Here is a 372,222-nt window from a genome sequence, read left to right as displayed (position 1 = left end):
TTGGAACGACTAGAAGGGGATTTTTTGGCTGAATTGGACATAACCAAGGTGATTTGAGTGAAACAATTTAGGAAATTGTCTCTTCTCATTTTCACCCCTTTTGTCCACTTTCATTTGACGACGTACAGTTACGACGTCACCTTGCTATACTCTGGCTAATATCGACTGTGTTGACCAGTTAAATGACTGCTTTTATTGAAGCGCTTTAATGAGAGGTGGTTAGAAAGAGAAGAGAAAGTAGGAACCTCGCTAGCTGTCGATCTATACATAATTAGCAATTGGATACTCCCAACGCTCGAAAGGGCTGATAGCAAGCGAGTTACTTACCTAAACAAACATAGCTGACACCTTTACACCCTTTCTCGGTTGGGCAGCAAACCTTCCTACGAGACGAGAGTGCTGTCGATGGAGAGCTATCCTTGTAAAAAACTGTGCAGAGTAGCTGCGACGAGATAAAAGAAAATTGTTAATACCATGCTGAGTATAAGCATCAACCACTTCCTTTTATTCACGACGGCAAGATAAAAAGCTACGAAAGCAATGTTAACGGCTACCTGGATGAAAAATAAGAAATTGTCTTTCTGTTTGACACACTCACCTCCACTGAATCCTCCTTCACAAACAGATGAATTATATTTCATGAAGGCCAACATGACAAATATGTTGACCAAGAGCACAACGCCTGCGTTGAGATTCTGGAGCATTTTGGTCATCCGTATCGAAAGTGTATTATGTTAGCCGGAAGCTGCCTAACGAACCACAAACAGCCCAACTGGAGCGTTTCTTGTGTCTACAGGAGCCGCATAACGAGCTAAACCGCTTTGTTAGGGGACGTGCCCCCTGCCGCATACGACCTGACCACTACGTTATTGGCTGTTTGCTTCACCCAGCGACCACGAGGGTTGATGGAATGCGTCACAACATAACTGAAACAAATATAGCTCAGACCTTTACACCCTCGTTTGGTTAGGCTGCTGACTCTCCTTGGGGACGTGCTCCCTGTCACCCGGCAGCTACCCCACAGCGAAGCAGACATCATGAAAGCGGGAAAGTATCATTACGAATTAATCCCCAGTCGTTTAATTGATAGTTTTGGATCAAAGAAATTTGTTTTGCTGTGATAAAAGCCACTTAACGAAAAGTCAGGCGAAGCATGTTCCATCAAGTTATACTCGAGTTCGGATAACAATATTTTCTGCCCTTGCGGCCCCAAAGCATTCCACAACGCTGGCGCGAAGAAAGTATTTTCCACGCATGAAATCATTAATGATGATATAGCACGCTCCAACTTAATATGTGGTAAGGAATTTAGTTGGTCTAGAAATTTGATACCAGAAGTATCATCTGGGAAACATGCCATTATGATTAGTGTCTGATTTTTGTCAGGTAGCACTGTTAGCATAATGTCAGAATAAGGAATCGTCTCATCATCGTTGAAGTTGAACAACTCGTCATTGTAATAGTAAGTAGGAGTTATAATACTGGCACAAGCAACTGGATGCGCGCGGCCAATAATATGAACTAAGTATTCCAGTTCGCTATAAGACTGCGTTTCAATCATTCGGTCGAGTTTAATTTTTGACCGCTCTGCATCCAACAAACTCATTTCGTATCCTCTAATTCTCTGATCGTGATAAGGTGTCTTATACTTCTCCTGATTCATAAATCCTTTCAGACCTTCCTTTCGCGTATGATACGTGTGAGCGAAAGAACGATAAGAGTGTAGAAAATTATGCTTGTCGCTGTCGTCATAAGGAAAATTTTCAATATCAGAAAACAACACAGTATCATGATGATCGCAGAAACCAAAAAACGTTGATGCAACTGCCTTTCCGATAGGCTTTAAGTCACCGAACACGCCATGTTCGTTTGGGGTAGAACTAGTGAAAGTATATAATTTATTTTCTCCATTCACTTCACCCTCAATTACCGATAGCCGTCCATTCCTCTGCAAACTATGAGCCTGCTTAATAGGACCTGAACATTCTTCCTTCTTATGATAGAAACAATCGCTGATTCTACTAATTCCTTTTAGATAACTTACTCCTTTATTGTACTCTATGAGAGTTGGATCTGGAGCCTGTTTATTTGCCTTTGACATATGCTAGATTAATTATTTGTTAACAATCTTTGTAGCACAGATTGTTCTTTGATCAATCTGTAGTTTTCTAAAATCCTTCAATGCTGAGCCGCTGACACACATGCTCAAGCACTATAAACTGCCTTTCTAAGCGGCTATTTTGTCGCACACTACGAGGCAAACGAGCCTGAAAAAGCCCGTCCGGCTGGGCGATTCTCGTGTCAACCGGCAGCTGCCTGACGAGCAAAAAAGGCTACCCTGTCGAGCCGTGTGGCCTGTCGACCGAAGCCCGCGAACATGCTTTTCTTCTTGTTGCATCACCCAACACCCTAAAGGGCTGATGGAGTAGCTCGCAAATCCACTCAACAAACGAAACTCCCACCTTTTACACCCTCTGTCTGTTGGGCTGCTGGCCTCCTTACTGGTGAGCACACTGTCGATAGGAAGCGGCCCTACACGGAGCGAATTATGTAAATAAAATGTGCTGACACAAGTTTACTCAGCTGTTAAATAATCTATATATTCTTTTGCAATTTCGCTCGTTACCATATGCCATTGATTTACTCCGTCAATAACGACATTTGCGCTGCCATACCCTATCAAATGAAAGTCTTTTAGTCCTTTTATTAATAGATTCAAATAATTCTTATTGCCTTCCGCAAATTTGTCAACTAACTGCTTTTCAAGGGCTATTTTAAATAAATAATTTTCACTTTTCTCATTATCATATATGTCTTTTAAAATTAAAATTTGGTGTTCTGTTAGCTTATCAATAATATCAAGGTAAATTAATTTTTTGTCAAGCGGAAGGGGCTTTGTAATTGCCGCTTTTAGATATGACTGTAAGATGGACCGCTTATGTGCTTCAACATTATTTACATAAATACGTGAAGATTTTTGAAATACAGAAATAAATTCATCGTCATTAAAAATATCTTCTTTTGTAAGCTGCCCTTTTTCTGTAATTTCGGTTAAAGTATTCTCAACATATTCAAACCATTCTTCGAGCTTTTTTTGCTGTTTCGGTACTATAACCATTTCTAATAGTTCACCTAATAGCCCCCCTGCAAATGGAATTGCTCCTAAAGCACCTTTGGTTAGTTTGATAGCATAGTCTTGAGCAGACGCTTTTGGAACATCCATAACTGTAAGATTGTAGAGTGGAAATTATTAATTGTTTGTTTTACCCCTGTCGAACAAGGACATCCCAACCTGTCAAACCTCAACAAACAAGGCGTTCGTCTTGTCAATCGAGGCCCGAATATAGAGACCTAAATCCGCCCATTCGGGACGTTTCTCGTGTCGACCAAAGCCGCCTAACGAGCCTCTAAACGGCCGCTGAGACGGCTCCATTGTCGCACGCGAGCCCACCGCTACGTTACAGACTGTTTGGGAACACCCAACATATTTTTGGGCGCGATCTTGCGGAAATATTGTTGCCTAAATGATTAGTGGTTAACCGTTACTATTTCCGTATTTTTTACGTTTCATTCGGTTAATCTGATTCTCAACAGTAAAGAAAACTGTTTGGCAATAGAATGACAAGCTTCATACTATAATTACCATCATCTTATTATAAAGCCCCTTAAAACGCCCTTTTTTAATGACGGTCACCGAACGTCTAACAATTGCGTCAATTCAAGCTTCGATTAATCTCAAATTTTTATCTTGCGAATCAACGTCTACTCTTTAGCCACCCACCTGAGTTATGAGCCAACTTTTTTCAGACGACGAACTATCGATGGAGATTTAGTAAAGATGGAAACGTTATAGTTATAAAAATAGCTGATGATGCACCCAACGCAAGGGTTGGTGGAGCGTTTGGACCTTAGGTGTTGAACAGTATAAAGCGCTTTATAAGGAGAGATTTTCTGGCCATAGAATAAAAAACTAACACAGATTGCCCTTACCAATTTGTTGGCCCACCTCTAAAGAAAGAATATTTAGACGATAGGAGATCAACTACACAAAGCTCAACTAAGTTTGACGTAGTAGTTGGTTAAGATTGAGACTTTATCGAAATGGCTTGAGACCAAGGCGTCACCTTACTAGCCCCAGGCTAAAGCCGACTGAGTTGGCTAGTAAAATGACTAACGTTTTAATTGGGCATTTTATGAAACAATTATTTTTAACAATTGTCAACTCCAGTTATTATCATGCACTTACAGTAACTTCTTTACATCTTCATTCTCGCCATACTCTTCGGCAACAGTTTCAATCAAACTGTCAATAGTTATATTACCTCCTCCACCTAACTTTAAAATTCGAATAGCTTCGACCCACTGTCCCTTACCAGATTGGCCTAGATTAACTAAAGATAAACTCCCACCTGCCGCTATCCATATTTGATTATCTCGCAATCCTCCTGGATAAAGTTTACACATAATTTCAACTAGCTTTTGCTCTCGGGTACGAGCAGTAGCGGCATCTGAAAAATCCAGTTGCCCCAACAGTCCGAACAGGAAGGCGGCAACGTTGGCCGATGCGTATGGTTGGGAGCCTTTGTCGTCCATTGAACCTTTATTGTCCACAAGATCGGAGATTCCGCGAAGCAGCAGGGTTTTAACCATAGGTCGCATGCGGCAGACTTCTAGAAAACCGAGACCTTCCATTTCAATGGCGAGTGCATGGCTAGCGTTTTGTTTAAGAAATTTATGAAGGGCTGATTTAATGGAAGCATCTACCTTTTCACCAGAAGCAATGGTGCCGGTGTAAGTGCTAATGACGGGAGCAAATTCTGGGTTCAAGAGCACCTCCGCTGTTTGTTTCCAAGCCTCGCTTTTTGCATACTGACCGGACAACCTTTCCAACGAATAAGTGGAAGCCCCAAATTGTGGCCGAGGCTTAAAATTGTTCCCTTCCGCCTTTCCACGCTCGTAACCGTAAACATCCCGACCAATGACAATGTCTCCAACTTTTACATCCTTCAACCCACCAGCTACACCTGCAAAAAAGACGTACTCTGGATTAAAATGGGCGATGGCGCGTTCGGTTTCAATGGCGGCATTCACGTTGGTTTGATCTGTACGGGCAACGATCACATCAAGGGTTTCACCGTTGCAGCTATAAGTGCCTTTGATATAGTCGGTGCCGGTTTCAGGATGTGTTACCGGCTCAATATTTTCTAAATGCTGCTCGATTGCGAGACGCTCTACTTCCAGTGCTGTGAGAACGAGGATTGGTTTCTTCATAGAAATTCTTGTAAATTCTCTAATGTTTCATTGTTGGCATAAGCTTCCCGCATTCTTCTGACTAGCTTTTTTACGGTGGGTAATTCACTATTACGCAATATTCGAACAGCAATGTTCCACTTTTCACGACCAGAGCCGAATTTATGAAGTTGCGATAGGTCTCCCCCTGCACTTTCCCAAAGACCATCTTGTTCTGGCCCAGCGGGAAACAGTTTAGATGCAATTTCCAAAAACTCATGCCACCATTCTTCAGAACTGATAGCATCTCGTTTCAATCCGCTGACAGATAGTTTGAGCCGTTGGCGGAACCCGAGTAAGTGGATCGCTTGTAGCAAAGCCGGAACCAAGTCCTTTCTATAAGAGCGATTATTATATAATTGGTCAAGTACTTTATTCCATCTGTTTTTAGAAACCAGCCGACCAAGTTCCTCCGCTTCTAATATTGAAAAGTGATGGTTCTGTATCAACTGCTCTGCATATTTTTCTTCCAAACCGGGCAGTACATTGAATAGCCGTAGTTTCTTGGTGAGTGGAATGGTTTTGCTGCTAACAACATCTTGTTGCACTTGTGGCGATTCCACTTCCCTTTTTAACTCAACTTCAAGGTCATTGTAACTTGATCTGCTATTGGCGAGATCATCAATTAGCTCAACAAGCGTTGCGGTAACGAATCCATAACGGACTTTCTCGGGGAGATTAGGCCAGATGAACGCCCGCTGAGGGTAGTCTTTCAGGTTGCTATACTTGCCGGTGCTCATGGCGTTTAACAGAGTTTCATTAAATGCATTCCCAGCCAGCAGGTGATCGAGAATGTCAAACTGGGTATGCTGTGGGTTGGAAATACCCGACCACACATCACTACCTTGTTCAATGGCCGCTTTCCAGCATTGCTGCCAACCTTCGCTAGTAATGTCTAGGCCCTTTAATAACTTATTGTTATCGGCAATTAATTTTCCAGCGATCCGGTGTAAGCGGGCATCGGTATGACTAGCTGCTACAGGCACAAAAGAACTTCCTCCCATGCTGTCTGATAAGGCTTCTAAAGCTATAGTATACTCTTCGTCCGTGTCTATACGCAATTGTGCTTCAATGGCCTTTTCAGCAGAATAACACTGTACTGCCACTTTCGCATGTAGCAAAAGCCAACCCTTTTGTTCTGCCATATGCACCACTGCTTTGGCTACTGATGTTTCAAGCGTTGGGATTTTTAAGGCCAGCTCGTTTTCAGCATCATCCGGCAGCCAGGCAGTGTGTCGATAGCTCAACACAGGTTCATTTTTCATCCATTGCCACAAAATAGTGGCATCGCTCGATTGTCGTTTTTTCAGCCGGTTATTCGTATAGTCCAAGACTGTGTTAACCCACCAATTTTTCGTTTCAGCTTCGAGTGCTTTTACCAGCACAATACCGCTTTTTTTTGTTTGGCTATCTTGAAGCAGATGGTTGGTAAGCCAACCACGCACCGCATTCGAAGCGGCAGGTATTGCATCCGGGAATCCTTTCCAGGTCTGGTAAGTAAGAGCCGTAAACAAATTTACCGGAGCATTAGGAATGGCTTGAATAATTGCATTCAACAACCTGTTTTTGCCTTTGATGCCAACCTTTTCATTGGGACTAACCTGGGAAATAAAATGTGCCATTACCAATAAATGGTTTAGTGCTGGACTCTTGTCAATCTGGTGGTAAGTCCTGCCATAATCCTGAAGCTGGTTAAGCTTTTCAATCGATTCGATTTTCGGGGCAAAATCGTCAATCAAAAATTGAAAAGGTGCGGCTTCCTTGGTATTTCCCATCAGCCAGTGTGCGGCTGCAGATTGCGGGGTTTCAGTTTCTCTTGAATCAATAATTCGAATGGAATGCCGTCCCCACAGAGTTTTAGCAGCTTCGGGAATGTAGAGCAGGTTGAGGTATCCATTTTTGGCATAAGAGGGCCCAAATGCCACTCCGATTTTCAGCTTTTGCTTTACCTCCAACGGTAATTGGGGCCAGATCCGTGCTATCCATTGCCAGTAGCCTTCCTCCCCCAACCAAACGAATGGGTGGTTTTGCAGCAAGGCATTTGTAGCAGTTACTTCCCTTCCGTCAACATCTCCAGTTGTCGCCACAGCCTCCTGCAAGTGGTACTCCAAGAGGTGCATTTCTGCTTCTTTCTTAATGCTAGGCAGGTGATATTGAAACAAGTCACTGAGATTATGCACTCGGTGCAGGTCCGCTTTTGGAATGAACAGAGCGTGCGAAAATACTCGCCCGGAACGCAGCCCTGGACTTTTGTCAGGAAATGTTTTAATCAGCAGAAAATGATCTTCGGCGAAGAAACCTCGTACCACCGGGCCAGACAAAACCCCTCCTTCAGGTCGATCGGCCAGATCGGTGTAGCCGCTAACGCGTCTAAACAGCTCGTTTTTTCCATCGGAAGCAGCCAGTAGATCATGCCCAGAGGTTTTCCCCTGTACTTCTCCGTATATAGCTTGATGAATAACTATCATAGACTCAAGGCTTTCTCGATCAGACGGGTCAGGTCTTTCTCCCTCGGACTATCGTCCAATACCAGATAACCGAAATTTTGAGGCATCTCGTCTAGGTATTTGTCGCGGGCCTCATCAGTTTTCAGCGGAAATTCCTGAGCGGATACTCCAACTATATTGAAGGCTCCTGGCAACCAGTTGGCTAGGAGGAAATTGGCGAACAGCGGCATCTTCTGCTGCAAGATTTCTTCCGGTCTCAAATCGGTGTTCAATTCGTCCCAACAGGTTAACGCAATGAGTAACCGTGGGGTATCGATGGGGTCTTTCATGCCTGTGCCGCGTGCGTGCAGCAGCACTTGTAATAACTCGATAAACCGGGCCTGATCGGATGTGCCGGACAATGGAGCCTTTGTTTCGTTTTGGTCTTTTACAGCATACCCCTTTTTACTCAAGTCGAAGCGGTGTTCAATTTCAGACGGGCGAATGAAGAGAATCCACCGATCGTTGGTTCTCGCCCGTTCAATCCACGTTTTGTCGTATTCCATCATGGCCACAAGATCGCGTACCTGCTCCCCACCATAATCTTTGCAATGCAACACAAACTCCTGCCCTTCGTGAATGACCGGAATTTTGACCTCCAAATTATCGGTATGAGAAGTCGGTTCTGTTTCTATCCCGTCAGCTAAACGATTGTAGGCGCTTTTGATGCCATCGATATTTTCAGGTGCGAAAGCCAAATGCAACTTTCCTTTTTTACCAACTAAGCGACCGTATAATTGAGCCAGAAAGGTGGTCTTCCCCGATCCAGGTGGCCCAATGATCAATATCTCGTTATTTGTTACCATAGCTGCCTCGGTATAAAAAGAAAAAATCATCTGTTTGAATGGCTGCGGGTGCGATGTGCAGGGGGTGCAGGTTGGCCAGTTGATCGAGTACTATTTTAGTTATGCCTATATTATTAATGTGACAAAGCTGGTCGGAGTCGGACTTCGAATAATTACTGATCTCCAGTGAAAGGGCTGCGGGAAAGTTTTCGGACATGCTTCGTTTGATGGTTTCCACAATGTTTTCACGCATCTGTTCGGCTAGGTCGGCTTTCGACCATACGATCACCACCGGTCTGCCTCGCAGTCCGCTTTTCACCTGTTCGGCTAATTGAATTATGTCGCGCCCCGCCCTACCCCGTTGGTTGATAATAGCCTCGCAGTCTACAAACAACAGGAACGCATGGGCGTTGTCATAGATCCAACGGGCATTCTCAGCAGCCGGGTCATTCACGTTGTCCGCCCATTTTGAGAATACTTCGCCCGATGAGTCGGCAAATAAAACGTCATGTAAGAAGCCGTCGTGGCGCAGCGCAAAGTGATACAGGCTATAAAAATCCTTGTCAGAAGGCGTGGCATCGGGATTTCGTACCGTGCCATTTTCTTGTACCTGCAACGTTTTGGCCTGCAATTCCCATCCGTTCAGTGTATAACTTCCAGCAAAATCCCAGTTTTCGATGCGCTTGCCGTTGAACAACAGTGAGTACAGCATGGCTAGGTAGGTGGTTTTTCCCGCCCCAGACGATCCTACCAAACCGATAATTTTAGGTGTACCTCGATGCGTTAGAAGGTCGAGCTGTTCGGGTCGCAACCATTCTCCCGTCCACGGAATGGACGTAGCCGCTGCTGACTTTTTAGCCGTTTTGGCAGGTGCTTCTACGGCTCCTGAATTTTCAAAATACGGACATTGCTCGTGAAGTGGGCCAGCTAGTTCAAGACAAAAACCGTCAGGTGCATAGCAACCCTCTTTGCTACATTTTCGCTTTGCCATGTCCTGCCTTATTTAGCGATTGACAGTTTATGCGCTTGCAACCCATGAAATAACCACACCGCCAGATCGGACACTGTCAGCTTGGCGGTTTTGTCAATACCCGTTTCTGTAAAAAATCCGGTGGCTTCACCAGACTGCACAACATTAGCCCATGCACTGAGCAAGGGTTTGCGTGCGTTTCCTCCCGAGGCATATTGGTTCAAAGTTGGTTGAATGTCCTTGTGCAGGTTACTGCAATCTATTAGCCATTCGGTGAATAAGCGTTCTTCCTCTGCTTGCTCTCTATGCACGTCTTTCAATGTTTCACGAAGCAGGTAATCCACACTTTCCGGGTAGATAGCCACCACCTGTTCAGCAAGATCGAGCGCCATAGCAACAGCCGCGTTCAATGGGTCTAAGCTGCGGTAGCTGGTATTCAGTGAACGGGAATACAGCGATTGCTTCCACCAAAGGAGCTCAGTGCGCTTGTTGTTGGCGGTGATACTATTGACGAAAGCCTTATTCAACTCTTCAAAAAAAGGTTGAAGTCGGGCAATATAGGAATCGAGGCTTTTTTGAATCAAAGAAGTGATGGCAGAAAGAGATTTTGATTGTCGGGATAAGGCAGAGTTCACGGCTTCTGTAATTCCGATTGCTGACTGTTCGGCCATAAATTGGCTCCACTGCCAATCATAACCATTTGGAGAATAAGGGTTTTTCCCTCCCCCGGCATTTGCACTGTATCCAGAGTGAACCATCGCATCCAGTAAGCGCTGCTTTAGAACTTTTTCATCTAGTTTAACCTCATCTACTCCCTGGATCAAAATTTCTTCTGCTCTTATTTTATTTTCCTGAAGTTTTCGACTAATACCCCAAGTGGCCTGCCCATTTTCTTCCGTTCGGTCGGCTAGCACCTGAAGTAGACCGCTGATTACGCTTTTTTCCGAGCCCAGTTGGTAATATTCGATCACATCACGGGCTGTCAGCCAAACCAATGCTGTAGTGTCCGTATCATCATTCGACAATTGGCTTAGCGATTCCAGGATCACTGCCCGAACGTATGTAGTGGATTTATCTTGAGTGGCAGTCACACTGTTTTTAAAAGCAGGCCACTTTTTGATGATGATTTCCTCCACCTGTCGTACTACTGGGTCGTTGTCTTTCACCTTAGGGTCGAGGGCAACAAGCGTAAAGGGTATTAGTTCTGCCCTTCCCTTACTTTTCGTAAGGTGAATACTGATTTCCTTTACGGCCTTTTTCAGGTTTTCAACATTTTCTTGAACACCAGTTTTAATGTGCTGTTCGTTAAGGTAAGCTTGAAGTATTGATTCAGTCATTTCGGTATGGTTTCTTGTAGTAATTCAACATGCAGGCAACTATAGTTTATATGTCAAAAAATTATATACACTATAGTTGTCTATTTGATAGGGCCATTCATTTCGATCCAAAATCCGACCTATTTTTTGTTTATCACTCGTGCTCTAAATGAGCTACAAATCTTATCACTATACGCACCTGTGTGTCGACTTTTACTTAAAGACATACAGGTGCGTATGGTACGGATAGTAATTTGCAGGTATTAAAACAATCTGTCGCATAAAACGCCCGTCTCAAGCGATGATCGGCGAATCAATACTTATTACGTTGATTATGTATACCTCTTCAAAATCTTTCCCAGCTCTGACAGTTATTGAGTAGTGTCAAGACATACACTAAGAATATTCAACTTGTGTAAACCAGAGTGTAAACCACATAAAAAAAGCCAGATAGCGATTTAGCTAACTGGCTGATTTTCAATGTCGGGGTGGCAGGATTCGAACCTACGACCTCCTGCTCCCAAAGCAGGCGCGATACCGGGCTACGCTACACCCCGAAGAGATATTCTTTCACTCAGCGGAGAGAGAGGGATTCGAACCCTCGGTACCGTTACCAGTACGACAGTTTAGCAAACTGTTCCTTTCGGCCACTCAGGCATCTCTCCGAAGCCAATCAAATCTCTTCCTGATTGATTGGGACACAAAGGTAAGGCAAGAATTCGTTCTCAGCAAGAGGTTAACCAAAAAATCTTTTTTTAATCGCTAATTTCGCCCTTCCTGACGCTTATCCCGGTCGAGCGATTTAACTCATCGTCAGGCTGATACTCTTCCAAATGAACTGGCTTTATTCATTTTCCAGCACCGAATTTATTTTTATTAGCCTCTTTATTGGCCTCTATACACTGTATGTTTGGCGTACATTTCGGCTGGCCCGCCAATTAAATACAGCCGCCTGGGGCGTTGTCCCCAAGTTTTTTCTGCGTGGCATTTATTTGACGCTGTTACTTATTGTCCTGCTGGGGCCCTCTTTTGGTGAAGCTGAAGATAATCTGCTGACGAGTGGCCACGATACGTTTCTACTCGTCGATATTTCACGTTCCATGGATGCGGGCGATGTCGTTCCCACGAGGCTCGAACGGGTCAAATACGATATTCAACAGTTGTGTGATACGCTGCCCGCCGACCGATTTGGCCTGATTATGGCCACTCAGGAGTCGTTCGTGCTGTCGCCCCTAACGGCCGATCATGACGCGCTCAAACAATTGATGCGCGAGGTGCATACAAGCGCTTCGCTCACGGGTGGTACAGATTTATGCAATGCTATTGAACTAGCCCGCCAAAAACTCCTGACCGATTCGTCGACCCATCAAAGTGTGAGAGCCATCGTCCTTTTTAGTGATGGGGAAAACTTCGGCCCCTGCGAGCGCAGCGAGCTGGCTCGCCTGAGATCCTTTGGCCTGCCCCTGATAGCCGTTGGTGTGGGTACAGAAACGGGCGCATCGATTAAAATGGGGCGCGATTTTGTGCGGGACGAGAACCATCAAATTGTTCGCAGTCGACTCAACCGATCATTTTTACAGGAACTCGTCCGCGATGGGCGGGGCCAATACATTGAAGCCGATCCGAATGGACTCTATGTAAACGAGCTGGCCGGGGTTCTGCGTTCGTTAAAAGGGCGGGTCATCGACCAACATCGCGTGGCGGTGTCAACAAATAAGTATTATTATTTTCTGATAGCCGCGCTGATATTCATGGCACTTGATCTAATTGTAACGATTCGAACCTTTAGATTGTGAGTTGGTCTCCCTATTTCGCCTTATTTTTGCCAGCCATCTGTTAACACCTGATGATTTACCTGTTTATGACCGCCTGGCTGCTCTGGAGCGAATTACTGCCGGTGAGTCCGATTTCCCGAAATAATCAAATGCGCCAGGAAGCACAGGCCGCTTATCAGGCAGGCCAGTATGTCCATGCGCTATCGTTATACGCTACGCTAAGCCGTACCACAACCACCATCGATCCGGCCGTGCGATTGAATTTGGGCCATACCTTTTTTAAATTGAATCAATTTACAAAGGCGAAGCCCCAGTACGAGACGTTACTTCAGTCGGACCGACCCGATTTACGCACGGCAGCAGCTACCCAACTGGGCGTTATTGCCTGTTTGGAGCATGACAGCGCAACGGCTCTTTCGTTATTTCGGCAGGCCTTGCTCGAAAACGCCGACAATGAATCAGCCCGCTACAACTTTGAACTCGTCAAGAAATATTACTCCGGGAAAAAGCCATCCCCAACCTCGAAACCAAAAGCGGCCGATAAGAAACCGAAACAGGTAGATAAACCACGTCCGGCAGGTGGGCAGCAAGTAGAACGGTCGGCCCGGCAGGATGAACTATTGCGCCGATTTCAACGCCTGAATCTGAATGAAGAACAAGCCCTTCAACTCCTCGATGCGATGCAGGGCGACGATTTGCCGTATGCCTTGACGCGATCAGCCCGACGATCAACAAAACCAGCCACTTCCGGGAACCGGTGGTAGGCATTCGTGTTACTACTATACTATGAACGAAGTCGTAATTGTTTCTGCTGTTCGAACACCCATTGGTGGTTTCGGAGGGGTTTTGTCAACCTTATCGGCGACTGATCTGGGGGCTGCGGCCATTCGGGGTGCGCTCAGCCGTGCGGGCGTCCAGCCAGATCAGGTTCAGGAGGTTTATATGGGTAATGTTGTATCGGCTAATGTTGGACAAGCACCTGCCAAACAGGCTGCGTTGAAGGCCGGTTTGCCCGCAACGATTCCCTGTACAACCATCAATAAAGTTTGTGCCTCCGGCACGAAAGCCATAATGCTGGCGGCTCAGGCTATTCAGTTAGGACAAGCCGATGTAGTCGTGGCGGGCGGCATGGAAAGCATGTCAAATACCCCTTATTACGTCCCAAAAGCACGTTTTGGCTATAAATATGGCAATGCCGAACTGGTCGATGGCCTGGCCCGCGATGGACTGGTGGATGTGTACGATCAGTGTGCGATGGGTGTTTTTGCCGATAAAACGGCCGAGACTTATGGTATCAGTCGAGAAGAACAGGATGCGTTTACGGTGCAATCCTACCGCCGGTCGGAAGCCAGCACGGAAAGCGGTCGGTTTAGTGCCGAAATCGTTCCTGTCGACGTAGCCGGACGCAAGGGCAACGTGACCATCAGCGAAGATGAAGAATATAAAAATGTTATTTATGACAAAATTCCAACGCTGAAGCCCGCCTTCACGCCCAACGGCACGGTTACACCCGCCAGTTCGTCGCCGATCAGCGATGGCGCATCAGCGCTGGTTGTTATGAGTCGGCAAAAAGCGGAGGAGCTGGGTTTAACACCCCTGGCCCGGATTTTAGGGTATGCGGATGCCGAACAGGAACCTCAATGGTTTACTACGGCCCCTACTAAGGCCGTCCCCCTGGCGCTGCAACGGGCTGGCTTGGCGGCTAATGATATTGATTTTTTTGAGATAAACGAGGCTTTTTCGGTTGTCCCACTTACGTTCAGTAAAGTACTTGAAATTCCTCAAACAAAACTGAACGTATCGGGTGGTGCCGTATCCATGGGGCATCCGCTGGGTGCGTCGGGAGCCCGAATTGTAACGACCCTGACCAACGTGTTGCACCAAAACGGCGGTCGCTTCGGTGCCGTCGGTATTTGCAATGGCGGTGGTGGTGCGTCGGCTATGGTGATTGAAAAATTGTAATGAGGTTGATGGCGCAAGGCTCTGGCCTTGTGCCTACTGTTGTCCGGCCGCTGGCCGGTAGGAACATGTAATGTTTTATATCAAGTATTCCGGCCAGAGGCCGGATAATAGTAAGCATAAGGCCAGAGCCTTACGCCATCAATCCAAAATATAAATGAACGCTATTCAGGAGACCAATTTTCAATTTCCTGGCCAAACGGCCTTTTATCGCGGCAAAGTACGTGATGTTTATTCCTTTCCTGACAAACTGGTCATGATTGCCTCAGACCGGATTTCGGCTTTCGATGTGGTGTTGCCCCGTCCCATTCCGTTTAAAGGTCAGGTACTTAATCAAACAGCGTCCTACTTTCTGCGCGCGACGGCCGATATCGTTCCGAACTGGCTCCTGGAGGTTCCCGATCCCAATGTAAGTATTGGTCTTAAATGCGAGCCGTATGCCGTTGAAATGGTGGTACGCGGGTACTTGGCTGGCCATGCCTGGCGAGAATACCGCGATGGCAAACGAATGCTTTGTGGGGTGGCCTTACCCGAAGGATTACGCGAAAATGATCCGTTGCCTGCGCCCATTATTACGCCTTCAACAAAAGCGCACGAAGGGCATGATGAAGATATCAGCCGCGAAGAAATTTTAAGCCGGGGTATCGTGCCGGAGGGCGAGTACAGTCAACTGGAAAAATACGCCCTGGCTCTTTTTGCGCGCGGTACAGCCATGGCTGCCGAACGGGGACTGATCCTGGTCGATACTAAATATGAGTTTGGCAATCTGGATGACAAGGTTTACCTGATTGACGAAGTGCACACGCCCGACTCGTCGCGTTATTTTTATGCCGACACCTATGCGGAGCAGCAGCAGGCAGGCCAGGCTCAAAAACAATTATCAAAGGAATTCGTTAGAGAATGGCTAATTGCAAATGGTTTTCAGGGCAAAACCGGCCAGCAGATTCCAACAATGTCTGATGAATGGGTCAATCAAATTACAACCCGTTATATTGAGTTGTTCGAAACAGTTACTGGGCAACCGTTTCGGCCCGCCGACGTTTCTGATCCACTCGCACGTATTGAAGCGAACATCGTACAGGCAATTACTCTAAAATAAGCGATTGATCGCCCCGGACAGCATTAGCCTAATTTGGCCGGGTTATCAGTCAAAATTGACTATACATGAATTACACAATCGAAAAAAACGAACAGTTCGCCCTGATCCGGTTAGCCGAAAGTCAGTTTGGGGAAGAGGTATCGACTCCGTTCGAAACGTTAAGTCGAAGTCTATTTCGGGAAGGATACAGCAACATTATTGTTGATGTTGCTGCTGTACAAACGGTTGACCAAGCCGGTCTGACAACCATTCGTCGAATCAACAGGCAATGCATCAATGAAGTTGGCCTATTGATTCTGGTTACGAAAAACGAAGACCTGATTTCTGTTCTGGACAGTGCCAACATCAGCGATCTAACCATTCTGCCAACCGTTGAAGAAGCCGTTGATGCCGTGTTTATGAACGAATTGGAAAACGATTTTCGGAGCGAAGAGGATGACGAGTATGACATCGGGGGGAGCGTCGGTAACGCCGATGCCTAACTCACAAACCCATCAGGAAACGGAACACGCACGGCCCGCCAGTCTGCCTTTTTCCCTAACTATTTTAGGGGCCGGGTCTGCTACGCCCACCCTGCGACTTCACCAGACAGCCCAGTTGCTCACGATCGGGAGCGACTATATGCTCATTGATTGTGGGGAGGGCACGCAGCTACGCCTGCTTGAGCAGCGAATTCGGCCGAGCCGACTCCGTTATATCTTTATCAGCCATCTCCACGGTGACCATTATTTTGGGCTGCCCCCCCTGTTGTCGAGCCTGAACCTGGGAGGACGAACCGAAGATCTTTACCTCTTCGGACCGCGTGGCCTGGATGAAGTCCTGACAACGATCTTCCGGGTTTCAAATTCACATTTAGGATTCCGGCTTCACTTTCAGGCGGTTGAGCCCAATGAATCGGCTCTTTTGCTCGACCATCCACAACTGACGGTCGAGTCCATTCCCTTACAGCACCGAATCGATTGCTCAGGCTATCTTTTCCGGGAGAAACCACACAAACCCCACTTGCTGCGGGAGAAACTTCCGGCTGATGTGCCGGTTGCCTACCTGAAACAGCTAAAAGCGGGTCACGATATTCTGGGGAGCGACGGTGAAATTCTGTATGCTGCCGCCGACTATACCGAACCAGGACCTCCTCCCCGCTCCTACGCCTATTGTTCAGATACGTGCTATGTAGAAGAGCTAGTGCCGCAATTGCAGGGCGTTAGTTTGCTTTACCATGAAGCCACATTTCTGGAGGACAATGCCCAGCGGGCGGCCGAGGTGTATCATTCCACCGCCAAACAGGCCGCTACGATTGCCGCTAAAGCGGGAGCCGGACGGTTATTGATCGGACACTTTTCATCGCGGTATAAGCAGTTCGACTTATTTCTGGACGAGGCCCGTACCATTTTCCCGGAAACCTATCTGGCCACCGAAGGGCAAACGACTCCTGTAGAACCGTAAGCTCGTAAGGAACGACCGACCTGGTGGACTTATAGTGATAAAACATCGTCAGCCACTTATAACTTCTTTGCCTTACCTCGACGGGTTTCTGACTATATTTAGCCCCTAAACTTTATCCATTTATTCATGCTGGCATTTCGCCTGGGTTTTTTAGATATCGGCTGGCTCGATTTACTCGACATTGGACTGGTAGCCCTTCTTATTTACCAGATTTATAATCTCGTTCGTGGAAGCGTTGCCAGTCGGGTATTTGTCGGTTATTTACTGGTTTACCTGGCTTATCTGGTCGTCAAGGCATTGGGGCTCAACCTAATGACAACCATTCTGGAATATTTCATCAGCGTCGGTGCACTGGCCCTGATCATTATTTTCCAGCACGAGATCCGGCGATTTTTGTTACTCATCGGTAAATCGACCAATCTGTCCAGCAACCGATGGTTACGACGGTGGCTGCTTCGCGATTTCGATGCTACTGAAGAATCAACGACTTCGCTAAAGCCCATTCTGGAAACCTGCAAAACGCTAGGTGCCGAGTTTTCGGGAGGGTTGCTGGTGCTCCAGAAAAACGATGATTTAGAAAAATTTGCGGCATCGGGCGAAGTCATTGATGCCGATATATCGAAACCGCTCTTGCTGGCTATTTTTAGCCAGTACAGTCCATTACACGATGGAGCGGTCATCATTAGTGAGGGACGAATCCGGGCCGCCCGCTGTATCCTGCCCGTTTCGGAAGATGATGAATTACCGCCCTCCCTTGGGTTTCGTCATCGGGCTGCTCTGGGGATGAGCGAAGCGACGGATGCGGCTGTTATTGCCGTTTCGGAGGAAAGCGGGCGTTTGTCATTGGCCCTCAATGGCGAGTTATTTACTAACCTTAGCCAGCTCGAATTAGAAAACCAGCTTGAAAAATACCTGCGCGAACCCAAAAGTCGATAGCGCTTCCCTTATTGACAAATGCAAAGGCCCATCCGGATAAACGGCGGGCCTTCTTTGTTAATAGCGATTATACGGGAATGTGTTTGCTAATACTCAAGTATATACGTCAGGTTTTTGGCCTGATCCACAAAGTCCCCAATCTGCTCTACGGAGGGTGGGCGCTGTGTGAACTGCCGAACACTGTTTATCTTAATCAATTTCGCATGCAGATTTTTAGGGTCCCGTTCAGCTAATTCCTTCACGGTATCAACACCAGCCTCTTCCATCAGGTCGCTATAGACACGACCAATTCCCTTTACACGGGCCAAATCGGCACGATTAGCCAATTCCAAAATAATTTTTGCATCAACACCGCTTGCCGAAGCCAGCGCTTTACGATCTGATGGTGTTCTGGTAGCTTCGAGCAATGAATCACTATCACTGATGCCTTGTCCTTTTAAGGCATTTAATACGGCATCCGTAATGCCACGTAGTTCTCCTAACGTAAGGCTCATATTTGACTGGAGTTGAGTTTTAACGTGAACTTTGACCCGACCTTCAGGCCACACAATACATTTTTAACGAACAAGGTACTTTCTTCGGGTATCATTCAAAAGAAATTTCTTCTGAGCGGTAAAGCTTTCCGGGTGGAGCTGAACAAATTCATTCTGCCATTCAGCGTATCGGTCTGGCTCAGCGCTCTGAAACAGGCTGGCATTTATTTTCTTTTGAAGCAAATAGTCTTCAAATTTCATCTTTCTAACTTTATATATTTCTACCAAAAAAACGAAATATTATTTTCGATAGCCTTCTATTCCTGAAGCTAAAAACCCGTTTTGATTAAAAGTACATACAAATATACAAAGTAAACCAGGCTACTGATTTACTGCATGTAGATTATTTACTAGTATTAATCATTCATGCATAGATTAAGTAAGCCCTTCATCATCACCAATTAAGCATACTAATCAGGCACTTAGCTCCCTGATCTGAGCGTATAATAGAGTTCACAGGTCAGTCAATAGCCATCTGAAAACGGCTATTTCATTTAACTGGACAACAAGTGATATCTGTCATTTGTAGGCTAAGCATACATGTAAAAATTCGAATTTATAAATGCGTTTTTTATTACTCCTTAGGCAGCAAAAAAGGATGGAAACGAACGCCATTTATCCGATTAAATTCTACAGAAGGAGCCGCAATTTTAAAGAACTGAGCGGTTCCGATAAACCGCTGTAAGGAAGGCGAAAAGGTGCTGATCCGGGACAAATCGGCATCGGGCGAAATAAAAAACTGACGATAGCGCTCAAACTTAATGGGGCGACCTTCACGATCGACCAGCGGTGGATTTTCGTGTCCACCAATCATTCCACTACCACTATAGCCCACGTCTACATTCAACCAGCGCGGAAATGAGGGGCCAACGGGCAGTATAGACGCCAGATTAACCGAAAGCCAGTACTGCTGGCCGTTATAATCTTTCAGCATTTGTACCCCTGTCGTTTTGCCGAGTACGTTGGGCCGAAAAGGCGGAAAAATCGTTTTTCGAAATCCATACTTTAAACTCACAACCTGCTGCCCCGCCCCATATTGCTGTCCCATAAATAAAGCCGTTCCGGCAGCGTTGGCCAGCATATCGCCTTTCGAAAACCCCCATCCTTCCGAATGGCCATCATACACCTCCAGCGTTGTTTGAAATAACAGGGCCAGCAAGCCCCCGGTCAGAATACTGGCTTGTTCATTTACCCCGCTCCATCGCATCAGCTCATACCCACCCCTACTCATGCAATAAGCCGTGGCCGCATGGCCAACTTTATCCATCTGTAGCCACTCCCGATTGTCATTAAAGGAATGAAAGGGGACTTTTTTCTTGTACCACTGCTTGCGCAGCATAAGCAGTGTAATGGTATAAAAAGCGGCTGTGCCAACCAGTACACCAATGAAGCGCCCTTGCCGGATACCCGTTGGTTCTGGCAGCGCTGGCGTGACAGGCAACGGTTGTGCCCCAACTGACTGACCAAGAAGAAGTATACCTAAACAGAGTCCCAAAAAGGCACGAAACGGGTAGTTCATGGGCTAAAATTATTAAAAATAGGCGGGTTGACCACTTCCTCATTAGGTCATCGGGTCATATTGCCCGACGCACATCTGCCAGATATGCCGCTGATCAAGCCCTCGATCGACTTTTAACAAAAAAATCCGAGCTAGCCAGACGATAAAAAAACGGATAAAACAAAGGTAAATCTATGGTTTTGGAACATCCTGCCCGCCAACTTTGTAACTATATCAGGAATACATACCTGAAAAGAATACATAATTAGCGGTCTAATTAGATCATGGCGAAACGGAGTAAATCAATACAAAAAGGGCCTGATGTAGTCCTGATTGGGGCTGGCATCATGAGTGCCACCTTAGGTGTGTTGCTGAAAGAACTGCAACCCGACATCACAATCGACATCTACGAACGCCTGGACAGTGCGGCTGCCGAAAGTTCGGATGCTTGGAACAATGCCGGAACCGGACACTCGGCTTTCTGTGAACTCAACTATACTCCCGAACAGGAAGATGGCACCATTGACCCGTCAAAGGCCATCAAGATTGCCGAGTCATTTGAGCTATCAAAGCAGTTCTGGGCTTTTCTCATTCAGCGCGGTTTTCTGAACGACGCCCCCAATTTTATCCGGTCGATTCCGCATATGAGTTTTGTGTGGGGCCAGGACAACGTTTCGTATCTCCGCAAACGATATGATGCACTTCAGCAGAACTACCTCTTCCACGGCATGCGCTATTCAGAAGATCCGGCCCAATTAGCCGACTGGATGCCGCTGGTTATGCAGGATCGCGATCCATCGCAACCGGTAGCGGCTACCCGAATGGACATTGGTACGGATGTGAACTTTGGTGCTCTCACGCGGGCCATGTTCCGCCGGTTATATGACATGCCCGGCGTTCACATTCACTTTGCCCACGATGTACGCGACTTGTGGCGCTCAAAATCACTGGGCGGTTGGAAAATCCGGGTAGAAAACGTGACCACCAACCAGGTGCGCGATGTACAGACTCAGTTCATTTTTATCGGTGCGGGGGGTGGCTCGTTACGACTGCTCGAAAAGTCAGATATTCCCGAAAGTCGGGGCTTTGGCGGATTCCCGGTGAGCGGTCAGTGGCTGAAATGTGTTAACCCGGAGGTGATCGAACAACACCAGGCAAAGGTGTATGGAAAAGCCTCGGTGGGTGCTCCCCCTATGTCGGTTCCGCACCTGGACACCCGCATGATCGATGGCAAGCGGGAACTTCTCTTCGGGCCCTACGCTGGTTTTTCGACCAAATTTCTGAAAAGTGGTTCCTACATGGATCTGCCCAAATCCATTCAGCTAAGCAACATGGCGCCCATGCTCATGGCTGGTCTGCATAATGTGTCGCTTACCAAGTACCTTATTCAGCAAGTGTTGCAATCGCCAGAAGATCGGCTGAATGCCCTGCGGGAATACTACCCGGACGCTAAGATGGACGATTGGGAACTGGAAATTGCCGGTCAGCGGGTGCAGGTTATCAAGAAAGACGACGAAGAAGGCGGTGTGCTTGAGTTTGGTACGGAAGTAGTCAGTGCAGCCGATGGCAGCATTGCGGCTCTGCTAGGTGCCTCGCCGGGTGCGTCAACGGCCGTTTCGATCATGCTCGATTTATTGAAGCGTTGCTTTCCTGAACAGCTGGCCACCGATGGCTGGCAGCAAAAGCTAAAAGAGATGATACCAAGTTATGGACAGGTTCTGGCCAACAACCCTGCGCTTGGGCAGGAGCTTAGAAAACAAACAAGCGAGGTACTGGGCCTTGGTGTTTACGAGTACACCACCAGCGATAAGTAAGAAGTCTGTATACTGCTTGAACCAAGGCTAATAGTCACAAACAGAATAGCCCTTTAATAGTCTCAAAAACCTTCGTCGAACGGCAGAGTATGTCTGTTCGAACGAAGGTTTTTTTATGGCGCACCCGTTCCCTTGTTCAGGTATTGCTGCCTACCGACTCGTCTAGCCAGACCTACTAATTGCCTGACTTCTGGAATAACTTACCAGATAGCTACTAAGTACTTTTACAAATCTCCCTCAGGGACTACTTCTTGAGAAAATATTGATCTAAATGGATGTTACTACCGCTTATGGATGCGCTTGCCCTACAATAAGGTCTATTAACCCGCTATAGTCCGTTGGCATAGTTATAAACAAACGCATTAGTAATTATTTTTTTAAGTATAATTCCTATTTACAGTCAACGAATTTGCTGCTTTCTACAGCCAACTATAAAATTATGCATTTCTACAAGTTAACATAATTAGATTTATGTAAACTTTATAATTAAATAATGCAATAAAAAACACATTATATTACTATATGTAAATTTATTTCGTCTAAAAATTGCAAGTAGACAAGTGGTTTAGTAGTTTTCTACGCCCATAGAATAACTTAATATTAACTAATATTAATATTTGAATACTTTATTTACTGTGCGTAACTTGAAAAACCCTTTATCTCAAGGAGTGGCGATGCTGCTTCGCTGCGCTCCTGTATGCCTGCTACTAGGCAACAGTTTATCTCCTTCCTTCGGGCAAACCATTTATTATGTAGCCAGCTCGGGCAACGATTCAAATAACGGACGCTCAAGCGATACGCCCTTTCAAACCATTTCAAAGATTAACAGCCTATCGCTGCAACCCGGAGATCAGGTATTATTTCGACGGAATGATACGTTTCAGGGCAGCCTTCAACTCCGGCAGTCGGGCACTTCCACTAACCCAATAGTGGTTGATGCGTATGGGTCGGGCAATAAGCCTGTTCTATCCGGCGCTATACCGGTTAGCAACTGGACGAACATGGGCAATAATATCTGGCAGGCCAGTTGCCCGGGCTGCGGAGATCGGCTGACGGGCTTGTACCGCGACAATGCTGCCCTCCCGCTGGGCCGCTACCCTAACCTGAGTGCAGCCAACAAAGGCTATCTAACGGTCCAATCACACAACGGTAAAACGCAACTCACCAGCCAGCAGGGGTTGTCAACCAATTGGTCGGGGGCAGAAGTCGTTTACCGGCCCGTACAGTGGATATTGAATCGGGCAACCATCACCGGCCAATCGGGCAATACCTTCACGCTGATTAGTGCCGGCAACTATGATCTTGCCGATAACTGGGGTTATTTTATCCAAAACCACCCGGCCACCCTCGACCAGCGGGGCGAATGGTATTACAACCCAGCCAATAAAACGATTCGGCTATACGATGATCAGACAAATCCCAACAGCCAGTCAGTAACAGCCACGGTGTTCAATGAAGGCGTCAGTATTTCGTCGGCCTCGTTCGTAAGGGTCCGTAATCTGAAAATTACCCAGACAGGAGCAACGGGCCTACTGGCCACGAACAGTTCCAATCTGACCATCAGTAACGTCGACATCACCTTATCGGGAGAGGATGCCCTGCGCGTTCAGGGAAGTGGGCAGCAACTAGTACTGGAAAACAACCTGATCGAAGATGCCAATAACAATGGGGTTGACATTGCCACCTACCAGAATGTTACCTTCCGGGGTAATACCATTCGGCGTATTGGTCTGGTTCCGGGTCGCGGGAAAAGTGGCGATGGCATGTATGTTGGCTTTCAGTCGGCCAGTACAGCAAACACCTTGATCGAGAACAATGTGCTTGACAACATTGGCTATAATGCGCTTAACTTCTCGACCAGCACCACCGTTCAGCGCAATCAGATCAGTAACTTTTGCCTGACCAAAAGCGACGGTAGTGGCCTGTATATCTGGAATGGCAATCAGCAGGTCATGGACGATATTCACCTGATTTCAAATGTTATTTTCAACGGCATTGGCGCTCCCGAAGGATCGCCCGATGGCACGTCTGCGGGGGCTCATGGAATTTACCTCGACGACTGTACAAAAAATATCGAAGTAGCCAGCAATACGGTGTATAACTGCCGTGGGCTGGGCATTTACTTACACGGCTCGTCTAACGTTAATCTAAACGGTAACACGGCTTATAACAACAATGATGGGCAGTTATCCATTACGAGCGCTGGCGGATGCCAGCCGCGCAATAACCAGATTCGGAATAACATTTTTGTGAGTCGGCTGGCAAACCAGTTCAACGTAAAGTACGAGTCGAATCAAAACGATTTAAGTAGCTACGGCCAGTTCGATAACAACGCCTATGGACGTCCGTTCGAAGATACGTATAAGGTGCTGGCGGTGTATAACCGAACGACCGGAGCGTCTCTCTCGCTGGCTCAGTGGCAATCCCAATACAACAAAGACCTAACGACTACCAACAGCCCAATCACGTATTCGTCGGGTAATCCCGACGATTATATCAAGTGTCTGGCGAACTGTTCGGCAAATGCAAATCAGGTTTCTCTGGAGGGCACCTACCGCGACATGCGCAACCGCCTGTATACGGGCCAGGTAACCATACCCGCGTTTTCATCGATGGTTCTGCTAAAAGACATTGCACTATCGACGCCGTTACGCGAGGCCGACAATCCAGCCAATGCCGTAACCGGACTGGATTACAGTTACTACGAAGGCAACTGGAATAACCTGCCGGCTTTCAGCACCTTAACCCCTGTTAAGACTGGAGTGACCAACACACCGACGCTGGCTGTACGGAACCGCGATGACAACTTCGCGCTCCGCTATACCGGCTACGTGAGTATTCCGGCCGACGGTATTTATACATTCTATACCAATTCTGACGATGGCAGTAAGCTCCTGATCGGCACAACGGAAGTCGTTAATAACGATGGGGGGCACGCTACCCAGGAACGCTCCGGCACGATTGGCCTAAAGGCGGGTCTCCATGCCCTATCCATTCTTTATTTTGAAGGCAGTGGGGATCAGGCCCTGACCGTTAGTTATAGCGGCCCCAATTTGGGCAAGCAGGCGATTCCTGACGCATCCTTTAAGCGAGTGGCACCGGTTCTGTCCCTACGAAATGCCGATAACCTGGCAAACACAACCAGCGGTCTGGATTACAGCTACTACGAAGGAAGCTGGGACAATCTGCCTGCCTTTAGTACTCTCACTCCAGTTAAAACAGGAACGGTTACAAACCCCAGCCTCACGGTTCGTAACCGGGACAGCAATTATGGCATTCGATACACGGGCTACATCAGTATTCCGACGGATGGGATGTATACGTTTTACACAACGTCTGATGATGGTAGTAAACTTCTGATCGGAGCTACCGAGGTAGTCAACAATGACGGCCTGCATGCCGATCAGGAACGGTCAGGTACAATTGGCCTGAAAGCCGGCCTGCATGCCATAAGCATTCTTTTTCTTCAGGGCGGAGGTGGCCAAACGTTGATTGTCAGCTATAGCGGTCCCAATCTGAACAAGCAAGTAATACCGGATGCCGCTTTTCGACGCGTTGCACCTACTCAATCTTTAGTCAGTACCAGTACCAGCAATAACACCGGAACTGGCACGGGTCTACGGGCCGCTTATTTTAATAACGCTTCCTTAACGGCACCCAGTGTACTGACCCGTACCGACGCTACGGTAGATTTCGACTGGGGCACTGGTTCACCGGCTTCGGGCACGATCAATACCGACAATTTCTCGGTTCGGTGGACGGGGCAGGTCGAAGCACCCGTCAGTGGTGCCTACACCTTCAGCACCAATGCCGATGATGGCGTTCGGCTCTGGGTAAATGGTACACAAATCATCAATGACTGGAACGCTCACCCGCCCGTAATCAACAATAGTTCTTCCATAAACCTAACCGCCGGACAACGGTATGATATTCGCCTGGAGTATTTCGAAAATTCCGGCGGGGCTTTGGCAAAACTGTTGTGGACCTATCCAGGACAGACCCAGCAAACGGTTCCTCAGATCCGATTATACCCAGCTGCGACGGCCTATGCCGGTGGGCGACTGGGCATTTCCGGCGAAATTGACGCGGTAGGTCCTTTATTGAAGAATGTGTACCCAATTCCGGCCAGGCAAAATTTATGGATCCAGTATTATGCAGAAACAGCCGGGGAGGCCACTATCCAGTTGGTTAACTCAGCCGCCTTGCCTGTCCACCAGACAAGCCATCAGGTTGTGCCGGGAGAAAACCTGATCAATGTAGCCGTGGATCAGCTAAACCGGGGAAGCTATGTGTTGACCCTTACCCAAAATCAGCAGCGGCTAAGTCGCAAGGTGATCCTGATGGAGTAGTTTGTATAAACCTGCGGATGGCCTGTTGCGCCTAGCCCGTAAATGTTTAACTCATTTTGTACCTTGTGCCACGGTGTCCTCATCGTGGCACAAGTCATTTCTGGCCTGTTACACATAAACGGGCAGGCCGCCTGTTTTCCTATGCAACAGCCCCTCATCACCAATGACGCCATTATTCTGGGTATTTTCCTGGTCTTGTTGACGCTCATTTTTCAAACGTCCCAATCCGATCATCCCTTCTGGAAACGGGCGTACACGTACGTGCCATCGCTGCTGCTTTGCTATATTTTTCCAGCCACAATGAACAGTCTGGGGATTATTTCGGGAGAGCAATCAAGTCTGTATAAAGTATCGACCACTTATTTACTACCGGCGGCTTTGGTCCTGCTCACCTCAACGGCCGACTTACGGGCTATTCTCCGGCTTGGTCCAAAAGCCCTCATTACCTTTATGTCGGGCACGGTTGGGATTATTATTGGAGCGCCCATTGCGTTTTTTTTCGTTATGTGGCTCATTCCGGGTTTCCGTGAGCAGGCTATTGCCCAGGCGTACTGGAAAGGATTGGTAACTATTTCGGGCAGTTGGATTGGCGGCAGCAGCAGCCAGTTGGCGCTCAAGGAAATATACGGCTGCAACGAAGCGCTGTTTGCGATCATTCTGGTTGTCGATGCGGTTGTGTCAACGACCTGGACCGCCTGCCTGATTTACGGAGCCGCTTACCGGGAAAAAATTGACGGGTGGCTCAACGCTGACACAAGCGCGATCGAAGAAGTAAAGCAACGCATTCTGGCCTACAAAGTTGAGCCTGACCGGCCAGCCAACCTGCTGGACCTTAGTACTATTCTGGCGCTTGGTTTTGGGGGCGCAGCCCTGGCTCACGCGCTGGCTTACTGGATCTCAACGACCCTTCAGCCCTATAAAGCAGCCCTAGCCGCGTATGGTCTGGACCCGTTCACAGCCAACTTTCTATGGGTCGTTATCCTGTCTACCTCGCTCGGCATCGGGCTATCGTTTACGCGTCTACGCAAACTCGAAAAGCTGGGCACAACAGATCTGGCCACGCTGTTCGTCTACTTTCTGATCATGACCATCGGCATGCGCCTTGACTTATCCAATCTGGGTGGCAATATGGGGTTATTTCTGGTCGCTGTGATCTGGATGTTGATTCATATAACCGTTATGCTGGTTACAGCCCGGATTATCCGGGCTCCTTACTTCTTTGTGGCGGTTGGGAGCCAGGCAAATATTGGCGGAGTGTCAACAGCGCCGGCGGTTGCCTCGATCTTTCATCCGGCGCTGGCCCCCGTTGGCGTTTTGCTGGCCGTCTTGAGTCATGTGCTGGGCACATACGGCGGCCTGCTCACAGCCTGGCTTATGCAATTAGTCGATTAAAAATGAGCCATCACTAACAGGAAGTCCCTATTTTGGAATGCCGATCATGTACAGGTCAAACCCGCCTTTACCACCCGGGCGGTTCGAGGAAAAGATCATTAGTTGATTCATAAAATCCATCGGACTTGACAAAATAGGCCGGTACTCATCGTAGGCTGTATTAACGGCTGGGCCAAAGTTCACGGGAGCCGACCAACCCTCAACGCCCCATTTACTGTAATATAAATCGTAGCCTCCCAGCCCACCCGGCCTGTTTGAGGTAAAGACCAGCCTATCGTTCAGGATAAATGGGCATTTATCATCGGCCACCGATGATAAGCCATCCACGCGTTCAATTGGGCAATTCGCTAAATCGGGTAGTTGTGTATGTAACTGTGCTGGTTGTATACCAGGTAATAAAGCCCGGTAAATATCGAAGGAGCCCGCCCGATTAGATGTAAAATAGATTGACGTATTGTTCTTACTGAAAGCAGGATAAGCATCATCGGCCGGCGAATTCAGAAATGAGAGCGGCACTGGCGTTGTGAATAATTTAGTAGAAATTCCCGTGGCATTTCCGCTTGACGTATTCGTCGAATTGGCCTGGTAATTCGTGGTCAGGTAAATATCCAGATTACCCGTTCGATCAGAAACAAACAGCATCAAGTATTCGCCATAGTGCGAAGGAGCCTCATTTTTCGTGAGATCCCGATCGTAAGAAAGCACATAAGGTCCTAACTCATTTGCGTCCGAGTTGGCTTTATCGGCAGCCCAGCCGATTGGGGCCTGCTCCTGTAAAATGTCCCATCCGCCATAGGGCTTATTATCAAAGGAAAACTGACCTGTCTTTTTATTAAAACTATAATTGAGCGACTCTTTCACGAAGTTAAAATCGGTTCGTCCGCCCCGTTTTGATGAAAATAACAACGGCATTACCGTGCCAAATGCTGGTGCCGTTGAATTATAGTCATCATCGATCGAATTAATCGCGCCAAGATTGGTCACTGTTTCAGGAAATACGCCCTGGCTGTATTCACCTAAATGAATTGGTCCGCAGCTTCCCATCAATACAAGCAAGAAACCTACAGGCAGTATATAATTTGTTCGCATACGGTAAGTTTAGTTTGTACTAATGACCCAAATTTACTCGAACTGGTTGCAGTGAACAGGGAACGGCAACCCTAACGTCAAACAGGGTGACAACAAATAATACCGTATGTTTGAAATAGTTACCTATCAATTTAAAACCTGTTAACTTTAGGTTACTATTCTCAGAAGTTTCAGTAATTTATTAACCGTACCCACTCTTTAATTATAATTCTTCACGCTTATGGAATCACCCAGTCGCGTTCCAATATCAGGTAGAGCCAGTAATATGCCCCCCAGAACGGCTACTGTGAGAACTGCACCAGCCGTAGCCTCACGTCCGGCACCGAGTGCAGCCCAGCGAATGGCCGCTTCATCGTCGGATGGGTATTGGGCCGCGAAGAAACTATATCGCCGAAAGGAATCACACCACCATGTGAAAGAAATAAGGTATTGGAAGGGAGGAGGCAGTCGACGTCAGGGCTGGTATGGTGTGGGTATAACGGGTAGTTGGGACGATGACTCCGCTCCATTCGTAAGCAATGAGCCATTAAACGAAAGCGAAGCTGGAGTTGAGTTACTATCGAGGGTAGAAATGTCCTCTTCTGGCAGCCGACTTGTTACAGAAGTGGACACAGAGACACAATGGGATGAGATACACACGAGAGCGCGCTCGGCACACTCTCGTGGAAATATTAGCATGCCCTCAGAGATGCGAATGGATTTTTGCAACAAACTGGTCGCCTGGTGCGAAAAAGTTGACGAACTTATTGAGCTCTACGACACCAATGAGAAAGATGTAACCAAGTGGCGAAACAGACTGGCGGCTTTGAGTGCGGCTCAAATAGCGCTGGGGCTGGTAGGTGGTGGGTTAATTATCGCTGGCATCATAGCCACTGGTGGACTGGCGGCCATTCCAATGGCTGCGGGTGCCATCGCGATTGCCGCATCGTCGGCAGCAGCAGGTGTAGCGGTGGGTGCAGCCCGGTCAGTAGCGGAGGTAGGCTTAGAAAACGCACAACGAGGAGGGGAACAACATGGTAAAGCAGTTGTAGGCGGAACAGAGTTATTAAAGGGAGCTGGTGGCGTAGGTGCTAAAGAAGGCTTAACCAGAGGGCTCGTGGCTGCAACACAGGCAGGAGCAGCATCAGCCGTTGGCGCTGCGGCAGGTGGCGGAGGAGTCGCAATTTCCCTGGTAAAAGGGGGGATGGGTGCGCACAAAGCGTATAAAGTCGATGTAGGCGCTATGCGAAACGAAATTCACTGGAATAAGGCGCTGGCGAACTTAGCTTCTGCCGAAAAATTTCTGGCCAAGAATTCGACAGGGCTTGATCCCCTATTGTTAGTCATGATAGAGCAAAAAATAAAAGATACCCAGGCGAAGATTTCTAAAATAGCCCAGGAAAGATGGAGTGAAGAATCCAGACGTATGGTCAGAGAAAGAGGCTTAGCCCCTTCTGAAGCCGCATTAAAAGTCGCAGCAGCGGAAAAGGCACAAATAAGAAAAGATGTCGGAAAAAAAATAGATATATATAGTTCGCCCCTTCTTTAGGTTGGTGAACTAAATTCTACCAAGCGACTATATACAAAAAAGGCCGGGAAATAGTATCCCGGCCTTTTTGCATATGAAACAAAATAGATTCTCTACCCTCCTACTCCATTACCATTTCGGTATGGGCGGGTGCTTCGATTTTCTTACCAATAAACAGTAACAGCAACGGTACGCAAATCAGGAAGAAGCCGCCAATAACTAGGAACGCATCGGCATAGGTCATCACTAATGCCTGTTTCATAACCGCACCCTGCATAACACCATACGCTTTGCTTGTGGCCGCCATCAGGGCATCGCCCTTGGACAGGAACAAGCCGGTGTACTGCTTGATACGGTCGACCGATAGCGGATTGTATGTCGAGACATTATCGCCCAGACGCGAGGCATGAAACATGGTGCGCGTCGAGATATAGGTCGTCATGATGGCCGTTCCGAACGTACCGCCCAACTGCCGGATCATACCCGTCAGGGCCGACCCTTGCGGGATTTCGATGTTCTTCAGGTCGGCCAGGGTAACGGTCGTCAGCGGGATAAAAATCAAGCCCATACCGATCCCCCGAATAATCAGCGGCCAGAAGAAATAATCCGGGCCAGCCGCCAGACTAATGGCCGACAGATCGAAACAGAAGCCGAAGAACAGCAGGAAGCCAATGCCCGCGTACCAAACCGGCGAAATGTAGTTTTTGCTCATCAACCCGCCCACAACCGGCATCATCATCCCCGTGGCAATGGAGCCCGGCATGAGTAACAATCCCGTTTGGCTGGCGGTGAAGCCAAGGATAGTCTGACAGAACACCGGAATAATGAAGACCGACGCGAACAGACCAAAACCCAGAATAAAGTTGAACAGGGTTCCCACCGCAAACCGGCGCTGACGCAACAAACGAAGATCCAGAATGGGAAGCTTGACGGCCAGTTGCCGCCAGATAAAGCCGATCAACCCGACGCCCGCAGCAATAGACATACCAACAATGAAACGAGAATCGAACCAGTCTTTTTCTTCGCCTTTTTCCAGAATGATCTGCAAACCACCGATACCCATAACGAGTAGAATCAGCGCCAACCAGTCCATCTTACCCGCCAGCATTTTCTCCGCCGGTTCCTTAATATAAGTGTACGTCAGAAACGTAGCCAGAATACCGAATGGAATGTTGATATAAAAGACCCAGTTCCACGACAGGTTGTCGGTAATGAATCCACCCAGCGTAGGGCCGATGGATGGACCAATGATCACGCCTAGTCCAAAAATGGCGTTGGCGATACCCAGATCCTCCTTCGGAAAAGTCTGGATCAGAATGGACTGAGCGGTCGTTAACAAGCCTCCTCCGCCGATACCCTGCACGACTCTGAAGAACACGAGCTCCCATACGTTGGTGGATGTACCACAGAAGATCGACGCGATGGTAAACAGAATGATTGACGCAGCAAAGTAATTCCGGCGACCCAGTTTGGCCGTTAGCCATCCCGACATTGTAATCATGACCGCACTCGCGGCTGCGTACCCTGTGACCACCCAGCTGATATCGCCCAGCGATGCGCCGAGGTTACCCATCATCTGGTTCAACGTGACGTTGACAATGGATGAGTCGATGGTTTGCAGCAGAGCGGCCGTGGTGACCGTTATGACAACGATCCATTTATCAAAACCTAACTTCTTCATTAGTTGACGGTTTGTGGTTAACGGTTTGTGGTTTACAGCAGCCCACTGTGTGACGGACCCACCGTAGACCACAAACCATATACCGGTATTACTTCTGCAAATCCACCGCAACTGTCGCACTCATACCGGGGCGAAGTTTGGCGTATAGCGGGCTATTTTTATCGAGTTCAATTCGAACCGGAATCCGTTGCACTACTTTTACGTAGTTACCCGTTGCGTTGTCGGGAGGCAGGAGCGTGAATTTAGCCCCCGTTGCCCCGGCAAACGACCCAACATGGCCGACCAGTTTTTCGCCTTCAAACGCATCCACATCAATGTCGACCGTTTGGCCTTGCTGCATTTGCTTCAGCTGAGTTTCTTTAAAGTTGGCGGTTACCCACAGGCTCGAATTGCCCACGATGGAGCACAACGCCTGTCCGGCCTGCACCAGTTGACCGACCTGCACGGACCGCTTCGAAACAACACCTGCGATCGGAGCTTTTACAACCGTATAGGACAATTGAAGTTTGGCCAAATCCAGATCTGACTGACGTTGTTTGATGGCGGCCTGGGCTACCGAAATCTGACCTTCCGTTGCCCGACGCTGCGAATTGGTGACCCCCGTTTGCGTACCGGCAGCCGCTACCTGGGCCTGGGCCGTTTGCAACTGGGCCTGAGCAGCCTGCACTTGCGCCTGAGCGGCATCGCGTTCGGCCTGTACGGCATCGAACTGCTGCTGAGGAACCGTTTTTTCAGCTAGTAATCGGCTGTAGCGCTCAAAATCCTGATTGGCTTTACGGGCGCGAGCCTGTGCCGCCGTTACATTGGCCTGTGCGGTAGCCACTTGATTTCGGGCCGTCAGCACGCTTGCCTGCGAACTTTGGATAGTGGCCGAGGCTACGTTGACCTGCGAGCGCGAAACGCCAGCAGAAGCCATCGCACTTTGTAAAGCCGCTTCGGCCTGGGCTACCCGAATTTTGTAATCGGCATCGTCCAGCACGATCAGGGTGTCCCCTTCTTTAACAAACTGGTTGTCTTTGAACCGAATGGCTTTCACATACCCACCCGCTTTTGGAATAACCGGGTTTACATCGCCGTCAATCTGTGCATCGTCGGTTGTTTCGTGACGTTGCAGGTAGCGAAACTCGCTATACCCGAAAAAGAGAGCAATGACCAGGACAATGACGCCCCCTACGCGGAATAAAGTTTTCTTGTTCATGATTATTATTTCGTTCGTCAGAACGTGAGATTAATTAAAGATTGTGGCCCGTGGCTTTGAGCAGACGTTGATACGCCAGTTGGGCATCCACGGTCGCATTGATCACATTAAGTTGCGCCTGAAGCAGGAAGCTGTCTGCTTCCAGCAGATCTGTAGAGCCTACCAGTCCATTACGGAAGCGGGATTCGGTCAGGCGGTAATTTTCCTGAGCCTGCCCAACCGCCGTGCGAATCACATTTTGCTGTTCCAGTGCCAGTTGGTAATTGTTATACGCCGTGACAACCTCCGACCGGATCTGATCGGTTTGTTGCTGGCCTTGCAGGGCCGCCTGATCGATGGCCGTTTTGGCTGTATTCAGTTTGCCTTTCATATTGTAAAGCGAACCGATGTTATAGCTCAACCCGGCACCTACATTCCAGGCACTGATGAACGAACTTCCTTCGGGAATGAGCCGCGCCGTTGGGTTGATGTAGTTATACCCCGCCGACACGCCCAGGTGCGGATACAGGCTGCTCTTGGTGTTGCGCAGCATAGCCTCCGCCGATTGTACCCGTAAGGCATTCGCCTGCACTTCCGGGCGGCTCTGTAAGGCCTGCCCCAGGAAATTGCTCAGCGGTTCGGCCGTAACGATCGGATTGGCCAGCGTTGTATCGACAGTTATAACCTGATCGTCGGGTAAACCAATGAGCAGATTGAAATTATAAAGTGCCGTTTGCCGGGCTTTCTCGACTTGCAGACGGCTGAGTTGCAGGTTGTTCCGTTGCAACTGAATTTTCAAAACTTCATTGGCCGTAACGACCCCTTCTTTCTGCAAATTCTGCGCTTCCCGCTCCCGCTCGTCGAATTGCCGGATATTCTGGTCGATCACGCTGGTTGACCGGATCAGCTTAACGATGTTGTAGTAAGCGTCAGCAACGGTATAGACCAGTTCGGACCGGTTGCGCTGGGCATCCAGATGGCTGGCCTTCGCCAGCAGATTGGCCGACAGTTCGGCTGACTTCTCGGCAAAACCACCAAACACTTCCTTGGTGATCGTAGCCCCCCCGATGGTGGCATTGAACGCCCCCGCCGGAATAGACGCCAGCGCCTTGCCATCACTCCCCTGCCCGAATGCAAAAGGCCCGGTCAGGCTATAGCGTGAATAGGCCAGGGATGCATTTGCCTGTGGCAAACTACGATCTTTTGCTTCCTGAGCGCGGGCTTCAGCCGCCAGCGTCCGCGAATCGGCCAGTTTAATGCTCTTGTTGTTTTGTAAGGCCCGTTGAATAGCCTGATCCAGCGGCATAACAGATGGTGTTGGCTGGGCGGTTGTCCAGCCCAGGCTCAGCAGCCACAAGCCAGCCCCGATTACGTACTTTTTCATTTTACCGATTTCTAATTTTTTCAAGCAGTGTGTTCATTGTGCGTACTTCCTCGTCGGTCAGATGACTCACGATCGACTCAAAATTCTTAAAATCAGCAGCTACCGTTTCTACAAATTGGTAGGATTCTTCGGTCAGCCGCAGATTGACCCGTCGCCGATTTTGTGGATCGACCTCACGAACAATCAGATTTTTCGCTACCAGTCGATCGGTAAGCCGAGTCATATCTGAGTTGATATCCGTCATTTTTTCCTTCAACTCGCCCGCTGTCAAACTGTTAGGGTATACCTCGGAAAGACGGCGTAAGGTGATATACTGTTGAACCGACAAATCGAACGGGGCTAGCTTTTGTCCAAAGTGGTTGAATATATAGCCATCCGTTTGGTGGATATTTTTAATGAGCCGGTGGTATTCATTAATCAATTGCTTTTCCATGTCTAATAGGCCGTGTCAAAGGTATAACCAATATTTGTTTAAACAAATTTCGTTTAAACAATGAATTACATACACAACTATTAGGATCCTAAGCCAGTCAAGCCTTTAAGCTTTATTTAATACAATAAATTCTGCTTATTGAAATAGTACAATGTGCATTCATATCTTATTGGCGTATTTAAGTTGATTTTCAGGCTGACTCAGGCTATAATTTTTAATTAGATTTTAACCTATCAGAGCCGTATCAAGTGGCTATACGCAGGAAACGCTCTAACGAGTCCCGTTAGAGCGTTTCCTGCGTACCAAACAGCTAGAAGCTGTTTGTAGCAACTTAATTACAGAAGTCGTAATCCTAGTCTTATGTCTTACTGATTTTCCCCATAAACGGGTCACTAATCCCTGCTTTCCCCGTTTCCACCCGGCCAGTGTATCGCTGTTCAAAGGCGTCGAAGCCAGCAACTTTCACGCTGAAATCATACCAGTTCTGACTATTTTTCAGGTTAAGGACCACGGCCTGCTGTGCACCGACTGCGCCCGCTTTGTCAAGGGTTATGGGCTGCATTTTCGTCTGGTAGGCATTATCCAGTAGTTGAATCAAGTAAAGCCGCGCCGGATCGGTATTTTTTAACCTGACCACCACATTACCCGTATACTTCTTTCTGGCATCCCGTTCATAGTCGCATAGTACCTGAATCAACGGGTTAGACGGGCTGCTGCTAAACGCACGGTAAAAGCCATTGGGCCCTTGTACATTAAGTTGGAACGGCTGATCGATCGGCCAGGAATCCCGCAATTCGTCACCGGCCGAAACGGTGTAAGACCGAATCTTTACTTCATCCTGCTGGCGATGATGGACCTGAAAAGGAGCACCGAGCGATTGCTTGCCGAACGCATCCGTTTTAGCCGAAAAGTTTAACACAAACTGTTTATCGACTACTCGGCCGTCTACGTACAGTTCATACGGCAACGCACAGGATGGCCGAACGCCCTCCTCCTGACGCGGCAGATACGGTGAAGCCATCGGATTGGTGGTATACTGCTGAATATCCTGTTCAGAAAGGCGCTTGTAGTTGGATGGAATGGCCTTGAACTGGGCTTTGTGGATTCCTTCAATGAAGGCTTCTTTTTCCAGTGATTTCGGCAATTTGATCGTCTCACCGTTGTAGGGGCGGAATACCGACGTGAGATCACCACAGACCGTCCGTCGCCAAGCGCCAATATTGGACTCGCGAATCTGTTTACCGGTTTTATGGCTCAGGAATTTTTCCAGAAACTGGAGCGTCGACGTATGGTCGAATACTTCCGAGTTTACATAGCCGCCCCGGCTCCAGGGCGATACCACCACCAGCGGCACGCGAAACCCTAACCCGATTGGACCGGTCCGCCCCGGATTTTTTCGCTTGCTTTCCTGCTCCTTGGTAACAAATTCAGCGCGGGTATCCAGACTTTTGCTTACCAGGCCCGTTTCAGGCCGATCTGGGTGTGCGGGCAAAAAAGGAGGTACATGGTCGAAATAGCCGTCGTTTTCATCGTAGGCCAGAATGAAAATTGTCTTCTTCCAGACGTCGGGGTTCTGGGTCAGAATATCCAGCATCTCCGAAATATACCAGGCGCCATACCAGGGGGCCGAAGGGTGATCGGAGAAGTTTTCAGGCGCGACAACCCAGGACACGGTCGGTAGTTTTTTATTCGTTACGTCCTCCCGAAATTGATGCAGCACGTCACCCTTCGGAACCGTTAGCTGCCGCTTGGTCGCCCCATCGTCGTAGGTCAGCGTGGCTAACTCGTGGTAATGGGCATCGCGGGCGTTGGTTGTAAATGCTTTTTGATGGAGATTCTTTTCCCGCTGTGGTAATTGATTGAATTTTTCGGGCGTACGAGCCACCAGATCAGACTGAACTATTTTCTGCCACTGCTGCTGATGAGCCAGTTCGCGTTGAACGATCGGGTATTCTTTGTCGCTCTCGCTAAGGCTTTTCAATTTGGTTTCCAGACTCTGTATTCGTTCGGGAATAGCTTTCTCTTCCTGCTGAATGTGGCGGTAATAAGCCGGGTGATACCGAACCTGGTACTGCGAAAACCATTCGATGGGATTATCAGTGAAGTTGCTTAACCAGCCATCGGCCTCACCCACCAGACCCGTTGGCAAACTAATTTCATTCTGATAGATTTTCCAGGAAACGCCATTTTCTTCCAGCCGCTCCGGAAACGTTGTCCAGCCAACCTCCGAACCATAGTCCACGTTCTCGTTCCGAACATTGGCGATGGCCTTCGAGTCACGCGGATCGCGGAGGGTGCCCGTCCAGAAAAACAGGCGATTGGGCGTCGTTCCCGTTAGTGATGAGCAGAAGTTCTGGTCGCAAACCGTGAAGGCATCGGCCAGGGCATAATAAAACGGCAAGTCTTCGCGGTTATAATAACCCAGCGTAAGCGGCATGTTGGCATATTCTTTATTGCCCGATTTTTTGGCGTCCAGCCATTTGTCGTGTTTACCGCCATTGAGGGCATCGACCTGATTCTCCCAGGAGTGGGGCAACGAACTCATCCAGGTCGCTTTCGTATCGTGCATGTTCAGGCGAAAGGGAGCATAGGTTTCGCCTGCTGCGTTGGTCTGAAGCCAGACTTTGTGTTTGTTCGGCAGGTCGATCGCTCTGGGGTCATTGAACCCACGTACGCCCTGCAACGTCCCATATGTATGGTCGAAGGAGCGATTCTCCTGCATCAGAATGACGACGTGTTCGGCATCGAGGTAGCTCGTTCCTGGCTGAGGATCAATGGCAAAGGCCTTTTGAATCGACTCGGGTAAAATACCCGAGAGGCTTGTTGACAACAACGCAGCTTTTTTAATAAAGTCTCTTCTGGAATCCATAGGCGTACTGATTGACCCTACAAAGGCCGTTGGGATGGGTCACCAAAAATAGGGCAGATCGAATCAAAAAACCTTTCTCTCAAATTATTAAATCATTTTGTTTCACTTGACGCTTTACACACTGTCAGTTCATGGTTTACAGTTTGTGTTATTTGGTTTACGGTTTGTCGTTTGTGGTTTTTCTCAGGCACCCGTAAACCACAAACCGTAAACCCCAAACCACAAACCGTAAACCCCAAAACCCATGTGGATTCTTTTTGCCATACTGGCTGCTCTATCGGCGGCCGTTGTCGTTACGCTGTCAAAAGCGGGTATCAAGCATATCGATTCGAGTCTGGCCTTTGCCATTCAGTCCGTTCTAATCCTGATTGTATCCTGGAGCGTGGTGATTGTGCAGGGAAATTTACCGGATGTCTCGCGTATTGAGCGTCGGGTCTGGATTTATCTGATCATCGCCGGAGTCGTTACCTGCCTTTCGTCATTGTTTTCGTTCCGGGCACTAAAGCTGGGGAATGCCTCTCAGGTTTCGCCCATTACGAATGCCTCCCTCCTCTTCTCTGTTATTCTGGCGGCCGTTTTTCTGAAGGAAAAAGTAAGCTGGCAGGTGATTATGGGTGCTCTGCTAATGGTTGCCGGAGCCGTGATTATTGCCGTGACGAAAGAGTAAACGGCCTGGTTTGTATGACGTTTGGGAGACGAATTCGTCTATAAATAGAGTATCTTTGTTTATTATCTCCTGTGCGCTTTATGACCGTTTCCGTAAACGAAAAACTTGACCTTGCCAACAATTTTGTTCTGCACACCAACCAAAATATATTTCTGACCGGCAAAGCCGGAACCGGGAAAACGACCTTTCTCCAGCAGATCAAACAATTGAGTGCCAAGCGTCTTGCGGTTGTGGCGCCAACGGGTGTAGCCGCGATAAACGCCGGGGGCGTCACGATTCACTCACTCTTTCAACTCCCCTTCGGACCGTTGGTGCCGGGTGCCACGCAGCGGGAAGGCAAGAAATTCAACAAGGAGAAAATTAACTTATTACGTACGCTGGATCTGTTGGTGATCGACGAAATCAGTATGGTCAGGAGCGATGTGCTGGACGGCATCGATGAAGTGCTCCGGCGATACCGGACCAGTTCAGCCCCTTTCGGTGGCGTACAACTGCTACTGATCGGAGACATGCAGCAGTTGCCGCCCGTTATTAAAGACGAAGACTGGGCCCTGCTGCGACCGTATTACGATACGGGCTATTTTTTTGGCAGCAAAGCCTTACGGCAAACCTCCTACGTTCCCATCGAACTGACCCATATCTACCGACAGTCCGACGAACGCTTCATCAGCCTTCTCAACAGCATTCGTGAGAAAACCGTAACCCGGGCTCAACTCGACAATCTGAACCAGCGTTACATTCCCGACTTTTCCCCGAAAGATGACGAAGGATATATTACCCTATCGACCCATAACTCGGCCGCTCAACAGATTAATAGCCATAAGTTACAGGCGCTGAAAGGGAAACCCCGCACCTTTACCGCGACCGTGGAAGGTGATTTTCCAGCGCACACCTATCCAACCGATGCCAGCCTTGAGCTAAAAATAGGCGCTCAGGTAATGTTCATCAAAAATGACATTAGCCGGGATAAACTCTATTACAATGGCAAAATCGGCCGAATTACCGACATGGACGACTCGGCGATCTATGTAAAAAGCCATCAGGATGGGGCGGAAATCGTCGTGTATCCCGTCGACTGGACGAATATAAAATATACGCTGGACCCGGTTACCAAAGAAATCAAGAGTGAGCCTATTGGCACCTTCAGGCAGTTTCCACTCAAGCTTGCCTGGGCCATTACCGTTCACAAAAGCCAGGGACTTACGTTCGAAAAAGCCATTCTCGATGTCTCGTCGGCCTTTGCCCACGGGCAGGTGTATGTGGCCCTTAGCCGCTGCAAAACCCTGGATGGGCTGGTACTGCGCTCACCGATTCCGGCGCATAGCATCAAAACAGAGCTGGAGCTTGAAGACTTTCACGAGCATGTTCAACAGCAAACGCCCAATGAACAGCACCTGCATCAGGCAAAACTCACCAACCAGCAGCATCTGCTTCGGGAGCTGTTCTCGTTCGAACGTACCACGTCCCTGCTCTACAGGTGTCGACGCGTCGTGAATGAGCACGCCAGCAGTTTAGATACCGAGAGCTCCCCCATTCTGACGCAGTTGACGGATCTGGTGCGCGAAAGAGCCAGCGATGTGTCGGGCCGTTTTCAGCACCAATTGCCGAGTTACTTTGCCAGCGAAAACCTGCCCGAACAGAATCAGGCTCTTCAGGAGCGGGTCAGCAAGGCGGGCTCGTATTTCCAATCGCTGCTGGGTACCGAATTACTCCCACTCCTACAACGCTTCCCCACCGATTGCGACAACAAGAAAGTACGTGATCTGCTGCTGGAAGTGCTGGATGACTTAGAGAAGGAGTTGTTCAGCAAGCTACGGAGCTTTGAGAGTTGTCGGGAAGGCTTTAACGCCTTGAACTACCTGCAGGCGCGGAATCGGGCCGAACTGGATTTTCAACCGGAACGCAAGAAATATGAGCCCCAGGTTGCCGAAAAGACAGATTCGGATGGTCCATCACGGGGCGGTCTGTATGGCGCCCTGATGAAATGGCGGAATGACATGGCGGGTGAACACAATACATCCGGCTTTATGGTGTTGCCCCAAAAGACCATCGTTGAGCTGGCTCGTCAACGCCCAACGAACCAGGCTGAGCTACTGGCCATTAAAGGATTTGGCAAAACCAAAGTGAAACAGATTGGCGAAGATATCCTGCGTATTATTCGGGAAACGCCCGTTGGTCGTGCCTCTAGTACCAGTACAACTACGCCGAAGGGCAAAGCGCCGAAACCACCCAAAGAGCCGAAAGAAATGTCGCCCGCCATTACTTACGCGTTCTTCCAGTCCGGGAAAGGCGTCGAGGAGATTGCCGCCGAACGCGGGCTAGCCGTTTCGACCATCGAAAGCCATTTATTGCCGTATGTTAAAACCGGCGAACTGGCCATTGACGCGCTGCTGCCTCCCAAAAAAGTGGCCAGCATTCGGTCCTATCTGGAACAGTACCCTTCCGAACCACTGAGCACCATCCGGCAGGGCTTGGGCAACGACGTATCCTTCAGCGACATTCGGTTTGTACAATATGCCATGCGGGCCGAGCTGGGTGAATCCGGGTTATAAAAGACAAAGCAAAAAACCGGTGAACCCGTATAAAGATGTAAGGTCTATTCCTCTTTACTCATGTCCAGATGTATGTTCTGAATAAGGTCAACAAGCTCCTTAACATGTGAATTTCTGGCATCGAGAATAATTGACAAAAAGATCAATCCTCTTTCACCGTCGGCAAGCTTCGTGTCGAATTTGAGCATATACGGCGGAACATCTCCATAGAACCAACTGGTAAACTTCCGAGCGCGCGCCTTTTGACGGCCATCGGAACTGTCACAGATGAAAATAATTACCTGATCTTTAGTACGAAAGAAATCATAAAAGATCGTTCGAATAGTCGGTTCAGTTAGCGGATCTGCAGGAATGCGTCGCCCGAGTGGATTATCCGCTACCGCAATCACCATTTCATAGGCATCAACAGAATGTTCGATGTAACTATCAAACATATAGCTGGACGGTACGAATCTAATTTCATACCGTATTGTGTCATAAGTTGAAAAAGAATAAGTGTTATGCTCTCCTGCAACAAATTCAAATTCATAGCTATTTGCTACCCCTTCGCTTGGCATTTTTTTTCTCCAATCGTTCAAAGACAGCCCGGTATTCAGGGTCTGTTTGGTAACGCTCCCGCGCTTCTCGCTGTACCTGCTCCTTCACCTCCACAAGCTTGCGGACTATTTCGCGGGCGGTCATAGGTTTGGCTGGCGTTTCCATTGTAGTTAGTGATTTTGGACAACTGAAAGACAATAAAGTATCGGCTAAGAAACAAATTTTTCAGGCAAACTAGTTTTCACACGCATCAATACCCTCCATAAAACTTCCGAAGGCCCCACTCGATGGCGACCAGTGTTAGTATGACGAAGAATAACCAGCGCCAGTTGATGAGTTCGTTCATTTCTTCGGTGCTGGTCAGGCGGGCGGGGTGCGGGCGATTGGTTAGCGTACGAACGAGCTCATCCGTTTGACTGACGGTGTAGAACTGCCCGCCTGTCTGTTTGGCGAGCTGACGAAGCAGCCCATGATCGGCGGTTGTGTTGAGCGCTTCAAGTTGCAGGTCACGTACGACAAACTGCCCCGTCGACTGCTCCGCTTTGTTATCAACGGTTACGCTGGCCTTGAATCGATATGCGCCTTCGGGCAGACGGCTGATCTCGAAGCGGCTGTTTGCCTCTGTAGGCGTGTAATTATAGGAACGGGTCAGCCCTTTCTCATCGCTGATCTCAAGCCGAACCGGTTTATCATACAGCCGTTCGTAAATATCGTTGTACAGCTCCGTCTCGAAAATGACTTTTTCGCCCGCGACAAACTCATTTCGAATTGGGTAGACCCGAAGTTTACGGCGGTCTTCTTTTACCGAAATCAGTTGAATCACTTTCTGAATCAACTCATCAACTACCTCCTGTTTATCAGTTAGCGCGTATTCTTCCAGTCGCCACGACCACAGCCCCTCACCCGCCAGCACAGCCGTTTTGCGCGGGCTGGTCACATTTAAAGCCAATAGAGGTTTTGTGGTTCGGACGCTGCCTACCTGCTGCCAAAGCACGACTTCACTACCCGCCTGCAACCTGAACTCACCATATGGTACTGACATAGGCGGCAGTTTGGACAAAATAGCAAGCCTCTCCGGATCAAGATTGAGTTGCTTGAAGGCAGGATTGAATACGCCCGTCACTTTATCGCTCTGGTTCGGCTGGGCGTTTATCTGCATCACCGGGTTCGACGTATTGAACGGCCCCAACGATGATTGATTACCAAGTACAAACAGCACCGGTGTGTTTTTCGACAGGTATTTCTGAAGCAGTGAGCTTCCGACGCCCCCGTTGTCAGGAATCTGATGCAGGATTATCAGATCATAAGTCTTGTCGGCTGGTGGCGTCGCTTCGGCCGGGGTTCCGGTCAGGATACGCACATCGAGTTCGTAATTCTGGTTCTTTTCCAGAATATTCCGCAATGCTTTTACATCCGGGTGTGGCGTCAGCGCCAGCAAGAGCACTTTTTCTTTTCCATCAATAACGTCCAGATACACATCCTGACGGTTATTCCGCGTGCTGAATTCACCGGGTTGTGGGAGTACCTCCAGCACATAATGCTGAACCCCTTTTTGGGTAGCTGTAGTCTGGAAAGTCAGTTGGTTGAACGAATCACCCTGCCCGCCCACTTTACCGGAGAAGTTGATGGCCTGACGGCCCAGCTCTTTGCCATTCTGCCGCAAGACCACCGTAGCGCTGCGTCCCTGATAACCGTTACTAAGGACTTCGGCCTTCACGGGAAACTGGTTACCCAGATACGCGATCCGGTTGGCAATAATGCCCTTCAGTTGAATATCTTTCTTGGAAATCGTGTCACCCAGCCCAATCGTCTGCAACGCAAACGGGTACTGGCCAAACGTTGGCGAAAGGCCCTGATTGAAAATACCATCCGACACCAGTACAACATCGGTCAGGTTGCGCCCCTCATAATCGGATCGGATGCCCGAGAGCAGGCTCGACAAATCGGTTGTGCGATGCGTAAACGGAATCTGCGTTAGATCCGACTTACCCTCCTGATCTGTTGAGACAGAATCACCGAACGTATGAATGGACACATCCAATCCTTTCTCGGTCAATTGCTGCTGCAGCGTCTGTAAGCTTGCCAATGCCCTGGTGAGCGCTGGTCGGCCCGAAGCTGCTACCGATTCAGAGTTGTCGATGGCCAGCACAACTTTTGGTTTCTCGGTGAGTGTACGCAGGCTACGGATCAGCGGATTCAGCAATAAGAAGACCAGGAAACTGACAACGGCAAAGCGTAATGCTGCCAGCCCATAGGTGGTTCGTTTATCGAATCCGCCGGTAGCCGTGCCACTGCCCGCAAAACGGGGTAGCGGCTGATACATAGCAAACGCATACACTGCCCCTACGAGCAGGCAAACCAGAATCCACCAGGGAGAGGATTGAAAAATTACATCAGAACGCATTCGATAGTGAAGAATTATGAATGAAGAATAATGAATATAAAGTACACAATCGCATCGGCGAGTTTATTCTTCACCGCGCGGGCGGCCCCGTCATAATTCTCCATTAATCATTAAGTTAACATTCCTCCGTCCACTTGCAGCACCTGACCGGTGATGTAGCGGGAGAGGTCGGAGGCCAGGAAAACAGCACAATCGGCTACTTCTTCGGGTTGGCCTCCCCGTTTCATTGGAATTTGCTGTTTCCATTCATCAAGCGCCTTTTCGTTAATCTCGCCGGTCATTTCGGTCTCAATAAAGCCAGGTGCAATGGCATTGGAGCGGATGTTTCGCGAGCCCAGTTCAAGCGCAACGGACTTGGTAAAGCCAATGATTCCTGCTTTTGAGGCTGCGTAATTGGCCTGCCCCGCATTGCCCCGAATGCCCACGACCGATGTCAGGTTGATAATAGAACCCGACTTTGCTTTCATCATGGATTTAATGGCCGCTTTTGTGAGGTTAAAGACCGACTTTAGATTAACGTTAATTACGGTGTCCCATTGTTCTTCAGTCATGCGCATTAACAAGCCATCTTTTGTGATACCGGCATTGTTGATCAGCACGTCGAGTTTGCCGAAATCGGCCAGCACCTGGGCAATCAGATCGTCGGCGGCTTTATGGTCCGATGCATCGGAGCGGTAGCCTTTTACTTGTCCACCAAACGCCCGAAGTTCCTCTTCCAGTGCCTGGCCTTTCTCAACACTCGACAAGTAGGTAAAGGCCACACTGGCACCTTCCTGAGCAAATTTCTGTGCCATAGCCCGACCAATGCCGCGCGACGCTCCCGTAATCAGGGCAACTTTTCCTTTCAGTAAATCCATTATAAAGGGTAATAATTGATAGAAGACGAAGAATGAATAATGAACAAGCGACAAAACCCATTCTCCTCAATTTGTTAGGCTTACTCACATAATACTTTAGCCAAAATTAGTAGTTTGGTCTGAAAGGACAAGGTACGCATAGGTTTTGGTTTCGTGGATAAGCTGCGTTACTTTGTCAAAAATCAAGTACACCACCATGCGTCATTGTCTTCTTCTGGTACTCCTTCTCTCGTCGGTGTCTGCTACATGGGCACAGAAAATTTTCTCACACAACGATTATGCCAAAGCACGTCCGTTTGTGGAAGCCTATGAACAACGGGCCGACTTTATCGAAGCGGATGTCTGGCTACGGAATGGTAAACTGGTGGTTTCTCATGAGAAACCAGAAGAGTCTCCGCAAAAACCACCAACGCTCGACTCGCTGTATCTTCAACCCATTGTCCGTTTATTTCAGCAATATAAAGACAGACCTAGCGCAGATCGCGATTACACATTTTCGCTGGTCATCGACATAAAAGAAAACCCGGCCGAGGTGCTTCCGAAGCTCATGGCTATGCTACAGTCGAACCTGGTTTGCTTTAACCGAATGGCGAATGCCAAGGCCGTACAGGTGATCATCAGTGGAAGCCGTCCCAGAATTGACACCTACCTTGACTATTCCCTACTTCAGTTTGATGGTCGGCCCAGCGAAGTATATGATCAGGAAACACTCCAGCGCGTGGCCTTGATCAGTGACAATTTCCAATCCTATTCGCGTTGGGATGGCACCGGCGATATTTCCAATGAGGACCGGGACAAACTCAAACGAGTTATCAAACGAGCCCATAGCGACAATAAACCGTTTCGTTTCTGGGCGATCCCCGACACGCCCAACAGTTGGAAACAGTTACGAAAATTGGGCGTCGATATCATTAATACCGATAAAATAGCCGAAGCCGTCGGAGCAATCCGGTAAGAATACGTCTGCCGATAACACTGGTTATTAGGGTGCAACAGTAAACCTTTTGGCTTCTTTACTTTTAGGTTTACCAGCAGTTGTTCACTTCCTAAAACAGTCATCGGATGGATATTCCACAGATAAAAAAGGCGCCACTTACGTATGACGTAGCCATCGTAGGCTCGGGTGCAGGGGGCGGTATGGCCGCCTATATGCTTGCCAAAGCCGGAGCTAAAGTCATATTGCTCGAAGCAGGCGGCTATTATGATCCCGCTGACCCAAAATACATTACTCAGCTAAAATGGCCTTATGAGTCGCCCCGACGTGGCGCTAGTACGGCAGCCCGGTCTGGCGGAGACTTCGACGCGGCCTGGGGTGGCTGGGATATTGACGGAGAGCCCTACGCTACCAAATCAGGCACCGAATTTGGCTGGTTTCGGTCCAGAATGCTGGGGGGACGGACCAATCACTGGGGGCGTATCTCCATGCGCTTTGGCCCCGACGATTTCCGGCGTCGTTCCCTGTCGGGCGTTGGCGATGACTGGCCAATTGGTTATGATGATCTTAAACCCTATTACGATCAGGTAGACCGGCTTATTGGCGTGTTTGGCTCCGTGGAGAACTACCCTAATGAACCCGATGGTATTTTTCTGCCACCGCCCAAGCCACGCCTGCATGAGTTAATGATTCGGAAGGGTGCGCAGAGCATTGGTATTCCGGTGATTCCCTCCCGATTAAGCATTCTGACCAAGCCCATTAACAAAGACCGGGGCTCCTGTTTTTATTGCCACCAATGTAATCGGGGCTGTCAGGCTTATGCCGACTTTTCGGCTTCATCGGTTTTGTGCATCCCGGCCGTTAAAACGGGTAACGTAACTCTGATCAACGGTGCTATGGTGCGCGAGGTCCTGACCGATCCACAAACCGGACTGGCTACCGGCGTCAGTTACGTGAATAACCGAACCATGGAAGAAATAACGGTTCGGGCAAAAGCCGTTATGCTGGGCGCAAGCACCTGCGAATCAGCCCGGATTCTGCTTAACTCCAAATCTTCCCGTTTCCCAAATGGGCTGGCCAACAGCAGTGGCGTTGTCGGTAAATACCTAAACGATTCTACTGGCGCCAGCCGTTCCGGGTTCATTCCGGCGTTGATGGACCGTAAACGCTACAACGAAGATGGCGTTGGTGGCATGCACGTATTTACGCCCTGGTGGCTCGATAACAAGAAGTTAGATTTCCCCCGAGGGTATCATATCGAGTACGGTGGTGGCATGGGCATGCCTGGCTACGGCTTTGGAAGTGGTATCGAATCCATGAATAACCTGGTGCCAGGACGGGATGGCAAAATGAAAACGGGTGGCGGTTACGGAGCCAGCCTGAAAGATGACTACCGCCGGTTTTATGGTGCCTACATCAGCATGTCGGGCCGGGGTGAGCCGGTTCCTCTCGAAACCAATTATTGCGAGATTGATCCCAATACGGTTGATAAATACGGCATTCCAACCCTGCGTTTCCACTACAAATGGTCGGACTACGAGGTGAAGCAAGCCAAACACATGCAGGATACTTTCGAAGAAATTATTCATTCAATGGGTGGCATTGCGTTGGGTCCAAAACCAGGTCCCAATACGGCGCATGGCTATGGCCTAGCCGCACCCGGCCGAATTATTCACGAAGTAGGCACCGTTCGTATGGGGAACGACCCGCAAAAGTCAGCTCTTAACAAGTATCAGCAGGCGCACGATGTGAAAAATCTGTTCGTCGTTGATGCCGCTCCTTTTGTTACACAGGGAGATAAAAACGTAACCTGGACCATCCTGGCCAGTGCCATGCGTACGTCACAATACTACATTGATCAGGTGAAGCAGAAGAGCCTGTAGTACAGGCATTTTGTCCACATTACAAACAAAAGCGGCCTGACTTTAACAGTCAGGCCGCTTTTTATATCGACTACTTAAATCTATTCGACAGCTACTTCAGGCTTTTTCACCGTAATGGTCAGCACTTCGCCTTCGCCACTATAGTCGGCCAGAATCACATCGCCCTCTTTCAATTCGCCTTTCAGAATCTCTTCTGCGACGGGATCTTCGAGGTAGCGCTGGATGGCACGGCTTAGCGGACGAGCACCATATTGTGGATCATAACCTTTCTCTGCCAGGAAGTCTTTCGCCTTCTCCGTCAACTCAACAGTGTAGCCAAGGTTGGTAACCCGGCCCAGCAGCTTGCCTAACATCAGGTCGATGATTTTGTGAATATCTTCGCGAAGCAGCGAGTTAAACACAATCACATCGTCGAGACGGTTCAGGAACTCGGGCGAGAATGCTTTCCGAAGCGCACTTTGTATCGTGCTCTTCATCAGTTCATCCTGGCTTTCAGCACTTTTCTTGGTCGCGAAACCAATACCGGCACCGAAGTCTTTCAAGTCACGAACCCCAATGTTAGAGGTCATGATGATGATCGTGTTCCGGAAATCAACCCGACGGCCCAGGCCATCTGTCAGGATACCATCGTCAAGCACCTGCAACAGAATGTTGAACACATCCGGGTGCGCTTTTTCGATTTCGTCCAGCAAGACAACACTATATGGCTTCCGGCGAATTTTTTCGGTCAACTGACCACCTTCTTCGTAACCAACGTAGCCTGGAGGGGCTCCAACTAACCGGCTTACACTGAATTTCTCCATGTATTCCGACATGTCGATCCGTACCAGCGCATCGTCTTTATCGAAGAGATAAGTCGCTAACACTTTGGCCAGCTCCGTCTTACCAACACCCGTTGGGCCCAGGAAGATGAACGAACCGATTGGTTTTTTGGGATCTTTCAGACCGACGCGCGTCCGTTGGATGGCTTTCACCAGCTTGTCGATGGCCGACTGCTGACCAATAACCCGGCCTTTCAGTTCTTCGCCCATGTTGACAAGTTTCTTGCCTTCATCGTTCGATACGCTTGTGACCGGAATACCCGTCATCATCGCTACGACTTCGGCAACGTTTTCTTCGTTGACGGTGTAACGGCGTTTTTTGGTATCTTCTTCCCACAATTGTTTCGCGCGGTCGAGTTGGTCGATCAGGCGTTTTTCCTTATCGCGTAGCTGAGCCGCTTCTTCGTACTTCTGGCTCTTAACAACCTGGTTTTTCTCCTTCTTGATATTCTCGATTTGCTCTTCGAGCTTCAGAATATCTTCGGGAACCGTGATGTTCGAGATGTGTACACGAGCGCCTACTTCGTCCATCACGTCGATGGCTTTGTCGGGCAGGAAGCGATCCGAGATGTACCGTTCCGATAATTTCACCGCTGCCTCGATGGCTTCTTTGGTGTAGTTAACGTGGTGGTGATCTTCGTATTTATCCTTGATGTTATTCAGGATTTCGATAGTCTCATCGATTGACGTTGCATCGACCATCACCATCTGGAAACGACGGGCCAACGCGCCGTCTTTCTCGATGTACTGGCGATACTCATCGAGGGTCGTCGCACCGATACATTGAATGTCGCCCCGCGCTAATGCTGGTTTGAACATGTTCGATGCATCTAGCGAACCAGACGCACCACCGGCGCCAACGATTGTGTGTAACTCATCGATGAACAGGATAACCTCCGGCGATTTTTCCAGCTCGTTCATCACGGCTTTCATGCGCTCTTCAAACTGGCCCCGGTATTTAGTACCAGCCACCAGCGAAGCAAGGTCAAGGGTTACAACGCGCTTACCAAATAATACCCGCGATACTTTCTTCTGCACGATGCGCAGGGCAAGACCTTCGGCAATGGCGGTTTTACCAACGCCAGGCTCACCAATCAGAATCGGGTTATTTTTCTTCCGGCGGCTCAGAATCTGAGCGACCCGTTCAATTTCTTTTTCGCGACCAACAATTGGATCGAGTTTGCCAACTTCGGCAAGCTTGGTCAGATCACGGCCGAAGTTATCCAGCACGGGCGTTCTCGATTTCTCGGTGCCTTTAGGATCTTTTCCTGAGCTGGAACTACTGCTGCCACCAAACATCCCCCGGTCATTGTCGTCATCGTCGGTATCGCTTGCCATAGTGGGGCGGCTTCCCGTTGATTGATATTCCAGCATCTCTTTAATGACTTCGTAATTAACATTAAACTTGTTGAGAATCTGCGTGGCGACATTGTCTTCATCGCGCAGAATCGACAGTAACAGGTGCTCCGTTCCAATGAGCGGGCTCTTAAAGATCTTCGCTTCCAGGTAGGTGATTTTCAGCGTTTTTTCCGACTGACGGGTCAGCGGGATATTCGCCAGATTTTTCACGTTATTGGTGGCTGTTCCTTTCGTTGCCTGTTCGATCGTAACCCGGAGTTCGTCGAGCGAGATGCCAAGTTTTTTCAGCAGCCCGACCGCCACACCCTCACCCTCACGAATCATACCCAGCAACAGGTGCTCTGTGCCGATATAATCGTGGCCTAAGCGCAAGGCTTCTTCCCGACTCAGCGTGATAACTTCCTTAACGCGGTTTGAGAATTTTGCTTCCATTCGTTTTAGGGTCTCCTTAGGTAACCGTACTATAGGCCTAACGAAGAGTTTTAAGGATTTGTTCACTCCCGAAGGCCAGCCAATAACACGTCCGAAGTGGCCGGTCCCTGGCAGAACAACAGGTCTATTATACTCAGGTTTGGTACAAATTCTTGGCCAAAATTCTGCGGGTAGACAACTGGTTGATGGAATACATACGTTTCCGGCTCATTTCGCGGATTTAACTTCGAGCGGGCGTCAAATAGGCCGACCGGCGGAGTTTTCTCGTACCATTCTGTCAGGTTCAGGTTTACCTTCAGAGGGATCAATTTCAGACAAATTGTCAGCAACTCAAGATTCAAATCAAACAAAAATGCCCATTTTTTTTGGTAAACAGGCTCAAAATCAAGCTCAAAGTATTCAAAAAAAGGGGCTTTGCCGTAAGCACCCTGTATACATCGCCAGTGCTGCTGCTGCCAGGGCTGGTCATTTGCCACCCGCAGATCACGAATTGGCTGATGGTGCGTCCCCTGTTGCACCGGTACCGTAAGGACGTCAACTTTATTTGCTGTCTGAACGTAGCAGCGATTTCTGTAACTTTGCTTCTGGTAATGCTCCTGGGCTTCAAGCTGCACCCGGTCAACCTGCATTAGCCCCGAAAAGAAGTCGATACAAGGTAGATAATGCAGATCAATGAGTAAATCTTGTCCCTGAAGCGCTGGTTGATCTGTTTTCAATAACGCTAACGTTCTATCCGTTCACAAGTAACGCAAAAAAGCGATACTTTCAACTGAGTTTAGTATTTTTTTAATTTCCTGGCAAACGGGCCTTTTGTCTTACGTTCGCCCTATATTCGTCAAATGATCTTTTTTCGACTGCTATCGCGTTTGCCACTTCCTGTATTATATGGCATTTCCGATGTTTTGTCTTTTCTCCTGCTGCACGTAATTCGCTATCGCAGAGCCGTTATCCTGGAAAATCTCAGACTTTCTTTCCCCGAGAAATCGCCAGATGAGATTAAACACATTGCCCGGGGCTTCTACCGAAATTTAGCTGATCTGATCGTCGAAACCATTAAACAGCCCCGTTTAAACCCCGAGTTTTTTCAGAAGCACATTCACTTTCCAAACATCGATCTGATCCAGTCGAGAATCTTAGCCGGCCAAACCATTATCGGCATGAGTTCGCACCAGGCCAACTGGGAATGGATTCCGGCAGCACTGGTCCTCAGCAAGATGCCCGTCGATAGTATCTATAAACCCCTGACCAACCCATTTTTCGAGAAGCTAATGATTCACATCCGGTCGCACTTGGGGCCGGTTCCCACGCCCATGAATCTATTGCCTCGTCAAATGGTCATGCGCAAGCATATTCCCCGTATTATTGGCCTCATCTCCGACCAGGTGCCCGATGTGCCTGAACAAGCCTACTGGACTGATTTTTTACACCGGGACTCTCCTTTCTATCCTGGCTCCGAGCGACTGGCCCGGAGTCGAAAACTAGCCGTTTTCTTCTTCGACATCGTTCGTGTGCGCCGGAGCTACTACGAAGTAACCTTCCGGCTCATTGCCGAACCCCCTTACGAGAATTTGCCTTTGGGCGCCATTATGGAAGGCTATCGGGATGTGCTGGAAGCCTCCATTCGCCGAAATCCGTCCGACTGGTTATGGTCGCACAAGCGCTGGAAACATTGGCGGGGCAAATATGCCAGTGTGAGCGCTAAGCTGGAATAAAAAACAAGCTATTTATCAAAGCCAACCGATCTCCCACAAGTGACGGATTGGCTTTGATTCGTTTTAGCCAGTTCTATAACGTATCCCGGCGAGCTTTTTCGGCACGCGCTGAATCCCGTTTGGCTTTCAACTTATCCCCTTCCGTAACGATGGCACTTTCAGCCTTGTCCAATCCTTTATTGACCGTACTGCCTACTTTCTTGGCTCCCTTGCTCACAGCCTCATCAGCTACTTTGGCCTTTTCCTTGATTGATTGACCCGTTTCCGAAGCGGCATTGCCAACACTCTGGCCCGCATTTTTCAAATCTTCTTTTACACGCGCTTTCCGTTCGGCACGCTCCTGCTGCCGAATCTCCTTCTTGCTCAACGCTGTTGTGTCTTGGGCATAGGCACCAACACAAAGCAGCAACGCCAGTGCAAACGCACTCATTAGTTTATTTTTCATGTCTATTTTTTCGTAATGACCAGGTTGTATAGTTTCTTTCAGGCCCTGAGATGACGGGCTGAAGGTCTGCTTTTCTAACGAACCGATTCTTCGTTTTGTTTTCTAAAAACTACTCAATGGGCTCACGATCAGCGACTCTATCTTTTGTAGATAATACGCAACAGAACGAACATTTATCTTTACCCTTACGTTTTCAAAACAAACGGGTTAGGTACCGGAAATTGCTTTTTCTGTACCTTTGTCCGGTCAAACGGCCCAGCCGATACTTGTATGCTCGATTCGTTGCTTTCACCTTCTCTGCCAGCGGTAACCGGTACGCCGGAACGCTCTGATTCCGCAGTTCTTTACACGCCTTCCCTTACTCAGTACATTCGCCGACGGACCAGCACGGTTACGATTGGGGATGTGCCAATGGGCTCCGATTACCCCATTCGTGTTCAGTCGATGACGACCGTAGACACGATGGATACGCAAGGTTCTATCGAACAGACGATTCGGATGATCGAAGCAGGTTGTGAATACGTGCGCATTACGGCACCAAGCGTAAAGGAGGCCCAGAATCTGGAAAATATACGAAAAGGGTTGCGGGCCAGGGGCTACACGACACCGCTGGTAGCCGATATTCACTTTACGCCCAATGCCGCCGAACTGGCCGCCCGCATTGTCGAAAAGGTCCGGATCAATCCCGGAAACTATGCCGACCGGAAACGCTTTGAATTCATCGACTATACCGATGACGCGTATGCCGCTGAACTCGAGCGGATCCGGGCCAAGTTTCTGCCGCTTGTTCGTATTTGTAAAGACTACGGGACGGCCATGCGGATTGGCACCAACCACGGCTCCCTTTCCGACCGGATTCTGAGTCGCTATGGCGATACACCCGTTGGCATGGTTGAGTCGGCGCTGGAGTTTCTCCGTATCTGCGAGGCCGAGAATTATTACAACATTACGCTGTCCATGAAATCGAGCAACCCACAGGTCATGGTCCAGGCCTACCGGTTGCTGGTACAACGTCTGGACGAAGAGGGCCTCAAACCGTATCCGCTGCATCTGGGCGTGACCGAAGCGGGCGAAGCCGAAGACGGCCGGATTAAATCCGCACTGGGCATTGGCACACTCCTCGAAGATGGCATTGGCGATACGGTCCGTGTATCCCTGACCGAAGAACCCGAACGGGAAGCGCCCGTAGCCAGGGCGCTGATTGATCGGTATACCAACCGGGCGGCCAGCAGTACACTCATTCCGGCCATCACGAAGTATCCAATCAATCCGTTTCAATACAGCCGCCGGATCACCCATGAAGTGGTCAATTTCGGTGGTCAGAATGTGCCGCGTGTCATTGCCGATTTCAGTCAGGTACCGGTTACAGACGTCAATGTTCTCCACCCGATCGGTCATTTTTACTTGCCCGAACCCGACAAATGGCGGATGAACGACCTTGGGGCCGATTACATCTACACAGGATCGATGCCCGCTCAGTTCATGTTGCCTAACGGGCTGAAACAGATTCTGGATTACGCGGCCTGGCAAACCCTGTCGGACCAGGTCAATACGTTTCCGGTCTTAACCACTGAGGAGTATATGTCGGCGCGCATGAGTCAGGCGACCTTGCAGGCCCGTTTAAATTTTGTTCGGGTATCGTTGCCGGAGCTATCGGATAATTTAGTCAACACGCTGACGAATGATACAACGGTGGTGCTGCTCGTTTCGACCGGGAATGCCCACGCCATGCCGGAGCTGCGTCGGTTAATTGTCGAGTTGATGAACCGCGCCATCACAACGCCCGTTGTTGTTATAAGGAGCTATGCTGACATTCCGGAAGAGGACTTGCCCCTTTATGCGGCTACAGATGTGGGCGGTCTGCTCATTGACGGATTGGGCGATGGCATTATGTTGTCGAGCACCGATACATCCGTCGATGCCTTAAAACGGCTGAACAGTTTGTCCTTCGGTATCCTGCAGGCGGCCCGCACGCGCATCACCAAAACGGAGTACATATCCTGCCCATCCTGTGGCCGGACCTTATTTGATTTACAGGAAACAACGGCCAGAATACGCCAGCGTACCGATCACCTGAAAGGGGTTAAAATCGGCATTATGGGCTGTATCGTGAATGGGCCGGGTGAAATGGCGGATGCCGACTATGGTTATGTCGGTATTGGCCGTGATAAGATTGCGCTTTACCGAGGCCAGGATGTTATCAAAAAATCGGTTCCTGCCGACCGTGCCGTTGACGAACTAATTGAGCTGATTCGGGAAGATAGCCGGTGGCTGGAGCCTCCGCTAGAAACTGTATAATCTGTTTCCAGTTTTGGGCTTACGGTTGACTACCTGCCTGGAAAATAATACCAGCATCAACCAAATGCAGACCAAAACCAAAAACCAAACTACTGTGAACAAATTCATCGATTACCTAAAAATAGGTCCCGTTTTCGCTTACTTTCTTCGGGTATTCCGTAAACCAGATCCAAGCCATCCGACCAGTACGAACCTGCGGATGATGCACGGCATCAATCGAATTTCGATACTGATGTTTCTGATGGCGATTATTGTTTACACTGTTCGTCACTGTGTTCGATGAATACCGAAACCCTGCGCGACTATTGTATTGGTAAACCCGGGGCCACGGAGTCGTTTCCATTTGGTGGCGACGCCTTGGTCTTTAAGATAGGCGGTAAGATGTTTGCGTTGTTGGCGACCGAAAGTCAGCCAACAACGATTAACCTGAAATGTGATCCGGAGCGAGCTGTTCAACTACGGGAAGAACATAATGCCGTAACGCCCGGTTACCACATGAACAAGACGCATTGGAACACAATCACCCTAAATGGGCACGTTCGAACGGCCGATATTCAGGAGTGGATCGATCATTCGTACGAGCTCGTTAGAAAGAGTTTACCGAAGGCCATTAGAGACGAACTAATCTAAGCTACTTACTTGCTCAGATTCACCTGAACGATTAATTTAGCAAAGCAGGAAGAAAATCAGATTGGGTTATGGAAGTTGTACTGTTAAGTCTACTGTTTGTGATGTATCTGACTATCCGGTATTTCCTGATGGACCATGACACCTCTGCCGACAAAGACCGAAAACGATTTCAGAAGGGAATAGACCTGGTGGAGAAACGACAGTTCATCGAAGCACATCGGTACTTCGATGAGGTTATCCGGCAACACCCCAAGTCAGCGCTTGCCTATGCTTACCGAGGGAAATGTCAGCTGGTACAGGAGAATTATTATTCGGCCATTTATGATTTAACCCAGGCCATCAATCGGGATAATACCCTGGCTGATTGCTATCTGGACCGGGGCATCGCTTATTATTATACCGAAGAACACCAACAGGCATTTCGGGAATTTGACAAGGCAGTCTGGCATTTTCGGGATGAAAAACCCGACGCCTATCGCTGGAGGGCTCTAGCCCGCATTCAGGTTCGTCAGTTACCCCAGGCAGAAAATGACCTCCGCCGGGCGGTTTCTCTCGGCGACGAAAATTCATTTCATCTGCTCCTTCAACCGCCTTTCACCAGGCCGGTGTATCAAAAATAGTTTGTGGTTTGAAGTTCGTAGCCGACCATCGATCGATTAACTACGAACTTCAAACCACAAACTATTTCAGTTTCCCCATCTGCTCAACGTTCCGGCGGGTATCCAGCCGACTTGCCTGCGCCAGTTCCATCGATTTCTGGGCAGCTTTCTGAGCATCGGCCATTTTGCCACCCCGACGATAGGCTTCGGCTAGCTCAAAATACAGGTCAGCCTGCTCTTTAGGCCCTGGTTTCAACGCAAGCCCTTTGTTTACCCACTTCACCACCGTTGGCGCATCCACAGCGTCGGGGCTTGACCGGTTGAACAAGCGGGAAATGTACATGTATTCGGGTACCGTCAACTGGTTTGTATTGACCTGATTGTCCATCCGTTCAACGGCTCTAGCCGTTTGACGAGCCCGAAAATACGCATTGACTTCCGGCAATAAAGTCCGGTTGGCCGCTACTTTCGGATCAACACCCATTTTAATCAGATCCTGCTTTACCTCTACGATTTTAGCAATCGGGAATTGTGCTCCACGCCCACTAAACAAAGACGACATGAGTATATTTTCAGCGACCTGAAATGTTTGCTCGGCCCCATATGCTTTCCGGTACGTATCCAGGTGACCAAGCATGTACTGAAACATCGGATTTTCAAAGTCCAGCACCAGCTTTTGTAGCGCTAACCAGTTAGTTTGGTTAGCGTAAGTGGCTGGCGATTGCTGGCGGGCATACTCATTCATGGCCGCCATATTAGCTACCGTATCTTTCGTAACACGGGCATACATCGCATAGTCGATCAGAAAATTCGCCGACCGCTCGCCCTGCTGATACCGTGATTTCATAGTCTGACTCCGTGCCTGCGGGTCCAGCGCATTGGTCCCGTGCCGGATCACTTCATCAGTCGTGTTATTACTCATGGCAAAGTGGACCAGGTTCTGCTGGGGGTCAAAATAGAGAAACAAGGGTAATGAGGGCACAAACAACCGGTGGCTATTCAGGAAGGCCTGCGTAGCGGGTAAACCAATATCCAGCTTGGTACTCAGAAACTTCGCATTGTAGAATTTACCAACCCGACCATCAGCAAGAGTCGGAATGAAGCTCTGACAGGTGTGGCAGGTAGGCGAGAAAATTTCAACGAATACGGGCTTACCGGCACGACGAGCTTCCTGAAATACACTCGCAATGGGAGTCGTTTTAAATTGAATACCAGCCTTTTGGGCGAGCGCAACATTAGCTACCAGAAGTAGCAGAAATATTTTCTTCATAAATAAGGACAGTCGTTACGAATATGTCTTAGCAAATCAACGACCAATATTATCAGGCTGGTATCTGCTATTGCTGCTGCTGTTTTTGCTGTTTTATTTCCTCATCCAGTCGCTTGCTCAACACCTGGCAGGTTTTCTCAATGTCGTCAGCCATACGCTGATCGCCGGTTGCATTAAGGGCCGTATCCGCAATACCACTCATTATTTCGATCATGAACCGCTTCATATCGATAACCTCCATGTCCTTTGTCCAGAGGTCAATTTTAAGCGTACTGTTGTGATAATGATCCCAAAGAGAAATGGCAATAGCCCGTGTATCGCTGAGTCCTTCGTTTGGATTATCGGTGGCTTCCCAATATATTTTTTCGGGGATATTCTGGCTGTCTAATTCAACCGAAAAATGGATGTCTGATTTTTTCATAGGGACAAAAATACATAGTGCGGGCGGAAACCCGTAATCTGAAGCTGAACAAACATTCATCCTCGTCACTACGAAAAACGACATTTTAGGTATTTTCGTCCCAAACTAGTCGTCATTATGTACACCCTTTATGCCATTCCCAACTGCGATACAGTAAAGAAAGCCCGTGTCTGGCTGGCTGAACACAAGATAACGTATCAATTCCACGATTATAAAAAAGCGGGTATCGACCAGAAAACGATTGAACGCTGGTTGATGCAAAAGCCGTGGGAGGAGTTAGTGAACCGGGCAGGAACGACCTGGAAAAAGCTGCCGGATGAGGAGAAACCCACCAACGCGGCAGGCGCTATATCGTTGATGATCGAAAAGCCCTCCGTTATTCGTCGTCCGCTCATCGAATTGGATGAAAAAATAGTTACGCTTGGCTTCCATGCACCTGCCTATGAGGAAACGTTTTCTAGTTAAGCTAGGGTTATTTCCAAAATAGTTATTATCACAATGGCAACCCGAACGCTGGATTCACCGGAAGCTGTACGTTTTTTGGTCGATTCATTTTATGAAAAAGTACAGGTCGACTCGCTCATTGGCCCCATTTTTACCGATGTAGCACAGGTCGACTGGTCGAAACATTTACCCAAAATGTATGCGTTTTGGGAATCTCTGATCTTAGGCAACAACGCCTATGATGGTCATCCGTTTCGCCCGCATCTGATCGTCAATCAAAAACACACGCTGACCATCGAGCATTTCGAACGGTGGCTCCAGTTGTTTTCAGCTACACTGTCTGAAAATTTTACGGGCGAAGCGGCAGACCAGGTACGCCAGCGGGCCACGCAAATAGCGCTGGTCTGGAACAACAAGCTTGAGTATATCAATAACGACTCCTTTATGGAAGGGTAATAACTGCGAAGCACGGCTTGATGGCCGTGCTTCGTTCTATTGCTTCGAAAATACCTTCTTCAGAATATCAGTCACCCGGGCAGCGGGGTTTTCCCGAATTTTTTGTTCTTCCTGCGCGACCAGGATAAATAGGCCATCGACGGCTTTGTTGGTCGCGTATTGGGTCAGGTCGGGGTTTACTTTCTGCACAAATGGCACTTTATTGTACGTGTTGACCAGTTCGCTGTAATACTTGGTCGCGTTGTTTTTCTTGAGCGTACTGTCAATGATGGGCGTAAACTCGGTCACGAGTTGCTGGCCCGATGTCCGGCGCAGGTACTGGGTGGCCGCATCGTTCTGGCCCCGCAAAATACCGACCGCATCCTGAATCGTCATCGACGTGATGGCTTTGATAAATACCGGTTTCGCCTTTTTGGCCGCATCTTCGGCAGCCCGGTTCAGCGACAGTTCGAACTGATCGACTTGCTTGCTCAACCCTATTTGACGGAGTGTCGAAGCTACTTTTTGTGCTTCGGGCGGGAAGGCAATCTTGAGTAGCGGGTTTTTAAAATAACCGTTCAGCGCCGATGCCTGATCGGAGCCCTTACTGATCCCAATTTGAAGGGCTTCTTTCAAACCCGTGGCAATGTCACTGCTGCTCAGCCCGCCCGATGTACCAGCCGATGCATTTGTAACGGCTTTGAGCACTTTACCGAATATACCTCCCGATGATTGCTGCGGGCCAGCTTTCGTTCCGGTCGAGTCCTGAGCGAAACCACGTTGGCTAATAACAAGAGCCAGCAAGGCGGCTACGAAAACTTTTTTATTCATCATAGGATTGAATTAATCAGGTTGCCATTTCATAACCGTCAATGGCCCTAAATCGTTTTTTCGTACTTTTGACAGCACCGAATGGAGAAAGTAAAGTGGACACTAAAAATTTGTTGTGATACATTGACCACTCGATCCCACAAATGTCACGCTTTGCCTAATTCTTTCTTTACTACTCAGTCAACATGACTAACTCCGTCCGCGCCGAAGTAATTACCATTGGCGACGAAATATTGTTTGGGCAAATCACCGACACGAACACTGCCTGGATTGGAACCGAATTAACAAACATCGGTATTCGTGTGGTTCGTAAAACATCGGTTGGCGATCAGGCCGATGCCATTCTGGAAAGCCTCCACGAAGCGCATCAGCGCGCCGATATCATTATTATTACCGGTGGTCTGGGACCGACCAAAGACGATATCACAAAAAAAACGCTCTGTACGTATTTTGGTGTCGGCATGGTGCGCAACGAAACGGCCCTGGCGCTGGTAACGGGTTCCTTTGAGAAACGAGGCCGTGAAATGACTGACCTTAACCGCGCTCAGGCCGACTTACCCGCCAATGCGGTCTATATACAGAACGACTGGGGCACGGCCCCCGGCATGTGGTTCGAGCACGACCAGCGCGTTTATGTGTCGCTGCCGGGTGTACCGTTCGAGATGAAACACCTCATGGCGAACCGAATTTTACCGAAGCTGACGGAACACTTCAAAACGCCCATTATCAAGCACAAAATGATTCGAACCGTCGGTATTGGCGAATCTTTTCTGGCCGAGCGCATCGAAGCCTGGGAGGATGCCCTACCCGATCATATCAAGCTGGCGTATTTACCCAGTTTTGGCGGAGTGAAATTACGGCTAACAGCCACCGGCGACGACAATACCCGACTGGATCAGGAGTTAGCCGAGCAGGTAGCCCGCGTAATGCCTCTTATCCAGAAAAACGTTTATGGCTTTGACAACGACGAACTGGAAACGGTGGTGGGTTCGTTACTTATCGAAAAGAAACTAACACTTGCTGCTGCCGAAAGCTGTACGGGTGGCTACCTGTCGGCCCAAATCACAAAAGTAGCTGGCTCATCGGCTTATTTCTGGGGCAGCGTCGTTAGCTATAACAACAGCGTTAAAGTAGCTCAACTTGGGGTAAAACCCGAAACGTTGGAACAGCACGGGGCCGTCAGCGAAGAGACCATCCGGCAAATGGCGGAGGGTGTTCGTCAAGCGCTGGGTACCCACATCGGCATTGCCACAAGCGGCATTGCTGGCCCCGGTGGCGGCACACCCGAAAAACCCGTCGGCACGGTCTGGATTGCCTGCGCCACCGACCAGCGAACCGTTACCAGACTACTCAAACTGGGCCAGTACCGCGATCAAAACATTCAACTGACCACAACATATCTCTTAAATATGCTGCGGGAAGAACTACTTAATTATAAATGATGAATGATGACTGATTGAATGCGATACTGCGCATTTATCATTTATCATTCATAATCGCACCGGCGAACCGGTCATCATGCCAAAATGACACTTATCGACATGGTCATGCCCAAAATGGGCGAAAGTATAATGGAATGTACGGTAATTACCTGGCTCAAACAGCCGGGCGATCGTATTGAAACCGATGAATCGGTACTGGAAGTAGCCACGGATAAAGTGGATACCGAAGTGCCAGCTTCGCACAATGGCATTTTAAAGGAAATCCTGGTCAACGATGGCGACGTTGTTGCTGTCGGTGCACCCATTGCCCGAATCGAGGTTGACGAGGCCATCACCCAGGACGCGAATTCAGGCGGGACACCACCGGTAGAACAGCCAGCCAATGCCGATCAGACGCCTGTAGGCGTAGGCGATGTAGCCAACGTTCCGGCTCCTCAGGAACCCGACGAATTGGAAGCATCTGCGGCTGCCCACGATCTGGAGGCTAGCATTATGGCCATGAGTACCCGGCCAGCGTTCGCGGAAAAGGCTGTAGCCACCTCGGCTACTACACTGGCGGGTGATACACCCGTTTTCGACAATCGTTTTTATTCTCCCCTGGTTCTGAATATTGCCAAAGAAGAGAGCGTTTCGCGCGACGAGCTTGACCGTATTCCGGGTTCGGGTGCCGAGAACAGAGTTACGAAAAAAGACATTCTTGCGTACGTAATTGATCGGGCTGAAGGCCGACTTCAACCTGCGAAGTCCGTTGAACGACAACTAGAGTACCACTCCTCGTCGGCTGCTCAATCCGCGCCAGTGCCCCAGCCAACTGGCCCAACACAGCCAGCCAAGTCAACAAATGGCTCGATGAATGGCCAGGCCGATATTATTCAGATGGACCGGATGCGGAAAATGATTGCGCAACGGATGGTAGAGTCGAAGCAGATTTCTCCTCACGTGAGTTCGTTCGTTGAAGCTGATTTGACGCCCGTGGTGGAGTGGCGGACGAAGGTAAAAGACAAGTTTAAGCAGCAAACCGGCGAAAACCTGACCTACACACCCATTCTGGTCGAGTCCATTGTGAAGGCGATTAAAGATTTTCCACTAATCAATGTATCCGTCGAAGGAGATAAGATCATCGTCAAAAAAGCCATTAACATCGGGATGGCAGTCGCGTTGCCAAGTGGTAACCTGATCGTCCCCGTCATTCATGATGCCGACCAGTACAACCTCACGGGCCTGACCAAGAAAGTCAACGACTTGACCAAACGCGCCCGCGAGAATAAACTCACTGCCGACGATTTGGCCGGGGGGACCTACACGATCTCGAACATTGGCACCTTCGGCAACTTGATGGGAACACCCATTATTGTCCAGCCACAGGTTGCGATTATGGCGTTTGGCGCCATCGTCAAAAAACCCGCTGTCATTGAAACACCACAGGGCGACTTTATCGGCATTCGGCAGTTGATGTTCCTGTCTCACTCTTATGATCACCGCGTTGTCGATGGTTCATTAGGCGGACAGTTCGTGCGTCGTGTAGCCGATTATCTGGAGCAGTTTAAACCAGGATTTTTATGAGTTGACTGTTAAACGATGATTTTACCATTCCCCTTGCTCAAAAAGCAGTAGCGGACCAAACAACAGAAACAAAAAATCCTAGCGGGGCCGCTCAGGCGGTCAGACAATTATGAAACAACGCATTGCCATTGACATGGATGATGTCATGGCCGATACGCACGCCAAATTTATTCAATTGTATCTGGAAGGTGAAACGCCCCGGTACACACTTGATGAACTGAAAAAGAAATCGTTTCACGAGCTATTCGACGAAAACGAATATAAAGTAATCTCCGAACGGGTTTATGAACCAGGTTTCTTTCGGGATATTCCGGTCATGGATGGCGCCAAGGAGGTCATTGCCGAACTGATGCAGAAGTATGACGTTTTTGTGGCATCGGCGGCTCAGGAATTTCCCAACTCCCTGCGCGAAAAATGGGACTGGCTTCAGGAACACTTCCCTGAAATCACCTGGCATAACTACATTTTCCTGGGCGACAAAAGCGTGCTCAACACGGATTACCTGATCGATGACTTGCCGCGAAATCTGCACACGTTCCAGGGAGAAGGTCTACTTTTCGATGCGCTCCACAACCGTGACGACAAACAATTCCGGCGCATGAAGACCTGGCAGGATATCGCTGACCATTTATTGTAGTACTAAACAACCTGATTTTCACTCGTCAGACATAAAAAAAGCGCCGATTAATCGGCGCTTTTTTTATGTCTGACGGGCCATTAAGCTTCTACCTCTTTTTCGACTTCAACTTCAACAAGTCGATCATGTCCTACTTCATGTTGAGCCTTCTTCGCTTCGGCGGATGGTCTTAACCGCACGATGTGCAGTTTATGCAATAGGCCAATAACGGGAAAGGTAGGATCGAACTCGAACCATTTAGCGCCAAAATTAGCGGCATTTGGCCGTTTGTGGTGGTTGTTCTGGAACAGTTCGCCCATCATAACCACATCTAGGATCAGGGAATTCTTCGATTGATCCTGATTGTCGAAGTTCGAATAGCCATACTTGTGACCACTCCAGTTGATGATAGCGCCATGCACGGGTCCCATAACGAAGTGCACAGGCAACAAGAAGAAGAATGCCCAGTGCATGTCTAAATAAATAAACGCAAAGACGTAGAACAGGCTATACAGAACAGCCCAGCCAGCGCGTGACGCCCAGGAATCCCCTACTTTTTCGATGAAGCTCCATTCAGGATAGTTCCGGTCAAACTGCCGTTCGATGGGTTGCTTCCGGTGAAGAACGGCGTTATAAATGTCTTTTGTCTTCCACATCATGGTGAAAATATTTTTGGTATGATGCGGAGAGTGAGGGTCTCTTTCTGTGTCGCTGAAGGCGTGGTGCATCCGGTGTAGCACCGCATAAGCCCGTGGGCTCAAATACGACGAACCTTGCGATACGTAGGTTAAGGCATAGAAAAACCGCTCCCAGAATTTGCTCATCGAGAACATTTTATGAGCCGAATAGCGGTGCAGGAAGAACGTTTGGCAGAACAATGACAAATACCAGTGTCCAATGAACGCGGCCAGTACAATCACAATGATGACTATTAAAGGGTGAAGATTACTGTAACATAAGAATACTCCTACAAAACTAACGAAATTTAAGGCGCTTTGGCTTGCCTTCCTTAAATAATACTTTAATTAATTTGTAGTCGTTGCGTATTGTAACAGGTTGGCACCCATGCGCAATGCCTGCTGACGAACGGGTTCAGGGTCATTATATACACTCTGATCTTCCCAGCCGTTGCCCAGATCGCATTCGTAGCTGTAAAAACACACCAATCGCCCCTGATAGATGAGGCCAAAACCTTGCGGTGCTTTCGCATCGTGTTCGTGTACTTTGGGTAATCCGCTGGCAAACTTAAATTTTTGCTGGTAGACAGGATGGTTGAATGGCAACTCGATAAAATTAAGTTCGGGGAACACCTTCTTCATCTCCCGGCGAATAAACTTGTCGAGCCCATAGTTATCATCGATATGCAGAAAGCCTCCCGACATTAAATACTTGCGTAGGTTCTGGACATCGCCATCACTGAACGTCACATTCCCGTGGCCAGTCATGTGTACAAACGGGTAACCGAAAATATCAGGGCTGCCTGGTTCAACAATGTCCTCCTCCGGGAAGATGTTCATGCGTAGATTGGCGTTGGCAAACTTGATCAGGTTTGGCAACGAGGTCTTGTTCGCGTACCAGTCGCCCCCACCATTGTATTTCAGCTTGGCAATCTTGTACGCATACTGCGCATACGTACTGGACAAGGTAAGAACCAACACGAGTCCTATCAGTAGCATGCGGGTGAAAGCCGTTCTCATAAGTTAAATCAGGATACTAGTAAAACGAAGACAGAGCCGGTTTTGGTTTTCCAGAAACCAACAATCTGACTATTCTTCATGAATCATGCCGGACTGTTTTATTTCAGGTTAAAGCTGACTGTAACTCGGCCTAAAAAACCATTAATATACGAAGTAAGGCATATTTATCGGCTGGCCAGACACCAATTACACAATAGCGGACTCAGGAAATCACTCAAATTACTGCATAATCGTCGATTCGTACCGCTCCCATAGCCTAGTCACTCCTTACGTTTGCTATGGTCTTAGCGGCCTCGGCTCCTCTCCTGACCGTTTCTGGACATCTGAAGTGGATGCAACAAAGGAGTAGTCCATGGCCATAAGCTGGATGAAGCCGGCGTTACTGTAACCACTGTTTGCGACAAGGGCATAATCCACAATTTCAGGCCGCTGAATGGCCTGACCCCATTGCTCCAGGTACGTTCACTCTTTGTTCAGGCAGCAGCCGAGTTGAAAACCCTCAGCTAGCCAAAACCAATGCGTAATCATTAAATCGCGTCATTCTACCACCTTAATTCTCACTTATATGACACGCTCAACAACCGAAGGTATTGATGCCCAATCAACTGTTGCTGTAAAAAATATTGTCCTCGTCCACGGAACCTGGGCCGATGGGTCAAGTTGGTCAAAAGTTATTCCATTGCTGGCAGCCGAAGGCCTTCAGGTTATCGCCGTGCAAATTCCGCTTACTTCGCTGGCCGACGATGTGGCGGCTACGAAGCGGGCTATCGAGCTGCAGGACGGTCCTGTTTTGCTGGTTGGGCATTCGTGGGGCGGGGTGGTTATTACCGAAGCCGGAAATCATGAGAAGGTTGCCGGGCTCGTTTATGTAGCCGCAGCCGCGCCAAACGAAGGACAATCGTTTTTGGAACTGGTCCAAACGGCGCCCTCAACACCGGGTAACGATGAAATCAGGCCGGATGCATACGGTTTTGTCAGCATGTCGCCCAAAGGAATTTTTGAGGATTTTGCGCAGGACTTACCGGAGTCGGAACAAAAATTGATTCTGGCCACGCAGGGCCCTCAGGCCTTTCCGGCGCTTAAAGAAAAAGTTTCCAAGGCGGCCTGGAAAACAAAACCCTCCTGGTATATTGTGGCCAGCAATGATCGAATGATCAACCCCGATCTGGAACGATCGCTGGCTAAAAAACTCAAGGCAACCACCACAGAGCTTAAAACCAGTCATGTAGCCATGCTGGCGCAACCGGAGCAGGTGGCGGCTGTCATTATCGACGCAGTCCGTACATTAAGTTCGAAGTAGCCTTTCCTGAAAGATATCTTACCCCATTCAATCATCTCTGTTCGTTACGCTTTACCTATCTACACAAGTAGAAACCAGGCGAAACACACAGGGAGAAAAACAGTTTAACCCAAAAATCCAACAGGTATGGAAAACCGAATTTTAGGCCTTCATCACATCACAGCCATTGCCAATGACGCCCGTCGTAACTATGATTTTTATACCAGCGTACTGGGCTTACGAATGGTGAAAAAGACGGTTAATTTTGATGATCCCGGCACCTATCATTTCTACTATGGCAATGAAGAAGGGACTCCCGGAACGATTCTGACCTTTTTCCCCTGGGAAGGAATTGGACCCGGAAAAACCGGAGTTGGCATGGCTACGGAAATAGGCTATTCAGTCCCCAATGGTAGTCTTGATTTCTGGGCGGATCGATTGAAACATAGCTCCGTCCGGGTTGGCGAACAGACCGAGCGGTTTGGCGAACAATTTCTGCCGTTTACCGACCCCGACGGCCTGAACATTGCCCTCATTGTTCCGCAAAAAGAAGACAGCCGAATAGCCTGGGAAACAGAAAGCATAAAGCAGGATACAGCTACAAAAGGATTTCACAGTGTTACACTAACTCTCAGCGACATAGAAAAAACAGCGGGTATACTGACCGATATCTTCGGCTATTCGCTGGTAGCTCAGGAAGGAAATCGCTACCGGTTTGCCACGGATGCCGTCGAGAATGCGGCTATTGTGGATTTGCTGGCATCACCCAATGGTCCTACAGGCCGCAATGCCGCCGGAACGAATCACCATGTAGCGTTTCGGGTAGCCAATGATACGATTCAGATGGAATATCGTGAAAAAGTGCTGAGCAAAGGGTTACAGATAACGCCCAAAATAGACCGCGATTACTTCTTTTCTCTCTATTTTCGGGAACCAGGGGGCGTGCTTTTTGAAATCGCCAGGGACAACCCTGGCTTTACCGTAGATGAACCGCTGGCGGAATTGGGAACCCATTTGCAACTACCGGATCAATACGAATCGTCAAGAGCAAAAATCGAAAAATCGTTACCTTCATTAACGCTTTAGTCGCTTACTTACGTTAACGATGACAGACATACGGCTGGAACTTAATGAGAAGAAACACGGTGCCTTCAACTTATACGAAGATGGGGTTCGGATTGGCGAAATGGCCGTCAGTATTTCCGGCCCTGCCCTCACGGTCTATCATACCGAAGTTGATCCGGCGCAGGAAGGGAAGGGATTCGCCCGGCAGTTATTGGAGAGAATGGTCGCTTATGCTCGGGAAAATGGATTAAAGGTTATTCCCTTATGTCCTTATGTGCATGCGCAGTTTCGGCATCATCCCGAGGTTTATACAGACATCTGGCAACAGCCGGATTAGTACATCAGTTAAAGAATCACTTATTTCTATTTCGTATGGCAACGATTGCTTTGTATGGATTCGGCCGTATTGGACGGCAATTTCTACGTGTCGGTTTAGACCACAATTTGTTTGTGCCGGTTTCCATTTCTGATATCAGAGATGAGCCCACGTTGGCGGCCTTGTTCGCCGTCGATACCAATTACGGTCGCTGGCCCGAGCCCGTTTCAGGCAGTGAAGGCCAGTTGACCATTGGTGAGCGAACGATTCCGTATATTAATTCCGCGAAGGAAGTACCGGACTGGGCTGCTCTGGGAGTCGACCTGGTCGTTGATTGTACTGGTAGGGCTACTACCCGCGCTGGCGCCCAGGCGCACCTTGACCGGGGCGCCAAATACGTACTGGTCAGCGCCCCCAGCAAATCGCTGGCCGACTGCGATGCGGTGCTGTTGAAAGGCATCAACCTGGAAACGTTCGATCCGGCCAGCCACCACATCGTTAGTATGGGAAGCTGTACGACCAATGCGCTGGCTGCGGTGGTCAAAGTAATTCGGGAAAATTTCGGTATCCAATACGGGCTGTTCTCCACAGTCCACTCCTATACCAACACGCAATCGCTTACCGACCAGCCAATGAAAGACCGGCGCGATTCGTGGGCGGCCGCCGAAAACATCATTCCTTCTTCTTCCGGCGCGGCTCGTGCTTTGCAGTTTATCTGGAAAGATTTAAAAATTACCGGCAAAGCATACAGAGTACCAACTCGAACGGGTAGTATTGCCGAACTGAACCTCATCACCGAAAAAGAGTGTACTGTTCAGGAAGTCAATGACGCCTTCCGCAGAGCCGCTGCAGAGGGACCATTAAAAGGCGTTATGGATGTTCTGGAAGAGGAATGGGCTTCTTCGCGAATCGTTGCCGACCCACACTCGTCAATTATTGATTTACCCCTGACGGCCAAAGAAGGCAACCTATTATCTGTGGCAGCCTGGTACGATAATGAATGGGGGTTCTCAAACCGTCTGGCCGAAGTAGCAGCCTTTCTGGCTGAACGAATCGAATCGAGTAAATAAGGTTTATTTCTTTTACATTTTTTAACGGTAACCTGTATGCAAACAATGATTGGTATTTCCGCCGAAAACAGAGAAGTTGTCGCCCACCAACTGGCCAAATTGCTAGCTGATGAATTTGTGCTTTACACCAAAACGCTCAATGCCCACTGGAACCTGGAGGGGATAGATTTTCATTCGGTCCATCTTTATTTCGAAGACCTCTATAAACAGTCTGCCGACATTGTTGATGATGTGGCCGAACGTATCCGGCAGCTGGGCCATTATGCGCCTGCTACGCTGAAAAACTTTTTGCAACTCACCCACCTTACCGAGCAGGACGAATCGGGCAACGATAGCCGTAGCCAGATCAAGAAACTATTAGGCGACCACGAAAGCATCATCGAATTTCTTCGGGGGAATATCAATGAGTTTGCCGATGCCCATAAAGACGCAGGGACGAGCGATTACATTACCGGGCTGATGGAAAAACACGAGAAAATAGCCTGGATGCTGCGGGCGCACCTTAAATAAGCGCTCTGTTTCTATTCTATACGAAACCTGATCCCGTGCCATACAAACTGGCACGGGCTTTTGGTATTATTGGGCCAGTCAGCCTTTTTTCGTACTCTATATGACACAGAATTCAATGAAACGACCCAAAGCAACGAACAGCCTTCAGGGATTCCTATGTTCTGTAAAAGGCAAAACGTATATAGTTACGTTCGTCCTGCTGCTCTGCTCGTTGTATTCTGCTGGGCAAAACATTAATCGGCAACTGGTAAATCAATTGCTGGCACGCCTGAAAAACAGCAAGCCCGACCAAAAACGAGTAGCTATTTTACTGGAATTGGGCAAGTTCCAGATTTTTAAACCCGGAGAGGCAAAAATCGATTTAGACAGCGGGATGACGTATTTGCAGGAAGCCCGAAAATTGAGCGACTCCCTACATTTCTTAAGCGGCCAACATGAAGCCGAATGTATGTTTGTCATTGCGTTGATGGAAGGGGGAAATATGGCTGCCGGACAAGCCAGATTTGCAAAACTGATCGCCGACTGCAACCGAACGGGTGATAAAGAAGCAGAAGCCAATACCCGAATTAAACTAGGAATCTGGCTCAGAAATATTGACCATGATTATCACAATGTATTCGCAAATTTCAGGCAGGCCTTATTGATTTACCAATCTCTGAAGAATCAGGAAAAGGAAATCAATGCCTTGCAGGAAATTGCTATTACCGACTTATATGAGGGCAAAATAGCCCTTGCTGAAACTGAATTGCTAAACGTAGTAAGCCGCTATAAATCTATTCATTATTCGAAACTCCATTATACGTATAACTTACTCGCTAATGTTGGCCGGGTAAAAGGTGAATTCAACAAGGGGCTTCTTTATTCGATATTATGCGTGGAAAGCATGAACAAAACTAAAGACACCTTGTCTGCAGCGTCTTTTTACGGCGACCTTGCCCAGATGTATATAGAGGTTGGCAACTATAAAAAAGGGATCGAATGGTATAAAAAATCCCTGGAAAAATGGAAACAGGAGCGGCTTCCCAATTTCGCTTTATATCATGCCGGGGGTGTTATTAGCCAGGACCTTATAAAGCAGAAAAAACCAAGAGAAGCCCTGCAGTTAATTACAAATCTCGTGCGTGAAATACCGACTAATACATTCATTCAGAAGGCCTGCGTTGCCCAGAATTTAGCCTACTGCTATGATGCATTAAAAAATTATTCTTTAGCCGAAAAGTATTATTTAGAAACCCTGAGTTGGTATGCCCGAAACAACATGAATTCTGAAGCGTCACAACAGGCGCAAAAAGATATCGGCGCTTTTTACTTAAAACATAATGAGTTCGCTAAAGCCGGTTCTCATTTGCGGGAAGCCTTGCGTTTTTCTCCACAGGAAAACGCTTTATCAACCCTGAAAGATATTCATTTTATGCTTTTTAAAGTGGATTCAGCTATAGGAAATTATATACCGGCGATCACTCATTTCCGCCTGCATAAAGCGCTAAATGATTCAATTTTTAATGAAGCAAAAAGTAAGCAGATCGCCAGCCTGCAAATTCAGTATGACACCCATAAAAAAGAGCAGGATATTGCCTTACTGACCAAGCAAAGTAAACTACAGCAAAGTGAATTGAAACGGGGAGAAACAACGCGTAATGCGATCATAGCCGGTTCGCTCTTATTGGCTTGTTTGCTGGGTGTTAGTTATAACCGGTATCAATTAAAGCAACGTAGTCATCGGCTCTTGCAGGCTCAGCAGGAGGAGATCAATCAAAAAAACCAATCATTAAGCCACCTTCTGGACGAAAAAGAGTGGATGCTCCGCGAGATCCATCATCGGGTTAAAAATAACCTCCAGATAATTACCAGCATGCTGAACGCACAATCCGGTTTTTTGCACGATTCAACGGCCTCAACGGCTATTCGGGAAAGTCAGAATAGAGTTCATGCTATGGCGATTATCCATCAAAAACTCTATCAGTCAGACAATCTGAGCCAGGTAGATATGCAGGAATATATCCACGAAATTGTTGAGCACCTCATTGAGTCCTTCGATCAGCAGGTCCATGTACAGGAACGGTTAACCATTGCGAACATACAACTGGATGTCAACCTGGCTACTCCGTTGGGGCTGATTATCAATGAAGCCGTCACGAATTCACTGAAGTATGCCTTTCCCCACCAGCGGTCAGGGAGTATTGCTGTTGGCCTGAATAAAATTGACAGCCACGCTTATTTACTCACCATCGCGGATGATGGCGTTGGCTTACCGGCTGGCTTTGTGATCGAGCGCAGCAACACGTTGGGCCTGACGATGATTCAGGGGCTTAGCAAACAGATCAACGGCGTCCTGAGCATTCGACAGGAAAGTGGCGTTCAGATTAGCCTTCAGTTCAACCTGACCAAAAAACCGGCTCAGTCCCCCTTACTATCCGTCTAAGTCGGCTACCCATTCCGATCTAGCCGCTAATTTCGTGTTTTGATGTTTAGCTTTTTCATACGGGCTTCCAGGGTAGTGGGTTTGATTTTGAGTAATTCGGCCGCTCCTCCCTGTCCGCGAATCCGGTTCCCCGACCGGTGAAGGGCTGCCAGGATGGCCGACCTCATGGTGTTTTGCAAAGGCTCTACGGCAACCGTTGGTGGCGGGTTTACAACGTCCGAAGCCGGATCAGACAGCAGTGGTTCGGCCAGTTCCAGCGTTGCTTTTTTCGCTAAAATAGCGGCCCGCTCCAACACATGTTCCAGCTCGCGAACGTTGCCCGGCCAGGCATAGCTCAACAGTTGCTGCAGAGATTCATGACTAATACCGGTAATGGGTTTACCCAGCTTTTTACTGATTTTCTTCAGAAAATACATGGCCAGGGGAGAAATGTCATCCTGTCGTTCGCGCAGGGGTGGCACCACAATCGGAAAAACATTGAGCCGGTAATACAGATCGGATCGAAAACGACCCTCGGAAACCTCCTGCTGTAAGTGCCGATTGGTAGCCGCGATAATCCGAACATCGACCAGAATCGGACCTTTCCCACCAATACGCTCAATTTCTTTCTCCTGAATTGCCCGCAGGAGTTTAGCTTGTAGTTCGAGTGGCAACTCGCCAATTTCATCCAGAAATAACGTTCCACCATTGGCCAGCTCGAATTTGCCGATCCGTTTCTCTGTAGCGCCCGTGTAGCTCCCGCGTTCGTGCCCAAATAATTCAGATTCAATAAGTTGGGGTGGCAAGGCAGCACAGTTCACTTTAATCATTGCCCGATCCCGGCGTGTCGACGCATTATGTATAGCACGGGCAATCAGTTCCTTACCTGTTCCCGTTTCGCCCATGATCAACACAGTATAATCCGTTGGCGCTACCTGAGCAACATTATCAAAAACGGTTTGCAGCGCGCTACTGGCCCCCACAATCTCCTCAAAATTATGGCTGGTCTTAATCTCTTCAGTCAAATAGGTTTTCTCCTGTTCCAGTTGTTCACTCAGCACTTTGATTCGCTCAAAAGCCAGTACATTTTCCAAGGCCAAGGCAATCTGACTGCTTATATCTTCCAATATACACAGATCTTTTTTTGTGAACGCATAGGACGACTTGCTCGCCAGCACCAGTGATGCCATTGGCTGCCCTTTTATATATATTGGCACATACATGGACGATTTCAGCGCAAGCGCTTTTCTATACATCTGTGTTACTGCCATTCGCTGCTGACTTTCCTCAAAAGCCTGGCCAACGTTGAGGGTTGGTTCAATCAGCCAATCCTCCATTCCATCAAGGGATGGTTTCCACCCTGGCTGATCAGTAATCGCGCCGGGTAGCAGGTCCTTTTCCGTGAGCGGGATAAAAACGCCTTCTTTTTTGTGTACTGTACAATCAATGGCCGAGGATTCTACGATCCGGCCAATCCGATAAATCGCCAGCAAATCGAACGGCATCAGTTCATTGATGGCCTTAGCTACCTGCGGAACAATATCGGTGATCGCTTCGCCATTCCGAAAGGCGTTTACGATCGCCAACTCCGTTGCTTTTGTTTGCCGACTGGCTTCCAGCTCTTCATAGGCCAGTAAATTATCCAGGGCCAGCGCAATCTGAGGAATAATGAGGCTGACAGCCTCGTAGTCTTTCTGCGTAAAATTATCGGCAACCGTACTGGATATATTTATATTGGTCAGGGAGTTCCGGTTCAGTCTGACCGGAAACAGGGCCAGCGAGCGAACGCCGAAATTATCCCGGCAGGAACGGGCAGTCAGGTATCGTTCGCACAACCGATCAAAAGCCTGACCAGAAAAAATACCCGGCTCATCGAGCTTATCGGGGGCTTCCTGATCCAGTCTGACCATCAGTTCATCACTCGTCTCATCCGACAGCAAGGTTGCCAATGGAATGCGGGCAAACGTACCCAGGGCCGTTTTCCGAAGCATCACCCAGTAGAAAGAGGCTTCGTCGGGCAGGCCAATGCGGAGATTCAAGAAGGAAAACGGAACGAGTTTATCGATCTGACTGGCAATGGCCAGACACAATTGATCCCGATCCTGAATGGTAACAATCGCATTGTTGACCGCAATCTGAATGGCCTGTTGCTTTCTGAGTTTAGCCTCTTCGTTGTGCGCATGACGATAGCGGGCAATTTCCAGTGTTGTCAAGACATCTTTCTCCCGAAAGGGCTTATTGAGGAAGCCCGAAGGCTGCGTAATTTTTGCGGCCTCCAATACCGTATCGGTCAGGTTGGCGGACAGAAAAACAAACGGTATGTTTTGGACGCCGAGCCAGTACGCCAGGTCGATACCGGTTTGTTCACTATTAAGGAAAATATCCAGCAACACAATGTCGGGGGGCTGCTCCACAATGATTTCTCTGGCTTCTGCTACCGACCCAGCCATACCAATAACCCAGTAACCCGCTTTTTCCAGAATTCGCCGGAGGTCGTTGGCAATCAGGAACTCATCTTCAACAATGAGTAGTGTAGGTGATAAGGTAAGATCGTTGGGAAAAAGCATATGACTCGAGTTGATGGCTAATGGACTCCTTGAAAGTCGACAGCTCGTCATTATTGACAAACCTACGTCAACAAAATGGGTTTGTCATGTAAAACTAAGCCGATTGTGACAACTCCAAAAACCACCTCCAAAATAATGGAGGATACACTATTTTGGAGTTCCTCTATAGTATCTACTGCATTATAGAATTAATCATTTTGTTGATTACCAGCCATTTACATAAATAATTAATTAATTCTTACTTAAAGGTACAAATTGGTCTTTCGTTGGTATAGGTGTAGCAAGATCGTATTGTATTCTCCCCTGCTAACCCCATAGCCCATGAAGCGCTGCATCCAGCATGAGCCCATCCGTATTCAACAGGTGGAAATAAATCAATGGACATTACCGATTCATTCTCATAATCATTTCGAACTAATTTGTATCCGGAATGGTAGCGGGTATCACGTCATCAATGGGCATCGGTTGCCTTATCAAACTGGCGATGTTTTCTTCCTTGGCCCGTCAGACAATCATTTCTTCGACATACATACGCGAACGAATTTCGGTTTTCTGTCATTCACCGAACTTTATCTGGCTGATTTAACGGCCAGTGCCACTAGTGGTTTGACATCCAGACATGATCCGCCATTACCTGTATTTCATGGTCTGGTTGGCAACATATACATGGACGCCACCGACCGACAACATTTGAACGCTTTGTTTGATATCTTGCTGGTGGAGCAGACAAATTACCGCGAAGTGACTTCCTCTCATATATGTAGGGCACTGGTAATAGCCATCTTAAATTTAATCGAACGCCAGTTTACCCGTCATCAATTGGGCGTAGTCCAATCAGGTTCCTCCTCTTCTGATCTGGTTCAGCGAATGTTTTTGTATATCTGTCAACATATACAGGAACCCGAACAGCTGCGGCTGGATCGATTAGCGGATGTGTTTCATTACTCGCCACGCCACTTGAGCACCCTTTTTAAGCAGGAGGTTGGCGAATCCTTGCAGGAATATATAATTCGGTATAAGCTGAAGCTAGTGGAAAGGCAACTACACCTAAACACGCTGACGATCTCCCAAATTGCCGACGGGCTTGGTTTTACCGATGTGTGCCACTTGAATAAACTATTTAAACGCTACTATCAGCATACGCCAACAGATTACCGACGCAACTTACCAACAACAAACCTCCCGCAGGCAACCGCCTGAGGTTCAGAAATCCAATACCCGTAAGCGGACCTCACTGGTTCAGACCCTCGTTCAATACAGTAAGGGTGTGGCAGGCCATCAGCCCTGCCGTTTCGGTCCGTAGTCGGTTTGATCCGAGCGTTACCAATTGAAAACCGGCCGCGATTGCCTGTTGTATCTCTTTTTCAGAAAAATCGCCCTCCGGCCCTATTAAAACGGCGTATTGCCCGGCGATGGTGGCTCGCTTCACTAAATTCTGTGGCGGCTCATTGGTGGGCAAATGAGCAATAAATCGTTGTTCTTCGCTCACTGTTTTTATGAATTCACCGAAGGGCAGAGCCTCGTCTATTGTGGGCAGATAGGATTGCAGGGATTGCTTCATGGCCGCCACGGCGATTTTTTCCAGACGTTCCAGTTTCAGTACCCGTCGTTCGGAGTGCTGCCCAAAAAAGAAGCTGATTCGCTCGATGCCTATTTCGACCGCCTTCTCAATAAACCATTCGATCCGGTCAATATTCTTGGTGGGTGCGATACAAATTCGGATAGAAAACGGGCGCGGAGGAGTGGTCTGCGTGTCAATTGTGCGAAAGGCACAACGCCGGGCATCGGCAGATTGAATAGCGGCCAAATATCGGTTTCCACGCCCATCCGTCACGGCAATGGAATCGCCAACGCTGAGCCGAAGTGTTTTAACGGCATGCCGCGAATCTTCTTCCGTCAGGAGTTGACTAGCCTCGTTCGGAACGATGTCGGGTTGATAGAATAAATGCATACGTGCTACAAAAGTACACAGTCACCGCGGCATCTTATCCGAAAGGAACCCACCCCGTCATTTTTTTGTAATTTTACAGGATAGATTACTTACTGTGAAAAAAGTCGCCTTTTATACACTCGGTTGCAAACTGAACTTTTCGGAAACCTCTACGCTGGCCCGGTTAATGGAAGAGCATGGGTATGAACGTGTGGAGTTCAATCAGCAGCCCGATATCTTCATCATAAATACCTGCTCCGTGACGGACAACGCCGACAAAAAATGCCGGAAAATAGTCCGCGAAGCACAGAAAATAAACCCCGATGGCTACGTTGCGATACTGGGCTGTTATGCGCAGTTGAAACCGAAAGAAATCTCGGAGATTCCGGGCGTCGATGCGGTTTTGGGCGCGGCTGAGAAATTCCGGTTGCACGAAATCATGCCAACGTTCGTGAAGGTGCCCTCGGGTCAGCCAGCTCAGGTCTTTAACTCGCCCATTGAGGAAGCTATTGACTATCACGCAGCTTATTCCCTGAACGACCGCACGCGCACCTTTTTGAAAGTGCAGGACGGTTGTGATTATCCGTGTGCCTACTGTACCATTCCGCTGGCGCGTGGAAAAAGCCGCTCCGATACGGTAGCTAACGTGGTCCGGGCGGCCCATGAAATTGCCGAGCGGGGCGTGAAGGAGATTGTGCTGACAGGTGTTAACATCGGCGACTTTGGTATCGTTAATAACGAGCGTCAGGAAACTTTTCTGGAGTTAATACAAGCCCTGGATGAAGTCGAAGGCATCGAGCGGTTCCGGATTTCCAGTATTGAGCCTAACCTGCTGACCAACGAAATAATTGCGTTTGTGGCCCAGTCCAGGCGGTTTGTTCCGCATTTTCACGTTCCGCTTCAGTCGGGCAGCAACCGTGTGCTGGGCTTGATGCGTCGTCGCTATAAACGCGAACTGTATGCTGATCGTGTGCAGAAAATAAAAGAGCTGATGCCCCATGCCTGCATTGGTGTCGATGTAATTGTCGGTCACCCTGGCGAAACCGACACGGAGTTCAAGGAAACGTATCTTTTCTTAAACGAGCTGCCAATTTCTTATTTGCACGTATTTACCTATTCCGAACGACCAAATACGCTGGCGATCGACATTAAGCCAACGGTACCGGGCCACGTCCGGGCCGAGCGGTCGAAGATGCTGCATATTCTGTCGGACAAGAAACGACGGGCATTTTATGACTCCCAGGTTGGCCGAAAGGCTACCGTCCTATTTGAAGAAGATATTGCCGATGGGCTTATGCAGGGCTTCACGGAGAATTATGTTCGGGTGGTGGCGAAATATGACCCTCTACTCATCAACGAAACGCGGGCGGTACACCTGACAGCCGTGAATGCAGAGGGGTTGATGGACGTAGATGAACCTGAAGAAGTGCTCGAAACACACTGATATTTTTTTGCTCAGGCCGGTAGTGATACCGGCTTTTTTTTGACCTTTAGGTTTCGTGCTATCGCTGTCGTTCACCGGTGGTAGACAAACGTCCCTCACGGGCTTTAACAATCCCTTTTATGAAACTAATCGCCGAAATTTTGGTCAGTCTGGTTGCCCTTGAGCATATCTATATCCTATGGATGGAAATGTTTGCCTGGACTACGCAGGGCCGCAAAACGTTCAAGTCATTTCCGCCCGATTTATTCGAGAGAACGAAATCGCTGGCGGCAAATCAGGGGCTCTATAATGGTTTTCTGGCAGCTGGCCTTATCTGGTCATTATTCATTGACGACGCGGCCTGGAGTACAAATGTTGCTTATTTCTTTTTGGGATGCGTGATCGTCGCGGGGGTTTATGGAGCACTTACGGCCCAGCGATCTATCTTTTTTGTCCAGGCTCTCCCCGCCATTTTGGCGCTGGTAGCGGTGGCATTGGTTTAAAAATCAGCCACTTAAACAAGTACTACACCTATACTACATCGGAGACAGAAACAAAAGAAAACCCCTGGCAATTAAAAACGCTCTCTGGTACATCAGATTACACGATGTATAAAGCCGAAAAGGATGCGGTCGACAGAAAACCCTGTGGGCGGCTGGTATGGCTTAAAGAAAGGATTGCGTGGGCGCTTTGGCATGTACCTTCCACCCCTACTGGAAGCTTTGGGTTTGGCAGAAGTCGAACATAACCTCAAGAATAACCGCATGAGGACAATCTAGTATCCCCCTAAAAGCAGGAGACCGCCCCCAAGCGGGAACGGCTCCATGAGTACAACAAAACCACAGATAAAACTGCCAGACATTGTAGGCCAGACAGGGTGCCTGTGGCTCTGTTGATAGACGTATGATATAAGGTGTATGCTACAGGACGTCGACTATTGGTCATACATACTACAGCATACACCCTAAGCGATTTATGCTTCGATAAGGAATTCGTCGTGCTGGCTGACGTCCAGACCAGACTTCTCGTCTTCTTCCGTTACGCGCAGTGGCAGAATCAGGTCCGTTACTTTGAGCAATGCGTATGACATAACAAAAGCAAAGACCGATACGCCAACCAGAGCGATCATGTGAGTGATGAACAGTTTCGTTTGACCAAATGCCAGACCTTCGTCAACAACGGCTGAGTTGATGCCTTTGCTAGCGAAAATACCCGTCATCACCATACCCACCATACCACCAACACCGTGGCAAGGGAATACATCGAGTGTATCGTCGAGCGTCGATTTCGAGCGCAGGTGTGCTACGTAGTTCGATACCATAGCGCCAACCGTACCGATAAAGATAGCCGTCGGAATCGTTACAAAACCAGCCGCTGGTGTGATAGCAACCAGACCAACTACGGCACCGATACAGAAACCAAGCGCCGATACTTTTTTGCCTTTAGCGGCATCGAACAGAACCCAGGCCAGACCAGCAGCTGCAGCCGCCGTGTTGGTTGTCGCGAAAGCCGAAGCTGCTAACGGCGAAGCCGCTACCGCCGAACCAGCATTGAAACCGAACCAGCCAAACCACAGCAGACCTGTACCCAACAACACGAACGGAATGTTTGCTGGTGGGAAATAGCTTGCTTCGAGGTGCGACTTCCGGCGCTTCAGATACAAAGCACCCGCCAGGGCAGCCCAGCCAGCCGACATGTGTACAACCGTGCCGCCGGCAAAATCAAGAACACCTAATTTAAACAGGATACCTTCTGGGTGCCAGGTCATGTGGGCCAAAGGCGCATAAACGAACAGGCTGAACAGAATCATGAACAGCACATACGACCGGAAATTGATCCGCTCTGCCATCGAACCCGTTACCAGGGCAGGCGTGATAACGGCGAATTTCAGTTGGAAGAAAGCAAAGACAACCAACGGAATCGAAGCCGCCAGCGACCAGGGCTTGCCATCCAGCACGCCTTTGAACATGAAGTGATCCATTGGGTTACCAACAAAACCACCGATTGATGTACCAAAGGCAAGGCTGAATCCAACAACTACCCACAGAATACTGATAACACCCATGGCAACAAAGCTTTGCAGCATGGTTGAGATCACGTTTTTGTTGTTTACCATTCCGCCGTAGAAATAGGCCAGACCAGGTGTCATCAACAAAACCAGCGCGGTAGCAACGAGCATCCAGGCTGTGTCGCCAGAATTAATACCTTCCGTTACGATTTGCGTAGGAACAGCAGGCATCAGAACAGCCACCACGCTAATAACCAGCAGAATGGCGAGAGGAATGTAATTAGGTTTTTGCATGATACATGAGGGGTTTTTGTTGTACTAGTAAAACATTGAGGTTAAGAAGATGAGGCTATACTGATTAGAACTTGAAGATGGCGGCCATACCCAGGGTAGCCTGGGAAGTCGTTAGCGAACCGTCGTTCTTTTCAAATTTGTTGGCCGAGTAGCTATCGATCCGAAATTCAGGCTTCAACAATAAATGGCCATCAGCCGCGGTGATATTACCCGTTACCGTTATCGAATTAACACTGGCTCCATTACCGGCCGCATCTTTCAGCGCGCGCACATTGTTTTTATTGTCGAATGTTTCGTAGCGAACGCCAAGGCCAAACTTGTCGGTGAACGCGTAGTTAGAGTACACGGCCACACCGCCCCAGCTCTTGGAGGTTGATGGACCACCACCACCCTGATAATCACCCTTTTGCGATCCCGTAGCTGCATTCAATCCTAGGAAGAATTTAGACGTTACCTGATAGGTTGTGGTCAGGTCGAACAATTGGTACATTGCTTTGTCCGTCGGAACCGCATCAACAGCCTGAGAGGCCTCGTTCGACATAATCGCGTTCAGGTAGACATTCCAGCCCGTAACCGGTGCAAAAAAGAACTGTCCGATAAAGCCTTTCTTTTTATTGTTATCATTCAGGTTATCGACGTTGTTAACCAGACCAACCATCAACGAAGCGCGATCGCTGAAAGCATACTGGGCTTTGAGGCCAATGTGATAGAAGGGACCGTTGTTAAACAGGTTAGACAGGGAGTAATTGTAGTTAACCGGGGCATCGATAACCTCATACCCAATGTGCGTCCCGAACTGACCGGCGGTGAACGATAACTTGCTGGTCGCTTTATAGGTGATATAGGCCTGCTTAATGGCCAGCGATGTAGACCCTGGTCCAAGCGGTCCAATATAGTTACCATAGTTGCCCAAATCAGAGAAGGGGCCAAATGTCAGATCCATGACCGCATCAACCTTGCTGGCTGAGTAAATCGCTTTTGCCTGAATCAAACCGATACCGAATTGACCGGCCCGCTGATCGAATGCACGCGCATTACCAACGACACCAGGACCGTTTAACCCTAAGTTCGACTGGCTCTTGGGATTGTTGAAGTTACCGAAGTAGTAGGTGTCCATATAACCGGAGAAAGTGAATTTTCCGGGTGCTGGCGTGGCTGTGGTATCCTGCGCTTGTGCGGCAAAACCCAAAAACAAAGAACTAATAAGTAAAATTGTTTTTTTCATACTCTTTATTCGGTTGTAGATAACGGTTTCTGTGGTCTTATTTCGAAGCAAATTTTGTTTAATAATTTATCCTACGCAATAGTTAACCCGAAATAATGATGCATTTAGTTTAAAATAAGTCAATTTAATTGAAAATGTACTATTATTTCCATGATAATTAACTAAATTGCCCTATAATAATTTTTTTTATTATATTTTGCCACATGCCACATTAACCAAATTTTATTCTTCTGGAAAACACTATTTTCAAGGACAATAGCCGACTATTCAACGACTATATATGGCTAAAATGCAATAAGGCCCAACCAGCGGACTGGTTGGGCCTTATTGCATTTTCTGTATTTGCTGGGTTACGCTTCGGCGTGCAGCCAGGCTTTCTTTGCTAACAGCGTTTCCTCTTCTTCTACATGGTCGGGGTCGGGAACACAACAGTCGACCGGACAAACAGCCGCACACTGAGGTTCTTCATGGAAACCCATGCACTCAGTACATTTGTCGGCAACAATATAATAGAATTCGTTCGAGACAGGGGCTTGCGGAGCTTTACCGCTCACGATCGTGCCATCGCCGAAATCGACTTCATCCAGTTCAGTTCCACCTCCCCAGGTCCATTCCACTCCACCTTCGTAGATGGCTGTATTGGGGCATTCGGGTTCGCAGGCACCACAATTGATGCACTCGTCGGTGATCATGATTGCCATGAGCAGTATAATTTATATATAGTAAAAACTAGTTCTCTTAAATTGAACAACAAATATAATTATTTAAAGGTTGGCAACAAACTAATATTTCATTACATTAGTTGATGGAGTATTCCATTTGTTTATCCAATTCATGCTTTTATCAGAACGACTGCAAACGTTTGTAGCCTTAGGCGATTTCCTGCGCTCGGCCAACGCCCAATCCGAACTTGCTCAAATCGCCCAACAGGCCAATTACAAAAATAACTGGTTCACCTCCGAAAACTCATTGAACGCTATTCTGGCAATTGCCAACGAGTTCCTTGTGCAAGATAAACTCACCGCCTGGGTAAATTTGTACATCGATAAAGCCGGTGATGAACCCATTAAAACACCCCGCAAGGTGGGCGTCGTTATGGCAGGTAACATACCAGCCGTCGGTTTTCACGATATGCTCTGTGTGCTGGCAAGCGGTCACAAGTTAATGGCAAAGCTGAGTAGTCAAGATTTTGTACTAATCCATTATTTAATACAAAAATTAAAAGAGATTAATCCTGCCTTTACTGAATTGATCGAAGAAGCGGATCGGTTAAATGCCGCGGAAGCTTATATCGCTACGGGTAGCAACAACACAGCCCGTTATTTTGAGTATTACTTCGCCAAAAAGCCGCACATTATTCGTAAAAACCGCACGTCTGTCGGCTTGTTGATGGGAGAAGAAAATGAAGACGAATTTTTAAAGCTCAGTCACGATATTTCTGATTATTACGGGCTGGGCTGCCGCAACGTCTCTACCATTCTGGTGCCCGAAGGGTATGATTTCACCCCCTTACTTCGTACCCTGGAGCCACAAGTATCCATTTACCTGAACAACCATAAATACCAGAATAATTACGACTACAATAAGTCGATTTATTTGATCAATGCCATTCCGCATCTGGATAATGGCTATTTGTTGCTGACAGAAAATGACGCGTTAGTCTCCCCTATTTCAGTGTTATATTTTCAGACTTACCAGACTCAGGCTGATGCAACGGCCTGGCTAACCCGTCATGCTGATCAAATTCAGGTGGTTGCTTCTGCAAAAGGCTGGTATCCCGGCAGCGTTCCCTTTGGCAATACGCAGCATCCGGGCTTAACCGATTACGCCGATGGCATCGATACCATGGCATTCCTGAAAGAACTGTAAATGAATGATGAATGATAAACGGGTAGTTAGTGGTTTTATAGTTACTTATCATTCATCATTCAATGTCCCTACTGATATACCCGCACATAATCGACTTCCATGCGTTGCGGCCAGATGGTTTCGTCCACTCCTTTCTGGCCACCCCAGTTTCCGCCAACAGCTACGTTTAGAATCAGAAAAAACGGTTGTTCGAACGGCCATTGGGCTTCGCTCGTACCTAAAGCTGATTTCTGAACGGTGTAATATTTCTGATTATCGACGAAGAAATCAATTTGGTCGGTCGTCCACTCAATGGCGTATAAATGAAAGGTACCTGTTACGTCATTAATTGTCACCGCCTTTCCTTTCTCGGTCTTTTTAGCATGGTTATAGGCTTCAGTATGTACGGTTCCGTGAATAACGCCTTCATCGAAGCCAACGTGCTCCATAATGTCGATTTCACCACTCCTGGGCCATCCTGCCGTTGCTATATTCTTGCCCAGCATCCAGACAGCGGGCCAGGTGCCTAGTCCTTTTGGTAGTTTAGCCATGGCTTCTATTCGACCGTAGGTCCAGGCGGCCTTGTTCTGGGTTACCAGACGAGCCGACGTATATTTCTGTCCTTTATAGTCTTCTTTTCGGGCTTCAATAATCAGTTTCCCGTTTTCGATGCGCGCGTTTTCGGGGCGTCGGGCGGTGTAATATTGTAATTCATTATTACCCCAACCGTTTCCTCCGACTTCATAGCCCCATTTGGCTGAATCTGGCAAGCCTGCTTTATCGAACTCATCGCTCCAAACCAGTTTGCGGTCAGAGAGCGGGTTTATTCCACGCACCGGCACCTCTACATCAGGACTTTTGCAAGCCAATAAAAAAAGCACAACCAACGCTGCCAGAAGCTTTATTCCATCCATAATTGATGTATTAAGAAAAGTCTGAAAGGGAAAGTAATTACGTTTAGCGACTTACTTAATGGCGAATGCCCAGGTCAAAAAATCGGGCATAATGGCGCTCCAGGTTTCCTGATTGTGCTTGCCCCCTTCTAGTTCGACGTAGCGGATAGTCTGATCGCGCTGGTAACCTTTTTTGACCAACTCGTCCATCAAGTCAGTGGTATCATCAATCGCATCAATGATGCCGTTGTTATTCCGGTCGCTGGTTTCGTCCTCAGTACCGGTTTCAAACCAGAATTTCAGATTAGCATGGTAGGTTCCTTTCCGAACCAGATCGTGCATGATGCGGTCGGTTTCATCCCGATAGCCATCGGCCGTACTTTTACTTCGCCACCAGAATGACCCAGAAAAGACGCCTGCCCGACTAAACCGCTCGGGGTGATGAAAGACAATATCGAAGGCGGATAAGCCTCCCAGCGAAAACCCGGCAAACACCGACTGGCCGGGTTCTGTACGTATCCGATAATGCTTTTTGATATAGGGCAATAATTCCGTTAAGACAAAATCAGTGTAAAGGGCGGCCTTGCTGCCCCGGTTCATATAATCAGCTCTGGCAGCCGTGCCATACTCCTGAATCCGGTCGCCCGCATGAATAGCGACCAGCACAAATGGGCGAATTGCCATTTTCTGATACAGCGAATCCAGAATACCGGTCATGTGCAGACGGGGTAGATCCTGCCCATCGTTGAGGTAAAGCACCGGATAGGCGACCTTGGTCGTCTGGTAGCTGGGCGGCAGAATGATAGTTAAATGAACCGTTCGATTGAGCGGAACAGACTGCAACGAATCAGCCTGCTGAAGCGTTTCGGTTGTTCGTTCATTAGAAGTATGAGCCGGTAAAAAGTCAGCCATAAAGAAAAATAGTGTCAGGATAAGTACAATCACGAATTACAAAATTGAGATTTTTTCAACTCTTACCGACCTGTTTTTTGTCAGCATTAGCGATTTCGGCTATTTTCATACGAAATTTGCATTGATCTCATCAAACAAACATACTTGTGCAGGAAGATTATAGAAAATTCTATTCACATCACCTCGGGCGCGACATCGAGATGCTGGTTTATGGAAATTGGGGTTATCCAGTAGTGCTTTTCCCAACTTCCATGGGGCACTATTATGAATATAAAGACTTTGGGCTGACCGAAACAGCCCGCTGGTTTGTTGAGACGGGCAAGATCAAGTTGTATTGTATCAGTAGCATCGATCGCGATAGCTGGTATGCCAAACACCTGCATCCGGGCACCCGTATCTGGAATCACGTGCTCTACGACCGCTTTCTGCACGAAGAGTTCGTGCCGAGTGTTCAACGGGAGTGTAACGTTCAGAAAATTGGTGTTTCGGGCGCTTCCTTCGGGGGTTATCATGCCCTTAATTTTGCCTTCCGTCACCCCGAACAGGTTGGTCATTTACTCACAATGGGCGCGGCCTTCGATATCCGTTCGTTTCTGGGTGGATATTATGACGAAAACGTGTACCTCAATAACCCGCCTGACTTTCTGCCCAATGCCCAGAATAATGAGTTCTACCACATGAATATCGTGCTGGGAACCTCGGAGTATGACTTCTGCAAAGACTCAAACTACAGATTGTCAGGTATTCTCAGCCGAAAAGGTATTCGTCATCAATTAGACGTTACGCCCTGGGGTAACCACGACTGGCCCGTCTGGAAAGACCAGTTTCCCCGGTATCTGAGCATGATTTAACCTCCCTACAATGGATGCCCTCGACCGTCTTACCACGTATATTGACCAGATACCTACTGGTTTGCGTCACTTACCAGAAGCTCAGATAACGAGTCAACAACCCGGAAAGTGGTCAAGGAAAGAAATCCTGGGGCATCTGATTGACTCTGCCATCAATAACCTGAAACGGTTTACGGATGCCCAGTTTGCCAACGGTTCTTATCTGGTTCAGCCCTACAATCAGGATGAGTTGGTACGGGTGAACCAATACCAACACGTACCGCTGGAACATTTGCTGGTTCTTTGGCAAAGTCTCAACAGGCAAATTTTAGTCGTCATCCGCGTTATACCGGAAGATACCCTGAACCAACCGATTCAATTTAGCCAGATCAATACGGAGCCCAAAACGCTGGAGTGGCTCATCAATGATTATGTCGCTCACTTAGAGCATCATCTGAAAACACTACTGTAAAGTGATGTCGGTTTCTTGAAACGATACCATAGCGAATCTGCCCTAAATAACTCAGCCTGATCCAACTTATCAAACCTAGAAACAGTGGTGCCCGGCATTTTTTGGCGTCAGCTTCGCGCGTGATTAACCCATGACTAGGACAAACAAACTAGAAATCGGTATGTTTACCTCATCAATAGCCCGTTTGAACAGAACCTATTTTATTCACGTTAATCGACAACACTAAAAAGCTCCCTCTAACTATCTTATTATGAGCACGAAAACCAAGATAGGCATCTTATTCGGCCAGGAAAATACATTCCCACAGGCATTTGTGGACCGCGTCAATGAAAAGCAAAGCCAGTTTCCGGCTGAGTTTGTTAGTATTGATCAGGTTGAACAAAGTGTGCCAACTGATTATGCCGTAATTATCGACCGGATTTCGCAGGATGTGCCGTTCTATAAAGCGTTTCTTAAGAATGCAGCCCTAACGGGTACGGCCGTTATCAATAACCCCTTCTGGTGGAGCGCTGATGAGAAGTTCTTTAACAATGCATTGGCCGTTCAGTTGGGGGTTCCCGTTCCAAAAACGATTCTGCTGCCGTCAAAAGAGCGGCCCGACGATACCAACCATAATTCGTTCCGCAACCTGCAACACATGGATTGGGATCGTATTTTCAACCATATTGGTTTCCCGGCTTTCATGAAACCCCACGCAGGTGGCGGCTGGAAGAGTGTCTATAAAGTAGACAACCCCGACCAGATGTTCAAGGCGTATGACGAAACAGCTCAACTAGTGATGCTGTACCAGGAAGCCATTGATTTCACCGACTATTTCCGGTGCTACTGCATTGGCGGAAAAGATGTGCGGATTATGCCTTACGAACCCCGTAACCCGCACCACCTGCGCTACGCGGCTCAGATGCAGACCACCGGCGATGCCGGTAAAAAGCTGCTGGCAACCATGACCGACTATGTGCTGAAACTAAACCACGGCCTTGGTTACGACTTCAATACGGTTGAGTTTGCCGTACGCGATGGTATTCCCATTGCCATTGATTTCTGCAACCCTGCCCCCGATGCGGATATCCATTCGGTGGGTCAGGAGAATTTCGAATGGGTGGTTGAGGCTGCTGCTAAGATGGCTATCGACCGGGCGAAAAAAGCCAAGAAAGGCCAGGATAATCTAACCTGGGGTACATTTGTCCGCAACTCGGTGACGCATCAGGCACCTGCGCCGTCAGAAGATGTAAAAGCACCAAAAGCGGAGAAAGAGCCCAAAGCAGAAAAACCGAAAAAGGCTGAGAAGGAAGAAGTCAAACCAGAAAAGCCTAAAAAAGGCAAGAAATAGTAACATTAAATTTCTATAATGATCGTGCCGTGGCCAGTTTCATACCAGCCACGGCACGATCATTGATAAAAGGTGTATAGCACGCCAGAACGAAATTACCCGCCAGCCAACGTATGAGTAAACCTGTACTGTTCCTTTTTTTTTGTAGTTCTCTCTTTTTCTTTACAGCCTGCGGCCCAACCTCAATCGTTAAGAAACCCGTATTGATCAGTTCGAATCAAATCGTTTTTTATAACAACAGCATTCTCAGGCTTCTGACAACAAATAACGATTCGCTGGCCTACCAACCTGCTGATTACGAAGTAAGTATCAACCGAATTACGTATCAAACGACGCTCGATGATGGCACACCCATTACGGCCTCGGGCATCGTGTACGTACCCAGTCAGTTGTCGACGCCCAAAAAGGCATATCCCCTGTTGAGTTTCCAACACCCAACGGCATATACCGATGCCGAAGCGCCATCGGGGAATAACTTTGCTTCACCAGATTTTACGTACCCGCTCTATTTTGCCACCCACGGCTATATCGTTGCCTGCCCCGATTACATTGGCTATGGCCTGACCGACAAGATCCCTCATAATTATGAACATCGGCAAACGCTGGCGCAGGCAACCGTCGATATGTTACTGGCAGCTAAAGAGTTCGTCAACACAAGAAACATTGCCTGGACAAAAAAGGTATTTTTAACCGGCTATTCGGAAGGTGGTTTTGCTACCTTATCCGCCCAGAAAATGCTGGAAGACGCTCATATGGATGACATTAAGTTGGCAGGATCGAGTTGCGGAGCCGGCCCGTACGCCATGCCTGCTTTTTTCGACTATCTGACGCAGAAAACGACCGTCGGTGGTGGGGTAGCTAATTATATTTACATCTGGGAGACGCTGAGTTATGACCGCATTTATGGCTTAAAAAAACCGATTAGCTACTACTTCCGGTCGCCCTACGCCGAACAGATTGCGTTGTCGCTCGATAATGCCCGGTCAATCACCACTAGTTTTGACAAAATTTGTACCGATGAATTTCGAGCCGATGTCCTGAATCCATCCTCATCGTTCAGGCAGGCGCTCAGCGATAACGATCTGACCAACTGGTCTACCCAAACGCCCACTCAATTGATTCATAGTGAACAGGATGAGATCATTCCTTTCTTAAATTCGCAGCAGGCTTACACAGCTATGCGCCAGCGTGGATCATCGAGGCTCAGTTTGGTCGCCCTGAAAACGGGATACCATGTCCCTACGGAGATTGTATTCATGAGCCGGTCGTTAAGCTGGTTTGAGCAGTTAAAAAAATGACGGTTATGTTTCCAACTTTTTCATCCGGAACGTTATCCTAAAGAAAAACCTGCTTATGCGCTTCCTTATCTATTCACTAGCGTTTCTGTGTGGCTTTATTGCCTGTTCGAAATCAGAAACAGTTACACCCGATGCACTGACCGGTGTGTGGGTAGAAGAAACCGCCGGAAAAGACACGCTGATTTTTAACCTCGATCAGTCGGGCAACCCATTGCCCAATACATTATTGGTTAGGCGCGGCAAAGAGATCAACCCGGGTGGGTTTCTGGTTCCTAAACTTGGTAGTGGAATCTACCAATATAGCTTACTCAACAACCGTATCAGCGTACGGAATGGGCTCTCCAGTTCTTCACAACTCACGGACTACTGGATTGAACAAAGCGATAAAAAGTTATTGATCGACAATTTCTTTGAACTAAGCCCAAATCAACCCGCCACGGCCACCCGGACTCTCGTACGCTTATGATTTCCTGACATAGCTTATTTACAAATCCAGTTCTAGCCGGGTCGCCGACCGTCCGCGGCTGCGGTGCGATTCTCAAACTGACACCATAATCAAGTCAATGCGTTTATTCGTTCATTTCTCCCTTACATGGGTCGGCCATGAGTCGACCCATTTCTTCAATCTGTGATGAGGCATGGTATAAGTCTGTATTTTAATAAAATTATTGAACCATCCCCATTTTAAAGAATCAACTGTTTCTAAGCACTTTTCCCGAATAATATTGGGGAATTATGCAGAGTATCCGCTTACCGTTCGTCACAAAAAGCAACTCGTATATTAATTGATTCGGCTTTTTCAGCCATATTCGTGTTTTCAGAGAACAGTTTAGCCTCAATCATCAACACTCATCTTCTTTTTAGTACATGCAAAGACGAGACTTTATCCAGTTGTCTGGCTTAGGCATTGGCGGTTTATTAACAGCGTCGATTCCCGTTCTGGGAAACACTGTGTCGCCGGAGTACCTACTTGAAGCAAGCGGCCGGGGCGTTGGCATCGACAACGCTGCAAAAAAACGACTTGCCGACATTGCCCTTAATGCCGCAAAAAGCAAGGGCGCTACTTACACCGACGTTCGTATTGGTCGCTACCTTCAGCAATTTGTGTTCACCCGCGAGGCCAAAGTTCAAAACATTGCCAATGCAGAATCGTTTGGTGTGGGCATTCGGGTCATTGCCAACGGCACCTGGGGATTTGCAGCCACCAGTGACGTAACTCCCCAAGCCATTGCCAAATGTGCTGAAACCGCTGTAGCCATCGCCAAAGCCAATGCCCGCTTACAAACGGAACCCGTACAGCTGGCTCCGCAAAAGGGCGTTGGCGAAGTAACCTGGAAAACGCCGATCAAGAAAAATGCCTTCGAGATTCCGGTTCAGGAGAAGATCGATCTGCTCATGAAGGTGAACAGCGAGGCCATGAAAAATGGAGCAGCCTTCGTTACGTCGAACCTGTTCTTTGTCAACGAGCAAAAATACTTTGCCTCCACCGACGGCTCCTACATCGATCAGGATGTCCATCGCATCTGGCCAACGTTCACGGTATCGGCCGTTGACCGGGCCGTTGGCAAGTTTAAAACCCGCGACGCGCTCAGTTCGCCAATGGGTATGGGCTACGAATACCTGGATGGCCTGGCGTCAGAAAAAATTGCTGCCCCGAACGGTCTTGTTGGGTACCGGAATTCCTACGATATGGTGGAAGATGCCATTCTGGGCGCCAAGCAGGCAAAAGAGAAATTAACGGCCAAGACTGTGCAGCCCGGCAAGTACGACCTCGTGCTCGATCCGAATCACCTTGGCCTAACCATTCACGAATCAGTTGGTCACCCCACCGAGCTCGACCGGGTATTGGGCTACGAAGCCAACTACGCAGGCACCAGCTTTGCAACCCTCGACAAGTGGAAGACCAAGAATTTCAATTACGGCAGCAAACTGGTCAACATTGTCGCCGACAAAACCCAACCCCATACCCTCGGAACCGTTGGCTACGACGATGAAGGCGTTCCCTGTAAAGAATGGGATTTGATTAAAGATGGTATTCTGGTAAACTACCAGGCCATTCGGGATCAGGTGGCGATCCTGGGCGAAAAAGAATCGAACGGCTGTTGCTACGCCGACAACTGGGATTCCGTCCAATTTCAGCGAATGCCAAACGTTTCACTAAAAGCAGGCAGCGAAAAACGGTCGGTATTTGACATGATCAAGGGGGTCGACAAAGGCATCTACATTATCGGACGCGGCTCGTACTCCATCGACCAGCAACGCTATAATTTCCAGTTTGGCGGTCAGCTTTTCTACGAAATCAAGAATGGCGAAATCGTCGGGATGCTTGACGATGTGGCTTACCAATCGAATACGCAGGAATTCTGGAACTCCTGCGCTCAACTTTGCGACAAAGACGATTACCGCACCTTCGGTTCGTTCTTCGATGGCAAAGGTCAGCCCTCGCAGGTCAGTGCCGTTTCACACGGCAGCGCCACCACCCGCTTCAATGGAGTCAATGTGATCAACACAGGCCGGAAAATTTAACCGGTATGTGGTTTGTGGTTTACGGTTTGTGATTAGCTAACGCATGCGATTGCTGACGCCGGTTCCCGGTGCGGTCGGCTAACCACAAACCACAAACCGTAAACTCTAAACCGCAAACCACATACCGCAAACCGAACACAACCAATCATCAACCCTCAACAAGATGGCCATCTTAACCAAAGAAGAAGCAAAAAAGATAATTGATAAGGTGTTGGCTTACTCGAAAGCCGATGAAATGAGCGTGAGTTTAACCGGTGGCCGGACAGGCAACATTCGCTATGCCCGGAACTCTGTTTCGACTAGTGGTGAATCCGATAACCTGGCCCTGGCTGTAACGGCCGTATTTGGCAAGCGTTCCGGCACATCGACCATCAACGAGTTTGACGACGCATCGCTCGAAAAAACTGTTCGCCGGGCCGAGGAAATTGCCAAACTCGCTCCCGAAAACCCGGAATATATGCCCATGCTGGGGCCCCAAAAATACCTGGAAACCAGCACATACTCCGAAAACACCGCCAAAATCGACCCTGAGTTTCGGGCGAAGGCTGCTTTCGATAGTCTGGACCCCTGCCGCCAGAAAAACTTGACGGCCGCAGGCTATATGGAAGATTCAACTGGTTTTGCGGCCCTTGGAAACAGCAAAGGTCTTTTTGGCTATAACCGCGCAACTAACGTCGATTTCTCGATCACCGTCCGTACAGCTGATGGCCTTGGTTCGGGTTACGCAAACCCCGATGTTACGGACGTTAGCAAACTGAGTACCAAAGCATCTACTGAAGTAGCCATGCAGAAGGCGCTGGCATCAGCCAGTGTAAGAGCCCTGGAACCGGGCAAATACACCGTCATTCTGGAACCGACGGCTTCCGTTGAATTGCTGCAAAACATGATGCGTAGTATGGATGCCCGGTCGGCCGATGAAGGCCGGAGCTTCCTGAGCAAAAAAGGTGGCGGTACGCGTCTGAACGAAAAACTCTTCGACGAACGTGTCAACATCATCAGCGACCCCATGAACGCAGAACTTCCCTTATCGCCATTCGGCGGAGGTGGTGGTGGCGGAGGGGGCGGCCGTTTCGGTGGGGGCGGTGGCGACGGTCTTCCACAGGAAAAAAGAACCTGGATCGAGAATGGCGTTGTCAAGAACATGTTCTATTCACGCTACTGGGCTGACAAAAAAGGCGTTGCGCCCATTCCCGCTCCGGGTGGCTTCATCATGCTGGGCGGAACACAGTCGCTGGCCGATCTGATCAAGAGTACTGATAAAGGTATTCTGGTAACCCGTTTCTGGTACATCCGCGCGGTCGATCCACAAACGCAGCTCTACACCGGCCTGACGCGGGATGGTACGTTCTACATCGAGAATGGCAAGATCAAATTTCCGATCAAGAATTTCCGGTTCAATGAAAGCCCGGTCATTATGCTCAACAACGTCGAAGCATTGGGCAAACCGGTTCGGGCGGGTGGCAATCTGATACCACCGATGAAGATTCGGGACTTTACGTTCACGAGCTTGTCGGATGCCGTATAGGGCTACTAGTTATTTCGCAGAGATCCACAGAGTTGTCTCTGTGTTACAACATTTTAAAAGTACACTCCAACCATGAACCGTCGAGATTTTAATCAGCTTTTAGGAATGGGAACCGCTGGTATCCTGTTGCCTAGTTTGCCCGCCTTTTCGCGCACCGTCAGTCCTGAAGCCCTGCTGGAAGTCGGTATGGATGTTTCTCAGAAGAAGCGTTTAGCTGATGCTGCCCTCAACGCGGCCAAAAGCAAAGGGGCCACCTACTCCGATGTACGTATTGGCCGTTACCTGAACCAGTTCGTCATTACGCGGGAAGACAAAGTGCAGAACATCGTCAACACCGAATCCTATGGCGTTGGCGTCCGCGTTATTGCCGATGGCTGCTGGGGATTTGCCGCCGTTGTCGATGCAAAAAATGAGGCCGATATGGCAAGAGCCGCCGAAAAAGCCGTGGCCATCGCCAAAGCCAATGCCCGCCTGATGAAGGAACCCGTCCAACTGGCTCCCCAAAAAGGGTACGGGGAAGTTTCCTGGAAAGCACCCATCAAACGCAATGCGTTTGAAGTACCCATTCAGGAAAAGGTCGATCTGCTTCTTTCGGTGAACAGTGCGGCTCTCCAAAATGGGGCCAATTACGTGAACTCGGTGATGTTCATGGTCAACGAGCAAAAATACTTTGCCTCCACCGACGGCACTTACGCCGATCAGGATATTCACCGCATTTGGCCCAACTTTACCGTGACGGCCATCGACCCCAAAACGGGTAAGTTCGAGACCCGCAATACCCTGAGCGCACCGATGGGTATGGGGTACGACTACCTGCAAGTGAACCCGGCCGATAAAGTAACGGGCATTACGACCCGCTACAATATGGGCTACGACATGCTGGAAGATGTGACGGCGGCCGCCAAACAGGCGCGGGCCAAGCACTCGGCCAAGTCGGTAGAAGCCGGTAAATACGATCTTGTTCTCGACCCATCGCACCTCTGGCTCACCATTCACGAATCAGTTGGTCACCCGCTCGAACTCGACCGCGTATTGGGCTACGAGGCCAACTTTGCCGGCACTAGTTTTGCGACCCTCGACAAATGGCAGTCCAAGAACTTTAACTACGGCAGCAAGCAGGTCAATTTGATCGCTGACAAAACCCAGGTTGGGTCACTGGGCGCGGTTGGTTATGACGACGAGGGCGTAAAAACCAAAAAGTGGGACCTGGTGAAAGATGGTACTCTGGTGAACTACCAGGCCATCCGCGATCAGGTTCACATCATTGGCGAAAAAGAATCGCAGGGGTGTTGCTACGCCGATAGCTGGAGTTCGGTGCAGTTTCAACGCATGGCCAATGTATCGCTGGCGGCTGGCAAAACGCCACTGTCCGTCCAGGAAATGATCAAGGATGTCAAAAAAGGCATCTACATTATCGGCGATGGTTCCTTCTCCATTGATCAGCAGCGCTATAATTTCCAGTTTGGCGGTCAGTTGTTCTACGAAATCAAAGACGGCCAGATTGCGGGCATGTTGAAAGATGTGGCTTATCAATCGAATACGCAGGAATTTTGGAATTCGTGTGCGCAGGTTTGCGACGAACGTGATTATCGCCTTGGCGGGTCGTTCTTCGACGGCAAAGGGCAGCCTTCCCAGTCGAGTGCCGTTTCGCACGGCAGCAGCACGGCCCGTTTCAACGGCGTCAATGTGATCAATACAGCCCGGAAGATTTAATTCGGTGCTCGCAGTTTGTGGTTAACGGTTTGTGGTTTGTAGTTCGTGGTCTGTGTCCTCACAAACTACTTTCGAGTTAGCAATGTGTTTTCTTTCGGATGCATGGCCTGTGAGGACACAGGCTACGAACTACAAACTACAAACCACAAACCGTTTACCACGAACCGAGTCCCGGATACCGTAACCCGTAAACAGACTACCACAGACAAAACATGGCTATTACACTTACTGAAGCAGAAGCGAAAGCACTGCTCACTAAAGTTCTCAGTTACTCGAAAGCCGACGAATGCGAAGTGAACCTGCTCGTTGAAGAGCGAGGGAACCTGCGCTACGCCCGTAACGAAGTATCGACTAGTGGCTCTTTAGTCAATCAGAACCTACAGGTACAATCGGCTTTTGGTAAAAAAGTCGGTGTTGCTACGATTGATGAATTCGATGATGCATCGCTCGAAAAAGTGGTTCGTCGGGCCGAAGAACTGGCTAAACTTGCTCCTGAAAACCCTGAATACGTTGGTGTGCTGGGACCACAGCAATACCAAAAGTCGACTGGCTTTTTCGATTCGACAGCCAACGTTACGCCTGATACGCGCGCCGAAGTTGTGGCGAAGAGCCTCGAACTTTCCCGTGCGCAGAATCTGGCGGCCGCTGGTTTTTTGCAGGATAATTATGGTTACTCAGCCATGATGAACTCGAAAGGCCTGTTTGCTTATTATCCAAGCACCAACGTAAATTTCTCGTTGACGGTCCGCACGAACGACGGGAAGGGCTCAGGTTATGTAGCACGCGGCTACAGCGATTTCACCAAGTTAGATACGGCGGCCGCCACCCGAATCGCGATTCAGAAAGCAAAAGGGTCGGCTGAAGCGCGGGCCATTGAACCAGGGAAATACACGGTTATACTGGAACCGACAGCGGCTGTCGTTCTGCTCGAGAATATCTTTTACAATATGGATGCCCGCTCAGCCGACGAAGGCCGGTCTTACTTTAGCAAGTCGGGTGGCAAATCACGGTTGGGCGACAAAATTGTCGACGAGCGCGTCACGATCTACTCCGACCCAACCAACCCTGACTTACCCGCTTCGCCCTGGTCGGGCGACGGACGGCCGCAGGAAAAAACGATGTGGATTGAAAAGGGAGTTGTCAAAAACCTGGCTTACTCGCGCTATTGGGCCCAAAAGCAGGGTAAAAAAGCTACACCGTTTCCAAACAACTTCATTATGATGGGTGGATCAGCTTCGCTGGAAGACATGATTAAAACCACCCAACGCGGTATTCTGGTCACGAAACTCTGGTATATCCGGGAAGTTGACCCACAAACCATTTTGCTGACCGGCCTCACCCGCGACGGGACTTTTTACATCGAAAATGGGAAGATCAAGCACCCGGTCAAGAATTTCCGATTCAACGAAAGCCCGGTCATTATGCTGAACAACCTGGAGGCATTAGGGAAACCTGAGCGGGTTCTCAGCACGGAATCGGACCAGAATTACCTGATTCCGCCCATGAAGATTCGGGAGTTTACGTTTACGAGTTTGTCGGATGCGGTGTAAGAAAAGCAAACTGGGGGTTAACTATCCAGTATACTCGAATTCTCTATTGACGCATTAAATGATTACGATTACCGAAGCCACCGAGCAGGACTTACCCATTATTCGGGCTATTGCTTACAAGACCTGGCCTTCTACGTTTGGAGAAATCTTATCGCCCGCGCAGATTGACTACATGCTGAACATGATGTATAGCCTTGACTCGCTCACGGTGCAGATCAGGGACAAGAATCATGTTTTTCTACTGGCTCAGAAAGCAGATAGCAACGAGTATCTGGGTTTCATTTCCTACGAGTTTGATTACAGGAATCAGTCGAAAACTAAAATTCACAAGATATACCTGCTGCCCGCCAGCCAGGGCAAGGGTGTCGGCAGGCTACTCATCGATAAAGTAGAGATGCTGGCGATTGAACGGACAAATTCAAGCTTATCACTCAACGTAAATAAGTATAATAAAGCCATTCAGTTTTATGAACGGATGGGTTTCGCAACTGTAGATACTGAAACAATTGACATTGGCGAGGGATTTCTGATGGATGACTACGTGATGGAAAAACCACTAAACACCTGGTAAAATAGCGGCAGAATCGCTATTTTTAAACATAAAACGCGCCTTTTCAGTCCATTTCCGAAATTTATCAAAAAGGCTCTAAAATGAATGTAATCGTAACCCGTAAAAGTAATATCAACGGCGACCAGAGTAGCCTTTGAGCTTTGTGCAGGTTTAATTTCTTTCTCAACAAACGCACTTGAAACCTTTTTTTTTCACCCGTATTCAATACACCTCCGGCGATTGGGACACGGATCAACGGATGCCATCCAACCTGCTGCATTCACTGGTCGAGTACACAACGTTACCGGTAGATCAGAAGGAAAAAGTGGTGCAATTGAGTAGCCCCGATTTATTCAAAAGTCCATTCTGTTACCTGAGCGGCCATAAATTAGTCGAGTTTTCAACTCAGGAACGCGACCATTTCAAACGCTATGTCCAAAATGGCGGCTTCGTATTTGTCGATGATTGTAACCACGACCTCGACGGGCTATTTGCCAAATCCTTCGAGCAGGAAATGGGCCGCACATTCGGACCTAAAGCGTTACAGAAGATTCCGAATAACCACCCTATCTACACCTGTTTTTTCAAATTTGAAGAAGGACCGCCAACCACGTCGTTCGAACTGAACGGCTGGGGCGACGACCTTGTCCACGATTACCTGAAAGCCATCACCGTCAACGGCCGCATCGGGGTATTGTACAGCAACAAAGATTATGGCTGCGAATGGGACTATGATTTCCGAAATAAACGGTTTCTGGCCGAAGACAATACCAAGTTTGGCGTCAATATCGTAACCTACGCGCTAACGGCGTAATTTTTAAAAGATGTATGATGTATAGTCAAGTGTCCATTCAGAATACACATACATTCTATATCATACATCGCACATCCCTCTAACTACAACCTGACAGACAGACCATTGGATTCATCAACAGACTTAACTCATTATAAAGCGCTGGTGGCCAAATTGCCGCAGCTACGCCAGGAAATCGGAAAGGTTATCATCGGCCAGCAGGAAGCCATTAGCGAAGTGCTTATTTCGCTATTAGCCGGTGGCCACTGCCTGCTGGAAGGCGTGCCGGGGCTCGCCAAAACGCTGATGGTCAAGACGATGTCCGATGCGCTGGCGATGCGATTCAAACGCATTCAGTTTACGCCCGATCTAATGCCCGGCGACATTGTTGGCACGGAAATTCTGGACGATGACCATGAGACAGGCCACAAGGTGTTTGTTTTTAACCGGGGACCTATTTTTGCCAATGTCGTACTGGCCGACGAAATCAACCGGACTCCGCCCAAAACGCAGGCAGCGATGCTCGAAGCCATGCAGGAGTACAAGGTTACCTATGGCGGCAATGACTACGAACTGCCCAAGCCATTTCTGATCATTGCCACGCAAAACCCAATTGAACAGGCCGGAACATACCCGCTTCCCGAAGCGCAATTGGATCGATTCCTGCTCTACATCAAACTCAGCTATCCATCGGAGCGGGAAGAGCTCGATGTCCTGAAAAGCACAACGGGCACCTCGCGGCCAACCCTACAAACCATTCTTTCCGATCTGGATATTATCCAGTTACAGAAGCTCACGCGTGAAGTACACATTAGCGAGGAACTGATCGATTATATCAACCGACTGGTGCGGGCGTCACGGCCGCAGGACTCGCCCTCGGCTTTTGTGAAGCAATGGGGCGAATGGGGCGCAGGGCCACGCGCCGGGCAGGCACTCGTGTTGTGTGCCAAGGCCAGGGCCGTGCTAAATGAACGTTTCTCCGTTATTCCCGACGATATCCAGGCCCTGGCCTACCCGATCCTTCGCCACCGAATTGCCCTCAACTTCCGCGCCGAAGCCGAAGGCATCACCACGGATCAGGTGATCAAAGAATTACTGATGACGATTAAATGAGGTTTGTAGGATACGGTTTGAGGTTACTAGTTTGTGGTTTGTGCATCCATGGACTGTATCCTCACAGGTCACTCTTCTGAAAGGAGACAGGTTGCTGACGCGCAAGTGGCCTGTGAGGACAAACGCCATGGATGCAACCACAAACTAGTAACTACAAACCATAAACTCTATACCAATTACCAGACTGCATGCTCATCACCGAACTCATAAAACTCAACAACCTGCAGCTGGCCAGCAAACTGGTGAGTGATGAATTGTTGCTGGGTATTCAGACCAGTCGACGGTCGGGAATTGGGACTGAGTTTGAGCAGTTTCGGCATTACACGCCCGGCGACGATCCGAAGCGAATCGACTGGAAGCTATTCGCCAAGTCCGGGCATTACCTGGTCCGGGAATCTGCGACGGAGAGCAACCAGCAAGTTCGGTTATTGATCGATTTGTCGGGTTCAATGAACTACACCGAAGGAAAGGTCAGCCGGTTGCAGTATGCCCGGATTCTCCTGGCGTCGCTGGCTTATCTGACTAACCGACAGGGCGATCAGTTAAGCTTGTATGGGCTGCAAAATGGTACTGTTCAGACACTGGTTCCGGCCGGAAAACTGGCGTTTCAGAAAATTGTGGCCATGCTCGAAGCCACGCCCGCCATGGGTGCCTGGGAAAATCGCAGCCCATCTGTCCCCGAATTCGGCCGCAAGCAGGCAGAAGTATTGATTATCGCATCGGATTTTTTACAGGTAGACGATGAGTGGGTCAAGTTGATTCAGGGCGTGGCCGGACCACGTCGGGAAATCGTCATTTTCCAGGTATTGGGCGATGAGGAAATCAATTTCTCGATGAATGGCTTTTATCGATTCCAGGATCTGGAAACGGGAAAAGAAATCGAATTACAGGCCGATGCCATTCGGGACATCGTTCGGGAACGGGCGACCGCTTATCTGGCGAAACTGGAGGAGAGTTTGCGCATTCCTCATGTCCGTCTGATTCGCGTTCGCCTAAGCGATCCAATTGCTCTTGTGCTAAAACAGTTTTTAATGAGTTGAAATAGGGTTAATAGTTTGTGGTTTACGGTTTGTGCATCCGTGGCCTGTGTCCTCACAGCCCGCTCTGCCGAAAAGAAACCATTGCTGACGCGAATGTGGCCCGTGAAGACACAGGCCACGGATGCGCTAACCTCAAACCACTACCCGTAAACCACAAACCCAATACCATAAACCACAATGCAGTTTGTTGAGCCATTTTTATTGTGGGGTGCGCTAGCCGTCGCTATTCCGGTGGCTATTCACTTCTGGCACCAGAAGCAGGGGAAACCCTTACCCTGGGCGGCTACACAATGGCTTATCGAGAAGCAACAGCAACAAAGTCGCGGACTTCGACTCGATAATATTTTACTGCTCATTTGTCGGTGCTTGTTACTGATTGTATTAGCTCTTTTACTGGCTCAACCCATTCTAGCCTGGTTTACGAAGCCCCCAACCATTGAGCGACTTCACTTGGTACAACCCAGTCCGGCCGTTTCGGAAAACTTCAAGTTTGAACTGACGGATGCACAAAAAAAGGGGGAACGGGTCGTCTGGGCCGACGAACGATTGAGCACGATGGATGACAAGCCTTATAGTTTTCAAAAGGCCCCGCGTTTGAACCCGTTACAGATGCAAACGGCCATTCATAAACTCGACAGCAAGAATACTGAACTTCATCTATATATCACGAACAGTCAGGATCTGGCCAAGTTACCAGCCATTACGGTTCCGGCGCGCTTCCGCCTACACACGGTGATTGATTCAACGAGCCAGCCTCGCCCCTATCTGATGGGCAAAAATGGCCGAAAACTATTTATCAATCGGGCGGGCAAGTTCAACAGCGTTCCAGTGCTCGATCCAACGGTAAAGTTCCAATCCGCCCCTGTAAACGCAGGACCGATAGTTGTCCTGCTCAACTACCGGAATGAGCGGGAGCGACAAACCGTAAAAGCCGCTCTCAGTGCTCTGGCGGACGTTTACGCCGTTGACCTAACCCTCGACGAAGCCCCACAGCCGAACCGCTCGTATGCCTGGGTACTCACCGATCAGCTACCAGCAAAACCCGCAACACAAACCCTTTACATTGTGTCTGGCAGTGCCTCAGCGGCCCAGGCTGCCAACGTCGTCTTCACGAATGAATCACTGACTCCACAAACATCAGATCGGGTAGCGACAGGGCAGTTACCGGAATGGCTCGGCACCCAATTAATGCATCATTACGGCCTTGTCTCCTCTCATCAACCGTTGAGCCAGCAAGACCTCCAGTCACTCTTTATTTCGTCAACTAAACCCACAACAGCGCAGCAGGCGGGTGTTCAGGATGCGCTTTTGCTGCTTCTCGTCGTTTTGTTACTCATTGAACGCTGGCTTGCCTTGACCAAAAACGCATGAACGAACTGAAACGCCTTGTCTCGTCGGTCACGTACCAACTTTACGCCAACGCCCTCCTACGGTGTGTGCTGCTGGCTATCTCGGCCTATCTGATCACGGCTACGTTTACCGGATCGACCGTTTGGTCGCTGCTTGTTGGCGTAGCTGGCTTTGGCCTGGGAGCCGTTTTGAGTAAGCTTTATCAGGATAAAAAGCCACAGGCCATTCGGCTCATCCACCAGACGGTTGGCGATGTGGAATATAGTTTACCCCTCCTGACAAAACCCCAGCTTAATCTGGCCGAACAACTTCAGCTCGACCGCCTGAATACGCATATTCAAACGGTTCACGTACCCATCGTTTTCCTAACAAAAGCTGGGCAATACGGCCTGCTTTTAGGGGCCGCGCTGGCGGTCTATTTCGGTTATCCTTTGTTAAAAAATAATGCCGTAGACAGCCCTAAAAAGCAGGGCTTACCAGGCACGTTTACATCTGAAAGCAAGCCGGTTGCGCCAACCTTTGAATCCGCCAGATTACACATTCAGCCGCCCGCTTATACCCGACTTCCGGAAATAAACTCAGCGAATTTAAACGCATCGAGCGTTGTGGGTGCCGTTCTGACTTGGCAGCTCCAGTTTAGTTCGACCAATCAGGTGTCGGTAAAACTTGTAAGCAGTCAGGGGAAAGAGCTTCTGTTTCGAAAGACCGGAGATGCCTATACGTACCAGGATAAACTGATCAATTCGGGCTTGTATGCGATCAAAGCTTACTGGCGCACCGATCAGCAGAAGGATTCGGTTATCTATCAATCAGACTTTTATCGGCTCGAAGCCCAACCCGATCTGGCCCCCAAGATCGAGCCGAATTCGAAAGAACTATACAGCTTTCATACCATTAAAGACCCAAAAACGCTGACAATCGGTGCCCGGATATCGGATGATTTTTTGGTATCGAAAACCTTTCTTGTCGCTACTGTTGCTCGGGGTTCGGGGGAAAACGTTAAATTCAGAGAAGTCCGATTACCGCTGAGCCAGGCGAATTTCAAAGACGCCAAACTCACCAAAACCCTGGATCTTGATGAACTGAAATTCGCCCCGGGCGACGAACTGTATTACTATTGGGCAGCTTTCGATAATCGCCAGCCCGAACCAAATTACACAAAATCAGACACGTACTTTCTGGTTTATAAAGATACGACCGAGGTCGAGGAAAGTGAGTTGCCCACGATGGCCGTGAACATTATGCCCGAGTACTTTCGAAGCCAGCGACAGATCATTATCGACACCGAAAAGCTACTGGCGAGCCGAAAGAAAATGGGGTCTAAAGTAACCCATGCCTATAAAAGTCAATCCAACGAAATTGGCTTCGATCAGAAAGTGCTTCGGCTCCGATATGGCCAGTTTCTGGGCGAAGAATTCGAAACCTCGGCCGGGGGCGGACACATTGAACCCACCGACGAAGACGGCGACCCGCTTAAAGGATTTGTTCATGACCACGATAAGGGCGAAGAACATGCCGAGGCCCACCACGAAGAAGAACACCACCATGACCACGGAAGCCCCGCTGCCCAGGCCGCCGATAATCAGGACCCGGTGGCCGCGTTGATGGAGCAGTACGTTCACTCGCACGACAATGCTGAAACGAACACCTTCCACGAGCAATCGACCCGGTCGCTGCTAAAGATGGCCCTGGAAAACATGTGGCAGTCGGAACTGCATTTGCGATTATACGAGCCCGAAAAAGCCCTGCCGTTTGAGCAGGAAGCCCTCAAGTACCTGAAAATGTCGCAGCAGAAAGCCCGGTCTTACGTGAAGAAAACCGGCTTTGACCCGCCCCAAACCAAGGAGAAAGAAACCCGGTTGACGGGCGAAATGAAAAACGTAACGACGGCGTTTAATCAGGAGCGGACCTATAGCCAACAGCGCATCGAGTTGCTGGTTGCCGAAGCGCTTGGTTATCTGGACATACCCAAACTCAATGCTCAACAACGGCAAGCCGTGCAGCAACTTGGCAACGCGTTGGCGAATGGCGTGGTCAACAGTGGTCTTCAGAACTGGTCGATGCTGACATCGCTGCAAAAACTAGCCGGGGGCAAATCGCTGACCAGCGCCGAGAAAACGCAGTTGAAAACAAAATTATACAGCCTGACTGGAGCGTCGGAACGAACGGGGCCGTCATATGCCAGTGACCGTGCCTTACAACAAGCTTTCTGGCGGCACATTAATTAGTCCGGCAGACGATCTGCTCATCCGAATGCAAACAAGTATAAACTGGACCAGCCCTATTAATTGGTGTATCGCTCTGGCGTTACTGATCCTGTTGGTTGGTCAACTTTGGCTCATCAGCCGCAATCAATCCATACCGACCAGTCGAAAATGGATTAAAGTCGGGCTGAATAGCGCCCTGTGGCTACTTATAGCGGCCTATTTCGGGCAATTTCACTGGCTAAGTCAACGCCCTTCCAGCCATGCGTTGTTAATCGGCGACGAGGTGCCTTCTGCCGTTGCCCGTCAGGTCAAGGACAGCTTACACATTCAGGACAGCTTTACCAGCCGGAACCTGAAAAACGAGTATGATTCTGTCACATTGGTTGGCCAGCGCTTCCCCATCGAAACGCTGACAAGTCTCAGCCATTCGTCGGTTAACTGGGTTCCGTATTCCCAGCCAGATCAACTGGAGAGCCTTCATTGGAAGGGCATCGTTCGTCAGGGTGAAATGCAGCGGGTCACGGGTCGGGTTTATTCCTCGGGAAAGCAACTCCTGCGTCTTCGGTTTGGTAATCGGACGCTGGATAGCGTTTCGGTGCACGAAGGCGACAATTCTTTTTCGCTCCAGTTTCCGGCTTTTGTGCGTGGCCGCAGCCAGGCTGAACTAACGCTGGGCACGACTACGCTCGATACGGTTCGTTTTTTTGCCCGGCCAACGGAGCCACTGAACGTACAATTTTTACTCGATAACCCCGATTTTGAAAGCAACACGCTGGCGGGCTGGCTAGGAAAACAAGGACATACGGTACAGGTCGTAACAACGCTGTCGAAAGGTATTAACAGCAATGTGCGCATTAATAAAGTCGGAAAGACGATCGATAAAACAACGCCTGACCTGCTGATCACTGACCCTGCCAATGCGGCTACTGCTTCTATAAAAAAAGCGCTTGCCGACGGCAAAGCCGTTTTGTTCATCAACTTTACTAACCCAGAAAGCGATTTTCGGATCATCAATCAGGCGCTAAGCAGCAAATGGCAGGTCAGGAAGGTGTCGAGCGAGCCCGTCGTTCCGGTCGGTCATGGTCTCAATGCGCTCTCCTATCGGTTTGCGGACAATATCAATCAGTTTGCGGTGACAGGCTATCCGGTGGCGATTCAGCGCAAGCTTGCCGGACGCGTTGGCGCAAGCCTGTTAAGTGAAACTTTTCCGTTGTCGCTTAGTGGCGACAGCGTGGCCTATTCCCAACTCTGGACAGCGGTTCTGGTACGGCTGGCCCCCTCCGACAAAAATACGATTCAGGTAGATGCGCCCCTTTTTAGTGGGTTGCAGCAGGAAGTCCGGATCAGCAACTCAGGCAATCTGCCAGTTTTTTTAGCTATTGGTCAGGATACGGTATCGTTTGTTAAGTCACCCATGAACGAACACGCGGCCTCTGGCTCTTCGTTATTCAGGCAGGCTGGCTGGCAATCTATCCAGGACTCGCTGGCGCTGTATGTCGACGCGCGTACTGAATCCAGGCCCTTAGCCGAACAAGAAATCATTCGGCGATTTGTTTCCGCCCATGCGTTGGCCCAATCGACAAGCGAGCGAACGACGCGAACAACGACGACTCAAGTGCCAAACTGGGTATGGTTACTGTTAATTACCGGCTGTTTCACCGCACTGTGGATTGAACCGAAAGTGATTTAGGTTATTGCTTATAACCACTTACTTAGCTTATTGAAAGTCCGTCAATTGGACGTATCAGATTTATCTTCACAGCGTTTTCTCCACTCCCGCTTGAACTTGCTTCGATCTTCGTCGCTCATCTGACGCCATCGATTACGCCAGGGCGGTGAGCCTTCTCCGCTACCATAGCGACCGCCCGACGGGCCAAATTTGAATCCGCCAAACAAGATTCGGGATAAGAGTAATAAACCGGCAGCCTGCCAGATTGTGACCGGCTTGACGGGTACAACGGCGACGAGAACTGTGTTCCAGAGCCAGAATACAACGTACGAAATGACCAGCAACACTAGCAAGATGCCCAGCGGTATGAAGAATCGGAACCGTCTGTGAGAAGTTTTCATAGCCTTATAAGTTATCAAGTTCGTCGTATAGTCGTTGCAACCGCTTCCGAAGGTGCTGAATGGCGTATCGTTTTCGGGAAATAATGGTTTTCAGATTTTCGCCCGTTTGATCCGCAATTTCCTGTAAAGTCCGGTCTTCCAGCTCATTCTGAACAAATACCGTGCGCTGATTTTCGGGGAGTTCATGAAGAGCCTTCATCAGTTCTTCCCAGAATATATCCTTAAAAAACTGGTCTTCGGGCGTTTCGGCGTCAGCCAGCAGAATGTCCCGGAAACGAAAATCATCGTCGTCCTCCTCGCTCATCAGGTCCGACAACGAATCTTCTTTTTTCTTTCGATAGGCATCGGTAATCCGGTTCCTGGCCACCTGAAAAAGCCAGCCACTCATGCTTTCGATGCCGTCGAGATCGACCACTTTCGTTAGCTGATACCAGACATCCTGCAAGATATCCTCGGCGTCTTCGTCTGATTTTACCTGCCCACGAATGAACCGCGACAGTCGGCTTCCGTACTGTTTAACTGTCTCAAGGATGTTCCGTTTGGGCGTTTCAGCCATTCTGTAAGCCTGAATTCAAAAAATCTGTATGAGCTGGTCACCGGATCGCCCGTTTGTCAGACCTAACTCATACAGATTCGTTAGGCTAACGACTATCACGCTTATCCAACTCCTGCAATACGTCGGCCATGGTTCGGAAACGATTGGCATCGCCAATGAAACCCAATCCCGTCATAATAAGTGCAAAACCACCTGTGCTGACCCAAAACCAGGGGTCGGCATTTACTTCACGGAGTTTCGACCCGTGCAAAAGTACCGCCAATCCGCTACCCAGGAGCATGGCTCCACTGCCTCCAAACAGCCAATATTTTGTAATCAGCTTCTTTTCGCGTTGACTTCTCATGATATATCTGTTCTGCGTGTAATTATTTAGAGAAAACCATTGGCACTGCATGAGGTTTACAAAAAAAATGTATCTTATCCCATAGTTTTAGCCTTTACGCTAGCCAACCTGACACTAACCTATACTCCGTATGCCTGTTTTCACCCTTGGTATTGAAGAAGAGTTTCAAACGATTGACCCCAACACAGGCGAGTTACGTTCGCATATGTCGAAGATTGTCGACGGTGGGCAGATAGTTCTTCACGAACGCGTAAAAGCCGAAATGCACCAGGCGGTTGTGGAAGTTGGAACGAATATCTGTAGAAACATTCAGGAAGCCCGTCAGGAAGTGACGTATCTCCGGCAAATGATTATCGAGTTGGCTGAGAAACAGAACCTTAAGATTGCGGCTGCCGGTACACACCCCTTTTCGGATTGGCAGGAACAGTTAATCACACCCAATGAACGGTATGACCGGCTTATCGAAGAACTGCGTGATGTAGCCCGCTCGAACTTAATTTTTGGGTTGCACGTCCACGTGGGTATCGAAAGCCGCAACGAGGGCATCCAGATTATGAACGCTGTCCGGTATTTTCTGCCCCATATCTACGCCCTGTCGACGAACTCTCCATTCTGGCGAGGGCGCAACACGGGCTTCAAGTCGTACCGCTCGAAAGTATTCGATAAATTCCCCCGAACGGGCATCCCTGATTATTTCTCGTCGGCGGCTGAGTATGACGAATATATTGAGCTACTGGTCAAGACAGGGTGTATCGATAACGGCAAGAAAATCTGGTGGGACATCCGGCTGCATCCGTTCTTCGACACCATTGAGTTTCGGATCTGCGACGTACCCATGCGAGTCGATGAAACCATTTGTCTGGCGGCTATCATGCAGGCTTTAGTTGCCAAAATTGATAAGTTACACAAGCAGAATCTCAACTTCCGCCCCTACCGCCGAATCCTGATCAATGAAAATAAATGGCGAGCGGCCCGGTATGGTATTGAAGGCAAACTGATCGATTTCGGGAAGCAGGAAGAAGTACCAACCCACCAGTTAATTCACGAATTACTGACGTTTATCGACGATGTCGTGGATGAACTGGGCAGCCGGACCGAGTGCGAATACGTTCTGAAAATCCTGGAAATGGGTACGGGAGCCGACCGTCAATTGGCTGTCTTCCAGCAAACCAACGATCTGAAACAGGTGGTAAATTACATTGTCGAAGAAACTTCTTTTGGCATCAGGTAGTTCTTTTTCGAGGCACCATGAATAATAGTTAGCCGTAATACACAGTCTATGAGCTTAGTAAAAATTGCCGTTCTTGATATGAATAACAACCATGCCAATGAAGGCATGCGTTGTATTTTACATACAATTCGAAATGTCCAGGGGAGTAACCAGGTGGCAGACCTGAATACGGAACTGGAGTTTGACGTATATGATGTTCGGGCTAATAACGAAATCCCTGACTTAAGCTACGATGTCTATATTTCGTCGGGTGGGCCCGGTAGTCCAATGGCGTCATCGGACGCCTGGGAAGCGAGCTACTTTACGTTAATCGACCAGATATTTGCCTGGAACCAGACCAACGAACGCAAGAAATTCGTATTTCTGATTTGTCATTCGTTCCAGCTGGTGGTGCGCCACCTGAATCTGGGTCTACTGAGTCGGCGCAAATCCACGTCGTTCGGCATTTTCCCGGTGCATAAAACTGAAGAAGGTGACTCGGAAGAATTATTGGAAGGGTTACCCGACCCATTCTATGCGGTCGACTCCCGTGATTACCAGATTACTGAACCAGACGCCGACCGGATGAATGAACTGGGCGCGGAGATTTTGTGCCTGGAGAAAATCAGACCTCACGTGCTGCTCGACCGGGCGGTGATGTCGATGCGTTTCTCGCCCGAAATTATTGGTACGCAGTTTCATCCCGAAGCGGATAATGAGGGAATGCTTCGGTACTTCATGCAGCCCGAGAAACGCAATCACATTGTGTCAAATTTCGGACAGGAAAAGTACGACGACATGGTGGCCTATTTGCAGGACCCCGATAAGATCGCACTGACCGAATCTGTCATTTTGCCGGGCTTCTTACAGCAGGCCATTCGGGCTTTATCGCCAGAACTAATCATGGAATAGACATAAGGATGGCCGTGGTTTTACTATCGTAAACTCACGGCCATTCATTTTTCTGCGTTCTTCTTCAAAACCTACTTTCATGATTAAAGACGTCCGCCAAGCTTACAATCAAGCCTTTAGCCCGGAGAGTTACCGGGCTTTTTTGGATAAAATTGACGCCGATTTCCCCGGCCAGCTGGATTTTCGCGTAGCAGAAACCCCCGTTTTCGTGCCTAAAGTACTGACGGACAAATTAGTGGCCGCCTGCAATGATATTATTGCGGTCATCACCCGTGAGGATTTTAAAACTCGGACCGATAAGGCCATTCCAGCCGAGCAACGCGTGCCGAATGAAGATTCCCACACGCAGTTTATGGCCGTCGATTTTGCCGTTTGCCACGACGCCAACGGGGAGCTTACCCCGCAGCTAATTGAGTTACAGGGCTTTCCGTCGCTATATGGATTTCAGGTGTTCATTGCCAGTATCTTTCGTGAACTCTATCCCATTCCGGATACTCTCTCCCATTTATTCACGGTTGACAATAATGCTGATTACATCGAACGATTGCGTCAGATGATTGTGGGCGATTGCAAACCGGAAGAGGTGATTCTGCTGGAAATTTATCCCGAAAAACAAAAAACCCGCATCGACTTTCTTCTGACAGAGAAATACCTGGGCGTTGCCCCCGTTTGTCTGACCAAAATAAGGAAAGAAGGTAAGGCATTGTATTATAAGAAAGACGGGCGTCAGATTCGCATCAAACGGATTTATAACCGGCTGATTTTCGATGATTTACAAAACTTCCCGGAGCTACGCAGCGACTTCCACCTGACCGACGATGTCGATGTGGAGTGGGTTGGCCATCCGAACTGGTTTTTCCGAATTAGCAAATACACGCTACCTCTGCTCAAAAGCCCTTATGTGCCGGCCAGCTACTACCTGTCAGACCTGAGCAATTACCCAAACGATCTGGAGAATTACGTCCTGAAACCCTTGTTCTCTTTCGCCGGCAGCGGGGTAAACTTAAACATTACCGCTACGGACCTCGATGCCATTCCGGCCTACCAGCGAGACGGTTATTTGCTTCAGCGGAAGGTTAAATACGAACCTGTCATTCAATCGCCCGACGGGCTGGTAAAGTGTGAAATCCGGATGCTGTTTATCTGGCCAAAAGGTGATGATAAACCTACACTGATCACGAACCTTAGCCGTTTGAGCCGGGGCGAAATGATTGGTGTCAACTTCAATAAGAACAAAGACTGGGTTGGCGGTACCGTCTGTTTTTTTGAAAAATAATACGTTTTCACTATAAAGGTCGTAATGGATTTGACAGGAGCGCAGTGTTATCATCTGCGGTCTTTACAACCCCTTTACGACCTTTATCTTTACCCATTATTCCATGGAAACACAACAGGTTACTAGTGCTGAAAAAGCTATTTTCGATCTGACCGGCAAAGTTGCCCTCATCACGGGTGCCAGCAAAGGCATCGGTGAGGATATTGCCCGTGTATTCGCCCGCTTTGGTGCGAAAGTGATCATCAGCAGCCGCAAGCAGGATGCCTGCGATGCGCTTGCCAACGAGATCAAAGCACAAGGGGGCGAAGCAACCGGCATAGCGGCTCATGTGGGCGATATGGCCCAGCTTCAGCAGTTGGTGGGCAAAAGTATCGAAACCTACGATGGCCTTGATATTCTGGTCAACAATGCGGCTTCCAACCCGGTCTTTGGCCCTTCCCTCGATTGCGATGGCGCTGCTTTTGACAAGATCATGCAGGCCAATGTCAAAGCACCTTTCGAGTTGAGTAAACTTTGCTATCCAAGCATGAAAGCCCGTGGCGGAGGCAGTATCATCATGATCAGCAGCATTGCCGGCCATACGCCCGACCCCGGCCTGGGCATGTACAGCGTCAGCAAAGCGTCGCTCAATATGCTAACGAAGGTACTGGCTAAAGAATGGGGAGTCGATGGCATTCGGGTCAACGCGATTTGCCCTGGCCTGATCAAAACGAAATTCAGCCAGGCGCTCTGGCAGAACGAAAAAATCCTCGATCACTTCACCAGCCGCCTGCCCATCGCCCGCATGGGTACAACCGATGAAATTAGCCCGTTGGCCCTGTTTCTGGCGTCAAATGCGTCATCTTACAGCACGGGTAGTTTGTTTTACGCAGATGGTGGTACTGTAATTTAACGGACGACTATGTCTCTCGAAACACGTGAAGTTTGGCTGCGGGGTCCTCTCTCCGATGTGCCCCCACTGGTGCAGCCGATTGCCCATGCCTTAATGCAGGCTCGGGAAGAAGTAACCGCGCTCATGCACAACTTCCCAGAACAGCTACTATGGGCGCGCCCGGCCGGTGTGGCGTCGGTTGGCTTTCATTTACAGCATTTAACGGGCGTTCTTGACCGACTTTTTACTTACGCTCGGAGTGAAGCCTTGTCAACCGACCAGTTAACCGCCCTGGCATCCGAAGGGAAATCGGATCAAGCGACGGTATTTGCTCAAGAGCTGGTATATCAGTTTGTTAAACAGGTTGATCAGGCGCTGGGTGAACTGCAACGTATAGATGAGCAAAGGTTAACAGATTTTCGTGGTGTGGGCCGGGCACAACTTCCTTCTACACTGATTGGTTTGTTAACGCACGCAGCCGAGCACACCATGCGGCATGTTGGACAGCTATCGGTAACGGTTCGGGTGATAACAGTTTAACCTTTTTTTAAGTTATCATTCATCGGCGTTTAACAAAATCGACCGACCTTTCAACCCAAAGGCCCGTCATGGTGGTGGGCTATTACCTTAAACCATTCTCAATTATATGAAAAAGTCCATTCTGGCTGCCTGCGTTGCAGCCGCTCTCTGTGGAAATGCTGTGTTTGCCAGTACGCCCTCGCAAGATAAGCCAGTGAGCAAAACGATGACAACGACTGTGAAGAAATCGACCCCCACCAAAGCAACTACGACCACTAAAACGATGCATAAAAAGCACGTCAAGACATCGGAGTAAGACCCATAGCAGCTCAAAAAAAAGAAGACCCCGTCGGACAGGGTCTTCTTTTTTTTGAGCTGCTCGTTTTTTCTTATTGCACCGCTACAATTTTGAATTCGGTCCGGCGATTTTGCTGGTGTTCGTTTTCCGAGCAATTGACCCCGTCGATACAGCCGTTAATAATTTCCGATTCGCCATAGCCACGCGCCATTAAGCGATTAGCGGCAATACCGCGCGACACCAGATAATCCATTGCAGCTCTGGCCCGATTCTCCGACAGACGAATGTTGTACGTATCCGTAGCTCGTGAATCCGTGTGCGAACGCAACTCGATTTGCATTTTAGGGTATTCCTTCAGAATAGCCATGACGTGATCAAGTTCGTGAGCCGCATCAGCACGAATGAAGAATTTATTCAGGTCATAATAGATGTTTTTCAACTGAAACACATCACCAACCCCGTAGAGACCAAGCGAATCAGTCACCACCTGACCTTTGCGTTTTGTTTTGCTATACTGTGCTTTCTTCGTGGCGTAGCGGTCTTTCTGTGCCGTAATTGTATACGGGGCATTCGGTTTCATATCGAACTCATATCCCCCATCGGGACCTGTCGTAACGGTTTGTTCCGATTTATCCTTGTCATTTCGCAACGTCACTTTCACGCCCGTTGCTGGTTGTTGGTTCACTTCGGTTTTAACTACCCCCTTAACAACAGTATTTTCTGAGCGCTCCAGATAGATCGACACATTCAGCACCGGCTTGGGCGACTGGGTCAGGGTTGAGAACCGGACGCTGTTCATAGCATAGCCTTCTTTAATGGCCCTGAACTCATACTCCGTATTGGAATCGACGCATAAGTCGGTTCGACCATTCGCATTGGTAATCCGCAATTCCTGATTGACACCATTCCGCAAAATACGAACGTCCGCATTTTCGAGGGGCGTGCTCGTTTTGGCGTCATATACCAAAATGTTCAGTTGTTTGCAGGTACGCCGGAATGAATAAATATCATCATCACTGATTCCTTTTTTACGGTTGCTACTGAAGTAGCCGGTTGTGCGGCTTTTGTCTGTGATAAAGCCAAAGTCGTCTTTTTCGGAGTTGATCGGTGCCCCGGCATTTTGAACCCCTTTGTAAGCAATGCCATCTTTAAGCTCGGCCACAAAAACATCTAAGCCACCCAGCCCTTCGTGCCCATCCGAAGAGAAATAGAGGTTGTCTCCCTCGGCGGCAAACGGAAACATCTCGTTTCCTTCGGTATTGATTTCTTTACCCATATTAACGGGCGTACCCCATTGGCCGTTATTGAACTCAACGACGTAAATATCCGTACCGCCGTATCCACCCGGCATATCCGACACAAAATACATTTTTGTATTGTCGAACGAGAAAGCGGGGTGACCCACCGAGTATTCATTGCTATTGAACGGTAAATCCTGAATATCAACCCACTTCCCGTTTTTGTTAACGGAAGAATACAATTTCAATTTTTTTACGCCGTCCGAGCTTTTACCCGATTTCCCTTTGCTGGAATTGTTTCGGGTAAAAACAATGAAGTTCTGGTCTTTAGTGAACGTCATCGGCCCTTCGTGGTATTTTGTGTTGAGGGTACGGCTAAATATTTCAGCTTTCGTCAGGGGCGTATTTTCCGCTGTAATTTCGGGTCCCTGCGCTTTATTTTCGCTCCCACCGCCCAACACCGCCGAATTAGGCGAACGGTTCAAATCAGAGCCCGGAACGCGCAGTTGGTTCGTATCGGGGTGGAAATAGAGGTCCAGAAACGGCGTCTGGTTCCAGTTGAACACCCGTTTCACCGGGCCAGACTCATCGCGGGCCGACACGAAAACGAGACCATTCTTATAATACATGGGGCTGAAATCAGCCTGACGCGAGTTGATGGGCAAACTTGATATACGATAAGACGACGAATCCTGGTAGAATCGGCTCATATCCATGTAAGAGACCGTGAAACGGCGCCCCCGCAAGTCTTCTTTCTGCTTCTCGCCATACTGACTATACATCTTCTGAGACTCCCGATATTTGCCGTTCTGAGCCAACGATTGGGCATAATACAGGTATACTTCGCTATCAAGGTCCGTATTCGACTTTATTAGTTCGCTATAGACCCGTTCGGCGTTTCGTGTATCCTCCAGTTTACGGTAACAATAACCAAGTTTGATCATTGCATCCCGCGTTTCGGCAGGGTCCTTCTTTTTATCGGTCCGCAGAAACTCCTCGTAGGCCCGCACCGCGCTGACATAACTAAGATTATCAAATTGCTTATTTGCCGCTCGTAGTCGCGCACTTTGTGCCTGAGCAGTCAGACTCCAGAAGGCCAGCCCTGCCAGTAGCAGGACACATACAATTCGGTTCATGGATGTTATTGAGTTAATAAAACTTGGGGCTCGCTCAAATCTCATCAAATAAGATGCCAACTTTTTCGAATATGGGTTCGGCTTGCTTGAAACACAAAGCAATTTACTTGTTTTAGACCTATAGTAAGGGATTTGGCCACTCCTTATTATAGCTAAACTGGGCAATTTTCCGGGTCTGAGCCGTTATTCTGAACCGATGAGCAATTCGCCGACCCACTACCCAGGCAATCTCACCACCCGAAATCAGGACAACGGTTTGCTCCCGTTCTGTGCGGCTTAGCTTTAGGTCATTCAATAAGTCACTGACTAATTTATGGCCTTTGAGCCCCAGCGGACGCAGTCTATCGCCCTGTTCCCACAGGCGAATATGGAGCGGAAAGGTAAGTTGATCAGCATCCAGACTGGCGATAGCTGGGTCTAGGGAAGGGATGAATCCGGCAGGCCTATCCATTACGTCAACCGTCAGTGTGCGTCCTTTCGATAGTTCTAGTACTTTTTCAGACCAATCAGTCAACAGGAAGTCAATAGTGACCTGTTCCGGTAACGCTTCGATGAGCAGCCCCGTTCGTTCACGCACTATACGATGCGTAACTGACTGAATAATCTGGCCGGTGGGTTTGTTCAGCATATCGGCGACTTGCCGTGCCTGTTCGGTTGTAAAACCCATTGGCTTCAACCATTCCATCAACCGAAACGCTCCTTCGGGCAAGCCCAGCAATTTTTCGGTTGGCAACAATATGCCTTCATTCCGAACTTCAGCAACAGCCTGCCAGGACCGGTCGAGCTCGGCGCGCATGAGCACTTCGGCTGATCGAAGTCGCTCAACAGTTCGAGGTAAAGTTTGCCATAAACCCGGATTGAGGTCATTGAGGATGGGAACTACATGGTGACGAACTCGATTGCGGGCGTAGGTATCATTCGCATTGGAGCTGTCTTCCCGGTACAGTAAACCTGCTTCGTTTACAAAAGTCGCCAGTTGGCCACGTGTCGCAAATAACAGTGGGCGAACGATCTGGTTTTGCCGTGCCAGAATTCCATGCAAACCCGCCAGACCCGTTCCACGCGTCAGATTGAGCAGAAGCGTTTCAAGTACATCATTTTTGTGATGCGCCGTCGCGACGTAAGGGTACGAATAGGTAGCAAGCAGTTGAGCAAACCAGGTGTAACGTAATTCACGGGCCGCCATCTGAATAGACAGTCCTCGTTCCTGCGCAAACGTCGTTGTATCGAAACGAGCAAGATGAAACGGAACCCCATAACGTTTTGCCATGTTTTCAACAAAAACGGCATCCCCGTCGGAATCTGAGGCCCGTAGCGTAAAATTAACGTGGGCAATTGCAAAGGGTTGACTAACTCGATGAAAAAGCTCCGCCATCACGACGGAATCCAATCCACCACTCACGGCCAGCAGTACCTGATCCGTTGATTCGAACAGGTGATTGTCGTTAATAAATCCTAAAAATTCCGTTTCCACCATATGGAGTCGGCCCTAAGCCGTAGTTTTGTCAGTATGATTCGTTTCTTTGCCGCTTTTCTTCTTCTCTGTTCATGGCTTGTTTCGGCTAATTCGCTGGCACAGGTTGGGCCTCCTTCGCCCGGTCGCCCAGTGGCACCGGGGAATGCAGCCGACAAAGTTGAGCTACTGCCCGGTGCTGACAGCCTGGTGGGTATGACAGTTCCAGGGCAGGTTGTTCGTAAAATATACAACAACGTCAGGTTTCGGCAAAAAGGGGTCCTGATGTTCTGTGACCTCGCCATTCAAAACGCAACCACTAACGTAATCGAAGCCTATGGCCATGTAAAGATCATACAAGGCGATACAATTACGGTTCAGGGGGATACCATGTTTTATTATGGCAACGTCCGTCAGGCAAACATGCGCGGTCGCGTGAGCATGCGTGACCGAAAAATGACGCTTACCACCGCTCACCTTGATTACGACATGCTGTCGGGCATTGCCCATTACCCAACGCCCGGCCGTATTGTGGACAAAGAAAATGTACTGACCAGTCGGGAGGGATATTATGACACCCGCAGCAAGCTGTTCACGTTCCGCCAAAACGTTCGACTGGTAAACCCCAAAGGTACCCTCACGGCTGATTCACTGCTCTACAATTCTCTGACCAGAATGGCAATTTTTCAGGGTCCTACCCGCATTACCAATAAAGATGGGGTGCTGACGGCCATTGAGGGTCAATACAATACAACGACGGGTATTTCAAATTTCCAGCGTCGGGCTACGGTCGAAACGCCTAAATACCGGCTCACTGGCGATAGCCTTTATTACGACAATGTTACCGAGTTGGGGATCGCCAAAGGAAACGTGATCATGGTTGCCAAGGACCGCCAGGCGATCATTCTGGGTGACCATGTCCGTTATAACGGAAAAGCAGGCATTTCGCGGGTGACAGGCCACCCGGTAGCCAAAAGTCTGGCAAATGAGACGACAAAGGACACTCTTTACCTGCGGGCTGATACCTTGTTTTCTTTCGATAATAAAGTAACAAATACGCGTCGGTTGCTAGGTCAGAAAAACGTATTTCTGTACAAATCGGATCTTCAGAGCAAATGTGATTCGCTCATTTACGACACGGCCGACTCGACTATTTATTTCTATAAAAAACCAATCGTCTGGAGTCAGAATAAATACCAGATGGAAGCCGATTCAATGCGGGCCGTGATGAAAAATAACAAAATTCACACGCTGTTTTTAAAGACAAAATCATTCGTTATTTCCCTGGATACACTCAAGAATTATAACCAGATTAAGGGGAGAACGGTAACGGCTTATTTTGCTACAAAAATTGTATCGACAACCGTTACCAGCGCCGATTTGCCCGTCTCAACGACAACCGCTGCGGGTAGTGCACCGCATTCTGTTTCAGCCCTTGCAACAAAACTGCCCCTTAAGCGCTTATTGACTCCTAAAGGTGGGTCACCTGTTTCAACAACCGTTTTGCATCAGGAGCAGACTGTGCTTGATCGGGTTCTTGTTGAAGGAAATGGACAGAGCCTTTATTACGCGGTTGATGAAAAAAATAAATTGATTGGTTTGAATCACGTTGAATCAAGCCGAATGAATATTGAATTTAATGATAATAAAGTGGGGAAGATTCGATTTTACGGCCATCCGGATTCACAACTCATACCTCCGAAAGAATTAACACCAGAGGTTCAACAACTGGATGGATTCCGCTGGCGCGAGGCTGAAAAGCCAACAAAAAATCAGGTTTTATGGCTTGAAAAGCCGCCAGCCGAACAACCGGTAATTAGAAAACCATTAAAAAACAAAGGAACAATTAAACCTTTAGCTCAAAAATTGGTTCAAAAGACTATTAATTGACCAATTGAAACTATTAATTCACTCATTTAACAATTTTTTAGACAATAGCCCGTTGACTTTGTCTTTTAAGATGAATAGGTTTGTGGTGAATACATGCGTACATGAAGTAGACTTACATGAAACAAACTATACTTATTGGTGTATTGATGGGCTTGCTAACGGCAACGATCCCGCTTCAGGCGCAAGTCGCCCAGCGAGATTCGGACGCCCGTAAAGGAAGCCGACTCGAACTGGGTCGTACCTCATCCGTACGCAAAACAACGACGGGCTTACCGGCACAACGCTTTTCGATTGCCGCAAACCCAACGTTGTCCGGGCTTGACCGGTCAATGACACTGCACAAAAACAGCGCGATCAATGAGCATTACCGCTCTCTGTTGATGGCTCGTTCAGGTACTAAAGCCACAACGATCGACAATACGCCAGCAGTTGAAAGTGCAGCCCGACCAGCGGCTTCCGTGCAGGAAGGTAAGACAGAAAACAGGTTATATACAGCGGATAAACTGTGGGTATCCAATGCCTATCCAAATCCTGCCGACGACGTTGCTGAACTGGATTATCAGTTTACTGGCGCGGGTGAGGCAAAGTTGGTTCTGTTAAACGTATTAGGAGCACCCATTGCCGAATATGAACTCGAACGAAATGCCAATAGAGTTCGGATTGGAACCCGTCTGCTGGATACAGGTTATTATTTATACCAACTCTCGATAGATGGCAAGAAAGTGGCGACCAAACGATTGCTCGTTCGCCACCAATAAGGTCGGCCTATTATGTTAAAATAGCATAAACAGACCAGGTCAACACTCATTTTAAGAACTATAGCAGGCTACATCGTCGTTTTAACGGTGTAGCCTCTATTTTTTTTGTATCTTTGCAAACATATGCAACACCGTCATATTGGTAAGATTCTGTTGGGGATTTGGGTAGCGTTTCTACTTGGATCATGTAGCCCGTTTTCAAAACTACAGAAAAGTGGGAGCGATGACGAAAAGTACAAAGGTGCCATACAGTACTATAAAAAAGGAGACTGGTACCGGGCAGGATTACTATTCGAAGAGTTAATTCCCGTATTGAAAGGCAGCACCGAGTCGGAAATGGCTCAGTTCTATTACGCCTACACGCAATATCAGCAGCAGCAGTATTTGCTTAGTGCTACGCTGTTCAAGAAATTTTATGAAACGTTTGCCCGTTCTGACTACGCTCAGGAAGCTATGTATATGTATGCTTACTCGCTGTATAAAGATACGCCCTCGTTTAACCTTGACCAGTCAAATACCTTAACGGCGACATCGGCTCTTCAGGACTTTATTAACGCCTACCCCGACAGCAAGTACAAAGATGAATCGACCAAACTGATTCTTGAACTGCGCGGGAAGCTGGAACGAAAGGCCTACGAAAAAGCCAAACTGTATTACAAAACCAGCGGCTTTAACATTGCCTCCTATAAGTCATCCGTTATTGCCATTAATAACTTTCAAAAGGAGTTTCCGGATTCAGAATACAATGAAGAACTGGCATTTCTAAAGGTTGATGCCGAATTCAGTCTGGCTCAAAACAGCCTGGAAACTAAACAGAAGGAACGTTATCAGGAAGCCATCAGTTATCACCAGGCATTTATCGATAAATACCCTAATAGTCAATTCCTGAAGCAGTCGGAGAAAATGTTTGAAACCAGCCAGAAAGAGATTGAACGGCTGGATAAGCTGGAGCAGGAACGTGAAAAGGAAAAAGAACGCTTAAAAGATGCCAACCGCCCGGCAAAGGTGACGGCAGCCAATTAACACAGGATACGGTTTGAGGCTTTGCAGCGAAAAACCCTGGCAATACAAGTACCGTATACTATAAACCAAATACCGAGATTTAATCATTATGGCAACAAATCCATCGATTATTACCCGCAATAGCGACAAAATCGCGGGCCAAACCGGGAATCTGTACGAATCGGTATCGATCATTTCGAAACGTGCTCGTCAGATTGCAACGAAAAACAAAGAAGAGTTAAGTAACAAATTGTCGGAATTCGTTTCGGCAGTTGACAACCTCGAAGAAGTTTTTGAAAACCGCGAACAAATCGAAATTTCGAAGTTTTACGAGCGTATGCCGAAGCCAACCTCCATTGCAACGGATGAGTTTCTGGAAGGCAAAGTCTACTGGCGTTATAGCGAAGACGACGCTCAACAGTAATACACATGGTATACCCATTTCAATGACCGCACGGTATACGCTGTGCGGTCATTGGTGTTTTAGTAGGCTGGCGTTAACGCCATACCGCACAACTAGTTGCGATTCTTCAATCAACCCTTTCTATGTCAGTAGCGGGCAAGCGAATTCTTTTAGGTGTTACAGGTAGCATTTCAGCTTACAAATCGGCGTTGCTGGTGCGACTATTGATAAAAGCAGGGGCCGACGTGCAGGTCGTTATGACCGATTCGGCCCACCAGTTTATAACACCCCTCACGCTGAGCACCTTGTCAAAAAGGCCCGTGCTATCCGCCTTTGTGAATACCCCTAATGATCGCCCTGGCGATGGCATTTGGAACAATCATGTCGAACTTGGCTTATGGGCCGATGCGCTTGTGATAGCACCCGCATCGGCCCATACACTCGCCCGCTGCGCGACAGGCCTTTGCGATGATTTATTATCAGCCATTTACCTATCGGCCCGTTGCCCCGTCTTTTTTGCTCCGGCAATGGACGTTGATATGTATCACCACCCGACTACGACTGACAACCTGCGTCGGCTCGACTCATTCGGTAATCACATCATACGGGCTGAACACGGCGAACTGGCCAGTGGCCTGATTGGCGAAGGCCGGTTGGCTGAGCCGGAAAACATTCTGGAGAAACTCAATAACTTTTGGGCAGAGGTTCCTCAACAAGCAACGTTGTCTGGAAAGCGGGTATTGATAACGGCAGGCCCCACGCAGGAACCTATTGACCCCGTGCGATACATCAGCAACCACTCAACTGGCAAAATGGGCTATGCGATTGCCAACGCTTTTTCTAAAGCTGGTGCATCGGTTGTCCTGGTGAGTGGACCAACGACACTGCCCCTCCCAAATCCGTCTATTCAGCGGGTAAATGTTCGAACGGCCCAGGAAATGTTCGAGGCTACAGAAACCGCCTTTTCCGATGCAGACATTGTGGTGTTGAGCGCGGCCGTTGCCGATTATACTCCTGCTCACCCCGCTGATCGGAAAATAAAGAAGAAAGAAACGTTCTTTTCGCTTGAACTAACCAAGACCACGGACATTGCCGCTACGCTTGGCTCCCGTAAACGGCCTGGTCAATTGATGATGGGTTTTGCTCTGGAAACGGATAATGAGCGCGACAATGCGTTGAAAAAACTTTACGCTAAAAACTTAGACTGGATTGTGTTAAATTCACTTCGCGATTCCGGAGCGGGCTTTGGGCACGACACCAACAAAATCACCGTTATTGATAAAGACGAACAAATCCATGACTTTGCGTTAAAATCGAAAGATGAGGTGGCACAGGATTTGGTAGGTTTAGTGATAAAATCGCTCTGATAAACAGACGTATAGCGACTACAAGGCTAGAGATAATGAAAGCAATACGAATCGTCCTGCTGTTGAGTTGCCTGATTGGTTCAGTTCAGGCACAGGAGTTGAATTGCCAGGTAACCGTCAATTCAGATCAGTTATTTGCCCAACAAAAAACTGATTTTGCTTATTTAAACCAATTGAAGGGGATTATAACCGAATTCATGAATAACCGGCGCTGGAGCAATGATCAGTTTGGCGTTTCGGAACGCATAAACTGCTCGTTGAATATAAACCTGCTAAAGTCATTGACACAGGGGGTATTTGAAGCCACTGCCCAGATTACGGTTACGCGACCCGTGTATGGTACAAACTACGAAACAACCACCTTTACGTATGTTGACCGGGCTTTCAACTTCGTTTATTTGCCGACAACGCCTGTCTATTTCCGGGATAATCAGTTTTCGGATGATTTGACTTCCCTCCTGGCCTTTTATGCCAATGTGATTCTGGCTGTCGATTATGACACGTTCAGTAGGCAGGGTGGCAATCCGTATGTACAACGGGCTTATACGATTACAAACCTGGCCCAGCAAGGGTCAGCCAATGGCGCCTGGCAAAACGGGGGGGATCGCCGAAATCGGTATTGGCTAATCGAAAATATGCAGAATCAACAGCTGATTCCGTTTCGGGATGGACTCTACACCTATCATCGGCAAGGGCTGGATGTTTTTGCTGCGAACCCTGTACAGGCCCGTAAACAGGTACTTACCTTGCTGTCTACCATCCGAACGGTTGGTTTGCAGTTGCCAAACTCCGTCCTGATCAGTTCGTTCTTCGAGGCTAAATCGCAGGAGCTATACAACATACTGTATGAAGGAACGCCCACGGAGCGAAAGCAAGCGTTCGATTTACTTTCTTACCTGGATCCGGGTAAGACCGAAAACTATCGGAAATTAATCCAGTAACGGGTTATCAGGGAGTAAATTTACCTTTATCGCTGTTACCTATTTACTGCTAACCATCACTGATTTTGCTTTCGCATTTACTCATAAAAAACTATGCGTTAATTGACGAACTCGAACTTTCGCCCGACCGAGAACTTAACATCGTTACGGGCGAAACAGGAGCCGGAAAGTCAATTATATTAGGGGCTATCGGATTGCTACTTGGCAATCGGGCCGATACGCGCGTGCTGTATAACCCCGAACAGAAATGTATCATCGAGGGCACCATTGGAGTTTCCGGCTACCAGATCGAACGAATCTTTGAAGAAGAGGAACTGGATTATTCGGATTCCTGCATTGTTCGTCGCGAGATTGGCGTGAGTGGAAAGTCACGTGCGTTTGTCAATGATACGCCCGTCAATCTGGAAACGCTTCGGCGTGTCACAAGCCAGATGATGGACATTCACTCGCAGCACGATTCGGTTTTGCTCGGCTCTAATGAATATCAGTTAGAGATTGTGGACACTTACGCCCAAAACGAGGGGCAACTCCGCGCCTACCGGGCCGATTATCAAACCTATCGGGCAAAAAAATCACATTACGATCAGCTACAGACCGAAGCATCGGCTATGCGTAAGGAGTTCGACTACAATAACTTCCTGTACGAAGAGCTGGTAAAAGCACAGTTGCTGCCCGATGAGCAGGAATCACTCGAACAGGAATTGACAATACTTGAAAACGCCGAAGACATAAAGGAACGTCTTCAGGTAGCGTATGAATACCTGGATAATACGGAACAGTCAGTCATTGATTTTTTGAAAGGTACCGTCAGTAACCTGGCCTATATCAGTAAACTGTCGAATCAGTACGAGCAACTTCTGCAACGGGCACAGAGCAGCCTGATTGAATTGCGAGATTTGGCGGATGAAATCAGTGTTGAACAGGATCGTGTTGATATCGATGATACCCGCGCCGAAACCATTCGCGAACGGCTGAATCTGATGTATCAACTTCAGACCAAACACCAGGCAAAAGACGTGGCGGCTCTGATTGCGTTGCGGAATGAGCTTGGCCTGAAAGTGAGCAAAGTGTTAAATCTGGATGATGCCCTGGCGGATGCAAAAGCCCAGACCGACGAGGCCCGTGCCCAGCTTCAAAGCAGCGCTAGCGCCTTATCGACTTCCCGAAATGCTGTTTTGCAACCTATAGAAACCCAAATCGGCCAGTTGCTGAATGATCTCGGTATGCCCAATGCCTCCTTGAAAATTCATGCCGAAACCGGTAAGCCCACGACTACGGGTGTCGATACGATTTCGTTCCTATTCAGTGCAAATAAAGGCGTTAAGCCCCAACAGTTAAAAAACGTGGCATCGGGAGGTGAGTTTTCGCGGCTGATGATGGCCATCAAATACATACTGGCCAGCAAACGCTCTTTACCTACCATCGTCTTCGACGAAATCGACGCGGGTGTATCGGGCGAAATTGCGATTAAAATGGGCAACATGATGCGTGATATGGCTCATAACCACCAGATTATAGCTATCACGCACCTCCATCAGATAGCTGGTCAGGGTACAGCGCACTACTTTGTTTACAAAGATCACTCAGCGGCTAAAACGGTCAGTCGTATAAAAAAATTAACTCTGGAGGAGCGCGTCAATGAGATCGCCCAGATGATTGGCGGTAAGAATCCGTCGGCCAGTGCGCTTAAGAACGCTCGTGAAATTCTGAAACAACGAGCCGCTTCAACGGCCCGATGACGTACGTTGCGTCAACTGACCTGACGCAACGTACGTCATACTATCGAATAAACCACCTATTTGTAATGCATAAACGCCTATTTCTGCTTACCAGTCTCCTTACTTTTTCTGTTTTTTTGGGCGCTTGCCATTCCGACGATGATACGGTTAAAGAAACAGAAAACGAAGTGTTTGCCATTCACGACGAAGTGATGCCCAAGATCGATGACATCATGAAGTTGCGAAAACAGTTAAAAAATCGCATCGCTTCCCTCGACAGTCTTAAAGCCAGCGGCTCAGCAGCGGCCACCCTCCGCACCGATGAAGAAAAAGAACAAGCCAGTCGATTGCACCGCAATCTGGATGTTGCCGATAGCCTGATGATGGATTGGATGGGTCATTACAACGGTGATACGCTCGCTAAACTATCCTCCGACGATGCATTACGCTATTTAAACGGTCAGAAAGACCAAATTTCCGATGTCAAAACAAAAGTCAATACCAGTATTGAACAAGCTCGCCAGTTTCTGGGGAAGAAATAACAATTGGCTCGTCATCGCCGGCCTGCTTAGTATGCTTGCTTCCTGTAAGTCAACAGACGGTAAACTACCCATTTTGGGCCAGCGGGAAGCCGTTACTAAAACAGTTGATGGTAAATCCGTGACCGATTCCGTTTACCAGTCCATTCCAGATTTCAAGTTTGTCAGTCAATACGGCGATACCGTTACGGCTAAAACCGTCGATAACAAAATTTACGTAGCCGATTTCTTCTTCACCAGTTGTCCGACAATTTGCCCTAAAATGAAGGTGCAATTGAAACGGGTCTATGAGAAGTTCAAGGGTAACCCCGACGTAATGCTGCTGTCGCACACCATCGACCCGGCGCACGATTCGGTACCGGTGCTCAAGGAGTTTGCGCAAAATCTGGGCGTAACGGGTAAGCAGTGGTTGTTTGTTACCGGCGACCGCGAAAAAATCTATGACATCGGCCAGAACAGTTATATGGTAACGGCTCAGGCCGATTCAACAGCGCCGGGGGGCGTTGTTCATAGTGGTGCATTTATTCTGGTCGACAAAGCCAAACACATACGGGGAATTTATGATGGTACTACCGAAGCTGGCGTCGACAAATTAATGACCGACATGAATCGGTTGCTAGCCGAGTATAAACAATGAACAAACGCCAGAGCGGGTTTATCGGTATTCTTTTTGTCATTATTACCATTCTGTCGTGTCAAACCGACGAAGAAATTAAGCGGCAGCGGTACATTACAGAGGGCATTCTGGTTTTCAAGAACAACTGCGCCAACTGCCACCAGGACAAGGGACAGGGAGTTGCCTCCCTGTATCCGCCCATTGCCGGATCAGATTATTTAGTGAACAAAAACAAGGTGATCTGTCTGATCAGGTATGGCCAGCAGGACCGTATTGTGGTCAATGGCAAGGCCTATAATCGGCCAATGCCCGCACAGCCTCAGCTTAGTGATCTGGAAGTGGCTGAGTTAATTACCTATATGTATAATGAATGGGGAGGAGAAACGAAATTAACGAATGTAAAAGCTGTTACACCCATTCTGAATGAGTGCAAAAAGTAAGTACTAGCCGACACAGGTCAAATTCCGCCTTCCATGTTGAATATGCCCGTTGGCTTTCGGATCGAATATTGACTAAAGTCCTGATTGGCGTCCAGTCCAATCCCGTAGAGTTTTTCTCCGGTTAACTGGCTTAAAATGGTCACTCGTTTATCGGTAAACACTTTTTTGGTTTGTGGTTTCCAGTTTAGCTCCGGCGTGAGTAGCTTTTCCTGCTTTTGCTTGTTAACGACGACCACATTCCCCATGACAATATACAAGTCTTTGGCCTTGTCATAACGGCCGGAGTCGGATCGGATGGTCGTAATTTCCTCCCCTGCCGGGCTATAAAAAATGATATAGACCGGTTTAGGATAACGTCGATCTTCATTCGTATATCGAAACTGCTTAGCCGTAGTCAGCTTGACTTTTAACTTAGCCGCTTCGCTATAAAGCAGCTTGACATCATTGATTTCTTCAATGGGCCCCGAGTAAGGATTTACTTTTTTTGCCTGCTTTTTTTCTTCGCAGGCCGCCAGAGATAGCACCAGAAGAATAATGAACACTGAGTAAAAAACAGCGCTCAGCCCTTCGGTACATCTGCTTTTCTTTCTGGATTCTACTTTTTCCATTTAAGTCGTTGATGCTGTCAGATAAACTATCTTTTTCCCAAAAATGGTCCTTATTCGCCGATGTTTACTACCGGGCAGCAGACAAAAAGCAGATGTCCGCAGAAAATGGTCTACGTACATCTGCTTTTCATCAGCGAGAAAGGCTATTTAGTCGCAATGGGTAACCGGACAATTAGTCAATGACTGTTTTCCGGAACCAAACGTCATTCAATGAGAAGCCAATGCCTATTCGGACGTACTGCTCCTTGATTTGCGTACCGGTCAGCGCGCCCCGCTGCCCACCAACCAGCGAGAGCGTTACGTGATTGACATAATAAGCGCCCAGAGGAATGGATACACCCAGGCTACCATTTATGTCAGTAAGTTGTGAGCCATTCGTCTGGTACGGAAGTTTATTATACTGAAAGCCAGCCCGATAGGTAATTAAATCACGGTAGCGGTTCGATGTGGGCTTCGGCGTATACTCCACCCCGGCCCCAACATTCATGGCATCGGCAAGATTACCCGGTTTGTTGTCAGCGGTACGGTATTCACTCCATTTCTGAAAGCCAGCGTCCACGCCAATCAGTAACGTGTTTCCTTTTTCAATGCTTACGCCAAAATGCATCTGCTGGGGCAATGTTGATAGGGCATTGGAATTGAGACGCGCCGTATCAGGCGCTGCGATAGCCTGTCCAGATAGGGTTGTCTGCTGATAGATGTCCGTTTGCGTTGCCTTAACCCGTATTTTGGGGTCGTAGGTAGCTCCAACGTTAAGTGTCCATGTATCATTCAGTTTGGGCCGCCAGGCAGCGCCTAATTTATAAACAATATCACTATAATTGGCTCTATTTAAATGAGTTACGAGTATATCTCCGGAGTTACTAAGTGCCGCCCGTGCATCTGACGAGTTGGTGATGTTCCCAAATAGAAAAGAAGCCTCAACACCCGCGTAGATATTTTTTGTCAGTCGGAATCCATTGGCAAATGTCGCCTTGTTCAACCCTCCCTTACCCGTGTAATTGTATACAGCCGTATAAGCCGTGCCGGGCACAGCCTCCACGCGTTGAATATTATAATTGACGTACGTGTATGGTTTCAGGTTCAATGAGATGTTCCAGCGGCTGTTGGCTGGGAAAGACAACGCCAGATAGCCCAGGTTACCAGCGAAATTACTCTGGGTCTTCAGATCGTTACTAATATTTTGCTTGATGGTTTTCGATTGACTCATCAAGCCGACTTCAAATACGGTAAAACGCGACCGACGAGCCAGCAAAGCGGGATTTTGCAAATTCAGATAGAATGGATTGGCGTTACTGACGCCTACATCACCCATGCCCATGTTTGTTATATTACCGGGGCTGTATAGTTCACCAATGCCCTGGGCAGAATAAGGGGAGTTACCTAATCCCTGCGCCAATACCATCGGCGATGTCGCGGCAACAGCCAGCAAACTATGCGTTAACGTCTGGCGTATTCGCTTGTAAATTCTCAACATTATAGCTTAAAATTCGATTCAACCCAATCAGAACCAATTCAGGTACCACAAATATCGGCGGTTTAAGACGACTTTCAAAGGAAGACGCATCACCCCCGCACACCAGAACCACAATCCCCGGTCGTTCCCGACGATAGTTTTCAATTATACCATTCATTTCAAACGCCAATCCGTTCAGTACGCCACTCTGCATGGCCTGGATGGTATTCTTCGCCGTTAGCGTAGGCCAGAACTGATCGACCTCCGTAGGTAGCTCTACGAGTGGAAGGCGGGCGGTTTGCTCGTGCATGGCTCGAAAACGCATCCGCAGTCCGGGAGAAATCAGCCCCCCCTGAAAAACAGCGTCCTGATCGACAAGATCGGCCGTCAGGCAAGTACCCAGATCAAGTATCAGACAAGCCTGATCCGGAAACAGCGTAACGGCACCCACTGCAGCCGCCACCCGGTCGGCACCCAGGGTAGCTGGTGTGTCATAGCCTTTACGTATGGGTACAGCCGTTTGGCTGTCCAACACCCAGAAATCGGAACCCAGCTCCGTTAACTGACGGCGAATATCACTACCGGGACGACTCGTCGACGAGACCAGTACGTGTCTGGCGGGACGCCTGCTAAAGTCCGCCATTAGTGCATCGGGCGATTCATACCGGTTAACGTCAACCAGCTCCTGCCCCCGAAACCAGCCCGTTTTCAGGCTCGAATTACCCCAGTCGATAACCAGGTTCAATTCTGTCGAAAAAATGGTATGCGGCTGTTCTGTTTCCATTCGTATCTGGTAGAGTCAACGCTTGTTTAGACGACAAAATTTGTCGTGCGGCCTCGTTTTAAGCTTTTTTAACGACAGATTATATTTTAACGAATTTCGAATAATATCAAAAAAATGGAAACATTTATTAGCCTCTAACGTTATGTTGGTAAAACCGGAACAAAATACTACCTTTGCTACCATCAATCTGGTCGGCGGGTAGTGCTTCTACCAAAGCAGCAATCTGTAGCTACGGCAGGCCTCCGTTTTCCAAACGTTTTAACAACCTCCACGTCTGGCCCCACCAGGTGGTTGTGTTTGGATTAAGCAGATCACCCCAATTCATATTTTTGATTTATTTCATCACGTAATTACTTGAATTTGTTGAGGTTAACTTGGTTTATTAAATCAATTACCCTTCTCGCGGGCATCCATTAACATGCCAACTTGACCGCCAAAACGGCCATTTCAATCATATAACAACTCCCAACTTTCATTATTACCGCTACAGCGGTCCTTTCAAGGTTTATTGCTAACCTGACCTTTATGTTCAAGAAAGAAGAATTAGACATGAAGCTTCTCTCGGAGCTTCACCCCATTGCCGAGCAATTCGGGATTCGTAACATTGGCAAATTCACTAAGGAAAAACTAGTTTACGAAATTATAAAGCAGCAATCCGAGCGCCCAGGCCCGGCTGCCGAAGAAACAGCCCCCGCAGAGGAAGCCCCCAAGCGCGGACGTCGTACTAAAGCGGTTACTACGCCTGATGCACAACCCGTTAGTTCAGTAGCCATAGACAGCCCCGCTGATCAACCGGCAGAAAATCCGGTAGCTCTGCCTGCCGATAACGATACAATAATCACAACTCCAGATACGGCGAAACCTCGGTTACGTAGCCGCCGGGATCGGGACGTTGTTTCGCCACCAACGGCCACTGCCGAACCAGTAGCGCCAGTGGAAGCACCCGCTTCTCCAGTGAGCGAAAACCCTGTGTCGGCTGACAACAGCGCCACGCCAGAGAATAACACGCCAACCATTGAGTCAACACCAGCACCGACAGGTAATGGCAGTGCACCCGCCGAAACCGTCGCTGACGCGGTAAATGACCAACAAACGATACGTCAACCCCGCGAAAACCGCGAACGGACAGCACCAAACCAGCGAACAAATCCATTTAGTCAATCCACCCGAAATAGGACGGATAGCGATGGTACGTCGACACCAAACGACCGCAATTTCCGGACAAATACTATCCGTAATGATCGCAACGATCGTACCGGACGGCAGGATCTAAACCAGCAGCGTAATCAGCGTTCAGATGGTGCGTCATCCAATCCACGGGACGCCCGCCCGCGATTCGATGCCAACCGTGACCGTACGGAGGGCTCGCGTGATACTAACCAGCGTCGCGATCAGCGCCCACGTACACAACGCGTTGTGACGGACGAGACAGGTCTTAATTACGGTGGTCAGGCAGACGAAGAGTTCATGACGCCAACGGTGGTTACCGAAGATAACGCGGCCAATATGCAAACGGCCAGCGCTACCGCAGCCACTGATACGCTTGCGGAGGTCCAGCCAGCAGGCGCACCAACCGAAACCCAGGATGGGCAGCAACCTCAATCGGAAGCAGGTCAAACGGATCAACCGGCTCAGCCTCAGATTCCACAGGCCTCACGGGAGGCTCAGGAATACCAGAACCGCATCCGTCGTCAATACAATCAGCACATTCGTGAATTCGATGGTATTATCGATAACGAAGGTGTTCTGGAAATCATGCAGGATGGCGGCTACGGCTTTCTGCGCTCGGCCGACTATAATTACTTAGCCAGCCCTGATGATATATATGTATCGCCATCGCAGATCAAACTATTCGGTTTGAAAACCGGCGATACGGTACGCGGTGCCATCCGCCCACCCAAGGAAGGCGAAAAATATTTTGCCCTGCTGCGTGTTTCAACAGTTAACGGCAAGACAACAGAAGAGATTCGTGATCGGATTCCTTTTGAATACCTCACTCCTCTTTTCCCCGAAGAACAGCTTCATCTGAGCAATCGCCCCGATAATTATTCGTCGCGTGTGCTGGATCTGTTCGCACCTATTGGTAAGGGACAACGGGGCATGATTGTCGCTCAGCCTAAAACGGGTAAGACCGTCCTGTTAAAGGAGATCGCCAACGCCATCACTAAGAATCACCCCGAGGTGTATCTGATCGTGTTGCTGATTGACGAGCGCCCTGAAGAAGTAACGGATATGGCCCGTAGTGTGAATGCTGAGGTCATTTCCTCGACGTTTGATGAGCAGGCTGACCGTCACGTGAAAGTGTCGAGTATGGTACTTGAGAAAGCCAAACGGATGGTCGAATGTGGCCACGATGTAGTGATTCTGCTGGATTCGATTACGCGTCTGGCAAGAGCTTACAACACGGTCGTTCCCTCCTCGGGTAAGATCCTGTCGGGTGGTGTGGATGCCAACGCTCTCCATCGGCCGAAGCGCTTTTTTGGCGCGGCCCGGAATGTTGAAAATGGCGGCTCATTGACCATCATCGCCACCGCCCTAATCGATACGGGTTCGAAAATGGACGAGGTTATCTTTGAAGAATTTAAAGGTACCGGTAACATGGAACTCCAGCTCGACCGCAAACTGGCGAACAAGCGGGTTTACCCGGCTATCGATGTGATGGCATCGGGTACCCGTCGGGAAGATCTGCTGCTGGATAAAGAAACACTGCAACGAGTCTGGATTCTGCGCAAACACATGGCCGACATGAATGCGATGGAAGGCATGGATTTCCTGCTCGGCCACATGAAAGGCACCCGGAGCAATGAAGAGTTTCTCATTTCGATGAACCGATAATCTTTTTAGCACCAAAACAACAGGGAGTTCATAGACTGATCATCGTTCTATGAACTCCCTGTTGTTTTGTTTATTCACCTTTTCGGTAAGCACGCTAATTGTGTACTTACTGATAAATTTCTAACTTGAACAATAGTTAGAAAAATTATGAGAGATCTCATTCAATATGCAATTCCCGGCTTTGTTCTGCTGCTTGTTGCCGAAGTAGTTGTAACGGCCATTCAGCATAAAGACTATTACGATACGAAAGATACGGCCAGTAGCCTGAGTATGGGTATCGGAAATGTCATTGTCGGTTTTGTGGGGAAAGCACTTGTCTTTGGCACCTATTCGCTGGTTTATCAGCTCCGGTTATTTACGGTCGACATGACGCAGTGGTGGGCTTGGGCAGTCCTATTCTTTGCCGACGATTTTAGCTATTACTGGTTTCATCGGATCAGTCACAGCAGTCGGTATTTCTGGGCGTCGCACGTAGTGCATCATTCGTCTATGAAGTACAACCTGGGTACGGCCCTCCGACAAACCTGGACGGGCAATCTGTCGGGAGCCTTTGTGTTTTGGATCTGGTTGCCCCTTGTCGGCTTTTCGCCGGTAGCCGTCATGACGATGCAGTCCATTAGTTTATTGTATCAGTTCTGGATTCATACCGAGCACATCAATAAGTTTCCCGCCCCCATCGAATTCATTTTCAATACGCCTTCGCATCACCGGGTACATCATGGCTCGGACCTCGATTATTTAGATAAAAATCACGCAGGCGTCCTCATTATCTGGGATCGGCTGTTTGGCACGTTTGTGTTGGAGAAAAACCGCCCTACCTATGGGCTGACAACCAATATCAATTCACATAATCCCGTACGAATTGCCTTTCATGAGTGGGTGGCCATCGGTCAGGATATCCGAAAGTCACCATCGGTAAAGGTCGCTTTGGGTTATATTTTCGGCCCGCCGGGCTGGAGCCACGATGGTTCCCGGAAAACGACCCAACAACTTCGAGCCAAACAGCCGAACGTTCCCGAACCGGCATCAGAAGCCTAGTTTTTCACATTAACTCAGGAAAAGCAAGTAAGAAGAAGGCACGGTTTAACTTTTGTCGAAAAGGCGTTCATTGTCTTCACCGCCCTGATGGCGCCATGAAGGAGCGAATTGCCCATTTTAGACTTTAGACAGCCTCTACTTCACTAATGCTTCTGTTTACGAAGAAAGCCCTCCTGTTTACCCTATTCGTTCTCCTCGTCATTGGTTCTATCCAGACGGCCGAAAGTAAAAACCCAGCCTTTAAAGTCATCGCCTTTTACACCGCCAGGAACGATAAAGCTCACATCAGCTACGTACACGAGGCCAATAAATGGTTTGCCCGGATGGGGCCCAAATACAATTTCACGTACGATTCAACCACAAACTGGACCAATCTCAATACTGAATTCCTGTCGCACTACCAGGTTGTTCTTTTCCTGGATACCCGTCCAGAAGCACCCGAGCAGCGCAAGGCCTTCGAAAAATACATGGCGAATGGAGGAGCCTGGATGGGTTTTCACTTTGCGGCTTTTGCCCTCACTCCGTCGGCCTACCCCCAAAACTGGGATTGGTATCATAATGAGTTTTTGGGTTCAGGTTCGTATGCCAGCAACACCTGGCATCCTACGTCCGCTGTTTTACGCGTAGAAGATCGCAATCACCCGGCCACAAAGCACCTGCCAGCTACTTTCAAATCCTCTCCAAATGAATGGTATCGATGGACCAATGATCTGCGCACAAACCCGGCCATCAAGATCCTGTTGTCGATCGATCCAAGCAGTTTTCCGCTGGGTACGGGTCCCAAGCCCCACGAAATATGGCATAGCGGCTATTATCCGGTGGTTTGGACCAACAAAAACTACCGAATGCTGTACGTCAACATGGGGCACAACGACATTGATTACGACCATAAAACCGATAAAGAATTGTCGTTTACCTTCGGCAATAAAGTCCAGGACCAGCTTATTCTTGACGGGCTTCTGTGGCTGGGTAATGGCAAGAAGTAAATAAAAAAGAGGGGTCAGGTTCTCAAACCTGACCCCTCTTTTTTACTTACTTTCTTACGAATGGTGCGGCATATCAACGGTTTTAGCTTCTTTACGGGCTAGTTCTTTACGCGCCCTACGGCTATGAATGAGCTCATACGTGACCGGCAGAATCAGCAGCGATAACACCGTACAGGTCATCAGTCCACCAATCATAACCGTAGCCAGTGGTTTCTGGGTTTCGGAGCCGATTCCGGTCGAGAGGGCCGCGGGTAACAAGCCGAGAGAAGCCATGAGGGCCGTCATCACCACGGGACGCACTCTCGTGAGAGCACCCTCCCGAATGGCTTCGCTAATGGGCAGTTTATTGTGCAGGTTCTCTTTGAAGCGATTGATGAGAATAACGCCATCCTGCACCGACACGCCGAACAGGCAAATAAACCCTACCCCGGCGGAGATACTAAAGTTGATACCCGTAAACCAGAGCGCCAGCATGCCCCCGATCAGGGCAAACGGTACGTTCAGGATGATGAGTGCCGCATCGAGCGCACTACCGAACGTAAACAGCAGAATCAGGAAAATAATGGTAATGCTGATGGGCACAACGATGGCCAGTTGGCGCTCGGCACGAGTCTGGTTCTCAAATTCACCCGCCCAGCGCATCTGAAAACCATCGGGCAACTTCACCTGTTGTTTTACCCGTTGTTGTGCATCGGCAATGGTGCTGCCCAGGTCACGGTTACGCACCGAAAATTTGATGGCAATAAAGCGGGCATTGTTCTCCCGGTATACGAACGCCGGACCCGACCGGGTGCCAATATCGGCCAGCTCTTTCAGTGGAATTTTAGAGCCTGAACGGGTAGGAACCATTAAATTCTCAATCAAATCGGGTGAGTACCGAAACCGCTCATCATAGCGCACTTTAATGTCGAACCGGCGTTCGCCTTCATAAAATTGCGTAACGGTTTTACCGCCGATAGCTGTTTCAATGACCGACTGTGCCACATCGGTTGGCACGTTGTAACGGGCAAGCTTCTGAGGATCAAGCTGAATTCGAAATTCAGGCTGGCCCAGGTTTCGGAATACGCCGAGATCACTAACGCCCGGCACATTTTTCATGACGTTGAATACTTTCGTTGCCTCCTTATCCAGCACGTTTAGATCCTGCCCGATGATCTTGATGGCCATCGAGCCTTTTACACCCGAAACCGCTTCTTCCACATTGTCGGAAATAGGCTGTGAGAAGTTAAAGGAAACACCTCGAAAACGGGCCAGTTTCTGCTGCATCTGAGTCACCAATTCCTCTTTGGTAATGTCCCGCTTCCAATCTTCTTTCGGATAGAGATCCACGAAAAACTCATTATTGAAAAACCCGGTTGGATCCGTCCCATCATTGGGCCGACCCGTCTGGGATATTACACCCCGAACTTCCGGAAACTCGTCGAATATGGCCCTAAACTTGCGCGTATAGGCATAACTCTCATCCAGCGATACCGAATAAGGCAGGCTGGCCCGGACATAAATGGACCCTTCGTTCAACTGGGGTAGAAACTCCGACCCGATATGAAACAGGAATAGGTAAATCGAAAAACCCAGCGAACCCAGGGCAATTGCCATAATAGACGCTGGCTGGCGAATGGCCCAGTTCAGCGCAGGCACATACAACTTCTCGACACCCGACACAACCGGATTGTGCCGCTCGCGGACATTCTTGTTCAGCAACAGGCTGCACAACAGCGGAATCAATGTAAGGCTGACAATGAGCGAGCCCATCAGGGCAAAACCGATGGTCCAGGCTAGTGGGCTAAACAGTTTACCTTCTACTTTCTGGAACGTAAAAATCGGCAGTAAGGCCGTGATAATAATGATTTTCGAGGTGAAGATCGACTTACCCAACTCCGTGGCATTCTGGGCGATCCAGCTTAATTTAGCCCGGCGATTGAACTTCATCATGCCCATCTGTTCGGCCCGATGTGCCAGCATAACAAATAAACCTTCCACCATCACAACGGCCCCGTCAATGATGATACCAAAATCTAACGCACCGATACTCAACAGATTGGCTGTCATTCCTTTTAGCCGGAGACAGATAAAGGCAAACAGCAGCGCCAGTGGAATAACAATGGCAACGGTGAGGGTTGTACGCCAGTCGGCCAGGAAAATCAACAGAATGAGCGTGACCAGGAAAATGCCCGTCAACACGTTTTCACCCACCGTGTGCAGGGTATAATTATTCAGCGTCGTGCGGTCGTAGAATGTTTTGATTCGGACATCTTTAGGCAGAATCTGGCTATTCAGCTCGTCAATTTTCGCTTTCAGGGCCGGAATGACGTCGTTCGGGTTTTCGCCCTTGCGCATCACAACAATACACTCCACAACGTCGTCCTGCTTATCGCGCCCGACAATGCCCAATCGGGGTTGAAAAGCTTCTTTTACCGTAGCCACATCACGCACTTTGATCGGTACGCCGTTTACGTTGTCGATGATGATGCCCGCTACATCGTCGGGCTTCGTCAGCAACCCGATACCGCGCACCACCAGCGCCTGGTTTCCCTGCTTGATCACATCGCCCCCAACGTTGATGTTGCTTTGCTGAATGGCCTGATCTACATCCAGGGCGGTGAACCCGTAATTAGCCAACAACGTCGGGTTCAGGCTAACCTCGATCGTTTTGACTTTTCCCCCAAAGCTAACCACATCGGCAATGCCCGGCACGCTCTTGATCTGCCGTTCGATAACCCAATCCTGCAGGGTTTTTAACTCGGTAATGTCTTTCGTCTTGCTTTCGAGCGTGAAGCGGTAGATCTCACCCGTCGGGCCGTAGGGCGGCTCTACTTCGGCACTTACGCCGTCGGGCAGGTCAACGCTGGCAATGCGGTTGGCCACGTTGGTCTGTGCCGTAAAATTGTCGACGCCATCCTCAAAGATCATCGTTACAACCGATAGACCGAACAGCGAAACCGAGCGAAGCGTACTCTTGCGGGGCACCGAATTGAGTTCGGTTTCGAGGGGCAGCGTAACAAACCGCTCCACTTCTTCGGCCGAGCGGCCGGGCCATTGGGTAATCACAATGACATTGGTGTTCGTCACGTCGGGAAATGTTTCGACGGGCGTATTCATGAAGGCGGCCACGCCCCCGACAATGATCAGGCCAATGCCAAAGAATACGGCAAAGCGATTTGTCAGGGCAAAGGTGATGATACTACGGATGAACTTGTTCATGGGAAGACAGAAATTAATCCGTTAAATCATTGTATAACAGCAGACTTCCTTCTGTAACGACAGTATCACCCGGCTTCAGGTTTCCGCCCCTCACGAAGGCAAAACGCGTCGTATTTTTCATCACATTCACTTCCCGGACTTCATATTTGTCTTTCCCCGTCTGGACGATCACATAATAATGGTCACGGTCGAAGACAACAGCTTTTTGCGGAACGGCCAGTGATTCGCCCCCTTTACCGGCAGTGGTATTTGGCAGGTGCACGTGAATGGTGGCAAACATGTCCGGCTTTAGCAAACCCTCTTTATTGTCCAGCACGATGCGCACCTTTAGCACCCGTGCCTGCTCATCGAGTACACTGCTGACGTTACTGATTACGCCCCGGAAGGTTTTATCAGGATACGCCAACACCTGAAGATCAACCGGCTGACCCTGTTTTATTTCCGGGATATCCTGTTCATACACATTGGCCAGCACCCAGATCTGCTGAAGACTCGATATGGTATAGAGCGGATCCTGATTGTCGGCCCGTAAATCCTGACCGGTATTCACGTTTTTTTCAACGATGTAGCCCGAAATAGGCGCTTTCACCGAAAAATATGGTTGTCCGGTTCCGGCCGTACTACCGCCGTATATGCGCAGAATATTCGCGGATTTACTCAACTCGTCCTGCGCCTTTTTAACATTGTTTTTTGCGGTTAAAAAGTCAGTTTCCGAAGCAAAGCCCGATTTATACTGCGCTGATACGTTCTTCAACTGCTGCTGAGCTACTTCCAGATCTGACTTATCCGATTGGTAGTCGTTGGTATAGGTCGAAATATCGCCCGATCGGATCAGGGCCAGATCCTGTCCTTTCTGTACATAAGCGCCTAACGTCACCGTTGTTTTTTCAACGTTACCACTAACCAGCGGAAACACCCGGACCACATTATCCTGATCGAACGTAACGGTTCCGTTTAGGGTCAGTTCATCTTCAGGATTCATCAGCCGGACGGAATCAGTCAGGTAACTACTGCTCGAATCGGCACTAGACGTTGGTACTTTATCTGTTTCTTCATTTTTGTGGCCACAGGCAGCCAGCCCCAGGCCAATCAGCAGGGGTATTAACGTCTTTCTCATAACCTAGAAGAACCGGGTATTGGTCGTGAAATTTAATAATTGCTGCGTATTGTACAGATTATTAAGCAGGGTAATATTATTCAGTTGTGCCTGCTGATACGTCCGGATTTTATCCAGGTAATCAAGCAAACCAATCGTTCGGGCGTTATAGGCTTTGGTAGCCTCTACCGAGATATTCTGAATTCGATCCAGATATCCGTCGGGTCGGGTATTCAGCTGACCATAGAATGTATTTAGTTTATCAAATGCATTCAGCACGTCGCTTTGCACGATGGTCTGCTGATTTTCCAGTCCTCCCGTTACACTTTTTAGGGTTGTTTCTGCCGACCGGATGGCGCCCTGATTGCGGTTGCGAACTGGCAAATCCATGGCCAATTGAAAGCCCGTAAAGTTATTATAGGCATTTCCATATTTCTCAAATAAAATACCCGTCGTCAAATCAGGCGTCCGGCGGGCCTTTTCCAGCGCAAGGCTGCGTTCTGCATTATTGATCTGCTCCTGCGACAGACCAACATCCGGTCGATTGGTCAATGCGGAGTCAATGGCCGTTGCCACCGGCGGCAGGCTTGTTTTCAAGGCAGGTAATTCAGTCGGCAGAATAAACGTCGCTGCTGACTGACGCAGCAATATCCGAAGTGTAGCCTGTTCATCCGCAATCTGTGTACGGTAATTGGCGCTGTTGGCCTGTAAATCGCGAACAGCGACCTCCAGCCGAGTCACTTCATAAGGCGCCACCCCGCCGGTTCGAAGAGCAATTCGGTACGATTCGACCAGCCGTTGCTGGCGGGCCAGTTCATCCTCAAATAAGCGCAACCCCTGTAAGTCGAAATACAGGTTCGTGTAGGTTGTATAGAGCTGATAATGCAATATACGCATCAGGTCTTTGAATGCCAGGCGGGCCAGTGATTTATTACTTTCGGCCAGCGCGATTAACTTACTCCGCTTGCCAGCCAATAAAATCACTTGCTGTAATTGAACGGCGTAGTAGCCACTGTTATAGTTCCCCGCATCTTTATCTACCTGCGAGGGCGGCCCATACTGCAGAAATTTTCCGGTATTCGGATTATACAGGTTTCCCTGAAACCAGAGATTTGGATTGGGCCGTAACCCAGCCTGCGTGATAGCCGCATCGGCAATGTCTATCTGATAACGCTGGGCCAATAACTGAAAGTTACGATCCAGAAAAAGCTGTTCGAGTTGAGGCAGGCTTTGCCGGATCGTATCCGGCGCGGCAGTTGGCTGTTGGGCGAATAAAGGCGAAATAACCGCCAACCAGCCTACAAGTAATAAAAGAGCAAATTGATTTAATGAGCGAAACCGATTCATAATAAAAAGTGACGGAAATAGACCCGGCTGATTTGGGCGGCAAGTACAGACCAGATTGTTAAGGCGTGGTTAAACCGTTATTAATAAGTTCTTAAAAAAATAAGTATTTCCCTTAAGGAATATGCAGGTAATGATCATACCTCCATTTAGTTGCCTGTATGGCTTACAAACATCAAATTCAGCAATAAGAACCTGTATTTTCCCGAACTCCAACCCGTATCGTCTGACAAGAAGTATATATACGGCTGAAATTTTAAAGAAGTTTTAATTAAGCTTTAAACTGGCTTTAAAGTCAGGGTAACACCTTTACGGTTGATTTTCAATTAACTGTATACGAGAACATGAAAATTCTCCTTATTCAAAGTGACGCCAGTTACCTTGAGTTTCTATATCGAACCCTGGCCGAGCGCCAATATACACTCGAAATAGCATCAGATGGATATACCGGACTTGCCATGGGCCTTCATGCCCGTTTTGACCTGATTGTCCTTGACTCAGAGTTACCCCGCATGGATGGGCTGGATGTTATCCGGCGACTCAGGCAGGAGAATGACTCAACACCAGTCCTCCTGCTCTCTAATTCAGACCAATCGGCCGACAAAACCAAAGGACTCTACGCCGGCGCTGATGATTACATGGTGAGACCCTGTGACTCCGATGAGCTCCTGGCCCGTATTTATGCGCTACACCGCCGACGCACAGGTGGCTTTAATGCGCCGTCTATCCTAAGCATCGATAACCTGGAGCTTAATGTCGCCGAGAAGGTAGCTTACCGTGCCAATCAGCGAATAAAACTGACAGCCCGTGAGTTTCAACTACTTGAGTTTTTAATTAAAAACGCGGGTCGGGTTGTTACGAAAGCACAGATTCTGGAAAAAGTCTGGGACAACACGCCTATCAGCAGCACGAACAAAGTAGAAGTGTATATTAACTTTTTACGAAAGAAGATTGACCGTGATTTCGACCATAAATTAATCCATACGGCAATGGGCGTAGGCTACTTACTGCGGGCCGCAAACTAAAAAGACACTCGGTGTAGGCTATAGCTATTTTTACCTTACGCATACTATATCCTGCATCATACCTCCTTTCTAACCTCTTGGGCGGGTTTTGGGTTAGTAGTATATTATGATTGCTGTTTGCCTACTTGCCTACTCACTCCTGACAGTCCGGTCCGATTCCCTGACGCCGGAGGATACTGTTCGTTCGGCTCGTTCAACCATCCGGCCCGCCTTTAACCTCGACTTCAGGGACTCATTTCTGGAACGCCAGCATGTAAACGTTTGGGGAGTCAATGCGGGCATTACCTACGGCGCTAAACGCCACCAACTAACGCTGGGCTATTATTGGATCGGTTATGCAACGTATCTACGCCTGATCGACTGGCGACGGAATGCCGCCCAGCGAATCAATCTCAATTATTATACCCGTACTGATTTGTGGTTTATGAACATTCAGTACTGGTGGAACATGACCAACAACCGGCGCTGGATGATTAGCGTGCCAGTCGACGTTGGCGGTGGTATTGCTTATGCCCTGCCGCGAGATCTGGCGAAGGACAACCCAATCGACCGAACGCACCGGAGTTTTTTCGCTCCTCTTCAGATAGGTGCTTATGCCCAGTGGAAAGCCACGCGCTGGGTGGGCCTCTCGGCGCAGATCGGGTATCGTATTTCCGTTTTTCAGACCGATATTGACCAGAATTTCAACGGAAGTTACTACAGCCTTGGCGTATCGATCTACCCGGCACTCCCCGTCGACATCTGGCGATGGGTGAGAAAAGGAGATCGAATTTCGCCGGTTCACCCACCTAAACCTCGTCCGTTGGACAAACGATGAAGCCAAATGGTCCGCCAAAGCTAACCCTGCATCAACTCATCATGCTGGTCTTGTCGGTATACGTTGTCATCGCCCTGCTGATTCGGGAGCTGGTGCCCATGTACGAGCAGAACCGGCAATTGCTCGACCAGATCGATACCGGCATTTGCGTTTACTTTTTGTATGACTTTTTCTTAAGATTGTATCAGGCCGACGATAAATGGAAGTTTCTGCAATGGGGCTGGATTGATTTACTGGCCAGCATTCCCGCCCTCGACTGGTTCAGACTGGGTCAGTTAGTTCGGGTTATCCGAATCCTGCGCATGGTGCGTTCGTTCCGGTCTATCCGTGACTTTCTGCATTACCTCTTCCGCGACAGGGCCAATGGTACGCTGGCTGTCGTTTTACTCAGCTCCGTGCTGTTGATGATTTTCGGCGCCATCGCCATTCTTTACGTCGAACGTGTGCCGGATGCCAATATCAAAACTCCGTCGGATGCGCTTTGGTGGGCGTTTGTGACCATTACAACCGTTGGGTATGGCGACCGTTTTCCGGTTACGAGTTTTGGTCGCCTAATTGCGGCTGTCCTGATGATTGCCGGTGTGGGCCTGTTCGGTACGTTTACCGGCTACGTGGCCAACTTCTTTGTTGAAGATGATCAGGAACAGTCCGATAACGATATGCAGACGCTGATTGGCGAAGTTCGGCAGCTACGGCAAAAAATTGAGGAGATGGAGAAAAGGTTACCCTAGTTAAACCTATAAGCTTTTACAAAGCTTACATAGTCATAATCAATCATTTACCTATTCCTTACGTAAGAACAAAGACAACTAATATCAACAACAGAGCGATTGCAGTCAGAACAATCACTATGTGCAGTAAAACCTTACCAATCCGTTCCCAGACTGGCTTAGCCTGGTTAATGGCTCGCCTTTGATTACGTTGAAGCGGTTGAGGTTGTTTTTTCTTAAGTGAATCCTCATTAACTATGGCTCGTGACCAGACTAATGTCGTTTCTTTAGTAGCCACTCTGGCTCCTGTTCCAACGAGGAGTACTATCAGGAGAAGCAGGAAGCGAATAGTCATTTGATTTCTTTGTTAAGTACATTGTTGTGGGTAAACGGCGTTCTCAAGCTTGTTGTATGAATTTTCTCAGTTCAGTGGTATAACTCAGGCGGCTGTTGCAAAAGTCGGAAGGGCATTGATATGTTAAGTTCAACCCTTTGTTTTCGGTGAAAAAAGTAGCCCATAACGACCCCTTTTCTGGACTTCTCAATAGTGTGTAAGACTTCTGCACCCGCATGGTCCGCCGGGCGAGTGCAGAAGTCTATTTTGTTGATCAATTTTCAGCTTCAATTTCGCAAGCCTAAGGCCACCCATGGGCTTGCGAAACTTATAACTTTTAGGCTTAGTCGTTCGCCTATTTTAGCCGATAACTGATACCAACGCTGAACTGCCAACGATTAAAATTAGGGTCAGGGGTATACCCTTGAAGACCTAATAATGGGGTATTCAGCCAGCTTCGGCTACCCATGGCTTCGAGAGCCCATCGCTTACTGATTCGATAGTGTACGCCCAATCCGGCGTTGGTTTGCCAATTAGTCGAGTACACGGATTGGCTGTATGGGTTAGGTGGCATGGGATTAAAATCATTTCGGCCGTAGACAGTTCCTAACTGGGCAAAGATGGCTACCCGTTTACCACGAAGAAAGTAATAACGAGTGGATAGGCCTCCCCCCAAGAATTTATAGTCTGCTTTATTAGGCACATACCTTAATACATTACTCTGTAAATAACGACCTTCCACTGCTACTGACCACCCATCTAGGATAAAGTATTGAATACGAGGTGCTATATGAGTTATGATTGGATACCCCCCGCCCCGATATCCCTGTCCGACCTCGACTCCGACCGTTAAATGTCCCTTTCCGAGCAAATCCTGCTGATGCTGATCAAAAACTGTTTGAGCAGAGGCTAACAGAGGTAGAAACAAGCCAAATAGTAATACATAACGTTTCATCAGACGATGTTTATTTCTATTCTGAGATGCTGGCTTGATTAAAATGGATGGAAAGTGTACCAGTATTTTAGATTTTTTAACTAAAATGGCAGAAAGCAGATGTTGCTCTATGGCTATGGCTGCTGCTTAAGTCGACACCAGTTGAATGAAGCTTCCATCAGGGCACTTGGCAGCGTTCCTTTAAAGTTTTGCAACAGCCACTCAGATTACGTTAAGGGGATTTTCAAAGAATGCATCTCATTTGTGTGGTAAAGGCAAACTAGCCCGTTGACAGAATGAAAACAATCATTGTTTTTGATGACGTCTGTGGTTTCTGCAACTCGTTTGTACAGTTCGTTATTCAGCGAGATGCCAAAGCTTACTTCTCGTTTGCTTCCTCGCATTTAAAGTAGGTCAAGCCCTTTGGGAAACCATTAGTGATAAGCCTGTTGATAGCATTGTTCTAGCGGAAGAGGATAAAATATGGATCAAATCAGATGCTGTCGTACGACTATGCAATCGTCTAGGCGGCCTTTGGCCATACTGTTCTTGGCTGCAAATTGTGCCCAGACCTATACGGGATTGTCTGTATGATGTTTTCGCAAGGTATCGATATGTTTTTGGAGTACGTCAGGTTTGCCAGTTGCCCACTGCTGATGAACGGAAACGTAGAGTTCTGGAGTAAATCAACTTATTTATTCCTATTATATAAGTGCCGTGGCTGTTGCAAAACTTCATCAGCCATTTCATCTAGTGGTTTGGCCTGCCAATTCAGAAACGAAAACCGCACGTTGTCAGTCAAGATAGCAATTCAACTCATTATTTCTCACTGGCTACGCTTTCGGGAAGATCATAGAGCAGCCACGTTTTGTTGCGGATAAAGGAAGACTTTTTCCGGATGAGCGTGATGAAATCAGCGATACCCACCGGTTCATTTCCATTGGCATGGATCAGCACCAGACTCCCTTGTCGGGGTTGCTGATTTTTAGCTAGCCAGGCATCACTGCCGATGGGCAGCAGACCAAACGCCAAAATCCGATCAAAGACCCCTTTGTCGGAAACCAGCCCCGGAAATCGAAAGAAAATAGAGGGTTTCAACCCATTCTTCAGCATGGCCTGCTCATTCAGTAAAACCTCATCGTTGATGTTGGTCGCGGCTTCGAGCATAAAGTTGATCGGCAAGGGCAACTGTGGGTTGTAGCGGTGATGAAACGAGTGATTGACCCACGTAATGGCCAGATCGCCCCGATCAACCAGGTTTTTCAGATAAGCCAAATCCTGGGCATGGTTCTCCATCCAGAGGCCGGTGATCGTAATCGTTACCGGAATGGGTTTCTCTTCCGGCTCAAAGGCACCGATCAATTGCTCGAATACCGACCGCGTCAGGGGCTTGGTCGATGGACAAAGGTCAATTGTGAGACTGAAACCCCGTTCGGTCGTGTCCGTTCGTTCAATACCGGCATCCTGTAAATGAGTATCCCGCTGCTGCTCCATGCCCAAGGCCCGGCCATAGGGCGTCTGATTCACCATTTGCAGCGTAGCGGGCCAGGATAAAGCCTTCACCTGGCTCACTGGCAGATTGACAATGGCCGTTTCGAGGGTTTGCGGGTTCAGCGTCAGGTAGCGGGTTTGACCGCCCTGGCGCCACTGGCGCAGCACGACCTGATGGGGCTGCCGGGTTGTGATACCAAAAAATACCCGATAGGCGGTTAGCTGGGCAAACGCGGCTGCATTCGCCCAGCTAACCAGCATTACTAAAAGTAAAAGGCGGGGCACGTGCGTATCAAAAATCGTTGACCGAATAAGCTGTTGACACCAATCTATTCCAGTCGGGATGGCGCTTTAGAAAAACGCTGACGAATGGACAGAGCGGCACGATTTTCTGGTCGTGCTGCTCAATGTATTGCAGGACACCTTCCACTAATTTTGAGCCGATACCGTGCCCTTCCAGACTGGGATCGACTTCGGTATGGGTCAGCGCGAGGGTTTCATCATCGACCTGCTGGTATTCCACGATGGAGAGCTTCCCATCTGTTTCTAACTCGAAACGATGCCTGTGGGTATTATTTTTGATAGGGGTTTCGTTCATGTCTGTCAAACGGTTATCCTTTCTTTTACACAAAAAAATGCCGACTTGTTCACGCGAAGGGGTGTAAATTGCATCCGACTTCTTTCTTTTGCTGCTATGAACCGCCTTGACCGCCTGACCGCCATCCTGATTCATCTGCAAACCAAGCGCGTTGTTCGGGCACAGGAACTGGCCAACCGTTTCGGCATCAGCCTGCGAACCGTTTATCGCGACATTCGATCATTGGAAGAAGCCGGGGTCCCGATTGGTGCGGAAGCGGGTGTCGGGTATTTTCTGACGGATTATCACTTGCCACCCGTGATGTTTACGACCGCCGAAGCCAGTGCCCTGCTAATGGGAGGCAAGTTAGTAGAAAAATGGGCCGACCAATCCGTTAAAACAAAGTTTGAATCAGCGCTTTTCAAGATAAAGTCGGTTCTCAAACGCACCGATCAGGAACATCTGGACGACCTCGACGCCCACATTGATGTGGCAAAACCGCCCACTCAAAGCCCCTATTCCGACGAGTTGCTCAACGACATACAACAGGCCATTGCCCGCCATCAGGTGCTAACGCTCCAGTATCATTCACAGTATAACGATGCCGAAACCCGACGCGACGTTGAGCCGGTAGGCCTTTACCATTACAACATGGGCTGGCACCTCATTGCATTCTGCCGAACACGCCAGGACTACCGCGATTTCCGCGTCGATCGCATTCGGACGCTCACGAATTCAGGCGAGTTCTATTCGCGACGGAATCGGCTAACGCTTCAGGAATACCTGGATCGAATGGGCACAACCGACATGCCCACCGTGGCCGTAACCGTTTTATTTCGCAAAGCCACAACCCGATTTTTACATCGGGAGAAGCATACGTTTGGCTATCAGCGTGAGGACGATTTAGGCGACTATGTCCGGATCCATTTCCAGACACCCTATGTAGAAGGCTTGGCCCGATGGCTGCTTATGTACGGCAAATCAGCAACGATCGAACAACCCGATATGCTTCGAAACCGAATTCTCACCTTAGCGGAAGAAATACAGGCCCACTATAGCGAACAGACCGTTGCACCAATGCCTTAATCTTACGTTTGGCAGTACTTAAGTCAAGTTACCAGGTAGTCACGAATGACACGTTGTTCGTTCAGGGAGTTAAAAAATAATCGGGCGATGGAATGAGCCCCTTTTTTGGGTAAATCGAAGGGTAACAGAGGGGTAAATTCGCAACTCGACGATGATATTTACGTAACAGATGTTACCTTTGGCATGTAAATTCTATCCTGAAAAACGACTTTTAGCAGGAGTTAGACCGTGTTAGAACGTTATAATCAGCAGAACGTATTGTTTGCGCGTTTCTAATTAATCAGATAGAATAAGCTTAGCGTTGAATTCATACATTCTTTTGATTCTGTATCGCCTTTGCGTCCCCGTATCATGGGCATGGCTCCATAGTACGGACGATTGGCAATTTCATAGAACGTAAATGTATCTATTTTTCCAAAAACAATACCCGTTTAGTTAATCCTTTTACTTGGTTTTGCATCCAAGTACTTCACGCATCGCAAGTTTAGCAGTAGAAACTGCCTTAAAAAATTCATGTCGCAGCAATTTCCAATTTTATTAGTAGACGACGACCCATTGATTGCGGAGGTTTTACAGAGAGCTTCTGTAAGCAGCTTTCCGGAAGCTTCTTTCATTCATGTGAGCAGTTTTGAAGATGCTAAAACATATATTGAAGAGCTGGAGGGTAAAGGCCCCAAAATAGTCTTACTGGATATTGATTTGCAGGATAAAGTCGACGGACTGGATTTCCTGGCGTTGTTGAGAGCGCATCCTAAAGGACGCATACTGCCCGTGGTTATGCTATCGGCCAGCAAGACGCCTACGCTGGTTGAACGGGCCTATTCATTTGGAGCCTCCTCATTTACGCTCAAGCCGTTCAGCTATACCGACTGGAAAACGTATCTGAGTAATCTTAAAACGTATTGGTACGAAACGGTTACTCTGCTGGATGTCAGGCATTACAAAGAAGGCTAAGCAATCAGCACCTAATTAATATATTCGTAATCAACCTATTAGCAAATCACTAAACCAATACATGTCCACGCCGTGCCCCTCTCGAAGGGAACACGGCGCTTTTCTTTATATGGCTTCAGTTAGTAAAATTATTTACTAATCCGCTTCGTTTAATATAGTATCTTTGAGTAATGACTAATTAAACTATTCCGGGTAATTACTACCTTTTGTTTAGGAACCTTCGCTCGTAAAACGCCGACTCTTACGTACTCTAATTATGCAAAGACGTTCTGTATTAAAGAACTTAGCCATGACAATCGGTGGGCTGGTCAGCTTACCCGCCTGGGCCGCTGGCTGGACGCCCGATTCACTAGGGAACGTTTCTACCTTATCCGTCGATAACGAAACCCTTTTAGCCGACATTGTGGAAACCTTTATTCCCGAAACGACGACTCCCGGTGCCAAATCGCTTAACGTACACAAATTCGCCATGCGAATGATTAATGATTGTTATGGCGAACAAGCTCAAACAACGCTCCAGCAGGGACTTGCCCTAACAGACTCCACGGCCCAACAAGCGTATAATAAGCCCTTTTCGGCTGGCGATGCTACGCAACGCATGGATGTGCTGACCAAAGTAAGTGCATCAGCAGATCCAACGGGCAAAGCGTTCGTCGACATGATCAAAAAATTAACCATTCAGGGTTACATGAACTCCGAATACTACCTCGTTAATGTCGAGAAGTTCAACATGGCTCCTGGCTTTTATCATGGTTGTGTTCCCGTTTCCAAATTGGCCGTAAACGGCAGTAAATAGTGTAATTATTCGTTTCTTACATACCCTTATTCACGTTATTGCATGTCTTTTTTAACTATAGATTCGGTTAAAGACCGCACCTTCGACGCCATTGTGGTTGGTTCGGGAATTAGTGGCGGCTGGGCGGCCAAAGAACTGACTGGCAAAGGATTACGCACTCTCGTTCTGGAGCGCGGCCGGGATGTCAAGCACATTACCGATTATCCCACTACCATGATGCAGCCCTGGGAGTTCGCGCACCTCGGCCAATTATCGAAAGAATACATCGACGCAAATCCGGTTGCCAGCCGGTGCTACGCCAATAGAGAAGACGCCACGCATTTTTTCGTCAAAGATGCCGAACATCCATACGTACAGGAAAAACCTTTCGACTGGATTCGGGGCTACCATGTGGGCGGCAAATCACTTATGTGGGCGCGGGGAACCCAACGCTGGTCAGATTATGACTTTGACGGTCCCGCCCGCGACGGGTTTGCCGTAGACTGGCCCATTCGCTACGCCGATATCGCTCCCTGGTACAGTTATGTAGAAAAGTTTGCGGGTATCTCGGGTAACAAAGATGGCCTGGCGGCCTTGCCCGATGGTGAATTTCTGCCTCCCCACGAGCAATCCTGCGTAGAAAAACACTTTACGGACCAGATGGCGAAACGGTATAACGGCACCCGGCCCGTTATCATCGGCCGCTGTGCCCACCTGACCAAACCTCAGCCCATCCACTACCAGCAGGGCCGTGCCCAGTGCCAGAATCGGTCCTTATGCCAGCGGGGCTGTCCTTACGGTGGTTATTTCAGCAGCAACTCTTCTACACTACCCTGGGCTGCGAAAACCGGCAAAATGACCCTGCGCCCCGATTCGGTCGTGCATTCGATCATTTACGACGAAAAGCTCGGCAAGGCGTCGGGCGTTCGCGTGGTTGATGCCCATACGAAGGAAGTGACCGAGTATTATGCCAAGATCATTTTCCTGAATGCAGCCTGCCTGAATACCAACCTGATTCTATTGAATTCCAAATCCAGACGTTTCCCGAATGGATTGGGCAATGATAATGGACTGCTTGGCAAATATGTAGCGTTTCATAACTTCCGCACAACGATCTCGGCCGAACACGAAGGTTTTCAGGACACAACGACGGAAGGCATTCGCCCCAATGGCAGCTACATTCCCCGCTTCCGCAATGTGGCCAAACAGGAAACCGACTTCCTGCGCGGTTACGCAGCAGGCTTTGGCTCCAGCCGGGCCACCAGCGTCGATACCTCGGCTATGGGCGAAGACCTGAAGACAAGCCTGATGCAGCCTAAATATGGTAACTGGCGTGTAAGTTCGCACATGATGGGCGAAACGATTCCGAAAGAAAGCAATTACGTTGCGCTCGACTCCACCCTGACCGATGCCTGGGGAATTCCACAGCTAAAAATCTCGGTCGGATACGATGACAATGACGAGAAGATGATCGTCGACTTTCATGAGCAGATGACAGAAATGCTGACCGTGGCTGGTTTCACAAACATCAGAACGCACGACAAACCAGATAAAGCTCCGGGCCTCGACATTCACGAAATGGGCGGTGTTCGCATGGGGAAAGATCCTAAAACATCCATGCTCAACAAGTGGAACCAACTTCATACCTGCAAAAACGTATTCGTAACGGATGGAGCCTGCATGACCTCAACCTCCACCCAAAACCCCTCGCTCACCTTCATGGCCATCACGGCCCGCGCGGCCGACCATGCCGTGAAAGAAATGAAGAAGGGACTTTTGTAAGTCATTCAGTTTGTGGTTGGCTGGTTTGTGGTTTGTGGTTGGCTGGCGCACGAGTGTTGCTGACGCGCTACAAACCACAAATCAGCCAACCACAAACCAGCCAACCACAACCCGTTACCTAAAAATCGTAACCCTTCTTCCGTTGCTTTCACCTTCTGTTCCAGAAAAATGAGAACGTATTCCTTTTTGTTGCTCTTAGTTAGCTTACCCTTATTCATCAATTGCTCTCAAACTCAGACCCGTGAAACGCCGACGCAAACGAATGCCTCGAAGCCGTTAAGGATCACGCTGGAACTAGCCGACAACAATTATCAAAACAAAGGACGTTCCCTGTCTATGCTGACGCTTACCAATACGGGCAGCGAAGACCTGCCCGCAACTGGCTGGAAACTGTTTTTTAATGGCGGCAATCCCAGTAGTCTGGATGCTTCAGTGGCTCAGGTAAAACTCTTCAATGGCGATTTACACTACATCAGCCCAGGGCCGAAGTTCACGAAACTGGAACCCGGTAAGTCGACAACCATACAGGTTCTGGCCGGAAAAATCCGCAACAAAACCGACTTCCCGGTTGGCTTTTATCTGGTACTGGACAAGAACCCGGAGCAAGCCTATCCCGTTGACGTAGCGATAAAATCAGGGACGATCTACGAGAAATCCGATCGAATGCTGACCGAAAAGATTTTTGATCAGAATGCGAAAATCAAGGCCATTGCTGACGATAAACTTCAAAAAATATTCCCAACGCCTGTTTCGTATCAGGAGAAAGGAGCCCCCTTTTTGCTGGACAATCAGGTCGTGATTATCGCCGATAAGGCATTTGATCGAGAAGCTGATTATCTGGCCAACAGCCTGAAAGCTGTCATTGGCAAAAAACCAGCCGTCCAGGCGCAGGGAAGTGGGAAAACGATTACACTCCGCAAAAACCCATCACTCGCGGCCGAAGGGTATTCGTTGCACGTTGGCTCGGATGGCGTCGTGCTGACGGCCTCGTCGGGTGCGGGTGTTTTCTATGGAATTCAGTCGCTGCAGACGCTGCTTCCGGCGGATGCACTAGCTGGTAAGGCCGGGTCGGTCAGCGTGCCGGGGCTGGATGTAACCGATGCGCCCCGCTTTCCTTACCGGGCGTTCATGATGGACATGGCCCGAAATTTCCAGCCAAAATCAGAGGTCCTTAAAGTGCTGGATGCAATGGCGTTATACAAACTCAACACCTTCCATTTTCACTTTAGCGAAGACGAAGGCTGGCGGGTAGAAATGCCCTCCTTACCCGAACTGACCGATATTGGTGCCAAACGAGCCCACACCACCGACCCGACCAAGAGCCTAATCCCTTCCTATGGCTCCGGTGCTGACCTATCAAACCCTTCTGGTACGGGCTTCTACAGCAAAGCTGACTTTATCGAGATTCTGAAATACGCTCATGACCGTCATATCGTCGTAATTCCCGAAATCGAATCGCCGGGCCACGCACGGGCAGCCATCAAAGCGATGAATGCGCGCTACCAGCGATTCATGAAAGCGGGTAACAAGACCGAAGCAGAACGGTATTTATTGCAGGACATAGCCGACAAATCGGTTTATCGGTCGGTGCAGGGCTGGGATGATAACGTGATCGATGTATCACTTCCGTCGGCTTACACCTTTTTGGAGCGCGTGGTCGATGACTTGCGAGGTATGTACAAAGAGGCAGGGGCGCCCCTGCAAACGATTCATTTTGGCGGTGATGAAGTACCCGGTGGCGTTTGGGAAAAGTCGCCTTCCGTTCAGAAGTTGATGGCCAGCAATTCGTCGGTCAAAAACACCGATGACTTATGGTATTACTATTTCGGGAAAGTCAATCAATTGCTCAAAACCCGTAAGCTGTTTCTTTCCGGCTGGGAAGAAATCGGGCTCAAGAAAGTAAAGCAGAATGGCCGTGTAACGTGGGTGCCGAACGAAACCTTTGCAAACGAAAACTTCCGGGTAAATGTCTGGAAAAATAGTCCCGGATCAGGCGCCGAAGATCTCGCTTACCGCATGGCCAATGCGGGCTATAAAGTGATCCTTACCGGTGTCACCCATATGTATCTGGACCTGGCATACAACCAACTGTCGCAGGAGCCCGGCCAGTATTGGGGGGGCTATGTGGACATCGACAAACCCTTCTATTTCATTCCGTACGATTACCTCAGGAACCTGAAAGACGACAATACGGGCAACCGCATCAGCCCGTCTCTTATCAAAAGCCGGGAAATGCTGACGGCCAAAGGGAAAGCCAATATTGTGGGCATTGAAGCGCCCCTTTGGTCAGAAACGAACCGGACACCGCAGCAATTTGAATACAAGATGTTCCCTAAACTATTGGCGGTAGCCGAACGGTCCTGGGCCAAAGACCCCGCCTGGGCAATGGAGACAAATGAAGCAAAAAGCGATCAACTATATAATCAGGCCTGGTCTGAATTCATCAGTAAAGTAGGCAAGCGCGAGCTTCCCCGCCTGGATGTTTATGCAGGCGGCTATGACTATCGTATTCCCCCGGTTGGTGCAAAAGTGATCAATGGCAAGGTAGCTGCCAATGTTCAATTTCCCGGATTGACGATCCGGTACACGACGGATGGCTCGGAACCAACGGCCCAAAGCCCGGTCTATACGGAGCCCGTTGCCAGCAGTGGCCCCGTTAAATTTAAAGTATTCAATACCACAGGCCGGGCTGGGCAAACGGTAACGATCAACCAGTAAGCCAGCCAATTCATAATGACCGATACAAACACGCGCTTTCTATCTCTGGACGTATTCCGAGGGATGACGATTTGCTTCATGATTGTCGTAAATACGCCGGGAAGTGGCGCCACCCCCTTTTCCCCGCTGTTGCACGCACACTGGCATGGCTTTACTCCCACCGATCTGGTTTTCCCGTCTTTCTTGTTTGCGGTTGGCAACGCCATGAGCTTTGCTATGAAAAAGCACAGTTCGGTGGGTACAGCCGCCGTACTCACGAAGATTGGTAAACGGACAGCGCTGATTTTCCTGCTGGGCTATTTGATGTACTGGTTCCCTTTTTCCCGGCTCAGCGAATCAGGCGATGTAACGGGCTTCCCCATCAGCGAAACCCGCATTTGGGGCGTTTTACAACGAATCGCCGTCTGCTATGGCCTTGCGTCGTTACTGGTTTATTTCCTGTCGTTCCGAACGGTTATTTGGCTAAGCGTTGTCTTTTTAGTGGGCTACTGGCTCATGCTGCTCGGTTGGGGCGATCCCGCCGATCCATTAAGTCTGGCGGGGAATGCGGTATTAAAACTGGATCGATTTCTGATTGGCGATGCCCACCTGTACCATGGCGAAGGCATCGCTTTTGATCCGGAAGGGTTACTAAGCACGCTACCCGCCATTGTGAATGTGGTCATTGGCTACTACGCGGGTCAGTTTGTGCAACATAAAGGCAAAAACTACGAGAGTGTGGCGAAACTCCTACTCGTTGGCAGCGCCCTGATTTTTGCCGCGCTCTGCTGGAACCTGGTTTTTCCCATCAACAAAAAACTGTGGACCAGTTCGTTTGTACTACTAACCACCGGCCTCGATCTGGCGATTATGGCAACCTTAATCTACATGATCGAGATTCGACAGTGGAACAACGCCAACTGGACCCGGTTCTTTGTCATTCCCGGTAAGAATCCCCTGTTCATTTACCTCCTCTCCGAGTTATTGGTCATTGCCCTCTACATGATTCCGGTGGCATCAGGGGGAAGTCTGTTTTCGTGGATCAACAGTAGTCTGTATCAAAAGCTGGCGCCGGGGCCTGTGGGCTCGCTCCTGTTTGCCCTCTCATTCATGCTGGTTTGCTGGAGCGTCGGCTGGCTCCTCGACCGCCGTAAAATTTATGTGCGGGTGTAAATTGGTTTATTCGCCTTCGCCTTATTGACCGATTTGCCTACTTGGAGGAAAGCCATTCAGATCACGTGTTGAGCTAGGACTACTGGCAAAAATTTTCGTTTCATTGAGCAAAGTCCGGTCGCCTACTTCGTAGCCAAGCGGTAAAACATTGGTAGGCACAATGGGTGTGGCCCCTTCTGAATAATGGGTAAAACAGAAAGCAACGGGAAGCAGATAGTGCCCGGCTAAACCCGGATTAAGAGGAGGCATATGCTTTAAACCAGCCAAGATTTCGCCCTCAAAGCCATAGAGTTTGCTAGTCTGTCTGCTCATTTTCGGATACAATACAGAAATATCCCGCATGTGACCGGCCTGATCGATCGTAAAACCAGCGTAGTAGCGGCCGTAAATGGCTCTACGAGCGGGCTGGGCTGGGTAGTGAATCCTGCGGGTGACTACGTTCACAAAAACAGGATCTTTATTTAGATCAATCGCAGGACGAGTTAGCTGAGAAAAACTGACGTCAGCAGCCAGCAGGAGAGCGATCAAAATCAAACTAGTTTTCATGTCGTCGTTTTTTCTCGAGTAACAATAAAAATACTTACGGCTAACTAATTACTTATAACCTGCTAATTAACGGGGCATAAAACTAAAGTAAGCAAACTTATTAAACTTATTGAGTGTAGCTACAGGCGTTAAAATAAAGTAAAAATGACAACTAAATATTTTGCATTTTCGCTACGATAAACTAGTTTTTTGTAGCGAGTTGTATCTACTCGAAACGAAAAACCTGATTGATTCTCCAACGTTATGAAAAAGTATCTAGTTAGTCTTCTCCTGCTATCGCTCGTGGCCTGTCATAAAGAGTCAGAGGATACTGTTCTGCCAGACTATGCTGATTGGTACGCGATCAAAGCCCCGGAAGCCCGAGCAATTGAAGCCGTTTCCGGCGATCTTGACCAGACGTTAGTCATCGCCACCGCCTTCACCATTTACCAGACCAAAGACAGAGGCAAAACGTGGCAGACAACCTTCAAATCGGACAGGGGACTATTTGGCTTTACCGTAAAACAGGATACCTTATTAGTATTTGGTACTGAGTCGGGCGTCGCTCTTGATTCTATGGTGGCTTACGCAATCAATCCTTTTCAATATAGTCTCGATCAGGGAACTACCTGGAAGCAATATATCAATAGACGCCCAGAATTTGAGATAAAGGTGGCCCGTAATGTGGTTACGACGCCCTCAAAAACGGAGTACAGCATTGATTATTTGCTTACCCCCGTTTCGCCCGGTTCAACGACGTCAAACTACGTAGAATCAGTAGGCATCAAAACTTCCACGGGTCGTTTGTTAACTCTGCCGAATGACCACCAGATCACCAGTTTATACGTAGACAGTAAGTCCCGTCTTTATGTAACGGCATCCGCGCCACTCTGTGGCAGATTAAAAAACTTCGCCTTTTGCGGAGATCAGAACGGAATCCTGTACGTATCCAGGAATCCGCAACCTTGATGAATGGACTGGTTAATTCGTTCCGCATCAAAACAGCTTATGCATTGGTTTATTCCAAAAACTAAAAATACCGCAGATCAAACCAACGAAAGCCGGTGTAGTTAACGTTTATAGGAGTGAAAATCCTCCCTAAACAGTTCATACATGGCCAATCAGCCCGGTGGCTGGCTCGGTAAGCTAAGTAACCTTATCATTCCGCCCAGCCAGACCGATACAAAAACGGCTCCTGTCGTTACCAACAAACGTATTCTTGACGAACTCATCGCCAGTTTCGAAGACTCCATCCAGCGCGAATCAGTCGGGACGAGCCTGCTGTTCAATGCACACTTTCTGATTATTCTGCACCCCGATACGTATGAAGATCGCCAGAATGCGTTTCCGGTGGTGGTCAATGAAGCGGTTCAGTCATTCAAAGCCATCATTGAATCCTATAGGAGCGCATATGGGCGCGTGTCGCCGGTTGCATCGAGTTGGTTTTTTAAGTTTGGGGCAGGCCGGGAGTTTGGCGGAGAAGAAATCAATCCAGGTGATGTCAAAGTAATTGGAGCACTGACCGGCATTTTGCCCGGCAATGGGCAAGCCAATGCGCCAGCCGAGAAAATAAACGTTACCCGTCGGGTTAAACAAACGAACCGCTACGAGAAGGTAGATGTCGATCTGAACACGTTCCATCACATTGATTTTCGTGAGCCGGGAGCGTTTGTCGTAAAATTCAATTTCGATACACCCCTCAACACGCCCAGCCAGGCCAAAAGTGCAGCAGTCGCGAGGGCTACTAACCTAGCGGCTCCAGCCCTTCCCCGTAGTCTTGGTGCAGGATTAGCCCACATCAGCTACTACATTGCCGAGCAGAACAAAGAGGACACCTATCCGATGCGCGACCGGGAAATTGTGGTTGCCCGGAAAGACACCGACAACCAGCATTTCCCGAATTACTTACTGCTCGAATCCCCCTATGTGTCGAATCCGCACGCCCGGATTCGATATACTGAATCTACCCAATCGTTTCAGATAGCTTCATTCAGCCGTAACGAAACCCGCGTCAATGAGCAGCTCATTCCACGCAGTGAACCGGCGAACCCGACTTGGTTTGAATTACCTGCAAAAGCCCAGATCCTGCTCAACAGCATGGTAACACTTACTTTCCAAAGCAACACGTAAGCCATGATCGACGTTCTGCTTGTTTTAGTACTCTTCCTGTTCGTCTGTTTTTTAGTTATCAGACACGTTCAGGACTTACCTCGCTAATTCAGTTTGTGGAAGGCCTCTGCTAACCACAAACATTACTTCTGACTTACCTGATAATGAATAACTTACTCATCGCGGGAAAAACCGATGTGGGCCAACGGCGCAAGGATAATCAGGACACATTTATCTGCACGCCACTCTGGTCGGAAGCCAGCGCCTTACTGGTCGTGATCGATGGTGTGGGCGGCTATGCCGGTGGTGACCGGGCGGCTGCCATTGCCCGAGAGTCGATTGAACGCTATATGGCTACGCCGAATGGCGATCCGTTGTCCATGCTGCGCGAAGCCGTCGTTTTTGCCAATAACCAGATCAACGACGAACGGCTCAAAGATCCTCGGCTAAGCCAGATGTGCTGCGTATTGACGGCGGCTCTGGCCGATAGCCACACGGGCAAGCTCTATTTCGTTCACGTAGGCGACACGCGTCTGTACCGCTACCGGCAGGGCAATTTGGTCAAGCTCACCCGCGACCACTCGATGGTGGGCGTTCGGGAAGATGCCAACGAACTCACCGAAGCCGAAGCCATGAGCCACCCGCGCCGAAACGAGATCCTGCGCGAAGTCGGCTCCACCACGCACCGGGTCGATGATCCTGATTTCCTGGACGCCGACGAAACAGACTTTCTGCCCGGCGATCAACTGCTGCTGTGCAGCGATGGCCTGACCGATATGATCACGCAGGCCCAGATCAAGGCGATCCTGAACCGGGCTATCTCAGTGGAGGAACAGCTTTCAGAATTGATCCGGGTAGCAAATCATCAGGGTGGCAATGATAACATAACGGTTGTGCTGGCCCAGCATACGACAAAGGGCGAAGAATCACCTATCGCCGAACAGCGGGCAACCTCCACCCTGGCCGCTCCCCGCCACCCTTCGCCGGCGGCCGTCTCGCCATCGGCTCAACCCCAACCGACGGCCGAAACGACGCCAGCCAAACGATCATCAACGGGGCGCTGGGTCATGCTGTTCGCCTTGCTGGCACTCCTGGTGGCGGGTATCGTCTGGTATCAGTCCTGGCCATCGGGCAACACCTACCCAACGAGCGATAGCCTTAGTGCGATGGGTTCTTCATCAGGTGATACCACCTTTCTGCTGTCAACAAACCGTTCCCGATTGGATTCGCTGATCGAAGTGGCGAACCGAAATCCGGACCATCGGCTACTACTCACCGACGATACGATCCGTATCGACCAGCCGTTGGTACTAACAGACTCATTACTCGCGGTCATTGGCAGCAGCCCGCAAACGGTTATTATGCCGCTTGATTCAGCCCATGCACAGCTTGCCCTGCGCGTTGACCGACGGGGTGCCGTTACGCTGGAAAATGTGGTTTTCAGCGGGTTTAAAACGGGGATTGAAACAGCCGGAGACGCCAGACTTCAATTAAACAGGGTGTATTTCAGCCAGGTCGACCTTCCGGTTCGGGCCGCCGTTCGGCAGGATACCTGCCTGAACACCGTAATTTCAATTTCTGTACAAAAGCAGTCGGTTGCGCTTAAGCAACCTGTTGCGTCTAAACCAACTCGTCCCTGATGGCTACCGTTCGATTTAACACCCAGTTTCCCGGATACGAAATACTGAGTGAATTAGGCCGTAGCAACGCCCGCATTCTGAAAGCCCGCCATCTGGATACGGGCGATCTGGTTGCGATCAAACACTTCGCGCTGAACACGGATGCCGAAACACTCCGAAGGTTCCAGCGCGAATCGGCCATTATGACCAGTATTGCCCATCCAAACATCGTCAAGGTGCGGGAGGTGCAACTGGAGGCCGAGCTACCGTATATCGTGATGGAATTGATCGAGGGCGGTAGCGTATGCGACCTTCTCAAAGCGCAGGATCATCTGGATGTGCCAACGACCATTCGGTTGGGGCTGCAAATGGCGGGCGCTTTTCGGGCGATTCATACGCAGGGCATCGTTCACCGGGATGTCAAACCAGACAACATTCTCTATCGCCCGTTACCAAGTGGTGAGTTGCATTTTCTGCTCACCGACTTTGGCGTGGCCCGGCTCCATGAGCAGTCGACTACGTTGACGGGCCAGTCGCTGATGACGTATGAATATGCGTCACCCGAGCAGTTCAACGACCCAAAAAATGTGGGGGTGGCTACCGATTATTATTCACTGGGGGTTGTGCTCTACGAATGCCTGACGGGTAAAGTACCCTTTGCCCTGGGCGATCATTCCGGCATCGTCACTTTCATGAACAAGGTGCTTTCCGAGGCTCCTCCCGTTTTAACGGTTGCCGCCAATGGGCAGTCGCTGGGGCCGTTTACTCCTTTGCTGGAAGGGCTTTTAAAAAAGAAGGCGGCTGAGCGGTTGAGTGATCCCGATGAATTGACATGGCTACTGAAACAAGCAGAACTCGCCTATTTACAGGCTGGTCGGGCTAGCCGTTCGGAGCAGCCAGTCTCAGTTCCGGCGCCCGTTTTGGCGTCACGTACCTTAACGCATCAACAACCGCCGGAACCCGTGAAGCCCCGAGACGCTTTACCCGTGAAGGAATTGCACTCGTCTAAAGGCATAGGGACGTCAAAAATCATCGCGTTCCTTGCTTTCGTGCTGCTGATCCTGGCTGGCGTATATTACACCACAACGAAACCAACGGCAAAGTCGACCAATCGAACAGGCATAGGTAGTTCGGCAGTAGCTGACCAGCCTGCAGATAGTGCGACGCTGGTAGCCGCCAATGCAGATCCCGACACAGCCGCTATTCGGGCGCAGCAACGGGCCGAAGAAGCACAACGACTGGAACGACTCCGGCAGGAAGCCTTGATGGCCGTCAAGAGCGTTACGGTTAAGGCGACAAACTTCAAGGTCGGTCTGTTTGGCGGCATCAAACAGCTCCAGCTTCAGTTAAGCAATCCAACGCGTTTACGGTTTACCTATGTGGTCGTTCAGATAAAATACATCAAGGATGGTGGCGGCCTCTATAAAACAGAGACCGTCTATTTTAATAATGTGGAGCCGAATTCATCACCCATCCAGACGGCTCCGGATAGTGATCGGGGAACGAAGGTTACGTGTAAAATTTTACGGTATGAGTCGCCGGATATTCCCCAGAATTCAGACTCACTGGCTTCGTCAACCGAGTCGTTAAACTAAGGTATCAATGCCAACTGTCAGTGTAAATACCCATTTCCCGGGATATGAAATTATCGGTGAGCTGGGGCGCTCCAACGCCCGCGTTCTGAAGGCCCGCCATCTGGAATCAGGGGATCTGGTCGCCATTAAACACTTCACCCTGCATACAGACCCGGAAACTCTTCGGCGGTTTCGGGTCGAATCCGAAATTATGACTGGCATCCGCCACCCAAACGTGGTACGGGTACGGGAGGTACAACTGGATATGCCCCTGCCCTTCATCGTCATGGAATGGGTAGAAGGAGGTAGCCTGCGGACGCTCATCGACGAACAGGGGCAACTCACCGTGGCCACAACCATCCGACTCGGGTTGCAGATGTCCGAAGCCTTCCACGCTATTCACCCGCAGGGCATTATCCACCGGGACATTAAACCGGAGAACATTCTGTACCGACCCTTGCCCAGTGGCGAACTGCATTTTCTGCTCACCGATTTTGGGGTAGCCCGCATTCGGGAGCAATCGCAAACCATGACGGGCCAGTCGTTGATGACCTACGAATATGCCTCACCCGAGCAATTCGACAACCCCAAAGGCGTTGATGTAGCCACAGACTATTATTCGCTGGGGGTCGTACTTTACGAATGCCTGGCCGGGAAAGTGCCCTTTTCAATGGCTGATACGGCGGGAATTGCAACCTTCATGAGCCAGGTATTACACACACCACCACCTGCATTATCGTTGCCGGAAGGTCAATACCTACCTCCTAGCCTGACAACATTACTGGACTGGACGCTGCTCAAAAACCCGGCCGAACGCCTGAGCGATGTCACAGAATTGGCGCTGTTGCTGGGCCAGGCAAATGTAGAATTGCTGCAGGCTACCCGTTCCGGGAGTCGTCAGGCACCGGTCGTGCCCCGTTCACAAACACGGGTTGCTCCAGTATCCATGCCTGAGCCCGCTAACGCGTATCCGGCTGATTTAGAGGAAGAATCACCACGCAGTTCAACCAACTGGCCAATCATCCTGGCGGTAATTTTTGTGGTCGTATTGGCCGTCTTTGCCGTACTGTATAAAATGCGCCATAAAGAATCACCTGCTCGAACGCTCCCTGATTCGACGCTTACCAACAAGGATTCGCTGGGTTCTGATGAGATCGCAACCGATTCTACAGCAGCGCCGTTCAGTGAGCCTATCGAAGAAGAAACGGCACATGACACAGTCTTCATCACGTTACCACCGTCGGCGACGACAACGAACCCGACGCCGGTTTCTCCAGCCGATTCAACCGCAGTACCTGACTCGACCAGACAATGATGTATTATGCAATTTTACCAAATAGCATCCTGCTGTTTGGTAAAACGCACCTAATTAACCCGTAACGCACTATTGAATGAAATCACTTGACCGTTTGTATTTGCCGGGCGCATCGATCATGTTATTGCTGCTCTTTATCCGGCTATACACCAACCTCCTGCCGACCCTTGACCAGGCCAGACAGGCGTATGCCGCCGGGCAGTCGCTCAATCTTGACAAAGGAGTTAAATCATCCTCGATCCGACAATTGCTGAGCAGTGGCAACTATTATACCGATAGCCGGGATATTGATCTGGTTGCGGATTCGCTGCCCGCCAAACTTGCACAAAACAGCTCCCTCGATAACCTGGGAGCGGTCAATAAGCGTCAGTTTTCGGTGATGGCTCCGCTAACGTGGCGCAGTCGAATCGGCGGTGCTGACTTTCAGAGCCGACTCCGGTTGTCACGCCAGCAAATGGGTTTCGACTCGGTGCTGTACAATCGTGAACTGTCCAACCCCAAACCGTACCCGGCCATCGTTCAGGTCGGGAGCGGTTCGGTTTCATTTACGGGGCGGGTCAGTCGGGAAGACCGCCCCCTGTCGGGTGTGCTGATCCAACTCAAGCGACACCCGGCAACGGCTCTGCCCGATACGCTTCCGGACCGGTTCGTGTACGCCCGAACGGATACCGACGGCCGATTCACCTTTGCCGGACTGAAATCGGGGGTGGGCTATAGCGTTGTCCCGCTGAAGCCAGGATTTGAGTTTGGTAGCCGACGCGGCACCCCTCACCTAACCAGCGATCAGACCGTTAACTTTACCGCCCGACCGCACCAGCTTCGGCTCATTGGATCGACCGTTTACGGGCAGCTAAAAACCGACCACGCGCTTACCATCCGAACACCGACCACGTTCACCTGGCAATTCTGGGGAATTGTCGCAGGATTTCTGCTGGCTTTCTGGGTGGTTAATGCAGTCTGGTCCGTTCGGCGCTTTCATCCCGATCCTTTTCTGTTACCGATCCTGATGCTCCTCACGGGCTTGTCGGTACTTACTTTACTGGCCATACAGGACCCGTTGCAGGACACCCTTTTTGCCGGGCAAACGGTACAGGGCATCCTTGTCGGATTAGTTGGCATGACGATCGTATCCCAGCTGAACGTAGGTCGTTTCTACGCTACCTGGCGCTACGACTGGCTCTTTACGTTACGAAACCGGACTTCGGTCCGGCTGTCGGGCTGGACATGGTTGGTGTTAGCGGCAGGTCTGGCAGCGCTGACATTGCTCATCGGGTCGGGTCCCGAAGGCAGCGGAGTACGTGTGAACCTGTCGCTGCTGGGCTTAGCGTTTCAGCCAAGCGAGATCACGAAATACCTATTGCTTTTGTTTTTCGCCGGGTTCTTCGCGGCCAACGAACAGCAACTGCGGCAACTTCCCGATTTACGCTGGCGGTTTGCCGTCAGTTTTGGCGCACTGGCCGGAGCCGGTCTGCTCATGTTGCTCTATCTGCTGCTGGGCGATATGGGTCCGGCGCTGGTGGTGTGTTTCACGTTCCTGCTCTTCTATAGCATTGCCCGGGGAAACCTTCCACTTACCCTGGCTACGGCTGTTGGTTATGGCGTCGCGTTATGGCTTTTGCCAGGCGCTATAGCCACGCTGCTCTGTCTGATAGCCGTCATCGGGTACATGTTCTGGAAAGGCGATGCCCGCTCCAAAACCGGCACAGGCTGGATCGCTTTGCTGGCCGAAGCACCCGTATTGCTGTTGCTGGTTATGGCCATGTTTGCCTTTGGCGATCAATTGCCTTTTGTGGGCGATCGGCTGGCCGACCGGAAAGCCATGTGGCTCAACCCCTGGAACAACGATGTGTATGGGGGCGACCACCTGGCGCACGGCTACTGGGCGCTGGCGGCTGGGGGCTGGACCGGGCAGGGACTGGGAAAAGGATTCGCCAACGCCATTCCGGCCGCTCACACCGACATGATTCTGCCCAGCCTGGGCGAGGAATTGGGCGGTCTGGGCGTTGTTTGCGTATTCCTGTTATTTGGCGTACTGCTCCACCGGCTGTTTCTTCATGCGCGCCGGGCGGGGCAGCCATTCAGTTTTTTCCTGATCGCGGGTATAGCTATTGCCACGGGGACTCAGTTTCTGATTATCGCAGGCGGATCGATCGGGTTGCTGCCCCTTACAGGAATCAGTGTACCGTTTTTGAGTTACGGCAAGATTTCGCTTATCGTCAACTTAACGGCGATGGGTGCCGCTTTTAGCGTCGCGCACAGACCGGGCGAAGTCGCTCAGCGAGAATACCTGTCGACCCATTACGATGCCGTTCTCATGGCGGGTATCACCGGATTTCTGGCGGGTATCGTTGTGCTCATTGTCCACTTACTGCCCATCGTAGGCTGGCGGGGTAGTGCCTATATCGTGCGTCCGGCCCGGGTGGTAACGCGCAATGGCGATCCTGTGTACAGCTATAACCCACGCATCGAACGACTTACGCGAGCGCTTGCGGCAGGCACGATTTACGACCGAACGGGCCTGGTCCTGGCGTCGAGTTCACCCGAACTAATCCGGCAACAAGCGGCCAAACTCCAGCAAAGCGGCCTTGACGCTGACGCGGTCGACGGGCTGACAAAAAAACGACTTCAGCGGTATTATCCCTTTGGCAATCAGCTATTTTTCTGGCTTGGTGATCTGAACACGCAACTTTTCTGGGGGCAAAGCAACGGCTATTATGCGGAGGCTACGCACCTCAGCGAGTTGCGGGGTTTCAATAGCCGCCCCCGCAAGACGAACCTCGTTACGACCGATTACCGGGCCGACCGTTTTAGCCCGTCCGTTCAGCAAACGCGTACCTTGTCCGTGTATGATTACAGTGAGCTGGCTCCCGCCCTGCGGGCTGGGCTGGATAGTCGGGAAGTTGCCGAACGAAAAGCCAAAAACCGCGACCTGCACCTGAGTGTCAATGCAGAACTTCAGGTGGCCATTCAGCAGGCATTGGCTACGTCCGATTTCCGGAACCGGCGTGTTTCGGTTGTGGTGCTCGATGCAAGTTCGGGCGATGTGCTGGCGTCGGCGCTACACCCACTTCCCAACCTGCAAACGCCCGATGTGATGCAGATGGCCGACCGCGACCGGCAGAAATTGCCCTATCTGGTTACGGAGCGCGACCTGGGCATGACTTACCCAACGGCGCCCGGCTCAACCGCTAAAATACTGACCGCCATGGCAGCTTTTAACAAGCTTGGCGCATCGGCATCCGAGGTTAGCTATTCCATTTCATGCGACGAGATCATCCGCCGGGGCACCCGCGAATCAGAACCCTGCAATGAATCCGTCGATATGCGGAAGGCCATTGTCCGCTCAAGCAATGTCTATTTTATCCGAACGGCAAACGACCATAAACTCGACAATGAAATGGCGGATCTGTATCTGGCCACCGGCATGAACGTCGACTTCGTAGGTGGTTATTCTTTTTCAGATACGCGCACAGACCCCGAGCGCGATCAGATTCGAAAACACTGGCGCGACTCCTCTTTTGTGGTCCGCCGGAATTTATACAGCAGTACGCAATACCCCAAACGGTACCGCAGTGAGTTCTCGGGGCTGGCCTGGGGACAGGGACAACTCACCTCTACTCCGGTTGCGCTGGCCCGCATGGCGGGGGCCATTGCCAACAAAGGCGTGCTGCAACCATCGCGGTATGTACTGGAGCAGGCAGGAAAACCACAAGCGATTGGAACAGGCCAGCGGGTGGCTCGTCAGGCCAACTACGCCGACCAGCTTGAGTCATTCATGATCGATCAGTCGAACCCATCCGAGGGCCGAAGTAAAATTAGTGTAGCCCGAGTGGCAGGAAAAACCGGCACGCCCGAACGCATTGTGCAGGGGATTCGCCGGAACGACGGCTGGTTCGTATTTTTCGCCCCAACACCCAATGGACAGTCGCATACGGTCGTTAGTGTCCGTATCGAGTTGGGCGAATCATCGGCCGAAGCCGTCCAACTGGCAAACACCGTTGTGGCCCCCATCCTGAAACAACGCGGGTATCTGGGGAGCTTTTAATAACGCGGATCGCACGGGTGCCCCGCTCTGATTCGCCTTACAGTCAATAACTTTACAAACGATGAGCCTATTCGACACGATAAAAAACCTGTTCGGCTTCACGCCCACGTCATCCGAGCCGGCAACCAAGCCAGCGATTCAGTCTCTTGATTCGGCAGAGACTAACCAACCGATTCCAGAACCGGCTAAATCCGTTTTGCAAGGGCCACCACCCGCTGGCCAGCGCCGGGATCAGATGCTTCGCTTTATCGTCGATAAGTTGCGCCCGTACCAGAATGAGCCCGAAACGGCTCCCACAGGTATGACCCTATGTATTGCTTCGACCAGTCCCGAGGAGGAGGAGATCGATCGGGTTGCCTTATGGGCTAGCCAGCCCGGTAAATTTCAAAAAGAGTTGAGTCGTCAGCTCGCCGACAATTATATAAAACTACCCACCCACTGGCGTTTCGACTACGCGTTTTATTCGGATGCGCTGCCCGAAACAACCTATCGGGAGGGCAACCTGGGATTGATCGTACAAGACAACACAAAAGCGCAGGGGGCTCCTTTACTAGCACGAGTGGTGGCCCTAAGCGGCCAGACGGAACTGCTCGATTACGTGCTGGACCCTACGCAAAAAACCAGTTTCTGCATTGGGCGGGGCCGCTCCACACAAACGGCATCGGGTCGTATCCGGACAAATGACATCGTAATTCTTAACGACGATGACCCCGGTTTTGACCCCCGGAAAGGAGCCGATAACGGAGCCGTTAGCCGCTCTCATGCCACCATTCGGTACGAGGTTACCCGGCGGCAGTATTCGCTCCTTGTCGATGCGGGCGGGCTACCGGCCAGTGGCAACAAAACAAAGATCTTCCACCCGGACAACCGCATGGAACGCGCCGATATTGCCGGAATGGGCTACCCGCTTCAGCACGGCGACCAGATTGAGCTAGGGGGCGCGGTCACGCTGTTGTTTGAGTTGGTATGAGGTATGCCCGTTTCTTTTTTAGTGTGGTATAAGTTTCTTAAAGCCTCGCTTGTCGGTTACTTATAACCGACATCACAGCCCATTAACCGACACCACAGCAACAGCAATAGGTCCTTCCGTAAATTCCTTAACTTACTGCACCAAACCGACCATTCGTTTATGATGCAACGTATTTTATTACCCTTACTTATCGCCACCATGATTGGCTGTACTTCGAAGAAGACCGACCAGACAACCACCGCAAACAAGGACTTTGCGACCGTTCTGGACGACTATTATGAGCAGCGGTTGAAACTGTTTCCGGTAGAGGCTACCCAGCAGGGAGACAACCGGTACAATGACCAGTTGCCCAATGATATTTCGCAGGCGTTTCTGAACCAGACCAAGTCATTCTATAGCAGCACCTTAGAGAAACTAAACTCATTTGATCGGGAAAAGCTATCCGACGAAGACAAGATTTCCTACGACATTCTCAAGCGTGAATTAGCCCTGCAACTGGAGCAATACCCATTTCATCAGGAAGAAATACCGTTCAACCAGTTCACAGGTCTCACGCTGGCTTTTGGCCAATTGGGCAGTGGCGAAGGGTCGCAACCGTTTAAAACGGTTAAGGACTACGACGACTGGCTCAAGCGCGTTTCCGCCTTTACTGTCTGGGGCGATACGGCCATTGCTGCCTTTCGAAAAGGAATGGCGACTGGACGGGTATTACCCAAAAGCCTGGTTGTCAAGATGATCCCGCAGATGACCGACCTGGTTGTGAGTGATCCGACGAAGAGTCTATTTTATGGACCGATCAAAAAGCTGCCATCAACATTCAGCGCGGCCGACAAAGACCGGCTGACGGCTTCGTATAAGAAAGCCATCACCAAACAAATTGTGCCGACTTACCAGAAGTTGGGGACTTTTTTAAAAACCGAATACCTGCCCAAAGCCCGCACGACGTCGGGTATCGATGTCTTGCCACAGGGCCCGGAGCTTTACCACTATCTGGTCAGAACCTGGACCACCACCAACGACACACCCGATCAAATCTATGCCATTGGGTTAAAAGAGGTAGCCCGAATTCGGGGGGAGATGGAGAAGGTAAAAACACAGGTTGGCTTCAAAGGCACGCTGGACGAGTTTTTCACGTATCTCAAAACCGACAAAAAGTTCTACCCCTACAAACAACCAAAAGAGGTTCTGGCCGCTTTTCATACCATTCTGGCGCGAATTGAGCCGAATCTGAAAAAGCTCTTCATCAACACCCCTAAATCGGAATTCGAAATCCGGCAGACCGAGAAATTCCGGGAAGCCTCGGCCAGCGCGGAGTACAACCAGGCGTCAGCTGATGGCAGTCGGCCGGGGATTTTCTACGTACCCATTCCGGATGCCAGCAAGTTCAATGTCACGTCGGGTATGGAATCGCTGTTTTTACATGAAGCCATTCCGGGGCATCATTATCAGGTATCCCTGCAACAGGAAAATACCAGCCTGCCTAAGTTTCGGCGGTTTGCGTGGTATGGTGCCTACGGCGAAGGCTGGGCACTTTACTGTGAATCGCTGGGCAAAGAGCTGGGTATTTACACGGACCCCTATCAATACATGGGTGCGCTGGGCGATGAAATTCACCGGGCCATTCGGCTGGTCGTCGACGTGGGCTTACATACGAAGCACATGACGCGCGAAGAGGCCATCAAATACATGATGGACAACGAGCCCATTGCCGAACAGGGCGCTACTGCGGAGATAGAACGATACATGGCCATTCCGGCACAAGCCTTATCGTACAAAATCGGCGCCTTAAAAATCCGTGAACTCCGCACGAAATACGAAAAGCAGCTGGGCGACAAATTCAGTCTGGCCGCCTTTCACGACGAGTTTCTCAAAGACGGCTGTATGCCGCTGGATGTGCTGGAACGCAAAATGGATGCCTGGGCTGAGCGTCAGAAGTAAGGTTTCCCCCACCCCAACCCCTCCCCTTTTTTAGGGGAGGGGCTAAGAAGGGCTCTTGATTTAGGAAAGTTATTTAGACTATTGACAGCCTTTCGAAATTGATCTCATTTTGCAAAAGTTGTCGGTAGACTCTGATAATCCTTTGGACTCACTTGAGCGCATCCCCTTTTTTTAGGGGATGGGTTGGAGTAAAAAGCTGATAATCAATATCCCTGATTCTGCCCGAACGTAGTCTTGTTATTGTACGTATCGATTTCTGATTGCGGAATAGGATACAGCGTTCGGTAGGCAGGCATAGTGATACCCGTCACTTTGATGGCGTCAACCGCCGTTCCCGTACGAACGAGATCGAACCAACGGTCGTTTTCCAGGGCCAGTTCCAGCCGCCGTTCGTTGATGACGGCCGTCCGGAAAGCCTCTTTCGTCGCCAGTTGAGCACCCGTATAGCTGGGTACCCCCGCCCGCGTCCGAACCAGGTTCAGCGTTCTGAAGGCTTCACCGTCAGCCTGGTAAGCAACTTCGTTCAGGGCTTCGGCATACAACAGTAACACATCCGCAAAACGGAGTACCGGGAAGTCATTGCCAACATCGTTTGTTCCGGACAGTTCGTCGTAGAACTTTCTGGGGACGGCGTTGATGCTGGTTGGCACGGGCACCTGCACCGTCAGCGGAAGTCGCTTATCAGCAGGCAAATAAGCCGCCCGCAACGACGGTTCGATGTTATCGCCAATGCTGGTGCCATACCAGGAACCATGGCCTTCACCCTGTAAGCCCCCTTTTTTGAATTTGACGGCGAACAGAATTTCTGCGTTGTTCTTGTTGGCAACCGAAAATACATCGGCCACATTAGGCAGCAACTTAAAAGTCGTTCCGTTCACAACATCTTTCAGCGTCGATACGGCCAGATCGTATTTCTTCTCTGTTACATAGACCTTTCCCAGCAGCCCTTTAGCCGCACCCGATGTGGCCCGACCAATATCGGCACCGGTGTAGGTGGCAGGCAAACCCGCCGACGCATCGGTCAGGTCTTTTTCGATGGCGGTATAAATATCGGCCACTTCATTTCGGACATACGAACGGGCGTCGGTCGTCGAACCCGCCTTGAGTACGAGCGGCACTTTGCCCCACAACCGAACCAGGTTGAAGTAAGACAGAGCCCGAATAAACTGCGCTTCCCCTTTATATCGGGCCTTCAGGGTCGCATCCATCGTGACCGCGTCGATCTTGTCCAGAATCAGGTTGCAGCGATTGATTCCGGTATAGAGGCTTCCCCAGGTATCGCGCAGGACGGAGTTCGTCGTTGGCTCGATAAACCGGTCGATGTTATACCGAAGTCCGGCACCCGAAGATGGGTCGTTATCGAGCACATTATCACTCCGGGTTTCGATAATCGTATTGTAATCACCTCCGTATTGCGTTGAACTCTGCAAGGCATCATAGGCCCCGTTAACCGCATTTCCGAAGTCATTTGCGGTTTTATAAAAGTTATCTACATTGGGTTGTGACAACGGTTTTAGGTCCAGAAAATCTTTCTGACAAGCCGACAGGCTAACCAACAGGGCCACGGCTAACGTTATTTTTTTCATAGCTGTTTCTTAAAAAGATAGGTTGAGACCGACCGATGTTGTGCGGGGCAATGGATAAGTCCCATAGTCTTCACCCGATGAGAGGGCACTGTCGGGGCGGCTGTTTACCTCTGGGTTATACCCCAGGTACTTGGTAAACGTGAACGGGTTCTGGGTTGTCACGTACAGGCGCGCCCGAGTCAACCGTATTTTTTGGAGCAGAGACGTGGGCAAGGCATAGCCAAGGGTAATCGTACGAATCCGAACGTACGACCCACTTTCAATATGCCAGGTCGAGATTTCTCCGTTCGAACCCGACGCTAGCCGGTTGGCGCGGTTCACCAGACCGTTACCCGGATTATCGGGCGACTGCCAGCGATCCAGTGCGCCAACGAACAGGTTGCCATTACCCTCCATGTTATACACGTAGCGACGCAGCAGGTTAAGAATTTTATGACCCTGAACGCCCTGAATGGCAAAACTCAAATCGAAACCTTTGTAGGCGAAATTGTTCGTAAATCCAAACGTGTATTTCGGAAAATAGCTGCCCGTCACGGTCCGGTCGTTGCTTAGATCGAACTTACCATCCGGTACCCCATTAGGCCCGCTAACGTCGCGAAATTTAAAATCGCCGGGTCGGGCGGTAGATACGTGTAAAGCGGGGTTGGCATCCAGTTCGGCTTGATTTTTATAAACGCCATCGTTGACATATGTGTAGTATTCGCCGATCGGGTGACCGATCTGGGTGATAAACTGCGCACCCGCCACGCCACCAGCTACAATGATCGGATCACCCGAGGGTCCGAGTGCTTTCACCTTATTGCGGTTAGCAGCAATATTGGCACTGGCATCCCAGCGGAACTGGCCAAATGTTTGACGCGTACCGAGTGTAAATTCGATACCCTGGTTATTCACTTTACCGATGTTCTGTAATTCCGTACTGAAACCCGATGCACGCGGTACGGGTACATTCAACAGCAGGTCCGATGTATTGGCATTGTAGTAATCGACCGTCAGATTCAGGCGATTGCGAAGGAAACTAACGTCAAATCCAATGTCAAACATGGCCGTTTTTTCCCACTTCAATTTATCATTGGCCGAATTTCCAGGAGCCAGGCCACTCACGATGGTTTCGTTGCCAAGAATATAGTTCTGGTAACCAAGCAGACTGATGGATCCGTAGTTTGGAATCTGGAAATTACCCGTTAGCCCGTAGCTGGCGCGCAATTTCAGGTCGCTCAACCACGAAACAGGTTTCAGGAATGACTCCTGTGATAGATTCCAGCCCGCCGAGACAGATGGAAAGTAGCCCCAGCGGTTATCCTTACCAAACCGCGATGACCCATCTGCCCGGACAGCGGCCGACAACAGGTATTTGCCGTTATAATCATATTGAACGCGGCCTATATACGATAGCAGTGACCACTCCTGAACATCGGAACTACCCGATGAAACCTGACCGGCATTGAGCGTATAGACCAGATCATTCGGGAAGTTGGTGGCGGTAAGCTCGTTCGCTACCCGACGGTCTTTCTGCGAGGAGAAACCGGCCAGCGCCGAGACGTTATGCAAGCCGAAGGAATGATTATAGTTCAACGTATTTTCAACGAGCCAGTCTACAAAATTCTGCGCCCGCGAGAAACCCGTTGGCACCGAAGCTCCTTTCCGATCCCGGATTTCTAGGGTTGATGGCCGGTAGTAATCGCGCTGGAAACTGTTCACATCGGCACCCAGGCTAATCCGGTACGACAAATCTTTCGTAATGGCATACTGCGCATAGACGTTGCCGAGTACTCGAAGCTGGCTCAGTTTATCGCTCACCTGATTGGCAATCGCTACCGGATTCAGGATTGATGTAGCACCGTACCCCCAGCCATTATTACCGAAATTATACGTTCCGTCGGAGTTGGTGACCGGGAAAATAGGAGCCGCCTGTAAAGCCAGCCCCACAACGCCTTCGCCCAGATAAGGGCCTTCAGCCTTAACCAGATCGTGGTACGAATAGGTTGGATTGAGGTTGATCCCCGTCGTCAGCCGGCCGGTTTTCACTTCGACATTGGCCCGGGTACTGTAGCGTTTAAAGCCCGAACTGATCACGACACCCCGCTGATTCATGTAATTTCCCGATACATAGAATTTAACATTGTCTTTGCCGCCAGAAATAGACAACGTATGGTTCTGAATAGCAGCCGAGCGAAAAATGGCATCCTGCCAGTCGGTATTGGTCAAACCAGGCTGACCCGACAGATACGGCACAATTTCGGGTTGAATGAGCGTACTCGGCGCACCCACGCCCTTGTTCCGAATATCGTTTGAGTCGGTTGGTTTTCCAGTTGGATTTCGGTCGATGTAGGCATTGTTTTTCGCTTCGTAGCTTATCTGCGAATATTGATACGCATCGAGCAGATCGATCTTTTTCGATACTTGCTGAACCCCGGCATACGCGTCGTAACTGACCACCGTTTTTCCCTCTTTACCCCGTTTGGTCGTCAACAGCACAACACCATTGGATCCCCTCGACCCGTAAATGGCAGCCGCTGACGCATCTTTCAGCACTTCGATGCTTTCAATATCGTCCGTATTAAGTGTACTGAGCACGTTGATCGGGTTGTCGGGAAACTGTGTGTTGGTGCTACCCGTAGCGAATTTAGTATCGCGCGAAAGTGGAATGCCATCCACTACGTAGAGCGGGTCATTCCCGGCACTAATGGAACCCGTTCCCCGAACCCGAACCGAGAGTGCTGCACCCGGTGCACCGGACGTTTGGGTCACCTGCACCCCGGCAATTTTGGCAGCCAGGGCCTGATCGAAACTGGCTACGGGCTGATTAGCCAGATCCCGCGCTTTCACCGAGCCGATGGCCGTGGTCACGTCGCGCCGGTTCTGTACGCCATACCCAACCACAATCACTTCGCTGAGGGCATTGTCGGAGCTGGTCAGTTTGGCATCCACAATGCTCCGGCTCCCAACCGTAATTTCCAGAGGCTGATAACCGATGAACGAGAAAACAAGCACTTTGCCGGTAGCAGGCAACGAAATCTGGTACTTCCCACTGGCATCGCTCGTTGCCCCAACGTTGGTTCCTTTAACCTGGACGGTAGCACCTGCCAGCCCTTCACCCGTAGCCGCATCCGTTACGGCCCCCGTAATAATCGACTGTGCATAACTTAGTTGAACGGCCAGTAAAAAAAGGCCCGCCAGCAGCCATTTCAGGCGTCTGTTCCTGGCATAATCAGGTAATGAAATCATCATGTAGAATTAGTTTATCATAAATAAATAGGCTTCGACCGGCTGACAAGTTGTTGAACTTACCCCCTCCGATCAAGTCAGTGGAGCACAATAATATCTATAACCACCTTATTTCCAGATAATTTTCTGCTTAAATTATGGCAGAGCTTTTTTATCCAATTTATTAACAGAAAAATCACATGAAATAACATGAATAATGGCCGCGTAGCGACGGTCAGCCGCGTAGCGATCTGATGTTTGTAGTCAAAGGGGGCCCGCTGAGTCAGCGGGCCCCCTTTGACTACAAACATACCGTACCTACAGCACTTAACTACCTGAATTTCAACCAGAATAACCCATTATTCACGTTAAATCGCTATGGCGCGGCCACTACTGAACGCATGAGCCATAGCTGTCCTCAAGAACCATAAGGAAACGTCCTGATTCAAGGAATGAACCAAGTAAGGCTCTAGTCCATAAAGACCAGAAAAACAGTAGTGGATTAGTAGTTTATGAAAAGTCAGACAGTACGACACCACTCCTGGCGAGTTGGCATTAAGCAACCAACTTCGCAGGTCCAACGACTGGCTCAGTCATTTATCCTTATTGATCAATGGTCTGTTCAGGAGGAAAGGTAAGTTCGCCTGCTTCACCGGCTGGCTTAAACACGAGCACTTGTACAGCCTTATTCTCTGCTGACGGTGGCGCGTCAGCTGGTTGACCTGTATGCAGAAAATCAAGCACCGCGTGTTGACCGGCAAACGTGTACTGTTCGAACCCAGGATTTTCTCTGCCCAGCTTGATGGCCTCTTGTTCTGTTAATTGCCCGCCATGAATAAGCAGATTGACAATACTGAAATCCTTGAGCCGGGCCATCACCTGTATAGACTCTCCTCCCTGAGTCCGGTTGGTCCGCTGACAATTCAGAATAGTATAGGCATTTCCCTCATTGCCCATGCTTTGAAGAAGCCAGTTATAAATCGTTTCCATAAGATAGTTTCATTAGTTGTCAATACGGGTTAGTAGTAGGGGCGATACAGATCAGGCGCTGGCCATAACATACTGACTAACGGATAATATGGCCTCTTTCAGTTCCAGTTGGCTAGCAGGTTTTATAATAAAATCCCTGGCTCCCAATTCCTTAAACTTCCCTTTCTCGCCATCGGCAAAATGGTCTGCTAACATAATGATCGTCAACCCCTTACAACAATCGTGTTCGGCAATCAGACGCAGCCAGCGGGGCTCGTCATTGGACGGCACCAAGCCATCCAATACCACCACAGCAGGCGGGGAAGTGGTTAAGTCGGGATGGCGAAAAAAGGCGTCTCCAGTGGCAAACCACTCTATCTGTATGTGACTGGCCCAAGTGGCGAACCCAAATTGCCAATAAGCAAAATCATCTTCGTCTTCGGTTAGCAAAGCTACCCAGTGCCGATTTGTATTCATACGCTACACGGCTCTACTCTATTCGATAATGGAGCCTGTACGAGTTATACCGTTTTGTGGGCCAAATTGTTTTATTCGTTAACTTATTGCGCCTACAGCCACCGGCTAATGAACTGGCCAAAAACATCTTTATATTGATCACTAACGGGAATCACTACCGGCCCGATCTGCACGGAATTTCGGGTAAAGGCATAGATACTGTTCAGGGCGACGATGAACGACCGATGCACCCGCATGAACTGATTTGCAGGAAGTTTCTCTTCCAGACTCTTCAAACTCGTTAAGGATAGCACCGGTTTATCGGGGTCGCTGTGGCGATATACTTTCACGTAGTCTTTCAGGCCTTCGATGTACAAAATGTCATTATAGGTAATACGTACCAACTGATATTCGACTTTTAAGAACAGGTAGTCTTCAACCGGTTCAGCGGCCGATGCCAGTAGTGGAGCCGAAGGAACTATCTCGGTTCGTTGCACCAAATCGAAATACTGGCGTGCTTTGCTGGCAGCCCGCAGAAACTCCTCGTAATTGAACGGCTTGAGTAGATAGTCCAGTGCATCGACCCGAAACCCATCGAGGGCAAACTGGTCGAAAGCCGTTGTAAAGACAATGCGGGTAATATTGGTGCCCCGGTTGCTCCGCTCCAGAACCCTGGCCAACTCCAGACCCGTCAGGTCAGGCATCTGGATGTCCAGAAAAATAACCTGGACAGGTGGCCCCGTCAACAATCCCTGCAAGGCTTCGACGGCACTGCTGTATCGGCCTGTCAGCTGGAGAAAAGGGGTTTTTTCAATAAATGCGCAGACCAGACCCAGGGCCAGCGGTTCGTCGTCAACGGCGATACAGGAAAGAGTCATGATAGGTCGAGGGTTAGCTGAACCCGGTATTCACCGGCGGGGGTTAGCTCATCGATCTGCAACGCATACTGATCGGGGTAGAGCAGGTCAAGTCGTCGACGCGTATTGGTCAGCCCAATGCCGTTGCCTTTTTCGAGTGAGGGAGCTTTGTCGGCAAACAAGGTGTTTCGAACATCCATCAACAGCTGGTTCTGTCGCTGCTGGATGGTGATCTGAATCTGGCTCGGATGCAGGGCGCTAACCCCGTGTTTAAAGGCGTTCTCCACAAAAGGCAGCAAGAGCATCGGCGCAATGGGCCGGTCGTGCAGTGGGTCGGGGGAGTCGAGGGTAACGGTTACCTTTTCGGTAAGGCGGAGTTGCATGAGCTGGATATAATCGCCCACAAACGCCAGTTCTTTGCTAAGCAGGGTTGTATTGGCCTGCGTATCGTACAGCACGTAGCGCATCATGCGCGAGAGCCGGTGTAAGGCTTCACGGGCGGTTTCGACATCGAGCAGGGTTAGCGCGTAGATGTTGTTGAGTGTATTGAAAAAGAAGTGCGGGTTAATCTGTGCTTTCAGGAACGATAGTTCAGACGCTGTTTTGGCCTGTTCCAGCGACAGCCTGAGGTTGGCATCCGTTTGCCACTTCTGCAATAGTGTAAGGCTGGTGCTGATGCCCAGTACCAGCAGAATAGTGAACAGGTTTGGAATCACCCAGCCATATAGCCTGGGCTGTCCTTTTCCATCAGGATGAAAAGCCCGATGGACCAGTACGGGTAAGTTAAACCAGGTTTCAACACCCCATAAGATGAGGAGAATAAACAGGATTACACCAGCCAGCACCAGCAGGTAGCGACCTGTTTGCTCGCGTAGCAATAATTGAGGCACGAGCAGGTGCGAGTTTGTATAGAAGGTACCGACCATAAGGCAGAAGAAGATACCCTGTCGGACCCAGAATAAATCCGGAAATCGAATCTCTGAACTAAATGACTGAGCAAAGAAAAGCAGATAACCCAATAAACCCCAACCAAGCACGTGACTCAGCAGCGGGACGTATCGGCGAGAAAATGGTGTTGCGGCCATAATTGATTGAGAAGCTGCAAGTTTACGTCAATTTCTAAACCCCTCACCAGCCAATCGCTGGTTGACCCAAATTTACCGATAGTTAGCCCGTTCCAACCGATAGATGGCCCCTGCTGGTCAGCCAGTATTGCTAATCCCGTTCCATCGGTTAAAACTGGCTCTCTGTCGACGTTTATACCCTAACGGTCTATTGCATTTTTACGCGCGAAGGAATCGGTGTTGTTTTGGTCTGTCAATTAGACAAATCCCGACGACAATGAAACAATTCTTGCTTCTGCTACTCACCTTAGCACTATGGAGCGGTTTGACAGAGACCCCGACAGCACAAGCACAATTTGGTCCTCCGGGTGGTGGACCGGGCGGCCCTCCGGGTATGGGTGGCCAGGACAACCGACGTAGAAAAGAGTTTACCGGCGTGGCGGACGATACCCCCAAAGGGAACGGCAAAATAACGGGTCTCCTAGTGGATTCGACCTCGGGCAAGCCCGTTGAGTTTGCTACGATTGCGCTTATCAACGTCGCCACCAACAAGCCCATCGACGGAACCACGTCGGATGCCAAAGGTCAATTTGTGATAAGCAAGCTAGTGCCGGGCGATTACCGGCTACAATACTCGTTTATTGGTTATAAAACCCGCGAATCGCAGAAGATTACCGTGGCAAAAGGCACGGATCTGAACCTGGGTTCGATCAAACTACCGGCCGACGTTCGGACGTTGGGCGAAGTGGTGGTCACGGGGCAGGCTGCGCTCATTGAGGAGAAAGTTGACCGGCTCGTTTTCAACGCCGACAAAGATATAACCGCCAAAGGGGGCGATGCTTCCGATGTGCTGAAACGGGTGCCCATGCTTTCTGTTGACCTCGATGGCAACGTGAGCTTGCGCGGTAGCCAGAACATCCGCGTCCTGATTAACAACAAACCCTCCACCATTGTGGCGGCCAATGTAGCCGATGCCCTCAAGCAACTCCCCGCCGACATGATCAAATCCGTTGAGGTGATCACCAGTCCGTCGGCTAAATACGACGCCGAAGGCGCTGCGGGTATCATCAACATCGTGACTAAGAAGAATACGCTACATGGGTTGACGCTGAATGTCGACGCCGGTGCGGGCTTGCGGGCCTCTAATCTTGGGCTAAATGGCTCCTATCGTCAGGGCAAACTGGGCCTGACACTGGGTGGTTTTGGTAGGGCCATGTACAACCGGGCTTCCTCCACGCTGGACCAGACAACGATGGTCGGTGGACAAGCGCTGCGGACAAGCCAGACGGGTACGGCCTTCGACAAACCCGTATTTGGGCAGTACACGCTGGGCATCGACTATGATCTGGCGAAAGATCAGTCGCTGTCGGCCAACGTCCGATATGGTACCCGCAATTTTGTTCAGCAGCAGAATCAGCTAACTAATACCTATGCCAATGAATCGTTGCTGAGCATGACCAATCGGGATGTGGATCGAAAAGACCTGTCTAACTCGGTCGACATGAATCTGGATTACATCCGCACCTTTAAGCCGCAACAGGAGTGGTCGATTTCTACGCAATACAGCCGCACGGGCCTGACCAATAATTTTTATGCCGATCTGCTGGGCCAAACGGGCGAACTGACGGGTCGCCAGCGTAACCTGAACAACAACACCAACCAGGAAGTCACTTTTCAGACCGATTACCAAACGCCTATTCGCAAAAACCAGTTGCTGGAATTTGGCGGCAAGGCCATTATGCGTCAGGTAGATAGCCGATACCAGTATCAGGTTGGCGGTAGCACGGGCGAACTGGCCTTCGACCCAACCAATCCATCGGGCTCGCTCAAGTACAATCAGAATATCGGAGCCGGGTACATTTCATACACGTATGTAACGCCCAGCAAATACACCTTCAAGATTGGTACTCGCTACGAACACACAGGTATATCGGCAAAGGCGAACGAGAACACACCGCTCAACATTCCCAGCTACAGCAACTTGGTCCCCAGCGTCAATGTATCGAAAAGTTTGAAAGGCGGCACCACGCTCAAAGCAGCTTATAACCGCCGGATTCAGCGGCCGGGCTTACAACAGTTAAACCCGAATGTCAATGCCGCCAACCCACAGATGATTATGGTGGGAAATCCGAACCTGAGCCCCGAACTGACGGATAATGCCGAACTGAGTGTAAGCTCAACCATCAAGAAAACGTACCTGAACGCATCTGTATTCGGTCGGCTGACCAACAACGCCATCTCGCAAATCCGGATCCCCTCCGACACGCTGGCCGGGAGTATCATTACCACGTATCAGAACATCGGGGTGCAGCGTACCGTTGGGGCGAACGTCTTCTTCAATACAAGCATCACATCGAAATGGACGGTAAACGGCGGACTGGACGGCTACTACGTGTACATGCAGGGTCTGACGCCCGGTGCCGACGGGAAGTCGATCACCATCAGCAATTCCGGCATGAGCATTGGCGGTCGTCTGATGAGCCAGTTGCAACTCGACAACGGTTGGAGTGCGCAGGTATTCAGTTTCTTCCGGGGACCCATGCCCCAGTTGCAGGGCACCATGGGCAGCTTTTACATGTACTCGGTGGGGGTCAGAAAAGACGTTGCCAACAAGCGCGGCAGCATCGGTCTGGCGGCCGAGAACTTCATTGGTGGCGGTGTCACGATGCGGACCACGCTTAATTCGCCCCTGCTTTCTCAGATAAACGTAACCCATCTCTACAATCAGAACCTGAAAGTGACCTTCACCTACCGCATTGGCAAGATGAGCTTCGATGCGCCCCGCCGGAAGGGTCGCTCGGTGAGCAACGACGATGTGAAAGGAGAAGGCGATGGGGGTGGCCAGCCACAGGCAGCACCAGCCGCTGCTCCTGGGGGAGGGCGTCCTAAATAAATGATTAGTCAGTTGCTCCGTTTCATGAACCGGTTAAGCGCTTCATGGAGTTTAGTCTATAAACCAATTTTACAGTCTACTACCTTTTACCATGACAACCAGACGACATTTTCTCCGCGACGCCGGTGCTTTAACACTTAGTGGCCTTGTCTTACCAACGCTTACGAATGCCCATGACCTCTTTTCGACGGCCAACCCCTACCCCATTGGTATTCAGCTATTCACGCTCTTCGGCCCAATGAATGAAGACCCGAAAGGGACACTTCAGAAAGTAGCGGCTGCGGGCTATAAAGAAATAGAATCGGCCTTCAATACCCGTGGTGGCTATTATGGGTATTCAGCGAAAGAGTTCCGGAAACTGGTTACTGATCTGGGCATGACCTGGCGGGCACACCATGCCGGGGGCGCCCCATTCCGCCCTCGTCCAACACCTCCACCAGCACCAGCGGGTATCGGAACGCCACCCGCTGGCGACGCCCAACGCCCGGCTCGCCCCGCGATGGATTTTTCCAAAATGCCACCCATGCTCAACCTGCGCGACAACTACCAGCAATTGGTGGATGAAGCCGTTGAAGGCGGACTGGCATTCCTGGTCTGTTCCAGCACGCCGGTAGGCACCGTTGACGATATCAACAAATCGATCGAAGTCTTCCAGAAAACGGGTGAAGCAGCCAAAAAAGCAGGCATTGGCTTTGCCTATCACAACCATGCCACCGAATTCGACCCCGTCGACGGCGGAAAAACGCCTTATGAACTGATCTTGTCTCAAACGGACAAAGAACTGGTAAAGATGGAGCTAGACCTTGCCTGGGCAACCAAGGCGGGCAAAGATCCGGTAGCGTTGTTCAATGAGCAGCCGGGCCGGTTCCCGCTATGGCACATCAAAGACATTAAAGACGATAAGAAAACGATAACGGAAGTGGGTAACGGAATGGTCGATTTCAAACGGATTTTTTCGGCGGCCAAAGTAGCCGGGCTAAAATACTTCTTCGTAGAACAGGACATGGCGCCCGGCGGCATCGAAAGCATCACGACCAGCATTACCAATCTAAAAAAGATGCTGGCCTAATTCCATCGCTGTATGAATCGACCAGTACCAATAGCGGGATAACGGGCGTGCCCGTTATCCCGCTATTGGTTGGGCCCACCTTCATGGCAGTTGCCGCGAAATACAAAAGCGATGCGGGAGCGCCGGAGCGATTGGCGACTAAAAGCAGATAAGGTGTCGTTGGTGTTTGGGGTGCTGTGACCATGTCGTGTCATCCAGCTATGTCAGTAGCCGATGTCGGCACGACGTCGTGATGCAGTCTAATCAATAATTTTTGTCGCTGTTTTTTCTGCCGAGCGTCTATAAACGTACGCTCCCTCCTACAGACGTCACGCTGATAGCAAGGTGCTTATTTTTTTTGGGCATCCTTTACCATAAGGTACAAAAGCACACTCAGGCATATAGGGACTAAAATGAATGAGTCAAGGTAGCCTATTAAACAAGCAGGTGTTAGAATAGTGGCCACCAATAACGTAATCAGTAAAGGTTTACGCATAACGAAAACCAATTAGGTGTAGAGTAGACTGGCTAAAGGTAAACTATATGTGATGCCTACAAAGCGTAATTTGTACAGACGGCAAATAAGCTTTAGACTTTGGTTTGTACTTATTACCTATGTTTCAAATCAAGTAAGTAGTATAGCCCATCATCCAAATAACCAACCAATATTCCTCCAATTGTCGTAGTGGCGGCACAACTCATTTGCTGGCAATTATCATTTTATCGGCTTAAAGTATTCTGTTTGATGTATTTACATTTATCTTTGACTCTGTATTCCGAACCCAAAGATGAACATGATGAAGAACAAGAAGTACAAATCGAGTCAGACGCAACTGGAAACACAAAACCTACTGACAATACGAACTTTTGAACAACTGCTTGGTCATTATAAAAAACGTGTTTGGGAGATCAAAATAGCCCCCACGCTTGTATCCTCTGAAAAGCTGCCAAATTTGACTACGAGTGAGCCTTAACTCACCTTACCTGCATTTTCCGGAGAAAAGCAGACGTTCATTTCTTAAGACTCCCCATCTGGTATCTTTTAACTAATTTTAGCCTATATTTTGTTTACCATAACGTACATTATTAAACAAAATAAGGTAAATTATAAGTCGAATGGGATTTAAATGGGAACCTCATTTTATTCTTTTACGGCTTATTAACCAGTTAGATCAACTAAAAAACAATTACGGCGTTTTTGCTGATCTTGGAGCAGGAAGCACCTCATTTTTGTTAAGCGGTATGCTTCCTGCACCTGGTTTATTCGCACGAAATCTCTTCTGACGCTTACAAATCAAGGGATAATTGGCCGCTCGCAGGTGTATCATTATCCTGAAAATTAGACAGAGACAGCCCCAGTAACCGAACGCCTTTAGGTAGCGGGAAGATAGCGTCCAGCAGTTCCTGCGCTACTTGCTTTACGTGCGCTTTATTTCCTATACTCCCTGGTGACGTGCGACTGCGTGTGATTTGCGTAAAATCAGCATACTTCACCTTTAGGGTAATCGTTCGTCCCCGGATGGATGTCCGTTCACAGTAGCTCCAAACGCTGTCAGCCAAAGGTTGCAACGCATCGATCAGGTCTGACTGTATCCGTAAATCTTCGGCGAACGTAGTTTCTGATCCAACAGATTTACGGACCCGGTTAGCCAGTACGGGCCGGTGGTCGATGGCTCGGGCAATGCAGTAATAGTGATGCCCAACCTTACCAAAGTGTCGTACCAGAAACGCTTCTGTTTGCTGGCGTAAGTCCAGCCCGGTAAAAATGCCCAGCTTATTCATTTTGCTGGCCGTCACGCTGCCTACCCCGTGAAACTGACCCACTTTCAGTCCTTCAACAAAGGCAAGCCCCTGATGGGGTTTAATCACATACAAGCCATCGGGTTTACGGTAATCCGAGGCCAGTTTAGCCAGAAATTTATTGTACGAAACGCCCGCCGAGGCCGTCAACTGGGTCTGCTCCTTAATTTGATCCTTTATTACCTGAGCAATTTGGGTAGCTGATGTATTAATGGGTAGATGCTCCGTCACGTCCAGATAGGCCTCATCCAGAGAAAGCGGTTCAATAAGGTCGGTAAACTGAGCAAAAATAGCCTTTATCTGGCTGGAAACAGCTTTATAGACATCGAAGCGCGGCTTTACGAAAAGCAGATCAGGACATTTTCGCAAGGCAATGGACGATGCCATGGCCGAGCGGACGCCAAACTGTCGAGCTTCATAACTGGCTGCAGCAACGACGCCCCGTTCACGGGAACCACCCACAGCCAGCGGACGGTTTCGAAGTTCGGGATTATCCCGCTGCTCTACGGATGCATAGAACGCATCCATATCAATATGAATGATTTTTCTGGTAGCTGGCTGCTCCACACTCAAGGTCCTTAAGTCAGCTGCGTTAGCGTATGGATGAAGAGGAATCTATACTTATCCTGACACCCAGCCGCCAACCACTAATTAGCCAAGATCACTTTTATAATACCGAACAGCGGGCAGTGTAACCGTTTCATACCAATACAGGCGCAACCGGAGCAAATAACGCTTCCATTCGTCAAACGTAAACGGCTTGATCGTAAACGAAGACGCCCCAAAACTATACGCCCGCTCAATCAACTCGGGTGTGTGACTGGCCGACAGAACGACAACCGGCAACGCACGCCCTTTTGGATGAACCCGGATGAGGGCCAGAAAGTCCAGACCATCAACACGATCCTGTAAATCTACATCGAGCAGTACGATTTGGGGAATTTTGCCGTCAAGTTCTTCAATGTACGCTTTTGCTTCATCGAAACGGCTAACCTGCTTGAACGTGGCCTCGGGAAAACTCTCTTTCGCTGCCCGCCCCAGAATATCCATTAGCGACTGATCATCGTCTACTACTAAAAAAAGGAATTGATTCGGCATTAGTACTTAATGTTGTATCTTAAAAAGTAGAACGCACTTTGTAACGACCCTGTTGCCTGATTCGTCGACTTTTAACCTTCGAGTGTTCGCAAAAAGAAAGATAAAGCCTTAGCGCAGGTTATGTTTCATACGGGCATCAAACCGATTCAGGGTAGCCAAATCAGATTTAATGGCGTGGCTTTACGCCAACAGGATCTGGATAACCTGCTTCTTAACTCGTTGTATCCAGAACAATAAATAAACGCTCTATAAGCTGGTACGGATTTTCAATAACTGAAATAAGTGCTAATTCGGCTTAAGTTAGCTTACCAAATAGCTCATTAAGTTTATCACTTAGTACGCACATTAAAAACAGGCACACAGCTGTTTTGTTTTAACGCAATGCAGTAACTTGGACTTGACTTAAAAAGGGCGATTCGCCGGTAACATCCAGTTGGTCGACCCTATAGCGTTTTGCCGAAACGGCCGAGGCCCTAAAATACGCGATAACCTTTTTCGACAGTCGAACGCCATCTAAGCCGGATGGCTGGCAGGATTGCCTCTGCGTTGAGTCGCAGGATACAGATTTAGTAGAAACCACTCATGATTCTATCATGCAGATTTGGTTGGCGAAAGGGGAATTGTAATTTTGGCGAATAAAAGTACTGATCACCCGGGAGAACCGTTGTGTGCAGGCAAGAATCTCCGGAAAACGATGCACAGACTTACCTAGACGAAAAACGCAGTGACAAACGGATTTGAATCAGCTTTTTTGATACTGTGCCATTTAGCTATTTGATTGAAGGGTATTTGCACCTTGCGCCCAACGGTAGAGCTAGTTTTATCTATTGCCAAACCATTCTGTTCGCTTAACAACCAGTACGCTAACCGGGTTAGCGTTTAAACCAACTTCAAATTATCATCCTTGACCAATGGAAGTAACCCTTGATTCCCCTACTCAGCAACGCGTTGACCAATGGCTTAGCGGCAATTACGATGCGGATTCCAAAGAAGCTATCCAGCACCTGATCGACTCCGGCAACATCGCGGAGCTAACCGACTCGTTCTACCGAGACCTTGAATTTGGCACTGGTGGCCTGCGGGGCGTTTTGGGTGTAGGCTCAAACCGCATGAACCGCTACACGGTTGGAGCCGCTACACAGGGACTCTCCAACTACATTAATGCAGCCTTCCCCGGCGAAGATATTAGTGTCGCCATCGCACACGATAGCCGTCGGATGAGTCCGGAATTTGCCCGTCTTGTGGCCGATATTTTTTCGGCAAACGGCATTAAAGTGTACTTATTCAGCAGCCTGCGCCCCACCCCTGAGCTGAGCTTTGCCATTCGCCAGTTGGGCTGTCAGAGCGGCATTGTCGTTACGGCATCGCACAACCCGCCCGAATACAACGGCTACAAAGTGTACTGGAACGATGGAGGTCAGGTGGTGGCCCCCCACGACAAGGGCATTATTGCCGAAGTGAACAAGATCACGTCCGTCGATGATATTAAGTTTGATGGAGTACCCGAGAAAATTCACCTGATCGACGAAGAAATCGATGCACCTTATGTAGAACGGGTTAAATCGAACGCCGTTAACCCAGATGTTATCAAACGGCAGGCTAATCTGAATATCGTTTATACGCCTATTCACGGGACGGGTATTACGCTGGTGCCCCGCGTACTCGACGCGCTGGGGTTCACCAATGTTCACATCGTGGAAGAGCAGGCCACGCCGGATGGCAACTTTCCAACCGTGAAATCGCCAAATCCCGAAGAACGCGCAGCCATGCAACTGGCATTGGATCTGGCTAATAAACTAAACGCCGATCTCATTATGGCCACTGACCCCGATGCTGACCGCGTTGGCGCTGGTGCCCGTAATCATCATGGCGAATTTGAGTTGCTGAATGGTAACCAGATGGCCAGTCTGATTATTTATTACCTGCTTAATGCCTGGAAAGATGCCGGTAAACTAACAGGAAAAGAGTTCGTGGCCAAGACCATCGTAACTACCGACCTCATCGACAAGATGTGCGCCCGGTACGGTGTAAACTGCTACAACACCCTGACTGGTTTTAAATACATTGCCGAGGTTATCCGGGAACTGGAAGGAAAAGAACAATTTATTGGCGGGGGCGAAGAAAGCTATGGCTATTTGATCGGCGATTTCGTGCGCGATAAAGATGCCATTGCTTCCTGCGCCATCATTGCCGAACTGACCGCCTACGCCAAAGATCAGGGCAAGAGTCTGTTCGATATGCTGATGGCTATGTACCAGGAAAACGGTTTCTACTATGAAGCGCTGGTATCGCTAACCAAAAAAGGACGGGAAGGAGCCGACGCCATTCAACAAATGATGGCCGACTTCCGGGCCAATCCGCCCAAATCAATCGCCGGATCGGCCGTGGTTCGGGTAGACGATTATAAGGCGCTCACACGCCTGGACCCCCAGAGCGGTCAGACGTCGGTCATTGAAGCCGGCAAAATGGGTATTGAGTCGTCAAACGTTTTGCAATTCTTTACGGAAGACGGCACTAAGGTATCGGCCCGCCCATCGGGAACAGAACCCAAAATCAAGTTTTATGTCAGCGTGGTCGAGCCGCTCGAAAGCAAAGAAGCCTTCGACGACACCTACGCCCAGTTAAAAGCCAAAGTACAACGCGTCATCGACGAGCTACAATTAACCTAAGAAATTTAGGTAACTGTATCGCCGAAACAATACATTAAAAGCAAAAAACCCTCTAGTTCGTAAACTAGGGGGTTTTTCATATTCAAGATTAGGCAATTTGTTATCAGCTTAATGACAATTTCTAAACAAAGTCATATACCGATCAATAAATATTTCAAACAACTCTAATCTCAAAAATATCTTATTATATATTTGAATTATTTAAAAATAATATTCCACCAAAGCCAAATTACTATGAAAAAATTATTCGCTTTCGCGCTGCTTTTATCTACAATCGCATTAAATGATGGAATGGCAATAAAACTACCAGCTTCTTTCTACACCCTTACCATAAGCGGCCCCACCTACCTATCAGCCTGTCAGTCTGGAACCCTGCAACTACTGAAAGACGGATTTCCTCCTACTCAGTCTTATTACTACGTTTGGCGCATGTCTATCAATAACGGAACGCCATTCATTATAAACCAGGGGCAGAATGTATCCTCAATAGGTATTGTTGCATCGAACGCCGATTCGGAGTATGATACTTACACGGCTACTATCTACATAGATTATCCTGGTCGCGAAGTTATCGGGGCTGGTTCTGCCTCAGCGGATGTTTATCAGACGGGCTGCTCAAATTATTAGAATCAGCTTACTCTTTTTCTTGGCTTTATATACCTTCACTAAGCATATTATAACAAAAGAACGGGCTTTTGAAAAGCCCGTTCTTTTGTTATAATACCTATTTCCGGAATGACCGCTTTTAGCATACTCAATATCCGTCCGGGCTAATACTGAGTTTAACGTGAATAAGCGGGCGTCCATCAACAGCACCCCCAGTTGCTACTGTCGAAACTAAGGTTAGGCGCTACGTCGGTTTACACCTAGGGGCAGAACATGTTCACCGTTCTTCCCTACCGCTACTTTGCCGCAAAAGATAAGGCAATCGATATCCTGCCTCTTCGTTCCCGACCCCAATCCACGGATTGATCCCAGCATGATACGCTAATAAATCGGCGATTAAGTCACCCCAGGCAACGAAAATGGACAACCTAAAATCCATATCTTTGCGGTTTATTTCTGAAACGCCTATGACCCTGCATCTTGACCACCTGGATAAACTTGACACCGTTGCCCGCCAATTACTGGCCAATGGCAGAGAGCAGTCGGTCTGGCTATTCGAGGGCGACATGGGCGTGGGTAAAACGACACTCATCAAGGCTATTTGCCGAGCATTGGGCGTCATTAGTCTGGTGCAAAGCCCAACCTTTTCAATCGTCAATGAATACACCACCCACGAAGGGCACTCGGTTTATCACTTCGATTGTTACCGGCTTCGAAATGAAGCCGAAGCCCTGGACATTGGTCTGGAAGAGTATATGGATTCCGGTAATTATTGCTTTATTGAGTGGCCGGAGCGCATTACATCGCTATGGCCTGTCACTTATTACCAGATTCATATTTCGGCAGAATCGAATGGCCATAGACTAATTGAAACAAATTTGGTTTAACAGTTTGTAGGTTGACGTTTACAGTCTCCTAACCCGAACAGCGACAAACCACAAACTACAAACGTTTATAAAGTGACTGGATTTGAGGAATTGGCCAAACAAACGGCCTTATACCCGAAAGAATCTCCGCTGGCTGTAAAGACCAATCGGAACAGCCTGCTCATCGGTCTGCCTAAAGAAGTCTCGCTTCAGGAAAACCGTATCGCCTTGACACCCGAAGCGGTGGCGATTCTGGTGCGAAACGGGCACAACGTGATCGTTGAACAGGGCGCGGGAGAGAAAGCTAATTTCTCAGATACCGAATACAGCGAAGCCGGTGCTCAGATTGCCCGATCGCCCAAAGAAGTCTACGAAGCGAACCTGATTCTTAAAGTCGAGCCCCTGGTCGACGCGGAGTTTGAGCATGTTCAATCGGGCAGCACGGTTATCTCCGCCGTGAACTTACCCACGCACGACCGGGCTTACTTCGAAAAAATCAATAGCAAGAACTTAACATCGTTTGGCTACGAATACATTGAAGACCAAGGCGGCAACCTGCCGGTAATTCGTTCGATGAGCGAAATTGCGGGCAGCACCGTGATGCTTATTGCCGGAGAATACCTGAGCAATGCCGATAATGGTCGGGGCATTATTCTCGGCGGCATAACGGGTGTGCCACCCACAAAAGTAGTGATGCTCGGCGCCGGAACGGTTACCGAGTATGCAACACGTACGGCCATTGGCATGGGGGCCGATGTAAAAGTATTCGATAAGCATCTGTACAAACTTCAGCGGCTCAAGTATGCCGTTGGGCATCACGTTTATACGTCCATCATCGACTCAGACACCCTGGCCGAAGCCATTCAGCGGGCCGATGTCGTGATTGGCGCTATGCGGGCCGACGACGCATTCAGCCCGGTGGTGGTGACCGAAGAAATGGTTGGGCGAATGAAACCCGACTCGGTTATCATCGACGTATCGATCGATCAGGGCGGCAACTTTGAGACGTCCCGTATGACGACCCACAAGCAGCCTACATTCAAACACATGGGGGTTATCCACTACTGCGTACCCAATATCGCGGCACGCGTCGCTTACACGGCTAGTATGGCGCTGAGCAACATCTTTCTTCCCTTTCTACTCGAGACGGGGACCACGGGCGGCATCGAACAGATGATGTATGCGAACCGTTGGTTTATGAAAGGTGTTTATAGTCATAAGGGAACGCTCACCAACGCCTATATCGCACGCAAATTCAACATGCGGTTTAAAGATCTGGACCTCTTGCTGGCCGCCCGATTTTAACGTTTGTCGTTTGCGGTTTACCCTAAATCCTCTTCAGGGTAAACCGCAAACGACAAACCGGAAACTATAAACTTTTTCTCATGATCAACCACAGCAACGAAAATACCCTGCTCGATGACGCGAACTCATACGACGTCAATAAAGAACTGATGGGCATTATCTCGTCGGATTTCGTGAAGGTGGCCGACCAGTTGAAAGAAGCCTCCTATCAAATCCGGAAACGCGGTTTTTCAGAATTCCCGGTTTTCGTAGCCTCGCGTCGTGATGTGCCCATCGGTCAGATTTTGATTGCCGCCAACGAACTGGAAAATATCTGGAACTATAAAGCATCGTTCGTCGACGAGTTTATCCAACGTGAACTCATCGGCAGTGACTCGCTCGAACTCTGGAAAGAGAATTATAAAAAACCGGATGAATATTGCTGCCTGTTTGTTGTCCACGGCGATTTTGCGGGTTTTGTTTACATCCCCTATCCAGAAGATTAGTACTGCCTTTGGACGGCTTTTCTACCAGGCCGGATCGTACTGATCCGGCTTTTGTTTTAGTGCCTGTTTTTTCCGGCTAACCCGCATAAAAGCGCTGATACTGTTACTTTCTCCGTTTAAGTTATGGGTATAAATGACCGGGTGGAATCTTTCCACTTTATTGGCCATAATGATACTTTTTCCAGAAATGGTTTCGCGTCAGCTACCCCGTTACCGATCGCCGTTTCCGGGTTTTGCCGGCGTTGCAACATTGACTAGATGAGGGGCTTAAAAGGGCGCAAAAACCTGCTCAGAGCCATTAACTATTGACCGCATTATTGATTGAAGTATTTTTTCGTATATTAAGCTAATCTTAAGGGAGACGGGTAGGAAAAGACTAAAAAAATTTGTATTTTTACAATCTGTTAGACCCATACGAACAGCCTGTTTTTAAGGCCTGAAACAACATATTTCTGACACGCTCCCATTCTGATATGACCAACGAACTTATTGAAGAAGACGCTCCCATCGAAACCGCGTTAGGCAACTATGGTGCCGATAATATCCAGGTATTAGAAGGACTGGAAGCCGTACGCAAACGTCCATCCATGTACATTGGCGACGTTGGTACACGTGGTCTCCATCACCTTATCTGGGAAGTTGTCGATAACTCCATTGATGAAGCGTTGGCAGGCTACTGCGACAAGATCACGGTAAACATTAATCCCGATAATTCAATTACGGTGCAGGATAACGGCCGGGGTATCCCGACGGGTATCAATACCAAGATGGGCGTTTCGGCGCTTCAGATGGCGATGACCATGCTGCACGCGGGTGGTAAATTTGATAAGGATACCTATAAAGTCTCTGGTGGTCTGCACGGTGTCGGCGTCTCCTGCGTAAATGCCCTGTCGACCGATCTGCGGGTAGAAGTTCACCGCGAGGGTAAGATTTTTGAACAGGAGTACAAGATCGGCATTCCGCTATATGATGTTCGTGTTATCGGCGATGCCGAGGATACGGGTACGAGAACGCACTTTAAGCCCGACGGGACTATCTTCACCGACACGGTTTATAAGTACGATACCATTGCAGGACGTCTGCGTGAGTTAGCTTACCTGAACAAAGGCATCCATGTTTTCCTGAACGATTTACGGGAATTAGACGAAAATGGTCAACCCTTGCGTCAGGACGATTTCTATTCGGAAGGTGGACTAGTCGAGTTTGTCGAATACCTCGATCAGACCCGCCCATCCCTGGATGGCATGAAGCCCATCTACATGGAAAATACGAAAGGATCGACCCCCGTTCAGGTGGCGCTGGTGTATAACTATGAAGCGGGTGAAAACGTCCTTTCTTACGTCAACAACATCAATACCCACGAAGGCGGTACACACGTACAGGGCTTCCGCTCTGCCTTAACGCGCGTTTTGAAAAACTACGCCGACAAAAATCCCGGTGTATTGCCTAAAAATTCGGGTAAGGTGACCTTTAGTGGTGAGGATTTCCGAAAGGGTCTTACCGCCGTGATTTCGGTTAAAGTAGCCGAACCTCAGTTTGAAGGACAGACCAAAACGAAACTGGGTAACCAGGAAGTAGTCAGCGCGGTGAGCCAGGCAATGGCCGATCTGCTGGAAACCTGGCTGGAAGAAAACCCGAACACAGCAAAGGGCATCGTTAAGAAAGTGCTCGTGTCTGCTCAGGCGCGTATTGCGGCCGATCTGGCCTACAAGCGCATCATGACCGAGCGCAAGGACTTCATGGGCGGCATGGGCCTTCCCGGCAAACTGGCTGACTGCTCCGATACCGATCCTGAAAAATGTGAGCTGTATCTGGTTGAGGGTGACTCGGCTGGCGGAACGGCCAAGCAAGGCCGCAACCGGGCGTTTCAGGCGATTCTTCCTCTTCGCGGTAAAATCCTGAACGTGGAGAAAGCCATGGAGCACCGGATCTACGAAAACGAAGAGATCAAGAACATCTGGACTGCCCTCGGTGTACGCCTTGAGAAGAAAGATGATGAGACGGTGATGAACCTGGATAAACTCCGGTATCATAAAATCATTATCATGACCGATGCCGACGTCGATGGTAGCCACATTCGGACCCTGATCCTGACGCTCTTCTACCGCAACATGAAGGCGCTGATCGACAACGGCTACATTTACATTGCGCAACCTCCGCTCTACCTGATTAAAAAAGGGAAAGAGGAGCGCTATTGCTGGACAGAAGCACAGCGCGAAGCTGCGGTGAAAGAACTGGCCGCTGGTGGTAAAGAAGAGAACGTGGGTGTTCAGCGATACAAAGGTCTGGGCGAAATGAACGCCGAACAGCTCTGGAGTACGACCATGAACCCCGATAGCCGAACGTTGAAAATCGTAACGGTTGAGTCGGCTGCCGATGCGGATCACGTCTTCTCAACCCTGATGGGCGATGAAGTGGCCCCAAGGCGCGAGTTCATCGAACGAAATGCAAAATACGCCCGAGTGGATGTTTAACCGAAAAATAACATAAAGCGGGCTTTTTAGTCCGCTTTTTTGTTGTACTTCAACCTTTCAAACGAGTATGCGTTATTCCCTCAACTCAAACCGCACCATATTGGGTAACTTGGTTTCCCGTTTTACGAACCGTCCGGCCAATGCGCCTGCCCAGGGAACAGACAAGCTGGCGAAGGTTAGCGAAAAAGTTATCAATGTCATTGACCAGAGTGATTATTTAAGCCGTGACCTAAGCTGGCTTAAATTCAATGAGCGCGTTCTGGATCAGGCTCGTATGGTGCAGGCGCCGTTAAAGAACCGCACACTCATGGAACGGCTGAAGTTCCTGGCGATCTCGGCGTCGAACCTGGACGAGTTCTTTATGATTCGTGTGGGAAGTTTGTACAACTACCTCGATTATCATAAGCAACGGGTCGATTACTCGGGCTTGCGTGAGGTACCTTTTCGGAAAGCCCTGTACACAACGGCGCATCAGTTTTTTCAGGAGCAACAAGCTGTTTTCTCCGAGCAATTGCTACCCCTTTTTGCCGAAAATGGGCTGCAACTTGTTACCTACGCCAGTATGGCACCCGAAGAGCAGGAAGAAGCGACGAATTACTTCGACCGGGCTATCTATCCAACATTGACCCCCATGCTGTATGACTACACGCATACCTTCCCGGTCCTGTTGGCTAAAGTCCTCATTTTTGGTGTCGTTACGCAAAATCCCGATGAAGCGGAAGTAAAAAGCTTACGAGCCGAAGACGAAGATGACCGCCAACGGTTGTCCTTTGTCCAGATCCCGGCTAACCTGCCCAGGTTTATTTCGTTCGAGCGCGAAGACACCATCGTCTTCATTCCGATCGAAGAAATCGTTCGACAGAACATCAAAAAACTGTACAGAAACGTCGAAATTCAATCGGTAAACCTGTTTCGTATTACGCGGAACGGCGATTTTACGCTCGATGAAAATGATGACGATGAAGTCGATTTCATCGACGAAGTTCGGCAGAAGATCAAAAACCGGCGTCTGGGCCGTGTAACGCGTGTTGAAATTGAAACTAAAGGCAGTGGAGCCGATAGCCAGTCGTCGGTAGGTTCGCCCTGGATGCTGAATCTGCTCAAAAAGCGGTGGGAAATCGATGATTTAAACATTTTCGAATCGCACACGCTGCTCGATTTTTCGTCTTTATGGCAAATCATCGGCAACCCGGAGTTTAAGGATGGGATGCCTGTTCCGCATGCGCCCGTACCTCCGCTGGGATTGGGACGCGATAAAACAGATGACATATTTGAGTTGATCAAACAGCGCGATCTGTTACTGCACCATCCCTACAATAATTTCGAACCGGTCCTTCAACTGCTCGAACAGTCGGCTGAAGACCCGAACGTACTGGCTATAAAAATTACCGTTTATCGGCTGGCGAAACGGTCTCGTATTACGGAAGCCTTATTGAAAGCGGCCGAGAACGGCAAGCACGTATCGGTTCTGTTCGAAGTGAAAGCCCGTTTCGACGAAGAGAATAATATTCGGGAAGCGCAACGATTGCAGAAAGCAGGATGCTTTGTTATCTATGGCATCAGCCGGTTTAAAACCCATACCAAGCTACTGCTGGTCGTTCGGAATGAAGGGAGCCGCGTTGTCCGCTATGCCCACATGGCCACCGGCAACTACAATGAAGATACGTCGAAATTGTACACCGATATCGGCCTGCTGACAACGAATGAGACGTACACCCATGACATTTCGGAGTTTTTCAATGTCATCACCGGTCACTCGGTACCCAATCAGTATCAGTATCTGATTACGGCTCCGCGTGACATGCGGGAACAGCTGCTTCGGCTGATTCGGGTCGAAGCGGACAACGCTCAGCGCGGGTTGTTAAGTGGCATTTGCATAAAGGTCAACTCGCTGGAAGACAAGCAGGTAATCGACGAGTTGTACAAGGCGTCTCAGGCGGGTGTACCCATTCGGCTGATCGTCCGCAGCATCTGCTGCCTGCGCCCTCACCGGGCTGGTTTAAGTGAAAATATCACGGTTCGCTCCATTGTTGGCGATTTTCTGGAGCACACCCGCATCTACTATTTTCATAACAACGGCGATCCGAAAGTTTATGGCGGCAGCGCCGATGTTATGGTTCGGAGCTTTGACCGACGTATCGAGTCGTTGTTCATTTTGGCCGACAAGCGGGTGAAGCAGCAGGCTATCCTTATCCTGAAAGATAACCTGCGCGACAACGTCAATGCCTATGAACTGAAGGAAGATGGAGATTTCAAGAAATGCGAAGTCCCGGAGGGTGACCAACCCTTCAACATGCATCAGCGGTTCTTTGAAATAACGGAAAAAGAAGCAATGGAAGCCCGGCTGTTCGATCCCGAAATTAAACCCGCCGATGTAGCCCAGATTGAAGAGGAGTATCAGGAAGGTGCCGAACGGGCCATTGCGAACATTTAATTACTACGCATGCATTAACGCGCTTTTCTGCAGAAGTCTTCACAAGTAATCATTTAATAAAATTAGATTACTTGTGAAGACTATTAGTTACATTTGTACAATATGGAATCAATACGGGTGCATTTACCGGAAGATTTAAGAATGAACGACGACGAGTTCACTCGTTTTTGTCAGGATAATCCGGACCTGAAATTTGAGCGCCGTAAGAATGGTGATATTGTACTAATGGCCAACACAGGTGGAGAAACCGGCAATACCAATTTTGAGTTGAGTGTCACGTTTGGCATATGGAACCGGCAGACACAATTCGGAAAGTTCTTCGATTCGTCGACGGCCTTTCGCCTGCCTGATACGTCGATAATGTCACCCGATGTTTCTGCCATCATGCAAAGCCGCTGGGACACGCTCACACTTGAGCAACGTCGTAAGATTTTACCGATATGTCCTGATTTTGTTCTCGAACTACGCTCTCAGTCTGACCGCCTGAAAGACTGCTTCGAGAAAATGGATGACTGGATGGCTAACGGCTGCCAATTAGGCTGGCTGATCGACATCTCTAATCAGGTAACCTATATTTACCGGCCTAATCAAGTAATTCAGGAAGTTGCCGGACTTGGTTTGCTTTCCGGCGAAACGACCTTGCCGGGATTCGAACTGGATTTGAAAAGCATCCTTTAGGCAAATTCTACAACAGGCTAACCGTCTGATTTAACGAATATTCTTCGTTAAATCAGACGGTTTTCGTTTAGGAATATTTTTTGGGGCGCGTTCCATGTCTTCTTTTTGTATCTTCGCCAGCCTAACTGTAATTGTATCTTTACTGAATGGAGCGTTTTACTGGCCTGATAGGCATTGTTTTAATTCTGGGTATCGCTTATGCCCTTTCAGATAATCGAAAAGCAATCAATTATCGTACCGTTGGTGTTGGCCTTCTACTTCAGTTTAGTCTGGCGGTTTTTGTCCTGAAAACGGATATCGGGCGAAACATTTTTCAGGGACTTGGCTACTACGTTGACCGGCTTTTACAAAAAGCCAATAAAGGCGCTGAATTTGTCTTTTCATCGTTGGTAAGACCCGATGAACTCTCAAAGGCTTTTGGTCCTCAAAACAGCTTTATCTTTTTCTTCAAAGTTATTCCGACCATCATTTTCGTGGCGGTGCTGGTCAATATCTTCTACCACCTGGGCATCATGCAGCGTGTCGTAGCTGTAATGGCGAAGGCCATGAAGTGGCTCATGGGCGTAAGCGGTGCCGAAGCGCTTTCCAACGTAGCCAGTACCTTTGTGGGGCAGGTTGAAGCACAGATCATGATCAAGCCTTACCTGAACGGCATGACAAACTCCGAACTGCTGGCCAGCATGACTGGCTCATTTGCCTGTATTGCGGGTGGCGTTCTGGCGGTCTACATCTCGCTTGGCGTTCCGGCTCCCTACCTGCTAGCCGCCAGCATCATGGCTGCGCCGGGTGCGTTGGTTATCAGTAAAATTGTTATGCCCGAAACGCAGGTTTCGGAAACGCAGGGAACGGTTAAAGTAGAGATCAAGAAAATCTATGCCAACCTGCTCGACGCCATTGCAGCGGGAGCCAGCGAAGGTCTTAAAGTAGGCTTCAATGTCATTGCCATGCTAATCGGCTTTATTGCACTGATTGCCCTAATCGATAGCATCATGTTCCGGTTAGGCTATTATGTGTTCAGCATCGACTACCTAAGCATCAATTACCTGCTGGGTAAACTCTTCTCACTATTTGCCTGGGCAATGGGCGTACCAGGAAAAGATATTGAAGCCGCCGGGGCACTGATGGGGACTAAAATGGTGGTTAACGAGTTTGTGGCGTACCTGGATCTGGTAAAAATCAAGAGCACGCTTGATCCCAAAACAATCGCGATTGTCAGCTTTGCCTTGTGCGGCTTTGCTAATTTTAGCTCTATTGCCATTCAGGTAGGTGGTATTGGCGAACTGGCTCCCAAACGGCGCAGCGACCTGGCTCGAATCGGCTTCAAAGCGCTGATTTGTGGAACCCTGGCCAGCTATATGTCAGCAACCATTGCCGGTTTACTACTCTAATACTGACTGCCGTGACAAACGGCTGATAAACATACCAATAGAATTATTACCGATTGAGCCCGGTCCTCCAGTAAGTGGTGGCCGGGCTTATTTTATTTTCTACTATTTTTTCTTTCCATTAGTCAATACTACCTTCGGTTCATCTGTCTTTGAGTAAATACCGTTAACTAATCATGATTCAGACAAAACTAATCCCACGCACTGCCGAAGCGCATGAGCCACCCATGCTCATTAAAACGATGCTGGCGCAGTCGCTCAAATATGAACCTCAACGCGAAATTGTTTATCGGGACTTATTTCGGATGAACTATATCCAGTTTAACCAGCGTGTCCGGCAATTGGCGAATGTGCTGACAGAACTGGACATCCAGCCGGGTGATATGGTTGCTGTGTTTGATTGGGATAGCCACCGATACCTCGAATGTTTCTTCGGTGTTACCAGTATGGGGGCCATTCTGCATACGGTCAACGTTCGGTTGTCGCCCGCGCAGATTCTGTACACCATGAATCACGCGAAGGATAAGATTGTGCTGATCCACAAGGATTTCCTACCCATCTTAGCGGCTATCAAAGATCAGTTAACAACGGTTGAAAAATTCATTGTCCTGAGTGACAAGGTTTATGTTGGCGGTTCTGAAACCACACCGCTTACGGGCCTACCCAGCGGTTTTTCGGGCGAATATGAATCTTTGTTAAAAGGCGCTTCGGATCAGTATGAATTCCCGGATTTTGATGAAAATACCTGGGCTACATCATTTTACACAACTGGGACGACAGGTAATCCGAAGGGTGTTTACTTCTCTCATCGGCAGTTATTCATGCATACCATGGGTCTGCTGACCTATATCATCGGCTACGAAGCCATGCCGTTCAAGGGCTCTACAGACGTGTATATGCCCATTACGCCAATGTTCCATGTGCACGCCTGGGGCTTTCCCTTTCTGGCCACCATGATGTCGGCCAAGCAGGTGTATCCAGGCCGCTACGAGCCCGAACTATTGCTCAAACTACTGATTACAGAAGGGGTTACACTATCCCACTGCGTACCAACCATTCTGAACATGCTGGTCAGTAGTCCAGCTGCGCCAAAATTCCGCGCCAATCTTAGCCGGTGGAAAGTGTTGATTGGCGGTTCAGCGTTGACAAAAGGGCTGGCGATTGCCGCCACGAATCTGGGAATCACTGTTATGTCAGGTTACGGTATGTCAGAAACGGCTCCGGTAATGGCAGTTGGCTATCTGAATGAGCAGGAAAAAGAACTCTCGGCGGATGAGCAGATCGAACTTCGAACACGTGCCGGACGTATTTCGCCTTTTATTGAGATGCGGTTGATGGACGATGATGGAAACTTTGTTCCTCATGATGGGCATTCACTCGGCGAAATCGTGGCGCGTGGTCCCTGGCTTACCCAGGGGTATTATGAAGATCCCGAGCGCGGTGCCGAACTCTGGAAAGGTGGCTGGCTTCACACAGGTGATGTCGCCAGCATCACGGCAGATTACTGGGTTGTCATTTCTGACCGTACCAAAGACGTTATCAAAACGGGTGGTGAATGGGTCTCCTCGTTGGATATGGAAGATGTTTTATCACAGGTCGACGGTGTAGCCGAATCAGCCGTTATTGGCCTTCCCGATGACCGCTGGGGCGAACGCCCGCATGCACTCATCATTCAGAAACCGGGTTATTCGTTAACTGCCGAAGGTATAAAAACTGACTTGCAGGCTAAAGTGCAGCGGGGTGAGTTACACAAATGGTATGTACCCGACCGAATTTTGTTTGTATCGGAAATTCCAAAGACGAGCGTTGGTAAAATTGACAAGAAGAAGATTCGAAGCGAAATGAAGGAATTGATTCTTGCTTCTTAAGATGCACATTTCCATATGACGCGAATAGGTCTTTTATCAGATACCCACAGTTATCTTGACCCACAGATTTTTACCCATTTTGAGACCTGCGACGAGATTTGGCACGCGGGTGACGTGGGTCTTCTAACGGTTGCGGAACAGCTACGAGCCTTCCGCCCCTTACGAATCGTGAGTGGCAATATCGACCAGGAATCGCCCGACTTACCCGCCAATCAACGCTTCACACTTGAAGGTCTGGATGTCTGGATGACGCATATTGGCGGTACCCCACCTTCGTATAACCCAACGACACGACCGGTGTTGACAGCTAATCCGCCCGACTTATTTGTGTGTGGCCACTCCCATATTCTAAAAGTTGTGCGGGATTCTACGAAAAATAATTTGCTGTTTATCAATCCAGGTGCTGCCGGCAAAACAGGTTTCCATAAAATTCGAACGGCCATCCGGTTTTCGCTCGATGCCGGTAAAATCCTCGACATGCAGGTCATTGAACTAGGCAAAAAATAGCATAAAAAAGGGACTCTTCCAGAAGAGTCCCTTTTTTATGTCTTTCAATTTATACTGGCTTATATCGGCAACGATTCTGGTTCCGTTTCGGCAGGTTTAGAATCCAAACCTATATCTTCCTTCACCTCTTCAGCTACCCCTTTGTTCTTGTAAGCCTGGTAAACCGTTTCCCGCTCGAAAGGACGGTTGCCGATCAGGCGTACCAAATCATTTTGGTACAGAATCTCTTTCTCAAGCAACTCTTTAGCCAGAATTTCTAGGGCATCCCGATGTTCGCTCAACAGATTCTTCGTCCGATCGTAGGCCGCGCTGATGATTTTACGAACTTCTTCATCGATGTGTTTAGCCGTTTCTTCAGAGTAAGGCTTATTAAAATTATAATCCGACTGCTTCGAATCGTAAAACGATACATTCCCGATTTTGTCGTTCATGCCGTACATGGTCACCATACTGTAAGCCAACTTGGTGATACGCTCCAGATCGCTTAGAGCACCCGTCGATACTTTACCAAAGATCAAGTCCTCAGCCGCCCGGCCACCTAGTGCCATACCCATTTCGTCCATAAGCTGTTCGGTACGATATAGATATTGTTCACGTGGCAGATACTGAGCGTAACCAAGAGCCGCTACACCCCGTGGTACGATCGACACTTTTACAAGCGGATCGGCATGTTCGAGATACCAGCCAGCTACAGCGTGGCCGGCTTCATGATAGGCAACGATTTCTTTTTCCTCTGGCGAAATGATTTTGTTTTTCTTTTCCAGACCGCCGATCACCCGATCCATCGCATCCTGGAAATCCTTCATATCGACAGACTCTTTGTCGCTACGGGCCGCAATCAGCGCAGCTTCGTTGCAAACGTTGGCAATTTCTGCCCCGGCAAAACCAGGTGTTTGAGCAGCCAGTTCTTTCGGATCAACGTCGGCCGATAATTTGATTGGCTTCAGGTGAACCCGGAAAATTGCTTCCCGCCCAATGATATCTGGTTTATCGATGCTGATCTGACGGTCGAAGCGGCCTGGACGCTGCAAAGCAGGATCCAATACATCAGGGCGGTTTGTAGCAGCCAGGATAATAATACCTGAATCGGTTGCAAACCCATCCATTTCTACCAGCAGGGAGTTCAGCGTATTTTCACGTTCGTCATTGGCACCTGGCATGGAACCACGTCCCCGCGAACGGCCAACCGCATCAATTTCATCAATAAAGATGATACAAGGAGCTTTTTCCTTCGCCTGTTTGAATAAGTCACGTACCCGAGCGGCACCCACCCCAACAAACATTTCTACGAAATCTGATCCTGACAGAGAGAAGAAAGGAACACCAGCTTCGCCAGCCACAGCCTTGGCCAACAAGGTTTTACCTGTACCTGGAGGGCCAATCAAAAGAGCTCCTTTTGGAATTTTTGCCCCAAGTTTGGTGAACTTGGTTGGGTTCTTCAGGTAATCGACAATTTCCTTAATCTCTTCTTTTGCTTCATCCAGCCCGGCAACGTCATTGAAGGTAATTTTCACCTTATTATCGGCATCAAATAGCGCTGCTTTCGATTTTCCGATATTAAAGATTTGTCCACCCGGACCACCAGCGCCCGACATACGTCCGAGCAAAAAGTACATCGCCAGAATCATAACAATAAGGAAGCCCCATGTGCTGATGATGCTGCCAAAATCGCTTCGCGTTTCGAACTTGAGATCAATTTTTTCATTGTCAGGCATGCCCTGTTGTAGCAAGTCCAAGTCTTTTTTGAACGTTTCGCCAGATGCAATCTGAAACTGAAAATGCGGTCCCTGGTTATTGCCGAAATACGGCTTTTCTGCAAATAAGTTGCGGTATTTTGGACTTTGCGCGGCTTGCTGCGTCAAGGTTACTTCGGCTATTTTGTCATTGACAACAATAGCTTCCGCAACCTCATGGTCTTTCACCATTCGCTCGAATCGCTTTTGCGTAATGTCGCGGGTAGCTGAGCTTCGGTTAAAGAATGTAATGCCAAGAATGGCGGCAATCAGCAATGCAACAATCCAGCCCTGAAAGTTGGGCTTACGTGGCCCACCACGGGGTACTAACGGATTTTTATTATTTTCTGCCATTTCCTCAGGTTGTACTAACGGATTTCAAGGGTAACACCGTTTCGCGAATGATTGTTTCTACTGCGAAATGGTTAGGACAAACGGTCTGTCAGCCCCACAAGCGGCCCAAAACGAGCCTGTTATACGCTAACTCTACATAAAACCAGATGAGCACTAATTATGTTTTAAGCTGCTTAAAACCAATAGCTTAACAGTAATGTGCTCACTATCTGGCATTAAGATGCTACTGCGAAATCATTATCTTCGATAACGTGAATCTCGGCATCGCCCCAAAGTTGTTCAAGATCATAGAACGAGCGACGGTCTTTCTTGAACACGTGAACAACAACATCAACGTAATCAAGCAAAATCCACTCCCGGTTCAATTTTCCTTCTTTATGCCAAGGGTCTTGTTTACTGGCTTTATAAACTTCTTCCTCTACGGAAGTCGATATAGCGTCAATTTGTGTGTCGGAGGTACCCGAGCAAAGAACAAAATAATCGCAAATAGCATTTTTAACTTTCCGCAGGTCCATTACGACAATATCCTGTCCTTTTTTCTCCTGCATTCCCCGAACAACGAAGTCACGTATCTGCTCGGCGGTAAATTCACTGTTTTTGTTAATTCTCATGCTTTCGGTTTAACATTGCACGATAAGCTAATCAGCGGGTACATTGCCTATGGGTGTTTAGAAGCCCGCAGTACCATTCATTAACTCTCTACTACTAAACTATACAATATTTTGTACAAAATCTATCCCAAAACGCTTTTTATTGGACAAATAATCCAATATCTGCCAAGCTGTCAGTCAACTAACGATGAAGCGGCTACTTTGATTGCCCATTCGACCCCAAATGAAGGACTAGTTGTCATAACCAATAACCAAACGGCCGGTCGTGGACAACGTGGCAATCAGTGGGAAGCAAAGCCCGGCCAAAACCTGACGTTCTCGCTGATTCTGAGTCCTTCTTTTTTGATGGCAACGGATCAATTCTGGCTAAATATGGCCATTTCGTTAGGTATTTACGACGCGCTGCAACCATTAATCGGCCATTCGTTGCGTATAAAATGGCCTAACGATATCTACGTCGATGATCATAAACTGGGTGGCATTTTGATTGAAAATACGCTACACGGCTATAACATTGCCTGGTCGGTGGTGGGTATGGGGCTGAACGTGAATCAAACGGAGTTTGGTTATTCAACAGCGACCTCGTTGCAATGCCAGGCTCCTTTACCGAATGCCTACGATTTACCCGGCCTACTGAGTCGTCTCTGCGAGACCCTGGAACAACGTTACCTGCAACTACGGGCTGGTCAGCGCGATACGCTTAAAACTAGTTATTTACAGATTTTATACCGCTATCAGGAGGAGCATACGTTTGAAAGCGAAGGCCAGTATTTCAGGGGTACAATTTGTGGCATAGATACCACCGGACGACTAGCCATCAGCGTTGATGGGAAGATGAAGCACTTTGGGTTTAAGGAAGTAAGCTTTCTTTTTAATGTATGATGTAGGATGCCTGTGATAGGCAAATCCTACATCATACGCACGAACGGCCCCGATCATTTAATCGCTTCTTCCACCGGGTTGCCAATGCAGCCGCTGGGTTCGAGCAGGCCAAGCAGCGCGGTAATCGTTGGTGCAATGTCATGAACGTGGGTTCGGCGAAGTGTTTGGCCCGGTTTGATGCCCCAGCCATAAAGTAAGAACGGTACGTGCGTATCGTAAGCGTATGTGGTGCCGTGGGTTGTGCCCTTATTACGGCCTTCGAGCCATCCGGGTTGCTGCATCACGTAGAAATCGCCACTACGGTTGGGATGGTATACATTCCGAAACAGGTTCTCCTGCAGGCTCGGCAGTGCTTCAGCACCCAGGTTGTGTAAATTTACGACATTTACCACCGCTTTTTGTTTGAGCAATACCGCCCGTAGCAACTCATACACATCCTGCATGGCAATTTTTTTCTCCGTCATCAACGCATGATTGAGGTAAATCTGCTGATTGAAATACGACAGCATCCATTGCCCTGGGCCATATGCTTTTTCGAGCGTAGATTTCACGGCTTCGCCAATTTCACCATAGCCCCGCACCCCTGCCGGAATTCGATTCTGTTGCAGGAAACCGGGTGCGTCGACAACACCATGGTCGGCCGATAAAAAAGCCACCCATTGGCCCTTACCTACACTGGCATCCAACTGATTAAACAACTCAGCCAGTTGCTGATCAAGCCGGATGTACTGATCTTCGGTTTCAATGGCGTGTGTCCCAAAGGCGTGGCCAATGTAATCAGGCGACGAAAAGCTTACGCAAAGCATATCTGTAACGCCCCGTTGCCCCAGTTGCTCATTTTTCAACGCAGCCAGCGCAAACTCCTTCGTGATCTGGTCACCAAAAGGACTCGTGCGCAAGGGTTCATATTTACTCCCACCCGCCTGAATGGCGAATGTGTGCGGGAAAACAGATTTGGTTTCTCCGGCTAGTACCGTTTCATAGGGCTCATCGTCAGCTGTACTCTCGGTGTACTTGTCCATGGGCAGAGATGCCTCCCATTTCTGGCTTATGAACTGATCGGGCAGCTTGCGAGCATTGAACGCCTGCACCCATTTGGGCAGTTCATTCTGATAAAATGTGCTACTGATAAAATTACCATCTTTCGAATCGAACCAGTAAGCCGCATTGGCTGCGTGCCCGGCGGGCAAAATAGCTCCCCTATCTTTCAGCGCAATCCCAATAACTTTAGCGCGCCCGTCGGTTGCTAGTTTGAGCTGGTCACCGATGGTGGTTACCAACAGGTTCCGGGGTGACATTTTACCTGCCACGCCCGTGTTACCAACGGTGCTAACGGTTGTATCTTCGGCGCAGTACATTAACCGTCCGATGTTGCGTTCGTAGAAATCATTGCCAACAATACCGTTCAGCGCTGGAGCCGAGCCGGTATAAATAGCAGCATGACCCGGGCCCGTATACGTTGCGGCATAATGATAATGATTATTACGGGCGTTGAAACCGCCATCCATCATTCGCCGGAATCCACCCGCACTGAATTTGTCATAGTAGCGATATAAATAGTCGTAGCGCATCTGGTCTACGACAATACCAACAACTAGTTTGGGTCTGGCCAATGTTTGGGCAGTTGCACTTGATTTAGCGGTTGTGCTTGCTGTTTTTCTTTGTTGAGCTAAGGACGCTGTGGTGAGTACAGACACCACCAGAAGTGAAAAAATTAGGCGCATAAAGCCAGTTTCTATTGTATGATTCAGGACTTACGGCAAATGTACAAACAAATTGACGGGACAGCGAACTAACTAAATGAAGCGTTTGTAAAGTCATTTTAATAGTAACAGAAACCTTTGTGATTACTAATAGGTATCAAGGGGCTGTTTTTCCAACATTGTTGTGTTGATCTGGTTGACTCACTAGCACATCTCACATCTCTTCATCATTTTCTATGATTGTCATTAACAGTCCAGCTACGTTTGGGCTAACAGCTTTGCTTTTCTTCGTCGCTGTTTTCGGGCGATATGTGCTGTTCTCGCTGGGTTTCTGGTGGTTATTCAAGGTATCTCTGAAAGACCAGTTTGCCCACCGGGCTGTACAAACACGGCCGAGAAAAGCGGGGCAGGACTGGCGGGAAATTGGCTGGTCAGCCATTACGTCCCTAATCTTTACGGGTATTGCTGTAGCCGTTATTCTGGCTTACCAAAACGGTTATACGGCCATTTACACGGATATCAACAGCTATCCCTTACTTTGGTACCCTGCCAGTATCGCTATCGTGCTGTTTATCCACGAAACCTATTATTACTGGCTTCATCGCTGGATGCACCGTCCGGGCGTATACCGCTGGGTACACAAAACCCACCACGACAGTATTACAACCTCACCCTGGACAGCCTTTTCGTTTCATCCTATTGAGAGCACACTGCAAGCCATTATCATCCCAGCCCTAACGTTTATATTGCCTCTGCACATTTCGGCGGTGGGCCTGATTCTGATGATTATGACGCTCTCAAGTGCCATTAACCACCTGAACACCGAAGTTTATCCCCAGGACTTCAATCGGCACTGGCTCGGGCGCTGGCTAATTGGCGCTACGCACCATAGCCTCCATCACACGCAGTTTCGATTCAACTACGGCCTGTATTTTACATTCTGGGACAAGTGGATGCGCACCGAGAGCCCTGATTTCCACCGACTGTTCGGGGAGAAAACGAAGAAAAGAATGATGAATGATGAATTATAAATACTACAACGTCATTCATCATTCTTTCACTTACTTCGGTCGATGGTATATTGAACTAACTGATGCAGTGATTGCCGGTAAGGCGAGTCGGGAAACGCATTCAGCAGCGTTTGTGCTTCGGCAACATACTGGTTCATAGCCTCCGTAGCGTATTCGATACCGCCCGAGTTTTTGACGAAAGCGATCACCTCATTTACTTTTTTGGGCTTTTCACTTTCATTCTTGATGATGTTGATGATCCGGCGCTTTTCCAGAAAACCACTTTTATTTAGTGCATAGATCAGGGGAAGCGTCATTTTCTTCTCCTTGATGTCGATACCCAGTGGCTTTCCTACCTCAGCGGTTCCATAGTCGAACAAATCGTCTTTGATCTGAAAAGCAATGCCTACTTTTTCACCGAAATTGTGCGCCTGATCAACGAGCTCTTTGTCGGCGCCGACAGAACGAGCGCCAACGGCACAGCAGGCCGCAATGAGCGAGGCCGTTTTCTGTCGGATGATTTCGTAGTAGATATCTTCGGTAATGTCTAACCGGCGGGCTTTATAGAGCTGCAACAATTCTCCTTCGCTTAATTCACGAACAGCCGTTGAGACAATCCGGAGCAGGTCGAAATCGTTGTTATCCACAGAAAGCAACAAACCACGCGAGAGCAGGTAGTCGCCAACCAGCACCGCCACTTTGTTTTTCCAAAGCGCATTGATTGAAAAGAAGCCACGCCGGTAATTGGATTCATCGACCACATCGTCGTGAACAAGCGTGGCGGTATGCAACAGCTCGATCAGGGAGGCACCCCGGTACGTAGCTTCTGAAATGGGGCCACAAACGCCCGCCATCAGGAAGACAAACATAGGACGCAATTGCTTGCCTTTCCGCTTCACGATATAATTCATGATTTGGTCCAGCAGCATAACATCGCTTTTCATTTGCCCCTTAAATTTCTGCTCAAACAATTCCATTTCAGCAGCAATCGGGGCTTGTATATCGGCGACGGTAAGAGGCATTAGTTCAGTTATGAGTGAGCGGCATTCAGGTAACAGCATTCAACCGAGGATAGTTACCAAGTAGCCAACGAAGCAGCACGAACATCCATTCACCGGAATAAACGGCGCTAGTGCCTGTTTTTACGGCAAGTATAGTAAGGAAAGCTCAGATGCCGAAAAAGCCGTTCAGAAAACCAGCTATCCTCTTAGTAACTGTGCTATTATTAATTCGTTTTGTTTATTACCTGAAAAGCATCAACTTTCCGCCCATGTATGCTGCTCACGTAACCCCTTCTACCGGTATATGATTGATAATCCAACGCCCCCCCTTCCTCACAAAGCAGCTATATCAACACCCGCAGTTGTCCCTCAACGAGCCCTGGTACTGGGCGGAGGATCCTTAAAAGGGGCCTTTCAGGTTGGAGCCGTTATGGCCCTGTTCGAATCCGGGTTTGTACCCGATCAACTCTACGGTATTTCGGTGGGAAGCCTCAATGCTACGTTTATTGCCAATGAAGCCGCCCGGCAACAGGCAGCAACAGGCCAGGTCGACTGGGTGAAAGTGGGTAAATTTTTGATTGAGTTCTGGATTCGCAACATTACCAAACCAGCCGATGTCGCCGTTATTCGATCCCGTTTTCGGATGGGCTATAACACCATCATGAGCCGTTTTGATGGCTTACTGGACAACTCGCCTATTCAGAACCTGATTCGAAATCACGTCGATCTGGAAGCGATCAAAACCGGTCCTGTGAAGATTAAGGTCGGTGCCGTCGATATCATACAGGGCGACATGTTCTATGCCGACGCCCATGACCCGAATTTTCTGGACTTCGTGTATGCCAGCAGTTCATTGCCTTTTCTGATGCCAGCCGTCCAAATCGGGGGCGATCATCGGCGCGCGTTTCTGGACGGTGGCCTCCGTGAAGTCGCTCCCCTCCGCGTTGCCATTGAGGACGGTGCCACCGATATTGCCTGTGTAGCCTGCCATGCCAAAAAGATTTATAACGAGAAATTCAACTACCGGAATCTGTTGAACCTGATGGATCGTGTGAAAGACATTACCGTCAATCAACTGGTCAATAACGACATTGCCTGGGCCGAACGGTTTGCCAATCGGGAACACCTCAATGGCCGGGACCTGAACCTGACAATCGTACGACCCACCGAGCCACTCTACCTCAACCTGATGAAATTCACTTCCGACGACATCGGCCGAATGATCGTTCAGGGCTACCAGGCCGGAACGGATATGCTAAAGCAGAAACGTTTAGCTAACGACACAACGAGTTTACCCTAATGTTAGCGTGACTGGTATGGACCGTTAATAGCCTTCACTGTGTACGATTCGGTCGTATCATCTAAAATGAGTACGTGGTACGATTTTCCACCAGGCTCGACCCGGATAACCACGTGACCCGATTGACTTTTCAACTTCGGTAACAAATCGCCGATGGGAGCTTTGGCTTCCTCAAGCAGATTCGTAGCGAATACATCGCGAGGACCCGTATAAACCTGTTCTGAGAAAAGACGCTCAAGCACATCGCGGCCTGGATGGGAAGACGCCCAGGCCGGAATAACAAAAACACGCGGGCGTAGGCTCGCTACCAGGGCACCATTCTGCGAATCGGCGTAGCCATGATGATCAACCAATTGGACATCTACCGGCCCGACTACCTTGGCTATCGGCGTTTCCACATCGTGCCAGGCTGGTGCGCCAAACTGAAGTACGCCCTGAATATCACCACCCGAAAAATAAGCAAAGGCCCCGTAACGAATCTGAAGGGCGATGCTACACATGTTTTCGTTTGGGTAATCAGCCGCTTTTAACGTGGTTAAATCAGGGAAAAGTGTTTGCGTTGCGTTTCCTTCTCCTGTCCAGATCTTTCCATTGACGGCTAAATTTCTAACCTCGACCGGATATTTTCTGGGTTGTTTGAGTAATGTAATCTGATCGTTTTTTCCAGCATTGGCGGCTTCCACAACCAGTCCGTTGTGCTGAACTTGCCAGGCCAGAAACCGACGGTAATTGGCGACCATCGAATCTGCATCGAGGGGGCGCGGATAGGTGTAATCGGGCCAGCCACGGTCCATAATCCTGCGAATAGGCACATATTCCCCCACCTCGGTGATACCCGTCAGCACATATCCGCCCTTACCTCTCTTTGTCACATTCAGTGGCGATCCCATATGATCGTCGTGAAAATGGGTAATGACCGCGTAATCGATACCTGGCCTATCCTGAAAGCGTAACGCATGACGCACATACCGGGCAATCCATTCACCCGCCTGACGGGAAGCATTGGGCTTGACCGGATTGTTGCGTGGCTTATTCGTTCGCCAGTCCAGTTTATTGATTGCTCCCGCATCAATTAGCAGGTTTGTTCCATCCGGGAATACGATAAGGGTCGCATTGCCCTGCCCCGTGTTAATGTGGTGAATATCCAGATAACCGGGTTGCCAGACAGGAAGCGGCTTACCCACTTGCTGTGCGACACCGGTTGTTGTCATTAACAGGGTTGCGAAAAGGAATATAAGTCGGGCGAATGGCATGCTGAACAGGTGATTAGAATAAGCCGGACACTTCCAGCGGGCGATCCGTCGTGATGATATCTCCACCCTGCTTCGCTAAATCCTGATAACCGGTTGTGGCTTCGGCCAGTGGCTTTTCATCCAGCTGACCGGGGCCGTAAGTCCCAACAGACGCTAAAATGCCTAGTTTATGCAGCCGTTCGTAAAAAGAAACCGGCTGAAGTTTCTGTGGCGTCAGGGCAATTAAACGTCCGGCAGCTAGTGGACTACTTTCGAGCCGTTCCAAACCAGCCATATCATTTACCCCAACCGCCAGCCAAAGCGACGGGTACCGATCCCGAACCTTCTGGGCTTCTGCCATTGAATAGCAAATGACAAAAACGGAATGCACTGCGTTGTGCTTTTCTACTTCGGCCATCACCAGCAATGGATCCGTACCGGGCTTTACGTCAAGAGCCAGCATATAGCGGTTCCTGTTCCATTTGAGCACGTCTGTAAACGTTGGTATTGATTGCTTAGTTAGTTTACCAGACAGAGTCTTGAGCCTAACAGTCTTTAACTCAGCCAGCGTTTTGTCGGCGACCGGGCCTGTTGCATCCGACTCCCGGTCCAGAGTAGGATCATGCAACAGCACATAGCCACCGTCGCGCGTCAGGCGAACGTCCATTTCGATAATGGCATCCGGGAGCGCCTGGGCAGTCTTATCGAATGTGGTAATTGAATTTTCGGTATCTGATGATCCGGGTCCACCCCGATGGGCTAAAATGAGCGGTCGTTTATGATCTCCTTTATAGTTGAAATAGGCATCGACCGTCTGGCTATCCCGAAACCGGTTTAATGTTTGCGCGTCTCCTGTGTAGGTCAGCAGGAAAGTCAGTAAGAAAAGACAGGTTGTTTTCATAAGGGGAAGGCTTCGTTCAATAAAAAATCCCCCGTCACAATTGCTGTGCGGGGGATTTCAAGGTAGTCAATCAATTGTATTAGAATGAGTAACGAACGCCAAGCTGTGCCTGCCAAACGTTATCAATCGTGATGCTCTTCACAAATGAATCTTTCAGCAGGATTGTCTGATTGTTCAGCGATTGCGTAGCCAGTCGGTACGTTGGCAAACCAGCAGCACTTACGCCTACCAGCGCCAATGGGTTAGCCGTTGTAGGAATCCATCCTACACCCCATTTGTTGTTGAGCAGGTTACCCGCATTCAGGATATCAGCCCGGAACTGGATACTATGCCGTGTTCCTTTAGCGCCCGTTTTGATATAAAACTCCTGAATAGCCGAGAAGTCAAAACGAGTCAACCAGGGAGCAAAGCCACCATTCCGTTCAGCGTACTGACCACGACGGGTTTTCAGGTAATCGTTGCCATTGATGTACGAATCGAAAGCAGCCTGCTGTTGCTCCGGCGAATAGGTTACAGCCGCAGCTCCAGAGCCTACCTGAAGGGCAGAGAATGTCAATTCAGATGCGGTCTTCGGAACATAAATCAGGTCATTGATCTGACCATCACCGTTCAGGTCACTACCATATGTGTACGATTGTTTGTAGCCACTGGTCGACGTAGCGCCGAGCGTGAAGGTCGTAGATCCGCCAAACTTACCACCATAATTGATGCGGTAGTTGACGTACCCGATAATGCGGTGACGCAAATCATTATCGCCATACGACAGCGTCAAGTAGTTCTGACCGTAAACGGTAGGTGTGTTACCAACAACCGTGCTACCAACCGACATCAAATCTCTCGACAGACCGTATGTGTAAGCAACCATGCCACCGAAACCATTGCTGGCTGGCTTCTCAAGTTTAGCCGTGAAGGTGTAGGAACTACCCTGGTTCGTATTCTTGAGAACGAAAGCGTTTGTGTTAGTTGAATTAATGTAACGGGCTGCGTTAACAGCAGCTCCGGTTAAACCCGATCCAGGAAAACGACCCCGAGTATCAGGTCCGGTCAATTGGCGATCTGGTCCTTTCAGGTTAGCATCAATATACCGAAGTGCCTGAATGGTCTTGTTATAGATCACTTCCACCGTTCCGATTAAGCCCCACGGTAACCGTTGGTCAACAGCCAGGTTGGTTTTCCAAACAGTAGGGTATTTCAGGTTCGGATCAGTCGCATTAACGGCGTATCCCGACAAGCTTTGAACGTCTGACGTAATTGGCGGCAATACACCGGCGGGCAGTTTACTTGGATCAGTAACAAACGGAATGTTCTGGTTCAGGATGTTAAATACACCGGTATTTACACCATTGTTACCCAACTGGTTAGATACCAGTACTTCTGGAATACGCGACACGAACAAACCGCTACCACCACGAATCTGCGTCATCTTATCCCCTTTCACGTCCCAGTTGAATCCAACACGGGGAGAAACGAGCAAGCGAGCTTTGGGAAAAGCGCCGGTATTAAGTTTGTAATCACCGCCATTCTCATCTTTGTAGGTGAGACTAGCAACTTTTTCGTTGGTAAAAGCGGTCGCGGTTGAGTTATCATAGGCAAAAATATCCGCCCGAACGCCAGCCGTCAGTTTGAAAGATGGGTTGATCTGAAACTCATCCTGCACATAAGCGCTGTAAGTCGTCCGGTGCAATGTTTGCAGGGGTTCGGCACCACCTTTTACCAGCGAATAGCGCAGGTTATAGCGAGCGACCGAAACAGGCGATGTCGTTGATGTCGGATTGGCTATAGAAGCAAGCGCTGCTGCTTTGAAATCGTCGATCGAGTTGTACACATACACGCCGTTGGAAGCCGGGAAGAATACGTTGTTCGACGTGTATTTCTCGTACGCTAAGCCAAATGTAAGGGTGTGCTTACCCGCAAAATAGCTGAAGTTGTCAGTAACGTTCAGTGTCGAATAATTCAGCTTGTTGTTGGGCGTAAACGGATCAAAACCAATGGAGGTATAGGTAGTACCATCTTTCAGAATATCGATCGTCGGGAATACACTGGTTAGATACGTCCGGTCTTCAATCTGTTTGTTGTAGGTAGCAACCAGTTTATTGGCAAATTTACCCCCAAACGTAGAGTTTAATTCGGCGGCTATGGACCGGGTATTATCGGCAATTTGATAGCCTGTATTTTGTGGAGACAACGCCAGGTTACCCGCGTATCCGGTAGAGGCATAGCCGGTACGGTTGCCATTACCAGCTGTGTTGCTGCTGCTGCTGTTGCTGATCGCCTGATCCGACTTAGAATCGTGGTGAGAATAACGTACCGACAGTTTATTATTATCATTGATGTTATAGTCAAGCCGAATCAGCCCCTTCGTGCTTTTCACCTGATTGTTGAAGTTGTCGATAGCACCCAGATCACGATTGAAGTTCGTTTTCATAAAGGCACTAAGATCTTCTAAGTCAGCCGCTGTTACACGAGACTTGTTCCCCGCAGTGTTAGGTCCGCGATCAGCCACAAAATCCAGCGCCGGTACGCTGCTTTTGAATTGCTCTACGTTTACAAAGAAAAACAACTTGTTTTTAATGATCGGTCCGCCTAAGCGAAAACCCGTTGTTTTTTTATCGATAGTTACTGGAGCCAGATCTCTGCCATCAGCCTTTTTACCCGCTAAGCTGCTGTTCTGGAAAAGATAATAGGCAGAACCCGAGAAATCGTTCGTTCCTGAACGCGTTACGGCATTGATGCCCGCACCCGAGAAACCGGTTTGACGAACGTCATAAGGCGCTACGTTCAACTGAATTTCGTCCAGCGCATCCAACGATACGGCCGTTGTACCCGTCCGACCACCAGCTTGAGCCGATGAACCTAAGCCGAAACCGTTATTAAATACGGCTCCATCAATGGTAATGTTGTTGAAACGGGGATCCTGGCCACCAAACGACTGCCCGTTTCCGTAGGCATTGTATTTGGTAATATCGGCAAGCGTACGGCCAATTGTTGGAATCGTGTTGATCGTTGCCCGGCCATACGACGTAGCAGCCCCCGTACGATTTGAACTGATAATACCATTTTGATTACCCGAAACAACAATCTCCGATAACTGTGTGCTGTTATCTGCCATTTTAAAACTAACGTCAGCAGAGGTACCGAGGTTGGTGAAAACACCTTCAACGACCTGATCCTTAAATCCGACAAATGTAGCGGTCACTTTAAATGGTCCACCTACCCGCACACCTGGCAGCGTATAGCGCCCTGATGCGTTTGTCGTTGTACCATAACGGCTACCCGATGGTTCATGGATAGCGATAACTGTAGCACCAGGTAACGCGCCACCTTTATCGTCGGTCACCTGACCGTCAATCGCAGCAGTTGTTACCTGCGCCTTGGCTACGCTTCCACCAAGCACAGCCAGGAGAATACTGCCGATCAGCATAAAAGCTATTCGAAATTGCAGTAGTTTTTTAGACATAGAAGTGTTTTTTTAGTTGGTACGCGATGAGATGTTACCTTCTCAAATAGGTTATCAATTTAAAGACAAATATGCTTCTTTTTTTTGATCTCCGAGGTACATCTTCTTAAAAAAGTACCAACAATCGAAAGCTTATAGGCCAAAATCCACGAATAAGCCTATTTAAGAGTGGATACATTCAATATCCTATTGTTATCATATTGTTAAGTCCACACAACCACTTAGATAGCTTTAAACGCCTAAGAGAACCATTCAACTCCTGGTGATGTACTTACAGGACTGGTTTCTGGCCTTACTCCCGAATTTCTATCTTAGTTTTGTCCCGTTATGACGCCAATCGAAACGACTACCTTTAAACTAACTCAGTATAGCCACGGAGCGGGCTGCGGGTGTAAAATTTCGCCTAAAATCCTGGATCGAATTCTGCATGGGCAAACGAGTGGCCCGCAGGAAGCTACCCCTGACTCAGGAAATCCGTCCGCGCTGGCCCAGCTTCTGGTCGGCAACGACTCCCGCGACGATGCGGCCGTAATGGATATGGGCAATGGAGACGCGATCATCAGCACTACTGACTTTTTTATGCCCATTGTTGATGATGCTTTCGATTTCGGACGAATAGCGTCGGCCAATGCCATTAGCGATGTATATGCTATGGGGGGCGAGCCCATTATGGCCATCGCTATTTTGGGTTGGCCATTGGATAAACTGCCGCCCGAGGTAGCCGCGCAGGTCCTGGAAGGCTCCCGCGCTATCTGCCGGGAAGCGGGCATTCCGCTGGCCGGTGGACACAGCATCGACTCGCCCGAACCCATTTTCGGGCTGGCCGTTACGGGAAAGGTTCGGCTCGATCACCTGAAGCAGAATAACACTGCCACGGAAGGCTGCAAACTATATCTGACCAAGCCGGTTGGTGTCGGTATTCTGACAACCGCTCAAAAAAAAGGCATCCTGAAGCCTGAACACGCCGACATTGCTCCTACCCAAATGGCCAAACTCAACAGCTTTGGTGCTGTTCTGGGCAAGTTGCCCTACGTTAAATCCCTGACCGATGTAACGGGCTTTGGCCTGTTGGGCCACCTCACCGAAATGGCCGAAGGATCTGGTCTAAGTGCGGTTCTTACTTTTGACGATGTGCCGAAACTGCCCATGATTGAGGATTATCTGGCTCAGAAAAGTTTCCCCGGTGGCACCATTCGTAACTGGGATAGCTACGGCCATAAAATCAGTGCGCTAACCGAAACGCAGAAATACATTCTGGCCGATCCACAAACGTCGGGCGGGTTGCTCATTGCTGTCGAACCGAATAGCACAATAGAATTTGAGCGGGTAGCCCGCGAAAATGGCTTTGACCTACACGCGTTTGGCGAACTGGTGGAGCCCCGGGAAAAGGTTGTGTACGTAAACTAAAGAGTGAGAGGGTGAACGAGCGGGGCAACGAAGATAGCCACTCGTTCACCCTCTCACTCTTTCACTCTTTAGATTCATGAAATTATTCTTCCGCCAAACGGGCGAAACCGGGCCAGCCATTCTCATTCTGCATGGCCTTTTTGGGTCATCAGATAACTGGCTGACCAACAGCAAGACCCTGGCCGCTAAAGGGTACCGTGTCTTTCTCCTCGACCAGCGCAATCATGGTCAGTCACCACGGGCCGATGACCAGGACTACCTGAGTATGGCCGCCGACCTGCGTGAATTTTTGACCGACCATGGTATAGACAAGCCGATACTGGTTGGCCACTCGATGGGCGGCAAAACCGTTATGCAATACGCGATGTCCTACCGTAACGACGGACCGCCCCCCACGTTCGAGAAACTCGTCGTGGTGGATATTGCGCCCAAATTTTACCCGATTCACCATGCCGAAATCATACGTGGACTGAAAGCCGTCAATCTGCTGGGTATCAAGAGCCGCAATGAAGCCGATGCTGTTCTACAAGCCTATGAACCGATACTGGCCGTACGGCAATTTCTGCTCAAAAACCTGTACCGTAATGAACAGGGCGTTTTCGACTGGCGGATCAACATTCCAGTTATTGAACGGGAGTTGCACGGCATTGGGGAACAGTTGACCAACCCCGGCATTGTAACGGCACCCACGTTGTTTATTCGCGGGAGCGAGTCGCCTTACATAACGGATGAAGACCTTCCGGAAATCAAACGGTTCTTTCCCAATTCCCGAGTGCAAACCATTCAGGGCGCAGGCCACTGGGTGCAGGCTGAAAAGCCCGTCGAGTTTATTGACGCATTATTAACATTTATAAACAGCTAACTTCGTCACCGGGCCCACAACTCGGCCGGATAAAAAATGCCAACTTTATACCTCATACCCACCCTCCTTGCCGACGATACGGCCGATAAAGTATTGCCCCTCTATGTGCGGGAAGTGATTGAAAAAACGGACGCCTATTTTGTCGAGAACGCCCGGTCGGGCCGACGCTTTATCAGTGGTCTGAAAACAAGCCGCGTTATCGATGAAACAACCTTTTTCGACCTCGATAAAGATACCCCCCCAGCCGATACCCGCCGTCAGATTCAGGAGTTGATGGAGCGCAAACGAAACGCGGGCGTTATGTCCGAAGCGGGTTGTCCGGGCGTGGCAGACCCCGGCTCTGTGGTGGTCAGTATGGCTCATACGCTGGGCTGGCGGGTCGAACCGTTGGTTGGGCCATCGTCTATTTTACTGGCTCTGATGGCTTCGGGGATGAGTGGCCAGTCGTTTGTCTTTCATGGATATCTCCCCATCGAACGGCAGGATCGGGCGCGGGCGCTGCGTTTCCTCGAAAAAGAAGCCCAGCAACGACAACAGACTCAGATTTTCATGGAAACGCCCTATCGCAACGACGCCCTTTTTGCCGACACACTGGCCAACTGCCAGGGGAATACGCGCTTGTGTGTAGCTTGTAACATAACCGCACCTGATGCCTTCATTCGCACCATGACCATACGGGAATGGAAAACACAAGTACCGGATTTACGTAAAAAACCAACAGTGTTTCTACTTTTGTAAGTATACTGCAGCCAGGCGGGCATTTCCGCACAGGGTTTGCAGGTTCAGGATGGCACTATGAGCTGCATGCGGAAACGTTTGCCCGATCACTTTACGACATGATTCAAATCTTCGAATTTTCACCTTTTCACGAAAACACCTACGTTATTGCCGATGAGGCAACGGGCGAAGCGGTTATTATTGATCCGGGTTGTTATGAACAGGCAGAAAAAGAGGCATTAGGGCGATTTATAGAGACTAACAAACTCACGGTCAAGTACATTCTGCTAACCCATTCCCACCTCGATCATGTGTTTGGTGTTGCCTACGTGAAGCGAAAGTTCAACGTGAAGGCCTACTTGCACGAACTAGATATGGTTATTTTCAATGACGTACCTACCCGTTGTGCACTTTACGGTCTGCGAGGCTTTGAACCATCCACTGTCGATGCCTTCCTGAAAGAAGGGGATCAATTTCGGTTTGGTAACATTGTTTTAGATGTCATCTTTGTGCCAGGTCATGCACCGGGCCATGTTGCGTTTGTCAATCATGCAGAACGGTATGTCATTGGAGGGGATGTCCTGTTCAATGGAAGCATTGGGCGCACGGATTTCCCCTATAGCAACCATGCGGATCTCATTAACAGCATTCGAACCGAGTTCTTTACTTTACCCGACGATTATATCGTTTATCCTGGTCATATGGAGCCAACCACCATTGGCGCCGAAAAACGAACCAATCCGTATGTCAAATGATCGTAGACTGATGAGTAAAGATCAACAGTAAGTTGTTCTTTACTTAGTTCATATACGCATCGTAAGGCTACACGTCTCATTTATCATTCGCTCTTGGCTTCATTACTAAAACATCTTCCCAACGCTATGACCTGCGGCAACCTGCTGTGTGGTTGTATCGGTATGGTAATGGCCCTTCGCGGTCATCTGGATACAGCTTCCTGGTTGATTGGCCTGGCCGCCATTCTTGATTTTGGCGACGGCTTCGTTGCCCGCATGGTCAAGGTATCCGGGCCGTTTGGCAAAGAACTGGATTCACTGGCCGATGTGGTTACGTTTGGCGCCTTACCCGCCACCATCGTTTTTCAACTGTGCTGGTTTCAAGGATTAGGTGCAATCTCATACGGAGCCTTTTTAATCGCCGTTTTATCGGCTTTACGGCTGGCTAATTTCAACATCGACACCCGCCAGTCCGAATCGTTCATCGGGTTACCTGTTCCGGCCAATGCTATGCTTCTGGGGGCATTTCCGCTCATGGAGCGCTACCAGCCACAACTTGATGGCATTTGGAAAAACGACATAGCCCTGGGTATGATGATTGCCTTTTCGTTCATGCTCGTCTCTGAAATTCCCCTTTTTGCCCTCAAGTTCAAATCGTTTGGCTGGTCCGAAAACCGGATTAAATTTAGTTTTCTGATCGCATCCGCGCTGCTGTTGCTATTTTTGCACTTTGCAGCCATTCCATTAATTATTCTGCTTTACATTCTTGTTTCACTTTTTTCAAAATGATTGGATGATTGAATAAGTTGTGCGTCAGCTATTTAATCGCTCTATCATCCAATCACTCTATCACTCTTTACAATGAAATACATCGCTGAAATTAACATAATGACCCGCTCGGAAATTTTAGATCCTCAGGGGAAAGCCGTTAAGCTGGGCCTTCACAACCTGCATATGGACACGATCGACAACGTCCGTATTGGCAAGCACATCCGTCTTAATGTCGATGCGGCTACTGAAGAAGAGGCCCGCGCAACCGTTGATGCGGCCTGTCGCCAATTGCTCGCTAACCTGATCATGGAAGAATATTCGTTCGAGCTACACACGGCTTAAACGCCGTTCCTATTCCGTTCTAACTGGCACGTCTACTGTTGCGGCAAACGACACCACAAAAAGTGCTATTTTTACGGACTATATGTCAATCATCGAATGAATACAGTTTATTCCAGTATAAAAGGGTTAGGTTTTTACGTTCCTGATAACATTGTTACGAACGATGATTTAACTCAATATATGGATACCTCCGATGCCTGGATTCAGGAGCGGACGGGTATCAAACAACGGCGCTATTTTACGTACGGAAAAGACACCAACGCCAGCATGGCAACGGCCGCATCGCGTATGGCGCTTGACCGGGCCGGGCTGGACACTTCAGCGGTCGACCTGATTGTTTACGCCACCATTACGCCCGACTATTACTTTCCGGGGTCGGCCTTTCTAATGCAGCGCGAATTAGGATTAGAGGGTATTGGCGTCATTGACATTCGCAATCAGTGCTCTGGCTTTGTTTACGCACTTTCTATTGCCGACCAGTTCATCAAAACAGGGATGTACAAAACCATCCTGGTCGTTGGTTCCGAGATCCAATCATCCTTACTCAACAAAAGTAATGAAGGTCGGGGCGTTGCGGTTATTTTTGGCGATGGAGCCGGGGCTGCCGTTCTGCAAGCTACCACGGATCCAGAACACCGGGTTTTATCGACGCACCTCCACGCCGATGGCCGCTATGCGGAAGACCTGTATATCCGGGACCCAGGCAGTAGTCGAGATGGCCAGTGGATCACCGAAGCAACGCTGGCAGAAGGTCATTACAACGTAACGATGAATGGCAACGCGGTTTTCAAACACGCGGTTGTCCGGTTCATGGAAGTAATCAACGAGAGTTTGACGGCTAATGGCTATCAGCCCGATGACCTTGCTTTGTTGGTACCGCATCAGGCCAATATTCGTATTTCGGGCTATGTACAACAACAAATGAATCTGCCCGACGAAAAAGTATTCAATAACATTCAAAAATACGGCAATACCACAGCAGCCTCCATTCCCATTGCCCTGACTGAAGCGTTTGAACAAGGACGCATCAAGCCCGGCGATCTGGTTTGCCTGGCCGCTTTCGGCAGCGGCTTTACCTGGGCATCTGCACTGATCAAGTGGTAAATTAGTCTATCTTGCAAGATAGCCCCATAGGAACTTAATAGTTGTAGCAAGGTTGGTTTTGGGGTCAGTATTGGTCGCGTAGCGATCAGACAAAAGCACAGTTAGATCGCTACGCGACCCAAACTCATTCCGGAACTTACTTTTCTACAATCATTTAATCGCTAACGCGACCGTCTTGGTATCTTGCAACGTAGATTACATCCAGTTAATACGTTCCAACAGAAAGCATAACCAGCGTACAGGCTTCAATGGGCTCAATCCCTTCAGCCTTTAACTGGCGTTCGAATTCAGGATTTTCAGAGCCAGGATTAAAAATCACCCGTTTAGGTTTCAGACTTTTAATGTACTCATACAGGGGTGGCTGATTTTGCGGACCCACATACATGGTTACGGTTTCAATATCCTCAAAATGAGGCTGATCGATATGAATCGGGTGCCCTTCAATGCTTCCCTCCTGTCGACCGATCAATTCAATATCATGTCCATGGCGGAGTAAACTATACGCTGCCAGATTGGCATAACGGCCCGCTTTTTCTGTTGCTCCAACCACTACGGTTCTCTTTGCGTTTGTATTCATCATCATGATGGGCATTTACCCATTTGTCTATGGTCTATTCTTAACTAAAACAGCGCTTTAGCAGTTTCGGATCCAGTCAATATAAATACGCTACCGATCCGGATATTTATACAGATTATGCGTCCAGAATCTTTATTTCACGGATTTAACCTAAAAATCAGGTAACCATTTGACTTTATTCTTGTTAAGAATCAATCAATACTCGTGTAAACGACAAAAAATATCGGACAGCCAGAACAGTCTATTTGAAACAAAGCGCTCGATAGCCATCTTGCTTATTCGACCAGTTTGTTTGATCCGTTCTGTCTGCTACTCAATACTAGTTAGTTAACAGCTACGCGTAAAATTTGCTTTGTTCATGAACGCCAAAGAGAGCCAAAGTTTCTGGAATGAGAAGTGGGTAGTCATTGTGTTTGAGGGGATTGAGAACCCACCTCATTACGAGGTCTCAAATTATGGCCGGTTACGTAGTTTTCAGTCGGCAACGGCCACACGTTCGGGTACCAGCACCAGCCCAACGGCCAGCAAGTTCATTAAAGGCTCCGTTATTCAGGGGTATCGGTCGTTAAATATCCGTTCGGGTGGAAAAACACTCAACCGGTATGTACATAAACTGGTGGCCGAACATTTTAGCAAGCGCGAGCAGCCTGAGCAAACATTCGTTATACACCTTGACCACGACAAGCAGAATAATTATCACCAAAATCTGCGCTGGGTGACGAAAGAAGAAATGATTGAACACAATCGCAATAATCCTAGTCTCAAAAATCGCCAGTTACCCCGTCAGACCCGTAATTATAAACTTACGGAGAGCAAGGTTCGCATTATCAAGAAGCTTTTACTGAATGAAAAGAACCGGTTGAAAATGATCGCCAAGCAGTTTGGCATCACGCATACACAACTCAACCGTATTCGGTCAGGAGAGAACTGGAAACACGTTAAAATTGACTAGACTTGCCTTTAACAGCTGCCTATTGTCAGTTACTCGATTCTAAAGAAATGGTTAGTAGTTAACGGCTTCGTCCAGCAAAGGGCCCAATACACCGGCTAGGGGGAGCGAAACAAAAAAAGATGTCCCCTCGTTTTCGGTGGTTTCGAACCAGATGGTGCCACCGGCGTGTTCGACACCCCGTTTGGCAATAGCCAGACCGAGTCCCGACCCACCCCGTTTGGTACTGAAATTCGGCAAAAACACTTTGGTTCTTATCGCTTCAGGTATGCCTGCTCCGTTGTCATGAATCTCAATTTGTACAGCGTCGGCATTTGTGTACAATTTGAGGTTAATCTCGGGCTTACGCCCCGGTGGCACCGATTGAATGGCATTAATGAGCAAATTGGTTAGAATCCGGCCAATCAGCTGCCGATCGCCAATGGCCATAATGGGACCGTTGGAAATTTGCCGATGCAGCGAAATGCGTTTATCATCTGCATAGAGGTCTGCGGTTTTATTAAAAACGCCTGTTACCTCGAAAATTTCTCTTTTGGGCAATGGCATCTTTGCAAACTCTGAAAAGGAGGTAGCAATGTCGCTGAGATTATCAATCTGGTCGAGCAGCGAATCAAACGTTCGCAAAATAATACGCCGGGCCGGATCAACCGCTCCTCCCGATCCTTCCTTCGGATTTGGAAATATCCGCTGCAAGTGCTGAAGTGTCAGCTTCATGGGTGTCAGCGGATTTTTAATTTCGTGCGCTACCTGCTTAGCCATCTCCCGCCAGGCCGATTGCTTCTCCGTTTGAGCCAGCGCCTGTTTACTTTCCTCCAGCTTAACCAGCATCCGGTTATATTCCCGGATAAGCAAGCCAATCTCATCGTCGGACTGCCAGTGAACCGGATCGTTTGGCCGTTCGAGGTTTGTTTTTCTGATTTTTTGCGTCAGCAACCGAAGCGGTTTTGTCAACACATGCGAGGCAAAATAGGACAAAATCAAAAAGAACAGGAACAGCGCGGTGAAGATGCTCAGGGCCGACGCGATAACTTCGATAATCTGGCGGTCGAGTTCGGGGCGAGCATAAAAATAAGGAATACTTAACACGCCAAGCAAGCGTCCATCATACGATTTGATACCCGCATAAGCTGTCCTGTATTGCTTTGTGCCCAGCGATTCGTTCAACAGCCGCTCGTTCTCTTTATCTTCAATAATGTGAATGTAAGCCTCTGGATTGATGTACTTAGACAGATAGCCGCTCTCATAAATAAGGGGACGCGTAGAGGTATACAACCGGCCCTGGGTATCAAACAGGTTAATGTCAATATCGGCATCTCGGGCTATTTTGCTCAATTCCTCTTCCATAGACGCTTTACTACGCTTCTGGGCGTGTAAGTGCTCATCCAGATAGGTCAGGAAATTGGCGGCAATATTGCGTGTATTACTGATGTAGGTGCTTTCCTGATTGGCTATGTAGTTTGAACTGATCACATTGACGATGATCACGATGACAAATAACAGAGGCAGAAAAAAGGCAACATTCAGAAGTATCTGAATGCGCGTCGAATAGTTAATGCTAAACTCAGAGAATCCGTAATTAATGGCATAACCCAGAATAACGACAATGACCGACAGAACCAGTAGGAGATATAGGAACGAGAAATTGGAAAATATATTCCGAAACGGATACTCAGCCGACGACACCACCACGATTCGGCCATTCTGACCTCGCTGGGCAACATGCTGATAACCATTGCTGGACAAACCACTTTCGAACAAAGCCGTATTATCCAGCAGCGCAAGATTGAACTTTCGATCATAGTTATAGCTGCCTCCCGTATACAGCAACTGGTGTTTTAGTTTCTGCCCCAGGGCGGGAACACCCGCATCAGACTCCTTGAAGAAAGCGTAGCTATACGCCTGTGTATCGGGGTTTTGCGTAAATTTCGTATCGACCAGCAATTCCGGATAAACGCTTTTGGGACGCTCATTTCGCAAACGAAGATCAAGCACGACATAGCCCAATGTATCTGACTTGGCCGCCAATCGAGGTTGATCAGCCAACGTTTCCCGCCCTGTCTGCCGAATGGAAATGAAGCATAAATACTGCTTTACAAACTTATTCTTGACTTCGTTGACGAAGTAGACACCGGGGTATTCCGTCTGGTAACCAGGTTGTCTGTAACGGTTTGTAAACGTGGCTAACGAGACGGCATTCAAACTAATATCGAGCGGCCGCCCATTGGCGCGAAACGAAAACACTTCAATGTCGTATTTATCGAAATACTTGTCGAGGTGCAAACTTTTGATCCGTTGCTGAATACGCTCCCTTACCAGTAACGTGTCGGTCTGTAACGCCCGGCCAATATCAGCATCCCGCTGGATCGACTCCTGCGCCTTACTCATCAAAAACTCCCCAAACTCATCATTTTCAGCCAGCAGTTGCGTAGCAAACTCCTGCTGGTGGATGAGCTGCTTTTTAATCTCCTGGTTATACACAACATAAGCCGTCATGACGGCATAGACAAAAGCAGCAAGAAAAAAGTAGATCGACGTTTTATACCGGAATGCATAAAGCGTTTTTGTGAATTCACTGAGGAAGGTGATCAGGAAGTAGACGCCATTGAGAAGAAATATGGTCTTCATTGGCCACTCCAGCACAAACCAAAGTGCACCACTGAGGAGCGTACCGATCAGAATGAGCAACGTGCCTCGGCCAACATTTCTCCGATTGTACCGTAAAAACAGACTCGACAGCAGATGCGTGATCAAAAAATAGATGAAGGAGATGGTAATAAAGACGAGCAGGCAAACGATTTTAAGAAACGAAAATCGAATGTTCAGGGTAATGTCGAGCGTAAATTGCGACTTCTCGTAGATATTATTCAGCTCGACGTAACAAAGTGTAAAGACCCCATAACTGGCCACGACACAGCCAACCGAGATGAGCAGTTGCACCCATGCGGGCAAGTGCAGCAAAAAAGCATAGCTACGCATGCGATAGTAATGGCGAACGCCGTAAAAAGCCAGCGCAGCAACAACCAGGGCATTCAGCAATAAATCGCCCAACGAAGGGACCAGAATTGAAGAGGCATAAAACTTTGGATTGAAGAGGTCCGATTCAAAAAACAAGAATGGCACGCCAAAATAAAGCATGACCGTCCGCAGCAGAAGTAAATAGGCCGCCACCCACATAAAGGCCAGCTCATATTTCCGCTTCTGGTTCAACCGAATCATCAGTTGAATGACATAGAGCCCCAGAAAGATTACGGCCAATGTGGCTAAAATAACCGTATTGACAGGCGTAGAATGATTCCGATAGGCATCGACCCTGGGCGGCACTACGGAGAAAAGAAAGGCCGACGTATTATCATAGATCGCCTGAAAGGTGTTTAAACGCTGGTTGGACAGCGCAACGGGATCTAGCGAAAATAAATCTGGATTGTAGCCGGATTGCAGGTAAGTGTTGTTACTATGGTAGTAGCGATAAATATTAATCAGCGAGAAGACTTCTACATCTTCTACTCCGTTGGCAACTCGCTTATGACTGACAATGTATCGTTCTTTGTCGAAATCAACCAGTTTAGGCGCTGTGACAGAGGCTAGCCGGGCAAAATCGGGAATAAACCGATGATCGGACCAGTAGACGATCTGCTTGTTCCGAAACACGAAATAGGGATATCTCGTTGTGATGCTTAAATCAGAAAAGGTAGGTGATTTTTTACGTTTCAGCAGAGCCGCCACACTATCCAGCTCGGTCGTGCTAACCAGTAATTCTTCTTTTACCCGTTGTTGAACAGCACTCACATATTGTTCGTCTGTAGCCCCCGGCGCATTCTGCTCCAGCACAAAAAAGCATAGGATAGAAATGGCTGCCGCCAGGAAAGCTAACAGCAAAAAAATATGTTCTTCAATGCGTTTCACAAAACGTAGTTATTGGCTTTTGCCGGAATAGCCCTAAAATCGTGCCAGATTTTTAAAAATAGCCATACTTAAGCGACTATGAAATCAACAATTGCCTGCCGTTTTTTTACCGAATTTGTATAAATAGCTACCATTCAGGCCTTTTCGACAGTGAAACCACCTGGTTCATAACCGATTTCTGCCCCCAGTACATAGAGTAAATGTTTTCGATCAATAATGACCTGTACGCCTTCCACGTTATAGACTTCGTCGGAGGGGCCCGGTAAGTCAAACCCTAACAACCAGGATGAGCCACAACCGCCCCCCCGAACGCCGACCCGCAATCCATAGTCACCAGGAATTTTGTTTGCCTGCAACGTGTCCAGAATTTGCTGACGCGCTTCGGGTTTGACAAGAACAGGATTATCAAGCATGTCGTGTGTGAGTAAACTGGAACCTGTTACCGACAAATTAGTTGGCAACCGATAACAGGATAATGTAAAATTACCGTTTTCTGCTAAACAATGTTCGCCTTTATGGACCTATTGAGTGATTTCCTGAAGTTAATTGTGCCGGCTGGCTTAGTCTTATACGGCATGTACCTAACCGTGAAACTGTTGCTGGAGCGGGAAGCTGATCGCCATCGGTTTGACGTTAAAAACCGGTACACCGACACCGTTGTGCCCATACGTCTGCAAGCCTACGAACGCATGGTGCTGTTTCTGGAGCGGATCAGTCCCAATAACTTACTGCTGCGGCTAAGCGGCAGTTCGACAACCGTGCTGGAGTTTCAGCAGCGATTATTACAGGAAATCAGAGATGAGTACAACCATAATCTTTCCCAACAGGTATACATGAGCCAGGCTACCTGGGATCAGATTCAGGCCGCGATGAACGACGTAATGGTACTCGTCAATCAGGCCTCGGGCGATACGCGTCCCGATGCTCCGGCCCTTGAACTTTCCAAGCGAATTTTCGAGCGGATTATCCAAAAAGATAAGCAACCCACGTCCGACGCCCTTAAAGCCGTCAAGGAGGAGATTCAGGTGATGTTTATGTGAGTTGACGGAGGTCAAAATACGCCTGCAGACAGCGTAAGGGCTTTTTGAAAGGCTTCCTGATTGAGAGCAAGTTTAATCCCCTGCTGGTTCAGCGTTTGGACAATTTCTTCTGTGGGCAAATTACCGGTGAGGGTGTCAGCTGCCATTGGGCACCCGCCAAAACCGCGTAGGGCTCCGTCTATACGCTGAACGCCCGCTCGCACAGCCGCCTGTACTTTAGCCGGACCATCGCCCGGTCTGGCGTGCAGATGTGCCCCAAACTCAACCTGTGGAAATTGATGGATCAGGTACGTAAACAGGCCTTCGATAGCCTCGGGCGTAGACGACCCAACCGTATCGGAAGGAGCAATGATTCGAACGCCTGCCTGAATGAGTTGAGCTGTCAATTTACCAACGAGATCGGGGCTATAAGTGTCGCCATAGGGATTGCCGAATCCCATCGACAAATAAACAACCAACTCTTTTCCTTGCTGACTGCACAGCGACTGGATGGCCATTACCTCAGTAAACGCCTGATTGATAGACTTATTCGTATTCCGCTGCTGAAACGTTTCTGATACCGACAGTGGAAAGCCGACATAGTCAATCTGATCGTACGCTACGGCTTGTTCGGCCCCGCGAACATTCGCCACAATAGCCAGCAGCTTCGTTTTGGTACCGGATAACTCTAAACCAGCCAGTACCTCAGCCGTGTCACGCAGTTGTGGAATGGCTTTGGGCGAGACAAAACTACCGAAATCGAGGGTATCGAAGCCCACTTGAAGCAAGGCATTCAGGTACTGAATTTTAAGATCTGTCGGCACAAAATGGGCCAGCCCCTGCATTGCATCACGGGGACATTCAATGAGTTTCATCGGCGTATTGGTTGACGGACAAGAGTAGCCAGTACGCCCATAATAATTGCACAAATGGCTAGTCCACCGGCTTCACGGGCCATTTCAATATTCATGCTCCGCATGCCTGTTTCACTAAACATAAACCCTTCAAAAACAGGTGGCCATTGGTAAACCGCGGCCACAATGTACATAACGGCCATTCCGACGAAAAACCACCATTTACCCAAACCAGCGTAAGCCATAAAACAGGCAATGGCGGCCAGCCCGTAAATGGGCACCCAAACTTCCGGGTCAGGATCGTTGTATTGAACAGCGGCAAACAAAATAAATAACAGGCCAAAGATGATTGAAATCGTCTTTCTCATAAAATGAACGGGTGAAACGTGTCAGTCCTGAAAGTCGTAAGCAGTTGAAGCACCTATTTTACTTGAAACGTTACGGGGCTTCTATCCTTTACTGGTTTACAATATTTTTACGGACAGTATTCAGCGACAGCATTGGCAGCATCGGCATAACCCAGATTTTGCGCTTGTTTAAGACTCAGGCAACCAGCCTCGCGCTCGTTATTTATCATTTGGGCAATGCCCAGGCCATAAAATGCCTTCCCGAATTTCGGATCTGACTGAATGGCCTGCTGAAAGTCGGCGATGGCCCCTGGCAGATCTTTTTCTGTAAACCGCAAATTTCCCCGATTATACAGCGCCAGCGCATTATTGGGGTTCAAGGAAATGGCTTTTGAGAAATCAGTAAGCGCCGGTTGGATCTGGCCCTGGGTAGCAAACAACTGCCCCCGGTTCAGGAACAGTTCGGCCGCGGTGGTTCGACTAGTATCGGGGACTAACCGAATGGCATCGGAATAATCTTTCAAGGCCCCCGTTTGGTCATTTTGCGCTACCTTCAATAATCCCCGATTGTAATAAGGGCGGTAAAATTCGGGCTTTAGTTTAATGGCCTGATCATAATCAAGAGCCGCATTGGCATATTCCTTTAACTCAAAATAAGCGACGCCCCGTGAGTTAAATGCCTCGACATTGGACGCGTCGGCTTCAATTGCTTCGTTCAATACCTGCACGGCCTCCCTGAATTTGCCTTCTTTTAAATAAATCCGGCCCTGTTCAACGTTTTTATCTGACGAGCTACACGCACTGATACTGAATACGATACCTAAAATTAATCCTACTGAACGCTTCATACTTACTAGATTTGACCGTAAAGGTACGGGCGAAATTTGGTCGTTTGACTAACATTTACTTAACTTTGCATCGGCAAATCGGTGCTACCAGCTCCTGCTGAATCCCCCAGGTCTTGACCGAAGCAAGGGTAGGTGGTCGTAGCGGTGAGACATTGGTTTGCCATTTTTTGTTTCCGTCCAGTCTGGTATCGTTTTTCGGGACGGTTACGCTGTTTAGCGGGTTATGCATTTAGCTGTAGTAAACCGCTAAATTTCCCAAACCCAACATGGACCTACTCGATCAGCTTACCCATTCCTTCCGACAAACCTTCAACGCCGAGCCTATCCTGATTTGCTCCCCCGGCCGCGTTAATCTCATTGGCGAACATACCGATTATAACGAAGGGTTTGTTCTCCCGGCAGCCATTGACAAGGCCATCTATCTGGCTGTAAGCCAACGTCCTGATAATGAACTCCATTTCGTTGCTCACGACCTTAACAAAACCTACCAGGGTTCGTTGAACAACCTGACGTCTACCCATACCTGGGCCGATTATCTGTTAGGTGTGGTGGCCCAGTTTCGGCTGGCGGGTCATGCTTTAGGAGGGCTCAACTGTGTGTTTGGCGGTACGATTCCCATGGGATCGGGGTTATCGTCGTCAGCAGCGCTCGAAAATGGAGTAGGTTTTGCCTTGAATGAACTCTTTCAGCTAGGAATTGACCGGGTCGACATGGTGAAGCTATCCCAACGGGCAGAAAACGAGTTTGTGGGCGCCAAAGTAGGCATCATGGACATGTTTGCCAGCATGATGGGTAAAGCCGATCACGTAATTAAACTCGATTGCCGGTCTCTCGACTATACGTATGCACCCTTACGGATGGACGGCATAAGCATTGTTCTGTGCGACTCGCAGGTCAAGCACTCGCTTGTAACCTCGGAGTATAACACGCGTCGGGCTCAGTGCGAAGCGGGGGTTCGATTCCTGCAAACGTTTTACCCCGAAATCAGGAGTCTGCGCGATGTGACCATGCCGATGCTTGACCAGCATTTGCGTGATGCCGAGCCGTTGATTTATCGCCGATGTGCCTACGTCGTTCAGGAAAACCAGCGATTACTCGACGGTGTTGTGGCCCTTGAAGCCAATGATATAGCCACTTTTGGCCAATTGATGTACGGTTCCCACGAAGGACTAAGTCATTGGTATGAAGTGAGTTGCCCTGAATTGGATATACTCGTGGATATTGCCCGGCAGCAACCGGGTGTACTGGGCGCCCGCATGATGGGCGGGGGTTTCGGAGGTTGCACGATCAATCTGGTTCAGGAAAACGTGCTGAACGATTTTAGCGAGCGGATTACCAAACAATATAAAGCCCGAACGGGGAAAGATACGTACCTTCACGTCTGCAAAATCCAGGACGGGACGAATGTAATTAGTTAGAAGGGTCGTTTAGGCAGTCAATTTTATCCGGCTACCAACTCCTTACTGACTAACGACTCGACTGTTTAACTGTTTAATTGTTTAACCATGAAATTTTTCATTGACACAGCCAATCTGGCTGACATTCGCGAAGCCCAGGATATGGGGATTCTCGACGGGGTTACCACCAACCCTTCACTGATGGCAAAAGAAGGTATTACGGGCAAAGACAACGTAATGCGCCATTACAAGCAAATCTGCGAAATCGTACAGAGCGATGTTAGCGCTGAAGTTATCTCCGTCACCTACGACGAGATGATCAAAGAAGGCGAAGAATTGGCGGATATCGACGAAAATATCGTGGTAAAAGTGCCAATGAGTGGCGACAGCATCAAGGCAATCAAATATTTTTCTGAAAAAGGCATTCGGACCAACTGCACCCTGATTTTCTCGGCGGGTCAGGCATTGCTGGCTGCTAAAGCAGGCGCTACCTATGTGTCGCCTTTCGTTGGCCGGTTAGATGATATTTCAACCGACGGGATGGCATTGATCGAGCAGATCGTGACCATCTTCACCAACTATGGCTATACAACCGAAGTACTGGCAGCTTCCGTACGTCACCCAATGCACGTTATTCAATGTGCTGAGATCGGTGCCGACATTATGACGGCTCCCTTGAGCGTTATGAAGATGTTACTCAGCCACCCACTTACCGATAGCGGTCTGGCTAAATTCCTGGCTGACCACGAAAAAGCGAATCTGCCAGTAAAATAGTTTACGGTACCGGGTTTTACGGTTTGTGGGTAGTGGTTTGTAGTTGGCTGACGCATGTGTAGCTTCGCGTCAGCCAACTACAAACCACTACCCACAAACCGTCCTGAATACCCTAAACCTAAAATTTGCCTATGTTTTCTACCGAACCCGTTCTTACGCTCGATCATGCCGACATCTACCAGGGGAAGAAGTTGGTGTTGGGCGACGTATCCTTTCAAATCAACAAAGGCGACTTTGCTTATCTTATTGGCCGAACGGGAAGTGGTAAAACGTCGCTTCTGAAGACGTTATACGCTGACCTTTGGCTTCAAAACGGAAAAGGTACTGTCGCTGGTTATTCGCTCGATGCGCTTAAGCCCCGGGACATTCCCCAATTGCGTCGGAAAATAGGCATCGTCTTTCAGGATTTCCAGTTGTTTTTCGACCGCTCCGTCGAGGATAATTTGAAGTTTGTGCTCAAAGCAACCGGCTGGAGCAACAAAACGGACATGAACAACCGCATTGCCGACGTGCTGATGCAAGTGGGTTTGGGAACGGCCCAGAAAAAAATGCCCCATCAGCTTTCGGGTGGTGAACAGCAGCGGGTCGTCGTGGCCCGCGCTATGCTCAATGAACCGCAAATTCTTATTGCAGATGAGCCAACCGGCAACCTAGACCCTACCGTTGCCGATCAAATTATGAAGGTGTTTCAAGCGATCAACAACGCTGGTACGGCCGTTCTGATGGCCACTCATAATTATGATCTTCTGCATAAATACCCTGCCCGTGTGCTTCGTTGCCAGGATGGCCAGGTGATTGAGTTGAAAGGGTAATACCTGCCCTAATTCATCTTTTTATACACCTGCACTTTTTGGCTGTTAATGCCGGCAATAAGTTGGTTATTAACCAGCATCAACGACCGGGCGTTTCCCCGCAGGTATAAGCCGGACTGGTATTGGGGCATATAGACAAAACTCCCTCTTTTGTCGTTCAGGTAAACCTGACCATAATTCGCGTCGATATTTCCCGTTCTGACGCGCCCGTGTGTTTGGTTACCAGCTAACAGTAAATCAAGATACCCGTCTCCGTTAAGATCCTGCGTCGCTATCGCATAGACCGGAGCAAACTGGGCCTGAATGGGCAGCTTTCGCCGGTCAAAATGCCCTTTATCGTTCACCAGATACAGCGTGGCCAACTCATTGACCGTTGTTTTAACCGGCGTCTTTCCTTTAAATTCATTCAGTACTTCATCCGTTGTGGCCTCTGAATACAAGGCATAAGACGTATACTTTTTTCGGAGGGGCGTTAATTGGTCCAACAGTTCATCGCGGCTATAAGCCGGATAGCTTGTTCCCTGAATGTAATAGGAAACAATGGGGTCCAGCGTGCCATTTCCGTCGAAATCATCGGTATACAGGGTGAGCGGCTGGGCTGGTGATGCTTTAAAGTGGCAGTTGAGCCCGTAGTTTCCAATGATCAAATCCACATCCCCATCCTTATCAAAATCACCCCCGCTTATACTTTGCCAAAAACCGGTGATCTGGTCCAGGTCATCATGAACCTGCTTGAAAACGCCATGATCATTTTGCAGACGGATGATGGATGTCCACTCACCAACAGCCACAATGTCATCATATCCATCTTTATTGAAATCGATGATGCAGGCATCTGTCAACAGGCCTAATCCCGTAAACGCATCTGTTTTTACAGGTACGAATTTACCCTTCTCATTGCGATACAATCGGCTCGGTTGGTAGCGAGGGTATTGGTTAGGCACAACCGACCCACCAACAAACAGGTCCGGGTCACCATCTTTATCAAAATCAAGCACATCCACCGTATTTCCGGCAAAATCGTTGGGGTCCAGCCGGGCAGCCTCTTTACTGAAGTTTCCTTTTCCGTCATTCAAGTACAGACGATTCTGAAGCAACAAATCAGTTGGCAGGTATTCATAACCACCACTCGTCACGTAGAGATCGAGGTCTCCATCGCGATCAGCATCCAGAAAAGCTGCATCCGTATCGGTGCAAAGGGCATCCTGTTTAAAAGCTGCCTGTGTAGTCTTTAGAAAACGCCCATCCCGTTGCTGAGTAAACAGCTCCCCTGCCTGTCCTTTGCCTCCGCCAATGTAGATATCCTCGAGCCCATCCTGGTTTACATCACCCTTGGCGATTCGAGGCCCTGCATAGGAATACATGTGAGGCAACAACAGCTGGCGGCTGAAGTCATTCAGCTCTGCCTGCTGGTGCGTGTAGTCGAGCGTATTGGTTTGTTCGAACAAGGGAGCGACCGGCGATGCATTGACTTGAGCCACCGATGAGGCAGGGGTATAATTAATGGTAAGCTTTTGATCAGCGGGTACGTTTTTGAGTGATTGCACCATCCCATTGGGCCAGATAACGACTAGGCTATCAATTGCCTGATGATTACCCAGACCTACATGCATTGGAGTCATCAGGCTACTCTGAAAGCCATGAGTGGGCGTATATTGCTGATACTGCCGTAAGTCACCACTATAGACGTACACCTTTGTTCCGGTTGCTGATGGAGCTGCCTGTTTGGCGTTCAAGACGATATCGATATAGTGGTTTCCCGACATTTCGGCCGTCTGGTTCTGGTATACATAGGCCTTATCATTAATGTTATTTGTTACAATTTCCAGGTCGCCGTCATTATCTAAATCGGCATAAACGGCTCCATTTGAAATAACTGGCGTAGTGAAGCCCCAATCACTCTGTTTATTGGAGAACGTGAGGTTATGCTCGTTTCGAAAGATGTAATTGGGCGTTTTGGTAGATGGCATATGGCTGATCACTTCCAGCACACTTTTGTTCGCCTGCTGTCCCTGATCAGCGTAATATTTAACGAAATCGTTGTTGGTGTAATCCCGCAAATAGCCATTAGTCACAAACAGATCTTTGAACCCATCGTTATCATAATCTGCCAGCAGGGCCGACCAGCTCCAATCGGTGCTGGCGATGCCTGCCAATTGACCAATTTCGCTAAAGGTGGGCTTACCTTCCCGATCAACCCCGTTATTGAGCTGCAGCATATTTCGCATCACTTCCGGATGGAATCCGTTGCGCAGCATAGAAAGATAGGCTTCGTATTTATCGGGGCCAAAGAGCAGTTTTTGGCGCTTATTGTCTTCGGGAAGCATGTCCATTGTGACAATATCAGGCAGTAAATCATTATTGATATCGCCCACATCGTTTCCCATCGAGAAGTAGCTCACATGCCCGGTCGTCTGCTTGATAACGTCGGTAAACGTTCCATTTTTGTTGTTGAGATACAGGTAATCTTCTTCCAGATAATCATTGGAGACGTAAATATCCAACCAGCCGTCATTGTTCAGATCGGCCGTATGAATACCCAGTCCAAAGCCAATAGGGTTACCCTTGATACCAGCCTGAGCGCTTACATCATGAAACATTCCGTTGTCATTGCGCATCAGCCGGTGCCCCGCCAGCGAATCACGCATGGCATGAACGGCATCGGTATCGAACCGTTTGAAATCTTTTACATTATGATTTAACAGATACACATCGAGGTCGCCATCCTTGTCATAATCAAAAAAAGCGGCATGGGTAGCATACGTCGTCAGATCGAGCCCATAGTCGGCTGCCCGGTCCGTAAACGTTAAGTTCCTGTTGTTGATGTACAGTTTGTGTCTGCGGAGTTCTGGTTTGTCGATGTTGGCCGAAACAGACACGTAGATATCCTGCCAGCCATCGTTGTTGATATCGACTATGGTTACGCCCGTTTTCCATTCGCCCTGCCAGCGTATCCCGGCTTCTTTGGTAATGTCCTTGAAGGCTAGTTTTCCTTCATTCATATACAGCTTATCCTCTCCCTGGTTAGCCGTAAAATACAAGTCGATCAGGCCATCGTTGTTAAAATCGGCAGCGGCTACTCCCCCGCCGTTGTAAAAATATTCGTAATTCAGAACGTTGTCTTTCTCGGTTTCCTGAATTGTATTGGTGAAGTCAATATGGGTTTTATCGGAACTTAGCAGCGTAAAAACCGAATCAGACGAACCGCTTTTACACCCAACTAAAAAAGAAATCACGACAAAAAAACAAACCAGTTTCATGCAGTATACAAAATGATCGGGCCCTACAGCCCACTAATATACTAAGAAAAATGCCTCCAGGATGGGAGGCATTTTTCCTAAAAATTATAAAGACTTGATTACTGTTTATCCCACCACATACGGGCCATAAACGAATCTCCTCCCTGCCGGTCGTTCGCGATGGCATAGTTCGGGTTTACAGCGGCCTCGGTGGGTGGGTAGCGTAACCGGCGTGGAATCTGCCCATTGGTTGCGTTGCCCGGATAGTTGGTTGGGGTAAGTTTTGGTAATCCCGTGCGACGGTAGTTTGCCCAGCCTTCATAAAAATTCATCGTTGTGGCCGTCAGAATAAACATTTCACTATGGATCTGCTCCAGTTTATCGGCCAGTGTTCCTGTTGGATACGGGTTCGCACCTACGTAGTCGGCGGTGTTAGTGATAGCCGCGGTTGGGTCGTATAGAACCAGTTGCGACAAAGCAGCGGCCTGACCTTTAGCGTATTCATCTTTGGCTGTTCCGGTCGCCCAGCCCCGCTCAATCGCTTCGGCCAGCAGGAACCGGGTTTCGGCATACGTCAGAAAAATGTTCGGATCTTCAGCACCGATCATCAGCGGTGAGGGCCGGGAATAATTCTTCACATTGGCATCGCCAACCGTTGCCAGGCTATAGGGTGTACCCGTTGTGTTGTCGTAGCCATTGGGTAATCCCTTTTGTTTAGCCGGGGTCATGTCGCCACCCGAAATGGCCGCAATAACATTTACGCGAGGGTCTTTGCGGGCCTTCATCATATCGATCAACGTTTTCGACCACAGCACAGCATCTTCAGCCAGAATATTACGGCCGCCCGACGGAAAAATATTGAGGTTATACGAATTGGAGTTGATACTATACGTCGGCCCCGTTGAATGTTTGATCGTAAATGTATCGTCGTTGCTGGTCATTAAGCCCCCCTCTACGGCTTTCTTCGTCCATGCCTGTGCAGTAGTGGCATCAACTTTCTGCATCCGCATCGCCAGCCGAAGCATCAGCGAATACGCGAATTTTTTCCATTTGGTAATGTCACCGCCAAAGGCAAAATCGGCCGATTTCGGAACGGTTGCGCTTGTTGACAGGGCTTTGCCTGCTTCATCCAACTCCTTCAGCATGTCGGCATAAATATCCTTCTGCAAGTCATATTTTGGGCTAAATACTTGATTTAAATACCCCAGGCCAGCTTCCGAATAAGGTACATCGCCATACATATCTGTAAGCAGGTGCATTTGAAATACCTTCAGGATACGCGCCATGGATAGCACATTGACGTTTGCCGGATCGGCTTTAGCCAGCGCAATCAAATTGACTAGATTCTTGACGGAATTAGAGTACGAATCGGCAAAATAGGCACCACAGTTCTCCACGCTGTAGACATATTTGTCGCCCACATAATAGGAGTTTGTCGAGGCCAGTTGCTGCACCATTGGACCGGAATAGATTAGATTACCCCGCCAGGTTTTATACCCCGGATCAGGCGATGACCCATCAATTTGCAGTTGACTCTGGGCCAACAGAAACGAAAGCGGCACAGAGCTAGGCGTATTGGGATTAACATTTATTTGCTGAAAATCTTTTGTGCAGGCACCCAACGCCGTGAGCAGGGTGAACAAGACCACTATAGTACGAGTCATAATTGTCGGGAATTAGAGCGAGGACGATTAGAATTTCAAATTGAGATTAACACCTACTGACCGGGTCGATGGGGTACCCGCAAATTCCAATCCCTGTGCGTTGGTGTTGTTATACGTCGACTCTGGGTCAATATTTGGCGTATGCTTCATTAAGATAGCCAAATTACGCCCCACAATAGAGATGGATGCCGCCTTAAATGGCATCTTGTTTAGCAGGCGCGCCGGAATGGTATAGTCGATAATGATCTGACGAAGTTTGAGGAAATCAGAACTATAGACAAACGGTTCAGCAAAATTGTAGAGATACGAATAATACTGCTGTGCCGGCACCTTTACCGCATTAGGCTCTCCTTTCTCGTTAACACCTACACCAACAATACCTGTTTCACGGCCCGGCAAGGTGCCGGACTGCAACCCGTATCGGTAAGCCAGTGCATTGGTACCGGAGTAAATATGCCCGCCAAATTTGCCATCGATCAGGAAGCTCAGGCCAATTCCCTTATACCGGAATGAGTTGGTAAAGCCGAGCGTGATGGGCGAAATGCCCGTTCCGTACGAAACCAGGTCGCTTTTAAGCGGATATCCCTGGGCATCGTAGATGACATTACCGCCCGCATCCCGCTTGTATGCAAAGCCTTTGATTAAGCTAAAGGGCTGGTTGATTTCCTGGAAAACATAAGCCGCCTGCGAACGGGCGGGGTCGCCCACCTGAAGGTTCTGAAGATCACCATAGAGTGAAACAACCCGGTTCTTGTTGTAGGCTATGTTAAATGAAGCATCCCAGGTAAAGGCACTACTCTTAACGACTCCGTAATTCAACAAAAGCTCAACGCCATTATTTTTGATCTGACCCACATTGAACAGCGCCGTTGAGAAACCAGACGTTCCCGAAATCGAAGCGGCTACAATATCATTGGTTGTTTTGCGATTATAAACAGCGAAGTCGATGCCTAAGCGATTATTGAAAAGGCGAGCCTCAAAGCCTAGCTCGAAGGTAGTGGATGTCAGCGGCTGAAGATTTGAATTAGGCACCTGGCTTCCATTGATCTGCCCAAGCGGCTGCCCAAGGTGCGCCCCTGTCAAGCCGTAATACAACGACAGATTATAGGGGTCCGTGTCGCCACCAGCCTGCGCCCACGAGCCGCGAATCTTCGCATAGTTGATGGCTGCAGGCATTTTGACTGCTTCCGACAGCACAAAACTTGACCCCACAGATGGGTAAAAGATGCTATTTTTACCCGCTGCCAGGGTTGAGAACCAATCATTACGACCACCCAATGTCAGATATAAGTAGTTCTTGAAGGAAAAGTCCGCTGACGCATAAACGGAGTTAATGCGCTTCTCGATGTAGTTATACGTAATACTTCGAGCATCCGGGTTGACGTTGGATATATCGTAAAAGAATGGAATATTAAAGCCGTTTCCACTGTAGTTATCCAGCTTGTTAACCTGCTTCATCAGGTTGCCCCCGATCAATAAATTCATTCCGATATCGGACGTGATGCTATGCTTAATGGTTGCATTCAGGCTGGCGTTTCGTTCCGTAAAATTGCGCAGGTTCGTATTATAGCCCCCGTTTAATTGATAGGCCGTTCCGGTCGGTGTGATTTCAGTATTGCGATAGGTATACGTATCGAAGCCTAGTCGGCCCATTAATGATAACCAACTGTTTATCGTATACGTCGGCTCCAGAGCTGCAATGACGCGGTCTTTCTGGTCGTCCTGCTTGTACTGATTAGTGGCGAAATACGCATTCTGCACATAGATATTCTCCGACCACACCTTTTCATAGCCCTGGCTGTCAAAGACATTATCCCGCATGGTTGAGATCGGAAGCGAGGTCGGCATGGTAAAGAGCGTATAGTTGGCATTACCGGGTGAGTCCGACAATCGGGGACGATTGTGGTTTTTCTCGGTTATGTATTTCACGTTGGCGACTACCGTCAGGTTGGGCCCGAGTGTTGCATTGGTATTCAACGCAAAGTTGTTCCGGTGCAATGTGTTGTTCGGCATTAGTCCATGATTGTTCAGGTCATTCATGGATAGTCGGTATGTGACTTTGTCGCTGGCGCCACTCAGGGCAATTGAGTTGGTAAAGGTGCTCCCGGTTTTGTAGAAATTTGTCAGGTTATCCCGTTGCGCCGTGTAAGGCCGTGACACCCCATCATATTGAATAACGTTGGTTCCATCCAGCTTGCCACCCCAACTGTTAGTCGTTGTTGCTTCGAGAACGGTGGTCGGTTTCTGACCATTGTTTCCAGCGCCGTATTCGTACTGGTAATCCTTGAATTTTTTGATCAGCAGGTCTTCCGCAACGAAATTACTGTTCACTTCAACACCAATCCCTTTGCCAATCCTACCACCCTTTGTCGTAACCAGAATAGCGCCGTTAGATGCCCGGGAACCATACAGAGCCGCTGCCGTAGCCCCTTTCAGCACGTTCATCGTTTCAATTTCATCGGGGTTAAGGCTGGAAATGCCATCTCCTTTATCCGAACCGCCCCACATACCTACGGAGCCGAGGTTGTCATTGTTGATCGGGATACCATCTACAACAATCAGGGGTTGGTTATTGCCACCAATGGAGCCATTCCCTCGAATCGTTATCCTGCTTGACCCACTAGGCCCCGAAGCCGTTCCTGTAATGTTCAGGCCAGCTACTTTACCTACCAGCGAGTTAGCGACGTTGACCGAACGGGCCTGGGTCAACTCCTCCCCTTTTACTTCGGTCGTGGAATACCCAAGCGATTTACGCTCCTTTTTAATCCCGAGCGCCGTAACCACAACCTCGTTTAATACTGACGACTGAGGAGCCAGGGATATGTTTAGCGTTGAATTATTGCCCACAGCCACATCTTTCGCTACGTAACCAATAAAACTTACGGTCAGGGTAGATCCTTTAGGCACCTGAATTCGATAATCCCCTTTTTCGTCTGAGATAGCCCCTTGTCGGCTTCCTTTCACAACTACGTTCGCGCCGTAAATGGGCGTTCCTCCCTCACCCGTAATGCGCCCTTTCACCTCAACACTCTGTGCGAAGCTAAGGGTTGATAGGAGCGTAAGGACAAAAATTTTAAAATAGAGTACCTGTTTTTGCATATTGGTAGCGGAAGTAAAGGTGTACGTATTTTAGTTTATTCAGAATTACAATTGGCTGCCGATGCCATTTCAAAGGCACAGCAACTACTCAAACCAGGAAGTCAGATTTATAGCCGTATTTATACTCAAATATAGATACGTTTCTTAATATAAATACGCTGTATGATGCTAAAATTCGTTCTCGATTTATAAATATGGATAGTTTTTGTTGCCTGGTTTCATTGCCTTCTTTAGCATCCTCTTTTCTGCCTGTTTCGTTTCAGCAAAGAAATCGGCCTGGTCTCCGCTTTCGAAAGGTATCGGTGAATTAACTTTGCTAAACATTGACTGAAGGCCCCCTTGTAAAGCCAGCAAATTTTAGTTGTAATGCCCCTTACCCTTAAGCTCATTGCGTTATTCTACCTGACAAGTTTACTCGGTAGTAAGTCTCTCCTGGCCGATGATTTTCGGAATAAACCAATTGATGCAAAGGCAACAAAAGAAACAAAAGCACTATACCATAATTTACGAAAGATCGATCGGAAACATATTCTGTTTGGTCATCAGCACGCTACCGAATATGGACACGGCTGGGCGGGCGATGAAAACAGATCCGATGTCAAATCGGTAAGTGGCTCTCATCCAGCCGTTATAGGCGTCGATTTCAGTGGTTTATCCGGTCGGCCAGCCGAGGCTATTGAGAAAGCCAAAGCATCGCTTCGTAAACAAATTGTAGATACTTACAATCGGGGAGGTGTCACCACAGTAGCCTGGCATTTTTCCAACCCCGCATCGAAAGGAGGCTTCTACTGGGTCGATTCCGTTTCGGCTCCCGCCGTGTCTATGCTTGTTCCCGGTGGGTCACACCACCAGGAATACAAAAAGATTCTGCGGACGATTGGCGAACTGGCGAACTCTGTGAACGGCAACGATGGCTCCCTGGCTCCGCTGATTTTCCGGCCCTATCATGAGTTCGACGGTGGATGGTTCTGGTGGGGAAAGCCCCATTGCAAACGGGAAGATTTTGTCTCACTGTGGCGTTTTACGGTCTCTTACCTCAGAGACAGCCTGGAGGTCCATAATTTCATCTATGCCTTTTCGCCCGATTGCCTTTTTAAGACAGAAGCAGAGTATCTCGACCGGTATCCTGGCGATGCGTGGGTCGATTTAGTGGGCATGGACGATTATGCCGATTTCGGCCGGAATGGACGTTACAATATAGCCGCCGGAAGCCAAAAATTAAAGATTGTCTCTGATTACGCTCAGAAATCGGGAAAACTAGCTGCCTTTACCGAAACGGGGTTGGAGTCGATTCCCGATACAACCTGGTGGACGAGTACGTTGCTGAAAGCCCTGAAGGCCGAAAAAATGAGGCTTGCCTATGTGCTTGTCTGGCGCAATGACCCGCGTAGTCCCACCCATTATTATGCCCCCTACCCTAGTCAGGCCAGCGTCCCGGATTTTCTTCAGTTTTATCAGGACCCCTACACCTGGTTCGAAGCAGACCTGCCTAAGTTATACCGAAGAAAATGGCGGTTCTGATGTACCTACTGGCTAAAGCCTGTGTATTAGCTGAATTGACGCACGGGCTGAAGCCCGTAAGTACATGATGGTCTAACGAACGGACTTAATCAACGGACTACCCGGCCTAGCTGCTTGGCAGCGTTTATTTACTACGCTCGTCCACCTTGTCCATGTCCATGATTGGACAATGAATCGTCCGTTTCTGGACAGGAGTGCCTTCCTTATCTGGCTTATTGAACGCAGAAGGCACTTTCCCGAATCTGGCACCTTATTTGATTTACTATAGTGTATCTAATCAAATCATGTAAGCATTCATGAAAAAGATACTACTGGGAGAACTGGAAAAGCTGGTATTGTTGATCGTGTCTTTTAGTACCAAGGATGTTTATGGAGTTCTGGTTATGGCATAACTCCAGCGTCAGACAGGGCGAACTTTCACCTTAGTGCAGTGGCATACGATGAACTGTACCGGGCTGAACAGCATATTGGTCCCATTGCGCTGACGTTTGCCACTCTGTCCATTCCGAACTACTTGCCTGCCTGGGTCTCTATCGGTTGGTGGCTTTCATGGCGGAACAGCGGACCAAAGGAACTGGCGTCCCAAGGATACTGGCGCTTCGGTTGGCAAAACAATTGGTCCGCTATCGAAAAACTTCCTGAAACTGGTCCTTATTACCGTTGTTGTTGCCTCCCCTATCGTCAGGTATGTAAGGAGCCACTGGCGCAAGGATTTCGCCTATAAAAATAATACGGAGTGGTGAATGTTCCTGCTGGTCGGTTTTCTGGCAATGGGTATGCTGTATCCGTTTAACCAAACCTGATAGAACACCACTTCCGACAAAAAATACATTCAACAATAGAAAGCTTTTGTTCCGGATAATAATAACCAATGACCTTCTAGTAAATTTTTTTATAATATATGGCAAACTAATGTCGAAAATTACTGAATTATAGCTAAGTTTTTAAAATTATAGCAGCTAATCGTGTAAGTAGTTCAGCGAGGAGTATTGCTTTAGAACTAAAAAGTTATATTACCGCTCCTAATTCCTTCCCGCAGCGATTTCCCATTATACGTTACCATGAATACATCTTATATCCTGGATGAAGAAGTAACCAGTCAACAGTCAGTCGTTGATTACAAAAAGAATCAAAAGCAGCGAAAAGTACTGGCACACCTATATGCAGAGGGGACCTGTACCCTGGCTCACCTCACAAAGACATTGCACAGCAGTGTGCCCTCTGTAACGAGTCTGGTTGAAGAGCTCATTAATACCCAATGGGTAACTCCTATTGGAACAGCCACCGGAAGCAACGGGCGCCGACCCGTTCTGTTTGGGCTGAATACGCAACACAACTATGTGGCCGTATTAGATGTCAGTACGCACGACACCAAAATCCTGTTCATGAATATCTATCGGAAAATAATTTTTCGAGGTGATTATGATTTACGGCTTCAGGATAATCCAACTTTTCTGTCATCTCTGGCCCATTATTTCACCAGTGCACTGGCCGATTCGGGCATCAGTACCAGTGATGTTATTGCGGTAGGTGTTTCCATGCCGGGACTGATCGACGCGCGCCGGGGTGTAAATTTAACCTATATGAATCTCCAGCAAACGGGCGAATCATTAACACATGGGTTATCGGAGCTACTGAGCAAACCCGTTTACCTGATTAACGATACCAAAGCAACCGTACTGGGTGAAAGCCGATTTGGGGGAGCCCAGGGTAAAAAACAGGTGCTGGCCATTAACATTGACTGGGGTGTAGGACTGGGCATCGTGGTAAACGGCGAGGTATTTCAGGGAGCCAGTGGCTTCGCTGGTGAACTGGGCCATATTCAGGTTGATCCAGAAGGTGAGCTTTGTTACTGTGGTAAAATTGGTTGCCTGAATACCATTACGTCAGCATCGGCGCTGGTTAAGCGGGTACAACGGGATATTTTGGCAGGACAAGTCTCTAAAATGGCCTCTTTCCGGGATCAGGTCGATCAGATCGACATCGACGAGATTATAAACGCAGCGCATCATGGCGATTCCTATGCCATTGATGTACTGCATGAAACCGGCTTTCAACTGGGGAAAGGGCTGGCTATTGCCATTAGTCTATTTAATCCTGAGATCATTATTGTAGATGGCGTTCTGGCGAAAGCCGCGGCTTATATCGTCAACACCATTGAGCAAGCAATCAGTAAATACTGTTTGAGCGACTTTCGGAATGACATGACCATCGAACTCACCCAACTGGAAGGGACCGCAAAATGGTTAGGTACGCATGCTTACATGATGGAAGATATTTTTGCTAATTACTGATCACATAAAAAGGGTGAATTTCACGTCTGGCCATTACTGGCCAGACGTGAAATTCACCCTTTTTATGTAGTACGTTACGTGTCTATTTCGCCTTCAGATAAGAAAATGGAATAATCATTTCCTCGAGCGATACCCCACCATGCTGGAATGTGTTGCGATAGTGGTTAACGTAATAGTTGTAGTTATTGGGATACGCGAAGAAATAGTCTTCCAGCGTGAACACGTAAGCAGTTGATACGTGTGGCTTTGGCAGAAATAACCGTTCCGGTTTACGACCTACAAACAGGTGATTGTCATCAAAGCCAAGGTTTTTACCCTGCTTATAGCGCAAATTCGTGTTCGTTTCGCGGTAGCCAACAATTTTGGCTGGCTTCTGCACCCGAATCATTCCGTGATCGGTCGTAACAATCAGACGACCGCCCTTGGCTGCAATTTTCTGCACAAACTCCAGCAAGGGCGAGTGCAAGAACCACGACCGGGTGATAGACCGGTAAGCCGACTCATCGGGAGCCAGTTCCTTAATCATGGCCATGTCCGTACGGGCGTGCGACAGCATATCCACGAAGTTATAAACGACGACGTTCAGTTGATTCTGCAACAGGTTATTGAAGTTATCGACAAGCGATTTTCCCTGGTTGACGTTCAAAATCTTATGATACGACATCTTGATGTTCAGGCGGCTTTGCTCGAGCTGCCGACGCAGGAACTCCTCTTCATGGTTGTTAAGTCCTTCATCTTCACTATCGTCATTAACCCATAAATCAGGGTGCTTGCGTTCCATTTCGCTGGGCATCATGCCCGAAAAAATGGCGTTCCGGGCAAACCCCGTTGTCGTTGGCAAAATAGAATAGTAAGACGACTCTTCTTCAACGGTAAAGTATTCGGCCAGCAGAGGCTCGATAATTTTCCATTGATCATACCGCAGGTTGTCGATCAGCAGAAAGAACAAAGGTGCACCACCTGAAGCAGTTGTACTGCCAGCGGCCTCCACCAATGGGAACACCTTTTTGCGCATCAGTTGATGCGACATAATGGGGCTCTCCATTTTTGGCTCATTCAGCCAGTCTTCGTAATTGTCCATCACGAACTTGCAGAATTCAGAGTTGGCCTCACTCTTCTGCATGTTCATAACCTCCGACATACTTTTGTCCTGCGAACTATCGAGTTCCAATTCCCAATAGATAAGCTTTTTATAGACATCGACCCATTCGTCAAAATCCATGCGGTCGTTATACTGCATAGAAATATTTCGAAAGTCCTGCTGATACCCAATATTTGTGCGTTCGGTTACGAGCCGCTTATTGTCCAGGATTTTCTTAACCGACAACAAAATTTGATTGGGATTGAGGGGCTTGATCAGGTAATCAGCAATTTTGGAGCCGATCGCTTCTTCCATAATGTGCTCCTCTTCACTCTTGGTAATCATTACCACGGGCAGGTTCGGGCGCATCTGCTTTATCTGCGAGAGCGTTTCCAGTCCTGTCATACCAGGCATCATTTCATCCAGAAATACGACGTCATAGTTGGTCTGCTCAACCTGATCGAGCGCATCGGCACCACTGTTGACCGAGGTAACGTCATACCCTTTATTTTTCAAAAAAAGGATGTGGGGTTTCAGAAGGTCTATTTCATCATCGGCCCAAAGTATCGAATAATTTTGCATAATAGTGTAAGGAGTGAGAAGGTGGGAGTTAGGAGTGTGGCCTGACCAACATTTGTCTAGTAACGCGTCGGCAACGCTCATCTTTTAACTCCTTGCTCCTTCATAGTTAAACAGCAAACGACCGCTTCTGTTCAGGTGGTTCAGTTTTAAGGTTTTTTAACAGCAGAAAAAGGTATTTTTGTCGCAACTATGGCAAAAAAAGTAAACCCAGAACGTTCTTTAAGCCTAGATAAGAATTGTGATTTACCAGCTGCTCTGCATAAAAACAGACCTATTTTTGCGCTAATTTTAAACTCCATGCCGTTTATAGAATTGGCCGTTGTGCCTAACTTCGACCACCTCCCGGCTGATAATAACCCATGAAAAAAATTCCTGTTCATATGGCTTTATGGCTGGCAATCGGCATGCTATCCTATCCTGCTGAAGCCTGGCCAGCTCCATCCACAACGGCAACGGTTGTCGACTCCATCGGCGTTGAAAAAAAAGATGGTAAACGCTATATTATTCACCGTGTCGATGAGGGCCAGACACTTTATGCCATTGCCCGCCGATATGGTCGATCAGTAGCTGAGATAAAAGCGGCTAACCCAACGCTGGCCAATGCCGTAAAATATGCCGAGCTAGTCAGGGTGCCTATTCCTGATGGCGCGCTAAGCCGGAAAGAGGAAAAGGTAATCGACAAAGCGATCAAGAAACAGGAAAAAACGGAGAAAAAAGAAGCCAAAGTCGTTGAGAAAACCAATCCGGTAGTCGAGCCGAAAGAAAAGCCTGCGCCCAGCGAAACGAAGACCGAAAAGCCGATCAACAAAAAGATAGCTGATAAACAGATTATTAGAGCTGACGATCCGGCAAAAGCGGGTATACATGTGGTAGAGCCCCGGCAAACGCTGTATAGCCTGGCCAGCCGATATGGTGTATCGCAGGCTGATCTGCGCAAATGGAACAACCTGCCCGGCAACAATGTACTGATCGGTCAGGCGCTGATTGTTTCAGAAAAAGCGTACGTGGATCGTATGCCCTCATCGCCAGCACCGACCACTCCAACTACGACAAGCAAACCAACCGAGACGCCCGCCAAACCCACCGAGTTGCCTACCCGGCGGACTGAGACCGAAGCAGCACCGCATGTAGCGACCCGACCGACGGAAACACATCCAACCGAACCAAAATCGACAACACCAGCCGAACCAAAAACCGAACGCCCAGCCTTACCCGCCCCGACCGCAACAAAACCAACGGAGCCCGAAACCCGCCCCACAACGAAACCCGTTGAGAAAACAGCTGACAAACCTTCTGATAAATCACTGGAAAAACCGGCCGAAGAGATTGAACCACCCCGCCCCGGAAACGATGCACCCATGCCAACACGCGGCCGTCGCATTTCCAGTAGTGGCGTGGCGGAGATGATCGAAGGGAACGACGGGTCAGGAAAATATCTGGCCTTGCATCGGACAGCTCCCATCGGTACGCTGGTACAGGTACGAAATGAATTCAACAACCAGAGTCTCTGGGTGAAAGTAATTGGCCGGTTGCCTAATACGGGCGTGAATGATAAGATTCTAATTAAATTATCGACGCAGGCTTTTGCGAAACTTTCGCCCCAGGATCGGCGTTTTCGGGCTGAGGTCAGTTACATTGTCCGATAACTCAAGTATGGAAACCAAAGAAGAACGCATTGCCCGACGTCACCGTGAACGCGACGAACAAATGAAAGCTTCGCCGGGCTATTTAACATTCAGCATTATGTTCACCCTGGCCTATCCGTTCATTGCGGTCTTCACTTTTGTCATGTCTGGCCTGCTGGCTATTTTTTCGGGCATTTCGAAAGCAGCCGCCTGGGTTGTCAGCGGAGGAAAAAGTAAATGATGGCGAATGAACTCCACTACAGTTCTTCTTTAAAAGACTTCTTAGATGCGAAGGCCGATCAATACAATCGGCCTTCCTTTATTGAGCGCGATCCCATAAGCATTCCCCATCGCTTCAGTCAAAAGCAGGACATTGAAATTATGGGTTTCTGGGCAGCCGTACTAGCCTGGGGCCAGCGCCCGGTTATTCTCAAAAAGACAACCGAATTAGTGGAGTCAATGGATGGGGCTCCCTACGATTTCATTCGTAACCACCAGGAAAGCGATCTAAAGCGTTTTTTGACGTTCAAACACCGTACGTTCAACGCAACCGATGCGCTGTATTTTCTTCATTTTTTCAGACAGTATTATCAGGAAAATGACTCGTTGGAAGATGCTTTCCTGCCTAATACGGCATGGAAATTATCGACAGAAACAACCCATTACCAGCCGGAGCCATGTACGGTCGAACGTTCCCTGATTGTCTTTCATGACCGGTTCTGTGGGCTCACCGATTTTTTCCCCGAACGTACACGCAAACACATTGCTACTCCAGCGCGGAATTCGGCCTGCAAGCGGCTCCTGATGTTTTTGCGCTGGATGGTGCGGCAGGATGATCGTGGGGTCGACTTCGGGATCTGGACACGCCTGCGCCCCGATCAGTTAGTCATACCAATTGATGTACACGTCAACCGGGTAGCTCGTCAGTTGACATTGCTTTCCCGTCCCCAAACCGATTGGAAGGCCGCTCTTGAGCTAACCGAAACTCTCCGCCAGTTCGATCCATCCGATCCCGTCCGATATGATTTTGCACTTTTTGGCTTGGGTGTGGAAGGCGAAATGTAGTTTTTTTGTGCTTTGGCTGCTTTTTTGAGACCAACATCAAACAATACACGGGCCGGAAGGATTACCAATTGACTGACCTGCATCTTTTATATTATGCCCTTTCAGATAACAACCCAGGCATTTGGCACGCTGCCCGACGGAACTGAGCCACTTACGGAGTACATACTCGAACATACAGAGACAGGCGAGTTCATTACCATTATTCCAGAGTATGGAGGTATTCTCCGCCGGTTGGTCTTACGAAAAGGACACGATCTATTTGCTCTGTTGTTGACGCCCGAGTCACCACAAGCACTTTTTAGTGATGAGGGCTACGCCGGTGCTTTGCTGTATCCATTCCCCAGCCGCATCCGGCATGGAATTTATCATTTTGAGGGATCAGATTACGCGTTGAAAATGAACGAGCAGAAACGCGATAACGCTATTCATGGGTTCGTTCATGGTCGACCGTTTTCGGTTGTTAGTCAGGAAACCACGTCTACGTACGCTCAATTGGTTGTTCGCTATACCTATGAGGGCGATACCATCGGCTACCCATTCCCGTTTGCGCTAACGGTTTCGTATAAACTCGTACAGGCAAATCAGCTGACTTACGGAGACCACGCAGACGATGACCGTATGTGTGCCCTGGAGATCAGTTATTCAGCCCTCAACACCGGCGCAACACGTTGCCCGGCGGCCTTTGGCTGGCATCCGTATTTTACCTTGTCAGAGGAGCCGGTCGATCAGATGAGCTTGTCGTTGCCGAACCGCGCCCCTATTGTTCTCAACGACAATATGATTCCGGAAGGCAGAAAAGGGCTTGAGTCAGGTGGCACGATAAAGCTAGACGGGCAGCAACTCGATACGGCGTTTGCCATTGAGCCAACAAGTAAGTCTGACGCTCCAAATCCGTTTGCCGAAACGATTCTGACTTCTCTCAAAACGGGACTCAAACTCACTATTGGTCAGCAAACCGGCCAGAACAAACTTAATTATCTCGTTTGCTATACACCACCCCGGCGGGATAGCATCGCCATCGAACCCCTTACGGCCAATGTCGATGCGTTCAACAACGGAGATGGTTTGACCATTCTGAATCCTGGCGAAACCCTTTCCGGTACGATGTGGGTGCGGCTGGAATAAGGTCTACAACGAATGCAGCTTAATATTTCGGAACCAGACGGTGCTTCCCCAGTCCTGCAGGCCGATTCGCCCGGTATATTTCCCTTTGCCAATGGGCGCGTCTTTCAGCTTGCTGGCGGCTATACGCTGCTTCCACTCGGGACTATTTAAATCCTGCTCCTGAATACTGTAGCCATTTAAGGACACGGTTAGCTTGTTCTTTTTCAGCGTAAACTGAACCTTGTTCCAGCTACCAACGGGCTGTAGTTCACGAACACGGGCGTTAGCCACGCTGAAGAAATCGCCGGCGCGGTGCTTGTTTTCGTTGGCTCCTTCATAGATGGCATCGTCCAGCACCTGGAGTTCCAGCCCAGTATCAAAAATATTTTTATACTGGGGTTCCTCCTGGACGAAGAAAAAGATACCACTGTTTGTAAACCGCTCTACTTTCCATTCGGCAACCAGTTCAAAATCACCGGAGATCGCTAGATCGGTTACCAGATCGCCCCCATCCGGTGCTTTGTTGCCAACCCGGTTGGGTACATTCAGTTTTAAGGCCCCTTGTTCAATTTGCCAGGAAGATCCTACGCCTTTCGCGCCGTATTTGTGCCAACCTGCGGTATTCTGACCATTAAACAACAGCTTCCAGCCTTCTTTCTTCTCCTGGGGCGATAACGTATTAAGTGGTTGAGCCTGTACGCCAACGAAACAAAAACAGAGCAACAAACCAATTGTAAACAGCCGAAGCGACATAACGATTATACTAAGTTGAATCTATCAAAGGCAAAGCTCACCCATAAACTCCTCATCAGGCAACCATAATTCACTACCTTATTCCAGCGCATCTGGGTCGCTTCCCTAATTTCTAACACAGTTCCGGTAGTTCGTTCCTGTTGATTGGCCGAGTGAATCGGCATAGATCAGACCCCTGCCGCTGATTGCCAGTTGACGCAAAACATCTTTATTGATCCCTTTCCAGATCGCGCAACTACCGCTGCCTATGTCAGCCTCAAGCTCTAGTTCCTGATCTGTTTTGCTGTACCACACAGCATGCCGTGAGTCGGTAACGGGAATTGACTGATCGAACGTGTAACTAATCTTCTCAAAATCAGTCGATGATAGCTTATCATAGCGACTTGCCAGATGAGCCAAAACTTTATTTTCGGCAATGATTCGGGTTTGAAACTTGCCCAGGTTATAGTAGGGTCCAATAGCATTGATATCACAACCAGACAGACTGAGCAGAAAAAAAACGATAGCTATGCTAAAAAGAGGCAAAAATGAAGTCGTTCTCATATATTTAAACTAGATGGTTTTGGCAAAATAGTGATCCAGGCAGTATATACTCGCCCGGGGAATGCCAGACTGCTCACTTCTGCCACGCGACCCCATATTTAATATTGATGTAAGCGGGGGTTGCCAGTGTTAACTCATATTTCGTGTAAACCAGTTGAGCAACAGGAACGACTACGTTAACATCCAGGTAAGTACTTTTTGGTAGCCGAAATTGCGAACCAACCTGAATATAAGCATGCTGCATCATGTTAAAGGCTTCATCATACTTGCCTACATTGGTGTCATAACTCAGCGAACGTCCCCGATAATATCGTTGCGCACCTGGATTCGGTGTATCGTAGAACAAACTTGAAAAGAGGGCATTGTGCGTTTGTAGGGCAATGTAATAGCTAAAAAAACTGTGCGGATCAGGTCGATTTCGCATTCGCTTACCGAGTGAGAAATAATAGCGTAAGCCAAGTGGTAACTCTATGGTGTATAACTGGGCGTACTGGCTAAAGCAATAATGAGTTTCCAGTCCACCAATCAGAGAAAGCCCATTTTTGATCTTATGCTCTACGGTAACATCAAGCGCTACAGTCTTGAAAGGGGGCGATACGGAGCTTTGGCGGAATAGCGGTAAGCCAACACCGGCCTTAATGAGTTGTTGGGCTTTGGCAATAGGATTATACGGATATTGAACTGAGTCAGATGGTGCGCTAACCGATTGATCCTGAGCATAACCAGCAAATGGTACAGACAGCATAACGATAGGGAGTAAAAACTTAATCATATCGTTCGTATTTATTGGCCTAATCGATAGGTGAGTCCTACCAGAACATGCTGGTTATAAATATCATTTGTAGCGGGGCTACCGGGTATACTGCCGATTTCGAACCGGTCTATTCTCGTAAATCCTCTGAAGTAGCCTAGCTCGGCCCCAAATCGACCAAAGTCGTACGTAAGTCGGGCAGTTACTCCCAGTTCGAGAGGATATCCCTTGCCCCACGACTTCCCTCTGGCTACCTGCAGGCTTCCCTCCAGACCCGTGTAGATCGTCAGCCTGTCCGTCAGGCGCAGGCCAATAAGTGGCGTTATTCCCAAATAGTAATAGGACGCATTAAATACTGTTTTACCGTTATAAGCCGCTCTGGCTGACTTCATCTGGATAGTGGCATCCAGTCGGAAGGTCAATCGATCAGGGGTTAAGTCTTTGTATAAGTAGCCTCCCAGGTAATAGCCAAATTGAGGCTCTACCCCACTCAGATATGACGTAATAAACGGGGGTCGTACAGGAGTTGCCGTAACGGATGGTGTAGAGTAATTCAAGCCTACTCTAAAACCAACTCCACTGCTGGGCCGGGTAGGTAAGCGATAAAAATCAGAAGCTTTCTGTGCGACAGAAGTTCCTGACATACCTGCAACCAGCAGGATCGCCCAAAGCGATTTGACCCTTGCCCTACTGCCGTTTTTCATACCATTGACGCATCACCGAACGATCGAGAAGTTACCGGAAGGCCTTAGGCATCCTGAACCATTTAAAGGCCATTTCCTATCAAAAGTAGACTAATCGTAGGCGAAGTGCCAACTTAAAAGAAGTTAATAGTTAACAAGTTACATTTATCGATAATTTGATATATACGTACAATCACTTATTCATAAAGCCCTTTAGCCGGGTTTATAGGCCTATTTGTAAAGCAAAATACCTATCGACTAAAACATATTTCTTCTACTAAAAACACAATAAATTTCCAACATTTCCGGGTTGGATAAGCTCTATAGACGCATTGTTAATCAATAGGGTGATTCATAAGAGGGCTCGATAGGTTACCGACTCGTGGACTATTCTTAAAGCGGGTATTAACCATAGACTCAATCTATACGCTACGCATTATATTATCCGTTCGCCAATCGCTTTGGCTACGGCTTCCGTGCCGCATTGAACATGGAGCTTATGGTATATATTCTTTAAATGCCTACGGACCGTTTCTACAGAAATTGTTCCATGAATAGCAATCATCCGATACGTGTAACCCTGGGCAAGCCACTTTAAAATCTGCCGTTCACGCTCGGTAATAGCATAGGTTGGCCGATTGGGCTGGGGTGCCTGCTGGAAGGTTTTCAGCACGCGCCGGGCGATACCTGGCGACATGGGCCCTCCCCCATCAATTACCTCATGAAGTGCATTCAGGAGTTGAGTCGACGAGTCTTTTTTAAGCAGATAGCCATCGGCTCCGTTGCTCAGGCAGGCAAATAGCCGATCGTCATCCTCAAAAACGGTGTGCATCAATACGGCGATGTCGACATTAACTTCCTTGATTAATCGGACGCAATCAATTCCACTACGACCCGGCATATCAATATCCATCAGTACCACATTCGGCTTATCCTGGCGCACCTGCTCCATAACCCGTTGCCCATTGCTGTAGGCGCCAACGACCGAAAAATCCGGAACACTCTCAATCAGTAACTTGAGCAACGCCCGCAAGTCGTCGTTATCTTCATAGATAGAAATAGTCGTCATAATTAACGGGCGAGAAGGTTGGACCTGAACGGTATGTAGTAACAAAGGACACACATTGAACGTAGTTTGTCAATAACCCTTTCGGGTCAGCCTGAAATGGTTTATCCAGCGGAAAAATTGACCGGCAAAACATAAACGATGGGGCAGCGATCTGTACGTCAATTCACTGACGTACAGGCCTGTTCATGAGCGTATTCATGAATCGACAAGGTCATTGAACCGGTTACTCAATGGGTGAAAAGGGTTATGGACAGGGGCATAGCGATTGGTGACATTTGGCCAACCAAATTTAGCCTCCCTAATGCGATGAAAAGCTTCATTAGTAGTGCCTTATCCTTCATGCTGGCCTTCAGTTTCCCAATGCATGCTGTTAGTCCGCCAGATGTCGCCGGCTCGTGGCGCATGATTGCTCATCGGGTAGACCCCGCCCAAAATGGTGTCACAGACATTTACAGCCATTTCAAAGAGCTCTATGGCGGCTGCCAAGAAGATATGGGCTTGGTGCTCAATGCCGATGGCACATTGAAAATGACTCCCGTAAAGGGATGTCAGAATCCGCTGGGTAATCTGATTATGAAAGCGGCTACGAAGTTTATGCCCTCTGGTAAAGCCTCCTGGGAAGCCACCGGTAACAAACTCGCCTTGCAGGATGGGAAGGGACACCGTACGGAATATGATCTACAGCTAAGCGGCACGACCATGACCTGGGTATTCGATGAAGCACAGAAAGAGGGGTCCGTACGGCATACCATCGAATTCCAGCGCAATTAAATCAACTCTAAATCAAGCGATTATGAAGAATCCTTTTTTCGTTTACTTTGTCATTGGGCTGATCCTATTAGCCGGCTGTAGCCAGAAAAACGATAATCCGCAAAGCAGTGGCAGCCCAGGTTCGGGAACGATCAAAGTAAGCCAAAACGGGCAGGTCGTTACCCAGTTCGAAACAACCAACGCAGTTGGCACGGGTGGGACTGGTTATGAGGTAGTCATCACGAGTCCGGACAACAAACACTCCCTTGTTCTGAGTTTGCAGGGAAATACGGCAGGCACCTATCCATTCATCAGCGGAAGCCAGCTGTTGACAACTGGAAAAGCCAACTTTATGTACCAGAGCAATGCCTTACCATCCGTTTATGCGGGAACAGATGGTTTATTAATTCCCAGCACAGGTGAAGCTGTTGTCAAGACGATCACGCAAACCCGGTGTAGTGGCACCTTCTCGGCAACGAGTAAAAATGAACAGGATGGAAAAATATACACCCTTGAGGGCACTTTTGACGCAGCTATTTTTTAACAACAACTCTTCACTGCCCATCCTTTGCTTTTAACTGAAACATCAGAAGCACTTGTTGCACTATACCAATAATGGAAGGCCATTTCGCCTGAACCCATAGTTACCTTGTCGCTAAACAGGAGTCTGAATAGTGTTAAGGGTCGAATAAAATCAATTAGCCGCTCATTAGAATGCTAGTGAGCGGCTAATTGATTACTTGACGATAACCAGAAAACTACCTGTTTGCTCCTCACTAACGCAGGCCGTTAGACTAAACGAGTGTCCTCTTTGACTTCATCTTACTTTTCTAACAGCATGAATCGTTTTTCCGTTATTTACCTCTTCAAGAAGCAGTTCTACCATACATATACGACTACACAGGCAGAAGCAGAGACAGTTTTACAGCATTTACTCACCCAGGAAAATTATGAGCCTATCGGCATCTACGATGCCAAAACAGAGCTTTTCTATTGGGAGCCAAAAAGGCAGATCATGTACGACCAGGCCCCCATTGAAGAACAGGGCCCATTAGGCGATCAGATTACAGAAATAGCCAAAAACCTCCGCCAGCAGAACGACGCCCAACAGCCAGCCGAAACCAGGATCACGGAGGTTGTCGATGCGGCCCGATAGCGGCTATCAGCCCATACAACCCAACAATTACTCAACAGGCAGGAATTAAAGGCCCGCCTGCCTGGCGGCAGTCAGCTTCGTGTAGGTCAACGTACTAACGGTAATACCGGCAGCCGATCTGACAATTAACTTTGTCATCGTCTTTTCGGGAAAGAAAATGTCGGTCATTACAGTGAGCCCGTTATCGGCAAATAACTCGACAGACGCCACATCGATCAGAAGGGTAAGCGACACGTTGGCGTCTACCGACAAACGCGGGGCCGTATGACGCTTACCAAATCCTTTCTCAAAATCTGTTTTACCCGACTTACTACGGTCGATGTAGTAGCTATTCGCTGCTTTATCATAGCCAATTACGACTTCATTGCCCAGGTCATTGGCCAATACAATGGAAAAATCAGTGGTATTTTGGGTGGTCAGATCCAGTTTGGCTATGCCCGAATCATTTTTCGTTTTAGCGGTCAAGTCAACCTGCCCTTTCACGGGTACATTCTTCATTGAAACCGCCGGGCCATTAAGCGCGTCCAGCTCTTTAACGGGCGTAGACGTAAGGTATAGTTCCTTGCTGACGTCGATCAAACCGAGCGTTCGGGGCACGGTCATGGCACTACGCCAAGGCGAGGTAGGAACAACACCAGCATACTGCCAGTTGCTCATCCATCCCATCAAAATAGTCCGTTCACCCGTGTTGGCGAATGTCACACCCGCATAATTGTCTGTACCATAATCCATCCATTTGGTTTTGGTGGAATATGGTTTAAAGTCCTTGCCATCAAAATCGCCCACAAAATACTGCGTCGCCGAACCGCCATTGGGCCCGCCGGGGTTGACACTCACCAGCAACACCCAGGCCTTCTTGCCATTGTGCTCCAATGGGAACAAATCTGGACACTCCCATACACCCCCGTGCGCACCCAGATCATGGCCAAAATCACTTTCCCTGGTCCAGCGTTTAAGGTCTGGCGACGAATAAAAGGTAACACGATCTTTGGTAGCCAGCGTCATAATCCACTTCTTCTGCGGCTCGAACCACCGCACTTTAGGATCACGAAAATCTGTTATGCCAGGATTGGGTAATACGGGATTACCAGCGTATTTGGTCCACGTTTTCCCTTCGTCAAGGCTATAGGCCAGACTTTGATATTGAAACTTATCCGATTTTTCTTTCTCCAGCTTGGCGTTATGATGCGTAAAAATGGCGACCAGGGGCGTCTGCCCATTTTTGCCAAAGCCACTGGTATTGGCAACGTCCACGACCGCGCTACCCGAAAAAATCAACCCTAAACTGTCGGGATATAAGGCAATGGGTTGTTCCTGCCAGCGAACCATATCTTTACTGGTGGCATGTCCCCAGTGCATAGGTCCCCAGGTTGTACCATCCGGGTAGTATTGAAAAAACAGGTGATACGTTCCGTTCAAATAGACCATCCCGTTTGGGTCATTCATCCAGTGTGCTTTGGGCGAAAAATGGTATTGGGGCCGGTATACTTCAGGCTTCTGGACCGTCTGGTTCGCCTGGCCATAGGAAATATGACTTAGTAAAGCCAGCAGGAAAGAGTATAGGAGCAGCTTTCGCATGATAAAGACGTGAGTTAGTTTAGAAAACAATGTAGAGAATTATATCGGCAACACCGGGTTGACCCCGATGGGTTGCGCCGGTCGGTCGGCCATTGCCGTTCCAACCCGGTGTTACCGGCCATAAAGTACCGAATTACTTTCCTTAATGGATTGATCAGAAGCCGGGATTTTGTTTGTAAAGGCCTTTTGTAAAGTTGATTTCCCGTTGTGGAATCGGCAAATACTCATCACGGCCTGCGGTAAATTTACCACCGCTCAGAAAAGACCGTCGGGGTATTTCTTTAGCCAGGTAAGCGTTCAGCGTTGGCTCGGCAATACCCCATCGTACCAGATCGAAGAAGCGGGGACTTTCCAGCGCAAACTCAAGCCGGCGTTCCCACTGGAGCGCTCTACGGGCATAGGCCTGGGTCCAGTTTGCCGCATCATAGGGCTTAATGAGGTAATTGGAGGGGTTAGTACCATCGGCTTTTTTTAAACGCCCGGTACTGGCCGCTGCTCTGGCTCGAATCTTATTGATCAGTGGCAATGCCTGAGCATGTTGCCCCAGTTCGATATATGCTTCTGCCTGCCAGAGTAACACATCGGCATACCGGATAATATCGATATTTTTCGAGCTACCAATAAAGGGTCCACTTTTCTTGTAGGATGAACTGGTGGCCAGCTGCTGCTCTTTCATACTCTGAAAAAAACCATATGTACCTGCATCACGTATCCAACTGTTACTGAAAGGCAATGCTGCATTGTACTTGTAAGGATGTCCATCGATACCAATACTGTGATCAACGCGGGGATCGACGGTAGCCGTTTTGAAATCGATAATACCGTCATTAAACGTATCAAATTTGGGAAGGCCATTGGCATCCGTACCAAATGCATTGGCCAAGTTCTGACTCGGCTGATGGAAGCCGCAGCAACCGTACTGCGACGCCCCGTGAGGATAGTTCAGGCCAGTTTCAAAATTGAGTCGACCCACCGTTGTTCCGTCATTGATCGAATATTGAACCGCGAAGATAGATTCGACGCCATTATCGAATTCGGGCAGGAAATTTTCAGCAAAATCAGGCTGTAAACTGTATTTACCCGAACTGATGACCATATCGGTCAAGGTAACCACCTGCTGTAATTTATCTTTATTTATAGCGGTAACCTTGTTGTTGTCATCCTGTTCATAGGCCTGATACAGCCGAAGTTTGGCTAAATACGCGGCCGCTGATAGTTTATTGGCCCGGCCTACCTGGGTCTGCGTCAGAGGTAAGTTATCCATGGCAAACTGGAAATCTGTCGCAATCTTATCCCAAAGCTGGTCATTCGTCAGAGCCCGGTTAGATGTGGCCAGAATCTGGTCGTTCGACAGCGTTTCGTCAACGTAGGGAATGTACTTGAACAGCATTTTCAGCATGAAATGAGCATGACCACGCAGGAAACGTAATTCGGCGGTACGCGTCTTCTTCAAAGGGAACTGGGCGTCCGTCAGGTTATCAATTGACCGAAGTGCGACGTTGGCGCGGGAAATAACCCGGTAATACTCTTCCCAGGTGTACGGGTGCATCCACCCATCGCCCTGCTGGGGCTGCGTCAGATTATAATGCTCGTACAGATTAAGATCCTGCACGTCGCCCACGCCACCACCGCCTTTGTAGGCGTCGTCGGAGCGGACACTGCCATACACCCACATGCTGGCGATAGGGCCAATCATTTCGCCGTTACCAATGGCCGCATAAGCCGCCGTTACAAGCGCATCGGCATTGTCAGCGCTTTTGATGTTGTCGGACGACAGGGTTCCCTGTGGCTGATAGGTCAGAAAGTCCTTACAGGAAGTAAACAGGCTTCCACCCGCCATAAGGAGGAACGAAAGGAGAATTTTATTTTTCATCATCTTCGTGGATTCTGTTTTTTTAGAAAGAAACATTTAAGCCGAACGTAAATGTGCGGGGTACGGGAATCGAGTTAACATCTGTCCGTTCGGGATCTGGCCCCAGGAAGGTTTTGCTTTTCAGCCAGAAAACGTTCTCTACCATACCATACATCCGAAGGCCGGATAGCCCAAGTTTGCCGATCCCCTCTTTAGGGAACGTATACCCCAACTGAACATTCCGGATTTTGAAGTACGAGGTGTTGACGTTAAAATAATCCGAGGTGCGGGTTTCATTATTGGCATCGGCCAGCGTCAGCGCCGGAATGCTTGAAGATGTATTTTGGGGCGTCCAGGCATTGAATACGCCCGGCCCTATGTTATCACGACCCCGGATGAAGTTGTTGTAATACGTATACGTATCGAAACCTGTCCGACCCGTAATGCCCGAGCCAAATATGGAGAAATCAAAATTCTTGTAGCCAAGATTGATTCGTAGGCCATATTCGAGGCCAGGCAACGTAGTGCCAAAAAACTCCTGATCGAGCGCATCAATTTTACCATCACCGTTGAGGTCACGGTACCGAATTCGGCCCGGAGCCGCGCCGGGTTGAGTGGCCGCCTTATTTACCTCTTCCTGGCTCTGAAAAAGGCCGTCTGTTCGGTAACCGAACAAATCCAGTTGCGAGTGGCCGATGATCGTTGTAACGGCGTTACCAGCATAAGCTGAGCGAACCTCTTCGGGCAGCACGGTTATTTTATCGCGGAATCGGGCAAAATTCGTTGAGACGCTGTATGTAAAGTCGCCAATTGGTTTGCCGGTATAAGCCAGCGAAAGCTCGAAACCTTTGTTAGTCTTGGTGGCGCCGTTCACATATCGTAACTGGCCTTCACCTACCGCCGATGCAACGGGCGGTTTAATCAGAATATCGCTGGTCCGACGGGTGAAGTAGTCAAATGAACCAGCCAGGCTGCCGTTCAGAAAGGCAAAATCCAGTCCAACGTTTAGCTCGTCGGTTGTTTCCCATTTGAGGGCCGTATTTTCACCCTGCGTTTGCACAAATCCGGATGGCAATGTACCCGAGTTCGCCCCATTAAGGTCGTAGGCTGTACCTACGTTTGCAAACTGATCAAAGAAACTCTGGTGGCCGTTGGGTACCTGTGATGCCAGCAATCCGTAGCGCGGTTCAAATAAGCCAAAGCGGGCCAGATCACCAATATCCTGATTACCAATCCGTCCGACACCCGCCCGCAGTTTGAGGTTGCTAATGGCTTTTACCCCCTGCATAAAGTTTTCTTTGTCAATACGCCAGCCAACCGACGCAGCGGGGAAGAAACCATACCGATTGTTCTCCCCGAAGCGCGAGGAACCATCCCGGCGCAAGGTCAGTGCCGCTAGATAACGATCACCAAACCCGTAGTCGATCCGGGCAAATTGCGATAACAGCCGGCTCCCGGTCGAACTGCCGTTGCTGCTGGCATTCCCCGAAGCGGCACTTAACACAAAGAAATCCTCGGTTTGCACGGCAAAGTTTTCCCGATACGAGATCACATCGTTCTGGTTGTCTTTAATCGCTTCGACACCGGCCAGTACATTGAATCGATGGGCCCCCAGGTCAAAATTATAGCGCAGCGTATTGGTCCAGGTGAGGCTCATAAACTGGCTTGTATTGAGCGTCAGACTGTTTAATGACCGGGCAATAAATCCGTTCTGGAACGACTGTTCGATATTCTTGTTGCCATAATTTGTGCTGTTCATGCCCAGAGATGACCGAAATACCAGACCTCTAATTGGTTCGATCTCCGTGAAGACGTTACCAAAAACAATCGTCCGGTTAATTTTATCCCAGCGGTTGATATACTGCATGTACAGTGGATTGTTGCGATCCGAATAGCCCGCGCCAATTGGCCCGGCATAGTCACCTGTTTTGGTGTAAACAGGAATGGTTGGAGCGAGGGTAACGGCCAGGCCGGGTGTCGGTGCACCGCCAAGATCAGTAGCAACGGGGGTTTCCCTCGACGATGACAGTTGCAGATTCACACCAATTTTGAACCGGCCGTCGAATTTGCTGGTCAGGCCATTGATGCGGCCCGTAACCCGGTTGTAACCCGTGTAACGCAGCATACCCGTATTGTTCAGGTAGCCCATGTTAACCAGTAGCGAAGATGATTTTGTTCCTCCCGAAATGGTCAGGTCGTTATTGGTAACGATACCCGTTTTGTACATAACGCTCTGCCAGTCAGTATCGCCGGACGGAACATTTGGATCACCCCCGACAAAGGGTTGGACTGTAACGCTCGTGAGCTTCGGGTTTTTATAATCCTTGTTCCAGTCAAAATTATAAATCTGGCCAAAGCCATCCGTTGGATCAACGCCATCATTGACCGATGCCTGCCATAAGGCCCGCCCCCGATCAACGGAATTTAACATTTTGAACCGCTGGGATTTTTCAGACTGTGCCGAAATGCTGGTATTGAACTGAACATTCAGCTTCCCGTCCGTATTATATCCGTTCTTGGTAGTCACAATAATGACCCCATTGGATGCACGAGACCCGTAAATAGAGGCCGAAGAAGCATCTTTCAGTACCTGAATCGACTGAATAGCGGATGGATTCAGGCTTTGGAATACCTGAGAAACCTTCGTTGGAACACCGTCAATTATATAAAGTGGATCGGTATTGCCAAGCGTGTTAGCTCCGCGAATCAAAATACGGCTGGCTTCGCCCGATGGTGTTCCCGACTTCTCGATGTACAGGCCCGGCACCCGCCCCTGCAAGGCTTGCATGGGATTTCCCGAACTGGTATTTTTAGTCGCAGCGACATCAACGATGGCCACCGCTCCCGTTAAATCCTGTTTTCGGGATGTCGTATAACCCAACACGACTACTTCGGCAAGTTGCCCCCCCTCGGCCAGTAATACGGTGACATTGTTCGTGTTGACAATGGACACTTGCTGCGCGGCATACCCAATAAATGATACCGTTATACTGGTAGCATTTTGCGGCACTGACAGGCTGAACTTTCCAGTAGCATCGGATACCGTACCCGTTGTCGTTCCCGGAATCACAATACTGGCTCCCGGAAGCTCTCCCTTGTTTTTGGCATCCAGAACGCTTCCTGTAAGGGTGCGTTGGGCCAGCGCCAGCTGCAGGGTAAGTAACAGCATAGCGAAAGTAAACAGGTAATTTTTCTGGTTCATAAGTAAATTGATTTAGGTGGAATAACTTGAAATGAAAAAGATTAGGCACAAGGCTAGCCTTCCGCTAAGAACCGCACTCCGATTCGTTGGCGTATAAATGAAAACCGTGGTACGGCTTTACACAAAAGGCATCAATAAATTAAATCATGGAAGTAGACAGTATATTGTTCACAATTGTCTCCTCCGAGAAGGCCGGTGTCGCGCCATGTTGCGTAGCTACGTAAGACCCTGTAGCACAGGCAAACTCCAGTGTTTTCTGAGCAGACGCTCCCTGGATGGTCTGGTAGAGAAAAGCGGCCAGAAAGGCGTCGCCACTGCCAATAGTATCGGCCACCTCGACAGGAAAACCAACCTGGCTATGCAGGCCTGCCTGATCCAAGAGCACAGCTCCGTGCTCCCCCAGCGTTACGATGAGTTTATCGAGCTTGAAGTGACTGTGCAACTGATGCATGGCCCGATGCAGATCGTTTTCGTCGCCGTACCAGCTCGCAAGCTCGACCAGCTCGTGTTCATTCAGTTTGACAATGGTGGCCTGACGGAGCAATTCCTCCACCGTAGCCCGGCTATAATGGGGGGCCCGCAGGTTTACGTCGAATACTTTCCGGGGAGCAACGGCCAACAAGGCCATCAATGTTTCATGCGTTTGCGGACTACGGGCAGCTAAACTACCATATACGAAGAAATCGCTGTTCCGAACGACATCGAGAAGCTCCGGTTCAAGCTGAATATAATCCCAGGCTACGGGCTGGACAATTTTATAGGTCACCTCGTTCGAATCCGATATATTGGCTTTAGCCACGCCCGTAAGGTGCGTCTGGCCTACCTGAACCAGCTTGAGCGGCAATCCTTTCTGGTCAAGAAATTCGAGAAGCTCACGGCCCAGATCGTCATTACCGACCCGACTGATGATTTGAGCGTTAAGACCAAAGTTGCGCAGATCGGCGGCTACATTCATGGGTGCCCCACCGGGCTGTTTGCTAGTTGGCAGAACGTCCCATAAAATTTCGCCGAAACAGGTTATTGTAGATTTCATAAGCGAGAGAAGTGAGTGTTAAAAACTAATGAACCACGAATGTTTTTTCAATCTGCTCCAGACTGGTGCCTTTCGTTTCGGGCATGAGCCGGACAACAAACAGGAGTTGGAGAACCATCATTATCGTGAAGAAGAGAAACGTATTTCCTCCCCCAAAGTGCTCAGACAGATACGGAAACGTGAAGGTGATGATGGCCGCCATCAACCAGTGTGTGAAACTCCCCAGCGCCTGCCCGCTGGAGCGTACTTCATTCGGAAATATTTCGGAGATGAATACCCAAATCACCGCCCCCTGAGAAAAGCCGAAGAAGGCAATGTAGCCAAACAGCAACAGAGGCACAGTCATACCGCTGAAGTCTTCTACATAGAAAGCCCTAGCCACCAACCCCAGCGTCACAATTAAGCCTACAGAGCCAATTTTCATCAGAGTCCGCCGACCATACCGATCAATCAGGTTCATCGAAATCATGGTAAAAATAAGGTTGATAACCCCAATACCGGTGGATGATAGAAGCGCCGAACTTTTACCCAATCCCGTCATTTCAAAAATTCGTGGGGCATAATAAATAATGGCATTGATACCCGATACCTGATTGAAAACGGCGAACAGCACAGCCAGCATCACCGGTGTTTTGTAATTACCCGAAAACAAGCCATTCGACGCCTTCGTGGACTGATGGCTAGCCTGAATATCAGCCAGCGTTTGCTCGGCGGTGGCGGGGTCGATCATGTTCAATACGGCGCGGGCCTCGGCCACCGAATCGCCGGACCGGTTCCCTTTTTCGAGCAGCAACCAGCGCGGGCTCTCGGGAATGTTCAACACAGCAATCAGGAAGATCAGCGAGGGCAACGCCTGCACGCCCAGCATCCAGCGCCACGACTCCTCGCCAATACCCTGCAACAGGTAGTTCGACAGGTAAGCAATCAGAATACCGAGTACGACATTAAACTGAAAAAGGCCAACCAATTTGCCCCGAGACTTCGCGGGTGAAATTTCCGTTATGTACATAGGCGCGGCTACCGACGAAGCGCCAACGCCCAGTCCACCCAGAAAACGAAAAACAAGAAAGACGCTCCATTCAGTCGATAGTGCCGTTCCGATAGAGGCTAATAAGTATAAAATTGCAATCCAGAACAGCGTTTTTTTGCGTCCTAACTTCTGGGTTGGTATGCCACCCAGCATGGAGCCTAGTACGGTACCGATGAGGGCAATGGAAACAGTGAGTCCATGCTCCCACACGTTGAGCTGCCACAACGATTGCAGCGACTGTTCGACTCCAGAAATAACGGCCGTGTCGAAGCCAAAGAGAAAACCGCCCAGGGCAGCGGTAATTGACCAAAAAAAGATTCGTTGTTTCTGACTCATGACTAACGTAAAGCGGACGATTTTGCGAGTAACTTCGACGCAAAACTAACGGATCGTTAAAAGGCAGGGTTTCGGGAATCGTTCAAATACTTTCAATATAAATCCAAGCAAATAATACATTGATTTACAATAACTTATCTTAACTATAGCAAGATCACTTCTAGTTTTGATACACGATATTTCGATTTTGTTTCAGGAAATTTTCAGCGAGAAAACCAACCTTGTCTAATCACTCGAACAACTCATTTAAAAATTAAAACCTATTTCATATCACGCTCGTTTTATCTGCAATGATGCCGCCAGAAATGATATATGATGCAGATGTACTAATTATTGGTGGGGGCCTGGCAGGCTTAACGGCAGCTATTCATTTAGCCAAATCTGACTTGCGCGTCATAGTGCTGGAAAAACACGCTTATCCTCAACACAAGGTGTGCGGAGAATATGTCTCCAATGAAGTACTCCCCTACCTGCAACACCTTGGCATTGAGATTGGCGAATTATCACCAGCCCGCATTAACCGTTTTTTGTTAAGTACCGTTAATGGGAAAACGATTGAGAGCAGGTTGCCCTTAGGCGGATTTGGGATTAGTCGATACGCGCTCGACCACTTTTTAGCCACTATTGCCCGCCGGGCAGGCGTTGTTATTGAACAGCGGGCGGATGTAACAGATGTAGTCTTTGCGAAAGAAGTATTTACCGCCACGACATCAGCAAAAAAGACCTACACAGCTCCAATCGTTATTGGTGCTTATGGAAAGCGCTCCCAGTTAGACAAGCAACTGCAACGAGCGTTTTTCCAACAGGAATCGCCCTGGCTAGGTGTAAAAGCGCACTACCGCGCCAGCCTTCCGAATGATCAGGTGGCTCTGCATAATTTTAACGGTGGCTATTGTGGGCTGTCTCAGGTTGAAAATGGGGTCGTTAATGCCTGTTACCTGACGAATTACCAAAGCTTCAAATCATTCAGGAACATCGACGCTTTTCAGAAAGAGGTGCTGGCTAAAAATCCGCGTCTTCGTGAGTTTTTTGCTGAAGCCACCCCTTTATTCGATAAGCCGCTAACCATCAGCCAGATTTCGTTTTCCAGAAAAGAGCCCGTCGAAAACCACATGCTCATGTGTGGTGATACGGCCGGATTGATCCATCCGCTTTGTGGCAACGGTATGGCGATGGCTATTCATAGCGCCAAGCTGGCTTCTGAACTGCTTATTAAATTCTTCAACGGACAGATAACCAGTCGATTATCACTGGAGAAGCAGTATGCCGCAGCCTGGTCGGCGGAATTCAAAGGGCGTCTCCTGACTGGGCGCATTGTGCAGTCGATTCTGACTTCAGCAGGAATCACGTCTGCTCTGCTAAAAGGCCTGCACCTGGCCCCTGGCCTGTTACCCCTTATTATTAAACAAACGCACGGTCAGCCTTTGTTGATTGATCAACAACCGGTTTCGGCAACTAGCTTACTTAATCTTCACTAAACCTAATCTGATGTTTTTAAGTACCGCACAGCGCACATCCAAAGAGGAAATTATGGATGACTTTTCGTTAGAAGGCGATGTGTTGCGCGACGCGTTGGATAAAATTGCGGTCATTAACCAATGGCTGGGCGGCAATAGCATTACGCTGAACGGAATAAAAGAACTGATCAATCACTGGCCCAAAGAGAACGTTCTCTCGGTAGTCGATGTGGGCTGCGGCAACGGGGACATGTGTCGGGCGGTGGCCGATTTTGCCAGGCAGGAAGGAATCACGGTTCAAATCCTGGGGATCGATGCCAATGCGTACACCATTAATCACGCACGCGCTTGTTCGACGGGTTACCCAGCCATATCGTATGCCGTGCAGAACATATTTGACGCTGCTTTTGCGACGGTCGATTACGATATCGCCTTGTGCACCCTGACCCTGCACCATTTTAGTGACAAAGAAATTCTGTACTTGATGGGTCTGTTCACAAAAAAAGCTAAACTTGGTGTCGTCGTCAACGATTTGCAGCGTTCGGCATTAGCTTACCGATTATTCCAACTCATTTGCTTCGTTTTTCGGCTCAATGACATGTCCCGGGAAGATGGCTTGACGTCCATTTTGCGCGGGTTCAAAAAGCCGGAGTTAGTATCTTTTTCGAAACAATTACGGTTAAAAACCTATCGGGTTACCTGGCGATGGGCTTTCCGCTATCAATGGATTATCAAAAACATATGAGTGTACGAATAGCGGCCGTTGCGAAATCATTGCCCCAACACTGGCGGGATACGAGTGATATTTTACCATTTCTGGATACCTGGCTGAACGGGCAAGAGAGCCGGTTTCAACGGAAAGTAAAGAAGATCTTCGAAAACGCGGCTGTCGATCGGCGGTACTCCATTATGAGTCCAACGGAAGTGTTTGCAGAAACGTCTTTCGAAGAAAAAAATGCTATTTATAGCCGCGAGTGCATCAAATTGGGGGAAGATGCCCTAACCAAAGCCCTGGCTAAAGTAAACTGGAAAACGACCGATATCGACTACCTCATCACGGTAAGCTGCACCGGCATCATGATTCCGTCGCTGGATGCGTATCTGATCAATAGCCTCCAGATGAAACAGGACATCGTTCGATTGCCGGTTACGGAAATGGGCTGTGTGGCAGGCGTTTCGGGTATTATTTACGCGAAGAACTTTTTGAAGGCGAATCCGGGAAAACGGGCAGCTCTGCTTGCGGTCGAGTCGCCCACGGCTACGTTTCAACTGGATGATTTCTCGATGGCCAACATCGTCAGTGCGGCTATCTTTGGCGATGGCGCGGCCTGCGTACTTCTCTCATCGCACGATGATGACAGCGGACCGGAAGTCGTTTCGGAAGAAATGTACCACTTCTACGACGCCACGCATATGATGGGCTTCAACCTGACAAACAGTGGGTTGCAAATGGTGCTTGATAAAACCGTTACGGATAATATTGCCGCCCATTTTCCGGCGATTGTCCACCCCTTCCTGGCGAAAAATGGACTGGTCATCAGTGACATTGCCCACCTTATTTTTCACCCTGGCGGACGAAAAATCGTCGACGTCATTCAGGAATTATTCGGTAAACTGGGTAAGAACATCGATGATACGAAAGAGGTGTTGAGGCTTTATGGAAATATGTCGAGCGCTACCGTGCTTTATGTGCTGGAGCGCTTTATGGAGAAGCCCCTCGCCGTAGGCGATTATGGGCTTATGCTAAGTTTTGGTCCCGGATTTACAGCGCAGCGCGTTTTGTTACAGTGGTAAACGAATTTACAGACAGACACTATTGGGCGATTATTCTGGGCGGTAGTACGGGGTTAGGACTGGCGACAGCCAGAAAACTGGCCAGACAAGGCATGAACCTTTGCCTCGTGCACCGAACCCGGAAAACTGATTTACCCGATGTTGAGCATGCCTTTTCGGACCTGGAAGCCGAGGGAATTTTGCTGAGACAATACAACCTTGACGCGACCAATCCCGAAAAGCGAACGAGCGTTATCGACGCCATGACTGACGCTTTGGGCAAAGATGGGAAAGTCAGAGCGCTGGTGCATAGCCTTGCCAAAGGAAATTTAAAACCCATGGTATCACCCGATCAGCGGCAGCTTCAGCATGATGACTTTCAATTGACGATCGACGCCATGGCGATCAGCTTGTACGACTGGACGAAGGCCCTTTTCTCGGCAAATTTATTTGCCGCCGACGCGCGCGTCATTAGTTTCACCAGCGAGGGCAGCCAGAAAGCCTGGGCTAATTACGCAGCCGTTTCGGCGGCCAAAGCGGCCCTGGAAGCCATATCCAGAAGTATTGCTCTGGAAATGGCTCCGTTTGGCATTCGGGCCAACTGCCTCATGGCGGGCGTTACCGATACAGCGTCTTTACGACTTATCCCAGGTGCCGATGCTCTGAAAAGCCATAGTCTGCAACGAAATCCTTTTTCACGATTAACTACTCCCGACGATGTGGCTAACGTGGTTTATCTGTTGTGTAAAGATGAGGCTGCCTGGATCAACGGTGCCGTCATTCCGGTAAACGGCGGAGAACACCTTCAATAAACGGATACCCTGTGCAGAACTTTATCGATATTCAGCGAAAACTCCCTTATACAAAACCCTTTCTGTTTGTCGATACGCTGCACCATGTCGATGAAAATGGCGTAGAAGGTAGTTATACATTTCCAGAAGATTCTTTTTTTTATGAAGGCCATTTCAAGCAGTCACCCGTAACCCCTGGTGTCATTCTGACGGAGGTCATGGCGCAGATCGGTGTCGTTTGTCTTGGCATTTTTTTGCTGGATCAAACACAGACCGCCGATATTGGGATTGCCATGACGAGTACACAAATTGACTTTTATAAGCCCGTTTTTCCCAACGAAACCGTGATTGTTCGGTCAACAAAAGAATATTTCCGATTTCATAAGTTAAAATGTAAAGTCGAGATGGTAAACAGCCGAGGTGAACTGGTTTGCCGTGGTACTATTTCGGGGATGATGAAACCAACCGATCATGCGTAAACGAGTTGTCATTACGGGTCTGGGGGTGGCCGCTCCCAACGCGGTGGGTATCCCTGCTTTTTTGGACGCGATCCAGGCGGGGCAGAGCGGCATTGCGTTTCAGCAGAACCTAGCTGACCTTGTATTCTCGTGTCAGATTGGTGGTATTCCGCCCGTTACAGAGGCTATCAAAAAACAGTATTTTACCGAGTTGCAACTCCGTCAGCTCAACAGTAGTGGCATTGTTTATGGTGTCATTGCAGGAATGGAAGCCTGGCAGAACGCGGGCCTTCCTATTGCCAGCGAAGAACCTGACTGGGATACGAGCATTGTGTTCGGAACCGGCATTTTAGGCATCGACAAGTTCAGAGAGTCTATTTATAAGGTCGATGACGGGCAGGTCAGGCGATTGGGGAGTACGGTCGTTGTTCAGACAATGACCAGTGGTGTCAGCGCTTATCTGGGAGGTATGATCGGCTGTGGCAACCAGTTAACCGCCAATTCATCGGCTTGCGCCACGGGAACGGAAGCCTTATTGCTTGGCTATGAGCGCATTGCCAGCGGTCAGGCAAAACGGGTGCTGGCCGGTAGCTGTAGCGATCATGGTCCTTACATATGGGGCGGCTTCGATGCCATGCGTGTCATGCCCTATCAGTTCAACGATACACCCGAACGGGCATCGAGGCCATTGAGCGCCACAGCCAGCGGATTTGTTCCCGGTAGTGGAGCTGGCGCGCTGGTGTTGGAGTCACTAGAGTCGGCTCTGGAACGGAATGCCCTTATTTATGCCGAAGTGCTGGGTGGTCATTTGAATTCGGGAGGACAGCGGGGCGGAGGTTCCATGACCGCTCCGAATTCGTCGGCCGTAAAACGGTGTATTCAGCAGGCATTGGCAGCCGCCAATGTCCGCCCCGAAGCGGTTGATTTGATTGACGGCCATCTGACCGCCACCAGTAAAGATTCATCCGAAGTGAGTGCGTGGTGTGATGCCCTGGGCCGAACAGGGGCTGACTTCCCGTACATCAACTCGCTCAAATCCATGGTGGGGCATTGCCTGAGCGCGGCAGGCAGCATCGAGTGTGTGGCCGCTGTGCTGGAATTGCAACAGGGCTTTATCTATCCATCTATCAACTGCGAAGACCTGCATCCTGCTATCGCGGCCCTCATTGAACCGGAGAAAATTCCACATCAGCTAATCAAAAAAGATATTAATGTGATTGCCAAGGCTAACTTTGGTTTTGGTGACGTAAACGCATGTGTTATTTTAACGAAGTTTCAGCCGTAAATAAAAAGTATGCAAACCAAAGACGAACTAATCGATACGCTTAAGAGAATTGTCAAACCGTACGTTCAGGACGAACAGGCGTTTGCCCACGTCACGGAGACTACTGACTTTCTGAATGACTTGAAAATAAACTCGGCTAACCTGGTCGACATTGCCCTGGATGTTGAAGAAGAATTCAATATTGTGATCGATAATGAAGCCATGGAGCAGATGCTGACCGTTGGTTCATCCATCGATATTATTACTCAGAAACTGGCCGAGAAACTATGATCGGCAATGATATTGTCGATTTAAGGCAGGCCAGCCAGGAAAGCAACTGGCGCCGGAAAGGTTACCTGAATAAACTATTTACGCCCCACGAACAGCATCTTATCCACGAAGCGACTGATCCTGACCGTATGGTCTGGCGGTTGTGGAGCATGAAGGAAAGTACGTATAAACTAGCCGTTCGAAAAACGAAGAACCGGGTTTTCGCACCGGTGAAGATAGCCTGTTCGCTCAACGAATCGGCGGAGGAAGCAACCGAAGGGTGTGTCTTCCATGAGGAAAGATACCAAACCCGGTCACTTATCACATCCCGATACATCGCTACGGTAGCCTTCGCGGCCAACACATCTCCACCCTATAGCCAGGTCATTATTCCCTTTGATACAACGAATTATGGGGAACATCACGATCTTATTCGACAGACGCTCAGGCAACACAGCTCGGCGTTGTTCCAGGCGTCTGAACACGAAATTCATATAGACAAAGACCGCCTTGGCGTTCCCGTTCTGACTATCGGTGACTCAGCAACCATACCGGTCAGCATCAGCCACCACGGCTACTACGGCGCGTATGTTGTTGGTCTGGGGTAAATCTGGCAAAAAAGTCTCTTATACAGCACTAGACTTAATTAAGCTATACCTATCCATCCTTAGATAGAATGAACACGATTAAACAAACTCAACCAGCTCAAGGCGATTATTATGGAGTGATCTACAAAGGCAGTCTGATTTTGCCAATCCTGTTACTCATTGTTCTTGCCATAGCTTTGTGGTGGTTCCTAAGGAAACGTAAATCAACGAAGTGACTTTTCCACTTGTATAAAGCCAGAATAACGCATTTATCATACTAAAGAAAATTACAGTTCTTGTGGCATACGTCGCGAACGAATAGCGGAATAAGCTACTGACGCCCCACTAATTTTAGAAGATCGTTCAGGCATTGTCAGGGCTTCTGCAGCTGATTAATAATAGATCAAGTAAATACTATTTCTAAAAATAGCGTTGCCCTTTACATTGGCTTCTCCGGAATAGAGTGAATACTAGTAGGCATACAACAGGTCTCTCGAAAGTACGATACTTGAACACGAATCGAAGTAGTCAAGCATCGTACTTTCAAGAGACCATAGTGTTAACGATTTTGTAAACTCATTTAAAAATGAACAACAAGCTGAGTTTGTAGTCCAACTTTATAAGAGTTGTATTTACTGAATTGATAGAAAGCCGTATTATCCGGCTTGTTTATCAGATAACTTGCTGTCGGTTGAATAATCCAGGATAGTTTAGAGCTAATTTTATAATCAACTCCAACTCCCATAACAGCGTTGGTTTTAAGGGGGTCATTACTAGCCGACTTATTTTTTTCAAAAATCGTTCCTACGGAAAAATAGGGGGATAAGCGTCGATTTGAGAGTCTATAATTGATCAAAACAGGGAGTTGAATATACTCCGAGTTTAATTGAATATTGTCGCTCTGTGGCGTTTTTAAGTGCGATGTAGCTCTGTTGTAAAGTACCCCTACTGAGAGATTCCACTTCTGATTAAAGTTATAATGGACTGTTAATCCGGCTGATGAGCCCAAGCTATAACCAGATGATTTGGCATTTGACCCATCATAAATTGAGTGAGTCTGATAAGAGTAATTGCCATAATTAAACCAGTAGGTTGGCGCAATCGACACTTTACCCTGAGCAAATAGACAAGTAGTAGATGTTAGGAAGAAGACTAATGTTTTCATAGCCGAATTTGTGTTTGACTAAAGACTCAACAAACTATTGAAAGGTTGTAAATACTAAATAAAAGGTTGATAAAGATATGTTTACTAACTTTTATTATTTGCTAAGACAAGAAAAACGCTTCTAAATATGATACGTTAGAATTTACTAACAAGGAGAAGTGCAACGCCTGACTGCCGCGATCAATAGCCAGGCGTTGCAGTCTCGGGCGAACAGTTGTGTAATTACACTTGTGTTAATGTAACTAACTTATAATTATCTAGATTTTCTTATCAAATAGTTATACAACAAATACCAGAATAGTAAAAATACAATTAACTGAACTACGAGAACAATTAGCCAAGCTTCTTTACCACCTCCGTATAAAATACCAAAGCCTAAAAAACATACAGGCATAGTGGTGATATTTATAATTGAAATGATTCCAGAAATTAGCTCATGTTGATTGAAATTTTTATTTCCGATTGCGAAGAGTGCTATAGTTCCAACCCCTACATAAGCGAGTGAGATCTTGAATGATCTTGCTCTTATTTCATTCCTATATTCTAGAAAAAACTTGTTGTATAAGTGGCATTACGTTAGGCAATAAGCTTATTCGTACATAGTTGCGGCTGTTAGAATTTCGGCAAACACACGCCAATTAACGTTTTCTAAAATTGGCTTACCCATATTGATATAATAGCCGTCCACTTCTTCAGTCCAACTTTTAATGCCGTTTAGATACTCATCCAAAGTATTATTCTCCCAAGCAGATCGGTCTGATTGAAGATCTTCAAGTAGAGCGCCTAGGAACCTTGTAAAGTCTTCTCTCGAAGATATGTTGCTAATCTGAGTTGTAAAATCTCTCATGCGATCCTGTTATACAATCATCGACACGTTAACCTACCCGAAAATTAATGCAATAATAGACTTCATATACCTGTTCAGTCTCCTCGTCCCAAAAATACATGTTGGCAAGTCGGCTACCGATCAGCGAGCTGGTTTTTGCAGCAGCTACTAATTTCATGTTATGAAACTATCCTAAGAAATACGCTTCACGGTTGGGGTTCATATACAATTTGATATAACGACTAAAATTTTTACCGTGACCACTTACCTTTTGTTCCTTGCTCCTATCAACCTTCAAAGGAAAAAAGGTAAGGCCTCCATAATGCGTGATTAGGCTTACCTAGAGCCCTTTAGTAATCAAACTTCTTAGTTAATTTTTAACTATCTTTCCAATGAAACCCAACTTTATTAGCTGGATTAGTGTATGGACGCTATTGCTGGTCGTTACTTCCTGCGAAGACCACCGAATTCCTCAAGCGCAACGGTTTAGGATTAAGACAGTCAGAACCACATCTACTGATCCATATACGACCTACATTAGTACTACAACTGAAAGGTATAACTATAATAGCAATGGTCGTTTGGTCAGCTATGTGTCAGGACTTGAATCAAACTCCCCTGCTCCTATTGGTGATTCTTCCAGAACTGTCCTGAATTATGATGCCCAGGGAAGACTAGAAACCATCTTTTCTGAATCTTGGGATTTAGTCAATACGGCATCTGGGGTCGTTCGTTTATGGCGTCCTGACTTCAACAACACCTATGCGTATGATCTAAATGGCAACATCAGTGTTATGAGAATAGTGGCCATAACGAAAGATCGATCCAGAAGTCCAAATTTATTGGAGGTGTTACGGTTTGAATATAATGGCGCTAAGTTTCCGGTTAAAGTGCTACACACTAGGGCATCCGACAACAATCAGTGGGTAGATCAATATACGTATAGCGGAGCTAATATTGTCAAGGTAGAACAAAGTGATAACCACGCTGCCCCGGTAACGACAGTCTACCAATATGACAACAAACCCAATCCTTTTTATGGATTGATCATAGGGACTAAACGGAACGATTCCTTTACCGCTTTTAACAGCAATAATCTGATTGTAAGCGGCTACCAATATGAGTATGATTCAAATGGGTTATTGTTGAAGATTGTTACCGTAGACGGAGTTGTGCAGACCTACGAATACGAAACTTACTAACTTAAGCGTACCTGTATAAGCAGCCCGAGGCCACCAACCTCATTGGTGATTGAGCGGAATTAAATCAAAGTACAAATCGCCTAATCGTTTGGGTTTCTCATTTTGGCAGGCAAACTACCTATCAGCGGGCTGGCTTTTGCGGCCGCCCGCTGAATATCAAAAAACGTAAACCAAAACTCCCTTACACACCCGTCGGTGATTTCCGGTACTCGGAGGGTGTTTTCTGCGTGTGTTGCTTGAAAAACGTGGTGAAGTAAGCCGGTGAACTAAAGCCCGTTTCGTAGGCAATTTCGGCCATTGACTTTGTGCTTTCCGACAGCAGCCGTCTGGCTTTTTTCAGGCGAATCTCGGCGATGTAATCAATTACGTTCATAGCGAGCAGCGCCTGTACTTTTCGATAAAGCTGCACCCGCGAGAGCCCCATATCGCGACTGAGCCGTTCAACGCTAAAGGTCGCGTCGGTCAGACCCTGTTCGATGAGGCCCGTCAGTTCATTAAGGAACTTCTTGTCCTGCCGATTGCCTCCGGTCGATTGCGCCAGAAAATCAGATGCGTACCGCCGTTGCCACTTTTCGCGATTGGCCAGGGTGGTGCGGATAACTTCGAGCAGATAAGCCGTATTAAACGGCTTCGTAATGTAGGCATCAGCACCAGCCCGGGTTCCCTCAATTCGCTGCTCCATCTGTCCCTTGGCAGTCAACAATAAAACGGGAATATGGGATGTTCGCAGGTCGGCCTTGACCCGTTGCGTGAGTTGTAAACCGTCCATTCCCGGCAGCATCACATCACTGACAATTAAATCCGGAATGAGTTCAAGTGCCCGTTCCCAACCGCTCTCTCCTGTATTTTCCGCCACAATATCGAATTCATGAGCCAGACGGGCCGTGAGAAACGTTCGCAAATCATCGTTATCTTCTACAACCAGGAGGGTGCCCGAGTGCCCGGCCGATAGATCAACAGGGGCCGCAGCCTCGTCTTCATCCAGATCAGCCAATAGTCGCGTTGGGGCTGAACTACCCGGATTGAGCGAGTTTCGTGATACCGAACCATCCATTTCTTCGGGGGCCAGATGGGCGTTACCCAGCGGCAGCAGAATAGTGAATAGGGTTCCTTTATCCTTTTCGGACTGTACACTGATTTCACCCTGGTGCAGTTGAATAAACTCCATCGACAGGGCGAGTCCCAGCCCTTTCGAGAGGTTGAACGGCCGGGTTCCACTATAAAACAAGTCGAAAGCATGTGCCTGTTCATCAGGCGTCATGCCTTCGCCATTGTCCTGCACCTGAATCCGTACCTGCTGGTTCACCACATCCAGCCGAAGATGAATGAGCCCCCCTTTGGGCGTGTATTTAAACGCATTCGACAGCAGGTTGACAATCACTTTGTCTAACTTTTCGCTATCAAACCAAACAGGTAGACTAGCTTTTGTGGGGATAAACTGAAGATCGATGCGTTGTTTGTCGGCCTTCCGTTTAAAATCCTGAACGATATCGTCAATAAAGGCAATCAGGTCCTGTTCCGCCGTGTGCAGCCGTTGTTTACCGGCATCCGTTTTTCGCAGATCCAGCATTTGATCGATGAGCCGCAACAGGCGGTACGCATTTTTCTGAATCAACGTCAGATTGCTTTTCAGCTCATGGGTGCTCACCGTTCTTTTGCTCAACAAATCTTCGGCAGGCGTCAGAATCAGGCTCAGGGGCGTGTTGAATTCGTGGGAGATATAGGAGTAGAACCGAAGTTTTTCCTCCGTGGCCAGACGAGCCTGCTGCGATACGGCTTCAATTTTATCCTTCTGCTCCCGAATCTCATCATTCTGATTTTCGAGCGTACGGTAAGCCACCTGCTTTGATCGGAAGAGGTATAAGGCCCAGCTACCCAGTAAGATAACGACCAGCAAACTGGCTAGCGTGAAATAAAGCGTGTTTTTCTGAGATGTATATGTCTCCGTGAGTTCTTCGATACGCTGGCTCTGCCGCTCAATATCAGCCTGTTGAGCCAGCAGTTTATCGCTTTGTGCCTTAAGCGCCCGAATATTTGACGCGTCTACCTGAATCGAGTTCAGGATCTGCTCCCGCTTGACGGATTTTCCTTCGAGAATTCGGGTGGCCGTTTCAATGGCTTCTTCACCGCCGGTCGGGTATAAAAAACTAGCTTTTAACAGGCCATTCGTGATCGCCTGCATACCCGCACTTGGGCCGGGGAGCGCATCGATTCCCACAAAATCCAGTTGGTGCTGAAGGCCGTTTTGTTTCCAGACTTCGTAGGCCCCAAGCGCCATCACGTCGTTATGCGCAAACAGGACATCCGCTTCTTTCAACGCGTTCAGATCAGACGCTACGACCTGCCGGACGGTATCCCGCTCCCATTGCCCATTTAATTCCTTGACGACCCGTATGTTCGGAAATTTCTGTAGCTCCTCCCGAAAGCCCCGATGCCGCTCCTGTGCAGGCGACGAACTGGGCAATCCCCACACCTCGACAACGCGCCCTCGCCCTTTCAGGTAATTGCCAATAAAGGTACCTGCCAGTCGGCCAATCTCGACATTGTCACCGCCAATGTAGGCGTTATAAGACTCGGTGTCAATCTTTCGATCCAGCAGAATAACGGGTATTCCTTTTTTGAAAACGGCTTCGATAACCTTGGTAAATGGGGTCGTTTCGTTAGGCGAAATAATCAGCAAGTCGATCTCCCGATCCACCAGCGATTGGATCTGACTAATCTGCCGTGTTGTACTATTACCGGCATCTTCGTAAAGGAGTGTATAGTTGGGATGAAACGTCAGATTCCGTTTCATATCGTTGAGCATCGTCTTCCGCCACTCATCGCCCCCCGTGCATTGGGAAAACCCAATCTTGTATACCTTAGGCTGCGTTTTTGACTGGCAGTTTCCCAGTAGCAGGCCGCTTATCATCAGCAACAGGAAATGCTTGCCCTTCTGTCTGGAAATGAGTTTTATCAGGAGGGTTGCATTCCTGATTGCTAAACAACGGAGCGGACGACTCATAGAGAAAGGGCCAAATTTCGGCACTGTCCAAAGATAATGTATAATAATTACATACAAAAACTAACAAATCGTTGGAAATGCTGTAGCCATATCCAGGCTTATCCAGCCTTCAAGGTGGGCTCATCGCGCCAGAATTATCCATACCGCAACACCACGTCTTATTGCATCCGCCTATCGCTGTTTTTGTTTAGTTGCGTTGACAGGATTTCCGGCTCTAAGTCAGCTAGCATACGCCGTTGCCAAACCAAATGAAACAGTTTAGGTAATTGCCTATCCGGCGAAAGACTAAGGGTTGAATTAAGCTGAAACAACCGTTCACTCAGGCTGATCGCCGTTCACTCAAAGAATAATACCTTTTGAAGAACAGCGATCTAGCTTGCAACCACTAAATCAAAAAATGTTTACTATGCGTCATTCATTCATTCTCATTGCACTTATTACTTTAGTCGGAACAGCCTTCCGCCCTGTTTCGTCACCTTCTGGGGTTAACATTACTGGCACTTGGAAACGTACATCCTTAAACATGGTTGAGGCCAACGGCAAAACAACGGATCTTAATGCCACCCTTAACAAATCCATGCCCTGCATGAAAGATATTACCTACACATTCTTAAGCGATGGTCAAATGAAAAGCAATGTCCCCGATGCTTGTGGTGCCATGAAAAAAACGATCGAAGACATGAGTGCAAAAGGTAAATGGACTGCCAACGGTGAAAAAATAGTCGTCACTATGGCAATGAAAGAAGTTCCACCGTCTACATATGATGTTAGCTTTCAAGGTAACACTATGACGTGGATCTTGAATTATGCCGATAACCCAAAAACGCCTAACCCTACAAAAGCCAGTCGCTTAACGACTGTCTATCAGCGGATTTAAAGTAACACAGCAATGGAGACGATGGCGTTTGGATAAAATTCAACGACAAGAAGCAGCGGTTACTGGTCATATAAAGCCCCTATATTCACCGGGGCTAAACCTATAGAAATAAGCTCCCTATCAGGAATAAATCCGACTCGTCGCCTGCTGGCAGAAAGTCCCTGTTGCTATTGCCTGGGCCGGTTTAGTAGCTGGTAATCATACGCTTAGTTAGCTAATTAAGCGTATGATTACCTCCTCGTTAGGGCCGTTCGGCGGGAGTCGAGTTTGAGAAAAATGAACAGCAGGATGGAAAATGACCAGAGGGAGGAGCCTCCATAGCTGAAAAATGGCAGGGGAATTCCAATAACCGGCATTAGCCCGATGGTCATACCGATATTGACCATCACATGGAAGAAGATGATACCCGCCACACAGTAGCCATAGACGCGGGCAAATTTCGTTCGTTGTTTTTCAGCCAAAACAACGATGCGGGAAATCAGCCCGATAAACAGCGCAATAACCACAAACGCGCCCACGAAGCCATGCTCTTCACCAATGGTGCAGAAAATGAAGTCAGTGCTCTGTTCCGGTACAAAGTCGAACTTGGTTTGCGTTCCTTCCAGAAATCCCTTTCCCTGAAGCCGCCCGGACCCAATGGCAATCTTGGCCTGGGTTACATTCCAGCCGACACCAAGTGGATCAATTTTCGGGTCGACCAGCACTTTAATCCGGTTGCGCTGGTGTTTCTGCAAGACGTTATTCACGAAGAAATCAACGCCTGTGACATACCCGATCATGACGATGCCAACCAGCCCCATCGCCAGTAAATTAGGCAGGGTGCGGTTGTAGCGAGGCATAAGCAAAATAACCAACGCGAGCAACACGCCGATGCCAATAAAAATATACAGCTTTGGGAAGACCAGCGCCAGCACAAACAATGCAGCCGCCGTAATACCAACGGCGGGAATCCAACTGGGTAGGCCCTCCCGATAGAGCATGATCACGAACGAGGCAAACACCAGCGTTGAGCCGGTTTCGTTCGACGCCAGAATAAGAATACAGGGCAGCACAATGATACCGCCAATAAACATCAGGTCTTTCCGTTTGGCCAGGTTAATGCCCGGCACATCCATATATTTAGCCAGCGCCAGGGCCGTAGCCACCTTCGCAAACTCGGCTGGCTGAATGGAAACAGCGCCAAACTTAAACCACGACCTCGACCCATTGATGTTGGATCCGGCAAAGAGAACCAGGATCAACACCAGGATCATGAAGCCATAGAAGACAAAGGCAAAAGTGTCAAAAAAAGTATGATTGACGACCAGAATACAAATAATCAGGATTACAGTCGTACCAATCCACATCATCTGCTTTCCGGCATTGGTAGTCATGTCGAACAAGCTGGTATGATCTTCCGGACTATACACAGCGGCATAGACATTCAGCCAGCCCATCGTTACACAGCCAAAATAAAGCAGCAACGTAAGCCAGTCAATGTTTTGTGAAAAAGGGTCGTTATTACGGGCCAATGTGGTTTACGGTTTTTGGCGTACGGTTTGAAGTGTACAGTTTGTGATTTACAGTTTGTGGTTTGCCGACGTACGTGGGTCTGACGCGCAACTGTAAACTACGAACCACAAACCTCAAACCCTCGGCTTCTTTCAATTCAAAATAGCGGCTACGACCGGCCGGGATTTGGTGGTGGTCATCAAAGGTTTGGGGGCAGCCGGTTTCTGGCCTGTTGTATCTTTTTTGGGCGCAACGGGCTTTTTGTAGACCGGAAGGCCACTAACCGGCGGCAGGTAGTTGGACGCTTTCACCTGCTCGTCCAGTTTCTTGGCCTCCGTTTTCCGCTTTAGGTAGCGTTCGGCGACCAGTGCTGCTACCGATGCGGCCGCTTTACCACCCCAACCTGCATTTTCGACGAATACGGCTACCGCAATTTTCGGGTCGTTCATAGGGGCAAACCCGATGAAAATAGAATGGTCGAACTTATGCCCGAACTTATTGTTTTGCGACGTACCCGTTTTACCACACAGGTCAATACCGTCAATGTTTGCCAACGGTGTTACCGTGCCATGAGCAACGGCACCCCGCATGCCGTCAATGACGGGTAAGTAATATTTATAGTCGATGCCTGTTTCGTGGCGTTTACGATACTCGTCCGGCACGCCAACGCCGGGCTTGTCGAAACCTTTGATAAAGTGGGGTGTAATGTACCAGCCCCGGTTGGCAATGGTTGCGGCCAGATTAACCAGTTTCAGAGGGCTGATCAGCAACTCACCTTCGCCAATGCTTAATGAATAAACGTTCGAAAACTTCCATCGTAACGAACCACCATACGCCTTGTCGTAGTATTCAGGAGTTGGCAGATTACCCTTTCGTTCGGTTGGCAGGTCGATACCCAGCCGGTCGGCGATCCCGAATTTCTCGGCCATATCGTGCCACTGCCGTAAGCCAATCGCCGATGCTTTGAAAGTGTTGTGCTCGCCGTTGAAGTAGAGAAACTTCCGGAATACATAATAGAAATAGGGATTGCAGGAATTCTGAACCGCTCCGCGCAGATTATTACCCCCGCGACAGTGGCAGCGCATGGGTGAACCAGCATGTCCGTAAACCGTCGTTGGCAAAAGGGACCCCTGTTGCTGGGCAATCAAGGCCTGAATCAACTTAAACGTTGAACCGGGGCGGTAACTTGCCATAACGGGCCGGTTGATCAGTGGCTTATAGGGGTTTTTGATCAGTGCCCGGTAGTTTTTAGAGAAAAACCGGCTCGACAACAGGTTAGGGTCATAGGTGGGCGCCGACACCGACACCAGCACTTCGCCCGTTGCTGGTTCTACTGCCAGCACAGCCCCTACTTTATTCTGCATCAGGCTATCGGCATATTTCTGCACCTCGACGTCAATGCCCGTAATCAGGTTTTGTCCGGCTACGGCCAGCGTGTCGAATTCGCCATTTTTCCAGGAGCCTTTGTTAACGCCCCGGACATTCTGCATCATGAACTTAACGCCCCGTTTGCCGCGCAACTGCTCTTCATATTGTTCCTCCAGCCCATTATGACCAATATAGTCGCCCTGCCGGTAGTAGAGAATATCCTGATTTTCGAGTTGCTTTTTACTGATTTCACTCACGTAGCCCAGTGCGTTGGACAGCGTATGGGCCGGATACGTGCGCATGGAACTGATAACGGGCTCGAAGCCCCGGTAATCGACCAGTGCATCCTGAATCCGGGCAAAATCTTCCTTGGAAAGCTGTCGCAGAAATAACGACGGTTTAACGGGCGAGTAATTCTTGGCCAGTCCCATGATGCTGTCAAACTCGGACAGATCCATGTTCATCATGCGGCAAAAAGCCAGCGTATCCGGAATTCGAACCTGCTTGGGTGTGACATACAGGTCGTATACCGGTGTGTTGTATACGATGAGTTGGTTATTTCGGTCGTACACCTGCCCCCGATAGGGAATTTCGACCACCCGCTTAATCGAATTCTTCGACGCCCCCAGCGAGTAGGTATCGTCCAATACCTGCAAATAAAACAATCGGGCCAGATACGTTAATCCAACCAGGCAAAAAACGCCGATAATGACCCACTTCCGATTCTCTAACATGAGAATAAACTTCTTTCAATCAAGCTACGTACTCTACACAAAGTTAGTTTAATAACGACGAGTTCAGTGGTCAATGATGAATTATGAATGATAAATTATGACTAGTGGCTTATGGCTGCTGTCCATGCGTTTACCCATCATGAATCATTCCTACTTCATCCTTTTATATCACCAGCCTCTGGCCGACGTTCGAATCCGGCAGAGATACATATCGGCGGTAATGTACAGGGTTGAGCCGTCGTCGCCCCAGGCACAGTTGGCCGTAGCAGCGCCAATTTTAATCTGGCCCAGGCATTCACCCGCTGCCGACAACACCAATACGCCACCGCCACCAGTTACCCATAAATTCCCATTTCGATCCACTTTCATGCCGTCGAAGCCACCGTCGAGGCCCAACTTCTTCATGCCATCGGCCCCGAAAATGACGCGCCCTTTCCCCACGGCACCATCGGCCTGCAACGGATATGCCATAACAACGGGACGGAGTGGATCGGACTGGGCCACATATAACGTTTTCTCATCGGGCGAAAGCGCTATGCCATTGGGGCGAGTGAGGTCACTGACAACGATCGAAACGGGACCCGGTACGCCCGCCCGCTCGGGGCCAATCCGGTAAACACCCCAGCCGTCCGTTTCCTTTCCGGGATCTTTTTCCTTTTTGGGCATCCCATACGGTGGATCGGTGAAGTAATAGCTTCCATTGGAATGGGCCACCACATCGTTAGGGCTGTTGAACCGCTTGCCATTGAAATTATCGGCCAACGTGCGTTTCCCTCCACTCCCATCCAGCGCCATGGCCGTTACACGTCGGTCGCCGTGCTCACATGCAATAAGTCGCCCCTGCCGGTCGAGCGTCAGGCCATTTGAACCAGGTTCTTCACTGTAAGGACCGACTCCCGTGTAGCCCGATGGCTTCAAAAACGGGATAACGCCATCCTTTTCGGTCCACTTGAAAATTGTGTTCTGTGGTACATCGGAAAAAAGCAGACAGGTCTGGTCCTTAATCCAAATGGGCCCTTCTGTCCAGACAAAGCCACTCGCCAGCACTTCGACTTTGGCGTCGGCTGGAATAAGTTTATCCAGACGCGGATCGACCCGCACAATCTGGCCGATGGTTGGAAACGGGGTGGGCTGGGCAAAGGCCGACCCCAGGAGACAGACCAGCATGCCTGTGCGTAAGATAGCGTGTAGGTTCATAGAGTTTTAGGAATAATCGCTAATTCTACAACGAATTTTAACAGGTCACAAGGGGAGAAAATGGTTTGAGCGGACTTTTTAATTAATATTACAAATTCGCTTATTTTTAAGTGGTTTTCCAATCCCCAATCCGATTTTGTTATGAACGATAAAAAACGAGTGGCTTCATCAACTGCGCCGGAAGGTAATTCCCGGCGGTCGTTTTTGAAGACCCTTGGTCTGGCTGGAACAGCGGTTGCTACAGCACCAGCAGCTCTGGCTGAAACCACCTCGGCAGGCATCCCCCAGTACCTTAATTTAGTTCGAAGCCATTCGAGTACGGCGGCCAATGATAAAGTTCGTATTGCACTCATTGGTACCGGTGGAATGGGCATTGGCGACACGCAAACGGCGCTGATGGTCGACGGTATCGAAATGGTGGCGGCCTGCGATCTATATGATGGACGTCTGCGCCGGGCAAAAGAGCTGTGGGGGGATCAGCTACCGGTCACAAAGGATTATCGCGAAATCCTCGAACGGAAAGATATCGACGCCGTGATCAACGCAACAACGGATCACTGGCACGAAAAAATATCGTCTGACGCCATGCACAAAGGCAAACACGTGTATTGCGAAAAGCCGATGGTTCAGAAGGTCGAAGATGGCCATAAACTTATAAAAGTTTCCAAAGAAACGGGCAAGGTTTTTCAGGTGGGTAGCCAGTTTGCCAGCTCGCTCCTGATCGCCAAAGCGCGTGAACTGATGAAGGCCGGTGATATTGGAGAGCTTGTCTTTGCCGAAGCGATTTACGACCGCCACAGTGCCATGGGTGCCTGGCAGTATTCGATTCCACCCGATGCCTCTCCGCAAACCGTTGATTGGGATACGTATCTGGGCAGCGCCCCCAAACGGCCGTGGGACCCGCTCCGTTTTTTCCGGTGGCGCAATTATCAGGATTATGGAACCGGGATTGCCGGTGACCTTTACGTTCACCTGCTCACCTCGCTGCACTGCATCACCGGTTCAAAGGGGCCAAACCGCGTCTATTCCAGTGGCGGAACTCGCTACTGGAAAGATGGCCGCGACGTACCTGATATTCAGCTGAGTATTTACGATTACCCTAAAACAGCCGAGCATCCTGAGTTCAACCTGACCACCCGTTCTAATTTCGTTGATGGTGGCGGGGGCAATTACCTCGTTCGGATTGTGGGTACCGAAGGCGATTTATCCCTGGGTTTCGACAGCCTGACCGTTCACCGGAACAAATTTCCGAAGGCACCGGGTATGTCTATTGACAACTTCCCGAAAGACCAGAAAGAACTGTACGTGAAGGAATACAACAAACTCTATCCGCCACACCCAGAGCTGGAAGGCCCGAAAGAGTTCAAATACGCGTTTCCTAAAGACTATAAAGGCGACCGCTATGAGCACTTCGTAAACTTCTTCAATTCGGTGCGGACAAACGCGCCCAATATTGAAGATGCCACGTTCGGTCTTCGGGCCTGCGGTCCAACACAGTGCGGCAACATGAGCTTTGCGCAAAAGAAAGCCGTCAGTTGGGACCCCATCAAAATGCAGATCCTGGGGGCTTAAGTAGTTCCTTCGTATTCAAATTAAAAAAGAGTCGGCTAGCCGACTCTTTTTTTTACTCCACCCGTAGTTTACGTTTCCCCACCCCCGCCCTTCCGGCAAACGTGGCTCCTTCAACCCGAATGCGCAGCTCTGTTTTAGCATCCGACGTAAAGAAAGAAACGGTTGCTTTCCCTTCGGCGTCCGTTTGAATCATAGGTGCCCAGAACAACGTCGTTCGGTAATCGGGCCTGACGTGTTCCGGCTTCTTGACATCGTAGCGGGGGGCATAAAATTCGCGAACGGGCGCATAGCCAGGCAGTTTGGCAAGCAATGTACCCGGCACTACCTCTTTTGATAAATCATAGTCGGCCTTTCCTCGTTTGGTCAGAATGGAAATAACGCCCCCCGAGGCCCTGGAGCCGTAAATAGCCGCCGATGCTCCTTTCAGCACATCAACCCGGTCGACATCCTGCACTGAAATACCCATAATTGCCTGTAAATCCATGGGCATTCCATCCAATATAAATAGAGGCTCTACCGGCCCATTGAAGTTAGCAGCTCCACGAATCTGCACTCTGGCATTAAAGCCATTTCCCGTTACCTGTACACCCGCAATTTTCCCCTGAATTACATCCAGAATAGTCAGCCGCCCGGACGTGTTCATTTGATCGAACTTGACCGTCGCGTCGGGTGTGCCATAAATAACCCTCGAGTCGCGCTCCTCCGTTTTTTTCGCTTTCACCGTGACAGCCTGTAGCAGCACCTCGCCATTCCGCTTTAGCTGACGTTCGATTTCCTGGTTTTCTTTCGTTCTCCTAATGAACTCAGTGAGCTCATCGGCCCGGAATTCCATCGGATTATATGGGGCCTGAATAAGCGTAACAGTTGGCATCAGAAGTTGATCCAGGGTGATGACCAGATTTCGATTAGCATTGCCTTTCAAGCCCTGAATCAACACAGTTGTGGTATCGGTAAAATCCAGATCATAGGCCACATAATTGCCAGACGCATCGGTCTCGCCCACGAGCACATCACGGGTGCTGTCTTTTTTGGCGATGATAAACGTCAGCTTAACTTTTCCGCCAATGTCTTTCTGATTCGGGCGCACTACCCGCCCTGTTAAGGACAAGCCCCTTTCGATTGGGTATTTAAGGGGTGGTACGGTTCCGGCCAGCACATCAGTCCAGGCAAACCGACGCCAGCCCTGGGTCAACAACAACAAATCCAGTTGCAGCCACCGATCCCTATTAGCTGGGTTAAAGTACGCATCGGGCTGTTCGATCGTACCGGTCAAATCGGACGACAGCAACAGGTGCGATCGAATCGTTGCCCCATTCGAATCGGCTTCCGGTGCGAGTCTGGCATCAACGGCCGCCAGCGACAAATTCGCCGGAGTTGGCTTGCCGTCGGCGTTTCTAGTCGTAATGGTTAAATTGACCTGTTCACGGTTTTTGTAGACGGCTTTATCGGCAACTACGTCAACATTCAGCTGCTCATTTTTATTGATGTATACAAGCCGTTCACAAACCGGCTTGTGGTTTTCATCAAATACCGTTAGCTGGGCAATGCCCTCCGGGAAAGTAGAGCGGGGCAATCGGATCATCGCCGTTTTTCGGGATAAAGGCACTTTGGCCGCCTGAATAATCTGCCCGCGCGCCTGGGCCACAAGTGTCAGCGTAGCCGAGGAATCGACTACCGTTTTGTTGTTCATCAGGTACACCAGCACATTGTCTTTATTGGTCAGGTTTTCGACCTGCATCACCACGCCCTGTTCCTGCACAGCGGGCATTGGGTAACTGGCAAGCGTTCCGTCGGCGAGGGATACGAAGGCCGTATAAACTTGCTTTGACTCCGGTTTGAACATCAGATAACCCATTCCTAAATGAGTAGTTGTAAATCCAATAACCGTATCTTTTTTAGCGTCCAGCACAAATCCCTTCACGGCAAGCCCCGCCCCGCCCGAGTTAACCACTTTAAACGCAACACGACTCGTCAGCCCATCGACCAGATGCCCGCCTTCGGGCAGAAACTGCACATCGGGTTTAGGCATTACGCTCGAGTTTCGTGATGCCGAGCCTGGCTCATCGGCTCGCAGAATGGTCACCGTTTTGGTAAAGAAAAAGTCATCCGGGTAATTCCGCATGAAGTTTGTATAGCCACGAAGTTGATAGGAACCCGAAGCTAGCGAATCGGGCAACAGAAGCTGGCCTGGTGCGTAACTATTGGTGGTCCTAAACTGCGTTCGCAACCGAATTCGCCGGGCTTTCAGATCGACCAGATCGACGTATAAAACCTTGCTGAGCGTGTCGGCTTCGTGAGTTTTCCCGTCAAAAATATAGCCTTTTAACCAGATCGTTTCGCCAATAAGGTACGTGTCCCGGTCGATATGAATATAAACTTTTTCGGTAGGATGCTGTCCACTATAAACACGAAATTGTTCTACTAGTCGTTGGATGAATTCATCATCGGAAGGTCGAAAGGAAACAAATAAAATAACTGTCAGAAAAAATAACAATCCAGTTGCGCAGAAACCAATTAAACGCATAAAATAGAAATTGGTGATGGATACTTTCTTTTCGATGAAGTGCCTAATTTAGCAAAAATACCCTCTTTTAAACATGACTATACCTACCCAAAAAACAGCCTTAATCCTGGGCGCAACGGGACTGATCGGCAATCTTTTAACCAGGCAGCTTATCAATTCGCCGATTTACACCAATATTAAAGTTCTTGTCCGCAAATCATTGCCCTGGCAACACCCTCGTTTGCAGGAAATACAATTCGAATTTGACCACCCAAATGGATTATTGACACAGGCAGACGACATTTTTTGCTGTCTGGGTACAACCATGAAGAAGGCGGGTTCAAAGGATGCCTTCCAGAAAGTGGATTATAAATATCCGCTGGAAATTGCCCGGCTGGGTCTTGACAATGGGGCTCAGCAATTTGCCATCGTTACGTCGATGGGTGCCGACCCGGAATCATCCTTCTTCTACAATCGGGTAAAGGGCGAAGTCGAGCGTGATCTGGCCCGCCTAAACTACCCAACTCTACTCATTTACAGACCCTCTCTTCTGATCGGCAACCGGGGAGAGAACCGGCTGGGCGAGCGGTTGGCGGAGGGCGCTATGCGCTTATTCAAACCCCTTATTCCGGCTAAATACAGAGGCATCGATGCCGCCAAAGTTGCAACGGCCATGATCACAACGGCTCAACAGGGATTGACGGGCAAGCATATTTTCGAGTCAGACGCGTTGCAGAAATTTTAGCTCATTTACAGTCATGGCAAAATACATTCCCTGATGTCTGTTTATAAGTTTGACAAATCGGTCGCCAGGAACTGAGTAGCCAGTTTGTTTAACTGGTTTCGATCTCCCTGAACATGAATAGTCGTATGCCGGTGCTGCCGCTTAAGGCCGGGTGCCGCGTTTGCCGCTGGCGACGAGGATTCCAGTTCATAAAAGGTCCCCATTTGTGACTGACCGGGTTTCATGGACCCATCATTATAGGCATTGATAACATCGCCCGCAAACGGTTCTTTTTGCTGTGCCCAGGCCGAATTGACGTATTGGCGGTCTTTTGGGTCGAAGTCGTAGTTTACCAGCGTCAACGTTTCTGTCTTCGGATCGTAACTGCCCAGCCAGTTGGTGGCGCGGGCGGGCGATACGCCAATCTTACTCCGGTACCCGGCATCGGCCGTAAATAACGCCGACGTTTTCCCTGCGCGCAGTCGATCAGACGGTACTTTACCAAAATAGGCGTCATTGATGGGCTGCCCCGCTCCCGGCCGAAATGGCACAATAATCGTTGCCTTGGGGGACGCATTCATCATTCCCAAAATCCAGATGGAGGGCATACCCGTTTCGGCCGTCCAGGCCTGTTTACCCTTGTTCATGATCACATTATCGGATTGAATGCCAACGACCTTAAGCGAATCCGTTTTTATAGACAATAGCTTATCGAGGGCTGTTTTGTCCAACAATCGGACGGTTCGCTCGATACCTATATCGAAACGGGTTCCGCTATAATTTGTCAGTGACACATCGCGGGAAAACGTGGCGGACGTTTCCGTTCTATTCATCAACTTAAACGGCTCGGAATCAATAGCCGCTGGGGTCTGCCAATGCGCAGCATCAAACGGATCCCCTTTCTTAAAATACAGAGCGAACTGACCGCCCTCGGGGCCCAGCCAGAACCGGTCTTCGCCCCCGAAGGCATTCATGTGTGGCAGCAATTTGCCCGACTTAATCAGGTCGTAGTTGATCCAGCCGTAACTGGCTTTACCATCAGCACTACTGGTCATTACCCGACCCTGATAGGCCGGACACACAAGCGCATGTGCTTCACCAAGCTGTAGTTCAACCAGATCGGGATGGTGTTTCTGCAAAAAAAGCCGGTCTTCGGCATAGGCGGTTGAATCAGATGATTGTGTTTCCATCGTTGGGCTGTTCGTTTGTGTATCGTTAGTTTCCGACTTTCGTCCCGAACAAGCCACGACTAAACCCAGGCAAACAAAAGCAATAATTTTATGCATGATCGTAGTAGTAGCAAGACAAAAATGACGAACTTGATCGCTTCTGGTTACGCTAAAATGTCTATCGATACAAATCATAGTGCTCACCCAATCTACTTTACCATCGTCTGTACATATCCGGTCCGCCACCGAGCAGGACGCTCCCGTTCTTTATGACTTCATCTGTTTACTGGAAGATAGCATTTTGGATGTGGATGCATTCAACGCCGTTTTCCAGCACAACTTTTTCAATCCAGACGTCCACTATCTGGTAGCCGAACGCGCTGGCGTTGCAGTCGGTTTTGTCAGTTGCCATGTACAGTACTTGCTACATCACGCGGGTAAAGTAGGCGAAATCCAGGAGTTGTTCGTTCGGCCCGAGGTTCGAAGTCAGGGTATTGGCCAACAACTCGTAGCGGCACTGAACACGTTGGCTCTACAGGAAAACTTTGTCAATCTCGAAGTGACGACCAACCAGAAGCGTCTCGATACGATCCGGTTTTATGAACGCGAGCTATTTATCCGAACCCATGTTAAATTAGTCAAACCCATATATACCTGATGCGCTTACTATTTTTTTGCCTGCTCTTCGCCACAATCACTCATCTCACCAACGGTCAATCGTCAAAGCCTGATGCCATACTCGAACGGCAACTCCGTTCGGCCCTGGCTGGTTTTCGGGGCGATGTCGGCATTTATGTTCATAATTTACGAACTGGAAAAACCGTCGCCATCAACGCCGACACCCTATTCCCGACTGCCAGTACAATTAAAGTCCCTATTCAATGTGGCCTGTTCGATAAGATTCATAAAGGCGAACTGAAGTATGGGGAGCCAATCGTTTATAAAGACTCGCTTCATTATGATGACGGGATTGTTGGTTCTTTGAAAGACGGGGCCAAGATACCGCTCAATGAGGTGGTCATGCTTATGGAAACCGTGAGCGATAACACGGGCAGCCTCTGGTGTCAGGCGCTTGCGGGGGGAGGCTCAGCAATCAATGCCTGGCTCGACGCCAACGGGTTTCACCAGACACGGGTCAACTCCCGAACTCCGGGCCGCGAAGCCAACCGAACCCAATATGGATGGGGACAAACGACCCCACGTGAAATGGCAGACCTGATGACCTACATTCGACAAGGCCGAGCGGTTAGTCCCGATGCCAGTGAAGAAATGTATAGAAATCTGGGACGTCAATTTTGGGACAATGACGGTTTATCCCAAATTCCGCCCGAGATAAAAACGGCTTGTAAGAATGGGGCGGTCAACCAGTCCCGTTCGGAAGTTGCGTTTGTACATGGCCCACATGGTGAATACGTCTACTGCGTTATGACCAAAAATCAGAAAGATGAAACCTGGGAGCGCACTAACGAAGGATTCGTTCTTTTACGTGCGGTCTCTGCAATTTTATGGCATCATTTCGAGCCAAAGTCGACTTGGAAACCAACGCCAGGTTATGAAAAGTGGTGGTAAACCAGTAAGCATCTATAGTAAAATAGCCGGTTTCTCTCGAGAGAAACCGGCTATTTTACTATACCTTGAGTAGTCTGAGCTACTTATTAATTCAAGAACTTCAACCGTAACTCATTCAACTGGTTACGAATTGACCCGTCGACCTGCCGATCACCTAAGCGCAACACATAACCACCAATCAGGTTTGAATCCAGCTTTTCTTCCAGCTCAACTGTTTTACCACCTGTCGATTGAAGAACCATTGCCTTGAATTTCTCCCGTTGGGAATCTGTCAGTGGCACTGTCGTTATGACGGTAGCCCGCTCAATACTCTTCAATTTATTGTACTGCTTGATGAACTGCTCGGCAACGGCATCCATGATACCTTCCCGATTTTTCTTGGCAATAATCTCAAAAAACGCCATCGTAACCGGGTTTACCCGATTGGTAAAAGCCGCTTTGATGACAGCACTTTTTTTCTCAGCACGAACGATTGGGTTCTTTAGCATCAACATCAGCGGACGGCTTTGGTCTACCGTGTTTTTGAAGAACTGCATGTCCTTATACATCGTCTCGGTCAGGCCTTGTTCCTGCGCCAGATCCAACAACGACTTGGCGTAGCGGGAAGCTACTGTATCAATAGCCATAGTCGGATTAGTTTAAGCGTGAATTAGAGACCAGATCTGTTACCAACTTCTCCTGCGACGATTTGTCGGCAAGCTCTTTACGAAGAACTTTTTCAGCAATGTCGAGGGAAAGTGTAACGACTTCTTTTTTCATTTGGGCGATTAACGCCTGACGCTCGTTATTCATCGATTCGCGCGCTTGCTCCAGAATCCGTTGCCCTTCGGCAGAGGCTTTATCGCGAGAATCGGCGATCATTTTATCGGCAGCTTCTTTAGCACCACGCAGGATAGTATCCCGCTCAACGCGAGCCTGGGCCAGCAGTTTTTCGTTGTCTGCTTTCAGAGCTGTCATTTCGAGCCGGGTTTTTTCGGCCAGATCAAGCGCGCTTTGAATATTATTTTCGCGTTCACTCAGGCTTTCTGTAATGGGTTTCCAGGCAAAAGCACGAAGGATGAGAAACAGGCCAAGGAAAACAACTACCTGCCAGAATAAAAGACCTAAATCGGGGGTAAGTAAGTCCATGCGTGTGAATTATGTATAAGTCGAATAAGTTTGGATTGAGTCAATCTTTTGTTAGAGAACGTTCGCCTGCCGGCAATCCCAAACGGGCGAACGTTTCCTAGAAATCAGGTGAGCAGGGATGCCGGTGCCTAATGCAACCAGCCTACTCGAATTTGGTGTCTGCCAGGGCTGAATTAAGCAGCGGTAGCAACAAGCAGACAAATTACAGCTGCGAACAGAGCCACGGCTTCGATAAGAGCCGCGATGATCAGCATGGCCGTTTGGATACGCCCAGCCGCTTCTGGCTGACGAGCGATACCTTCCATAGCGCTACCACCGATTTTACCGATACCAAGACCAGCACCGATAGCCGCTAAACCAGCGCCAATAGCAGCACCCATAACTGAAACACTACCCGTAGCTTCTAACAGCAGAGAAAACAACATTGCGAACATAGTAATCAAACGTATTTATTAGTAAAACAAAAGATTGCAAATTGATTGACAGTAGCGGCCCTTCAGAAAGAAACCATTACCGCAGGCGGTAACCTTACCCTAACTCCGACGTTGTGCCTTCGAAACCGATACCATGATCAGCCTCGTGGTGGTCTTCTACGGCACTACCGATATACATGGCGGTGAGCAGCGTGAAAATGAACGCCTGCAGAAACGCGACCAGCAATTCGATCAGGTTCAGGAACAATGTGAAGAACAGAACGACGGGGCTAATGGCCACGCTCGTTCCCATGCCACCCATGTTGTTGGCCATAAAAATAAGGCCCAGCAAACTCAGGATGATGATGTGACCCGCCGTGATGTTGGCGAATAACCGGATCATGAGTGACAAAGGCTTCATGAACACACCAACGATCTCGACCGGGATCATGATCGGCAGCAACGCGACCGGAACACCCGTTGGCTTCAGGATGTGCATCCAGTAATGCTTGTTACCACTGAACGTAACGATCAGGAAGGTGATAACCGCCAGAACCAGCGTAACCGTAATGTTACCTGTCAGGTTAGCCGCACCGGGCAGCAGACCGAGGAGGTTGTTCACCAGAATGAAGAAGAACAACGTCAATAGGTAGGGCAGATATTTGGTGTACTTAGGCCCAATGCTTGGCTTAGCAATTTCGTCCCGAACGAACAGGATGATCGGTTCCAGAAACGACTGAATTCCACTGGGAGCTTTGCCCTTATTTTTTGCATAACCCCGGCTAACTGCCGAGAAAACAAGCAACATAATAACAGCGCTCAATAACAACGACGCTACGTTCTTAGTGATCGAGAAGTTATAGACTTTCGCTTCGTGATCAACCTCGCCCGCTTCATTGACCCTGTGAATTTTGCCGTGTACATTCTTGTAGCCATTGTAAGTAGCTTCGTGGGCTAAGTTTGCCGAAGAAAAGACTTCCAGACCACGATCTTTAGAATACAGAATGACGGGTAATGGCAGCGTAACACCGTGGGCGAACTCCCAACCGTGATCGTCTTTAATGTGGTGCATGATCATCGACCCCACATCGAATTTCTTATTCGTGGCGTGTGCTTCGCCTTCCTGTTTGGCATGCGCTTCACCCTCGTGGTCATGCTCTTGTGCTTGTGCACCTACTAACGAACTCAGAATGAGAGCCGTTGCTAACAAAACTTTCTTAATAGTCGAACGCATCATATGATGTGACAGATCCATTTTACGAATCGCGTCGCAAGTTACGAGTAACGGTCCAAATCTCAAAGCCTGTATAACATATATATAGTACAAGAAAGTCCAAAATAAAGGTTCTGCGCTGTTCAATGTGGTTGAACAGAAAAAAACCAACCAGGGCCAGTCCCAGTATCAGACGGGCCACGGTTGCAGCCATATAGAGTGGTATAAATCGCTCCTGATTGTCCTGTAAACCAGTCTCTACCAGGCGATGCGTTAAAAAGGAGACACTCAAAAAAAAGAGTAGCAATACCTTCCAGCTTGGGTGTATCCAGGCTGATACCGAATATCGTTCGGCTACGAAAAATACAATTGCCAAAAAGGCAGTGAACAAAATAACTCGGATCATGCGGGGCAATTGTAAACCATTTTTAATAAGTAGAGGCCGGTAGAAATACCCTATCTTTTCGTCAATTGGCGAATAAATAGATAGAGGGAAGCGCCAATGGCTGTTAAGGATAAAACAATTGTCCAGACAGGCCGATGATTATTTTGCCAGGCATCCAATTTCATTCCGGCATAAACGCCCAACCCAATCGTACCCAGCATTTGAAAGGCAATGCCGCTAAACTGAACAAACGATGTCGTTTTCTCAGTGGTCTTTTTCAGAGAATCCTCGCTCTGAGACGGTTTATTCGGAGGATTAGGATCGGATTGGTCGGGGGTGTTTTCCATAGAATTCCTGCCTGTCATGTTATATACCATGCAAAATTCGTTAATTTGGGCTAAGGTTCCATATTATCAGGCCGACTGGTAACGTTTTAGTACGAGTGACCACGTGTTATTTTTCGAATGTCCCGCTATTTACGCACCATCTCCTTTCTCCTACTTCCAGCTGTTCTTTCTCTGACTGCTGGCCTGGTGTCATGCTCGCAATACAGTACAAAGCCTGTTAGTAAAGGGTACCATAACCTAACGGCCCATTATAATGCGTATGTGATTGCGCGTGACCAGATCAACCAGGCTGAACAGATCATTTTCAAAGCAAGACAGGAGAATTATAACCAACTACTTCCCATTCTGCTGCCCATCGATTCGATGGCTATGCAGCCAGTGAAGCCCCAGATCGATGACGCGATCAAGAAAGCATCTATTATTCCGGAACGACATCAGAATAGCAAATGGCTCGATGACGCCTATGTGCTGATTGGTCGTGCCCGTCTGATAAAACAGGATTTGCCAAATGCAATTGAAGTGTTCAAGTACGTTAACACGAAAGGAACCAACGAAAACGACAAACACACGGCATTGGTTGGGTTGATGCGAGCCTATGTGGAAGGCAGTGACTATACGAATGCCCTCAACGTGGCGGAGTACCTTCGCAATCAACCACTTAACAAAACCAATACCCGCGATTTTTACCTGACAAAAGCTTATTTACACGAACGGCAGGGAGAGTATGCCGTTGCTGCCGGTATTCTGGACGCTACATTTCCAGCACTAAAAAAAGGCGAGTCGACGGCTCGGCTCCACCTCATTGCAGGCCAATTATATGATTTGATTGGCCAGCCGGCTAAAGCCGTTGATCATTACCGCCAGGTTCTGAAATCCCGGCCTACCTACGACCAGTCATTTTACGCAAACCTCTATGCCATTCAAAGCAATGGTCTAACGGGTGATCAAAAGCGCATAGCCCAATCGGCCGAAACGTTCGAAAATTTACTTAATGATCGGAAAAACGTCGACCTGAAAGACAAGGTCTACTTCACCATGGGTCTGCTGGAAGCGCGCAGTGGCCGTATTGATAAAGCAATCAAGTATTACAGCCAGTCGATACAAGCGGCAGGCACCAATACGACCCAGGTGCCTTATACCTATTTAGAGATTGGTAAGCTGTATTTTGAGAAGAAATCCGACTACAACCATGCGAAAGTATATTACGATAGTGCGTTGGCACTTATGCCCAGACAATCGCCGGATTATGCGGCCTTACTGAATCGCAAAAAGATACTCGACGACTTTGTTCAGTACAAAACGACGATACAAACCGAGGATAGTTTGCTGGCCTTATCTAAATTAGATGCCGCAGCCCTGGATCGCGTATTCGACAGGACCATTGCTCAACGAGAGAAAGAAGACAAAGCCCAGGCGGCTCTGGCCCAGCAGATCATAGACCAGGCCACCCGAGGTGGTGGTACGTCAATGCCGGGTGCAACAAACTCAAACCTACAACCGGCCGAACGTTGGGTACTCTACAACCCAATTGCTTTAAGCCAGGGAAAGCAGGAATTTGCGGTGCGGTGGGGCAACAGACCCCTCGAAGATAACTGGCGCCGGAGCAATAAAGAATCATCGGGTGCCATTGCGGCTGATAACAGTCCGCTAAATGGTGCATCGCCTGCCAACGCCGTGAATCCCAATGCTCCTTTACAGCCAGCAGATGCCAGTGTAGGCGGGATACCCATAGCCTTAAATAGCCCTGTTGCTACCCAGAAAGCGCAGAAAGACGCGATGATGGCCAAAATTCCCTTTACAAAAGAAGCGCAGGCTATAACGAACCAACGCATCGAGAATGCGTTGTATAAGCTGGGCAAGCTGTACAAATTTGAACTCAATCAGCCCGTCGATGCGATTCCAACGTTTGAACAACTCTTAAGCCGCTACCCGAATACGCTTCAGAAACCGGAAGTTTACTATCTGTTGCATCTCTCCAATGAACAACTAGGGAAAACGTCTTCCTGGAAAGATAAACTGCTGGCGGAGTATCCCAATACGTCCTATGCCCGCTTGACGGGAAAAGTAGCCGCTCAGACAACCGATTCGGAAGCGCAGGCGCTGAAAACATACACCACCATTTATGAACTTTATAAGGCAAATAACAACGCCGAAGCGCTCACGCGTGCGGAGGCAGCGCTTGGTAGTTTTGCTGGGAGCCAGCTAGAAGATAAGCTGGCTTTATTGAGGCTCATGTTAGTGGGCAAAGTGAAAGGCGTGGATGACTATCGTCAGGCAATGAATGAATTCATTCGGGACTATCCGGGTAGCCAGCTCTTACCCCGTGTGAAGGAAATGCAGGCTGCTGCTGATCTGCTGACAGCGAAGAGAAAATAAGTTTATAGCTATAACTTGAGGTTTCAGGCGCTAGGTTTCGTTATTGAAAAGAGGCACACTGAAATACTGATTAAAAAATCGAATGATTGACTTTGCTCCTGGTCGTTACCGGAAGATAATCCGAAGCCTATGGCGATTCTCGCTTTTAGGCATTATTCTGTTAGTCTTGTATGTTCTGGCAGTCAGCTACAATTTTTTGTGGCTCTTCGGCGGCATGCCTAGTCTGAAAGCCCTTGAAAATCCTAAAAGTGAAGAAGCGTCTGAAGTATACACGGCCGACCATCAACTACTCGGGAAATATTACGTCGAAAACCGTACACCCATCGAGATTTCGCAGGTATCGCCGAATGTAACTTCGGCGCTTCTGGCTACGGAAGATGCCCGCTTTGTGAAACATTCCGGCATTGATCCACGATCCTTGTTTCGGGCGGTGGGCGGTTTCCTTACCTTCAAGGATGCATCCAGTTCAGGCGGAGGCAGCACACTGACGCAACAAACAGCAAAGAACCTGTTCGATACCCGCCAGGAAGAACTACGGGGCGTATTGGGCTATATTCCTGTTGTTGGGCTGATCATCGCCAAAACGAAAGAATGGATTCTAGCTGTGCGTTTGGAGCGAAACTACACCAAACAGGAAGTGATGATGATGTACCTCAACACGGTTTCGTTTGGCAACAACACCTATGGGATCAAAACGGCCGCTAAAACCTATTTTAGCAAGGAGCCCTGGAATCTGAATGTGGAGGAGGCCGCGTTGCTGGTCGGTATGCTCAAAAACCCTACCTTCTATAACCCACGCCTGTTTGAAGATCGCACGAGAGACCGGCGGAACGTGGTGCTGGGCCAAATGAAGAAGTATAAACTCCTATCACAAGAGCAGTTCCTTACATATAAGAACAAGCCCCTGAAACTTGATTTTAGCGTCGAGAACCAGAACACCGGCATGGCCGCTTATTTTAGGTCCGTTATCCGGGATGATATTAAAAAATGGATACGCCAGTATAATGAAGAAAACCCAGGCGCCGACCTAGACCTATATACCAGTGGCCTGAAAATTTATACTACTATTGATTCCCGCATGCAGGCTTATGCCGAAGAAGCCGTCATGACCAACATGCGCGATCAACAAAAGAAGTTTTATGAGCACTGGCGGGGTCGCAATCCATGGGTACAGAAAGACCCTCGTACCAAAAAATACAAAGAGATTCCGGGCTTTATCGAGTCGGTGGCCCGCCGAACGATCCGCTACAAACAACTGAAAGCGGCTTATGGTGATGACGAGAAAGCGATCTGGCAGGAAATGCGCAAGCCTATAAAAATGAAGGTTTTTGTGTATGGTGGCCGACGCAACGATAAAGATACGACGATGAGTCCGCTGGATTCGATTCGGTATTACAAGCGGCTCCTCAATACGGGCTTTATGTCTATGGACCCTCGCTATGGCTATGTAAAAGCCTGGGTTGGCGGTATCAATTTCAAATACATGAAATTTGACCACGTTCGCCAGAGCCGACGCCAGCCGGGGTCTACTTTTAAACCTTTTGTGTACCTGACTGCGATGGATCAGGGCTTCGTAACGCCCTGTAGCCACATTACCGATCAGCCAACCGTGTTCGCGCATGGGGAAGATAATAACAATGGACCGCCGTGGATGCCGAAAAACTCAACAGGGCGGTACAGTGGACAGAGTTTATCCCTGCGGGAAGCATTGGGCCAATCGATCAATACGGTCAGTGCCCAGTTGATCAAGAAGACCCGGGCAGCCGCCGTTATCAACTATGCCCACGATATGGGTATCGAGAGTAAAGATTTACCTGATAATCCAACGTTATGTCTGGGCACTGGCGATGTGTCAGTCTATGAGATGGTATCGGCTTATTGCGCTTTTGCCAACGGAGGTACGCGCGTTCGCCCCATGATGCTCATTCAGATTACGGATAAGAACGGAAACGTATTGAAAAACTTCACCCCGGATGCCAAGCAGGTGATCAGCGCCAATCGGGCTTACGAAATGCTGCACCTGATGCGGGGCGCTGTCGAAGATCCGAACGGAACTGCTCAGCGGCTACGGACCCAGTACAAACTACTAGAGGGTGGTAACGAGATTGCGGCTAAAACAGGAACCACATCCAACTACTCAGATGCCTGGTTCATGGGGATGACGCAGCACCTTGTTTCGGGGCTTTGGGTTGGTGGCGATGACCGACCAATTCACTTCAGAAACATTGAATTGGGGCAAGGCGGTCGGCTTGCTATGCCAGCCTGGGCGATGTACATGCAGAAAATTTATAATGACCCGACATTGACCCAATATCGCCCGGAACCCTTCCGAAAACCCAACAACTTTAAAATTGACTGTGGTGGCTATCATATCGATTCTTCCCAACGGTATATCCCGCCGAAAGTAGTGCCGGAAGGAGAAGAGGAAATCTTACAATAAATCAGTCAGGCCAGCGATAAGCTGGCCTTTTTGTTCGTACTGGAAAGCAACCTTTAGTTTATGTTGCTTGTTTTATAGTACTGAATCCTGGTAATAAAATCATAACCAGTAGCTGACCCGAACGATCAAATTTGTCGTATGCCCGAATTCGATTATAAAACAGAGTTAAGCAAAGTTCCGCATGAGCCCGGCGTCTATCGGTATTTTGATGCTACGGGAGAAGTCATTTATGTTGGGAAAGCGAAAGACCTCAAAAACCGCGTCAGTAGCTATTTCACAAACTCAAAAGGACATGACCGGAAAACGCTGCGCCTGGTTAGCCAGATTCGAAAGATTGAGTTTACCATCGTCCACACGGAGTTCGATGCGCTGCTGCTCGAAAATCAGCTCATCAAACGATATCAGCCAAAGTTCAATATTCTGCTGCGGGACGACAAAACGTATCCTTTCGTCTGTGTTACAAATGAGCATTTCCCGCGTGTTATAACGACCCGGCGGATCGACCGGAAGCAAGGCACCTTTTATGGGCCCTTTGCCAACCTGAAGCCCATGTACACCGTGCTGGATATGTTTAGCCAGCTATTTACTATCCGCACCTGCAATTATAACCTCGCTCCGGAAAATATTGAAGCGGGTAAATATAAAGTATGTCTGGAATACCACATTGGTAACTGCAAAGGCCCTTGCGAAGGGAAACAGGAAGAAAGCGATTACAACAGCGATATTGAGCAGATTCACCATATTCTAAAAGGGAATCTTAAACCCGCACAGGAGTATTTTAAGGATCGTATGGTCGAAGCAGCCAATGATCTTGCCTTCGAACAGGCGCAGAAATACAAAGAAAAAATGGACGTTCTGCAACGGTTTCAGAGCAAATCGACCGTTGTTAATCCAAAAATTGCCGATGCCGATGTGTTCTCTATTGCTTCCGACGAGTCGGCCGCGTACATCAATTTCATGAAGGTGGTGAATGGCACGATCGTTCAGGCGCATACGGTGGAAATCAAGAAAAAGCTTGACGAAACGGACCCTGATTTGTTAGCCATGATGATTGTCGAGTTCAGGAACCAGTATGGCAGCCCCGCAAAAGAAATTATTTGCAATATTCCCCTTGACGTTGACTTGAAAGCGGAAATAACGGTTCCGCAGATCGGCGATAAAAAGAAATTGCTGGACATGTCGTTAAAGAACGTACTCTACTTCCGACGCGAACGACAGGAACGGACAGCCGCTGAAGCAACTGCCAACGCCAGCAAGAAAGACCGTGTGCTTATTCGACTTAAGCAGGATTTACAGTTAAAAACGCTCCCAAACCGAATCGAATGCTTCGATAACTCCAACATTCAGGGCACGAATCCAGTATCGGCCATGGTCTGTTTTATTGGAGGCAAACCGGCGAACAAAGAATACCGACATTTTTCTATAAAAACCGTCATCGGCCCCAATGACTTCGCCAGCATGTATGAAGTCGTTACCCGGCGTTATTCACGCGTTCTGACCGAGGATACGGGTCTACCTGATCTGATTGTTATTGACGGCGGTAAAGGCCAGCTGAGTGCTGCCTGCGATGCGTTGAAAGCCCTGGATTTATACGGTAAAGTACCCATTATAGGGATTGCCAAACGGCTGGAAGAAATTTATTTTCCCGAGGATAACCTCCCGCTTTATATTGACAAGAAATCAGAGTCGCTCAAACTTATTCAGCGAATTCGGGATGAAGCGCACCGTTTCGCAATCACCTATCACCGCGACAAACGAAGCCGGAATAGTTTGATCAGTGAGTTAGAAAATGTAGAAGGTGTTGGGAAGAAAACGGCGGCCAAACTTCTCAAGCATTTTAAAGGTGTTACAAAAATTCGGGAAGCCTCTCTCGATGAAGTAGCCGAAGTTGTTGGCAAAGACCGCGCTGACAAACTAAAGCAATACTTCGACGCCATTGAGCAGTAGCAACCTCTCTTGTATGTCAATCATGGTCAATAAAAAAGGCATCTGATTCGTTCAGATGCCTTTTTATTAACTTAGCCATTAGCAAACCAGTCTTAATATTCCCACAGACCGTGCTCGGTTTCCATCAACTCATATTCTGTTTGATACGATTTCAGCAAGCCTTCGCGGTCACCGTACATACCAACAAGATCCGTATCGCCTGGGTTAGCTACTTTCGTAATCCGGCCGTAGAATAACCGCAGATCAAACGCGTCAGCCAGGTTTTTATGCTGGGCCTGGTTTTGTGGGTTATACCAGATAAATTTCTTCGGATCACTACGGAACAGCTTGTCCAGATCTTTGTACTTGAATGAGGCAATTGGTTTTTCGTAACCAGCCTGGTTTTTATCAGCCGGTAGCAGCAAAGTCACCGTCTGCATATCATAATACAAGCGTGACCGTTTGCGGTCAAAAATCCAGTCTTCTTTTACTTCAAGAATATTCAGTTCTTTCGCAAAGTACTCATCTCCGGAGAAAGCCGGGGCTGCTGCAACCGTGTCTTTTTTGACTTCCTCAATAACGGGCGCAGCGACAACTTTACCTTTCTTACCTTTCTTAGTACTGGCTACAGATTTTTTCTTCGGTGCTCCCCAGCCATCGTCAGCTGGTTGTGCAGCAGCCTTTTTAGGAGCTCCCCAACCATCGTCAGCTGGTTTCTTTTTGTCTTTGGCAGGACCGCCCCAACCATCGTCGGCACCAGCTGTTTTACCATCTTCCGTAAAACCAGCTGCTTTTTCCTCTGCAGATAAGCCGCCACCGGTGTTAGGAATCAGCATGTTTTCGTGAAATTTCTCGGCTGATATTTTTGTCGTACACGAATCATTCGCATAGGCATCGATCAGTCCGGCTTTCACAGCATCAATCAGGTATTTGGATATCTCGTTATTCTTTGAGAACATCGACTGATTTTGTTTCTCCTTCAGGTCTATCCGACGCCAAAGGGTCTTCTTCATCATGATGTCATTTTCATTAATGGCACGAACAGAATTTGCGTTTACGCCAGTGTTCGCCTTTTCCTGAGCCAGGGCCTCCCCTCCTACCAGTGCCAGCGCAGCTACGGCTAGCACACCAGCATATCCTATCGTTCTATTTTGTGTCATGGCTACTACTTGTTGTCAATTCAGTTAGTTAACGGCCAATTGACCGCTTTAGTGCATTAATAGAGCGAAACCTGACGGAGTAAATTACCCATTGGTACATCGCTAACTTCACCTCTAAAGTTCTGACGTTGTACACCTTCCACTTGAACGACAAGCCGGTCACCAGGCTGTGCTTCAGCCGCCAACGAAGCGATAGAGCCACCACCAGCACCAATCGTTACGAACGTAACCCGTTTTGTTCCGCGCACCAGCGAAACAGTAGCGCCTGTTGTACGGAATTTAGCATCATCGGGAGAATAAGCCGCAAAGCTAGGGTCAGCAACAGCCTGAATCCGAATACTACGGGCTGACGATACAGGAACACCACGAGGATCATTCGTGTTTGTACCTCCCACAAACACCTCAATAGTCGGCCGGGGTACTTTATTAACCCGGAAACGCTCAGTCCCTAACAGACTTCCTGAGTTACTAACATTTAAGGAAACGCTCGCGGAACTTGGTACGACGGTAATCTTCCCTTTCTCTCCCGACTGTATGACGGCGGCTCCATCGGCCGAGAAACTTGGATTCCATAAAGCACCTAGCTGTGGGCTCTGAATGCTCAGTTTATTGGCACAACCTAAGTATAAAGGAGGCATCGTACCTGTTTCAACTTGATAAGATGGTTTCGCAACGTAATATTCAGCGGATAAAGGAACTGTTTTTAATCCCGCTGCCGTCTGGTAAGCGATCGATCCGGTCAATGTCCGGCGCGCCAGGCCATTTTTATCGTAAGCACCACCCTGAGCGGTGAACTCAATAAGACCTTGTCCATCCTGAACCCGAACGGCTCCACCATTCAGACTCATCCGGGGCTGAATGCCCGACGATGAAGCAGCCAGAAACATTTGGCCTTTAAACTTCGTACCCGCCACAACAACCTTCGAGTCCATGCTAAGCATAGCGATGATCTTATCGAACTTAACGTCTTGCGCACCAACTTTACTAGCTAGTACGTCCAGCACTTCGCCTTCGAGACGACGAACGTCGGCTTGTTTCTGGCTCAATACAGCCAAGGCGGCTGGTACGGGCGTTTGAGCAAAGTTTAATTCAGCAAAATCTTTTCTCTTCTGGTCCGGAGAAAGGCTGGCAATAGGATCGTCCTTGCCATCAAGTGCCATTGGCGCATACTTATTGCCAGAAAGCCGGGACAGGTTTTCCGTGTATTTATTCAGCTGATCTTTTAGCTTGAAAGCAGCCCCATTCCGGTTTGTACCGATCATGAGTTGAGCAACCGATTCCTCTTCACTTAAGTTTTTGATGTTTCCGGATTCATCACGGCCACCACTTTCTGTTACAATCTGATCTTTAAGCTTATCAAGCTCACCGCTCATGTCAGCCGTTAGTTTCCGTACTTCGTCGGCTTGCTTCACAATGGCTAAATCGGCAGCCCGGTTACCAGACTTTTCAACAGTTGCCCGGATATTATCAAACGTAGATTGGTTTACCTTACTTACAGCGCCGGTCGACTGCTCCAGACTGTTGTTAATTAAAACGAATTTCTCCAGAATGGCCGACGTGACTTGCAGAGCCAGTAATGCGGTCAAAACCAGATACATCATCCCGATCATCTTCTGACGGGGTGTCTCTTTTGTGCCTGCCATAAACTATGGTAGTAATAATAAAAAGTTGTGGAAAGACCGCCGTAGCGGCTATATAGACAGTTGAGGCAAAGTAAGGATAACGTTGTCAGTTACGGACGTTTAATTCAGTATCTGACAACGCTACACTAAATAATAAATCTTCTTAGTTACCGCGCATAGCAGTCAGCATGCTGCCATAAACGCCATTGAGTGAGGCTAAATTACCAGTCAGTTTAGCTAGTTCGTTCTTAAACTGCTGCGTATCCCGGCTGGCGTCACTCATATTTTCCATTGCGGCCGACAAGCTGCCATAGAAGGCGTTCATAGCCTTCAGGTGCTTATTGGTATCCTGTAACTCCAATTCATATACGGCATTCAGTGCACCCATATTCTTGGTTACTTTCTGAAACTGATCGCGGTAATCTTTAGCGTCCGTTGTAGCATCTGCCATTGAGTTCATGGCTGTAATGGCTGTGCCGTATGACTTGTTCATTTCACCAATCGAGTTCGAGGCCGATTTGACGTTACGTGCATAATCGTTGGTAGCTACAGTGGCGTCCGTCAGGTCGGTTAACTTCGATACCGTTTCGTTCAGATTGCGAAACCCAGAGCCTAACCGTTCGAATACGTCGGGTGTCACTTTCGCCTGAGCCAGCATTTGGTCCATATTTCCGGTCAGGCCATTTGCCTGCGGAGCTGGTTTGCGGGCTTCTCCTTTATAATCGTCAGCTAATTCGGGATAAACACGTTCCCAGGCATAACCATCATCCGCTGTAGCAGGCATGGTAAAGCTCTGAACAGCATACAGAATAAATATAACTACTTCAGTTAGAAGGCCGGCGGTTAAGAGCCAACCGAATTGTTCATTGTGGGTAATTTTGGCCCAGGCTCCGGCAATGACGACGGCTGCTCCGGCACTATAAATAGTTGGTACTAAACGATCCCAAAAAAAACTTGAGGACTTTGCTGCTGCCATGATAAACTATTGTTGGTTGGAATAGGTAATTAACTCAGGTGGGTACTGTTTTATTGTACACTGAAAAATGTTCAACGTTTTGCTCTCGCTTACGCTTTTTTAGCCGATGCTTTTTTAGGCGCTTTGCTCCTGCCACCACCAACCCGTCCGGAAGCCGTTCGGCCTTCCAGGTTATCCATAACACACCGGAAACCAATGTAGGAGCGTTTCTGGTCTTCGTATTCGTAATAGCGGGTACCTGTTTCCAGATAATAGGCAATATCTTTCCAGGAGCCACCACGAACTACTTTCCGTGGCTCATCGGCATTCTGATTGTCCGGGTTCATATCCCAGACAATAGCATTGGTATTGTCTGCATACGCATCGCGGCACCATTCGGCGACGTTTCCGGCCATATTGTACAGGCCATAATCGTTCGGATTATAAGCCGTTGCTGGCGCTGTATATGGGTAGCCATCTGCATCAAAGTTACCGCGCTGTGGTTTAAAGTTAGCGAGATAGCACCCTTTGCCATTCGCTACGTATGGGTTACCCCATGGATACTTAGCGCCGTTTTTACCACCCCGGGCAGCCCACTCCCATTCCGCTTCTGATGGAAGCCGGAAACCAAACGATTTGTAACCGCCATCTTTTGTCCGGAAGTCATCGAGTGTGTTGGTACGCCATTTACAGAAATGCTTCGCGGCAATCCAGCTGACACCAACGACAGGATACGTATCAAAAGCGGGGTGTCCATAATAATGCTCCAGCATCGGATCCCCATTGTGATAGGTAAAGTCGTTTTTCCATACGGTTGTATCGGGATAATATTTTGACATAATCTCCTCTTCGCCCAATGTCGAAACGGAGTCAGCCAGCAGGGCATTTACATATTGCCGATACTCGTGGTTCGAGATTTCAGCATCGTCCATATAAAACGAACTAATTGTTACCTGCCGGTTCATGTTGATTTGCGTGGCGGCCACATCTTCATCGGCCTGCCCCATTATAAACGAACCTGAGGGCACCAGGACCATGCCATAAGGGGTCGGTTGTTTCCAGCCTTTACGCCCGGTAGCTGTGATCTCACCGTTTGTAACGCCTACTTCTCCCCCTTTGCCACCACTACCGCCAAATTTTGACTTCAGAAAGCCACAACCTTGCATTAGCAGTACTACTGCTGCGCCCATCACCAACCGGGTTGCGTTGACTGTTAACCAGTTATACTTCATCATTGTCGAACTTTTACCTTCTTCTTGTGCGAGACCAGACTAAAAACGAAAATCTGTTTGGTTATTGTATGTTAAATTCGGGTTCAACGTATTTTCTCTGCATCATTTTTGTGCGAACTAGATATTTACAATCAGAACTCCGGCAATTCCCTCAAAAATAAGCGTACCATTGCAAACTGCCTAACAAGAATACTGCCAAAAAGGCACTTTGCTCTCAACTTAAGCAAGAAATTAATTACTCTATGGACTATCTAGTAACGGAAACGTGGTGTTCTGATTATAGGCTTTTTGCGAACATCAGGAGCTGGTAGTGCGTAGGATAAAAGAATTTCGTGCGATGTCGGACTTTTTACCTGACTGCCACTCGTAACGATATCCAAGGCGTAACCAACTCTCAACGCGTTATTTCGCATTAAGTTTATTCCGGCTGTGACCATTATGGCGTCTTTTAACCGATAGCCCAGACCCGCCCATATCCGATTGTCATAGGTTCCCAACAGATTCAACGCAACCGTAGACCCCGGCAGACCTGCAGCAGTACTGTACTGTACCAATATGGATGGTTGTAAATCAATGTTGTAACCCATTCCGAGTCGGTAGCCTGCGGTTAAATATGCCTTACTATCTGACGGGTCTGTAAACCGATCGGTTACATAACTGTATTTGGCCTTGTTTAAGTGTGTCATACTCACACCCAGCCAGTAATCGGTCGTATTATAATATACGCCTGCCCCAATGTCTGGTTTAAACTGATTGATTCGACCACTAGGCAGCAACGGATCACCGGGATCGCCGGGGCGAAATTGATTGAAATCGTATCCTCTATTAAACATACCAGCCTGAACACCTATTGCCAACGTTCCATTTTTCAGCGCGAGCCGATAGGCATACGATAGCTGCACGGCTTGATTGATAGATGGGCCGTATTTATCATTCAGTGCATAGATACCAATACCGCTCTTGATTCGGGCCAGTGGCATATTGAACGATAGCATTTGGGTGCTTTGCGCGGCACTCTCGTCGCCAGTTCCACTGGTCTGATAACCCAGATATTGTGTCCGCTGCGTGATTTGAATACGCGAAACCCCTTCCGACCCGGCAGCGGCCGGGTTATAATAGAGCGGGTTATACATATACAAGCTAAATTGCGGGTCCTGCTGAGCAAAGGCGGTTGGAGCAACAATCGTTAGCAGGACAAAAGCAAAAACGTAGAGTGTGCGAATCATACGACCTGACCAAAATTCAGAACAACGGGTTATCAAGTAAACCAGCGTTCCAGTAAACAATATCACAGTTTACAACTAAACGCCTGTAAAGCCAAATTATTTGGCTTAAATAAAGGCTAAATGCCGGACGTGAGGCTATTACTCGCTTCCGGCATTTAGCTTTTGGTATAACGGCTATGTTTTATTGATTGTTGGCCTTTTTTAGATACAGGTCCAGGGCACCTGTCATGGATGGCGCATTCGGCAAAGGCGCTTCAATATCAAGCGTCAACCCTGCTTCTTTGATCGCTTTGGCCGTTGTCGGACCAAAAGCAGCCATACGGGTACCATTCTGATTGAAGTCAGGAAAATTGCTCAACAGCGAGCTGACGCCCGATGGGCTAAAAAAAGCGATGATGTCGTAACTCTGGATATCAAGGTCTGATAAATCGGTGGGTACGGTATCGTACATGACGGCCTCCGTAAAGTGAAGCCCGCTCGTATCCATAAATTCTGGAATATCGTTCCGCCGGATGTTTGAGCAGGGAAACAGGAACTTTTCGTTCTTATGTTTCTTGATCAAATCAAATAATTCGGAAGCTGTCTTTGTGCCGTTGAAGATTTTCCGTTTCCGAATGACGATGTATTTCTGGAGGTAGTTGGCTGTTTGCTCCGAAATACAGAAGTATTTCATGTCGGCAGGCACTTCAACTCGGCCTTCCTGGCAGATCCGGAAAAAATGATCAATGGCATTCCGGCTGGTAAAAATAATGGCTGTATGTGCCAGTATATTAATTTTCTGCCGCCGAAAATCCTTAAACGACTCGCCCTGAATCTGAATGAAAGGCCGGAAATCAATTTGAAGATTGTACTTGCTAACTAAATCAAAATAAGGAGATTTCTCGTCGGCCGGTCGGGATTGGGTCACTAACATCCGGTTTACTTTCGTGAGCCGGTTTTCGGTGGATTGCATGCTGGGTTCGTTCATTGAATCTCTACTGGGTTCAACAGCCAATTTTCTCCTTCGAAGCGTCTAGAGACACCTAAAATTGAATATGGCTTACTTATCACTGACCACTTTTTATCAAAGCGCAAAGCGCAAACCGATTATGAGTGGAATCAATTCAACGATACAAAGGTACGAAAATAAATAAAGATTCTTGATAGGCTCCAAGCTTCGGATCACAAGGTAAAGCAGGAATAGACGGGCTAAATAGAACCCGATCAGGGGCAAAAGCAGCATGTTGGGCACCCACACAAGCATGGGCGCATTAAACTGAATGATGGATAACAGGAGCGCCAGCACCGTGAAAAACAACAACGATGACTGAAGTATCTTAAAGTAGTGAACATGGATTATGTCCTGCAGCTTATATAAACCACCCATCACTTCCAGCAAAACATACTTCCCGATCAGGCTTAAAAAAACGACCCCGCTCACCAGAAAAAATTCACCAATGAGCCAGCCAATATGCTGTTCACCAAGCAGTAATGTACGCGAAGCAAAGACATCGAGGTTCCGACTTTGTACGAAAATGATCAGGTAGCCAACAATAAAGCTGAGGTTGAGGGTGAACAGCATGTTTGTGCTACTCAAAGGTCTGTTTATAAGAAATGACTCTTCCTGCGCCCGAAAAGAAATTAAATCCTGAAAGCTGTAGAACCGCAAAAAAGCCCGATGATAGAGGGCGAACAGACAGGCGTGGGCTGCCAGCAAAAACAGCAGGCCCAGACTCAGAAAATTATCGTAAATCGTTTGTGGGCGGGGCCGAACGCTCAGATTGTCGTCTCCCAGCACGACCTGTTTCTGGGTCGCCGACTTTGGATACCCGATAAGTACCCGCTTGTCGTCCAGACCAGGTGCGCCATAAATAGTAAGGAAAATTTCGGGTTGACGATACACGCGATATAAACTGTCAATGCTGAGTACTTGCCACCGATCGGCGATAAGTTTACGCTTGAGCGCAGCATTGATGAATAAATAGCCGTCCCGTCGGGTAGAAATCAGCAGACTATAATGCCGGTTGCTTTCCAGATCAACATAAGCACTTAAGGCTGTCTGGCCTGCATGTTGTTCAATTATGTATGGAATATAGGCCTTTGCCCCTTCGTCATACACCTGAAAATCGTCGCGAAAATCGTGAATGGGATAATACCGTCCTTCAGGACCAACGCCCGTAACGCGGGGCTGGGCCATGGCCAACGACAAAACGAAAAGCGAAAGAATGAACGAGTGAAAGAGCAATGCCGGATGGATATGTACCCAACTTGGCGTATACTTTTTCACTCGCTCATTCTTTCGCTCGTTCACTCTCTTATTTTCCTAATGCTTTCAACATCGTGTCACCAATCAAGGCGGGCGACTCCACTACGTGAATGCCACACTCCTGCATGATCGCCATTTTAGCCGCTGCAGTGTCGTCGGCTCCGCCAACAATAGCGCCTGCGTGGCCCATACGACGTCCTTTTGGTGCCGTCTGGCCAGCAATAAAGCCCACAACGGGTTTACGATTGCCATCGGCCTTGATCCAGCGAGCCGCTTCAGCTTCCATGCCACCACCAATTTCACCAATCATAACGATAGCTTCCGTATCGGGGTCGTTCATCAGCAATTCGACTGCTTCTTTCGTTGTCGTCCCGATGATGGGGTCTCCTCCAATACCAATCGCTGTCGATTGGCCTAAACCGGCTTTCGTCAATTGATCGACCGCTTCGTAGGTCAGGGTGCCTGATTTAGAAACGATGCCGATGGTACCTTTCTTGAAAATGAAACCCGGCATGATCCCTACTTTACACTCCTCAGCCGTCATGACGCCGGGACAGTTTGGGCCGATCAGCCGAACGTCTTTATCAGACAGGTAATTTTTTACGGCTACCATGTCTTCCGTCGGAATACCTTCTGTGATACAAATGATCACCTTGATACCCGCTTCGGCGGCCTCCATGATGGCATCGGCCGCGAAAGCCGGTGGCACAAAAATAATGGAAACATTGGCGCCTGCCTGCTCGACAGCCTGCTGAACCGTGTTAAATACGGGCCGGTCAAGGTGTGTCTGACCACCTTTACCAGGTGTTACACCCCCAACAACGTTGGTGCCGTATTCAATCATCTGCTGGGCATGAAAACTGCCTTCCGAGCCGGTAAAGCCCTGGACGATAACTTTGGAGTCTTTGTTGACTAAAACACTCATGACGGTTTGTAAATCGTTGGCGATACGGTTAATGATAGAAAAGCCTGCCCGACAAAAGAGAATGCGTTTTGTGACGAGTCACCTTCTTTTCTGTTTGGTTCAGTAGGCTTATTCCACTTAAAAAGTTGGGCAAAAGTAGCCGAAACTTCGTAAATTACGTGATGATTTTTTCGCACATCCTTTCCGGCTCCATTCTGGCCGGGGCGGGCGTCGGAGTGTTCTGGCACTTTTTTGGACGCATTTCCCTGTTTAACCGGCTGCTCTGGGGTTTCTTTTTACTGACAACCTCCGTAGCAGCCCTCATTGGCGTCCTTCATTTTGCCGGTAATGAGTCTCTCGAACCGCTCCATCGGTCCATGATCATTCTGACTGATTCACTGGGGGTTGTGTGCGTTGTTACGGCAGTTTATGCCCTGCTGAACCAGCAGACGCTTACGCTAATGTCCTTTATATCGACAGTACTTTTTGGCTTATTTTTATTCATAAGTCTGCTGCTGCCCGATGTTCGCGTATTTACGCCTATTGTGCCCTCTATGGGGATTTTAATACTGATGCTGCTGGCCGTTTTTTCACTTCTCCAGCGAAACAAACGTGGACTTTGGGTCGTTCTGGCCGCCATGATGATGGGGTTGGCCACAAAAGCCGACTCATTCGATGGCTTCATTCACCCAACGGATTTCTACCATTATGCCACCACGCTGGCCTTGTGGTTTTTTGGGAAGGCGTCTGACTGGCGGGCCGGAGCCAGTAAATGAGAATAGGTAAACGACCTGGCTCAAATAAGTGTGAAAAGTTGCCTAACGGGTTAACCAATCCGTTATCAAACCAGTTACTCAATCACTTATTTCTATTACCTATACTCAACGAACGTGGATTTATTGGAATTAGCTCACGACCCCATCGAAACGGCCAGGGCGGCCCGGCTGGTTTATATGAGCGATACAATGCCGGGCATTAGCCGTCAGCCGTCGAAGGATCAGTTCAATTATGTCGATGCGAAGGGCAAAGCCATCGATGATCCCGATACGCTGACGCGCATCCGTAGTCTGATATTGCCGCCCGCCTGGCAAAATGTCTGGATCAGTCCTAAAGCCAATGGGCACTTGCAGGCAACCGGCATCGATACCAAAAACAGAAAGCAATACCGCTACCATGCTAAATGGAATGCCATCCGAAGCCAGACCAAATTCTTTAGAATGGTGGCTTTTGGCGAAGCCCTGCCCCTGCTTCGTGAACGGCTGGCGAAAGACCTAAAGAAACCGGAGCTTACGCGCGAAAAAGTGATTGCCATTGCCCTCAGCGTGATGGAGCAAACCCTGATTCGGGTAGGCAATGCAGCCTATGAAAAAGAATACGGCTCGTATGGCTTAACGACCCTTAAAGACAGACACGTGAAGCTGGAAGGCACAGAGGCTCGCTTCAGCTTCAAGGGCAAAAAAGGCATTTACCATGACATTACCCTGCATGATCGGCGGTTATCCCGCCTGGTAAAAGCATGCCGCGACATTCCGGGCAAGGAGCTGTTTCAATACTTCGATGAGAACGGCGATCGACACCCGATCGACTCGGGTATGGTAAACGCTTACCTGCATGAAACCATGGGCGACGATTTCTCAGCGAAAGATTTTCGCACCTGGGCCGGTACCGTAAACGCCCTGCGGCTCCTGGCCGAACTGGAGCCCTGCGAAACCGACAAGGAACTGAAGAAAAACGTGAACACCGTTTTAGATGAAGTGTCTCATAAACTGGGCAATACCCGCACCGTTTGCCGGAAGCACTACGTCCATCCGCAGATCCTGGAAGCGTACGAATGCCAGGATTTAAACCCGTATATCAAACAAAAAGCCCGGTTTAAACAAAGTAGCCCGTATGGACTCGACGGCATCGAGAAACTACTGCTCAAGTTTCTGAAAGATCAGATCAAGAAAACGGTTGAAAAATAAAGTGAGTCGGTGGACTATGGATCAGGCATTTCTAGCTCCGTCGTTCACCGACTCACTTTATTTTTTTGCCTCCGGCGCATTATCCTTACGGATTTTAAGGCCCCGGTTCATGGCCCATTCTTCCGCTTTGGCCGTGGCAATGGCAATTGCGCGTTGTTCTTCTGTACCTTCTGCCAGCAAGGCGTTGGCGATATCAATGGCTTTGTTTCGAACCGGTGCCATAAAATTCTTTAACGAGGCCGGATATTCTTTCGTTGTCCAGGGCATATAGCTTGCGCGTTAAGGAGTTTACATCAATTGGTCTGGCCGACCACTTTGTTAACCAATTACTGTACAAGCCGATTGGACGAGTTATCTAGCGGCCAAGTTCCTGCGTGATGGTGCTACTTAACCGCAGCAGTTCGATCTCGGCCGTTTTGGCATTGAACTCGGCATCGATCAACCGAAGCTGGGCATCCAGCAGATTACGCTGCACATCCCGGAAGCCAACGGCGGTCAGCGTTCCCAGGCGATAGCGATCATAGGCGATGTCTACGTTTTGGGTAGTAATCTTAAAGTTTTGAATCTCAAGCGATAGCAGTTGTAAATTGGTTTTATACTGCTGATACGTTTGCGTCAGGGCCAGATCAAGTTGTACGCGCTGGTCGTTGGCCTGATATTCAGCAGAGAGTGCATTGGCAGCAGCCACTTGATTCAACCGACGTTGGTTGAAGCCATTAAAAATGGGCACCGATGCCTGAATCCCATACGTGAAACCGTTGTTTTTGGCCGTTGCCACGGTCGTGTTCCCCCCCTGGTTGTTGGTGCTGGTGTACGTATAGCCCGACAACAGGTTTACGGTAGGGAGCTGTTGCGCCTTCGCTAATTTTATATTCAGATCAGCCACGCGCCTGTTCAAGACGGCAGCGGCCAGCAGTGGATTGTTGTTAATCAGTGACTCGCGCAGTTGTTCGAGCACGAGATTGGAACGGACCAAGATGGTATCCCGCACGGCAAATTCAGTGGCCGGGTTGCGGACCAATAAGGTATTCAACAGGATCTTCGCATTTGACAAAGCTAGTTGCTGCGCAATAAGGGCGGCACTGTCTACATTGTAGTCGACCTGAGCCGTCAGGTAATCTACTTTCGAAAAGCTACCGACTTCAAAATTAGTCTTGGCAAGGTCAAGGCGGTATTGCGATATATCCAGCGCTTGTCGTACGGCCATCAAACGTTGTAATTGGCGTACAACATCGTAATAGGCTGACGACACATTAGCTACCGTTCCTTCAATATTGGCTCGGGTGTTCACCTCGCTGATCCGCACAAGTTCCTTCAACTGATCGAATACATGAAACGTAGCAAAGCCGTTAAAGATCGTCCAGTTAAAATTGATACCGACGGTTGTATTACGGCTGACAACACCAGGACGGTCAGTGGGTGATGTGGTTGGTACCAGATACGTCTGCCGTAAGTGCTGATTAGAATTGTTATTGTTCAGGTTACCGGTTAGGCTGGGCAACATACCCGCATATCCCAATGTATTATTATACACCGCTATCTGCTGCTGCGCCTTCGTTATTTTGATTTGATAATTCTGAGCAAGTGCCGTTTGAATAGCGTCAGCCAGCGTAACGATGTCTCCTTGTTGTATAACGGTGGAATTTCGGAGAGCACGTTGAATTGGGGTTTGGGCGGGTTGGGTTTGCTGCTGGGCCAGAGCCGAAAAAGGAAGGAAAGCTAAAAGAAGGTAACTGCTGAGTTTCATCGAATATAGGTTAACAACGACACGTATAACAAAAGTAAGAGAATCTGCGATTGACTCGGTAGCTTATTAACTTTGAGTTATCTTGCATTTTTCATTAAGTCTCCATTATGCACCGTTTACTGCTACTAATGTCTCTTATGACGGTCCTTTTAGGCTGTTCATCAAAAAAGAAGGCTGATCTGTTCGTAAAAAATGCCCGCATTTATACCGCCGATTCGAGTTTCGCCATTGCCGATGCGTTTGTGGTGAAGGATGGCAAATTTCTGGCCGTTGGCCAGGCCAACAAACTGGCCAGTGACTATGAGGCCGATAGTACGGCCGATCTGGGCGGGCAACCCGTTTATCCCGGCTTCTACGATCCCCACTCCCACTTCCTGGGCCTCGGCCAGGTGCTTACCCAGGCCGACCTGGTGGGCACAAGTTCATACGATGAGTTGCTTGACCGACTGAAGGCATTTCGCCAGAAACACCCGGAGGCTATGTGGCTCACGGGTCGTGGCTGGGACCAGAATGACTGGCCTGAAAAAACCTTCCCGACAAAAGAAAAATTAGACGCTGCCTTCCCCGATGTTCCCGTAGCGCTGATGCGGGTGGACGGCCACGCGTTGTTCGTCAATTCGAAAGCGCTGCGGCTGGCACAGGTAACGGCGGGCTCAAGATTGCCAGGGGGCGAAGTTATTCTTCAAAACGGTCAGCCGACTGGTGTTCTGGTGGATAACGCCATGCAATTAATCAAGCGCGTTATTCCCCAGCCCGATTTGGCGGATAAAGCCAATATGTTGCTGGAAGCGCAGAAAGTATGCATATCGCTGGGCCTGACAACCGTTTCCGATGCGGGCATTAGCCCCGAAGAAATTAATCTGATCGACAGTCTGCAAAAGGCGTCTAAGCTGAAAATTCGCGATTATGCAATGATCAGCCTCGGCGAACCGAACCTGAATTATTTTCTCAAGCGGGGCCCTTTTCAAACGGATCGACTAACGGTAAAATCGTTTAAACTATACGCCGATGGAGCACTTGGCTCACGCGGTGCCTGCCTGCGACGCCCTTATAGTGACCGGCCCCAAACGGGCGGCTTTCTGCTCCTCGGCCCGTCGGAGCTGGAGCGCGTGACCAAGTTGTTGTATGCGTCAAATTTTCAGGCCAATACGCACTGTATCGGCGATTCGGCCAATCACCTGATGCTTGACCTATACGGGAAACTGTTGAAAGGAACGAATAATCGGCGCTGGCGCATCGAGCACGCGCAAGTTGTATCGGCCGACGATTTCTGGAAGTTTGGTAAGTATTCTATTATTCCATCGGTCCAGCCGACGCACGCAACCTCTGATATGTATTGGGCTACCGAGCGTCTGGGGCCGATCCGGGTCAAAGGAGCCTATGCCTTTAAGGATTTGATGAAGCAGAATGGCCTGATTGCCTTTGGCAGCGATTTCCCCGTCGAGGCAGTCAATCCACTTTTTGGCTTTCATTCGGCCGTAGCTCGTCAGGATGCCAAAAACTTCCCGGCTGGCGGCTATCAGATGGAAAATGCTGTTGATCGTAAATCGGCTTTGCTGGCCATGACCCGTTGGGCCGCCTACGCCTGTTTTGACGATCACCTGCGGGGCAGTATAGCCGCAGGCAAGCAGGCTGATTTTGTCATACTCGACCGCGACATTATGACCGCGCCCAACCCACAATTGCGCCAGACGAAAGTAAAACAAACCTGGATTGGCGGAGAACGTGTGTATTAAAAACGGTAAGGTAGGTAAGCTATCGTAGTACTCACCTAACTTACTTCTATCACCTGATACACCATCTTGTTAAACGTAATGGTGTCATTGGCTTTCCGGCCGACCAGTGCCGAAGCAATGGGCGATGCCGCCGAAACGGCGAAATAGTCAACTCCGTCTACGGCTAATTTACCAGCCCCAATGCTGACAAAAAATAGCCCTCGATTGGTAACGACGAGGCTGCCGGGTTGAACCGTCTCATAGGTTTTATCAATATTGAGTTGGGTCAACTCCCGTTCTACTTTCTGAGCTTCGGCAAGTAACTGAGCGTGCCGGTCACGTTCGAGTTGGGCCATGGCCCGCCCAGTTTCGTACTTATCGCCCGCACTACTTTTAGACTCGGAGTTGGCCGCTTCCTGAGCAGCTTCCATCGCCTGTCGGGCCGTGTCGATGCGTTTCTGTACATACGCCTGGCACAAGGCAAATAAAGCCGCTTTTGTTTGTTGATGTAGGTTTGTCAACTTGAGGTTGGGTTTGGTGTTAACGTTGCTTCTTCTATAACGGACAGCACGACAAAGACAACGTTAATTCCAAACAGGTTCATTCATTCGGCTTCATCAATTCGTTAAAACTCGCCTTCACCCGGCTCTTTGGCTTTCTTTTTAGCCTGATGCAGCCGATAATTGAACGTCAGGTTTATTTGCCGCAAACGCCCCTGTGAACTGCTTTCGGTGTAAAAGTTAGCGCCTTCGGTAATCGATCGATAGCGCCGGGAGTTGAACACGTCGATCACGTTGAGTACCAGCGTACCGTTGTTACGCAGTACGTCCTTACTCAGCGACAAATCCAGCGTAGCAATGGCCTGTCGGGTGCCCTGTGGGGTTTTCTGGGGTGCTTCATAATTACCCCGGAGCTGGAAATCAGTACTTTTCAGGATTGTGAAGCGCGACATCAAACGCGTAAACCAGCTGTAGGTATCACTTTGGTAACTGGCATCGAGGTTGCCGCCATTGGTAACCGCCCGAAAAAAGTTTACACTGCCGTCTAATTTCCACCATTTATAGAGCGCGTAGGAGCCCGTAAATTCAGCACCGTACGAATCCTCGGTCGCCAGGTTCTCGGGACGGGTCGTCGAATTTCCCGACTCATCGACCCGCCGAATCCGAATGATTTTCCCCGTTGTATGTCGGTAATAAATCGACGAACTCATCGATCCTTTCTCGACGTATTTGATGTGGCCGATCTCGAACGCATTGGTGAACTCGGGGTTCAGGTCAGGATTTCCGCTGAAAAAATTGCGGTTATCGCTGAAGGTCATAAAGGGGCTCAGATCATTATACTGCGGTCGGCGCACCCGACGGCTGTAGCTGATTTGCAGGGCATGCTGGCGGGGCAAATCATACGTAGCGTGTACACTCGGGAACAAGTTGGCGTAACTGCGCGGGTTAACATCATTCGTTTGTTTAAGCGTTGTGGTTACGTCCGTCCACTCCGCCCGAAGCCCCATTTGATAGGAGAACTTACGGACTTTGTTACCAACGATCCCATACAGAGCATTGATTTTTTCAACGTACAAAAAATCATTGGTCAGGCCGGGTAAGGGCGTCCAGGTGTTATCCGCGCTTTGCTGGGTGACCGAATAGTCATTGGTCATGTTTCGGGAACTAACCCGCAAGCCCCCTTCCAACTTCCCATCTTTGGCAAACGGCCTCACATAATCGACCTGCACCAGCAGTTGCTTTTCGGTTTCGTCGTTGAGCGCACGTTGCAAGGTACTTGGAATAGTCGATGGGTTGCCGTCGGGCTGCGTGGTCTTCTGGGCAAAGAACTGGTCCGATTTTTCCCAGTTATCCAGATAACGCACATCGGCGGTGAGTTCATGACCTTCACGGGCGAACGTCTTTTTATAACTCACGACATATTCTGAATTAGGCTCGGTTTCGGTCTCGTCCTGCGTTCGGCTGGTAATGCTTTGCAGCACATTATTTGTGTTGACCTTGTAATCCAGGTATTGAATATCCGAGAAGCGTTTGCCTTTGCTGAGCCGCCAGGTGTACGAAGCGGTGAGTATACTTTTGGGGTTAAAATAATAGTCAATACCCGCGCGGGCATTGTTATTTTGCCCTTTAAGACGACTCGTCGAGTTCTGCCGATACACAAAGGTGGTGTCGTTATTATACACTTCCTGATAGAGTGAGCTTCGGCCGGGCGTATTTCGGAAAGAGGCTGTGTAATTGACGAAAAAGTTTAAGTTTTTGCGCCGGTAATTAATATTGGCTGCTGCGCCGAAGTTGGTTGGGTAGCCCGTAATTACGTCGAACGAGCCGTTAAAGCCCTCCTTTCGTTCTTTCTTCAATACGATGTTGATTATACCGCCCATGCCTTCGGCCTCGTAGCGCGCCGATGGGTTAGTGATAACCTCTACCCGCTCAATCATACTGCCCTGCAATTGTTGCAGGCCGCTTCCCCCCTTGAAGCTCACTAGTCCCGATGGCTTTCCGTCAATCAAAATCCGAACGCTGTTGCTGCCTCGTAGACTCACATTGCCATCACCATCCACGGCCACCGACGGAATGTTTTTCAGAATATCGGAAGCCGTCCCTCCGGCATTGGCAAGATCTTTCCCAACATTGAATATTCGTTTGTCGAGGGCCAGTTCCATCTGGCTCTTCTCTCCCCTGACAACCACTTCGTCCAGCCGTTTGGCGCTTGCCACAAGCACGAGTGAGCCCAGTTGTTTATCCTGCTCATCTACGTTGATTGCCGGTATAATTTTCTCGCGATAAGACACCGCACTAACTTTCAAAAAATAACGACCCGGCTTGGCTTGTAGCGCAAATACCCCCGACTCGTCAGCTACCACACCAGTGATCAGCACAGAATCAGCGGTTCGATGCAGCGCAACGGTCGTAAATGGGATCGGAGCTTTTTTCTCATCTACCAGCGTACCCCGAATCCAGGCCTGACGAGAAACTGGCCCCTGGGCATATAGAAATGCGGGGAAAAAGAAGAAAACAATAAACAGGTGTTTCGTAAAAGTCTTAGGCATAGTTGAGTGTTCAGTGCTGATAAGATAGGGATGGGCTTTTTAAACCGTATTTACTACGCAAAGCTAAGGCTGCCGGTCATCTACCAGTCTACCTCTGATTTTCTATCCTGATTTCAGCTTTTCCAAGAATGAAACGATCGTCCCTGTTGGCTTGCCTTCTAGACGGCGCTAAGTAAATAGGCTCTTACCGAACTAACTGACTCGCGCCGAAAATGGTGATCTATAGCATAACTCATTTCGCCTTTAAATACAATTTCAGTTATGTCTGGCTGAATATATAGCTCTAGGAAGTATCACGCTACCGGCCCTTTGTGCCTTATTTTTTTACAACTAAATCTGGCATTCATACTTTTCGGTAACGCTACCGGCAACGTTTGCAGAAAAAAAGTGCTTAAATTGCTTCTTTATATCTGTTATTATTCGGAAGCTTATAAAGATTTACAGCTACCAAGATCTGGATAGCCTTTGTTCACTCCCAGAATAGTACATAAAGATCGAATCGTATGATTGCTAAACTTACGTCTCCGGGTCCTGGTCGTCGTCAACCATACGGTGATCTTGTCGATGTTTATAGCAACGCCTTTTCCCCTGCCTACAAACTTCAGTTCAACCCGAAAGATAAGACACCTAAGTATAAGCAGATTGTGCAGTCGGTCATTACCGATATTGAGCGGGGCGTCCTGAAAAACAACGAACAATTACCCTCCATCAGTGAGTTGAGCGTGGAGTATTACCTTGCCCGGGACACTGTAGAGAAAGCCTACCGTGAACTTCGTGAGCGAGGCTATATTACATCCGTACAGGGCAAGGGCTATTATGTGCAGACAAATATGGATGCCAAGATTAAGATCCTTCTGGTTTTCAATAAGCTCAGTTCATACAAGAAAATAATTTATTACGCGTTTCTGAAAGCGCTCGGCGACAAGGCAACGGTCGATCTGCAAATACACCATTACAACGCCTGCCACTTCCAGGAAATCATTGCCAAGAACCTGGGCAAATACAACTACTACGTTGTTATGCCGCATTTTACGCAGGACCTGGATAAAGCGGATTATATGCGGGTGCTTGCTTCTATTCCGTCCAATGAACTGGTGCTGCTGGACAAAGATGTATCTGACCTGGCAGGATCACCCCTGAGCGTTCATCAGAACTTCGACAAGGATATTTGCGGAGCGCTGGAAAACGCCCAGGACTTGCTGGATAAGTATAACCGGATGGTTCTTATTTTACCCAGCGATGGCAACTATCCCGTTGAAATTGCCCACGGGTTTCGTTCGTTTTGTATCAACTACAACAAGGAATTTTCGATCAAAGAGAACGCTACTCACGAGCATTTGCAGGAAGGCACAGCCTATGTGGTCGTTGAAGAAACCGACTTGTCGGAAGTAGTCAAAAAAGCCCGGCAATCAAATTACGAGCTTGGTCATGATGTCGGTGTGATTTCGTTTAACGAGACGACGCTCAAGGAGTTACTGAATATTACAGTTATCACAACCGATTTCGAAGCGATGGGCTATACAGCCGCTTCGCTCCTGCTGGACAACAAGCGTATAAAAGTCAAAAACCCGTTCTACATGATCCGGCGCGGGTCACTATAGAACGGGTTTATTTTGAGGGGCTTATACTGCCGCCTAATGTCCTCTGGGCACTGCCTACATAAAGAGAAAGTAATCGTAGATGGTCCGGGTTACTTCCGCAATGGTCCGTTCCCGCACAGCGCCATCTTTGAGCGATGATTTGACAAAAACCGAAATGGCCACATGACCTGCGTTGCCTGGCAGGGTAATAATGCCGACATCGCTGGCGGTCAGTCCAATCGTACCCGTTTTATGCAGCACTTCCGTATCGGGCGGAAGGGCTCCTTTTAGTCGGGCAAGTCCCGTTTCGCAACGTTTCATAATATCGAGAATCAGCGCCTGACTGGCTGGTTTCAACACGGGCTGCGTATACAGTTTCGTTAGGAGTAACGTCATCGCTTCCGGGGTCGAGGTATCGCGCGGGTCCTTTTCGAAAGCTACGTAACTGGTTTCACGCGTTAAGGCCGTACTATATTTCGCCAGTGAGTCATAACGAGCGGGCGACCAGGCCTGATTCGTTTCCATGGGTATGCCCACACAATCGGCAATAAGCCAGGCCGTCGGCCGATCGACACGCAGGCCTTCAACGCCGATTCGCTTCATACACGCGTTCACTGCGGCAGGGCCTCCTGCCAAACGGAGACAAACGTCCGTTGCACTATTGTCGCTGATCAGCAGCATGAGTTCAAGCAGGCTTCTGACCGATAAGGAAACATCAGAATTCGGGGAGTTGGGCCAGTCGAACCGATCCGACAACATGCCACTACCCGGATGAAAATCATTTTTTGTGATGGGTATGAGTTGAGCCAGCGTCAGGCTACCGCTGTCCACTCGGGTCAGCAGCTGGGTGGCAATGGCCACTTTATACGAACTAGCCATTGGAAACCCTTCTTTCCCGTTTTGCGTGATGGTCTTGCCGGTCTCGATATGCGTGGCGCAGATGCCCACTTTCCCTCCCGACATATCGGACAGGCGCATAAGCTCCTGCGAAAGCCGAACCGGAACCGTAAAGGCGGCTGCGGACTCAGTTGATTTTGTTACTTTTTGCTTTTGAGCAATGGACAGGTTTGCGCAGAACAGAGGCAACAGGACAAGCAATCTGGTGTATTTGTTCATTGAGACATCCGGGGAGAAAGGTTGATTTATTTTTTGGGCAGGGCGGCCGTCATGGTCATTTCAACACTGGACCCGAACACGAGTTTCGCAACGCCTACCGTCGTACGGGCCGGGTACGTTCCTTCCTTGAAAAACTGTTTATAGACCACGTTCATCTTCGGGAAGTCGTCCATATCGCTCAAATACACCGTTACACTCACCACATCATCCAGCGAAGCGCCCGCAGCGTCGAGTACCGTTTTGATGTTCTGAATCGTTTGTTTGGTTTCGGCTTCTACCCCACCCGACACCAGTTTGCCCGTTTGCGGGTCCGTGCCTACCTGCCCAGACACAAACAGCAAGCCATTACTGATGACCCCCGGACTGAATGGATATGGATTTGCCGGTGCCTTCCCCGGTTGCACAATTTTCTTGTTTTGGCCAAATGCCGAAAGGCTGATACTGAAAACCAGGAGGCAAAGAAGAAGGTGTTTCATACTAGACAAGTTAACAGATTGATAATAAATAGTTTAGTAAAAGAATATTGATAACCACATTGGACTGTCGATGTGGTTACTCATTTTTCTGTGCACTTACTTCGACAGGAATGTCCGCAATACGGTATTGTACTCTTCGGGATCATTCAGGTACGGAAAATGGCCTTTCTGATGGAAGGTATGCACCTCCGCTGTCGTGTAATATTGTTTCAGCTTGGTTCGCAGCTCGGGGAGTATGAGAGGATCGTTATCTGATTCCAGAATCAGCAATGGAACTGCCGACTGTTTACCGTCAATGGGCTGGAATTTATCAATCACACAGTGGTAGCGGGCCAGAAACTGCGCCTTCGACATGCGTCCATAGGTGTTCTCAAGCAGTTGCGCTCCCACCAGCGGATTATTCCCGGAAGTGGGTATCACCACCTTGGTCAGGTTTTGGCGGAGTGCACCCATCACCACCCACTCGGGCAGCCAGGAAGCTAGTGAAACCCGGCTGTGGTTCTGCTCTTCGTAGATATCGTTCTTGGGAAAGGTATTACCTAAAACTGCCTTCGTTACCCGATTCGGATACGTTGCCAGCAAATACTGCGTCAGGTAGCCCCCCAGCGAACTGCCAACGACAACTGTCGAATCGACCTTTTCTTTATCCAGAATGGCCATGATGCCTTTACCCAGTTCAGACAGATTATCGACAGCGGGATAGGTAACGCTGATGACTCTATAGGCAGGGCTAAACGCGTTCATTTGTTGCCACCAGAAGTCATATCCACCCGTCATTCCGTGCAGAAACAAAATGGCTCTAGGGCCTTTTCCCAGCGTCATGTACGTCCAGGTATAGCCTTGTGTATCAATAGCGCGTGTCGGTAGCTTTCGAAAGGTTGCCAGGCCATTGATTGGTGTTTTGTCGGAGCCGGTGTATAAGTCGAGTGCGTCTTTTTCAGGCGTAGGATACAGGTAAAGCGCACCGACCAGCAGAACGGGAAGAAGCCAGAGTAATCGTTTATTCATAGGGAGGAAGGAGTAAGGAAGTAAGGTAGGTGGGTAAAAATAAACACTTTAGCGGAATTCAGCGGGGTTTCTCGCTTTCATTCATCTTTTGTTTCGGAAAGTTATATCAGGCGCGTTTTCGGATGCTTTTGAGTCAAAAAAGCTCTACTTTTTGCGTTTATCAGGTCTGTAGAAATGGCTAAAACGCAAAATGAGGACAAGGTTCAACCCCCGTCCTCATTTCACAAAATGCGTACTCTCGAGCTCTTATTTCAGCCGCTTTGCCTTGGCATCAAACATATTCATCAGGCTGCCTTTGAGGTTATCATCATCCACCTTAGCCAGATCGAGGTTAACATCGTAGCCCTGGGCCGTAAAGTATAAGGCCAGCTTATCCGTTCCTTCTTCAATTTTGGTGATTGGAATAGCGCCCTTGGTGGTATCGGCAGGCGTGGTTATCTCGCCCGTTAGTTTACCGTCTTTCCGAACCAGATTAGCCACCAGTTGTGTATCGCCATTAGGTGTTCCTGCCACTAAAATGTCCCATTTCCCGGCAAAGAAGTCGGCCGGAGCAGGGGCTTGTGCAATACTGCTCATGGCCACAATGACCAGCATAAAACAGAAAAGAATGCTTACTTTTTTCATGGCACTAAAGGGTTAAACGTGAATTGTTAGGAAAATTTTTGATTACTGACCGACAGAACCCAATACGGCTTCGATACCCATCACCACCATCAGACTGCCGAGTGCTTCCTTTGGATTCGTGAAGACGAAGTACACATCATGCGGCTTGCCATCCATTGGAACGGGCAGTTTGACCGGAACCGTTAATTGAGACGGGTTAAAATCCATTTTATCGGAAGGCTCCAGGAACGATGATTCTCCCAGTAACTTACCCGTTGGACTGTCCAGATGCACTTCAACTTTACCCCCTTTGGCATTCAGCTGGGGTTTGGGTGCGGTGGCCATGATGTGAAACTCGGTAACGCCATTCAGATCGACTTGCTTCATCGCTATATAAGCACCCGACTTGCTGGGAATGGCCAGATTGTTTCCGCCATAAGACATTTTATTCACATTGTCGTAGACGTCGAAACTATGCACATCGGCTTTGGCATTCCGCAACACAAACGTCTGCTCCGACTTCAGCGAAGGCAATCCCTTGGCGCCTTTATCTTCATACGAAGCCCGTACGATATAGACGCCTTTGCCCTTGTCGCCCGCTGGCAGACTGGCTGTGTAATTGCCCTTCACTGGCAACGCACGGGTGGGAGCGGCTTCGCTCGATACGCTGAGAATGTACTTGACCATTTCAGCAGCATCGGCGGTGGAGAGTTGTGGGTGGGCGGCCATCGCCGTTTCGCCCCAGACGCCACTGCCCCCGGAAATTACTTTCTTCGTCAACCGTTCCAGCGATGCATTATCGCCCTTGTATTTCTTGGCGACATCTGCATAAGCCGGTCCAATCGACTTTTTATTCAGGCTGTGACACGCTTTGCAGTCGCCCGCTTCGATGAGTTTTTTGCCGCCCGCCAACAGCGCTCCGGCATCGGCCGAGCGGTGTCCCTGCGCAATGGCTACCTGATCAAAGCCTTCGGGCATGTAATCGATATTAACCGCAACACGCTCGGGATCAATCCCTTTTCCTACTGTACCATCTTCTTTATCGCTTACTTTCACATCGTATCGGAACGGTTTGTTCGGCGTAAAAAATGACTTGTTGCCGCCCGGCATTTCCACCGTCAGCACCGGCGCTTCGTTCCCCACGGTAATATCCATCGACTGCGAACTGATGCCGCCTTTCCCGTCGTTCACCGTCAGAGTCGCCTTGTAGACACCGGCCTGGGCCAGCGTCAGGTTAGCATCCGACGTGTTGATCACCTTGCTGAATTTAGCTCCTCCGGCTCCCGAAGTAATCTTCCAAGAGTAGGTCAGCGCGTCGCCGTCACTATCCGTCGTTCCTTTCGCGGTCAGTTTTAGGTTCATCGGTGCCGATCCGCCCAGTTTGTTGGCCGCTACCTGCACTTGTGGCTTGCGGTTTCCTCCGTTGTATTCGATGCGAATCAGGCGGGCATCGTCATTGGCCGTAAACCAGCCGGAGCCATATTCAAGCATGTACAGATCACCGTTATCAGCAAACTCCATGTCCATTGGATTGGAGAATTTATAACTCGGCATAAACCGCTCCATCGACTGATAGTTGCCTACCGAATCCATCGTCACAGCCATGATCCAGCCGCGCATCCAGTCGTACGCCAACAGTTTACCGTCGTAGTATTTTGGAAAAGCCTGGGGCGCACCCTTGAATTCGTCAGCGTAAAAGACAGGTCCCGCCATAGCGTTACGACCACCGGCACCCACCAGCGGAAACTCCGGTGATCCATCGTACGGATACCAGATGAAGGCTTTCTGGGCCGCAGGAAGCTCGGTCAAACCCGTGTTGTTGGGAGAGGTATTGGTGGGCGCATTAACATCCCATTTATCGCCCGACTTGCTGGCGGCAAAATCATATTTAGTATACGCCTTATTATCGCCTACGAAATGTGGCCAGCCGAAGTTACCAGCCTTACGCGCCTGGCCCACTTCGTCATGCCCGGCAGGCCCCCGGTTAGCATCGGGTTTGGCCGCATCAGGGCCCACCTCACCCCAGTATACGTAACCGGTTTTGGGATCGACCGAAATGCGGAACGGATTACGGTGGCCCATAGTATAGATTTCCGGACGCGTTTTTGGGGTGCCTTTGGCAAACAGATTACCCTCAGGAATCGTATAGGTGCCGTCGGGTTGGGGTTTTATGCGGATAATCTTGCCGCGCAGGTCATTGGTGTTGGCCGACGACTTCTGGGCATCCCAGGCACTGCGTCCTTCCCGCTCATCGCTGGGGCTGTAGCCGTTCGATCCGTGCGGATTCGTATTGTCGCCCGTCGAGAGATATAGGTTTCCCGACCGGTCCCAGGCAATCGAACCGCCGGTATGGCAGCATTCTTCGCGTTGCGTGGCGATGTCCAGCAACACTTTTTTAGAGGCCATATCCAGTTCATCGCCTTTCAAGTCGAAGCGGGCCAGTACGTTTTTGGATTCGTTGGGGTCTGAATAATAGAGATATATCCAGTGATTCTGAGCAAAATTCGGGTCTTTGTTCAGACCCATTAGCCCGTCTTCGCCCATCGACTCTTTGCCTTCTTTATTGACATATTTAGTGCTGACCGGAATCTTGGTGATGGTTTTCAGCTCTTTGGTTTTGATGTTATAAAGCTGAACTTCCCCCTTCCGCTGTATGAACAGGACCCGCCCATCGCCCAATACGGTCAATTCCATGGGTTCATCGAGCTTTTCGGCTAAAATGGCTTTATTGAACCGGTTTTCTTCGGGCCGGGCTTTAGCAAAATCAAGCGGTTTGGGCGCATCACCGCCGGTCGTGTATTGGATACCCGCCCACAGGTGATTCAGAAACAAAGGCTCAGCAAATGACTCGTCGGTATGGCCCATCGCGGTGTAAAACGAACGTCCGCCATCATACGTCTGATACCAGCTCATGGGGTGAAAATCAGGATTCTTACCACCCGTATAGCTCTTTTCATCAATCTTCAGAACGACGTTTATTTTGGGTGAGATGTTCTTGAAGCTATAGAACTCATCCGTCCGGTCAAACTCATCGGGCATACCTTTGGTCGCCCAGTGATTTTTCATAGTCACGATAAACTTACCCTTCTGCACATTATTGGGCATTGGGTGGTCGAGGAAATAGGCTCCCGCCAGCTTACCATACCAGGGCCATTCATACTCCGTATCCGTGGCCGCGTGAATACCCACATAACCGCCACCGGCCTGGATATAGCGTTCAAATGACGATTGCTGCTCGTCGTTCAGAACATCGCCTGTCGTGTTAAGAAAGATAACCGTATTGTATTTCTTCAGATTGGCTTCAGTAAACTGCGTGGCCTCTTCCGTGAAACTGACGCCAAAGCCCTTCTCGGCCGACATTTTGGCCAGTGCCTTTTTACCGGCTTCGATGGACTGGTGCCGGAAGGCGGCTGTTTTACTGAAAACTAATACGTTGATTTTGGGGGACTGGGCCTGTACGGATGCGGTAGCCAGCCATAAGCCCCACATAAGGGCACAGACTAGTAGACGGTTAGCTGTCATTTCTGAAACGGTTTACAAACGATTGGTAAGCAAATGTAGCGGTAAATTATTTATTGTCTTTTTTTTAGACAATAAATTTTATTCAATTCTATATTTGTACCATCATACTTTCAGCAGAACTCAACGGACTCCGTATGCCTTCCTTACATGAACAGGACTATATTCAACAGCTTTCCATTGATTGCATCATCTTCGGTTATCAGGAAAAGCAACTCAACGTCTTAATTCCTAAACTCAAATTCAGGGGTGATTTTTGGGCGTTGCCGGGTGGGTTCATTTCCCAAAAGGAAAGTATCGACCAGGCCGCCCGCCGAATTCTGGAGGAACGAACCGGCTTGAAAGACATTTATCTGGAGCAGTTCCGGGTCTTTGGCAATACCGAGCGGACCAACATCCGTTTTTTGCAGGAATTGGTTGAACTCAATCAGGACACGTTGGGCAGTGGGCCGTTCAATCTAACCGAACTCGAGTGGATCACCCGACGCTTCGTTTCCATCGGGTATTATGCGCTGGTGGATATCAATAAGGTTGTTCCCCAGATAAGTGATATTGACCAGTCCGTTGGGTGGTATGACTGCAAGCGTCTGCCAACGCTGATTATGGACCACAACGAAATGATTGCCTGTGCGCTTGATACGTTGCGGCTAAACCTTGACCAGAAGCTCATTGGTTTTAACCTGCTTCCCGAAACATTTACGATGAAGGAAGTTCAGGAACTCTACGAAGCCATTTTTGATAAACCCCTGGCCCGCAATAATTTCCAGAAGAAAATTCTGGATTTGAATGTGTTAGAACGGCTTGATAAGAAGTTCACGGGTGCCGCCAACAAGGCACCTTACCTCTATCGCTTCCGGAAATAACCAGCCATTGGAAGGGTGGCCTTAACGAAGCGTTTTTTATTTGGTACACCGGAATCAATTCCGGTGTACCAGGTAGCTTAAATTTCCGAATAGGCTGTTGGATGCAACAGGTAAATGTCGGCTCGCAGGAAATTGTGGGCGTACTCGGGAAGCGCATTCAGGGTTTTCCAGGCCGGATCGGCACTGAACGCTTTCCAGTGAGCATCGCGCTCGGTTTTGTTTTCAAACGAGGTCATATACATCATGCTCGGTTGTTTGCCACCCACTTTTACCTGACCACAAAACACCGTGTTGAAACCCAACCGCTTGAAAATATCCAGTTCGCCATTGTTGAACTGGCTGATCTTGTTCTCATGCAATTTCTCGGTAGCGGCTTCGTACCGGCGAAGTTCATAAATACGCTCGGAAGCTGGTGCGTTCAATTTCGGCACGATCATGCTGGGCATACCGGCAAATGACTCCATCAGGATCGATTCAAATCCTTTATAGACCGGCTTGTCAAATGTAGTTTCCAGATAATCCTGTCCGGCCGACGTGTATTGTTTGTCTTTCGCCAGCGTTTCGGGAAGGCCCATGAACTGATCGACCGATTTGAACGGAATCAGCAGGTACACCAGCGAATCGGCGTCGGCGGGCGTAAAGACGCCAATTTTTCCGATACCTGCCCGATGCAGCGCGGGCAGATACGCCTGCTTCAAATACGTTTCCAGCCGGTCTTTCTGGCTGTTATCTTTAAGGTGGTAAATTTTGACCTGGTAAAATTCACGTTTGGGCGCAAAACCAAACCCCGAATTCAGGCTGAAGATGAGCGCCAACAGAAGGCCAATAAAACGTGTGCTTGTTACTTTACAATTACTGAACATACTTGAATAAGTTGTATTTGGTATTAAAGCAGGAAACCAAAAAAAACTCACATTGGTGATCTAAAATTTTCAAAACTGAGTTAAAATCCCTTATCTCGTCAGCCGGTAAATGAACAAAGCCGCCCGTTGAACCAATAAAGGATATTCTTTGGTGTTCATGGTTTCTTCAATGCTGTGTGCCCCTTTACCCGACGCCCCCAATCCATCTAGACAGGGCATGTATTGCGCGACAAATGAAACATCACCCGCTCCGCGCGAACCCGGATCACCCGCCACAACGGGGCCTATGCCCATATCGCGACTGAGCTTGTCCAGTTGTTTCCGAAGTTCATCATTAGCCGCCGATGGTTCCATTCCGGGAATACCATCGGAAAACGAGATCGTTGCTTTTGTCAGAGGTAAAGATTTCTCGACAATTTCGCGCATGCGGGTTCGGGCACTTTCTTTCTGGGCTTCGGTCAGAAACCGTAGGTCGCCTTTTACCAGCGCCGTTCCGGCCACGATGTTTGTTTTTCCAATCGTTTCTGCTTTGGCGGTTTTGTCATCATAATGCACCTCCGAACCGCCCACGATCAAGCCGGGATTGAAGGTCAGGTATTGCTCCTGCCCCAACGTGCGCCGAAACTCGTTCAGAATGCGAACGGCTTCATAAATAGCACCGTAACCCAGGTCGCTAAAAATCCGGGACGAATGCCCCGTTCGGGCTTTTACGTTGAGCGTCCAGCTACTGGAACCCCGCCGACCAGTAGTGACACTGTGCAATCCCTGCGCCGTTTCGAAGGCCAGGGCGATGTCACATTTTTTGGCCCGTTCCACAAAATCAATTCGGCTGGCAGCTCCGCCCCCGCTTTCTTCATCACCGGTAAAGTAGACCGTAATGGATGTGTCATCGAGCAATTTATGGTAATTTAGGGCTTTCAAGGCGGCAATAACCAGCACATCGCCCCCTTTAATGTCATTGACGCCCTGCCCCGAGGCCGTCGAATCGTTGACCCGTGTGAAGGGTTCCATCGGTAGGCTCTTCTCAAAAACAGTATCCAGATGACCAATCAGAAACAGCTTTTTCCCTTTTTTGCCCTGCCGCGTAGCCACCAAGTGCCCGGCTCGATTGAGCGAATCGGGTAACGTAATCCACTCCGTTTTAAACCCCAGTTTATCGAGTTCATCCGACATCAGCTTGCCGACGGTTCGTACGCCTTCTTTATTCAGTGAGCCACTATTGATATTAACGACCTTTTGGAGTAAGACATCGGTTTCGGGCATCTGCTTTTTGACAGTGGCAACGACACCCGTTTCGGGTTTGGATAATGATTGGGCATATACACCAGGAGTAATTAGTAACAGACTAAATAAAATAGACTTCATGACTGTAATTTAATTGGGCGAATGGGCCAAACTACGGAATTTTAAGCGGTAAACTTACAACGACGTGACGTTATAAATCGAATTTATATAAGTAGTCAATACAAGTGAGTTAGCCATTTTATAATGATACGACTTCCCGGGATATACGATTCTCGCGGCTATTCTTCTTATCTTCGGTCGAAAATGGCCCCTCGCCAAACCACCATTCACAACGCCAGTCACTTCACTAATCATGAAACACGCTTTCCTGATCCTGCTTACCTGTTGCTATACCCTCACCAGCACCCTTGCCCAAAAGCCCGCCAGTCCCGAAAAGCAAGCCCCAAAAGAAGACAAGCCCGGCGCCTTATCCCGCACACTGAACATGGATTCACAGGTGGTGACCCAGGGGCAGGTGACGATTAAAGGCCAGCGGGTTCCCTACAAAGCCACCGTAGGTACCATTCCCGTTTGGGATGAAGAAGGCAAGCCCATTGCCGGCGTCTTTTTCACTTATTTCGAACGGTCCGACGTAACCGACAGAACCACCCGTCCGCTGGTTATCTCGTTCAATGGTGGTCCCGGTACGGCTTCGGTCTGGATGATGATCGGCTACACGGGCCCGCGTATCCTGAAAATTGATGATGAGGGCTATCCTACCCAGCCGTATGGTATCAAGGACAATCCTAACTCGATTCTGGATGTGGCCGACATCGTGTATGTCGATCCGGTCAATACGGGATTCTCCCGGCCCGCCAATAAAGACGTACCCGCAGCCAAACTGTTTTTCGGTGTCAACGCCGATATCAAATACCTGGCCGATTGGCTCAATACCTTCGTCAGTCGGTACAACCGCTGGGCGTCGCCCAAGTATTTGATTGGTGAAAGTTATGGCACGACCCGCGTGTCGGGCCTGGCGCTGGAACTTCAGAATGCCCACTGGATGTACTTAAATGGCGTTGTTCTAGTGTCGCCGACGGATCTGGGTATCGAACGGGATGGCCCCGCGAAAGGAGCCCTTAAACTCCCCTACTTTGCGGCAACCGCCTGGTATCACAAAGCTCTGCCGGCCGATTTACAAAAGAAAGACTTAACGGACATCCTGCCCGAAGTAGAAGCCTTCACAATTTCGGAATACCTGCCCGCTCTGGCCCTGGGCGGTTCATTGAGCGACCAGAAACGGAAGGAAATTGCGGCCAAAGTGGCCCGGTATTCGGGCTTATCCGAAACGGCCGTGATGCAGCAGAATCTGGATGTACCCGCTAATTTTTTCTGGAAAGAGCTGCTCCGGAGCAAAAGTCAGACGGTGGGACGGCTGGACTCCCGCTACCTGGGCATGGATAGTAAAGATGCTGGTGTAGGTCCCGACTATAATGCGGAACTAACCTCCTGGCTGCACTCCTTCACGCCCGCCATCAACATGTTCATGCGCGAAGAGCTGAACTACAAAACCGATCTGAAATATTACATGTTTGGCCCCACGTTCCCCTGGGACAACACTAACAACCACGCGGGCGAAAATCTGCGTCAGGCAATGGCTCAAAATCCGTATCTACACGTATTGGTGCAATCGGGCTATTATGACGGGGCCTGCGATTATTTCAATGCCAAATACAACATGTGGCAAATGGACGCCAGCGGCAAACTCAACGACCGAATGGAATGGGTTGGCTACCGGAGCGGACACATGATGTATCTGCGTAAAGAAGACCTCGCTACCAGCAATGAACACCTGAGAAAATTCATTCAGAAAAGCACTCCTCAAAATAGTGCGCCCGCCAAATATTCGGGAAGTCGGTAACTGAGTTACGGCCAATACCCACGCTAACCCCGCCCACGGCAGTTATTAAACAAGCATCCTTATGGCAAAAGTCAAAAAAGTAGTTCTTACGGTCTTAATGGTTGTTGTTTGGTTCGTTATGTTCGCCATGGTTATTCCCATGAAAAGCGGCCGGGGTCAGTTTGCCACCGTTTTAATTTGCCTGATCATTAACAGTATTTTAGCGGCTTATTATAGTTGTATAGGCCAACGACCCGGTTCATTCCGGGAATGGATCAACATGTAAGCCTCTCTTACTGACCGACGGTATCACATGACTTCAGAGACACCAGACCTTTTCATTCGATTCCGGCACGAGCTTCATCAGTTTCCTGAAGTGTCGTGTGAGGAAGTCGATACGCAGAAACGGATAAAACGCTTTGTCCGCCAGTTCAATCCTACTCGTATTACCGAAGTCGCGCAAACGGGGTTGCTGCTTCAATATGGGGATGATCTGGCTGGGCCGGTAACGCTAATTCGAGCTGATATCGACGCCTTGCCCATTCAGGAAGTCAACACATTTGCCCATCGGTCAAAAATCGACGGCGTTTCCCACAAGTGTGGGCACGATGGGCACGCGGCCATTCTGACCCGGCTGGCATCTTTACTGGCCCGGAAACCCGTAGCCAAAGGCCGGGTGTATCTGGTGTTTCAGCCCGCCGAAGAAAATGGCAAAGGCGCCGACGCGGTATTGACCGACCCCGCCTTTTCTGGTATTCATCCAGACCGTGCCTTCGCTCTGCATAATCTACCCGGCTACGAACAAGGGGTTATTGTATGCAAACCGGGCTCATTTACAGCCTCCGTCCTCACCCTGATTGCCACCTTCGACGGGAAGGTGTCGCATTCTGCTGAACCCGAAAAAGGCTTAAATCCAGCCTATACGATGGCGGATTTTCTGCTTAAAACCAGGCCATTACAAAACACAGATCCAGGCTCAGATAGCTTTGCCCTGATAACGCCAATTTATACGACGATGGGGGAAAAATCGTACGGCATATCGGCGGGTTATGGGGAGGTTCATCTAACGTTAAGAACCCGAAATGCCAAACGGATGGAAGCCCTGACGACTCAGTTACTGGCGCTACTTGCCGAGCTATCTGCAGAAAGCGGCCTCGACATAAAAACAGGCTACACCGAGGCTTTCGTCGCTAATGAAAACGACACCGATGCTTTTGAGCAGATCAAACGTAGTGCGTTGACCCTGGGCTACGCGTTTGTTGAAAAACAGGAACCCTTCAAATGGGGTGAAGATTTCGGGTTATTCACCCAGCATTTCACTGGCGCTATGTTTGGAATCGGCAATGGAGAGGATTCGCCAGCCCTGCACAATGACGACTATGATTTTAACGATAACCTGATCGAGCCAGCCGCCCAATTATTTTTTGAGCTAATCGAGATGGCTCATTCCTGAATAGCCCATCTTGGACTCTGCTTCCTTTTAGCGCATAAATGTATTTTTCGTCAATTCCTTTACCCCTGAATCTCCTGAAGGGAATTTAGAAGTAAAGGAATTAAAAAGATTAGGACCAACACAACGTCAACACAATTACCAACAAATACCATCGACCAGCGCAATAAAGCTCTATTTTGCATCAAAAATAATTCCGTCGGATATCTCTTGAAAACACTCGTCACACTGCTGCTGCTGCTGCCTGTATTTGTCGTTGCCCAAACGACGCCACCGGCCAACCCATACCCATTTACGCCCGCCCAGGATTCAGCTTATGTGCGGGAAAATTACCAGAAATCTGAGTTCATGGTGCCCATGCGCGATGGCACTAAACTGTTTACGCAGGTATATGCACCAAAAGACCAGAGCGTTAAACATCCAATCATCATGCAACGGACGCCTTATAGTTGTCAGCCTTATGGCGTTGATCGCATCCGTCGGCGGGTTGGCCCAAATGCATTCATGCTCCGCGACAATTATATTGTTGTGTATCAGGATGTTCGTGGGCGCTGGGCATCCGAGGGGACGTTCGTGGAAATGACTCCGCATGTAGATGTCAAGAAAGGAAACGCCGACCATGACGAGGCTTCTGACACCTATGATACCATCGACTGGCTGCTGAAAAATGTCCCTAATACCAACGGCAACGTGGGGCAATGGGGTATCAGCTATCCTGGTTTCTTCACATCGGCGGGGGCCGTTTCCGGGCATCCAGCGTTGAAAGCATCTTCCCCGCAGGCCCCGATGGCCGACCTCTGGCGCGATGATGCTTTCCACAACGGGGCGTTTATGATTGCGGCTAACTTTAGTTTCTACACTTATTTTCAGGAACACAAGCAGCCAACCAAACAAAATCCACCCGCCCTTTTCGACATCAACGATCCCGATGGGTATCATTTTTACCTGAATATGGGTTCAACGGCCAATTCGGAGAGCGCTTATTACAAGGGGCGCAACAAATACTATCACGAGAATTTCGAGCACCCGGATTACGACGAGCATTGGAAAAAACGGAATATTCTACCACACCTCAAAGGCATTAAGCAGGCTGTCATGGTTGTCGGCGGCTGGTATGATGAACAGGATTTATTTGGCACGTTTAATACGTACAAGGCCATTGAAAAGCAGAATCCGGGCATTCAGAGCATCTTCGTGGTAGGTCCCTGGGTGCATGGTGGCTGGGCGGGTCCATCGGGGCAAACGCTGGCTGATCTGGATTTTGGTTCGAAGGTGTCGCCCTATTATCAGGAAAATATCGAAGCGAAATTCTTTAAACATTACCTCTTCAACGAGGCTACTCCCCTAACCCTTCCCGAAGCCACCCTGTTTGAAACGGGGTCAAATCGCTGGCGTTCCTTCGACACCTATCCGCCGAAGGGTACCGTTCAGAAACAACTGTACCTGGCGGGAAATGGCAAGCTCAGCTTTACCCCGTCAGCAACCGGCGCGGCCTTTTCCGAATTCCCCTCCGACCCGGCTCACCCGGTACCATTTTCCAGCAAAATCAACGACGGTTTCTCCGCCGATTACATGGTCGAAGACCAGCGATTTGCTTCGGCTCGCCCGGATGTGCTGACCTTCCAAACCGATGCACTGACCGAAGATTTAACGTTGGCCGGACCAATTCTGGCCCAGCTTACCGTTTCCACTACGGGCACCGATGCCGACTGGGTTGTTAAAGTCATCGATGTCTATCCGCCTGATGCGCCCCAGGATCCCAAAAAACCAGACGTCGTTTACGGTGATTATCAGCAGTTGGTGCGAAGTGATATTATTCGGGGCCGCTACCGCAACAACATCAGCAAACCGGAACCCTTTACCCCAAATCAGCCCACTCCGGTTGCTGTCGAATTACAGGACGTGTTGCATACGTTCAAAAAAGGACATCGGCTTATGGTACAGATACAGAGTTCATGCTTCCCCTGGAGCGACCGGAACCCACAAACATTTGTCCCCGTTTTCAGCGCGAAAGAGGCTGATTACAAGAAAGCAACTCATCGGGTTTACCATGGCAAGCCGGGCGTTAGCTTCCTGAAAGTAGGCGTACTGCCTCAGTAATTTATTCAAATAAATGACTGATTTTCAACCCAAACACATGCGGGTGCTGTTTACCTTAGCCGTCCTCTTCTGGGGAGCCTGTTATGCTCGGGCGCAACCCAAGCCAACGCTTGCAGTTACCCCAGTCAACGACCAGGTTTATGTCCATACAACCTATGGCATGTACGGAAAAACACCGTTCCCGTCTAACGGGCTAATTGTTAACACCGCCGATGGCGTCGTTCTGGTTGATACGGGCTGGGATACGGATACCAACACCGACAATACGCGCCAGTTGCTCCAATGGGTCAGCGACAACCTGCATCAGCCGGTCCGGCTTTGTATCGTTACGCACGCCCACGAAGATCGGGTGGGCGGTATAAGCGAGCTCCGTAAAGCCGGTATCCGGGTAGTCAGCACACCATTGACGGCCCGCAAATCGGTTGCGCTGGGCTTTCAGGCACCCGACGGTATTTTGCCGAACGACACAACCTTTTCGATCGGTCAGGAGCCCATTCGCTGTTTCTTTCCTGGCGAGGGGCACACCAGTGATAACATTGTGGTCTGGCTACCTAAGCGGCAGATACTGTATGGCGGCTGTCTGATTAAAAGCGTAGCGGCTTTTGGCATGGGCAACCTCGCCGATGCGAACCTGAATCAATGGGCGGGCTCCATTCGAACGCTGATGAACCACTTTGGAGGAGCCCGAATTGTGGTGCCCGGCCATCAGGATTGGGGAGATACAAAATCGCTGGAACATACATTGCAACTGCTGGCAAAGCATGCCGCAGCCAAAAATAAATAACTGACCATTAAAGCATTGCCTTTTAAAATGCCCAAACTTCTCCTGATGGACCACGATGGGGCCATTGACGATCTGTTATCGCAGTTGCTCGTTCTGACCATGCCCGATGTCGAGCTGATTGGTGTCACGGTTACGCCCGCCGATTGTTACATTGAGCCCGCTCTCGAATCGACGTATAAATTGCTTCAGTTGATGGGGCAGGAACATATTCCCCTGGGGCGGGGTGATTACTACGGAATCAATGCCTTTCCGGGCGAATGGCGGGCACGACCCGAAATAATCAATGCCTTACCGCTGCTGATCAATCTACCCAAGTCGCCCGATCCGTACTCGTATTTGAGTGCGCCCGAGTTGATCATCGAGACGTTGACGAAGGCTACCGAGCAGGTAAGTGTTCTGATGACGGGGCCTTGCTCCAATCTGGTACTGGCGTTGGAGAAGGCACCAGCGTTGAAAGAGAAAATTGCGGAAGTTGTCTGGATGGCCGGGGCGTTTCGCGTTCCCGGCAATGTGCAGACCTACCAGCACGATGGCTCGGCCGAATGGAATGTATTCTGGGACCCGATCAGTTCGCAAAAGCTGGTATCCTATGAATTACCGTTGACCCTTATTCCGCTGGATGTCACGAATCATGTGCCTGTCACCAAGCAGTTCCTGTCTACGTTAGCCACGCAGATTGACTACAGGCTGTCCAACCTCACGGGCCAGCTCTGGGCGCTGACCATCGACACTATTCCTAGTTATCAATACACCTATTTCATGTGGGATATTCTGGCAACCAGTTACCTGGCCATGCCTGAACACTTCACCACCGAACGGGTGAAAGCGAACGTCAGCACCCGGCCACCCAACGCCGGACAAACATATCTGGACGAATCGGGCTATGAACTGACTATTGCAACCGACGTGAATGTGGCCTATTTTTATGACTACCTGCTGGCACAGTTTAGGCGTTAAGACGACGGGATGCTACCTCAGCCGATTAGCTAAATAAAATGTCTACCACTTTTCCCTATGTTCGGCATAGCCGCTAGGTAAAGACAAAATAAGTTACTTTTCCGCTCCATATCCTCATCTAGCGTATGCGCACCTCTTTTCTGGTTGCGTAGCGATCCAATGTTTATAGTAAACCTAGGCTATCTTCCCATTTAATGTTCGCGTAGCGATCCAACCCAGTAGCCGTTTGATCGCTACGCGACCAGAAACGGCGGACCAGGGTGGGTATTTCTACAAACATTGGATCGCTACGCGACCGAAAAAAGATGAGAATGTACGCTATGTAAAGACAGGAACCACGGAAATTTGGATACTGCCCTAACCTCATACTCATTGTGCCTAAATTCCTGAAGACGTTCGCGTCATCAAAACCCGAAACTACTGCTTTGGCTTCATCAGCTTGCGTTTGAAATAGTCGGCGGTAGCGGCACTCATTTTCAGGGCATTGGTATGCTTCATCCAGTGGTGCGTATCGTCCACGATCACCAGCTTTTCCATCGGAACGCCCTGCTTTTCGAGACGCCGGACCAGGTCGGTGCTTTGATTGAAGCGCACATTCCGGTCATCGTCGCCATGAATGATGAGCACGGGTGATGTCCAGCCACTGATCGACGAAACTGGCGACGACTCCCAGACAATTTTAGCCGCTTTGTCGGCATCCGGAATTTTTTCATACCGATCCGTCGAGCTAACGCCATACCGTTGCTGGCTCCAGTCATGAACACCATGAATATCTACACCAGCCGCAAAGAGTTTAGAATCACGGGCGAGCGCAAGCGCCGTCAGGTAACCACCATAGGAGCCGCCATAAATACCGATTTTGGTTGCGTCAACCTGTGGCTGTTCGGCAAGCCATACGGCCGCTGCCCGCACATCCTGATATTCTGATGCGCCCGTTGCTCCGCCATTTTCTGGCTGATGAAATGCATAGCCGTACCCAATACCCAGCCGGTAATTGACCGATAAGACCACAAACCCCTGGCTGGCCAGATACTGGTTTAGGGCGTATGAATTAGCATAATAATCTGAATAATTCCAGCCTAACAGCATTTGGCGCGGAGGGCCGCCATGCACATAAATGAGCGTTGGCTTTTTAGAAGGTCCACCCGCTGGTTCAAAAAGCTGACCATGAACGTTCATCCCATCCGGCGACTTAAAGGTTACCTGTTTGGGTACTACCAACTGACTGGTCGGGAAGTTGGCCGGTACCAGATTTTGGGCTAACACCTTAGGGGTTCCTTTGGCAAAGGCCATCACCGTTGGTAGCGGTGGGCGTTGGGCTGTGGCGCTGATCATCGCAATGGTAGCGCCGTCCCCCGTCACGACGGGTGTCCATTCGAGACCCGCTCCCGGCGTAAGCACCTCCATAGCCGCTTTATCGACGGGAACACGAATAGCATGCCGCCGATCGATATCCAGTTTATCAGGACCCGTATTTCCACTGAATAACAACCATTTCCGGTCGTGGCTCATGGTAATGTGTTCGGCCATAAATGACCCGGATGTTAATAATAAAGGAGCGCCACCCGTTGAGGCAATGGAATACAGGTGAGGCCAGCCATCCTGATAGGACAGGAAAACAATACGCTCATTAGCGGCCCAGTGCAGGTTAACCCCTCCGTTCGTAGACGGTACCGAACCTGCCAGCGTTTTGGGCGCCTGCCAGATCTGGGATGCATTACCCGAGGTAACATCGGCCGTCCAGATCGACCAGGGGTGATGCTTACGCGTTAGCAGTGAATCGGGGGCACCGCCCGAACCGGGTGTACGAACAAATACAAGTCGCTTCCCGTCGGGTGCCCAGCGGGGCGAATCGTCCTGCGAAAACGACGGTGCGATCCACATAATGGGTGTTGTTTCGCTGGTAAAAACGCCCACAAAGGCATGATCCTTCCGATCACACACGAAGGCCAGTTTCGAGCCATCCGGCGACCACTGAACGGAGCTGTTCGTACCCCGGACGGTAAACATGGCTTTGGCCGCTGAAGAAGCATCCAGGGGAGCCACCCAAACCTGACCACCTTTGATAAAGGCAACGCGGTCGCTTTTGGGCGAAATAGTTGGCGCATCGCCCTCGGCAATAGCTTTGGCCTCACCACCGGCAAACGGAATGCTCCAGATCTGAACCTTAGGCGGCACGGGCGTCGATAGGGTATTGACGGGTAATTCTTCATCCCAGTTGGAGCCATGATCACCACCCCGCACGTAGATTACCCACTTTCCGTCGTCAGAAATGGACAAACTCGTAATTTCCTGTCCATCATCTTCGGTGTAATTGGTCAGTTTTCGGGGCGTAAAGTCGGGCCCTTCGGCTACGTACACATTCCGTTTACCCTGCTCATTGAAGGCCCACGCAATACGTGCGCCCTTTGCCGAACTGGTCAGTTCATTTGGGAAAGGGTAACTCTTTACCGCTTCCAGCGAGAAGGTCTGAGCCTGAACAGATTGGCACAACCAGAGCCCCACGACAAGGCCCAGCAACGTAAACTTATTCATGAGTCGATGTTTAAACTAAAAAAGCTTATTTGAGTAGTCTATGAAACAAACTCAAATAAGCTTTTTTATTTTCTATTCTAATGAACAGGCCAAATAAAATTCTAACAATCAGTTTAATAGTACCATTAATTATCAGCCATAGCTGATGGCTTTTCCCACAAACCAATTTATCTAGGAAGGCTCCTCGCTCTTTATTCTAAAAATAGCCCCTTCCAGAGCCTCATCTACCCGAATCTGACAGGCCAGTCGGCTGTCCGAGTCAGCATCGGGCAGAGTATCGAGCATGTCCAGTTCGAGATCCTGGGCTGACGGTAAATTATCGAACCCATTTATTACCTGAACATGGCAGGTTGCACAGAGGGCCATCCCGCCACAGGTCGCCAGAATATTATAGTCCGACGCTTTCAGCACCTCCATCAGGCTCAGACTGATGCCTTCGGGTACCTCTACCGGTTTCTGTTCGCCATTGCGGTCTTCTACGGTGAATGTAATCATATTAAAAGGTAGGAACACCGTTGACGGTTGTGTATTTGAAACTCAGTTTTTGATTCGGGTGGACGTGGTGAAAGGCGCTCTGGCACATGAGCGCAGCCTCATGAAAACCACACAAAATCAGCTTGAGCTTACCCGGATAGGTATTAATATCACCGATCGCATAGATCCGCTCGACATTTGTGGAGTAATCGGTCGTATCGACGCTAATAGCGGATTTGTCGATGCTTAATCCCCAATCGGCAATGGGTCCCAGTTTGGGCGTTAAGCCAAAAAGAGGAATCAGATTATCAGCTTGTAGAGTCGTGACCGACTTGTCTTTTGCCGTAATGTTAACTTCCTGCAAATGGCCATTCCCCGTAATGCTGGTAATATTCGACTGAAGCACGAGATTAATTCGTCCCTGTTTGGCCAGTTCAACCACTTTCTCAGCCGAATCGGGAGCCCCCCGGAAACTGTCGCTCCGGTGAACCAGCGTTACTTCTTTCGCTATGTCGGCCAGGAAAATGGTCCAGTCGAGGGCCGAGTCACCCCCACCAGCCAGCACCACCCGTCGGTTGCGTAACTGCTCGGGATTTTTGACCATGTAGGCGACGCCCTTTCCTTCAAATTGCTCCAGGTTCAAAATCTCGGGTTTTCGGGGTTCAAAACTGCCCAGCCCGCCCGCAATGACGACCACCTGGCAATGCACGGCTGTGCCGTCGCTGGTCGTAATTATGTAGGAGCCGTCGTCCTGACGGTCGAGCGACTCAACGCGTTCGCCCAGCGTAAAGCCAGGATTGAAAGGAGCAATCTGCTCCATCAGGTTATCGACCAGTGTCTGCGCGTTGATGGCCGGATAGCCAGGGATGTCATAAATGGGTTTCTGCGGATAAATCTCGGAGAGTTGCCCACCAACCTGTGGTAACGCATCGATCAGGTGACAGCGCATTTTCAATAAACCAGCTTCAAAAACAGCAAACAGGCCCACCGGACCAGCGCCAATAATACAAATGTCTGTCGTTATCATCTCTAGTGAACGAGTCGATTTTATCTACTCGTTAATCTTTTGTGTTACTTATATTAAGTCTAACCGTCTACTCTGCAAAGTAAGCGCACACCTACGGTTAAGACTTATCATACCTTGTGATGATGGATTAACAAATGGAATACGTGATGCATTCATCCATTTCCCGCTAAGTGAGCAGAATAGCGCATGTATATAGCCCGGAAGTTCTGCTTAAATACATTATACCGATTTTTACGTAAGCAGTTATAGCACAAGATTTTGTTCAACACAACTACAATTCGTATAGTCAAACATTTACCAAAACGCCCGATATGACTGCTCTACCGAAGAATACAGCCAATCAATTACAAACGATAAATACGTCGTTCAATACACTGACAGAATGGGCTGAAGCAACCGCTCTTCTGCACGAAAACTACTCCAGCTTGTTAGCCTGTATCAGCCAGAATAAGGCAACGAAAAAGACACGTGCAGCATCGAGTCGTTTATATATTGGCCAATGCCCTGTCGATCAGATCATAACCCTCCTGAAGATAGTACAAGAACAAATGGAAAGCCTGGTCATGGATATGGAGCAGATAAACTGCCCGGACCAGCCGGTAGGGACAGAAAATTACAAAAAGCTGGCGATGCACACTCGCATTATCAATAAACTGAACCAGCAGGCGCGAACAAAGCTTTGGTTAGCGGCCCTACTGCCTGCCTAGCCCTGTGCAGGAGCAGCTTAGGCAACCTTCTTACTTAATCCGGTAAAGCCATTTTCCGACACAAGGACCGGTGGCTTCTTTTTCGAACAAGCAGGTAGATTTAGTGACTAGCCAGCTTCAACGTCTGGCACCTTATTGGGTCCTACTCCTTGTTTGCAATGAAACTGGTCTACAAAGCTATTTTATTCAACCTATTGGTATTTACCAGCCTGGGCAGTAAAGTCATTATCAAGAAGCCCGTTTTTCGGGCATTCTTACCCGTTACACTCAATCTCAGGGAAGAATTTCAGACGATTCATAGCTTTGGTGCATCCGATTGCTGGTCGGCTAAGTTTATTGGTACCTGGCAAAACGAAACGAAAAAGAATCAGATAGCTGACCTTCTCTTCAGTCTGGATACCCTGTTCAATGGTCAGCCTAAAGGCATAGGCCTCTCGCTCTGGCGAATGAACATTGGCGCCGGGAGTTATGAACAAAAAGACAGCAGTTTAATCACGGATGAGTGGCGCCGGGAAGCGTGCTTTCTAACACCTGACGGCCACTATGACTGGAGCAAACAAGCCGGAAGTCAGTGGTTTTTACAGGCCGCCCGCCGTCGGGGCGTTCCGTACACGCTGGGCTTCACCAACTCACCACCCGTACAGATGACGCGCAATGGCAAAGCGTTTTCGGCAGGAGGAAAAGCCTTCAACCTTAAACCAGCCTCGCTGTCGTCCTTCGCCGATTTTTTAGTGACAGTTGCCACTCATTTCAAGTTCGATTATATAAGCCCCATCAACGAACCACAGTGGGACTGGACCGCTGGAAAAAACGGGAAAGCTAATCAGGAAGGGTCGCCCGCCGAAAACAAAGACATTGCCGACGTAGCGCATGCTTTATCGACAAAACTGCTGACCAGCAAAGCCAAAACGACGGTTGTTACGGGCGAAGCGGGCCAGTTGAATTTCCTCTACGAAAAAGCGGAGAGCGGGCGAGGCAATCAACTCGACTATTTTTTTGCCGCTCCCCTTCCCAAGTTGCCCAACGTTGCGCCCATCTGGGCTTATCATAGCTATTTCACAACCTGTACCGACTCAACATTAGTAGCGATTCGCCAGAAGGCCGCCCAGCGTGCCAAAGCGGTTGGTAACCCGATGTTGTGGCAAAGTGAATTTGGCGTATTGGGCGATATTTGCGGCAATTACAACGGCAGTCCACGCCATACGGATATGTCATATGGCCTCTATGTGGCAAAAGTCATTCACAATGACCTGACCGTAGCCAATGTGACCTCGTGGCAGTGGTGGCTGGCCATCAATCCGTACAACTATAGCGATGGACTCGTATACATCAATGGCCCCGACGGCGGCTATAAACAGCATGACAACGCTCGGCAGGATGGACAGGTGCTGGACTCTAAACAGCTATGGGCGTTTGGCAACTATGCCCGTTTTGTCCGACCGGGCATGAAACGGGTTGGCGTTCGCCTTGGTGCAGCCAGCAATCCGGTAGCCGAAGCCAGCCAATGCATGGTGTCGGCTTATAAAGACCCCGTTCGAAAACGACTGGTACTCGTTTGCATCAACATGACGCCGAATGCGGTAACGCTACCCATTAGCGGTGTACGTATCAAGTATAATCGCTTTGCGAGTTACACCACAACGGCGGCTAAATCGCTGGCTAAAGCCATTGTTCCGGCCAACCAGATTCAGGCCGAGCCAACATCAGTTGTAACGCTGGTTGGCACGTATGAATAGGCTTGGGCATGGTCGAGCCATGTTTTATGTGCATAATACTCATGTCCGTTTCCACCTAGGGTAATCCCTAAAAAGTGATAAACTGCGAACAATTTGTAAAATTGTCCAGCAATTGTTATCATAAATAATGAATAGATTCAACTATTTTTGATCTGTTTTTTTGGCTTCTGTATACGGATATGATCAGAGCAGCCAGTTCACTCGTTTATGTTTTGCCGATCAAGCCCTGTTTTTGCCTAATCCAATAGAGTCCATGCTCGTTGGCGCTATTAAGTACCCTTATTCCTGCTTATCATTTGTTTTTATTTAACTATGCGACGCAACGTCTGTTGTTCTCTTCTTTGCCTGTTGCTCTGCGCCCTGGGTGCATCAGCGCAACCAAACCAAATACCCTACGCAACAATTAACCTTCAGAATCTGAACGACTTTAAGCCTGCCGGTGGCAATTGGAAAATCGTAGGTGATGTTTTTTATGACCTGGCTAAACCAGGAAAAGGCACCATAAAGTCGGGCACGGGCATTCTGGTCAATGACCCCTCGGGAAAAAGCAAAGACCATCTTTTTACGAAAATGGAACACGGCGACCTGGAGCTGGAACTCGATTTCATGCTGGAAAAAGGGTCGAATTCCGGAATCTACCTCGAAAGCCGTTATGAAGTTCAGTTGTTCGATAGCTGGGGCGCCAACGTACCAAAAGCAAGTGATTGCGGGGCAATTTATGAACGCTGGGACGATAGCCGCCCTGAGGGCCGAAAAGGATACGAAGGCCATCCACCGGCTCAGAATGTAAGTAAAGCGCCGGGCCTTTGGCAGCACTTGAGCATTGTCTTCAAAGCACCCCGATTCAATGAAAAAGGCGAAAAAATAGCGAATGCCCGCTTCCTGAAGGTAGTTTTGAACGGCGTAACCGTTCAGGAAAACGTCGAGGTACTAGGACCGACGCGCTCTGCCGCTTTCCAGGATGAGAAGCCAACCGGCTCACTCATGATTCAGGGTGATCATGGCCCGGTAGCCATTCGGGATATCCAATACAAGTCCTACGGAACCGAGCCCGTAACGCTCACGAAAATGAAGCTGAGTGCCTACGAAGGCAAGTTCGCATCGGTCAATGACTTCAGTTCGCTCACGCCCAAGCGGGAAATGGACATCAATATGCTGGCGCATTCGGCCCCCGGTAGCCGGGATAAGTTTGGCGGCAAAATTACCGGCGTCCTGCACATCCCCCGTTCGGGCCAGTACGCGCTGAACCTAAACCTGAACTGGATTCCGACTGAAACCAATCCTGCGAATCCAAATGGCGCTGGCGAGTTGACGATCGATAACAAACCCGTTCTGAGCATTAGTGGCAAAAATGGTGGCACAGCTTCAACGATGGTACAGTTGGATGCAGGTGATCATCCGGTTGTGCTGGCTTACTACAAAAACTTTGGTCTATGGTACGCCCGCCGAAATGACATTATTCTGGGTATTGAAGGCCCTGGCGTTCAATACACTACTCTGAATCAGGTGATTCGCGTCGAAGAGCCGGTCGGCGAGATTGCGGTGCTGGCCAAAACGGAACCGGTTATGCAACGTGGCTTTGTCAATCACCACGGCCAGAAACATACGCATACCATATCCGTCGGCGAACCAAGCCATGTAAATTACACCGTCGATTTACGGAAAGGTGAATTTCTGCAAATCTGGCGGGGCGACTTTCTGGAAACGACACCGATGTGGTACGGACGGGGAGAAACCCAGTTATCGGTTCCTTTAGGGAGTGTCATCGAACTGCCGGGCAAGCCTTCGCTAACGTACCTGGCCGACCAAAACGCTGTCTGGCCTGACTCCAACGCTACCTATAATAACATGGGGTACGATGTCGATGCCAAGGGTCGGCCCATTTTCAAATACACATTGGGTGCCTCGCAGGTACGCGAATCATTTGCTGCGGAAGAAGATGGACATAAGCTCACCCACTCGTTTGCGGTAATGCCTTCGTCGGGAGCATCCACTCCGGGAGCGTCCACTCCGGGAGCATCCACTCCGGTAGCGTCCACTCGGGGAGAAATCTGGTGCCGGGTGGCTGAAGGGAATGACATTACGGAATTGCCGAACGGACTGTATGCCGTTAATGACAAGCAGTATTTTATTGAGCTACCAGCTAAACAGAAACCCGTTATCCGTACGACAGCGCAAAAAACGAAAGAAATGCTGCTGCCTATAAAGTTAGCCAATGCCGCCGGTACAGTGACCTACTCGATTATCTGGTAACGCTCAACTTTCTGACCGAACTTTCTCATGAATATCAATCATCAGACCATATACCGTTTAGCCAGAACCGCCTTGTTGGCGTCTGGCCTTGCCTGCATCAGTCATTTATCGACTCAGGCGCAAATCCAGTCCAAGACTGGTTTACCCGTTAGTTCCAGCAGTAAGCAGCCTGCGCCCGCCCCTAAAGGACTGGCTAAAGTGGAAGCCGATCCCGAAAAAGAAGACGATTTTTACAAACTGATTTCGCTGCCCGTTCCCGAAGATATTATTCTGGAGGTTGGTGGTATGGTTACCTTACCGGATGGTAATCTGGCCGTTTGTACCCGCCGGGGCGAAGTCTGGATCGTATCGAATCCTTATGTAAGCGGCTCGATTCGGCCAACGTACAAACGGTTCGCTTATGGATTGCACGAGCCGCTGGGACTGGCCTATAAAGACGGCGATATCTACGTTACCCAGCGTAGCGAACTCACCCGCCTGCATGATGCCGATGGCGACGGTCGGGCCGACTCCTACGACAAAATTTATTCCTGGCCCCTGTCGGGCAATTACCACGAGTATTCGTATGGCCCAACGTTTCTGCCAAACGGCAATATGCTCGTAACACTAAACGTGGGCTGGAGCAATAGCCTCGGGCATGGTGTTAGTCTGGTCCCCTGGCGCGGCTGGACACTGGAAATTACCCCCGATGGAAAAATGACTCCGTTTGCCGCCGGGATGCGCTCTCCGGCTGGTTATGGCATGAACGCAGCCGGCGATTACTTCTACACCGAAAACCAGGGCGACTGGGTTGGATCGGGCCGTATCTCGCAGGTTGAAAAAGGAGATTTTCTGGGCAATGCCGAAAGTCTTAGGTGGACGGATATGCCGGGCTCACCCCTGAAAATCAAGCCTCAGGATGTTCCCAACACAGGTGAACCGCTGTACGATGTCTCCAAGAAGTTTACGGCGTTGAAGGCCCCTGCCGTTTGGTTACCCCACGGCATTCTGGGCATTTCAACATCCGGTCTCCTGACGGACAACACGAAAGGGAAATTCGGTCCGTTCGAGAATCAGTTGTTTGTGGGTGATCAGGGACAAAGCATTCTCTCGCGGGTCGATTTCGAGAAAGTAAAAGGCGTCTACCAGGGGGTTGTGTTTCCCTTCCGGGAGGGTTTCTCATCGGGTGTGTTACGCCTGGTTTGGGGCCATGATGCCTCCATGTTCGTGGGCATGACCAGTAGGGGCTGGTCATCGACGGGGAAAGAGCTTTACAGCCTTCAGCGAGTGGTCTGGACGGGCAAAATGCCTTTTGAGATGAAGACCATACACGCCATGCCAGATGGTTTCGAAATTGAATTCACAGAGCCGGTTGATGCGGAATTAGCGGCTGACCCCGCGTCTTACAAGGTAACGGGCTTCAACTACAAATACCACGCAACCTACGGAAGCCCGGTGATCAATCGGGGTGGTTGCCCCATTCGCGGCATCGTTGTGTCGAAAGATGGTCTGAAAGCTCGTCTGGTAGTCGACAGCCTGCGTCTGGGTTATATTCACGAAATCACCACGCCGGGTATTCGCTCAAAAGAGGGTCGTATATTGCTGCACAACGTTGGCTACTACACGCTCAACAATATTCCCGATGGCGAAAAACTGAGCATTGCCGCAACGACGCCTGCTCATGACCACTCGGCCATGATGACCGCATCGACATCCACGGCACCACCGGTAAGCACCCGGCCAACTGCGAAGAAAGTAACGTCGGCAAAATCAGCCACGGCCCCCAAAGCTACGGGTAGCACCATGGCCAAACGGGTAACCGATATGCCCTCGTCCTGGACTGAACCTGATTATACGATTAATATGGGCACAAAGCCAGGTCTGAAGTTTGCGCCGGAGCAGTTTCAGGTAAAAGCGGGCAGCAAAGTACGGGTCGTATTCAACAACGAAGATGACATGCTCCATAACTTCGTGGTCGTAGCCCCTGGCTCAGCCATTCAGGTGGGTGAACTAGCCATGAAACTTGGCCTGGAAGGACAGGAAAAGAATTACATTCCGCAGACAGACAAGGTATTGCACCATACCAATCTGCTCCAGCCCAACACCAACGAGTCCATTTACTTTATTGCGCCCGAAAAGCCCGGCGATTATATGTACGAATGCTCAGTGCCCGGCCATTTTTACGTAATGCAGGGCACCATGAAAGTCGTTAAGTAATTTCCTTTCCTGAGCCTGTAAGGTCTCCATTAGACCTTACAGGCTTCATTTTTATCTATTATGACGTGTTCGTTCAGGGGACTTGCTACCCTCTCGTTGAGCCTGTTGCTTACGGCTGGTAAACTGATTGCTCAACCAATTTCGGAGGCCATTCGGCTAAACCAGATCGGATTTTACCCCAACGGAGCCAAAATTGCCGTAGTGGTTGGTGAGGTACAGGGGCCTTTTCAGGTAGCGACCTCAGATATCAAGAAAGTAGTCTTCACCGGTACGCTAGGCAATGCCCGAACAAATGTCCTATCGGGAAAAACGACCCACTCAGCCGATTTCTCTACGCTGACCAAGCCGGGTACGTATGTGGTGATCATTCCCGGTCTGGGCCATTCCTACCCGTTTGAAATCCGTCAGGATGTTCACCGAAACCTGGCCATCGGCGCCATCAAAGGTTTCTATTATCAACGGACAGCCATTGACTTACCGGCTAAATATGCCGGACAGTGGGCGCGTCCCGCTGGCCACCCCGATACGCGGGTGCTGATTCATCCTTCAGCGGCCTCCGCGAATCGGCCGGCCGGAACGGTCATTTCATCGCCCAAAGGCTGGTACGATGCTGGTGATTACAACAAATACATCGTCAATTCCGGCATCACGATGGGCACCCTGCTCTCGCTTTGTGAGGACTTTCCCGATTACGTAAAGAAGTTAAACACGAACATTCCTGAAAGCACTAACACGGTGCCCGATGTGCTGGACGAAGTACTCTGGAATCTGCGCTGGATGCTGACCATGCAGGACCCGGCCGACGGTGGCGTTTACCACAAGTTGACCAACGCCAGTTTCGATGGGATGGTTATGCCGGATAAAGCGACTAAAGAGCGGTATGTCGTGGCCAAAAGCATTACGGCGACCCTCGACTTTGCCGCTGTGATGGCTCAGGCAAGCCGGGTTATTAAACCGTATAACAAAGAGCTTCCCGGCCTGGCCGATTCTTGTTTAGCGATGGCCGTAAAAGCCTGGGGCTGGGCCAAAGCGAACCCGACCATACTCTATAACCAACGGGCAATAAACGACAAGTACGATCCGGATATATCGACGGGAACGTATGAAGATCGCAGCGCCGATGATGAGTGGATGTGGGCCGCTGCCGAACTATACGCGACGACAAAAGACGACACTTACTACACAGCGGTCAATTTATTTCCGGACAACAAGACCCCGTTACCCTCCTGGCCGCAGGTTCGCACCCTGGCTTATTATACACTGGCCCGGACGGGGAACAGCCTGACGGCCCTTGGCAAAAAAGACCTGCCGAACGTGAAACAACAGCTTGTTACCATGGCTGATTCGCTCATCAAGGGGGCAGATCGCCAGGCATTTCAGACCGTAATGGGCAAATCGGCAAAAGATTTCATCTGGGGCAGCAGTTCCGAAGCCGCCAACCAGGGCATTGCGCTTCTTCAGGCATACCGGCTAACCGATTCGCCGAACCGCAACCAGTACCTCCGCTACGCCCTTGCTAATCTGGATTATTTACTGGGACGAAATGCCGTCGGCTACTCATTCGTGACGGGCTTCGGCGACAAATCGACCATGCATCCACACCACCGTCCGTCTGTAGCGGATGGCATCGAAGCCCCCGTGCCGGGTCTGCTTTCGGGCGGCACCAACGCGAACGCGGCCCGACAGGATAAATGTCCGGGGTACACGACAACCATCCCAGACGAAGTGTACCTCGACGCTGATTGCTCCTATGCCTCCAACGAAATTGCGATCAATTGGAACGCTCCACTCGTTTATCTGGCAGCCGCCCTCGAAGCCTTGCAGAGCAATCAAAAAACCAGTATAAATCGCTAACAGGCAAATAAGCATGTAGCCTTTCAAAAGCAGGCTCTGAAGCCCTGGTTCTAAGGCATCTTATAGACAATGGGGTCATCTTTAATAGAAGATGACCCCATTGTCTATAAGATGCCTTAGTTTATAAAAAACTCATTCCATCTACTTAAAAATCAGCACCCAACTAGCTAAGAAGTAAATCTATCCGATTTATTCCAGAATAAGTTGGATTCTCTACTGTTTTAATATAGATACCGTTTAATAAACAAATTTTTGGACTTAACTTGCCTGTGTGAATAGAGTAGTCGCTGGTCTATTCACATCTCCTAACTACTGTATCTACCTATACTTATTCCTACATGCTTCACGTTTCTAGCTGGAAAAACGGCCGGACAGATCGACTGTTTGCCCTCTGCGCAATCATGCTGGTTCTCTTGTGCGCAAGTTGGCAATCAGCCCTGGCCCAGACAACCTATTACGTCGCTAATTCAGGAAACGAAGCCAACAACGGCCGATCAGATGGCTCTCCGTTTCAGACCATTGCCAAAATCAATAGTTTATCTCTTCAGCCGGGCGACGCCATTCTGTTTCGGCGGGGCGATACATTCCGAGGAACATTATCCATTCGGCAATCAGGTACATCGAGTAACCCCATTGTGGTCGATGCGTATGGCTCGGGGAATAAGCCCATTCTTGCCGGCTCCGTTCCGGTCTCCAACTGGAACAATATCGGTAATAACGTTTGGCAGGCCGATTGTCCTTCGTGCGGCAGCCGGGTAACGGGATTGTATCGAAACGGCACTGTACTTCCGCTGGGCCGATATCCTAATCTCAGCGATGCTAACAAAGGCTACCTGACCGTTCAGTCGCATGGCGGTAAAACCCAGTTAACCAGTCAGCAGGGGTTGTCCCAGAACTGGACGGGCGGGGAAGCGGTCCTGCGGCCTACTCAGTGGATTCTGGACCGGGCCACCATCACCCAGCAGAACGGGAACACACTTTCACTGAACAATTCCAGCAGCTACGATCTGGCCGATGGCTGGGGGTTTTTCATTCAGAATCACCCGGCTACCCTGGATCAGGTTGGCGAGTGGTATTATGACTCGTCCAGCAAGAAGATTCGGTTGTTCGACAACCAGAACAACCCCAACAGCCAGCTCATCACGGCAACGGCTTTCAACGAAGGAATAAATCTGACGAACGTATCGGGCATTACGGTTCGGAATGTCAAGATTACGGAAACGCTGAGTACGGGACTGGCCGTTAACGGCGGCTCTAATTTCGTTTTCTCGGGCAACGACATTACAAACTCGGGCGAAGACGGTATTACCATCATTGGCTCTGGCAACAATGTCGTCGCGGAGAACAACCTGTTCGAAGACGCCAACAGCAGCGGGCTGTATATTGGCCCTTATCAGAATTTTACCTTTCGGGGAAATACGCTCCGGCGCATCGGCCTGATACCAGGCCGGGGGAAAAGTGGCGATGGCACCTATTCGGCCTTACAAGCGCTGTGTACGAGCAATACGCTGATCGAAAATAACGTCGTCGACAATGTGGGGTATAATGGTATTGCGGTGGTCACGAATGCGACGGTACGCTACAATCAGGTATCTAACTTCTGTTTGACCAAAAGCGACGGGGGCGGTATTTATTCCTGGAACGGAGCCCGCAGCAATGTGGGCGATCTCCACATCGTGTCGAACATCGTCTACAACGGCATTGGTGCGCCAGAAGGAACGCCGGGTGGGGCTTATTCAGGTGCCAACGGAATTTTCCTGGACGACTGCTCTCAGAATGTCGAAGTTGCCAGTAATACATCATTCGGATCGCGCGGAATGGGCATTTTTCTGCGGGGCGTATCCAGCATAACCGTGAATGGAAATACCAGCTTCAATAATACAGAAGAGCAGCTTAAGCTGGCCTATAACGGTGCCTGCGCCCTGCGGAACAATGTTGTTCAGAATAATATATTGTTCAGCAAATTACCTAACCAGGTTGTAGCCGCTTACGAATCGAATTCCAACGACCTGGCGAGTTATGGCCAGTTTGACTACAACTATTACATACGTCCATTCGAAGACCTGTTTAAAATCCGCACGGTCTACAATCCCGGCTCGGGACTAACGGGCTCGGATAATACCCTCACGACCTGGCAGGGTATGTATGGAAAAGATGCGCACTCGTCCAACAGCCCTGTAACCTACAGGAGCCAGGTCGTTAGCCAGACGGGAGCCAGCCTGCTCACCAATTCGTTCAACAGCAACACCGAAGGCTGGAGTGTATGGTCGCCAAATGGCAACGGCCGGGCCGACTGGGATAACTCGAACCGGCTCGACGGCGGGTCGCTTAAATTATCGTTTTCCAATGCGCAGGCCAACTCCTACCTGCTCGCTACGGTAAACATTGGCGCCGTTACGCGCGGCAAATCGTATCAGTTACTATTCGACGGAATAGCCACCGGAAGCAACAAACGCATTGAACTTTACCCACGCCAGTTATCCGGCAATTACAGCGATCTGGCCCCGCGTAGTGTTCAGTTGCTGGGCACGTCCCGGCAGCAATACGAAGCCGTTTTCACCGCGACGGCGGATGAATCGAACGCCATTCTGGTGTTTCAGGTAACCGGCGATGGACAAACCGCCTGGGTCGACAATATCCGGCTTAAAGAGGCAACGCTCTCCAGCCTTAATCCTGACGATTACATTAAGCTGGTGTACAATGCAACCGCACAGCCCCAGACAACATCGCTGAGCGGCTCATACCGGGACGCCAAAAACACTCAGTATACCAACCAGATAACGCTGCAAGCCTATACATCGGCGGTGCTGATGAAAGAAGTCAATGCAACGCCCCCCCCGTCCGTATCTTTGCGCGATCCGGAAAATCCGGGCAATGCCGTGACGGGCCTTGATTACCAGTATTATGAAGGCTCCTGGAATACCATTCCTGACTTCAACTCAATCAATCCCACAAAGACAGGCACGGTGTCCAGTGTTGATTTATCCGTTCGCAACCGCGACGAGCAGTTCGGTATTCGCTATAAAGGATACATCAGCGTACCCACCGATGGAACCTACACCTTCTATACGAACTCCGACGACGGCAGTAAACTCCTGATTGGTACCACCGAAGTTGTCAATAATGATGGACTTCATGGAGCTGTGGAAAAATCGGGCACCATCGGGTTGAAAGCCGGCAAGCATGCCCTAACGTTGCCCTTTCTTCAAGGCGGTGGCGGCCAAAGCTTTGTGGTCAGTTACGAAGGCCCCGGCATCAGCAAACAGACCATCCCAACGGCGGCCTTTTACCGGGTGCCCACGGCCACCACGCCGACCACACCAACGACGCCCACCGCCGGTAATGGCACCGGCCTTCTCGGCGAGTACTATAATAATGCAACCCTCAATGCTCCTACCGTACTCACCCGCACGGATGCAACCATCAACTTCGATTGGGGAACGGGCTCACCAGCATCCGGTGTCAATTCAGACAACTTTTCCATTCGCTGGACCGGGCAAGTGCAGGCACCCGCTACCGGAAATTACGTATTCACCACAACATCGGACGATGGGGTTCGGCTATGGGTAAACGGCGTAATGGTGATCAACAACTGGACCGGGCATGCGCCAACGAACAACGATGGCAATGGAATAACCCTCACAGCGGGCCAGCGCTACACCATCCAGATGGAGTATTATGACGGCGGGTCGGGTGCCGTGGCTAAACTTTTGTGGGCTTATCCGGGACAGGGGCAACAAGTAGTTCCTCAATCCTACTTATATCCAGCCACTGCAGCTACGACCAACCCAACGACGCCATCGACAGGAACCGCGATTTACTTGTCGGATCTAAACTGGGTAACCGCATCGAACGGCCATGGGCCTGTGGAGAAAGATCGTAGTAACGGCGAATCAGCTGCGGGCGATGGCGGAACGATCAAGCTGAACGGCGTAACATACGCCAAAGGGCTTGGCGTACACGCTCCTTCCGAAATCACCTATAATCTGAATGGCCAATACGCTCATTTCCTTACAGATATGGGAATAGACGACGAGATGACCAACGGCGGCTGCGGAACGGTGAACTTCCAGGTATATGTTGATAATGTGCTGGTTTACGACAGCGGCACGATGACACCCGCTTCGGCAACCAAGTCGATTGATCTGAATGTAACGGGCAAACAGACCTTAAAGCTGGTCGTTACCAACGGGGGCGATAACGTAACCTGCGATCATGCCGACTGGGCAGGGGCACGTTTGACCAGAACCAGTGGCGGACGGCTGGCCAGCCAGGAAACAAACGAGTATTCGCCAGTGCGTATATACCCAATTCCTGCCCGTGACGAGGTCAATATTCGTTACATTGCAGAGACCGATGGCGAAGTAAGTCTGCAATTGCTAACGGTATCGGCGCTGCCGGTGATTGACACCAGGCATCAGGTCACAGCGGGCGAAAACCTGCTAAAACTAGCGGTTGGTGAGCTAAGCCGTGGCTACTACCTACTCACACTCATTCAGGGAAATCAGCGGATTACCCGAAAAGTAATTCTATCCGAATAAGAAGGAAAAAGCAGTTACCCAGGAAAATCAACGATCGGGTACACGGATGAATTCCTACGAAAGGCCACGCTTCTGGTGTGGCTTTTCGCATTATTCAGTATGTTAGTATCCGTAAACCTGTTCCTCACTTCACTCGTTTTATGAAACCATTTTTTCCGGCCCTGCTCCTTCTGGCCTCATCTGCTTTGGCTCAACAACCGATTTCGGGTCGTACAGTAAACCACATACCTACCTATCAGCCACCGGCATTTATTGACCCCGACCGAGCAAAAAAACTGGAAGCTGCTTTTCCAATTGTCGAAAAACTATACAAAGACCTCGCAGAAAAACGCCACATACCCGGTATGGCCTTTGGTATTGTGGTCGATGGCAAGCTGGTTTATTCGGGTGGCTTCGGCTACACGAATCTGGCGGCTAAAACGCCAGCCACGCCCAAATCGCTGTTCCGGATCGCGTCGATGACCAAGAGCTTCACCACGATGGCGGTTCTTAAGCTCCGTGACGAAGGTAAACTCCGGCTCGATGACCCGGCTGAACAATATATTCCTGAGCTCAAATCACACAAATACCTCACCGCTGATGCGCCCCTGATTACCGTTCGTAACCTGATGACGCACTCGGCGGGTTTCCCCGAAGATAACCCCTGGGGCGACCGCCAGCTCGCCGACTCCGACGAGGACCTGACAAAGCTCATCAAAGGGGGCCTCTCGAATGCCAACGTGCCGGGTTTCGCCTACGAATACAGCAACCTGGCCTTTGCCATGCTGGGTCGAATCATTACCGTTGTCGCGAAAAAACCGTATCAGCAATACATTACGGAGAACATCCTGAAACCACTGGACATGAACGATACCCAATGGGAATACGCCAATGTTCCCGCCGACAAACTGGCACTGGGTTATCGCTGGCAGGATAATGGTTCAGGAACGGAACAATGGCTCGCCGAACCCTTATTACACGACGGCTCCCACGGTGCTATGGGTGGATTAATCACCTCCATCGACGATTTCAGCAAGTATGTGGCCCTGCACGAAGCCGCCTGGCCACCCAGCAATGCAATCGACAAGGGGCCAATAAAGCGAAGTTCGATCCGCGAGATGCAGCAGCCCTGGACCTTTGCGGGCCTTTCTGCACAGGCCAGAAATTCGGCGGGGCAACTGTGCCCGGTCACGAGTGGCTATGGCTATGGGCTACGCTGGAATAAGAACTGCATCGGACAGGTCGATGTGGGCCATAGCGGGGGGCTACCCGGCTTTGGCAGCCAGTGGCGTATTCTGCCCGACTATGGTATTGGGGTCATCGCGTACGGCAACCTGACGTATGCGGGCTTTGGCCCCGTCAACTCGGCGGTGCTCGATACACTGGTGGCCATCGGCAAACTTCATCCCCGCCAGCTTCCCGTATCCAGCATCCTGGCCCAGCGAAAAGCCGAGTTGCTTAAACTGCTCCCCGACTGGAAAAACGCCGAACAGAGCGGCATTTTTGCGGAGAACTTCTTCCCCGATAAGTCAGTAGCCATGCGCCGAAACGTGGTGCAGGCGTTGTATACCAAAGCGGGAACCATCAAAAGCGTGGGCGATTTAATTCCCGAGAATCAACTGCGCGGCCATTTCTTGCTGGAAGGCGACAAAGCCAACATGGATGTCTTCTTTACGCTGACGCCCGAAAATCCCGCCCTAATTCAGCAACTTGACTTTCGGGAGGTGCCTAAGTAGCGCGCAACACCGGTTCATTGGGTTGAATGAAGTAAGCGCTAAACCGACCCTCTATCAGCCCATCGCTTTAGCGGTGGGTTTGCAGAATAAAGCCGCATTCTCTCAACCATTTCAACGGTTTTGGCATCCGGCAAGTCGTTGAAACAGTTGAGAGAATGCGGGTAATGGCCGGCGGTTTCCCCAGTTGAAATCGGGGCTAATAAAAAATGATTCGGCGCTTAGCTAGTACAAACCTGTAAACCCGATGTTACAGAAATCCCAACAATACCACAAACCGTGACTACAATCAATCAGAAACACATATCGACCGCTACGGAGCAGGACATACCGGCATTGGTCAGTTTAGTGAATAGTGCTTACCGGGGCGACAGCTCCCGCAAAGGGTGGACGACTGAAGCCGATTTGCTGGATGGTGTGCGAACCAGCGACGAATCCTTACGGGAACTGTTTCAGAATCCGAATGCACTGATCCTGAAATATGAAGATGCGGGCCATCTGCTGGGCTGCGTGTATCTGGAAGCCAAAGAGAAAGACCTGTATCTGGGCATGTTGACCGTTTCGCCCGATGCGCAGACCAACGGCATTGGCAAGCAATTACTGACAGCGGCTGAGCAGCTTGCCATTGACCGGAAATATCGGGCGGTTACCATGACCGTCATCACGGTACGGCACGAGTTGATTGCCTGGTATGAACGGCGCGGCTATTATGCAACGGGCAACAAACAGCCCTTCCCCGACGATCCACGGTTTGGTATTAAAAAACAATCTCTGGAGTTTATGGTCATGGAAAAAATTCTTTAACTCCGGCAAGTGACAATCTACTGTCTGTTACAGCACTGGCAGTCAAGGCGCCTATTACGCGTCTATTTACCAAAAAGATGATTTTGGTAGCTATTGAATCCAAACCCTTTTTGCGTTTGCCAATTTAACTCTATAATTTCACCACAGTATAACGAATCACGATCTCCCAAGCCCTATGTCAGCTTCCAAACGCGTCCTGATTGCCGAAGATAGCTCTGTTATCCAGAATCTGGCCCGCAAAATTCTTGAGTTCCAGAATTATGACATCACCGCCGTAAAAAACGGAGAACAAGTGCTGCAAATTCTGGAAAAAGAAGACTTCAGTATTCTCCTCCTGGACATCAACATGCCGCTTATGGACGGGATGGAATGCGTTCGGCGGGTTAGGGCGCTACCCGAAAAAGAAAAGGCCAGTGTCCCCATCGTGGCGATTACCGGTAATGCTAAAAATTACACCGAAGAAGAATTCAAAACCGCTGGATTTAACGACGTATTGGTAAAACCTCTCAATTTCGACCGCCTGGTCGAAGTCGTTAATCAACTGACGGATAAATAAATGAGCGAACGAGCGACCGGGTGAACGAGCGAAAGTTAATGCGCCAGCCACTCGTTCGCTCGTTCACTCGGTCGCTCTTTATGCTGATCACGCTGCTCGGTACGGGAACATCGTCGGGGGTGCCGCTTATTGGCTGTACGTGCGAGGTATGCCGTTCGGTTGACTTTCGGGACAAACGACTCCGTACGTCCGTTCACCTGGCAATAGACGGCCGTAGTTTTGTCATTGATACGGGCCCTGATTTTCGCCAGCAGGTGCTTCGGCTTAACCTGATGCAGCTCGACGCAGTTCTGTTCACGCACGAGCACAAAGACCACACGGCTGGGCTGGATGAAATCCGGGCCTATAATTTTCGATCCGGCAACGACATTCCCATTTACGGGCGGCCCACGGTACTGGCGCAGTTACAACGCGAGTTCGCCTATGTCTTCGCTGAAAAAAAGTATCCCGGCACGCCCAGCGTCCAGCTGAACAGCCTGACCAATGAGCCATTCGACGTACTGGGCATTCAGTTCATACCCATTGAAGTGATGCACCATAAACTCCCCGTTTATGGATTTCGCGTGGGCGATTTCACCTACCTCACCGATCTGAACTATATTTCTGACGAGGAATTGACTAAAGTTTACGGTACGAAAGTACTGGTGCTTGATGCGCTTCAGCGAGAATCGCACATTTCCCATTTTACACTGGATCAGGCCATTGCCCTCGCCAATCGAGTCGACGCCGACCGGACATACTTTGTCCACATTAGCCATAAATTAGGTCTGCATCGGGAAGTAGAACAGGAACTGCCCCCCAATATCCGGTTGGGCTACGATGGGTTACAGATTACGCTATAGTCTGAGCCCGTCACGCAAAACCAATTCCGTCCACGCATCGTTACCCGTGTAGACTACAGTCATACGATGCCGACGCTCATAAAGCCTTCTCGCTCCTTTACGGATACCTTATTGGATCATTACCGACAGCAGGGCGATCCGGCTGCCGACGCGGTCATTGCCGCCGTTGTGGATGCCGAAGCGGCCCCTGGTTTAAGGGCATTGATGCAGTGGCTGGCCGATACAACTGACTTTTCGCTGGAAAAACAGCATCTGGCCGTGCAGGCCTTTTTTGCAGATCAGACGCAGATGCCAACCTGGGCGGATGCTGACCAAATGAAGCGAGGTATGGCCTTTTTCAGGAAACATGCCCAACAAATCGGGTTGACATTAGGCTTCTTTTCGCTGCCCTTCTCCTACCTCGGGGCCAACGGAGCGCAGGTGCTCTGGCTGACTGAACGGATCAAAAACGATACCACACGTCGATTGCAGGAAACCGGCGAATGGGTATTTGCGGTCAATAATCCAAAGGAATGGGCATCTGGAAAGGCGATTAGCCGAACGCAGAAAATTCGGCTGATTCATGCCGGAGCCCGTTGGTTTTCCCTGCACTCGAAACGCTGGGATATGGCCTGGGGTTACCCCGTCAATCAGGAAGACATGGCCGGAACCAACCTGGCTTTCTCGTATATCGTGCTGTTAGGTCTGCGAAAATTAAACGTTTCCATGACTGAGCAGGAAGAAGAAGATTACCTGCATCACATCAATGTAGTGGGCTATTTCAATGGCGTATCGGAAGAGCTCATGCCCCAGAATCTGCGCGAAGCGTATAACCTGGGCAACGCAATTGCCCGACGGCAGTTTGCGCCTTCCGAAGCGGGTGTGGGCCTGACTCGCTCGCTCCTGAACGCCGTAGCGGCTGGCATTGGCGCGGCTCAATCGTCGCCAACAGCCACGGGTCAGTCCAGAACCAGCAAACCTAACGCGCCAGGCTCTGAAACAATTCGGAACCTGGCAGCCGGTGAAATGCGTTTCTTTCTGGGCGACCAGTATGCCGATTGGCTCGGTATTCCCGATGCACCCGTTGAAAAGCGGTTAGCCGGATTGATAAACCGCCTGCCTATTTTTCCGAATAAACGTTAAGGTATACAGTTTACGGCATTCGACAGTCCGTCGCTACGGTTAGTTGACGCACAAATTTGCTGACACTAGTCCGCCGATGTTGTCAATCCCAGCGGGTCATCGTGTCGATGAACCGCCGAATACCATAAACCACATACCATAAACCGAAATACCTACCAGCTTGTATCAATTAGAACCCATCGCTGCGCTTGCTACTGCGCCAGGTATTGGTGCCATTGCCGTTTTGCGCGTGTCGGGCGAAGGCGCCATCGAGTTAACAAATCGCTTGTTTAAGGGAAAAGACCTCACTAAACAGGCTAGTCATACCGCCCATTTTGGAACCCTCCGGACCGAAACCGGCGGTATTATCGACGAGGTACTGGTTACGGTTTTCAGAGCGCCCAAGTCATTCACGAAAGAAGACGTTGTTGAAATTTCCTGCCATGGCTCCGAATTTATTATCCAGCAGATTCTGCGTCGGCTCATGCAGGAAGGCGTTCGGCTGGCGCGTCCGGGCGAGTTCACGCAACGGGCGTTTCTGAATGGCCAGTTCGACCTGGTCCAGGCCGAAGCCGTGGCCGACCTGATTGCGTCGGACTCAGACGCCAGCCACCGGGCTGCCCTGAATCAACTGCGCGGTGGTTTCTCCCGGCAATTGAAAGACCTTCGCCAGCAGCTCATCGATTTTGTCGCCTTAGTTGAACTGGAACTGGACTTCGGCGAGGAGGATGTCGAGTTTGCTCACCGGGACAAGCTTCGCCAACTAATGCTCGACATCCGGCGTGTATTACACCCGTTGATCGACTCATTTTCCACAGGCAACGCGATCAAAAATGGAGTTCCAACGGTCATTATTGGGAAGCCCAACGCGGGAAAATCGACCCTGCTCAACGCATTACTGAACGAGGAGAAAGCCATTGTTTCCGATATTCCCGGCACGACCCGCGACGTCATCGAAGACGAACTCTTTCTGGATGGCATCCGCTTCCGGCTGATCGATACGGCTGGTTTACGTCAGGCCACGGACCAGATCGAAGCCATCGGCATAGAACGGACGCAGCAGAAAATGCGCGATGCGGCCCTGGTCGTTTATCTGTTCGATGGCCCTGCCATACATCCCGACGATCTTAACGAGGTTATTGCTGACTTACACCAGTCCGGAAAACCGTATTTGCTGGTCGGCAACAAGGCCGATTTGATGACAGAAGCCAAGCATGAAGCCTTAAACCCCATCCTGACCAACGAACGGGTTATCTGGATTTCGGCGGCTAAACAAACGCATCTGGACGAATTGAAAGCGGCTCTCTCAGCCCGCGTTCGTACGGATGCCGCCGTACAAACGGGCAGTGCTGTCGTGACGAACGCCCGCCACTACAATCACCTCATCGGCACGGATGAGGCCCTTGCCCGCGCCATTGCCGGACTGGATTCCGGCGTCACACCCGACTGGCTGGCCATGGACTTACGCGTTGCCTTACAGCATCTGGGCGAGTTAACAGGAGAGATAACCACAGACGATTTGCTGGAGTCGATATTCAGCAAGTTCTGCATTGGAAAGTAGGCCGGAAGGTTTGGTTTCATTATGAACAATGACTTAGGACCCTATTTAGTGATTTACTAAGTCATTGTTCATAACTTGGCACTTTTCCCTTACCGTTGCCTATGCGCCATTTAGTACGGACGAGTTACCTCTATTCACTTCTGTTTCTATTTGTCTTTAACGGTTCGCTCCGGGCACAGGGGCAATCGACGCCCGACTCCACCAAGACAGCTTTTAATTTTAAACAGGCGCCCTGGTACGCCCGATCCGTTCCCTTTTCCATCTATACAGGGGCGGGGAAAACCAGCGACCGGGTAGCGCAGACTATTGAGATCGGTAAGACGTTCGATGTCATTGATCTGGGCGTTGCTTTCGGTCGAAATTCCCTCAGACCCGACACCACGTTGTTTCTGGAAGCCAGGGTAACCATGGATGTGGCTAACTACGGCATTTTCGCCAATGAAATGGCTCTTGGCGCAGGCCGGGTTTTCGACTCGAAAGGTAGCCTGATGCTCGAACTGACCTATAATATTTTTGCTCAGATTTCACCCAAAGTGGGCTTTGGCCTCACAACCGGTTACTACGATTTTAGCAATGACACGTTCGATAGCTCCAAAACGTTCTATGGATTTATTCTCCGTTATGGTCTGCAACGGACCGATTCGGGCGGAATAGTTGGGCTTGGCCGGGGCGGACGCCGGATTCGCGCCAGACATGTACATCGATAGCCGTTTGTTCAGCCGAACGGATCGTTTGTCAAAATCGCAAAATGAAGTGACGCCTTGATCGTCCAAGTCGCCTTTATACGTGAATAGTCCACTATAAACCGCCATCTGTCGGACAAATCACCGATCTGGACGGGCTACTTTTGCCAGGTAAATCAACTGATAGCCATGGCAAACATTATTAAAAAAGCGGCCTTCAAACTGATGGAAAAAACACTGGCCACCCAAGCCAACGTACTGGATATCAGAATATGGAGCCCCGCTTCTATGTACGAAATTGATCTATACCTTCCAACGGTTGATATGGGTAAATGGCAAAGCGTCCATCGACTTAAGTGCAAGGTAGATGAGTTCGAATACCGGGATTACACCCCTGCCTGGTGGGAGGCCGAAAAGGGAATTTGCACCCTCTACGTAGAAACCGGGCATAACGGGGCCGGTAGCCGCTGGGCACAACGCATTCGGCCGGGCGACCAGGTTCTTGTGGGGCCTGCTCATGCGGCACCACTACCGGCCAAGCAAGGTAAAGTATTGGCCCTGGCTGATGGCAGTGCGCTTGGTCATGTGTTGGGCTTAAAACAGTTAACCTACCCAGAAGAACATCCGCTGGAGGCAGCCGTGTTCCTGCCCGAAGATTACCAGATTCCAACTACATTGCTCCGTGAAAATCCGGAATTTGCGTTTCTTGTCAAGCCCGACGGCAGTAGTCTGGAAAGTTTAGAAAACTGGATAGGCGCCAAAGATCTACGGGAGTATAGCTCGATTTATATTGCGGGGTACATACCCATGGTTCGGGAGTTACGAAAGAAGCTGAAAAGCAGAGTCAATCAGAACGCTACCATCTATGCGCACGGATTTTGGCGATAGCCCGCCCATGACGGTGATGTCTAAAGACCCCATCCAGGTCTACCAGATGAATGAACGTTCGGAAGGAATAGCCCTTTTCCGGTTGCCTCATCCAATGCTCCACCTCTATCAGGATGAACTGACGAATCCACACCGGCATGACCATTACACCTGCTTCTTTCTGGAAGAAGGTACCCTAACGACGCACATTGATTTTAAACAGGTTACGGTCAATAAGACGTCCTTCCTGCTATCCCAGCCGGGGCAAATTCATCAGGTTAGTGCTGCCCACCAGTGCAAAGGCTGGGGGCTGGGGTTTGATGCCAAATTGATTGACGAATCGGTACGGACTTTACTCGAACAGTCGCTGTCGACCGTAACCTTGTTAACCCTGGATGAAACTGAACACGAGTGGTTTAGGGCCATGCTCGGATTGATTGATGGGTCTCTGCATGAAAACAAAACGGCCATTTTTCACCACAAGCTTGTTCAGACACTGCTCAATGGCTTTATCTACCGAGTGGCGGCTATTTTTCAGCTACAGCTTTACGACCGGATTCGGGACTACTCCGTACGCAGCCTGGAGATGACCAGGAAATTCCGTCAGTTACTGGCTCAACAAGTTCTTACCTGTAAAAAGCCATCGGACTACGCCCAGCAGTTGAATGTGTCGGCCAGTCATTTAAATGACACGGTCAAGTCCGTAACAGGCTTTTCGGTTACGTATCACATCCAGCAGGCCGTTTTGACCGAAGCACAGCGTTTGCTGGTTTACACCGACTTAAGTATTCAGGAGATTGCCGCCCGTCTGGGCTACGAAGATCCTAAATACTTCATTCGGCTATTTGGAAAAGGAGCCGGTTTATCCCCCACCAAATTCAGGAAGAACACTATGTAAAAGCCTTGTGTTTTACAAATGAGTGTCCATCTGCATCGGCAAACTACTTGACAGTATTGATTGGCAAAAACGCGGGTTCGTTATTACGTCTCTGGCTCCTCCAAACGATCCCGTATATAGTTCGTCTACGTAAATAATCGAAGAATAAAACAGGCTAATAAGCGGCTATCAGGCTCTCTGCTGGAATACCAAGTATGGAGTGAAGTTTACGGATCATTTCCAAGCTCAGTTTGCGCTTACCACTGAGTATTTCAGACTGTCGGGCCCTAGTTCCCAGGATGCTGGCCAATTCGCTCTTTTGTTTCCCAAGCTGCTCCAGCCTGAAGGTGATGGCCTCTATGGGCGTTGGCGGAGCTATGAGATAGTGTCTAGCCTCATAATCGTCAATGAACAAAGCCAGCGCTTCCAGCTCGTCTGATTCTGGAGAGTCGTCCGCCAAATCCATTTGCATAAGGAAATAGACACGTTCCAGTGCATTTTCGTATTCGCTTTCAGCTTTAATTACTTTTAGCATAGGTAACTGTTTTTACGTCTATTCTATCATAGTCGGCATGAGTGCCGATCCAGACAATAAACATAATTTCTCTTTGCATTCACCCCTTTCCCATACTCCACTTTTTTGGCTTGCTGCCAAAGTGTTCTTCAAACAAACGGGTGAAATGGCTCAGGTTGGAAAAACCCAGTCGATAGCCGGTTTCCGATACCGTAAGCTTTTCGTCACGGAGCAGCCGGGCGGCCTCCTGCATCCGGATGCGCTGGAAATAATCGTACAGGCCCATCCCAAAAACCTGGGTAAATAACTTACGCAATTTTAGCTCATTCATCCCCGCTATGCGTACCAGTTCCTTTACGGGAGTAGGTTCGTCAAGTTTTTCGATTAGGCTATCGCGTACGTTATAAAGGGCCTTCAACTCATCCATTGTGACCTGTTCATGCGCGGATTCTTTTCGTTTTGTCAAATCACGAAATAAAAAATACAACAGCTCCAGTGTTTTTAATCGGTAGTAGAGAGCGGGCAACGCGGGCTGGGTACTGGTTCGGCTGATCTCATTCGCCACCCGTACAATATCGGCCGACATGAACTCGTCAATAAAAAACTGGTTTTCCTGCCCCAATAAAAAATCGAAACGAGCATGCTCTTCCTTTAGAAGCAACTGTAGATAATCCAGACTCACAATAATTGAAATCAGCTTCCGGTGCGAATGGCTGGGCAGTTGAATATTCGCCCCTACCTGTAAGGGCATTATTTGTATGCTCGGCAGTTCTTCTCGCAAAACCATGTTTTGGGGCGCGGTTTCTTCGAGCCCATCATTGAAAAAATTATTGAAGGCAATTAAGATCCCGTGTTCGATGCCCTTAATCGCCCCTCGCCTAAAGGTGAATTCCTTTTTGGAGACCATGCTTCGAATCATCAGCGCAAACTCGGGCAGAAAATCAAAAATCTGGACGTTGTTGAACTCAAAGCTCTGCAAAAAATCGTCCCGAACGTCTCTGGATATGTCGACGCCCAGGCGTTCTGCCATGGCCGCCATTTTTTCAAAGTGCTCCTGATTATCCGCTTTTGACTTCATGTTTACGACTAGTTTTAGTAACTATCGCGCTATTTTAACCCTAAAAACTGACATTCCTTTGCAAAAGAATTAACTAAGAAGACCAACTATGGTAAAGTCAGTTTTGATTTCAGGGGCCAGCATTGCCGGCCTGACAATGGCTTACTGGATGAACCAGTATGGCTACCGGGTAACCGTCGTAGAAACCGGTCCTGCCCCCAGAATGGGTGGCTCACCCATCGATGTGCGGGGCGACTCGTTGGACACAGCCCAGCGAATAGGCATACTCGACGCTATAAAAGCAGCCAAAGTACCAACCGAAGGGCTTGAGCTTATGAACGCAGTTGGCGACGTACAGGGAACGATGCTGGTAGAAGACATCGGAGCTATCCGGCCGGGTGATGATACGGAAATTCGTCGCGATGATCTGGTAAACATTTTATACGCAAATGCCAAAGACGGCATTACATATCGCTTTAATAATCGGCTAGTCGCTTTGACCCAAAATGAGGACGCGGTATCCGTCACGTTTAAAGACGGAACGGTCGACGTTTATGACTTCGTCATTGGTGCCGATGGCATTCACTCCGGGGTCAGAAAGCTCACGTTTGGGCCGGAAGAACAGTTTACCCACTTCCTGAATTTTTATTTTTCTGTTTTTCCGGTTAACAAAACCCTGGGCAAGAAAAATTATGGGCAGATGTATAATACGCCTACCAATCTGGCCGTGATTTACTATTACAATGAGGAGTATGCGGATGGATTTTTAACGTTTAGAGCCAACCAAAAAGTCGATTACAACCGAAACGATATAGACGCCCAGAAACGAATCGTCATAGAAGCCTTTAAGGGCGTAGGCTGGAAAGTTCCCCCGATGATTGACGAATTGAAAAAAGCCGACACGTTTTATTTTGACCAGGGCTGCCAAATAAAAATGCCCACCTGGACAAAGGGTCGAGTAGCCCTGATTGGCGATGCAGGCTATGCACCCGCCTTTCCGACCGGTATGGGAAGCACGTTGGCCATGCAAGGCGCTACTGTTTTGGCCGATGCAATGGCTGAAGAGGCTGATTATAAAGTGGCCTTTCAGAAATACAATGAACGCTTTCGGCCAATGGTAGACGCTCTACAAGCCACCGTTTATGACGGGCTTTCCTTTCTATTGCCCGAAACACAGGAAGCCATTGACCGTAGAAATAAAGGCACCAGGTAAACGAGATGGATGGGTGTAGAAATAGCTGTAAACTATTTCTACACCCATCAGCCTTTGTTGGTATGCCTACGAAGGTTGTGCTCGATACGGTACGGAGTCCCAGGAGAATCGTTGGGAAATCTGTACTTAGGCAAACGCTTTCCTGAATGCTAAAGGCGATTGGTTTGTCTTGGTCTTAAACAGCTTGCTGAACGATTGGGAATGTTCAAAGCCCAACTGGTAAGCGATCTCCCCGACGGATAAATTGGTCGTTGACAGCTGCTGTTTGGCTTTTTCAATGAGCTTCTCATGGATGTGTTGCTGGGTTGTCAGGCCAGTCAGTGTTTTAAGCAAGCCACTCAAATAATCAGGCGATACGTGAAGTTGTTCGGCCAGGTAACTAACCGACGGCAAACCCTTCTGCATGCTGACCACGTCATCGAAATAGGCAATCAGTTGGTCATTGAGCCGATCAAGGAGCTGGTGATTGGTGATCCGGCGGGTCATGAACTGGCGCTGGTAAAAACGCTCAGAATAGCTGAGCAACGATTCCAGTTGAGTAATCATGATCTCGTGGCTGAACGTATCCAGGTTGTTATGGTATTCCTGGCTGATGTTCGCGATGATCTGCGTCAGCAGAGCTTCCTCTTTATCCGAAAGAAATAAGGCTTCATTGACTGAGTAATCAAAGAATGCATACTGTCTGATCTTTTTGGTCAATGACGTGTTCCACAGAAAATCAGGGTGAACAAGCAGCATCCAGCCTGATTGGTCGGGGCTGCTATATTTTTGAGGATCAAATCCGCCGATCTGGCCGGGTGCCATAAAACTGAGTACACCCTCATCAAAATCATAGGCCTGCTGCCCGTATTTAAATTTCACAGGTGCCTTGAATCCCTTTTTGAGGGCAATGCTATAAAAACTATTCACCACATTTCCGGGCAAGCCCGCCGGTACCTGCTCAAAGGGCTTAATCTCAATGACGCTGATCAACGGATGTTCGGGTTTCGGCAGACCTAACAAACGGTGAAACTCACAGATGGTCTTTATCAGATATGGCTGGTTATTTTCCATCCTGCAAATAAGCTATTTATTTCTATACACCTGTAGGGCTCTCTCCACAGCCTGTTTGTAGGAGAGCGGCTGACGGGGCAACAGCTTTCGAATGGCCGACGGGTCGCCAACCAAATCTTCCCCAAGACTATCCAGCGCCCCTTTTATAGACCCCTTTGGCGATTTAGCCATTCGTTCGATAAGCGGTGCTGCCAACCGTAATAGCGCTAACGAAATATGAATTTTTCTGGGATGCCGATGACCGACCACCTCCGCAGCTGCGTCGATAAACTGATCGCTCGTCAACACGTCGTCGCTACCAACCTCGTAGCATCGCCCATACGCCTTCGGTTCCGTCAAGACGCCAATAAGATTATAGACCAGATCATCGATTGCGATGCAACGAAGCTTAGTACGGCCGTTGCCTACCACAAATGCCAGCCTTTTTCGGGCATTGGCCAGCACCAGATTAAATCCTTGCCCACCAATACCAACGATCATACCTGGTTGTATGACGGTTACATCAAGGCCACTGCTCAACAGATAGTCTTGCGTTTTCCATCGTCCGCGCGTCCAGGCATCTTTTGAATTCGCTGAAATACCTAACGAGGTAACGTAAATCAGGCGGTGCACCTGATGAAGGCGACAGGCCTGAACGATGTGCTGGAGGCCCTTCATTTCGATGTCCATAAAATCCTGATTCGCCGTGTCGGCGTGCTGAGGGGCCAGTGTATGAATGGATACGTAAACGGCATCCATTGAGTCAAACGCCTGTTGAATTGAGGCAAAATCGTTGATGTCCCCTTTTACTAGTTCGCAGCCGCAGTCAGCGAGGTCCTTCACCTTATCTGGATTTCGGGCCAGGCAACGTACCGTATACCCATCTGCCACTAATTGCCGGACTAAATAACTGCCTACAAACCCGGATGCGCCAATGACCAAAATTCGTTTCATTATCAATCGTTTTTATGGAAGCAAAGCTCTCGACAATGCGGAAAAGGGCTGTAGTCAAAACCGGGTTTGTTGTAGTCGAAAATCGATGGTAGCGAACGGCTTGAACGCAACTTATTTCCTATAAAAATGGCACTCACTTCTACATATCGAGAAAAGCCGATATATTTGTCGCATGGAACAGGTCGATCTCTTCAAAGCGCTGTCGAATAAGACGCGCCTGCAAATGCTGGAATGGCTTAAAGAACCGGAACTTAATTTTCCGGGCCAGAAAGAATATGGCTATGATCAGGGTGTATGCGTCGGCCAGCTTCAGGCAAAGGCCAACCTCACCCAGTCGACCGTTTCCGAATACCTCTCATTGCTGCAGCGTGCCGGGTTTGTCAAGGCCACCCGCAAGGGGCAATGGACCTATTACAAACGCGACGAAGCGGCCTTTGCGCGGTTAAGTAAACTTATTTCTTCTTCGCTTTAATACAACCTAAAAAAGATGAGTACTCAGAGTTTGTTCAGGCCCTTTCAGTTGAAAACACTGAACTTAAGGAACCGTATTGTCATGGCGCCGATGACGCGCTCGTTTTCGCCCAACGGCGTACCTACGGAAAAAGTAGCGGCTTATTATCAGAAAAGAGCAGAAGGGGAAGTTGGTCTGATTTTGTCGGAGGGCACCGTTATCGACCGTCCTTCGGCCTCCAATGATCCCAACATACCTCATTTTTATGGTCAGCCAGCGCTGGAAGGCTGGCAACACGTTATCGACCGGGTCCATACGGCTGGTGGGCAAATGGGTCCGCAAATCTGGCACATGGGCATTATGGACAACCACCAGTCTGGCTGGGTGCCGCCCGTGCCCTTCGAAGGACCGTCGGGGCTTAACCGGCCCGGCTTCACCAATGGCTCGACCATGACCCAAAAGGACATTGACGACACGATCCTGGCCTTTGGCAAAGCCGCAGCCGATGCCAAAAAAGCAGGGTTCGACTGTATCGAAATTCACGGAGCCCATGGCTACCTGATCGACCAATTCTTTTGGGAAGCAACCAATCTGCGTACGGATACCTACGGCGGTAAAACCCTGGCCGAGCGTACACGTTTTGCCACCGAGGTGATAAAAGAAATCAGGAAACAGGTAGGCGAGGATTTTGCGCTGATCATCAGACTGTCGCAGTTCAAACCCGCTGAGTACACGCATAAGCTGGCCAAAACACCACAGGAGATGGAGGCCTGGCTTCAGCCGTTGGTCGATGCAGGCATTGATGCATTTCACTGCTCACAACGTCGTTTCTGGGAACCCGAATTTGAAGAGTCTGATCTTAATTTTGCCGGTTGGGCAAAAAAGCTGACGGGAAAAACCACTATTACGGTGGGTTCAGTGGGCCTTACGGGTGAGTTCTTCGGGGCTTTTGCGGGCGAAAGCTCACAGCCGGCTTCCCTGGATGAGCTGAACAGACGGATGGACCGGGGCGATTTTGACCTGGTAGCCGTCGGCAGGCCGCTCCTGGCTGACCCTAATTGGGTAGCCAAAATAAAAACAGGCCGGACCAGTGAGTTGAAAGGCTTTAGTAAGGAGGCTTTCGCTGAACTGATCCTGGAATAAGCGTCCACCAAATCAATTTTTATTTGTTCAGGCCCAATATAGAAAAAGCTCCCAACGGAGCTTTTTCTGTTTAAATGTCTTTCGGATTCTAAAAAAGATTGACTCTGTCAAACTTCGGCCAGCAGCCATTGGGCAATCATAAAATAAACGCCGATGCCAATCAGGTCATTTGCCGTTGTAATAAACGGCCCCGAGGCTACGGCCGGGTTAATACCTACTTTATTGAGCAAGAGTGGCGTTACTGTCCCCATAAATGAAGCCAGCAGCACAACGGCCAGCAGCGATGTAGCGACAACAAAAAACAGGCGCGGTTCGCCAATGATGAACGTATAGGTTCCTGCAATCAAGCCCACGACCAGGCCATTGATAACCGCGACCATCAGCGTTCGTAGCAACCGACGACCAAGCGTCGTGCTCAACCCCGACGTATCCGCTAAGCTTTGCAGGATCAATGATGAGGTCTGAATGCCCACATTGCCCCCCGTTGACCCGATAATGGGAATAAAGGCGGCCAGCGCGGCAATCTTGCCCAGCTCGCTCTGAAAACCGTTGATGACAGTTGCCGCCATCAGGCTGCCGACTGCTCCGGCTACGAGCCAGGGCAACTGTACTTTTGAGCGTCGCCAGATGTTGTCATCTTCCTCGACTTCACCCGACAGACCGGAAATAACCTGGATGTCTTCTTCTGCCTGCTCGGTAATGACGTCGACCACGTCATCGATGGTAATCCGGCCCAATAATCGTTGCTGCACATTCACGACCGGAATGGCATCCAGGTCATACCGTTGCATGACCTCGGCTACTTCATCCACGGGTCGGTAGGTTTCGACAAACACAATGTCATCGTCGTAGATGTCCGCGATTTTGGCATTCTTCCGGGCGAGCACGATCTTCTTCAGCGAGACTAGCCCAAGCAGTTTGCCTACATCATCGACTACGTAAACCGCATACACGTTTTCAACATCTTCGGCTTGCTGGCGAATCTCTTCGATACAGGCATTAACGGTGAGGTTGACGTTGATCCGGATCAGCTCCTTCTGCATCAGGCTGCCCGCTACCCCATCTTCGTAGTGCAGCAAATCCAGAATGAACCGCGCCTGTTCCCGGTCTTCGAGCAGGCCAATCACCTCCTCCCGCACCTGAATGGGTTGCTGATTCAGCACGTCTACGGCATCATCGGAGTCCATCTGGTTGATGAACGGAGCAATCTCGGCCGACGTAAACAGCTTGAGCAACGTGGTCCGCTCGGCCTGATCGAGGTTAGCCAGAATTTCGGCACCAACCGTTTTGTCGAGCAAACTAAGCAGGTAATGCGCCGATTCGGGCGCCAGCTCATCCAGAACGCCCGAAATATCGGCCGGGTACAGCTCTTCCATTTCCGTCCGAAGCAAGGCGTCATCACCCGCGTCGATGGCCGCCTGAATCGTATCGAGGTAATCTTTAGTAAGTTCGAACGTCACGGTGTTCCTAAGAATGAATGGTAAATGATAAACGATGACTGGTCGCGGATAAGGAAACTACTTCATTATTCGTCGTTTATCATTAGCTGCGTTAACGCTACGAACTCTGCCACACTTAGCTGCTCGGCCCGTTTGTCCATGAAGGGACTGGCGAGGGCAGCCTCCGATGGCACGAGTGGTTTGAGCGCGTTGCGAAGTGTTTTCCGGCGCTGACTGAAGCCATGTTTAACCACCTGCGTAAACTTTTTCACATCACAACCAAGATCGGTCGTTTTGTTGCGCCGGAGGGAAATCACCCCCGAAAAAACCTTTGGGGGCGGATTGAATACGTCCGGATCAACGGTAAATTCATACTTGATGTCATACCACGCCTGCAACAACACGCTCAAAATGCCGTAATCTTTATTGCCCGGCCCGGAAGCTACCCGCTGGGCGACTTCGCGCTGGAACATGCCCACCACTTCGGGAACGCGGTCGCGCATGTCGAGCACTTTAAACAGAATCTGGGTCGAAATATTATAGGGAAAGTTGCCAATAACGGCAAATGGCTCAGTACTATTAGCCTGTTTGGTTGGCAACAGATCGGGGCGAATGTTTAGAAAATCGGCACCTAGAATCCGGCCTTCCAGCGCAGGAACGTGCTGTTTCAGGTAATCGACCGACTCCCGATCGATTTCGATGACGTAGGTATCAACGTTTGTATTTTGAAGTAAGAACTGGGTCAACACACCCATTCCCGGCCCAATTTCAAGAATTTTCGTGTAAGGCACGCCGTCAACGCCCGCATGCATCGTCAGCAATTCGGCAATACGTTGGGCAATACTCAGGTCTTTCAAAAAATGCTGACCGAGTTCTTTTTTAGGTTTGACGTACATAATACCGGCGGATTGGGACTGATTTTGTTACCCAACACAAAGGTACGGGGCAGGGCCTGAATAATTAGCGCCAAATAAGTAGAACCTGACTGGTTACTTCTGACCCGTAACAATCAGTTTAAGGCGTTGACTAACTGTTTTCGTGGTGTCAGTTTCTTAAAACTGACACCACGCTATGAGTGGGTGGTCAGCCTCCTCAAAAATCAAGGTCGGTCAGTTCGAAGTCCTGCTTGACCCGAATGGTGCCGTTCTCTTCGGTGCCGGGGTTGTAGATGATCCGTTCGGGCTGGATACCCTTTTGCACATTACCAATGTCGCGCCGTCTGTTGTTGTTAGCGTCGATGATCAGCCGCAGCCGATACAGGCCTGGTTTGAGTCGGCCGAAGCTAAAGGCGGGTGTACTGTAAGCCGTGCGTACCACCTGGTATTTATCGTCCAGCAGCTCGACAATGAAGTTGGTTCCGGCAGGCCCAACGGTAGCCGGGTTCACTTTACCAGCAATGAGTCCGTAACTGTCATCCTTGGCAATCAGGTACCGGGCCGAATAACGGGGCAGCGTATCACCCTGAACGCTGACAAATGCGCCCTTCTGAAGCCGAAAAAACAGAGTATCGCGTAGGTTGGTCTTTTCCCGAATGACCAATCGGGAGAAATTATTACTCCATGTCAGGTTAGAAGGCGTCAGTTTAAGAGGCTTCGTACTATCCGGTCCAATGATTAGTAGGTCTGTATTGAAACGGAAAATGGGTTTATTGAAGACCAGCGTAAATTCCAGGTTATTATCGATCGGCTCGCCCGATGGAGGACTTATCTGAACTGCCAGCGCTGTCCGGTTTTTGGCCCTTGTTTTCAGAGGAGAAAAATAAACCCGCTCTCTCAGTTCCGTCACGTTGCCCACCGAATCTTCGGCCATAATGGTCAAGTGAAGGGTGTCGTCGGCAGCCCGGTTAGCCGGTCGGTAAAGCCGGATCATTTTGGGATTCTCCAGAAAGGAGACCAACGTATCAGCCGATGCATTCCGCGCCGTCGTAGAAACGGGCGTTGTCGCCGTCGTGGATACAGCCGTCGTGGATACAGCCGATGTGGATGCGGCCGTCGTGGATAAAGGTTTGCCAAAGCGTAGTTTATAGCTGGCAATCCCACTGCTAAGTTCAAGGCCAAGGGTTTCGTCGGTGCGCTCGCGTCGGCTGACACGCGGCTTCCCGTAGCCACGAAACGCAACCATATTGACGTCCGAATAATTACGAGTCAGGTTCAGAACACTATCCCGAAACGCGACCCGCTCGCCCGGCGTGTTGTTCACCAGGTTCAAATCTTTATCGTCGAAACCGTAGACTTTATATTGACCAGCCTTCACGTTTTCGATGCGGTAGTTGCCGCTGCTATCCGTTCGGGCAAAATACTGAGGCCGTTTCCGATTGATAGGCAGCGTATCCGTCGGGGCAAATAGACCGACAACAAACCCCAATAGCGGCAGGCGACTTTCGTCGTCCACCACATTACCGGTCAGGTAAAGCGAATCGATACTGGACCCCGTGCTGAAAACGATCTTGGTGTTTTTAGCAATGTTACGCTCGGTAATGTCTTTAATTCCGTCGGCGAAATCAATGGTGTAGGTTGTGTTGGGCAAGAAGGGTTTGGCAAATGTAAGCCGGATACCCAGCGGTAATGATTTCACCACGAACGTATTGCTGTCCTGGGGCGTGATCGTTATTTTTTGTTGCAGGTTTTCACTGTTCACATATTCATTAAACTCCAGCTCAACCGTCTTGCCTTTGTAATTAAGCTGGCGGGCGGTAGGCATACTACTCACTAGTTTCGGGGTAAGTGTGTCTTTCTTACCACCAGGCGGTTGGGCTACCTGTGCGCAGTTTTGGAGAAGAATGGGAAGAGCCAGTAAAAAACTCAGTACTAGGTGGCGGAGCGTCATGTTGGGTGTAATCAGAACTACAAAGGTAAACGTCCGTTCATCGTTAATCCGTACCGATTGACATAAAATGGCCCGCTGGTTCGTTACGTTCTATAGTAATTTAAGAAAATTTAAGGCCACGCAGGTCCATGACGGGTTAACGTATAGCCAGATGCCTACTTTTGCGACATATCCGACCACCACTAGCGGATTGGTAGCAGAAACCATACCTATTAAAAAAATCAATAATTATTCATGATTCACACCCGATTTTGTTTGTTGCCACTGCTTGTGCTGTCGATAGGCTGGCTATCCGGTTGCTCCAGTTCAGGCGATAAATTAGATGACCAGATCAGCGACGCCCTGAGTAACGATAACACCCTGGACGTGACGGAAGCCGATGCGTTACGGGTATTTATTGGTCAGGAAAGCAAAGAACTTGGGGCCGACAAAAAAACAAAGGCGCTCCTGACGCCCGATGGCAAAATCGACGAATCGGCCCTGGCAGCGTATATCAAACGGAACCGCACGTACCGCAAACTGGCCAAAGAAGGCAAAGAGCCGACCCTGTCTATGGCAGGAGCAGCCACATCCGGCAAACCGTTGCGCCTGAAAGTTTATCTGGAAGCCAGCGCCAGCATGTTTCCTTATGATGCGCCGAACGGAAATGGCGCGTTCAAACGGACCATCAACGATGTGCTGACGGAGTTCGATGCCGTCAATCCTGGCCAGGGTAAGTTATTCGTTGTCAACACGGAGGTGAATGATCTGGGACTGACGCTGCCTCAGTTCTTCAAACAGAAAGATATTTTCACTGTCGCCAAAACGAAAGGCAAAACCACCAGTACCGACTTCGAAGGTATTTTCAGCGAAATTCTGCGAAACACCACGGGCGACGACCTGAGTGTGCTGGTGTCCGATCTGATTTATTCCGACCCGACCCTGGCCGGTATGAGCGCCCAGAAAACGCTCGACGCGGCCAGTTCACTGCTCACGACGGTCTTTAACCCCTATGCCAGTACCCACTCGATGCTGGTGATCAAGCTGACGTCCGACTTCGACGGAACCTACTATAGCTGGAACAACGCCAAGAAACCGTACAAAGGCGAGCGGCCTTATTACCTCTGCCTCATTGGTCGAAACGAAACCATGCAGCGGCTCTACCAGGACCAGACGTATCAAACGATTCGCCGGTTCGATCAGTTGCCCGGTTACGCCGACTCCTGGTTTTTTGGCCGGGATACCAAAGCCATAACGCCATTTTACAGCATTCTGGTAACCGACCCGGCCCGGGAAGGCCGCTTCAAACGCTCCGGCGAAGAAGTTCGCAGCCACGCCAAAGCCATTCACGCCCTCGAGGACGTTCAACCTGATGTGGCCGACAAAAACCTGACCATTCCGGTAGCGGTCGATTTATCGGCCCTGCGCGTGCCAGCCTCGTTGCTGACCGATGCCAGCCAATATGTTGTTGATGGAAAAGACAACTTCAAGGTGTCGGCCGTTCAGCCTTATTCGGGAGCCAATGGCACAACGCATAAGCTGTTATTGACCTCCGACAAGCCCGCGCGTGGCGAACGCACGGCAACAATCCGGCTTCGTCGGCAGTTTCCACCTCGCTGGATTGCGAATACCAATACCACCAACGATGCCTCGCCGGATGCCAACTCGACCTTTGGCATTCAAAATCTGCTGCAAGGCGTCGAACGAGCGTATAACCCCAACAATCAAACTGAATATTTCACGCTAACAATTGAGTTAAAATGAGTTTGCCGTTTGAGGTTTGTTGTTGGCTGAAAATTCTTGCGCCAGCCAACAACAAACCTCAAACGACAAACTAAAAACTAATCCCACATGGAAGAATCGCTTTATAATTTTTACAACCTGTTCGTTAACGGCAGCCTGCTTGAAGATTTGTATCAGGAAGAGCTCCTCTCACCCCTCACCTGGACGGCCGTGGGGCTGGCCTTTGTGGTGGCGTTTGCCTTTTACATCTGGCCGTTTAACAAGGTAAGTTTTAGTGGGTTCGGGAGCTGGCTTCTGATGACGGGCGTGAGCGCGTTGTTTCTGTTCGTTATTACGCTGGTCACCTGCTATCAGAAAGCGAATCAGGACATTCCCCGCGACGAAGCCGACCCGAATCAGGGAACGCTCTTCGATCAGGGTGTCAGCGTATTTCTGAGCTATGCCTTCGAAATGGCATTACTGACGGCCTTTATTTTCTTTATCATATCGATGGTGCTGAAAAACTTCAGCAAAAATGCCAAACATCGGCCAATGCTCTGGCCGTCAAAATAAGAGAACGGTTATGGATCTGTTGTTTGTGGTTTGTGGTTGGCTTACGCGTCCAGTGTACCTGCGTCAGCCAACCACAAACCACAAACGACAAACCACAAACCCTAAACCAAAGATTCATGGCTAAACTATTTGTATTCGCCATTGGCGGGACTGGCTCACGGGTGTTGAAAGCACTCACTTTTTTGCTGGCGTCGGGCGTTAAAATGAATAATACTGACGAGGTGATCCCCATCATCCTGGACCCCCACGCCACCAACGACGACCTCCTCCGAACCAAAGATCTGCTGCGGGAATACGGCAACATTCGGGCGGGCTTACAAACGAAACCAACGTCGGGTTTTTTCAGCACCGAAATCAAGACGCTCAACCGGGCGATTGGTGGCAATGCAACCATCGCCGATACGTACGTCTTTGAATTACAGGGTGTTCAACAGGAAAAATTCCGGGATTATATCAATTATGAAGGCCTGGATGCACCCAGCAAAGCCTTCGCGAGTCTGCTGTTTTCGGAAGAAAACCTGGAAACCAAAATGGACATTGGTTTCGTGGGCAACCCGAACATTGGCAGCACGGTACTAAACCAGTTCCGCTACTCCGATGTGTTTCAGGCC

Annotated in this window: 306 protein-coding genes and 2 tRNA genes (1 of these 308 running past the window's edge); 176 read left to right on the top strand and 132 right to left on the bottom strand. The window is 49.1% G+C overall.

What is annotated here, in order from left to right:
• Positions 1 to 1,057 precede the first annotated feature (1,057 nt).
• The 9 genes from ACYVAM_RS25490 to ACYVAM_RS25450 all read right to left on the bottom strand — a co-directional run bounded on the left by ACYVAM_RS25490 (position 1,058) and on the right by ACYVAM_RS25450 (position 11,511).
• Positions 1,058 to 2,101, bottom strand: coding sequence for a hypothetical protein (locus ACYVAM_RS25490; RefSeq protein ID WP_461072367.1), 1,044 nt, complete (start codon positions 2,099 to 2,101; stop codon positions 1,058 to 1,060).
• A 474-nt stretch (positions 2,102 to 2,575) separates the two neighbouring features.
• Positions 2,576 to 3,223 carry a hypothetical protein gene (locus tag ACYVAM_RS25485; protein WP_461072365.1) on the bottom strand — a complete coding sequence of 216 codons (648 nt, stop codon included), beginning with the start codon at positions 3,221 to 3,223 and terminating at the stop codon, positions 2,576 to 2,578.
• A gap of 1,019 nt (positions 3,224 to 4,242) precedes the next feature.
• Positions 4,243 to 5,271, bottom strand: a complete 1,029-nt coding sequence (locus tag ACYVAM_RS25480) for a 5'-methylthioadenosine/S-adenosylhomocysteine nucleosidase family protein (RefSeq protein ID WP_461072363.1) — start codon at positions 5,269 to 5,271, stop codon at positions 4,243 to 4,245.
• Positions 5,268 to 7,757, bottom strand: coding sequence for a GAP1-N1 domain-containing protein (locus ACYVAM_RS25475; RefSeq protein ID WP_461072361.1), 2,490 nt, complete (start codon positions 7,755 to 7,757; stop codon positions 5,268 to 5,270). Before ACYVAM_RS25475 ends, ACYVAM_RS25480 begins: the two co-directional genes overlap by 4 nt.
• Positions 7,754 to 8,581, bottom strand: a complete 828-nt coding sequence (locus tag ACYVAM_RS25470) for a TRAFAC clade GTPase domain-containing protein (RefSeq protein WP_461072359.1) — start codon at positions 8,579 to 8,581, stop codon at positions 7,754 to 7,756. The genes ACYVAM_RS25475 and ACYVAM_RS25470 overlap by 4 nt, the downstream gene beginning before the upstream one ends.
• Positions 8,568 to 9,551: a TRAFAC clade GTPase domain-containing protein gene (locus ACYVAM_RS25465; RefSeq protein ID WP_461072357.1), complete on the bottom strand. Its 984-nt coding sequence runs from the start codon at positions 9,549 to 9,551 to the stop codon at positions 8,568 to 8,570. The genes ACYVAM_RS25470 and ACYVAM_RS25465 overlap by 14 nt, the downstream gene beginning before the upstream one ends.
• An 8-nt stretch (positions 9,552 to 9,559) precedes the next feature.
• A complete protein-coding gene (locus ACYVAM_RS25460) occupies positions 9,560 to 10,867 on the bottom strand; it encodes a GTPase-associated system all-helical protein GASH (protein WP_461072355.1) in 1,308 nt (435 codons plus the stop codon).
• 462 nt (positions 10,868 to 11,329) lie between these two features.
• Positions 11,330 to 11,403, bottom strand: a tRNA-Pro gene (locus ACYVAM_RS25455).
• Between the two features lie 21 nt (positions 11,404 to 11,424).
• Positions 11,425 to 11,511: transfer RNA gene (locus ACYVAM_RS25450), tRNA-Ser, on the bottom strand.
• Between the two features lie 168 nt (positions 11,512 to 11,679).
• Here ACYVAM_RS25450 and ACYVAM_RS25445 point away from each other — a divergent pair.
• The 7 genes from ACYVAM_RS25445 (at position 11,680) to cdaA (ending at position 18,058) form a co-directional block, all read left to right on the top strand.
• Positions 11,680 to 12,642, top strand: a complete 963-nt coding sequence (locus ACYVAM_RS25445; RefSeq protein WP_461072353.1) for a vWA domain-containing protein — start codon at positions 11,680 to 11,682, stop codon at positions 12,640 to 12,642.
• A gap of 50 nt (positions 12,643 to 12,692) precedes the next feature.
• Positions 12,693 to 13,385: a tetratricopeptide repeat protein gene (locus ACYVAM_RS25440; RefSeq protein WP_461072351.1), complete on the top strand. Its 693-nt coding sequence runs from the start codon at positions 12,693 to 12,695 to the stop codon at positions 13,383 to 13,385.
• Positions 13,386 to 13,407: 22 nt separating this feature from the next.
• Complete coding sequence (locus ACYVAM_RS25435; RefSeq protein ID WP_461072349.1) at positions 13,408 to 14,583, top strand: acetyl-CoA C-acyltransferase; 1,176 nt, start codon at positions 13,408 to 13,410, stop codon at positions 14,581 to 14,583.
• A gap of 154 nt (positions 14,584 to 14,737) precedes the next feature.
• Entirely contained in the window at positions 14,738 to 15,679 is a 942-nt protein-coding gene (locus tag ACYVAM_RS25430; RefSeq protein ID WP_461072347.1) for a phosphoribosylaminoimidazolesuccinocarboxamide synthase, read from the top strand.
• A 65-nt stretch (positions 15,680 to 15,744) separates the two neighbouring features.
• Entirely contained in the window at positions 15,745 to 16,161 is a 417-nt protein-coding gene (locus ACYVAM_RS25425) for an STAS domain-containing protein (RefSeq protein WP_461072346.1), read from the top strand.
• A complete protein-coding gene (locus ACYVAM_RS25420; RefSeq protein ID WP_461072344.1) occupies positions 16,154 to 17,122 on the top strand; it encodes a ribonuclease Z in 969 nt (322 codons plus the stop codon). Before ACYVAM_RS25425 ends, ACYVAM_RS25420 begins: the two co-directional genes overlap by 8 nt.
• A gap of 126 nt (positions 17,123 to 17,248) precedes the next feature.
• Complete coding sequence (gene cdaA, locus ACYVAM_RS25415; protein WP_461072342.1) at positions 17,249 to 18,058, top strand: diadenylate cyclase CdaA; 810 nt, start codon at positions 17,249 to 17,251, stop codon at positions 18,056 to 18,058.
• 86 nt (positions 18,059 to 18,144) lie between these two features.
• Here the strand turns inward: cdaA and ACYVAM_RS25410 are convergent, their stop codons facing one another.
• From ACYVAM_RS25410 to ACYVAM_RS25400, 3 genes are all read right to left on the bottom strand, one after another.
• Complete coding sequence (locus tag ACYVAM_RS25410) at positions 18,145 to 18,552, bottom strand: DUF4332 domain-containing protein (protein ID WP_461072340.1); 408 nt, start codon at positions 18,550 to 18,552, stop codon at positions 18,145 to 18,147.
• Positions 18,553 to 18,615: 63 nt separating this feature from the next.
• Positions 18,616 to 18,792, bottom strand: coding sequence for a hypothetical protein (locus tag ACYVAM_RS25405; RefSeq protein ID WP_461072338.1), 177 nt, complete (start codon positions 18,790 to 18,792; stop codon positions 18,616 to 18,618).
• Positions 18,793 to 19,165: 373 nt separating this feature from the next.
• Positions 19,166 to 20,110, bottom strand: a complete 945-nt coding sequence (locus ACYVAM_RS25400) for a DUF2279 domain-containing protein (protein WP_461072336.1) — start codon at positions 20,108 to 20,110, stop codon at positions 19,166 to 19,168.
• Between the two features lie 263 nt (positions 20,111 to 20,373).
• On the opposite strand from ACYVAM_RS25400, the gene ACYVAM_RS25395 reads away from it, so the two are divergent.
• The 3 genes from ACYVAM_RS25395 to ACYVAM_RS25385 all read left to right on the top strand — a co-directional run bounded on the left by ACYVAM_RS25395 (position 20,374) and on the right by ACYVAM_RS25385 (position 27,644).
• On the top strand, positions 20,374 to 21,903 hold the full coding sequence (locus tag ACYVAM_RS25395) for a malate:quinone oxidoreductase (RefSeq protein ID WP_461072334.1): 1,530 nt from the start codon (positions 20,374 to 20,376) through the stop codon (positions 21,901 to 21,903).
• A 644-nt stretch (positions 21,904 to 22,547) separates the two neighbouring features.
• A complete protein-coding gene (locus ACYVAM_RS25390) occupies positions 22,548 to 26,252 on the top strand; it encodes a PA14 domain-containing protein (protein WP_461072332.1) in 3,705 nt (1,234 codons plus the stop codon).
• A gap of 141 nt (positions 26,253 to 26,393) precedes the next feature.
• The gene (locus ACYVAM_RS25385; protein ID WP_461072330.1) at positions 26,394 to 27,644 is read left to right on the top strand and encodes a DUF819 family protein; all 1,251 of its coding nucleotides are present in this window, start codon (positions 26,394 to 26,396) and stop codon (positions 27,642 to 27,644) included.
• A 27-nt stretch (positions 27,645 to 27,671) separates the two neighbouring features.
• Here the strand turns inward: ACYVAM_RS25385 and ACYVAM_RS25380 are convergent, their stop codons facing one another.
• Positions 27,672 to 28,733: a TolB family protein gene (locus ACYVAM_RS25380; protein WP_461072328.1), complete on the bottom strand. Its 1,062-nt coding sequence runs from the start codon at positions 28,731 to 28,733 to the stop codon at positions 27,672 to 27,674.
• Positions 28,734 to 29,019: 286 nt separating this feature from the next.
• On the opposite strand from ACYVAM_RS25380, the gene ACYVAM_RS25375 reads away from it, so the two are divergent.
• Positions 29,020 to 30,261: a hypothetical protein gene (locus tag ACYVAM_RS25375; RefSeq protein ID WP_461072326.1), complete on the top strand. Its 1,242-nt coding sequence runs from the start codon at positions 29,020 to 29,022 to the stop codon at positions 30,259 to 30,261.
• 100 nt (positions 30,262 to 30,361) lie between these two features.
• On the opposite strand, the gene ACYVAM_RS25370 is transcribed toward ACYVAM_RS25375, so the two are convergent.
• The 5 genes from ACYVAM_RS25370 to ACYVAM_RS25350 all read right to left on the bottom strand — a co-directional run bounded on the left by ACYVAM_RS25370 (position 30,362) and on the right by ACYVAM_RS25350 (position 37,784).
• The gene (locus ACYVAM_RS25370; RefSeq protein WP_461072324.1) at positions 30,362 to 31,921 is read right to left on the bottom strand and encodes a DHA2 family efflux MFS transporter permease subunit; all 1,560 of its coding nucleotides are present in this window, start codon (positions 31,919 to 31,921) and stop codon (positions 30,362 to 30,364) included.
• A gap of 88 nt (positions 31,922 to 32,009) precedes the next feature.
• Positions 32,010 to 33,119, bottom strand: a complete 1,110-nt coding sequence (locus ACYVAM_RS25365; RefSeq protein ID WP_461072322.1) for an HlyD family secretion protein — start codon at positions 33,117 to 33,119, stop codon at positions 32,010 to 32,012.
• A gap of 34 nt (positions 33,120 to 33,153) precedes the next feature.
• Positions 33,154 to 34,482 carry a TolC family protein gene (locus tag ACYVAM_RS25360; protein ID WP_461072320.1) on the bottom strand — a complete coding sequence of 443 codons (1,329 nt, stop codon included), beginning with the start codon at positions 34,480 to 34,482 and terminating at the stop codon, positions 33,154 to 33,156.
• Position 34,483: 1 nt separating this feature from the next.
• Positions 34,484 to 34,915 (bottom strand): MarR family winged helix-turn-helix transcriptional regulator, encoded by a 432-nt coding sequence (locus ACYVAM_RS25355; RefSeq protein WP_461072318.1) that lies wholly within the window; start codon positions 34,913 to 34,915, stop codon positions 34,484 to 34,486.
• A gap of 358 nt (positions 34,916 to 35,273) precedes the next feature.
• The gene (locus tag ACYVAM_RS25350) at positions 35,274 to 37,784 is read right to left on the bottom strand and encodes a phosphocholine-specific phospholipase C (protein ID WP_461072316.1); all 2,511 of its coding nucleotides are present in this window, start codon (positions 37,782 to 37,784) and stop codon (positions 35,274 to 35,276) included.
• A gap of 244 nt (positions 37,785 to 38,028) precedes the next feature.
• Here ACYVAM_RS25350 and ACYVAM_RS25345 point away from each other — a divergent pair, with 244 nt between their 5' ends.
• The gene (locus tag ACYVAM_RS25345) at positions 38,029 to 38,451 is read left to right on the top strand and encodes an EamA family transporter (protein ID WP_461072314.1); all 423 of its coding nucleotides are present in this window, start codon (positions 38,029 to 38,031) and stop codon (positions 38,449 to 38,451) included.
• A gap of 80 nt (positions 38,452 to 38,531) precedes the next feature.
• Positions 38,532 to 41,003: a helix-turn-helix domain-containing protein gene (locus tag ACYVAM_RS25340; protein ID WP_461072312.1), complete on the top strand. Its 2,472-nt coding sequence runs from the start codon at positions 38,532 to 38,534 to the stop codon at positions 41,001 to 41,003.
• 44 nt (positions 41,004 to 41,047) lie between these two features.
• Here the strand turns inward: ACYVAM_RS25340 and ACYVAM_RS25335 are convergent, their stop codons facing one another.
• The 4 genes from ACYVAM_RS25335 to fabG form a co-directional block, all read right to left on the bottom strand.
• On the bottom strand, positions 41,048 to 41,560 hold the full coding sequence (locus ACYVAM_RS25335; protein WP_461072310.1) for a DUF6169 family protein: 513 nt from the start codon (positions 41,558 to 41,560) through the stop codon (positions 41,048 to 41,050).
• Positions 41,535 to 41,705: a hypothetical protein gene (locus ACYVAM_RS25330; protein WP_461072308.1), complete on the bottom strand. Its 171-nt coding sequence runs from the start codon at positions 41,703 to 41,705 to the stop codon at positions 41,535 to 41,537. The genes ACYVAM_RS25335 and ACYVAM_RS25330 overlap by 26 nt, the downstream gene beginning before the upstream one ends.
• Positions 41,706 to 41,790: 85 nt before the next feature.
• Positions 41,791 to 43,944, bottom strand: coding sequence for a vWA domain-containing protein (locus ACYVAM_RS25325; protein WP_461072306.1), 2,154 nt, complete (start codon positions 43,942 to 43,944; stop codon positions 41,791 to 41,793).
• 110 nt (positions 43,945 to 44,054) lie between these two features.
• The gene (fabG, locus tag ACYVAM_RS25320; protein WP_461072304.1) at positions 44,055 to 44,801 is read right to left on the bottom strand and encodes a 3-oxoacyl-[acyl-carrier-protein] reductase; all 747 of its coding nucleotides are present in this window, start codon (positions 44,799 to 44,801) and stop codon (positions 44,055 to 44,057) included.
• A gap of 196 nt (positions 44,802 to 44,997) precedes the next feature.
• Between fabG and ACYVAM_RS25315 the strand changes: the two genes are divergently transcribed.
• Positions 44,998 to 45,756 (top strand): phosphatidylinositol-specific phospholipase C/glycerophosphodiester phosphodiesterase family protein, encoded by a 759-nt coding sequence (locus ACYVAM_RS25315; RefSeq protein ID WP_461072302.1) that lies wholly within the window; start codon positions 44,998 to 45,000, stop codon positions 45,754 to 45,756.
• 107 nt (positions 45,757 to 45,863) lie between these two features.
• A complete protein-coding gene (locus ACYVAM_RS25310) occupies positions 45,864 to 47,618 on the top strand; it encodes a GMC oxidoreductase (protein ID WP_461072300.1) in 1,755 nt (584 codons plus the stop codon).
• A gap of 80 nt (positions 47,619 to 47,698) precedes the next feature.
• On the opposite strand, the gene ACYVAM_RS25305 is transcribed toward ACYVAM_RS25310, so the two are convergent.
• Positions 47,699 to 50,230, bottom strand: a complete 2,532-nt coding sequence (locus ACYVAM_RS25305; RefSeq protein ID WP_461072298.1) for an ATP-dependent Clp protease ATP-binding subunit — start codon at positions 50,228 to 50,230, stop codon at positions 47,699 to 47,701.
• A gap of 62 nt (positions 50,231 to 50,292) precedes the next feature.
• A complete protein-coding gene (locus tag ACYVAM_RS25300; RefSeq protein WP_461072296.1) occupies positions 50,293 to 50,946 on the bottom strand; it encodes a WbqC family protein in 654 nt (217 codons plus the stop codon).
• A 123-nt stretch (positions 50,947 to 51,069) separates the two neighbouring features.
• Here ACYVAM_RS25300 and ACYVAM_RS25295 point away from each other — a divergent pair, with 123 nt between their 5' ends.
• Positions 51,070 to 51,942 carry a lysophospholipid acyltransferase family protein gene (locus ACYVAM_RS25295; RefSeq protein WP_461072294.1) on the top strand — a complete coding sequence of 291 codons (873 nt, stop codon included), beginning with the start codon at positions 51,070 to 51,072 and terminating at the stop codon, positions 51,940 to 51,942.
• A 73-nt stretch (positions 51,943 to 52,015) separates the two neighbouring features.
• On the opposite strand, the gene ACYVAM_RS25290 is transcribed toward ACYVAM_RS25295, so the two are convergent.
• Positions 52,016 to 52,387 (bottom strand): hypothetical protein, encoded by a 372-nt coding sequence (locus tag ACYVAM_RS25290; RefSeq protein WP_461072292.1) that lies wholly within the window; start codon positions 52,385 to 52,387, stop codon positions 52,016 to 52,018.
• A 270-nt stretch (positions 52,388 to 52,657) separates the two neighbouring features.
• On the opposite strand from ACYVAM_RS25290, the gene ispG reads away from it, so the two are divergent.
• The 4 genes from ispG (at position 52,658) to ACYVAM_RS25270 (ending at position 55,935) form a co-directional block, all read left to right on the top strand.
• Positions 52,658 to 54,685 carry a (E)-4-hydroxy-3-methylbut-2-enyl-diphosphate synthase gene (gene ispG / locus ACYVAM_RS25285; protein WP_461072290.1) on the top strand — a complete coding sequence of 676 codons (2,028 nt, stop codon included), beginning with the start codon at positions 52,658 to 52,660 and terminating at the stop codon, positions 54,683 to 54,685.
• 94 nt (positions 54,686 to 54,779) lie between these two features.
• Entirely contained in the window at positions 54,780 to 54,968 is a 189-nt protein-coding gene (locus ACYVAM_RS25280; RefSeq protein ID WP_461072288.1) for a DUF6728 family protein, read from the top strand.
• The gene (locus ACYVAM_RS25275) at positions 54,965 to 55,315 is read left to right on the top strand and encodes an MmcQ/YjbR family DNA-binding protein (RefSeq protein ID WP_461072286.1); all 351 of its coding nucleotides are present in this window, start codon (positions 54,965 to 54,967) and stop codon (positions 55,313 to 55,315) included. The genes ACYVAM_RS25280 and ACYVAM_RS25275 overlap by 4 nt, the downstream gene beginning before the upstream one ends.
• Positions 55,316 to 55,383: 68 nt before the next feature.
• The gene (locus tag ACYVAM_RS25270; protein WP_461072284.1) at positions 55,384 to 55,935 is read left to right on the top strand and encodes a tetratricopeptide repeat protein; all 552 of its coding nucleotides are present in this window, start codon (positions 55,384 to 55,386) and stop codon (positions 55,933 to 55,935) included.
• Between the two features lie 61 nt (positions 55,936 to 55,996).
• Here ACYVAM_RS25270 and ACYVAM_RS25265 read toward each other — a convergent pair whose 3' ends face one another.
• Both ACYVAM_RS25265 and gldC read right to left on the bottom strand, forming a co-directional pair.
• Positions 55,997 to 57,184 (bottom strand): thioredoxin domain-containing protein, encoded by a 1,188-nt coding sequence (locus tag ACYVAM_RS25265; protein WP_461072282.1) that lies wholly within the window; start codon positions 57,182 to 57,184, stop codon positions 55,997 to 55,999.
• Between the two features lie 67 nt (positions 57,185 to 57,251).
• Positions 57,252 to 57,605: a gliding motility protein GldC gene (gene gldC / locus ACYVAM_RS25260; protein WP_461072280.1), complete on the bottom strand. Its 354-nt coding sequence runs from the start codon at positions 57,603 to 57,605 to the stop codon at positions 57,252 to 57,254.
• A 117-nt stretch (positions 57,606 to 57,722) separates the two neighbouring features.
• Between gldC and ACYVAM_RS25255 the strand changes: the two genes are divergently transcribed.
• Positions 57,723 to 58,070: an ArsC family reductase gene (locus ACYVAM_RS25255; RefSeq protein ID WP_461072278.1), complete on the top strand. Its 348-nt coding sequence runs from the start codon at positions 57,723 to 57,725 to the stop codon at positions 58,068 to 58,070.
• Positions 58,071 to 58,103: 33 nt separating this feature from the next.
• The gene (locus ACYVAM_RS25250) at positions 58,104 to 58,505 is read left to right on the top strand and encodes a group III truncated hemoglobin (RefSeq protein ID WP_461072276.1); all 402 of its coding nucleotides are present in this window, start codon (positions 58,104 to 58,106) and stop codon (positions 58,503 to 58,505) included.
• Positions 58,506 to 58,541: 36 nt separating this feature from the next.
• Here ACYVAM_RS25250 and ACYVAM_RS25245 read toward each other — a convergent pair whose 3' ends face one another.
• Positions 58,542 to 59,318: a DUF4197 domain-containing protein gene (locus ACYVAM_RS25245; protein ID WP_461072274.1), complete on the bottom strand. Its 777-nt coding sequence runs from the start codon at positions 59,316 to 59,318 to the stop codon at positions 58,542 to 58,544.
• 182 nt (positions 59,319 to 59,500) lie between these two features.
• Between ACYVAM_RS25245 and ACYVAM_RS25240 the strand changes: the two genes are divergently transcribed.
• The 3 genes from ACYVAM_RS25240 to ACYVAM_RS25230 all read left to right on the top strand — a co-directional run bounded on the left by ACYVAM_RS25240 (position 59,501) and on the right by ACYVAM_RS25230 (position 62,957).
• Entirely contained in the window at positions 59,501 to 60,757 is a 1,257-nt protein-coding gene (locus tag ACYVAM_RS25240; protein WP_461072272.1) for a competence/damage-inducible protein A, read from the top strand.
• Positions 60,758 to 60,841: 84 nt separating this feature from the next.
• Positions 60,842 to 62,320, top strand: coding sequence for a dihydrolipoamide acetyltransferase family protein (locus ACYVAM_RS25235; protein WP_461072270.1), 1,479 nt, complete (start codon positions 60,842 to 60,844; stop codon positions 62,318 to 62,320).
• 109 nt (positions 62,321 to 62,429) lie between these two features.
• The gene (locus ACYVAM_RS25230; protein ID WP_461072268.1) at positions 62,430 to 62,957 is read left to right on the top strand and encodes a 5' nucleotidase, NT5C type; all 528 of its coding nucleotides are present in this window, start codon (positions 62,430 to 62,432) and stop codon (positions 62,955 to 62,957) included.
• Positions 62,958 to 63,037: 80 nt separating this feature from the next.
• On the opposite strand, the gene ACYVAM_RS25225 is transcribed toward ACYVAM_RS25230, so the two are convergent.
• Together ACYVAM_RS25225 and ACYVAM_RS25220 are read right to left on the bottom strand one after the other, a co-directional pair.
• A complete protein-coding gene (locus ACYVAM_RS25225; RefSeq protein WP_461072266.1) occupies positions 63,038 to 63,856 on the bottom strand; it encodes an acyl-CoA desaturase in 819 nt (272 codons plus the stop codon).
• A gap of 105 nt (positions 63,857 to 63,961) precedes the next feature.
• Complete coding sequence (locus ACYVAM_RS25220; RefSeq protein WP_461072383.1) at positions 63,962 to 64,612, bottom strand: DUF4159 domain-containing protein; 651 nt, start codon at positions 64,610 to 64,612, stop codon at positions 63,962 to 63,964.
• 586 nt (positions 64,613 to 65,198) lie between these two features.
• Here ACYVAM_RS25220 and ACYVAM_RS25215 point away from each other — a divergent pair.
• The 6 genes from ACYVAM_RS25215 to ACYVAM_RS25190 all read left to right on the top strand — a co-directional run bounded on the left by ACYVAM_RS25215 (position 65,199) and on the right by ACYVAM_RS25190 (position 71,295).
• Entirely contained in the window at positions 65,199 to 65,933 is a 735-nt protein-coding gene (locus ACYVAM_RS25215) for an alpha/beta fold hydrolase (protein ID WP_461072264.1), read from the top strand.
• Positions 65,934 to 66,059: 126 nt separating this feature from the next.
• Positions 66,060 to 66,998, top strand: a complete 939-nt coding sequence (locus ACYVAM_RS25210) for a ring-cleaving dioxygenase (RefSeq protein ID WP_461072262.1) — start codon at positions 66,060 to 66,062, stop codon at positions 66,996 to 66,998.
• Between the two features lie 19 nt (positions 66,999 to 67,017).
• On the top strand, positions 67,018 to 67,314 hold the full coding sequence (locus ACYVAM_RS25205) for a GNAT family N-acetyltransferase (RefSeq protein WP_461072260.1): 297 nt from the start codon (positions 67,018 to 67,020) through the stop codon (positions 67,312 to 67,314).
• A 35-nt stretch (positions 67,315 to 67,349) separates the two neighbouring features.
• Entirely contained in the window at positions 67,350 to 68,363 is a 1,014-nt protein-coding gene (locus ACYVAM_RS25200; protein ID WP_461072258.1) for a type I glyceraldehyde-3-phosphate dehydrogenase, read from the top strand.
• 36 nt (positions 68,364 to 68,399) lie between these two features.
• Positions 68,400 to 68,873, top strand: a complete 474-nt coding sequence (locus tag ACYVAM_RS25195; protein WP_461072256.1) for a Dps family protein — start codon at positions 68,400 to 68,402, stop codon at positions 68,871 to 68,873.
• 100 nt (positions 68,874 to 68,973) lie between these two features.
• Entirely contained in the window at positions 68,974 to 71,295 is a 2,322-nt protein-coding gene (locus tag ACYVAM_RS25190) for a histidine kinase dimerization/phosphoacceptor domain -containing protein (protein WP_461072254.1), read from the top strand.
• 26 nt (positions 71,296 to 71,321) lie between these two features.
• Here the strand turns inward: ACYVAM_RS25190 and ACYVAM_RS25185 are convergent, their stop codons facing one another.
• Complete coding sequence (locus ACYVAM_RS25185; protein WP_461072252.1) at positions 71,322 to 73,841, bottom strand: sigma 54-interacting transcriptional regulator; 2,520 nt, start codon at positions 73,839 to 73,841, stop codon at positions 71,322 to 71,324.
• 321 nt (positions 73,842 to 74,162) lie between these two features.
• Here ACYVAM_RS25185 and ACYVAM_RS25180 point away from each other — a divergent pair, with 321 nt between their 5' ends.
• On the top strand, positions 74,163 to 75,041 hold the full coding sequence (locus ACYVAM_RS25180) for a helix-turn-helix domain-containing protein (protein ID WP_461072250.1): 879 nt from the start codon (positions 74,163 to 74,165) through the stop codon (positions 75,039 to 75,041).
• A gap of 31 nt (positions 75,042 to 75,072) precedes the next feature.
• Here the strand turns inward: ACYVAM_RS25180 and ACYVAM_RS25175 are convergent, their stop codons facing one another.
• The gene (locus ACYVAM_RS25175) at positions 75,073 to 75,792 is read right to left on the bottom strand and encodes a 16S rRNA (uracil(1498)-N(3))-methyltransferase (protein ID WP_461072248.1); all 720 of its coding nucleotides are present in this window, start codon (positions 75,790 to 75,792) and stop codon (positions 75,073 to 75,075) included.
• Positions 75,793 to 75,886: 94 nt separating this feature from the next.
• Here ACYVAM_RS25175 and mtaB point away from each other — a divergent pair, with 94 nt between their 5' ends.
• The 3 genes from mtaB to ACYVAM_RS25160 all read left to right on the top strand — a co-directional run bounded on the left by mtaB (position 75,887) and on the right by ACYVAM_RS25160 (position 77,973).
• Positions 75,887 to 77,215 carry a tRNA (N(6)-L-threonylcarbamoyladenosine(37)-C(2))-methylthiotransferase MtaB gene (gene mtaB / locus ACYVAM_RS25170; protein WP_461072246.1) on the top strand — a complete coding sequence of 443 codons (1,329 nt, stop codon included), beginning with the start codon at positions 75,887 to 75,889 and terminating at the stop codon, positions 77,213 to 77,215.
• Between the two features lie 119 nt (positions 77,216 to 77,334).
• Positions 77,335 to 77,697: a DUF1304 domain-containing protein gene (locus ACYVAM_RS25165; RefSeq protein WP_461072245.1), complete on the top strand. Its 363-nt coding sequence runs from the start codon at positions 77,335 to 77,337 to the stop codon at positions 77,695 to 77,697.
• Positions 77,698 to 77,820: 123 nt separating this feature from the next.
• Positions 77,821 to 77,973, top strand: coding sequence for a DUF6855 family protein (locus tag ACYVAM_RS25160; protein WP_461072243.1), 153 nt, complete (start codon positions 77,821 to 77,823; stop codon positions 77,971 to 77,973).
• 194 nt (positions 77,974 to 78,167) lie between these two features.
• On the opposite strand, the gene ACYVAM_RS25155 is transcribed toward ACYVAM_RS25160, so the two are convergent.
• From ACYVAM_RS25155 to ACYVAM_RS25145, 3 genes are all read right to left on the bottom strand, one after another.
• A complete protein-coding gene (locus tag ACYVAM_RS25155) occupies positions 78,168 to 79,496 on the bottom strand; it encodes an ammonium transporter (protein WP_461072241.1) in 1,329 nt (442 codons plus the stop codon).
• Positions 79,497 to 79,560: 64 nt separating this feature from the next.
• Entirely contained in the window at positions 79,561 to 80,721 is a 1,161-nt protein-coding gene (locus ACYVAM_RS25150) for a porin (RefSeq protein ID WP_461072239.1), read from the bottom strand.
• A gap of 350 nt (positions 80,722 to 81,071) precedes the next feature.
• Positions 81,072 to 81,422, bottom strand: coding sequence for a 4Fe-4S dicluster domain-containing protein (locus tag ACYVAM_RS25145; RefSeq protein WP_046575172.1), 351 nt, complete (start codon positions 81,420 to 81,422; stop codon positions 81,072 to 81,074).
• A 133-nt stretch (positions 81,423 to 81,555) separates the two neighbouring features.
• Between ACYVAM_RS25145 and ACYVAM_RS25140 the strand changes: the two genes are divergently transcribed.
• The gene (locus tag ACYVAM_RS25140) at positions 81,556 to 82,590 is read left to right on the top strand and encodes an acyl-CoA reductase (RefSeq protein ID WP_461072237.1); all 1,035 of its coding nucleotides are present in this window, start codon (positions 81,556 to 81,558) and stop codon (positions 82,588 to 82,590) included.
• Positions 82,591 to 82,658: 68 nt separating this feature from the next.
• Here the strand turns inward: ACYVAM_RS25140 and ACYVAM_RS25135 are convergent, their stop codons facing one another.
• Positions 82,659 to 83,483 (bottom strand): glycoside hydrolase family 16 protein, encoded by an 825-nt coding sequence (locus tag ACYVAM_RS25135; protein WP_461072235.1) that lies wholly within the window; start codon positions 83,481 to 83,483, stop codon positions 82,659 to 82,661.
• Between the two features lie 51 nt (positions 83,484 to 83,534).
• Complete coding sequence (locus ACYVAM_RS25130) at positions 83,535 to 84,374, bottom strand: alpha/beta hydrolase (protein ID WP_461072233.1); 840 nt, start codon at positions 84,372 to 84,374, stop codon at positions 83,535 to 83,537.
• A 146-nt stretch (positions 84,375 to 84,520) separates the two neighbouring features.
• Between ACYVAM_RS25130 and ACYVAM_RS25125 the strand changes: the two genes are divergently transcribed.
• The 16 genes from ACYVAM_RS25125 to ACYVAM_RS25050 all read left to right on the top strand — a co-directional run bounded on the left by ACYVAM_RS25125 (position 84,521) and on the right by ACYVAM_RS25050 (position 104,361).
• On the top strand, positions 84,521 to 85,225 hold the full coding sequence (locus ACYVAM_RS25125; RefSeq protein ID WP_461072231.1) for an esterase family protein: 705 nt from the start codon (positions 84,521 to 84,523) through the stop codon (positions 85,223 to 85,225).
• Positions 85,226 to 85,235: 10 nt separating this feature from the next.
• Positions 85,236 to 85,676 (top strand): DinB family protein, encoded by a 441-nt coding sequence (locus ACYVAM_RS25120; protein WP_461072229.1) that lies wholly within the window; start codon positions 85,236 to 85,238, stop codon positions 85,674 to 85,676.
• A gap of 250 nt (positions 85,677 to 85,926) precedes the next feature.
• Positions 85,927 to 87,006, top strand: coding sequence for an ATP-grasp domain-containing protein (locus ACYVAM_RS25115; RefSeq protein WP_461072227.1), 1,080 nt, complete (start codon positions 85,927 to 85,929; stop codon positions 87,004 to 87,006).
• A gap of 113 nt (positions 87,007 to 87,119) precedes the next feature.
• Positions 87,120 to 88,304 (top strand): alpha/beta hydrolase family protein, encoded by a 1,185-nt coding sequence (locus ACYVAM_RS25110; RefSeq protein WP_461072225.1) that lies wholly within the window; start codon positions 87,120 to 87,122, stop codon positions 88,302 to 88,304.
• A gap of 55 nt (positions 88,305 to 88,359) precedes the next feature.
• Positions 88,360 to 88,770 (top strand): hypothetical protein, encoded by a 411-nt coding sequence (locus ACYVAM_RS25105; RefSeq protein ID WP_461072223.1) that lies wholly within the window; start codon positions 88,360 to 88,362, stop codon positions 88,768 to 88,770.
• Positions 88,771 to 89,171: 401 nt separating this feature from the next.
• A complete protein-coding gene (locus ACYVAM_RS25100; RefSeq protein WP_461072221.1) occupies positions 89,172 to 90,830 on the top strand; it encodes a TldD/PmbA family protein in 1,659 nt (552 codons plus the stop codon).
• A 163-nt stretch (positions 90,831 to 90,993) separates the two neighbouring features.
• Positions 90,994 to 92,355, top strand: a complete 1,362-nt coding sequence (locus tag ACYVAM_RS25095; RefSeq protein ID WP_461072219.1) for a TldD/PmbA family protein — start codon at positions 90,994 to 90,996, stop codon at positions 92,353 to 92,355.
• 72 nt (positions 92,356 to 92,427) lie between these two features.
• Positions 92,428 to 94,068, top strand: coding sequence for a TldD/PmbA family protein (locus ACYVAM_RS25090; protein ID WP_461072217.1), 1,641 nt, complete (start codon positions 92,428 to 92,430; stop codon positions 94,066 to 94,068).
• A gap of 212 nt (positions 94,069 to 94,280) precedes the next feature.
• Positions 94,281 to 95,618 carry a TldD/PmbA family protein gene (locus tag ACYVAM_RS25085; RefSeq protein WP_461072215.1) on the top strand — a complete coding sequence of 446 codons (1,338 nt, stop codon included), beginning with the start codon at positions 94,281 to 94,283 and terminating at the stop codon, positions 95,616 to 95,618.
• 58 nt (positions 95,619 to 95,676) lie between these two features.
• Positions 95,677 to 96,189: a GNAT family N-acetyltransferase gene (locus tag ACYVAM_RS25080; protein WP_461072213.1), complete on the top strand. Its 513-nt coding sequence runs from the start codon at positions 95,677 to 95,679 to the stop codon at positions 96,187 to 96,189.
• Positions 96,190 to 96,364: 175 nt separating this feature from the next.
• Complete coding sequence (locus ACYVAM_RS25075) at positions 96,365 to 96,982, top strand: DUF4159 domain-containing protein (protein ID WP_461072211.1); 618 nt, start codon at positions 96,365 to 96,367, stop codon at positions 96,980 to 96,982.
• A gap of 105 nt (positions 96,983 to 97,087) precedes the next feature.
• The gene (locus ACYVAM_RS25070) at positions 97,088 to 98,074 is read left to right on the top strand and encodes an AAA family ATPase (protein WP_461072210.1); all 987 of its coding nucleotides are present in this window, start codon (positions 97,088 to 97,090) and stop codon (positions 98,072 to 98,074) included.
• Positions 98,075 to 98,262: 188 nt separating this feature from the next.
• The gene (locus tag ACYVAM_RS25065; protein ID WP_461072208.1) at positions 98,263 to 99,114 is read left to right on the top strand and encodes a DUF58 domain-containing protein; all 852 of its coding nucleotides are present in this window, start codon (positions 98,263 to 98,265) and stop codon (positions 99,112 to 99,114) included.
• Between the two features lie 177 nt (positions 99,115 to 99,291).
• On the top strand, positions 99,292 to 100,485 hold the full coding sequence (locus ACYVAM_RS25060) for a BatA domain-containing protein (RefSeq protein WP_461072206.1): 1,194 nt from the start codon (positions 99,292 to 99,294) through the stop codon (positions 100,483 to 100,485).
• Positions 100,482 to 102,692 (top strand): hypothetical protein, encoded by a 2,211-nt coding sequence (locus ACYVAM_RS25055; RefSeq protein WP_461072204.1) that lies wholly within the window; start codon positions 100,482 to 100,484, stop codon positions 102,690 to 102,692. The genes ACYVAM_RS25060 and ACYVAM_RS25055 overlap by 4 nt, the downstream gene beginning before the upstream one ends.
• Positions 102,693 to 102,717: 25 nt before the next feature.
• A complete protein-coding gene (locus ACYVAM_RS25050; protein WP_461072202.1) occupies positions 102,718 to 104,361 on the top strand; it encodes a hypothetical protein in 1,644 nt (547 codons plus the stop codon).
• A gap of 41 nt (positions 104,362 to 104,402) precedes the next feature.
• Here ACYVAM_RS25050 and ACYVAM_RS25045 read toward each other — a convergent pair whose 3' ends face one another.
• From ACYVAM_RS25045 to ACYVAM_RS25035, 3 genes are all read right to left on the bottom strand, one after another.
• Positions 104,403 to 104,741: a hypothetical protein gene (locus tag ACYVAM_RS25045; RefSeq protein WP_461072200.1), complete on the bottom strand. Its 339-nt coding sequence runs from the start codon at positions 104,739 to 104,741 to the stop codon at positions 104,403 to 104,405.
• Between the two features lie 4 nt (positions 104,742 to 104,745).
• On the bottom strand, positions 104,746 to 105,297 hold the full coding sequence (locus ACYVAM_RS25040) for an RNA polymerase sigma factor (protein WP_461072198.1): 552 nt from the start codon (positions 105,295 to 105,297) through the stop codon (positions 104,746 to 104,748).
• Positions 105,298 to 105,382: 85 nt separating this feature from the next.
• Positions 105,383 to 105,640: a hypothetical protein gene (locus ACYVAM_RS25035; RefSeq protein WP_461072196.1), complete on the bottom strand. Its 258-nt coding sequence runs from the start codon at positions 105,638 to 105,640 to the stop codon at positions 105,383 to 105,385.
• A 130-nt stretch (positions 105,641 to 105,770) separates the two neighbouring features.
• Between ACYVAM_RS25035 and ACYVAM_RS25030 the strand changes: the two genes are divergently transcribed.
• From ACYVAM_RS25030 to ACYVAM_RS25005, 6 genes are all read left to right on the top strand, one after another.
• Entirely contained in the window at positions 105,771 to 106,871 is a 1,101-nt protein-coding gene (locus ACYVAM_RS25030) for a carboxylate-amine ligase (RefSeq protein ID WP_461072194.1), read from the top strand.
• A 48-nt stretch (positions 106,872 to 106,919) separates the two neighbouring features.
• The gene (locus tag ACYVAM_RS25025) at positions 106,920 to 107,762 is read left to right on the top strand and encodes a type 1 glutamine amidotransferase (protein WP_461072192.1); all 843 of its coding nucleotides are present in this window, start codon (positions 106,920 to 106,922) and stop codon (positions 107,760 to 107,762) included.
• A 79-nt stretch (positions 107,763 to 107,841) separates the two neighbouring features.
• Positions 107,842 to 109,038, top strand: coding sequence for a hypothetical protein (locus ACYVAM_RS25020; protein ID WP_461072191.1), 1,197 nt, complete (start codon positions 107,842 to 107,844; stop codon positions 109,036 to 109,038).
• 103 nt (positions 109,039 to 109,141) lie between these two features.
• On the top strand, positions 109,142 to 109,930 hold the full coding sequence (locus ACYVAM_RS25015; RefSeq protein WP_461072189.1) for a glucose 1-dehydrogenase: 789 nt from the start codon (positions 109,142 to 109,144) through the stop codon (positions 109,928 to 109,930).
• 9 nt (positions 109,931 to 109,939) lie between these two features.
• Positions 109,940 to 110,449 carry a DinB family protein gene (locus ACYVAM_RS25010; protein WP_461072187.1) on the top strand — a complete coding sequence of 170 codons (510 nt, stop codon included), beginning with the start codon at positions 109,940 to 109,942 and terminating at the stop codon, positions 110,447 to 110,449.
• Between the two features lie 106 nt (positions 110,450 to 110,555).
• Positions 110,556 to 110,744 (top strand): hypothetical protein, encoded by a 189-nt coding sequence (locus ACYVAM_RS25005; RefSeq protein ID WP_461072185.1) that lies wholly within the window; start codon positions 110,556 to 110,558, stop codon positions 110,742 to 110,744.
• A 73-nt stretch (positions 110,745 to 110,817) separates the two neighbouring features.
• On the opposite strand, the gene ACYVAM_RS25000 is transcribed toward ACYVAM_RS25005, so the two are convergent.
• Positions 110,818 to 113,100 (bottom strand): OmpA family protein, encoded by a 2,283-nt coding sequence (locus ACYVAM_RS25000; protein ID WP_461072183.1) that lies wholly within the window; start codon positions 113,098 to 113,100, stop codon positions 110,818 to 110,820.
• A gap of 118 nt (positions 113,101 to 113,218) precedes the next feature.
• Positions 113,219 to 114,577, bottom strand: coding sequence for a tRNA lysidine(34) synthetase TilS (tilS, locus tag ACYVAM_RS24995; protein ID WP_461072182.1), 1,359 nt, complete (start codon positions 114,575 to 114,577; stop codon positions 113,219 to 113,221).
• 33 nt (positions 114,578 to 114,610) lie between these two features.
• Between tilS and ACYVAM_RS24990 the strand changes: the two genes are divergently transcribed.
• The 10 genes from ACYVAM_RS24990 to ACYVAM_RS24945 all read left to right on the top strand — a co-directional run bounded on the left by ACYVAM_RS24990 (position 114,611) and on the right by ACYVAM_RS24945 (position 124,227).
• A complete protein-coding gene (locus ACYVAM_RS24990) occupies positions 114,611 to 116,443 on the top strand; it encodes an OstA-like protein (RefSeq protein WP_461072180.1) in 1,833 nt (610 codons plus the stop codon).
• A gap of 116 nt (positions 116,444 to 116,559) precedes the next feature.
• The gene (locus ACYVAM_RS24985) at positions 116,560 to 117,201 is read left to right on the top strand and encodes a T9SS type A sorting domain-containing protein (RefSeq protein ID WP_461072178.1); all 642 of its coding nucleotides are present in this window, start codon (positions 116,560 to 116,562) and stop codon (positions 117,199 to 117,201) included.
• A gap of 123 nt (positions 117,202 to 117,324) precedes the next feature.
• Positions 117,325 to 118,224, top strand: coding sequence for an outer membrane protein assembly factor BamD (locus ACYVAM_RS24980; RefSeq protein WP_461072176.1), 900 nt, complete (start codon positions 117,325 to 117,327; stop codon positions 118,222 to 118,224).
• 88 nt (positions 118,225 to 118,312) lie between these two features.
• The gene (locus tag ACYVAM_RS24975) at positions 118,313 to 118,627 is read left to right on the top strand and encodes a DNA-directed RNA polymerase subunit omega (RefSeq protein WP_461072174.1); all 315 of its coding nucleotides are present in this window, start codon (positions 118,313 to 118,315) and stop codon (positions 118,625 to 118,627) included.
• A gap of 122 nt (positions 118,628 to 118,749) precedes the next feature.
• Positions 118,750 to 119,973, top strand: a complete 1,224-nt coding sequence (gene coaBC / locus ACYVAM_RS24970; RefSeq protein ID WP_461072172.1) for a bifunctional phosphopantothenoylcysteine decarboxylase/phosphopantothenate--cysteine ligase CoaBC — start codon at positions 118,750 to 118,752, stop codon at positions 119,971 to 119,973.
• Between the two features lie 35 nt (positions 119,974 to 120,008).
• On the top strand, positions 120,009 to 120,914 hold the full coding sequence (porD, locus tag ACYVAM_RS24965; protein ID WP_461072170.1) for a type IX secretion system protein PorD: 906 nt from the start codon (positions 120,009 to 120,011) through the stop codon (positions 120,912 to 120,914).
• A gap of 65 nt (positions 120,915 to 120,979) precedes the next feature.
• Entirely contained in the window at positions 120,980 to 122,653 is a 1,674-nt protein-coding gene (recN, locus tag ACYVAM_RS24960; protein WP_461072168.1) for a DNA repair protein RecN, read from the top strand.
• 65 nt (positions 122,654 to 122,718) lie between these two features.
• Positions 122,719 to 123,174, top strand: a complete 456-nt coding sequence (locus ACYVAM_RS24955; protein ID WP_461072166.1) for a viral A-type inclusion protein — start codon at positions 122,719 to 122,721, stop codon at positions 123,172 to 123,174.
• A gap of 31 nt (positions 123,175 to 123,205) precedes the next feature.
• Complete coding sequence (locus ACYVAM_RS24950) at positions 123,206 to 123,808, top strand: SCO family protein (RefSeq protein ID WP_461072164.1); 603 nt, start codon at positions 123,206 to 123,208, stop codon at positions 123,806 to 123,808.
• On the top strand, positions 123,805 to 124,227 hold the full coding sequence (locus ACYVAM_RS24945) for a c-type cytochrome (RefSeq protein ID WP_461072162.1): 423 nt from the start codon (positions 123,805 to 123,807) through the stop codon (positions 124,225 to 124,227). Before ACYVAM_RS24950 ends, ACYVAM_RS24945 begins: the two co-directional genes overlap by 4 nt.
• Before the next feature lie 17 nt (positions 124,228 to 124,244).
• Here ACYVAM_RS24945 and lptC read toward each other — a convergent pair whose 3' ends face one another.
• The 3 genes from lptC to ACYVAM_RS24930 all read right to left on the bottom strand — a co-directional run bounded on the left by lptC (position 124,245) and on the right by ACYVAM_RS24930 (position 127,075).
• Positions 124,245 to 124,835, bottom strand: coding sequence for an LPS export ABC transporter periplasmic protein LptC (gene lptC / locus ACYVAM_RS24940; RefSeq protein ID WP_461072160.1), 591 nt, complete (start codon positions 124,833 to 124,835; stop codon positions 124,245 to 124,247).
• 172 nt (positions 124,836 to 125,007) lie between these two features.
• Positions 125,008 to 126,312 (bottom strand): hypothetical protein, encoded by a 1,305-nt coding sequence (locus tag ACYVAM_RS24935; RefSeq protein ID WP_461072158.1) that lies wholly within the window; start codon positions 126,310 to 126,312, stop codon positions 125,008 to 125,010.
• Positions 126,269 to 127,075, bottom strand: a complete 807-nt coding sequence (locus ACYVAM_RS24930; RefSeq protein WP_461072156.1) for a type III pantothenate kinase — start codon at positions 127,073 to 127,075, stop codon at positions 126,269 to 126,271. The genes ACYVAM_RS24935 and ACYVAM_RS24930 overlap by 44 nt, the downstream gene beginning before the upstream one ends.
• 525 nt (positions 127,076 to 127,600) lie before the next feature.
• Between ACYVAM_RS24930 and rho the strand changes: the two genes are divergently transcribed.
• The 3 genes from rho to ACYVAM_RS24915 all read left to right on the top strand — a co-directional run bounded on the left by rho (position 127,601) and on the right by ACYVAM_RS24915 (position 131,934).
• Positions 127,601 to 129,910, top strand: a complete 2,310-nt coding sequence (rho, locus tag ACYVAM_RS24925; RefSeq protein WP_461072154.1) for a transcription termination factor Rho — start codon at positions 127,601 to 127,603, stop codon at positions 129,908 to 129,910.
• A gap of 147 nt (positions 129,911 to 130,057) precedes the next feature.
• Positions 130,058 to 130,948, top strand: a complete 891-nt coding sequence (locus ACYVAM_RS24920) for a sterol desaturase family protein (protein ID WP_461072152.1) — start codon at positions 130,058 to 130,060, stop codon at positions 130,946 to 130,948.
• A 146-nt stretch (positions 130,949 to 131,094) separates the two neighbouring features.
• The gene (locus ACYVAM_RS24915; protein ID WP_461072150.1) at positions 131,095 to 131,934 is read left to right on the top strand and encodes a ThuA domain-containing protein; all 840 of its coding nucleotides are present in this window, start codon (positions 131,095 to 131,097) and stop codon (positions 131,932 to 131,934) included.
• A gap of 54 nt (positions 131,935 to 131,988) precedes the next feature.
• Here the strand turns inward: ACYVAM_RS24915 and ACYVAM_RS24910 are convergent, their stop codons facing one another.
• The 3 genes from ACYVAM_RS24910 to ACYVAM_RS24900 are packed head-to-tail and all read right to left on the bottom strand — an operon-like array spanning position 131,989 to position 137,578.
• Positions 131,989 to 135,135, bottom strand: a complete 3,147-nt coding sequence (locus ACYVAM_RS24910; RefSeq protein ID WP_461072148.1) for an efflux RND transporter permease subunit — start codon at positions 135,133 to 135,135, stop codon at positions 131,989 to 131,991.
• A gap of 13 nt (positions 135,136 to 135,148) precedes the next feature.
• Positions 135,149 to 136,252 carry an efflux RND transporter periplasmic adaptor subunit gene (locus ACYVAM_RS24905; protein WP_461072146.1) on the bottom strand — a complete coding sequence of 368 codons (1,104 nt, stop codon included), beginning with the start codon at positions 136,250 to 136,252 and terminating at the stop codon, positions 135,149 to 135,151.
• A 3-nt stretch (positions 136,253 to 136,255) separates the two neighbouring features.
• The gene (locus ACYVAM_RS24900; RefSeq protein ID WP_461072144.1) at positions 136,256 to 137,578 is read right to left on the bottom strand and encodes a TolC family protein; all 1,323 of its coding nucleotides are present in this window, start codon (positions 137,576 to 137,578) and stop codon (positions 136,256 to 136,258) included.
• 341 nt (positions 137,579 to 137,919) lie between these two features.
• Here ACYVAM_RS24900 and ACYVAM_RS24895 point away from each other — a divergent pair, with 341 nt between their 5' ends.
• The 3 genes from ACYVAM_RS24895 to ACYVAM_RS24885 all read left to right on the top strand — a co-directional run bounded on the left by ACYVAM_RS24895 (position 137,920) and on the right by ACYVAM_RS24885 (position 140,148).
• Positions 137,920 to 138,600, top strand: coding sequence for a response regulator transcription factor (locus tag ACYVAM_RS24895; protein ID WP_461072142.1), 681 nt, complete (start codon positions 137,920 to 137,922; stop codon positions 138,598 to 138,600).
• 106 nt (positions 138,601 to 138,706) lie between these two features.
• A complete protein-coding gene (locus ACYVAM_RS24890) occupies positions 138,707 to 139,417 on the top strand; it encodes a hypothetical protein (RefSeq protein WP_461072140.1) in 711 nt (236 codons plus the stop codon).
• Complete coding sequence (locus ACYVAM_RS24885) at positions 139,414 to 140,148, top strand: ion transporter (RefSeq protein WP_461072138.1); 735 nt, start codon at positions 139,414 to 139,416, stop codon at positions 140,146 to 140,148. Before ACYVAM_RS24890 ends, ACYVAM_RS24885 begins: the two co-directional genes overlap by 4 nt.
• A 668-nt stretch (positions 140,149 to 140,816) precedes the next feature.
• Here ACYVAM_RS24885 and ACYVAM_RS24880 read toward each other — a convergent pair.
• Complete coding sequence (locus ACYVAM_RS24880; protein WP_461072136.1) at positions 140,817 to 141,416, bottom strand: outer membrane protein; 600 nt, start codon at positions 141,414 to 141,416, stop codon at positions 140,817 to 140,819.
• 275 nt (positions 141,417 to 141,691) lie between these two features.
• Here ACYVAM_RS24880 and ACYVAM_RS24875 point away from each other — a divergent pair, with 275 nt between their 5' ends.
• Together ACYVAM_RS24875 and ACYVAM_RS24870 are read left to right on the top strand one after the other, a co-directional pair.
• The gene (locus tag ACYVAM_RS24875; RefSeq protein WP_461072134.1) at positions 141,692 to 141,808 is read left to right on the top strand and encodes a DCC1-like thiol-disulfide oxidoreductase family protein; all 117 of its coding nucleotides are present in this window, start codon (positions 141,692 to 141,694) and stop codon (positions 141,806 to 141,808) included.
• Between the two features lie 20 nt (positions 141,809 to 141,828).
• Positions 141,829 to 142,080, top strand: coding sequence for a thiol-disulfide oxidoreductase DCC family protein (locus tag ACYVAM_RS24870; protein ID WP_461072381.1), 252 nt, complete (start codon positions 141,829 to 141,831; stop codon positions 142,078 to 142,080).
• A gap of 134 nt (positions 142,081 to 142,214) precedes the next feature.
• On the opposite strand, the gene ACYVAM_RS24865 is transcribed toward ACYVAM_RS24870, so the two are convergent.
• Positions 142,215 to 143,171 (bottom strand): polysaccharide deacetylase family protein, encoded by a 957-nt coding sequence (locus ACYVAM_RS24865; protein ID WP_461072132.1) that lies wholly within the window; start codon positions 143,169 to 143,171, stop codon positions 142,215 to 142,217.
• Between the two features lie 7 nt (positions 143,172 to 143,178).
• Positions 143,179 to 143,484, bottom strand: coding sequence for a GNAT family N-acetyltransferase (locus ACYVAM_RS24860; protein WP_461072130.1), 306 nt, complete (start codon positions 143,482 to 143,484; stop codon positions 143,179 to 143,181).
• 96 nt (positions 143,485 to 143,580) lie between these two features.
• Between ACYVAM_RS24860 and ACYVAM_RS24855 the strand changes: the two genes are divergently transcribed.
• The 6 genes from ACYVAM_RS24855 (at position 143,581) to ACYVAM_RS24830 (ending at position 151,930) form a co-directional block, all read left to right on the top strand.
• Positions 143,581 to 144,549, top strand: coding sequence for a helix-turn-helix transcriptional regulator (locus tag ACYVAM_RS24855; protein ID WP_461072128.1), 969 nt, complete (start codon positions 143,581 to 143,583; stop codon positions 144,547 to 144,549).
• A 513-nt stretch (positions 144,550 to 145,062) separates the two neighbouring features.
• Positions 145,063 to 145,503: a response regulator gene (locus ACYVAM_RS24850; protein ID WP_461072126.1), complete on the top strand. Its 441-nt coding sequence runs from the start codon at positions 145,063 to 145,065 to the stop codon at positions 145,501 to 145,503.
• A 256-nt stretch (positions 145,504 to 145,759) separates the two neighbouring features.
• On the top strand, positions 145,760 to 146,299 hold the full coding sequence (locus ACYVAM_RS24845; RefSeq protein WP_461072124.1) for a gluconate 2-dehydrogenase subunit 3 family protein: 540 nt from the start codon (positions 145,760 to 145,762) through the stop codon (positions 146,297 to 146,299).
• Positions 146,300 to 146,341: 42 nt separating this feature from the next.
• Complete coding sequence (locus tag ACYVAM_RS24840; protein WP_461072122.1) at positions 146,342 to 148,060, top strand: GMC oxidoreductase; 1,719 nt, start codon at positions 146,342 to 146,344, stop codon at positions 148,058 to 148,060.
• Positions 148,061 to 148,228: 168 nt separating this feature from the next.
• The gene (locus ACYVAM_RS24835; protein ID WP_461072120.1) at positions 148,229 to 150,778 is read left to right on the top strand and encodes a family 20 glycosylhydrolase; all 2,550 of its coding nucleotides are present in this window, start codon (positions 148,229 to 148,231) and stop codon (positions 150,776 to 150,778) included.
• Between the two features lie 15 nt (positions 150,779 to 150,793).
• A complete protein-coding gene (locus ACYVAM_RS24830) occupies positions 150,794 to 151,930 on the top strand; it encodes an acyltransferase family protein (protein WP_461072118.1) in 1,137 nt (378 codons plus the stop codon).
• A gap of 21 nt (positions 151,931 to 151,951) precedes the next feature.
• Here the strand turns inward: ACYVAM_RS24830 and ACYVAM_RS24825 are convergent, their stop codons facing one another.
• Positions 151,952 to 152,476, bottom strand: coding sequence for a hypothetical protein (locus tag ACYVAM_RS24825; RefSeq protein WP_461072116.1), 525 nt, complete (start codon positions 152,474 to 152,476; stop codon positions 151,952 to 151,954).
• A 243-nt stretch (positions 152,477 to 152,719) separates the two neighbouring features.
• On the opposite strand from ACYVAM_RS24825, the gene ACYVAM_RS24820 reads away from it, so the two are divergent.
• The 8 genes from ACYVAM_RS24820 to ACYVAM_RS24785 all read left to right on the top strand — a co-directional run bounded on the left by ACYVAM_RS24820 (position 152,720) and on the right by ACYVAM_RS24785 (position 166,025).
• On the top strand, positions 152,720 to 153,424 hold the full coding sequence (locus ACYVAM_RS24820) for a beta propeller repeat protein (RefSeq protein ID WP_461072114.1): 705 nt from the start codon (positions 152,720 to 152,722) through the stop codon (positions 153,422 to 153,424).
• A gap of 144 nt (positions 153,425 to 153,568) precedes the next feature.
• The gene (locus ACYVAM_RS24815) at positions 153,569 to 154,585 is read left to right on the top strand and encodes an FHA domain-containing protein (RefSeq protein ID WP_461072112.1); all 1,017 of its coding nucleotides are present in this window, start codon (positions 153,569 to 153,571) and stop codon (positions 154,583 to 154,585) included.
• Between the two features lie 143 nt (positions 154,586 to 154,728).
• Positions 154,729 to 156,204 carry a PP2C family protein-serine/threonine phosphatase gene (locus ACYVAM_RS24810; RefSeq protein ID WP_461072110.1) on the top strand — a complete coding sequence of 492 codons (1,476 nt, stop codon included), beginning with the start codon at positions 154,729 to 154,731 and terminating at the stop codon, positions 156,202 to 156,204.
• On the top strand, positions 156,204 to 157,778 hold the full coding sequence (locus ACYVAM_RS24805) for a serine/threonine protein kinase (RefSeq protein ID WP_461072108.1): 1,575 nt from the start codon (positions 156,204 to 156,206) through the stop codon (positions 157,776 to 157,778). Before ACYVAM_RS24810 ends, ACYVAM_RS24805 begins: the two co-directional genes overlap by 1 nt.
• Positions 157,779 to 157,785: 7 nt before the next feature.
• Positions 157,786 to 159,072 carry a serine/threonine-protein kinase gene (locus tag ACYVAM_RS24800; protein WP_461072106.1) on the top strand — a complete coding sequence of 429 codons (1,287 nt, stop codon included), beginning with the start codon at positions 157,786 to 157,788 and terminating at the stop codon, positions 159,070 to 159,072.
• Positions 159,073 to 159,148: 76 nt separating this feature from the next.
• Positions 159,149 to 163,117, top strand: coding sequence for an FtsW/RodA/SpoVE family cell cycle protein (locus ACYVAM_RS24795; protein ID WP_461072104.1), 3,969 nt, complete (start codon positions 159,149 to 159,151; stop codon positions 163,115 to 163,117).
• A 61-nt stretch (positions 163,118 to 163,178) separates the two neighbouring features.
• Positions 163,179 to 164,087 carry an FHA domain-containing protein gene (locus tag ACYVAM_RS24790; RefSeq protein WP_461072103.1) on the top strand — a complete coding sequence of 303 codons (909 nt, stop codon included), beginning with the start codon at positions 163,179 to 163,181 and terminating at the stop codon, positions 164,085 to 164,087.
• A gap of 159 nt (positions 164,088 to 164,246) precedes the next feature.
• Positions 164,247 to 166,025 (top strand): DUF885 domain-containing protein, encoded by a 1,779-nt coding sequence (locus ACYVAM_RS24785; RefSeq protein WP_461072100.1) that lies wholly within the window; start codon positions 164,247 to 164,249, stop codon positions 166,023 to 166,025.
• 203 nt (positions 166,026 to 166,228) lie between these two features.
• On the opposite strand, the gene ACYVAM_RS24780 is transcribed toward ACYVAM_RS24785, so the two are convergent.
• The 6 genes from ACYVAM_RS24780 to ACYVAM_RS24755 form a co-directional block, all read right to left on the bottom strand.
• Positions 166,229 to 167,611: a RagB/SusD family nutrient uptake outer membrane protein gene (locus ACYVAM_RS24780; protein ID WP_461072098.1), complete on the bottom strand. Its 1,383-nt coding sequence runs from the start codon at positions 167,609 to 167,611 to the stop codon at positions 166,229 to 166,231.
• Positions 167,612 to 167,620: 9 nt separating this feature from the next.
• A complete protein-coding gene (locus ACYVAM_RS24775) occupies positions 167,621 to 170,842 on the bottom strand; it encodes a SusC/RagA family TonB-linked outer membrane protein (RefSeq protein ID WP_461072096.1) in 3,222 nt (1,073 codons plus the stop codon).
• A 579-nt stretch (positions 170,843 to 171,421) separates the two neighbouring features.
• Positions 171,422 to 171,808 carry a hypothetical protein gene (locus tag ACYVAM_RS24770; RefSeq protein ID WP_461072094.1) on the bottom strand — a complete coding sequence of 129 codons (387 nt, stop codon included), beginning with the start codon at positions 171,806 to 171,808 and terminating at the stop codon, positions 171,422 to 171,424.
• 51 nt (positions 171,809 to 171,859) lie between these two features.
• A complete protein-coding gene (locus tag ACYVAM_RS24765; protein WP_461072092.1) occupies positions 171,860 to 172,264 on the bottom strand; it encodes a hypothetical protein in 405 nt (134 codons plus the stop codon).
• 92 nt (positions 172,265 to 172,356) lie between these two features.
• Positions 172,357 to 173,121, bottom strand: a complete 765-nt coding sequence (locus ACYVAM_RS24760) for a LytR/AlgR family response regulator transcription factor (protein WP_461072090.1) — start codon at positions 173,119 to 173,121, stop codon at positions 172,357 to 172,359.
• Complete coding sequence (locus tag ACYVAM_RS24755; protein ID WP_461072088.1) at positions 173,118 to 174,185, bottom strand: sensor histidine kinase; 1,068 nt, start codon at positions 174,183 to 174,185, stop codon at positions 173,118 to 173,120. Before ACYVAM_RS24755 ends, ACYVAM_RS24760 begins: the two co-directional genes overlap by 4 nt.
• Before the next feature lie 256 nt (positions 174,186 to 174,441).
• On the opposite strand from ACYVAM_RS24755, the gene ACYVAM_RS24750 reads away from it, so the two are divergent.
• Both ACYVAM_RS24750 and ACYVAM_RS24745 read left to right on the top strand, forming a co-directional pair.
• Entirely contained in the window at positions 174,442 to 177,057 is a 2,616-nt protein-coding gene (locus ACYVAM_RS24750; RefSeq protein WP_461072086.1) for a TonB-dependent receptor, read from the top strand.
• Between the two features lie 91 nt (positions 177,058 to 177,148).
• Positions 177,149 to 178,126 carry a sugar phosphate isomerase/epimerase family protein gene (locus ACYVAM_RS24745; RefSeq protein WP_461072084.1) on the top strand — a complete coding sequence of 326 codons (978 nt, stop codon included), beginning with the start codon at positions 177,149 to 177,151 and terminating at the stop codon, positions 178,124 to 178,126.
• Here ACYVAM_RS24745 and ACYVAM_RS24740 read toward each other — a convergent pair.
• The 3 genes from ACYVAM_RS24740 to ACYVAM_RS24730 all read right to left on the bottom strand — a co-directional run bounded on the left by ACYVAM_RS24740 (position 178,098) and on the right by ACYVAM_RS24730 (position 181,003).
• Positions 178,098 to 178,310 (bottom strand): hypothetical protein, encoded by a 213-nt coding sequence (locus tag ACYVAM_RS24740; protein ID WP_461072082.1) that lies wholly within the window; start codon positions 178,308 to 178,310, stop codon positions 178,098 to 178,100. The genes ACYVAM_RS24745 and ACYVAM_RS24740 overlap by 29 nt on opposite strands.
• 1,082 nt (positions 178,311 to 179,392) lie before the next feature.
• Positions 179,393 to 180,433, bottom strand: coding sequence for a DNA polymerase IV (dinB, locus tag ACYVAM_RS24735; protein ID WP_461072080.1), 1,041 nt, complete (start codon positions 180,431 to 180,433; stop codon positions 179,393 to 179,395).
• Between the two features lie 123 nt (positions 180,434 to 180,556).
• Positions 180,557 to 181,003: a response regulator gene (locus ACYVAM_RS24730; protein WP_461072078.1), complete on the bottom strand. Its 447-nt coding sequence runs from the start codon at positions 181,001 to 181,003 to the stop codon at positions 180,557 to 180,559.
• A gap of 911 nt (positions 181,004 to 181,914) precedes the next feature.
• Between ACYVAM_RS24730 and ACYVAM_RS24725 the strand changes: the two genes are divergently transcribed.
• From ACYVAM_RS24725 to ACYVAM_RS24675, 11 genes are all read left to right on the top strand, one after another.
• On the top strand, positions 181,915 to 183,672 hold the full coding sequence (locus tag ACYVAM_RS24725; RefSeq protein WP_461072076.1) for a phospho-sugar mutase: 1,758 nt from the start codon (positions 181,915 to 181,917) through the stop codon (positions 183,670 to 183,672).
• Between the two features lie 234 nt (positions 183,673 to 183,906).
• A complete protein-coding gene (locus ACYVAM_RS24720; protein ID WP_461072074.1) occupies positions 183,907 to 184,299 on the top strand; it encodes a hypothetical protein in 393 nt (130 codons plus the stop codon).
• Between the two features lie 446 nt (positions 184,300 to 184,745).
• Positions 184,746 to 185,165 (top strand): tRNA (adenosine(37)-N6)-threonylcarbamoyltransferase complex ATPase subunit type 1 TsaE, encoded by a 420-nt coding sequence (gene tsaE / locus ACYVAM_RS24715; RefSeq protein ID WP_461072072.1) that lies wholly within the window; start codon positions 184,746 to 184,748, stop codon positions 185,163 to 185,165.
• A gap of 72 nt (positions 185,166 to 185,237) precedes the next feature.
• The gene (locus ACYVAM_RS24710; RefSeq protein ID WP_461072070.1) at positions 185,238 to 186,449 is read left to right on the top strand and encodes an alanine dehydrogenase; all 1,212 of its coding nucleotides are present in this window, start codon (positions 185,238 to 185,240) and stop codon (positions 186,447 to 186,449) included.
• An 80-nt stretch (positions 186,450 to 186,529) separates the two neighbouring features.
• On the top strand, positions 186,530 to 186,934 hold the full coding sequence (locus tag ACYVAM_RS24705) for a hypothetical protein (protein ID WP_461072068.1): 405 nt from the start codon (positions 186,530 to 186,532) through the stop codon (positions 186,932 to 186,934).
• A gap of 473 nt (positions 186,935 to 187,407) precedes the next feature.
• Positions 187,408 to 189,408, top strand: a complete 2,001-nt coding sequence (gene gyrB / locus ACYVAM_RS24700; protein WP_461072066.1) for a DNA topoisomerase (ATP-hydrolyzing) subunit B — start codon at positions 187,408 to 187,410, stop codon at positions 189,406 to 189,408.
• A gap of 67 nt (positions 189,409 to 189,475) precedes the next feature.
• Positions 189,476 to 191,842 carry a polyphosphate kinase 1 gene (ppk1, locus tag ACYVAM_RS24695; RefSeq protein ID WP_461072064.1) on the top strand — a complete coding sequence of 789 codons (2,367 nt, stop codon included), beginning with the start codon at positions 189,476 to 189,478 and terminating at the stop codon, positions 191,840 to 191,842.
• Between the two features lie 102 nt (positions 191,843 to 191,944).
• Positions 191,945 to 192,520, top strand: a complete 576-nt coding sequence (locus tag ACYVAM_RS24690; protein WP_461072063.1) for a Uma2 family endonuclease — start codon at positions 191,945 to 191,947, stop codon at positions 192,518 to 192,520.
• Positions 192,521 to 192,666: 146 nt separating this feature from the next.
• On the top strand, positions 192,667 to 193,908 hold the full coding sequence (locus ACYVAM_RS24685) for a NupC/NupG family nucleoside CNT transporter (protein WP_461072061.1): 1,242 nt from the start codon (positions 192,667 to 192,669) through the stop codon (positions 193,906 to 193,908).
• Positions 193,909 to 194,081: 173 nt separating this feature from the next.
• On the top strand, positions 194,082 to 195,773 hold the full coding sequence (locus ACYVAM_RS24680) for a fatty acid--CoA ligase (protein WP_461072059.1): 1,692 nt from the start codon (positions 194,082 to 194,084) through the stop codon (positions 195,771 to 195,773).
• A gap of 15 nt (positions 195,774 to 195,788) precedes the next feature.
• Positions 195,789 to 196,280, top strand: a complete 492-nt coding sequence (locus ACYVAM_RS24675; protein WP_461072057.1) for a metallophosphoesterase family protein — start codon at positions 195,789 to 195,791, stop codon at positions 196,278 to 196,280.
• 59 nt (positions 196,281 to 196,339) lie between these two features.
• Here the strand turns inward: ACYVAM_RS24675 and ftsH are convergent, their stop codons facing one another.
• Complete coding sequence (gene ftsH, locus ACYVAM_RS24670) at positions 196,340 to 198,367, bottom strand: ATP-dependent zinc metalloprotease FtsH (RefSeq protein ID WP_461072055.1); 2,028 nt, start codon at positions 198,365 to 198,367, stop codon at positions 196,340 to 196,342.
• A 215-nt stretch (positions 198,368 to 198,582) separates the two neighbouring features.
• Entirely contained in the window at positions 198,583 to 198,978 is a 396-nt protein-coding gene (gene rsfS, locus ACYVAM_RS24665; protein WP_460940016.1) for a ribosome silencing factor, read from the bottom strand.
• A gap of 111 nt (positions 198,979 to 199,089) precedes the next feature.
• Between rsfS and ACYVAM_RS24660 the strand changes: the two genes are divergently transcribed.
• Complete coding sequence (locus ACYVAM_RS24660; protein ID WP_461072053.1) at positions 199,090 to 199,860, top strand: biotin--[acetyl-CoA-carboxylase] ligase; 771 nt, start codon at positions 199,090 to 199,092, stop codon at positions 199,858 to 199,860.
• 53 nt (positions 199,861 to 199,913) lie between these two features.
• Here the strand turns inward: ACYVAM_RS24660 and pafA are convergent, their stop codons facing one another.
• Complete coding sequence (gene pafA, locus ACYVAM_RS24655; RefSeq protein ID WP_461072051.1) at positions 199,914 to 201,584, bottom strand: alkaline phosphatase PafA; 1,671 nt, start codon at positions 201,582 to 201,584, stop codon at positions 199,914 to 199,916.
• A 215-nt stretch (positions 201,585 to 201,799) separates the two neighbouring features.
• Here pafA and ACYVAM_RS24650 point away from each other — a divergent pair, with 215 nt between their 5' ends.
• Entirely contained in the window at positions 201,800 to 202,594 is a 795-nt protein-coding gene (locus ACYVAM_RS24650) for a sterol desaturase family protein (protein ID WP_461072049.1), read from the top strand.
• A 26-nt stretch (positions 202,595 to 202,620) separates the two neighbouring features.
• Here ACYVAM_RS24650 and ACYVAM_RS24645 read toward each other — a convergent pair whose 3' ends face one another.
• Complete coding sequence (locus ACYVAM_RS24645) at positions 202,621 to 203,595, bottom strand: polyprenyl synthetase family protein (protein ID WP_461072047.1); 975 nt, start codon at positions 203,593 to 203,595, stop codon at positions 202,621 to 202,623.
• Positions 203,596 to 203,878: 283 nt separating this feature from the next.
• On the opposite strand from ACYVAM_RS24645, the gene ACYVAM_RS24640 reads away from it, so the two are divergent.
• Positions 203,879 to 204,874: a patatin-like phospholipase family protein gene (locus ACYVAM_RS24640; protein ID WP_461072045.1), complete on the top strand. Its 996-nt coding sequence runs from the start codon at positions 203,879 to 203,881 to the stop codon at positions 204,872 to 204,874.
• Positions 204,875 to 204,876: 2 nt separating this feature from the next.
• Here the strand turns inward: ACYVAM_RS24640 and ACYVAM_RS24635 are convergent, their stop codons facing one another.
• The 3 genes from ACYVAM_RS24635 to ACYVAM_RS24625 form a co-directional block, all read right to left on the bottom strand.
• Positions 204,877 to 206,085 (bottom strand): ComEC/Rec2 family competence protein, encoded by a 1,209-nt coding sequence (locus ACYVAM_RS24635; protein WP_461072043.1) that lies wholly within the window; start codon positions 206,083 to 206,085, stop codon positions 204,877 to 204,879.
• A 55-nt stretch (positions 206,086 to 206,140) separates the two neighbouring features.
• Positions 206,141 to 207,007 carry a glycerophosphodiester phosphodiesterase family protein gene (locus tag ACYVAM_RS24630; RefSeq protein WP_461072041.1) on the bottom strand — a complete coding sequence of 289 codons (867 nt, stop codon included), beginning with the start codon at positions 207,005 to 207,007 and terminating at the stop codon, positions 206,141 to 206,143.
• A gap of 79 nt (positions 207,008 to 207,086) precedes the next feature.
• Positions 207,087 to 210,464 (bottom strand): TonB-dependent receptor, encoded by a 3,378-nt coding sequence (locus ACYVAM_RS24625; protein ID WP_461072039.1) that lies wholly within the window; start codon positions 210,462 to 210,464, stop codon positions 207,087 to 207,089.
• A gap of 327 nt (positions 210,465 to 210,791) precedes the next feature.
• Between ACYVAM_RS24625 and selD the strand changes: the two genes are divergently transcribed.
• The 7 genes from selD (at position 210,792) to ACYVAM_RS24590 (ending at position 216,401) form a co-directional block, all read left to right on the top strand.
• Positions 210,792 to 211,871, top strand: coding sequence for a selenide, water dikinase SelD (gene selD, locus ACYVAM_RS24620; protein ID WP_461072037.1), 1,080 nt, complete (start codon positions 210,792 to 210,794; stop codon positions 211,869 to 211,871).
• Positions 211,872 to 211,947: 76 nt separating this feature from the next.
• A complete protein-coding gene (locus ACYVAM_RS24615; RefSeq protein WP_461072035.1) occupies positions 211,948 to 212,733 on the top strand; it encodes an alpha/beta fold hydrolase in 786 nt (261 codons plus the stop codon).
• A 36-nt stretch (positions 212,734 to 212,769) separates the two neighbouring features.
• Positions 212,770 to 213,471 (top strand): SAM-dependent methyltransferase, encoded by a 702-nt coding sequence (locus tag ACYVAM_RS24610; protein ID WP_046575325.1) that lies wholly within the window; start codon positions 212,770 to 212,772, stop codon positions 213,469 to 213,471.
• A gap of 98 nt (positions 213,472 to 213,569) precedes the next feature.
• Entirely contained in the window at positions 213,570 to 214,205 is a 636-nt protein-coding gene (locus ACYVAM_RS24605) for an MBL fold metallo-hydrolase (protein WP_461072033.1), read from the top strand.
• 93 nt (positions 214,206 to 214,298) lie between these two features.
• Complete coding sequence (pssA, locus tag ACYVAM_RS24600) at positions 214,299 to 214,973, top strand: CDP-diacylglycerol--serine O-phosphatidyltransferase (protein ID WP_461072031.1); 675 nt, start codon at positions 214,299 to 214,301, stop codon at positions 214,971 to 214,973.
• Between the two features lie 72 nt (positions 214,974 to 215,045).
• Positions 215,046 to 215,297: a phosphoribosylformylglycinamidine synthase subunit PurS gene (purS, locus tag ACYVAM_RS24595; protein WP_461072029.1), complete on the top strand. Its 252-nt coding sequence runs from the start codon at positions 215,046 to 215,048 to the stop codon at positions 215,295 to 215,297.
• Positions 215,298 to 215,393: 96 nt separating this feature from the next.
• Positions 215,394 to 216,401: a 3-oxoacyl-ACP synthase III family protein gene (locus ACYVAM_RS24590; protein WP_461072027.1), complete on the top strand. Its 1,008-nt coding sequence runs from the start codon at positions 215,394 to 215,396 to the stop codon at positions 216,399 to 216,401.
• A gap of 205 nt (positions 216,402 to 216,606) precedes the next feature.
• On the opposite strand, the gene ACYVAM_RS24585 is transcribed toward ACYVAM_RS24590, so the two are convergent.
• Entirely contained in the window at positions 216,607 to 216,984 is a 378-nt protein-coding gene (locus tag ACYVAM_RS24585; protein ID WP_461072025.1) for a CoA-binding protein, read from the bottom strand.
• Positions 216,985 to 217,336: 352 nt separating this feature from the next.
• Here ACYVAM_RS24585 and ACYVAM_RS24580 point away from each other — a divergent pair, with 352 nt between their 5' ends.
• Complete coding sequence (locus ACYVAM_RS24580; protein ID WP_461072023.1) at positions 217,337 to 217,930, top strand: HNH endonuclease; 594 nt, start codon at positions 217,337 to 217,339, stop codon at positions 217,928 to 217,930.
• Positions 217,931 to 217,981: 51 nt separating this feature from the next.
• Here the strand turns inward: ACYVAM_RS24580 and ACYVAM_RS24575 are convergent, their stop codons facing one another.
• Positions 217,982 to 221,830, bottom strand: a complete 3,849-nt coding sequence (locus ACYVAM_RS24575; protein WP_461072021.1) for a sensor histidine kinase — start codon at positions 221,828 to 221,830, stop codon at positions 217,982 to 217,984.
• 134 nt (positions 221,831 to 221,964) lie between these two features.
• Positions 221,965 to 222,243 (bottom strand): iron-sulfur cluster assembly accessory protein, encoded by a 279-nt coding sequence (locus tag ACYVAM_RS24570; RefSeq protein ID WP_046575340.1) that lies wholly within the window; start codon positions 222,241 to 222,243, stop codon positions 221,965 to 221,967.
• A gap of 102 nt (positions 222,244 to 222,345) precedes the next feature.
• On the opposite strand from ACYVAM_RS24570, the gene ACYVAM_RS24565 reads away from it, so the two are divergent.
• Entirely contained in the window at positions 222,346 to 222,870 is a 525-nt protein-coding gene (locus ACYVAM_RS24565) for a DUF7935 family protein (RefSeq protein ID WP_461072379.1), read from the top strand.
• 11 nt (positions 222,871 to 222,881) lie between these two features.
• Here ACYVAM_RS24565 and ACYVAM_RS24560 read toward each other — a convergent pair whose 3' ends face one another.
• From ACYVAM_RS24560 to ACYVAM_RS24550, 3 genes are all read right to left on the bottom strand, one after another.
• Positions 222,882 to 223,724 carry a hydroxymethylglutaryl-CoA lyase gene (locus ACYVAM_RS24560; RefSeq protein ID WP_461072018.1) on the bottom strand — a complete coding sequence of 281 codons (843 nt, stop codon included), beginning with the start codon at positions 223,722 to 223,724 and terminating at the stop codon, positions 222,882 to 222,884.
• Positions 223,721 to 224,071 carry a transmembrane 220 family protein gene (locus ACYVAM_RS24555; protein WP_461072016.1) on the bottom strand — a complete coding sequence of 117 codons (351 nt, stop codon included), beginning with the start codon at positions 224,069 to 224,071 and terminating at the stop codon, positions 223,721 to 223,723. Before ACYVAM_RS24555 ends, ACYVAM_RS24560 begins: the two co-directional genes overlap by 4 nt.
• Before the next feature lie 107 nt (positions 224,072 to 224,178).
• The gene (locus ACYVAM_RS24550) at positions 224,179 to 224,898 is read right to left on the bottom strand and encodes a tetratricopeptide repeat protein (RefSeq protein WP_461072014.1); all 720 of its coding nucleotides are present in this window, start codon (positions 224,896 to 224,898) and stop codon (positions 224,179 to 224,181) included.
• 266 nt (positions 224,899 to 225,164) lie between these two features.
• On the opposite strand from ACYVAM_RS24550, the gene ACYVAM_RS24545 reads away from it, so the two are divergent.
• The 3 genes from ACYVAM_RS24545 (at position 225,165) to ACYVAM_RS24535 (ending at position 227,881) form a co-directional block, all read left to right on the top strand.
• Entirely contained in the window at positions 225,165 to 226,316 is a 1,152-nt protein-coding gene (locus ACYVAM_RS24545) for a galactokinase (protein WP_461072012.1), read from the top strand.
• An 87-nt stretch (positions 226,317 to 226,403) separates the two neighbouring features.
• The gene (fsa, locus tag ACYVAM_RS24540; protein ID WP_046575350.1) at positions 226,404 to 227,069 is read left to right on the top strand and encodes a fructose-6-phosphate aldolase; all 666 of its coding nucleotides are present in this window, start codon (positions 226,404 to 226,406) and stop codon (positions 227,067 to 227,069) included.
• 131 nt (positions 227,070 to 227,200) lie between these two features.
• Complete coding sequence (locus ACYVAM_RS24535) at positions 227,201 to 227,881, top strand: cell division ATP-binding protein FtsE (protein ID WP_461072010.1); 681 nt, start codon at positions 227,201 to 227,203, stop codon at positions 227,879 to 227,881.
• 8 nt (positions 227,882 to 227,889) lie between these two features.
• Here ACYVAM_RS24535 and ACYVAM_RS24530 read toward each other — a convergent pair whose 3' ends face one another.
• The 3 genes from ACYVAM_RS24530 to ACYVAM_RS24520 all read right to left on the bottom strand — a co-directional run bounded on the left by ACYVAM_RS24530 (position 227,890) and on the right by ACYVAM_RS24520 (position 235,883).
• The gene (locus tag ACYVAM_RS24530) at positions 227,890 to 231,141 is read right to left on the bottom strand and encodes a VCBS repeat-containing protein (RefSeq protein WP_461072008.1); all 3,252 of its coding nucleotides are present in this window, start codon (positions 231,139 to 231,141) and stop codon (positions 227,890 to 227,892) included.
• Between the two features lie 98 nt (positions 231,142 to 231,239).
• Positions 231,240 to 232,784, bottom strand: a complete 1,545-nt coding sequence (locus ACYVAM_RS24525) for a SusD/RagB family nutrient-binding outer membrane lipoprotein (RefSeq protein ID WP_461072006.1) — start codon at positions 232,782 to 232,784, stop codon at positions 231,240 to 231,242.
• A gap of 27 nt (positions 232,785 to 232,811) precedes the next feature.
• Positions 232,812 to 235,883, bottom strand: a complete 3,072-nt coding sequence (locus ACYVAM_RS24520; RefSeq protein WP_461072004.1) for a SusC/RagA family TonB-linked outer membrane protein — start codon at positions 235,881 to 235,883, stop codon at positions 232,812 to 232,814.
• Between the two features lie 366 nt (positions 235,884 to 236,249).
• Between ACYVAM_RS24520 and ACYVAM_RS24515 the strand changes: the two genes are divergently transcribed.
• Positions 236,250 to 237,404, top strand: coding sequence for a glycoside hydrolase family 26 protein (locus ACYVAM_RS24515; RefSeq protein WP_461072002.1), 1,155 nt, complete (start codon positions 236,250 to 236,252; stop codon positions 237,402 to 237,404).
• 1,061 nt (positions 237,405 to 238,465) lie between these two features.
• Entirely contained in the window at positions 238,466 to 239,698 is a 1,233-nt protein-coding gene (locus ACYVAM_RS24510; RefSeq protein WP_461072000.1) for an ROK family protein, read from the top strand.
• Positions 239,699 to 239,780: 82 nt separating this feature from the next.
• Here the strand turns inward: ACYVAM_RS24510 and porX are convergent, their stop codons facing one another.
• Positions 239,781 to 241,361, bottom strand: coding sequence for a T9SS response regulator signal transducer PorX (gene porX, locus ACYVAM_RS24505; protein WP_461071998.1), 1,581 nt, complete (start codon positions 241,359 to 241,361; stop codon positions 239,781 to 239,783).
• 146 nt (positions 241,362 to 241,507) lie between these two features.
• Positions 241,508 to 241,660 carry a hypothetical protein gene (locus tag ACYVAM_RS24500; protein ID WP_461071996.1) on the bottom strand — a complete coding sequence of 51 codons (153 nt, stop codon included), beginning with the start codon at positions 241,658 to 241,660 and terminating at the stop codon, positions 241,508 to 241,510.
• A gap of 60 nt (positions 241,661 to 241,720) precedes the next feature.
• Between ACYVAM_RS24500 and ACYVAM_RS24495 the strand changes: the two genes are divergently transcribed.
• From ACYVAM_RS24495 to ACYVAM_RS24480, 4 genes are all read left to right on the top strand, one after another.
• Positions 241,721 to 243,007, top strand: a complete 1,287-nt coding sequence (locus tag ACYVAM_RS24495; RefSeq protein WP_461071994.1) for a LysM peptidoglycan-binding domain-containing protein — start codon at positions 241,721 to 241,723, stop codon at positions 243,005 to 243,007.
• Positions 243,008 to 243,014: 7 nt separating this feature from the next.
• Positions 243,015 to 243,227, top strand: coding sequence for a hypothetical protein (locus ACYVAM_RS24490; RefSeq protein WP_461071992.1), 213 nt, complete (start codon positions 243,015 to 243,017; stop codon positions 243,225 to 243,227).
• Positions 243,224 to 244,051, top strand: coding sequence for a TIGR02757 family protein (locus ACYVAM_RS24485; protein WP_461071990.1), 828 nt, complete (start codon positions 243,224 to 243,226; stop codon positions 244,049 to 244,051). Before ACYVAM_RS24490 ends, ACYVAM_RS24485 begins: the two co-directional genes overlap by 4 nt.
• A gap of 93 nt (positions 244,052 to 244,144) precedes the next feature.
• Complete coding sequence (locus tag ACYVAM_RS24480) at positions 244,145 to 245,176, top strand: aldose epimerase family protein (protein WP_461071988.1); 1,032 nt, start codon at positions 244,145 to 244,147, stop codon at positions 245,174 to 245,176.
• A 3-nt stretch (positions 245,177 to 245,179) separates the two neighbouring features.
• Here ACYVAM_RS24480 and ACYVAM_RS24475 read toward each other — a convergent pair whose 3' ends face one another.
• The 5 genes from ACYVAM_RS24475 to ACYVAM_RS24455 form a co-directional block, all read right to left on the bottom strand.
• Positions 245,180 to 245,908, bottom strand: coding sequence for a 3-keto-disaccharide hydrolase (locus ACYVAM_RS24475; RefSeq protein ID WP_461071986.1), 729 nt, complete (start codon positions 245,906 to 245,908; stop codon positions 245,180 to 245,182).
• Between the two features lie 105 nt (positions 245,909 to 246,013).
• Positions 246,014 to 246,451, bottom strand: a complete 438-nt coding sequence (locus tag ACYVAM_RS24470; protein WP_461071984.1) for a hypothetical protein — start codon at positions 246,449 to 246,451, stop codon at positions 246,014 to 246,016.
• Positions 246,452 to 246,524: 73 nt separating this feature from the next.
• Positions 246,525 to 247,223, bottom strand: coding sequence for a hypothetical protein (locus ACYVAM_RS24465; protein ID WP_461071982.1), 699 nt, complete (start codon positions 247,221 to 247,223; stop codon positions 246,525 to 246,527).
• An 11-nt stretch (positions 247,224 to 247,234) separates the two neighbouring features.
• A complete protein-coding gene (locus ACYVAM_RS24460) occupies positions 247,235 to 247,846 on the bottom strand; it encodes a hypothetical protein (RefSeq protein WP_461071980.1) in 612 nt (203 codons plus the stop codon).
• Between the two features lie 475 nt (positions 247,847 to 248,321).
• Positions 248,322 to 248,954, bottom strand: coding sequence for a response regulator (locus tag ACYVAM_RS24455; protein ID WP_461071978.1), 633 nt, complete (start codon positions 248,952 to 248,954; stop codon positions 248,322 to 248,324).
• 306 nt (positions 248,955 to 249,260) lie between these two features.
• Between ACYVAM_RS24455 and ACYVAM_RS24450 the strand changes: the two genes are divergently transcribed.
• From ACYVAM_RS24450 to ACYVAM_RS24440, 3 genes are all read left to right on the top strand, one after another.
• On the top strand, positions 249,261 to 249,725 hold the full coding sequence (locus tag ACYVAM_RS24450) for a hypothetical protein (RefSeq protein ID WP_461071976.1): 465 nt from the start codon (positions 249,261 to 249,263) through the stop codon (positions 249,723 to 249,725).
• Between the two features lie 22 nt (positions 249,726 to 249,747).
• Positions 249,748 to 250,248, top strand: coding sequence for a DUF6252 domain-containing protein (locus ACYVAM_RS24445; RefSeq protein ID WP_461071974.1), 501 nt, complete (start codon positions 249,748 to 249,750; stop codon positions 250,246 to 250,248).
• A 294-nt stretch (positions 250,249 to 250,542) separates the two neighbouring features.
• Positions 250,543 to 250,860 carry a hypothetical protein gene (locus ACYVAM_RS24440; protein WP_461071972.1) on the top strand — a complete coding sequence of 106 codons (318 nt, stop codon included), beginning with the start codon at positions 250,543 to 250,545 and terminating at the stop codon, positions 250,858 to 250,860.
• 45 nt (positions 250,861 to 250,905) lie between these two features.
• Here ACYVAM_RS24440 and ACYVAM_RS24435 read toward each other — a convergent pair whose 3' ends face one another.
• The 5 genes from ACYVAM_RS24435 to ACYVAM_RS24415 all read right to left on the bottom strand — a co-directional run bounded on the left by ACYVAM_RS24435 (position 250,906) and on the right by ACYVAM_RS24415 (position 259,891).
• On the bottom strand, positions 250,906 to 252,438 hold the full coding sequence (locus tag ACYVAM_RS24435) for a glycoside hydrolase family 32 protein (RefSeq protein WP_461071970.1): 1,533 nt from the start codon (positions 252,436 to 252,438) through the stop codon (positions 250,906 to 250,908).
• Between the two features lie 154 nt (positions 252,439 to 252,592).
• Positions 252,593 to 254,311 (bottom strand): RagB/SusD family nutrient uptake outer membrane protein, encoded by a 1,719-nt coding sequence (locus ACYVAM_RS24430; RefSeq protein WP_461072377.1) that lies wholly within the window; start codon positions 254,309 to 254,311, stop codon positions 252,593 to 252,595.
• 22 nt (positions 254,312 to 254,333) lie between these two features.
• The gene (locus ACYVAM_RS24425) at positions 254,334 to 257,492 is read right to left on the bottom strand and encodes a SusC/RagA family TonB-linked outer membrane protein (RefSeq protein WP_461071968.1); all 3,159 of its coding nucleotides are present in this window, start codon (positions 257,490 to 257,492) and stop codon (positions 254,334 to 254,336) included.
• 139 nt (positions 257,493 to 257,631) lie between these two features.
• Positions 257,632 to 258,525 carry a carbohydrate kinase family protein gene (locus ACYVAM_RS24420; RefSeq protein ID WP_461071966.1) on the bottom strand — a complete coding sequence of 298 codons (894 nt, stop codon included), beginning with the start codon at positions 258,523 to 258,525 and terminating at the stop codon, positions 257,632 to 257,634.
• A 25-nt stretch (positions 258,526 to 258,550) separates the two neighbouring features.
• Positions 258,551 to 259,891: a sugar porter family MFS transporter gene (locus ACYVAM_RS24415; protein WP_461071964.1), complete on the bottom strand. Its 1,341-nt coding sequence runs from the start codon at positions 259,889 to 259,891 to the stop codon at positions 258,551 to 258,553.
• A gap of 290 nt (positions 259,892 to 260,181) precedes the next feature.
• Here ACYVAM_RS24415 and ACYVAM_RS24410 point away from each other — a divergent pair, with 290 nt between their 5' ends.
• From ACYVAM_RS24410 to ACYVAM_RS24375, 8 genes are read left to right on the top strand one after another with little or no spacing between them, the layout of a single operon-like run.
• Positions 260,182 to 261,369, top strand: coding sequence for an NAD(P)/FAD-dependent oxidoreductase (locus ACYVAM_RS24410; RefSeq protein ID WP_461071962.1), 1,188 nt, complete (start codon positions 260,182 to 260,184; stop codon positions 261,367 to 261,369).
• A gap of 10 nt (positions 261,370 to 261,379) precedes the next feature.
• A complete protein-coding gene (locus tag ACYVAM_RS24405; RefSeq protein ID WP_461071960.1) occupies positions 261,380 to 262,093 on the top strand; it encodes a methyltransferase domain-containing protein in 714 nt (237 codons plus the stop codon).
• A complete protein-coding gene (locus ACYVAM_RS24400) occupies positions 262,090 to 263,142 on the top strand; it encodes a type III polyketide synthase (protein ID WP_461071958.1) in 1,053 nt (350 codons plus the stop codon). Before ACYVAM_RS24405 ends, ACYVAM_RS24400 begins: the two co-directional genes overlap by 4 nt.
• A complete protein-coding gene (locus tag ACYVAM_RS24395; RefSeq protein ID WP_461071956.1) occupies positions 263,136 to 263,933 on the top strand; it encodes an SDR family oxidoreductase in 798 nt (265 codons plus the stop codon). The genes ACYVAM_RS24400 and ACYVAM_RS24395 overlap by 7 nt, the downstream gene beginning before the upstream one ends.
• Positions 263,934 to 263,944: 11 nt before the next feature.
• On the top strand, positions 263,945 to 264,391 hold the full coding sequence (locus tag ACYVAM_RS24390) for a 3-hydroxyacyl-ACP dehydratase FabZ family protein (RefSeq protein ID WP_461071954.1): 447 nt from the start codon (positions 263,945 to 263,947) through the stop codon (positions 264,389 to 264,391).
• Positions 264,384 to 265,655, top strand: a complete 1,272-nt coding sequence (locus tag ACYVAM_RS24385; RefSeq protein WP_461071952.1) for a beta-ketoacyl-[acyl-carrier-protein] synthase family protein — start codon at positions 264,384 to 264,386, stop codon at positions 265,653 to 265,655. The genes ACYVAM_RS24390 and ACYVAM_RS24385 overlap by 8 nt, the downstream gene beginning before the upstream one ends.
• 9 nt (positions 265,656 to 265,664) lie before the next feature.
• Positions 265,665 to 265,925, top strand: coding sequence for an acyl carrier protein (locus tag ACYVAM_RS24380; protein WP_461071950.1), 261 nt, complete (start codon positions 265,665 to 265,667; stop codon positions 265,923 to 265,925).
• Positions 265,922 to 266,512, top strand: coding sequence for a 4'-phosphopantetheinyl transferase family protein (locus ACYVAM_RS24375; RefSeq protein WP_461071948.1), 591 nt, complete (start codon positions 265,922 to 265,924; stop codon positions 266,510 to 266,512). The genes ACYVAM_RS24380 and ACYVAM_RS24375 overlap by 4 nt, the downstream gene beginning before the upstream one ends.
• A gap of 559 nt (positions 266,513 to 267,071) precedes the next feature.
• Here the strand turns inward: ACYVAM_RS24375 and ACYVAM_RS24370 are convergent.
• From ACYVAM_RS24370 to ACYVAM_RS24360, 3 genes are all read right to left on the bottom strand, one after another.
• A complete protein-coding gene (locus ACYVAM_RS24370) occupies positions 267,072 to 267,656 on the bottom strand; it encodes an outer membrane beta-barrel protein (protein ID WP_461071947.1) in 585 nt (194 codons plus the stop codon).
• A 589-nt stretch (positions 267,657 to 268,245) separates the two neighbouring features.
• Positions 268,246 to 268,503 carry a DUF7660 family protein gene (locus tag ACYVAM_RS24365; RefSeq protein ID WP_461071945.1) on the bottom strand — a complete coding sequence of 86 codons (258 nt, stop codon included), beginning with the start codon at positions 268,501 to 268,503 and terminating at the stop codon, positions 268,246 to 268,248.
• A gap of 28 nt (positions 268,504 to 268,531) precedes the next feature.
• On the bottom strand, positions 268,532 to 268,660 hold the full coding sequence (locus ACYVAM_RS24360) for a hypothetical protein (protein WP_461071944.1): 129 nt from the start codon (positions 268,658 to 268,660) through the stop codon (positions 268,532 to 268,534).
• A 214-nt stretch (positions 268,661 to 268,874) separates the two neighbouring features.
• Here ACYVAM_RS24360 and ACYVAM_RS24355 point away from each other — a divergent pair, with 214 nt between their 5' ends.
• Positions 268,875 to 269,684, top strand: a complete 810-nt coding sequence (locus ACYVAM_RS24355) for a hypothetical protein (RefSeq protein WP_461071942.1) — start codon at positions 268,875 to 268,877, stop codon at positions 269,682 to 269,684.
• Positions 269,685 to 269,865: 181 nt separating this feature from the next.
• Here ACYVAM_RS24355 and ACYVAM_RS24350 read toward each other — a convergent pair whose 3' ends face one another.
• Positions 269,866 to 272,595, bottom strand: coding sequence for a substrate-binding domain-containing protein (locus ACYVAM_RS24350; RefSeq protein ID WP_461072375.1), 2,730 nt, complete (start codon positions 272,593 to 272,595; stop codon positions 269,866 to 269,868).
• Positions 272,596 to 273,094: 499 nt separating this feature from the next.
• Here ACYVAM_RS24350 and ACYVAM_RS24345 point away from each other — a divergent pair, with 499 nt between their 5' ends.
• Positions 273,095 to 273,565, top strand: coding sequence for a lipocalin family protein (locus tag ACYVAM_RS24345; RefSeq protein ID WP_461071940.1), 471 nt, complete (start codon positions 273,095 to 273,097; stop codon positions 273,563 to 273,565).
• A 230-nt stretch (positions 273,566 to 273,795) separates the two neighbouring features.
• Here ACYVAM_RS24345 and rodA read toward each other — a convergent pair whose 3' ends face one another.
• The 3 genes from rodA to ACYVAM_RS24330 all read right to left on the bottom strand — a co-directional run bounded on the left by rodA (position 273,796) and on the right by ACYVAM_RS24330 (position 278,355).
• Positions 273,796 to 275,076, bottom strand: a complete 1,281-nt coding sequence (gene rodA, locus ACYVAM_RS24340) for a rod shape-determining protein RodA (protein ID WP_461071938.1) — start codon at positions 275,074 to 275,076, stop codon at positions 273,796 to 273,798.
• A gap of 132 nt (positions 275,077 to 275,208) precedes the next feature.
• Positions 275,209 to 277,158 carry a penicillin-binding transpeptidase domain-containing protein gene (locus tag ACYVAM_RS24335; RefSeq protein ID WP_461071936.1) on the bottom strand — a complete coding sequence of 650 codons (1,950 nt, stop codon included), beginning with the start codon at positions 277,156 to 277,158 and terminating at the stop codon, positions 275,209 to 275,211.
• 168 nt (positions 277,159 to 277,326) lie between these two features.
• Positions 277,327 to 278,355, bottom strand: coding sequence for an SMP-30/gluconolactonase/LRE family protein (locus tag ACYVAM_RS24330; protein WP_461071934.1), 1,029 nt, complete (start codon positions 278,353 to 278,355; stop codon positions 277,327 to 277,329).
• 141 nt (positions 278,356 to 278,496) lie between these two features.
• Between ACYVAM_RS24330 and ACYVAM_RS24325 the strand changes: the two genes are divergently transcribed.
• Positions 278,497 to 279,927, top strand: coding sequence for a Gfo/Idh/MocA family protein (locus ACYVAM_RS24325; protein WP_461071932.1), 1,431 nt, complete (start codon positions 278,497 to 278,499; stop codon positions 279,925 to 279,927).
• Between the two features lie 52 nt (positions 279,928 to 279,979).
• Here the strand turns inward: ACYVAM_RS24325 and ACYVAM_RS24320 are convergent, their stop codons facing one another.
• Positions 279,980 to 282,451, bottom strand: coding sequence for a TonB-dependent receptor plug domain-containing protein (locus ACYVAM_RS24320; RefSeq protein WP_461071930.1), 2,472 nt, complete (start codon positions 282,449 to 282,451; stop codon positions 279,980 to 279,982).
• Between the two features lie 73 nt (positions 282,452 to 282,524).
• Between ACYVAM_RS24320 and ACYVAM_RS24315 the strand changes: the two genes are divergently transcribed.
• Entirely contained in the window at positions 282,525 to 283,175 is a 651-nt protein-coding gene (locus ACYVAM_RS24315) for an oxidoreductase (protein ID WP_461071928.1), read from the top strand.
• Positions 283,176 to 283,216: 41 nt separating this feature from the next.
• Here ACYVAM_RS24315 and ACYVAM_RS24310 read toward each other — a convergent pair whose 3' ends face one another.
• Positions 283,217 to 284,440 (bottom strand): DUF6786 family protein, encoded by a 1,224-nt coding sequence (locus tag ACYVAM_RS24310; RefSeq protein WP_461071926.1) that lies wholly within the window; start codon positions 284,438 to 284,440, stop codon positions 283,217 to 283,219.
• A gap of 79 nt (positions 284,441 to 284,519) precedes the next feature.
• On the opposite strand from ACYVAM_RS24310, the gene ACYVAM_RS24305 reads away from it, so the two are divergent.
• Together ACYVAM_RS24305 and ACYVAM_RS24300 are read left to right on the top strand one after the other, a co-directional pair.
• Positions 284,520 to 284,981: a GNAT family N-acetyltransferase gene (locus tag ACYVAM_RS24305; RefSeq protein WP_461071924.1), complete on the top strand. Its 462-nt coding sequence runs from the start codon at positions 284,520 to 284,522 to the stop codon at positions 284,979 to 284,981.
• Positions 284,981 to 285,892 (top strand): serine hydrolase, encoded by a 912-nt coding sequence (locus ACYVAM_RS24300; protein ID WP_461071922.1) that lies wholly within the window; start codon positions 284,981 to 284,983, stop codon positions 285,890 to 285,892. The genes ACYVAM_RS24305 and ACYVAM_RS24300 overlap by 1 nt, the downstream gene beginning before the upstream one ends.
• Before the next feature lie 86 nt (positions 285,893 to 285,978).
• Here the strand turns inward: ACYVAM_RS24300 and atpH are convergent, their stop codons facing one another.
• The 5 genes from atpH to ACYVAM_RS24275 all read right to left on the bottom strand — a co-directional run bounded on the left by atpH (position 285,979) and on the right by ACYVAM_RS24275 (position 289,378).
• Positions 285,979 to 286,518 (bottom strand): ATP synthase F1 subunit delta, encoded by a 540-nt coding sequence (atpH, locus tag ACYVAM_RS24295; protein ID WP_461071920.1) that lies wholly within the window; start codon positions 286,516 to 286,518, stop codon positions 285,979 to 285,981.
• Positions 286,519 to 286,525: 7 nt separating this feature from the next.
• Positions 286,526 to 287,020, bottom strand: coding sequence for a F0F1 ATP synthase subunit B (locus tag ACYVAM_RS24290; protein WP_461071918.1), 495 nt, complete (start codon positions 287,018 to 287,020; stop codon positions 286,526 to 286,528).
• A gap of 173 nt (positions 287,021 to 287,193) precedes the next feature.
• On the bottom strand, positions 287,194 to 287,454 hold the full coding sequence (gene atpE, locus ACYVAM_RS24285; RefSeq protein WP_461071916.1) for an ATP synthase F0 subunit C: 261 nt from the start codon (positions 287,452 to 287,454) through the stop codon (positions 287,194 to 287,196).
• A 94-nt stretch (positions 287,455 to 287,548) separates the two neighbouring features.
• On the bottom strand, positions 287,549 to 288,670 hold the full coding sequence (gene atpB, locus ACYVAM_RS24280; protein WP_046579690.1) for a F0F1 ATP synthase subunit A: 1,122 nt from the start codon (positions 288,668 to 288,670) through the stop codon (positions 287,549 to 287,551).
• Positions 288,671 to 289,102: 432 nt separating this feature from the next.
• Entirely contained in the window at positions 289,103 to 289,378 is a 276-nt protein-coding gene (locus ACYVAM_RS24275; protein ID WP_461071913.1) for an AtpZ/AtpI family protein, read from the bottom strand.
• 117 nt (positions 289,379 to 289,495) lie between these two features.
• On the opposite strand from ACYVAM_RS24275, the gene porW reads away from it, so the two are divergent.
• The 3 genes from porW (at position 289,496) to uvrC (ending at position 296,141) form a co-directional block, all read left to right on the top strand.
• On the top strand, positions 289,496 to 291,754 hold the full coding sequence (gene porW, locus ACYVAM_RS24270; protein ID WP_461071911.1) for a type IX secretion system periplasmic lipoprotein PorW/SprE: 2,259 nt from the start codon (positions 289,496 to 289,498) through the stop codon (positions 291,752 to 291,754).
• A gap of 82 nt (positions 291,755 to 291,836) precedes the next feature.
• A complete protein-coding gene (locus tag ACYVAM_RS24265) occupies positions 291,837 to 294,194 on the top strand; it encodes a penicillin-binding protein 1A (RefSeq protein ID WP_461071909.1) in 2,358 nt (785 codons plus the stop codon).
• Between the two features lie 138 nt (positions 294,195 to 294,332).
• Positions 294,333 to 296,141, top strand: coding sequence for an excinuclease ABC subunit UvrC (gene uvrC / locus ACYVAM_RS24260; RefSeq protein WP_461071907.1), 1,809 nt, complete (start codon positions 294,333 to 294,335; stop codon positions 296,139 to 296,141).
• Positions 296,142 to 296,233: 92 nt separating this feature from the next.
• Here uvrC and porN read toward each other — a convergent pair whose 3' ends face one another.
• The 8 genes from porN to sucD form a co-directional block, all read right to left on the bottom strand.
• Complete coding sequence (gene porN, locus ACYVAM_RS24255) at positions 296,234 to 297,280, bottom strand: type IX secretion system ring subunit PorN/GldN (protein WP_461071905.1); 1,047 nt, start codon at positions 297,278 to 297,280, stop codon at positions 296,234 to 296,236.
• A 56-nt stretch (positions 297,281 to 297,336) separates the two neighbouring features.
• The gene (porM, locus tag ACYVAM_RS24250; protein WP_461071903.1) at positions 297,337 to 298,923 is read right to left on the bottom strand and encodes a type IX secretion system motor protein PorM/GldM; all 1,587 of its coding nucleotides are present in this window, start codon (positions 298,921 to 298,923) and stop codon (positions 297,337 to 297,339) included.
• A 142-nt stretch (positions 298,924 to 299,065) separates the two neighbouring features.
• On the bottom strand, positions 299,066 to 299,878 hold the full coding sequence (porL, locus tag ACYVAM_RS24245) for a type IX secretion system motor protein PorL/GldL (RefSeq protein ID WP_046575433.1): 813 nt from the start codon (positions 299,876 to 299,878) through the stop codon (positions 299,066 to 299,068).
• Between the two features lie 89 nt (positions 299,879 to 299,967).
• Positions 299,968 to 301,092 (bottom strand): T9SS ring complex lipoprotein PorK/GldK, encoded by a 1,125-nt coding sequence (porK, locus tag ACYVAM_RS24240; protein ID WP_461071901.1) that lies wholly within the window; start codon positions 301,090 to 301,092, stop codon positions 299,968 to 299,970.
• 248 nt (positions 301,093 to 301,340) lie between these two features.
• The gene (locus ACYVAM_RS24235) at positions 301,341 to 302,315 is read right to left on the bottom strand and encodes a PorP/SprF family type IX secretion system membrane protein (RefSeq protein WP_461071899.1); all 975 of its coding nucleotides are present in this window, start codon (positions 302,313 to 302,315) and stop codon (positions 301,341 to 301,343) included.
• 181 nt (positions 302,316 to 302,496) lie between these two features.
• A complete protein-coding gene (locus tag ACYVAM_RS24230) occupies positions 302,497 to 303,282 on the bottom strand; it encodes a uroporphyrinogen-III synthase (protein ID WP_460940094.1) in 786 nt (261 codons plus the stop codon).
• 96 nt (positions 303,283 to 303,378) lie between these two features.
• Complete coding sequence (locus ACYVAM_RS24225) at positions 303,379 to 304,605, bottom strand: DUF4271 domain-containing protein (protein ID WP_461071897.1); 1,227 nt, start codon at positions 304,603 to 304,605, stop codon at positions 303,379 to 303,381.
• Between the two features lie 4 nt (positions 304,606 to 304,609).
• Positions 304,610 to 305,485 carry a succinate--CoA ligase subunit alpha gene (sucD, locus tag ACYVAM_RS24220; protein ID WP_461071895.1) on the bottom strand — a complete coding sequence of 292 codons (876 nt, stop codon included), beginning with the start codon at positions 305,483 to 305,485 and terminating at the stop codon, positions 304,610 to 304,612.
• Positions 305,486 to 305,646: 161 nt separating this feature from the next.
• Between sucD and ACYVAM_RS24215 the strand changes: the two genes are divergently transcribed.
• A complete protein-coding gene (locus ACYVAM_RS24215) occupies positions 305,647 to 306,240 on the top strand; it encodes a DUF6962 family protein (protein WP_461071893.1) in 594 nt (197 codons plus the stop codon).
• A 114-nt stretch (positions 306,241 to 306,354) separates the two neighbouring features.
• Complete coding sequence (locus ACYVAM_RS24210) at positions 306,355 to 307,428, top strand: DNA topoisomerase IB (RefSeq protein ID WP_461071891.1); 1,074 nt, start codon at positions 306,355 to 306,357, stop codon at positions 307,426 to 307,428.
• 57 nt (positions 307,429 to 307,485) lie between these two features.
• Here the strand turns inward: ACYVAM_RS24210 and ACYVAM_RS24205 are convergent, their stop codons facing one another.
• Entirely contained in the window at positions 307,486 to 307,695 is a 210-nt protein-coding gene (locus ACYVAM_RS24205; protein ID WP_461071889.1) for a DUF2188 domain-containing protein, read from the bottom strand.
• An 88-nt stretch (positions 307,696 to 307,783) separates the two neighbouring features.
• Positions 307,784 to 309,175: a TolC family protein gene (locus tag ACYVAM_RS24200; RefSeq protein ID WP_461071887.1), complete on the bottom strand. Its 1,392-nt coding sequence runs from the start codon at positions 309,173 to 309,175 to the stop codon at positions 307,784 to 307,786.
• A 107-nt stretch (positions 309,176 to 309,282) separates the two neighbouring features.
• Here ACYVAM_RS24200 and ACYVAM_RS24195 point away from each other — a divergent pair, with 107 nt between their 5' ends.
• On the top strand, positions 309,283 to 310,911 hold the full coding sequence (locus tag ACYVAM_RS24195; protein WP_461071885.1) for an amidohydrolase: 1,629 nt from the start codon (positions 309,283 to 309,285) through the stop codon (positions 310,909 to 310,911).
• A 35-nt stretch (positions 310,912 to 310,946) separates the two neighbouring features.
• On the opposite strand, the gene ACYVAM_RS24190 is transcribed toward ACYVAM_RS24195, so the two are convergent.
• Positions 310,947 to 311,411, bottom strand: coding sequence for a 3-oxoacyl-ACP synthase (locus ACYVAM_RS24190; protein ID WP_461071883.1), 465 nt, complete (start codon positions 311,409 to 311,411; stop codon positions 310,947 to 310,949).
• A gap of 104 nt (positions 311,412 to 311,515) precedes the next feature.
• Entirely contained in the window at positions 311,516 to 313,939 is a 2,424-nt protein-coding gene (locus ACYVAM_RS24185; protein WP_461071881.1) for a TonB-dependent receptor, read from the bottom strand.
• A gap of 503 nt (positions 313,940 to 314,442) precedes the next feature.
• On the opposite strand from ACYVAM_RS24185, the gene ACYVAM_RS24180 reads away from it, so the two are divergent.
• Complete coding sequence (locus ACYVAM_RS24180; RefSeq protein ID WP_461071879.1) at positions 314,443 to 315,540, top strand: GntR family transcriptional regulator; 1,098 nt, start codon at positions 314,443 to 314,445, stop codon at positions 315,538 to 315,540.
• A gap of 54 nt (positions 315,541 to 315,594) precedes the next feature.
• On the opposite strand, the gene bla (ACYVAM_RS24175) is transcribed toward ACYVAM_RS24180, so the two are convergent.
• The 5 genes from bla (ACYVAM_RS24175) to ACYVAM_RS24155 form a co-directional block, all read right to left on the bottom strand.
• The gene (gene bla / locus ACYVAM_RS24175; RefSeq protein WP_461071877.1) at positions 315,595 to 316,635 is read right to left on the bottom strand and encodes a class A beta-lactamase; all 1,041 of its coding nucleotides are present in this window, start codon (positions 316,633 to 316,635) and stop codon (positions 315,595 to 315,597) included.
• Between the two features lie 26 nt (positions 316,636 to 316,661).
• Positions 316,662 to 317,111: a RidA family protein gene (locus tag ACYVAM_RS24170; protein ID WP_461071875.1), complete on the bottom strand. Its 450-nt coding sequence runs from the start codon at positions 317,109 to 317,111 to the stop codon at positions 316,662 to 316,664.
• A gap of 96 nt (positions 317,112 to 317,207) precedes the next feature.
• The gene (locus tag ACYVAM_RS24165) at positions 317,208 to 318,119 is read right to left on the bottom strand and encodes an alpha/beta fold hydrolase (RefSeq protein ID WP_461071873.1); all 912 of its coding nucleotides are present in this window, start codon (positions 318,117 to 318,119) and stop codon (positions 317,208 to 317,210) included.
• Between the two features lie 246 nt (positions 318,120 to 318,365).
• Positions 318,366 to 318,743 carry a hypothetical protein gene (locus ACYVAM_RS24160; RefSeq protein ID WP_461071871.1) on the bottom strand — a complete coding sequence of 126 codons (378 nt, stop codon included), beginning with the start codon at positions 318,741 to 318,743 and terminating at the stop codon, positions 318,366 to 318,368.
• Between the two features lie 42 nt (positions 318,744 to 318,785).
• Positions 318,786 to 322,211 carry a ThuA domain-containing protein gene (locus tag ACYVAM_RS24155; protein ID WP_461072373.1) on the bottom strand — a complete coding sequence of 1,142 codons (3,426 nt, stop codon included), beginning with the start codon at positions 322,209 to 322,211 and terminating at the stop codon, positions 318,786 to 318,788.
• 167 nt (positions 322,212 to 322,378) lie between these two features.
• Between ACYVAM_RS24155 and ACYVAM_RS24150 the strand changes: the two genes are divergently transcribed.
• The gene (locus tag ACYVAM_RS24150) at positions 322,379 to 323,104 is read left to right on the top strand and encodes an NrtR DNA-binding winged helix domain-containing protein (RefSeq protein ID WP_461071869.1); all 726 of its coding nucleotides are present in this window, start codon (positions 322,379 to 322,381) and stop codon (positions 323,102 to 323,104) included.
• 77 nt (positions 323,105 to 323,181) lie between these two features.
• On the opposite strand, the gene ACYVAM_RS24145 is transcribed toward ACYVAM_RS24150, so the two are convergent.
• Both ACYVAM_RS24145 and ACYVAM_RS24140 read right to left on the bottom strand, forming a co-directional pair.
• Positions 323,182 to 323,967 (bottom strand): NIPSNAP family protein, encoded by a 786-nt coding sequence (locus ACYVAM_RS24145; protein ID WP_461071867.1) that lies wholly within the window; start codon positions 323,965 to 323,967, stop codon positions 323,182 to 323,184.
• A 90-nt stretch (positions 323,968 to 324,057) separates the two neighbouring features.
• Entirely contained in the window at positions 324,058 to 325,332 is a 1,275-nt protein-coding gene (locus ACYVAM_RS24140; RefSeq protein WP_461071865.1) for a M20/M25/M40 family metallo-hydrolase, read from the bottom strand.
• A gap of 232 nt (positions 325,333 to 325,564) precedes the next feature.
• On the opposite strand from ACYVAM_RS24140, the gene ACYVAM_RS24135 reads away from it, so the two are divergent.
• The 6 genes from ACYVAM_RS24135 to ACYVAM_RS24110 all read left to right on the top strand — a co-directional run bounded on the left by ACYVAM_RS24135 (position 325,565) and on the right by ACYVAM_RS24110 (position 332,382).
• Positions 325,565 to 327,112: a S10 family peptidase gene (locus tag ACYVAM_RS24135; RefSeq protein ID WP_461071863.1), complete on the top strand. Its 1,548-nt coding sequence runs from the start codon at positions 325,565 to 325,567 to the stop codon at positions 327,110 to 327,112.
• Positions 327,113 to 327,173: 61 nt separating this feature from the next.
• Positions 327,174 to 327,377, top strand: coding sequence for a hypothetical protein (locus tag ACYVAM_RS24130; protein ID WP_461071861.1), 204 nt, complete (start codon positions 327,174 to 327,176; stop codon positions 327,375 to 327,377).
• 27 nt (positions 327,378 to 327,404) lie between these two features.
• Positions 327,405 to 328,544, top strand: coding sequence for an amidohydrolase (locus ACYVAM_RS24125; RefSeq protein ID WP_461071859.1), 1,140 nt, complete (start codon positions 327,405 to 327,407; stop codon positions 328,542 to 328,544).
• Positions 328,545 to 328,751: 207 nt separating this feature from the next.
• Positions 328,752 to 330,641, top strand: coding sequence for a CocE/NonD family hydrolase (locus ACYVAM_RS24120; RefSeq protein ID WP_461071857.1), 1,890 nt, complete (start codon positions 328,752 to 328,754; stop codon positions 330,639 to 330,641).
• Positions 330,642 to 330,654: 13 nt separating this feature from the next.
• Positions 330,655 to 331,425: a subclass B1 metallo-beta-lactamase gene (gene bla / locus ACYVAM_RS24115; protein WP_461071855.1), complete on the top strand. Its 771-nt coding sequence runs from the start codon at positions 330,655 to 330,657 to the stop codon at positions 331,423 to 331,425.
• A 27-nt stretch (positions 331,426 to 331,452) separates the two neighbouring features.
• Positions 331,453 to 332,382 (top strand): nucleoside hydrolase, encoded by a 930-nt coding sequence (locus tag ACYVAM_RS24110; protein WP_461071853.1) that lies wholly within the window; start codon positions 331,453 to 331,455, stop codon positions 332,380 to 332,382.
• 417 nt (positions 332,383 to 332,799) lie between these two features.
• On the opposite strand, the gene ACYVAM_RS24105 is transcribed toward ACYVAM_RS24110, so the two are convergent.
• The 3 genes from ACYVAM_RS24105 to ACYVAM_RS24095 form a co-directional block, all read right to left on the bottom strand.
• Positions 332,800 to 334,917 (bottom strand): S9 family peptidase, encoded by a 2,118-nt coding sequence (locus ACYVAM_RS24105; RefSeq protein ID WP_461071851.1) that lies wholly within the window; start codon positions 334,915 to 334,917, stop codon positions 332,800 to 332,802.
• A 171-nt stretch (positions 334,918 to 335,088) separates the two neighbouring features.
• Positions 335,089 to 335,412: a 2Fe-2S iron-sulfur cluster-binding protein gene (locus ACYVAM_RS24100; RefSeq protein WP_461071849.1), complete on the bottom strand. Its 324-nt coding sequence runs from the start codon at positions 335,410 to 335,412 to the stop codon at positions 335,089 to 335,091.
• Between the two features lies 1 nt (position 335,413).
• Positions 335,414 to 336,418, bottom strand: a complete 1,005-nt coding sequence (locus ACYVAM_RS24095; RefSeq protein ID WP_461071847.1) for an NAD(P)/FAD-dependent oxidoreductase — start codon at positions 336,416 to 336,418, stop codon at positions 335,414 to 335,416.
• A gap of 311 nt (positions 336,419 to 336,729) precedes the next feature.
• Here ACYVAM_RS24095 and ACYVAM_RS24090 point away from each other — a divergent pair, with 311 nt between their 5' ends.
• The 15 genes from ACYVAM_RS24090 (at position 336,730) to ACYVAM_RS24020 (ending at position 358,729) form a co-directional block, all read left to right on the top strand.
• Positions 336,730 to 337,125 (top strand): hypothetical protein, encoded by a 396-nt coding sequence (locus ACYVAM_RS24090; RefSeq protein ID WP_461071845.1) that lies wholly within the window; start codon positions 336,730 to 336,732, stop codon positions 337,123 to 337,125.
• A 158-nt stretch (positions 337,126 to 337,283) separates the two neighbouring features.
• Entirely contained in the window at positions 337,284 to 338,861 is a 1,578-nt protein-coding gene (locus tag ACYVAM_RS24085; RefSeq protein WP_461071843.1) for a glycoside hydrolase, read from the top strand.
• A gap of 312 nt (positions 338,862 to 339,173) precedes the next feature.
• A complete protein-coding gene (locus ACYVAM_RS24080) occupies positions 339,174 to 341,114 on the top strand; it encodes a 3-keto-disaccharide hydrolase (protein WP_461071841.1) in 1,941 nt (646 codons plus the stop codon).
• Positions 341,115 to 341,141: 27 nt separating this feature from the next.
• Positions 341,142 to 343,310 carry a plastocyanin/azurin family copper-binding protein gene (locus ACYVAM_RS24075; RefSeq protein WP_461071839.1) on the top strand — a complete coding sequence of 723 codons (2,169 nt, stop codon included), beginning with the start codon at positions 341,142 to 341,144 and terminating at the stop codon, positions 343,308 to 343,310.
• A 60-nt stretch (positions 343,311 to 343,370) separates the two neighbouring features.
• Positions 343,371 to 345,164, top strand: coding sequence for a glycoside hydrolase family 9 protein (locus tag ACYVAM_RS24070; protein ID WP_461071837.1), 1,794 nt, complete (start codon positions 343,371 to 343,373; stop codon positions 345,162 to 345,164).
• Between the two features lie 338 nt (positions 345,165 to 345,502).
• The gene (locus tag ACYVAM_RS24065; protein ID WP_461071835.1) at positions 345,503 to 349,705 is read left to right on the top strand and encodes an NPCBM/NEW2 domain-containing protein; all 4,203 of its coding nucleotides are present in this window, start codon (positions 345,503 to 345,505) and stop codon (positions 349,703 to 349,705) included.
• Between the two features lie 140 nt (positions 349,706 to 349,845).
• Entirely contained in the window at positions 349,846 to 351,420 is a 1,575-nt protein-coding gene (locus ACYVAM_RS24060) for a serine hydrolase domain-containing protein (protein ID WP_461071833.1), read from the top strand.
• Between the two features lie 285 nt (positions 351,421 to 351,705).
• A complete protein-coding gene (locus ACYVAM_RS24055; protein ID WP_461072371.1) occupies positions 351,706 to 352,221 on the top strand; it encodes a GNAT family N-acetyltransferase in 516 nt (171 codons plus the stop codon).
• Between the two features lie 175 nt (positions 352,222 to 352,396).
• Positions 352,397 to 352,777 carry a response regulator gene (locus ACYVAM_RS24050; RefSeq protein WP_046575488.1) on the top strand — a complete coding sequence of 127 codons (381 nt, stop codon included), beginning with the start codon at positions 352,397 to 352,399 and terminating at the stop codon, positions 352,775 to 352,777.
• A gap of 80 nt (positions 352,778 to 352,857) precedes the next feature.
• Positions 352,858 to 353,619 carry an MBL fold metallo-hydrolase gene (locus ACYVAM_RS24045; RefSeq protein WP_461072369.1) on the top strand — a complete coding sequence of 254 codons (762 nt, stop codon included), beginning with the start codon at positions 352,858 to 352,860 and terminating at the stop codon, positions 353,617 to 353,619.
• 66 nt (positions 353,620 to 353,685) lie between these two features.
• Entirely contained in the window at positions 353,686 to 354,741 is a 1,056-nt protein-coding gene (locus ACYVAM_RS24040) for an oxygenase MpaB family protein (protein WP_461071831.1), read from the top strand.
• A gap of 160 nt (positions 354,742 to 354,901) precedes the next feature.
• Positions 354,902 to 356,281 carry a tRNA uridine-5-carboxymethylaminomethyl(34) synthesis GTPase MnmE gene (mnmE, locus tag ACYVAM_RS24035; RefSeq protein WP_461071829.1) on the top strand — a complete coding sequence of 460 codons (1,380 nt, stop codon included), beginning with the start codon at positions 354,902 to 354,904 and terminating at the stop codon, positions 356,279 to 356,281.
• A 101-nt stretch (positions 356,282 to 356,382) separates the two neighbouring features.
• Positions 356,383 to 356,988, top strand: a complete 606-nt coding sequence (locus tag ACYVAM_RS24030; protein WP_461071827.1) for a hypothetical protein — start codon at positions 356,383 to 356,385, stop codon at positions 356,986 to 356,988.
• A gap of 165 nt (positions 356,989 to 357,153) precedes the next feature.
• Positions 357,154 to 357,852: an SIP domain-containing protein gene (locus tag ACYVAM_RS24025; protein ID WP_461071825.1), complete on the top strand. Its 699-nt coding sequence runs from the start codon at positions 357,154 to 357,156 to the stop codon at positions 357,850 to 357,852.
• Entirely contained in the window at positions 357,830 to 358,729 is a 900-nt protein-coding gene (locus ACYVAM_RS24020) for a helix-turn-helix domain-containing protein (protein ID WP_461071823.1), read from the top strand. The genes ACYVAM_RS24025 and ACYVAM_RS24020 overlap by 23 nt, the downstream gene beginning before the upstream one ends.
• Before the next feature lie 154 nt (positions 358,730 to 358,883).
• Here ACYVAM_RS24020 and ACYVAM_RS24015 read toward each other — a convergent pair whose 3' ends face one another.
• Positions 358,884 to 359,243, bottom strand: a complete 360-nt coding sequence (locus tag ACYVAM_RS24015; RefSeq protein ID WP_461071821.1) for a helix-turn-helix domain-containing protein — start codon at positions 359,241 to 359,243, stop codon at positions 358,884 to 358,886.
• A gap of 79 nt (positions 359,244 to 359,322) precedes the next feature.
• A complete protein-coding gene (locus tag ACYVAM_RS24010) occupies positions 359,323 to 360,300 on the bottom strand; it encodes a helix-turn-helix transcriptional regulator (RefSeq protein ID WP_461071819.1) in 978 nt (325 codons plus the stop codon).
• An 88-nt stretch (positions 360,301 to 360,388) separates the two neighbouring features.
• Between ACYVAM_RS24010 and ACYVAM_RS24005 the strand changes: the two genes are divergently transcribed.
• A complete protein-coding gene (locus ACYVAM_RS24005) occupies positions 360,389 to 361,492 on the top strand; it encodes an FAD-dependent monooxygenase (protein ID WP_461071817.1) in 1,104 nt (367 codons plus the stop codon).
• A gap of 126 nt (positions 361,493 to 361,618) precedes the next feature.
• Here the strand turns inward: ACYVAM_RS24005 and ACYVAM_RS24000 are convergent, their stop codons facing one another.
• Positions 361,619 to 362,545: a helix-turn-helix domain-containing protein gene (locus ACYVAM_RS24000; RefSeq protein ID WP_461071815.1), complete on the bottom strand. Its 927-nt coding sequence runs from the start codon at positions 362,543 to 362,545 to the stop codon at positions 361,619 to 361,621.
• Between the two features lie 12 nt (positions 362,546 to 362,557).
• A complete protein-coding gene (locus ACYVAM_RS23995; RefSeq protein WP_461071813.1) occupies positions 362,558 to 363,478 on the bottom strand; it encodes an SDR family oxidoreductase in 921 nt (306 codons plus the stop codon).
• A gap of 172 nt (positions 363,479 to 363,650) precedes the next feature.
• Between ACYVAM_RS23995 and ACYVAM_RS23990 the strand changes: the two genes are divergently transcribed.
• The gene (locus ACYVAM_RS23990; protein ID WP_461071811.1) at positions 363,651 to 363,950 is read left to right on the top strand and encodes an ArsR/SmtB family transcription factor; all 300 of its coding nucleotides are present in this window, start codon (positions 363,651 to 363,653) and stop codon (positions 363,948 to 363,950) included.
• Between the two features lie 15 nt (positions 363,951 to 363,965).
• Positions 363,966 to 365,072: an NADH:flavin oxidoreductase gene (locus ACYVAM_RS23985; protein WP_461071809.1), complete on the top strand. Its 1,107-nt coding sequence runs from the start codon at positions 363,966 to 363,968 to the stop codon at positions 365,070 to 365,072.
• 107 nt (positions 365,073 to 365,179) lie between these two features.
• Here ACYVAM_RS23985 and mgtE read toward each other — a convergent pair whose 3' ends face one another.
• The 3 genes from mgtE to ACYVAM_RS23970 form a co-directional block, all read right to left on the bottom strand.
• Positions 365,180 to 366,532 (bottom strand): magnesium transporter, encoded by a 1,353-nt coding sequence (gene mgtE, locus ACYVAM_RS23980; RefSeq protein ID WP_461071807.1) that lies wholly within the window; start codon positions 366,530 to 366,532, stop codon positions 365,180 to 365,182.
• Between the two features lie 65 nt (positions 366,533 to 366,597).
• A complete protein-coding gene (gene rsmA / locus ACYVAM_RS23975; protein WP_461071805.1) occupies positions 366,598 to 367,407 on the bottom strand; it encodes a 16S rRNA (adenine(1518)-N(6)/adenine(1519)-N(6))-dimethyltransferase RsmA in 810 nt (269 codons plus the stop codon).
• 196 nt (positions 367,408 to 367,603) lie between these two features.
• Entirely contained in the window at positions 367,604 to 369,337 is a 1,734-nt protein-coding gene (locus ACYVAM_RS23970; protein WP_461071803.1) for an Ig-like domain-containing domain, read from the bottom strand.
• Between the two features lie 234 nt (positions 369,338 to 369,571).
• Between ACYVAM_RS23970 and ACYVAM_RS23965 the strand changes: the two genes are divergently transcribed.
• From ACYVAM_RS23965 to ACYVAM_RS23955, 3 genes are all read left to right on the top strand, one after another.
• Positions 369,572 to 371,080, top strand: a complete 1,509-nt coding sequence (locus ACYVAM_RS23965; RefSeq protein ID WP_461071801.1) for a hypothetical protein — start codon at positions 369,572 to 369,574, stop codon at positions 371,078 to 371,080.
• A gap of 87 nt (positions 371,081 to 371,167) precedes the next feature.
• Positions 371,168 to 371,611: a hypothetical protein gene (locus ACYVAM_RS23960; RefSeq protein WP_460940256.1), complete on the top strand. Its 444-nt coding sequence runs from the start codon at positions 371,168 to 371,170 to the stop codon at positions 371,609 to 371,611.
• A 116-nt stretch (positions 371,612 to 371,727) separates the two neighbouring features.
• A protein-coding gene (locus ACYVAM_RS23955; RefSeq protein WP_461071799.1) for a hypothetical protein crosses the window boundary here: on the top strand, positions 371,728 to 372,222 show its 5' portion. It continues 996 nt past the right edge of the window; 495 of the gene's 1,491 nt are visible here — the first part of the coding sequence; the start codon lies at positions 371,728 to 371,730; the stop codon falls past the right edge of the window.

It is taken from the genome of Spirosoma horti, assembly GCF_054776595.1.
The sequence above is the reverse complement of the archived record's forward strand: the minus strand, read 5'-3'. Positions and strand labels throughout refer to the sequence as shown.

Coding starts and splice junctions, on each gene's coding strand:
- ACYVAM_RS24720 (WP_461072074.1), top strand. CDS start 183,907: ATGAAAAAATTATTCGCTTTCGCGCTGCTTTTATCTACAATCGCATTA.
- ACYVAM_RS24935 (WP_461072158.1), bottom strand. CDS start 126,312: ATGTTGAGAATTTACAAGCGAATACGCCAGACGTTAACGCATAGTTTG.
- ACYVAM_RS25400 (WP_461072336.1), bottom strand. CDS start 20,110: ATGAACTACCCGTTTCGTGCCTTTTTGGGACTCTGTTTAGGTATACTT.
- sucD (WP_461071895.1), bottom strand. CDS start 305,485: ATGAGTGTTTTAGTCAACAAAGACTCCAAAGTTATCGTCCAGGGCTTT.
- ACYVAM_RS25395 (WP_461072334.1), top strand. CDS start 20,374: ATGGCGAAACGGAGTAAATCAATACAAAAAGGGCCTGATGTAGTCCTG.
- ACYVAM_RS24805 (WP_461072108.1), top strand. CDS start 156,204: ATGGCTACCGTTCGATTTAACACCCAGTTTCCCGGATACGAAATACTG.
- tsaE (WP_461072072.1), top strand. CDS start 184,746: ATGACCCTGCATCTTGACCACCTGGATAAACTTGACACCGTTGCCCGC.
- ACYVAM_RS25275 (WP_461072286.1), top strand. CDS start 54,965: ATGAATACCGAAACCCTGCGCGACTATTGTATTGGTAAACCCGGGGCC.
- ACYVAM_RS24755 (WP_461072088.1), bottom strand. CDS start 174,185: ATGGCCGCAACACCATTTTCTCGCCGATACGTCCCGCTGCTGAGTCAC.
- ACYVAM_RS24375 (WP_461071948.1), top strand. CDS start 265,922: ATGATCGGCAATGATATTGTCGATTTAAGGCAGGCCAGCCAGGAAAGC.
- ACYVAM_RS25140 (WP_461072237.1), top strand. CDS start 81,556: ATGCTTTTATCAGAACGACTGCAAACGTTTGTAGCCTTAGGCGATTTC.
- ACYVAM_RS24500 (WP_461071996.1), bottom strand. CDS start 241,660: ATGGAGTTTAAAATTAGCGCAAAAATAGGTCTGTTTTTATGCAGAGCA.
- ACYVAM_RS25340 (WP_461072312.1), top strand. CDS start 38,532: ATGACCGTTTCCGTAAACGAAAAACTTGACCTTGCCAACAATTTTGTT.
- ACYVAM_RS24235 (WP_461071899.1), bottom strand. CDS start 302,315: ATGATTCGCACACTCTACGTTTTTGCTTTTGTCCTGCTAACGATTGTT.
- ACYVAM_RS25045 (WP_461072200.1), bottom strand. CDS start 104,741: ATGAAAACTTCTCACAGACGGTTCCGATTCTTCATACCGCTGGGCATC.
- ACYVAM_RS24020 (WP_461071823.1), top strand. CDS start 357,830: ATGCGCACGGATTTTGGCGATAGCCCGCCCATGACGGTGATGTCTAAA.
- ACYVAM_RS24315 (WP_461071928.1), top strand. CDS start 282,525: ATGACTATACCTACCCAAAAAACAGCCTTAATCCTGGGCGCAACGGGA.
- ACYVAM_RS24095 (WP_461071847.1), bottom strand. CDS start 336,418: ATGATAACGACAGACATTTGTATTATTGGCGCTGGTCCGGTGGGCCTG.
- ACYVAM_RS25265 (WP_461072282.1), bottom strand. CDS start 57,184: ATGAAGAAAATATTTCTGCTACTTCTGGTAGCTAATGTTGCGCTCGCC.
- ACYVAM_RS24355 (WP_461071942.1), top strand. CDS start 268,875: ATGAAACCCAACTTTATTAGCTGGATTAGTGTATGGACGCTATTGCTG.
- ACYVAM_RS25005 (WP_461072185.1), top strand. CDS start 110,556: ATGAAAAAGTCCATTCTGGCTGCCTGCGTTGCAGCCGCTCTCTGTGGA.
- ACYVAM_RS24440 (WP_461071972.1), top strand. CDS start 250,543: ATGAATCGTTTTTCCGTTATTTACCTCTTCAAGAAGCAGTTCTACCAT.
- porN (WP_461071905.1), bottom strand. CDS start 297,280: ATGACACAAAATAGAACGATAGGATATGCTGGTGTGCTAGCCGTAGCT.
- ACYVAM_RS24125 (WP_461071859.1), top strand. CDS start 327,405: ATGACTTCAGAGACACCAGACCTTTTCATTCGATTCCGGCACGAGCTT.
- ACYVAM_RS24810 (WP_461072110.1), top strand. CDS start 154,729: ATGAATAACTTACTCATCGCGGGAAAAACCGATGTGGGCCAACGGCGC.
- ACYVAM_RS24470 (WP_461071984.1), bottom strand. CDS start 246,451: ATGAGAACGACTTCATTTTTGCCTCTTTTTAGCATAGCTATCGTTTTT.
- ACYVAM_RS25065 (WP_461072208.1), top strand. CDS start 98,263: ATGCTCATCACCGAACTCATAAAACTCAACAACCTGCAGCTGGCCAGC.
- ACYVAM_RS24795 (WP_461072104.1), top strand. CDS start 159,149: ATGAAATCACTTGACCGTTTGTATTTGCCGGGCGCATCGATCATGTTA.
- ACYVAM_RS24060 (WP_461071833.1), top strand. CDS start 349,846: ATGAAACCATTTTTTCCGGCCCTGCTCCTTCTGGCCTCATCTGCTTTG.
- ACYVAM_RS24135 (WP_461071863.1), top strand. CDS start 325,565: ATGAAACACGCTTTCCTGATCCTGCTTACCTGTTGCTATACCCTCACC.
- ACYVAM_RS24320 (WP_461071930.1), bottom strand. CDS start 282,451: ATGCGTTTAATTGGTTTCTGCGCAACTGGATTGTTATTTTTTCTGACA.
- ACYVAM_RS24530 (WP_461072008.1), bottom strand. CDS start 231,141: ATGAAACTGGTTTGTTTTTTTGTCGTGATTTCTTTTTTAGTTGGGTGT.
- fsa (WP_046575350.1), top strand. CDS start 226,404: ATGAAATTTTTCATTGACACAGCCAATCTGGCTGACATTCGCGAAGCC.
- ACYVAM_RS25115 (WP_461072227.1), top strand. CDS start 85,927: ATGAGCACGAAAACCAAGATAGGCATCTTATTCGGCCAGGAAAATACA.
- ACYVAM_RS24915 (WP_461072150.1), top strand. CDS start 131,095: ATGCTTCTGTTTACGAAGAAAGCCCTCCTGTTTACCCTATTCGTTCTC.
- ACYVAM_RS24265 (WP_461071909.1), top strand. CDS start 291,837: ATGATTGACTTTGCTCCTGGTCGTTACCGGAAGATAATCCGAAGCCTA.
- ACYVAM_RS24885 (WP_461072138.1), top strand. CDS start 139,414: ATGAAGCCAAATGGTCCGCCAAAGCTAACCCTGCATCAACTCATCATG.
- ACYVAM_RS25050 (WP_461072202.1), top strand. CDS start 102,718: ATGCAAACAAGTATAAACTGGACCAGCCCTATTAATTGGTGTATCGCT.
- ACYVAM_RS24560 (WP_461072018.1), bottom strand. CDS start 223,724: ATGAAACTCATTGAATGTCCCCGTGATGCAATGCAGGGGCTGGCCCAT.
- ACYVAM_RS25425 (WP_461072346.1), top strand. CDS start 15,745: ATGAATTACACAATCGAAAAAAACGAACAGTTCGCCCTGATCCGGTTA.
- ACYVAM_RS25420 (WP_461072344.1), top strand. CDS start 16,154: ATGCCTAACTCACAAACCCATCAGGAAACGGAACACGCACGGCCCGCC.
- ACYVAM_RS25165 (WP_461072245.1), top strand. CDS start 77,335: ATGAAACTAATCGCCGAAATTTTGGTCAGTCTGGTTGCCCTTGAGCAT.
- ACYVAM_RS24570 (WP_046575340.1), bottom strand. CDS start 222,243: ATGCTTGATAATCCTGTTCTTGTCAAACCCGAAGCGCGTCAGCAAATT.
- ACYVAM_RS25145 (WP_046575172.1), bottom strand. CDS start 81,422: ATGGCAATCATGATCACCGACGAGTGCATCAATTGTGGTGCCTGCGAA.
- ACYVAM_RS24725 (WP_461072076.1), top strand. CDS start 181,915: ATGGAAGTAACCCTTGATTCCCCTACTCAGCAACGCGTTGACCAATGG.
- ACYVAM_RS24195 (WP_461071885.1), top strand. CDS start 309,283: ATGCACCGTTTACTGCTACTAATGTCTCTTATGACGGTCCTTTTAGGC.
- tilS (WP_461072182.1), bottom strand. CDS start 114,577: ATGGTGGAAACGGAATTTTTAGGATTTATTAACGACAATCACCTGTTC.
- ACYVAM_RS24790 (WP_461072103.1), top strand. CDS start 163,179: ATGAGCCTATTCGACACGATAAAAAACCTGTTCGGCTTCACGCCCACG.
- porM (WP_461071903.1), bottom strand. CDS start 298,923: ATGGCAGGCACAAAAGAGACACCCCGTCAGAAGATGATCGGGATGATG.
- ACYVAM_RS24495 (WP_461071994.1), top strand. CDS start 241,721: ATGAAAAAAATTCCTGTTCATATGGCTTTATGGCTGGCAATCGGCATG.
- ACYVAM_RS24460 (WP_461071980.1), bottom strand. CDS start 247,846: ATGTCAGGAACTTCTGTCGCACAGAAAGCTTCTGATTTTTATCGCTTA.
- ACYVAM_RS24005 (WP_461071817.1), top strand. CDS start 360,389: ATGGTAAAGTCAGTTTTGATTTCAGGGGCCAGCATTGCCGGCCTGACA.
- ACYVAM_RS24010 (WP_461071819.1), bottom strand. CDS start 360,300: ATGAAGTCAAAAGCGGATAATCAGGAGCACTTTGAAAAAATGGCGGCC.
- ACYVAM_RS24215 (WP_461071893.1), top strand. CDS start 305,647: ATGATTTTTTCGCACATCCTTTCCGGCTCCATTCTGGCCGGGGCGGGC.
- uvrC (WP_461071907.1), top strand. CDS start 294,333: ATGCCCGAATTCGATTATAAAACAGAGTTAAGCAAAGTTCCGCATGAG.
- purS (WP_461072029.1), top strand. CDS start 215,046: ATGAAATACATCGCTGAAATTAACATAATGACCCGCTCGGAAATTTTA.
- ACYVAM_RS25295 (WP_461072294.1), top strand. CDS start 51,070: ATGATCTTTTTTCGACTGCTATCGCGTTTGCCACTTCCTGTATTATAT.
- ACYVAM_RS24330 (WP_461071934.1), bottom strand. CDS start 278,355: ATGAACCTACACGCTATCTTACGCACAGGCATGCTGGTCTGTCTCCTG.
- ACYVAM_RS25185 (WP_461072252.1), bottom strand. CDS start 73,841: ATGCTTTTTCCCAACGATCTTACCTTATCACCTACACTACTCATTGTT.
- ACYVAM_RS24860 (WP_461072130.1), bottom strand. CDS start 143,484: ATGAACGAAACCCCTATCAAAAATAATACCCACAGGCATCGTTTCGAG.
- ACYVAM_RS24370 (WP_461071947.1), bottom strand. CDS start 267,656: ATGAAAACATTAGTCTTCTTCCTAACATCTACTACTTGTCTATTTGCT.
- ACYVAM_RS24170 (WP_461071875.1), bottom strand. CDS start 317,111: ATGAAACACCTTCTTCTTTGCCTCCTGGTTTTCAGTATCAGCCTTTCG.
- selD (WP_461072037.1), top strand. CDS start 210,792: ATGACGCCAATCGAAACGACTACCTTTAAACTAACTCAGTATAGCCAC.
- ACYVAM_RS25250 (WP_461072276.1), top strand. CDS start 58,104: ATGGCAACCCGAACGCTGGATTCACCGGAAGCTGTACGTTTTTTGGTC.
- rho (WP_461072154.1), top strand. CDS start 127,601: ATGTTCAAGAAAGAAGAATTAGACATGAAGCTTCTCTCGGAGCTTCAC.
- ACYVAM_RS24785 (WP_461072100.1), top strand. CDS start 164,247: ATGATGCAACGTATTTTATTACCCTTACTTATCGCCACCATGATTGGC.
- ACYVAM_RS24450 (WP_461071976.1), top strand. CDS start 249,261: ATGAAAAGCTTCATTAGTAGTGCCTTATCCTTCATGCTGGCCTTCAGT.
- ACYVAM_RS24730 (WP_461072078.1), bottom strand. CDS start 181,003: ATGCCGAATCAATTCCTTTTTTTAGTAGTAGACGATGATCAGTCGCTA.
- ACYVAM_RS24675 (WP_461072057.1), top strand. CDS start 195,789: ATGACGCGAATAGGTCTTTTATCAGATACCCACAGTTATCTTGACCCA.
- ACYVAM_RS24855 (WP_461072128.1), top strand. CDS start 143,581: ATGAACCGCCTTGACCGCCTGACCGCCATCCTGATTCATCTGCAAACC.
- ACYVAM_RS24920 (WP_461072152.1), top strand. CDS start 130,058: ATGAGAGATCTCATTCAATATGCAATTCCCGGCTTTGTTCTGCTGCTT.
- ACYVAM_RS24945 (WP_461072162.1), top strand. CDS start 123,805: ATGAACAAACGCCAGAGCGGGTTTATCGGTATTCTTTTTGTCATTATT.
- ACYVAM_RS25270 (WP_461072284.1), top strand. CDS start 55,384: ATGGAAGTTGTACTGTTAAGTCTACTGTTTGTGATGTATCTGACTATC.
- ACYVAM_RS24075 (WP_461071839.1), top strand. CDS start 341,142: ATGAATATCAATCATCAGACCATATACCGTTTAGCCAGAACCGCCTTG.
- ACYVAM_RS25290 (WP_461072292.1), bottom strand. CDS start 52,387: ATGAAAAATAAACTAATGAGTGCGTTTGCACTGGCGTTGCTGCTTTGT.
- ACYVAM_RS24745 (WP_461072084.1), top strand. CDS start 177,149: ATGACAACCAGACGACATTTTCTCCGCGACGCCGGTGCTTTAACACTT.
- ACYVAM_RS25110 (WP_461072225.1), top strand. CDS start 87,120: ATGAGTAAACCTGTACTGTTCCTTTTTTTTTGTAGTTCTCTCTTTTTC.
- ACYVAM_RS24685 (WP_461072061.1), top strand. CDS start 192,667: ATGGAGCGTTTTACTGGCCTGATAGGCATTGTTTTAATTCTGGGTATC.
- ACYVAM_RS24930 (WP_461072156.1), bottom strand. CDS start 127,075: ATGGAAACAGAACAGCCGCATACCATTTTTTCGACAGAATTGAACCTG.
- ACYVAM_RS24590 (WP_461072027.1), top strand. CDS start 215,394: ATGAATACAGTTTATTCCAGTATAAAAGGGTTAGGTTTTTACGTTCCT.
- ACYVAM_RS24000 (WP_461071815.1), bottom strand. CDS start 362,545: ATGGAAAATAACCAGCCATATCTGATAAAGACCATCTGTGAGTTTCAC.
- ACYVAM_RS25230 (WP_461072268.1), top strand. CDS start 62,430: ATGAAACAACGCATTGCCATTGACATGGATGATGTCATGGCCGATACG.
- ACYVAM_RS25180 (WP_461072250.1), top strand. CDS start 74,163: ATGAAGCGCTGCATCCAGCATGAGCCCATCCGTATTCAACAGGTGGAA.
- ACYVAM_RS25345 (WP_461072314.1), top strand. CDS start 38,029: ATGTGGATTCTTTTTGCCATACTGGCTGCTCTATCGGCGGCCGTTGTC.
- ACYVAM_RS24100 (WP_461071849.1), bottom strand. CDS start 335,412: ATGATTACATTCACCGTAGAAGACCGCAATGGCGAACAGAAACCGGTA.
- rsfS (WP_460940016.1), bottom strand. CDS start 198,978: ATGAGAATTAACAAAAACAGTGAATTTACCGCCGAGCAGATACGTGAC.
- ACYVAM_RS24165 (WP_461071873.1), bottom strand. CDS start 318,119: ATGAATAAACGATTACTCTGGCTTCTTCCCGTTCTGCTGGTCGGTGCG.
- ACYVAM_RS24475 (WP_461071986.1), bottom strand. CDS start 245,908: ATGTCGCTTCGGCTGTTTACAATTGGTTTGTTGCTCTGTTTTTGTTTC.
- ACYVAM_RS24640 (WP_461072045.1), top strand. CDS start 203,879: ATGATTGATAATCCAACGCCCCCCCTTCCTCACAAAGCAGCTATATCA.
- ACYVAM_RS25445 (WP_461072353.1), top strand. CDS start 11,680: ATGAACTGGCTTTATTCATTTTCCAGCACCGAATTTATTTTTATTAGC.
- ACYVAM_RS25335 (WP_461072310.1), bottom strand. CDS start 41,560: ATGCCAAGCGAAGGGGTAGCAAATAGCTATGAATTTGAATTTGTTGCA.
- atpH (WP_461071920.1), bottom strand. CDS start 286,518: ATGGCTATTGATACAGTAGCTTCCCGCTACGCCAAGTCGTTGTTGGAT.
- ACYVAM_RS24800 (WP_461072106.1), top strand. CDS start 157,786: ATGCCAACTGTCAGTGTAAATACCCATTTCCCGGGATATGAAATTATC.
- ACYVAM_RS24520 (WP_461072004.1), bottom strand. CDS start 235,883: ATGCAAAAACAGGTACTCTATTTTAAAATTTTTGTCCTTACGCTCCTA.
- ACYVAM_RS24490 (WP_461071992.1), top strand. CDS start 243,015: ATGGAAACCAAAGAAGAACGCATTGCCCGACGTCACCGTGAACGCGAC.
- ACYVAM_RS24065 (WP_461071835.1), top strand. CDS start 345,503: ATGCTTCACGTTTCTAGCTGGAAAAACGGCCGGACAGATCGACTGTTT.
- ACYVAM_RS25255 (WP_461072278.1), top strand. CDS start 57,723: ATGTACACCCTTTATGCCATTCCCAACTGCGATACAGTAAAGAAAGCC.
- ACYVAM_RS24830 (WP_461072118.1), top strand. CDS start 150,794: ATGACCGATACAAACACGCGCTTTCTATCTCTGGACGTATTCCGAGGG.
- ACYVAM_RS24890 (WP_461072140.1), top strand. CDS start 138,707: ATGATTGCTGTTTGCCTACTTGCCTACTCACTCCTGACAGTCCGGTCC.
- ACYVAM_RS25410 (WP_461072340.1), bottom strand. CDS start 18,552: ATGAGCCTTACGTTAGGAGAACTACGTGGCATTACGGATGCCGTATTA.
- ACYVAM_RS24350 (WP_461072375.1), bottom strand. CDS start 272,595: ATGATAAGCGGCCTGCTACTGGGAAACTGCCAGTCAAAAACGCAGCCT.
- ACYVAM_RS25305 (WP_461072298.1), bottom strand. CDS start 50,230: ATGGAAGCAAAATTCTCAAACCGCGTTAAGGAAGTTATCACGCTGAGT.
- atpB (WP_046579690.1), bottom strand. CDS start 288,670: ATGATGCGTTCGACTATTAAGAAAGTTTTGTTAGCAACGGCTCTCATT.
- ACYVAM_RS24565 (WP_461072379.1), top strand. CDS start 222,346: ATGGACCTATTGAGTGATTTCCTGAAGTTAATTGTGCCGGCTGGCTTA.
- ACYVAM_RS24990 (WP_461072180.1), top strand. CDS start 114,611: ATGATTCGTTTCTTTGCCGCTTTTCTTCTTCTCTGTTCATGGCTTGTT.
- ACYVAM_RS24150 (WP_461071869.1), top strand. CDS start 322,379: ATGCCTTCCTTACATGAACAGGACTATATTCAACAGCTTTCCATTGAT.
- ACYVAM_RS24160 (WP_461071871.1), bottom strand. CDS start 318,743: ATGAAAAAAGTAAGCATTCTTTTCTGTTTTATGCTGGTCATTGTGGCC.
- ACYVAM_RS24605 (WP_461072033.1), top strand. CDS start 213,570: ATGATTCAAATCTTCGAATTTTCACCTTTTCACGAAAACACCTACGTT.
- ACYVAM_RS24555 (WP_461072016.1), bottom strand. CDS start 224,071: ATGAGAAAGACGATTTCAATCATCTTTGGCCTGTTATTTATTTTGTTT.
- ACYVAM_RS24290 (WP_461071918.1), bottom strand. CDS start 287,020: ATGGACTTACTTACCCCCGATTTAGGTCTTTTATTCTGGCAGGTAGTT.
- atpE (WP_461071916.1), bottom strand. CDS start 287,454: ATGTTCGCAATGTTGTTTTCTCTGCTGTTAGAAGCTACGGGTAGTGTT.
- ACYVAM_RS24200 (WP_461071887.1), bottom strand. CDS start 309,175: ATGAAACTCAGCAGTTACCTTCTTTTAGCTTTCCTTCCTTTTTCGGCT.
- ACYVAM_RS24045 (WP_461072369.1), top strand. CDS start 352,858: ATGCTGATCACGCTGCTCGGTACGGGAACATCGTCGGGGGTGCCGCTT.
- ACYVAM_RS25025 (WP_461072192.1), top strand. CDS start 106,920: ATGAGCTTAGTAAAAATTGCCGTTCTTGATATGAATAACAACCATGCC.
- ACYVAM_RS24895 (WP_461072142.1), top strand. CDS start 137,920: ATGAAAATTCTCCTTATTCAAAGTGACGCCAGTTACCTTGAGTTTCTA.
- ACYVAM_RS25135 (WP_461072235.1), bottom strand. CDS start 83,483: ATGGATGGAATAAAGCTTCTGGCAGCGTTGGTTGTGCTTTTTTTATTG.
- ACYVAM_RS24535 (WP_461072010.1), top strand. CDS start 227,201: ATGTTTTCTACCGAACCCGTTCTTACGCTCGATCATGCCGACATCTAC.
- ACYVAM_RS25040 (WP_461072198.1), bottom strand. CDS start 105,297: ATGGCTGAAACGCCCAAACGGAACATCCTTGAGACAGTTAAACAGTAC.
- ACYVAM_RS25035 (WP_461072196.1), bottom strand. CDS start 105,640: ATGAGAAGTCAACGCGAAAAGAAGCTGATTACAAAATATTGGCTGTTT.
- ACYVAM_RS24205 (WP_461071889.1), bottom strand. CDS start 307,695: ATGCCCTGGACAACGAAAGAATATCCGGCCTCGTTAAAGAATTTTATG.
- ACYVAM_RS24085 (WP_461071843.1), top strand. CDS start 337,284: ATGAAACTGGTCTACAAAGCTATTTTATTCAACCTATTGGTATTTACC.
- ACYVAM_RS25010 (WP_461072187.1), top strand. CDS start 109,940: ATGTCTCTCGAAACACGTGAAGTTTGGCTGCGGGGTCCTCTCTCCGAT.
- ACYVAM_RS24615 (WP_461072035.1), top strand. CDS start 211,948: ATGAAATTATTCTTCCGCCAAACGGGCGAAACCGGGCCAGCCATTCTC.
- ACYVAM_RS24815 (WP_461072112.1), top strand. CDS start 153,569: ATGGCCAATCAGCCCGGTGGCTGGCTCGGTAAGCTAAGTAACCTTATC.
- ACYVAM_RS24550 (WP_461072014.1), bottom strand. CDS start 224,898: ATGAAGCGTTCAGTAGGATTAATTTTAGGTATCGTATTCAGTATCAGT.
- ACYVAM_RS25060 (WP_461072206.1), top strand. CDS start 99,292: ATGCAGTTTGTTGAGCCATTTTTATTGTGGGGTGCGCTAGCCGTCGCT.
- ACYVAM_RS24420 (WP_461071966.1), bottom strand. CDS start 258,525: ATGAAATCTACAATAACCTGTTTCGGCGAAATTTTATGGGACGTTCTG.
- ACYVAM_RS25245 (WP_461072274.1), bottom strand. CDS start 59,318: ATGATGAATAAAAAAGTTTTCGTAGCCGCCTTGCTGGCTCTTGTTATT.
- ACYVAM_RS24455 (WP_461071978.1), bottom strand. CDS start 248,954: ATGACGACTATTTCTATCTATGAAGATAACGACGACTTGCGGGCGTTG.
- ACYVAM_RS24645 (WP_461072047.1), bottom strand. CDS start 203,595: ATGCCTCTTACCGTCGCCGATATACAAGCCCCGATTGCTGCTGAAATG.
- ACYVAM_RS24435 (WP_461071970.1), bottom strand. CDS start 252,438: ATGCGAAAGCTGCTCCTATACTCTTTCCTGCTGGCTTTACTAAGTCAT.
- ACYVAM_RS25365 (WP_461072322.1), bottom strand. CDS start 33,119: ATGAACAAGAAAACTTTATTCCGCGTAGGGGGCGTCATTGTCCTGGTC.
- ACYVAM_RS24760 (WP_461072090.1), bottom strand. CDS start 173,121: ATGACTCTTTCCTGTATCGCCGTTGACGACGAACCGCTGGCCCTGGGT.
- porK (WP_461071901.1), bottom strand. CDS start 301,092: ATGATGAAGTATAACTGGTTAACAGTCAACGCAACCCGGTTGGTGATG.
- ACYVAM_RS25220 (WP_461072383.1), bottom strand. CDS start 64,612: ATGCTACTGATAGGACTCGTGTTGGTTCTTACCTTGTCCAGTACGTAT.
- ACYVAM_RS25215 (WP_461072264.1), top strand. CDS start 65,199: ATGACACGCTCAACAACCGAAGGTATTGATGCCCAATCAACTGTTGCT.
- ACYVAM_RS24980 (WP_461072176.1), top strand. CDS start 117,325: ATGCAACACCGTCATATTGGTAAGATTCTGTTGGGGATTTGGGTAGCG.
- ACYVAM_RS25105 (WP_461072223.1), top strand. CDS start 88,360: ATGCGCTTCCTTATCTATTCACTAGCGTTTCTGTGTGGCTTTATTGCC.
- porW (WP_461071911.1), top strand. CDS start 289,496: ATGTCCCGCTATTTACGCACCATCTCCTTTCTCCTACTTCCAGCTGTT.
- ACYVAM_RS25085 (WP_461072215.1), top strand. CDS start 94,281: ATGGCTATTACACTTACTGAAGCAGAAGCGAAAGCACTGCTCACTAAA.
- ACYVAM_RS25405 (WP_461072338.1), bottom strand. CDS start 18,792: ATGAAATTTGAAGACTATTTGCTTCAAAAGAAAATAAATGCCAGCCTG.
- ACYVAM_RS24090 (WP_461071845.1), top strand. CDS start 336,730: ATGACTGCTCTACCGAAGAATACAGCCAATCAATTACAAACGATAAAT.
- ACYVAM_RS24385 (WP_461071952.1), top strand. CDS start 264,384: ATGCGTAAACGAGTTGTCATTACGGGTCTGGGGGTGGCCGCTCCCAAC.
- ACYVAM_RS24625 (WP_461072039.1), bottom strand. CDS start 210,464: ATGTCTAAAAAACTACTGCAATTTCGAATAGCTTTTATGCTGATCGGC.
- fabG (WP_461072304.1), bottom strand. CDS start 44,801: ATGGATTTACTGAAAGGAAAAGTTGCCCTGATTACGGGAGCGTCGCGC.
- ACYVAM_RS25205 (WP_461072260.1), top strand. CDS start 67,018: ATGACAGACATACGGCTGGAACTTAATGAGAAGAAACACGGTGCCTTC.
- ACYVAM_RS25130 (WP_461072233.1), bottom strand. CDS start 84,374: ATGGCTGACTTTTTACCGGCTCATACTTCTAATGAACGAACAACCGAA.
- ACYVAM_RS24835 (WP_461072120.1), top strand. CDS start 148,229: ATGAGAACGTATTCCTTTTTGTTGCTCTTAGTTAGCTTACCCTTATTC.
- ACYVAM_RS24275 (WP_461071913.1), bottom strand. CDS start 289,378: ATGGAAAACACCCCCGACCAATCCGATCCTAATCCTCCGAATAAACCG.
- ACYVAM_RS24400 (WP_461071958.1), top strand. CDS start 262,090: ATGAGTGTACGAATAGCGGCCGTTGCGAAATCATTGCCCCAACACTGG.
- ACYVAM_RS24545 (WP_461072012.1), top strand. CDS start 225,165: ATGGACCTACTCGATCAGCTTACCCATTCCTTCCGACAAACCTTCAAC.
- ACYVAM_RS25465 (WP_461072357.1), bottom strand. CDS start 9,551: ATGGCAAAGCGAAAATGTAGCAAAGAGGGTTGCTATGCACCTGACGGT.
- ACYVAM_RS24845 (WP_461072124.1), top strand. CDS start 145,760: ATGCAAAGACGTTCTGTATTAAAGAACTTAGCCATGACAATCGGTGGG.
- ACYVAM_RS24635 (WP_461072043.1), bottom strand. CDS start 206,085: ATGACAACAACCGGTGTCGCACAGCAAGTGGGTAAGCCGCTTCCTGTC.
- ACYVAM_RS24140 (WP_461071865.1), bottom strand. CDS start 325,332: ATGAAGTCTATTTTATTTAGTCTGTTACTAATTACTCCTGGTGTATAT.
- ACYVAM_RS25155 (WP_461072241.1), bottom strand. CDS start 79,496: ATGCAAAAACCTAATTACATTCCTCTCGCCATTCTGCTGGTTATTAGC.
- ACYVAM_RS24585 (WP_461072025.1), bottom strand. CDS start 216,984: ATGATGATGAATACAAACGCAAAGAGAACCGTAGTGGTTGGAGCAACA.
- ACYVAM_RS24975 (WP_461072174.1), top strand. CDS start 118,313: ATGGCAACAAATCCATCGATTATTACCCGCAATAGCGACAAAATCGCG.
- ACYVAM_RS24485 (WP_461071990.1), top strand. CDS start 243,224: ATGATGGCGAATGAACTCCACTACAGTTCTTCTTTAAAAGACTTCTTA.
- ftsH (WP_461072055.1), bottom strand. CDS start 198,367: ATGGCAGAAAATAATAAAAATCCGTTAGTACCCCGTGGTGGGCCACGT.
- ACYVAM_RS25160 (WP_461072243.1), top strand. CDS start 77,821: ATGCGGTCGACAGAAAACCCTGTGGGCGGCTGGTATGGCTTAAAGAAA.
- dinB (WP_461072080.1), bottom strand. CDS start 180,433: ATGGATGCGTTCTATGCATCCGTAGAGCAGCGGGATAATCCCGAACTT.
- ACYVAM_RS23970 (WP_461071803.1), bottom strand. CDS start 369,337: ATGACGCTCCGCCACCTAGTACTGAGTTTTTTACTGGCTCTTCCCATT.
- bla (WP_461071877.1), bottom strand. CDS start 316,635: ATGAACAAATACACCAGATTGCTTGTCCTGTTGCCTCTGTTCTGCGCA.
- cdaA (WP_461072342.1), top strand. CDS start 17,249: ATGCTGGCATTTCGCCTGGGTTTTTTAGATATCGGCTGGCTCGATTTA.
- ACYVAM_RS25355 (WP_461072318.1), bottom strand. CDS start 34,915: ATGGAAAAGCAATTGATTAATGAATACCACCGGCTCATTAAAAATATC.
- ACYVAM_RS25435 (WP_461072349.1), top strand. CDS start 13,408: ATGAACGAAGTCGTAATTGTTTCTGCTGTTCGAACACCCATTGGTGGT.
- ACYVAM_RS24705 (WP_461072068.1), top strand. CDS start 186,530: ATGATCAACCACAGCAACGAAAATACCCTGCTCGATGACGCGAACTCA.
- ACYVAM_RS24345 (WP_461071940.1), top strand. CDS start 273,095: ATGCGTCATTCATTCATTCTCATTGCACTTATTACTTTAGTCGGAACA.
- ACYVAM_RS24525 (WP_461072006.1), bottom strand. CDS start 232,784: ATGACTCGTACTATAGTGGTCTTGTTCACCCTGCTCACGGCGTTGGGT.
- ACYVAM_RS25015 (WP_461072189.1), top strand. CDS start 109,142: ATGGAAACACAACAGGTTACTAGTGCTGAAAAAGCTATTTTCGATCTG.
- lptC (WP_461072160.1), bottom strand. CDS start 124,835: ATGGAAAAAGTAGAATCCAGAAAGAAAAGCAGATGTACCGAAGGGCTG.
- ACYVAM_RS24630 (WP_461072041.1), bottom strand. CDS start 207,007: ATGAAAACAACCTGTCTTTTCTTACTGACTTTCCTGCTGACCTACACA.
- ACYVAM_RS24680 (WP_461072059.1), top strand. CDS start 194,082: ATGATTCAGACAAAACTAATCCCACGCACTGCCGAAGCGCATGAGCCA.
- ACYVAM_RS24900 (WP_461072144.1), bottom strand. CDS start 137,578: ATGAATCGGTTTCGCTCATTAAATCAATTTGCTCTTTTATTACTTGTA.
- ACYVAM_RS25090 (WP_461072217.1), top strand. CDS start 92,428: ATGAACCGTCGAGATTTTAATCAGCTTTTAGGAATGGGAACCGCTGGT.
- ACYVAM_RS24820 (WP_461072114.1), top strand. CDS start 152,720: ATGAAAAAGTATCTAGTTAGTCTTCTCCTGCTATCGCTCGTGGCCTGT.
- ACYVAM_RS25235 (WP_461072270.1), top strand. CDS start 60,842: ATGACACTTATCGACATGGTCATGCCCAAAATGGGCGAAAGTATAATG.
- ACYVAM_RS25175 (WP_461072248.1), bottom strand. CDS start 75,792: ATGCATTTATTCTATCAACCCGACATCGTTCCGAACGAGGCTAGTCAA.
- pafA (WP_461072051.1), bottom strand. CDS start 201,584: ATGCGCCTAATTTTTTCACTTCTGGTGGTGTCTGTACTCACCACAGCG.
- ppk1 (WP_461072064.1), top strand. CDS start 189,476: ATGCGTTATTCCCTCAACTCAAACCGCACCATATTGGGTAACTTGGTT.
- ACYVAM_RS24825 (WP_461072116.1), bottom strand. CDS start 152,476: ATGAAAACTAGTTTGATTTTGATCGCTCTCCTGCTGGCTGCTGACGTC.
- ACYVAM_RS24415 (WP_461071964.1), bottom strand. CDS start 259,891: ATGAGTCAGAAACAACGAATCTTTTTTTGGTCAATTACCGCTGCCCTG.
- ACYVAM_RS24840 (WP_461072122.1), top strand. CDS start 146,342: ATGTCTTTTTTAACTATAGATTCGGTTAAAGACCGCACCTTCGACGCC.
- ACYVAM_RS24025 (WP_461071825.1), top strand. CDS start 357,154: ATGGCAAACATTATTAAAAAAGCGGCCTTCAAACTGATGGAAAAAACA.
- ACYVAM_RS23985 (WP_461071809.1), top strand. CDS start 363,966: ATGAGTACTCAGAGTTTGTTCAGGCCCTTTCAGTTGAAAACACTGAAC.
- ACYVAM_RS24875 (WP_461072134.1), top strand. CDS start 141,692: ATGAAAACAATCATTGTTTTTGATGACGTCTGTGGTTTCTGCAACTCG.
- ACYVAM_RS24740 (WP_461072082.1), bottom strand. CDS start 178,310: ATGGTCACAGCACCCCAAACACCAACGACACCTTATCTGCTTTTAGTC.
- ACYVAM_RS24080 (WP_461071841.1), top strand. CDS start 339,174: ATGCGACGCAACGTCTGTTGTTCTCTTCTTTGCCTGTTGCTCTGCGCC.
- ACYVAM_RS23990 (WP_461071811.1), top strand. CDS start 363,651: ATGGAACAGGTCGATCTCTTCAAAGCGCTGTCGAATAAGACGCGCCTG.
- ACYVAM_RS25370 (WP_461072324.1), bottom strand. CDS start 31,921: ATGAAGAAGTTAGGTTTTGATAAATGGATCGTTGTCATAACGGTCACC.
- gyrB (WP_461072066.1), top strand. CDS start 187,408: ATGACCAACGAACTTATTGAAGAAGACGCTCCCATCGAAACCGCGTTA.
- ACYVAM_RS24040 (WP_461071831.1), top strand. CDS start 353,686: ATGCCGACGCTCATAAAGCCTTCTCGCTCCTTTACGGATACCTTATTG.
- ACYVAM_RS24015 (WP_461071821.1), bottom strand. CDS start 359,243: ATGCTAAAAGTAATTAAAGCTGAAAGCGAATACGAAAATGCACTGGAA.
- ACYVAM_RS24465 (WP_461071982.1), bottom strand. CDS start 247,223: ATGATTAAGTTTTTACTCCCTATCGTTATGCTGTCTGTACCATTTGCT.
- ACYVAM_RS24145 (WP_461071867.1), bottom strand. CDS start 323,967: ATGTTCAGTAATTGTAAAGTAACAAGCACACGTTTTATTGGCCTTCTG.
- ACYVAM_RS24430 (WP_461072377.1), bottom strand. CDS start 254,311: ATGAAAAATAAAATTCTCCTTTCGTTCCTCCTTATGGCGGGTGGAAGC.
- ACYVAM_RS24650 (WP_461072049.1), top strand. CDS start 201,800: ATGATTGTCATTAACAGTCCAGCTACGTTTGGGCTAACAGCTTTGCTT.
- ACYVAM_RS24750 (WP_461072086.1), top strand. CDS start 174,442: ATGAAACAATTCTTGCTTCTGCTACTCACCTTAGCACTATGGAGCGGT.
- ACYVAM_RS24360 (WP_461071944.1), bottom strand. CDS start 268,660: ATGAAATTAGTAGCTGCTGCAAAAACCAGCTCGCTGATCGGTAGCCGA.
- ACYVAM_RS24425 (WP_461071968.1), bottom strand. CDS start 257,492: ATGAACCAGAAAAATTACCTGTTTACTTTCGCTATGCTGTTACTTACC.
- ACYVAM_RS24690 (WP_461072063.1), top strand. CDS start 191,945: ATGGAATCAATACGGGTGCATTTACCGGAAGATTTAAGAATGAACGAC.
- ACYVAM_RS25380 (WP_461072328.1), bottom strand. CDS start 28,733: ATGCGAACAAATTATATACTGCCTGTAGGTTTCTTGCTTGTATTGATG.
- ACYVAM_RS25120 (WP_461072229.1), top strand. CDS start 85,236: ATGGATGCCCTCGACCGTCTTACCACGTATATTGACCAGATACCTACT.
- ACYVAM_RS24985 (WP_461072178.1), top strand. CDS start 116,560: ATGAAACAAACTATACTTATTGGTGTATTGATGGGCTTGCTAACGGCA.
- ACYVAM_RS24910 (WP_461072148.1), bottom strand. CDS start 135,135: ATGAACAAGTTCATCCGTAGTATCATCACCTTTGCCCTGACAAATCGC.
- ACYVAM_RS24380 (WP_461071950.1), top strand. CDS start 265,665: ATGCAAACCAAAGACGAACTAATCGATACGCTTAAGAGAATTGTCAAA.
- ACYVAM_RS24130 (WP_461071861.1), top strand. CDS start 327,174: ATGGCAAAAGTCAAAAAAGTAGTTCTTACGGTCTTAATGGTTGTTGTT.
- ACYVAM_RS24230 (WP_460940094.1), bottom strand. CDS start 303,282: ATGAACGAACCCAGCATGCAATCCACCGAAAACCGGCTCACGAAAGTA.
- ACYVAM_RS24365 (WP_461071945.1), bottom strand. CDS start 268,503: ATGAGAGATTTTACAACTCAGATTAGCAACATATCTTCGAGAGAAGAC.
- ACYVAM_RS24155 (WP_461072373.1), bottom strand. CDS start 322,211: ATGTGGGGCTTATGGCTGGCTACCGCATCCGTACAGGCCCAGTCCCCC.
- ACYVAM_RS25485 (WP_461072365.1), bottom strand. CDS start 3,223: ATGGATGTTCCAAAAGCGTCTGCTCAAGACTATGCTATCAAACTAACC.
- ACYVAM_RS24480 (WP_461071988.1), top strand. CDS start 244,145: ATGCCCTTTCAGATAACAACCCAGGCATTTGGCACGCTGCCCGACGGA.
- ACYVAM_RS23960 (WP_460940256.1), top strand. CDS start 371,168: ATGGAAGAATCGCTTTATAATTTTTACAACCTGTTCGTTAACGGCAGC.
- ACYVAM_RS25095 (WP_461072219.1), top strand. CDS start 90,994: ATGGCCATCTTAACCAAAGAAGAAGCAAAAAAGATAATTGATAAGGTG.
- ACYVAM_RS24310 (WP_461071926.1), bottom strand. CDS start 284,440: ATGCATAAAATTATTGCTTTTGTTTGCCTGGGTTTAGTCGTGGCTTGT.
- ACYVAM_RS24185 (WP_461071881.1), bottom strand. CDS start 313,939: ATGCCTAAGACTTTTACGAAACACCTGTTTATTGTTTTCTTCTTTTTC.
- ACYVAM_RS24445 (WP_461071974.1), top strand. CDS start 249,748: ATGAAGAATCCTTTTTTCGTTTACTTTGTCATTGGGCTGATCCTATTA.
- ACYVAM_RS24775 (WP_461072096.1), bottom strand. CDS start 170,842: ATGATGATTTCATTACCTGATTATGCCAGGAACAGACGCCTGAAATGG.
- ACYVAM_RS25030 (WP_461072194.1), top strand. CDS start 105,771: ATGCCTGTTTTCACCCTTGGTATTGAAGAAGAGTTTCAAACGATTGAC.
- porL (WP_046575433.1), bottom strand. CDS start 299,878: ATGGCAGCAGCAAAGTCCTCAAGTTTTTTTTGGGATCGTTTAGTACCA.
- ACYVAM_RS25430 (WP_461072347.1), top strand. CDS start 14,738: ATGAACGCTATTCAGGAGACCAATTTTCAATTTCCTGGCCAAACGGCC.
- ACYVAM_RS25460 (WP_461072355.1), bottom strand. CDS start 10,867: ATGACTGAATCAATACTTCAAGCTTACCTTAACGAACAGCACATTAAA.
- rsmA (WP_461071805.1), bottom strand. CDS start 367,407: ATGTACGTCAAACCTAAAAAAGAACTCGGTCAGCATTTTTTGAAAGAC.
- gldC (WP_461072280.1), bottom strand. CDS start 57,605: ATGAAAAAATCAGACATCCATTTTTCGGTTGAATTAGACAGCCAGAAT.
- ACYVAM_RS24105 (WP_461071851.1), bottom strand. CDS start 334,917: ATGAATAAGTTTACGTTGCTGGGCCTTGTCGTGGGGCTCTGGTTGTGC.
- ACYVAM_RS24880 (WP_461072136.1), bottom strand. CDS start 141,416: ATGAAACGTTATGTATTACTATTTGGCTTGTTTCTACCTCTGTTAGCC.
- ACYVAM_RS24850 (WP_461072126.1), top strand. CDS start 145,063: ATGTCGCAGCAATTTCCAATTTTATTAGTAGACGACGACCCATTGATT.
- ACYVAM_RS24765 (WP_461072092.1), bottom strand. CDS start 172,264: ATGAATACAAATCGGCACTGGGTAGCTTTGCTAACCGAAGACGAAGAT.
- porX (WP_461071998.1), bottom strand. CDS start 241,361: ATGCAAAATTATTCGATACTTTGGGCCGATGATGAAATAGACCTTCTG.
- ACYVAM_RS24580 (WP_461072023.1), top strand. CDS start 217,337: ATGAACGCCAAAGAGAGCCAAAGTTTCTGGAATGAGAAGTGGGTAGTC.
- ACYVAM_RS24030 (WP_461071827.1), top strand. CDS start 356,383: ATGCGCCATTTAGTACGGACGAGTTACCTCTATTCACTTCTGTTTCTA.
- ACYVAM_RS25315 (WP_461072302.1), top strand. CDS start 44,998: ATGCGTCATTGTCTTCTTCTGGTACTCCTTCTCTCGTCGGTGTCTGCT.
- ACYVAM_RS25385 (WP_461072330.1), top strand. CDS start 26,394: ATGCAACAGCCCCTCATCACCAATGACGCCATTATTCTGGGTATTTTC.
- ACYVAM_RS25080 (WP_461072213.1), top strand. CDS start 95,677: ATGATTACGATTACCGAAGCCACCGAGCAGGACTTACCCATTATTCGG.
- ACYVAM_RS25150 (WP_461072239.1), bottom strand. CDS start 80,721: ATGAAAAAAACAATTTTACTTATTAGTTCTTTGTTTTTGGGTTTTGCC.
- ACYVAM_RS25325 (WP_461072306.1), bottom strand. CDS start 43,944: ATGCGTTCTGATGTAATTTTTCAATCCTCTCCCTGGTGGATTCTGGTT.
- ACYVAM_RS25330 (WP_461072308.1), bottom strand. CDS start 41,705: ATGGAAACGCCAGCCAAACCTATGACCGCCCGCGAAATAGTCCGCAAG.
- ACYVAM_RS25350 (WP_461072316.1), bottom strand. CDS start 37,784: ATGGATTCCAGAAGAGACTTTATTAAAAAAGCTGCGTTGTTGTCAACA.
- ispG (WP_461072290.1), top strand. CDS start 52,658: ATGCTCGATTCGTTGCTTTCACCTTCTCTGCCAGCGGTAACCGGTACG.
- ACYVAM_RS24180 (WP_461071879.1), top strand. CDS start 314,443: ATGATTGCTAAACTTACGTCTCCGGGTCCTGGTCGTCGTCAACCATAC.
- coaBC (WP_461072172.1), top strand. CDS start 118,750: ATGTCAGTAGCGGGCAAGCGAATTCTTTTAGGTGTTACAGGTAGCATT.
- ACYVAM_RS25190 (WP_461072254.1), top strand. CDS start 68,974: ATGACACAGAATTCAATGAAACGACCCAAAGCAACGAACAGCCTTCAG.
- porD (WP_461072170.1), top strand. CDS start 120,009: ATGAAAGCAATACGAATCGTCCTGCTGTTGAGTTGCCTGATTGGTTCA.
- ACYVAM_RS25200 (WP_461072258.1), top strand. CDS start 67,350: ATGGCAACGATTGCTTTGTATGGATTCGGCCGTATTGGACGGCAATTT.
- ACYVAM_RS23965 (WP_461071801.1), top strand. CDS start 369,572: ATGATTCACACCCGATTTTGTTTGTTGCCACTGCTTGTGCTGTCGATA.
- ACYVAM_RS25475 (WP_461072361.1), bottom strand. CDS start 7,757: ATGATAGTTATTCATCAAGCTATATACGGAGAAGTACAGGGGAAAACC.
- ACYVAM_RS24905 (WP_461072146.1), bottom strand. CDS start 136,252: ATGAGAAAGACGTTAATACCCCTGCTGATTGGCCTGGGGCTGGCTGCC.
- ACYVAM_RS24110 (WP_461071853.1), top strand. CDS start 331,453: ATGCCCAAACTTCTCCTGATGGACCACGATGGGGCCATTGACGATCTG.
- ACYVAM_RS25240 (WP_461072272.1), top strand. CDS start 59,501: ATGACTAACTCCGTCCGCGCCGAAGTAATTACCATTGGCGACGAAATA.
- ACYVAM_RS24070 (WP_461071837.1), top strand. CDS start 343,371: ATGACGTGTTCGTTCAGGGGACTTGCTACCCTCTCGTTGAGCCTGTTG.
- ACYVAM_RS25055 (WP_461072204.1), top strand. CDS start 100,482: ATGAACGAACTGAAACGCCTTGTCTCGTCGGTCACGTACCAACTTTAC.
- ACYVAM_RS25020 (WP_461072191.1), top strand. CDS start 107,842: ATGATTAAAGACGTCCGCCAAGCTTACAATCAAGCCTTTAGCCCGGAG.
- ACYVAM_RS25195 (WP_461072256.1), top strand. CDS start 68,400: ATGCAAACAATGATTGGTATTTCCGCCGAAAACAGAGAAGTTGTCGCC.
- ACYVAM_RS24770 (WP_461072094.1), bottom strand. CDS start 171,808: ATGGAAACGATTTATAACTGGCTTCTTCAAAGCATGGGCAATGAGGGA.
- ACYVAM_RS25310 (WP_461072300.1), top strand. CDS start 45,864: ATGGATATTCCACAGATAAAAAAGGCGCCACTTACGTATGACGTAGCC.
- ACYVAM_RS25480 (WP_461072363.1), bottom strand. CDS start 5,271: ATGAAGAAACCAATCCTCGTTCTCACAGCACTGGAAGTAGAGCGTCTC.
- ACYVAM_RS25470 (WP_461072359.1), bottom strand. CDS start 8,581: ATGGTAACAAATAACGAGATATTGATCATTGGGCCACCTGGATCGGGG.
- bla (WP_461071855.1), top strand. CDS start 330,655: ATGACTGATTTTCAACCCAAACACATGCGGGTGCTGTTTACCTTAGCC.
- ACYVAM_RS25490 (WP_461072367.1), bottom strand. CDS start 2,101: ATGTCAAAGGCAAATAAACAGGCTCCAGATCCAACTCTCATAGAGTAC.
- ACYVAM_RS24780 (WP_461072098.1), bottom strand. CDS start 167,611: ATGAAAAAAATAACGTTAGCCGTGGCCCTGTTGGTTAGCCTGTCGGCT.
- ACYVAM_RS24515 (WP_461072002.1), top strand. CDS start 236,250: ATGCCCCTTACCCTTAAGCTCATTGCGTTATTCTACCTGACAAGTTTA.
- ACYVAM_RS25210 (WP_461072262.1), top strand. CDS start 66,060: ATGGAAAACCGAATTTTAGGCCTTCATCACATCACAGCCATTGCCAAT.
- ACYVAM_RS24610 (WP_046575325.1), top strand. CDS start 212,770: ATGCCAACTTTATACCTCATACCCACCCTCCTTGCCGACGATACGGCC.
- ACYVAM_RS24955 (WP_461072166.1), top strand. CDS start 122,719: ATGCATAAACGCCTATTTCTGCTTACCAGTCTCCTTACTTTTTCTGTT.
- ACYVAM_RS24335 (WP_461071936.1), bottom strand. CDS start 277,158: ATGTTAGAGAATCGGAAGTGGGTCATTATCGGCGTTTTTTGCCTGGTT.
- ACYVAM_RS25440 (WP_461072351.1), top strand. CDS start 12,693: ATGATTTACCTGTTTATGACCGCCTGGCTGCTCTGGAGCGAATTACTG.
- ACYVAM_RS24510 (WP_461072000.1), top strand. CDS start 238,466: ATGAATACATCTTATATCCTGGATGAAGAAGTAACCAGTCAACAGTCA.
- ACYVAM_RS24300 (WP_461071922.1), top strand. CDS start 284,981: ATGCGCTTACTATTTTTTTGCCTGCTCTTCGCCACAATCACTCATCTC.
- ACYVAM_RS25000 (WP_461072183.1), bottom strand. CDS start 113,100: ATGAACCGAATTGTATGTGTCCTGCTACTGGCAGGGCTGGCCTTCTGG.
- ACYVAM_RS24950 (WP_461072164.1), top strand. CDS start 123,206: ATGCTTGCTTCCTGTAAGTCAACAGACGGTAAACTACCCATTTTGGGC.
- ACYVAM_RS24410 (WP_461071962.1), top strand. CDS start 260,182: ATGATGCCGCCAGAAATGATATATGATGCAGATGTACTAATTATTGGT.
- ACYVAM_RS25360 (WP_461072320.1), bottom strand. CDS start 34,482: ATGAAAAAGTACGTAATCGGGGCTGGCTTGTGGCTGCTGAGCCTGGGC.
- ACYVAM_RS24405 (WP_461071960.1), top strand. CDS start 261,380: ATGTTTTTAAGTACCGCACAGCGCACATCCAAAGAGGAAATTATGGAT.
- ACYVAM_RS23995 (WP_461071813.1), bottom strand. CDS start 363,478: ATGAAACGAATTTTGGTCATTGGCGCATCCGGGTTTGTAGGCAGTTAT.
- ACYVAM_RS24050 (WP_046575488.1), top strand. CDS start 352,397: ATGTCAGCTTCCAAACGCGTCCTGATTGCCGAAGATAGCTCTGTTATC.
- ACYVAM_RS25100 (WP_461072221.1), top strand. CDS start 89,172: ATGCAAAGACGAGACTTTATCCAGTTGTCTGGCTTAGGCATTGGCGGT.
- ACYVAM_RS24325 (WP_461071932.1), top strand. CDS start 278,497: ATGAACGATAAAAAACGAGTGGCTTCATCAACTGCGCCGGAAGGTAAT.